This is a genomic window from Variovorax sp. GrIS 2.14, assembly GCF_046115955.1.
Classification (GTDB): Bacteria; Pseudomonadota; Gammaproteobacteria; order Burkholderiales; family Burkholderiaceae_C; genus Variovorax.
Genome location: NZ_JBJXIA010000002.1, coordinates 111086 through 487177 on the forward strand (window position 1 = coordinate 111086; position 376092 = coordinate 487177).

General features: G+C 63.7%; 359 protein-coding genes, 3 tRNA genes, 4 pseudogenes and 1 riboswitch (1 of these 367 running past the window's edge). Of the genes and pseudogenes, 172 read left to right on the forward strand and 194 right to left on the reverse strand.

Annotation, left to right across the window (positions count from 1 at the left end):
* The 6 genes from RCH10_RS04300 to rpsP form a co-directional block, all read right to left on the reverse strand.
* A protein-coding gene (locus tag RCH10_RS04300) for a CobD/CbiB family protein (RefSeq protein WP_409051429.1) crosses the window boundary here: on the reverse strand, positions 1–186 show its 5' portion. It extends 816 nt beyond the left edge of the window; only the first 186 of its 1002 coding nucleotides appear in the window; it begins with the start codon at positions 184–186; its stop codon lies beyond the left edge, outside the window.
* A 40-nt stretch (positions 187–226) separates the two neighbouring features.
* Positions 227–955, reverse strand: a complete 729-nt coding sequence (locus RCH10_RS04305; RefSeq protein WP_409051430.1) for a CoA pyrophosphatase — start codon at positions 953–955, stop codon at positions 227–229.
* Between the two features lie 191 nt (positions 956–1146).
* Positions 1147–1539: a 50S ribosomal protein L19 gene (rplS, locus tag RCH10_RS04310; RefSeq protein ID WP_187052653.1), complete on the reverse strand. Its 393-nt coding sequence runs from the start codon at positions 1537–1539 to the stop codon at positions 1147–1149.
* Between the two features lie 113 nt (positions 1540–1652).
* Positions 1653–2408, reverse strand: a complete 756-nt coding sequence (trmD, locus tag RCH10_RS04315) for a tRNA (guanosine(37)-N1)-methyltransferase TrmD (protein ID WP_409051431.1) — start codon at positions 2406–2408, stop codon at positions 1653–1655.
* Between the two features lie 31 nt (positions 2409–2439).
* The gene (rimM, locus tag RCH10_RS04320; RefSeq protein ID WP_409051432.1) at positions 2440–2991 is read right to left on the reverse strand and encodes a ribosome maturation factor RimM; all 552 of its coding nucleotides are present in this window, start codon (positions 2989–2991) and stop codon (positions 2440–2442) included.
* Between the two features lie 13 nt (positions 2992–3004).
* Positions 3005–3268 carry a 30S ribosomal protein S16 gene (rpsP, locus tag RCH10_RS04325; RefSeq protein WP_187052656.1) on the reverse strand — a complete coding sequence of 88 codons (264 nt, stop codon included), beginning with the start codon at positions 3266–3268 and terminating at the stop codon, positions 3005–3007.
* Positions 3269–3474: 206 nt separating this feature from the next.
* Between rpsP and RCH10_RS04330 the strand changes: the two genes are divergently transcribed.
* Together RCH10_RS04330 and RCH10_RS04335 are read left to right on the forward strand one after the other, a co-directional pair.
* Positions 3475–3999, forward strand: a complete 525-nt coding sequence (locus tag RCH10_RS04330) for a GNAT family N-acetyltransferase (RefSeq protein ID WP_409051433.1) — start codon at positions 3475–3477, stop codon at positions 3997–3999.
* 9 nt (positions 4000–4008) lie between these two features.
* Positions 4009–4455, forward strand: a complete 447-nt coding sequence (locus RCH10_RS04335) for a hypothetical protein (protein WP_323496573.1) — start codon at positions 4009–4011, stop codon at positions 4453–4455.
* A gap of 36 nt (positions 4456–4491) precedes the next feature.
* On the opposite strand, the gene RCH10_RS04340 is transcribed toward RCH10_RS04335, so the two are convergent.
* From RCH10_RS04340 to hda, 5 genes are all read right to left on the reverse strand, one after another.
* Complete coding sequence (locus tag RCH10_RS04340; protein ID WP_323496574.1) at positions 4492–5502, reverse strand: anion permease; 1011 nt, start codon at positions 5500–5502, stop codon at positions 4492–4494.
* Positions 5503–5516: 14 nt separating this feature from the next.
* Positions 5517–6161, reverse strand: a complete 645-nt coding sequence (locus tag RCH10_RS04345) for a DUF47 domain-containing protein (protein ID WP_409051434.1) — start codon at positions 6159–6161, stop codon at positions 5517–5519.
* A 94-nt stretch (positions 6162–6255) separates the two neighbouring features.
* Positions 6256–6858, reverse strand: a complete 603-nt coding sequence (gene folK / locus RCH10_RS04350; protein ID WP_187052661.1) for a 2-amino-4-hydroxy-6-hydroxymethyldihydropteridine diphosphokinase — start codon at positions 6856–6858, stop codon at positions 6256–6258.
* Entirely contained in the window at positions 6855–8525 is a 1671-nt protein-coding gene (gene pcnB, locus RCH10_RS04355; protein WP_323496575.1) for a polynucleotide adenylyltransferase PcnB, read from the reverse strand. Before pcnB ends, folK begins: the two co-directional genes overlap by 4 nt.
* Before the next feature lie 15 nt (positions 8526–8540).
* Positions 8541–9227, reverse strand: coding sequence for a DnaA regulatory inactivator Hda (gene hda / locus RCH10_RS04360; RefSeq protein ID WP_323496576.1), 687 nt, complete (start codon positions 9225–9227; stop codon positions 8541–8543).
* Between the two features lie 133 nt (positions 9228–9360).
* Between hda and purM the strand changes: the two genes are divergently transcribed.
* Together purM and RCH10_RS04370 are read left to right on the forward strand one after the other, a co-directional pair.
* Positions 9361–10413, forward strand: a complete 1053-nt coding sequence (gene purM, locus RCH10_RS04365; RefSeq protein WP_323496577.1) for a phosphoribosylformylglycinamidine cyclo-ligase — start codon at positions 9361–9363, stop codon at positions 10411–10413.
* Between the two features lie 51 nt (positions 10414–10464).
* The gene (locus RCH10_RS04370) at positions 10465–11580 is read left to right on the forward strand and encodes an AI-2E family transporter (protein ID WP_409051435.1); all 1116 of its coding nucleotides are present in this window, start codon (positions 10465–10467) and stop codon (positions 11578–11580) included.
* A gap of 15 nt (positions 11581–11595) precedes the next feature.
* Here RCH10_RS04370 and yccS read toward each other — a convergent pair whose 3' ends face one another.
* The 4 genes from yccS to murJ form a co-directional block, all read right to left on the reverse strand.
* Entirely contained in the window at positions 11596–13872 is a 2277-nt protein-coding gene (gene yccS, locus RCH10_RS04375) for a YccS family putative transporter (protein WP_409051436.1), read from the reverse strand.
* Between the two features lie 128 nt (positions 13873–14000).
* Positions 14001–14429, reverse strand: coding sequence for a bleomycin resistance protein (locus RCH10_RS04380; RefSeq protein WP_409051437.1), 429 nt, complete (start codon positions 14427–14429; stop codon positions 14001–14003).
* The gene (locus RCH10_RS04385) at positions 14426–15274 is read right to left on the reverse strand and encodes a SirB1 family protein (protein ID WP_409051438.1); all 849 of its coding nucleotides are present in this window, start codon (positions 15272–15274) and stop codon (positions 14426–14428) included. The genes RCH10_RS04380 and RCH10_RS04385 overlap by 4 nt, the downstream gene beginning before the upstream one ends.
* Positions 15275–15348: 74 nt before the next feature.
* Positions 15349–16911 (reverse strand): murein biosynthesis integral membrane protein MurJ, encoded by a 1563-nt coding sequence (gene murJ / locus RCH10_RS04390; RefSeq protein ID WP_323496582.1) that lies wholly within the window; start codon positions 16909–16911, stop codon positions 15349–15351.
* Between the two features lie 108 nt (positions 16912–17019).
* On the opposite strand from murJ, the gene rpsT reads away from it, so the two are divergent.
* The gene (gene rpsT / locus RCH10_RS04395) at positions 17020–17334 is read left to right on the forward strand and encodes a 30S ribosomal protein S20 (protein WP_187052670.1); all 315 of its coding nucleotides are present in this window, start codon (positions 17020–17022) and stop codon (positions 17332–17334) included.
* A 126-nt stretch (positions 17335–17460) separates the two neighbouring features.
* Here the strand turns inward: rpsT and RCH10_RS04400 are convergent, their stop codons facing one another.
* Positions 17461–17778: a DUF3579 domain-containing protein gene (locus RCH10_RS04400; RefSeq protein ID WP_187052671.1), complete on the reverse strand. Its 318-nt coding sequence runs from the start codon at positions 17776–17778 to the stop codon at positions 17461–17463.
* A gap of 157 nt (positions 17779–17935) precedes the next feature.
* Here RCH10_RS04400 and RCH10_RS04405 point away from each other — a divergent pair, with 157 nt between their 5' ends.
* From RCH10_RS04405 to kynA, 5 genes are all read left to right on the forward strand, one after another.
* Entirely contained in the window at positions 17936–19141 is a 1206-nt protein-coding gene (locus tag RCH10_RS04405; protein ID WP_409051439.1) for an aspartate aminotransferase family protein, read from the forward strand.
* On the forward strand, positions 19138–20070 hold the full coding sequence (argF, locus tag RCH10_RS04410; protein ID WP_409051440.1) for an ornithine carbamoyltransferase: 933 nt from the start codon (positions 19138–19140) through the stop codon (positions 20068–20070). The genes RCH10_RS04405 and argF overlap by 4 nt, the downstream gene beginning before the upstream one ends.
* A gap of 208 nt (positions 20071–20278) precedes the next feature.
* Positions 20279–20929 (forward strand): arylformamidase, encoded by a 651-nt coding sequence (kynB, locus tag RCH10_RS04415; RefSeq protein ID WP_409051441.1) that lies wholly within the window; start codon positions 20279–20281, stop codon positions 20927–20929.
* Positions 20926–22239 carry a kynureninase gene (gene kynU / locus RCH10_RS04420; protein ID WP_409051442.1) on the forward strand — a complete coding sequence of 438 codons (1314 nt, stop codon included), beginning with the start codon at positions 20926–20928 and terminating at the stop codon, positions 22237–22239. The genes kynB and kynU overlap by 4 nt, the downstream gene beginning before the upstream one ends.
* Positions 22240–22265: 26 nt before the next feature.
* On the forward strand, positions 22266–23102 hold the full coding sequence (kynA, locus tag RCH10_RS04425) for a tryptophan 2,3-dioxygenase (protein WP_409051443.1): 837 nt from the start codon (positions 22266–22268) through the stop codon (positions 23100–23102).
* 21 nt (positions 23103–23123) lie between these two features.
* Here kynA and RCH10_RS04430 read toward each other — a convergent pair whose 3' ends face one another.
* The 5 genes from RCH10_RS04430 to RCH10_RS04450 all read right to left on the reverse strand — a co-directional run bounded on the left by RCH10_RS04430 (position 23124) and on the right by RCH10_RS04450 (position 29751).
* The gene (locus RCH10_RS04430) at positions 23124–24308 is read right to left on the reverse strand and encodes an FAD-dependent monooxygenase (protein ID WP_409051444.1); all 1185 of its coding nucleotides are present in this window, start codon (positions 24306–24308) and stop codon (positions 23124–23126) included.
* A gap of 5 nt (positions 24309–24313) precedes the next feature.
* Positions 24314–24565: a DUF6587 family protein gene (locus RCH10_RS04435; RefSeq protein WP_409051445.1), complete on the reverse strand. Its 252-nt coding sequence runs from the start codon at positions 24563–24565 to the stop codon at positions 24314–24316.
* Positions 24566–24580: 15 nt separating this feature from the next.
* The gene (locus RCH10_RS04440) at positions 24581–26476 is read right to left on the reverse strand and encodes a ferrous iron transporter B (protein ID WP_409051446.1); all 1896 of its coding nucleotides are present in this window, start codon (positions 26474–26476) and stop codon (positions 24581–24583) included.
* Complete coding sequence (locus RCH10_RS04445; protein ID WP_409051447.1) at positions 26469–26777, reverse strand: ferrous iron transport protein A; 309 nt, start codon at positions 26775–26777, stop codon at positions 26469–26471. Before RCH10_RS04445 ends, RCH10_RS04440 begins: the two co-directional genes overlap by 8 nt.
* Before the next feature lie 103 nt (positions 26778–26880).
* The gene (locus tag RCH10_RS04450; protein WP_409051448.1) at positions 26881–29751 is read right to left on the reverse strand and encodes an aconitate hydratase; all 2871 of its coding nucleotides are present in this window, start codon (positions 29749–29751) and stop codon (positions 26881–26883) included.
* Between the two features lie 136 nt (positions 29752–29887).
* On the opposite strand from RCH10_RS04450, the pseudogene RCH10_RS04455 reads away from it, so the two are divergent.
* Together RCH10_RS04455 and RCH10_RS04460 are read left to right on the forward strand one after the other, a co-directional pair.
* A pseudogene (locus tag RCH10_RS04455) lies at positions 29888–30531 on the forward strand (helix-turn-helix domain-containing protein).
* Between the two features lie 133 nt (positions 30532–30664).
* Positions 30665–31165, forward strand: a complete 501-nt coding sequence (locus RCH10_RS04460) for a pyridoxamine 5'-phosphate oxidase family protein (RefSeq protein ID WP_409051449.1) — start codon at positions 30665–30667, stop codon at positions 31163–31165.
* A 107-nt stretch (positions 31166–31272) separates the two neighbouring features.
* Here RCH10_RS04460 and RCH10_RS04465 read toward each other — a convergent pair whose 3' ends face one another.
* The 4 genes from RCH10_RS04465 to RCH10_RS04480 all read right to left on the reverse strand — a co-directional run bounded on the left by RCH10_RS04465 (position 31273) and on the right by RCH10_RS04480 (position 36684).
* On the reverse strand, positions 31273–33882 hold the full coding sequence (locus RCH10_RS04465) for a bifunctional aconitate hydratase 2/2-methylisocitrate dehydratase (protein ID WP_409051450.1): 2610 nt from the start codon (positions 33880–33882) through the stop codon (positions 31273–31275).
* 118 nt (positions 33883–34000) lie between these two features.
* Positions 34001–34639: a hypothetical protein gene (locus RCH10_RS04470; protein WP_409051451.1), complete on the reverse strand. Its 639-nt coding sequence runs from the start codon at positions 34637–34639 to the stop codon at positions 34001–34003.
* 28 nt (positions 34640–34667) lie between these two features.
* Positions 34668–35663 carry an HpcH/HpaI aldolase/citrate lyase family protein gene (locus RCH10_RS04475; protein WP_409051452.1) on the reverse strand — a complete coding sequence of 332 codons (996 nt, stop codon included), beginning with the start codon at positions 35661–35663 and terminating at the stop codon, positions 34668–34670.
* Positions 35664–35697: 34 nt separating this feature from the next.
* The gene (locus RCH10_RS04480; protein ID WP_409051453.1) at positions 35698–36684 is read right to left on the reverse strand and encodes a malate dehydrogenase; all 987 of its coding nucleotides are present in this window, start codon (positions 36682–36684) and stop codon (positions 35698–35700) included.
* Between the two features lie 156 nt (positions 36685–36840).
* On the opposite strand from RCH10_RS04480, the gene RCH10_RS04485 reads away from it, so the two are divergent.
* The 19 genes from RCH10_RS04485 to accD all read left to right on the forward strand — a co-directional run bounded on the left by RCH10_RS04485 (position 36841) and on the right by accD (position 56306).
* Positions 36841–37596 carry a GntR family transcriptional regulator gene (locus RCH10_RS04485; RefSeq protein ID WP_409051454.1) on the forward strand — a complete coding sequence of 252 codons (756 nt, stop codon included), beginning with the start codon at positions 36841–36843 and terminating at the stop codon, positions 37594–37596.
* Positions 37597–37740: 144 nt separating this feature from the next.
* Entirely contained in the window at positions 37741–38187 is a 447-nt protein-coding gene (sdhC, locus tag RCH10_RS04490; RefSeq protein ID WP_409051455.1) for a succinate dehydrogenase, cytochrome b556 subunit, read from the forward strand.
* A gap of 10 nt (positions 38188–38197) precedes the next feature.
* Complete coding sequence (gene sdhD, locus RCH10_RS04495) at positions 38198–38563, forward strand: succinate dehydrogenase, hydrophobic membrane anchor protein (RefSeq protein ID WP_187052695.1); 366 nt, start codon at positions 38198–38200, stop codon at positions 38561–38563.
* A gap of 4 nt (positions 38564–38567) precedes the next feature.
* Positions 38568–40376 (forward strand): succinate dehydrogenase flavoprotein subunit, encoded by a 1809-nt coding sequence (gene sdhA, locus RCH10_RS04500; RefSeq protein ID WP_409051456.1) that lies wholly within the window; start codon positions 38568–38570, stop codon positions 40374–40376.
* Between the two features lie 48 nt (positions 40377–40424).
* Positions 40425–41126: a succinate dehydrogenase iron-sulfur subunit gene (locus RCH10_RS04505; protein WP_187052697.1), complete on the forward strand. Its 702-nt coding sequence runs from the start codon at positions 40425–40427 to the stop codon at positions 41124–41126.
* Positions 41127–41136: 10 nt separating this feature from the next.
* Positions 41137–41451 carry a succinate dehydrogenase assembly factor 2 gene (locus RCH10_RS04510; protein ID WP_187052698.1) on the forward strand — a complete coding sequence of 105 codons (315 nt, stop codon included), beginning with the start codon at positions 41137–41139 and terminating at the stop codon, positions 41449–41451.
* A gap of 18 nt (positions 41452–41469) precedes the next feature.
* Positions 41470–42780 (forward strand): citrate synthase, encoded by a 1311-nt coding sequence (gltA, locus tag RCH10_RS04515; protein WP_409051457.1) that lies wholly within the window; start codon positions 41470–41472, stop codon positions 42778–42780.
* A 176-nt stretch (positions 42781–42956) separates the two neighbouring features.
* Positions 42957–43097, forward strand: coding sequence for an entericidin A/B family lipoprotein (locus RCH10_RS04520; protein WP_323496651.1), 141 nt, complete (start codon positions 42957–42959; stop codon positions 43095–43097).
* Between the two features lie 161 nt (positions 43098–43258).
* On the forward strand, positions 43259–44227 hold the full coding sequence (locus RCH10_RS04525; protein ID WP_409051458.1) for a LysR family transcriptional regulator: 969 nt from the start codon (positions 43259–43261) through the stop codon (positions 44225–44227).
* A 42-nt stretch (positions 44228–44269) separates the two neighbouring features.
* Entirely contained in the window at positions 44270–45721 is a 1452-nt protein-coding gene (gene leuC / locus RCH10_RS04530) for a 3-isopropylmalate dehydratase large subunit (protein ID WP_409051459.1), read from the forward strand.
* 36 nt (positions 45722–45757) lie between these two features.
* Positions 45758–46423, forward strand: a complete 666-nt coding sequence (leuD, locus tag RCH10_RS04535) for a 3-isopropylmalate dehydratase small subunit (protein ID WP_409051460.1) — start codon at positions 45758–45760, stop codon at positions 46421–46423.
* A gap of 42 nt (positions 46424–46465) precedes the next feature.
* Positions 46466–47566 (forward strand): 3-isopropylmalate dehydrogenase, encoded by a 1101-nt coding sequence (gene leuB / locus RCH10_RS04540; RefSeq protein WP_409051461.1) that lies wholly within the window; start codon positions 46466–46468, stop codon positions 47564–47566.
* Positions 47567–47648: 82 nt separating this feature from the next.
* Positions 47649–48821 (forward strand): aspartate-semialdehyde dehydrogenase, encoded by a 1173-nt coding sequence (asd, locus tag RCH10_RS04545; protein WP_409051462.1) that lies wholly within the window; start codon positions 47649–47651, stop codon positions 48819–48821.
* Positions 48822–48985: 164 nt separating this feature from the next.
* Entirely contained in the window at positions 48986–51688 is a 2703-nt protein-coding gene (locus RCH10_RS04550) for a FimV family protein (RefSeq protein ID WP_409051463.1), read from the forward strand.
* A gap of 27 nt (positions 51689–51715) precedes the next feature.
* Entirely contained in the window at positions 51716–52528 is an 813-nt protein-coding gene (gene truA, locus RCH10_RS04555) for a tRNA pseudouridine(38-40) synthase TruA (RefSeq protein WP_409051464.1), read from the forward strand.
* The gene (locus RCH10_RS04560) at positions 52525–53214 is read left to right on the forward strand and encodes a phosphoribosylanthranilate isomerase (RefSeq protein WP_409051465.1); all 690 of its coding nucleotides are present in this window, start codon (positions 52525–52527) and stop codon (positions 53212–53214) included. The genes truA and RCH10_RS04560 overlap by 4 nt, the downstream gene beginning before the upstream one ends.
* 54 nt (positions 53215–53268) lie before the next feature.
* On the forward strand, positions 53269–54549 hold the full coding sequence (gene trpB / locus RCH10_RS04565) for a tryptophan synthase subunit beta (protein WP_323496658.1): 1281 nt from the start codon (positions 53269–53271) through the stop codon (positions 54547–54549).
* Complete coding sequence (trpA, locus tag RCH10_RS04570; protein WP_409051466.1) at positions 54546–55403, forward strand: tryptophan synthase subunit alpha; 858 nt, start codon at positions 54546–54548, stop codon at positions 55401–55403. Before trpB ends, trpA begins: the two co-directional genes overlap by 4 nt.
* A 30-nt stretch (positions 55404–55433) precedes the next feature.
* Positions 55434–56306: an acetyl-CoA carboxylase, carboxyltransferase subunit beta gene (gene accD / locus RCH10_RS04575; protein WP_409051467.1), complete on the forward strand. Its 873-nt coding sequence runs from the start codon at positions 55434–55436 to the stop codon at positions 56304–56306.
* Positions 56307–56325: 19 nt separating this feature from the next.
* Here the strand turns inward: accD and RCH10_RS04580 are convergent, their stop codons facing one another.
* Positions 56326–56886 carry a YggT family protein gene (locus RCH10_RS04580; RefSeq protein ID WP_409051468.1) on the reverse strand — a complete coding sequence of 187 codons (561 nt, stop codon included), beginning with the start codon at positions 56884–56886 and terminating at the stop codon, positions 56326–56328.
* Between the two features lie 49 nt (positions 56887–56935).
* Between RCH10_RS04580 and RCH10_RS04585 the strand changes: the two genes are divergently transcribed.
* From RCH10_RS04585 to RCH10_RS04600, 4 genes are all read left to right on the forward strand, one after another.
* A complete protein-coding gene (locus RCH10_RS04585; protein ID WP_409051469.1) occupies positions 56936–57583 on the forward strand; it encodes an LON peptidase substrate-binding domain-containing protein in 648 nt (215 codons plus the stop codon).
* 195 nt (positions 57584–57778) lie between these two features.
* Positions 57779–59344 (forward strand): lysine--tRNA ligase, encoded by a 1566-nt coding sequence (gene lysS / locus RCH10_RS04590; RefSeq protein WP_409051470.1) that lies wholly within the window; start codon positions 57779–57781, stop codon positions 59342–59344.
* Complete coding sequence (locus tag RCH10_RS04595) at positions 59341–60621, forward strand: Hsp70 family protein (protein ID WP_323496663.1); 1281 nt, start codon at positions 59341–59343, stop codon at positions 60619–60621. Before lysS ends, RCH10_RS04595 begins: the two co-directional genes overlap by 4 nt.
* Positions 60622–60650: 29 nt before the next feature.
* Entirely contained in the window at positions 60651–61160 is a 510-nt protein-coding gene (locus RCH10_RS04600; protein ID WP_323496664.1) for a YgjP-like metallopeptidase domain-containing protein, read from the forward strand.
* 2 nt (positions 61161–61162) lie between these two features.
* Here RCH10_RS04600 and nagZ read toward each other — a convergent pair whose 3' ends face one another.
* The 23 genes and pseudogenes from nagZ to RCH10_RS04715 form a co-directional block, all read right to left on the reverse strand.
* On the reverse strand, positions 61163–62236 hold the full coding sequence (gene nagZ / locus RCH10_RS04605) for a beta-N-acetylhexosaminidase (protein WP_409051471.1): 1074 nt from the start codon (positions 62234–62236) through the stop codon (positions 61163–61165).
* Complete coding sequence (gene acpS, locus RCH10_RS04610) at positions 62233–62625, reverse strand: holo-ACP synthase (protein WP_187052718.1); 393 nt, start codon at positions 62623–62625, stop codon at positions 62233–62235. The genes nagZ and acpS overlap by 4 nt, the downstream gene beginning before the upstream one ends.
* A gap of 13 nt (positions 62626–62638) precedes the next feature.
* Positions 62639–63397: a pyridoxine 5'-phosphate synthase gene (locus tag RCH10_RS04615; protein WP_323496667.1), complete on the reverse strand. Its 759-nt coding sequence runs from the start codon at positions 63395–63397 to the stop codon at positions 62639–62641.
* Between the two features lie 21 nt (positions 63398–63418).
* Positions 63419–64192 carry a DNA repair protein RecO gene (gene recO / locus RCH10_RS04620; RefSeq protein WP_409051472.1) on the reverse strand — a complete coding sequence of 258 codons (774 nt, stop codon included), beginning with the start codon at positions 64190–64192 and terminating at the stop codon, positions 63419–63421.
* Positions 64193–64195: 3 nt separating this feature from the next.
* Positions 64196–65230 carry a GTPase Era gene (gene era, locus RCH10_RS04625; RefSeq protein ID WP_409051473.1) on the reverse strand — a complete coding sequence of 345 codons (1035 nt, stop codon included), beginning with the start codon at positions 65228–65230 and terminating at the stop codon, positions 64196–64198.
* Positions 65227–65934, reverse strand: a complete 708-nt coding sequence (gene rnc / locus RCH10_RS04630) for a ribonuclease III (RefSeq protein ID WP_323496670.1) — start codon at positions 65932–65934, stop codon at positions 65227–65229. The genes era and rnc overlap by 4 nt, the downstream gene beginning before the upstream one ends.
* Positions 65935–65960: 26 nt before the next feature.
* Positions 65961–66308: a DUF4845 domain-containing protein gene (locus RCH10_RS04635; RefSeq protein ID WP_409051474.1), complete on the reverse strand. Its 348-nt coding sequence runs from the start codon at positions 66306–66308 to the stop codon at positions 65961–65963.
* Positions 66309–66339: 31 nt separating this feature from the next.
* Positions 66340–67311: a signal peptidase I gene (gene lepB / locus RCH10_RS04640; RefSeq protein ID WP_409051475.1), complete on the reverse strand. Its 972-nt coding sequence runs from the start codon at positions 67309–67311 to the stop codon at positions 66340–66342.
* A 5-nt stretch (positions 67312–67316) separates the two neighbouring features.
* Positions 67317–69128, reverse strand: a complete 1812-nt coding sequence (gene lepA / locus RCH10_RS04645) for a translation elongation factor 4 (RefSeq protein WP_187052723.1) — start codon at positions 69126–69128, stop codon at positions 67317–67319.
* A 532-nt stretch (positions 69129–69660) separates the two neighbouring features.
* Entirely contained in the window at positions 69661–71181 is a 1521-nt protein-coding gene (locus RCH10_RS04650; protein WP_409051695.1) for a DegQ family serine endoprotease, read from the reverse strand.
* Positions 71182–71302: 121 nt separating this feature from the next.
* The gene (locus tag RCH10_RS04655; RefSeq protein WP_409051476.1) at positions 71303–72373 is read right to left on the reverse strand and encodes a MucB/RseB C-terminal domain-containing protein; all 1071 of its coding nucleotides are present in this window, start codon (positions 72371–72373) and stop codon (positions 71303–71305) included.
* Positions 72374–72394: 21 nt separating this feature from the next.
* Positions 72395–72706 (reverse strand): hypothetical protein, encoded by a 312-nt coding sequence (locus RCH10_RS04660; RefSeq protein ID WP_409051708.1) that lies wholly within the window; start codon positions 72704–72706, stop codon positions 72395–72397.
* Between the two features lie 177 nt (positions 72707–72883).
* Positions 72884–73111 (reverse strand): annotated as a pseudogene (locus RCH10_RS04665) (sigma-E factor negative regulatory protein); the annotation flags it as partial.
* Positions 73112–73124: 13 nt separating this feature from the next.
* Complete coding sequence (gene rpoE / locus RCH10_RS04670; protein WP_323496674.1) at positions 73125–73817, reverse strand: RNA polymerase sigma factor RpoE; 693 nt, start codon at positions 73815–73817, stop codon at positions 73125–73127.
* Entirely contained in the window at positions 73814–74299 is a 486-nt protein-coding gene (locus tag RCH10_RS04675; protein ID WP_409051477.1) for a hypothetical protein, read from the reverse strand. The genes rpoE and RCH10_RS04675 overlap by 4 nt, the downstream gene beginning before the upstream one ends.
* Before the next feature lie 13 nt (positions 74300–74312).
* The gene (gene fabF / locus RCH10_RS04680; protein WP_323496676.1) at positions 74313–75557 is read right to left on the reverse strand and encodes a beta-ketoacyl-ACP synthase II; all 1245 of its coding nucleotides are present in this window, start codon (positions 75555–75557) and stop codon (positions 74313–74315) included.
* Positions 75558–75615: 58 nt separating this feature from the next.
* On the reverse strand, positions 75616–75855 hold the full coding sequence (acpP, locus tag RCH10_RS04685) for an acyl carrier protein (protein WP_187052728.1): 240 nt from the start codon (positions 75853–75855) through the stop codon (positions 75616–75618).
* Positions 75856–75954: 99 nt separating this feature from the next.
* The gene (gene fabG, locus RCH10_RS04690; protein ID WP_409051478.1) at positions 75955–76698 is read right to left on the reverse strand and encodes a 3-oxoacyl-ACP reductase FabG; all 744 of its coding nucleotides are present in this window, start codon (positions 76696–76698) and stop codon (positions 75955–75957) included.
* Between the two features lie 39 nt (positions 76699–76737).
* Positions 76738–77691 (reverse strand): ACP S-malonyltransferase, encoded by a 954-nt coding sequence (gene fabD, locus RCH10_RS04695; protein WP_409051479.1) that lies wholly within the window; start codon positions 77689–77691, stop codon positions 76738–76740.
* Positions 77692–77722: 31 nt separating this feature from the next.
* Positions 77723–78700 carry a beta-ketoacyl-ACP synthase III gene (locus RCH10_RS04700; RefSeq protein WP_409051480.1) on the reverse strand — a complete coding sequence of 326 codons (978 nt, stop codon included), beginning with the start codon at positions 78698–78700 and terminating at the stop codon, positions 77723–77725.
* Complete coding sequence (plsX, locus tag RCH10_RS04705) at positions 78700–79752, reverse strand: phosphate acyltransferase PlsX (RefSeq protein WP_187052731.1); 1053 nt, start codon at positions 79750–79752, stop codon at positions 78700–78702. Before plsX ends, RCH10_RS04700 begins: the two co-directional genes overlap by 1 nt.
* 97 nt (positions 79753–79849) lie before the next feature.
* Positions 79850–80032, reverse strand: coding sequence for a 50S ribosomal protein L32 (rpmF, locus tag RCH10_RS04710; protein WP_409051481.1), 183 nt, complete (start codon positions 80030–80032; stop codon positions 79850–79852).
* Between the two features lie 121 nt (positions 80033–80153).
* Positions 80154–80702 carry a YceD family protein gene (locus tag RCH10_RS04715; protein ID WP_409051482.1) on the reverse strand — a complete coding sequence of 183 codons (549 nt, stop codon included), beginning with the start codon at positions 80700–80702 and terminating at the stop codon, positions 80154–80156.
* A gap of 36 nt (positions 80703–80738) precedes the next feature.
* On the opposite strand from RCH10_RS04715, the gene RCH10_RS04720 reads away from it, so the two are divergent.
* Genes RCH10_RS04720 through RCH10_RS04730 form a run of 3 tightly spaced genes read left to right on the forward strand, consistent with a single transcriptional unit; the run spans position 80739 to position 83247 of the window.
* Complete coding sequence (locus RCH10_RS04720) at positions 80739–81320, forward strand: Maf family nucleotide pyrophosphatase (RefSeq protein ID WP_323496682.1); 582 nt, start codon at positions 80739–80741, stop codon at positions 81318–81320.
* Positions 81317–82075, forward strand: a complete 759-nt coding sequence (locus RCH10_RS04725; protein ID WP_409051483.1) for an SAM-dependent methyltransferase — start codon at positions 81317–81319, stop codon at positions 82073–82075. The genes RCH10_RS04720 and RCH10_RS04725 overlap by 4 nt, the downstream gene beginning before the upstream one ends.
* Before the next feature lie 2 nt (positions 82076–82077).
* Positions 82078–83247, forward strand: a complete 1170-nt coding sequence (locus tag RCH10_RS04730) for an MFS transporter (RefSeq protein WP_409051484.1) — start codon at positions 82078–82080, stop codon at positions 83245–83247.
* Between the two features lie 45 nt (positions 83248–83292).
* Here RCH10_RS04730 and RCH10_RS04735 read toward each other — a convergent pair whose 3' ends face one another.
* Genes RCH10_RS04735 through RCH10_RS04750 form a run of 4 tightly spaced genes read right to left on the reverse strand, consistent with a single transcriptional unit; the run spans position 83293 to position 86467 of the window.
* On the reverse strand, positions 83293–84336 hold the full coding sequence (locus tag RCH10_RS04735; protein ID WP_409051485.1) for a S49 family peptidase: 1044 nt from the start codon (positions 84334–84336) through the stop codon (positions 83293–83295).
* A 12-nt stretch (positions 84337–84348) separates the two neighbouring features.
* Positions 84349–84714: a Rieske (2Fe-2S) protein gene (locus RCH10_RS04740; protein ID WP_409051486.1), complete on the reverse strand. Its 366-nt coding sequence runs from the start codon at positions 84712–84714 to the stop codon at positions 84349–84351.
* Positions 84711–85397 (reverse strand): HAD family hydrolase, encoded by a 687-nt coding sequence (locus tag RCH10_RS04745; protein ID WP_409051487.1) that lies wholly within the window; start codon positions 85395–85397, stop codon positions 84711–84713. The genes RCH10_RS04740 and RCH10_RS04745 overlap by 4 nt, the downstream gene beginning before the upstream one ends.
* On the reverse strand, positions 85394–86467 hold the full coding sequence (locus RCH10_RS04750) for an RluA family pseudouridine synthase (RefSeq protein ID WP_409051488.1): 1074 nt from the start codon (positions 86465–86467) through the stop codon (positions 85394–85396). The genes RCH10_RS04745 and RCH10_RS04750 overlap by 4 nt, the downstream gene beginning before the upstream one ends.
* A 553-nt stretch (positions 86468–87020) precedes the next feature.
* Between RCH10_RS04750 and RCH10_RS04755 the strand changes: the two genes are divergently transcribed.
* The 10 genes from RCH10_RS04755 (at position 87021) to RCH10_RS04800 (ending at position 101280) form a co-directional block, all read left to right on the forward strand.
* On the forward strand, positions 87021–90269 hold the full coding sequence (locus RCH10_RS04755) for a ribonuclease E/G (protein WP_409051489.1): 3249 nt from the start codon (positions 87021–87023) through the stop codon (positions 90267–90269).
* A gap of 536 nt (positions 90270–90805) precedes the next feature.
* Positions 90806–91528: a sugar transferase gene (locus tag RCH10_RS04760; RefSeq protein ID WP_187052740.1), complete on the forward strand. Its 723-nt coding sequence runs from the start codon at positions 90806–90808 to the stop codon at positions 91526–91528.
* Positions 91525–92967 (forward strand): mannose-1-phosphate guanylyltransferase/mannose-6-phosphate isomerase, encoded by a 1443-nt coding sequence (locus RCH10_RS04765; protein WP_323496690.1) that lies wholly within the window; start codon positions 91525–91527, stop codon positions 92965–92967. The genes RCH10_RS04760 and RCH10_RS04765 overlap by 4 nt, the downstream gene beginning before the upstream one ends.
* A gap of 20 nt (positions 92968–92987) precedes the next feature.
* Positions 92988–93974 carry a GDP-L-fucose synthase gene (locus RCH10_RS04770; protein WP_187052742.1) on the forward strand — a complete coding sequence of 329 codons (987 nt, stop codon included), beginning with the start codon at positions 92988–92990 and terminating at the stop codon, positions 93972–93974.
* A complete protein-coding gene (gmd, locus tag RCH10_RS04775; protein WP_409051490.1) occupies positions 93971–95095 on the forward strand; it encodes a GDP-mannose 4,6-dehydratase in 1125 nt (374 codons plus the stop codon). The genes RCH10_RS04770 and gmd overlap by 4 nt, the downstream gene beginning before the upstream one ends.
* A 10-nt stretch (positions 95096–95105) precedes the next feature.
* On the forward strand, positions 95106–96617 hold the full coding sequence (locus tag RCH10_RS04780) for an oligosaccharide flippase family protein (protein WP_409051491.1): 1512 nt from the start codon (positions 95106–95108) through the stop codon (positions 96615–96617).
* Positions 96614–97888 carry a hypothetical protein gene (locus RCH10_RS04785; protein ID WP_409051492.1) on the forward strand — a complete coding sequence of 425 codons (1275 nt, stop codon included), beginning with the start codon at positions 96614–96616 and terminating at the stop codon, positions 97886–97888. Before RCH10_RS04780 ends, RCH10_RS04785 begins: the two co-directional genes overlap by 4 nt.
* A complete protein-coding gene (locus RCH10_RS04790; RefSeq protein WP_409051493.1) occupies positions 97885–99108 on the forward strand; it encodes a glycosyltransferase in 1224 nt (407 codons plus the stop codon). Before RCH10_RS04785 ends, RCH10_RS04790 begins: the two co-directional genes overlap by 4 nt.
* A 1-nt stretch (position 99109) precedes the next feature.
* Positions 99110–100060 (forward strand): glycosyltransferase family 2 protein, encoded by a 951-nt coding sequence (locus tag RCH10_RS04795; RefSeq protein ID WP_409051494.1) that lies wholly within the window; start codon positions 99110–99112, stop codon positions 100058–100060.
* Positions 100057–101280 (forward strand): glycosyltransferase WbuB, encoded by a 1224-nt coding sequence (locus tag RCH10_RS04800; protein ID WP_409051495.1) that lies wholly within the window; start codon positions 100057–100059, stop codon positions 101278–101280. Before RCH10_RS04795 ends, RCH10_RS04800 begins: the two co-directional genes overlap by 4 nt.
* Before the next feature lie 95 nt (positions 101281–101375).
* On the opposite strand, the gene RCH10_RS04805 is transcribed toward RCH10_RS04800, so the two are convergent.
* The 7 genes from RCH10_RS04805 to hemC form a co-directional block, all read right to left on the reverse strand.
* Positions 101376–103640: a polysaccharide biosynthesis tyrosine autokinase gene (locus RCH10_RS04805; RefSeq protein ID WP_409051496.1), complete on the reverse strand. Its 2265-nt coding sequence runs from the start codon at positions 103638–103640 to the stop codon at positions 101376–101378.
* Positions 103637–104077 (reverse strand): low molecular weight protein-tyrosine-phosphatase, encoded by a 441-nt coding sequence (locus tag RCH10_RS04810; protein ID WP_409051497.1) that lies wholly within the window; start codon positions 104075–104077, stop codon positions 103637–103639. Before RCH10_RS04810 ends, RCH10_RS04805 begins: the two co-directional genes overlap by 4 nt.
* A 28-nt stretch (positions 104078–104105) precedes the next feature.
* Positions 104106–105272 (reverse strand): polysaccharide biosynthesis/export family protein, encoded by a 1167-nt coding sequence (locus RCH10_RS04815; RefSeq protein WP_409051498.1) that lies wholly within the window; start codon positions 105270–105272, stop codon positions 104106–104108.
* A gap of 229 nt (positions 105273–105501) precedes the next feature.
* On the reverse strand, positions 105502–106785 hold the full coding sequence (locus RCH10_RS04820) for a heme biosynthesis protein HemY (RefSeq protein ID WP_409051499.1): 1284 nt from the start codon (positions 106783–106785) through the stop codon (positions 105502–105504).
* Between the two features lie 7 nt (positions 106786–106792).
* Positions 106793–107896 (reverse strand): uroporphyrinogen-III C-methyltransferase, encoded by a 1104-nt coding sequence (locus tag RCH10_RS04825; protein WP_409051500.1) that lies wholly within the window; start codon positions 107894–107896, stop codon positions 106793–106795.
* Positions 107893–108663, reverse strand: coding sequence for a uroporphyrinogen-III synthase (locus tag RCH10_RS04830; RefSeq protein WP_409051501.1), 771 nt, complete (start codon positions 108661–108663; stop codon positions 107893–107895). Before RCH10_RS04830 ends, RCH10_RS04825 begins: the two co-directional genes overlap by 4 nt.
* A 12-nt stretch (positions 108664–108675) precedes the next feature.
* Positions 108676–109581: a hydroxymethylbilane synthase gene (gene hemC, locus RCH10_RS04835; protein WP_409051502.1), complete on the reverse strand. Its 906-nt coding sequence runs from the start codon at positions 109579–109581 to the stop codon at positions 108676–108678.
* Positions 109582–109622: 41 nt separating this feature from the next.
* Here hemC and ppc point away from each other — a divergent pair, with 41 nt between their 5' ends.
* From ppc to RCH10_RS04850, 3 genes are all read left to right on the forward strand, one after another.
* Entirely contained in the window at positions 109623–112574 is a 2952-nt protein-coding gene (ppc, locus tag RCH10_RS04840; RefSeq protein WP_409051503.1) for a phosphoenolpyruvate carboxylase, read from the forward strand.
* Between the two features lie 152 nt (positions 112575–112726).
* Positions 112727–112954, forward strand: coding sequence for a hypothetical protein (locus tag RCH10_RS04845; RefSeq protein ID WP_187052757.1), 228 nt, complete (start codon positions 112727–112729; stop codon positions 112952–112954).
* A gap of 7 nt (positions 112955–112961) precedes the next feature.
* Positions 112962–121238 carry a GH36-type glycosyl hydrolase domain-containing protein gene (locus tag RCH10_RS04850; protein ID WP_409051504.1) on the forward strand — a complete coding sequence of 2759 codons (8277 nt, stop codon included), beginning with the start codon at positions 112962–112964 and terminating at the stop codon, positions 121236–121238.
* An 84-nt stretch (positions 121239–121322) separates the two neighbouring features.
* Here the strand turns inward: RCH10_RS04850 and RCH10_RS04855 are convergent, their stop codons facing one another.
* Together RCH10_RS04855 and RCH10_RS04860 are read right to left on the reverse strand one after the other, a co-directional pair.
* Positions 121323–121769: a TetR-like C-terminal domain-containing protein gene (locus tag RCH10_RS04855; protein WP_409051696.1), complete on the reverse strand. Its 447-nt coding sequence runs from the start codon at positions 121767–121769 to the stop codon at positions 121323–121325.
* Positions 121770–121958, reverse strand: a pseudogene (locus tag RCH10_RS04860) (TetR/AcrR family transcriptional regulator); the annotation flags it as partial. It abuts the gene before it with no gap.
* A gap of 49 nt (positions 121959–122007) precedes the next feature.
* On the opposite strand from RCH10_RS04860, the gene RCH10_RS04865 reads away from it, so the two are divergent.
* The 6 genes from RCH10_RS04865 to RCH10_RS04890 all read left to right on the forward strand — a co-directional run bounded on the left by RCH10_RS04865 (position 122008) and on the right by RCH10_RS04890 (position 127204).
* Positions 122008–123252, forward strand: coding sequence for a glycosyltransferase (locus tag RCH10_RS04865; RefSeq protein ID WP_409051505.1), 1245 nt, complete (start codon positions 122008–122010; stop codon positions 123250–123252).
* A gap of 285 nt (positions 123253–123537) precedes the next feature.
* Positions 123538–124110: a DUF2239 family protein gene (locus tag RCH10_RS04870; RefSeq protein WP_409051506.1), complete on the forward strand. Its 573-nt coding sequence runs from the start codon at positions 123538–123540 to the stop codon at positions 124108–124110.
* A 91-nt stretch (positions 124111–124201) separates the two neighbouring features.
* Positions 124202–125605: an MATE family efflux transporter gene (locus RCH10_RS04875; RefSeq protein ID WP_409051507.1), complete on the forward strand. Its 1404-nt coding sequence runs from the start codon at positions 124202–124204 to the stop codon at positions 125603–125605.
* The gene (locus RCH10_RS04880) at positions 125583–125897 is read left to right on the forward strand and encodes a GIY-YIG nuclease family protein (RefSeq protein ID WP_409051508.1); all 315 of its coding nucleotides are present in this window, start codon (positions 125583–125585) and stop codon (positions 125895–125897) included. Before RCH10_RS04875 ends, RCH10_RS04880 begins: the two co-directional genes overlap by 23 nt.
* Positions 125894–126241, forward strand: coding sequence for a hypothetical protein (locus RCH10_RS04885; RefSeq protein ID WP_409051509.1), 348 nt, complete (start codon positions 125894–125896; stop codon positions 126239–126241). The genes RCH10_RS04880 and RCH10_RS04885 overlap by 4 nt, the downstream gene beginning before the upstream one ends.
* A 291-nt stretch (positions 126242–126532) precedes the next feature.
* Entirely contained in the window at positions 126533–127204 is a 672-nt protein-coding gene (locus tag RCH10_RS04890) for a hypothetical protein (protein ID WP_409051510.1), read from the forward strand.
* On the opposite strand, the gene RCH10_RS04895 is transcribed toward RCH10_RS04890, so the two are convergent.
* From RCH10_RS04895 to RCH10_RS04905, 3 genes are read right to left on the reverse strand one after another with little or no spacing between them, the layout of a single operon-like run.
* Positions 127179–128414, reverse strand: coding sequence for an AI-2E family transporter (locus RCH10_RS04895; protein ID WP_409051511.1), 1236 nt, complete (start codon positions 128412–128414; stop codon positions 127179–127181). The genes RCH10_RS04890 and RCH10_RS04895 overlap by 26 nt on opposite strands.
* Positions 128411–129157: a LytR/AlgR family response regulator transcription factor gene (locus tag RCH10_RS04900; protein WP_409051512.1), complete on the reverse strand. Its 747-nt coding sequence runs from the start codon at positions 129155–129157 to the stop codon at positions 128411–128413. Before RCH10_RS04900 ends, RCH10_RS04895 begins: the two co-directional genes overlap by 4 nt.
* Positions 129158–129206: 49 nt before the next feature.
* Positions 129207–130262 carry a histidine kinase gene (locus RCH10_RS04905; protein WP_323497578.1) on the reverse strand — a complete coding sequence of 352 codons (1056 nt, stop codon included), beginning with the start codon at positions 130260–130262 and terminating at the stop codon, positions 129207–129209.
* 118 nt (positions 130263–130380) lie between these two features.
* On the opposite strand from RCH10_RS04905, the gene argH reads away from it, so the two are divergent.
* From argH to RCH10_RS04925, 4 genes are all read left to right on the forward strand, one after another.
* The gene (argH, locus tag RCH10_RS04910; RefSeq protein ID WP_409051513.1) at positions 130381–131796 is read left to right on the forward strand and encodes an argininosuccinate lyase; all 1416 of its coding nucleotides are present in this window, start codon (positions 130381–130383) and stop codon (positions 131794–131796) included.
* A gap of 113 nt (positions 131797–131909) precedes the next feature.
* The gene (locus RCH10_RS04915) at positions 131910–132485 is read left to right on the forward strand and encodes a sigma-70 family RNA polymerase sigma factor (protein WP_409051514.1); all 576 of its coding nucleotides are present in this window, start codon (positions 131910–131912) and stop codon (positions 132483–132485) included.
* A 31-nt stretch (positions 132486–132516) separates the two neighbouring features.
* Positions 132517–133275 (forward strand): anti-sigma factor domain-containing protein, encoded by a 759-nt coding sequence (locus tag RCH10_RS04920; protein ID WP_409051515.1) that lies wholly within the window; start codon positions 132517–132519, stop codon positions 133273–133275.
* A 4-nt stretch (positions 133276–133279) separates the two neighbouring features.
* Entirely contained in the window at positions 133280–134107 is an 828-nt protein-coding gene (locus RCH10_RS04925; RefSeq protein ID WP_409051516.1) for an SGNH/GDSL hydrolase family protein, read from the forward strand.
* Here RCH10_RS04925 and opgC read toward each other — a convergent pair.
* Positions 134034–135218: an OpgC domain-containing protein gene (gene opgC / locus RCH10_RS04930; RefSeq protein WP_409051517.1), complete on the reverse strand. Its 1185-nt coding sequence runs from the start codon at positions 135216–135218 to the stop codon at positions 134034–134036. The two genes, RCH10_RS04925 and opgC, sit on opposite strands and share 74 nt — an antisense overlap.
* 58 nt (positions 135219–135276) lie before the next feature.
* Here opgC and RCH10_RS04935 point away from each other — a divergent pair, with 58 nt between their 5' ends.
* From RCH10_RS04935 to cobJ, 17 genes are all read left to right on the forward strand, one after another.
* Complete coding sequence (locus RCH10_RS04935) at positions 135277–141333, forward strand: alpha-2-macroglobulin family protein (protein ID WP_409051518.1); 6057 nt, start codon at positions 135277–135279, stop codon at positions 141331–141333.
* Between the two features lie 157 nt (positions 141334–141490).
* The gene (locus RCH10_RS04940; protein ID WP_409051519.1) at positions 141491–141997 is read left to right on the forward strand and encodes a hypothetical protein; all 507 of its coding nucleotides are present in this window, start codon (positions 141491–141493) and stop codon (positions 141995–141997) included.
* A 118-nt stretch (positions 141998–142115) separates the two neighbouring features.
* On the forward strand, positions 142116–142505 hold the full coding sequence (locus tag RCH10_RS04945) for a DUF4345 family protein (protein ID WP_409051520.1): 390 nt from the start codon (positions 142116–142118) through the stop codon (positions 142503–142505).
* Complete coding sequence (locus RCH10_RS04950; RefSeq protein WP_409051521.1) at positions 142502–142891, forward strand: nuclear transport factor 2 family protein; 390 nt, start codon at positions 142502–142504, stop codon at positions 142889–142891. The genes RCH10_RS04945 and RCH10_RS04950 overlap by 4 nt, the downstream gene beginning before the upstream one ends.
* A gap of 25 nt (positions 142892–142916) precedes the next feature.
* Positions 142917–145154, forward strand: a complete 2238-nt coding sequence (pbpC, locus tag RCH10_RS04955; protein ID WP_409051522.1) for a penicillin-binding protein 1C — start codon at positions 142917–142919, stop codon at positions 145152–145154.
* Between the two features lie 62 nt (positions 145155–145216).
* On the forward strand, positions 145217–146482 hold the full coding sequence (locus tag RCH10_RS04960; protein ID WP_409051523.1) for a CynX/NimT family MFS transporter: 1266 nt from the start codon (positions 145217–145219) through the stop codon (positions 146480–146482).
* 207 nt (positions 146483–146689) lie between these two features.
* A riboswitch (cobalamin riboswitch) is annotated at positions 146690–146955 on the forward strand.
* 192 nt (positions 146956–147147) lie between these two features.
* Positions 147148–148461, forward strand: coding sequence for a cobyrinate a,c-diamide synthase (locus RCH10_RS04965; RefSeq protein ID WP_409051524.1), 1314 nt, complete (start codon positions 147148–147150; stop codon positions 148459–148461).
* A gap of 11 nt (positions 148462–148472) precedes the next feature.
* Positions 148473–149045 carry a cob(I)yrinic acid a,c-diamide adenosyltransferase gene (gene cobO / locus RCH10_RS04970; RefSeq protein ID WP_409051525.1) on the forward strand — a complete coding sequence of 191 codons (573 nt, stop codon included), beginning with the start codon at positions 148473–148475 and terminating at the stop codon, positions 149043–149045.
* A gap of 57 nt (positions 149046–149102) precedes the next feature.
* Positions 149103–150164, forward strand: coding sequence for a cobalamin biosynthesis protein CobW (gene cobW, locus RCH10_RS04975; RefSeq protein WP_409051526.1), 1062 nt, complete (start codon positions 149103–149105; stop codon positions 150162–150164).
* A gap of 18 nt (positions 150165–150182) precedes the next feature.
* Positions 150183–154037: a cobaltochelatase subunit CobN gene (cobN, locus tag RCH10_RS04980; protein WP_409051527.1), complete on the forward strand. Its 3855-nt coding sequence runs from the start codon at positions 150183–150185 to the stop codon at positions 154035–154037.
* Positions 154037–155194, forward strand: coding sequence for an ATP-binding protein (locus tag RCH10_RS04985; RefSeq protein ID WP_409051528.1), 1158 nt, complete (start codon positions 154037–154039; stop codon positions 155192–155194). The genes cobN and RCH10_RS04985 overlap by 1 nt, the downstream gene beginning before the upstream one ends.
* Before the next feature lie 101 nt (positions 155195–155295).
* A complete protein-coding gene (locus RCH10_RS04990; RefSeq protein WP_409051529.1) occupies positions 155296–155874 on the forward strand; it encodes a vWA domain-containing protein in 579 nt (192 codons plus the stop codon).
* Between the two features lie 13 nt (positions 155875–155887).
* Positions 155888–156334, forward strand: coding sequence for a DUF1636 family protein (locus RCH10_RS04995; protein WP_409051530.1), 447 nt, complete (start codon positions 155888–155890; stop codon positions 156332–156334).
* A 5-nt stretch (positions 156335–156339) separates the two neighbouring features.
* The gene (locus RCH10_RS05000; protein ID WP_409051531.1) at positions 156340–157584 is read left to right on the forward strand and encodes a hypothetical protein; all 1245 of its coding nucleotides are present in this window, start codon (positions 156340–156342) and stop codon (positions 157582–157584) included.
* Positions 157581–158210 (forward strand): precorrin-8X methylmutase, encoded by a 630-nt coding sequence (locus RCH10_RS05005; RefSeq protein WP_323497597.1) that lies wholly within the window; start codon positions 157581–157583, stop codon positions 158208–158210. Before RCH10_RS05000 ends, RCH10_RS05005 begins: the two co-directional genes overlap by 4 nt.
* Positions 158207–158938 (forward strand): precorrin-2 C(20)-methyltransferase, encoded by a 732-nt coding sequence (locus RCH10_RS05010; protein WP_409051532.1) that lies wholly within the window; start codon positions 158207–158209, stop codon positions 158936–158938. Before RCH10_RS05005 ends, RCH10_RS05010 begins: the two co-directional genes overlap by 4 nt.
* The gene (gene cobJ, locus RCH10_RS05015) at positions 158935–159753 is read left to right on the forward strand and encodes a precorrin-3B C(17)-methyltransferase (protein WP_409051533.1); all 819 of its coding nucleotides are present in this window, start codon (positions 158935–158937) and stop codon (positions 159751–159753) included. The genes RCH10_RS05010 and cobJ overlap by 4 nt, the downstream gene beginning before the upstream one ends.
* On the opposite strand, the gene RCH10_RS05020 is transcribed toward cobJ, so the two are convergent.
* Positions 159714–160514: a cobalt-precorrin-6A reductase gene (locus tag RCH10_RS05020; RefSeq protein ID WP_409051534.1), complete on the reverse strand. Its 801-nt coding sequence runs from the start codon at positions 160512–160514 to the stop codon at positions 159714–159716. The two genes, cobJ and RCH10_RS05020, sit on opposite strands and share 40 nt — an antisense overlap.
* On the opposite strand from RCH10_RS05020, the gene cbiE reads away from it, so the two are divergent.
* The 5 genes from cbiE to cobF all read left to right on the forward strand — a co-directional run bounded on the left by cbiE (position 160501) and on the right by cobF (position 164452).
* On the forward strand, positions 160501–161712 hold the full coding sequence (gene cbiE / locus RCH10_RS05025) for a precorrin-6y C5,15-methyltransferase (decarboxylating) subunit CbiE (RefSeq protein WP_409051535.1): 1212 nt from the start codon (positions 160501–160503) through the stop codon (positions 161710–161712). The genes RCH10_RS05020 and cbiE overlap by 14 nt on opposite strands.
* A complete protein-coding gene (locus RCH10_RS05030) occupies positions 161709–162119 on the forward strand; it encodes a cobalamin biosynthesis protein (RefSeq protein ID WP_409051536.1) in 411 nt (136 codons plus the stop codon). The genes cbiE and RCH10_RS05030 overlap by 4 nt, the downstream gene beginning before the upstream one ends.
* Positions 162120–162122: 3 nt before the next feature.
* Positions 162123–162890 (forward strand): precorrin-4 C(11)-methyltransferase, encoded by a 768-nt coding sequence (gene cobM, locus RCH10_RS05035; protein WP_409051537.1) that lies wholly within the window; start codon positions 162123–162125, stop codon positions 162888–162890.
* A gap of 91 nt (positions 162891–162981) precedes the next feature.
* Complete coding sequence (locus RCH10_RS05040) at positions 162982–163668, forward strand: energy-coupling factor ABC transporter permease (RefSeq protein WP_409051538.1); 687 nt, start codon at positions 162982–162984, stop codon at positions 163666–163668.
* 16 nt (positions 163669–163684) lie between these two features.
* Positions 163685–164452 (forward strand): precorrin-6A synthase (deacetylating), encoded by a 768-nt coding sequence (gene cobF / locus RCH10_RS05045; protein ID WP_409051539.1) that lies wholly within the window; start codon positions 163685–163687, stop codon positions 164450–164452.
* Between the two features lie 250 nt (positions 164453–164702).
* Here cobF and RCH10_RS05050 read toward each other — a convergent pair.
* From RCH10_RS05050 to RCH10_RS05085, 8 genes and pseudogenes are all read right to left on the reverse strand, one after another.
* Positions 164703–165857, reverse strand: a pseudogene (locus tag RCH10_RS05050) (IS30 family transposase); the annotation flags it as partial.
* A 99-nt stretch (positions 165858–165956) separates the two neighbouring features.
* Entirely contained in the window at positions 165957–166271 is a 315-nt protein-coding gene (locus RCH10_RS05055; RefSeq protein ID WP_409051540.1) for a hypothetical protein, read from the reverse strand.
* A 58-nt stretch (positions 166272–166329) separates the two neighbouring features.
* Positions 166330–166671, reverse strand: coding sequence for a hypothetical protein (locus tag RCH10_RS05060; protein WP_409051541.1), 342 nt, complete (start codon positions 166669–166671; stop codon positions 166330–166332).
* A complete protein-coding gene (locus RCH10_RS05065; RefSeq protein ID WP_409051542.1) occupies positions 166668–166919 on the reverse strand; it encodes a hypothetical protein in 252 nt (83 codons plus the stop codon). The genes RCH10_RS05060 and RCH10_RS05065 overlap by 4 nt, the downstream gene beginning before the upstream one ends.
* Before the next feature lie 213 nt (positions 166920–167132).
* A complete protein-coding gene (locus RCH10_RS05070) occupies positions 167133–167567 on the reverse strand; it encodes a hypothetical protein (RefSeq protein WP_409051543.1) in 435 nt (144 codons plus the stop codon).
* A 195-nt stretch (positions 167568–167762) separates the two neighbouring features.
* Positions 167763–168125: a hypothetical protein gene (locus RCH10_RS05075; protein WP_409051544.1), complete on the reverse strand. Its 363-nt coding sequence runs from the start codon at positions 168123–168125 to the stop codon at positions 167763–167765.
* Positions 168126–168224: 99 nt separating this feature from the next.
* Positions 168225–168668 (reverse strand): cyanase, encoded by a 444-nt coding sequence (gene cynS / locus RCH10_RS05080; RefSeq protein ID WP_187052794.1) that lies wholly within the window; start codon positions 168666–168668, stop codon positions 168225–168227.
* A gap of 80 nt (positions 168669–168748) precedes the next feature.
* A complete protein-coding gene (locus RCH10_RS05085) occupies positions 168749–169177 on the reverse strand; it encodes a DUF1348 family protein (protein ID WP_409051545.1) in 429 nt (142 codons plus the stop codon).
* A gap of 98 nt (positions 169178–169275) precedes the next feature.
* Here RCH10_RS05085 and RCH10_RS05090 point away from each other — a divergent pair, with 98 nt between their 5' ends.
* Positions 169276–170433 (forward strand): alpha-hydroxy acid oxidase, encoded by a 1158-nt coding sequence (locus RCH10_RS05090; protein ID WP_323500863.1) that lies wholly within the window; start codon positions 169276–169278, stop codon positions 170431–170433.
* Between the two features lie 11 nt (positions 170434–170444).
* Complete coding sequence (locus RCH10_RS05095; RefSeq protein WP_323497608.1) at positions 170445–170732, forward strand: AraC family ligand binding domain-containing protein; 288 nt, start codon at positions 170445–170447, stop codon at positions 170730–170732.
* Here RCH10_RS05095 and trxC read toward each other — a convergent pair.
* Both trxC and RCH10_RS05105 read right to left on the reverse strand, forming a co-directional pair.
* Entirely contained in the window at positions 170729–171187 is a 459-nt protein-coding gene (gene trxC, locus RCH10_RS05100) for a thioredoxin TrxC (RefSeq protein ID WP_187052798.1), read from the reverse strand. The two genes, RCH10_RS05095 and trxC, sit on opposite strands and share 4 nt — an antisense overlap.
* 5 nt (positions 171188–171192) lie before the next feature.
* The gene (locus RCH10_RS05105; RefSeq protein ID WP_409051546.1) at positions 171193–171552 is read right to left on the reverse strand and encodes a hypothetical protein; all 360 of its coding nucleotides are present in this window, start codon (positions 171550–171552) and stop codon (positions 171193–171195) included.
* A 231-nt stretch (positions 171553–171783) separates the two neighbouring features.
* On the opposite strand from RCH10_RS05105, the gene RCH10_RS05110 reads away from it, so the two are divergent.
* Positions 171784–173124, forward strand: coding sequence for an MFS family transporter (locus RCH10_RS05110; protein ID WP_409051547.1), 1341 nt, complete (start codon positions 171784–171786; stop codon positions 173122–173124).
* A gap of 10 nt (positions 173125–173134) precedes the next feature.
* Here the strand turns inward: RCH10_RS05110 and RCH10_RS05115 are convergent, their stop codons facing one another.
* Positions 173135–173902, reverse strand: coding sequence for an SDR family NAD(P)-dependent oxidoreductase (locus RCH10_RS05115; RefSeq protein WP_409051548.1), 768 nt, complete (start codon positions 173900–173902; stop codon positions 173135–173137).
* Positions 173903–173944: 42 nt separating this feature from the next.
* Entirely contained in the window at positions 173945–175315 is a 1371-nt protein-coding gene (locus tag RCH10_RS05120) for a hypothetical protein (protein WP_409051549.1), read from the reverse strand.
* A 325-nt stretch (positions 175316–175640) separates the two neighbouring features.
* Between RCH10_RS05120 and RCH10_RS05125 the strand changes: the two genes are divergently transcribed.
* Entirely contained in the window at positions 175641–176834 is a 1194-nt protein-coding gene (locus RCH10_RS05125; protein ID WP_409051550.1) for a Y-family DNA polymerase, read from the forward strand.
* 41 nt (positions 176835–176875) lie between these two features.
* On the opposite strand, the gene RCH10_RS05130 is transcribed toward RCH10_RS05125, so the two are convergent.
* The 7 genes from RCH10_RS05130 to yaaA form a co-directional block, all read right to left on the reverse strand.
* The gene (locus RCH10_RS05130) at positions 176876–177964 is read right to left on the reverse strand and encodes an acyltransferase family protein (protein ID WP_409051551.1); all 1089 of its coding nucleotides are present in this window, start codon (positions 177962–177964) and stop codon (positions 176876–176878) included.
* A 94-nt stretch (positions 177965–178058) separates the two neighbouring features.
* Positions 178059–178745 (reverse strand): hypothetical protein, encoded by a 687-nt coding sequence (locus tag RCH10_RS05135; RefSeq protein WP_323497619.1) that lies wholly within the window; start codon positions 178743–178745, stop codon positions 178059–178061.
* Positions 178742–179113 carry a response regulator gene (locus tag RCH10_RS05140; protein WP_187052807.1) on the reverse strand — a complete coding sequence of 124 codons (372 nt, stop codon included), beginning with the start codon at positions 179111–179113 and terminating at the stop codon, positions 178742–178744. The genes RCH10_RS05135 and RCH10_RS05140 overlap by 4 nt, the downstream gene beginning before the upstream one ends.
* Before the next feature lie 70 nt (positions 179114–179183).
* Positions 179184–180041 (reverse strand): NADPH-dependent 7-cyano-7-deazaguanine reductase QueF, encoded by an 858-nt coding sequence (gene queF, locus RCH10_RS05145; RefSeq protein ID WP_409051552.1) that lies wholly within the window; start codon positions 180039–180041, stop codon positions 179184–179186.
* On the reverse strand, positions 180038–180949 hold the full coding sequence (locus RCH10_RS05150; protein WP_409051553.1) for an alpha/beta fold hydrolase: 912 nt from the start codon (positions 180947–180949) through the stop codon (positions 180038–180040). The genes queF and RCH10_RS05150 overlap by 4 nt, the downstream gene beginning before the upstream one ends.
* A 9-nt stretch (positions 180950–180958) precedes the next feature.
* Positions 180959–181810, reverse strand: coding sequence for a 2OG-Fe(II) oxygenase (locus tag RCH10_RS05155; protein ID WP_409051554.1), 852 nt, complete (start codon positions 181808–181810; stop codon positions 180959–180961).
* Positions 181807–182592, reverse strand: a complete 786-nt coding sequence (yaaA, locus tag RCH10_RS05160; protein WP_409051555.1) for a peroxide stress protein YaaA — start codon at positions 182590–182592, stop codon at positions 181807–181809. The genes RCH10_RS05155 and yaaA overlap by 4 nt, the downstream gene beginning before the upstream one ends.
* A 57-nt stretch (positions 182593–182649) precedes the next feature.
* On the opposite strand from yaaA, the gene RCH10_RS05165 reads away from it, so the two are divergent.
* A complete protein-coding gene (locus RCH10_RS05165) occupies positions 182650–185559 on the forward strand; it encodes a valine--tRNA ligase (RefSeq protein ID WP_409051556.1) in 2910 nt (969 codons plus the stop codon).
* A gap of 118 nt (positions 185560–185677) precedes the next feature.
* Positions 185678–186568, forward strand: coding sequence for a UTP--glucose-1-phosphate uridylyltransferase GalU (galU, locus tag RCH10_RS05170; protein WP_409051557.1), 891 nt, complete (start codon positions 185678–185680; stop codon positions 186566–186568).
* Between the two features lie 19 nt (positions 186569–186587).
* Here galU and RCH10_RS05175 read toward each other — a convergent pair whose 3' ends face one another.
* From RCH10_RS05175 to cysM, 4 genes are read right to left on the reverse strand one after another with little or no spacing between them, the layout of a single operon-like run.
* Complete coding sequence (locus RCH10_RS05175) at positions 186588–187682, reverse strand: SGNH/GDSL hydrolase family protein (RefSeq protein ID WP_409051558.1); 1095 nt, start codon at positions 187680–187682, stop codon at positions 186588–186590.
* Positions 187683–187687: 5 nt separating this feature from the next.
* Positions 187688–187915 carry a sulfurtransferase TusA family protein gene (locus tag RCH10_RS05180; RefSeq protein ID WP_323497628.1) on the reverse strand — a complete coding sequence of 76 codons (228 nt, stop codon included), beginning with the start codon at positions 187913–187915 and terminating at the stop codon, positions 187688–187690.
* 49 nt (positions 187916–187964) lie between these two features.
* The gene (locus RCH10_RS05185) at positions 187965–188537 is read right to left on the reverse strand and encodes an NUDIX domain-containing protein (RefSeq protein WP_409051559.1); all 573 of its coding nucleotides are present in this window, start codon (positions 188535–188537) and stop codon (positions 187965–187967) included.
* Positions 188538–188576: 39 nt separating this feature from the next.
* Positions 188577–189479 (reverse strand): cysteine synthase CysM, encoded by a 903-nt coding sequence (gene cysM, locus RCH10_RS05190; protein WP_323497630.1) that lies wholly within the window; start codon positions 189477–189479, stop codon positions 188577–188579.
* A 40-nt stretch (positions 189480–189519) separates the two neighbouring features.
* Between cysM and RCH10_RS05195 the strand changes: the two genes are divergently transcribed.
* Positions 189520–189604: transfer RNA gene (locus RCH10_RS05195), tRNA-Leu, on the forward strand.
* Between the two features lie 16 nt (positions 189605–189620).
* Here RCH10_RS05195 and RCH10_RS05200 read toward each other — a convergent pair.
* Entirely contained in the window at positions 189621–190256 is a 636-nt protein-coding gene (locus tag RCH10_RS05200) for a response regulator transcription factor (protein WP_323497692.1), read from the reverse strand.
* Positions 190257–190306: 50 nt separating this feature from the next.
* Positions 190307–191662 carry a cache domain-containing protein gene (locus RCH10_RS05205; RefSeq protein WP_409051560.1) on the reverse strand — a complete coding sequence of 452 codons (1356 nt, stop codon included), beginning with the start codon at positions 191660–191662 and terminating at the stop codon, positions 190307–190309.
* A 269-nt stretch (positions 191663–191931) separates the two neighbouring features.
* On the opposite strand from RCH10_RS05205, the gene RCH10_RS05210 reads away from it, so the two are divergent.
* From RCH10_RS05210 to RCH10_RS05225, 4 genes are all read left to right on the forward strand, one after another.
* Positions 191932–193071 carry an ABC transporter substrate-binding protein gene (locus RCH10_RS05210; RefSeq protein WP_409051697.1) on the forward strand — a complete coding sequence of 380 codons (1140 nt, stop codon included), beginning with the start codon at positions 191932–191934 and terminating at the stop codon, positions 193069–193071.
* A gap of 74 nt (positions 193072–193145) precedes the next feature.
* Positions 193146–194021 (forward strand): branched-chain amino acid ABC transporter permease, encoded by an 876-nt coding sequence (locus RCH10_RS05215; protein WP_323497633.1) that lies wholly within the window; start codon positions 193146–193148, stop codon positions 194019–194021.
* A gap of 11 nt (positions 194022–194032) precedes the next feature.
* Entirely contained in the window at positions 194033–195982 is a 1950-nt protein-coding gene (locus RCH10_RS05220; RefSeq protein ID WP_409051561.1) for an ABC transporter permease subunit, read from the forward strand.
* 17 nt (positions 195983–195999) lie between these two features.
* A complete protein-coding gene (locus tag RCH10_RS05225) occupies positions 196000–196722 on the forward strand; it encodes an ABC transporter ATP-binding protein (protein WP_409051562.1) in 723 nt (240 codons plus the stop codon).
* Between the two features lie 33 nt (positions 196723–196755).
* Here the strand turns inward: RCH10_RS05225 and RCH10_RS05230 are convergent, their stop codons facing one another.
* The gene (locus RCH10_RS05230) at positions 196756–197688 is read right to left on the reverse strand and encodes an NAD-dependent epimerase/dehydratase family protein (RefSeq protein WP_409051563.1); all 933 of its coding nucleotides are present in this window, start codon (positions 197686–197688) and stop codon (positions 196756–196758) included.
* A gap of 38 nt (positions 197689–197726) precedes the next feature.
* Here RCH10_RS05230 and RCH10_RS05235 point away from each other — a divergent pair, with 38 nt between their 5' ends.
* Together RCH10_RS05235 and RCH10_RS05240 are read left to right on the forward strand one after the other, a co-directional pair.
* A complete protein-coding gene (locus RCH10_RS05235) occupies positions 197727–198791 on the forward strand; it encodes a CDP-6-deoxy-delta-3,4-glucoseen reductase (RefSeq protein WP_409051564.1) in 1065 nt (354 codons plus the stop codon).
* Positions 198792–198801: 10 nt separating this feature from the next.
* The gene (locus tag RCH10_RS05240) at positions 198802–199776 is read left to right on the forward strand and encodes a Bug family tripartite tricarboxylate transporter substrate binding protein (protein WP_409051565.1); all 975 of its coding nucleotides are present in this window, start codon (positions 198802–198804) and stop codon (positions 199774–199776) included.
* Between the two features lie 15 nt (positions 199777–199791).
* Here RCH10_RS05240 and RCH10_RS05245 read toward each other — a convergent pair whose 3' ends face one another.
* From RCH10_RS05245 to RCH10_RS05280, 8 genes are all read right to left on the reverse strand, one after another.
* Entirely contained in the window at positions 199792–200508 is a 717-nt protein-coding gene (locus RCH10_RS05245) for an ABC transporter ATP-binding protein (protein WP_187052823.1), read from the reverse strand.
* A gap of 2 nt (positions 200509–200510) precedes the next feature.
* Entirely contained in the window at positions 200511–201281 is a 771-nt protein-coding gene (locus tag RCH10_RS05250) for an ABC transporter ATP-binding protein (protein WP_409051566.1), read from the reverse strand.
* A 12-nt stretch (positions 201282–201293) separates the two neighbouring features.
* Positions 201294–202484, reverse strand: a complete 1191-nt coding sequence (locus RCH10_RS05255; RefSeq protein ID WP_409051567.1) for a branched-chain amino acid ABC transporter permease — start codon at positions 202482–202484, stop codon at positions 201294–201296.
* Positions 202485–202496: 12 nt separating this feature from the next.
* Positions 202497–203426 (reverse strand): branched-chain amino acid ABC transporter permease, encoded by a 930-nt coding sequence (locus tag RCH10_RS05260; RefSeq protein WP_187052826.1) that lies wholly within the window; start codon positions 203424–203426, stop codon positions 202497–202499.
* A 253-nt stretch (positions 203427–203679) separates the two neighbouring features.
* Positions 203680–204993, reverse strand: a complete 1314-nt coding sequence (locus tag RCH10_RS05265) for a replication-associated recombination protein A (RefSeq protein ID WP_409051568.1) — start codon at positions 204991–204993, stop codon at positions 203680–203682.
* A 94-nt stretch (positions 204994–205087) separates the two neighbouring features.
* On the reverse strand, positions 205088–205720 hold the full coding sequence (lolA, locus tag RCH10_RS05270; RefSeq protein WP_409051569.1) for an outer membrane lipoprotein chaperone LolA: 633 nt from the start codon (positions 205718–205720) through the stop codon (positions 205088–205090).
* 16 nt (positions 205721–205736) lie between these two features.
* Positions 205737–208133, reverse strand: coding sequence for a DNA translocase FtsK (locus RCH10_RS05275; protein WP_409051570.1), 2397 nt, complete (start codon positions 208131–208133; stop codon positions 205737–205739).
* A gap of 181 nt (positions 208134–208314) precedes the next feature.
* A complete protein-coding gene (locus tag RCH10_RS05280) occupies positions 208315–208989 on the reverse strand; it encodes a Crp/Fnr family transcriptional regulator (protein ID WP_187052830.1) in 675 nt (224 codons plus the stop codon).
* Positions 208990–209162: 173 nt separating this feature from the next.
* Between RCH10_RS05280 and trxB the strand changes: the two genes are divergently transcribed.
* The 3 genes from trxB (at position 209163) to rpmG (ending at position 210693) form a co-directional block, all read left to right on the forward strand.
* A complete protein-coding gene (gene trxB, locus RCH10_RS05285) occupies positions 209163–210125 on the forward strand; it encodes a thioredoxin-disulfide reductase (protein ID WP_409051571.1) in 963 nt (320 codons plus the stop codon).
* A 149-nt stretch (positions 210126–210274) separates the two neighbouring features.
* The gene (gene rpmB, locus RCH10_RS05290) at positions 210275–210508 is read left to right on the forward strand and encodes a 50S ribosomal protein L28 (RefSeq protein ID WP_323497645.1); all 234 of its coding nucleotides are present in this window, start codon (positions 210275–210277) and stop codon (positions 210506–210508) included.
* A gap of 11 nt (positions 210509–210519) precedes the next feature.
* Complete coding sequence (gene rpmG / locus RCH10_RS05295) at positions 210520–210693, forward strand: 50S ribosomal protein L33 (RefSeq protein WP_409051572.1); 174 nt, start codon at positions 210520–210522, stop codon at positions 210691–210693.
* Positions 210694–210869: 176 nt separating this feature from the next.
* Here the strand turns inward: rpmG and RCH10_RS05300 are convergent, their stop codons facing one another.
* Both RCH10_RS05300 and RCH10_RS05305 read right to left on the reverse strand, forming a co-directional pair.
* Entirely contained in the window at positions 210870–212084 is a 1215-nt protein-coding gene (locus RCH10_RS05300; RefSeq protein WP_323497646.1) for a fatty acid desaturase, read from the reverse strand.
* A 132-nt stretch (positions 212085–212216) separates the two neighbouring features.
* Positions 212217–213488 (reverse strand): RsmB/NOP family class I SAM-dependent RNA methyltransferase, encoded by a 1272-nt coding sequence (locus tag RCH10_RS05305; protein WP_409051573.1) that lies wholly within the window; start codon positions 213486–213488, stop codon positions 212217–212219.
* Between the two features lie 65 nt (positions 213489–213553).
* Between RCH10_RS05305 and RCH10_RS05310 the strand changes: the two genes are divergently transcribed.
* Positions 213554–213793 (forward strand): DUF1653 domain-containing protein, encoded by a 240-nt coding sequence (locus tag RCH10_RS05310; protein WP_409051574.1) that lies wholly within the window; start codon positions 213554–213556, stop codon positions 213791–213793.
* Here RCH10_RS05310 and purN read toward each other — a convergent pair.
* Entirely contained in the window at positions 213774–214379 is a 606-nt protein-coding gene (gene purN / locus RCH10_RS05315; protein ID WP_409051575.1) for a phosphoribosylglycinamide formyltransferase, read from the reverse strand. The genes RCH10_RS05310 and purN overlap by 20 nt on opposite strands.
* A 140-nt stretch (positions 214380–214519) precedes the next feature.
* On the opposite strand from purN, the gene RCH10_RS05320 reads away from it, so the two are divergent.
* The 3 genes from RCH10_RS05320 to RCH10_RS05330 all read left to right on the forward strand — a co-directional run bounded on the left by RCH10_RS05320 (position 214520) and on the right by RCH10_RS05330 (position 218442).
* A complete protein-coding gene (locus RCH10_RS05320) occupies positions 214520–215719 on the forward strand; it encodes an acyl-CoA dehydrogenase family protein (RefSeq protein WP_409051576.1) in 1200 nt (399 codons plus the stop codon).
* A gap of 92 nt (positions 215720–215811) precedes the next feature.
* Positions 215812–216927 (forward strand): acyl-CoA dehydrogenase family protein, encoded by a 1116-nt coding sequence (locus RCH10_RS05325; RefSeq protein ID WP_323497651.1) that lies wholly within the window; start codon positions 215812–215814, stop codon positions 216925–216927.
* 111 nt (positions 216928–217038) lie between these two features.
* Positions 217039–218442 (forward strand): alpha/beta fold hydrolase, encoded by a 1404-nt coding sequence (locus tag RCH10_RS05330; protein ID WP_409051577.1) that lies wholly within the window; start codon positions 217039–217041, stop codon positions 218440–218442.
* Between the two features lie 39 nt (positions 218443–218481).
* On the opposite strand, the gene RCH10_RS05335 is transcribed toward RCH10_RS05330, so the two are convergent.
* On the reverse strand, positions 218482–219039 hold the full coding sequence (locus RCH10_RS05335) for an HNH endonuclease (RefSeq protein ID WP_323497653.1): 558 nt from the start codon (positions 219037–219039) through the stop codon (positions 218482–218484).
* Positions 219040–219227: 188 nt separating this feature from the next.
* Here RCH10_RS05335 and RCH10_RS05340 point away from each other — a divergent pair, with 188 nt between their 5' ends.
* From RCH10_RS05340 to RCH10_RS05355, 4 genes are all read left to right on the forward strand, one after another.
* Complete coding sequence (locus tag RCH10_RS05340) at positions 219228–220277, forward strand: bifunctional riboflavin kinase/FAD synthetase (protein WP_409051578.1); 1050 nt, start codon at positions 219228–219230, stop codon at positions 220275–220277.
* 115 nt (positions 220278–220392) lie between these two features.
* The gene (gene ileS / locus RCH10_RS05345) at positions 220393–223230 is read left to right on the forward strand and encodes an isoleucine--tRNA ligase (protein ID WP_409051579.1); all 2838 of its coding nucleotides are present in this window, start codon (positions 220393–220395) and stop codon (positions 223228–223230) included.
* 13 nt (positions 223231–223243) lie between these two features.
* On the forward strand, positions 223244–223732 hold the full coding sequence (lspA, locus tag RCH10_RS05350; protein ID WP_409051580.1) for a signal peptidase II: 489 nt from the start codon (positions 223244–223246) through the stop codon (positions 223730–223732).
* A 127-nt stretch (positions 223733–223859) separates the two neighbouring features.
* Positions 223860–225521 carry a Na/Pi cotransporter family protein gene (locus RCH10_RS05355; RefSeq protein WP_409051581.1) on the forward strand — a complete coding sequence of 554 codons (1662 nt, stop codon included), beginning with the start codon at positions 223860–223862 and terminating at the stop codon, positions 225519–225521.
* A 4-nt stretch (positions 225522–225525) separates the two neighbouring features.
* Here RCH10_RS05355 and RCH10_RS05360 read toward each other — a convergent pair whose 3' ends face one another.
* Positions 225526–226548 (reverse strand): bile acid:sodium symporter family protein, encoded by a 1023-nt coding sequence (locus RCH10_RS05360; RefSeq protein WP_409051582.1) that lies wholly within the window; start codon positions 226546–226548, stop codon positions 225526–225528.
* Between the two features lie 70 nt (positions 226549–226618).
* On the opposite strand from RCH10_RS05360, the gene RCH10_RS05365 reads away from it, so the two are divergent.
* Positions 226619–227539 carry a LysR family transcriptional regulator gene (locus RCH10_RS05365; RefSeq protein WP_409051583.1) on the forward strand — a complete coding sequence of 307 codons (921 nt, stop codon included), beginning with the start codon at positions 226619–226621 and terminating at the stop codon, positions 227537–227539.
* 24 nt (positions 227540–227563) lie between these two features.
* On the opposite strand, the gene RCH10_RS05370 is transcribed toward RCH10_RS05365, so the two are convergent.
* The 12 genes from RCH10_RS05370 to RCH10_RS05425 all read right to left on the reverse strand — a co-directional run bounded on the left by RCH10_RS05370 (position 227564) and on the right by RCH10_RS05425 (position 239639).
* On the reverse strand, positions 227564–227956 hold the full coding sequence (locus RCH10_RS05370) for a response regulator (RefSeq protein ID WP_323497660.1): 393 nt from the start codon (positions 227954–227956) through the stop codon (positions 227564–227566).
* A gap of 13 nt (positions 227957–227969) precedes the next feature.
* Positions 227970–228956 (reverse strand): quinone oxidoreductase family protein, encoded by a 987-nt coding sequence (locus RCH10_RS05375; protein ID WP_409051584.1) that lies wholly within the window; start codon positions 228954–228956, stop codon positions 227970–227972.
* Positions 228957–229011: 55 nt separating this feature from the next.
* Positions 229012–229815: an SDR family oxidoreductase gene (locus RCH10_RS05380; protein ID WP_409051585.1), complete on the reverse strand. Its 804-nt coding sequence runs from the start codon at positions 229813–229815 to the stop codon at positions 229012–229014.
* 18 nt (positions 229816–229833) lie between these two features.
* Positions 229834–230781, reverse strand: a complete 948-nt coding sequence (locus RCH10_RS05385) for a DMT family transporter (RefSeq protein WP_323497663.1) — start codon at positions 230779–230781, stop codon at positions 229834–229836.
* A gap of 6 nt (positions 230782–230787) precedes the next feature.
* Positions 230788–232413: a gamma-glutamyltransferase family protein gene (locus RCH10_RS05390; RefSeq protein ID WP_323500857.1), complete on the reverse strand. Its 1626-nt coding sequence runs from the start codon at positions 232411–232413 to the stop codon at positions 230788–230790.
* 5 nt (positions 232414–232418) lie between these two features.
* Positions 232419–233390, reverse strand: a complete 972-nt coding sequence (locus RCH10_RS05395) for a tripartite tricarboxylate transporter substrate binding protein (protein ID WP_323497665.1) — start codon at positions 233388–233390, stop codon at positions 232419–232421.
* Between the two features lie 61 nt (positions 233391–233451).
* Complete coding sequence (locus RCH10_RS05400; protein ID WP_323497666.1) at positions 233452–234963, reverse strand: tripartite tricarboxylate transporter permease; 1512 nt, start codon at positions 234961–234963, stop codon at positions 233452–233454.
* 12 nt (positions 234964–234975) lie between these two features.
* Positions 234976–235464 (reverse strand): tripartite tricarboxylate transporter TctB family protein, encoded by a 489-nt coding sequence (locus tag RCH10_RS05405; RefSeq protein WP_323497667.1) that lies wholly within the window; start codon positions 235462–235464, stop codon positions 234976–234978.
* 105 nt (positions 235465–235569) lie between these two features.
* A complete protein-coding gene (locus RCH10_RS05410) occupies positions 235570–237396 on the reverse strand; it encodes a GspE/PulE family protein (RefSeq protein WP_409051586.1) in 1827 nt (608 codons plus the stop codon).
* 3 nt (positions 237397–237399) lie between these two features.
* Positions 237400–238152, reverse strand: coding sequence for a spermidine synthase (locus RCH10_RS05415; protein WP_409051587.1), 753 nt, complete (start codon positions 238150–238152; stop codon positions 237400–237402).
* A gap of 111 nt (positions 238153–238263) precedes the next feature.
* Positions 238264–238641 carry a hypothetical protein gene (locus RCH10_RS05420; protein WP_409051588.1) on the reverse strand — a complete coding sequence of 126 codons (378 nt, stop codon included), beginning with the start codon at positions 238639–238641 and terminating at the stop codon, positions 238264–238266.
* A gap of 125 nt (positions 238642–238766) precedes the next feature.
* Positions 238767–239639 carry a TatD family hydrolase gene (locus RCH10_RS05425; protein WP_409051589.1) on the reverse strand — a complete coding sequence of 291 codons (873 nt, stop codon included), beginning with the start codon at positions 239637–239639 and terminating at the stop codon, positions 238767–238769.
* 88 nt (positions 239640–239727) lie between these two features.
* Between RCH10_RS05425 and RCH10_RS05430 the strand changes: the two genes are divergently transcribed.
* The 5 genes from RCH10_RS05430 to RCH10_RS05450 are packed head-to-tail and all read left to right on the forward strand — an operon-like array spanning position 239728 to position 244606.
* On the forward strand, positions 239728–240729 hold the full coding sequence (locus RCH10_RS05430; RefSeq protein WP_409051590.1) for a S1C family serine protease: 1002 nt from the start codon (positions 239728–239730) through the stop codon (positions 240727–240729).
* A gap of 37 nt (positions 240730–240766) precedes the next feature.
* Positions 240767–241783 carry a MoxR family ATPase gene (locus tag RCH10_RS05435; protein WP_323497674.1) on the forward strand — a complete coding sequence of 339 codons (1017 nt, stop codon included), beginning with the start codon at positions 240767–240769 and terminating at the stop codon, positions 241781–241783.
* A complete protein-coding gene (locus RCH10_RS05440) occupies positions 241764–242774 on the forward strand; it encodes a DUF58 domain-containing protein (RefSeq protein WP_409051591.1) in 1011 nt (336 codons plus the stop codon). The genes RCH10_RS05435 and RCH10_RS05440 overlap by 20 nt, the downstream gene beginning before the upstream one ends.
* Before the next feature lie 5 nt (positions 242775–242779).
* A complete protein-coding gene (locus tag RCH10_RS05445; protein ID WP_323497675.1) occupies positions 242780–243820 on the forward strand; it encodes a VWA domain-containing protein in 1041 nt (346 codons plus the stop codon).
* Between the two features lie 27 nt (positions 243821–243847).
* Positions 243848–244606, forward strand: a complete 759-nt coding sequence (locus RCH10_RS05450) for an SDR family NAD(P)-dependent oxidoreductase (RefSeq protein ID WP_409051592.1) — start codon at positions 243848–243850, stop codon at positions 244604–244606.
* Between the two features lie 12 nt (positions 244607–244618).
* Here the strand turns inward: RCH10_RS05450 and RCH10_RS05455 are convergent, their stop codons facing one another.
* From RCH10_RS05455 to RCH10_RS05490, 8 genes are all read right to left on the reverse strand, one after another.
* Positions 244619–246115 carry an N-acyl-D-amino-acid deacylase family protein gene (locus RCH10_RS05455; protein WP_409051593.1) on the reverse strand — a complete coding sequence of 499 codons (1497 nt, stop codon included), beginning with the start codon at positions 246113–246115 and terminating at the stop codon, positions 244619–244621.
* On the reverse strand, positions 246108–247007 hold the full coding sequence (locus RCH10_RS05460) for a MurR/RpiR family transcriptional regulator (RefSeq protein ID WP_409051594.1): 900 nt from the start codon (positions 247005–247007) through the stop codon (positions 246108–246110). Before RCH10_RS05460 ends, RCH10_RS05455 begins: the two co-directional genes overlap by 8 nt.
* Before the next feature lie 14 nt (positions 247008–247021).
* Positions 247022–248320: an amino acid deaminase gene (locus RCH10_RS05465; RefSeq protein ID WP_409051595.1), complete on the reverse strand. Its 1299-nt coding sequence runs from the start codon at positions 248318–248320 to the stop codon at positions 247022–247024.
* Positions 248317–249300, reverse strand: a complete 984-nt coding sequence (locus RCH10_RS05470) for an ABC transporter ATP-binding protein (protein ID WP_409051596.1) — start codon at positions 249298–249300, stop codon at positions 248317–248319. The genes RCH10_RS05465 and RCH10_RS05470 overlap by 4 nt, the downstream gene beginning before the upstream one ends.
* A gap of 8 nt (positions 249301–249308) precedes the next feature.
* Positions 249309–250364 carry an ABC transporter ATP-binding protein gene (locus RCH10_RS05475; RefSeq protein WP_409051597.1) on the reverse strand — a complete coding sequence of 352 codons (1056 nt, stop codon included), beginning with the start codon at positions 250362–250364 and terminating at the stop codon, positions 249309–249311.
* Positions 250365–250478: 114 nt separating this feature from the next.
* A complete protein-coding gene (locus RCH10_RS05480) occupies positions 250479–251318 on the reverse strand; it encodes an ABC transporter permease (protein ID WP_323497682.1) in 840 nt (279 codons plus the stop codon).
* A 31-nt stretch (positions 251319–251349) separates the two neighbouring features.
* On the reverse strand, positions 251350–252291 hold the full coding sequence (locus RCH10_RS05485; protein ID WP_409051598.1) for an ABC transporter permease: 942 nt from the start codon (positions 252289–252291) through the stop codon (positions 251350–251352).
* A 10-nt stretch (positions 252292–252301) separates the two neighbouring features.
* Positions 252302–253873 carry an ABC transporter substrate-binding protein gene (locus RCH10_RS05490; protein WP_409051599.1) on the reverse strand — a complete coding sequence of 524 codons (1572 nt, stop codon included), beginning with the start codon at positions 253871–253873 and terminating at the stop codon, positions 252302–252304.
* 160 nt (positions 253874–254033) lie between these two features.
* Here RCH10_RS05490 and RCH10_RS05495 point away from each other — a divergent pair, with 160 nt between their 5' ends.
* Positions 254034–254423, forward strand: a complete 390-nt coding sequence (locus RCH10_RS05495; RefSeq protein ID WP_409051600.1) for a RidA family protein — start codon at positions 254034–254036, stop codon at positions 254421–254423.
* Between the two features lie 16 nt (positions 254424–254439).
* Here the strand turns inward: RCH10_RS05495 and RCH10_RS05500 are convergent, their stop codons facing one another.
* From RCH10_RS05500 to RCH10_RS05520, 5 genes are all read right to left on the reverse strand, one after another.
* Positions 254440–254772, reverse strand: coding sequence for a c-type cytochrome (locus tag RCH10_RS05500; RefSeq protein WP_409051601.1), 333 nt, complete (start codon positions 254770–254772; stop codon positions 254440–254442).
* Between the two features lie 4 nt (positions 254773–254776).
* Complete coding sequence (locus tag RCH10_RS05505) at positions 254777–255988, reverse strand: sulfite oxidase (RefSeq protein ID WP_409051602.1); 1212 nt, start codon at positions 255986–255988, stop codon at positions 254777–254779.
* Positions 255989–256094: 106 nt separating this feature from the next.
* Entirely contained in the window at positions 256095–257291 is a 1197-nt protein-coding gene (locus RCH10_RS05510; RefSeq protein ID WP_409051603.1) for a rhodanese-like domain-containing protein, read from the reverse strand.
* A 79-nt stretch (positions 257292–257370) separates the two neighbouring features.
* A complete protein-coding gene (gene lolD / locus RCH10_RS05515; RefSeq protein WP_323497684.1) occupies positions 257371–258063 on the reverse strand; it encodes a lipoprotein-releasing ABC transporter ATP-binding protein LolD in 693 nt (230 codons plus the stop codon).
* Complete coding sequence (locus tag RCH10_RS05520) at positions 258056–259312, reverse strand: lipoprotein-releasing ABC transporter permease subunit (protein ID WP_323497685.1); 1257 nt, start codon at positions 259310–259312, stop codon at positions 258056–258058. Before RCH10_RS05520 ends, lolD begins: the two co-directional genes overlap by 8 nt.
* A 35-nt stretch (positions 259313–259347) precedes the next feature.
* On the opposite strand from RCH10_RS05520, the gene RCH10_RS05525 reads away from it, so the two are divergent.
* Positions 259348–260340: a hypothetical protein gene (locus RCH10_RS05525; RefSeq protein ID WP_409051604.1), complete on the forward strand. Its 993-nt coding sequence runs from the start codon at positions 259348–259350 to the stop codon at positions 260338–260340.
* Entirely contained in the window at positions 260337–262058 is a 1722-nt protein-coding gene (recJ, locus tag RCH10_RS05530) for a single-stranded-DNA-specific exonuclease RecJ (protein ID WP_409051605.1), read from the forward strand. The genes RCH10_RS05525 and recJ overlap by 4 nt, the downstream gene beginning before the upstream one ends.
* Here recJ and RCH10_RS05535 read toward each other — a convergent pair.
* The 4 genes from RCH10_RS05535 to RCH10_RS05550 form a co-directional block, all read right to left on the reverse strand.
* Positions 262055–262993 (reverse strand): NAD(P)-dependent oxidoreductase, encoded by a 939-nt coding sequence (locus RCH10_RS05535; protein ID WP_409051698.1) that lies wholly within the window; start codon positions 262991–262993, stop codon positions 262055–262057. The genes recJ and RCH10_RS05535 overlap by 4 nt on opposite strands.
* Positions 262990–263691 carry a hypothetical protein gene (locus RCH10_RS05540; protein ID WP_409051606.1) on the reverse strand — a complete coding sequence of 234 codons (702 nt, stop codon included), beginning with the start codon at positions 263689–263691 and terminating at the stop codon, positions 262990–262992. The genes RCH10_RS05535 and RCH10_RS05540 overlap by 4 nt, the downstream gene beginning before the upstream one ends.
* Before the next feature lie 157 nt (positions 263692–263848).
* Complete coding sequence (locus RCH10_RS05545) at positions 263849–264838, reverse strand: response regulator (RefSeq protein ID WP_409051699.1); 990 nt, start codon at positions 264836–264838, stop codon at positions 263849–263851.
* 35 nt (positions 264839–264873) lie between these two features.
* Positions 264874–268494 (reverse strand): ATP-binding protein, encoded by a 3621-nt coding sequence (locus tag RCH10_RS05550; RefSeq protein WP_409051700.1) that lies wholly within the window; start codon positions 268492–268494, stop codon positions 264874–264876.
* Positions 268495–268574: 80 nt separating this feature from the next.
* Between RCH10_RS05550 and RCH10_RS05555 the strand changes: the two genes are divergently transcribed.
* The 11 genes from RCH10_RS05555 (at position 268575) to RCH10_RS05605 (ending at position 278107) form a co-directional block, all read left to right on the forward strand.
* Positions 268575–268877, forward strand: a complete 303-nt coding sequence (locus RCH10_RS05555) for an urease subunit gamma (protein WP_068631962.1) — start codon at positions 268575–268577, stop codon at positions 268875–268877.
* A gap of 40 nt (positions 268878–268917) precedes the next feature.
* The gene (locus RCH10_RS05560) at positions 268918–269520 is read left to right on the forward strand and encodes a HupE/UreJ family protein (RefSeq protein WP_409051607.1); all 603 of its coding nucleotides are present in this window, start codon (positions 268918–268920) and stop codon (positions 269518–269520) included.
* 13 nt (positions 269521–269533) lie between these two features.
* Entirely contained in the window at positions 269534–269839 is a 306-nt protein-coding gene (locus RCH10_RS05565) for an urease subunit beta (protein ID WP_409051608.1), read from the forward strand.
* Positions 269840–271606, forward strand: coding sequence for an urease subunit alpha (gene ureC / locus RCH10_RS05570; RefSeq protein WP_409051609.1), 1767 nt, complete (start codon positions 269840–269842; stop codon positions 271604–271606).
* Between the two features lie 57 nt (positions 271607–271663).
* Positions 271664–272302 (forward strand): urease accessory protein UreE, encoded by a 639-nt coding sequence (gene ureE / locus RCH10_RS05575; protein ID WP_409051610.1) that lies wholly within the window; start codon positions 271664–271666, stop codon positions 272300–272302.
* 5 nt (positions 272303–272307) lie between these two features.
* On the forward strand, positions 272308–273006 hold the full coding sequence (locus RCH10_RS05580; protein ID WP_409051611.1) for an urease accessory protein UreF: 699 nt from the start codon (positions 272308–272310) through the stop codon (positions 273004–273006).
* Between the two features lie 10 nt (positions 273007–273016).
* Positions 273017–273667: an urease accessory protein UreG gene (gene ureG / locus RCH10_RS05585; protein WP_187052887.1), complete on the forward strand. Its 651-nt coding sequence runs from the start codon at positions 273017–273019 to the stop codon at positions 273665–273667.
* 232 nt (positions 273668–273899) lie between these two features.
* Positions 273900–275402 carry a DUF4331 domain-containing protein gene (locus RCH10_RS05590; RefSeq protein ID WP_409051612.1) on the forward strand — a complete coding sequence of 501 codons (1503 nt, stop codon included), beginning with the start codon at positions 273900–273902 and terminating at the stop codon, positions 275400–275402.
* Positions 275403–275414: 12 nt separating this feature from the next.
* The gene (locus tag RCH10_RS05595; RefSeq protein WP_409051613.1) at positions 275415–275708 is read left to right on the forward strand and encodes a hypothetical protein; all 294 of its coding nucleotides are present in this window, start codon (positions 275415–275417) and stop codon (positions 275706–275708) included.
* A 24-nt stretch (positions 275709–275732) separates the two neighbouring features.
* Entirely contained in the window at positions 275733–276944 is a 1212-nt protein-coding gene (locus RCH10_RS05600; protein ID WP_409051614.1) for a hypothetical protein, read from the forward strand.
* Positions 276944–278107 (forward strand): HupE/UreJ family protein, encoded by a 1164-nt coding sequence (locus RCH10_RS05605; RefSeq protein WP_409051615.1) that lies wholly within the window; start codon positions 276944–276946, stop codon positions 278105–278107. Before RCH10_RS05600 ends, RCH10_RS05605 begins: the two co-directional genes overlap by 1 nt.
* A 172-nt stretch (positions 278108–278279) precedes the next feature.
* Here the strand turns inward: RCH10_RS05605 and ligD are convergent, their stop codons facing one another.
* The 4 genes from ligD to RCH10_RS05625 form a co-directional block, all read right to left on the reverse strand.
* Positions 278280–280940, reverse strand: coding sequence for a DNA ligase D (ligD, locus tag RCH10_RS05610; protein ID WP_409051616.1), 2661 nt, complete (start codon positions 280938–280940; stop codon positions 278280–278282).
* Positions 280941–281073: 133 nt separating this feature from the next.
* Positions 281074–281265 carry a hypothetical protein gene (locus RCH10_RS05615; RefSeq protein ID WP_323497895.1) on the reverse strand — a complete coding sequence of 64 codons (192 nt, stop codon included), beginning with the start codon at positions 281263–281265 and terminating at the stop codon, positions 281074–281076.
* Between the two features lie 88 nt (positions 281266–281353).
* Entirely contained in the window at positions 281354–282232 is an 879-nt protein-coding gene (locus RCH10_RS05620) for an oxaloacetate decarboxylase (RefSeq protein ID WP_409051617.1), read from the reverse strand.
* Between the two features lie 250 nt (positions 282233–282482).
* The gene (locus tag RCH10_RS05625; protein ID WP_409051618.1) at positions 282483–283460 is read right to left on the reverse strand and encodes a cation diffusion facilitator family transporter; all 978 of its coding nucleotides are present in this window, start codon (positions 283458–283460) and stop codon (positions 282483–282485) included.
* Positions 283461–283737: 277 nt separating this feature from the next.
* On the opposite strand from RCH10_RS05625, the gene RCH10_RS05630 reads away from it, so the two are divergent.
* Together RCH10_RS05630 and RCH10_RS05635 are read left to right on the forward strand one after the other, a co-directional pair.
* Positions 283738–284115 carry a helicase SNF2 gene (locus RCH10_RS05630; protein WP_323497898.1) on the forward strand — a complete coding sequence of 126 codons (378 nt, stop codon included), beginning with the start codon at positions 283738–283740 and terminating at the stop codon, positions 284113–284115.
* A 162-nt stretch (positions 284116–284277) separates the two neighbouring features.
* Positions 284278–285387, forward strand: coding sequence for a Rieske 2Fe-2S domain-containing protein (locus tag RCH10_RS05635; protein ID WP_409051619.1), 1110 nt, complete (start codon positions 284278–284280; stop codon positions 285385–285387).
* Here RCH10_RS05635 and RCH10_RS05640 read toward each other — a convergent pair whose 3' ends face one another.
* Both RCH10_RS05640 and RCH10_RS05645 read right to left on the reverse strand, forming a co-directional pair.
* Positions 285388–285951 carry a nucleoside 2-deoxyribosyltransferase gene (locus RCH10_RS05640; protein ID WP_409051620.1) on the reverse strand — a complete coding sequence of 188 codons (564 nt, stop codon included), beginning with the start codon at positions 285949–285951 and terminating at the stop codon, positions 285388–285390.
* 15 nt (positions 285952–285966) lie between these two features.
* On the reverse strand, positions 285967–286605 hold the full coding sequence (locus RCH10_RS05645) for an ATP-binding cassette domain-containing protein (protein ID WP_409051621.1): 639 nt from the start codon (positions 286603–286605) through the stop codon (positions 285967–285969).
* 158 nt (positions 286606–286763) lie between these two features.
* On the opposite strand from RCH10_RS05645, the gene RCH10_RS05650 reads away from it, so the two are divergent.
* Positions 286764–287027, forward strand: coding sequence for a hypothetical protein (locus RCH10_RS05650; protein ID WP_409051622.1), 264 nt, complete (start codon positions 286764–286766; stop codon positions 287025–287027).
* A gap of 36 nt (positions 287028–287063) precedes the next feature.
* Here the strand turns inward: RCH10_RS05650 and RCH10_RS05655 are convergent, their stop codons facing one another.
* The 7 genes from RCH10_RS05655 to RCH10_RS05685 form a co-directional block, all read right to left on the reverse strand.
* The gene (locus RCH10_RS05655) at positions 287064–288872 is read right to left on the reverse strand and encodes a PAS-domain containing protein (protein ID WP_409051623.1); all 1809 of its coding nucleotides are present in this window, start codon (positions 288870–288872) and stop codon (positions 287064–287066) included.
* A complete protein-coding gene (locus tag RCH10_RS05660; protein ID WP_409051624.1) occupies positions 288869–291880 on the reverse strand; it encodes an EAL domain-containing protein in 3012 nt (1003 codons plus the stop codon). Before RCH10_RS05660 ends, RCH10_RS05655 begins: the two co-directional genes overlap by 4 nt.
* On the reverse strand, positions 291877–292959 hold the full coding sequence (locus tag RCH10_RS05665; RefSeq protein WP_409051625.1) for a TRAP transporter substrate-binding protein: 1083 nt from the start codon (positions 292957–292959) through the stop codon (positions 291877–291879). Before RCH10_RS05665 ends, RCH10_RS05660 begins: the two co-directional genes overlap by 4 nt.
* A 65-nt stretch (positions 292960–293024) precedes the next feature.
* Positions 293025–294479 (reverse strand): diguanylate cyclase domain-containing protein, encoded by a 1455-nt coding sequence (locus RCH10_RS05670; RefSeq protein WP_409051626.1) that lies wholly within the window; start codon positions 294477–294479, stop codon positions 293025–293027.
* Between the two features lie 33 nt (positions 294480–294512).
* Complete coding sequence (locus tag RCH10_RS05675) at positions 294513–296396, reverse strand: GspE/PulE family protein (RefSeq protein ID WP_409051701.1); 1884 nt, start codon at positions 296394–296396, stop codon at positions 294513–294515.
* Between the two features lie 690 nt (positions 296397–297086).
* Positions 297087–297800 carry a heme oxygenase (biliverdin-producing) gene (locus tag RCH10_RS05680; protein ID WP_409051627.1) on the reverse strand — a complete coding sequence of 238 codons (714 nt, stop codon included), beginning with the start codon at positions 297798–297800 and terminating at the stop codon, positions 297087–297089.
* Positions 297801–297826: 26 nt separating this feature from the next.
* Entirely contained in the window at positions 297827–298696 is an 870-nt protein-coding gene (locus RCH10_RS05685; RefSeq protein WP_409051628.1) for an aldo/keto reductase family oxidoreductase, read from the reverse strand.
* A 106-nt stretch (positions 298697–298802) separates the two neighbouring features.
* On the opposite strand from RCH10_RS05685, the gene RCH10_RS05690 reads away from it, so the two are divergent.
* Together RCH10_RS05690 and RCH10_RS05695 are read left to right on the forward strand one after the other, a co-directional pair.
* Positions 298803–299699, forward strand: coding sequence for a LysR family transcriptional regulator (locus tag RCH10_RS05690; RefSeq protein WP_409051629.1), 897 nt, complete (start codon positions 298803–298805; stop codon positions 299697–299699).
* Positions 299700–299706: 7 nt separating this feature from the next.
* Positions 299707–299838: a hypothetical protein gene (locus RCH10_RS05695; protein ID WP_409051630.1), complete on the forward strand. Its 132-nt coding sequence runs from the start codon at positions 299707–299709 to the stop codon at positions 299836–299838.
* Between the two features lie 202 nt (positions 299839–300040).
* Here the strand turns inward: RCH10_RS05695 and gph are convergent, their stop codons facing one another.
* From gph to RCH10_RS05720, 5 genes are all read right to left on the reverse strand, one after another.
* Positions 300041–300742, reverse strand: coding sequence for a phosphoglycolate phosphatase (gene gph, locus RCH10_RS05700; RefSeq protein ID WP_409051631.1), 702 nt, complete (start codon positions 300740–300742; stop codon positions 300041–300043).
* Between the two features lie 42 nt (positions 300743–300784).
* Complete coding sequence (locus tag RCH10_RS05705) at positions 300785–300991, reverse strand: hypothetical protein (RefSeq protein ID WP_323497913.1); 207 nt, start codon at positions 300989–300991, stop codon at positions 300785–300787.
* A gap of 183 nt (positions 300992–301174) precedes the next feature.
* Positions 301175–301582, reverse strand: a complete 408-nt coding sequence (locus RCH10_RS05710) for an FHA domain-containing protein (protein ID WP_409051702.1) — start codon at positions 301580–301582, stop codon at positions 301175–301177.
* 95 nt (positions 301583–301677) lie between these two features.
* A complete protein-coding gene (locus tag RCH10_RS05715) occupies positions 301678–301989 on the reverse strand; it encodes a hypothetical protein (protein WP_409051632.1) in 312 nt (103 codons plus the stop codon).
* A 55-nt stretch (positions 301990–302044) separates the two neighbouring features.
* Entirely contained in the window at positions 302045–303772 is a 1728-nt protein-coding gene (locus RCH10_RS05720; protein ID WP_409051633.1) for a tannase/feruloyl esterase family alpha/beta hydrolase, read from the reverse strand.
* Positions 303773–303883: 111 nt separating this feature from the next.
* On the opposite strand from RCH10_RS05720, the gene RCH10_RS05725 reads away from it, so the two are divergent.
* The gene (locus tag RCH10_RS05725; protein ID WP_409051634.1) at positions 303884–305065 is read left to right on the forward strand and encodes a mandelate racemase/muconate lactonizing enzyme family protein; all 1182 of its coding nucleotides are present in this window, start codon (positions 303884–303886) and stop codon (positions 305063–305065) included.
* Positions 305066–305080: 15 nt separating this feature from the next.
* Here RCH10_RS05725 and araD read toward each other — a convergent pair whose 3' ends face one another.
* From araD to RCH10_RS05760, 7 genes are read right to left on the reverse strand one after another with little or no spacing between them, the layout of a single operon-like run.
* On the reverse strand, positions 305081–306862 hold the full coding sequence (gene araD, locus RCH10_RS05730; RefSeq protein ID WP_409051635.1) for an L-arabinonate dehydratase: 1782 nt from the start codon (positions 306860–306862) through the stop codon (positions 305081–305083).
* Between the two features lie 19 nt (positions 306863–306881).
* Positions 306882–307706 (reverse strand): aldolase/citrate lyase family protein, encoded by an 825-nt coding sequence (locus tag RCH10_RS05735; protein ID WP_409051636.1) that lies wholly within the window; start codon positions 307704–307706, stop codon positions 306882–306884.
* Positions 307707–307744: 38 nt separating this feature from the next.
* The gene (locus tag RCH10_RS05740; RefSeq protein ID WP_409051637.1) at positions 307745–308755 is read right to left on the reverse strand and encodes a Bug family tripartite tricarboxylate transporter substrate binding protein; all 1011 of its coding nucleotides are present in this window, start codon (positions 308753–308755) and stop codon (positions 307745–307747) included.
* A gap of 18 nt (positions 308756–308773) precedes the next feature.
* A complete protein-coding gene (locus RCH10_RS05745) occupies positions 308774–309589 on the reverse strand; it encodes a shikimate dehydrogenase family protein (RefSeq protein ID WP_409051638.1) in 816 nt (271 codons plus the stop codon).
* 2 nt (positions 309590–309591) lie between these two features.
* A complete protein-coding gene (locus RCH10_RS05750; RefSeq protein ID WP_409051639.1) occupies positions 309592–310428 on the reverse strand; it encodes a carbohydrate ABC transporter permease in 837 nt (278 codons plus the stop codon).
* Entirely contained in the window at positions 310425–311321 is an 897-nt protein-coding gene (locus RCH10_RS05755; RefSeq protein ID WP_409051640.1) for a carbohydrate ABC transporter permease, read from the reverse strand. The genes RCH10_RS05750 and RCH10_RS05755 overlap by 4 nt, the downstream gene beginning before the upstream one ends.
* 13 nt (positions 311322–311334) lie before the next feature.
* Positions 311335–312714, reverse strand: a complete 1380-nt coding sequence (locus RCH10_RS05760) for an ABC transporter substrate-binding protein (RefSeq protein ID WP_409051641.1) — start codon at positions 312712–312714, stop codon at positions 311335–311337.
* A gap of 190 nt (positions 312715–312904) precedes the next feature.
* On the opposite strand from RCH10_RS05760, the gene RCH10_RS05765 reads away from it, so the two are divergent.
* Positions 312905–313636: a FadR/GntR family transcriptional regulator gene (locus RCH10_RS05765; RefSeq protein WP_323497923.1), complete on the forward strand. Its 732-nt coding sequence runs from the start codon at positions 312905–312907 to the stop codon at positions 313634–313636.
* Between the two features lie 33 nt (positions 313637–313669).
* Positions 313670–314782: an ABC transporter ATP-binding protein gene (locus tag RCH10_RS05770; protein ID WP_409051642.1), complete on the forward strand. Its 1113-nt coding sequence runs from the start codon at positions 313670–313672 to the stop codon at positions 314780–314782.
* A 19-nt stretch (positions 314783–314801) separates the two neighbouring features.
* Here RCH10_RS05770 and RCH10_RS05775 read toward each other — a convergent pair whose 3' ends face one another.
* From RCH10_RS05775 to RCH10_RS05785, 3 genes are read right to left on the reverse strand one after another with little or no spacing between them, the layout of a single operon-like run.
* Positions 314802–316322: a carotenoid oxygenase family protein gene (locus RCH10_RS05775; protein ID WP_409051643.1), complete on the reverse strand. Its 1521-nt coding sequence runs from the start codon at positions 316320–316322 to the stop codon at positions 314802–314804.
* Between the two features lie 15 nt (positions 316323–316337).
* A complete protein-coding gene (locus tag RCH10_RS05780) occupies positions 316338–316964 on the reverse strand; it encodes a DUF2141 domain-containing protein (protein ID WP_409051644.1) in 627 nt (208 codons plus the stop codon).
* Positions 316965–316986: 22 nt separating this feature from the next.
* Positions 316987–317631: a helix-turn-helix domain-containing protein gene (locus RCH10_RS05785; RefSeq protein WP_409051645.1), complete on the reverse strand. Its 645-nt coding sequence runs from the start codon at positions 317629–317631 to the stop codon at positions 316987–316989.
* Positions 317632–317824: 193 nt separating this feature from the next.
* Here RCH10_RS05785 and RCH10_RS05790 point away from each other — a divergent pair, with 193 nt between their 5' ends.
* From RCH10_RS05790 to RCH10_RS05825, 8 genes are all read left to right on the forward strand, one after another.
* On the forward strand, positions 317825–319003 hold the full coding sequence (locus RCH10_RS05790; protein ID WP_409051646.1) for an NAD(P)/FAD-dependent oxidoreductase: 1179 nt from the start codon (positions 317825–317827) through the stop codon (positions 319001–319003).
* A 10-nt stretch (positions 319004–319013) separates the two neighbouring features.
* Positions 319014–320474, forward strand: a complete 1461-nt coding sequence (locus RCH10_RS05795) for a M81 family metallopeptidase (protein WP_409051647.1) — start codon at positions 319014–319016, stop codon at positions 320472–320474.
* 45 nt (positions 320475–320519) lie between these two features.
* Positions 320520–322106: an ABC transporter substrate-binding protein gene (locus RCH10_RS05800; protein WP_409051648.1), complete on the forward strand. Its 1587-nt coding sequence runs from the start codon at positions 320520–320522 to the stop codon at positions 322104–322106.
* A gap of 31 nt (positions 322107–322137) precedes the next feature.
* Positions 322138–323073 (forward strand): ABC transporter permease, encoded by a 936-nt coding sequence (locus tag RCH10_RS05805; RefSeq protein WP_323497933.1) that lies wholly within the window; start codon positions 322138–322140, stop codon positions 323071–323073.
* 13 nt (positions 323074–323086) lie between these two features.
* On the forward strand, positions 323087–323980 hold the full coding sequence (locus RCH10_RS05810) for an ABC transporter permease (RefSeq protein WP_323497934.1): 894 nt from the start codon (positions 323087–323089) through the stop codon (positions 323978–323980).
* 28 nt (positions 323981–324008) lie between these two features.
* On the forward strand, positions 324009–325058 hold the full coding sequence (locus RCH10_RS05815) for an ABC transporter ATP-binding protein (protein ID WP_409051649.1): 1050 nt from the start codon (positions 324009–324011) through the stop codon (positions 325056–325058).
* Positions 325055–326071 (forward strand): ABC transporter ATP-binding protein, encoded by a 1017-nt coding sequence (locus RCH10_RS05820; RefSeq protein ID WP_409051650.1) that lies wholly within the window; start codon positions 325055–325057, stop codon positions 326069–326071. The genes RCH10_RS05815 and RCH10_RS05820 overlap by 4 nt, the downstream gene beginning before the upstream one ends.
* Positions 326072–326141: 70 nt before the next feature.
* Positions 326142–327614: an N-acyl-D-amino-acid deacylase family protein gene (locus RCH10_RS05825; RefSeq protein WP_409051651.1), complete on the forward strand. Its 1473-nt coding sequence runs from the start codon at positions 326142–326144 to the stop codon at positions 327612–327614.
* Between the two features lie 7 nt (positions 327615–327621).
* On the opposite strand, the gene RCH10_RS05830 is transcribed toward RCH10_RS05825, so the two are convergent.
* The 4 genes from RCH10_RS05830 to RCH10_RS05845 all read right to left on the reverse strand — a co-directional run bounded on the left by RCH10_RS05830 (position 327622) and on the right by RCH10_RS05845 (position 331310).
* The gene (locus tag RCH10_RS05830) at positions 327622–327801 is read right to left on the reverse strand and encodes a hypothetical protein (RefSeq protein WP_323497938.1); all 180 of its coding nucleotides are present in this window, start codon (positions 327799–327801) and stop codon (positions 327622–327624) included.
* Positions 327802–328721: 920 nt separating this feature from the next.
* Positions 328722–329282, reverse strand: coding sequence for a DUF4124 domain-containing protein (locus RCH10_RS05835; protein WP_409051652.1), 561 nt, complete (start codon positions 329280–329282; stop codon positions 328722–328724).
* Positions 329283–329297: 15 nt separating this feature from the next.
* A complete protein-coding gene (locus RCH10_RS05840) occupies positions 329298–330770 on the reverse strand; it encodes a flavin-containing monooxygenase (RefSeq protein ID WP_409051653.1) in 1473 nt (490 codons plus the stop codon).
* A 96-nt stretch (positions 330771–330866) separates the two neighbouring features.
* Positions 330867–331310: a hypothetical protein gene (locus tag RCH10_RS05845; protein ID WP_323500792.1), complete on the reverse strand. Its 444-nt coding sequence runs from the start codon at positions 331308–331310 to the stop codon at positions 330867–330869.
* Positions 331311–331571: 261 nt separating this feature from the next.
* Here RCH10_RS05845 and RCH10_RS05850 point away from each other — a divergent pair, with 261 nt between their 5' ends.
* Positions 331572–331766, forward strand: a complete 195-nt coding sequence (locus tag RCH10_RS05850; protein ID WP_187052933.1) for a hypothetical protein — start codon at positions 331572–331574, stop codon at positions 331764–331766.
* A gap of 9 nt (positions 331767–331775) precedes the next feature.
* Positions 331776–331937, forward strand: a complete 162-nt coding sequence (locus tag RCH10_RS05855; protein ID WP_323497942.1) for a hypothetical protein — start codon at positions 331776–331778, stop codon at positions 331935–331937.
* Between the two features lie 36 nt (positions 331938–331973).
* On the opposite strand, the gene RCH10_RS05860 is transcribed toward RCH10_RS05855, so the two are convergent.
* From RCH10_RS05860 to RCH10_RS05890, 7 genes are all read right to left on the reverse strand, one after another.
* Positions 331974–332960, reverse strand: a complete 987-nt coding sequence (locus RCH10_RS05860; protein WP_409051703.1) for an ABC transporter substrate-binding protein — start codon at positions 332958–332960, stop codon at positions 331974–331976.
* A gap of 140 nt (positions 332961–333100) precedes the next feature.
* Positions 333101–334258, reverse strand: coding sequence for an NAD(P)/FAD-dependent oxidoreductase (locus tag RCH10_RS05865; protein WP_409051654.1), 1158 nt, complete (start codon positions 334256–334258; stop codon positions 333101–333103).
* Entirely contained in the window at positions 334255–335652 is a 1398-nt protein-coding gene (locus RCH10_RS05870; RefSeq protein WP_409051655.1) for an FAD-dependent oxidoreductase, read from the reverse strand. Before RCH10_RS05870 ends, RCH10_RS05865 begins: the two co-directional genes overlap by 4 nt.
* Positions 335649–335966 (reverse strand): (2Fe-2S)-binding protein, encoded by a 318-nt coding sequence (locus tag RCH10_RS05875; protein WP_409051656.1) that lies wholly within the window; start codon positions 335964–335966, stop codon positions 335649–335651. Before RCH10_RS05875 ends, RCH10_RS05870 begins: the two co-directional genes overlap by 4 nt.
* Positions 335967–335968: 2 nt before the next feature.
* Positions 335969–336763 carry an ABC transporter permease gene (locus RCH10_RS05880; RefSeq protein ID WP_323500796.1) on the reverse strand — a complete coding sequence of 265 codons (795 nt, stop codon included), beginning with the start codon at positions 336761–336763 and terminating at the stop codon, positions 335969–335971.
* Positions 336764–336781: 18 nt separating this feature from the next.
* Positions 336782–337651 (reverse strand): ABC transporter permease, encoded by an 870-nt coding sequence (locus RCH10_RS05885; protein ID WP_409051704.1) that lies wholly within the window; start codon positions 337649–337651, stop codon positions 336782–336784.
* A gap of 8 nt (positions 337652–337659) precedes the next feature.
* Positions 337660–338742 carry an ABC transporter ATP-binding protein gene (locus RCH10_RS05890; RefSeq protein WP_409051657.1) on the reverse strand — a complete coding sequence of 361 codons (1083 nt, stop codon included), beginning with the start codon at positions 338740–338742 and terminating at the stop codon, positions 337660–337662.
* Positions 338743–338912: 170 nt separating this feature from the next.
* On the opposite strand from RCH10_RS05890, the gene RCH10_RS05895 reads away from it, so the two are divergent.
* The 3 genes from RCH10_RS05895 (at position 338913) to RCH10_RS05905 (ending at position 342312) form a co-directional block, all read left to right on the forward strand.
* Entirely contained in the window at positions 338913–339731 is an 819-nt protein-coding gene (locus tag RCH10_RS05895) for an IclR family transcriptional regulator (protein ID WP_187052941.1), read from the forward strand.
* 72 nt (positions 339732–339803) lie between these two features.
* On the forward strand, positions 339804–341345 hold the full coding sequence (locus tag RCH10_RS05900; RefSeq protein WP_409051658.1) for an aldehyde dehydrogenase family protein: 1542 nt from the start codon (positions 339804–339806) through the stop codon (positions 341343–341345).
* A 4-nt stretch (positions 341346–341349) separates the two neighbouring features.
* Positions 341350–342312 carry a 2-hydroxyacid dehydrogenase gene (locus RCH10_RS05905; protein WP_409051659.1) on the forward strand — a complete coding sequence of 321 codons (963 nt, stop codon included), beginning with the start codon at positions 341350–341352 and terminating at the stop codon, positions 342310–342312.
* Here the strand turns inward: RCH10_RS05905 and RCH10_RS05910 are convergent.
* The 5 genes from RCH10_RS05910 to RCH10_RS05930 all read right to left on the reverse strand — a co-directional run bounded on the left by RCH10_RS05910 (position 342306) and on the right by RCH10_RS05930 (position 344638).
* Positions 342306–342623 carry a hypothetical protein gene (locus tag RCH10_RS05910; protein WP_409051660.1) on the reverse strand — a complete coding sequence of 106 codons (318 nt, stop codon included), beginning with the start codon at positions 342621–342623 and terminating at the stop codon, positions 342306–342308. The two genes, RCH10_RS05905 and RCH10_RS05910, sit on opposite strands and share 7 nt — an antisense overlap.
* Before the next feature lie 77 nt (positions 342624–342700).
* Positions 342701–343651 (reverse strand): hypothetical protein, encoded by a 951-nt coding sequence (locus tag RCH10_RS05915; protein WP_409051661.1) that lies wholly within the window; start codon positions 343649–343651, stop codon positions 342701–342703.
* Positions 343652–343717: 66 nt separating this feature from the next.
* Positions 343718–343978, reverse strand: coding sequence for a hypothetical protein (locus tag RCH10_RS05920; RefSeq protein WP_323500803.1), 261 nt, complete (start codon positions 343976–343978; stop codon positions 343718–343720).
* Positions 343979–344093: 115 nt separating this feature from the next.
* Positions 344094–344249 carry a hypothetical protein gene (locus RCH10_RS05925; RefSeq protein WP_323497953.1) on the reverse strand — a complete coding sequence of 52 codons (156 nt, stop codon included), beginning with the start codon at positions 344247–344249 and terminating at the stop codon, positions 344094–344096.
* A complete protein-coding gene (locus RCH10_RS05930; RefSeq protein ID WP_409051662.1) occupies positions 344246–344638 on the reverse strand; it encodes a hypothetical protein in 393 nt (130 codons plus the stop codon). The genes RCH10_RS05925 and RCH10_RS05930 overlap by 4 nt, the downstream gene beginning before the upstream one ends.
* A 237-nt stretch (positions 344639–344875) precedes the next feature.
* Here RCH10_RS05930 and speB point away from each other — a divergent pair, with 237 nt between their 5' ends.
* The 3 genes from speB (at position 344876) to RCH10_RS05945 (ending at position 346755) form a co-directional block, all read left to right on the forward strand.
* Positions 344876–345886 (forward strand): agmatinase, encoded by a 1011-nt coding sequence (gene speB, locus RCH10_RS05935; RefSeq protein WP_409051663.1) that lies wholly within the window; start codon positions 344876–344878, stop codon positions 345884–345886.
* Between the two features lie 51 nt (positions 345887–345937).
* Entirely contained in the window at positions 345938–346309 is a 372-nt protein-coding gene (locus RCH10_RS05940) for a hypothetical protein (protein ID WP_409051664.1), read from the forward strand.
* A 71-nt stretch (positions 346310–346380) separates the two neighbouring features.
* On the forward strand, positions 346381–346755 hold the full coding sequence (locus tag RCH10_RS05945; RefSeq protein WP_409051665.1) for a glutaredoxin domain-containing protein: 375 nt from the start codon (positions 346381–346383) through the stop codon (positions 346753–346755).
* A 34-nt stretch (positions 346756–346789) separates the two neighbouring features.
* On the opposite strand, the gene RCH10_RS05950 is transcribed toward RCH10_RS05945, so the two are convergent.
* Positions 346790–346993 (reverse strand): hypothetical protein, encoded by a 204-nt coding sequence (locus tag RCH10_RS05950; RefSeq protein ID WP_323497957.1) that lies wholly within the window; start codon positions 346991–346993, stop codon positions 346790–346792.
* A 243-nt stretch (positions 346994–347236) separates the two neighbouring features.
* Positions 347237–347665, reverse strand: coding sequence for a DUF4174 domain-containing protein (locus RCH10_RS05955; RefSeq protein WP_409051666.1), 429 nt, complete (start codon positions 347663–347665; stop codon positions 347237–347239).
* A gap of 144 nt (positions 347666–347809) precedes the next feature.
* On the opposite strand from RCH10_RS05955, the gene RCH10_RS05960 reads away from it, so the two are divergent.
* Complete coding sequence (locus RCH10_RS05960) at positions 347810–348067, forward strand: hypothetical protein (protein WP_409051667.1); 258 nt, start codon at positions 347810–347812, stop codon at positions 348065–348067.
* A 182-nt stretch (positions 348068–348249) separates the two neighbouring features.
* Here RCH10_RS05960 and RCH10_RS05965 read toward each other — a convergent pair whose 3' ends face one another.
* The 3 genes from RCH10_RS05965 to RCH10_RS05975 form a co-directional block, all read right to left on the reverse strand.
* The gene (locus RCH10_RS05965) at positions 348250–348924 is read right to left on the reverse strand and encodes a response regulator (RefSeq protein ID WP_409051668.1); all 675 of its coding nucleotides are present in this window, start codon (positions 348922–348924) and stop codon (positions 348250–348252) included.
* Positions 348925–348997: 73 nt separating this feature from the next.
* The gene (locus tag RCH10_RS05970; RefSeq protein ID WP_409051669.1) at positions 348998–349486 is read right to left on the reverse strand and encodes a hypothetical protein; all 489 of its coding nucleotides are present in this window, start codon (positions 349484–349486) and stop codon (positions 348998–349000) included.
* A gap of 249 nt (positions 349487–349735) precedes the next feature.
* Positions 349736–349978, reverse strand: a complete 243-nt coding sequence (locus RCH10_RS05975) for a hypothetical protein (RefSeq protein WP_323500810.1) — start codon at positions 349976–349978, stop codon at positions 349736–349738.
* A 187-nt stretch (positions 349979–350165) separates the two neighbouring features.
* Here RCH10_RS05975 and RCH10_RS05980 point away from each other — a divergent pair, with 187 nt between their 5' ends.
* The 3 genes from RCH10_RS05980 (at position 350166) to RCH10_RS05990 (ending at position 352653) form a co-directional block, all read left to right on the forward strand.
* A complete protein-coding gene (locus RCH10_RS05980) occupies positions 350166–350438 on the forward strand; it encodes a hypothetical protein (RefSeq protein WP_409051670.1) in 273 nt (90 codons plus the stop codon).
* Between the two features lie 27 nt (positions 350439–350465).
* On the forward strand, positions 350466–351332 hold the full coding sequence (locus RCH10_RS05985; protein ID WP_323497962.1) for a DUF6502 family protein: 867 nt from the start codon (positions 350466–350468) through the stop codon (positions 351330–351332).
* Between the two features lie 253 nt (positions 351333–351585).
* On the forward strand, positions 351586–352653 hold the full coding sequence (locus RCH10_RS05990; protein ID WP_409051671.1) for a DUF5666 domain-containing protein: 1068 nt from the start codon (positions 351586–351588) through the stop codon (positions 352651–352653).
* A gap of 56 nt (positions 352654–352709) precedes the next feature.
* Here RCH10_RS05990 and RCH10_RS05995 read toward each other — a convergent pair whose 3' ends face one another.
* Positions 352710–353573 (reverse strand): DUF6502 family protein, encoded by an 864-nt coding sequence (locus RCH10_RS05995; protein WP_409051672.1) that lies wholly within the window; start codon positions 353571–353573, stop codon positions 352710–352712.
* 296 nt (positions 353574–353869) lie between these two features.
* Between RCH10_RS05995 and RCH10_RS06000 the strand changes: the two genes are divergently transcribed.
* The 3 genes from RCH10_RS06000 to RCH10_RS06010 all read left to right on the forward strand — a co-directional run bounded on the left by RCH10_RS06000 (position 353870) and on the right by RCH10_RS06010 (position 355105).
* Positions 353870–354190 carry a hypothetical protein gene (locus tag RCH10_RS06000; RefSeq protein WP_409051673.1) on the forward strand — a complete coding sequence of 107 codons (321 nt, stop codon included), beginning with the start codon at positions 353870–353872 and terminating at the stop codon, positions 354188–354190.
* 133 nt (positions 354191–354323) lie between these two features.
* A complete protein-coding gene (locus tag RCH10_RS06005; protein ID WP_409051674.1) occupies positions 354324–354491 on the forward strand; it encodes a hypothetical protein in 168 nt (55 codons plus the stop codon).
* A gap of 68 nt (positions 354492–354559) precedes the next feature.
* Positions 354560–355105 (forward strand): YXWGXW repeat-containing protein, encoded by a 546-nt coding sequence (locus tag RCH10_RS06010; protein WP_409051705.1) that lies wholly within the window; start codon positions 354560–354562, stop codon positions 355103–355105.
* 112 nt (positions 355106–355217) lie between these two features.
* Here the strand turns inward: RCH10_RS06010 and RCH10_RS06015 are convergent.
* The 7 genes from RCH10_RS06015 to RCH10_RS06045 form a co-directional block, all read right to left on the reverse strand.
* A tRNA-Ser gene (locus RCH10_RS06015) sits at positions 355218–355305 on the reverse strand.
* A gap of 37 nt (positions 355306–355342) precedes the next feature.
* Complete coding sequence (locus tag RCH10_RS06020) at positions 355343–356047, reverse strand: TetR/AcrR family transcriptional regulator (protein ID WP_409051675.1); 705 nt, start codon at positions 356045–356047, stop codon at positions 355343–355345.
* Between the two features lie 8 nt (positions 356048–356055).
* On the reverse strand, positions 356056–357249 hold the full coding sequence (gene hemW, locus RCH10_RS06025; protein WP_409051706.1) for a radical SAM family heme chaperone HemW: 1194 nt from the start codon (positions 357247–357249) through the stop codon (positions 356056–356058).
* 110 nt (positions 357250–357359) lie between these two features.
* Entirely contained in the window at positions 357360–357956 is a 597-nt protein-coding gene (rdgB, locus tag RCH10_RS06030; RefSeq protein WP_409051676.1) for an RdgB/HAM1 family non-canonical purine NTP pyrophosphatase, read from the reverse strand.
* A 43-nt stretch (positions 357957–357999) separates the two neighbouring features.
* Complete coding sequence (gene rph / locus RCH10_RS06035) at positions 358000–358731, reverse strand: ribonuclease PH (RefSeq protein ID WP_409051677.1); 732 nt, start codon at positions 358729–358731, stop codon at positions 358000–358002.
* A 42-nt stretch (positions 358732–358773) separates the two neighbouring features.
* Positions 358774–359679, reverse strand: a complete 906-nt coding sequence (locus tag RCH10_RS06040) for a PP2C family protein-serine/threonine phosphatase (RefSeq protein ID WP_409051678.1) — start codon at positions 359677–359679, stop codon at positions 358774–358776.
* Complete coding sequence (locus RCH10_RS06045; protein ID WP_187052965.1) at positions 359676–360683, reverse strand: serine/threonine-protein kinase; 1008 nt, start codon at positions 360681–360683, stop codon at positions 359676–359678. Before RCH10_RS06045 ends, RCH10_RS06040 begins: the two co-directional genes overlap by 4 nt.
* Positions 360684–360773: 90 nt before the next feature.
* On the opposite strand from RCH10_RS06045, the gene RCH10_RS06050 reads away from it, so the two are divergent.
* The 4 genes from RCH10_RS06050 to RCH10_RS06065 all read left to right on the forward strand — a co-directional run bounded on the left by RCH10_RS06050 (position 360774) and on the right by RCH10_RS06065 (position 364928).
* Positions 360774–361691 carry a YicC/YloC family endoribonuclease gene (locus tag RCH10_RS06050; protein WP_323502011.1) on the forward strand — a complete coding sequence of 306 codons (918 nt, stop codon included), beginning with the start codon at positions 360774–360776 and terminating at the stop codon, positions 361689–361691.
* A gap of 11 nt (positions 361692–361702) precedes the next feature.
* A complete protein-coding gene (gene gmk / locus RCH10_RS06055) occupies positions 361703–362323 on the forward strand; it encodes a guanylate kinase (protein ID WP_409051707.1) in 621 nt (206 codons plus the stop codon).
* Positions 362324–362375: 52 nt separating this feature from the next.
* Positions 362376–362579 (forward strand): DNA-directed RNA polymerase subunit omega, encoded by a 204-nt coding sequence (gene rpoZ, locus RCH10_RS06060; RefSeq protein WP_187052967.1) that lies wholly within the window; start codon positions 362376–362378, stop codon positions 362577–362579.
* A 93-nt stretch (positions 362580–362672) separates the two neighbouring features.
* The gene (locus RCH10_RS06065; RefSeq protein ID WP_409051679.1) at positions 362673–364928 is read left to right on the forward strand and encodes a RelA/SpoT family protein; all 2256 of its coding nucleotides are present in this window, start codon (positions 362673–362675) and stop codon (positions 364926–364928) included.
* A 6-nt stretch (positions 364929–364934) separates the two neighbouring features.
* Here RCH10_RS06065 and greB read toward each other — a convergent pair whose 3' ends face one another.
* Together greB and RCH10_RS06075 are read right to left on the reverse strand one after the other, a co-directional pair.
* A complete protein-coding gene (gene greB / locus RCH10_RS06070) occupies positions 364935–365537 on the reverse strand; it encodes a transcription elongation factor GreB (protein ID WP_409051680.1) in 603 nt (200 codons plus the stop codon).
* Positions 365538–365593: 56 nt separating this feature from the next.
* A tRNA-Arg gene (locus RCH10_RS06075) sits at positions 365594–365670 on the reverse strand.
* 205 nt (positions 365671–365875) lie between these two features.
* Between RCH10_RS06075 and RCH10_RS06080 the strand changes: the two genes are divergently transcribed.
* The 10 genes from RCH10_RS06080 to RCH10_RS06125 form a co-directional block, all read left to right on the forward strand.
* Entirely contained in the window at positions 365876–367264 is a 1389-nt protein-coding gene (locus RCH10_RS06080; RefSeq protein WP_409051681.1) for an integrase, read from the forward strand.
* Positions 367265–367463: 199 nt separating this feature from the next.
* Positions 367464–368072 carry a hypothetical protein gene (locus RCH10_RS06085; protein WP_409051682.1) on the forward strand — a complete coding sequence of 203 codons (609 nt, stop codon included), beginning with the start codon at positions 367464–367466 and terminating at the stop codon, positions 368070–368072.
* A 118-nt stretch (positions 368073–368190) separates the two neighbouring features.
* Positions 368191–368487 (forward strand): helix-turn-helix transcriptional regulator, encoded by a 297-nt coding sequence (locus tag RCH10_RS06090; protein ID WP_409051683.1) that lies wholly within the window; start codon positions 368191–368193, stop codon positions 368485–368487.
* The gene (locus RCH10_RS06095) at positions 368484–369485 is read left to right on the forward strand and encodes a hypothetical protein (RefSeq protein ID WP_409051684.1); all 1002 of its coding nucleotides are present in this window, start codon (positions 368484–368486) and stop codon (positions 369483–369485) included. Before RCH10_RS06090 ends, RCH10_RS06095 begins: the two co-directional genes overlap by 4 nt.
* Positions 369486–369676: 191 nt before the next feature.
* Positions 369677–370555: a hypothetical protein gene (locus RCH10_RS06100; protein ID WP_409051685.1), complete on the forward strand. Its 879-nt coding sequence runs from the start codon at positions 369677–369679 to the stop codon at positions 370553–370555.
* 40 nt (positions 370556–370595) lie between these two features.
* Positions 370596–372920 (forward strand): UvrD-helicase domain-containing protein, encoded by a 2325-nt coding sequence (locus RCH10_RS06105; RefSeq protein ID WP_409051686.1) that lies wholly within the window; start codon positions 370596–370598, stop codon positions 372918–372920.
* Positions 372921–373046: 126 nt separating this feature from the next.
* A complete protein-coding gene (locus RCH10_RS06110; protein WP_409051687.1) occupies positions 373047–373238 on the forward strand; it encodes a hypothetical protein in 192 nt (63 codons plus the stop codon).
* A 627-nt stretch (positions 373239–373865) separates the two neighbouring features.
* Positions 373866–374384, forward strand: coding sequence for a hypothetical protein (locus tag RCH10_RS06115; protein WP_409051688.1), 519 nt, complete (start codon positions 373866–373868; stop codon positions 374382–374384).
* Positions 374353–375285 carry a sensor histidine kinase gene (locus tag RCH10_RS06120; protein ID WP_409051689.1) on the forward strand — a complete coding sequence of 311 codons (933 nt, stop codon included), beginning with the start codon at positions 374353–374355 and terminating at the stop codon, positions 375283–375285. Before RCH10_RS06115 ends, RCH10_RS06120 begins: the two co-directional genes overlap by 32 nt.
* Positions 375282–376092: response regulator (locus RCH10_RS06125; protein WP_409051690.1), on the forward strand; the 811-nt coding region annotated here is incomplete at its 3' end. The genes RCH10_RS06120 and RCH10_RS06125, both read left to right, overlap by 4 nt.

Genomic DNA, 376092 nt, shown 5'->3' on the forward strand with positions numbered 1-376092 from the left:
TGCGATCAGCGTCGGTACGAACACGGAAATGGCCCATGCGATCCACCCGTGATGCGGCTTGCCCGCGTCGAAATTGCGGCTGATCCAGCGCGTCCAGGCGAGCACGCCGCCGTAGATCGGGTTATGAAAGGTGAGCGGCCGCACCTGTTCGATCAGCAACGCGCACAGGATGGCAAAAAAGCTCATCCTTCGATGATAGCGACGAGGGCTTTTGCGACAACGGCTATCAGGCGATCATGAAGCGATAGAGATTGCGCAGCATGCCGGCCGTGGCGCCCCAAACGAAGCGCTCGTGCGCACCGTCCTGGTAAGGCATCGAGAACCACTCGCGCCGCTGCGATTCGCCATCGGATGATTGCCACACAATGCTGTGACGACGGTGGTTCGCAGGGTTCATGAGGAACGCCAGCGGCACTTCGAACGAGTCCGCGACTTCGTAGGGGTTGATGGTGAGCTCGAACCCCGGCTTCACCAGCGCGACCACTGGCGTGATGATGAAAGAAGTGCCAGTGGTGTAAGTTGGCAAGCTGCCCAGCACCTCGATGAAACGCGACTCCAATCCGACCTCTTCCCACGCTTCGCGCATCGCCGCCGCGGCGACGTTAATGTCTTCCGGATCGACGCGGCCACCCGGGAACGCCACCTGGCCGGAGTGGGTCGACAGATGCGTCGTGCGCTCGGTCAGCAGCACCGTCGGCACCTCGCGCATGACAATCGGCACCAGCACCGCTGCCTGAGCCGGCACGCGGTCGGCAAAGCGCGGCTCGCGCCGCACTTCAGGCGACCAGGTCGGCGGCGTCCCAAAGCGCGCACGCAACGCGAGGTCTGTCAGCTGCGACGCAGCGACTACGGGCAAATGGTGGTCGACGGCCATAACGGGCACGGTGCGTGGATCGAACGATGGCATGGGCACGAAAGGCGCCGCGTTGATCGGTTCGATAGGGTCGGATTGCATGGAAAAAAATAGGGATCGGCTTAGATGGTGAGCGCCTGAAACGGCACAAAAGACGCCGAGGTCACAGAACGCACCAACCATAGCGCGCAACGACGAAGACTGCCGTCGCGTCCGGTCAATCGAGGCGCCAATGCAAAAAGCCGCCATGACGGCGGCTTTTCGATGCACAGGAACAAATGCCTGCAGGCTGCTTATTGCGCCGCGGCTGCCGGTGCGGCAGTCTTGCTGCGAAGTTGCAGCTTTTCCTTGATGCGTGCTGAACGACCGCTGCGCTCGCGCAGGTAGTACAGCTTGGCGCGACGGACGTCACCGCGGCGCTTGACTTCGATGGCGGCGATCAGCGGGCTGTAGGTCTGAAACGTACGCTCCACGCCTTCGCCGCTCGAAATCTTGCGCACCGTGAAGCCGCTGTTGAGGCCGCGATTGCGCTTGGCGATCACAACGCCTTCGTAGGCCTGGATACGCTTACGGGTACCTTCGACGACGTTCACGCTGACGATGACCGTGTCACCGGGCATGAAAACGGGGATCTTTTTGTCGAGGCGGACGATTTCTTCCTGCTCGAGGGTTTCGATGAGATTCATGACTTTCCTGATGTCGATCGTGCTCGCGCTACACAAAAGGCGTTTGGCGGGTTCGACTCCGAAAGAGTCGAGGTACGTCACGCGGCCGGGCAGAGGATCGAGGGAGCCTTAAATTATAGCTTTTTCTTCAAAGCCGTCTCGTCGGCCGCATCCAGACGACCAGCTGCGCGCGCTGCCTCGATAAGCTCGGGGCGTCGAGCCGCCGTGATCGCAAGGCTTTGATCGCGCCGCCAACGCTCGATCTGCATGTGGTGACCAGACATCAACGGCGTTGGGACGCTCGCACCGTTCCATTGCTCGGGGCGCGTGTAATGCGGGCAGTCCAGCAAGCCATCGAGGGTCGGGTTGAAACTGTCCTGCGCATGACTGGCCTCGTCGCCGAGCACGCCAGGTTGCAGACGGGCGACGGCATCGAGCAAGGCCATCGCGGCGATCTCTCCACCCGACAGCACGAAGTCGCCGAGGCTGATCTGATGCGTGACGCGTGCATCGATAAAGCGCTGGTCGATCCCTTCGTAGCGGCCGCAGATCAAGACCGCGCCGTCGCCGGCAGACCAATGCTCGACCGATGCGTGGCGCAGAACTTCGCCAATCGGCGAGAACAGCACGACCGGTACGGCGACGGACGAGTCTCCGCGGGCAGCCAGCGCCGCATCGAGACAGGCCATGAGCGGTTCGGCCATCATGACCATGCCCGGACCGCCGCCAAAGGGTCGATCGTCGACGCGCTTGTAGTTGCCTTGCGCAAAATTGCGCGGATTCCAGAGGACGACCTCGACCTGCTTCGATTCGTAAGCGCGACGCGTGACACCGCTCGCGAAGAAGGGCGCGAACAGTTCGGGAAACAGCGTGATGAGGTCGAAGCGCATGGCGGTTCGATGAGCGACTGACGCGCGGCGCCTAGTACTCGGGCTGCCAGTCGACCGTGATCAGCCGGCCGGCAAGGTCGACCTTGTCGACGTAGACGGACACGAACGGCACCATGCGTTCAATCGACTTGCCGTCTTCTTCAGCCGTCAACACCAGCGTGGTTTGCGGACCCGTCGCAAGCAGTTCACGCACGCTGCCGAGCGCTATGCCTTCGCGATTGACGACGTCGAGACCGATCAAATCGACCCAATAGTACTCGTCTTCAGCCGCAGTCGGAAAGCTAGAACGCGGTACGAAAACGCGCGCGCCTCGCAGCGCTTCAGCCGCGGTGCGGTCAGGCACCTCGTCAGAGTGCGCGACGACCCAATTGGAATGTTCTTTGGCCTCGCGAATCGCGAGCTTGAAGGGGCCGGAAGTTCCGCCAGGCGGCTGGATGAACCAGCGCTTGGAAGAAAAAAGCGCCTCGGGTTGGGCGCTGTGGGGCATGACCTTAAACCAGCCTTTAATGCCCCAGGCATCGGCAATGCGCCCCACCTCGATCGCGTCCGCCGGCAGTGCGGCGGCTTCGAGCGTGGGCAGCATTACCTACCGCCGATCAGGCTGCTGCCTTGGGTGCCGCAGCAGCGGCTTGCTTGACCAGACGCATCACGGTCGGAGAAGCCTGTGCGCCGACGCCGGTCCAGTAAGCCAGGCGGTCCGATGAAATGCGGATGCTCTCTTCGTTTTCCTTGGCGGCCGGGTTGTAAAAACCCAGACGCTCGATGAAACGGCCATCGCGGCGAACGCGCTTGTCCGACACGACGATGTTGAAAAACGGACGGCCTTTGGAGCCGCCGCGGGAGAGTCGAATGACGACCATGATTTATCCTTCGGGTGGTGCAGCAAGCCGGGAAAATCCCGATAACGCTTGCACACGGTGTTCTTCCAGCGTCGAGACACGCGACATGGCCACCCGGCCAGCGACACGCTGAAAAGCCCATGATTATAGCCCGCCCACCTGATTTTCAGACTCGGCCCGTCCCGCCGCCGTACCTCGTCCACCACAAATTGCCTCGCAGGCTCCTGATGACCACCATTCGCCCCAGCCGTGAAGACGATCTGCACGCCATCACCGCGATCTACGCCCACCATGTGCTGCACGGCACAGGCACCTTCGAAACCGATCCACCCAGGGTGGCAGACATGACCGCGCGCCGCGCCGATGTGCTGTCCAAAGACCTGCCCTATCTGGTGGCAGAAGGCGACACCGGCGAGGTGCTCGGTTTTGCGTACTGCAATTGGTTCAAGCCACGGCCGGCGTACCGATATTCGGCGGAGGATTCGATCTATCTCGCCGAGAGCGCCCGCGGCCAGGGACTCGGCACTCAGTTGCTGGAGGCGTTGATGCGTGCAGCCGAAGCGGTCGGCGTGCGCAAACTCATCGCGGTCATCGGCGATTCGGCCAACCTCGGCTCGGTCGGCGTCCATCGAGCACAAGGCTTTTCACACGTCGGCGTGTTGAAGGATTGCGGCTGGAAGTTCGGTCAATGGCGAGACGTGGTGTTGATGGACAAGGTTTTAGGCCAGGGCAGCGACACCGCGCCGGAGTAAAAAGGCGCGATGAAAAACAAGACCCTGGCCGCGTGGCTTGCCTTTGTCGGCGGCCCGCTCGGCCTGCACCGCTTCTACCTGCGTGGCCTTGGCGACATGCTTGGCTGGCTTCTGCCCATTCCGACAGCGCTGGGCCTCTACGGCATAGAACGCGCGCGGCTCAACGGTCTGGATGACCAATGGAGCTGGCTGCTCATCCCATTGATCGGTTTCACCATCGCTGGGTGCGCGTTGACCGCGATCATCTACGGCCTGATGACGCCTGAAAAATGGAACGGGCGCTTCAACGCCGGAGCGGCACCCGATGCACCTTCCGGGCAAACCGGATGGCTCACCATCGGCGCCATCGTCGTGTCGTTGCTGATAGGCACGACGGTCCTCATGTCGAGCATTGCGTTCAGCTTTCAGCGCTACTTCGAATACCAGGTCGAAGAAGGCCGAAAGATGTCGCAGTAACTTTTCGCCCGCTGCGCGCCAGCCCTCGATCGGCTGCTAAAAAATCTGCAGGCTGATCCAGTAGGCGATTGCAGCGACGAAAGCCGATGCAGGAATGGTGAAGACCCACGCCCACACGATGTTGCCCGCCACGCCCCAGCGCACGGCACTGGCACGCTGAGTGGCGCCGACGCCGACGATAGCGCCCGTGATGGTGTGCGTCGTCGACACCGGAACACCCAGAGCGGTTGCAAGAAACAAGGTGAGCGCCCCACCCGTCTCCGCACAGAAACCGCCGACCGGCTTGAGCTTGGTGATCCTCTGCCCCATGGTCTTCACGATGCGCCAGCCGCCGAACATCGTGCCGAGCGCGATCGCGGTGTAGCAGCACACGATGGTCCAAGTCGGCGGACTGGCGTCGTTGGCATTGGCATAGCCGGTGGCGATCAGCAGCATCCAGATGATGCCGATGGTTTTTTGCGCATCATTGCCGCCGTGGCCCAGGCTGTAGGCGCCGGCCGAGACGAGTTGCAGCCGGCGGAACCACCGGTCGACCCGCGATGGCGTCGATCGGCGAAACACCCAGGCGACCAGGATCATCATGAAGGAGCCGAGCAAAAAACCGAGCAGCGGCGACACGAAGATGAAGGCCACGGTCTTCCAGATTCCCGAAGCCACCAGCGCACTCGAGCCGGCCTTGGCGATCACCGCGCCGACGATGCCGCCGATGAGCGCATGCGACGAACTGCTTGGAATGCCGTAGTACCAGGTGGCGAGGTTCCAGCTGATGGCGCCGATCAGCGCACCGAACACCACGTGCACGTCGATCACGCTCGGCTGCGCGATGCCTTTGCCGACAGTCGCCGCCACGCTCAGGTGAAAGACGAAGATCGCCACCAGATTGAAGAACGCCGCGAAGACCACCGCCTGCCCCGGCTTCAACACACCGGTCGACACGACCGTCGCGATCGAATTCGCGGCGTCGTGAAACCCGTTCATGAAGTCGAACAGGATCGCCAGCACGACGAGCAAAACCACGACCCACAGGCTGACCTGAACTGCTGCCATGCGCGCTTACCGGTTCACGAGTTCTCGAGGACGATGCCCTCGATCACGTTCGCCACGTCTTCGCATTTGTCGGTGATGGTTTCGAGCAGTTCGTAGATGGCCTTCAGCTTGATGACTTCGCGCACATCGGGCTCTTCGCGAAAGAGCTTGCTCATGGCGCTGCGCATCACGCGGTCGGCGTCGGATTCGAGCCGGTCGATCTCTTCGCAGGTCTTCAGCACCGCCTCGGCCACGGCCGGGTCGGCGATCTTTCCCAGAAACTTGACCGCGTCTTTCAGGCGGTCGCAGCATTTCACACTGAGCGCGGTGAGCCGAACGATCTCCTCGGTCATGTGGCGCACGTCGTACAGCGCCATCGTCTCGGCCGAGTCCTGGATCAGGTCGGCCACATCGTCCATCGTGTTGATGAGCTTGTGGATCTGCTCGCGATCGATCGGCGTGATGAAGGTCTTGTGGATCAACCGGTTGACGTCGTGCGTCACCCGATCGGCTGCACGCTCGGCATTGTCGACATCGCGGTTGTATTGCTCACGCAGGTGGACATCGTTGTAGTTGGCAACGAGATTCTCGAAAGCACGTGCGGCCTCGACGATGCGCTCGGCGTGCTGGTTGAACATCTCGAAAAAATTCCCCTCGCGGGGCAGCAGCTTGCCGAACATAGCGCTCTCCTGAATGCGCGGCTAACACACGTTCATGACGCCGCTGTGAAAAACCGCGCAAGTGTAATGGCCGGCCGCGAAGGCGGCCGCGCGCTCAGACGATGCGCTTGACCACCTGGCCCGAGACACGCGCCAACGCGGCAGCAGGCACCTTGTCGGGCGCGATCTCCGCCAGTGGCTTGAGCACGAAGGCGCGTTCGCGCATGCGCGGATGCGGCAGCGTGAGCGTGTCGCTGTTGCGCACCGTGTTCGCATACATCAGCAGATCGAGATCGAGCGTGCGTGGTGCATTGGGAAACGGCCGTTCGCGTCCGGCAGCTTCTTCGAGACGCTGCAACGCAGCGAGCAACTGCTCGGCATCGAGGCCGGTGCGCAAGGCTACCACCGCATTCACAAAATCCGGCCCTTCTGCATTGACGGGCTCGCTACGGTAGAGCGACGAGCGTGCGGTGACGACGGTTCGCTGCAACGCGCCGAGCGCAGTCATCGCCTCTTGCACCGTGGCCGCTGCATCGCCCAGGTTGGCGCCGAGCCCGACGTAGGCAGACACCGTCGGGTACTCGTCCCGGCCCCGCCGCACCGGCGCAGCCGAACGCTTCGACGGCGCGCCCTTGCCGCTGGCGGCACGCCGGGGCGGCGCGCCGCGTGGCGGTCCGCTGTTGGGCCGTCCGGCCGGACGCGCTGGAGATCGGCTCATGCTGCTGCAGCGCCCCCATCGCCCTCTGCACCGCCGTCGCTGCCTTCGCCGCCACCGCCCGCGCGCGGCTTGCGCCGGCGACGTCGTTTGCGCGGTGCAGCCGTACCCTCGCCCTCTTGCGGGAACTCACCGCCCGGCGCATCGGCCTCATCGCGTTCACCGCGATCACCGCGATCGTCCTGGTCACCGCCGATACCACGAACATCCTGCGGCTCACGCGGCGCGTTCGGCGACGCACTGTCCTTCGGCAGCGGATCGCGGACGCGCACCCGTTGTCTCGTTTTCTGTTCGTCGCGGACCTGGTCCATCAGGTCTTGCCGGCGCAGGTCGTCTGCCGTGCTGAATTCCTGCCACCACTCGCCGATGGCCTCGCTGATCTCACCGACATCGGCGCGCAACCGCATGAAGTCGAACGCGGCGCGAAAGCGTGCCTGTTCGACCAGGCTGTACGGCGTCGCGCCGCTGCGCTTGTCGAATCGCGGCTGCATCATCCAGATTTCTCGCATGTCGGCGGCCAGCTTGCCGCGACCCGACACGTCGCCGATGCGCGAATTGAAGACATCGTCGATCGCGTCCTGCAGTGCCGGATAGGCCGGCTGGCCGCGTTGTCCGTTGCGTCCTTCGAGTCGCGCTGCCCAGCCGTCGCGCACATCGGCCCACAGCACGCAGGCCAGCAAGAAGCTCGGCGCCACCGGCTTTCCTTCACCGACACGGCGGTCGGTGTCGATCAATGCGGCTTTGACGAAGGCCTGGTCGGCCCGCTCGACCACCACATCGAGCAGCGGATAGATGCCCTTGGCGAGCCCGAGCTTGCGCAGCTGTGCGACTGTTGCAATCGCGTGCCCGGTTTGCAGCAACTTCAGCATCTCGTCGAACAACCGGCTCTGCGGCACGTCGGCCAGCAGTTTGCTGGACTCGATCAATGGCGCGGCCGTTTTCGCTTCCATCTTGAAGCCGAGCGCAGCCAGCTTGGCCGAGAAACGGATTGCGCGAATGATGCGCACCGGGTCCTCGCGGTAGCGCGTGGCCGGGTCGCCGATCATCCGGAGCGTCAGCTTCTGCGCGTCCTTGATGCCGTTGTGATAGTCGACGACCACCTGATTGGCGGGGTCGTAGTACATCGCGTTGACGGTGAAGTCGCGGCGCGCCGCGTCTTCTTCCTGCGGGCCCCAGACGTTGTCGCGCAGCACGCGGCCGCTGGCGTCGACCGCATGTTTCATGCTGGCCAGTTCGCCCTTGCTGGTGCGCTCGTTACCGGCGACCTGCTCGGCGGCGGCGTTGTCCATGTAGGCGCGAAAGGTCGAAACTTCGATCACTTCATGTTCGCGGCCACGGCCGTACACCACGTGCACGATGCGAAAGCGCCGGCCTATGATGAAGGCGCGGCGAAAGAGCCCCTTGACTTGCTCCGGCGTCGCGTTGGTCGCCACGTCGAAGTCCTTGGGCCGCAGGCCGAGCAGCAAGTCGCGCACTGCACCGCCGACGACATACGCCTCAAAGCCGGCCTGTTGAAGCGTGGTGACCACGTTTTTTGCGCGCTCATCGACCAGTGCCGGGTCGATCCCGTGCACCGATGCCGCGACCTCCTGGCGCTTGCCGAAGCGGCTTTTGCCGCGGGAGCCGTCGGCGGATTTGCCGAGCAGTTTGTCGATGAAGGTCTTGATCATTGTGTTTGGTAGCTCTTACTCATTTTCAAGCATCGCGCGAATCAACGGGATCGTGATCGCGCGCTGCGTTTGCAGTGCATAGCCGTCGAGCTGATCCAACAGCTCCATCAGGCTTCCCAGGTCGCGGCTGAATCGATGCAGCACATAGTCGAGCACATCGTCCGACAACATGACGCCGCGGGCATCGGCGGCCTGGCGCAACACCGCGCGGCGCTCGGGTTCGCTCAACACCTGCAAGTGAAACACGTGCCCCCAGCCAAGCCGTGTGCGCAAGTCTTCACGCAACGGCAAGTCGGCCGGCGGCAGCGCGCCCGCTGCCACCACGCCACGCTGAAGCGTCTGCGCGTTGACGAACCAGTTAAAGGCCGCGTGCTGCTGCACCGCCGTGTAGAGATGGACGTCGTCCATCAGCACGGCGCTCCATCGCTCATCGAACTCGATCGGCTCGATCACACCTGCATGCAGCCAGCCGACGGTTGCGCCTTGCTCCCGCAATGCGACCCGAACCGATTCGAGCAAATGCGTCTTGCCGCTGCCGCCTTCGCCCCACAGGTACGTCGGAACCGGGGAATGCAATGCGGGGCCTGCACCGGCACCGACCCACAACTGCAGATGCCGCAGCGTCGCTTCGTTCGGGCCCGCAAAGAAGCCCGCGAAGGTCGGACCTGTGGCAATGCCGATGTCGAGCGCCAGCTGTTTCATCCCGGAAGGTTCATGGAGGAGGCCAATGGAGCGAGGTGTCGCGGCCCTTAAAATCGTGAGGAATTCTATCGGCCCAGCCACCATGGTCGCCGGCGCCTGTCTCTGTTCAGCCCTCTTCTTCTATCGACCGCCCATGACTTCTTCTTCGTCCACCCCGCTCAGCTACAAGGATGCCGGCGTCGATATCGATGCCGGCGACGCGCTGATCGAGCGCATCAAACCGCTCGCGAAGAAGACGATGCGCGAAGGCGTTTTGGCTGGCATCGGCGGCTTCGGCGCGCTCTTCGAAGTGCCCAAGCGCTACAAGGAGCCGGTGCTGGTGAGCGGCACCGATGGCGTCGGCACCAAGCTCAAACTGGCTTTCGAATGGCAGATGCACGACACGGTCGGCATCGACCTCGTCGCCATGAGCGTCAACGACGTGCTGGTGCAAGGCGCCGAGCCGCTCTTCTTTCTCGACTATTTCGCCTGCGGCAAGCTCGACGTCGACACCGCGGCAGCCGTGGTCGGCGGCATCGCACTGGGTTGCGAACTCAGCGGCTGCGCGCTGATTGGGGGCGAGACGGCCGAGATGCCGGGCATGTACCCGAACGGCGAATACGACCTCGCGGGCTTTGCCGTCGGCGTTGTCGAAAAATCGAAGATCCTGACCGGTCAGAGCGTCCAACCCGGCGACGTGGTGCTCGGCCTCGCCTCGAGCGGCGTGCATTCCAACGGGTTCAGCCTGGTGCGCAAGGTGATCGAGCGGGCGCAGCAACCCGACGGTGACGGCTTGCCCGCGACGCTCGATGGTCAGCCCTTCCGCCAAGCGGTGATGCAGCCGACGCGGCTGTATGTGAAGCCGGTGCTCGCAGCGCTCGCTGCCCATCCGATCAAGGCGCTGGCACACATCACCGGCGGCGGTTTGCTCGAGAACATTCCGCGCGTGCTGCCAGAAGGCACCGCCGCGCACCTGAAGAAGGGCAGCTGGCCAAAGACCGAGCTCTTTGCGTGGCTGCAAAAGATCGCTGGCATCGACGACATCGAAATGAACCGGACCTTCAACAACGGCATCGGCATGGTGGTCGTGCTCGACGCAGCCGAAGCCGCCGCCTGCGCCGAAACGCTGCGAGCCGCCGGTGAAGCGGTGTACGAGATCGGCACGATCGCGGCGCGCGGCGATGGCGCTGCTGTCGTCGTGGCCTGAGCAGACGTCAGTCCGTCCGTCTCTGTCCGCCCGTTTGCATCACACCGGCACATGGCCCGTTCGAACAAGTCTCCCGAATCTGCAGTTCTCGCTCGCAGCAGTGCGCAGCCGCCGCGCGTCACAGCGGCCGAGCGACCTGCGTCTCGCACCGTCGTGATCGCGAGTTACCTGCTCATCACCGGCGGACTGCTGCTGGTGATGTGGAAAGACCTGCTTCCCGGCCTGCTGTTCGTTTGCATCGGATTTCTTGCGACCCGCGCGTTTGCGCGCGGTATCGAGAGTCTGGTGCGCCGCGCTCTGCCCGCCCGCATGGGTCATCCGATCACATCGACCTTGCCCGGCGTGCTCGCGGCTGCTTTCGTGGTGCTCGCCCCCATCGGGCTGGTCGCGCTCGTCTTCGCCGAGGCGCGCGAGTTCGTTCTCAATGCGCCGGAGCAATACAAGGAATTGCTGGATTACATCGCGCGCACCGTGCTCGAACTGAAGCTCAAGCTGCCTGAGACAGTGAGCGTGTATCTGCCCGACGGCGCTGCGGAGGTTCAGCGCATGGTTGCCAGCTATTTGCGTACGCAAGCTGGCGCGCTGGCGCTCACGGGCCGGGCCTGGCTGGGCGGATTGCTGTTCGCTTACGTCGGGTTGATCGTCGGTGCGCTGGCCGGCGTCTCGCGCGGGCATCTGGTGCAAGGTCCGCTGGCGACGCAATTGGAGCAGCGCATACGGTTGTTCGGCGAAGCCTTTCGGCAAATCGTCGCAGCCCAGTTCTGGATTGCAGCGTTCAACACGCTGCTTACCGCAGGCTTTCTCTTGCTGCTGCTGCCGTTGTGGGGCATGCGTCTGCCATACGAGCCGGCGCTGATCACCTTGACATTCGTGGCGGGGTTGGTGCCGATCGTAGGCAATCTCTTGTGCAACACGGTGCTGACGCTGGTCGGCCTGTCGGTGTCGCCTGCGGCTGCCGCTGCATGCCTCGTATTTCTCATCGTGATCCACAAGGGCGAGTACGTCATCAACGCCAAAGTGGTCGGCACCAAGACACACATGGCGGTGTGGGAGTTGCTGGCCGTGATGTTCGTGGCCGAGGCGGTTTTCGGGCCTGCCGGCCTGGTGGCGGCACCGCTGTTCTATGCGTACCTGAAGAAAGAGCTGGAAGCGAATCGGCTGGTGTGAAGCGGCGATGTCTGGTCAGGTGGCCGCTGCAGCCGGGTTCGGTACGGGCGTGGCTTCCGGTGCATCCGGGTCCATCCACTTCGCCGCATGGCTGCGCAGTGCATCGAGCTGCAACCAGATCAACGCGAGCTGCGTTCGCACCAGACGAACTTGCGCATCGTCAGCGCCTTCCGTGATGTCTTCGGCCAGTGCATTGAGAGCTGCGCGCGCGGCCAATGCAGCCGGCGTCTCGTTCCAGTAAAGATTGCTGCCGCCAAGCCCCTCGGTCAAACGTTCTAACGCCAGCGCAGCCTGTTCGGCCGCTTCGCGCAAGACGACCGCACGCGGTACGTCCCGCAACACTTCGCGATGGGCGCCGAGCGCCGACAGATAGCTCAGCATGGTGTGCGACTGGATCAAAAAGCGCAGGGCCACGCCGGCACGCGGCCGCACGAAATTCGGCTCACGGAACATCTCGGAAACTGCCGTCGACAGCGCTGCATCCGAGTTGTGCGCATTGCGTCGTGCAAGACGGTAGTCGAGATCGTCGCGGGCGCCCGAACGATATTGCTCGACGATCTGCCGCAGATAGCCCGCGTGGTGCCGCATCGCCAGCGCCGCCAGTTCGTGAATGCGCCGACCCTGCCAGTGCGGCAGCACGAACAGCACGGCGAGCCCGGCGATGATGCTGCCGATGGCAGTGTCGAGCAGGCGCGGCACGATCAACACCTCGCTGTCGCCGACCTGGTTGAAGCACATCAGCACCAGCAAAGTCATCGCCGCGGTGGCAACGAGATAGCGCGTGGTGCGCGTCGCGAAGAAGAGCACGCCGGCGGCCACGGCGATCATCGATTGCAGCAATGGCTGCGGAAAAAGATCGAGCAAGGCCCAGCCCACCACGACACCGATCACGGTTCCGGCGATGCGCTGCCCCATTCGCGCAACGGTGTCGCTATAGCTTTGCTGGCAGACGAAGAGCGTGGTGAGCAAAATCCAGTAGCCCTGCGCCGGATGGATCGCGCGCATTACGCCGTAACCGACGGTCAGCGCAATGGCCAACCGCATCGCATGGCGAAACAGCGGTGCGCGCGGCGTGAACTGCCGTTGCACGCGCTCGGCGGCATCGCGCCAGGAGCGCGGCGACCGGTCGAGCAGGCTCATGTCGGTGCGGCCGAGGCCCGCGGCCGGGTGCGCGGTGTGGCTGGCGCCGGCCAGTTGACCGTCGAGCTGCGCGAGGTTGCGCGCCAGCGCTTCGACGGACGGCAGCAAGGCCGCCCGCGCCGCGCGATCCTCTGACTTGGCCGCGTCCGGGGAATGCGCGTCCGCCTCGGCGCGCGCATGTTCAAGGGCATTCCGCAGTTCGGCCAATGCCTGAACGCTGTAGCCGTCTGACACGAATGGCTGGCGCCGCGCGATCGACTGCCCCAGTTGTTGGCAGGCGCGTCCCTGCAGCCCGAGCACACGCTGGCAGCGATAGAGCAGGTCGCTGTGAAAGAACGCATCGGCCAGCGCGTTGTAGTCATCGTGAGACGAACTCGCCCGCTCGTGCACATCCTGCGCGATCAGGTACAGGCCGCGATAGCGTGCGATGCGACCGGTCGGCGCCCGTGCGCCGATGCGGCGAAAGATGCTTTCCTTGGCATTGTTGAGTTCGGTCACCACGGTCGCATTGAGCTGCGCCAACGCGAGCCGTTTGTGCTCGATATTGACGTCCCGCAACGGCTCGAACAGCGACGCCTTGAACTGCACGTAGTCACCGAGCACGGTGAAGAGCCGCACCAGCATCGCCTGCACGGGTTGTGCAGGAAACATGGCGCACCACGCCACCGACAGCACGCCGTACCAGGTAGCGCCCGCCAGCAAGAGCAATGGTTCACGGTCGTGCGGCACTCCGGAACTCAGCGCGTTGTCGGCGGCGAGCGTGGCGTACAGCGCCAGGATCAGCGTGGCGTAAGCGATGGCTTTATAGCGCGCTCCAACGGCGCCGAGCATCGTCAACACGAAGGCTGTCAGCGCCAGTGCGGAGATAAACAGCGGCGGCCAATCGAAGAGGAATTCGACCGAATAAGCCGCCGCCACGAAGCAGGCCAGCGTAACCACCTGCGCCCGGAACCGGCCGCGCCAGCTGTCGTCGGTTTCGGCCAGCGCGCTGGCGATGGCACCAAGAAAGAGCGGGATCATCACGTCCTGCCGCTCGGTCAGCCAGCAGGCGGCCATCAGGCTGCCGAGCGCGAGCAGCACGCGCAATGGTTGGGCGCGCGCAGCGAGCGCGCGCCAATGCTGGCGCAGGGCATGGAAGGACGAATTGGACATAGCCATGTAGTGGCGCAGGATGCGTGCCAAGTTGCTGCGACCCCAGTTTGCGACTGCCGCCGCGCTACCCATTTGATAGCGTCATCTGCAGGCGCAGCGCGCGCGGTGGTTGGTTTTGGCGGCGACGCCTAGACGTAGCCGCAGAAGCGCAGCGCATGACCGTCGGGTTCACGAATTGCGAACTCGCGCAGGCCCCAGGGCTGCGAGACGGGTGATTCGATCACCGTCACGCCGCGCTTCAGGTAAGCCTCGTGCAAGCCGTCGACATCGTGGCCAACGTGGATGACGATCTCGCCCCGCCACTGCCGCGTCTCGCGCGCATTGCATTGCCAGAGGCGGATGTAGACCGGGTCACCGTGGGTGCGATCACCCTTCTTGACGCGCGCATAGCTCGGCGGTTCGCCAGCGATGAAGTCAAGCTCGAAGCCGAGCACGTCGCAGAAATAGCGTGCGGCACGCGCCGCATCGGCCACGGGCAACACCGGCTGGATGCCGTGGAATCGATGCAACGTGCCGAGGTCGACAACGCCGAGCCGCGGAACAGGCGCGGTGCTCATGCCACGCGCCGCAGCGTGGCTACGCGCTCGGCGATGACGTCGATGTCGAGCGCGTCGTCGGCGTGCGTCAGGTAGGTTTCGAGATCGCGCACCGCCTCCGAGGTATTGCCTTGCTCGGCATGGGCAAGGCCGCGGTCGCGGTGCTCAGACCATGCGTCCGGCAACAGGGCCACGAGGCGATCCTGCACCGCGATGGCGCGTTGCCAGTCTTCCTGCGTGCGATGCACTTCCTTCAGATTGCGCAGCATGCGCGCGATGATTTCACGGGGTGCCGCGGGCTGCAGGTACAGCCCGAGCGGCACATCGAAATCGTCGACCAGGCCATTGCTGCGCTTGTACGGCTCGAGCCGCTCGCCGAGTTCTTCGCGCGAGAGTGATTTGCCGGTGAAAGGGTCGATCACGACCTGTCCTTTCGGCAAGGTCACCTTCAACATGAAGTGACCCGGAAAGGCAACGCCGCGTGCGTGCAGCCCGAGCCCCTGCGCCAGCTCCATCCACAGCACCGCGAGCGAGATCGGGATGCCGCGGCGGGTGCGCAGCACGGCGTTCAGATAGCTGTTGTCCGGGTCGTAGTAGTCGTTGACGTTGCCGCCGAAACTCAGATCGTGAAAGAAGAACTGGTTGAGCAACCGCAGCCGTTGGAGCGGCGCGGCATCTGCCGGCAGGCGGCGCTTGAGCCGGGCCAGCAATTGGTCGACATCGCCGAGGACCTGTTGCACATCGAGCTCGGGGTACTCATCCTGCGCCAGGCTGGCGGCGGCTTCGAGCAACGGAAAGTGGTCGTCGCTCTGCACGAGCGAGCCGAAATACTCAAGAGCGGTGGGCGCTGAAAAGCGGAGGGACATGTGTCTTTGTAGTGGAGGCATCCGGGAGCGTCAAGCTCTGACGCAGGGACCCGTTCAGCGCTGCGTCGACGAGCTCAACGCCGCATGAAGCTGCGAAGCTTGACGCCGACCAGCGCCAGCGTTGCAAAGTAGAGGGCCGCGGCACTCACGACGATGCCTGCCAGCAGCCCGACACGCAGCAGGCGCTGTTCGCGCAGGGCGATCCAGTCGAAGTGCTGGTTGCCCCACACAAGCAGCGCGCCCAGCACCACTGTCCCGGCCAGCACTTGCGCAATGAAGCGGCCCCAACCGGGTTCAGGCTTGAAGCTGCCGGCCCGGCGCAGGCCGATCAGCAGCAGCAGCGCATTCACCAGCGTCGCGATACCGATCGACAGGGTCAGCCCTGCGTGCTGCATCTGCGGCACCAGAAAAATGTTGAGCACCTGCGTCAACGCCAGCGCGCCGAGGCTGATGCGCATTGGCGTGCGCATGTCGTGCCGCGCGTAGTAGCCGGCGGCAAGCACCTTGATGGCGACGATGCCGAGCAGGCCGGTGCCGTAGCCCATCAAGGCCGCCGTGGTGCGCTGCACGTCGAGCGCGCTGAACGCGCCGTTGTGAAAAAGCACCGCTACCAGCGGCTGCGGAAACACCAGCAGCGCGACGGCGCACGGCACGGTGAGCAGCACCACGAGGCGCAGGCCCCAGTCGAGCATCGCCGAGTAACGGATGTCATCCTTGGCGGCACGCGCGGCGGCGAGTTGCGGCATCAGCACCACGCCCAGCGCCACGCCGAGCATCGCGCTGGGGAACTCCATCAGCCGATCGGCGTTGGTGATCCAGGTGACGCTGCCTTCGGCCAGATGCGATGCGATCTGCGTGTTGATAAGCAGCGAAATCTGGGCGCCGCTGACACCGATGAGCGCAGGCAGCATCAGCCTGAGAATCTTGCGCGTGGTCGGGTCGGCCCATGCAGCTCGGAGGGCGGCCCATCGCACGCCGATGCGCGGCAGCATGCCGAGCGAGCGCAGCGCAGGAATTTGCAGCGCCAGTTGCAAGATGCCGCCGACCATCACGCCGATGCATTGCGCATAGATGGGCTCGATGCCGTAGCGCCTGAAAAGCGGCGCACCGAGCACGATCGACGAAATCAGCGCCAGGTTCAGCAAGACCGGCGACGCGGCGGGCACGACGAACTTACGCCACGTATTGAGAATGCCGCCCGCCAACGCCACCAGCGACATGAAGCCGATGTACGGAAACATCCAGCGCGTCATGACGACCGCGCTGTCGAAGCCGCCCGATTGCTTCAGTCCACTGGCCATTGCCCACACCATCAGCGGCGCGGCCACGACGCCGACCACGCACAGCACCACAAGGGTCCAGGTCAGCAACGTGCCGACGTGGTCTATGAGCTGCTTGGCGCCTTCGTCGCCGTGCTCCGTCTTGCAGGCGGCCAGCACGGGTACGAAGGCCTGACTGAAGGCGCCTTCGCCGAGCACGCGACGAAACAGGTTGGGAATGCGAAACGCGACGTAAAAAGCGTCGGTGAGCGCGCTGACGCCGAACACCGAGCTCATCAGTACGTCGCGCACGAGGCCGGTGATGCGCGAGGCCAGGGTCAGCAGCGAGACGGTGGAGGCAGAGCGAAAAAGTGACACCGGGCGAGTGTATGTGCGCACCGTGCCGCTGCGGATGGCGTCTTGTCCGGCCCCGCTTATAATGGAAGGCTTTGCTGCATCATCCTCAGACACTAAAGGATCCGAATCATGGCATCAGCCAAACCCAAGAAAAAGAACCCCCGCCTCGCATCGGGCCGTAAACGCGTCCGTCAGGGCACGAAACTGAACGCTGCGAATACCTCGCTGCGCTCCAAGTACCGCACCGCGGTCAAGAACGTCGAAAAGGCTGTTCTGGCCGGCGACAAGACTAAGGCGACCGAACTGTTCGCCAAGGCACAAAGCATTGTGGACACGGTTGCCGACAAGGGCATCTTCCACAAGAACAAGGCAGCTCGCGACAAGAGCCGCCTCTCGACGAAGGTCAAGAACCTCGTCCTGGCGCCTGAAAAGGCCGCCGCCTGACACCAGTCAGGCAAACAGCCCGGACGGGTCTCCCGTCCGCCGTTTGATCGGGGTGCGCTGCAGCAAAGTGAAAAAACCGCCTTCGGGCGGTTTTTTCATGTCTGCGCTCTTTGCACTATGTGAGTTCTAAGCCTTCTTGGCATCCGGCACGCCGCAAACCTCACCGACCTGCAACCCGTTGTCGCGGGCGAAGTTCATGACGAAGTCCCAGGCCATGACCTCGTGCTCGCGCAGTTCGCGATTCACGATCACGCACTTGACGCCGTTGATGGTGGTCGGAACGCACCAAGGCGAATAGCTCAAATGATCGCCTGGCACGGCGCCGCCTGGCCTGAACGAACTCATGACGCCCGCCAGACGTTCGGCCCAATCGCTGGGGCGAAATGCACGGCCATCACTCGTGATGCCCTGAACAAAGATGACTTGAGAGGCGGGGGAGTCCATGAATCGAGTTGAACTGCAACAAGATGCTGCAGTGCACCATGATTTTAGCCATGCGCTCTGCACAGGACGTGCCAAGGGCATTGCTGTGATGCGGAATCGTCACCGCTTGCGACGATGACGCCGCCTAGAATTCCCCTTCCTTTTTCCGGAGTTCCGCATGAGCGCCCCAGTGCAACCCACCTCGCCCCACGTCATGAACACTTACGGTCGGCTGCCGATCGCGCTGTCGCACGGCCAGGGCTGCCGAGTCTGGGACACCAACGGCAAGGCTTATCTGGACGGACTGGGCGGCATCGCGGTAAACACGCTCGGCCATAACCATCCAGAGCTGGTGCCGGCGTTGCAGGACCAAATTTCGAAGCTGATTCACAGCTCCAATTACTACCACGTGCCCGGCCAGGAGCAACTGGCCGCCAAGCTCTGCGAACTGTCGGGGCTGACCAACGTGTTTTTCTGCAGCACCGGTCTGGAAGCCAATGAGGCGGCCCTCAAGCTGGCGCGCAAGTTCGGTCATGACAAGGGCATCGAGCGACCTGAAATCGTCGTCTATGAGCACGCCTTTCATGGCCGCAGCATCGCCACGCTGTCGGCCACCGGCAACCCGAAAATTCAGGCCGGTTTTGGCCCGCTGGTTGAAGGCTTTATCCGTGTACCGTTGAACGACATCGAGGCCTTGAAGAACGCCACCCAAGGCAATCCGAACGTCGTCGCCGTGTTCTTCGAGGCCATTCAGGGCGAAGGCGGCATCCACCCGATGGCGTTGGAATACATGAAGCAGGTGCGCGCCCTGTGCGACCAGAAAGACTGGCTGATGATGATCGACGAGGTGCAGTGCGGCATGGGTCGCACCGGCAAGTGGTTCGCGCACCAGTGGGCCGGCATCTTGCCCGACGTGATGCCGCTGGCCAAGGGCCTGGGCTCGGGCGTGCCGATCGGTGCGGTGGTGGCCGGCCCGAGGGCCGCGCACATCTTCGGCCCGGGCAACCACGGCACCACGTTCGGCGGCAACCCGCTGGCGATGCGTGCCGGCGTCGAAACCATCCGCATCATGGAAGAGCACAAGCTGCTCGACAACGCCGCCAAGGTGGGCGCTCATTTGAAGGCGGCGCTGGAGCGCGAGTTCGAAGGCTTGGCGGGCGTGAAGGACGTGCGCGGCCAGGGGCTGATGATCGGCATCGAACTCGATCGTCCCTGCGGCATCATCCTGAATCGCGCTTGCGAAGCGGGCCTGCTCCTGAGCGTGACGGCCGACACTGTGATCCGGCTGGTGCCACCGCTCATCCTGAGCACGGCCGAGGCCGACGAAATCGTCGCCCTGCTCGCACCGCTGGTAAAAGCCTTTCTGGCGGAGCCGATCAAATGACCGCAGCCACCAGCCATCCGGTTCGCCATTACCTGCAGTTCTCCGACTTCACCGCGGACGAATACGCCTATGTGTTCGAGCGCGCAGCGATCATCAAGCAGAAGTTCAAAGCCTACGAAAAGCACCAGCCGCTGACCGACCGCACGATGGCGATGATTTTCGAGAAAGCCTCGACCCGCACGCGCGTGAGCTTCGAGACGGGCATGTACCAGCTCGGCGGCAGCGTGGTGCATCTGACCACCGGCGACAGCCAGCTCGGCCGCGCGGAGCCGATCGAAGACAGCGCGAGAGTCATCAGCCGCATGGTCGACATCGTGATGATCCGGACTTTCGGGCAGGACAAGATCGAGCTGTTTGCCGAGCACTCGCGCGTGCCGGTCATCAACGGCCTGACCAACGAATTCCATCCGTGCCAGATCCTGGCCGACATCTTCACTTTCATCGAGCACCGTGGCTCGATCAGGGGCAAGACGGTGGCGTGGGTCGGTGACGGCAACAACATGGCCAACACCTGGCTGCAGGCCAGCGAGATCCTCGGCTTCAAGGTTCATGTGAGCACGCCGAGCGGCTACGAAGTCGACCAGTCGGTCGCCGGCATACGCTCGACCGACAGCTACAAAGTCTTCGAGGACCCGATGGAAGCCTGCCGCGGCGCCGACCTGGTCACTACCGACGTCTGGACCAGCATGGGCTTCGAGGCGGAGAACGAAGCGCGCCGTGCCGCGTTCGCCGATTGGTGCGTCGACACGGAAATGATGGGCGCGGCGCAACCCGACGCGCTCTTCATGCACTGCCTGCCGGCACACCGTGGCGAGGAAGTCGAAGCCGATGTCATCGACGGGCCCCAATCGGTGGTGTGGGACGAGGCGGAGAATCGCCTGCACGCGCAAAAAGCGCTGATGGAGTTCTTGCTGCTCGGCAAGCTTTGATTTCTTGCGAAGGAAGCTCTGGACCGCGGCACCACGTTCGTGAGGGTGGCGTGTGCCGTTGGTCATTTCCCTCGGATGCGCGGGCATACCGTTTCACGAGGACTTCTTGACGACACAGGCTAACGCCTCGTTCGGCCGTTCACTCAGTCACATGTGCTGTTGGAAATAACCGACACCACGACCCCTTGCGCGGCGCTAACTTCGCTGCATGACTTTCTCTTCCACCGCGCTGCGCCTCTGGGACATCTCGCCGCCGGTTTACGCAGGGGCACCGGTGTTCCCCGGCGACACGCCGTACCAACAGCGCTGGGCCGCCAGCATTGGGCCGGGTTGCCCGGTCAACGTGAGCGAGATCAAGCTGTCACCGCACGTCGGCGCGCATGCCGATGCACCCCTGCACTACGACGCTGACGGCGCGAGCATCGGCGACCTCGATCTCACACCCTTTCTCGGGACTTGCCGCGTCATTCACGTGATCGCGCGCGGTCCGCTGATCGAGTGGTCGCAAATCGCGCATGCGCTCGCCGACCTGCCGCCGCGCGTTCTGGTACGCACCTACGAACATGCACCGGTCGATCGTTGGGACGGCGACCTAGCCGCCTACGCGCCGGCCACCATCGAACGGCTTGCCGCGCTCGGCGTGCTGCTCGTCGGAATCGACACGGCGAGCATCGACCCGGCCAACAGCAAGACGCTCGACAGCCATCAGGTCATCCGCCGACTGAATCTTCGCGTGCTCGAAAACCTGGTGCTCGACGACGTTCCCGAAGGCGACTACGAATTGATCGCGCTGCCACTCAAACTCGTCAGCGCCGATGCCTCCCCCGTTCGTGCCGTCCTTCGCCAATTGCCCCAATGAGCTCCACCACCATGACACTCGACGACTGCCGCGCACTCGACCGCGAAGACCCGCTGCGCAACCTGCGCGACCAGTTCACTCTGCCCGAGGGCGTGATCTACCTCGATGGCAACTCGCTCGGTGTGCTGCCGAAATCGGCCCCCGCGCGCATTGCAGAAGTCGTCACGAAGGAATGGGGCGAAGGCCTCATCCGCTCGTGGAACACCGCAAGCTGGTTCGACTTGCCGCAGCGGCTCGGGGACAAGGTCGCGCGGCTCATCGGCGCAGCACCGGGCGAAGTTGTCTGCACCGACAGCACGTCGATCAACCTGTACAAAGTACTGTTCGCGGCGCTGAGTCAGGTCGCGCAGAGCGGATCGAACCGCAAGGTCGTGGTGAGCGAGCGCAGCAACTTTCCGACCGACCTCTACATCGCCGAGTCGCTCTGCCGCGAGCGCGGCTTCACGCTCAAGCTCATCGAAGCCGCCGACCTTGCCGCATCGCTGACCGACGAAGTGGCCGTGCTGATGCTCACGCACGTCAACTACCGCACCGGCGCCATGCACGACATGAAGGCCGTCACCACGGCCGCGCATGCCGCCGGTGCACTCACCGTCTGGGACCTGGCGCACAGCGCTGGCGCCGTACCCGTCGCGCTCAATGAATGCGATGCCGACTTCGCAGTCGGCTGCAGCTACAAGTACCTGAACGGCGGCCCCGGCGCGCCGGCTTTCGTCTGGGTCCACACGCGGCACGCGGGCCAGTTCGAGCAACCTCTGTCCGGTTGGTGGGGCCATGCCGCGCCGTTCGAATTCACCCCGCACTACAGACCCGCACCGGGTGTGAGCCGATACCTTTGCGGCACCCAACCCATCGTCTCGCTCGCCGGCCTCGAATGCGGTCTCGACACCGTCCTCGCGGCCGAAGCCTTCAACAACGGTTTCGGCAGCATGGCTGCATTGCGCACCAAATCGCTCGCGCTCACCGATGCGTTCATTACGCTGGTCGAAGCACGTTGCCCCGATCGCTTCGCGCTCGTCACGCCGCGCGACCACGCGCAACGCGGCTCGCAGGTGTCCCTCGCCATGGCGGATGCCGCCGAGGCGGATGCCAACGCGGCCTACGCCATCGTGCAGGCCTTGATCGCACGCGGCGTGATCGGCGACTTTCGCGCAGGCGATGCGCAAATGCCGCACATCCTGCGCTTCGGCTTTACGCCGCTTTACCTCGGCTTCGAAGATGTCTGGCACAGCGTGGAACACATCGTGCAGGTGCTCGAAACCGAAGAATGGAAACGCCCCGAGTTCAACCGGAAGAACGCGGTGACCTGAAACGCCAGGAGCACCGGAAGCACGCCATGAGCACCGAAAAAATCGTCGCGCAAGAGAAGGCGCAACTCGACTTCAGCACGTCGATGAGCTACGGCGACTACCTGCATCTCGACGAGATCCTGAACGCGCAGCACCCGCTCTCGCCGACGCACGACGAGATGCTCTTCATCATCCAGCACCAGACCAGCGAGCTTTGGATGAAGCTCATGCTGCACGAGCTGCAAGCCGCCATCGCCTGCGTCGCTTCAGGGGAGTTGCCGGACGCTTTCAAGATGCTCGCACGGGTCACGCGCATCATGGAACAGCTGGTGAGTGCATGGACCGTGCTGTCGACGATGACGCCGCCCGAGTACAGCGCAATGCGCCCGTACCTTGCCAACTCCAGCGGCTTTCAGAGCGCGCAGTACCGCTGCATCGAGTTCGCGCTCGGCAACAAAAATCCCGCCATGCTCAAGCCCCATGCGCATCGGCCCGATCTGCTGGCGCAGGTGGAAGCGGCATGGCGCTCGCCGTCTTTGTACGACGAGTCGTTGCGACTCCTGGCACGTCAAGGTCTCGCCGTGCCGGCCGACCATCTCGATCGCGACTGGACGCTGCCGTATGAATCCAGCGATGCCGTCGAAGCGGCATGGCTCGTGGTGTACCGGGATCCGCGCGCGCACTGGGACCTGTACCAGCTAGGCGAGAAGCTGACCGACATCGAAGACGCTTTTCGTCTCTGGCGCTTTCGGCATGTGACCACGGTCGAGCGCGTCATCGGCTTTAAGCGTGGCACTGGTGGCACGGGGGGGGTGAGTTATCTGCGCAAGATGCTCGACGTGGTGCTGTTCCCGGAGATCTGGAAGCTGCGTACCGAGCTTTGAATCGATCCGGTCAACGTTCGTTCATCCCGCATAAAGCCAAGGTTGATCGAGTAAACGCGCGCCCAGCGTGCGCATCGCCATGTCGCGACCAAGCCGCACCGGCCCGACCGCATGAAAGATGTCGCCGTTGCGCCGCGCCCTCGCTTGCACGCGTGCGTTGCGCTGCCAGCGTGCCTCGGCGTAGCGGCGGAAGGCGGCCGGCACGTCTAGCGCGCTGCCGTCGCGCAGGGCATCGGCCAGCGCCATCGCATCTTCGATGGCCATGCCGGCGCCTTGCGCAAGGTAAGGCAGCATTGGATGCGCGGCATCGCCGAGCAAGGCGATGCGGCCGTCCGCCATGTCGCCAGCCGAAGTCAGCGGGGCACGATCGAACAAGGTCCACGCGCGCCATGAGGGCATGGCTTCGAGCAGCGCCTGCAATGCTGCGCCCGTGTTGCCGGTGGCTTGCTTCAGGGCGTCGAGGCTGCTGGCCTGATCCCAGTCGCGCGCGTCGCCTGCGGGTGCCGACTCTGCGACGACGATCACGTTGAGCGCAGCACCTCCGCGCACCGGATACGCCACCGCATGCAGCTGCGGCCCGAGCCAGACATCCACGCGATCGACGTTGCGCAGCACAGCCGGCAGCGACGACATCTCGACCAGCGCGCGCCAGGCCGTGTGACCAGTGGCGCGCGGCGGCACGTCGTTGGGCACGACCTGCATGCGCACCATGCTCCACAAACCGTCGGCGCCGATGAGCGCATCGCCTTCCCAGGCGCGCGCGTCGTCGGTCGCCACACAAACGATGTCGTCGCCCGTTGCGATTTCGGTGATGCGTGCACCGCCGTTGAGAGCGTCGCTCGCATCACGCGTGCGCACGGCATCCACCAACATCGAGTGCAGATCTGCCCGGTGCACGCAAAGGTAAGGCGCTCCGTAGCGCTCCTGCATCGTCTCGCCGAGAGGCAGTTTCGCAATGGCGGCATGGCTGCCTGCGCTGCGCACCACGAGCGTCGTCGGGCGTGCAGCGATGGCCGCCAGGGGCACGCCAAGGCCGAGCGCCTGGAGCCGTCGTGTGGTGTTCGGGCCGAGCTGCACGCCAGCACCGATTTCATGGAAGGCATCTGCCTGTTCGAGCACCTCGATGCGATGGCCTCGACACGACAGCGCCAGCGCGCTGGCCAGTCCGCCGATGCCGCCGCCCGCGACGAGGATGCGCGCGGGCATCGACCTCAGTGCGTTGTGAGCGGCTTGGCGTCGGCCTTGCCGCAAGCACCACAGGTGTCGCAGGCGCCGCAGCCGGAGCTCTTCGCGAGCGATGCCGCGAGCTGGTCGGCACGCGCCTGATCGACCAGCCCCGCACGCTGCGTGCCGCTGGCCAGCTTCTGCGCCGCGCTGCGGCGCCAGCCGGCAGGCATCCAGCGCCACGTCGCATACAACGCGGCAAAAGCGACGATCAATGCGACGACGATGTTCTGGGTCATATCAACTCCGACTGTTCAGCCCCAACCAAGGGCCACCGCGATGCGGTAAGTGATGAAGCATGCGCCATACGCCAATGCGAACAGATAGCCCGCCATGATCCAGACGTATTTCCAGCTGGCCGTCTCGCGCTTGACGGCGGCCAGCGTAGAGATGCATTGCGGCGCAAAGACATACCAGACCAGCAACGACAACGCCGTCGCCAGCGACCAGGTGTGCGCGATCAACGGCTGCAGCTGGCTTGCAACTTCTTCGCCGGTCGCCGAGAGTGCATACACCGTGCCGAGCGCACCGACAGCCACCTCACGCGCCGCCATGCCCGGCACCAGCGCGATCGAGATTTGCCAGTTGAAACCGATCGGCGCGAAGATGTGCTCGAGCCCGCCTCCGATCATGCCGGCCAGGCTGTACTGAATGGCGGGCCCGGTCGCACCATCGGGCGGCGACGGAAAGGTCGATAAGAACCACAGCAGGATGGTCAGCGTGAGGATGATCGTGCCGACGCGTTGCAAGAAGATCCATGCGCGCTCGTACAAACCCAGCGCCAGATTGCGGATGCTCGGCCACCGATAGGCCGGAAGCTCCATCAGCAACGGCGAGTGCGACTGGTTGTCCCTGAAGCGCTTCATGACCCACGCCACCGCCATCGCCGATACGATCCCGAAGACATACAAAGCGAACAACACCACGCCCTGCAGGTTGAACACGCCGGCAACGCTGCGCTCCGGAATGAACGCTGCGATGAGCAATGCATACACCGGCAGCCGCGCTGAACAGGTCATGAGCGGCGCGATCATGATGGTCGTCAAGCGGTCGCGCCAGTTGCTGATCGTGCGCGTCGCCATCACGCCCGGAATGGCGCAGGCGAAGCTCGACAGCAATGGAATGAACGAGCGCCCCGACAGGCCGACGGTGCCCATCACACGGTCGAGCAGGAAGGCTGCGCGCGGCAGATAGCCGGAGTCTTCGAGGGCGAGGATGAACAGGAACAGGATCAGGATCTGCGGCAGGAAGACGATGACGCTGCCAGCCCCGGCAATCACGCCATCGGCCAGCAGACTTTGCAGATGGCCCTCGGCCATGTGCGTCTTGACGAAGGTTCCGGCCGCTTCGGTGACCGCCTTGATGGCGTCCATCGGCACGTTAGCCCAGCTGAACACAGCCTGAAACATCAGGAACAGCGTGACCGCCAACACCAGCATGCCCCACAGCGGGTGCAGCACCACCCGGTCGATGCGGTCGCTGGTCGCCAGGCTGTCCAACGGCTCGCGCACCGCCAGGCCGAGGATGCGGCGCACTTCGCGCTGGGTTGCCAGCACATCGTCCAGCGCAGGTGCTTGCCAAGGAACCGGCGCGGCCGCTGCCACGGGCGTGTCGAGCGCGGCCAGCAATGCCTGGGCACCGTCGTTTTGCACGCCGATCGTTTCGATCACCGGCACGCCGAGTTCGCGCGACAGCACAGCCGTATCGACCGTGATGCCCTGCTTCTTCGCCATGTCGGTCATGTTGAGCGCGACCACCATCGGCAGGCCGAGCTTTTTGGCTTCGAGCACCAACCGCAGGTTAAGCCGCAGATTGGTCGCGTCGGTCACGCACACCAGCAGGTCGGGCAAGGCCTCCTTGCTGCGGCCGGTGACGACGTCGCGCGTCACGGCTTCGTCGGCACTCAGCGCATTCAGGCTGTAGGCGCCCGGCAGGTCGAGCACGAAGATGCGGCGGCCGGCGGCAGTGCGCAGCGTGCCTTCCTTGCGCTCGACCGTCACGCCCGCATAGTTGGCGACCTTCTGGCGACTGCCCGTCAACAGGTTGAAAAGCGCGGTCTTGCCGCAGTTCGGATTGCCGAGCAACGCGACGCGACCCGGCTGGCCTTTGGGCGCGAAGCCGCCGGGACCGCTGATGACGGCGTCAACCATGGTGCTCGGCGCCCGGTGTCACGCGAATGAAGGCGGCCTCGTAGCGCCGCAGTGCGAAGGTGGTGTGGCCCAGGCGCACTGCAAGTGGCTCGCGCCCGGGCGCGCCGCTGGCCACGATGCGAACCGCCTCGCCCGGCACGAAGCCGATTTCGGTCAGGCGCAGCACCAGCTCCCGGTCTTCCGCACCCGTCGGGCGCAGCAGGTCCAGCACGGTCGCCCACTGATGGCTAGGAAGCTTGTCGAGGCTGAGCGCGCTCGACGGCAAAGAGGCCGCCGACGCCGCAGCAATCGTTGTTGTCATCACCCGGATATCCACAGATCAAAACGAGAATTATTCTCGAAAACTCGATCTAAGTGGAAAAAGCGGTTATCCGCCCGATGAGTTACGCGTTTTCAGACCGGGCTCAAGCCGCCAAAAGTTGCCTCAACACGAACGGCAAGATGCCGCCGTGCTTGTAGTAATCGACCTCGATCGGCGTGTCGATGCGCAGGCGCACCGTGACCTCCTGGTGCGAGTTGTCGGGCCGATGAACCACCAGCTTCACGTCCATCTGCGGCTTGAGTTCGCCGCCGATGACCACGTCGATGCGCTCGTCGCCAGTCAGCCCCAGCGTCTGCCAGGAGTCGGCGCCGCGGAACTGCAGCGGCAGCACGCCCATGCCGACCAGATTGGCGCGGTGAATCCGCTCGAAGCTGCGTGCGATCACCGCTTTGATGCCCAGCAACTGCGTGCCCTTGGCAGCCCAGTCGCGCGATGACCCCGTGCCGTACTCCTCGCCGCCGAACACGACCGTCGGAACCCCGAGCTCGATGTACTTCATCGCCGCGTCGTAGATGAACATCTTCTCGTTGCCGGGCTGAAAGCGCGTCACGCCGCCCTCTTCCTGCGTGCCCTTGTCGTCGGGCGCAATCATCAGGTTCTTGATGCGCACGTTGGCGAAGGTGCCGCGCATCATCACGTCGTGATTGCCGCGGCGCGAGCCGTAGCTGTTGAAATCTTCCTTCTTCACGCCGTTGGCCTTGAGCCAGATGCCCGCAGGCGAACTCTCTTTGATGGAGCCGGCCGGCGAGATGTGGTCCGTGGTGATCGAGTCGCCGAACAGCGCCATGACCCGCGCCGACTTGAAGCCCGCATCGGCGGCGTGCGGTTTCATCTTGAAGCCGGCGAAGAACGGCGGCTCTGCGATGTAGGTCGACTCGGGCCAGTCGTACACCTGGCCACTCACGCCTTTGATGCTGCTCCACAGCTTGCCGGGGTTCTCCTTGATCTGCTCGTAGTTCTTGCGGAACGACTTGGCATCCATCGCATGGCGCAGGTTCTCGTCGATCTCGGCCATCGTCGGCCAGATGTCGCCGAGGTACACGTCCTTGCCGCCCTTGCCCTTGCCGACGGGTTGCGTCATCAGGTCGACCATCACGTTGCCGGCGATGGCGTAAGCCACCACGAGCGGCGGCGATGCCAGAAAATTCGCCTTCAGATTCGGATGGATGCGCGCTTCGAAATTGCGATTGCCCGACAGCACCGCGGCACCGACCAGATCGTTCTTGCTGATGACCTCGTTGATCTCGGGCGACAGGTCACCGGCATTGCCGATGCAGGTCGTGCAACCGTAGCCGGCCAGGTAGAAGCCCAGCTTTTCGAGGTACTGCAGCAGATCGGCCTTGACCAGATAGTCGGTCACGATGCGCGAGCCGGGTGCCAGCGAGGTCTTCACATGCGGCTTGACGGTCAGCCCCGCCAGTACCGCCTTTTTGGCGAGCAGGCCGGCCGCCAGCATCACGCTCGGGTTCGACGTGTTGGTGCACGAGGTAATGGCAGCGATCAACACATCCCCATTGCCGATCGTCACGCCGCTGGGTGGCGCTTTGGGGGCCGACGCCACACTGTGTGCAGCCGCCTTGGTCGACCGGTTGGCGACCATTTCCACGACCTCGCGTGGCGCGCCGGCGGGGGTCGGCGGCTGCTCTTTTTCTTCCACCGATACGCCATCGTGTGCCAGCGGATAACGCATCCTCAATTTGTTGGCCGGCTGGTTGAACCCGTTGGCTTCGTTCGGTTTGCTGAACAGTTCCGAAAACTTGGTGGACATGTGACCGAGGTCGATGCGGTCTTGCGGGCGCTTGGGGCCGGCCAAGCTGGGCGTAACCGTGCCGAGGTCGAGCCGCACGATCTTCGTGTAGTTGAGCTCACCCGGCGCCGGCATGCCGAACAGGCCCTGCGCCTTGTAGTAGGCCTCGAACAACTCGACTTCCTGGTCGGTGCGACCGGTGCCCTTGAAGTACGCGACCGTCATTTCGTCGACCGGAAAGAAGCCCATCGTCGCGCCGTATTCGGGCGCCATGTTGCCGATGGTCGCGCGGTCGGGCACCGCGATCGAACCGGCGCCGGGGCCGAAGAACTCGACGAACTTGCCGACCACTTTTTCACCACGAAGAATGGCGGTGACGTACAGCACCAGGTCAGTGGCCGTCACGCCTTCGCGCAGCTTGCCGGTGAGCTCGAAGCCGACCACGTCGGGCGTCAGCATGTAGACCGGCTGGCCCAGCATGGCGGCCTCCGCCTCGATGCCACCGACGCCCCATCCGACCACGCCGATGCCGTTGATCATCGTGGTGTGGCTGTCGGTGCCGACCAATGAATCGGGGTAGTAGACGGGTACGTCGCCCTTGTCGTTCGGGCTCGTGTAGACGCCGCGCGCGAAGTATTCGAGGTTCACCTGATGCACGATGCCGAAGCCCGGCGGCACGACCCGGAAGGTGTCGAAGGCCTGCATGCCCCACTTCATGAACTGGTAGCGCTCGTTGTTGCGCTGGAACTCCAGCTTCATGTTGAGATCGAGCGCCTTGGGCGTGCCGTAGTAGTCGACCATGACCGAGTGATCGACCACCAGATCGACCGGCACCAGCGGCTCGATGGTCTTGGGTGATTTGCCGAGCGCCGCGGCCACGCTGCGCATCGCGGCCAGGTCCGCCAGCAGCGGCACGCCGGTAAAGTCCTGCAGCACCACGCGGGTGACAACGAAAGGAATTTCGTCGGTGCGCTCCGCGTTGGGCGCCCAATGCGCCAGCTCGGCAATGTGCGCGGCGGTCACCTTCTGCCCATCGCAATTACGCAGTACCGATTCGAGAATGATGCGGATCGACACCGGCAGTTTTTCGATGCCCGGGTACGCCTTGGCCAGTTCCTTCAGCGACCAGAACTTTCCGGATTTCCCCGAAGCAGTTTTGAACGTCTTGAGGGCGGAAGAGAAAGCGTGAGCGGCGTCGTGGGCCATGAAAGAACTCCTTGGTTCGGTCGTTGTACCTTGTCCGACTCAAAGATAGCAGGCTTCGAAGTCAACGCTTGTAGTCGGGACACCCATGACCCGGGAGGTCATGGCTGCCCGCCAAACGCAGCGCCAGAATGCGGTCATGACCACCGCCCCCTCGACCACGGTCCGCCTGACAGCCACTCGACCGACCGCGCCCGGCCAGCCCGGTGCGCGCGCCCCCTTCGGAGCGCACCTGCGCCATTGGCGCACGCACCGGCGACTGAGCCAACTCGACCTTGCGCAAGATGCCGACATGTCGACCCGGCACCTGAGCTACGTCGAAACGGGCCGCTCGGCGCCGAGCCGCGAAATGGTGTTGCGGCTGGCCGAGCGTCTTGAAGTGCCGCTGCGCGAGCGCAATGCCCTGCTGGTCGCGGTCGGCTCTGCGCCGATATACCGGCAACGCTCGCTCGACGATCCCGCCTTGGGCGCCGCACGTCGGGCCGTCGACCTGGTGCTCAAGGGCCATGAGCCCTATCCGGCGCTGGCCATCGACCGCCACTGGAATCTCGTGGCCGCAAACGCCTTGGTACCTATGATGATGGCGGGCTTTTCGGCCGAGTTGCTGACCCCGCCCATCAACGTGCTGCGGCTCAGCCTGCATCCCGACGGACTCGCGCCGAAGATCGCCAATCGATCTTCGGCACGCCAATCGACGTGACCTTGCAGGAACTGGAGGTGGAGTCGTTCTTTCCGGCGGATGCGCAGACCCTGGCTGCGCTGAACGCCATGGTGGCGCCGTAGCCCGCGCTGCTTGCAAGCTGCGGGTGATCCACCGTCAGTGATGGATGACATGAAGTCGCGTTATCGGTAGGCCTGCTTCTGCTGCTCGATCCCGTAACTTGAGAATCTTTCCAACTCCACAACGGGACGACTTATGAACACCACCAACGAACACGACAAGCTCTTCGACCTGATAAAGGACACACGCTTCGGCATGCTGACCCACCGTCATAGCGACGGTCAGTTGCACAGTCACCCGCTGACCACGCAGAACAAAAAGGTCGATGAGGCTTCGACGCTCTACTTCTTTGTGCCGAAAGATGGCGACATCGCCAAGCACGTGGCGAGCGACGGCAGCGTGAACGTGGCGTATGCGAACACCGATGCCGACAGCTATGTGTCTGTCACGGGTCAGGCGTCGCTGCTGGAAGATCAGGCCAAGAAGAACGAGCTGTTCAACCCTGCCGCCAAGGCGTGGTTTCCCAAGGGTCCGACCGACCCGAACGTGGGCTTGCTCGCCGTCAAGATCCTCGATGCGGAATACTGGGACGTTACCGACAGCAAGATGGTCCAGCTCTTCAAGATAGCCAAAGCCGCGATGACCGGCGATCCACTGAAAGATCTGGGCGAGCACAAGAAACTGAACGTGACCTGAGGCTCCGGATCCGGTCGCCGTACAGCGACGAAGGCCGGTACGCGGTCAAAAAAAAGCCCCGCGTCGCGGGGCTTTTTTTGTGGACAGGCGCTGCGGTGGCCTTCAGGTCAGGCCGCCACTGTGTCCGCCACCGCCTGATATTCCTCGATCTTGTCGAAGTTGAGATACTGATAGATCTGTGCGCTCGACGCATCGAGCACGCCGACGCTGTCCATGTACTCGGCCTTGGTCGGGATGCGACCGAGGCGCGAGCAGATGGCAGCCAACTCGGCGCTGCCCAGGTATACGTTGGAGTTCTTGCCCAGTCGGTTGGGAAAGTTCCGGGTGCTGGTCGACATGACCGTCGCGCCTTCGCGTACCTGCGCCTGGTTGCCCATGCACAGCGAGCAGCCCGGCATCTCGGTGCGCGCGCCGGCATTGCCGAACACGCCATAGTGGCCTTCTTCGCTCAACTGCTGCGCGTCCATCTTGGTCGGCGGTGCGATCCACAGCTTGACCGGAATGTCGCGCTTACCTTCGAGCAGCTTTGACGCCGCACGGAAGTGACCGATGTTGGTCATGCACGAGCCGATGAACACTTCGTCGATCTGTACGCCCGCCACGTCGGACAGCGTCTTCACATCATCCGGGTCGTTAGGGCAGGCACAGATCGGTTCGTGGATGTCGGCCAGGTCGATCTCGATGACGGCGGCGTAGTCGGCATCGGCGTCGCCCTTCATCAACTGTGGATCTTTCAGCCAGGCTTCTTGCGCAGCGATGCGGCGCGCCAGGGTGCGGCCGTCTGCATAGCCTTCGGCGATCATCCAGCGCATCAAGGTGATGTTGCTGTTGATGTACTCCATGATCGGTTCTTTGTTCAGGTGCACCGTGCAGCCTGCCGCCGAGCGTTCGGCCGATGCGTCACTGAGCTCGAAAGCCTGTTCGACCTTGAGGTCGGGCAGGCCTTCGATCTCCAGGATGCGGCCTGAGAACACATTGACCTTGCCTTGCTTGGCGACCGTCAACAGGCCGGCCTTGATGGCGTACAGCGGGATCGCGTTGACCAGGTCACGCAAGGTGACGCCGGGCTGCATCTTTCCCTTGAAGCGCACCAGCACCGACTCGGGCATGTCCAACGGCATCACACCGGTGGCGGCAGCAAAAGCCACCAGGCCGGAGCCGGCCGGAAAGCTGATGCCGATCGGAAAGCGCGTGTGGCTGTCGCCGCCGGTGCCGACGGTGTCGGGCGTCAGCAGGCGGTTGAGCCACGAGTGAATCACGCCGTCGCCGGGACGCAAAGACACACCGCCGCGCGTCGCCATGAAGTCTGGCAGCTCGTGGTGCATCTTGACGTCGACCTTCTTCGGGTACGCCGCGGTGTGGCAGAACGACTGCATGACGAGGTCGGCGCTGAAGCCCAGGCAGGCCAGGTCTTTCAGCTCGTCACGGGTCATCGGGCCGGTCGTGTCTTGCGAGCCCACGCTGGTCATCTTCGGCTCGCAATACGTGCCGGGGCGTACGCCCTGCTGATTGCCGTCGACCACTGGCAGACCGCAGGCGCGGCCGACCATCTTTTGCGCAAGCGTGAAGCCTTTGTGCGTGTCGACCGGGCTGATCGGCAAGCGGAACAGCGTCGACACCGGCAGGCCGAGCGCTTCACGCGCCTTGGTCGTCAGGCCGCGTCCGATGATCAAAGGAATGCGGCCACCGGCGCGCACTTCGTCGAACAGCACGTCGCTCTTGACCTGGAACTCGGCGATGACCTTGCCGTCTTTCAGCGCGCGGCCTTCGTACGGACGCAGCTCGACCACGTCGCCCATTTCCATCTGGCTCACGTCGAGCTCGATCGGCAGCGCTCCCGAGTCTTCCATGGTGTTGTAGAAGATCGGCGCGATCTTGCCGCCCAGGCAGACGCCGCCGAAGCGCTTGTTGGGCACGTACGGGATGTCTTCGCCGGTGAACCACAACACCGAGTTGGTGGCGCTCTTGCGGCTGGAGCCGGTGCCGACCACGTCGCCGACATAGGCCACGAGGTTGCCACGGGCGCGCAGGTCCCCGATGAACTTCACCGGGCCGCGCTTGCCGTCTTCTTCGGGCAAGGCACGCTCATCGAGCCCGGGGCGGGCGTTCTTGTGCATGGCCAACGCGTGCATCGGGATGTCAGGGCGGCTGAAGGCATCGGGCGCCGGCGACAGGTCGTCGGTGTTGATTTCACCGGGCACCTTGAAGATGCTGACGGTGATGCTTTGCGGAACTTCGGGCCGGCTGGTGAACCATTCGGCATCGGCCCAGCTTTGCAGCACGGCGATGGCGTTGGCATTGCCCTTGTCGGCCTTTTCCTTGACGTCGTGGAACTGGTCGAACATCAACAGGGTTTTCTTCAAGCCTTCGGCCGCGACCGGGCCGACTTCCGAGTCGTCGAGCAGGTCCACCATCGGGCCGATGTTGTAGCCGCCGAGCATGGTGCCGAGCAGTTCGGTCGCACGGGCACGCGACATCAGCAACGTCTTTTCGGTGCCGTGCGCCACGGCCGCCAGATAGCTGGCCTTGACCTTGGCCGCGTCGTCGACGCCGGCCGGCACGCGGTAGGTGATCAGGTTGAGCAAAAACTCGCCGTCTTTCGACGTCGCGTTTTTCATGAGCTCGATGACTTCGGACGTTTGCTGCGCGGTGAGCGGCAGCGGCGGAATGCCGAGTGCAGCGCGCTCGGCAACATGATCAACGTAGGCTTGCAACATCTTTTTCTCCAGAACGAGGCAGATCGGGACTGCCGGAAAGCAGGGGCGGAAAGCGGAGCCGCTCGAGCGACAAGCAAGAGCCGCGCCGCGGGACAGGCCCCCAGCGGTAGGGCAGCGATTACTTCTTGACGGGCTTTTTCGCGGTCGAGGTCGGAGCAGGAGCGACCGCCTGGGTCGCAACTTCAGTGCTCTTGGTATTGGCTGGGGCATCCGCGCCCTCGAACAAGCTCTTCGGCGGGTTCTTCTTCATTTCTTCCGCAAACGCGACCTGCTCTGCCGTCTGGCATTCGTCGGCGATGCGCAAGCCGGCCGACTGGTTCATCAGCATCGACTTGTTGCCGAGCTGCAGCCACACCGCGCCCTGGCGCGGGTCTTCGAGGCGAATGGCGCCGGTGCGGCTTTCGACCGGGTGCATGCGGAAACGCTGATTCTTGGTGCTTACGGAGAAATAGCCCGGCTTCTTTTCGTCGAGCTGCACCGACACATCGGCGCCGAGTTCGCACTGCGCGCGGCCGACCGAAACGCGACGGGCGACGGCCAGATCGGCCTCGGACAATTCGACGTCGACTTCCTGGCTCACAGGCGTCACTTCTTCCACTGCCTTGGCGGCGCGCCGCGTGACTTGGTGCTTTTTCGGAGCGTGCTTTCCGGTGGTCGACTTGGCAGCGGTCGTTGCGGCGGGCTTGTCCGTCGTTTGTGCAATGGCTGCCAACGGCAAGGCCAGCGCGAGGGCGGCGATCAGAACGAGTTTTTTCATGGAGTCTCCTTGATGAGGTTCGTGGGGTTCAGGAAGCCGGGCCAGCAAACCAGGCCTGGGCTTCAGAGGGGAGCGCGCGCCCTGTAGCGTGCGCGCGCGCGAGGACTTGCCAGAAATGGCGATAGCTGGCGCGGTCGTGCAGCGCGCCTTCGAAGCTGACCGGCGCCCAGTCGGCGCCGACTGCGGCCAGCAAGATTCTCGTCGCGACATCGATCTGCGCTTCGTCGGGCGCAAACGCGTCGAGGATGGGCCGGATCTGGTTCGGGTGGATGCTCCACATCCGGGTGTAGCCGAACAGGGTCGCCGCTTTTTTTGCGGCGGCGCGCATCGCATCGATGTCGCTGAATTCGGTCACGACGCAATGCGACGGCACCTTGCCGTACGCATGCGCCGCCGAGGCGATGGCCAGCTTGGCGCGCACCACCAGCGGATGAACGAACTGCCCGATGGCACCCATGCCATCGGCCGGAATCGCGCCGGCATGTGCCGACACGAAATCCATCAGTCCGAAGCTAAGCGACTGCACGCGTGGATGCGCAGCGATCTCGAAGGCGTTGTGCACTGCCAGCGGCGATTCGATCAGCACGTGCAGCGGCAATGCCTCTGCATCGACCGCGTCGAGTGCAGCCACGGCTTGCAGCACATCGGCGATCGACTCGACCTTCGGCACCATCAGATGGCTCAAGCTGCCCGCGGCGCGACCGGCGATGGTCATCACGTCACCCGGAAACGCAGGATGGTCGACAGGATGCACCCGCACACCCACGCGCATGCCGGGCTTGGCGCCCAACGCGAGTTCGGTTACCAGCGCAGCGTGTTCGGCTTCACCGCCGACCGGCGCGCCGTCTTCGCAGTCGAGCGTCACATCGAAGACACAAGCGCCGAACTCTTCGGCCATGTCGGCCTGCAGCGCGAGACTTTTTTTCATGCGGGCTTCGACGCCACTGTAGTGATCGCAGACCGGCAGCACGATCGCGCCAGCCTGCGCACCCAACAGCACGTCGCCGGGATGGGCTGTCTTCATGTCTGGCGCCGCAGCTCGAGCATCGGCGACGCGATCAGAGCAGGTGAGCGACGCCGGCTTGTTCGTCGGTCAGTTCCTTGAGCGTCTTGTCGATGCGTTCCTGGCTGAAGGCGTCGATCACCAAGCCTTCGACGATCTTGTATTCACCGTTTGCACAGGTGACCGGGAAGCCGAACATGACGTCCTTCGGAATGCCGTATTCGCCATTCGACGGGATGCCCATCGTCACCCATTTGCCGTGGGTACCCAGGGCCCAGTCGCGCATGTGGTCGATGGCGGCGTTGGCAGCCGAAGCTGCCGACGACGATCCGCGCGCTTCGATGATGGCTGCGCCGCGCTTGCCGACGGTCGGCAAGAAGGTGTTGGCGTTCCATTCCTGGTCGTTGATCATCTTGGCGACGCTCTCGCCGTTGATGGTCGCGAAGCGATAGTCGGCGTACATCGTGGGCGAGTGGTTACCCCACACCGTCAGCTTCTCAATGTCGGCCACCGGCTTACCGGTCTTGGCGGCGATCTGACTGGCAGCGCGGTTGTGGTCCAGGCGCAGCATGGCGGTGAAGTTCTTGGCGGGCAGGCCCGGTGCGCTCTTCATCGCGATGTAGGCGTTGGTGTTGGCTGGGTTGCCGACCACCAGAACCTTGACGTTGCGGCTGGCGACGGCGTCGAGCGCCTTGCCTTGCGCCGTGAAGATCGCGCCGTTGACGGCCAGGAGTTCAGCGCGTTCCATGCCCGGCCCGCGGGGGCGCGAACCGACCAACAAAGCGTAGTCGGCATCCTTGAAAGCTGTCATCGGATCGCCATGGGCTTCCATGCCGACCAGCAGCGGGAAAGCGCAATCGTCGAGTTCCATCATCACGCCTTTGAGCGCTTTTTGCGGGCCTTCAACCGGCACTTCGAGCAGTTGCAGGATGACCGGTTGGTCTTTGCCGAGCATTTCGCCGGAAGCGATGCGAAACAACAGGGCGTAACCGATTTGGCCGGCTGCGCCGGTGACGGCAACGCGGACGGGTTTTTTGCTCATGGGGAGACTCCAGAAGGTGAGAAACAGGTGGCGGACGGGTGTCGGGAGGCGCAGGGCCGGCCGGCATTTTATGCCCATTCGAGGTTTCGATGGCGCCCGTCTTATGTCTTATATAAGATTGAAGGCCAGCACCGCCACGGTGCATCGTCTCATTGAATGAACAACCGCACTGTCCTCGAAGCCGTGACGCCCTCTTTTAGCCCGTTGTACCAGCAGATCAAGGCGCTGATATTGCAGAGCTTGCAAGCCGGCGAATGGAAGCCGGGCGAGCCGATTCCGAGCGAGATGGACTTGGCAGCGCGTTTCAGGGTCAGCCAGGGAACCGTGCGCAAAGCGATCGACGAACTCGCGTCAGAGAACCTCGTCGTGCGGCGCCAAGGCAAGGGCACTTTCGTCGCGACGCATGCCGAGCACCAGGTGCAGTACCGCTTCTTGAAGCTCGTGCCGGATTCTGGTGACACCGATGCAGAAGGGCCTGCCCAGCGCACCATCGTCGACTGCAAGCGGCAGCGCGCTTCGGCGGACGTGGCGCGAGCGCTGGCCTTGCGCACAGGCGACGGCGTGTTGCAGGTGCGGCGCGTGCTGGCCTATGCGGGCGTACCCACCATTCTCGAAGACCTGTGGTTGCCCGGCGCGCCCTTCAAGGGACTGACAACAGAACGCCTGAGAGCTTCCCGTGGGCCGATGTATGCGCTCTTCGAAGCCGAATTCGGCGTACGGATGGTGCGGGCCGAAGAAAAAATCCGAGCCGTGCTGCCCGACGCGCAGCAGTCGAAATTGCTCGACGTAGCACCGGGCACGCCATTGCTCAGCGTGGAGCGAGTGGCCCTCACCTACCACGATGCACCCATGGAACTGCGACGTGGGCTCTACCGCACCGACACGCACCATTACCGCAACCAACTCGGATGAGATTGCCCACGCGTGCACTGTGTTGACTCCGGGGTGCCCGCTGACAGATGGTGCATTGCAATAGAATTTTGTGTGCTTTGCACTTATGCCGAATAACAAGCCGACAAGCCATCCCGCTCGAAAAGCTACGAAAGCCATCTCCCCATGACAGAGCTTGCCTCCTCCCCCCGGCCGCGGCGCCGCGAGTTTCGCAACATCAATGCGTTCACCGACCTGACCACCTACCGGCTGCCGCCGGCCGGAATCGTCTCCATCTTGCACCGCGTCAGCGGCGCCCTGATGTTCCTGCTGATGCCGTTCATCATCTGGATGTTCGACACGTCGATCTCTTCCGACATTTCATTCGCGCGATTCAAGGCCGCCTTCAACAGCGGCCTGGGCATCGTTCCGGGATGGTTCATCAAACTGGTCGCATTGGCGCTCATCTGGGCGTTTTTGCACCACTTCATCGCCGGACTGCGCCATCTCTGGATGGACACCCACCATGCGGCTGTTACCAAGGAATTCGGAAAAACCTCGGCAATCGTCACGCTGGCGCTCAGCATCAGCATCGCGATCGTTCTCGGCCTGAAGCTCTTCGGCGCTTATTAAGGAGCACATCATGGCAGTGAACTACGGCACCAAGCGCATCGTTGTCGGCGCGCATTACGGACTTCGCGACTGGCTGAGCCAGCGCATCACGGCGAGCCTGATGGCGCTTTTCACGATCATCGTGGTGGCACAGGTAATTTTTTCGCATGGTCCGATCGGCTATGACAGTTGGGCCGGAATCTTCGCGACGCAGTGGATGAAGGTTCTGACTTTCGTCGCCATCGTCTCCATGCTTTATCACGTCTGGGTCGGCATGCGCGACATCTGGATGGACTACGTGCAGCCAGTCGGCATCCGACTAACTGCCCAAATTTTCACGATCGTCTGGCTCGTAGCGTGTGCGGCCTGGGCCATCCAAGTGCTCTGGAGACTCTGATCCCATGTCGTATACCAAAGAACAAATCACCAAGCGCAAATTCGATGTCGTCATCGTCGGTGCCGGCGGCTCCGGCATGCGCGCCGCGCTGCAACTGGCGCGCGCCGGCCTCAACGTGGCCGTGCTTTCCAAAGTGTTTCCGACGCGCTCGCACACGGTGGCTGCGCAAGGCGGCATCGGCGCCTCGCTCGGCAACATGAGCGAGGACAACTGGCATTACCATTTCTACGACACCATCAAGGGCTCCGACTGGCTCGGCGACCAGGACGCGATCGAGTACATGTGCCGCGAAGCACCCAAGGTGGTGTACGAGCTAGAACACTTCGGCATGCCGTTCGACCGCAACCCGGACGGAACGATCTATCAGCGTCCGTTCGGCGGTCACACCGCCAACTACGGCGAAAAGCCGGTGCAGCGCGCCTGCGCCGCAGCCGACCGTACCGGCCACGCGATGCTGCACACGCTCTACCAAAAGAACGTCGAAGCGCGGACCCAGTTCTTCGTCGAATGGATGGCGCTCGATCTGATCCGCGATGACGACGGCGACGTCGTCGGCGTCACCGCGCTGGAGATGGAAACCGGCGACCTGCACATCCTGCAGGCCAAGACCGTGCTGCTGGCCACCGGGGGTGCCGGCCGTATTTTTGCGGCCTCGACCAACGCCTTCATCAACACCGGCGACGGGCTGGGCATGGCGGCTCGCGCAGGCATCCCCTTGCAGGACATGGAGTTCTGGCAGTTCCACCCGACCGGCGTGGCCGGTGCCGGCGTGTTGCTGACCGAAGGTTGCCGTGGCGAAGGTGCGATTCTGCTCAACAGCAACGGCGAGCGCTTCATGGAACGCTACGCGCCGACCATGAAAGACCTGGCACCGCGCGACTTCGTCTCGCGCTCGATGGACCAGGAAATCAAGGAAGGTCGTGGCTGCGGTCCCAACAAGGACTACATCCACATGAAGCTGGACCACCTTGGGGCAGACACCATCCACAAGCGCCTGCCGTCGGTGTACGAGATCGGCATCAACTTTGCCAATGTCGACGTGACCAAGGAGCCGATCCCCGTGGTGCCGACCATCCACTATCAGATGGGCGGAATCCCGACAAACATCAAGGGCCAGGTCGTGATCCAGAAGGACGGCGACAACAGCGCGGTGGTCAATGGCCTCTACGCCGTGGGCGAATGCTCCTGCGTCAGCGTGCACGGCGCCAATCGCCTGGGCACCAATTCGTTGCTCGACCTGTTGGTGTTCGGCAAGGCTGCCGGCAACCATATCGTCGAGTTCAACGACAAGCTGAAGGAGCACAAGTCGCTGCCAGCCGATGCGGCCGACCGTTCGCTCGAACGCCTGAACCAGCTCGAAAGTTCGAGCGAAGGCGAGTACGCCCAAGACGTGGCCAACGACATTCGCGCTGTGATGCAGCAGCATGCAGCGGTCTTCCGCAAGCAAGTCACGCTGGATGAAGGTGTCGTCAAGATCGCCGACATGCGAAGGCGCGTCTCGGGCATCACGCTGAAAGACAAGTCGCGCGTGTTCAACACGGCACGCATCGAGGCGCTCGAAGTCGACAACCTGATCGAAGCGGCGCAAGCCACGCTGATTTCGGCCGCCGCCCGCACCGAATGCCGCGGCGCGCATACGGTCGAAGACTACGAACGTCCGGCCGACGACGCCGCGGCACCGCTCGGCCGCGACGATACCAATTGGATGAAGCACACCCTTTGGTACAAGCAGGACAACCGACTGTCATACAAGCCGGTCAAGCTGCAACCGCTGACCGTGGCATCGGTTCCGCCCAAAGTGCGAACGTTCTAACGCCCACGCAATACCAGGCCAATACAAGGTTCAAAAAAGGTCACCACGATGAAGCGCACATTTCAAATTTACCGCTACGACCCAGACCGCGACGCCAAGCCCTACATGCAGACCATCGAGGTCGAACTCGAAGGCAACGAGCGCATGCTGCTGGACGCACTGATGAAGCTCAAGGCACAAGACCCGACGCTGTCGTTCCGGCGCTCATGCCGCGAAGGCGTTTGCGGCTCCGACGCAATGAACATCAACGGCAAGAACGGTCTGGCCTGCCTGACCAATATGCTCACGCTCAAGGGCAATATCGTGCTCAAGCCGCTGCCCGGCCTGCCGGTGATCCGCGACTTGATCGTCGACATGACGCAGTTCTTCAAGCAGTACAACTCGATCAAGCCGTACCTCCAAAACGATTCGGTTCCGCCTGAAAAAGAACGCCTGCAATCGCCCGAAGAGCGCGAGGAGCTCGACGGTTTGTACGAATGCATCTTGTGCGCGAGCTGCTCGACGAGTTGCCCCAGCTTTTGGTGGAACCCTGACAAGTTCGTCGGCCCCGCCGGCCTGCTGCAGGCCTACCGCTTCATCGCCGACAGCCGCGATGAAGCAACCGCCGAGCGCCTCGACAACCTCGAAGACCCGTACCGCCTGTTCCGCTGCCACACCATCATGAATTGCGTCGATGTGTGCCCGAAGAACTTGAACCCGACCAAGGCGATCGGCAAGATCAAAGAACTGATGGTGCGTCGCGCTGTCTGAGGCTTTTGCCATGCAAGTCGTTGAAAATCCGGACGATTCGATCAGCGTGCGCGCGCTCAGCAAGCTCCGGTGGCGCTGCCGCCGCGGCCTGCTCGAGAACGACCTGTTCATCGCCCGGTTTTTCGATCGGCATGAATCTCGCTTGACCTTTGGGCAGGCACACGCGCTTGAAAGACTGATGGATCTGGCGGACAACGACTTGCTCGACCTGCTGATGCGCCGCAAAGAACCCGAAGCCGAACTGGCAACGCCGCCGGTGATGGCGCTCCTGGCTCTCATGCGGGTATCGCAGACACCCGATCCCTTATCTTCATCCCGAACTTAAATCTGAAAGAAAGTTGCAATGAAAGCTTCCGACACCAAGGCCACCTTGTCGTTCAGCAATGGGGGCGACAACGTCGAGCTGCCGATCTACAAAGGTACGCTCGGCCCCGATGTGATCGACATCCGCAAGCTGTACGCCCAGACCGGGATGTTCACGTACGACCCCGGATTCATGTCGACAGCATCGTGCCAGTCGGCGATCACGTACATCGATGGTGACAAGGGCGAGTTGCTGTACCGCGGCTACCCCATCGAGCAGCTCGCGACCAACTGCGACTTCCTAGAAACCTGCCATCTGCTGCTGTACGGAGAACTGCCCGACGCGCCGAAAAAAGAAGAGTTCACTAAGCTCGTGACCAATCACACGATGGTCAACGAGCAGATGCAGTTCTTCCTGCGCGGCTTTCGTCGCGATGCACATCCAATGGCGGTCATGACCGGCTTGGTCGGTGCACTGTCGGCCTTCTATCACGACAGCACGGACATCAACAATCCGAAGCACCGTGAGATCGCTGCCATCCGCCTCATCGCCAAGATGCCGACGCTGGTGGCCATGACGTACAAGTACACCGTGGGCCAGCCCTACATGTACCCGAAGAACGACCTCAGCTACGCAGGCAACTTCCTGCACATGATGTTCGCGACGCCGTGCGAAGAGTACAAGGTGAGCCCAGTGCTCGAGCGCGCGCTCGACCGCATCTTCATCCTTCACGCAGACCATGAGCAGAACGCGTCGACCTCGACCGTACGCCTGTGCGGATCGTCAGGCACCAACCCGTTCGCAGCGATCGCGGCCGGCGTGGCTTGCCTCTGGGGCCCGGCTCACGGCGGTGCCAACGAGGCAGCGCTCAACATGCTGGGCGACATCCAGAAGGCCGGCGGCGTCGAGAAAATCGGCGAGTTCATCAAGCAGGTCAAGGACAAGAATTCGACCGTCAAGCTGATGGGTTTCGGTCACCGCGTGTACAAGAACTACGACCCGCGCGCCAAGCTGATGCAGGAAACCTGCAAGGAAGTGCTGCAAGAACTCGGTCTCGAAAACGATCCTCTGTTCAAGCTGGCGATGGCGCTCGAAAAGATTGCCCTGGAAGACGAATATTTCGTGTCGCGCAAGCTCTACCCCAACGTCGACTTCTACTCTGGCATCGTGCAACGCGCCATCGGCATTCCGGTGCCGCTGTTCACCGCCGTGTTCGCGTTGGCGCGCACGGTCGGCTGGATCGCCCAATTGAACGAAATGATCGGCGACCCGGAATACAAGATCGGCCGCCCGCGTCAGCTGTTCGAAGGCTCGGTCCAACGCAACGTCAAGCCGATCGCATCGCGCTGAAGATCTTCCGGTGGGGTGATCGGTCCGGCGACGGCCTAATCAATCGCCCTTAAAAGCTGCCTACGGGCAGCTTTTTTGCGTCTTGGCTTACAGGATCACTCAGGTCGACGACGTACTTTGTAAAGTGGAGCGCAACTCCAACCGTTCGATCCACCATCCGCTCCAAGGAGTTTGAAATGAAGAAAATCGCTGCACTGATGGCTGTCACTTTCGCTTTCGGCGTCTCGCTCGCTGGCTGCAACACCATGGCCGGCGCGGGCCAGGACATGCAGCGAGCCGGTCAGAAGATGGAGAACGCCGCCGAAAAGAAGAACTGACAGCACAGCCAGCACCGCACGTCGGGCAAACCAGCGGGCTTCGGCCCGCTTTTTTTCATCTCGCTGCGGCATCGCCGTCATCTTGGATTGCGATGGCTCGATAGTCGAAAGAGTAGCAAAATCTTCTTTTCGTCATCTCGAATCGCGATGACTGATCCGAAATGACGCTCTTGCCCCCCGCCCCTCCTTCCCCGTCTTCCGAACGCAACTTTGCCCGCCGCATCGACTTGACGTCGTTGCAGCTGTTCGTTGCGGTGTGCGAGCTGGGCAGCATCGGCCGCGCCGCAGAGCGCGAATTCATTGCCGCGTCAGCGATCAGCAAGCGGTTGGCCGACCTCGAGGCGACACTCAACACCACTCTGCTCTATCGCCACGCCCGCGGCGTCGACCTCACCCCCGCAGGAGAGAGCCTGCTGCATCACGCACGGTCGGTGCTCTACAGCCTTGAAAAAATGCAAGGCGAGTTGAGCGAGTACGCAGACGGCGTGCGCGGCCACGTGCGCGTGCACGCCAACATTTCGGCCATCGTGCAGTTTTTGCCTGAAGACCTGGGCAGTTTCAGCCGAGCGCACGAGGCCATCAAGATCGACCTCGAAGAGCATCTGAGCAGCGAGGTGATGCGCGCGGTGCAGGAAGGTGCCGCCGACCTCGGCGTGTGTCACGTGGCGCCGGGCACCAGCGACTTGCAGAGCCTGCCGTACCGGCGCGATCGCCTTGTGCTGGTCGTTCCAGCCCATCACGCGCTGACGGTGCACGACACCATCGATTTCGTCGACTCGCTGGAGTTCGACCACGTCGGCTTGCATGCCAACAGCTCGATCTACGTCGCGATGCATCAGGCCGCCCTCGACGCGAGCCGGCCCATCAAGCTGCGCATCCACGTCACCGGGCTCGACGCCATGTGCCGCATGATCGAAAACGGCCTCGGCATCGGGGTGATGCCCGCGCGCGCCTTCGAACTCATGCAGAACGGCATCGGCCGCGGCCTCGTCGCGCTTGCTCTGACCGATGCCTGGGCAGCACGCGAAATCCGGTTGGTGGCACGCGACTTTTCGAGCTTGCCCGTGGCCGCACGCTCCCTTGTGAATCACCTGCAGGCGCCGGCTGAAACGATGCCTTTGGCGGCCTGACGGACGACATCAGAATAATTATCCCCACGAAAGAAGAGACCTATGCCACGCACGCTCTACGACAAGCTCTGGGACGAACATGTCGTCCACACCGAAGAAGACGGTACGTCGATTCTCTACATCGACCGCCACCTGGTCCATGAAGTGACCAGCCCGCAGGCCTTCGAAGGCCTGCGCGTGGCGGGCCGCAAGCTCTGGCGCATCAGCTCGGTCGTGGCCACTGCCGACCACAACACACCTACGACGCATTGGGAGCGCGGCTACGACGGCATCAGCGACCCGATCAGCAAGGAGCAGATCACCACGCTGGACAGCAACATCGCCGAGTTCGGCGCAGCGGCGTTCTTTCCGTTCCTGAGCAAGCGCCAGGGCATCGTGCACGTGATCGGCCCCGAGTCGGGCGCGACGTTGCCGGGCATGACCGTGGTCTGCGGCGACTCGCACACATCGACGCACGGCGCGTTCGGCGCACTCGCACACGGCATCGGTACCAGCGAGGTGGAGCATGTGATGGCGACGCAAACGCTGCTCGCCAGGAAGGCAAAGAACCTGCTCGTGAAGGTCGATGGAAAGCTGCCGCTCGGCTGCCAGGCCAAGGACATCGTGTTGGCGATCATCGGCAAGATCGGCACGGCCGGCGGCACCGGCTACACCATCGAATTCGCGGGCTCTGCCATCCGCGACCTGAGCATGGAAGGCCGCATGACGGTCTGCAACATGGCGATCGAGGCCGGCGCGCGAGCGGGCCTCGTGGCGGTGGACGACAAGACCATCGCGTACGTCAAGGGGCGCTCCTTTTCACCCGGCACCGATCCGAAGACCGGACTCTTCATCGGTGGCCCGGAATGGGATCAGGCGGTGGCTTACTGGAAGACCTTGCAGTCCGACCCCGATGCCAAATTCGACGCCGTGGTCGAGCTCGATGCATTTCAGATCCAGCCGCAAGTCACCTGGGGCACATCGCCTGAAATGGTCGTCGACATCAACGGCCGCGTGCCCGATCCGGACAAGGAAAAAGACGCCAACAAACGCGATGCGATCGAACGCGCACTGGTCTACATGGGCCTGGAGCCCAACAAGCCGATGAACGACATCTTTCTCGACAAGGTGTTCATCGGCTCGTGCACCAACAGCCGCATCGAGGACATGCGCGAAGCCGCCGCCGTGGTGAAGAAGCTTGGCCAGAAGGTGGCTAAGAACGTCAAGCTGGCGATGGTCGTGCCGGGCTCCGGCATGGTGAAGGAACAGGCCGAGCGCGAAGGCCTCGACAAGATCTTCATCGCCGCCGGCTTCGAATGGCGAGAGCCCGGCTGCTCGATGTGTCTGGCGATGAACTCCGACCGGCTCGAACCGGGCGAGCGTTGCGCGTCGACCAGCAACCGCAATTTCGAGGGCCGGCAAGGCGCCGGTGGACGTACGCATCTGGTGAGCCCGGCGATGGCCGCTGCCGCCGCGGTACACGGCCATTTCGTCGACGTTCGGCAGTTTGCTTGAGCCATCGCTATTCAAGGAACACGCAAGGAAAACACCATGCAGAAATTCACCGTACACAAGGGTCTCGTTGCCCCTATGGATCGCGAAAACGTCGACACAGATGCGATCATTCCCAAGCAGTTTTTGAAGTCGATCCGCAAGACGGGCTTCGGCCCGAACCTGTTCGACGCCTGGCGCTATCTGGACCCGGGCGAGCCGGGGCAAGACCCTGCAAGCCGCAAGCCGAACCCTGATTTCGTGCTGAACCAGCCGCGCTACACCGGTGCCTCGGTGCTCATCGCCCGCAAGAACTTCGGCTGTGGTTCGTCGCGCGAGCACGCTCCGTGGGCGCTCGACCAATACGGCTTTCGCGCCATCATCGCGCCGAGCTACGCCGACATCTTTTTCAACAACAGCTTTAAGAACGGCCTGCTGCCGATCGTGTTGCCAGAAGCGCAAGTCGCTCAATTGTTCGACGAGACTTTTGCCTTTCCGGGCTACAGCCTGACGGTCGACCTGGAACGCCAGGTGGTCCTCAAGCCGGACGGCAGCGAGTTGCCTTTCGAAGTGCAGGCCTTTCGCAAGTTCTGCCTCGTCAACGGGCTCGACGACATCGGCCTGACGCTGCAAAAGCGGGACAAAATCAAGGCCTTCGAAACCGAGCGGCTGGCGCAAATGCCGTGGCTCGCGCACAGCCTCATCGCGTCGCCGATTTCGCATTGACGACAGTCGACCGCATCTCAACCACATAAGAAAATCGAACTCATGAAAATCGCAGTCCTTCCCGGCGATGGCATCGGCACCGAAATCGTGGCGGAAGCCATACGCGTGCTCGACGTGCTCGACCTTCCGTTCGAAATGGAAACGGCGCTGGTCGGCGGCGCGGCCTATGAAGCGCACGGACATCCGCTGCCGGAGGCGACTCTCAAGCTCGCGAAAGAATCCGATGCCGTGCTGTTCGGCGCCGTCGGCGACTGGAAGTACGACAAGCTGGATCGGCCGCTGCGTCCGGAGCAGGCAATCTTGGGTCTGCGTAAAAACCTGGGGCTGTTCGCCAATTTCCGCCCGGCCATCTGCTACGAGGAACTGGTCGGTGCATCGAGCCTTAAGCCGGAGCTGATTTCGGGCCTCGACATCCTGATCATTCGCGAGTTGACTGGCGACATCTACTTCGGCGCGCCGCGTGGGCGCCGCACCGCCGTCGACGGCCACTTTCCTGGCGCCGAAGAGGCCTTCGACACGATGCGCTATTCCAGACCTGAAATCGAACGCATCGCCCACGTCGCCTTTCAGGCAGCGCGCAAACGCAGCAAACGCGTGACCAGCGTTGACAAGGCCAACGTGCTGGAGACGTTCCAGTTCTGGAAAGACATCGTCACCGAAGTCGGCAAGGAATATCCGGACGTCGAACTCGACCACATGTACGTCGACAACGCAGCCATGCAACTCGTCAAGGCGCCGAAGAAGTTCGACGTGATCGTCACCGGCAACATGTTCGGCGACATCCTGTCGGACGAGGCGGCGATGCTCACAGGCTCGATCGGCATGCTGCCTTCGGCATCGCTAAATTCGAGCAATCAGGGCTTGTATGAGCCGAGCCACGGCAGTGCGCCCGACATTGCCGGCCAAGGGGTTGCCAATCCGTTGGCTACAATTCTGTCCGCTGCCATGATGCTCCGCTTCTCTCTCAATCAACCCGAAGCTGCCGACCGAATCGAGTCGGCGGTCAAGTCGGTGCTCGCCTCGGGCTTGCGCACTGGCGACATCTGGTCGGAAGGCACGAAGCGCGTCGGCACCCGCGCCATGGGCGACGCAGTGGTGGCAGCGCTTGCTTCTGCGATCACCAAAAAGACGATCACCGGCTAACCGCAGCCCGCTTCGTCACGCCCCCCGGCTCGACGAGCCGGGTGCCAAAGAGAAAACACTTTTTTGACAAGGGCACATTGAAATGACGAACGCATCCTCACAACCTCTGGTCGGCCTCGTCGGCTGGCGCGGCATGGTCGGCTCGGTCTTGATGGACCGCATGCAGACCGAAGGCGACTTCGGTCTCATTGAGCCGATGTTCTTTTCGACTTCCAACGCTGGTGGCAAGGCCCCGGCGATGGCAAAAAACGAAGGCACGTTGAAGGATGCGCACGACATCGACGCGCTGAAGAAGTGCGACATCGTCATCACCGCCCAAGGCGGCGAGTACACCAGCGAGGTCTACCCCAAGCTTCGCGCCGCCGGCTGGACCGGCCACTGGATCGATGCGGCGTCGACACTGCGGATGAACGACGACGCAATCATCGTGCTCGACCCGGTCAACCTGCCAGTAATCCAGACGGCGTTGGCCAAGGGCGGCAAGAACTGGATCGGCGGTAACTGCACCGTCAGCTGCATGCTGATGGGCGTTGGTGCGCTCTACAAGGCTGGCCTGGTCGAATGGATGACCAGCATGACCTATCAGGCGGCTTCGGGTGGCGGCGCGCAGCACATGCGCGAGCTGCTGACGCAGTTCGGCACGCTGAATGCCGAAGTGCGCTCGCTGCTCGATGACCCGAAGTCGGCCATTCTCGAAATTGATCGCAAGGTTCTGCACAAGCAGCAGAACCTGAGCGCTGCCGAAACCGCGAACTTCGGTGCGCCGCTGGGCGGCTCGCTCATTCCGTGGATCGACAAGGACCTGGGATTGGGCAAGAACCCGGGCGATGTCGATTGGGGCATCTCCAAGGAAGAGTGGAAGGGCGGCGCTGAGACCAACAAGATCCTCGGCCGAGGTCCGGGCTTCGACATTGCACCCACGCCCGTCGACGGTTTCTGCGTGCGAGTCGGCGCCATGCGCTGTCACAGCCAGGCATTGACCTTCAAGCTGAAGAAGAACGTCCCGGTCGCAGACATCGAAGCGCTCATCGCCACTGACAACGCCTGGGCCAAGGTCGTGCCGAACACGCGTGAAGCCACCGTCGCGCAGCTCACACCGGTGGCAGTCACGGGCACGATGGACATCCCGGTCGGTCGTATTCGCAAGCTGGTGATGGGGCCAGAATATGTCGGCGCCTTCACGATCGGCGACCAACTGCTCTGGGGCGCTGCGGAGCCATTGCGTCGCATGCTGCGAATACTGATCGAGGCTTGAGCGCATTTTTGAGCGCCAAAGTAGTAGAGGGCGTTGCCTTGTCGCAACACCCTCGACACGCCGAAGTTGGCGCGCACTGGGTAGAACGGCCGCGCCGGCTTGTCAGTGCCGAATGATGGTGTTAACGTCCTCTTACACTTTTGGGCCGAGCTGCCCCTAACAGCATGACAAGACCTATGTTGCCTGCGGCCAGCGTGCCGGCCATCCGACCGACCAACAAGTTGGCCGGTCGCGGCCAGCTGTCGCTCCTCAGTGTCGCCATCGCGCTGGCACTCGGCACTGTCAGCATCGACGCCAGCGCGCTGGCGCTTGGTCGACTGAACGTGCAGTCCGCTCTGGGCGAACCGCTTCGTGCCGAGATCGATGTCACCGAGATCACTGCTTCTGAAGCCGACGGCATGAAGGTCGCCATCGCCTCGTCGGAAGCGTTTCGCGCCGCCGGTGTGGCCTACAACCCTGCACTGTCGGACGTTCGAGTGAGCCTGCAACGGCGCGCCGATGGCCGCTACGTGGTTCGCCTGACCGGTACCCGTTCGCTGAGCGATCCGTTTGTCGACCTGCTGGTCGAAGCCAACTGGAGTGCCGGGCGCATCGTGCGCGACTACACGGTGCTGCTAGACCCACCTTCCAGCCGTCAGGCCGCCGCGCCCGTGGTGCCGCTGGCGCCGCAAATCAGTGCAGCGCCGCCCGTGCAACGTGCTCCACCCGCGGCTGCACCCGCCGTTGTGCCCCCGGTGCCGCGCCGCGAGCGTCCGGCCGCAGTCGCACCCGCGCCTGCAACGGCGGCGGAGGCGCCCGTACGCACCGGTACCGCCTCGGGCGGCACGGGTACCGGTGATCAGGTCACGGTGCGCCCCGGCGACACGGCCAGCAAGATTGCAGGCGCATACAAGCCCGCCGACGTTTCGCTCGACCAGATGCTGGTAGCGCTGCTGCGCGCCAACCCGAACGCGTTCGTCGGCGGCAACATCAATCGCATGAAGGCCGGCGCCGTGCTCGACGTGTCGGCCGGTTCGCAAGCGGCAAACGTGCCACCGGATGAAGCCAAAAGAACCGTCACCGCGCAGAGCCGCGACTTCGGCGAATACCGCCGTCGTCTGGCAGAAAACGCTCCTACGGCGCGCGTTGCCGCTGCCGACAGGCAAGCCGCGGGCAAGCTGCAAGCCAACGTCGAAGACCGTAACGCAGCCGCGGCATCCCCTGACAAGCTCACCATTTCACAAGGCACTGCGGCAGCGCGTGCGAACGAAGAAAAGCTGGCGCGTGACCGTCAGGCGCAAGACGGCAAGAGCCGTGTCGCCGAACTGTCGAAGAACATCACCGAACTGAACAAGCTCCAGGCGGCCACGGGCACTGGTGCGACAACGGCAACGCCGGGGACACCCGCAGCACCTGCACCTGCAGCGGCACCGACCCCAGCAGCGGCGGCTTTGCCTGCTCCGTCCCCCGCACCCGCTGCTGCGCCCGCCCCCGCAGTTGCCGCGACGCCGGCAGCAACCGCGCCAGCGACGCCGACCGCAAACCCAACGACTGCATCGACCACCGCGCCCCCGACTCCGGCCGCCACGACCCCCACACCGGCAGTGCCGGTCGCCAAGGTCACGCCGCCCGCTGCTGCGCCAGTCGAGCGCGGCTTCTTCGCCGAGCTGATGGACAGCCCGCTCATGCTCGGGGCTGCTGCACTGATCGCGCTGCTTATCGCGTTCATTCTTTATCGCGTGCTAGGCCGCAAACGGCAAGACGCCGGCGACAGCGTGTTTCTCGAGAGCCGCATGCCGAAAGACTCGTTCTTCGGCGCCAGCGGCGGCGAGTCGGTCGACACCAAGAACCGCGGCAACTCGGTGGTGTCGTCGCTCTCGTATTCGCCGAGTCAGCTCGATGCAGGCGACGTCGATCCGGTGGCGGAAGCCGATGTCTACCTCGCCTACGGCCGCGATTTGCAAGCCGAAGAAATTTTGCGCGAAGCCCTTCGCGTGAATCCGGAACGCGCGGCCATTCACCTCAAGCTGCTTGAAATCCACGCCAAGCGACGCGACCTGCGCGCCTACGAAGCGCTGGCGACCGACGTGCACAAGCTGACCGGGGGCACCGGCAACGACTGGAACCGCGTCGTCGAGATGGGCAAGGAACTCGATCCGGGCAATCCTCTGTACGAAGCCGGTGTGCGCAGCGTTCCGCTGGCAGACACCACGCCGCAGCCGCTGAGCGATAACGAGATCACATTGCCGATCGTCAAGGCACCGACACCCGCTGCGCCCGCAGTGGCTCCGCCGCCCGCCTTCGTCCCATCCGTCGCACCGCTGGACTTCGACCTCGACCTGAGCAAGCCGCCGGCACCCAAGCCTGTGGCAGCACCCGTCAGTGCCAGCTTGCCGCCGGTTTCGGCGCCTTCGCTGAGCCCGGTCGCCATGCCGTTCTTGCCGAGCCTGAACGACACATCGCGCGGAAAGCCGGCGGCCACCACGGCACCGGCACCGTTCAGCCACCGCGATGTGCTCGATCTTGAAAATGACTTCGATACCGCGCCAGGTGCCCTGGAGCCTGTAACCCGCGCCGTTGGCCTCGACGACGAGCACACGCAGCCCGCCACCTTGCGCGCTGGACTGCCGGGCGACTCGGGCTTCATCGAGTTCGACATGAGCTCGCTCGCCGGTTTGCAACGCGCGCCGAGCGACACCGAACCCGGTCGCCTCGAACCGCTCGACGAAGGCGGCGAAAGCCCGCATGCGGTCAAGCTGTCGCTGGCCCGCGAACTGCAGGCGCTTGGCGACGTCGAAGGTGCGCGCTCGCTGGTCGAAGAAGTCGAATCCGAGAGCTCGGGCGAACTCAAGTCGCAGGCCAAGCATCTGCTCGCCCAACTCCATTGAGTGCTGGCGCGGGCCGATGATCGTGTCGTGAGATTGGCCCTCGGCGTTCGCTACAACGGCCAAGCCTATGAAGGCTGGCAAAGCCAACTCTCTGGCCGCACCGTGCAGGACAAGCTCGAAACAGCGCTCGGTAAATTGGCCGGCAAGCGAATTTCGACTTTGTGCGCCGGCCGCACCGACACCGGCGTCCACGCACTGATGCAGGTCGTGCATTTCGACACCGAAGTCGAGCGCGAACTGGTGTCCTGGGTGCGCGGCACCAACCGCTTCCTGCCTTCTGACATCGCGGTGCAATGGGCGCATCCGGTGCCCGACGCTTTCCATTGCCGCGCGAATGCCGTGGCTCGCCGCTATCTCTACGTGCTCTCGCAGTCTCCGGTGCGGCCCAGCCTGGATTCGGGCCGCGTCGGCTGGTCGATGTACCCGCTCGACGGCAACGCGATGCGTGCTGCAGCCGCGCTGCTGATCGGCTCACACGATTTCACCTCGTTTCGCGCCTCGTCCTGCCAGGCGCGATCGCCCGTCAAGGAGATGCGACGTATCGTCATCACGCGCCATGGCGAAGGCGAGCGCTGCCGATGGCACTTCGAGTTCGAGGCCGACGCCTTCCTACACCACATGATTCGCAACCTGATGGGCTGCCTCGTGCGCATCGGGCGCGGCGACGAAAAGCCCGAATGGATGCTGACCGTGCTCGAAGCGCGCAGCCGCATGGCCGCAGCGCCGACCTTCTCCCCGGACGGCTTGTACTTCGTGGGACCGTTGTACGACGCCAAGTGGGGCCTGCCGGCCGAAGCCACCTTACAACCAGGAGGCGGCCCCTATGATGGGTCGCCATGACCCGAACCCGAATCAAGATCTGTGGCCTCACGCGTGAGCAAGACGTCGACGCTGCCGTCGCCGCCGGCGCAGACGCCGTCGGCTTCGTGCTGTACGCGGGAAGCCAACGCGGGGTAACGCCGCAGCGCGCTGCAGTGCTGGCATCGCGCCTGCCGCCCTTCGTGACGCCCGTGCTGCTCTTCGTCAACGAAGACGCAGCCCAAGCCCTCTCCGCACTGGCTACCGTACCGGGTGCCATCGCGCAGTTCCACGGCGACGAAACGCCGCAGCGATGTTTTGAGTCGAGCGGCGCGGGGCGCTATCGCTTCATGCGCGCGGCCCGCATTCCCCTTGGCTTGGCCGGGAGCGACTTCGACCTCGTAAAATATGCTTCCGATTTCTCTCACGCCCAGGCCATCCTGCTCGACGCGCATGTCGACGGTTATGGCGGTGGCGGCAAGGCATTCGATTGGTCACTTCTTCCACCCGCCGTCGACGCTCACCTCGTCTTGAGTGGTGGACTCACACCTGCAAACGTGGGCGATGGCATTCGCCACTTGCGGACATGCGGCAAAACGCTGTCCGTTGATGTGAGCTCCGGCGTCGAAGCCGATGCACCCGACGGCATGACCGTCAAGGGCATCAAGGACGCCGGCAAAATCCGCGACTTCGTGACGGCCGTCCGGGCCGCCGACGCTGCTTCCTGATTCCGCCGCACCGCCTCGACAGGCCGGGCGCGGCCCAACCGATCGAGACCCTTCATGCAAAGCACCTATCAGCAACCTGACGCCACCGGCCACTTCGGCATCTACGGCGGAAGTTTTGCGAGCGAGACGCTCACACATGCCATCGCCGAATTGCGCGATGCGTACGCGAAGTTCAAGGACGATCCAGCCTTCCTTGCCGAGTTCCACTACGAGCTGAAGCACTTCGTAGGGCGACCATCGCCGATCTACCACGCCGCGCGCACCAGTCGTGAAATGGGCGGTGCGCAGATCTACCTGAAACGCGAAGATCTGAACCACACCGGCGCACACAAGATCAACAACGTGATCGGCCAGGCGATGCTCGCCCGGCGAATGGGCAAGCCACGCATCATTGCGGAGACCGGCGCCGGCCAGCACGGCGTGGCGACCGCGACCATCTGCGCGCGCTACGGCCTCGAATGCGTGATCTACATGGGCAGCGCCGACGTCCAGCGCCAGAGCCCCAACGTCTACCGCATGAACCTTCTCGGCGCCACGGTGGTGCCGGTCGAATCGGGTAGCAAGACACTGAAAGACGCGCTGAACGAAGCCATGCGCGACTGGGTCGCCAACGTCGACGATACCTTCTACATCATCGGTACGGTGGCCGGACCGCACCCCTATCCGATGATGGTGCGTGACTTTCAGAGCGTGATCGGCACCGAGTGCATCGGCCAGATGCCGGCCATGCTGGCGGCGGATGGAATGACCGGTGAAGCGGAAGGCAAGCAACCGGATGTGGTTCTGGCCTGCGTCGGCGGCGGCAGCAATGCGATGGGCATCTTCTACCCTTACATCCCGTTCGCGAATACGCGCCTCATCGGTGTCGAAGCCGCGGGCGAAGGCCTCGACAGTGGCAAGCACTCGGCGTCGATCCTGCGCGGCAGCCCCGGGGTGCTGCACGGCAACCGAACCTACCTGCTGCAAAACGAAGACGGCCAGGTGACCGAAACGCACAGCATCAGCGCGGGCCTGGACTATCCCGGCGTGGGACCGGAGCACGCCTATCTTTCGGACATCGGCCGCGCCGAATACGTCGGGGTGACCGACACCGAAGCACTCGAAGCCTTCCACTATCTTTGCCGCACCGAAGGCATCATTCCGGCGCTGGAGCCCGCCCACGCCCTGGCCTACGCCATGAAGCTGGCCAAGACGATGCGCAGCGACCAGTCGATTCTGGTTAACCTCTCGGGACGCGGCGACAAGGACATCGGCACGGTGGCCGATTTGGCAGGCGTCGACTTTTACGACCGACCCTCGATGCGCGGTTTTCAGGTGAAAGGAGGCAAAGCATGAGCCGCATCGCCGCCACCTTCGCTGCTCTCCAAAAAGATGGGCGCCGAGCGCTCATTCCGTACGTCACGGCAGGCTTTCCGTTCGCCGACATCACGCCGGAGCTGATGCACGGCATGGTCGCAGCAGGCGCCGACGTGATCGAGTTGGGTGTTCCCTTCTCCGACCCGATGGCCGATGGCCCGGTCATTCAAAAGGCCGGCGAAGCTGCCCTCGCTTTAGGCGTCGGCATGAAGCAGGTGTTGGCGATGGTCAGCGCCTTCCGCAGGCAGGACACGATCACGCCGGTGGTGCTGATGGGCTACGCCAACCCTGTCGAAAAGTACGACCTGGTACACGGCGCTGGCAGCTTCATTCGCGACGCAGTGGTGGCCGGCATCGATGGATTGCTTATCGTCGACTACCCGCCTGAAGAGTGCGAAGACTTCGCGGCACGACTGCAGGCAGCCGGCATCGATCTGATCTTCTTGCTGGCACCGACGAGCACCGAAGCGCGCATGGCGCAGGTGGCTCGCATTGCAAGCGGCTACGTCTACTACGTGTCTTTAAAGGGTGTGACGGGCGCAGGCAACCTCGACACGGACGCTGTCAGCAAGATGCTGCCGCGCATCCGCCAGCACGTGAGCATTCCGGTCGGCGTGGGCTTCGGCATTCGCGACGCGCACACGGCGCAGGCGGTCGGCGCTACGGCGGATGCCGTCGTGATCGGCACGAAGATCATCCAGTTGATCGAGACCCAGCCGCGTGAACGAGTGGTGCCTGTGGTCAGCGAATTTCTCGCAGGGATCCGCGAGGCGCTTGACGCCCTGCCCGCCTTGACCACGACCGCGACCGCCAGCGATTCGGCTGGTCGATAATCTTGTCTGGCTTCCCTCCAGGACTGAATCATGAGCTGGCTTGAAAAACTGCTACCCGCGAAGATCGCGCAAACCGACCCGAGCGAGCGCCGCCAGGTACCCGAAGGGCTCTGGATCAAGTGCCCGAGCTGCGAAACGGTGCTCTACAAGACCGACCTCGAGCACAACCAGAATGTCTGCCCGAGTTGCACCCATCACTTTCGAATCGGCGCGCGCACACGGATCGACAGCTTCCTCGACGCTGAAGGCCGCTATGAAGTCGGCCAGGAAGTGTTGCCCGTCGATGCGCTCAAGTTCAAGGACAGCCGCAAGTACACCGAGCGCCTGAAAGAAGCGCTTGAAAACACCGGCGAGACCGATTCGCTCGTGGTCATGGGCGGCTCGGTGCACAGCATCAGCGTGGTGGTGGCTTGCTTCGAGTTCGAGTTCATGGGCGGCAGCATGGGCAGCGTCGTCGGCGAGCGCTTCGTGCGCGGCGTGCAAACGGCCATCGAGCAGAAAGTGCCGTTCATTTGCTTCACCGCCACCGGCGGCGCGCGCATGCAGGAAGGCCTGCTGTCGCTGATGCAAATGGCCAAGACCAACGCATCGCTCACCCGACTCGCCAAGAAGGGCTTGCCGTACATCAGCGTGCTGACCGACCCCACGATGGGCGGCGTGTCCGCTGGCTTCGCATTCGTCGGAGATGTGGTGATCGCCGAGCCGAAGGCGCTGATCGGCTTTGCCGGGCCGCGCGTCATCGAGTCGACGGTGCGCGTTACGCTGCCGGAGGGTTTTCAGCGCTCAGAGTTCTTGCAAACCAAAGGCGCGATCGACTTCATCAGCGACCGCCGCGAACTGCGCAAGACCATCGCCAGCACGCTGGCCATGCTGCTGCGCCAGCCGGCGGACGCGGTCGTTTAAAAGCTGTTGATCGGGCTGGCTAGCGGCCGAGCGTCCAGGCCCAGCCCATCGCATTGCCGAGCAGGATCGCCGCAACCTGCAGCAGCACGATCGCCACGAGCGGCGACAGATCGACGCCGCCGATCAGTGGAATGAAGCGGCGTAACGGCCGTACCAAAGGCTCGGCGAGGCGCGCAATGAGATCGAGCAGCATCGCATTGGCGCCTGGCACCCACGACAGCACCGCGTAGACGACCAGCAACGCGGTCAGCCCCGACACCGCTAGTTGCGCGAGTCCGATCAGAGAAATCAGCGGCAATACCGTGATCTTGCTGAGGTTGCCAAGCAGCAGCCACAGCAGCAAGAACTTCACCATGACCAACAGCCAAGCCGCTATCGGGCTGGCGATGTCCCAACGCTTGTACGACGGCACGATGCGGCGCAGCGGCATCACGATCCAGTCGGTTACTGCGAAGACGAAGCGCCCCAGCGGGTTGCCGAAAGGCACGCGGTGATACTGCATGTAGAGACGCAGCAGGCATGCGCCGCCGAGCAGGCCGACGATGACGTCGAGCAAAAACGAGGGGATCTGATAGAGCATGGCGCGAAGTCTTGAGCGGAATGCGATGATAGCGACGCAAGGTGCATCGATGACGACACAACCCCTTCTGCTCTCCCTCCCTTTGTTCCCGCTGGGCACAGTCCTTTTTCCTGGAGGCCTGCTTCCACTGCGAATCTTCGAGGTGCGTTACCTCGACATGATCGGCAAGTGTCACAAGGCGGGCACGCCTTTTGGCGTGGTAAGCCTTAACCAGGGCAGCGAAGTCCGCAAGGCCGGCGCTGGCGCCGAGAGTTTTGCATCGACCGGCGTGCTGGCTTCGATTCGAGAGCTGACCACGCCGCAAAGCGGCTTGCTGGAGATCGAATGCGTCGGGACACAACGGTTTCGCGTGATCGGCACCGAGCTGCAAAAGCATGGCCTCTGGACCGCCGAAGTCGAAGCGGTGCCCGACGATCTGGCACTCGCCATCCCTGAAGACCTGCAGCACACGACCATGGCATTGCAGCGGCTGCTGAACACGCTGGAAGAGCGCAGCGCCGCCGAGGGCGAAGAAGAGGTCCAGTTGCCGATCGGCAAGCCCTATCGCTTCGAGGATTGCGGCTGGGTCGCCAACCGCTGGTGCGAGCTTCTGCCCGTGCAGCCTGCCGTCAAACAGCGACTGATGGAACTCGACAGTCCGCTGATGCGACTCGAGTTGGTGAGTGATTTGCTGGCGCGTACCGGCATCGTTGAATAGCTTGCTACTTTTTTCATAGCATCGAGCACAGATTCGACGCGCGTTTGGAGCCGATTCGGGGCTCGGAGCTTGGGATAAAATTCCGGCCTTTCGTGCTGGCCGTCCCGCCTTGGCTATTCGCTCGCTGCGCCCTACCTCCCCCCCTGCGTTTTCTCCGCACCCCCGCATCCTCCAGCCCTCGCCTTTCAGCTTTCCATGTCCGACCCTTTGATCCCCGCCACGCCGACGCCCGTCGCGCCCGCCAACGTCACCGCGCCCGCGGTCGACGAGAACCAGCTCATCGCCGAGCGCCGCGACAAGCTCGGCCTGATGCGCAGCGCGCAGGCTGCCGGCAAAGGCGTCGCATTTCCCAACGACTTCAAACCCGCCGACCGAGCAGCCGGCTTGATCGCAGCGCATGGCCTTACGGAGCCGGAGCCGCTCGAAGCGCAGGCCGTACCTGTGAGCGTGGCCGGCCGGATGATGTTGAAGCGGGTGATGGGCAAGGCCAGCTTTGCGACCGTGCAGGACGCTACCGGGCGCATCCAGCTGTACGTGACGCGTGATGGCATCGGCGAAGAAGCCTATGCCGATTTCAAGCGCTGGGATTTGGGCGACATCGTCGGCGCCGAAGGCACCATGTTCAAAACCAAGACTGGCGAGTTGTCGGTCAAGGTGAGCAAGCTGCGCATGCTGACCAAGAGCCTGCGCCCGCTACCAGACAAGTTCCACGGCATGGCCGACCAGGAACAGAAATACCGCCAGCGCTACGTCGACCTGATCACCGACGAAGCCGCGCGCGACCGCTTCAAGGCGCGCAGCCGCGCCGTCAGCGCATTGCGCGAATTCATGGTCGCCAACGATTTCCTCGAAGTCGAAACGCCGATGCTGCATCCGATTCCAGGCGGTGCCAACGCCAAGCCGTTCAAGACGCACCACAACGCGCTCGACCAGGAAATGTTCTTGCGCATCGCGCCCGAGCTGTACCTGAAGCGGCTGATCGTCGGCGGCTTCGAGCGCGTCTTCGAGATCAACCGGAGCTACCGCAACGAAGGCATCTCGGTGCGGCACAACCCCGAGTTCACGATGATGGAGTTCTACGCGGCGTACTGGAACTACCAGGACCTGATGGACTTCACCGAGCTCATCATCCGGACCATCGCGAAGAAAACCGTCGGCAGCGAACAGTTGAGCTATGGTGGCAAGTCGGTCGACTTGAGTCAGCCCTTCGAGCGGTTGACGATCCGCGAAGCCATCCAGAAACACACCGACGCAGGCGATAACGTCGACGACATCTCCTGGCTCACCCATGCGCTGCGCAAGATCGGTCTGAGCGAGGACAAGAACAAACTCTCGCAGCGCAGCCTCGCCAGCCTGCAAGTCATGTACTTCGAAGAAACTGTGGAAGAGAAGCTTTGGCAGCCGACCTTCATCATGGAACACCCGACCGAGATATCGCCTCTCGCACGCGCCAACGACGACCGACCTGAAGTGACCGAGCGCTTCGAGCTCTACATTACCGGTCGCGAGTTCGGCAACGGATTCAGCGAGCTGAACGACGCCGAAGACCAGGCGGCGCGCTTCAACGCGCAGGTCGCCGCCAAGGACTCGGGCGACGACGAAGCGATGTTCTACGACCACGACTTCGTGCGGGCGCTCGAGTACGGCATGCCGCCGACCGGCGGTTGCGGCATCGGCATTGACCGCTTCATGATGCTGTTGACCGATTCGCCGAGCATCCGCGACGTCATCTTGTTTCCGGCGTTGCGGCGCGAGGCTTGAACGCGCTCGCAACCTCCATCGGCATCGACTTCGGCACGTCGAACTCGGCGGTGTCGTGCGCGATTGGCGATGGGCCGGCACGTCTGTTGCCGATCGAAGGCGACGCGACGACGTTGCCGACCGCATTGTTCTTCAATGCCGAAGACCGCACGACCCACTTCGGTCGCGATGCCATGGCGCACTATCTCGCCGGCACCGACGGCCGCCTGATGCGCTCATTGAAGAGCTTGCTCGGCAGCGCGCTGATGCAGGAAACGACTGCGGTGTACGACGGCCTGCTGAGCTTCCAGGACATCATCGCGCGCTTTCTGCATGAGCTCGGATCGCGCGCCGAAGCCGAACTCGGCCATCGCCCCGAGCGCGTGGTCATCGGGCGCCCGGTGCACTTCGTCGACGACGACGACAAGCGCGACCGCAAGGCCGAAGACAGCTTGCGACACGCCGCCCGCTCGGCCGGTTTTAGAGATGTCGCCTTTCAACTGGAACCGATCGCTGCAGCCTTCGACTACGAGCAGCGCGTGACGCGTGAGTCGATCGTGCTGGTGGTCGATATCGGCGGCGGCACATCGGACTTCACTATCGTCCGGGTCGGTCCCGATCGCATCGCACGGGCCGACCGCAGCGACGATGTGCTCGCTACCAGTGGTGTGCACATCGGCGGTACGGATTTCGATCAACGGCTCAACCTCGAGCGCGTGATGCCCGAGCTGGGTTTTCGTCATCTTGGGCCCGACGGCCGTGAGGTGCCCAGCAAAGTCTTCTTCGACTTGTCGTCCTGGCATCTCATCCACTGGCTGCAAACGCCGAAGGCATTGAGCCAGGCGCAGTCTCTGCGGGTGAACTACAGCAATCGGCACTTGCACGAGCGGCTGATGACGGTACTCGACGAGCGCTACGGTCACCGCATCGCCAGCGAAGTCGAGCAAGCCAAGATCCGCGCCTCGATCAGCGGTGAGGCGACCGACATCGATCTGTCGTTCGTTGAAGCGGCATTGCACGCCACGCTGTCGCAGGCTGACATGGAACAGCAGCTCGCCGCGCCACTCGAAACGGTGATCGCCTGCGCACACGCCTGCGTCAAGCGGGCCGGGCTGCGAAGCAACGAGCTCGATGCGATCTACCTCACAGGCGGTTCGTCTGCGCTGCGCCCGTTTCAGCACGCGTTGCGCCGCAGTTTTGCCGGCGTTCAGATGATCGAAGGCGACCTGTTCGGCGGCGTTGCAGCCGGCCTGGCGTATGCGGCGCGTGCGCGCCAGCGGGCGCCTCTATCGACATGATTGCGGCATGACTGCGACATGAACGCTGCATGAAATACCTCGCGGGCTATTCACCCGGCGTGTTGGCGCAAGTCCAGCAGCGCCTGGACGATGGAAGCCTAGGCACCTTGCTGCTACAGCGCTACCCTTCTGTGCACGAGGTGCGAACCGACCGCGCGCTCTACGACTATGTGACCGATCTCAAGAGCGAGTTCATGCGCAAGGCAGAACCACTCTCGAAGGTGGCGTTCGACAACAAGCTGCATGTCATCCGCAACGCACTCGGCACGCACACCACCATCTCGCGCGTGCAAGGCGGAAAGCTCAAAGCCAAACGCGAAATTCGCGTGTCGAGCCTGTTCAAGGAAGTGCCGATCGAGTGGTTGCGGATGATCGTCGTGCACGAACTCGCGCACATGAAAGAGCGCGATCACGACAAGGCGTTCTATGCACTGTGCACGCACATGGAGCCAGACTATCACCGGCTCGAGCTCGATCTGCGGCTGTACCTCACCCACCTGGATGCGGGTGGGGCGCGCTTGTGGTTGTCCGGCGCCTGACCTCAGACCGCGCTGGCGATCAAGTCGCGCGCGCGCAGATAGCCTGGAGAGCTGGTGAGGTGCTCCCACTGCAGCGCCGCCGTCGTCGGTAGCAGCGTACGCCTCCGCGCTTCTCCGGCAGCGCTCGGTTGCCAGCGACCATCCGTTTGCGCAGCGGCCATCCCACCCAGCAATTCATCCAGTGGCGCCCCGTCACCCACACTCTGGTTACACAACAGTGCCAAGTCGCAGCCCGCACCGAGCGCGGCCAATGCAGCATCGACATAGCTCAGCAGTTCGCCATCGATCTGGCGCGCCGCTTCCATGCTCAGGTCGTCGCTGAAGACCGCGCCGTCGAAGCCGAGCCTCCCGCGCAGGATGTCCTGCAACCACTTCGCAGAGAAGCCGGCTGGGCGCGCGTCGACCTTCGGATAGATGACGTGCGCCGGCATCACCGCAGCGAGCGCACCGCCAAGCCAATCGAACGGCCGCGTGTCCTCGGCAAGGATCGCCTTCAAGCTGCGCCGATCGATCGGGATCGCGACGTGCGAGTCCGCCTTGACGAAACCATGCCCCGGGAAATGCTTGCCGCAGTTGGCCATGCCGGCTTGCAGCAGTCCATGCATGACGCTCTTGGCCAGCAAGGCGACCACCCGCGGGTCGCGATGAAAACTGCGGTCGCCGATGACGCTGCTTTCGCCGTAGTCGAGGTCCAGAACAGGAGCGAAGCTGAAGTCGACGCCGCAGGCGCGCAGTTCGCTCGCAAGCACATAGCCAACGGCCGACGCCCGCCGCGTCGCCTCCATCGGATCGCGCATCCACGCTTCGCCAAGCGAGCGCATCGATGGCAGGCGGGTAAATCCGTCCGTTCGAAAACGCTGCACGCGACCGCCCTCGTGGTCGACACAGATCAGCAGATCGGGTCGGAGCGCCTTGATGTCGGCGTTGAGGGCGGTGAGTTGCGCTCGGTCGTGCCAGTTACGCGCGAAATGGATGACGCCTCCCACGAGCGGGTCGGCAAGCCGGCGATGGTCGGCCGCTGTCAGCTCGGTGCCGGCCACGTCGATGATGAGAGGGGAATGTATGGCGTCGGTCATGTTTTTTCCACGACCACGAAGCTCGCGGCGTAATCAGTTTCGTCGGTGACGGTCACATGGGCGGTGAGCCCCTCGGCCTCGAACCAGTCCTTGAGGCCGCCGTGCAGCACGATCACCGGCTTGCCGCTTCGCAGGTTGGCGATCTCGCAGAGGCGCCAGCTCATCGGCATGCGCATGCCGGTGCCGATGGCCTTGCTGAAGGCTTCCTTTGCAGAGAAGCGCGTCGCGAGATAGCTGATGCCGCGCTTGGGCCAGCGAACGCTCCGGCTTTGCCAGATAGCGAACTCGGCGTCGCTCAACACGCGACGCGCAAATCGTTCGCCCTGTCGCTCGTAAGTGGCCGCGATGCGGCGCACATCGCAGATGTCGGTGCCGATGCCGTAGATCACGGGGCGTCGACGATCACTTCGCCTCGGCGATGCAGCGCAGGTACTCCAGCGTGGCGGACGTATAGCCGAGCTCGAGCGCGTCTGCGACGAAGGCATGGCCGATCGACACTTCGCGCACACCGCGTACCGCGCGCAAGAAGTCGGTCAGGTTGTCGCGGTTCAGGTCGTGCCCGGCATTGACTTCGAGCCCCACCGCCTGCGCTGCGCGCGCCGTATCGACGTAGAGCTGCAGCACGCCAGCCGCGCGCGAAGTGCCGCGCGACGAGGCATAGCCTTCGGTGTAGAGCTCGACGCGGTCGGCGCCGACCGCCTTGGCTGCGGCCATCATGTCCGGCTCGGGGTCCATGAAGAGGCTGACACGCACGCCAAGCGCCTTGGCTTCCTCGATCAACGGGCGAAGCCGGTCGGCATCTTCAGGGAACACCCAGCCATGATCGCTGGTCGATTGGGTTTCGCTGTCGGGCACGAAGGTCGCCTGGTGCGGCCGCTGCTCCCGCACGAAGTCCATCAGGTTGTGAAAGGGGTTGCCTTCGATATTGAATTCGACGTCCGGCCAGTCTCTCGCCAGCAGCGCCGACAGGTCGTACACGTCCTGCGCACGGATGTGACGCGCGTCAGGTCGGGGATGCACCGTGATCCCGCTGGCGCCGGCGTCGAGGCACATCGACGCGGCGAACAGCACGCTCGGAATACCGAGCTCGCGCGTGTTGCGTACCAGCGCGACCTTGTTGAGGTTGACCGAGAGGGCCGTCGTGTTTGAACGCGTGGTCATGGATATGCAGGATCGATTCGATCAGAGGGCTTGCAGGTCTCGCATCATCTGCCGGGTGCGCAGGGTGGACACGCCACAATGGTAGTTGAGCAGGACACGCAATTGACTACGCAATGCGGCGTTGCTGCCGACATTGAGCGTGGCAATGCACCGCAGGGTTGCGGTGAATGGTGTGTGATCGTCCAGCGCCGCCTGCAGTGCCTGCCATTCGGCGCCGGTCAACGCGGCATCTTGTGCTTCGGCCTGACGCAGACCGGCCTCGGAAACCAGTGTGTAGCGCAGCTCAGGCGCCAACGATGACAGCGTCATCGTCTGGGCGTCGAGCGCAGGCAGTAGGCCGACCTCGCGCAGCAGCAACAGTTCGAAAGCTCGAAGCGCCGCTGCTTGGGTAGCGGCCTGCGCGCCCGCATGCTCCCCGGCAAGCACCTCGACGACCCCTGCGTATGAATCGAAGAGAGATTCGTGGGCATCGTCGCGCGCCAGCAGGCGCAGCAAGAGCTCGTTGACATACAAGCCCGAGAGCAGCGACTCGCCGGTCGGCATGACATGGCCGCCGACCCATTCGGCACCCTTGAGCGCGCGAATCTCGGCGTCGCCGCCGTAGTTCAACAGAAGCGGCTGCAGCGGCAGAAGCACCGGGCGGAAGTTGGAACTCGGCCGCTTCGCGCCCTTGGCCACCAGTGCGATTCGACCGTGGTGCCGGGTGAAAACTTCAAGAATCAAACTCGACTCGCTCCAGTCGTATCGATGCAGGACGTAAGCCGGCACGTGAGAAACGCGATGCCCCGTCGCCATCCCTTACTCGTAGCCGAACGACCGCACACGGGCCTCGTCGTCGGCCCAGCCAGAGCGAACCTTGACCCAAAGCTCGATGAACACCTTGGCATCCGCCAGCTTCTCGAGTTCGACGCGCGTCTCCATGCCGATGCGCTTGATGCGCTCGCCCTTGTCACCGATAACCATCGCCTTGTGCCCGTCGCGCTCGACCACGATGGTCGCGGCAATGCGAAGCAGCCGCTTCTGACCCTTGCGCTGCGGCGGCTCTTCTTCGAACTTGTCGATGATGACGGTCGAGGTGTAGGGCAGCTCGTCACCGGTCAGGCGGAACAGCTTTTCACGGACCAACTCGCCTGCAAGGAACTTCTCGCTGCGGTCGGTGAGTTCATCTTCGGCATAGAACCAGGCTTGCTCGGGCAGGTACTTTTCGCAAATGGCGAACAGGCGCTCGACATCCCTGGCGCTCTTGGCCGACATCGGGACGAACTCGGCAAACGCATGTCTTGCCTGCATCGTCTGCAGCCAGGGCGCGATGTCGCCGCGGCGATGGATGTTGTCCAGTTTGTTGGCAATCAGCAGGGTCGGGATGTCTTTTGCAAGCAACGCCAGCACGCGCGCGTCCGCCGGCGTGAAGCTGCCAGCCTCGACCACGAACAGGATCAGGTCGACGTCGGCCACGGCACCCAGCACGGTCTTGTTGAGCGACTTGTTCAACGCGTTGGCATGCAGCGTCTGGAAGCCTGGCGTGTCGACGAAGACAAACTGCGTGGCGCCGACCGTGCGCATGCCGGTGATGCGGTGTCGCGTGGTCTGCGCCTTGCGCGAGGTGATGCTGATCTTCTGGCCGACCAGCGCGTTGAGCAGAGTCGACTTGCCGACGTTGGGCTTGCCGACAATGGCAATCAGGCCGCAATGGCGCGGGCCTTCGGCGGTCGGTGGAGCGACGGAAACACCGACGGCGTGCGAATCGTCCGCATCGCCTTCGGTGTCGGCTTTGATGGGCTCGGCGGGTTGGATAGGGTCGGTTGCGGGTTCGGTCGGTTCGGTATTGGTCATGCAGCTTTCGTGCTTCGGGCTTTGAGTTTGATCAGCATCGCGGCAGCAGCAGCCTGTTCGCCAGCGCGGCGCGAGCCACCGATGCCGCGTTCGGTCAGGCCCAGTTCTTCCACCGCGCATTCGACGTCGAACGTTTGCTTGTGGGCCGCGCCCACGGTGCCTGCCACGCGGTATGCAGGCAGCTTCATTTTGTGGCCCTGCAGCCATTCCTGCAATTCGGTCTTTGGGTCCTTGCCGACTGCGTCCATGCGCGGATTGATCTCGACGGCCTCGAAGAGCCGATGCACCAGCGCCTGGGCAGCCGGATACCCGGCGTCGAGGTACACCGCGCCAATCAGCGCCTCCAGCGCGTCCGCCAAAATCGACGGGCGTGCCGAGCCGCCGGAGCGCGACTCGCCTTCTCCCAGCCGCAGCAAGGGCGCGAATCCGAGTTTGATCGCCAGTTGGTGCAGCGTTTCCTGCTTGACCAGATTGGCGCGAACGCGCGAAAGGTCGCCTTCTGGCAGGCCGCCCAGCTTGACGTAGAGAAGATGCGCGACTGCCAGATTCAGCACCGAATCACCCAGAAACTCTAGGCGCTCGTTATGGTCCGACGAAAAGCTGCGATGCGTGAGAGCGAGCTGCAACAGGCGCGCATCGGCGAAGGTGTACTGGAGGCGCGCTTGCAGCGCCGGGAGGCCGCCGTCCGCCTTGAGAAGCGGCACGTTCGGCGAGGACTTCTGCGGCGGTTTCAGCGCGACTGACCTTTGTATCGCATGAGAAGCACAGCGGGGCCGAACAACGGGATCTCGCGCTCGTACGAATACGAGACGACGACTTTGTCGCCGTCTTTCTTGACGTCGAGGTCCTTGCCGCTCAGCTTGAAATCGTCGATGGCCTGGGAACGATCGAAGATGGCGCGAACCTCTGGCACAGTGTTGCCTTCCTTGGCCTTGTTGGCTGCCTTGTCGATAGCCTGGTATTCGATAAGAGTCGGAATCACCTGCGCGACGACAACCCCTACGCACGCCAGCACGACCGCCACGAACAAAAGTCCGATGAACGAAATACCGCGCTGCTTGTATTGACGAGTCTTCATGCCCTCTTACCCCTCGAATGGATGGATCTAGTTATTGGAACGCACCGATGCGTTTGAGATTGCCGAAATTCATCCAGATAAAGAACGCTTTTCCAACGATATTCTTGTCGGGAACGAAGCCCCAATAGCGGGAATCCAGCGAGTTGTCGCGGTTGTCGCCCATCATGAAATAGTGACCCTCCGGCACTTTGCACACGACGCCGTCGACACTGTAACGACAATTTTCACGGTTGGGGAAGGTCATGATCTCAGCCTCCGACAAACCCGCTCTGCGACTGTCGTCGTTCAGCAAGTAGTGCTGCCGGCCGACCAGATCCTCTTTGTATTCCTTCAGGTAGCGCATGGCTTCCTCGTCGAAATACTCCGGGACGGCGTCCTTGCTGATCGGCTTGCCGTTGATGGTCAATTTCTTGTTCAGGTATGCGACCTCATCACCCGGCAGGCCGACCACACGCTTGATGTAATCGAGACTCGGCTGTGGCGGATAGCGGAACACCATCACATCGCCGCGGGCCGGCGGCGTGCCACCGGTCAGCTTGGTGTTGATGACGGGCAGCCGCAGGCCATAGGTGAATTTGTTGACCAGGATCAGGTCGCCCGTGAGCAGCGTCGGCATCATCGAACCGGACGGGATCTTGAAAGGCTCGAACAAGAACGAGCGCAGCAGGAACACGACCAGGATCACGGGAAACAGGCCGGCGGTCCAGTCGAGCCACCACGGCTGCATGAGCAGCCGCTCTCGCGCCTTCACATCGACCGTGTCGACTTGCGTGATGCCCTTGCCGGCCAGGCGGGCGTTGCGCTCGACCAATGACGAGTCGATGGCTTCGGCCGCACGTCGACGCTTGGGCAGGAAGTAAAAACGCTCAGCCAACCAGTAGAGACCAGTGACAACGGTTGCTAGGAACAGCAACAACGCGAAGTTGCCTTCGACGGCGCCGGAGTACCAAGCGCCGATGTAGCCTGCAAAGGCCGCGAGGATCAGGGAAGTGAGGAGTGCCATGGTGGTTAGTCTTCGACTTGCAGGATCGCCAGGAAAGCCTCTTGCGGGACCTCGACGGAACCGATCTGCTTCATTCGTTTTTTGCCCGCTTTCTGCTTCTCGAGCAGCTTCTTCTTGCGGGAAATATCACCGCCGTAGCACTTGGCCAGCACGTTCTTGCGGAGCGCTTTGATTGTCTCACGCGCAATGATGGTGACCCCGATGGCAGCCTGGATCGCGACGTCGAACATCTGGCGCGAAATGATCTCTCGCATCTTCGAAACCACCGCTCGGCCACGGTACTGCGACTGGCTGCGGTGCACGATGATCGACAACGCATCGACCCGCTCGCCGTTCAACAGGATGTCGACCTTGACGACGTCCGACGCGCGGTATTCCTTGAACTCGTAGTCCATTGAGGCATAGCCGCGACTCACCGATTTCAGTTTGTCGAAGAAGTCGAGCACGATTTCGCCGAGCGGCATTTCGTACGTCAGCATGACCTGCCGACCGTGATACGCCATGTTCATCTGCACGCCGCGCTTCTGGTTGGCGAGCGTCATAACGGCGCCCACATATTCCTGCGGCATATAAAGATGCACCGTAACGATCGGCTCGCGAATTTCCGACATGCGGCCGACGTCGGGCATCTTCGAGGGGTTCTCGACCATGATGACTTCGCCGTCGTTGCGCACCACCTGATAGACCACGCTGGGTGCGGTCGTGATCATGTCCTGGTCGAACTCGCGCTCAAGGCGTTCCTGCACTATCTCCATATGCAGCAAGCCGAGAAAGCCGCAACGAAATCCGAAGCCAAGCGCCTGGCTCACTTCGGGCTCGTAGCGCAGCGACGAATCATTGAGCTTCAATTTTTCGAGCGCGTCGCGCAGCGATTCGTACTCGCTCGCTTCCGTCGGATACAAGCCTGCAAAAACCTGCGGCTGGATTTCCTTGAAGCCCGGCAACGCTTCCGTCGCCGTTGCCGCTGCGCCGCCCGTGCCGGTCTTGATGAGCGTGACAGTGTCTCCGACCTTCGCGGCCTGCAACTCCTTGATGCCAGCAATGATGAAACCGACCTCGCCTGCTTCGAGCGATGGCCGCGCTTCGGTTGCTGGCGTGAACACGCCAAGGCTGTCGGCGTTGTAGCTGGCGCCCGATGCCATCATCTTGATGCGCTCGCCCTTGACCAATCGACCATCGACGACGCGCACCAACATCACGACGCCGACGTAGGCGTCGAACCAACTGTCGACGATCATCGCGCGCAGCGGGCCATCCGGGTTGCCGCGCGGTGCGGGCATCCTCTTCACGACGGCTTCAAGAATTTCATCGATGCCCATGCCGGTTTTGGCAGAGCAAGGAATCGCATCGGTCGCATCGATGCCGATCACGTCTTCGATCTCGGTTCTCGCGTTGTCGGGGTCCGCGTTCGGCAAGTCCATCTTGTTGAGCACGGGCACGACGTCGACGCCGAGGTCGAGCGCGGTATAGCAATTGGCAACGGTCTGCGCTTCGACACCTTGCGATGCGTCGACGACGAGCAGCGCACCTTCGCATGCCGACAACGAACGACTCACTTCATATGAGAAGTCCACATGGCCCGGCGTATCGATCAAATTGAGGTTGTAGACCTGTCCATCGAGCGCCTTGTAATGCAACGCAGCGGTCTGCGCCTTGATGGTTATCCCACGCTCTTTCTCGATGTCCATCGAGTCCAATACCTGCGCCTGCATCTCGCGCTCCGCGAGACCGCCGCAACGTTGAATCAGGCGGTCTGCGAGTGTCGATTTGCCATGGTCGATGTGAGCAATGATCGAAAAATTTCTGATGTGATTCATCAACGGGGACGCTTAAGTACTTGAATTGGCTCGCGCGCAGAAGGCGACAGGCAAGAAAAAAGGGCGCGTCTTCCGGAGACGCGCCCTGAACCAACAAGCAATGGCAACTGCAGTAGTTGGAACTTCATTGTAGGCAAAAAGGAGAGCACGCACATCCAGGAACCCGGTCCGAATAGGTCGTTGCAGGTCAGCAACATGAAAGTTATAAACAGCTTATCAACAATAACTGTGGATCACTCACTGAACAACTTGTGGGCGATCTGTGGACCGCCGGTGGACTGTTCCGTGGAATACCGCATCGTGGAGACGACATGGCTGCTTATGCATCAAGTGGCGTCTACCGCGGTTCCATTCTACCGAAACCGGTTCTTAGCCCTAACTAAAAGTTAGTGATCGCAAACAAACAGGCGGCTTTTTCGATTGAATAATTTTTGTTACCGACTCTGTTTTCGTTTCAACGGCGCCTCGAAAAGGCCGAAAACCCGACTGCCGAGCGGGGCCAATACGTCCCGGCGATGAACATGGGTGCAGATCAGCGCGCCGGCCGAATCAAGGCGTATTGAGCCCATTCGCCTCGGCGCACCAACACCGTGACTGCTTTGCTCTTGTCGGCCTTGCCAATGGCATTCTCGAATTCATGCACATTGCCGACCTCGGCATTTCCGACGGCAAGGATGACATCGCCCTCCTTGAGACCAGCACGCGCTGCGCCCTCGGCCGCCGTGTCGATCTTCACGCCGCCCTTGAGCTTGAGCTCCTTCTTCTGGGCGTCTCCGAGTTCGCTCACTGCGAGTCCAAGCGACTTTGCAGCCGCCGAAGTCGGTGCGACCTTGGGCGCTGGCTCTTCTTTGTCCGACACGCGTTTTGCAGGCTTGTCAGGCTCGATTTCGGCGATTGTCACCGTCAGGTCTTTGGCGCTGCCGCGGCGGAACACCGTCAGCGTGCTCTTGGTGCCGGGCTTGGTGTTGCCCACCAACCGCGGCAAATCACTCGGCTTGTCGATCGCCTTGCCGTCGAACTTGGTGATGATGTCACCCGGTTCGACGCCGGCCTTCTCTCCCGGCGAGCCCGCTTCGACGCTGCGCACCAGTGCGCCTTGCGCTTTGCCCAGCCCGATCGATTCGGCAACATCCTTGCTGACCTGATCGATCTGCACGCCGATGCGCCCGCGGGACACGCGACCCGAGGTCCTGAGCGCGTCGCTCACGCGAATCGCCTCGTCAATGGGGATCGCAAAAGAGATGCCCATGAAACCACCAGAACGCGAATAGATCTGGCTGTTGATGCCCACGACTTCACCGCGCATGTTGATGAGCGGTCCACCCGAGTTGCCAGGGTTGATCGCCACGTCGGTCTGGATGAACGGCAGGTACTCACCGGTGTCGCGCTGCTTGGCGCTGACGATGCCAGCCGTGACCGTGTTCTCGAGACCGAACGGCGAACCGATGGCCATCACCCATTCGCCGACCCGGAGCTTGGAGATATCGCCGACCTTCACCGCCGGCAGGCCGGTCGCTTCGATCTTGACCACCGCCACGTCGGAGCGTTTGTCAGCGCCGATGAGCTTCGCTTTGAACTCGCGCTTGTCGGGCAAGGTGACCATGACCTCAGACGCATCTTCGACCACATGCGCGTTGGTCATCACATAGCCGTCTGCCGTCAAGATGAAGCCCGAGCCCACACCACGTGGTCGCTCTTCTTCAGGGACCGGCTGCTGCGGCCGATTAGGCTTGGGTGCGCCACGCGGCGTGCCCGGTGTGGCACCCGGAGCACCGGGCGCGCCGGGAGGAGGCTGCCCGAAGAAGCGGCGAAAGAACTCCTGCATCTCTTCGTCCATCTCGCCATTACCAGCGCGCTGTGCGACTTTTTCGATCGTCCGGATGTTGACAACCGAAGGCCCGACCTGGTCGACGAGATCGGTGAAATCCGGCAGCGTGCGCGTTTGCGCCTGGACTGACGTGACTGGCAAAAGCGATGCAGTCGCAGCAGCAACCACCAAGGCGCAAACGAACAGGGAGGCGCGAAGTTTTTTGCCCTCGGCATAGAACATCATCATCGAATTTCTTTCAATAGAGGGCAGCGGAACGGTGCTGTGAAATGAACGCTACCAGTTTGGTTCAGCACGGTCGAGTGAGGGGAGATCGAAGAACTCCATGCGGCCGCGCTGATGGCGCTCAACGCGTCCGCGCAAGACTCTGAGCAAAGGTATCGAGCGTCTGCGGCGGCACTTCGCCGACCACTGTCAGCCACCAGTCTCCGCCCTTGTCGACCAGACGACGGGTCATCGTGTAGGTGGCGCCGAGCATCAACAAAACTTCCTGCGGCTGACGCTGCGCGTCGTATGGCTCGATAAAGAGCGAGACCGAAGCAAGCCCGTCGGAGAACGTCCACTGCACGGTGCGCTCGAGCGCGCCGGCGCCGCCCATGGCCCGTCGGTAGCAGCTGGTCGGTTTGAAGCCTGCGACGGGCGTTTTCAGCGCCCACCCTTCGGCCATCGACGTGGTGCGCTCGAGTTCGGACTTCTCTACGCGGTAGCCCGCAGTGCTCTGCATCATTTGCGACAGCGCATGCACCTTGACCGGCGCGTCGAGCTGCAATTCAGAAAAAGCCGACTGCTCCACGATTTTGCCATCGCCGTCGACAGTCTGCAATTTGACGACGAGGCCGGACCGATGTTCACTCCAGATCCGATAGCCGAAGCGAAGGCTGTCGCGTGGTACCAGACTGATGACGTCGGTGTCGAAACCTGCGACCCGATCGTGTCCCAGCATGCGCACGCCGTAAAAGTCGGCGATCGAAGAATCGGGCGCGCCGAGCAAATTGGGAAACAGCTCCAGGCTCTCGCGCTTCTCGCTCTTCACAACTTTGGTGTCGGGAAGAAAGGTCATTACGTGGTCGTTGCGCCGGAACGTGGACCGCGCGGGCCCGGTCAGTGCCTCAACGCGTTCCAACTGCAGGTCGCCTTCGCACGCGTGCCAGATGCGCGCGCTCGAAAGGTTGCCCGCTGAAGCTGACACCACGAATGTGCCAACGTAACTCCGCTCGCGTGACGCCGTGTGCAAGCGTTGCAGCCATTCGACGACACCGAAGCTCGCAAGGTTCGGCGCCTCGCCCACAGGTGCTCGGGCCATCGGCCTTTTCGCAGCCGGGTCGCTGCGCAGTTGTGCCACCGCGAACTGCGTCACGCACAGGGCAACGAACACGACTGCGAGCCTGCGCGCGGGAATCTGCATCGAAAGATTCATCGGTTCGATCGACTGCCGATGTCAGCGCGAAGGCGCTTCGAAAGTCGCGTTGCGCAGGAAGCCCGAAGGCATCTGCGAGGCGCCGCCGGCCTGGCGATGCGCCTCGAGCAGTTCGTCCAATCGCGCGTCGCGCAGCATTACCTGAGGATTGCCGTTGCCGACCATCACGCGGGTTGCGGAGAGGGCGGTCAGGCTCGGCGACGGCACAGGTGTCGTGCTGGCCGGCGATGTGATGGCCATATTGGCAACCGCCACGACAGGAGCGGTTTGGCCTGGCTGTGGCTGCTGTTGTTGCTGTTGGGCCAGCTGCGGGCCGGCTGGCGCGGTGTTCATCGCAACCCAACTCCATCCGATCGCAGCGGCGGCGGCAATCGAAGCTGCACCTGCCACCAATTTCCAGCGGAACACCGGCTCGTTGGCAGCCTCGATCCGATTTGGTAGCTGCGTTTGAATTTGCGCCGGCATAGGCTGCGCAAGCCACACCTGCGCGGGCGCTGCCAAGACAATCGGGTCCTGGGACACCCGCTGCCGGAAGCGGGCAAGAAACATCGTGCTGTCGCTGCATGGCGCATGCGTTCCGGCCCGCAGCACGTCACCCACGAGGTGGTAGCTTTGCCAAGTTGCGCGCAAATCTTCTTCCTCGGCGACTCGGGCGACGACGGCGACAAATTCTTCGCCTTGCAACTGACCATCGGCAAGGGCGGAAATTTGTTCGAGGACTGTTTTTGACTGGTTCATTTCATTCACCTGCTTACCAACGCTTGCCGGACTGGTTGTCCAGCATCGGTTTAACCCGGGCCGATATGGCCTCCCGCGCACGAAAAATCCGCGACCGCACCGTGCCGATCGGGCAATTCATGACCTCGGCAATCTCTTCGTAGCTCATGCCCTCAATTTCGCGCAGCGTGACCGCTTGGCGCAATTCGGCCGGCAGTGCTTCCATCGCGGCCTCGACGGCGCGGGCGATTTCGGCGGCCGCCAGCACGGTTTCGGGGGTCTCGTCGCTGATTGGTTCGTTTCCGGGCCGGTAAGTTTCATCGTCGTCGTCGGAACCGGGACGCAATGCACTTTCGGAGATGGTCGGATCGCGCTTCATGTCGACCAGAGCCTTCTTGGCGGTGTTGACAGCGATCCGGTAGAGCCAGGTGTAGAACTGCGCATCCCCCCGAAACTGGTGCAGTGCGCGATACGCCCGAATGAAGGTTTCCTGGGCGATGTCTTCGACCAAGTCGACGTCGCGAACCATGCGGCCGATCAGCCGTTCGATGCGTCGTTGGTACTTGATGACCAGCAGTTCGAAGGCCTTTTGGTCGCCGGCTACCGTCCGCTGAACGAGTTGAAAGTCGACTTCGCCGGGTTTGGGCGCGGCGGCCACATCCTCTGCGCCATCGGTCGCAGCACCCACATGAGGAACGGGCGCGACGGGGGGAGGCGTTTCGCTCATGGCGCTGCAACCACCGTGCCGGCGGGGTCGACGGCGGTAGCGGGAGTTTTAATGGGTGCGCCGGACAACGCACGCGAGTAAACCGCGCGGCGCAGATCTTGCCAACGCTCAGGCCGGGCCCGGCGTTCAAGCCACAGCCAGCGCACGCGTCGAGTCGGCTCATCGAGTCGCACCAACAACAAGGATTGCAGATCCAGCACAACCACGATTCGCGCCACTTTGCGCGATGCCAATCCAGAAAGAGACCAGTCCTGCCCGTCGAAAACGAGATCGATGGGCTGCACCGGGCCCAACGTCCGTCGCGCAGCCGTCGCAGTCAAGACCACGCTCGCAAGGATCAGCACATGCCGCCAACCGACATGTTCGAACTGAAAAAGCGCGGCGCCCGCGCAGCAAGCGCCAGCAACCCATAGCACCGTCAGGAGTCGCGCCGCATTGCGCGAACGCCCCACCGGGTAGCTCACCGACGGGGCGCTGTGCATGGGAGAGCGGCGCTCAAGCGCGCTTGAACACCAGCGTGCCGTTGGTGCCGCCGAAGCCAAAGTTGTTTTTGACAGCCACGTCGATCTTCAGGTCCCGCGCTTCGTTGGCACAGTAGTCCAGGTCGCACTCCGGATCCTGGTTGAAGATGTTGATGGTCGGTGGGCTCTTTTGATGGTGGAGCGCGAGCACCGTGAAGACCGATTCGATGCCTCCGGCGCCGCCCAACAGATGGCCGGTCATCGACTTGGTCGAATTCACGACCAACTTTTTCGCATGCGCGCCGAAAGCATTCTTGATGGCGTTGGTTTCATTCACGTCGCCGATTTGCGTCGAGGTGCCGTGCGCATTCAGATACTGCACTTCATCGGCGTTCACGCCCGCGTTGGTCAGGGCCATGGCCATCGAACGGCGCGGTCCGTCCACGCTCGGCGCGGTCATGTGATAGGCGTCCGCACTCATGCCGAAGCCAGAAATCTCAGCATAGATCTTGGCGCCGCGCGCCTTGGCGTGCTCGTACTCTTCGAGCACCACCACGCCGGCGCCCTCGCCCAATACGAAGCCGTCTCGGTCTTTATCCCAGGGGCGCGATGCCGTCTTCGGATCTTCGTTGCGCGTCGAAAGTGCGCGCGCGGCCGCAAAGCCTCCAATGCCAAGTGGCGACACGGTCGCTTCGGAGCCGCCGGCCACCATCACATCGGCGTCGCCGTACTCGATCATTCGAGCCGACAGACCAATGGCATGAAGACCCGTAGTGCAGGCCGTGACGACCGCAATATTCGGGCCCTGAAAGCCGTACTTGATCGACACGTGACCTGAGATCATGTTGATGATCGACGCCGGCACGAAGAAAGGTGAAACGCGGCGGGGGCCACGGTTGACCAGTTCAGCGTGCGTGGCTTCGATCATCGGCAAACCGCCGATGCCCGAACCAATGTTGCAGCCGATACGGGTGGCTTCTTCGGGCTCCAGCGCATCGCCGGTTTTGAGGCCGCTGTCTTGTACTGCCTGCATGGCTGCCGCCATGCCTAGGTGAATGAAGCGGTCCATATGACGCGCTTCTTTCTCCGAGATGTACTTCGTGATGTCGAAGCCCTTCACTTCGCCGGCAAACTTGCAGGCAAAGGGACTGGCATCGAAGGATGTGATGGTGTCGATGCCCGAATTGCCGGCCAACAAGTTGGTCCAGGATTCGGCCACCGTGTTTCCGACAGGAGCGATGCAACCGAGTCCGGTCACGACGACGCGGCGTTTGGTCATGCCGGCAACCTTTCTGGGAGCGTCGGGCCGGGAACATGCCCTCGGCCCAACCGGCCGTTCAGGCCTTTTGATTCTTGGATGCGTAGTCGACGGCGTTTTGAACCGTCGTGATTTTTTCTGCGTCTTCGTCAGGGATCTCGATGCCGAATTCGTCTTCGAGTGCCATCACGAGTTCGACCGTGTCGAGCGAGTCAGCACCGAGGTCGGCCACGAAAGACTTTTCGTTGGTGACCTGGGACTCTTCCACGCCGAGTTGTTCGGCAATGATTTTTTTGACACGTGCTTCGATATCGCTCATTTGATTCCCTCTGGGGGTTGTAAGTAATCGGTGGATTTTAGCCGGGCGGATTGTGGCATTTGCCGCACCGCCCTCGCGGGAAAAGATTGCGCCGGACAACTACATGTGCATGCCGCCGTTGACGTGCAGTTCTTGCCCCGTCACGTAGGCTGCCTGGGGTGAAGCAAGGTAGGCGACCGCATGCGCGATGTCTGAAGGCTTGCCCAAGTGTCCCAACGGAATTTGGGACAGCAGCGCTTGCTGCTGCGCCGGCGGCAAACCGGCAGTCATGTCGGTCTCGATGAAGCCGGGTGCAACGCAATTGACTGTGATGTTGCGGCTGCCGAGTTCACGCGCCAATGCGCGCGTCATGCCTGCCACACCCGCTTTGGCGGCCGCGTAGTTGGCTTGGCCCGCGTTACCCGACGCGCCCACCACGCTCGTGATGCTGATGATGCGGCCGTAGCGCTGCTTCATCATCGGACGGATGACAGCGCGGGACACGCGAAACACTGCTTTTAGGTTGGTGTCGAGGACGGCATCCCAGTCATCGTCTTTCATGCGTATGGCGAGGTTGTCCCGCGTCACGCCGGCGTTGTTCACCAGGACGTGGATCGCGCCAAAGGCTTTCACGATCTCTTCGATCAGTGCCTCGACGGCCGGGGCATCGTTGACGTCGAGCGAGCGACCACGTCCATCGAAGGCCGCCAGCGTCGAGCTGATTTTGGCCGCGCCGTCGTCGGTGGTTGCGGTGCCGATAACCTTCAGGCCGCGCTGCGCGAGTTCAAGCGCGATGGCGGCACCGATACCACGCGACGCGCCGGTGACCAGGGCGACCTGTCCTTCGAATTTTGGAGTGCTCATATAAACGGGTTGCTGCAGGCTGTCTGCTGTCGGGGCCGGTCAGCCGGCGAGCGAGTGTTTGGTTTCGGCGAGCGTCGCTGGGTCGTATACGGACCCCGCTATCAACTCGGGAGCGATGCGCTTTGCCATTGCCGCCAGGACCCGACCCGGCCCGCACTCGATAATGGCGCCGACGCCGCGTGCTTTCAAGGCCAACACAGTTTCGACCCAGCGAACCGGACCGGCCGCTTGCCGCACCAGCGCGTCGCGAATGCGATCGGCATCAGTTTCAACATTCACATCGATGTTGTTGAGCACAGGCATCTGCGGCGCCGACAAAGCGACCGTCGCAAGTTTGGCGCGGAGGGCTTCAGCCGCCGGCTTCATCAGACTGGAATGAAAAGGCGCCGACACCGGCAACAGCAGTGCGCGCTTGGCCCCGTTCGCCTTGAGCAGTTCGCACGCCTTGTCGACCGCGGCCTTGCTGCCGGCGATCACCGTCTGCATCGGATCATTGAAATTCACGGCTTCGACGATTTCGGCGCTGTCAGCGCCGAAAATCGCTGTCGCTTCAGCGCAACCTGCGATGACTTTGGCGCAGTCCATGCCGAGAACGGCCGCCATGGCACCGGCGCCCACCGGAACAGCCTTCTGCATCGCTTCGGCGCGGAAGCGAACCAACGGAGCGGCCTGCGCCAACGTCAGCACGCCGGCGGCCACCAACGCAGAATATTCGCCAAGCGAATGGCCCGCCACTGCGTCAGGCATCGCGCCGCCCTCTGCCCGCCAAGCACGCCATGCGGCCACACCCGCAACCAGCATCACAGGCTGGGTGTTGGTGGTGAGCGCGAGCGCCTCTTTCGGACCGTTCTTGATCAACGCTCCGATGTCTTCGTCCAAGGCATCGGATGCTTCACTAACAGTTTCGACGACCGCAGGATGGTCGCCCCAACCGTCGAGCATGGCCACGGCTTGAGAGCCTTGCCCTGGAAAAACAAACGCGAAAGATGTCATATTTTTATGTCTCCGACTGAGCCGCTGCGCGCTACAAACTCAGTAGCACCGCGCCCCAAGTGAAACCGCCGCCGACGCCTTCTAGCATGACGGTGTCGTTCTTCTTGACTTTGCCGGAGCGCACGGCTTCATCAAGCGCCAGCGGAATAGAAGCGGCCGACGTATTGCCATGCTCGTGCACGGTGACGATGAGTTTCTCAAGTGGCAACTTCAGCTTCTTGGCCGTGCCTTCCATGATCCGGATGTTGGCCTGATGCGGAATCAGCCAATCGATATCGGCTTCTGTCTTACCCGCTTTAGCAAGTGTGGCTCGCGCCGCATCTTCCAGCACGCGCACGGCCAATTTGAAGACAGCCTGGCCATCCATGTGCAGTAGCGGTGTTCCAAGCACCTTGCCGCCAGAAACGTGGCCCGGGACGCACAGAATGCCGACATGCTTGCCGTCGGCATGAAGATCGCTCGCAAGAATGCCGGGCTGGTCGCTGGCCTCGAGGACGACAGCACCGGCACCGTCGCCGAACAGGACGCAGGTCGTCCGATCGGTGAAGTCGAGGATGCGGGAGAACACCTCGGCGCCGATGACCAGCGCGCACCTCGCGGTTCCGGTCTTGATCAGGGCGTCGGCCACCGTGAGCGCATAAACGAATCCACTGCAAACCGCTTGAACATCGAAGACCGGGCAACCCGCGATGCCCAGTTTGTGCTGAAGGATCGCGGCGGACGAAGGGAACACCATGTCCGGCGTCGATGTCGCCACGATGATCAGGTCGATGTCGCTGGCCTTGCGGCCGGCCGATTCCAGCGCGTGTTTTGCAGCTTCGAGCGCGAGGTCACTGGCACCGATATGTGGCTCTGCAAAATGACGGGCATGGATGCCCGTGCGATCGATGATCCACTGATCGGAAGTTTCAATACCCCGCAGCGCCAGATCGGCTGCAAGTTCGTCGTTGGTCACCCGGCGCGGTGGCAAAAAGCTGCCGGTACCGGTGATGCGTGAAAAAGGAATCATCAAGCGTGGAGTGCCGCAGGTGCGACCGGCGCCGTCGAATCATGCCGAGCAAGCAGAGGCGCGGCATGGGCGATGCGGGTTCGCACGCGATCTAGCAAGTTGTTGCGAGCGGCATCATAAGCGCGATCCAAAGCGTGCCCGAAGGCCACTGCATCCGCAGAACCATGGCTCTTGAACACCAAGCCACGCAAGCCCAACAGCGCAGCGCCGTTGTACCTACGGTGATCCAAGCGACTTTTAAATGCTTTTAGAACCGGATACGCTACGACGGCTGCGGCTTTGGTGAAGATGTTGCGCGAGAACTCTATTCGAATGAACTCGCCAATCATCGACGCTACGCCTTCGCTCGCCTTCAACGCAACGTTGCCAACAAAACCGTCGCACACCACGATGTCGGTCGTTCCCTTGAATATATCGTTGCCTTCGACGTTGCCGTAGAAGTTCAAATCCTGCGAATTAGCAGCCATTCGAAGCAATTGGCTGGCTTTTTTTATCGTGTCGCTTCCTTTTATCGCTTCTTCACCAACGTTTAAGAGTCCCACCGTCGGGGATTCGTTGCCGGTAAGCGCCGACACGAGCGCGGAGCCAAGCACCGCGAACTGGAGCAGGTCCTCTGCATCGCAATCGATATTGGCACCCAGATCAAGCACGGTGGTGGCACCACCTTTGATGTTCGGCAACTGCGGCGCAATGGCAGGCCGGTCGATGCCATCCATTGTCTTAAGCAAATAGCGGGCGATTGCCATCAAAGCACCCGTGTTACCTGCCGAGATTGCGGCTTGCGCGGATCCATCCTTCACTTGTTGGATGGCGACCCGCATAGACGAGTCCTTCTTGCGCCGCAAGGCGACTTCGATCGGGTCGTCCATTGCCACCACTTCGCTTGCTTGGATAAGCGTCGCCCGCGGGTGTGAGAAACCGGCCAATGCAGCCGGTGCGCCCACCATCAGCAGAGCGGCTCCGGTATGCCGATCGAGAAAGGCACGACAAGCTGCAAGGGTGACGCTGGGACCGTGGTCGCCGCCCATGCAATCCACGGCAAGCGTGATCACAGGCGACACAACGGATGAGGCAGAAGACGTAGCCATCAAAACAAAGGCCCGACGCTACGGAAAAAGTAGCATCGGGCCTTGGCCTTGGCGTGCGAAATCAGGCTTCGGACTTGTTCTTGAGCACCTGACGGCCACGGTAGACACCGTTGGGGCTGATGTGGTGGCGCAAGTGCGTTTCGCCCGTGGTCGGCTCGACGGCGATGCCGGGAACCACGAGTGCGTTGTGCGAACGATGCATGCCGCGCTTTGAGGGCGACTTTTTGTTTTGCTGGACGGCCATGATGGCTCCTGGGCTGATAAGGGGGTGAGTGGATGCGCTTCAGGGCTGCAGGCCCCGAGACCGAAAGTGGCGCACGCGAAGCCCATGATTATAGCCCAGGCATTGAGGTTTCGCCAGTCGGCTACTCGCCCTTGCGTGGTCGCAAGGCGCCGAGCACGGCAAACGGATTGGGCTTTGCGGCCTCGGATTCATCGAAATCCGCGTCGACCACAGACAGTTTGACGGGCACAGGACAAACGTCGTGCACCGGGGTAATAGGGATTTCCATCAGCAACTCGTCTTCGACAAGCTCCTGCACGTTGAAATCGCGGCTGGTCACGAGGAGGTCTTCTTCGGAGCCATCGTCCTCGGCTTCAGCGGTGGCCTCGTCCGCCACGAAGCGGAACCAGCGGTCGACCTCCAGTTCGGTGTCGACCGGCGTCAAGCATCGCTGGCAAACCAGTGGCACGGCGGAGCTGGCGACGAGATGAAGCCAAGACGCCGTACCGCCGGTCGCGCCGGGGCGCTGTGCGCCATGCGCTTCCCATCGGACGGCAATGTCGTCGGCCGGGTCGGCAAGTTCGGACACTAGGCGCGGGTATGTTGCAATCAGGTCGACTGCCGCGAGCGTGCCTTCTTCAGCAGCAAAGCCAGCCACATCCAGCCGCGTGGGGGCGAATTCTCTGTTCATTAGCGCTAGTCTAGCGCTCCCGCACAATCGCGGTTCATGCAACGCACTCTCATTCTGGCTTCCACATCCCGATACCGTCGCGAACTGCTCGACCGCCTGCGACTGCCCTTCGAAGTTCACGCACCCGATGTTGACGAAACGCCACATTCGCAAGAGACGCCAAGAGCGCTTGCCGAGCGCCTCGCGCTTGAAAAGGCGAACGCCGTCGCCACCCGATTTCCCGAAGCCATAGTGATCGGTTCCGATCAGGTCGCCGACCTTGCCGGCGAAGCGCTAGGCAAGCCCGGCGACCATGCGCGCGCCACGGTCCAACTGCGGCGCATGCGCGGCCAGACACTGATATTTCAGACAGCAGTGGCGGTCGTGTGCCACGCCACCGGCTTCGCTCAGCGCGATATCGCTCCGGTGCGCGTCGTCTTTCGCGAACTCGACGACGACGCCATCGAAAACTATTTGCAGGCAGAACAACCGTACGACTGCGCCGGCAGCGCCAAAAGCGAGGGCCTGGGTATCGCGTTGCTCGACGCCATCGACAGCGACGACCCGACGGCTCTCGTCGGTCTGCCGTTGATTCGGACCTGCCGCATGTTGCGCGCCGCCGGGATCGAACTGCTTTGACGCCCGGCAAGCTCTATCTGGTCCCGGCGCCGCTCGACTTCGGTTGCGACGTCCAGGCGTCGCTGCAAGACGCGCTTCCGCTCGGCACGCTGCAGACGGCTGCGGGCATTACCCACTGGATCTGCGAAAACGCGAAATCTGCGCGGGCTTACCTGAAGCGCATCGACACCGTGGCACCACTGGCTGCACCGTTGCAGGCGCAGCAGATCCAAGAACTGCCACGGGAAGTTCACAAGAAGGGCGACCACGCCGGCCAATTCGATGCCAAGCCGCTATTGAAAGCTGCACTGGAGGGGCATGACATCGGTCTGCTCAGCGAAGCCGGCATGCCCGCTGTGGCCGACCCCGGCTCGTCGGTCGCACGCGCTGCGCACGATCTGGGAATTACCGTCGTGCCGCTGACAGGCCCGGTATCGCTGTTGCTGGCACTCGCAGCCAGCGGGTTGAACGGCCAGAACTTTGCCTTCGTCGGCTACCTCCCCCAGGATGCAGATGCCCGCAACCAACGCATTCGCGAGCTCGAAACGCTGGCGTTGCGCACCGGGCAAACGCAGCTCTTCATCGAGACACCGTATCGCAACACTGCGATGCTCCAGGCGTTGACGCAAACGCTGCAGCAAAACACACGGCTCTCAGTGGCCCGCGGCTTGACCTTGCCGACGGCGAGCGTTCGAAGCGACACGGTTAAAGCCTGGCGCGCCAATACGATCGCCGTGGATGAACGTTTACCCGCGGTCTTTGCGATCGGACGCTAGCGTTGGGTGCTGCATCAACCATCGTTCGGGCAGTCGAAGGCGTCACCGCCATCACCCGTTGGGCGATCCGCTCGCAGTTCTTTTTCTCCGGGTTCATCTTCGCGACTTGGGGCGTCCATGTGCCGACCGTAAAGGCGCACTACGCCATCGACGAGGCGCAGTTGGGCTTTGCCATGCTCGCAGCCGGTTTCGGCGCGCTGGCCGGCTTGTCGCAGGCAGGCCGCCTGATCGGCCGGTACGGCGGGGGGATCGTTGGCGCGCTGTGCGGATGCGTCTATGCGCTGCTGCTGGCCGGCCTGCTTTCGATGCCCGGCTACGCGTCGCTGCTGCTGTTGCTGGCCGGCTTCGGCCTCGTGACGAGCGTGTTCGATGTGGCCATCAACACCGAAGCCGCGCAACTCGAATTGCGCAGCGGCAAGACATTGATGAGCGGCCTGCACGGCATGTTCAGTCTCGGCGGCATGGCCGGCGCCGTCAGCGGCAGCGCAGTGCTCGCTGCGGGTTTGTCGCCTCGTTGGCACTTGATCTCGGTAGCGGCCGTGATGGCGCTCGGCATCGGTTTGTCCGCAGCTTGGATGTCTCCGAAGGCGCCCGCGACGAGCGCACCGCCTGAGCCGGGCTCTCGACTGCCGCCCGGCGCACTCGTGATCCTGGGTGTGCTGGCCGCGCTCGGATTGATTGCCGAAGGCGCCATATACGACTGGAGCGTGCTCTATCTTCAGCAGGAGCTCGGCAGCCCGCAGCAGCAGGCGGCGCTCGCGTATGCGAGCTTTTCGGGAGCGATGGCGGCGGCGCGTTTTGCTGGAGATGCCATGCGCGCTCGTTTTGCGCCCGCCGTTCTACTGCGCTGGAGTGCCATGCTGGCAGCGGCATCGATGTCCGTCGTATTGATCACCGAGATGCCGTGGCTCGCTCTGGTCGGCTTTGCTGGCGTAGGCGTGGGCTTTGCCAACGTCGTGCCGATCCTGTTTTCCGCTTCAGCACGTGTGCCTGGCGTCGAACCTGCGCGCGGCATCGCAGCCGTATCGGCTGCAGCCTATCTGGGATTCATGGCCGGGCCACCGGTGATCGGCCTGCTTGCCCGACTCGGCTCCCTCACTGCGGCTTTGTATGTCGTCGTCGTGTTCGCCGTGGCGCTGGCGGCTTCAGCCCGCTACGCCAACGGCCGCTGAAATTGCCAGCGATCCAACTTGGCCTGACGCGGCTTTCAGCGCAACTTATCGCAGAGCAGGCACCGTGTGCAGCGCACGAATCGAGGCATCGCCCATCGCAGCGCCGAATTTCTTGGCGAGCTTCTCGGCCACGTTGTCGCGACGCGTGTAGTCGATGACTTCTTCGGACTTCACGATTTCGCGCGCCACGTAATCGACATTGCCCAGCTGGTCGGCCAGGCCAAGATCGATGGCTTGCTGACCGCTCCAAAACAAGCCACTGAACAGGCCCGGCGTGTTCAGCTTGAGCCGATCACCGCGGCCGGTCTTCACCACGTTGATGAACTGATCGTGGATCTGGTCGATAAGTTGTTGCGCATGCGCGCGTTGCGCGTCGTTGACCGGGCTGAACGGATCGAGAAAGCCCTTGTTTTCGCCGGAAATGATTAAACGTCGCTCGACACCGAACTTCTCCATGGTGCCGGTGAAACCAAAACCGTCCATCAACACGCCGATGCTGCCGACGATACTTGCCTTGTCGACGAATATCTTGTCGGTTGCCGCAGCGATGTAGTACGCAGCCGAGGCACAAGTTTCTTCAACTACGGCGTACACAGGCTTGTTGTACTTGGCCTTCAGCCGCTTGATCTCGTCGCTGATGATGCCGGCCTGCACCGGGCTACCGCCGGGCGAGTTGATCAGCAGCACTACCGCCTTCGCTCCATCGTCCTCGAACGCGGTCTTCATCGCAGCGACCACGAATTCGGCGCTCGCATCGGCGCCGTTGGCGATCTCTCCCTTGATCTCTACGACTGCCGTGTGCGACGTGGTCTTGGCGGTCGTCGGCGTGGCGCGCGACACTCCAAACCACACCAGGAAGATGAAAAAGAGCAACCAGCTCAGCCGCACGAACGTCTTCCAGCGGCGCGTCGCCTTTTGCTCTTTCAACGATGCGAAGGCAAGCTTCTCGAGTGTCGCGCGCTCCCAACCGATCGTCTGTGTCGGATCGCCTCTGCCTGTGTTCTTCGGAGCGCTGTGGGGAGGTGGAACGGGCGCTGCGGGATCAAAAGGCTCAAAACCTTCAGGTTCCGTGCGGTTCGGGTCGGTCATGTGGAAAACGGCTTAAAAGCCCAGAGGTTGGAGGTTCCAATCAGTATGCCAGTGCACCACGCCGCCACTCTCGCCGAGGGTGATCTTGACGAGGCCACCGCGGCACGGTCCACCGGCGCATTGCCCAGTGTGCGGCGCATAAACGGCGCCATGCGTTGCGCACATCAGCCACTGGCCGCTGTCATCGAAAAATCGGTTGGGCTGGAAGTCCATTTCCATCGCGACATGGCTGCACCGATTCAAGTAGGCATGCGGCACACCATCGAAGCGGACCGCGAAGCCACGGCAGGTCTCGCCGGCATAAACGACATCGAACGGCACTGCACGGTCGCCTTCCACGAGGTCGGACGAGTTGCACAAGGGGATCGCCCGGGTCATGCGTTGGCTGCCAGCCACCCCTGCAGGTCCGCAACCGAATGCGCAGTGTGGAGAGGCTTGAACGCATCGAACGCCGCTGGTTCATGGGCACCATAACTCACGCCGACGCTGGCACAGCCCGCGTTGATCGCCAACTGAAGGTCGTGTGTCGTGTCACCGATCATCAAGGTGCGCTCAGGGGCAACGTCGAATTCTTCCATGAGTTCGAGCAACATGCGGGGATGCGGCTTGCCCGCAGTCTCGTCGGCCGTGCGCGAGGCGTCGAAGCGATCGCGCAGCGCAACCGTTGCCAGCGCATCGTTCAATCCGCGACGCGACTTGCCGGTGGCGACCGCGAGCTTGTGGCCGCGCGCACGCAGCGCGTCGATCATCTCCAGCACGCCATCGAAGAGCACCAGATCGTCCTGGTGCTGCAGATAGTGATATCGGTAGCGGGCACCCAATTCGACGTACTTTTCTTTCGGAACGTCGGGAGCGGCGCGCGCCAGCGCTTCCGCAAGCCCCAGGCCGATGACCCAGGCCGCGTCGTCCTCGCTCGGCTTGGCGCCGCCGACGTCGATCACCGCCGCCTGGATGCAGCGCGCGATGAGACGCGTGGAGTCGTAGAGCGTGCCGTCCCAATCGAAGGCGATCAGGTCGAAGCGGAGGGGTCTGGAGGCGCGCGAATTGATGGAATCGGTCATGCGTGGGATGTCGGGGGCGGATGTTGGGCGAGTGCGTCGAGCGCCGATGGCGGCATCAGCGCGTGAAGTTCGGGAGGAAGATCGGTCTGCAATGAAACGCGCTCGCCGCTTGCCGGATGTGTGAACTGAAGACGCCAGGCATGCAGAAACATTCGCTTCAGCCCGAGCTTCGCCAAAGCGCGCTGTCGGTCGGATTCGCCGTACTTGTCGTCGCCCGTGATCGCATGGCCAGCCGAAGCCAGGTGAACCCTGATCTGATGGGTGCGTCCGGTCTTGATGGTCACGGCGAGCAGCGACACCGGTGCCGCATCTCCAGGCAACGTGAGCCGCGCGAGCACTCGCACCAGCGTAACGGCGCGCATTGCATCCGGGTGGTCCTTGGCAACCACCCGCACACGGCGCTCTCCAGCCTCCGGCGCGCCGTCTTTGCCGGGCAGCAGGTATTTGGCGAGTGGCGCGTCCAGCACCTTCTTATTCGCAGGCCAGGCTCCTTCGACGAGCGCCAGATAGGTCTTGCCAGTTTCACGTTCGCGAAATTGTTCTTGCAACGCGGTCAGCGCACTCCGCTTTTTGGCGACCAGCAGAATTCCGGACGTGTCGCGATCCAACCGATGCACGAGTTCCAGAAACTTCGCCGTCGGACGCGCGCTGCGCAATTGTTCGATGACGCCAAAGCTAACGCCGCTGCCGCCATGCACCGCCACGCCGGCAGGCTTGTCGATCCCGAGCAAGGCGTCGTCTTCCAGCAGCACCGGAAACTGCCTTCCCGGTGCGGGCCTGGCTGCGTTTTCTTCCACGCGTGCAGAAATGCGCACCGGCGGTAGCCGCAGCACATCGCGGAATGCGATCCGGGTCTCGGCTTGCGCCCTGCCCTTGTTGATACGCACTTCGCCGGAGCGAATGATCCGGTAGATGTGGGTCTTGGGCACGCCCTTCAAATGGCGGAACAGAAAGTTGTCGAGTCGCTGCCCGGCCGACTCTTCATCGACTGTCAAAAATTTGACAACCGAATCCGGCGAGCCCGTTTCAGTGGCCTCGGAGGCTGGCTTAACGCCTATAATATTTTTCACCAGCGCGGTCATGTAAGTGCTTGATTAGACAGAAGTTTAGAGCACCCAAACCCGCGTTGTGAGGTCGATGCCGCTTTGGTGTTGAGTTCGCAAGCCAAGCGCAACGGCGCACGGCGGCGGGCAAAACGTCCAAGTCAAGCCGACGCCCACGAAACACCGATACGGAATACCCAGCAAATAGCCTTCCAGCTTTTTGCGGATCGAAGCGAGTCCCTTGTGTTGATGCTGCTGATTCAGATCTGCCTGCGCTGCCCCACCTGGCTAAAGCCCGGTTGGCCAGTGGCCTCGGGCATTGAATCGCCTGCAGCGCGCGCCACCCTTGCGCACCCCGCCGTCGAACCGATGGCAAGTCAACACCGAATCTGGCTCGCACCCATCCACGCGCCCCCACCCCGCTTGTCGTTGAGCTGACGCTCAAACGGCTGACCGCGCTCGTCGCGGAAGGCTGGGACATTTGGGGCCAAGCGGCAATTCCTTCGTTTCGCAGGCGTCGTCCGTGCATCGTTGGCTCGTCATGAGCCGGTCAGAACGATACGAACAAGGACAACCCAATATGAAGCGGATGTTGATCAATGCCACGCAGCCTGAAGAGCGCCGCCTGGCCATCGTCGATGGGCAAAAGCTCCTCGACTACGAGATAGAAATCGAAGGACGCGAGCAGCGCAAAGGCAACATATACAAAGCCGTCGTGACGCGCGTCGAGCCTTCGCTCGAAGCCTGTTTCGTCGACTACGGCGAAGACCGCCACGGCTTTCTTCCGTTCAAGGAAATCTCCAAGCAATACTTCGCCGAAGGCGTGTCGGCCAGCCAAGCCCGCATCCAGGACGCTATCCGTGAAGGCCAGGAACTGGTCGTTCAGGTTGAAAAGGAAGAACGCGGCAATAAGGGCGCTGCACTGACCACCTTCATCTCGCTGGCCGGCCGCTATGTCGTGCTGATGCCGAACAACCCGCGTGGCGGTGGCGTTTCGCGTCGCATCGAGGGCGAAGACCGGGCTGAGCTCAAGGAAAACATGGACCAGCTGGAGTACCCGAAGGGTGCCAGCATCATCGCCCGCACCGCCGGCATCGGCCGCTCCGCACCTGAACTGCAGTGGGACTTGAATTACCTGCTCAAGCTGTGGACGGCCATCGATGGCGCATCGAAGGGCGCGAAGGGCGCTTTCCTGATCTATCAAGAGTCGAGCCTTGTCATCCGCGCTATTCGTGATTACTTCAATCACGACATCGGCGACATCCTGATCGACACCGACGACATCTACGAGCAGGCGCAGCAGTTCATGGCGCACGTCATGCCCGAGCACGCAGCCCGCGTGAAGCGCTACCGCGACGACGCGGCGCTGTTTTCGCGCTTCCAGATCGAGCATCAGATCGAATCGGCCTACGCGCGCACAGTGCAATTGCCGAGTGGCGGCGCCATCGTGATCGACCACACCGAAGCACTGGTGTCGGTCGACGTCAACTCGGCCCGAGCCATCAAGGGCGGCGACATCGAAGAAACCGCCACCCGCACCAACCTCGAAGCCGCCGATGAAGTGGCTCGCCAGATGCGCCTGCGCGATTTGGGCGGGCTGATCGTCATCGACTTCATCGACATGGACGAGTCAAAGAACCGCCGCGAAGTCGAAAGCCGCCTGCGCGATGCGCTGCGCCAAGACCGCGCACGTGTTCAATTCGGCTCGATCAGCAAGTTCGGCCTGATGGAAATGAGCCGTCAGCGCCTGAAACCGGCACTGAGCGAAGGCTCGTCGATTCCTTGCCCTCGCTGCGGCGGCTCGGGCCACATCCGCGATACGGAATCCAGCGCGCTGCAGATCCTGCGGATCATTCAGGAAGAATGTCTGAAGGACAACACGGCCGCGGTGCACGTTCAAATGCCGGTCGAAGTCGCTTCGTTCCTTCTGAACGAAAAGCGCCCCGAAATCGCCAAGATCGAACTCAAGCAGCGCGTGACCGTGCTGATGGTGCCGAACAAAACGCTCGAAACGCCGAACTACCGGCTCGAGCGCTTGAAGCACGACGACCCGCGCCTCGACCACATCGAAGCCAGCTACAAGATGGCCGAAGAAATCGAAGATCCGACTTCGGTCACGCGTCGCTCGCAAGAGCCGACCAACAAACAAACGCCGATCATCAAGGGCGTGCTGCCCGATGCACCGGCTCCGGTTGCAGTGCCCAAACCTGAAGTCGTGCGCGCAGCACCCGTCGCGGCTCCGGTGGCGGCGGCGCCAGCCCCGGTCGCGCCTGCTGTGATTGCCAAGGCGCCTGCAGAAACCGGCTTCTTCGCCAAGCTCAAGAGCTGGTTTGCCGCACCAGCAGCACCCGTGCCAGTACCAGCACCTGCCGTCATTCCGGTGGAAGCGCCCAAGCCGGCGCGGCGTGATGGACGTCCGTCACGCGATGGCGAAAGCCGCGGAGCGCGTGAAGGCGAGCCGCGCCGCGGTGGACGCGGTGGCGAAGGCCGCGACCGCGGTAATGGTCGCGATGGCGAACGCCGCGGTGGACGCGGCGGTGAGCGTCGCGACGGAGAGCGTCAAGGCGGAGAACGCCGCGAGCCGCGCGAAGGTCAAGTCGAAGTGCGCAGCGAAGCGCAAATCCGGGAGCCTCGCGAAGCGCGTGAGGGACGCGAACCACGGGAACCGCGCGAAGGCCGCGCCCCGCGCGATGGCGAGCGCCGTGGTCGCGGCGGACGTCGCGATTCGGAAGTGCGCACGGACGCCCCTGAAACCATGGAAGGCACTGCGCTGGAGAGTGTGGCCGCAACGCCGCAAGCACTGGCTGGTGAGCCTGGCGCAGCGCCATCCGAACGCGCGCCGCGCGGACGCGGTGAGCGCCGCGATCGCTCGGACCGCAACGACCGTGGCGATCGAAACGATCGCAATGCAGATGCGCCGCGTGATGGAGGCACCGATGCGCCGAACGACGCCGTCGCCGATGGCAGCGTCGAGGGCGCTCCGAGCGGCGAGCGCAGCACGCGTGGCGGACGTGGCGACGAGCGGTCGTCCCGTGGTGAACGCGGTGAGCGGGGTGAGGGCCGCCGTGAACGGCGACCGGAAGACGGCGCTCGCCCTAGCGAGGACCCGGCTCAAGGAGCAAACCCTGAACTGATGGGCGAGCCCTCCGACGCCAATCAACAGGACGACGCGATCGGCACCGAAGCGCCACGGCGCGAAGGCGACGACCGTCGCGGCCGCTCGCGCGACCGGTTCGGTCGTGACCGCCGCGAAAGGGCGCCACGCGAAGGCGCGGAAGAGGCTGGCGTTACTGCGCTTGCTCCGGATTCGCTCGTGCACGCTGAGTCGTCTGACGAGCGAGCCGAGCCGCTCGCACCGACGTCGTACTTTGCTCCCTTCCGGGCAGCGGCAGCCCAGGCACCAGCCCCTGTCGCGCTTGCCGCTGAGACGCCGCAATCGGCGGGCGGTGTTGCTGAAACAACCGCAATCGCTACGGCGCCGGTACCAGCGCCAGCAGCAATCCCGGCGCCTGCACCCGTGAAGGCATCGACCGCTCCTCAAGCTTCACGCGCTCTGCCGAAGGTTCAACCGTTCGAACTACCTCTTGCGGAATTGGCGCAGGTCGCCGAAGGCTCCGGACTGCATTGGGTGAACTCCGATGCCGCACGGATCGCCCAGGCACAGGCAGCCATGGCTGCGGAGCCGCGGCCGGCGCACTTGCCGCGTCCTCGCCCACCCACTGTTGTGCTGGAAGAAGGTTCTCTGGTGCTGGTCGAGACGCGTCGCGACCTTGCCGGCATGACGCTTCCGTTCGAGCAAGCCGCTCAGCAAATCGACTCGGCGCGCTAAGAAAGCGCTTTCCGTTTTACCGAAAGGGCGGCACTTGCCGCCCTTTTTTTGTTTGAGGCCAGCCATGAACACTGGCCGCGCTGGTCGGGCACGGGTGCTGCAAAGGCAATCTGTCGCTCAATGGCTTAGCACTCGCTTAGCTCCACAACCGGTAAAGACGCCGGCTGCAGCCCGCTGCCGAGCCATACAGCCAGTGGAGAGTCGTTTCGGCCCGATTTGTTCCCTCACAGGTTTTTGAGTCGATACGGGTAATCCACGAGAACTAATTGGCATAACGGCGCGCCAAAGCAACATTTTTTGTCCGGCCCCATTAACATCTTGTCATACAAAAGGACTACACTAAATCCATCGAATGTTGCGGCGCATCAACCCGTTGCAACATCGTGGGCAGAGGGTAACTCTCCGATGTTGGTCGGAAGATGTACGGCATTTGCTGACAACACAAGCCCAAGCGGATGTGTTCGAATTCTTTCGTATAGTAGTAAAGCGTTACACTGCCGCGCTGGTGGGCAGAAACCCTTTTTAGGGGGACTTTCATGTTTCGTACCGACTCAAACGCAGATGGCAATGTCGTGCGGCGCCCGACGCCAGGAGGCGGCGGTTCGCCAGCCTTCCCGGCCCCGGTCCAGCCCAAGCGGCTTAGCACTGCTCAGCGTGTCACCAAGCGCGCTGTGGATGTCCTTGGCGCGCTCGTTTTCTTCGCATTGTTCGGCCCGCTCTACCTCCTGGTGGCACTTTGCGTAGCGGTCAGCATGGGAAGACCCGTGCATTTCTGGCAAAACCGGCTTGGCGAAAGAGGCCAGCGGTTCCGCTTCTACAAGTTTCGCTCCATGGTGCACAACTCGGAAGAAGTGCTCGACGATTACCTGAGTCGCAACGATATGGCCCGCACAGAATGGGACACGTTTCAAAAGCTCGAGAAAGATCCACGCATCACGCCACTGGGGCAATTCATTCGCAAACTGAGCCTCGACGAAATTCCGCAATTCTGGAACGTGTTGAAGGGTGACATGAGCCTCGTCGGCCCGCGCCCTTGCATGGAACGTCAGCGTTCGTTGTATGGCAAGCATTGGCCACATTACTGCTCGATGCGCCCTGGAATCACAGGTCTGTGGCAAGTGAGCGGGCGCAACAAGCTGTCTTACGCCAAGCGCGTAGAACTCGATGCGCAATATGTCAACAACTGGTCCTTGATGTTCGACGTCCAGATTCTGGTTCGGACAGTCAAGACTGTGATTACGGGAGACGGATCGCGATGAATCCAATCAAGCCGGTCATCTTGTGTGGCGGCGCAGGGACCCGGCTTTGGCCCTTGTCGCGCAAGGCGCTTCCCAAGCAGTTCGCACCCTTGCTCAATGGCAAGAGCCTGTTGCAGCTGACGTTGGAACGACTGCGTGTACTCAACGCCGAAGTGATGTGCGTCGCTGCAGAAGAGCATCGCTTCCTTGTCCAGGAAGCGATCGATGCAGCTGCAGTGCACGGCACCCAATTGCTCGAACCAGTTGCACGCAACACAGCTGCTGCTATGGCTATCGCTGCCCTGCTGTGTGAGCCGGATCAGTTGATGTTGTTTGCACCGGCCGACCACCACATCCCCGATGCGGAAGGCTTCGCCGCTACGGTGCGCAGCGGCATCGAAGCTGCGATGGCCGGCAACATCGTCACGTTCGGAGTGGCGCCTACTTTCCCAAGTACAGGCTATGGCTACATCCGCCAAGGCGACGCGCTCGGTTTGGACGGCGACATGGCGATCGCGCGCCGTGTCGATGCCTTCATCGAAAAACCGGTGGCTGCGGACGCCGTTCAGTTGGTATTGGCCGGCGGGAATTTTTGGAATGCGGGCATCGTGCTGGTTAGGGCCAACGTCCTGGTAGATGCCCTGCGCGCACACGCGCCCGACATTTTGGAAGCCTGCAAATTGGCCACCGCTGCGCCTGAGCAGGATGGCAGCTTCCTGCGAATGAACCGAAGCGCATTCGAGAGTTGCCGCAGCCAGAGCATCGATTATGCGGTGCTGGAACAGTGCGACCACGTCGCGGTCGTCCCGTTCGCAGGGGTCTGGAGCGATGTAGGCAGCTGGAACGCAGTTGCAGAGCTCTATCCGGAAGATGCTGACGGAAACCGGGTACATGGTCACGGCTTTTCAGTCGACTCGCGTAACACGTTCATCCATGCACCGAACCGTCCAGTCGTTGCGCTAGGCACCGACGATCTCATCATCGTCGACACACCGGACGCAGTGCTTGTTGCCCACGCGAGCAACGCAGAGCAAGTGAAGAATGTCGTGAACCTACTTGTTTCCAATGGGCAGGTTCAGGCCACCGAACACAGACGCGTCGCGAGACCCTGGGGGGCGTACGACAGCGTCGACAACGGCGAGCGTTTCGAAGTCAAGCGGCTGAGTGTCAAACCCGGTGCAAAGCTCTCACTGCGCATGCATCACCACCGCGCCGAGCATTGGGTGGTCGTCAAAGGCACCGCTCGCGTGACACGCGACAACGAAACGATCCTGCTGCGCGAGAACGAATCGATCTTTATCCCGCTTGGTAGCGTCTATCGACTCGAGAATCCGGGAAAGATCCCGCTCGAAGTGATCGAAATCCAGTCCGGGAGCTATCTCGGCAAAGACGACATCGTGCGCTTCGACGACAACTACGGTGTCGTCATTCCTGTCACCGTGCCGCGTAAGCACGCATAACCGAACGCCTGGAGCACCTCATGAGCCTGCCATCCGACACATCGAAGCGAATTTACGTTGCCGGCCATCGCGGCATGGTGGGTAGCGCGATCGTTCGCGAACTGCACCTTCGCGGATTCATGAACATCGTGACGCGTACCCGCAGCCAACTCGATCTGACCAACCAGAGCGAGGTCAAAGCCTTCTTCAAGAGCGAGGCCGTGGACGAGGTCTACATGGCAGCGGCCAAGGTCGGCGGCATCCACGCCAACAATACCTACCCTGCCGAGTTCATCTATTCCAACCTGATGGTGGAAGCCAACGTCGTGCATGAAGCTTGGCGTGCAGGCGTCAACAAACTTTTGTTTCTTGGGTCGAGCTGCATCTATCCGCGACTTGCGCCGCAGCCGATGGCAGAGAACGCGTTGCTATCGGGTTCGCTCGAACCTACCAATGAGCCATATGCCGTCGCCAAGATTGCCGGCATCAAGCTGTGCGAAAGCTACAACCGTCAATACGGCACCGACTATCGAAGCGTCATGCCGACCAACCTGTATGGTCCCGGCGACAACTACCATCCGGAAAACAGCCACGTGCTGCCGGCGATGATCCGTCGATTCCACGAAGCGAAACTGGCTGAAACGCCGCAAGTCGTCATCTGGGGCACAGGCTCTGCCAAGCGCGAGTTCCTGTACGTCGACGACATGGCCAAGGCCTGCATTCACGTGATGGATTTGTCCGCGCACACGTACAAGGCAAACACCGAGGTCATGCACAGCCACATCAATGTCGGCACAGGTGAAGATCTTTCGATCGCCGACCTTGCGCGTCTGGTCGCCAAGGTCGTCGGTTATGAGGGCGAGATCGTTCAGGATGTGAGCAAGCCCGACGGCGCGCCGCGCAAACTGCTGAACGTCGACAGGCTGAACAATCTTGGCTGGCAAGCCAGTACCGAACTCGGAGCCGGCATCGCACTGGCTTACGAAGACTTTATCGAAACCACGCAATCTGTAGAGCACGCCCAATGACTTTGAAGAAAGCCCTGATCACCGGGATCACCGGCCAGGACGGCTCGTACCTTGCGGAACTGCTGCTTGAAAAGGGATATGAAGTGCATGGCATCAAGCGCCGCGCTTCCTCGTTCAATACCGAGCGCATCGATCATTTGCTTGAAGACGCACCGAACCACGATCGCCGTCTGCATATGCACTACGGTGACCTGACGGACACCAGCAATCTCACCAGCATCATCCAACAGGTCCAACCCGACGAGGTTTACAACCTCGGCGCGCAAAGCCATGTCGCAGTGAGCTTCGACTCGCCTGAGTACACCGCCAATGTGGACGCGATGGGCACGCTTCGTTTGCTCGAAGCGATTCGAATTCTCGGACTGCAGCACAAGACCCGCTTCTACCAGGCGAGTACCAGCGAACTGTATGGTCTCGTTCAGGAGATTCCGCAGCGCGAAAGTACGCCGTTCTATCCACGCAGCCCGTACGGCGTGGCCAAGCTCTACGCTTACTGGATCACCAAGAACTACCGAGAGGCCTACGGCATGTATGCCTGCAACGGCGTACTCTTCAACCACGAGAGCCCGCGCCGTGGAGAAACGTTCGTTACCCGCAAGATCACGCGCGGACTGGCCAACATCGCTCAAGGCCTAGAGCAGTGCATACACATGGGCAACCTGGATGCGCTGCGCGACTGGGGCCATGCGCAAGACTACGTCCGCATGCAGTGGATGATGCTGCAGCAAGAGGAGGCACGCGATTACGTCATCGCGACCGGCGTGCAATACAGCGTGCGCGAGTTCATCGCAAAGGCAGCCGAACAGCTGGGCATCACGCTCGGCTTCGTCGGCAAAGGCGTGGAAGAGAAAGCGATCGTTCGCAAGATTACCGGGGATAAGGCGCCTGCCGTCCAGGTCGGCCAGGTTCTAGTACAGGTCGAAGCTCGTTACTTTCGTCCCGCCGAAGTCGAAACACTGCTGGGTGATCCTTCGCTGGCAAAATTGGATCTCGGATGGGTGCCCCAAATCACCCTCGACGTCATGGTTGCCGAGATGGTGGCAAACGATCTCGACCGCGCCAAACGATATGCCTTGCTGAAGACACACGGCTACTCGATATCAGTCAGCAAGGAAGATTGAGCGCATTCCCATGGTGATTTCTCTACGCCGTTTTGCGAGCAACGCCGCACTTTCCGTGCTTCAGGTGCTTGTCTCCGGCGTTATCCTTTTCCTGTTGTATCGATATCTGCTCAAGCACCTCGGTGCCGAGCAGTTGGGCCTGTGGTCGGTGCTGCTGGCCAGCACGTCGTTCGCGCGACTGAGTGATTTCGGATTGACCGGCGGCGTCGTCAAGTTCGTCGCTCGTTATCGCGGCAAGGACGACCCGGTCGGTGCCTCGGAAGTCGTTCAGACCACCGTGTTGACCATCGCCGTGGTGATGGGCGTGGTGCTGGTGGCACTCTATCCATTGCTCATCCACATCCTAAACTGGACGCTTCCCGCAGCCTCTATTCACGAAGCACGCAGCATCCTGCCGTGGGCTGTGTTGAGTGTTTGGGTCGGGGCCATTGCCGGTGTGTTTCAGGCAGGAATCGACGGCTGCCAACGCGCGGGCTTGCGGCACATCATCTCCATCGGCGGAAACGTCTTCCTGATCGTTTGCGTCATCTGGTTCGTGCCCAAGTACGGTCTGGAAGCTTTGGCTCGCGTGCAAGTCGCGCAATGGGTTGTGGTCGGCATCGCCAACTGGGTTTTGTTGCGCTTCCTGATGAAGGAACTCCCATTGCTCCCATGGCGCTGGTCGAAGCCGCGTTTCAAGGAAATGCTTGGCTACGGCCTCAACTTCCAGTTCGTGATGATCGCCGTCATGCTGTGCGACCCGGTCACCAAACTCCTGATGAGCCGGTTTGGTGGCTTGAGTTCGGCAGCGTATTACGAAATGGCTAGCCAGCTCGTCATCCGTGTTCGGACGCTTCTCGTTTCGGCCAACGCAGTCATCGTTCCTGTCATCGCTGAACTCCAGGAGAAGTCGCCGGAGAAGTTGCGTGACGTTTACGTCCGTGCCTATGAAACGGTGTTCTTTCTGGCACTGCCGGTCTATGCGGGCATGTTCTTGCTTTTACCGTTGGTGTCGGACGTCTGGATCGGCCACGTCGAACCGCAGTTCATCGTCTTCGCCGCCATCCTGATCGGCACCTACTTCCTGAACAATCTGGAAGTACCCGCGTATTTCGACAACCTCGGGACGGGCGAACTGGGCTGGAACAGCGTGGCGCACTTCACTATGGCCGGGCTGAACGCCGCCCTGGGTGCGTTGTTCGGCTACCTGTGGGGCGCCGTTGGCGTCGCAGCAGGCGCATCGATTGCATTGCTGGTGTCGAGCGCCATGGTGCTGTGGTTTGTCAACCGCAAATACAAGGTGCCTATGCGGCAATTGATCCCGCGCGATCACCGTCTGATCGCCGTGGTGATCGGCTGCGTCACGATCGCTGGCATCGCCTGGCTGGCGTGGATCCAGACCCAGGGCCTCAGCATCCTCACGAACACGGGCATGGCGGTTGCGGCATTCGTCGTCGCGTACGTCGCGGTCGGCTGGAGGCATCCGTACCGCCATCAACTCGAGCGCTCCTGGCGCGACCATTTCTCGGGGACCGCCAAATGAGTACAGCCGTCGCATCGCCCATCTCGATCTCGCTCTCTTCGCTCCGCGTGATGTGGATCGCTATGGGAATGATCGCGGCCGTCAAGATCAATGTGATCGGCGAGATTTATATCGGCGAGGTGCTGGCCCTTGTCGCGCTGCCATTCCTGTTATTGAAGCGCAGAGTCGACAGGAACGTCGCTTTTGTTATCGGCCTCGCGGTGTTCTGGAGTGCGGGGCAGTTCATCTCCGACCTGATCAACCAGACCGATCGCAACCTGTCTGTGAAGGGTGTATTGGCACCCCTCGTGTTCGCGGCCACCATCGGCTCGACGATGATCCTTTTCGATCGCTACCCAAAGCGCATGCCATCACTGTTGCTGGGCGTTGCCCTCACGCTTTTCGTCGATGTGATCTTCACGCCTACGCCTGAGCAAATCTTCGAGCCCTGGAAATGGGGATACGGCGTCGCCACACTCGGCATCGGCTTGGTCTGGCTTTCGTTCTTCCGTGCGCGAAGCCTGTTGCTCATGAGCCTCGCGGTGCTTGCCTTCTTTGTCGCATGCATTCTTGCGAGCGCGCGGTCACTCGCCATGATCCCCCTCGCAGGTTTCGCGGCTTATGTCTTCTGGCACACCGACATTGCACGCGGTTTCAAGCGCTGGCTCACCGGCCGCTTCGGGCCTCTCAAGATCGCGGCGCTCGTCATCGCTGTAACTTGGGCACTGAACACCGGCCTGACAGCGTTTTTCTCATCCGGCGTGCTGGATCCGTTCCTTGAACCGACAGTGTCGGCCAAATACAAGCAGCAGGCTTCCGCCGACGTGGGGCTGCTTCTTGCCGGGCGTTCTGAATCACTCATTTCGATCCAGGCCTACCTCGACGCACCGATAGTCGGCCACGGTTCGTGGGCACAAGACAAATCCGGCTACATCTCGCGCTACACCGCGCTGTTGTACAAGCTGGGCATCAGCGACAACCTGAATAACGACGACGCGACCGACCTCGCGCTCATTCCTGCGCACTCGTATCTTTTCGGTGCCCTGGTGTGGAGTGGCTTGGCAGGCGGCATCTTCTGGATTGCCTTTACGTTCCGCGTCATCAAGCGATATTTGAAGTTCGCTACGCGCCTTCCGCTCTACTTTCATGTGGGCTTGGTCAACTTGCTCTGGAACCTATTTTTCTCCCCCTTTGGTGCCGACGCACGCTGGGCCGTCGCGGTGTTTATCGCGGCGCTGTTTGCGTGTTGCAACCAGTTGGGCAGAACCACCACTCAGTCGCCAGCCGCGTGAAACTCCTGCATCTCGTTTCCTCGATCGATCCCCGTGGCGGCGGCATTTCCGAAGGTGTCGTCCGCCTACAAAGCGCCTTGTCGCGGGCCGGCCATGAAGGCGAAATCCTTACGCTCGATGCGCCGGACGAGCCGTTCGTCAAAGCGTTTCCCGGGAAGATTCACGCGCTCGGCCCTTCGCGCGCCACTTATGCCTACACGCCTGGGCTCACCCCTTGGCTACGCCAGCATGCGAGCGAATACGACGCCGTCATCGTGAATGGCCTCTGGCAGTACACCGGCCTGGGTGCTCTGCGGGCGCTGGGTGCGCTGGGCGATGCCGCACCGCCTTATTTCGTTTTTCCGCATGGCATGCTGGACCCTTGGTTCAAGCGACGCTATCCACTCAAGCACTTGAAGAAATCGCTGTACTGGGCACTGGCGGAGTACCGGGTCTTGCACAACGCGGCCGCCGTGCTCTTTACGTGCGAAGAAGAAAGATTGCTCGCACGCGAATCGTTCTGGCCCTACCGCTGTGACGAGGCAGTCGTGTCCTACGGCACTTCAGAGCCGCCCGCTGAATCGAGCCACCTCACCGAAAGCTTTCTTCAAACCTTTCCGGCGTTGCGCGAAAAGCGACTCGTGCTTTTCCTGGGTCGTATCCACGAGAAGAAAGGTTGCGATCTTTTGATCGACGCCTTCGCGCAGGCAGCGGCCCGTTCGCCCGATGTGCATCTCGTCATGGCCGGACCTGACCAGGAAGGCTGGGTCGACGCTTTGCAGGCGCGTGCCCAGGAACTCGGGATCGCCAATCGCATCACTTGGGCCGGAATGCTCTCGGGTGACGTCAAGTGGGGTGCCTTCTATGCCTGCGAAGTGTTTTGCCTGCCGTCGCACCAGGAGAATTTCGGGATCGCCGTGGCCGAGGCACTTGCCTGCGGTCGACCCGTGCTGATCTCCGACAAGGTCAACATCTGGCGCGAAGTGGCTGACGATGCCGCCGGCCTCGTCGATACCGACACGCTGCCAGGCACTCAACAGCTGCTGCAACGCTGGCTCGATGCGACGCCGGCAGAAATGGCCGCGATGAGATCAGCCGCACGGCGCTGTTTCGAGCAGCGGTTTCGCATCGAGCAAGTCGCACAGAATCTGGTCCAGGCGATTCGCCAGTACGCGCCCAGCCTGTCGGTTGCGGCCACTGCTCAGAGTCCTGCGCAGGATGTGCAGGACGTAGGCGTTTGAAATGACAGCGCCTTTGGGGTTGTGCGTGGTCGTGCTCACGCACAACGAAGAGCAGCACATCGAGCGCGCCCTGAAAAGCGTGGCGGGTATTGCGAGCGAGGTGTTCGTCATCGATTCCGGATCAACCGATCGCACAACTGAAATCGCAAGACAGCACGGCGCCACTGTGCTGTTTCATCCGTTCGTAAATCAGGCGCGCCAGTTTCAATGGGCGCTCGACCACGCGCCAATCACGGCCGACTGGATCATGCGGCTCGACGCCGACGAAGTGATCGAGGCAGATCTCTCGGCCGAGATCGCGAGGAAGCTTCCACACCTACCCAAAGAAGTCGTCGGCATCAACCTGAAGCGAAAGCACATTTTCATGGGCCGCTGGGTGCGACACGGCGGCCGCTATCCGCTCGTGCTGCTTCGCATATGGCGTCGTGGTCTGGGCCGCGTCGAAGATCGCTGGATGGACGAACACGTGATCGTTCGCGGTGGCCGCACCGAAACATTCGATGGCAGTTTTGCGGACGACAACCTGAATGACCTGAGTTTCTTCACGCAGAAGCACAATAAGTACGCGACGCGCGAAGCCATCGAAGTCCTCAATCAGCGGCACAACCTGTTCCCGCACGACGACGGCATGAGCAAAGACAGTGCATCGACGCAGGCGTCGGCCAAGCGCTGGATCAAGGAGCGTGTGTACAACCGCATCCCCTTCACGGTCAGCGCCCCTGCTTATTTCATCTGGCGTTATGTTTTTCAGCTCGGGTTTCTCGACGGCCGTTCCGGCTTGGTTTATCACGCACTTCAAGGGTTTTGGTATCGGTTTCTGGTTGGTGCGAAGGTGATGGAACTTGAGCGTGCCACCGCCCACCTTAACGACAAGAATTCAATGATTGCCGAGTTATCGCGCCTCACGGGCCACACTCTGGCGCGTCCGCCCGCTGAAGGCGCTTCGCGGTGAAGATCCTGGTTTATGGAATCAACTTCGCACCTGAATTAACCGGCATCGGCAAGTATTCAGCGGAGATGGCCGCCTGGTTGGCGGCTGCGGGTCACGAGGTGCGGGTTGTCACCGCACCTCCCTATTATCCAAAATGGGCGGTATGGCCCGGCTATCACGCTGGCCGGTACATCAGTGAAACATGGCAAGGCGTGACCGTGTTCCGTGCGCCGGTTTGGGTTCCACGCAAGCCGACCGGGCTGACGCGCGTAATTCATCTCGCCAGCTTCGCGCTGGCCAGCATTCCGTCGTTACTGGCGCAATGGCGCTGGCGACCCGACGTGGTCTGGCTGGCCGAACCGCCCCTTTTTTGCGCACCGGCCGCCGTCGCCTTCGCACGACTCGTTTCAGCCAAAGCATGGCTGCACATCCAGGACTATGAAGTCGACGCCGCGTTCGACCTTGGTCTTCTCAAAGGCCAGTGGGTGCGGCGTATGGTCATGGGCGGTGAGCGGTGGCTGATGCGTCGCTTCGATCGTGTGTCGACCATTTCCGAGCGGATGCTCCAGCGCGCAAGCGACAAGGGCGTCGATTCATCACGGCTTGTCTCGCTGCCGAACTGGGTCGATGTTTCGGCGATTCGACCGTTGACCCACTCTAGCCCGTACCGCGCGGAGCTCGGCATTCCCGACGACGCGATAGTGGCGCTCTACTCGGGAAACATGGGCGGCAAGCAAGGCCTGGAAGTGCTGTCCGAAGCAGCCAGCCATTTGAAAGCCGTGCCCGGTATCGTGTTCGTGCTGTGCGGCAACGGTTCGGGGCGCGCTGACCTGATGCAACGCTGCAGCGGACTTCCGAATGTCAAGTTCATCGAACTGCAGCCGCTCGAGCGGCTCGGCGATCTGTTGGGCCTTGCCGACATTCACCTGTTGCCGCAACGCGCCGACGCTGCCGATCTCGTGATGCCTTCCAAGCTCACCGGCATGTTGAGCAGCGGTCGCGCGGTCATCGCCACCGCGCATGCCGAGACCGAACTGGGGAAGGTCGTCATGCAATGTGGCGCACTCGTACCACCGGACGACGCCAAGGCGTTGGCCGACCGCATCGAGTGGCTGGCGGGGCAGCCCGAGCTGCGACGCGAGATGGGCGTGAAGGCGCGGCACTACGCTGAAACGTGCATCGCCAAAGACGCGGTGCTTGCGAAGTTCGATCGCGACCTGCGCGCCTGTCGGGCAAGCTGATCGACCAGGCGACCTGGCGACCTGGCCAACGCCGACGATTGCACCGCAATATCTACAAAGACACCAGACAATAAAAAGGGCCTTGCGGCCCTTTTTTATTGCTCCTCTGGAAGGATGCTCTCGTAGTTGTAGTTGGTGTACCGGTAGCGTCCGTACTTGTAGGCCCCATACCCCTGCCGGCTCGGTTCGATCGCATTCAGCAAAACGCCGTTGGCCGCCTTGCCGCCCAGCGCCAGCCGGCGCGTGGCCTCCTTCAACTCGCCCATTGTCGAGGTGTGCGCACGGGCCACCAGCAGCACCGTGCCTGCATGCGTCGCCACTGCGGCGGTATCGGCTGCCACCAGCACCGGCGGCGTATCGATGATCACCAGGTCGTATTGCTCGGAGAGCTTTTCAAGAATCGTGTTGAACGAGTCGGACAGCAGCAGTTCACCGGGGTTAGGCGGCAGTTGCCCGGTCGCCAGCAAGTCGAGATTTGGAATGACCTGCTTGTGAACAGTCTGCTGAATCGTCAAGCTGCCGGCGATGAGTTCAGAGAGGCCGCCGTGGCGCTGCAGACCCATGTACTGATGGATGTGTCCACGGCGCAGATCGGCGTCGATCAGCAGCGTGCGTTTACCCGCTGCGGCCATCAGCGCCGCGAAGTTTGCGGTGACGAAGCTCTTGCCGACGCCAGGTGTCGCGCCGGTAATCATCACCCGGTTGTTGGGCGACTCGAGCATCGCGAACTGCATGGCGGTGCGGAGACTGCGCAGGCTTTCGATCGCCAGATCGTCCGGCCGCTCGATGGCGAGCAACCTGACGCCGGTCGCACCGGTCAGTCGACGTTGCGCGATGCCCTTTTGTGCCGGGCTCAAAGGAATGCTCGAGAAGACCGGCAGTCCGATGTTCATTTCCAATTCATGCGGGTCACGAATGCGTTGCTCGACCAATGCATTTCGGATGAAGGCAGCCAGGATGCCGAGGAACAGGCCCAGCACCAGAGCGATGAGCACGATCATGCTGCGCTGTGGCTTGACTGGCGAATCCGGCACGGTCGCACTGTCGAGCAGTCGCACGTTGCCGACCTTGCCTTCTTTGACCAAACGCAGTTGCAGCGCCTGATTGAGCAGGGATTGATAGAGCGTCGTGTTGACGGTCACGTCGCGTTGCATGCGAACGGCATCTTGCTGAATGCCCGGCAACGCCTTGATGCGTCCCTGGACATCGTTGATGTCGCGGCTGAGCGCCGCCACCTGCGCATCCAGAGTCTGGACCAGCGGGTGATTGGACGTGAAGCGCGCTTCGAGTTCACGACGACGTTGCTGCGCCTCGAGCAGCTTGGTCTGACGGTCGACGGCGGTTGCCAGCACCAGCTTGGCTTCTTCGTCGAATGCGACGGTGCCCTTCTGGTTGCGATAGCTGTTGTAGAGCTGCTCGGACTCCTCGAGTTGGCGCTTGTACTGCGGCAGTTGAACATCCAGGAATGCCAGCGTCTTTTGCGCTTCGGCCGCTTTGCGCTCGATATTCTGGCGAACGTACTGGCTGCCGATCGCGTTCAGGATTTGCGTGACCTTGATGGGATCAGGATCTTGCAGCGTCGCGCTGATCACGCTCGTTTGCTTGCCCTTTTCGGCCAGCACCAGTCGAGACTGTAATGTCTCGATGGTTGCTTGCTTAGACAAACGAATCACGCGGAACTGCGCGCCGGCTTTGCCCAGCAACTCCGCGACAGTGAACTCGATCGGGCCTTGTGGCGTGTCGGCCTTCAGCAGTGCTCCGACCTTGCCGGTCAGCACTTCGCTCCAGCCCTTGTGTTCCAGCGTGTAGGCGCCGTCGCCCTTGGCCGTCAGGATGAACTCGCTAGGCTCCAGCGCCGGCGGCACTTCGAAGCGTGAGACAACGATCTTTTCGGTTCCCGACACGTAGCCGCCAAAACCGAGGAAGCCCGGGTTAGAAAGTTGCGACGCATGACGCGACAGCCATCCACCAATCAGCGGCGCATAGCGCGGATAGGCGTCGACATACAGCTTGGTCGCCTCGACCGCCTGGCCGACGATCATTCGTGAGCGCAGGATTTCGATCTCGGCGCTGGCCGGAGTTTTCACGTCGAACTGCGCATTGGCCTCGCCCAGGAAGCTCTTGTTGGCGTTGTTGTTCTCTTCTTCGACCTGGATCAGCAGGTTCGACTCGTAGATAGGCTGACTCAACAAGGCGTACGCGACGCCGATGGCAAGCACCACCGCAGTGATGGCTGCCACCAGCCACTTGTTGGCAAGCAGAATGTCCAGGTAGTGACCAAGATCGACGTCGTCGTCATCGCCACGGCTGGAGGTGCTGGACGGAGTCAGCGTCGAATGGGAGGTGAGTGTGGAGTTCATCGGCTGGATGCTTTTGTAATGCGTTGGACCCAATGCCGGGCACCGGCTTCTATTTGCGCGAGAGATGCTTGAAACACTTCGCGTGGTCGGCGGTACGGATCAGGCACGTCCTGCCCGTTCTGTCCGGCCATCTGAAAAACTTTTCCGTTGGTGAACGGATAGCGCTCGTGCATGGCACGCCGCTGGTTGCGCTCCATGACAAGAATCACGTCGGCACGCTGGCACATGTCGAGGCTGATTTGGCGCGCCCTGTGCGCGTCGATGTCGATGCCCTTCTCGCGCATCAACTCTTTAGCTACCGGGTCCGCCGGATAGCCGACCAACGCACCCAGGCCGGCCGAACTCACGTCGCGCCCGGGCAAGGCAGCAGCCATCAGGCCTTCGGCCATGGGACTGCGACAGATGTTTCCGGTGCACACGATGAGGATGTTCCGCATGGGGCTGTTGTTGCGCGACCTGAACCTGTTACTTGTAGGTTCCGCGAACCAGATTCGCGCCCTGCGCCGACGGCAGGATCAAATTGACGATACGACTCCAGCGCACCAACTCGACCGGGTCGACAAAGACGACGTCCTTGGGTTGCAAGGCGAAGCCATCGGCCATCGCCAACGCCAATGCGTTGCGTGCATCGAGATGGAAGATCGCCTGGCCGCCTTTAGGAAGGTTGCGGACCACGTAGATCTGACGCGGATTGGCCGTACCCAAGTCGACGCCTCCGACTTCGCTCAGTGCGTCGTTCAGGCTCAAACGACCATTTCGCATCAGCACGGCGGCTGGGCGCAACACCTCGCCCATCACGGAAATCTTGCTGTCTTCACGGTTGCGCACGGTCACCATGTCGCCGCTGCGCAGCGGAATTCGCGTGGGGTCAACACCCACCTCAGCCATACCCATCAAGTCGATCGACGTTGTTACACCATCGCGGGTCAGTGTCACGAAAGACCGGTCTCCTGTCGGCGTAATGCCACCAGCACGGCTGATGGCTTCAGGCAAAGTCATCGGAATGTCGGTAAAAACTTGCAGGCCCGGAACACGCACTTCGCCTTCGACATAGGCGCGCTTGCTACGAAACGCTTGAACGCGAACGTTGACTTGCGGCTCCTTGAACACGCGCTGCAGTCGTTTGGTGACAACGTCTTCGAGTTCCTGCACCGTCATCCCCGCCACCTTGAGGGTGCCGGCGTACGGAAAGCTCAGTTGCCCGGTGTTGGACACGATAAAACCCGGTGCCGGCGAGACGCTGGCGGGGTCAGCCACGGTCGTTGCAGGAATCGCACTCGAAATGATTTCAGGATGGTCGAAAACGGTGATGCCAACGACATCGCCGGGACCGAGGCGGTAGACCTCGGGTTCGCCGAGCAGTTTTGCGACGTCCTGAGGAAGCGTTGTACGGCGCGATGAAGTCAGCGTACGCAGAAGCTCAGGATTGATCTCCGAGACAGAGCCTTCGGGTGGCAGATCAGGATTGACCACTCCGCCACTTGCCGCATTGGCCTTGGCTGCATTGTCTTTGACCTCACGTACGGCGCTGCTGATCGATTCGTAGCCAGGTCCAATTGCGGCGCAACCCGACACCGTAAGGAGTACCAGGCCAGACGCCGCCAACGCGACAGATGTGTAAATTCGTTTCAATCCGGACCCCCGAAATCGCAGTAAAAATGAATACTTTTGCAAACAGTTACGACTGTACATCACGTAACGCCAAAACCTCAAGTTGTTTCGGGGTGTACATCGTTTGATGGAGAAACGTGAACTTTTGCACTAATTGCAAAAATCCACAAAATCTCGCTTTTGCCCTTTTCCAGTAACGTTTTCTAGCTATCGAATAGATAGCAACGCGCTCTGAAAAAGTCTGGTGCGATCAGGGCGTTTCTGTCTGCGCAGCGCGTTTCCACGCCACGGTTGCCTGATCGGTGTCGTCACGCGCCTCAGCGAGGGTTGCGAGTGCCTGCCAGGAGCGCCTGTAAAGGCCTGCGTCCTGCAGGCCATTGCCGGCTTGCGTCAGCAATTGTTGGGCCTTGCCCCAAAGCTGCCGCTTCATGCAGGCCATGCCCGCGAGGTACTGCAGGTTCGGGTCGCGCGGGTTGTTGCGCTGCGCCAATTCGATGCGCGCGAGCCATTCCGCGTCAACAGAGTCCAGCCCCGCTTCCAGAGCGCGAGCCAGCTTCACTCGCAGACTATCGCTCACGCTCTGTGGCTGTTCGACCATTCGGGTCCAGGCCGGCAACAACCAGCCTCGGGCAATGGCGAGGTCGCCGCGCAACAGCGCCATGCGCTGAGCACCATGGATCGCAACCTCGGGCATTTCTCGCTCGGAGGACTCCAGGTGCCCCCAGGCGCTCATGAGCTGCGCCGGATCGTGCGCACTGGAGAGCAACTCGGTCGCCAGGCCACGCACGATGCTCTCCGCCGCTGCATTTGAAAACGCCCGGTGCTTGGCCAATAGCCGCGCTGTCTCGAGAGCCTCGAGCGTGCGCCGGTCGAGGCGCGCCGCCTTGAGCCGCAAGCGCAGCGCCAGGGTGCGCCGCTGCGCGCCTTGGGGCAACTCCTCGAGCCGCGCCAGCGCCGCCGGTGCGTCGCGGTCTTCAAGTGCCCACCGCGCGGCGCGCAACTGGACGCCTTCGCGCGTCTCGGGTGCCGGCAACGCATTGCGATCGACACTTTCGTTCAACGCCTGCTGCAAATGTGCGTCGCGGGCGGGCCGGTCTTGCAGGGCTTGGGCGCTCTCTGCCGCCAGAAGATGCGACAGCACCCTCACTTGCTGCGCCTGAGGTAGCCGGGCGTCGAGCGCGGCAAGTGTCTTTTCCTGCATCAATGCTGCTTGCGCCGCCTTGCGGGCGCGCGAGAACCGACCGGCAATCAACTGCGCCAGAGCGTCGAGCAAGGCGCCATAAAGGGCTCGCTCCTTTTGCTGCATCCGCCATTGCCGCGCCTGCACCGGCAACGAGAACAAAGCCGACAGGCCGCGCAACGCGAGGTGCAGCAGCATGAAGGCGGCCACCAGAAGCAGCAGCACCAGGTTCAGCGACAGGTCGACTCGCCATGGCGGCCAGAAGACGGTGATCGTGCCCTGGTTGTTGCCCGCGAACAGCGCCACGGCCGCCGCAATGCCGAAAAGCGCCAGGAGCCAGAGAGCAGCACGCATCGGCAGTTCAGCGTCCTGCTGCGGCGGTCGCGATGGCCGCCAGCGTGTCGTCGATGCGCGGCGGCTCGGTCGACTTGACCTGCGCCTGCAGCTGCTGCACCAGCGTTGCCGCGGCCTGCGTACGGCGCGACGCGGGGTCGAAGTACCGGTTCAGCGTGGCCGATACCGTGCCCAGCTCGGTGCGGGCGTTGTCGACCTGGCGCGACATCAACGCCAACCTGACATTGAGCAACTTGAGCTTCAGGTTTTCGCGCAAGAAAAAGATCTGGTCGGGTGCGAGCAGCACGGACTCCGGTCGCTCGATGCGCCCGACGCGCAGCAACGACCGCGCCTCGCTTCGCGCGATCAGTAGCGCGCGTTGCCACCAGGGCGCGTCCGTCGGCACAGGTTCGGCCTCCCATGGATTGGCGCCCGCCCCACGCATCGCGACCGCGTTGACCGTCGGCAGATCGTCGACGCCGCGCGTCAGGTCGTCGAGCTTGCGCAGGGCCTCGCCGCTGTCGGTACTCGCAGTGCTGCGAATGCGGTCGGCATCGCGCTGCATCGCGCGTTGCAACGGCGCGAGCCGCGGTTGCGCAGCGCGCGTGATGCGCAGATCGCCGGCCTTCAACGCGGCGAGCAAAGGCTCGGTATTGCCCGTGACTTCCGCCTGCTGCAGTGCCAGCCGCACGGCGGATTCGATGTCGACGACCAGGTTCTCGTCGCGCGAGCGCGACAGGCTCTGCATCAGGTCTTCGAGTTGCGAGCGCTGCAGAGCAACTTCGCCGACACGCGTTTCTGTGAGCGCGAGGCGAGCGGCCGTGTCGCGCACCGTCTCTTGCGCTTGCCGGGCCAGCGCGCGCGCTTCGGCCGCTTGCATCAAGGCATCGGCGCTTTGACGCGCCAGTTGCTCCTGCATGCCGCTGACTTTTTGCCACAGCACGATACAAAGCACGAGCGCGAGAAGCGCCACGATGGCGAGCAAGCCAACGACGATGCGGGACAGCATCGCAGCCGCGATCGAAGGTGAGACACCGAGCGGGGCACGAACCGTTGCCGGCGCAGATGCAGGTTGGGCGATAGGCGCAATCGGCTCTGGCGAAAGATCGTCCGACGGGAGGGCAGCGCTCATGCCAACGATTCTATCGAGGCGACCAGCGCTTCTTTGAGCGGTTGAGAGAGCACGACCGTGCCAAAACCCGTTGCCCTCGCCGCCTCAGCGATGCGCGCGTGCGTCGCGACCGCAAGCGCCTTGCCCCATACAGTATTCGGCAACGCGCGTCGCAGATTGCCGATCGCTTCCGAGCTGCTGAAAAGCCAGATCGCGCCGCCCTCGGCACCGTCGGCAGCGATGGCCAACGCAGCGCTGTCGAATGCTGGCGGCAAGCGACGGTAGGCCACCACGGTGTCGTAATACGCCTGCGCCATTTCGATCTCGTGCGCCAACCAATCGCGTCCTGCGGCATTACCGGCCGCATCGCCGCCGCGAACGATCAGCAAGCGCGCACCCGGCGTTACCTGCGGGCGCACCAGAGCCCAAAGCGCTTCAGAATCGAAATTGCTGGAGGCGGCATCCGGCGCATCGATGACACCTGACGCTACCCCTGCGTTACGCAGCGCGCGTGCGGTGCCGGGGCCGGTCGCCCAGCAGCGCAGCGTCACCGGCACCTCGCCCGGTCGCAGACGGAAGAACTCTTCCACCGCGTTGGCACTGACGAACATCACCGCGGCGTAGCCCGCGGCCCGCGCCCATGCTGCGCGCAAGGGCTCGAAGTCGGCCACCGGCGCGATGTCTATCAGCGGCAACGCGACGGCATCGAGCCCCGCGTTGCGCAGGTCATCGACCCATCGAGTGGCTTCCCGCGCCGGCCGCGTGACGATGACGCGCGTCGCACTCATGGCGGTGTGCCTTCAGTGCGCGCCGGCCGCACGCAGCAGCACAGCGGCCCGGTTGCCCAACGCCGCCGCAGCGTCGAGGTCGCCGGCCTCGGCTTCCGCATGGACCTCGACCAGCGAGGCGCTGCCCTCCGGATCGCCCCAGGCCGCATCGATGCGCAAGCCCCCGCCCCGCTGCCAGCGGGCATGCGCCGCGAGTGGCATCGAGCAGCTGCCGCCCATCGAGCGGCTGACGGCGCGTTCGGCCGCCGTGGCGAGCCAGTCGGAGCGGTGCCCCAAGGGCGCCAGTGCCGTGATCAGGTCTTCACGGTCTGCGCGAATCTCGATGCCGAGCGCACCCTGCCCGGCGGCCGGCAGCATGACGTCGGGCTCGAAGGCAATGCGAATCCGGTCTTGGAGCCCCAGCCGTATCAATCCCGCCGCAGCCAGGATGATCGCGTCGTACTGACCCTCGTCGAGCTTGCGCAACCGGGTGTCGAGGTTGCCGCGCAGCGGTTCGATGCGAATGTCGGGCCGCAGCGCGCGCAACAACACGACGCGGCGCAAGCTCGATGTGCCGACCACGGCGCCGTGCGGCAGGGCTTCCAGCGACGCGTAGCGCGGCGAGACCAGCGCATCGCGTGGGTCTTCGCGTTCCAGCACGCAGGCCAGCGCGAAGCCGAGCGGCAGGTCCATCGGCACATCCTTGAGCGAGTGCACGGCGATGTCGGCTGTGCCCTCTTCCAGCGCGGTTTCGAGTTCCTTCACGAACAAACCCTTGCCGCCGATCTTGCTCAACGAACGGTCGAGGATCTGGTCGCCACGGGTGGTCATGCCGAACAGGCTGACCGTGTGGCCTCTTTCTTGCAGCAGTGCCTTGACGTGTTCGGCTTGCCAGAGTGCCAGACGGCTTTCGCGCGTGGCGATCACGATGTTGCTCACAGGCGTTTTCCACTGGTGAATATGACCCGCGGAATGCTAGCATGTTGCGCTGCAGCAACGCCGATGACCATGCCTTTCGGCGCGTTGAAAGCGCTTTCGGCAATCCCGCCAAGACGAGGAAAGACGAGGAGAAGAGACCGTTGAAAACAACAAGCAAGACGACAAGCAAATCAGCAGCGCCCGTTGCAGTGACAAAGCGCAGGCCGAGCGAAGACCAGCCACTGGTCGATGACATCCGCTTGCTCGGCCGCATCCTCGGCGACGTGATTCGCGAGCAGGAAGGCGAAGAAACCTACGCACTTGTCGAAAAGATTCGCACGCTTTCGGTCGCCTTTCGGCGCGACGCCGATCACCAGGCCGACCGCGCGCTGAAGAACCTGCTCAAAGGCTTGAGCGCGTCCGAAACAGTGCGTGTGATTCGCGCCTTCACCTACTTCAGTCACCTTGCCAACCTGGCGGAAGACCGGCATCAGATTCGCCGCCGCACCGAGGCCGATCGCGCCGGCGAAAGCGCGTCCGGCACGCTGCCGATGGCGCTAGCCCGCATTCGAAAAGCCGGCATCTCGCCCGAAGCCATTGTCGAAACGCTGGCCCACAGCTACGTGTCGCCAGTGCTCACCGCGCACCCGACCGAAGTGCAGCGCAAGAGCATCCTGGACGCCGAACGCGCCATCGCTCTGCTCTTGACCGCACGCGACGAAATCCAGCAGCGCCACTACGCGTTCATCGGCAAGAAAGACGCGCTCACACCGATCGAGTACGCCGAGAACGAGGAACAGATGCGCACCCGCGTGACGCAGCTCTGGCAGACGCGATTGCTGCGCTTTTCGAAGCTGACGGTGGCCGATGAAATCGAGAACGCGCTGAGTTATTACGAAGCGACATTCCTGCGCGAAATTCCCCGTGTCTACGCCGACCTCGAACGCGCCCTGGGCCAGCGCGGCATCGCGCCGTTCCTGCGCATGGGCCAATGGATCGGTGGCGACCGCGACGGCAACCCGAACGTCACCGCCGACACGCTCGAATACGCGCTGAAACGCCAGTCCGAACTGGCCTTGCGCCACTACCTGACAGAGGTGCACTTCCTTGGTGGTGAGCTGTCGTTGTCCGCCACGTTGATCGATGTGTCGGTCGAGATGCAGGCGCTGGCCGAACGCTCGCCCGACGCCAACGAACACCGGGTCGACGAGCCCTATCGCCGTGCGTTGACGGGCGTGTACTCGCGCCTCGCGGCCACCTTGCGTGACCTGACCGGAGGCGAGGCCGCACGCCATGCCGTAGCGCCGCAAAACCCGTACACGCATGCTGAACAGTTCCTGGCCGACCTGCGCACCATCGAGGATTCGCTCATCGAAAAGCATGGCGCGGTGCTCGCCGCTCAGCGCCTGAGCCCGCTGATTCGCGCGGTCGAGGTGTTCGGCTTTCACCTGGCGACGGTCGACTTGCGCCAGAGTTCCGACAAGCACGAAGCCGTGGTCGCCGAACTGCTCGCCACCGCGCGCATGGAACCGGCCTACGCCGCGCTGGCCGAAGACGCCAAGCAAACGCTGCTGCTGAAACTGCTCGACGACGCACGCCCGTTGCGCGTGCCAGATGCGGCGTATTCGCCGCTGGCCCAAAGCGAACTCGCGATCTTTGCAGCGGCGCGTACTTCACGCGCGCGCTATGGCAATGCCGCTATTCGCCACTACATCGTGAGCCACACCGAAACGGTCAGCGACCTGCTCGAAGCGCTGCTGCTGCAAAAAGAAGTCGGCCTGCTGCGCGGCGCCATGGACAAGGACGCCACCAACGACCTCATCGTCGTGCCGCTATTCGAAACCATCGAGGACCTGCGCAACGCCGCGCCGATCATGCGGGCCTTCTATGCGCTGCCGGGCATTGCCGCGCTGGTGCAGCGCTCGGGTGCGGAGCAGGACGTGATGCTGGGCTACAGCGACAGCAACAAGGACGGCGGTATCTTCACCAGCAACTGGGAGCTGTACCGCGCCGGCCTGGCACTGGTAGCCCTGTTCGACGAGTTGAACAAGGGCAAGACGGAGCCGATCCGGCTGCGCATGTTCCACGGCCGCGGCGGCACCGTCGGACGCGGTGGCGGTCCGAGCTACGACGCCATCCTGGCGCAGCCACCAGGCACCGTGCGCGGTCAGATCCGCCTCACGGAGCAAGGCGAAGTGATCGGCTCCAAATACGCCAACCGCGAGATCGGCCGACGCAACCTGGAGACGCTGGTCGCCGCCACACTGGAAGCCACGATGTTGCCTGTCGCCAAGGCAGCGCCCGCGCCCTTCGTTGCAGCCGCCGAGGCGCTGTCGGTCGCGAGCATGGCCGCTTATCGCAAGCTGGTTTATGAAACCCCAGGTTTCGGCGACTATTTCTTCGGCGCCACGCCCATTCGCGAGATCGCAGAACTCAACATCGGATCGAGGCCAGCGTCGCGCAACCCGAGCCACAAGATCGAAGACCTGCGCGCAGTACCGTGGAGTTTCAGCTGGGGCCAGTGCCGGCTCACACTGCCGGGCTGGTATGGCTTCGGCTCGGCGATCGAGCAGTTCCTGGGTGACGGCAAACCTGCCGAGCGCAAGGAGCGGCAAGCGCTGCTGCAGCGCATGTACGCGCAGTGGCCGTTCTTCAGGACGCTGCTGTCGAACATGGACATGGTGCTGGCCAAGAGCGACCTCGCGCTGGCGTCGCGCTACGCCGAGCTGGTGGCCGATCGCAAGCTGCGGCAGAAGGTGTTTTCGATGATCGAGACCGAGTGGCATCGCACCTCGGACGCGCTCACGCTCATCACCGGCGCCAAGCAGCGACTCGAAGGCAACGCCGACATGCAGCGCTCGGTGCGCCACCGCTTTCCGTACATCGACCCGCTGCACCATCTGCAGGTCGAGCTGATGCGGCGTTACCGTGCTGGCGAAGGCGGTGAGCGGCTCCAGCGTGGCATTCACATCTCGATCAACGGCGTGGCGGCCGGCCTTCGCAACACCGGCTGATCACGTTGTGCGCGCCCTCCTACGCAATCATTCGCCGATCGGGGGGCATGGAGCGTCAGGTTCAGGATTAACCTGACATTTGGTCACACGGCAGCCGGATTGCAATGTTGCAAACCGCGTCGGCGCTCTGGTCGTTCACAGGAAACCTTGCTATGTCTTCGCCTCGATCTTCTGCCGTTTCGCATGCAAGCCAAGGCGACTTCGTGAGCAGCGATTTCGATGCGCTGGCACTTCACATGCGGGACTGCGCGAGAGCGCGCGGCCCCATGTTCACGTTGCGGAGCGGCTTGCAGCGGTTCCACGCCATGGCTGCCGGCCGGATCGTGACCGTTGCTTTTCTGGCCTTCGTCATTGCGCTCGGACTGCTGGCCCTCGCCTGACATGTGAGTGAGCGCCGCGCCCGTCTTTTACCGCTTCGATTCGCTCAGCGAATACGCTCTTGAGCTTCTGTCGAGACCGCCCGAGGCGGTCGAGTTGCCGGTACGCGCGGAACTGTTCGGCACGCAACGTCTGGAGCAACACGGACGCAGTCTTGCCCGCGCACAGGTCATCGACGACGAGACGGACGCTGCAGGCACCGCACCGTTCTTCCCCAGGGTCGACCGCAACCTCGAATCGCTGCGTCAGGCCTTCGACTACATCGCGCTGACCTCGCGCAGCGGCCGCTACGTGTCGCCGGCAGCCGAGTGGCTACTCGACAACTTTCATCTGGTCGAGGCGCAGCTCCAGCAAATTCGCGAAGGCGTTCCACGCAGCTACTACGCGCGGCTGCCCAAGCTGGCGGCGCAACCGCTGGCCGGCCTGCCGCGGGTCTATGGCATTGCCTGGGCCTACGTGGCGCACACCGACAGCGTGCTCAACAACGAGCTTTTCACCGCGTTTCTCAACGCGTACCAGGAGGTCGACGAACTCACGCTGGGCGAGCTGTGGGCGTTACCGACGACGCTGCGCGTCGTGTTGCTCGAAAACCTGCGCCGCGTCGCCGAGACCATCGCCGCAGCCAAGGTGGGGCGCGAAGTTGCGCACGCCGCGTGGGATGCCGCGCCGTCGCTCTCCGAGCAAGACCTCGATGCCATCCACGCGGCGTTGCTGAGCCGCGGCCTGGCCGCCAGCTACCTCACGCAGCTGTGGCAACGGCTGCCGGTCGAGCAAGGCGAGACGCCGCCGGCGCTGGTCCGCTGGACCGCGCACCACTGCACCAACGGCCCCGCGTTGATCGGCGATGCCCATGCAGAACAGGCCGCGGCCAACCTGACGGTCGGCAACATCATCACGACGCTGCGCATGATCGGGCAGGTCGAATGGGCAGACCTGATCGAGCCGGTGAGCCGATCGCTTCGCGTGCTGCGCGAGTTGCCGAGCTATGGCCGTGAAAGCGAACTCACGCGACAGCAAATCACGCATGCGATGGAGCAGGTCGCGCGCACCACGGCGCGCCCCGAGCGCGAAGTGGCGCTGGCCGTGGTGCAGCTCGCGAGCGCGCCGGCCAATCCGCTGATCGAGGAATCCGACGATGCGCACTGGGCGCACGCGGAGCGCACCGCCGGCTACTTCCTGTTCGGCCGCGGCCGCCCGGCTTTGATTGCTGCACTGCGGCCTGCGAACCACGGTGCAACTGCGGAGACAAACGCGCCACCCGCGGCCGGCTTGAAGTTTTCCGGCGGCTGGAAGTTGCCGCTGTACATCGGCGTCGTGGCGGTCGGAACGGCGCTTTTTCTCGCGCTTGTGGTGCGCGCATTGCACGGCGCCGACGGGCCCGATGCGGGCTGGACGACGACCGTCGCTCTCGTGCTCATGCTGTGGCCGCTTTCCGAAGTGGTGATCGCGTTGATGCACCGCATCGTGTCGGAATCCGCGCGCGTGCAGCCCTTGCCGCGGCTCGATTTCACCGGCGGTATCCCGGCAGCGCATCGCGTGCTGGTCGTGGTGCCTGCGATGCTGACCTCGAGCCGCAACAACGCGCGGCTCGCACATCGGCTCGAGCTTCACTGGCTGGCCAATCGAGAAGCGCAGGCGCAGTTCGCACTCCTGACCGACTGGGCAGATGCTTCGCAACAAAGCCTGCCGGAAGACGCAGCCTTGCTCGACGACGCACTGCACTGCATCGCATCGCTGAATGCCCGGTATCCCGTGTCGCCGGCGGCATCACCCGACGCAGCGCCACGCTTCGTGCTGCTACATCGCCCGCGCAGCTGGAGCGAAACCGAGCGCCGCTGGATCGGCTGGGAGCGCAAGCGCGGCAAGCTCGAGATGCTGATGCGCTGGCTCGCTGCGGGCGACAGCAGCGGCTTTGTCCCGCTGGCGCCCGGCCTTCAGTTGATGCGCGACATCCCTTACGTCGTCACGCTCGACAGCGACACCGGCCTGCCTTCGGGCGCACTGTGCGAGCTGGTGTCGATCGCAGCGCACCCGCTGAACGCGCCGCAAATCGATGCGGCCACGCGACGCGTCGTCGCGGGCTTCGGCATCCTGCAACCGCGCATCGTCACGCCGTTTCCGGAGCGCAACGAGCGCTCGGCTTTCCATTGGTTGTTCGCGGGCCAGTGCGGCATCGATCCTTACAGCAGTGGCGCGTCGGACGTCTATCAGGACTTGTTCGGAACCGGCTCCTTCACGGGCAAGGGGCTGCTGCATGTCCGCGCGCTACACGACACGCTCGACCGCCGGCTGCCCGAAGGCGCGGTGCTGAGCCACGACCTGCTCGAAGGAACGGTGGCGCGTTGCGCGGTGGTCAGCGACCTGGTGCTCGTCGAAGACCATCCACACCACGCCGGCGTCGCGGCTTCGCGCATCCATCGATGGACTCGCGGCGACTGGCAACTGCTGCCGCTCATGCTGCGTCCGCGCCGCTTTGGCATCGACCTGCTGGGCCAGTGGAAGATGTGCGACAACCTGCGCCGCGCCATGGTCGTGCCCATGTCCGCAGCGCTGCTCGCCTGGGCCATCTTCACCGGCGCGTTGCCGCTCAACCTGGCATTGGGCGTGGTGCTGCTCGCCATCACGCTGGGGCCCTTGCTCGGCGCACTCGCAGGTCTGGTGCCGACGCGGCGCTCCATCGAGCTCCAGCATTTCTTCGACGTCGGCTCGACCGAACTGCTTCGCGCCATCGCGGGCGCGGCATGGCAGTTCACACAGCTCTTTGCGCAGACCAAGCTGCTGGCCGACGCCACGCTGCGCGCGCTCTGGCGGCTCGCCGTCAGCCGCCGGCACCTGCTGCAGTGGACGACGGCCGACCAGTTGCAGGCTCAGGCGCGTTACAGCCCCGGGCCGTTCTTGCGCGCCGGCACCTTTGCCAGCTTGCTGTGCCTGGCGCTGGCTGTCGCGTCGCACTGGAGCGCCGACCCGCTGCTCGCGCCGGTGCTGTTTTTGATCTGGGCCTGCGCGCCGCTGGTGGCATGGCTGAGCAGCCGCGTGCCGCATGCGAACGAAGCGGCGCACCCCGTCACCGACGACCAGCGCGACTACCTCGCCACGCTGGCGCGCGACACATGGCGCTTCTTCGAGCGCGTGGTCGGCCCCGAAGACAACCACTTGCCGCCGGACAACCTGCAACTCGAACCGCAGCCGACCATCGCCCACCGCACCTCGCCGACCAACATCGGCATGTACCTGCTCGCGACCTGCTGCGCACGCGAGTTCGACTGGATCGATTCGCAGGCATTGGTGGCACGGCTCGGCGCCACGCTAGACGCCATCGACAAGCTCGACAAACATCAGGGCCATCTCTACAACTGGTACGACACGCAGACGTTGCGATCGATGCCTCCGACCTATGTGTCGAGCGTAGACAGCGGCAACATGGCGGGGCACTTGTTGGCTGTGGCACAAGCCTGCCGCACCTTTGCAAACGAGGATGCCGGCGGAGCTGCCGGCAGCGCTGCATCGGCGCACTCGCTGGAAGCGATCGCCCAGCGCTGCGAGGCGCTGTGCGCCGCCATGAATTTTCAAGGCCTGTACGACGCCAAGCGCCACCTGTTCCACATCGGCTTGCGGGTCGACGACAACGCGCTCGACAAGAGCTACTACGACCTGCTGGCTTCCGAGTCGCGCCTGCTCAGCTTCCTGGCCATCGCCAAAGGCGACGTGCCGCGCCGCCACTGGATGGCACTCGGACGCCCCTTCCTGTCGGTCGGTGCGCGGGCCAGCCTCAAGTCGTGGTCGGGCTCGATGTTCGAGTACCTGATGCCGGCGCTCGTCATGCCCGAGCCCGACGACGGTCTGCTGCAGGTCGCCAACGCTGCTGCTGTGACGGAACAACAGGCTTACGGCAAGGCGCAGAAGCTGCCCTGGGGCGTGTCCGAGTCAGCGTACTTCGCGCAGGACCACTCGCTGGCCTACCAATACTCGCCCTTCGGTGTGCCGCGCCTGGCCTTGCGCCGCACGCCACCGACCGACCGCGTGGTCGCGCCCTATGCGAGCGCGATGGCGGCGTTGATGGCGCCGGCCGATGCGGTGGCTAACCTGCGCTTGCTCGAATCGCTCGGTGCGCGCGGCGACTGCGGCTTCTTCGACGCGGTCGATTTCACCGTGTCGCGGCAACCTGAAGGCGAGCCGTTGAGCGTCGTGCGCAACTTCATGGCGCACCACCAGGGCATGTCTTTGGTGGCGTTGTGCAACGTGCTGCGCAACGACGCGCCGCGGCGCTGGTTTGCCAGCGCGCCGCTGGTCGAGGCCCATGTGTCGCTGCTGCACGAGCGCACGCCACGGCAGATCATCGGCAGCGCCGATCCGCGCACACCGCCGGAACCTGCCGAAGGCGAAGCGCTGCCGGTGTTCCAGCCACGCGTCGTCGATCCGTCGGCGCCCGGCTTCCAGCCGACGCACCTGCTGTCGAACGGCCGCTACACCGTCGCGCTGCGCGCCAATGGCGCCGGAGTGAGCCGCTGGCGATCGTTCAACGTGACGCGCTGGCGCGACGACCCGCTGCGCGACAGCTACGGCACGTTCTTCTACCTGCGCGACGTCGGCGACCGGGTACTTACGTCTGTCACCGCCCTTCCCGCGCCCGGCGAAGGCTGGAACTACCGCGCCCGCTTCCTGGCCGACCAGGTGCAGTTCGACGCCCGCACCAAAGACCTGCACGTGCGAACCACGGTGCTCATCAGCCCCGAAGACGACACCGAGCTGCGCACCGTCGCCATCCATAACACCGGCACAGAGAGCCGCACGCTCGAACTGATCTCGTACTTCGAGCCGGTACTGTCGAACCCGAAGGCCGACGAGACCCATCCGGCCTTCACCAACCTCTTCGTCGAGACGCGTTGGGAGCCGACCTGGCGCGCCGTGCTGCTGTCGCGCAAGCCGCGTCTTCACGGCGACGCCGTGGTGGCAGCGGCGCACTTCGTGGCATCGGTCGACGCGCATGTCCTGTCGGTGGATTGCATGGTCGATCGCCGCGCCTTCATCGGCCGCAACCGCACGCTAGCGACGCCCGCGCTCGACCCGCAACCGATGACGGCCGATGGCAAGCCGATCAACGGGCTCGACGCCATCGCCTGCCTGCGCGTCAAGCTCGAGATCGCCGCCGGTGCGACGGCCCGCGTGACCTTTGCGACCGCGGCCGACGAGAACGTCGAAGCGCTGCTCCCGAGCATCGACCGCTACCTGCAACCGATGCATGTGGAGCGTGCCACGCGCATGGCCGCAACGCTGGCGCAGGTGCGACTGCGCGACCTCAGCATCGACCCCGCACAGAACCTGGCGCTGCAAGACCTCACCACCATCCTCACCTACACAACGCCGCGCGTGATGAGCGACCGCGGGCTGATCGACTTGCACCAGATCTGGCGCTTCGGTATCTCGGGCGACAAGCCGATCGTGCTGGTGCACATCCATTCGGTGACGGGGATGCGGCTGGTGAACACCCTGCTGCGGGCGCAACCCTGGTGGGGATTCGGGGGCGTGGCCTGCGACTTGGTCGTGCTCAACAGCGAACCCAATTCGTACCTGATGCCGCTGCAGCGCGAAATGGAAGCCTTGCGCGACCGCGTGGCGCAACAGACGCAGAACAGCTTTCCGCGCAACGATGCGGCCGGCTTCTATCTGCTGCGCGACCATGAAGTGGCGCCTTCGGAAAAGGCGGCGCTGTCGAGCCTGGCGCGCGTGGTCTTCACCGCCGATGGCCGGTCTCTCGAAGTGCAGGTGGCCGCGTTGCGCGACGCGGCGGTATCGGTGTCGATCGTCGCGCCGCCCGCGCGCGTGGCGCTGTCGGCACTGCCCTCTGCCGCGCAACTGGGCGAATCGGTGACGGCGCCGCAGGGTGCGTTCGATGCCGCCACCGGCGAGTTCTGCTTCGAAGTCGACTTGAACCGGCGCACGCCGCGGCCGTGGATCAACGTGATCGCCAACGCGTCGTTCGGCTTCCAGGTGTCGGAGTCGGGCATCGGCTACACCTGGGCGGTCAACAGCAGCATGAACCAGGTCACGCCGTGGTCGAACGACCCGGTGCAAGACCCGGCCTTCGAGCACTACCTGCTGCAGGACGTCGACGCGCGCGAGCTGATCCCACTGACACCCGCCGGCCGGGGCGCCGGTGCTTCGCGGCATCGCGTGCGACACGGCCAGGGCTACACCGTGTTCGAGTGCCTGCATCACAACCTGGTACTGGAGACGACCTTCTTCGCGGACCGCGACGACGCCGTCAAAGTCGTGCATGTGAGCGTGCGGCATGAGGGCATCGGGCAGCGCCGCCTGCGCGCTCTGGCGATGGTCGAGTGGCAGCTCGGAGCCGCACGCGGCACGCGCCGTACCGTTCACACATGGAAGCCGGAGGACCAGGCCGCGGTATTCGGGCTGCAGCGCGAGTCGAGCGCAGGCTTCGGCGGCAGTGCGGGATTCGTGCAACTCACCGGACTCGACGGCTTGTCGGCGCCGCTGCAATGGACCTGCGACCGCAGCGAATTCTTCGCCGGCCGCGGCATGGTCGAACTGCCCGACATGCTTGGCCAGCGAGCCGGCAGCGGGCTCGACGCCTGTGCCGCCATCGCTGGCGAGTTCACGCTCGCGCCAGGGCAGACCGCGCGCTTCAGCTTCGTGCTCGGTCATGCGGAGAGCGCCGACGCCGCACAGCAACTGGCAAGGCGCTGGCAAGCACGCGACGCGTTGCGGGCACTGGCGCAAGTGCGCACTTTCTGGGACGACCTGCTCGGCCGCCTGCAGGTGCGCACGCCCGACCCGTTGTTCGATGCGCTGGTCAATCGTTGGCTGCCGTACCAGACGCTGGGATGCCGCCTGTGGTCGAAGGCCGGTTTCTACCAGGCCGGAGGCGCCTTCGGCTTCCGGGATCAGCTGCAGGATGCGATGGCCTTCGCCGTGACCGATCCGGCGCGACTGCGCGAGCAGATCCTCGTCAACGCAGCACGGCAATTCCCCGAAGGCGACGTGCAGCATTGGTGGCACATGCCCGGCGGTGCCGGCGTGCGCACGCATTTCTCCGACGACCTGCTGTGGCTGCCTTACGCCGCAGCGCACTACGCCGAAGTCACCGGCGACCTGACACTGCTCGACGAGCGAGTCCCCTTCATCGACGGTCCGGCCATTCCGCCTGGCGCCGAAGACGCCTACTACGCACCGCAAATCTCCAGCCAGACGGCCAGCCTGTTCGAGCACGGCGCGCGCGCCATCGACCACAGCCTGGCGGTCGGCGCGCACGGCCTGCCGCTCATGGGCACCGGCGACTGGAACGACGGCATGAACCGCGTCGGCAATGAAGGGCGCGGCGAATCGGTCTGGCTCGGCTGGTTTCTCTGCAGCGTGGTCGCAGCCTTCTCGCCGTTGGCTGAAGCGCGCGGCGAGCACGAGCGCGTGGCGCGCTGGGCAGAAGCGCGGCGCGGCTGGATCGCCGCCCTGCACGATGCCGGCTGGGACGGCGCCTGGTTCCGCCGTGCGTTCTTCGACAACGGCGCGCCACTGGGTTCATCGGCCAACGACGAGTGCCGCATCGACCTGATCGCGCAGGCGTGGTCGGTGATTTCCGGTGCGTCGAGCGAGCGCTTCACGGCGCCGGCAATGGCCTCCGTGAAGGAACATCTGTTCGATGCGCCGGCCGGCCTGTTGCGCCTGCTGGCGCCGCCGTTCGCCAAGTCGGAGAACAACCCCGGCTACATCCAGGCCTATCCGCCGGGCGTGCGTGAAAACGGCGGTCAGTACTCGCACGGCGCGGTGTGGGGTCTGATGGCGCAGGCGCTGAGCGGCGACCACGAAGCAGCGTGGCGCAGCTTCGAAGGCCTGAGCCCCGCCCATCGATCGAAACATGCCGAGCGCGGGCCGGTCTATGAACTCGAACCCTACGTGATGCCCGGCGACACCTACGGCGCAGCGCCCTACGTCGGCCGCGGCGGATGGAGCTGGTACACCGGCTCGGCGGCCTGGCTGCACCGTGCGGCGGTCGAGACCTTGCTCGGCCTCGATGTGCGTGGCGACCGGCTCTCGATGACACCGCGGATTCCGGCGCATTGGCCGGGTTTCGAAATGACGGTGAAGCTGGGTGGCCGGACTGTCGAGATCCGGTGCACGCGCGCCGGGACTGATCGCAATGCCGATGCAGAGGGCGGCCCGGTCCAACAGGTTGCGCATGGCGAATGGGTCGACTGGAGAGCGCTGCCGGAAGGGACTGTCTTGCAAGTCGAAATGGGGACTGCGCAAGGCGGTGCTGCGGGACTTTGAGATTGGTGAGCTGTCCAGAATGCGCCTGCGTTGTTTGCTTGAACGGCTAGAGTCGGGCCAGGAGCAGACCTTCCCGCAGGCCACTCACTTTGAAGCGCGAGGCCCTGCGCCCTTCGACGAGGTTTTCTGTCGAGAAGTAGTAGAGGCCGGCAACTTTTTGGTCGTCACCGCGCGCGCCAGAAGCTCCGGGTCGTAACCTGGCAGCATGCCGTCGATAGCCAGCTGCGCCAAGCCGTGAATCATGGACCAGGCGCGAAGCATCGCAAGGACGTGTTCATCTGGCTCAGAAGAACCGACTGCCCCTCGAAATCCCAGCGAAGCGCGCTCTACCGCCGCCTTCAGCTCGGGGTGCCGTTCACGCTCTGCGACTGCGGTCCCGAACATCAATCGAAAGCGTCCCGGTCGCGCAACGGCAAAGCGCACGTAGGCTTGACCCATCGCTGACAAGGGCTCGACCGGCTCGCTGGATGCTGCCTCGGCGAGAGACGCCGCGAAAGCATCGAACCCCCGCACGGCCAAAGCCGCCTGCATCGACTCCTTGTCGGCAAAGTGACGGTATGCAGCCGTGGGAGATACGCCTGCGCGCCGGGCTGCTTCGCGCAGGCTGACGGCCTCCGGTCCGCCTTCATCCAGAAGCGTTTCAGCAACATCCAGCAGCGCCGTGCGGAGGTCTCCGTGGTGGTAAGTCTCACGCGGGCTTGGGTCTAAGGAGGCTGACATCGTCTACATTATCTAAAGTTAACACCCGTACACATTAGAAGGTTTTGCTTTGCGCGTTCTTATCTCTGCTGTGGGTAGTCATGGCGACATGCTTCCCTTCGTCGGCCTTGGTCGCGCGTTGCGCGAGCGCGGCCATGATGTCCGCCTCTATGGAAACGGGCTCTTCAGCGCGCTGGTAAACAGCGCGGGCCTCACCTTTGTCGAGACGAGCGACGCACAGTTGGGCCGCGACGCTTTGGCTGACCCGCGGGCTACCGAGACCAAGTCTGGACTGGCCATGATTGCTCAACGCGGCATGGCGACGGTCATGCCGACTTTCGCCGCCATGGCTCGAGACGTGCTTGCGGGTGAGACATTGCTCGTGGGTTCATCGCTGGCTTTCGCGCCGCGTCTGCTGGCCGAAGTTCAGCGGTTGCCGTTCGCAGCGGTGCATTTGGCTCCCTCGATGTTTCGCTCCGACCATCTGGCGCCTCGAATGTCGCCGCTTGGGCACTTCGAGCGCTGGCCGCGTGTCATCAAACATGCGACATGGGCGTTGATGGACCGACGCTTCCTGGACCCGGCGTTTGGTGTGCCGCTCAATGAAGTTCGCGCAGAGCTCGGCCTCGCTCCCATCCGGCGTGTATTCCATGAATGGATTCACCAGGCAACTGTCACTGTCGGAATGTTCCCAGAGTGGCTGGCTCCGCGTCAGCCCGATTGGCCAGGAGACCTGAAGCTGACCGGATTCCCCATGTACGACGGTGAGCAGGCGGGGTCGCTTTCGCCAGAGTTACAGGCATTTATCGATGCGGGTCCGGCGCCGGTGGTGTTCACCGCCGGTACGGCGAACACCACCTCTGAGAATTTCTACGCCGAGTCGGCAGCGGCCTGCCAGCGCCTCAATTTGCGCGGCATCCTGGTCGCGGGGCAACGAAGCCAACTCCCCGACACCTTGCCGGCGGGCGTCGTCCATGTGCCCTACGCATCGTTCAGCCACCTCTTCCCCCGCTCGGCGGCCGTGGTGCATCACGGTGGCATCGGCACCCTGAGCCAAGCGCTGAGAGCCGGCATTCCGCAGCTCATCCGACCCATGGCGTATGACCAGTTTGACAACGCCAGTCGGGCGTGCCGCCTGGGAGTGGCAACCGAACTGCTACCGCGCTCCTATCGGGGAGCGCGGTTAGATACTGCGTTACGACGCCTGTTGAGTGAACCGGCAATGCGGGCCGCGTGCGAACAGTTGGCGTTTCGAATGGAAGGCCAAGATGGCTCGCGCGGGACCTGCGAGGTCTTGGAAGGGGCGATGACATAGTGGCCTGCGCATTTCCGAAAGGCAGCAATCGGGCCAAGAGCGGTCCTTAGCTGCCGAGTACCCAATGACTGCTTCAGACTGGTTGCAGTCGATCACCGCTTTCAACGTCGATGGCCGTTCGGATGCACTGCTGCCGCTCGCGTCCCATTGGCCAAGGGCCGCTTTGCAGCGATCCGTCCTTGAGCCGTCGTACGACGGTTGAAATGCGATGCAACGCCTGTGCTGCCAAGTTAATTTACCCGGATGTTATTGACGCCTGAATTTAACCCGGATAATATTAACGATATGGAACAAGCCATCCCGCTCATCTACACGGCTTTCCTGAATGGACGACGTCTTACTGCCGGCCCCTTGCACGAGGTTGCCGTGGCCGTGCTGCGCGCGCAGCAGGCGCAATCCGAGGGGCATCCGTTGGTCTTCAGCAATGTCAGCGGCCAGTCGGCCGACTTGGACCTGCGCGGTGGTGAGGAGGCCGTTGCGGCGCGTTACACCGTGGCTGCGCCATTCCAAGCGCCCAAGGGCCGTGGTCGCCCCAAGCTTGGCGTGGTCGCGCGGGAAGTGACGCTGCTGCCAGAACACTGGGGCTGGCTCGCGGCGCAACCAGGCGGCGCTTCTGTGGCCTTGCGCAAGCTCGTGCATGCAGCGAAGCGCAACGGCGGCGACCGGGACCGGAAGCGCCAGGCGCGCGACCGTGCGTACCACGCCATGTCCACGCTGGCCGGCGACCTCGCCGGCTTCGAGGAAGCGTCGCGGGCATTGTTTGCCGGCGACCACGAGCGGCTGGTGGCACACATGGCCGCCTGGCCGGACGACGTGCGGGCCTACGTGCTCCAGCTCGCCGAACCTGAACCCGGCTAGGCCGGACTTCTTCGCCATCTTTTCAACCAGCGCGCGGCCCGTGGCCGCAGCGCTGAGAGAACACGCACGCCCGCAATTCCCAAGAGCCTTCATGAACGACCAAAAACCGACGACCCGCCCCGGACCGGCCCCAACGCTGCGCACGCGCTACCTTGCGCTGTTGACACCGTTGGTCCTGACGCACGCGCTCCAAAGCGCGGGCGGATTGCTCGACGGCTTCTGGCTGGGGCGTCTCCTGGGCGTGCGCGGCATCGCAACGGCCGCGTCGTTCTTCCCGGTGTTCTTCTTGCTGCTATCTCTAATCATTGGACTTGGCGCAGGCGCCACCATCCTTGCGGGACAAGCATGGGGTGCGCGTGATGCGGCACAGGTGCGACGCGTGGGTGCGACGGCCTTTGTGGCTGCGCTTGGCACAGGGCTTGTCGTCGCGGCGGCCGGCGCGTGGTTTGCACCGCAGTTGATCCAAGCGCTCGGCACGCCGCCGGACATCCAACCGGATGCAGTCCGCTATGCGCGCGCCATGTTGCTGGTGATGCCCTTCGTGTTCGTCACCTGGGCGGGCCTGTCCCTGAGCCGCGGCACCGGCGATGCGCTCTCGCCAATGTGGTCCTTGCTGGCCGCGACGCTGGTGGGTGCGGCATGCACGCCGCTGCTCGTTGCTGGAACGCCTTTGGGCGCGGCGGGCGTGGCGGTCTCGACACTTGTCGCGCAGCTGGTCGCGCTCGCCGTGCTGATCCGGCGCTGGCGTCGGGGCAACCATCCACTCACCACCGGCACCGGGTGGCATGACTGGAAGCCAAGTGCGGCCATCGCCAAACGCATGCTGCGCATCGGCCTGCCAGCCGCATTGCAGATGCTGGCGATGGCGCTTGCCGAGATCGTGCTGCTGGGCCTGGTGAACCGCCACGGGTCGGCCGCGACCGCCGCCTATGGCGCGGCGACGCAGGTCCTGAGCTGGGTGCAGTACCCGGCGATGAGCCTGGGCATTGCCGCGGCGATCTTCGGCGCGCACGCAGTCGGCGCAGGACAACGCGAAAGGCTCCCTGCGATCGTGGGTACGGGGCTGCGCCTGAACGCCGTGGTCACCACACTGTTCGTCGTCGCCGCTCATCTGCTCGCGCCATTCGCAGTGCGCGTGTTCCTGGAGTCCGGCCCCGTGCTGGACCTGTCGGTCACCATCGTGCGAACCGTCGCCTGGAGCGTGGTGCTGCTCGGATCGAGCAACGTGCTGGTAGGCGCAATGCGCGCAAGCGGCGCGGCGCTGGTGCCGGCACTCCTGAGCATGGCTGCCATCGTTGGCGTCGAGTTGCCGGTCGCCGCAGCGCTGGAGGCGCGCTTCGGGCTGGCAGGGGTGTTCTGGGCTTGTCCTGCCGCGTTCCTGTCCATGCTGGTGCTGCACGGCCTCTACTACCGTCACAAGGAGAAAAAAGATGGACTCTTCCGCCATGCAGGCGTCGCGATCGGCACGGCGGATGGCCGCGCGCCTGGCGCGTGACGCCTTCCAGCCCATGGGCATCTATGCGATCCGCGTCCGCGCGAGCGGTCACATGCTGCTCGGCGCGAGCCGCAACGTTCACGCGGCGCTGAATCGTGCGCGATTTGAGTTGGGTTTGGGCAAGCATGCGGACCGCCTGCTGCAGGCCGAGTGGAACCGCAGCGGCCTGGAAGGACTCGCCTTCGAAGTGCTGGAACTTGTGAAGGAACGTGAGGATGCGGGCTTCGACTACGCGGGCGAACTGAAAGCGTTGGTGCAGATCCATCGCGAATTGCAAGGGCTGGAACCGTGAGCGAAGAAGCATTGCACGCCTGCCTGGAACGACACCTCAAGCACGCGGCGATGGTGTTCGTGCTCGACGACGAACTCGGCACCAGGCATGGCCTGTCGTGGGCCGACTTCGTGCTTCTGACGGTGCTGGATGCCGCTGGCGGCGCGGTGCCAGCGACGGAACTCGCGCGCACCTTGTGCACGCCAGCCTCGCGCTTGCTCCAGCGGCTGCTGCCCCTGGAGAAAATCGGGCTGATGGAGCGCGGTGTCGATGGCGACGGCAAGCGCCGGATCATGCTGCGCCCGCAAGGCCGGCGACGACTGCACGAGGCACGGGACACGGCCGCGAACGCCTGTACGACCTGATGCCCTTAAGGACCGCTTCTGGGCGGAAGCGGCCAAGCCACTGGTCTACCCGAACGACTGCAACCACTGCTGATCAGTGCACCGCCATCTGCAACACTGGCATTCCCCGATGCTCAACAGCCTTGCGCACGCCAGACGATCCGCCGGCAATCGCAGCGGAGGAACCAAGCCCTGATTACCGGCGCACGAAGCCCCTCGAAGTTACCGCGTCAACAGGGTTAAGCCTGACCCTTCGGTCGAGACAGAAAGCCGCCGCAGGCGGACACTCCGGCAAAGCTTTCGGAGACTTCCATGTTGCGCACGATCACGGCGTTGGCACTGGCGACTGTTCTTCCACTCAGCGTTGCGGCGGCTGAGACGGCACGCGTAAAACCGCAGGGCAAAGCGCCACGAACGCATGCCGCTGAAAAAGGCTTTGCGAAGCCTCCCGCCGCCGATCCGAATGCCCTTGCTGCTGCCCTCGGAACCTATCCCGCCAAGGTCGAATATGCATCCAACGATGCGCCTTTCGTGGTGTTCGATGTCTCTCCCAGAAAGCTGGAGCCGACAGCTGGCGCCGCTGACCCCAGGGAGGCGTCGCTGATGTTCGTCGCGACCGACGTGTTGAGTTACGTGAATGTCTTCATGTATTCGACTTCAGCGCAAAGCGAGCCAAAAGATGTGCCCGGTCGCACGGCCTGCGGCAGCAAGACTCCCGGCCACTACAGCTGCGCAGTGCCGCTCGGGGCCGCACTGGCGCAACTGAAAGGCGGCGATGGCATCGTCGGCCTCCGCATCGAAACCGAAGGGCTCGATGGCGACCGCAGCACGGTCAGGGTGACATTGCCGGTGAAGGCGGCATCGCAAACTACGCTGCCCGCACCGTCGGCGCCAGGCCAGAACAACACGCCGAGTTACCGGCACGCACTGAGCTTCATCGTCGACCGCGCCAGCGACGTCAATCGCCCAGCAGTTCACCGATAGGCTGGAGGTCTTCGACGCGGTCGCAGACGGCCTTGAAGACCATCATGATCGGGATGCCGAGCAGCAGGCCCCACACGCCCCACAGCCAGCCCCAGAAGATCACACCGACGAAGACGGCGAGCGGGTTCATGCGGCTGGTGCGGCTGGTCAAAAACGGCAGCAGCAGATTGCCGACGAGGGTGTGGATCACCAGCGAGACACCGCCGATCACGAGCGCCATCTGGATGCTGTTGAACTGCAAAAAGGCGACCAGCCCCGCTGCGCCCATGACAATTACCGAGCCGATGTAGGGGATGAGATTGGTCACAGCGGCAAGGATGCCCCACACCGCGGCATTGCCAAGCCCCAGCGCCCAGAAAGACAAGCCGGTCGCCAGGCCGACCAATGCGCTGGTGAAAATCTGGACGAGCAGGTAGCGCTCGATCTGCTTGGACATGTCGTCCAGCACGTGCACGGTGATCTTCTTTTTCTCCAGGCTCGGCCCGGTGATCTTCACCAGCTTGCGCCGGAATGTATTGCCCGACCCGAGCGCAAAGAACGTGAGAAACACCACCAAGGTGAGCTGCCCGGTTGCCGATAGCAGCCCGACGGTCCCGGTCCACATGTAGTCCCGCACATTGAACGCCGGGCGCTCGACGACCACGCGCGTGGCGCCGGTGCGGCTTGCGACCTTGGCCGAATTTTCTTCGGCTGCCCGCTCCAGTTGCGAAGCCGCCTGCTGCACGCTGTCGAGTGGCGTGCCGGTGCGCGCGGCTGCACCCTGACGCACTTGCGCCCGCAGCTTTTGCGCCGCGAGCGGAAGCGAGTCGACAAGCTGTAACGCGCTACCGGCGAGGGAATAGGTGGTCCATGCGATCGCACCGCCCAATATCAACAGAATCGCGGCTGCACCGAACCAGCGAGAAATTTTTATCCGCTCGAGTCGCGTGACGACCGGCGCCAGCGCATAGGTGAGCAGCAGGCTCACCATCAGCGGAATGAATACCGCGGAAGCCCATTGCAGCGCGAAGACCGTTGCCAGCACGGCCAGGACCACAAGAGAGGCACTGCGCACATCGACGGGCATGTGAAGCAGCACGCGCTCGGCGTCCTTCTTCTCCGCCAACGCGGAACTCAGCGCCGTAGGCGGTGGCTCGACTAACGGCTGCGGTTCCGCCTCGACGACTTCCGGCAGATCGTCAGGGAGCTCGTCGGCGTGTCCGGCGGTCACGGCGCTTCCTTCATCGCCTCGCGCACGGCGCTGAGTTGCCGTCGAGACACGACGACCGGCTCCGGAATGCCTTCGAGGCGCAAGGCCCAGCCGTCGATGTCTTCACCGTCGTCGTACTTCTCGAGTGCGCGAATGGCCGCACGCGACACCAGCGCGTTGCGATGCACGCGCACGAAGCGGTCGGCGTAGCGCTCTTCGAACTCGACCAGCGAACCGTCCAGGATATGGCTGCGTGTGGCGGTGCGCACCGTCAGGTATTTGTATTCCGACTTGAGGTACAGCACCTCCGACAGCGGCACGCGTTCGGCACGGCCGCGGTCCTGGATCAACAACGTTTCTTGCGGCGCCTCGGGCTGTTGTCCGCGGCGGTCTTTCAGGTAGCGCTCGACTTTTTGCAGCGCTTGCTGGAGGCGCTCGACGCGCACCGGCTTGGTGAGGTAGTCGACGGCATCGAGCTCAAAGGCGGTTACCGCATGCGCAGGGTGCGCGGTCACGAACACCACGGCTGGCGCGTCGCTGCGCGCCTTCAGGCTGCGCGCGACTTCGAGTCCGTCGATGCCCGGCATGTGGATGTCGAGCAGCACCAAGTCGAGGGGCGTGTTGGCCAGATGCTGCAGGGCTTCCGCGCCCTGCGCCGCTTCCGCAACCACTTCGGCGCCCGGCTCAGTGCACTCGCCGAGCAAGGTGCGCAGACGCGATCGTGCGAGCGCTTCATCGTCGACGATGAGAGTCTTCAAGTTCATCGGTTCGTCTCGCTTGCGGCGCTCTTGGAGTGGCGCCCGTTCATGAAAATCAGTCGGCTTCCGCCGGAATGGCGATGCGCACGCGGTAATTCTGCTGATCGAGCCCGGCGCTGAACTGCGCCTGCATGTCGTGCAGCAGGCGCAACCGGTCGCGCACGTTGTCCAGCGCAATGCCATGGCCGCGAGGCAATGGCTGGTCGGCCCAGCGCAGCGGCGGCAAGCTGTTGATGACCTCGATCACCACCATGCTGCCGCGGCGCTCGGTGCGAATTCGCAGCTTGGCACCGTCCGGACTGGGCTCGACGCCGTGCTTGACCGCGTTCTCCACCAGCGGCTGCAGCAGCAACGGCGGCAGGCGCGCGCCACTCGCTGCCGCGTCCAGATCCCAGCGAATGCGCAAGCGATTGCCGAAGCGCACCTGCTCGATCGCCAGATAGCGCTCGGCCAGCGCAATCTCGTCGGCCAGCGTGACCGACTCTCGTGGTTCGGCCAAGGCTTGCCGAAACAGCTCGCTCAGGTCTTCCAGCATCGCTTCGGCTTTGGCCGGCTCGTCGCGCACGAGGGCGATCGCACTGTTCAGCGTGTTGAACAGGAAGTGCGGTCGAATGCGCGCTTGAAGTTCTTCGAGCCGTGCCGTGGTGGCGGCCGGCGTGCGACCACGGGCGCGCAGAACCAGCGTCACCATAACCACCGCAGCGAACAGCCCACCGGCCAGCACGCTGGCGATCCACGGCGCCGACGCCAGCACGCCGGTCAGGCGCAGCAGGCCGCAGCCATAGAGTGCCGACAGCGAACCAAGCAAGCTGCCGACAGCGTACTGCGCGGGCCGTGGCAGGCGTCCGAGCACCTTCTTCAAGGCACAGGCCAACACCAGCCACAGCAACGTGGCCGGCAACGCGCCCCCCGTGACCGTAGCCGCCAAGGTGAGCCAGTCGGCCGGTGTCGGTGCAACGAAGAGCGTGGCAATCGCCACCACCGCTTCGACGAAAAGCACGGCCCGCAGCACCACCCCGATCTGGCAGGCATCGAACAGCGCAGCGCCACCGTTCGGCGCTCTTCCCGCCGACCGCGCTGCAGAGGCCATTGCGGACGCACGCGTCTTCATGAGCGTTGCCGCTGCGGTTTTGGGAGAGGTGCCCGATAAAATCGACGGGTTGCGCATCGCAGAAACGGTGGGTGACTAACCCATTATTGCCTCCCGGCACGCCCCTCGACAGGCCCGTATGACCCAAAACCAACTCGACAAGAAATCCGAAGCCTGGTCGGCTCTCTTCTCCGAACCCATGAGCGATCTGGTGAAGCGCTACACCTCCAGCGTGTTCTTCGACAAAAGGATGTGGGAGGCTGACATAGAGGGGTCGCTGGCGCATGCCTCAATGCTCGCCGCACAAAAGGTCATCGGCGCGCAGGACCACGCCGCGATTCAAAGCGGGATGACACAGATTCGTGCCGAGATCGAATCCGGCGCTTTCGAATGGAAGCTGGACCTCGAAGACGTGCACCTGAACATCGAGGCACGCTTGACACAGCTGGTCGGAGATGCGGGCAAGCGCCTTCACACCGGCCGCAGCCGCAACGACCAGGTCGCGACCGACGTGCGCCTGTGGCTGCGTGGCGAGATCGACCTGATCTCCGCCCTGCTGATCGAATTTCAGAAGGCGCTGGTCGACATTGCCGACAAGAATGTCGAGGTCATCCTGCCTGGCTTCACCCATTTGCAGGTGGCCCAGCCGGTGAGCTTCGGCCACCACATGCTGGCTTATGTCGAGATGTTCGCCCGCGACGCGGCCCGCATGCTCGACGTGCGAAAGCGCGTCAACTGGCTGCCGCTGGGCGCCGCCGCACTGGCCGGTACCAGCTACCCGCTCGATCGCGAGATGGTCGCTAAGACGCTCGGTATGGTCGACGAGCACGGCCATGCCAACGTCTGCCAGAACAGCCTCGACGCAGTGAGCGACCGCGACTTTGCGATCGAGTTCACCGCTGCGGCCAGCCTGTGCATGGTGCACATCAGCCGCATGAGCGAAGAACTGGTGTTGTGGATGAGCCAGAACTTCGCGTTCATCCAGATCGCCGACCGTTTCACGACCGGCTCGTCGATCATGCCGCAGAAGAAAAACCCGGATGTTCCCGAACTGGCGCGCGGCAAGACCGGCCGCGTGGTCGGCCATCTGATGGCGCTCATCACCCTGATGAAGGGCCAGCCGCTGGCCTACAACAAGGACAACCAGGAAGACAAGGAACCGCTGTTCGACACGGTCGACACCTTGAAAGACACGCTGCGCATCTTTGCCGAAATGATCGGCGGCATCACCGTCAAACCGGAGGCGATGGAAGCCGCTGCGCTGCGCGGCTACGCCACCGCGACCGACCTCGCCGACTATCTCGTGAAGAAGGGCCTGCCGTTTCGCGATGCGCACGAAACCGTGGCGCACGCGGTCAAGGCGGCCATATCGCACAAGGTCGACTTGTCGGAGTTGCCGCTCACGGTGCTGCAGCAGTTCAACCCGAACATCGAAAAAGATGTGTACGACGTGCTGAGCCTGCGCGGCTCGCTCAACGCGCGCAACACGCTCGGCGGCACGGCCCCGGTGCAGGTGCGGGCGCAAATCGCAAGGCACCGCGCACGCCTGGGCTGATCACCTTCAAAGCGTCGCGTTTGCACAACCCGGTGCAACATGTGGCACGCTGAATCCGACACGCAAGCCCGCTCGTACCTTCTACATGACGCCCCATGTTCGACAATTCGCCAATGACAGCACTCAGCCCCGACGCCGAACTGATGGCGCTGATCGACCGTGTCGGCCAGCGCGACGAAACGGCATTGCGCCTTCTGTATGACCGCACCGCGCCCAAACTCTTCGGGCTCGCACTGCGCGTCGTGCGCCAGCGCGAGTGGGCCGAAGACGTGGTGCAGGAGGCTTTCATGACCATCTGGCGCGTTGCGGGCGACTACCGTGCCACGCTGAGCCCGCCGATGGCGTGGATGGGGCTGATCGTGCGCAGCAGGGCGCTCGACCTGCTGCGCAAGCGCACCGCCGATCGCGCCCATCTCACGCAGGAGTTCGACGAGATCATGGAGGACACGATGCAGTCGGATGCGCCGGACCCTTCCGCGATAGCCGATGCGAGCGAGCAGGCGTGGGCCTTGCATCAGTGCCTGAGCCAACTCGACGGCCGGCAACGCGAGGTGGTGAGCCTGGCTTACCTGCGCGACTTGAGCCACAGTGAACTGGCCGAGCAGCTCAAGCTGCCGCTCGGCACCGTCAAAACCTGGATTCGCCGCGGCCTCGAGAAGCTGCGCGTCTGTATGGGCCGCTTCGCCTGAAGCAAAACATGAGACGCACAGGGACTTATCCATGAACCTTTCTTCGCATCCTGAATTGCTCGAGCTGCTGGCTGCAAGCCACGCGCTCGGCACGCTGCGTGGCGGCGCCCGGCGCCGTTTCGAATCGATTGCGCGGGAGCAGGCACCAGTGCGCGCCGCGGCGCTGGTCTGGCAGAGCCGCCTGTCCAGCATGACCGAGTTGCAGGCATCGGTCACGCCCGACCCGGCTGTGTGGACACGCATTCGCAACATGATCGAGGCCGAACAAAGCGATCAGGCCATGCAGCGACAGCGTACTGCCCCCGCGGTGACCCCGGTCGCGGTCGGTCCGGTCGGCTGGCTGCGCAGCCTGGCGTTGTGGCGCGGTGCCGCGGCCGCTGGCGCTTTGGCCACGGTGCTGGCGGTGGTCGTCGGCATCAACCTGCGCGATGAGCTGCGCAATGCGCCGGCCGTGCAGTACGTGGCCGTGCTGCAAGACGACAAGTCCGCCGCGTCGATGCTCGTCACCTTCGATCCAAAGAGCCGTCAGCTGGTGCTGCAGCGCGTGGGCAGCTACCAAACAGCCGCCGACCACTCGCTGCAACTCTGGGCCTTGCCACCGGGCGCCGCGCCGCGGTCACTCGGCGTGCTGGGCGACCAGCCGGCCCTGAAGCTCGCGGCCTCGGCATCGGAGATGCATGCCGTGCCGACACTGGCGATCACCCTGGAGCCGCGAGGCGGCGTGCCACCCGGCAGCGGACCGACCGGCCCGGTGCTGTTCAAGGGTGCGCTGATCGAGAAAATGCTGTGATGCGATGCGCTTGATCGAGCGCGGGCAGCGACTGAAGCTGCAGCTTGCCCTGTCGTTCTCGTGCGCATTCCTGCTGGGCGCGACGAATCTCTACGCGCAGCCCGTCACCAAGTCCATCGCGGACGCAGTCGCAGCAGATGCGGCGGTTACTGCCGCCGAGCAGGCCACGGCCACGCAATCCTTGGCCGCGCACGCACGGTGGCGTCAGGAGCTGGACGCCATCGCCGCCGCCGACCACGCACAACCGCCGCCGCTCGAGGGTGTGGTGTTCGTCGGCAGCTCGACCATCCGCCTGTGGCCGCATCTGGCGCAAGACTTTTCGCAGGTTCCCAATGTGATCCAGCGCGGCGTGGGCGGCTCGACACTGGCCGAGCACAGCGTGCTCGAGCATCAGCTCGTCGGCCAATACAAACCGAGGCAGGTGGTGGTCTACGCTGGCGACAACGACCTCGTCGAAGGCCAAACGCCGCTGCAAGTGCTGCACAGCTTTGCGCGTTTTGCCAATGCGGTGCGGGCCGACGCCCCGAATGCACGCATCACCTTCATTTCGGTCAAGCCGAGCCCGTCGCGCGAGAAGGTCTTGCCGCAGATCCGCGAGACCAACAACATCGTTTCAGCGTATCTGCGTACCTTGGGCAACAGCGATTACGTCGACGTGTTCACTCCCATGCTGGGTGCCGATGGACGCCCGCGAACCGAGCTCTTTCGCGGCGACCAGCTGCACATGAACGCGACCGGCTATGCGCTGTGGCAGTCGCTCATCGCTTCGCATCTGGTGCCACCGGCTCCTGCAATCGTGACATCGCCGACGGCAGCCGCGCCGCCGCGTTGACGGCTGACTTGCGCCGGTCCCAGCGCAACACCGCCCACGCCACCGCGTAGAGCCAGCCGAACACCGCGAGCAATAACAAGGCGTCGCCCCACCAGGGCCGGGCGGTCTGGCTGTCACCGTAGAAAGCCAGCACCGTGAGCACCGCGACCAAGTGCGCGCAAAAAACCGGCAACGATGCGGAGCCCATCGCCTCCAGCCATCGAAAGCGCGGCAGGCGTTCGATGATGGCGGGCCCGAAGCGCACCGCGAGGATGCCCAGCGCAGCCAGGTCGAGCAGGCGCAGCGGGCCTAGCTGCCACTTGTCGAACAGCAGGTTGAGTTCGACATCGCCGCCAAAAGGCGCCTGCCCGTGCGCGCCGAAGTGCCGCCACACCAGGCCGTACAGCGCGACCACCGCCGCGAGCGACACCAGCCATGACGGAAAGCGCAACGGCCTGGCATCGGGCGCGTTGCGGCTGGCGCCCAGCCACAGCCCGGTGAACCACAGGAACTGCCAGCCGAAGGTGTTGAACGCTCCCATTTCCTGGAACGGCACCGGCAAGCCCGTCCAGTGCACGGTGAAGGCATAGATCCATTCGCTCAGCCCTAACTGCGCCAGCACCCAGAGCGCCGTGCTCATCGCCATCACGCCCAGCCAGCCGTGGCGCAAGCCGAAGGCCATGACCCACGGGCTCAACAGCATGAAAAAGATGTACATCGGCAAGATGTCGAGCAGCGCCGGTTCGTAGATCAGCAGCAGGCTGTAGATGAAGCCTCGATGCGGCTGCGCGAGGTAGTACGACACCAGGTTCTTCACCGCCGCCTGGTCGATGCGCAGGCTCACCGCGGTGATCACGAAGAACAGAAACAGCAGCGTTGCGGCTTGGCTCAGATAAACCTTGAGCGCGCGCTTCCAGAAGGCACGCCGCATCAGATCCACGCCCTGGCTGTAACCGATGCGGCTGTACACCAGCCCCGACACAAAGGCCGACAACAGCACGAAACCCTCCGCCGCGGAGACAAAACCGAAAGGCTGGCCGAGCGGGTCGGTGAGCCGTGTCGGCAAGTGGGTGACGGTCATCAGCACGAGCATCAGCCCGCGCAGTGCGTCGATTTCCCAGAGGCGTTTCATTGGTCGCGTCGATTGTATGAATCGGCTACGCTGCGGCCCCTAAAGAGGGAGGAACCCGATGAACCGATTGCTTTCCAAATGGGCGCTGGGCACAGGCGTCTCGCTGGCCCTGGTGACGTTACCCGCCCACGCGCTGCAGATCACCAGTCTCACGCCCCAAGGCGAAGTGGCGCGTGTGCGCCAGATCGTCGCCAAGTTCGATCAGCCCGCAGTCAAGTTCGGCGACCCCAAAGCACCCGCGCCGCTCACGGTGAGTTGCACCGACGCCGCCGCAGGCAAGGGCACCGGTCGCTGGACCGGCGAGAAGCAATGGGTCTACGACTTCGAGAACGATCTGCCGCCCGGCGTGCGCTGCACAGTCACGCGCATCGCCGATTTCAAGTCGGGTACCGGGGCCGACCTGACCGGCCCGGAGCGCTACCAGTTCAACAGTGGCGGCCCGTTCGTGCGCAACGTGCAGCCGAGCTACGGAAAGATCGACGAGCAACAACTCTTCGCGCTCGAACTCAGCGGCCCGGCCGCGCTGGTCAGCGTGCGGCAGAACGTCTGGTGCGCAGTCGATGGCGTCGGTGAACGCGTGCCGGTGCGCCTGATCGAAGGGGCAGACCGTACCGGCCTGCTCAAGTCGTTCGGGCAGGACAAGGCCGCCGAGAAGGAGCCGCTGCGCTTCGTCACGATGCAATGCAACCGCACGTTGACGCCGGCAAGCCGTGTGCAGATCGTCTACGGCAAAGGCGTGGCGACGCCGTCGGGCATTGCCAACACGATCGAAAAGCGATTCGCTTTCGAAGTGCGCGAACCGTTCGCGGTGTCGTTCACCTGCGAGCGCGAGAACGCGCAGGCGGCCTGCCTGCCGTTGCGCCCGATGGAATTGCGCTTCAACGCGCCGGTGGCGCGCAAGCTGGCAATGCAGATCACGATGAAGGGCGGCGACAAGACTCTCATGCCGAAGGCCGACGAGGACAACGCCGACGACGATACGGTGGTCGAGTCCGTCGCCTTTGCGCCGCCTTTTGCCGAGAGCACGCCCTTCACCATCGCGCTGCCTGCGAAGTTCGTCGATGCATCGGGCCGTGCGCTCGCAGCGCCGGGCAGCTTCCCGATGAAAACGGCCACTGGTCTGATGCCGCCACTCGCCAAGTTCGCCGCCTCGCCCTTCGGCGTGATCGAGCGCTTTGCCGAACCCGGCGGTGTGGCGCTGATGCCAGTGACGGTGCGACGTGTCGAGCCCGCCCTGCGGGTCAACGCTTTGACGCCTGGCAAGGTCAGCGACATGAACCCGCAGACCGATGCCGAGATCATCGCCTGGTATCGCAAGGTGAGGTTCTACGACAACAGCTACACGGTCGACCGCAAGCTGGCGCGTGCCGACACAAAGGGTGCGCTGCCCAAGGTGATCGACAAGGACGAAAAAGACAACGTGCAGACGCGCATGCTGTCGCTGCTCAGCGGACAAGTCGGCGTGAAGACGCTCGACATGCCGAAGACCGAAGGCGGTGATCCTCGTCCTTTCGAAGTGATCGGCATCCCGCTCACGCCGGGCTTCCACGTGCTGGAGATCGCCTCTCAAAAGCTGGGTGATTCGCTGCTCGACGAGCGCTATGGCGCGGGCCGCACGATGTACGTGCGCACCACCGCGCTGGCCACCAATCTGGCCGTGCACTTCAAGCTCGGTCGCGAGAACGCGCTGGCCTGGGTGACAACGCTCGACAAGGGCCAAGTCGTCGCCAACGCGAAGGTGCGCGTGTCCGATTGCCGCGGCAAGGAAGTCGAGACCGGCACCACCGATGCGAGCGGTGTCGTCACGCTGAAGGGCATCTCGCCGGACGCGCCGAAGTGCAACGGCGCAGGGGGCAGTGACGGCAACAGCGACGGCGACGACTACGGCACCGGTGCCTATTTTGTCAGCGCACGCGCCGGCGACGATCTCGCCTTCACCTGGACCGACTGGCAGCGCGGCATCGAGCCCTATCGCTTCAACGTACCGACCAGCCTGCAGGCCGAGCCCGATCGCGTGGCCCACACCCTTTTCGACCGCACGCTGTTGCGCGCTGGCGAGACGGTGTCGATGAAGCACCTGATGCGCACGCAGACCAGCGCAGGCTTCGGCGTGACGGACGACCTGCCCGACACGCTGGTCATCACCCACGTCGGCAGCGGGCAGGACTACGACCAGCCGATCACCTGGCGCAAGACCGCGACGGGCGGACGCAGTGCAGAGAACACCTTCGCCATTCCGCCAGCGGCCAAGCTCGGGCTGTACACGGTGGCGCTTTCGGGTGGAAAAGCAAAAGCCGGAAAGTCCGGCGGCGAGAGCGACGACGACAGCCGCGCCCTATCGACCGGCTCGTTCCGCGTCGAAGAGTTCCGCCTGCCGGTGCTCGAAGGCCGGGTCACGCCGACCGACAAGAAGCCGCTGGTCAACGCGACCACGGTGCCGACCGACGTGCAGATCAACTACGTGGCGGGCGGCGGCGCGGCCAACCTGCCGGTGCGCGTGTCGGCGCTGGTGCGTGGCAAGAACCTGAGCTTCGGCGACTACGACAGCTTCAGCTTCACGCCGCCGCAAAAGCAGGACGCTTCGGCCGCCGGTGCCGATGAAGAAGCCGACGCATCGCAAGACGCGCGCGTCATCGCGGACAAGCTGCCGGTGACGCTCGACAAGAACGGTGCCGGCAAGGTGACGGTCGACAAAGTTCCTAAGAATATCGCACCGCGCGAACTGCTGCTCGAAGCCACTTACGCCGACCCGAACGGCGAGGTGCAAACCATCCGCAGCACGCAGACCCTGTGGCCCGCCGCAGTGATTGCCGGCGTCAAGACCGAGAGCTGGATCTCGGTCGGCCAGAAGCTCAAGTTCCAGGCACTCGCACTCGACCTGAGCGGCAAGCCTCAGGCCGACGTCGCGCTCGACGTCAAGGCCATCGCGCGCATCACGACCAGCAGTCGGAAGCGCATGGTCGGCGGCTTCTATACCTACGACAACAAGACCGAAACCAAGGACCTTGGCACCGTGTGCAGCGGCAAGAGCGACAGCCATGGCCTGCTGCTGTGCGATGCATCGCTGACCGAGCCGGGACGTGTCGAACTCATCGTCAGCGCAAAGGACAAGGATGGCAACGCCAGCGTCGCCGCCAACTCGGTGTATGTGACCAAGCAGGGAGAAATCTGGTTTGGCGGCGAAGACAACGACCGCATCGACGTGCTGCCCGAAAAGAAGAGCTACCAGCCGGGCGAGGTCGCCAAGTTCCAGGTGCGCATGCCATTCCGCTTTGCGACCGCGCTGGTCTCGGTCGAGCGGGAGGGCATCATCGAAACGCACGTGGTTCAACTTAACGGGCAAGACCCGACAGTGAGCCTCACAGTCAAGTCCGAGTGGGGACCGAACGCCTATGTGAGCGTGCTCGCGTTACGCGGCCGCCTGCGTGAAGTGCCGTGGTACAGCTTCTTCACCTGGGGCTTCAAGGCGCCGCGCGAGTGGTGGACCGCTTTTTGGTACGAGGGCAAGGAGTACGTCGCGCCGACGGCGATGGTCGACCTGAGCAAGCCGGCCTATCGACTGGGCCTGGCCGAGATTCGTGTCGGCACGCGTGCGCACCAGATCGACGTGAAGGTGACGAGCGACAAGCCGAGCTACCCCGTGCGTGGCAAGGCGCAAGTGACCATCACAGGCAAGCTGCCCGATGGCAAACCGGCCGCAGGCGCCGAAGTGGCCCTGGCCGCGGTCGACCAGGCGCTCCTCGAACTGATGCCCAACGACAGCTGGAACCTGCTCGAAGCGATGCTGCAACGGCGCAGCTGGGGCGTGAGCACCTCGACGGCGCAAATGGAAATCGTAGGGCGCCGGCACTACGGGCGCAAGGCCGTGCCGGCCGGCGGCGGTGGCGGCAAGGGCGCAGCGCGCGAGCTGCTCGACACGCTGCTTTTGTGGAACCCGCGCGTGGTGCTGGATGCCAACGGCCAGGCCGTGGTGACGGTGCCGCTCAACGATGCGCTGACGACCTTCCGCATCGTCGCGGTGGCCGATGCAGGCACCGGACTTTTCGGCACGGGCCAGACCACGGTCCAGGCCACGCAAGACCTGCAGATCATCAGTGGCCTGCCGCCGCTGGTGCGCGAGGACGATCAGTTCCGCGCGCAGTTCACCCTGCGCAACACCACGCAGAAGCCGATGAAGGTCGAGGCGGCACCGCGTGCGACGTTGCTCACGCTGGCGCCGCAAACGGTCGACATCCCCGCCGGCGAATCGCGTGAAGTCGCGTGGATGGTGACCGCACCGGCGCAACTCGCGCAAACGCGGGCCGAGGCTGTCCTGTGGGAGATCGAGGCCAGGGACATCACCGCCGGCAGTACCGGCAGTACCGGAAACAGCGCCGCGCGCGATGCATTGAAGGTGCGGCAACGCATCATTCCAGCGGTGCCGTTGACGGTGCAGCAAGCGACGCTGGTCCAGCTCGACGGGCCCTTCACGCTCGATGTCGCGATGCCTGCCGACGCCCTGCCCGGCCGCGGCGGTCTAAAGATGTCCTTGCAACCGAAACTGGCCGAAGGCCTGCCCGGCGTGCGCGACTACTTCGCCAACTACCCCTTCATTTGTCTCGAGCAGAAGACCAGTAAATCGGTCGGACTGCGCGACGGCCAGTTGTGGAAAGGCGTGGTCGCGCAGATCCCGAGCTACCTCGATGGCGATGGCTTGGCCAACTACTTTCCGCCACGCGATGGCGAGGCGAATCGCGGCAGCGACATCCTGACCTCGTACCTGCTGGCAGCGACGCAGGAAGCAGCTGCGCTCAACCCTGCCTTCGCCTTGCCCGACGACGTCGCAGCGCCGATGCTTGCCGGCTTGATCGCCTTCGTCGAAGGCAAGATCCAGCGCGAGTTCTGGAGCCCGCGCAAAGACCTGGATGTGCGTAAGCTCGCGGCGCTCGAGGCGCTGTCGCGCTACGGCAAGGCGCAGGGCCGCATGACGACCAGCATCACCATCGCGCCCAACCAGTGGCCGACCAGCGCGGTCATCGACTGGATGAACATCCTGAAGCGCGTGGCCGATGTGCCGCAGCGGCAGCAGCGCCTGGACGAAGCGAACAACGTGCTGAAGGCGCGCCTGAGCTACCAGGGCACCAAGCTCATCTTCAGCACCGAGCAGGACGACTACTGGTGGTGGCTCATGACCAATGGCGATGTCAATACCGCGCGCCTGCTGTTGAGCGTGATGGACGACCCGGCATGGAAAGACGACATCGGCAAGCTGGCCAACGGCTTCATCGGCCGCCAGCAGAACGGTGCCTGGCACACGACCACCGCCAATCTGTGGGGCGGCCTCGCGCTGGAGAAATTCTCCAAGGCCTTCGAGAGCGCGCCGGTGACCGGCATCACCGCGGCGACGCTCGGCACCATCAAGGCGCAAGTCGACTGGAGCAAGGTCGAGCGTGTGAAGGCGAGCGATGCGGCCGGCGTACCGAACCAAAGGACGTTCTTCGGCGCGCCCGCCTCGCCTGGCAACCTGCGCAACAACAGCATGTTCCTGCCGTGGCCGGCAGCGACTCCAGCAGTCGCCGGCGCAGCCGCAGCGGCAGTCACGCCTGCTTCGCACGACACGCTCCTGGTGACGCAGCAAGGCACCGGCAAGCCGTGGCTCACGCTGCAGTCGATCGCCGCGGTCCAACTCAAGGCGCCGTTCGCGGCCGGCTACCAGATCAAGAAGACCATCACGCCGGTCGAGCAGGCCACGCCGGGCGTCTACACCCGCGGCGACATCCTGCGCATCGCCCTAGAAGTGAACGCCAGTGCCGACATGACCTGGGTCGTCATCAGCGACCCGATTCCCGGTGGCGCGACCATCCTCGGCGGCGGCCTCGGCCGCGATTCGCAGATCGCTACGCAAGGCGAAAAGAAGAACGGCGCGGGTTGGGCGGCTTTTGAAGAACGCAGCTTCGAAGCCTTCCGCAGCTACTACGAGTACATGCCGAAGGGCGTGGTCAAGATGGAGTACACCGTGCGCCTGAACAACGTCGGCGACTTCGCGCTGCCGCCAAGCCGCGTCGAGGCGATGTATGCGCCCGAAATGTTCGGCGAAGTGCCGAATGCGCGAGTGAAGGTGGAACCAGCGAAGTAAAAGGTTTACATCCGGCGCCGGTGCGGACCGGAGAGCCAGCAGAAAGCAGAAAGGCTTTCTGTTTCAACTCCCCGAACCGTGACAAATCTGGCATCGCTTCCTTTGTGACGGTGAAGGGGCGAACTAGGCTCGCTCCTTCAACAAAAGGGAGTGAGAAATGAAAAAGACCTTGGTGGCCGCTATGGCCCTGCTTGCCTTGTCGGGCTGCGCGAGCATCTTCAATGGCAAGACCCAGAGCATCACGCTGAACAGCGTTCCGCCTGGAGCGAATGTTTCAGTGACCAACCGTGCCGGCGAAAAGATCCACACCGGAACGACCCCCGTCACAGTGACGCTCAACCGCGGCGCGGGCTACTTCAAGTCGGAAACCTACGTGGTCTCCCTGGCCAAGGAGGGCTTCGCGCCACAAGAGGTGACGCTGACCAGCGCAGTGAGTGGCTGGTACATCGGCAACATCCTGTTCGGTGGACTGATCGGCATGCTGGCCGTCGATCCGGTCAGCGGCGCGATGTATACCTTCCCGGATTCCGTCACCGGCACGCTGGTGCCCAAGACCGGCAAGGTCTCGCAATCGAACGACTCGTTGACGATCGTCTCGACTGAGACGCTGACGCCTGCCCAAATGGCTCTGGCGCGTCCACTCTCCGCGTCGAGCACGAACTAAGTTCGCGCCGCTGCAGGGGCGGCGACATAGGCAACCAAGCGGTGCAGCGTCCAGCGCTGCCCGCTTGCGTTCGGCAAGCCGGTGAACTAAAACGGCTGGCCCTTCGAAAGACTGCTCCATGACTGCCAGCGACCCGCTACTTGCCAGCCAACTCGTGGTTCGGGTCTGCCTCTTTCTCGTCGCGGCGATCGCCCTTTTTGGCGGTACCCTGCAAATGTTTCTAGGCCAGCCCGACACGTCACCGCGGCTGGACAACGTTCACCGGTTCATGGCGGGCGTGTACTTCTCCACTGGCGTCATCAGCCTGTGGGCCGCCATCACCATTCGCCAGCAAGACACACTCGTGTACCTGCTCGCGCTCGGCGTGTTGCTGGCTGGCGTGGGTCGACTCGTCTCCATCAGCAAGGTCGGCCTGCCGAAGCCGACGGCCGTCTGGTTGGGCTATCTCATCCCCGAGTTGGTCCTGCCTTTCATCATCGCGATCGCACACTACATCGGCTCCAAATGACACATGCAACGCTCACCACTTGGCACGATCTGGTCAAGACTCGCAACACCAAAGGGCTGAAGGATCTGCTGGCAGACGACGTCGTTTTCTACTCGCCCGTAGTGCACACACCGCAGGCCGGCAAAGCGGTCACGGCGCAGTACCTGTCCGCCGCCTTTCACGTGTTCTTCAACGAAACGTTCCGCTACGTCCGCGAAGTGGTGGGGCCGAACGATGCGGTGCTGGAGTTCGAGGTGAACATCGATGGCATCGCGGTCAACGGCGTCGACATGATCAAGTGGAACGACGAGGGAAAGATCGTCGAGTTCAAGGTGATGTTGCGGCCACTCAAGGCGATCAACCTGATTCACCAGAAGATGGGCGTCCTGCTACAGGCGAAGCAATAGCCACCGAATACCCGCCCGGATTCACATGCGCGCCACCATCGCCAGACCGCTCGCTGCGCTGCTGTGCATGTTGGCGGCAGTCACAACGGCCGCTGCGGTCCCGACCTTCGATGCAGTGAAGCGCGACTTCCGCTCATCCGACGTCGCCGTGCTCGATCGCCATGGCGAACTACTGCAACGGGTGCGCATCGATCCGACCGTGCGACGCGGGCAATGGATCACGCTCGACGCCGTATCGCCCGCCCTTCGTACCGCCATGGTGCTGAGCGAAGACAAGCGCTTCTACGAACACAGCGGGGTCGACTGGCGAGCGGCATCGTCGGCCGCATGGGGCAATCTGTGGAACACGAAAACGCGCGGCGCCTCGACGATCACCATGCAATTGGCCGGCCTGCTCGACGACGACCTGCGACGTTCGAGCAGCGGGCGCAGCTTCTCTCAGAAGGTCGGGCAGACGGTGGCTGCGGCGAAGCTGGAACGCAGTTGGCGCAAAGACCAGGTGCTGGAGGCGTACCTCAACACCGTGCCGTTTCGCGGCGAGATCGTCGGGATCGATGCGCTCTCGCGCACGCTGTTCGGAAAGGCGCCGCACGGGCTCGATGCGCGCGAGGCGGCAGTGGCCGCGGCGTTGGTGAGGGCTCCGAACGCGAAGCCGGGCGTCGTGGCGCAACGCGCTTGCGAAGTACTGCGTGTGATGGAGCCGGAGCGAAGCAAGTCGGATTGCGAAGCGATGGACATGTTCGCTAGTGCGGCGTTGCAGAAGCGGGCGTTCGATTCGAACGAGGGGATTGCGCCGCATCTGGCGCGAAGAGTATTGAGGGAGCGGGGGAAAGACGAAATTACGACCACCTTGCGGGCGCCGTTGCAGCGCTTTGCGCTCACCTCGCTACAACGCCACTTGCGCGAACTGCGCGGACGCCATGTCGAAGACGGCGCACTCGTCGTGCTCGACAACGCGAACGGTGATGTGCTCGCATGGGTCGGCTCGTCGGGTGTGTTGAGCCAGGCAGCGGAGGTCGACGGCGTGACAGCGCAGCGGCAGCCGGGCTCGACCTTGAAGCCGCTGCTCTATGCCGAAGCATTGGCCGAGCGGCGGCTCACCGCCGCATCGCTGCTCGATGATTCATCGGCACAGATCGCCACGGCCGGCGGACTCTACATCCCGCAGAACTACGACCGGCAATTCAAGGGGCCGGTGTCGGTGCGCACCGCGCTGGCTGCATCGCTCAACGTGCCGGCAGTGCGCACGCTTGTCATGGTGTCGCCGGCAGCCTTCGCGCGGCAACTGCGTGTCGCGGGCGTGCCGTTGAAGCAGAGCGGCGACTACTACGGGTACAGCCTGGCGTTGGGGAGTGCGGAGGTGTCGTTGCTGGCGTTGACCAACGGATATCGGACGTTGGCGAACGGGGGGCGGTTCGGGGAGATTCGCATCGTGGCGGGGCTGCCCCCATCCCTTCCTTCCCCTAGCGGGGGAAGGAGCAAAACAGAAGAGGTGCAAGCCGTGCGCGCGGTCGATGCGGGTGCGGCGTTTATCGTGGGGGACATCCTTTCCGACGCCAACGCGCGGGCACGGACCTTCGGGCTCGACAGCATTTTGTCGACGCGCTTCTGGACAGCAGTGAAGACCGGCACCAGCAAAGACATGCGCGACAACTGGGCACTCGGCTGGTCGCAGCGCTACACCGTCGGCGTATGGGTCGGCAACGCGAGCGGCGCGCCGATGTGGGACGTGAGCGGCACCAGCGGCGCGGCGCCGGTGTGGGCCGAGGTGATGCGCTTCCTCCATGCCAACGAACCGAGCCGCGCGCCGGCGCCACCGACCGGTCTCGTTCGCACGCATGTGACGTTCGGGAGCGGCAACGGCAACGGCAACGACGGCGGGCTGCTCGAAGCGGCACGCGACGAGTGGTTTCTGCAAGGCACCGAGCAGGCCGAATTCGCGCTCGACTCGGCCCCAGGAAAGTCGGGGCGCGACGGTGGCTCCGCACGCATCACGTCACCATCGACCGGCACCATCATCGCCCTCGACCCGGACATCCCGCCGAACCGCCAGCGCGTGCGCTTCGAGAGCGGAGCGGGCGAAGGCTCGGGCCTGCGTTGGCAGATCGACGGCAAGCCGTTTGCGCGCGGTGCCAGCGCGCAATGGTTGCCTTGGCCGGGACGGCACGCCATTCAATTGGTCGATGCGGCCGGCAAGGTGCAAGACGAGATCAAGCTTGAAGTACGCGGCGCCGGCGTCATTTCACCCGCACCGAAACGCTGAGCCGCTGCAGTGCCTGGGCCGCTGTCCGGACGGACTTCGTCGCGTGCGCTTTAATCGAAGCAATGAGTTCCGTCGACCTGCTGATCGATGCCGAGTGCGACAACGCACCGGCACCATCCCCCACCCCTGCCATCACCCGCTCCAGTCGCTTGCTGCTCGGCCTCAGCGTCGTGCTGATCGCGTTCAACCTGCGCCCGGTGTTTGCGAGCCTCTCGGTGGTGCTGCCCGAGATCATCGCTGCCACCGGCTTGTCGTCCACCGCAGCGAGCTTGCTGACGACCTTGCCCGTGGTCTGCCTCGGCGTCTTCGCGCCGTTGGCGCCATCGCTGGGCCGCCGCTTCGGCACCGAGCGGACGCTGCTCGGTTGCATGGCGCTGATCTTCATCGGAACCTTGCTGCGCGGCAGCGGCAGTGTCGGGCTGCTGTTCGTCGCATCGGCCATCGCGGCCGCTGGCATCGCGGTGTCGAACGTGCTGCTGTCGGGCCTGGTCAAGCGCGACTTCGCAAAGCAGGCCGCGCTGATGATGGGGCTCTACACCATGGCGGTCTGTGGCGGTGCCGCTGCCGCAGCCGGCTTTACCGTGCCGCTCGAACATGCCATGGGCGGTGGATGGACCTGGGCCCTGGCGCTGTGGGCCGTGCCGGCCGGCGTGGTCACCCTGCTGTGGGCGCCGCAAGCATGGTCGCTGGCCCCGGTCGCCAGCGAAGCTGCCTACACCGTGCGTGGCCTGTGGCGCGACAAGCTGGCGTGGCAGGTCACCTTCTTCATGGGACTGCAATCGGCTCTCGCGTACATCGTCATGAGCTGGCTCGCGCCAATCCTGAGGGAGCGTGGCCTTGGCGATGCGGCAGCAGGCTACGTTCTGTCGCTGTCGATCATCACGCAGGTGATCACCTGCCTCGTCGTGCCGGCCATCGCAGTCAAGTTCCGCAATCAGGTCGGCGTGGCCGTGGTGCTGGCCGTGCTCATCGTCGCGGCCATGCTGGGCTGCCTGCTGGCGCCGCTGTCGGGCATCTGGGTCTGGGCCGTGCTGCTCGGCGTTGCGCAAGGCGGCTCATTTGCACTGGCGTTGACCTTCATCGTGCTGCGCTCGCCCGATGCACATGTGGCGGCGCACCTGTCGGGCATGGCGCAAGGCGTGGGCTATGTGGTCGCGGCCCTCGGCCCGCTGCTGGTGGGTCTGCTGCGCGGGTGGACCGGCGGATTCGCGGCGGCGGCGTGGCTGTTCGTGGGGCTCGGCGTGGCGCTGGTGGTGGCCGGGCTGGGTGCGGGTCGCACGCTGCATGTGGGGGCGGTGACGGTGCCAGCGCTGGGCGGCAGTCGCTAGAGCGCGGTGCGGGTGTCGATGCCGGCGATTTTTTAAGAATCGGCTGGGCGTTGCTTTGAAGCGTATGACCGCATGAGCATTGCGCTGCCCCTTGAGATCCACGACCTGGCGCTGCAGGGGATGGGAGCATCTGTCACGGAGGCCTGGACAGGATCAGGCTGGGGCGCGCTCGGTGGGCCGTTTGGGTGAGGTCACCAAGGCAGGCTCCCCTATAATTTAACGGTTGGTGCTCGCTTTGGTTTTCAGGTCAAAGCAGTTCAACGGGAATCAGGATGGGATGCCGTGTATGTCTGAGTGGACGTGCTTCGGCGCCCGAACCTGAGCTGCCCCCGCAACGGTAAGCGGACGCAAGCCTAGTGCTTGCAGCTCGTATTAAGTGCCCACTAGGTGAACGCCGCGAAAGCGACGGCCCGGGAAGGGAATACGGGTCGTCTTCGCCAGCCCGGATACCGGCCAATGAGGTGGCGCGTCATGCGAATGATGCGCCGTGCGGTGCATGCCTGCGGGGAAGCGGGCGAGCATGTCCAGTGCGGTGTTTCCATCATCATTCATTTCCCTTTCAGGTCGCTTGAGGTGACGCTGCTCCGCCAGTTTGTGGGCGATGGCGACGCCATGCATCTACGCATGGTCCGAAATGCTGTCCCCGTGCAAACGAAGGTCACGGGATGAGCACAGCCACTGCCGTGTCCTGCCGCGCGCTGATGATCACTGCCCCGGCTTCGGGCCAAGGCAAGACCACGGTCACTGCCGCGCTGGCGCACTGGCACCGCAGCCGAGGCCGCCGCGTGCGGGTGTTTAAAACCGGCCCAGACTTTCTCGACCCAATGGTGCTGGAGTGCGCCAGCGGCGCGCCAGTGCAGCAGCTCGACCTATGGATGGGTGGCGAAGCGCACTGTGCTGAATTGCTCTACGACGCCGCCATTCAGGCCGATCTAATCCTGGTCGAAGGCGTGATGGGTTTGCATGACGGGACGCCGTCGAGTGCTGATCTCGCATTGCGTTTCGGCCTGCCGCTGTTGGCCGTGATCGATGCCTCGGCAATGGCGCAAACCTTCGGTGCCGTGGCGCACGGGCTTGCCACTTACAGAGCCGGCCTGCAACTGATCGGCGTGCTGGCCAACCGAGTCGGCAGCTCGAGCCATGCGCAGATGTTGCGGGAAAGCTTGCCTGCCGGCATGACCTGGTATGGCACGCTGCCGCGTGGCGGAAACTACGGGTTGCCCGCGCGTCACTTAGGGCTGGTGCAGGCTGCAGAAGTCGGTGACATGGCCGAGCGGATTGCAGCTGCCGCACTGGCGCTCGGCGAGAACGGGGAGTTGCCCATCCCGCCAGTTGTTCAGTTCGAGGCACCGCTCGCCTCGGACAATCTGGTGCTCCCTGCACTGCTGAGCGGCACCACGATTGCCATCGCGCGAGACGCTGCCTTTTCATTTCTATACCCCGCTAACTTAGACACACTGCGTGCCTTGGGCGCACAGCTGTGCTTCTTCTCGCCCTTAGCCAACGAGCCGGTGCCGACTGCAGCTCAAGCGCTGTACCTGCCCGGCGGTTATCCAGAATTGCACTTGCAGGCGTTGGCGAACAACACCGCCGCGCGCCAATCCATCCATGCGCACCACGCTGCTGGCCGGCCTCTGGTCGCAGAGTGCGGCGGCATGCTGGCACTGCTTGAGACGCTCAGCGACAAGGCAGGGCACAGCTCGCCGATGATGGGCCTGCTACCCGGCCAGGGCGTCATGACCGACCGGCTCGTCAATCTCGGCATGCACAGCCTGGTGCTGCCTCAAGGCCAGGTGCGCGGTCATACCTTCCACCATGGACGCATTGCGACAACGTTGCCGGCCACGCTGTACACCGTGGCTCAGCGCCAGCATGGTCGGCCCGAAGCCGTATTCCACCAAGGCCGCTTGTTCGCTTCGTTCATGCACCTGTACTTCCCGAGCAACCCACTGGCCATCGCCGCGTTGTTCAAACCTTGACCTTGTCTCCAATGTCCACCGAGCGAGCACCGCAGCCCTTGCACGACACTCAACAACCACAGGGTGCGTCGCAAGGCCGCGTCACCGTGCACACCGGCCCCGGCAAAGGCAAGAGCACAGCCGCGTTCGGGCTCGCGCTACGCGCTGCCGGCCAAGGCGAAACAGTCAAGATCTACCAGTTCATGAAAGTGCCCACGGCGCGCTTTGGCGAGCACCGCTTATTCGAGCAACTGGGCATGCCGATTGAAGGTCTGGGCGACGGCTTTAGCTGGAAGAGCCGCGACTTGGAACATTCGGCCGAACTCGCTCGCGCGGGTTGGGCTCGTGCCGAGGCCACAGTGCGAGCCGGCGCGCACTCCCTGGTGGTGCTCGACGAAATCATGTATCCGCTGCGCTATGGCTGGATGCCGCTCGACCCGGTGCTGGCCTGCCTGCGCGAGCGCCCATCGCATGTGCATGTGGTGCTCACTGGCCGCAATGCGCCGCAGGAACTGATCGACATCGCCGATTCAGTGACCGAGATGGCATTGATCAAACACCACTTCAAGGCAGGTGTGCCGGCACAACGCGGCATCGAGGACTAGTCACTTCGTCGCTCGCCTGACTTCTCTACGCTCACTCAGCCCATTCAGGAATCGCCCATGCAATCCCGCAAGATCCCCGCCACCATCGTCACGGGTTTTCTCGGCAGTGGCAAGACCACTCTGCTGCGTCACCTGCTGCAAAACGCCCAAGGCCTGCGCATCGCAGTGATCGTCAACGAGTTCGGCGAGCTAGGCATCGACGGCGAATTGCTGAAAGGCTGCGGCATCGGCTGCGACGAGACCGGCGCGCCCAACGGCCAGTTGTTCGAATTGGCCAACGGATGCTTGTGCTGCACCGTGCAGGAAGAGTTTGCCCCGGTCATGGAGCAGCTTGCTGCCCGCCGCGACCAGATCGACTACCTGGTGATCGAGACCTCCGGCCTGGCGTTGCCCAAGCCGCTGGTACAGGCCTTCCAGTGGCCCGCGTTGCGCAACGCCTTCACCGTCGATGCCGTGGTCGCGGTGGTGGATGCGCCTGCCGTGGCGGCCGGCCGCTTCGCCGACGATCCGGTGGCGGTTGACGCCCAGCGCCGCGCCGACGACAACCTGGACCACGACTCGCCATTGCACGAGTTGTTCGAAGACCAGCTCGCTACCGCCGACCTGGTGATCGTGCACAAGACCGACGGTATGGACACTGCCGCGCTGGCCGTCGTCGAAGCTGCCATCCGCTTGGAGACAGCGCCGGGCGTCAAGCTGCTGCATGCCCAGCATGGCCGCATCGACCTGGGCGTGCTGCTGGGCCTGGAGCGTGCGGTCGAAGATGTGATCGACCAACGCAAGACGCACCATGACGCGGAAGAAGACCATGACCACGATGCCTTCGATTCCGTCTCGGTGAATTTGCAGGTGCTCGATCGGGCGCGGCTGCTGACGGTGCTGCAAGACCTGGTCGGACGCCACGAGATCTACCGCGTCAAGGGATTTGTCTCGCTGCCCGGTGCGGCCATGCGACTGGTGATTCAGGGCGTGGGCACGCGCTTCGACAGTTACTTCGACCGTGCGTGGCGCGGCGACGAGATGCGCCAGTCGCGCCTGGTGCTGATCGGCGCCGGTCTGAACGCTGCAGTGCTGCAGGCCGAGTTGGACCGCGACCTGTCGGCCAGCGTTCATTCCTGAAATCACCCAAGGACTCTCATGCACCTGATGTCCACACGCCCGGGCGGCCACGTTGAAGACGGTGGCCAGGGCGTCGTGCGCGTCGAGCAGACGCCCGCCTCGATCGTGGTGCTGAGCGCGGCGGACACCACGCTCTCGCTGCTCGCCGATGTGGCCGCCCAGCTCGGGCCCGACTACCCCAGCGTTCGCCTGGCCAACCTGATGTGGCTGCGCCAGCCAGCCTCCGTCGACATGTACGTCGACGACGTGCTGCGCCATGCCCGCGTGATCGTGATCGACCACCTCGGCAGCCCCAGCGACTGGGCTTACGTGGTGGAACGTGCGATGTCGCTGGCGCGCGAGCGGGGCCAGTGGCTGGCGATGTTCTCGGGTGATGCCTTCGAGGACGCGCAACTACTGATCCGCAGCACCGCACAGCAAGACGATTGCCGCCACCTGTGGCGCTGCCTGCGCGAAGGCGGGCGCGACAACGCAAAGGCCTTTTTTTCGCTGATCGCCCATGCGGCATTCGGCCTGGGCGGGCGGCCGCCGGTGCCGGTGCCGTTGCCCAGCGCCGTGCGGTACGAGCCCCAGGCCATCACCAGCCGCACACCGTGGAAATCGGGCGCGCCCGTGGCCCTCCTGCTGTTCTACCGCGCCCATTTGCTCGCCGGCAACACGGCGGTTTTCGATGTGATGTTGGAAGCGCTGGCCACCGCCGGCCTTAACGCAGTGGCTCTTGCCGTCGATTCCCTCAAGAACCCTGAAAGCCATGCCGCAGTGCAAGCGCTGGTCGCGGAACACGCCGTGGCGATCGTGCTGAACGCGACCAACTTTGCCACCGCGTCGATCGACGGCAGCGATCTGGGCGATGAAAGAGATGCGAATGCAGCGTCCGCGACCCTGGCCGGCGATGCCCCTGTGTTGCAACTTATCACCGCCGGCTGCTCGCATGAGCAGTGGCTGGCGGACGCACACGGTCTGGCGCCGCGCGACCTGGCCATGCAGGTGGTTCTGCCCGAGGTCGACGGCCGCATCCTTACGCGCGCCATCAGCTTCAAGGGCATGGCCTGGCGTTGCGAACGCACCGAACTCGATGTGGTGCGCTACGAAGCCGAACCCGAGCGCATGGCCTTCGTGGCCGAACTGGCACGCCGCTGGTGCGTGCTGCGCGAAAAGCCCAATGCTGACAAGCGCATTGCGCTGATCCTGGCCAATTACCCGATCGACGATTCACGCATTGCCAACGGCGTGGGGCTCGACACGCCCGCCTCGACCGTGGCTGTGCTGCATGCGCTGCAAGCGGCAGGCTACGCCACAGGAGAATTGCCGGCCAGCGGTGACGCGCTGATCGCTTCGCTGTTGCGCGGCATCACCAACGACCGTGTCGCCAACGACGCCCGGCCCGCCGCTCAGAGCTTCGCCATGGCAGATTACCTGGAAGACTTTCTTTTGCTGCCAGCCGACAGCCGCGCTGCCGTCAACGCCCTTTGGGGCGCGCCGGAACAGGACCCCACGCTGCGCAGCGGTCGTTTCACCATCGCCGGTCTGCGCTTTGGCCATGTCTTCGTCGGCATCCAGCCGGCGCGCGGACGCGACATGGATTTGTCGGCCAGCTACCACGACGCCGAGCTGGTGCCACCGCACCATTACCTGGCGTTTTATTTTTGGTTGCGTCGCGCCTTCGCGGTGGATGCGATGGTGCATGTCGGCACGCACGGCAACCTCGAATGGTTGCCCGGCAAGAGCGTGGCGCTGAGCGCAGCCTGCTGGCCCGATGCCATCCTCGGCCCGCTGCCGCACCTGTACCCCTTCATCGTCAACGACCCCGGCGAAGGCAGCCAGGCCAAGCGACGCACCCAGGCCGTGATCATCGACCACCTGATGCCGGCCATGACGCGCGCCGAGACCTACGGCCCGCTGCAGCAGATCGAGCGCCAGATGGACGAGTACTACGAGGCCTTGTCGCTCGACCCGCGGCGCGCGCGGCGGCTGCGTGAGGACATCCTCGAACGCACGCTGCGGGAAGGCTTGCACGAGGAGCTGGGCTTTGCCCGGCCGGCAGACGACACCGCGCGCGACAGCCTGTTGAAGGGACTGGACGCTTATCTTTGCGAGATCAAGGAATCGCAAATTCGCGACGGCCTGCACACCCTCGGCAGCTCTCCACAGGGTCGGCAACGCATCGACACGCTGGTCGCGCTAGCGCGCTTTTCAGCAGGCACGGTGGCGGGTCAGAAAAGTCTGCTGCTGGCGCTGGCACAAGACTTGGCACTCGACGGGGTGGACGGGTTCAACGTGCTCGGCCCGGACTGGGCCGCGCCGTGGCAGGGACCGCGCCCGCCGGCGCTGCAGCAGCTCAGCGACGATGTCTGGCGTCATGCCGGACACACACGCGAACGGCTGGAAAGGCTGGCCTCGCGTCTGGTGGCCGAACAGGTGATGTCCGATCAAGCTACACCAAAGGCCGATCCGGAGGCATTCGATGCCACAGCCTGGCCACACACCGCCCCGGTGCTGCAACGCCTGCGCCAAGTACTGCTTCCCCGGCTCGACGCCTGCGGGCCGCAAGAGATGACGCAGTTGCTACGCGGACTCTCCGGTCGCTTCGTGCCGCCCGGCCCCAGCGGTGCGCCATCGCGTGGCCGGCCCGACGTGCTGCCGACGGGGCGCAATTTCTACAGCGTCGATACCCGCGCCGTGCCGACACCCACGGCCTATGCCATGGGCGCGGCCGCCGCCGAACGGCTCATCGAACGCCATCTGCAGGACCACGGCACGATGCCCGGCGAGGTCGGGCTGTCGGTATGGGGCACGAGCACCATGCGCACCGGCGGCGAAGACGTGGCGCAGGCTTTCGCGTTGTTGGGTGTGCGGCCCAAGTGGGCCGATGGCAGTGCACGGGTGGTCGACGTAGAAGTGCTGCCAATGGCCATCCGTCACCGGCCCCGCGTCGACGTGACCTTGCGCGTGTCGGGCTTCTTTCGCGATGCTTTCCCCAACGTGATCGATCTGTTCGACACGGCAGTGCGTGCCGTCGCCGCCATCAGCGAAGACGACGAACCAGATGACGTGAATCCGATTCGTGCCCGCGTCCAGCGTGAAGCGGCGGCTGCCCTGGCGGCCGGCCAGGCGGCCGACGAAGCGGAACGTCAGGCCACCTGGCGCGTGTTCGGCCCGCGCCCCGGCGGCTACGGCGTCGGTGTGCAGGAGGTGTTGGACAGTGGCGACTGGAAAGATGGCGCCGATATTGCCCAGGCCTACGTTCAGGCTGGTTCCTTTGCCTATGGCCAGGGCGACCATGGCGTCGCGGCCCGCGCGCCGTTCGAGCGGCGACTGGCGCAACTCGATGCGGTGCTGCACAACCAGGACAACCGCGAGCACGATGTGCTCGACGCTGCCGACCACGCCCAGTTCCAGGGCGGCATGGCGGCAGCCGTGCAGCACCTGTCAGGCGCCCCGGCAGCGCTGTACCACGGCGACTTCAGCGTTCCGGGTTCGCCGCGCATTCGCACGCTGCGCGAAGAGGTGGCACGCGTGGTCCGTTCGCGCGCCGTCAACCCGAAGTGGCTGGAAGGCGTGCGTCGCCACGGCTACAAGGGTGCTTCAGAGATCGCCATCACGGTGGACAACCTGTTCGCCTACAGCGCGACCACCGGTGTGGTCGCTGACCACCAATTCGCGTTGGTGGCCGATGCCTACCTGCACGACGACATCACGCGCGAATTTCTGCAGCAACACAACCCGCTAGCGCTGCGCGGCATCGGCGAGCGGCTGCTCGACGCAATGCGGCGTGGCCTGTGGGCCGAGCCTGGCGACCAGCGCGAGCGGATCGAACACCACCTGCTGGCGCTGGAGCGCCGGCTTGAAGAACACGGCGAAGGGCCGCTCTGATGACATTGAACTCTGCCGAACCGATTGCCGGGCCGACTGCCGACTCGAATGCCTGCCTCGTCGAATCCGCCACCCGCGCGACCTTCCCCTTCAGCGCGTTGGTCGGCCAGCCGTTGCTGCAGCGCGCTTTGCTGCTCGCCGCGATCGACCCCGGTATCGGCGGGGTGCTGATCAGCGGTCCGCGTGGCACCGCCAAGTCCACGGCAGCGCGTGCGTTGGCGGCACTGGTGCCTCCGACGCCGGCGAAGTTGCCAGCACCCTTCGTCACGCTGCCGCTGTCGGCCACTGTCGAGCAGCTGGTCGGCACGCTCAACGTCGAAGACGTGCTGCGCGATGCCCGACTTCGTCTGGCCCCGGGCCTTCTCGCGCGGGCCCACCACGGCGTGCTGTATGTCGACGAAGTGAACTTGCTGCCCGATGCGTTGGTCGATGCTTTGCTCGATGTCGCGGCCAGTGGTGTCAACACCGTCGAGCGTGACGGCATCTCACGTCAGCATGCCGCGCGCTTCGTGCTGGTCGGCACCATGAACCCGGAAGAGGGCGAGTTGCGCCCTCAACTGCTGGACCGGTTTGGTTTGTCCGTTTCGCTGGCCAATCCAACCGATGCTGCGCTGCGCACGGCGATCGTGCGGGCGCGCCTGGGCTTTGACGAGAATCCGCACGGTCTGGTCGAACAACATGCTGGTGAGCAGGCCCGTCTGGTCGATGCTGTCGCCACGGCACGTGCTGCGTTGCCGCGCTTGGCGTGGTCGGATGCGGTGCTGCACCATGCTGCGGCCTGCGCGCTGGCGGCCGGGGTCGATGGCATGCGAGCCGACCTGGTGATGCTGCGGGCGGCGCGTGCACTGGCGGCCTTTGAAAGCCGTGACGAGGTGACGACGCTCGATGTCGACGCGGTGGCTGAACTGGCACTGGCGCACCGTCGTGGTGACAAGGCACATGCCCTCCCCTTACCCGCGGCGTCTCGCGCCCCGTCCGAGCACAAAGCAGACGATCGCCACGCTGCGTCCACGGCACCCGGTCCCGACCCCGAACGTGCATCACCCGACGCCCTGGCCACGGGGGCGCCGATCGGCGACTGGGGTGCCCTGCCGCCACGACCTGAAACCACCACACGCGTGACCGGCGTTGGAGGATGGCCATCAAAAAAAGCCTGAGCCCCCGTAGCCGCCTCGTGCGCCCCGGGCGCGCCGGTCTGCGGGGGCCGAAACCCCATCCCTCATCGACGCTCCATGCGCCAAGGCAGCCCGTCGAGGGCTTGGCGCGTGGCCCTGTCGCGTGGTTGCCTACGTTGCTGGCCAAAGGCCCACAGCCGCTCCAGAGTCTCCACCTGCGCTATGCCGAGCGGCTGGTGAAGCACGCCAGGTTGCACCTCATCGTGCTCGACACTTCTGGCTCGATGCGCCAGCGTGGGCGCCTTGCGCTGGCCAAAGGACATGCGCAGTGGCTGATCGAGCAGGCCGCCCGCGTTGGCGACCACGTGGCACTGCTGTGCTTTGGCGGTCAGGGCGTGGTGTTGCAGCTGCCACCCGGGCCGGCCCGCGCCTCCGGCCGCGCGAAGCTTCGACCGCTGGGCGGTGGCGGGGGCACTCCGCTGACGCATGCGCTGGCCGAGTCCGACGAGCTGCTGCGTCTCGCGCAGCGTCGTAATGGCCCGTCCGAAACCTGGCTGTGGCTGCTGACCGATGGCCGCACGCTGGAACAGCCGGTCGTACCGCAACTCGCCGGGCATGTCGTGATCGTTGACTTCGACGAACCTGCGAACTCCATCGGCCGCTGTACCGCTTGGGCGTTGCGCTGGGGCGCCGAACATCGTCTTGCCAGCCGGCCTACCTGAATCCTGAATACCGATGACCATGCCCCTTGAAGTTCTCCCTGCGCAGGTTACTGAAATCGTTATCTGCACGACCTGCCGACCTGCCGGTGCTTCACGCGAGTTGCCCGCTGCCGGAACGATCCTGTTCGACGCCGTGCTGGCGCTGCAACTCGACGCACGACGGGCCGGCATCCATGTGCGCGGCATTGCCTGCATGAGCGGTTGCGAAAGGGCCTGCACCGTCGCATTCCAGGCAGCAGGCAAACCCACCTACTATTTCGGAGACCTCGTCGCCGATATCGAAACTGCCGCGCAAGTCTTGGCTTGCGGACAGCTGCACGCAGACAACGCCGACGGCGCCTTGCTGCGCAGCCAGCGCCCGGAGCGGCTACGCGGTGGCATCCTGGGCAAGTTGCCTCCGCTGATGACGTCGTTGCCAACCGCAGTGGAAGTCGTTGCAGCAATGGCTGCGGTGGCCTGACGCTGATGGCCTCGATCCGCGTCACGCTCCCGATGCCGACGCCTCCGGAACCGGCCAGCGTTCCGGGGTCGTCCGGTGTGCGTCCTCAAGCCAAAGGCTGGTGCCCTGGTGCGCATCGCGCCATGGCCTCGGGCGATGGGCTGTTGCTGCGGGTGCGGCCGCCACTGGCAAGAATGACGCGCGATCAGGCGCTGGGGCTGTGCGAGCTTGCGCAAAGCCTGGGCTCGGGAATGATCGACCTGACTCACCGTGCCAATCTGCAACTTCGCGGTGTCCGGCCAGAAGACCACGACGCCGTGGTGGAGGCGCTTTGCAGGTTGGGGCTGGTCGATGTCGACGCCACACACGAAGCCGGGCCCGCCGTTCTGGTCGCGCCCTGCTGGCAGGCCGGCGATGACACGCAACGCATCGCCAGTGCACTGCTGGCGCGTCTGGGTGAGTTGCCAGCCTTGCCCTCCAAATTCGGTTTTGCCGTGGATGCGGGGCCGGCACCGGTGTTGACGGAGGCCTCGGCTGACATCCGCATAGAGCGTGCCCGCTCGGGCGGACTCATCGTCCGCGCCGATGGTGCTGCGGCCGGACATCTGGTACCGCGAGACGACGTAGCGGAAGCTGTTGCAATGGCACTCGCGATGGCCGTTTGGTTTGCGGCAACTGCGGGGTCCGTGGCGCCACCATCGAGACGCATGCGCGGGCTTCAGCAGGTGTGCGCAGTGCCCCGTGGAGATGCGCCGCTCGACACCGCGGCCCCTTCGGCCGCGCCGCCGAGGCCTGGCATGTCGCAGCTCGGACCGGTCTACGGCGTGGCCTTTGGTCAAATTGCGGCGACTGCGCTGGGCCACTTGCTGCAAGACAGCGGTGCCGTCGCCCTGCGCTTGACATCGCAACGCGGCCTGATTCTGGAAGGAGGCGAGTGGCGGGAATCGACCGCATTCATCACGGTGGCTGACGATCCCCTGCTGCGCGTGGACGCCTGTCCCGGTGCTCCGGCGTGCGCGTCGGCCACGGTGGCGACGCGCGCCCTGGCCCTTTCACTCGCTCGGCAACTGCTCACTGACAGCCCTGAGGCACCACGCAGCCTGCACGTGTCCGGCTGCGCCAAAGGGTGCGCTCGTTCCGGTGCCGCCGACTTGACGCTGGTCGGCCGCAGCGGGACCTTCGACCTGGTGCGCAATGGCCGCGCCGGGGACGCGCCTGCGCAAACTGGACTGTCTCCTGAAAACTTGCGCCTGTGCATTGGAGCCCCTTGAACCATAGCTTTGAAACCAACGGCGCCGAGATCTATCGCCGTTCCTTTGCCATGATCCGCGCCGAGGCCGACCTCGCACGCTTCGATGCCGACGACGAGCCGATAGCGGTGCGCATGATTCACGCAGCGGGCCTGATCGGGCTTGAAGCGATGCTGCGCTTTTCGTCTGGCTTCGTGCACGCGGCGCGGTCGGCGCTGGCGGCCGGCGCGCCGATCCTGTGCGATGCGCGCATGGTCAGCGAGGGCGTGACCCGCTCGCGCCTGCCCGGCGGCAACGACGTGCTGTGCACCTTGCACGACCCGGCCGTGCCCGGGATGGCGCAAGCCATGTCGACCACCCGCTCCGCCGCGGCGCTGGAGCTCTGGCGGCCTCACCTGCAGGGCGCCGTGGTGGCGATTGGCAATGCCCCGACGGCCTTGTTCCATCTGCTCAACATGTTGCAGGACCCGACCTGCCCACGACCTGCGGCCATCATCGGCTGTCCGGTCGGTTTCATCGGCGCGGCGGAATCGAAGGATGCGTTGTGGGCCGAACAACCTGTCCCCTGCTGCATCGTGGTCGGCCGCCTGGGCGGCAGCGCCATCACAGTGGCGGCGATCAACGCCCTCGGGAGCCGTTTGGAATGAGCGCACGCGGCACCCTCTACGGGCTGGGTCTTGGCCCTGGCGAGCCGGACCTGATGACCGTGCGTGCGCACCGCCTGCTGTGCAGCGCGACCCACGTGGCGTTCTTTCGCAAGGCCGGCCGGCCCGGTCAGGCGCGGCGCATCGTCGATGGCCTGCTGCCCGCAGGCGTGGTGGAGCACGCGATGGAGTACCCGGTCACCACCGAAATTGCAGTGGACGACCCGGCCTACAACCAGGCCCTGTCCGCCTTCTATGCCGACTGCGCAGCGCACCTGCGCGCGCTGTCCGATGCCGGTCACGACGTGGTGGTGCTGTGCGAAGGCGACCCGTTCTTCTACGGCTCGTTCATGCACCTGTACACCCGGTTGAACGGGACGCATCCGGTGCAGGTGGTGCCGGCCATCACCGGCATGTCGGGCGCGTGGACGGCCACCGGCCAGCCCATCACCTGGGGCGACGACGTGCTGACTGTGCTGATGGGCACGCTGCCCGAGGCCAAGCTGGCACGCCACATGGCTGACAGCGACGCGTTGGTGGTGATGAAAATCGGGCGCCACATCGACAAGGTGCGGCGCGCACTGGCCACTGCCGGCCGTCTGAATGATGCATGGCTGGTTGAATACGCCACCATGCCGGGCCAGAAGGTGGTGCGGCTGGTCGAAGTCGAAGGGCGCATCACGCCTTACTTTTCGATCGTGCTGGTGCATGGGCAGGGACGCCGGCCATGAGTGACAAGACCACGAGTGTCAATGCAGCGACGGCGAATGCGGCGGGCCGGCTGGTCGTCGCCGGGCTCGGCCCGGGTGCTGAAGATTGGGTGACACCGGAGGTGACAGCTGCCCTGGCCGACGCCACCGACGTGGTGGGCTATATCCCCTACGTGGCCCGCGTCGCACCGCGCGCCGGCCTGACGCTGCATGCCAGCGACAACCGGGTCGAGCTGGACCGTGCCACACATGCCTTGCAGATGGCCGCGTCAGGCCGGCGCGTGGTCGTGGTGTCCTCAGGCGACCCGGGCGTGTTCGCCATGGCATCGGCTGTGTTCGAGGCTGTCGAAGCGGGTCCGGCCGAGTGGCGCCGACTGGACGTGCGGGTGCTGCCCGGCATCACGGCGATGCTGGCGGCCGCGGCACGTGCCGGCGCGCCGCTGGGGCACGACTTCTGCGCCATCAACCTGTCCGACAACCTGAAGCCCTGGGCGCTGGTGGAGCGCCGGCTGCGACTGGCTGTGCAAGCCGACTTCGCGATGGCCTTCTACAACCCGCGCTCGGTCTCACGACCCGAGGGCTTTGTCCGCACGCTGGCAGTGCTGCGCGAGGCTTGCGCTGCGGCCGGAAGCCCGGACCGCCCGGTGATCTTTGCCCGCGCCGTGTCCACCCCCGACGAGACCCTGCGCGTTATCGCCTTGCAAGACGCCTTGCCCGAGATGGCCGACATGCGCACCGTGGTCATCGTCGGTTCCAGCCTGACGCGCGTCATCGCCCGTGACGGCCAGCCCTGGGTCTACACGCCGCGTTCGGCGCCGCGCGAGGTGGCTGCATGAAGCTGCACACCGCGCTCCCCATGCCCGAGCCATTGCAACACCTCGGCCACCTGGGTGACCTCGTGCCGGGCCGGCAGCCATGGTCGCGCCACCATCAAAACGCGCAGCTCCAGCGCGCGTGCCGCGTGCAGCTTGGCCTGCGCGCCGCTGCCTCCAGCGTTCTTGCAGACGATGAGGTCGACCTGGTGATCGCGCAGCAGTGCGATGTCGCCCGCCACGTCGAACGGGCCACGCGAGATCACGACGGTGTGGTGCGGCAACGGTGGCGGCTGCTCGGGGGGATCGACCAGCCGCAGGATGTAGTGATGCTGTGGTTGAGCTGCGAAAACGTTCAGATGCATGCGGCCCAAGGCCAGCAGGACGCGCTGCGGCGGACCACCCAGCGCCGCAACGGCCGCCGGCAGATCGGCGACCGGCTGCCAGCGGTCGCCGGGGCCGGGCTGCCAGGCGTCGCGTGTCAGCGCCAGCAACGGAACGCCGGCCTGCGCGCAGGCGGCGACGGCATTGGCACTCATGCGCGCAGCGAAGGGGTGCGTGGCATCCACCAAGTGCGTCACTTGCATGGCCTGCAGATAGCGCACCAGGCCGGGGACGCCGCCGAAGCCGCCGACGCGCACCGCAACCGGCTGTGCCCTGGGCTGGGCCACCCGGCCGGCATACGACAACACGGCGCGCTCGCCACGTTCGGCCAGCGCCGACGCCATTGCGCTCGCTTCCAGCGTACCGCCGAGGATGAGGATATTGCGCGTGGTTGAAGTCATCAAAAAAGCACCGTGGCTGTCGATTATCGGGTTGGGCGAAGACGGCTGGCAGGGCCTGCCGCCGGCCAGCCGTGCGGCCCTCGACGAGGCCGAACTGGTGGCCGGCAGCGCACGCCATCTGGCGTTGTTGCCCACGCTGCGAGCCGAGCGGCTCGAATGGCCGGTGCCCTTTGCCGAGGGCATCCCAATGCTGCTGGCACAGCGCGGGCGCCGCGTGGCGATGCTGGCCTCCGGTGATCCGTTCTGGTTTGGCGCAGGCAGCTCGGTGACGCGCCATCTTGGCGCTGACGAATGGCATGCCTTGCCCGTCGTATCGACCTTCGGTCTGGCGGCCTCGCGCCTGGGCTGGGCGCTGGAACTCGTGACCTGCCTTGGCCTGCACGCGGCGCCGCTGTCCCGCCTGCGCCCTCATCTGTGCCCGGGCGCACGGTTGCTGCTGCTGTTGCGCGACGGGGCGGCCGTCGCAGACCTGGCGCGCTACCTGGTCGATAACGATTTCGGTGACAGTCTCATGAGCGTGCTCGAAGCCTTGGGTGGCCCGCGTGAGCAGCGGCGCGACGTGATCGCCTGCGACTTCAATCTGACCGATGTGAGTCATCCGGTGGCCGTGGCGCTGGAGGTGGCTGGCACCGGCCTGGCCCTGCCGCGCAGCGCCGGCCTGCCCGACAGTGTGTTTGCGCACGATGGCCAGATCACGAAGCAAAGGATGCGTGCCTTGGCACTGTGCGCGCTGGCACCGCGCCCGGGTGAGCGACTGTGGGACATCGGTGCCGGGTCGGGTTCCATCGCCATCGAATGGCTGCTGGCGCACCCCCGGTGCGAGGCTGTGGCTGTCGAGGCCGACCCAGAGCGCGCCGCCCGACTGCGCGGCAACGCCGACCGCTTGGGCGTCGACCGATTGGTGCTGGTAACGGGACGCGCACCCGACGTCATGACGGACCTGGCGTCGCCCGATGCGGTGTTCATCGGCGGTGGTCTGAGCGACGAGTTGCTGACGGCGCTGTGGAACCTGTTGCCTGCAGGCTGCCGTGTGGTGGCCCATGCCGTGACACTTGAATCCGAAGCACTGTTGGGCCATTGGCACGCGCGCGCCGGCGGCAGCCTGCTGCGCATCGAACTGGCCGAGGCGGCGCCACTGGGCACACGGCGCGGATGGCGTGCCGCGTACCCGGTGGTGCAGTGGAGTGCCACGCGATGACGGTGGCCGGATTTGGATTTCGACACGGCGCAACGCTGGAATCGCTGCGAGATGCGCTGGCCCAAGCGATTTCAGCCATGCCTCGTGTGATGCCGTTGCGCTCTATCGCGCTGATCGCCGTAGCGCATGACAAGGCTGAAGCACTGAGCCTGCGCGCATTGGCCGACGAACTGGGCCTGCCCGTGCATGCCGTCGGTGCGACGCAACTCAACAGCACACCGACCTTGACCGACAGCGCCACAGTCCGCGCGCTGCGCGGCAGCGGCAGCACCGCCGAGGCCGCGGCACTGGCCGCTGCCCTGGTGCACAGCGGTCCGGGCGCCATGCTGTTGCACCCGCGCGTCGTGTCGACCGATCGCCTCGCCACCTGCGCCATCGCTGCGCTGGCCCCACAACGGAAAACCTGACTCATGACCATCCACTTCATCGGCGCCGGCCCCGGTGCCCCAGACCTGCTGACCCTGCGCGGACGCGACCTGATCAACCGTTGTCCGGTTTGTCTTTATGCCGGCTCGCTGGTGCCCGAAGAAATCCTGGCGCACTGTCCGCCCGGAGCGCGCATCGTCAATACCGCGCCGCTCGACCTCGATGCAATCGTCGCCGAGTTCGTGGCCGCAGACGCCGCCGGGCACGATGTAGCGCGGCTGCATTCAGGCGACCTGTCGGTGTGGTCGGCCATGGGCGAGCAACTGCGCCGGTTGCGCGCGGCTGGCATCCCGTACACCGTCACACCCGGCGTGCCATCGTTTGCGGCCGCCGCAGCCGCACTGGGTGCCGAACTCACGCTGCCAGGGCTGGCGCAATCGGTGGTGCTGACGCGCACATCGGGCCGGGCATCGCCGATGCCAGCAGGCGAAAGCCTGGCCAACTTTGCCGCCACCGGCGCCACGCTGGCCTTGCACCTGTCGATCCACAAGCTGGCCGAAGTGGTCGCCGAACTGACGCCGTTCTACGGCGCTGCCTGCCCGGTCGCCGTGGTCTATCGCGCCAGTTGGCCCGATGAACAGATCTTCCGCGCGACGCTGGCCACCATCGAGGCCGTCATGGGCGCGGGGGTTGAACGCACCGCGCTGATCCTGGTCGGCCCTGCGCTGGCGGCCGAAGGCTTCAGTGACAGCCGGCTGTATGCGACCGACTACGACCGAAGATTCCGGCCATCAGCAGCCGGAGCGGGCTGACCGCAAGGTCTTATGCCCGCCCGCTCTGTTTTCATTTTTTTCCACCTCTCGCGGCGCCAAATGCCGCACTCAACCCCAAGGAATCCTAGCCATGCACATGGAACCCGGAATCGTCGACAGCAGCAAGATCGTGCTGTCTTACGTCACAGCGAGCGCCTGCGCGTTCTATGCCGCCAAGCTGTCGCTCGACCACGTTCGCCAGGAAGGAGCGCTCTCACTGCTGCTGCGCAGTGTGATCGCCGCAGTGCTTGTGTTCGTCTTCTTCGAAGTGTTCCCGCACGTGCCTGTCGGCGTGTCCGAGGTCCATCTGATCCTTGGCTCGTCCCTGTTCCTGATGCTGGGCGCTGCGCCCACTGCCATCGGTCTGGCCGCAGGGCTGGCACTGCAAAGCCTGTTCTTCGAGCCGCAAGACCTGGCGCAATACGGCATGAACGTCACCACGCTGCTGGCCGCGCTCTTCGCCATGCAGGCAGTGGCCAAGCGGGTGTTGCCGGCCAAGCTGGCCTATGTCGATCTTGGCTACGCGCACGTGCTCAAGATGTCGGTGGTGTTCCAGGGCGGCATCGTCGCGTGGGTGGCCTTCTGGACCCTCTATGGTCGTGGCATCGGCGCTGAAACTTTGCAAAGCGTCGGCAGCTTCGGTGCCGCGTACATGAGCGTCGTGCTGCTGGAGCCGCTGATCGATCTCGGCGTGCTGGCCGCCGCCAAATGGCTGCGCGCTCGCTCCGGCGCGCGTGGGTCGGTGCTGCTGACACATCGTCTGCACCACGCCGCTTGAGCCACGCAAGGTGCCGATGCATGCCGCGCCGCTGATCGAGCTGATGTTGATCGGCATCGGGACCGGCAATCCCGAGCACCTGACGCTCCAGGCCATCGGCGCCCTCAACCGGGCCGACCTGATCCTGATTCCTCGCAAGGGCCTCGACAAAGCCGATCTGGCTGAACTCCGCCGCACGATCTGTGCAACGCATCTCGATGGCCCGGCCCGGCTGGTGGAATTCGATCTGCCGGTGCGCGACAGCGCCACGCCACGCTACCTCGACGGCGTGCACGACTGGCACGCGGCCATTGCCGCGACGTGGGCGCGCGAGATTGCCGCCCACCGGCCACAGGGCGGCCGTGTCGCCCTGCTCGTTTGGGGCGACCCCTCGCTGTACGACTCCAGTCTTCGCATCGCCGGGCAACTGAAGGCCGCCGGCATGGCACTTCGCGTCGAAGTGATCCCTGGCCTGAGCAGCCTGCAATTGCTGACCGCTGCGCACGCCATCCCGCTCAACACGCTGGGCGGCCCGGTGCTGATCACGACCGGGCGTCAGCTGCGCGAAGGCGGCTGGCCGGTCGGCCTGGAGACTGTCGTGGTGATGCTCGACGGCGCCTGCGCCTTCCAGACCTTGGCTCCGGAGCGTCTGCACATCTACTGGGCCGCCTATCTCGGCATGCCGCACGAGTTGCTGCTGGCCGGTCCGCTGGCCAGTACCGGGCCGCGCATTTTGTCGGCCCGTGCCGAGGCGCGCGTCGAACATGGGTGGATCATGGACATTTACCTGCTGCGACGCGAGTGAGATGTCTGCAGCAGACAGTGGCTGGCCTTTGCGGGTGGCGGACACCAGCGCACGTTCTCTCGAGGGTTAAGCGCGCGGCCCGAAAGCAGGTCCGCGCTGGCAACTTCTGCAACATCAACAGCGGTTGCAGCGGTTGTGATGCGATCAGCAGGGCTGAGTTCACAGTTGGTGAACTGTTCCTATTGCATAGGCCAACCAAGTGGGATTTTTCTCCCCAGGCGGACGTCTGCTTAGGGCGGCGGATTCGACGGGTCGATGCAACAGATTCGCTGAACATCTCAGCGGGCGTCTGGAAGCCGAGCGTCTTGCGCGGCATCTCATTCAATTGTCTCGCAATCGCATTGAGCTGATGTTGTGAGTAGCCAGAGATGTCGATGCCCTTTGGCATGTACTGCCTGAGCAGGCCGTTCGTGTTCTCGTTGCTTCCGCGTTGCCAAGGGCTTTGCGGATCGCAGAAGAAGACCTGGATGTCGGTGGCCATCGTGAACCGCTTGTGGGCGGCCATCTCTTTACCTCGATCCCAGGTCAAGGATTTGTAGAGCTCCTGAGGGAGCTTGCGAGCATTCTTGATCAGCGCATTCACGACGGTCTGAGTGTCTTTCCCGTCCACCTTCACCAACATGACGTACCGCGTCTGGCGCTCGACCAACGTGGCGATCTGGCTGTTACCGCTGCCAAACACCAAGTCGCCTTCCCAGTGGCCAGGCACTGCACGATCCTCAACAGACGCTGGTCGCTCGCTGATCGACACGGCGCCCACGATTTGCCCGTGGGTCGCCGTCTTCTGTGTGTAGTGCCGTGAGCGGCGCATGCCGCGAGTTCGTCGCAGATGCTCCAGCAGTTCCTTCTTCAAAGCACCACGCGCTTGGATGAACAGACTGCGGTAGATGGTCTCGTGTGACACGTGATGGCTCTCATCGCCCGGGTAAGTATGTTTGAGCCATCCGGCGATCTGCTCAGGTGACCACAGAAGGCGCAGCTTATCGGCCACGAGCCGCGCAAGGGGACGGTTCTCAGCAAGCTTGCATTGCTTGGGACGGAGAGCCCGATCCCATGCCGCACTGTCGGCCTGGGCCGCCCGATAGTTATCTTGGCCGCCATTGCGCTTGACTTCGCGACTGACTGTCGATGGCGCTCGACCGAGCCGTGCAGCGATTGAGCGAATCGATTCGCTTGTCGCCAGCGCTCGCGAGATCTCTTCCCTCTCGCTCAAGGACAACGCTGCTGCCGAACGGCATCGCTGTGGCGGTCGAATTCCACCCGTCCTCGCCAGAATGTTCTGGATAGACGTGTGCGGTCGATCAAAGAGTTGGCCGATCTGGTGAAGAGTCCAGCCGGTCTTCCAGCGCTCCCACATCAACGCCTTCTGACTGTCCGAGTAGTGGGTTCGTGTCCGGTACTTCATTTGCAACACTCCTTCTGCCTGTGCAGTTCTTAGTGTGTTGCATCGACCCGTTGAATCCGCCGCCCAAGGCGGCCGTACACGCCGCTCAAAAGCGGCCGTTTAAGCCTCGCTATCCGCTTTTCGCGACACCCGGCCCTGCAAGTCCTGAAGCCATTCGTTCGATTGGTCCGCCAGCACACCGGCCAGGGGCCAACCAGGCGAGGACTCAATGAGATGAACGAGTGCAAATGCCAAACCAAAGAAACCATCCGGCCCAAAGAGACGGGCCAATGCCCGCGCTTCTTCATCCGAGACGGGCCGAGAAATAGCGCGGATGAGGTCCTCATAACGTCCAACGACCTCGGTGGACGCCGAGCGCTCCGCTGGCAGCGGACCAAGTTCTGCAAGTTGTCGTACTTCTGTGCGGAGCGTCATTTGTTTCTCCAGTTATGAACGGCCTTCACGAGCGACCGCTTTTGGCCGACTGCCGAAATCATGGCTGGTCTTTTCTAGGCCAAATCTGCCTGAGCGCAAGAGTGAGGGGTACTGCCAAAACCGCGATCAATATGTAGAAGACCAATGCCGACTCGCTTACGTCCGCAGAGGCGGCAGTTGCTGCGCCGTCGACCGAGCGATCATCACCGATCAGAGCGGCGCCAACGAGAACAACCCCAAGCAAGCCAATCACCATCAGAAAGACGACTAGCCAAGAATCCAGTCTTGGCCCCGGTGCAAAGAGAATTATTGCGGGAAGCGCAATAAGCGGAACGCCGAGTAGAAGAGTACAGATCCTTGGAAACAGAGGGTCTGCGAATAATTTCTTGATGAGGTTCACGAAGAGCTTGCTCTTAGCGGCGCCGCACGGCGTCTTCTGGCTGCGGCATTCGCAGGCAAGGCACGTCGCGGCCAGCAGAAATAGGCCAAGGCGGTGATGACCATTGCCGGCACCGCAACAGTCAACCAATAACCCAGGAGACCAAGCTGTTCCAGCGCGATCCGATGCCAGCCACGGACGATGATCAGCTTGAAGTAATAGATGCGGGCGAGCGCCGACCCCGCAACAAACCCCGCCAACAAAAGCATGGTGGTGGTTCGTGTACTTTTCATTTGCAGGCAATCTACCTCGCCAGCCGTAGAGTTCGTCAGCCACCGACCGAATGAAGGTGATGCGCCGTGCCCAATGTCGCCTAACGGGCAACTGTCGCGAACGTATATTCAAAGACAGGCGCCGCCTGAGTGGAAATCGGCGGCCGAGGACGAACGACCGCTCCTGGCCCGAAAGCGGCCATTCTTCCCTTAGTCAGAACTAGAGCCAATCAGCATCTCCGCCTCATTTGCCCCTGTGATGAGAAGCCCGAAATCCCAGAACACTGGATAGGCGGGATGTCCGCTTGCCAGCCGAAACGTTTCAACAGAAATCGCCCTGTGGGCCGCACTTTCGATTTGACTCGCCAAGGCAGCCAGTGCATTCGTGAACTGCGCCGAACGCAACGAAGCTGGATCGGGACCGTCGGCCTGAGAGCCGATGTATGTGAGGCACGAGCGAGTTTCTGAGATTGCTTCGATGGCTGAGACGGCACGAATCTCCTCGGCCACGACGTCAGCGCGCGCCAATGCATCCGCAATGAGCTGGCTCGAGACGCTTCTTGCGCGACGTGGTGTGGTGTACGCACGCAAGAACACCGAATAGTTGCAGCCGTTTTCGTTGAGGCATGTCGAAATGTCGTTCAAGGTCTGCTGGCGAATGTGCATCAAATGCCGACGAGCTCTGCAGAGCGTCCGATTGTGTTTAAGCGACTCTAGTCTCTGTCCACAGCGCTTTGATGCCGCTGCGATGAGACCGGTTCAAAAATTCCAAAGCCCGTTGCACCGCTGGAGCGACCTTCGTTCTTGTACGCCGGTTGGCTACTGAAAGCTAACTGAGACCTACCGCCAACTCGGCGGGATGAGCGCGAGCGCGTCCGGGTCGGAGAGCGAGTACTGCCGCACATAGGGCTCGCGGTCGAAAAGCTTGGCGTCGATCGTCGGGTCGATCCTGGGCTTGCGCAAATCCTGCTTGCCAAGGAATGCCTTGATGCTCTCCATCGAGTCCCACAACGCCATGATGACCACTTCGACCGTCCCATCCTCCTGATCGCGAAACAGCGCCACCGACCGTAGATTGCCCGGACTCCCGATCAATTCCTTGAGGGTCGTTGCTTCGAGGAACTCGCGGCACTCATCGCGCAGCGACGCCAGGATCCAGAAGCCGTAGGTACGCAGGATCTTTTCGGTGTTTCGCTTGGTCATGTTGGCTTTGAGGGGGTGCGGCGATCCTATCGACTCAAGCATGAATCCAAGTCTGCCGAGCGCGGCCATCCGGTCTCAGGCAATGATCCCTCGAGACTTCTAGTACGTCTTGTAAGGCAAGAACTTGCCCGACAACACCACGTTCACCCGGTCGCCCTTCGGGTCGCCCTGGCGCTGGATGTTCATGCTGAAGTCGATCGCGCTCATGATGCCGTCGCCGAACTCTTCGTGGATGAGTTCCTTGATGGTGGTGCCGTACACGTTGACCATTTCATACCAGCGGTAGATGAGCGGATCGGTCGGCACAGCGGTTGGCAGCGAGCCCTTGTACGGCACGACCTGCAACCACTTCTGCTCTTCCTCCGTAAGCCCGAAGATTTCGCCGACCGTCGCGGCCTGTTGTGCGTCGAGCGTCATCTGGCCGAGGCAGGCGGCAGTGGTCCATTCTTTCGACAGGCCGACCTTCTGGGCCACATCGGCCCACTGAATGCCCTTGGACACTTTGACGGTGATGATCTTCTCAGTGATGTCGTTGCGGTTCATAAAGGTTACTTTTGGGATGGGTTGAAATACAGATGCAGACAGAGGTTCGCGCAAGCAACTGCCGTGCCGATCGACGCTTGCTAGCGAGCCCAGAGAAACTTGCGGTCTTCGGCCTTGATCGGCTGGTCGTTGATGCTGGCGAAGCGCCGGTGCATCAATCCGTTCTCCGCGAACTCCCAGTTTTCGTTGCCGTGACTGCGAAACCAGGCGCCGCTGTCGTCGTGCCACTCGTATTCGAAGCGGACCGCGATGCGGTTGTCGGTAAAGGCCCAGAGCTCTTTCTTCAGGCGGTAGTCGAGTTCGCGTGCCCACTTGCTCGTCAGAAACTCGACGACCTTCTCGCGCCCGGTGAGGAAGTCGGCGCGGTTGCGCCATTCGGTGTCGGGCGTGTAGGCGAGGCTCACGCGGACCGGGTCGCGCGTGTTCCATCCGTCTTCGGCGGCTTGCACTTTCTGGCGGGCCGATTCAAGGGTGAACGGCGGCAGCGGCGGGCGGGAGATGGCTTCCATGAACGGCTTTCAGTCGGGGTGTTGCAAGGCAGGACAGCGGCCGAACCATGATAATGAATGACTGCGAAAAAGAGACAAACGCCGAAAGAAACCCACACGTGCTCGACCTTTCCAAGATCACCACCATCGAAGACCTGCGAGTGATCGCCAAGCGGCGCGTGCCGCGCATGTTCTACGACTACGCCGACTCGGGCTCATGGACCGAAGGCACCTACCGCGCCAATGAAAGCGACTTCCAGAAGATCAAGCTGCGCCAGCGCGTAGCCGTCAACATGGAAGGCCGCTCGACCGCCACCACCATGATCGGCCAGCCGGTGTCGATGCCTGTCGCCATCGCCCCCACGGGCATGACCGGCATGCAGCACGCCGATGGCGAGATCCTCGGCGCCAAGGCGGCCAAGGCTTTCGGGATTCCGTTCACGCTGTCGACCATGAGCATCTGCTCGCTCGAGGACATCGCCGAGAGCACCGACCGGCATCCGTTCTGGTTCCAGCTCTACGTCATGAAAGACCGCGACTTCATCGAGCGGCTGATCGAACGCGCCAAGGCGGCCAACTGCTCCGCGCTGCAACTGACGCTCGACCTGCAGGTGCTGGGCCAGCGCCACAAGGACATCAAAAACGGCCTGACCGCGCCGCCCAAGCCGACCCTCGCCAACCTCATCAACCTCGCGACCAAGCCGGGCTGGTGCATGGGCATGCTGGGCACCAAGCGCCGCAGCTTCGGCAACATCGTCGGCCACGCGAAGAATGTCGGCGATCTGTCGTCGCTGTCGTCCTGGACGGCCGAGCAGTTCGACCCGACGCTCAGCTGGGCCGATGTCGAGTGGATCAAGAAGCTATGGGGCGGCAAGCTGATCCTGAAAGGGATCATGGATGTCGAAGACGCGCGGCTGGCCGCATCGAGCGGTGCCGATGCGCTGATCGTCAGCAACCATGGCGGCCGTCAGCTCGACGGCGCGCAGTCGTCCATCGAGGCGCTGCCGGCCATCGCGGAAGCGGTCGGGACCGAGATCGAGGTGTGGATGGACGGCGGCATTCGCAGCGGCCAGGACGTGCTCAAGGCGCGTGCGCTGGGCGCTCGCGGCACCATGATCGGCCGGAGTTTTCTGTACGCGCTCGGTGCCTACGGTGAAGCCGGCGTGACCCGCGCGCTCGAAATCCTGCACCGCGAGCTCGACATCACGATGGCGTTTTGCGGGCGAACGCAGATCGACCAGGTCGATTCGAGCATCCTGCTGCCCGGCACTTTCTGATGGAGAACACCATGAGCCTTCCTACGTTTCAGCAATTCGAAGTCGATGCCCTCGCCAAGGGCTTCGACGAGGTCGCGCCGCGGGTCTGGGACGCCGCCCAGACGGTCGACCTGCACACACATCCGTTCAGCGTCGAAGCGCTGGTGGTGCAAGGCGAGATGTGGCTGAAGGTCGGCGACGACACGCGCCATCTGTTGGCCGGCGACACCTTTGCGCTGGAATACGGAACGCCGCACTCGGAGCGCTATGGCGTCGAAGGCGCGACCTACTGGGCCGCACGCCGTCACGCTGTAGCTTAAGTAGCCGAAGCAGGTGCTGCAGGTGTATTCGCCTGCACCCATCGCACGATATCGGCCGCGCCCATCGCGCCGGCCTGCCGCGCCACCTCACGTCCACCGACGAACAGTGCCAGCGTCGGGATACTGCGAATGTTGAAGCGCGACCCCAGAGCGGGCACCGCTTCCGTATCGACCTTGGCCAGCCGCACCCGCGGTTCCAGCTGCGCTGCGGCCTGCTCGTAAGCGGGCGCCATCTGACGGCACGGCCCGCACCATGGCGCCCAAAAATCCACGAGCACCGGAAGGTCGTTGCGCGCGACATGCCGGTCGAAGGCGGACTCGTTCAGCGCTGTCGAGTGCGCCGTGAACAGCGCCTTGTGGCAACTCCCGCAATCGGGCGCGCTCGCAAGTTGCTCGCTGCGCACCCGGTTGGTGGTGTGGCAGTGCGGGCAGACGATGTGAAGCGACTCGCTCATGGAAATCAGCCCTCGCTTGAAGTCCCGCCTTCGGCCGGGCCGTGTGCCGAGCCGGCCGTCGTCGGCTTCATCGCGCGGGCAATCGCCTCACGCGCTTTCAATTCCGCAGCCACCGATGCATCCAACCGCGAGCGCGACAGGCCGGCATGCTGGTAGTTCATGTTCTCGTAAACCTCCGCAGCCGCCGGATGGGCTTCGAGCACGGCGTTGAGCGCGTCGATATCGGCAATGCGCGAAAGCTCCTGGCCGAGCCGCTCGGCGACGAGGCGGTATTGCCCGGCATCGGGATGTCCACCGTGCTCCAGTCGCTCCAGCAGCTGGGCAACGAGCACGGCATTGGTGGTGAAGGTCTGGGTGGTTTTCATGATTCGAAACTGGGGTCGCGGCAAGCGAATACAAGGCCCGCCAGCGCCGATAAAAAGACCCGCGGCGGGGCGATGGCCGACACGGTTTCAAGGTTGGCGACGCTCAATGGCCCCGCCGACCACCGCCACCGTCCTGCCAGCGTCCGCCGAACGTTCCACCTATGCTGACGGCGAGAGGAATGCGCTTCGCGCCGACAGCGCCGCACGCATGATCGGCACAGAATAAGCAGCATGAGCACCGCCATTCCGCCGGCTTTCAAGGGGTCCACCGAGCCCGTCGCATACACCGAACCCGACTACACCGCCGCCGAAAAGCGCCACCGCATCTTCGCGATCATGGCGGCCTCGTCCGGCAACCTGGTCGAGTGGTTCGACTTCTATGTCTACGCTTTCAGCGCGCTCTATTTCGCGCCATCGTTCTTTCCCAAGGCGGACCCGACCGCACAGTTGCTGAACACCGCGGGCGTGTTCGCCGCGGGCTTCTTGATGCGGCCCATCGGCGGCTGGCTCTTTGGCCGCGTGGCAGATCGCTACGGTCGCAAGAACTCGATGGTGATTTCGGTCACCATGATGTGCGCCGGCTCGCTCGCCATCGCATGCTTGCCGACATACGCGCAGATCGGCGCATGGGCTCCATTTCTGTTGCTCGTGGCACGACTGTTCCAGGGACTGTCGGTCGGTGGCGAGTACGGCACCACAGCGACCTACATGAGCGAGATTGCGCTCAAGGGCCAGCGCGGCTTCTTCTCGTCGTTCCAGTACGTGACGCTCATCGGCGGGCAGTTGCTGGCGGTGTTGGTGGTGGTGATCCTGGAGCAGTTGCTTAGCGAGGCCGAACTCAAGGCGTGGGGCTGGCGCATTCCCTTTGTGATCGGCGCCATCACCGCGGTCATCGCACTGCTGCTGCGTCGTACGCTGAAAGAAACGCAAACCGCCGAGGCACGTGGCAATAAAGACGCGGGCTCGCTGGCCGGCCTTTTCCGCAACCACAAGGCTGCGTTTTTTACCGTGCTCGGCTACACGGCCGGCGGCTCGCTGATCTTCTACACATTCACCACCTACATGCAGAAGTACCTGGTGAACACGGTGCATCTGCCGATAAAGACGACCAGCTACATCATGACCTGCGCGCTGTTCGTCTACATGTGCATGCAGCCGCTGTTCGGCATGCTGAGCGACCGCATCGGACGGCGCAACAACATGCTGCTTTTCGGCGCGCTCGGTGCGCTCACCACCGTGCCCATCCTCACCGGCCTGCAGCATGTGACAAGCCCGGTGATGGCCTTCGTGCTCATCATCCTGGCACTGGCGATCGTCAGCTTCTACACGTCCATCAGCGGCATCGTGAAGGCCGAGATGTTCCCGCCTGAAGTGCGTGCGCTGGGTGTCGGCCTGGCTTACGCCGTGGCCAATGCGATCTTCGGCGGTTCGGCCGAATATGTTGCGCTAGGTCTCAAGTCACTGGGTCACGAGTCGGCCTTCTATTGGTACGTGACGACGATGATGGTCATCGCGTTCTTCGTGAGCCTGCGCCTGCCGCGCACCGCGAGCTACCTGCACCACGATCACTAGCGCCCATACCTCAACCACGGGTAAGCCGCAGCCCGGCGTCGAGCAAGAGCACTTCGCCTGTCGTCTTGGCCGCGCCGGCGCCCAGCCACCATGCGGCGTCGGCGACATCCTCCGGCGACATCACCGCATCGAGTGCCGAGCGCGCCTTGTAGCCCTGCACCGTCTGCGCATAGCGTTCGGCGCCAAGCCCGTTCTGCAGCCACGGCGTTTCGACCAGTCCCGGCGCGATCGCGTTGACGCGGATATCGGGGCCGAGCGCACGCGCCAGTCCCACGGTCATCGCATTCAGTGCGCCCTTGCTCGCCATGTAGGCGATCGATGATCCCGTGCCCATCAGGCCCGCGATCGACGAGACGTTGACGATGCCGGTCACCGGGTTGCGCTTCAACAGCGACACCAGTGCGCGGCTCATCTGGTATGGGCCGATCACGTTGACCGCGTAGATCCGCTGGAAGTCTTCTGCATCGAGTCCGTCGAGGTCTTTCAGCGCGACGAACTTGGTGGTGCCGGCGTTGTTGACCAGCACGTCGGCGCGGCCGAAGCGGGCATCGACCTCGCTGGCCAGCCGCCGGCAATCGGCGTCGGACGAGACATCGGCCTTGACGACCAGCGCATCGACGCCGAGTCCCCGGCATTCGTCTGCGACCGCCTCGGCTGGCGTCGGGTCGCGCGAGTAGTTGACGACCACGTCCCAGCCGTGCCCGGCGTAGAGCCGCACAGTGGCAGCCCCGATGCCCGACGACGAGCCAGTGACGACGCAGACTTTTCGATTGCCCATGAAATATGCCTTTCTGTATGGCTCGATTTTCGATCGGCGAATTCAGCGACCCAGCGCCGGCACCCGCGAAGACAGCGGCGGCGGTCGGTAGTCCGGCTGCAGGTGGCAGCCTTTGCCGAAGCCTGCTTCGTACTGAGCGCACAGCGCCGCCACCTTTTGCGGCGACGGCTTGTCGCCCTTGTCGATCCAGTCGAGCAACGCCGTCATCAGCGCCGGGTATTCGGCATCGCTCAGGTAGCTGTGCTCGGCCTCGTCGGCGAAAGTCTGCACCAGCCACTGCGAGGCACCGGCGCTTTCCACGATGTCGCGGTACGTGCTTTCAAGCTCGACGAAGGCGGTCGGGTCGTGAATGGCGTGGAGCGTCAGAACCGGCAAGCGGAGACGCCCTGTCGGCCGGCTGTCTTCAGCCAGTGCGCCGACGGCTTGCGGATCGGCCTCGTAGCGAAGCACGCCGGCGTTGAGCGCCGCATCGTCGTCGGAACCGCTGTAGACCACCTTCGCGTTGCCGAAAGGATTGCGTCCGCCGAGACGCTTTTGCGTCAGGTCCTGGAAGAGCGAAGTGCCCCATTGCAGGTGCGACAGCAGCGTGCGCTCCGGAACTTTCACCACCGACAGAATCGTCTTCAGATGCGCGGCTTGCTCGGGGCTGCGTTGCGCGGCTGGCAAGCCGACGCCGGTGCATTCCTTGACCCGCGCAGCCAGGTCGGCGCGATGCATTTTCGAGTCGAGCGGCAGTCCCATCCAAAGCGGGTATTGCACCTCGTCGGGCCGTGGATGGTTGCGGCATATGTACTGGTAGACCACACGCAGATCGAGCCGGAACTCATAGGCGTTGCCGCCACCGCCCAGCACGCCGCTGGTGAGCAGCACACCGTCGTAGGCCGGCTGCAGTTCAGATCGCGCGCCGGGTGTTGCGCCAGCTACCGGTCCATAAAGTTCGGCACCTTTCGCCGCAACGCCGCCGCCGTAACTCTGTCCGTGCAGGATGGTGCGTCGCGGCTGGCCGAAACGCGCGATGAAAATCTTGCGCAGCCGCTCCGTGTCTTCTGCCGCCATCGTCACGCCGTAGCCCCCGCGCCGGTAGGTCGAGCCGGCCCATGCATAGCCGGCCTTGACCATGACCGACCAGCGTTTCAGGTCTTCGGCACCGCGCTCCAGCGTGGGGGCGCCGGTCTCCGGGCCGCCGTGCGAATGCATGACCAGCACGCGATTCCATTGCGCGAGGATGGCGATCCAGTAGAGCGCGCCTTCGGTGTCGCGCCCGGTGTAGCACTGCGCATCGGTTGGTACGCTGGCGGGGCAGCCGGCGGATCGGGGCGGCACGGGCTCGGCGGCGTGCGCGATACCGACCGTGGCAAAGAGCGCAGTGGTCGCGATCAGGGCGGGCACGCAACGCGCAACGATCGTGCGCATCAGCGGTCGATAGGAAAAATTCAAAGGCTCACTCCAGAGGATCGCGGTCGCTACCGCGAGCCACTGTAACGTCGAGCGCGCTCGGTCGGTTCGATGCAGCGTCAGCGCCGTCTCAGCACCACTTCGAGGTACTCGCTCGGCCGCCCGCCAAAGCTCCGGATAGTTGCGCACGAAGCCGTCGGCGGTCACGCCGAGCAGCGCGTCGGCAGCATGTTGTCACTGCAGCGAAAATCGATGCACTGTGACTCCCGCGACTTCATCCAATTCACCGACACCGACACCTACACCGTCGCCACCGCCGATTCGCCGCATCGCGCATCTCGACATGGACGCCTTCTTCGCGTCCGTCGAACTGCTGCGCTACCCGCAGTTGAAGGGCTTGCCGATGGTGATCGGTGGCGGCCGGCGGCGTGTCGACGAAGCGCTGCGACAGGCGCAGGGTGAAGGCGAACACAGGCGAGAACTGGCGCTGGACGAGATCCCGGTCGCCGCGTTTCCATTGCTCAAGGACTATGTCGGCCGCGGCGTCATCACCACCGCCACCTACGCGGCGCGGCAGTTCGGCGTCGGCTCTGCCATGGGCATGATGAAGGCCGCCAAGCTGTGCCCGCAGGCCATCGTGCTGCCGGTCGATTTCGACGAAGTGCGGCGCTTGTCGCGGCTGTTCAAGAACACGATCCGCGAGATCGCCCCGCTGGTTGAAGACCGCGGCGTCGACGAGGTGTATGTCGACTTCACCGACGTGCCCGGTGGCCAGCGCGAAGGCGGCCGGGTGCTGGCACGGCTCCTCCAGAAGACGATTTTCCAGGCGACCGGCCTGACCTGCTCGATCGGCGTCGCGCCCAACAAACTGATCGCCAAGATGGCGAGCGAGTTCGACAAGCCCAACGGCATCTCGATCGTCTACGAAGAAGACGTCCAGACCAGAATCTGGCCGCTGGCCGCACGCAAGGTCAACGGCATCGGGCCCAAGGCGGATGCCAAGCTGGAGAGCCTCGGCATTCGCACCGTGGGCGAGATCGCCGCCAAAGACCGCGACTGGCTCATCGCCAATTTCGGCAAGGCGAGCGGCGCCTGGATGCACGAGGTGTCGTGGGGTCGCGACGACCGGCCCGTCGTGACCGAGAGCGAGCCGGTGTCGATGAGCCGCGAGACCACCTTCGAGCGCGACCTGCACGCGGTGCGCGATCGGGCGCAGCTCGGCGCCATCTTCACGCAGCTCTGCGAGAAGCTGGCCGACGACCTGCAACGCAAGGGCTATGTCGGCAAAACGATCGGCATCAAGCTGCGCTACGACGACTTCAAGATCGCCACGCGCGACCAGACGATGGTCGCCTTCACCGCCGACGGAAAGACCATTCGTCAGATCGCCGGCCAATGCTTGAAACGGGTGTCGCTGGAACGCCCGCTCCGGCTGCTGGGCGTGCGCGTAGGAACTCTGACTCTCGCCGCCTCAGCGACAGCGAACCGGCCGCGCACCGACGACGACCTCGCCGCCCGTACGCCCTCACTCTTTTGACGTGTGCAGCGCGCGCGCAGGCGACACAGCAAGCCTCCGACTCAGCGCAATGCGGGATCTGCGGCCATCCGGGCCGGCTTTGCCGGCGACAGCGCCCTGAGCGTCGGCCGCTCGATCCACAGATGAAAAAGCACCGAAGTCGCAATGCAGGCGGCAAAGATGCCGACGAATGACAGCACCATGCCGGAGCCACCGCGCAACCCGCCGGCCACGGCGAGCTTGCAGAGCACCGCGATCAGCGGGAAGTGGATCAGGTAGAGCGCATAAGAGGCATCGCCGAGCAGCGACACGAAAGGATTGCGAAATCGCTCGGGCCAGCGCTGCTCGGCCTGGACCAGGGCCACGATCAGGGTTGCGCCGCACAGCCCATAGCCGAGGTCGAGTGCGGGCTTTGGCCAGGCGTCACGGAACACCACTTCCATGGCACCCACCGTGAAAAACGCGCCAGCTGCCAGCACCGCCGCGAGCATCGGGTGCGGCATGCGCCAGCCGCTCTGGACCACCCACGCCGTTGCGCCACCGATGCCGAACAGCAGCATCAAATCGTTGGCGAAAAACGCGCCCGGAAAGGCTTGGCTGCCCGACAAAACGTGCCAGATGAAGTTTGCTGCGAACAACACGACGGCACCAGCGAAGAACAAGCGATGAACGATGGCAAGCCCGACAACGGCATAGAAAATCAACTCGTATTGCAACGACCAAGCCACGATGATCACCGGCGCACCGGTGCCGCCCACCACCGCCGGGTCTTGCGGCAATAGGAGAAGTGCTTTCACGAGAACCCCAGCGTCAGTCGGCATCGCATCGCGCAAGGCAGGAACCGTCAACGCCAGCAAATACACCCCGGCAAAGACGAAAAGATAGGTGGGGTAGATGCGAACAGCGCGCTTGCGCAAGTAGGAGACCAGGCGCTCGGGCACGCCGAAATCCTTGCGGTGCATCAACACGATGATGAAGCCGCTCAGCACGAAAAAGAACGCCACGCCAGCGGTGCCGCCGAAGGAGCAGAACCGCTCGATGGATGCTGCGTCAGCGCCGAAGTACTTGTCCTTGGCAAGGTTGGCCGCCAGGTGAAAACAAACGACAAGGATCGCTGCAACCGCACGGCAGGCCTGGATGGATTGATACATCTTGTAAGGCTAACCGGCTTCAGCCTGGAACGGCACGCCAAACTCGGGGACTGGCCTGCGATCAGAACAGGAAGTCGTTTGCGTCGGCGCCGGCTCAGCCGGGCGCGAGCACCAGCCGCACCGAGTCCGGCGCGACGGAGACCGCATAGCCAAGATCATCGGCGAGCGATTGCATTGCTATTGCATCGATGGCCAGCGCCCGCGGTGCGCGATGCGCATCGGCCACCCGATCGGCGATCTCGGCGGAGCGCACGGAGGCTGTGAGCTGCAAGGCGTTCGCACCGTCGGCGCTCACGGCAATGCTGCCGACCTCGTCCACGCTGTCGTGCAGGTGCGCCATCGCGCCCAGAAAAAGGTAGCGCAACGCTGCACCGTTCGGCCAACGTGGCTCGTCGGCCGGTGCTGTCGCAGCCTCAAGCGACGGATCGATCTCGATGCGCACGCCGTTCAAATCGAACGCGGCGCGCATCAGGCCGATGCACTCGGCGACCAGCACGCTGCGCGTGATGCCGTCGTCGTCGATGGCGAGCTCCCAGTCGCGCAAGGAGCGCACGCCGATGACCAATTCGCCGATCTGGTTGTCGATGAGAGACACACGCTGCTCCACTGCCGCAGCGTCGATCTGCGGCGCGGCCACTTGGCGCTTGAGCATCAGCAGCGCCATGCGTATGACCGACACCGGCGCGGCCATGTCGTGCCGCAGGGCGGGCAACGCGCGCGTCAACAGTTCGTGCCGCACCCCGGCGGCGATCCAGCTGCGGGCGCCCGGCGAAGCTTTCATCGAGCGGACGCGGGACGCGCAACCGCTGCCGCGAGAATGCGGTCGAGCGCGTCGAAGTCGATCGGCTTTTGCAAGTAATGGTCGAACAGGCCGGCCGCACCTGTCGCATCAGTGGCCGCGAAGCCCGAGATGGCGACCAGCATCAGAGGACGGTTGCCGGCCTCGACGCGCAGACGCCGTGCTACCTCAGTGCCAGGCTGGTCCGGCAAGGTGAGATCGATCAGCGCCGCATCGAACACTTCGGCGGCTGAAGCATCGAAGGCCTGCTGCGCGGTGTAGGTACATCGCGCCGTATGGTCCTGCAGCGAGAGCAACTCCTGCAAGAGGTCGGCAGCGGGTTCGTTGTCGTCGACGATCAGCACGTTCACTGGGGCAATTCCTGACACACAAAGCTAAAGAGTATCGGCGCCCCGGCCGACCGGTGATGTAGGAGCGTGCCTACTGCCGCGCAGTGCGCGCATTGGCCGGCAAAGCCTGGGGCCAGCTGGTGCGAAACGGGTTGATGTCGAGCCCGCCGCGCCGCGTGTAGCGTGCATACACGGCGAGCTTGGTCGGGCGGCACTGCCGCAAGATGTCGGTGAACATGCGCTCGACGCATGGCTCGTGGAATTCGTTGTGATTGCGAAAGCTCACGATGTACGCGAGCAAGCCCGCCTGTTCGATCGGCGGCCCGCTGTACCGGATCTGCACGCTGCCCCAGTCGGGCTGGCCGGTGACCAGGCAGTTGCTTTTGAGCAAGCGGCTGGTGAGGGTTTCGGTCACTGCCATCTGCGTGACGTCGCTGGTGAGAAGCTCCGGCGCAGGCTGGTAGTGCGTGCACTCGATGTCGAGCCGGTCGAGGTTGAGGCCGTCGAGTTCATGCACCGGCTCGGTGTCGAACTGGTCGGGCACGATGAGCTTGACGCCGATGCCCTCGAGGCGATCGCTGCCGCGCCACAACGCTTCGGCGACGTCGGCACGCAGACGCTCGCGCACCGCGTCGGCCGTCGCGAAGGTGCTGCCATTGAAGCTGTTGAGATAGAGCTTGAACGACTTGCTCTCGATGATGTTGGGCGTTTCGCAGGGCACCGTGAAATGCACGATGGCGAGTTGCGGCTTGCCGCGCGGGTTGAGCCAGCTCAGCTCGAAGGCCGTCCACAGGTCGGCGCCGAAAAACGGCAATGCGCCGGGCTTGATGCCCATGGCTTCGCGCTGCGTCGCGCGCGAAATCGGGAACAGCTGCGTTGGGTCGTACTGGTCGACGTAGGCCGACGATTTCCCGAGTTGCGATTGAGCGGCGGTGTTGTCGATCGTCATGCTGCAGCCCTGCTGGTCTCGGTCGACTTCATGAACGGCACCATATGGTTCAGGAGGATCTGCTGCACCTCTGGCGGCAGGTCGTGGCCCATGCCCGGAACGGCCACGAACTTCGCGCCCGGAATGCGGCGTGCGGTGTCGACGCCGCAGGGCATCGGTACCAGCGCATCGGCATCGCCGTGCAGCACGAGGGTCGGCGACTTGATGCTCGGCAGCAGCTTCTCGCGGCCAGCATCGGCGCCGATCGCCAGCATCTGTCGCACCACGCCTTGCGGCCGGTAGGCGCGCCGGATGCCGGTCGCGATGCGATCGGCCAACACGGCATCTGGCTGCGGATAGGCGGGACTCGCAATGAGCTTGACGAGGCGCAGGCTGTAGCCAACCAGATCCGCCTCGGTCTTGCCGAGCGGCCGACGCAGCAGGGCCGCACCGACATCGCGCCGCGGACCCGGCAACCCGCGCGCGCCGCTGGAGCTCATGATGCTGATCAGGCTCCGCGTGCGCGAGGGCGCGATCGACGCCACGTGCTGCGCGATCATCCCGCCCATCGACGCGCCGACGATGTGCGCCCTGGCGATGCCGAGTGCGTCGAGTACGCCGATCGAATCGGCGGCCATGTCCTGCAGCTTGTATGCGGATTGGACCGGCAGGCCGAGGCGCTGCCGGATGGTTTGCCAAATCAGGTTGCCGTTGCCGGCCGACTCGAACCCCTGGCTCAGCCCGATGTCGCGGTTGTCGTGTCGCACCACGCGAAAGCCGGCATCCACCAGCCCCTGCACGAAGGGCTCCGGCCAGCCGATCAATTGCATGCCGAGGCCCATGATGAGCAAGACGACGGGACGATCGACATCGCCCTGGTTGCCGGTGTCGTCGACTTCGATGTTCAGTCCGTTGGCTGTCAGTTTCATTGGATGGTTTCAGGTGAATTCGCGTTCGCGCAACCATTTGGTCGCGACCCACTTTTCGCCCATCAACACCGGCGCGCCGCCGTGTAGCGTGCGGGTGGCGGGATCGGGACTGTCGTAGCTGAAGAAGACGCCGGTGCCGGGCAGCGGGGCCACTTCGAGGCCGACATCGGGAAAGGTGGTGGCGCCGCCCTGCTCCGGCGCCTGCAGATACATCAGCAGGGTACCGACGCGCTGGCCGCCGCGCCGAAGAATGGTCGGCGTGCCGGGCTCGGACGGATCGAAATAATCGTAGTGCGGCCGGTACTGCGCGCCCGGCGAATAGCGCAACACCTGCAGCCCTTCGCCGAATTCGAGCGGCCAGTGCAGCAACTTGGCAATGCGCTTTTCGAGCCGCGACACGATCTCGTTTTCGCCGCGCTCGAAGAACATGCCGTCGCTGGTGCGATCGACGTTCATCACTTCGCCGCCCGTCTGCGTCTCGACCGTGAGCGAGCGCACCAGCCGCACGCGAGCGATGGCGATGAGCGCGTCGCACTCTTCTTGCGACAGCAGATTGCCGAAGACGACCACGCGCGGGTGACGCATCGTCTGCATGATCTGCACTTGCCGGTCGCCAGCATCGACGTGGAGCGGCGAGCCTTCCAGATTCGGGCCGGGCAATGCTTTGGGTCGGTCTTCGCTCGCGCTGCGCTCGATGGGAGCGGCGCCGGCAAGCGCAAAGACCTCGGCCAGCGCAGCCTCGGCTGCATCGTCCTGCCAGCCGGCATCCCGCATCGAGATGCGCAACGCGGCCGGCGAATGGCCGATCGCGAGTTGGGCCACGACCCACGCGCGCAGTTCAGGACTGACCGGCTGGGTCACGCGGTCTTTCTGCGGAAAACGAGCCGCTCGGGCGACGATACGGCCGCGGCAAATGCATAACCTTCGAGATCGAACTTCTCCAACGCACGCGGCGTTGCGGCCTGGTGCAGGACCGCCCATCGCGCCATGAGGCCACGCGCCCGCTTGGCGAAGAAACTGATGATCTTGTACTTGTCGGCCTTCCATTCTTCGAAGACGCACTCGACCACGCGCGCTCTCAGCACACGCATATCGACCGACTTGAAGTACTCCTGAGACGCCAGGTTGACGACTACCGGCGTGTGGTCGGCCGCGAGCCGCTCGTTCAGATGGTCAGCGATACGCGGCCCCCAAAAGGCATACAGATCCTTGCCGTGTCGGTTGGCGAGTTGCGTGCCCATTTCAAGCCGATACGGCTGCAGCAGATCGAGCGGACGCAGCACGCCGTACAGCCCGCTCAGGATGCAGACGTGGTCTTGCGCCCAGGCCAGCTGCGCCGTGTTCATCGTGCTGGCGCCGAGACCGCCGTACACATCGCCGTCGAAGGCCAGCGCGGCCTGTTTGGCGTTCATCGGCGTGCTCTTGCTCGACCATGCGGTGTAGCGCGCCACGTTGAGTGCCGACAGGTTGTCGGAAAGGTGCATGAGCTCGGCGATCTGCTGCGGCGATTGGGTGCGCAGCAGCTTGATGAGCTCGACCGAAGGACCGCGCGGTCCTTCGAAATGCGGCAAGGTCGCGGGCACATCGGCCGGCACCGGCGTGACGTAGTCGAGCGACTTGGCAGGGGAGAGCAAAAACAGCATCGTTCAATTATCTGCGGCAGCGATGACCCGACGGGGCGCCGGTAAAATCGACGACCCATGAGCGAACTCTCCCCCATCGTCCAGCCCGGCCTCGACAGCCTTTCCAAATCCTTCGAACCCGCGGCCATGGAGGCCCATTGGGGGCCCGAGTGGGAGCGCCGCGGCTACGCCAAGGCGGGCTTTCGCGGCACGCAGCAGCCCAAGGCGGGCGCCGAGGCGTTCTCGATCCAGTTGCCGCCGCCGAACGTGACCGGCACGCTGCACATGGGACATGCGTTCAATCACACGATCATGGACAGCCTGGCGCGCTACCACCGCATGAAGGGCGACAACACCGTGTGGGTGCCAGGCACCGACCATGCCGGCATCGCCACGCAGATCGTGGTCGAGCGGCAATTACAGGAACAAAAGCAGAGCCGCCACGAACTGGGCCGCAAGAACTTCGTCGCGCGTGTGTGGGAGTGGAAGCAAAAGTCGGGCAACACCATCACCGAGCAGATGCGCCGCATGGGCGACTCGGTCGACTGGAGCCGCGAATACTTCACGATGGACGAGGGCCTCTCGACCACCGTCACGCAGACCTTCGTGCAGCTCTATGACGAAGGCCTGATCTACCGCGGCAAGCGCCTGGGCAACTGGGACCCGGTGCTGAAGACCTCGGTGAGCGATCTCGAAGTCGAGAGCGAAGAAGAAGACGGCTTTCTATGGCATATCGCCTACCCGCTCGAAGACGGCAACGGCACGCTGACGGTCGCTACCACGCGGCCTGAGACGATGCTCGGGGACACCGCGGTGATGGTCCATCCGGAAGACGAACGCTACAAGCATTTGATCGGCCAGCGCGTGAAGCTGCCGCTCGTGGACAAACTGATCCCGATCATCGGCGACGACTATGTCGACAGGGCCTTCGGTACCGGCGTAGTCAAGGTGACGCCCGCACACGACTACAACGACTATGCGGTCGGCCAGCGGCACAACCTGGATGTCATCAGCGTGCTGACGCTCGACGCCACCATCAACGACAACGCGCCCGAAAAGTACCGCGGCATGGACCGCTTCGTGGCGCGCAAGGCCGTAGTCGCCGACCTGGAAGCGCTCGGGTTGATGGTCGAGGTCAAGAAGCACAAGCTGATGGTGCCGCGCTGTGCCCGCAGTGGCGCCATCGTGGAGCCGATGCTCACCGACCAGTGGTACGTGGCAATGACCAAAGCCGGTGACAACGGCCGCTCGATCGCGCAGGAGGCCATCGACGTGGTGAAGTCGGGCGAAGTCCGCTTCATTCCCGAGAACTGGGTCAACACCTATGACCACTGGATGGAGAACATTCAGGACTGGACGATCTCGCGCCAGCTGTGGTGGGGCCACCAAATTCCAGCCTGGTACGACCAGGACGGCAATGTGTACGTGGCGCACGACGAGGCCGAAGCGCAAGCCAAGGCCGACAAGGTCGCGCCGGGCAAAACGCTCACGCGCGACGAAGACGTGCTCGACACCTGGTACTCGTCGGCGTTGCTGCCCTTCTCGACGATGGGCTGGCCCAACGTGCCCGACGCCACCGAAGCGCCGCTGGCCGACTACAACCTCTACCTGCCTTCAAGCGTGCTGGTCACGGGTTACGACATCATCTTTTTCTGGGTCGCCCGGATGATCATGATGACCAAGCACTTCACCGGCCGCGTTCCCTTCAAGGACGTGTACATCCACGGCGTCGTGCGCGATGCGCAGGGCAAGAAGATGAGCAAGTCGGAGGGCAATGTGCTCGACCCCGTCGACCTGATCGATGGCATCGCGCTGCCCGGTTTGCTCGACAAGCGCACGCAAGGCTTGCGCAAGCCCGAGACGGCACCGACGGTGCGCAAGAACACGCAAAAGGAATTTCCCGAAGGCATTCCGGCCTTCGGCGCCGACGCGTTGCGCTTCACCTTCGCGTCGCTTGCCTCGCTCGGCCGCAGCATCAACTTCGACAGCAAGCGCTGCGAGGGCTATCGCAACTTCTGCAACAAGCTCTGGAATGCCACCCGCTTCGTGCTGATGAACTGCGAGGGCCAGGACTGCGGCCTGATGGAGCACAGCAAGGAAGACTGCAAGGTCGGTGGGCCGGCACATGGCTACCTGAAGTTCAGCCGTGCCGACTTCTGGATCACGTCGCAACTGCAGCGGGTCGAGGCCGAGGTCGCCAAGGGCTTCGACGAATACCGGCTCGACAACGTCGCCGGCGCCATCTACCAGTTCGCCTGGGATGAGTTCTGCGACTGGTATCTGGAGATCGCCAAGGTGCAGATCCAGACCGGCACCGACGCACAAAAGCGCGCCACCCGCCGCACCTTGATCCGCACGCTCGAAACGCTGCTGCGACTCGCCCATCCGGTGATCCCCTTCATTACCGAGGCGCTCTGGCAGAAGGTCGCCGGCGTGGCCGGTCGCGAAGGCGAGTCGATCATGATCGCCGCCTACCCGGAGAGCCAGCCTGGAAAGATCGATCCTGCAGCCGAGGCGCACGTCGCAAGGCTGAAGGCGCTGGTCGATGCCTGCCGCACCTTGCGCGGCGAAATGAACGTGTCCCCTGCGACACGCCTGCCGCTTTATGCGGTGGCCGACGACGCCGAAGGCGCCGCCTTCCTGCGGGACTCGGCGGCAGTGCTGCAAGCGCTGGGCAAGCTCAAAGAGGTCAAGGTTTTCGACGACGAAGCAGCTTGGTCGGCAGCGGCCGACGCGGCCCCGGTGGCCGTTGTGGGGGCGGTGCGACTGTGCCTCCACATGGAAATTAACAAAGGTGAAGAAAAATCACGTATCGCCAAGGAGATCGCCCGGATCGAAGGCGAGATCGTCCGGGTGAATGGCAAGCTCGGCAATGAGGCGTTCGTTGCCAAGGCGCCGCCAGCAGTGATCGACCAGGAGCGAAAGCGGTTGGCCGATTTCAGCAGCACCATCGAAAGACTGCGTGACCAGGTTGTGCGCCTCGGCTGACAGACCGCCCGGCGCTCGCCATTTAGGCTTGGCCCGTGGCTGTTGCAGGCACGTGCGCGCCGGTTAGTCCCTTTCGGTCAGTCTTTCCCTTTCCACTTTCGAACCGACGTCCCATCTCATGTCCAATTCTTCGACCCGCATCCGTAAAGCTGTGTTCCCGGTCGCCGGCTTCGGCACCCGCTTTTTGCCGGCCACCAAGGCCCAGCCGAAAGAGATGTTGCCTGTGGTGGACAAGCCGTTGATCCAGTACGCGGTCGAAGAAGCCTACGCCGCTGGCATCCGGGACATGATTTTTGTGACGGGCCGCAACAAGCGCGCGATCGAAGACCATTACGACACGGCTTACGAGCTTGAAAGCCAGCTCGAAGCCAGCGGCAAGACCGAACTGCTGCGCATCGCGCGCTCGGTCATGCCGGACGACATGACCTGCTCGTACGTGCGCCAATCGCGCATGCTCGGCCTGGGCCACGCCGTGTTGTGCGCCGAGCACCTGGTGGGCGACGAGCCCTTCGCCGTGCTGTTGGCAGACGATTTGATGGTCGGCCCCAAAGACGGCGAGCCCGTGCTGGCCCAGATGACGAAGATGTTCGAGCGCCTCGGCGGCTCGCTGCTCGCGGTGCAAGAAGTGCCGCTCGACCAGGTCAAGCGCTACGGCATCGTGGCAGGTGATTCGGTTGAAGACGGTCTGGTCAAGGTCAACCGCATGGTCGAGAAGCCTAAGCCCGAAGAAGCGCCTTCGCGTCTCGGCGTGGCCGGCCGCTACATCTTGACGCCCGGCGTTTTCGCAGAGATTCGCCTGCAGCCCAAGGGGGCGGGTGGCGAGATCCAACTCACCGACGGCATCGCGGCGCTGATGAAGAAAGAGGCGGTCTACGCTTACTCGTACAAGGGCGTGCGATACGACTGCGGCAGCAAGGAAGGCTTTTTGCAAGCCACTGTCGAACTGGCGCTGGCGCACCCGGAAGTCGGCGCGTCGTTCCGCGAATACCTGAAGAGCCTCGCGCTCTGAGCTTCGAATCGGCGAGTTTCTACTTCGCCGGCTGAACCAGCGGCAGAACGAAGCGTGCGACCTCGTCGTCGCTGATCGGCGTCAGCGGCAGTTTGAATGCCTCGCGCAGTCGCGCCACAAGCGATTGCGCCCACAGCGCGTTGCACACCAACCCTGCATGGTCGTCTGCAAGCAATAAGTTGTGCGGGTCGTCTCCGATGGAGTTGGTCACAACGAAGCTTTTGCCGATGGTCACGGTCTTGAACGCCGGCTTGGGGGCGCCGCCTCGCGTACCCCACCGTTGCACCAGCCAGGCCGCATCGTCGAAGAACGCCGTGTTGGGCTCACTCTCCGCGAGCTTTCGGACTCCGGCGTTGAAACTGTCGAGCGCCTTCCAGATATTGTTTCGCTCGGCTTCCGAAACCCAATTGTTATTTTGTGCCGCGTCGTCCGCTTCGTTCGCGATGCCGGCCACCAGAATGAGCGTCTGCGGGTGCGATTCGTGGATGAGCTTGAGCGTCGCGCCGATCTGCTTGACGCAGCGCGAAGTCAGTTCCGCCAGCTTGGGCGAATTGGGCTCCCGCGACTGCAGGTCGAGCGAACTCGACCAGTCGTTCAGTCCCATGCGGATCAGGACAACGCCGCGCTTCCAGCGCTCAGGCTCTTTGTCCATCAAGGCAACCAGTCGCGGTGCCTGGCGGAATCGCCCATCCATCAAATTAGCGCAGCTCGCACCCGAGTTGGCGAAGTTGTAAAGAAAGTCTTCTTTCTTGGGGGCACGGCCGCCACTTAAACCCAGTGCCTCACGGCCGGTCGCGAGCAAGCCCGAACTGCCCCAGACAACCCATGGACCACTGTCGATTTCCTTGCCACGCAGCTTGTCGAGAACTTCGGTCCAATTGAAGGTTCGCGCATGAAAAGGGCCGCCGCGCTCGCCGGTGCCGGCAGGAAACGCAACGCGGTCCTGGAACGAGTGGCTGTTGGAATCGCCGATGACCGCAAATGGAATGGCGGTCGGCGACACCTTTCGGTTGAGTGCGTTGTCGGGCACGTCCTGGCTCCAGACATTGAAAGCCAGCATCAGGCCGGCCGTGACGAACGCGGCGAAGCCGACGCGACGAAAGCCGGTGCGCATGATCTTCAGCGCCGGCGAATGATGTGGATGAACTCGTCGCCGACCGTCTGCTGTTCGACGAGATCGTTACCCGTTTGCCGCGCAAAAGCCTGAAAGTCGCGCACCGAGCCCGCATCGGTCGCCACCACCTTCAGCAACTGGCCGCTGGCCATGTCGTTGAGCGACTTCTTGGCCTTGAGGATGGGCAGCGGGCAGTTCAGGCCGCGGGTGTCGAGCTCTTTGTGGATGTGCATCGCCGTCTTTCGAGTACGCTGGAAATAGTCTTGCGCGTTGGCACCGATTTTAGGCGGCAGGCGTGTCGGACGTTGCGGGCACTGCAAGTGCAGCCGCCGGCTTTGGCCAATCGACGAACTGCGGCTCGATGCCGCGCGTGCGCAGCCAGTCGGCCAATGCGTAGCCGGTGCCCGCGGGCCAGCAACGCAAATTCGGCAGATCGTAGAGCCGGTAGTCGACCAGTTCGGGCGACAACGACACCTCGCCATCGGCTACCGCGTGGTACGCGATGATGATCTGGTTCATGCGCTGGAAGTCGTACACGCCGACCAGATTGAGTTCGGTCGCGTCGAGGTTGGTCTCCTCCTTGATCTCGCGTGCGATGCCTTCTTTTGGCGTCTCGCCGGCTTCCATGAAGCCGGTGATGAGTGCGTACATCTTGCTGTTGGTCCAGGCCGCGTTGCGTGCCAGCAGCACCTGCCCACGGTATTCGATGATGGCCGCGAGCACGGGCGTCGGGTTGTTCCAGTGCGTGTGGCCGCAGTTGGGGCAACGCAGGCGCGACTTGGGCCCGCCGTCTTCGTTCAGTGCGATCCACTCGAGCGGTGTGGCGCAAACCTGGCAAAACTTGGGATCTGGCATGGGAACCTTAAGGAAGCGTCGGCGGACGCCTTAGGAGAGCTACGCGGGGAAAACGCCAGTCGACAGATACCTGTCACCGCGGTCGCAAACAATGAAAACGATGACAGCGTTCTCGACTTTTTTCGCGATGTCGAGCGCCACCCAAAGCGCGCCCGCCGCGGAGATGCCACCGAAAATACCCTCTTCGCGCGCCAGCCGCCGGCACATCTCTTCGGCGTTGTCCTGGCTCACATTGACGACGGTGTCGACCCGGCTCGGCTCATAGATCTTCGGCAGGTATTCCTCCGGCCATTTGCGAATGCCCGGAATACGCGAACCCTCGTCGGGTTGGGCGCCGATGATCTGCACGGCCGCGTTCTTTTCCTTCAGGAACCGCGAGACGCCGGTGATCGTGCCGGTCGTGCCCATGGCACTCACGAAGTGCGTCACTTCGCCGTCCGTATCGGCCCAGATCTCGGGCCCGGTGGTTTCGTAGTGGATGCGCGGGTTGTCCGGGTTGGAGAACTGGTTGAGCACACGCCCCTTGCCTTGCGCGACCATCTGGTCGGCCAGGTCGCGGGCGTATTCCATGCCGCCGCTCTTGGGCGTCAGCATGAGTTCAGCGCCGAAGGCTTTCATGGTCTGGGCGCGTTCGATGGAGAGGTCTTCCGGCATGATCAAAACCATGCGGTAACCCTTGATAGCCGCAGCCATTGCCAGCGCGATGCCCGTGTTGCCGGAGGTCGCTTCGATCAGCGTGTCGCCGGGCTTGATTTCACCGCGCTCCTCGGCGCGCTTGATCATCGAAAGCGCTGGCCGGTCTTTCACCGAGCCGGCCGGATTGTTGCCTTCCAGCTTGCCGAGAATCACGTTGTTGCGCTTGGCGTTTTCGGCTGCGTCGATGCGTTGCAATGCGACCAACGGCGTTTTACCGATGGCTTCTTCGATCGTCGGGTAATTCATACAAGACACTGTGCCATAATTTTGGGCTGCTCTCTTCCGTGCCCGGGTGGTGAAATTGGTAGACGCAGGGGACTCAAAATCCCCCGCCGAAAGGCGTGCCGGTTCGATTCCGGCCCCGGGCACCACGGATTTTCAAAGCTGTTAGATCGTCGTCCAGCCATTGGTCACCGCGATCTTCAGCAACTCGCTCGCCGAATCCACACCCAGCTTGCGCCGCAAGCTGAAACGATGCGTCTCCACCGTGCGCACGCTGATGTCCAGCTCCTTCGCCACCAGTTTGTTGCTGCGCCCATGCGCCAGCAGCAGCAGCACCTCGTGTTCACGAGCGGTGAGCTGCGGCGTCGTGTTGCCGAACTGCAGCATCAGGTCGGACACCTGCGCGCTGAAGTAACTGCCTCCGGCACACACCGCGCTGATGGCGCTCAGGATTTCTTCTGTCGGCGACTCCTTGAGCACGTAGCCCCGCGCGCCTGCGCGGATGGCGCTCAGCACGTACTCGCGGTTGTCGTACATGCTCAGCATCAACACCAGCACCTCGGGGTGACGCGTGCGCAGCAACGTCGCCAGCTCGATGCCGTTCATGCCGCGCATGCCGACATCGATCAGCATCAGGTCGGGCGGATCGGCGGCGGCCAGCGCCAATGCTTCGGCGCCACTCGCCGCTTCACCGATCACCCGGAGATGCGGCACCACGGCCAGCCGCGCACGCAGTCCGTCGCGCACGAGGGAATGGTCATCGACGATCACGAGGCGGATCGGCGCAGGCTCGTCGCTCATACGGCTCACATGGGGCAAAGGGCTCGTGCCGCCGATGTCGTTCGGGCCGGTCATGCGGGCACCGCCAATGGAAAGCTCGCAATCAGCGATGTGCGGCCCGGCTGCGAGATGAGCTGAAAGCTCCCGCCGTTGCGCTCCACTCGCTCGCGCATATTCGTGAGCCCGATGCCGCGGTCCTTGCTGTGCTCGACGTTCTGCACATCGAAGCCGCGTCCGTCGTCGGTGATTCGAAGCTCGAGCCGGTCGTGTGCATCGTCCAGCCGAATGTCGATGTGACTGGCCCCGGCGTGACGTTCCACGTTGCGCAACGCCTCCTGCGCAACACGAAACAGGCTCACGGCCTGCAGCTCGGGAAGCCGTTCTTCATGCACATGCGGCGACACGGTCACCGTCAGGCCACTTCGCTGCGCGAGCTCGTTGCCGATGTGCTCCAGCGCCGCAGGCAATCCCAGGTCGTCGAGCAAGGCGGGCCGCAAGTCGTGCGAGATCCGCCGGACCTCGCCGATGGCTTGCGATAGCGCCCCAATCTCCTTGTCGATCGCAGTCACCGGAGCGTTGCCCGGATACGCCAGCCGATGCCCGACCAGCTCGAACTGGTATTTGATCGAGACCAGCAGCTGACAGATGTGGTCGTGCAACTCGCGCGACACCCGGGCGCGTTCGTCTTCCTGGGAGCTCACCACGCGATGGGCCAGCGCCTTCAACTTGCGGTCGGCCTGGCGCTGCTCGCTGATGTTGAGCGCCAGCCCTCCGGCGAACACGCCGATGGCCGCGATCATCGCCACCGTCGCCAGGCCGAGAAGCGTTTGCCGGACGCTGGCCAGCAGACTCCCTCGCAGCTTGGCGGCGGCGGCATCCACGTCATCAAGGTAGATACCGGTGCCGAGCATCCAGCCCCATCGCGGGAGCTCGACCGAATATCCGAGCTTGCGTTCGATACGGCCGGTCGAAGGCTTCGGCCACAGATAGCGCTGGTAGCCCCCGCCCTCGTGAGCCCGTGCGATCAGCTCGCGGATCATGTAGGTGCCCTCGGTATCGCGACGGTTCCAAAGGTTCTGGCCAACGAGGTCCGGCTGGCGCGGATGAACCAGCGTCAGGCCCTCGCGGTCGTACACATAGAAGTAGCCGTCATCGCCGAAGTTCATGTTCGCGAGGATGGCCTTGACCTGCTCCTTGGCGGCCTCGTCGTCGCGCCCCGCGCCGTAGAGGTTGTCGATGGAAGTGAGCGCCAGCGCGATGTAGCTGCGGAGCTCTTCGCGCTTGGCGCTGAGCAATACATCTTCGAGCACCTGAGCCTGACGTTGCTCAAGTCGCTGGGTCTCGATCACCAGCAACCCGCCGATCGCAGCGATGGCAAAGAGAAGTGGCGCCACTGCGAGCAACAGGATCTTGGCCTTCGGTTTCATGGCTGTGATTGTGCGATGCAGCCGCCGCTTCAGGCACTCACCAAGGCGACTTGGCGTTTTCCCTTAGGCAGTACTACCGAGAGCATCCCCGCACTCATGCGAATACAAAAAGAATCAGGGCCGCCCAATAATTGCGCCGCTCAAAACCGTTATCGCTACCGCAACCGCAACCGCGAACCGTTCATCACCACTTCAGGAGACATGACTTGACCCGCTTCCCGAAAAAAATTGCCACTGCCATCGCGCTGGCAGCCCTCACCACTTTCGCCATGGCAGCCGATCCGATCAAGATCGGCGTCGACGGTCCGTTCACCGGCGGCTCATCGTCAATGGGCGTCAGCATGCGCGACGGTGTACGGCTCGCCGCAGCTGAAATCAACAAGGCCGGCGGCGTGCTCGGTCGCCAGATCGAACTGGTCGAACGCGACGACGAAGCCAAGAACGAACGTGGCGTGCAAATCGCCCAGGAGTTCATCAACAAGGAAAAGGTGACTGCGGTCGTCGGCTACATCAACACCGGTGTGGCTTTGGCCTCGCAACGCTTCTTCCAGGACGCGAAGATCCCCGTTCTGAACAACGTGGCGACCGGTTCGATCATCACCAAGCAGTTCGACAAAGACCCTGAAAACTACGTGTTCCGCAACGCTGCGCACGACAGCATTCAGGCGCCGATGATCGTGGAAGAAGCCATCACCCGCCGCGGCTTCAAGAAGGTCGCCATCCTGGCCGACTCCACCAACTACGGCCAGCTCGGCCGGGAAGACCTGGAGAAGGCGCTGAAGGCCAAGGGCATCACCCCGGTCGCCGTCGAGAAATTCAACATCAAGGACGTCGACATGACGGCCCAGTTGCTCAAGGCCAAGGAAGCCGGCGCCGAGGCCATACTGACCTACGGCATCGGCCCCGAGCTGGCGCAGATTGCCAACGGCATGACCAAGCTGGGCTGGAAAGTGCCGATGGTCGGCAGCTGGACGCTGGCGATGGCCAACTTCATCGACAACGCCGGCCCCGGCGGTGACGGTGCGCGCATGCCGCAAACCTTCATCCAGGAACCGACCACTCCAAAGCGCAAGGCCTTCATCGACAACTTCGTGACGACCTTCAAGCCGAAGAACAACCGGATGGATTCGCCGGTGTCGGCCGCCCAAGGCTACGACTCTATCTACCTGTTGGCCGCCGCCATCAAGCAGGCCGACAGCACCGAAGGCCCGAAGGTCAAGGCCGCGCTGGAAGACCTGAAGACGCCGGTCGAAGGCGTGGTGACGACGTACACCAAGCCGTTCAGCAAGGACGACCATGACGCCATCACCTCGAACATTCCGGTGTTCGGTGAAGTCAAGGGCGGCCGCGTGGTGTTCGCCAACGCCGAAGACCAGAAGTCGGCCGGCACCGTCCGACTGAAAAAGTAAAGCGCCTCGCGCCGAGCGCCGCCCCGGGGTCCAGCCCCGCGGCGGCGCGTTTTTCGTTTAACCAAAGAGCCGTCATGCAAATCCTGACCCAACTCATCTTCAGCGGCATCGCGCTGGGCATGATCTACGCCGTCATCGCGTTCGGTTATCAACTCACCTTCGCGACATCCGACACGTTGAACTTCGGGCAGGGCGATGCGCTCATGCTGGGCGCACTGGTCGGCCTCACGCTGGTCGGCCTGGGCGTCAACTACTGGCTGATGATCCCGATCGTTTGCGTGTTCGGTGCCTTTCAGGGCGCCGTGGTAGAACGCATCGGCGTCCGGCCGGCCATCAAGATCAAGTCGGAGTTCGGCTGGATCATGTCGACCATCGCGCTCGGCATCATCTTCAAGAACGTGGCTGAAAACGTGTGGGGCCGCGACGACCTCAAGTTCCCGTCGCCGTTGCCTGAATCGCCGCTGCACTTCCTCGGCGCCAACGTTCTGCCGATGGAAATCCTGGTGGTCGGCGGCGCGCTGCTCATGATGCTGGCGGTCGAGTTCTTCAACCGCAAGACGATCTACGGCAAAGCGGTGGTCGCGACCTTCAACGACCGCGACGCGGCGAAGTTGATGGGCATCAACACCGGGCTCGTCATCACCTTTTCTTATGCGCTGTCGTCGATGACGGCAGCCTTTGCCGGCGTGCTGATCGCACCCTTGACGCTCACCGGCGCCACCATGGGCGCCGTGCTCGGGCTCAAGGCCTTCGCCGTCGCCATCATCGGCGGGCTGACCAGCGGCATGGGCATCGTGGTCGGCGGAATCATCCTTGGCATCGCCGAGACCACCACCGGTTTCTACCTGAGCACCGGCTACAAGGACGTGCCGGGCCTGGTGCTGCTGCTCATCGTGCTCGCGGTGCGCCCGGCCGGCCTCTTCGGCAAGACCGCGATCAAGAAGGTCTGAGAACCGACAGCATGAAAAAGCAACATTTCCTCCTTTACGTCATCGGCTTCGCCGCGCTGATGCTGTTCCCGATCGGCATCGACAACCCCTACTACATCCACTTGCTCGAAACCATCATGATCTATGCGATCGTGCTGTTCGGGCTGGACATCGTGGTCGGCTACACGGGCCAGGTTTCCCTCGGCCACGCAGGTCTCTTCGGCCTCGGTGCCTACACTGCCGGCGTGCTGGTCATGAAGCTCACCGCGCCGATCTGGATCACCATTCCAGCCGCCGTGCTTTTCACTGCCGGCTTCGGCGCCTTGCTCGCATTGCCCGCGCTCCGCGTGTCCGGGCCTTACCTCGCGATGGTCACGCTGGCCTTCGGCACCATCATCCAGATCCTCATCAACGAGATGAGCTTTCTGACCGAAGGCCCGATGGGCATCAAGCTGAACAAGCCAACGCTCTTCGGCCATCGGCTCGACGAACGCGAGTACTACTGGCTGGTGGCGGTGCTCATGGTGCTGGCGCTGATCGTGGTGCATCGCATCCTGCGCTCGCACCTGGGCCGCGCCTTCGAAGCGTTGCGCGGCAGCCCTGTCGCCTCGGATTGCATGGGTGTTTCGGTGTACCGCTACAAGGTTTATGCGTTCGTCATCAGCGCCGGTTTCGCGGGACTGGCCGGGTCGCTCTATGCGTACTCCGAGCAATACATCTCGCCCAACTCGTACAACTTCGAACTCACCGTGCTGTTCCTGCTGGCCGTGATCATGGGTGGGCGCAAGAGCCGCATCGGCTCGCTGGTGGGCGCCGCCATCATCGTTCTGCTGCCCAAGTTGCTGGACGACATCGCGATGTTCCGATACGTGTCGGTCGGACTGGCGGTCATGGTGCTGGCGGTCGCTGTCGTCGCGGTACGGCGCGGCAAGTCGACGCCCGCGCAGATGGCCATTCCGGTGGTCGGCACCATCGCGCTGGCGGCCCTGTCGTTCTGGTTGCAGACCATGACCGACTGGCGTCTGTCGATCTTCGGGATCATCACCCTCTTCGTTGTGTATTACCTGCAAGACGGCATCGTCGGCTTCGTGCGCACCGCCCTCAATCTGAAGCGCCCCAAAGCGCGCTCGGATATCACCGGCGACGTGCAGTTCACACCGGTCGACGCGGTTTCGCAGGCGGCTGGCGGCACCGGCAGCGCCGAAGTGCTGAACGCGACCGGCGTGCTGATGCAGTTCGGTGGCCTCAAGGCACTCAACAACGTCGACTTGAGCATCAAGCGCGGCACCATCCACGGCCTGATCGGCCCCAACGGTTCGGGCAAGAGCACGATGATGAACGTGCTCACGGGCATCTACGTGCCGACCGCGGGCGCCATTTCTTTCGCCGGCCGCTCGCTGGTCGGCCGCACCTCGTCGGACATCGCCTTGTCGGGCATCGCACGGACCTTTCAGAACGTGCAATTGTTCGGCGAAATGACGGCACAGCAGAACGTGCAGGTCGGCCTTCACCACACATTCGAGAGCAACCTGATCGACGTATCGATTCACACACCGCGTTACCGGCGCGAGAGCGTGGCATCGATCGAGCGGGCGCTCGGCTTGCTGCGCTTCGTCGGGCTCGAAGAGCTGTCGCAGGAAGAGGCGCGCAACCTGCCCTATGGCAAGCAGCGGCTGCTGGAGATCGCACGCGCGCTGGCGCTCGACCCGCAACTGCTGCTGCTCGACGAGCCGGCCGCAGGCCTCACGGCACCGGACATCAAGGAACTCATCACGATCATCCGCAAGATCCGCGACCACGGCGTGACCGTGATCCTGATCGAGCACCACATGGACGTGGTCATGAGCATGTGCGACACCGTGTCGGTGCTCGACTTCGGTCAGAAAATCGCCGAGGGCGAACCCGCTGCGGTGCAAGCCGACGAAAAAGTCATCGAGGCTTACCTCGGCGGGCAAGCCTCCGACGAAGCGCAACCCGCCTGAGGCAGCGAGAGAACAACATGCTCACTATCCAGAATCTCTTCGCCGGCTACGGCAAGGTACAGGTGCTGCAAGGCATCTCGATCGAAGTGCCCAAAGGCAAGGTCGTCACGCTGATCGGCTCGAATGGCGCCGGCAAGACGACGACGATGCGCGCCGTGTCCGGAATGATCTCGCCGACCGCCGGCGAGATCACGCTGAACGGCAAGCGTATCGACGGGCTCGAGTCGTATCACATCGCCAAGCTGGGCCTCGCCCATTCACCCGAAGGCCGCCGCGTCTTCGCGACGATGACGGTGACCGACAACCTCATCCTCGGAGCCTTTCCACGGCTGACTGGCAGCCGGCCCAAGGGCGACGTCAACGCCGACCTGGAACGTGCGCTGGAGCTGTTTCCGCGGCTGAAAGAACGGCGTATGCAACTTGCGGGCACCTTGTCGGGCGGCGAGCAGCAGATGCTGGCGATGGCGCGCGCGATCATGCTGAACCCTGAAGTCGTGTTGCTCGACGAGCCTTCGATGGGTCTCGCGCCGATCCTGGTCGAAGAAGTTTTTCGCATCATCGCGCGCCTGAAGAGCGAAGGCGTGACGATGCTATTGGTCGAGCAATTCGCCGCCGCCGCTTTGAAGGTAGCCGACTACGGCTACGTTCTGGAGAACGGCCGCATTTCGGTACACGGGCCGGCCGAGAAGCTGCGCGACGATCCGGCGGTGAAGGCGGCTTATCTGGGCGGCGGGCACTAGGCACACGGGGCCCATGAGCCTGCCTGGCCAGGGTCAGCCGGCGGGCGACTGCAAGCCAGTCGTCACCGTCGGATGCTGCAATCGCACGCGCAGTTCGCGCTTCATGCGCGTGTTGTCGAGTCGGCGTGATTCGGCCATGAAGCTAAGTAGCGACAACGGCAATTCGGCCTTCGCATCTTCACGCGTGATGCGTCGCGGACGCGGCAAGCCGTACAGGTCTGCTGCCAGGTCGAAGTAGTCACCCATCTTGATGTCACTGTCGTCACTGGCATTGAACACGCGCTGCGTGCCGCCACGCCACAGCGCCACCACGCAGGCCCGCGCCAGATCGTCGGCATGGATGTGATTCGTATAGACGTCGTCTTCACTGCGCAACACAGGCGTGCCTTTGCGGAGGCGCTCGCGCGGCGTGCCGCCTTCGCGGTCGGGCGCGTAGATGCCGGGGATGCGCAGGATACGCACTGCCACGCCGGCGCGGCCGAGCCATCGCACCGAACGCTCGGCATCGACACGGCGGTGCGCGCGGGGCGTGTGCGGGCTTGCCGCGCGTGTCTCACTCACCAGCGCACCAGCGCAATCGCCGTAGACGCCGCTGGTCGAGCCGTAGACGAGTGCATCGGGCAACGAGCGCAGGCGCAGTGCTCGCGCGAGCGCGGCGGTGCGAGCGTCACGCCACCATGCCGCGCCCTCGACGTTAGCCGGTGGCGCCAGATGCAGCACGCGCGTCGCGATGCCGGCAAGACGCCCCAGCGAGCTCGGCACATCGAGATTGGCGACCAGCGGCGTGATCCCGGCTGCGCGCAATGCAGGCACCCTGTCGGGGGAAGAAGTCAGCGCGACCAGCTGCACCCGGCCGCGCAAGGCAAGTGCGGCACGCATCCCGACATCGCCGCAGCCGACGATGAGTACCCTTGCTCGCCGAAAGCGCGCAGGCCGCGCGCCAATGGGACTGTTGATTGAAGGCAAAATCCGTGTCCCTCCCAGAGATTGACCGAAGAATACCCATGACCAGCGCCGCGCCGCACGAAGCGGGCTTTTCCATCAGCATCGAACCGAGCGGCAGAAGCTTTGTCGTGCAACCCGACGAAACCATTCTCGCGGCAGGCATCCGCCAGGGCATCGGCCTGCCCTACGGCTGCAAGGACGGCGCCTGCGGCTCGTGCAAGTGCAAGAAACTGTCCGGCGAAGTCATGCTCGGGACGCATCAAAGCAAGGCGCTGAGCGCGGAAGAAGAACTTGCCGGCTACGTCCTGACCTGCTGCGCGCGCCCGCAGAGCGACGTCGTTCTCGAATCGCGCCAGGTGACCGAGGCCGGCGCTTTCCCGATCCGCAAGATGCCGGCGCGCGTGGCGGCCCTGGTCAAGAAATCGCACGACGTCGTGATGCTGCGGCTGCAGCTGCCGGCCGGCGAGCCGCTGCAGTTTCATGCCGGCCAGTACGTCGAGTTCATCCTGCGTGATGGCGCGCGGCGGAGCTATTCGATGGCCAACGCGCCGCATACGTTGGCTGAGCCGGGCACCGGCATCGAACTGCACATTCGGCACTTGCCCGGCGGCAAGTTCACCGACCACGTGTTCGGCGCGATGAAAGAGAAAGAGATTCTTCGCATCGAAGGCCCGTACGGCAGCTTCTTTTTGCGCGAAGACTCGGACAAACCGATCGTGCTGCTCGCCTCGGGCACAGGTTTTGCACCGATCAAGGCACTGCTGGAGCATATGAAGTTCAAGGCCATCGACCGCGCTGCGATCTTGTACTGGGGCGGCCGCCGGCCCGAGGATTTGTACATGGACGAATGGGTGCGGGCACAGCTCGCCGGAATGCCCAACCTGCGCTACGTGCCTGTCATCTCCAACGCCGTGCCCGATGACAACTGGACCGGTCGAACCGGCTTCGTGCATCAGGCCGTGCTCGAGGACTTCGCAGACCTTTCGGGCTATCAGGTGTACGCCTGTGGCGCGCCCATCGTGGTGGACTCGGCCAAGCGCGATTACATGGCGCTGGGTGGACTGCCCGAAGAGGAGTTCTTCGCAGACGCCTTCACGACAGAGGCGGACAAGGCAATTCCCTGACGCCATGGCCATGAACAAACGCACCTTTCTTGTCTTGCTGGCGCTCAGCGCTGCCGTGGTCCAAGCGCCAGCGCAGGCGCAATCAAACAGCCGTCCGATTCGTCTCGTCGTGCCTTACGCAGCCGGCGGCCCGATCGACGTCACCGCGCGCATCCTGGCCGAGCGCGTCAAAGACGTGCTCGGGCCGGTCATCATCGACAACAAGCCCGGTGCGGGCGGCAACATCGGTGCCGACATCGTCGCCAAAGCGCCACCGGACGGGCTGACGATCGGCATCGCGGCGACGGCAACCAACGCTGTCAACCCCTGGCTCTACAGCAAGATGCCGTTCAACGCGGCAACCGACTTCGCGCCCATCACGCAGATGGTCCGCGTGCCCAATGTGCTGGTGATGAACGCGGCGGCCGCGGAGCGCCTGAAGATCAACACGGTGGCCGACCTGATTCGCTACGCCAAGGCCAACCCGGCCAAGCTCAACTACGGCAGCGGCGGCAACGGCAGCGCCGGCCATCTGGCGGGCGAGCTGTTCAAGAAAGAAGCCGGCATCTTCGCCGTGCACATTCCGTACAACGGCGGCAGCCCCGCACAGCTGGCGCTGGTCTCGGGCCAGGTCGATTTCAACTTCGACAACCTTGCGACCGCAGCGCCGAACATCCGGTCCGGCAAGCTGAAGGCGATCGCGGTCACCACGCTGCAACGCAGCCCTTCGTTGCCCGATGTCCCGCCAGTCGCCGACACGCTCAAAGGCTTTTCGGTCGATACTTGGTGGGGCCTGGTCGCGCCGGCGGGTACGCCGCCCGACGTGATCGCCAAGCTGAACAAGGCCTTCGTCGATGCGCTCAATGCGCCGGAAACAAAGACGCGTTTTGCATCGCTGCTGGCCGAACCTGTCCCGACCACGCCGGATCAGTTCGGCGCGTTCATGAAAAGTGAGATGGCCAAGTACGAGAAAGTCGTCAAGGCCACGGGCGCAAAGGTGGACTAAGCAGTTGCTCGCCGACTATTCCCCAAGATAGGCGGCGCGGACTTTCGGATCGCTCAGCATCACCTTGGCATCGCCGAACATGGAGATCAGCCCCGACTCCATCACATAGCCACGGTCGGCGAGTTGCAGCGCGCGGTTTGCGTTCTGCTCGACCAGCAAGATGGTCACGCCCTGCGACGCTACCGTTTGCACGACCTCGAAAATCTTGTCGCACATTATCGGCGACAGGCCCATCGTCGGCTCGTCGAGCAACAACACCTTGGGGCGCGCCATCAAGGCACGTCCCATGGCAAGCATCTGCTGCTCGCCACCCGACATGGTGCCGGCCAGTTGCGTCGCGCGCTCCTTCAAGCGGGGGAAGGTGGTGAAGACGCGGTCGATGTCGTTACCGATCTCGACCTTGTCGGTGCGAATGTAAGCACCGATCTGCAGGTTCTCGGTGATGGTCATGCGCGTGAACACGCCACGGCCTTCTGGCACCATGACCAGGCCCTCCTTGACAAGATCCCAGGCGCCGCGGCCCTTGATGTTCTTGCCCAGGAATTCGATGGTCCCGCCGAGGTGCGGCAAGGTGCCGGTGATGGCTTTCATCGTTGTCGTCTTGCCGGCGCCGTTGGAGCCGATCAACGAAACAAGCTCGCCTTCGAGCACTTCGAAGTCGATGCCCTTCACCGCCTGGATGCCGCCATACGCGACCTTGAGTCCGCTCACCTTCAATAGAGTTTGTGCCACGGTCAATGTCCTCCGGTGCCGAGATAAGCCTCGATCACCTTTTCATTTTTCTGTACGTCGGCGGGCACGCCTTCGGCGATCTGTTTGCCGTAGTCGAGCACCGTTACGCGGTCGCACAAACCCATGATCAGCTTCACGTCGTGTTCGATGATGAGCACCGTGCGGTTGTCCTTGCGGATGCGGTCGATGAGTTCGCGCAATTGCATCTTCTCGGTGGCGTTCATGCCCGCCGCCGGCTCGTCGAGCGCGATGAGTTTCGGGTCTGTCGCCAGAGCACGCGCGATTTCGAGCCGGCGCTGGTCGCCATAGCTCAGGGTGCGCGCCTTGAAGTCCGCGTACTTGCCAACGCCGACGTAGTCGAGCAGTTCCATCGCGCGCTTGGCGATCGCCGCTTCTTCCGACTTGAACTTGCCGGTCCGAAAGATCGCACCGAACACGCCAGATTGCGTTCGAACATGGCGCCCGACCATCACGTTTTCGAGCGCAGTCATCTCAGAGAAGAGCCTGATGTTCTGGAACGTGCGGGCGATGCCGGCTTGCGCCACCTCATGCACCGCCGTGGGTTGGTACGGCTTGCCCCCGAGTTCGAAGCTGCCGCTGTCGGGCGTGTAGAGCCCGGTGATCACGTTGAAGAAGGTCGTCTTGCCGGCGCCGTTGGGGCCGATCAGGCCGTACACCTGGCCCTGCTTGATGGTGATGCCCACGTCCGACAGCGCCTGCAAGCCGCCGAAACGTTTGGAGATGCCGCGCACCTCGAGAATGGTTTCAGTCATGTGCTGGCTCGTTCAAGGATTGATCGACATCGGACGCGCGGCACCGCCGGGCACTTCATCGGATGGTGCCTCGAGGCCCGAGCCGTGCTGCTGGATCGATCCATCGATCGGCACCGGGCTGCCCTTGGCCGACGCGAGCGACTTGCCGTGGTCTGGCGATGGCCACAACCCACGCGGCCGTACCAGCATGATGATGATCATGGCAAGCGCGATAAAGAGCTGGCGCAGGATGGATGCATCGAGTCGGCCGTCGGTCAGCGCCTGGAGCGGACCCGCCACGTAGCGCAGCACCTCGGGCAGCGTCGCCAACAATACCGCGCCGAGGATCACGCCCGGCAAATGGCCGATGCCACCCAGCACGACCATCGCGACGATCATCACCGACTCATTCAGATTGAAAGACTCCGGCGTGATGGCGCTCTGGAACGAGGCGAACATGGCGCCCGACACGCCGCCAAAGCTGGCGCCCATGCCGAAGGCCAGCAGCTTCATGTTGCGGGTGTTGATGCCCATCGCCTTGGCGGCGATTTCGTCCTCCCGAATCGCCATCCAGCCACGCCCGACTCGCGAGTTCTGCAGGCGGTGCGAGATGACGAGCGTGATCAGCACGAAGACCAGAAACAGGTAGTAATACAGCGTGACCGAAGACAGCGTGTAACCACCGATGGTCAAAGGCTTGCCCAGATTGAGCCCGAAAAAATGCACCGAATCGATCCCGTCGATGCCTTTGGCGCCGTTGGTGATGTTGGCCGGATGGTCCAGCGTGTTCATGAACACTCGAATGATTTCACCGAAGCCCAGCGTCACGATGGCCAGATAGTCACCGCGCAGTTTGAGCGTGGGCGCGCCGAGCAGCACACCAAAAACTCCAGCGAGACCCAGCGCCAGCGGAATCACCAACAGCAGCGGCGTGTGCAGCCCCCCCGGAAACATCGCGGCGATGGCCGGGAAGTTATCGGTCAACTGCGAGGAATTGAGCAACGCGTACATGTACGCGCCGATCGCATAGAAGGCCACATAGCCCAGGTCGAGCAGACCGGCGTAACCGACCACGATGTTCAAGCCCAGCGCCAACAGGCAATAGAGCAAAGCGGTGTCGGCGATGCGCACCCAGGCATTGCCGAACTGCTGCAGGATATGCGGCAGCACGATGAGGGCAATGGCCGCGAGGATGAAGAGAACGATGCTTTTTTTCTTTTGCATGGTGTTCACTCCTTAAGCTCGGTCTGCCACGCGCTCGCCCAGCAAGCCGGATGGTCGCACGGTCAGTGTGATGATCAGGATCACGAACGCGAAGATGTCGGCATGCTGGCTGCCCAGCACATCGCCTGTGAGCGTGCCCAGGTAACCGGCCCCGATCACTTCGACCAGTCCCAGCACCAACCCGCCGACCACGGCACCCGGCAGGTTGCCGATGCCGCCGAACACTGCTGCAGTGAAGGCCTTGAGGCCGGGCAAGAAGCCCATCGAGTGATTGGCGATGCCGTAATTGGAGGCTTGCATCACCCCGGCGATAGCGGCGAGCACGGCGCCGATGACGAAGGTCGCCGAGATCACCACGTCAGGTCGAATGCCCATGAGCGACGCGACGCGCGGGTTCTCGGCGGTGGCACGCATCGCGCGGCCGAGTTTGGTGTAGTTGACCAACCAGGTCAGCACGGCCAATGAAATAGCGGTAACGACCAGGATCATGATTTGCGTGGGCGAGATCGACGCGCCGGCCACATTGATGGAGTCGGAGGGCAACAAGGTTGCATAAGGCTTGTTGGTCGGCTTCCAGATGATCATCGCCAGCGTCTGCAGCAGGATCGACATGCCGATAGCCGTGATGAGCGGAGCCAGCTTGGGGCTGTTTCGCAGTCGCCGGTAAGCCAGCTTCTCGATCACGAAATTGAGCGTGGCCGCGACGACGCAGGCGCAGATCAGCGCGATGATGAGCATGAGCCAGCCTGGCATGCCGGGCATCGACTCCTGCATGAAGCGGATCACGCTCCAGCTGGTGAGCGCGCCAACCATCAGCACTTCGCCGTGCGCAAAGTTGATGAGGTTGATGATGCCGTACACCATGGTGTAGCCCAAGGCTATCAAGGCATACATGCTGCCGAGAACCAGACCGTTGATGATCTGCTGCAGCAATATTTCCATAACGAGTCCCTACGCACCGGATTGGCGCCGTTCAGCTACCTAGCAAAATTCCCGCCAGACCCGATCGGTTGGCGGCAAGGTGGGCGGGATTGTAGGCACGCATGCAGGCTACTTTGGTGCATTCGGGGCACGGGTTTTCCCGCTGTGGCGTGTGCTCACCACAGCCTTTTGCAGATTGCGCATGCGGTGATGTCGGGCCTGGTGTCTGCAGTCGATCGCTGTCGCAAAGACCATTCCTTTGGTCGGCTGCCAGTCAGTCTTTTGCGTCGTCGTTTTTCTTGCGGAGCTCGCGCAGCTTCTCAGCAATACGGATCTCCAGCCCGCGTTCGACAGGCCGATAAAACGGCGGCGGTGCCATACCGTCGGGCAGATAGCTCTCACCTGCAGCAAAGCCGTCGGCCTCGTCGTGCGCATAGCGATAGCCTTTGCCGTAGTCGAGCTCCTTCATGAGCTTGGTCGGTGCATTGCGCAGATGCATCGGCACCGGCCTGGTCCCGTCGTTCTTGATGAAGGCCTTGATCTCGTTGTACGCCTTGTAGACCGCGTTCGACTTGGGCGCCATCGCCAGGTAGATCACGCATTCGGCCAGCGCGAGCTCGCCTTCCGGCGTGCCAAGGCGCTCGTAGACTTCGGCTGCGTCCAGCGCGAGCCGCAGAGCCCGCGGGTCGGCCAGGCCGATGTCTTCGCTCGCCATGCGCACCAGGCGGCGCGCCATGTAGCGCGGGTCGGCGCCGCCATCGAGCATTCGCATGAACCAGTAGAGCGAGGCATCGGGGTCGCTGCCTCGGACCGATTTGTGCAGCGCGCTGATGGTGTCGTAGAACTGCTCGCCGCCCTTGTCGTAGCGCCGCATGCGCTCGCCCAACACGCGCAGCAACCAGTCGTCGGTGATCTGCTCGATCTTCTCGGCGCCGGCGGCAACGGCCAGCGTTTCGAGCGTGTTGAGAAGGCGGCGCGCATCACCGTCTGCATAGGCAACGAGCCGGTCGATCGCAGCGCCTTCGATGGCCGGCACCGCGTTGATCTGCTGGGCGCGCGCGACGATCTGTTTCAGGTCGTCCTCACCCAGCGGTTGCAGCACGTACACCGCAGCCCGCGAAAGCAGCGCCGAGTTCACCTCGAAGGAAGGGTTCTCGGTCGTCGCGCCGATGAAGGTGAACAGGCCTGACTCGACGTGCGGCAAGAAGGCGTCCTGCTGGCTCTTGTTGAAGCGATGCACTTCGTCGACGAACACGATGGTGCGGCGCTGCTCCAGCCCATCGCGCGCAACTGTCGCCCGATCGACCGCATCGCGAATGTCTTTCACGCCGCCGAGGACCGCGCTGATGCTCAAGAACTGCGCATCGAACGAATCCGCCATCAAACGGGCGATGGTCGTCTTTCCGGTGCCGGGCGGTCCCCAGAGGATGCAGGAGTGCGGCTGGCCCGACTCGAACGCGATGCGCAGTGCCATGCCCGGTCCGAGCAGGTGCTGCTGGCCGATGACCTCGCCCAGCGTCTTCGGTCTCAGGCGCTCGGCCAGTGGTTGGTGTGATGTCGCTGCAGTGGCTTGGGATTTGACGGCCATGGGAACATTTTGCGATGCCGCGCCACAAGAACGGGAGCGCTATGCCGAGAAGGTCGAAAGCGGACAGCGATGAGGCCGACCGCGACCGCGGAGGCTATTGCTTCAAAACATCGGCGCCCGCAGGCGTCTTGAATTCGAAGGTGCCTGCCGGCAGCGTCGGATTGACCTCGACCTTGCTGAACTTCAATACCGATCGCTGGCCGAAGCTGTCGAGGATTTCGAGCGACGCCAACGCGTCACCCTGAAACCCGATCTGCACGCTCTGGAGCTGGCCGTCCTTGCTCTTCGGGGTTGCCTTGACCCACTGCAGGCCATCGCGCTCCGGCGCGCCTTCGAGCGCGAAGTCGGTCTGCAGTGCGCGCAAGTCGGGAGCGGCCGCAATCAGTGCGGCGGGCGTCGACCCAAGGGCCTGCGCCTGTGGGCGCTGCGTGACCTGGTTGAGATCGACATCGAACAGCGACAGCGTCTTGCCGTCGGCGACGATGGTCTGCGCAAACGGCTTCTTGTAGTCGAACTTGAATTTGCCAGGCCGCTGGAACTCGAAGGTGCCGGTCGACGTCTTGACGCGCCCCGGCTGGCCGTCGCGCGGCGGCGCAGTCACGGTCTGAGTGAAATCGGCGCGGCCGCTTTTCACGGTCTTCACGAACGACTCAAGGCTTTCCATGCCGCCGGCCCATGCACCGAATGTGGCAGTTGCTATCAACAGTGTCGCAAAGAGCTTTTTCATCAATCGTCCGTTAGGTTCACTCGGCGCGCGCCGGCACCAGAATTTCGCGCTGGCCATTGGTGCTCATCGAGCTGACCAGACCGGCCTTTTCCATGTCTTCGACCAGCCGCGCCGCGCGGTTGTAGCCGATCTTCAAGTGGCGCTGCACCAGCGAAATGCTGGCCTTTCGGTTTTTGAGCACGACCTCGACCGCCTGGTCGTACATCGGATCTTTTTCGGCGCTGGCATCGCCGCTCATAGACAGGTCTTCGCCGTCGACCGAACCGCCTTCGAGTACGCCTTCGATGTAGTCGGGCTCGCCTTGCGACTTGAGGTACGCGACCACGCGATGGACCTCCTCATCGCTGACGTAGGCGCCATGCACGCGCACCGGCAGTCCGGTGCCGCTGGCCATATAGAGCATGTCGCCCATTCCGAGCAGCGCTTCGGCGCCCATCTGGTCGAGGATGGTGCGCGAGTCGATCTTGCTCGACACCTGAAACGAAATCCGGGTCGGAATGTTGGCCTTGATCAGCCCGGTAATAACGTCGACGCTGGGACGCTGCGTTGCCAGAATCAAATGGATGCCTGCCGCGCGCGCCTTTTGCGCGAGTCGCGCGATCAGTTCCTCGATCTTCTTGCCGACCACCATCATCAGGTCGGCCAGCTCGTCGATGACGACCACGATGTGCGGCTCGCGGCGCAATGGCTCCGGATCGTCCGGCGTCAGGCTGAACGGGTTGTAGATGAACTCTTCGCGGGCCTTGGCCTCGTCGATCTTGACGTTGTAGCCGGCCAGATTGCGCACCCCGAGCTTGCTCATCAGCTTGTAGCGGCGCTCCATCTCGGCCACGCACCAGGTCAGGCCGTGCGCGGCCTGCCGCATGTCGGTGACCACCGGCGCCAGCAGGTGCGGGATACCCTCGTAGACCGACATTTCGAGCATCTTGGGATCGATCATCAAGAGCCGAACGTCGCGCGCCTCGGCCTTGTAGAGCAACGACAAGATCATCGCGTTGATGCCGACCGACTTGCCAGAGCCGGTCGTGCCAGCCACCAGCACGTGCGGCATCTTGGCAAGGTCGGCGACGACCGGGTTGCCGATGATGTCCTTGCCGAGGCCCATCGTGAGCATCGACTTGCCCTCGTGATAGATCTGCGAGCCCAGGATTTCGCTGAGCTTGATGGACTGCCGCTTGGCGTTCGGCAACTCGAGCGCCATGAAGTTCTTGCCGGGAATGGTTTCGACCACCCGGATCGACACCAGCGACAACGAACGCGCCAGGTCTTTGGCCAGGCCGACGATCTGCGAACCCTTGACGCCGGTCGCCGGTTCGATCTCGTAGCGCGTGATCACAGGGCCGGGCGAGGCCAGCACTACGCGCACTTCGACGCCGAAGTCCTTCAACTTCTTCTCGATCATGCGAGAGGTCATTTCGAGCGTGTCGGGCGAAACCGTCTCCTGCCTCACTAACGCTGCATCGAGCAAATCGACTTGCGGCAACTTGCTGTCGGGCAATTCCTTGAAGAGCGGCTTCTGACGCTCTTTGACGACGCGGGTGCTCTTGGGCACATCGCTCATGGCCGGCTCGATCTGCACCGGCGGCGAAGGGGGGCGGCGTCTTGGCGGCGGGTCGATGCGTATCTCGTCGTCAGCCATCTCGCCGTCGTCACCATCGCCATCGCGCGAGGCCAGATACTCTTCGGCCTCCGCGCGCTCCCGGACGGCCTTCTTGCCTAATGCAATGTCGGCCGCAATCTCGCGCTTTTCGCGCCGCGATTCGAACAGCGAATAAACCCGCGAGCCGATACGTTCTGCGATCAGGCTCCACGAAAATCTGAACACCAGCGCAGAACCGATCACGCCGCAGGCAATGGCGATCAGCGCCGAGCCGGTAAAGCCCATCCACTTGACGCTCCCCGGCCCCACGAGATAGCCGAGGATGCCGCCGCCATGACCAGGCAAACGGAATTCGAGACGGTACAAACGCGACCATTCGAGCATGGCGCTGGCGCATAGAAGCAGCACCAGCCCCGCCCAGAACGCGATACGGCTGCGGTTGAAGCGACCGCGCACCGGCTCCTCGGCGGGCGACACTTCGCCTCCGCGCAGCCAGCCGGCCAACGATGACAGCCAGACACGCAGGCCCGCCGCAAGGCACCACCAAACTGAATAGCCGGCCAGGAAGTAGCTGCCATCGGCTATCCACGCGCCGAGTCGGCCTCCCCAGTTCTTGACGTCACCGCCCGTGCCGGACGTCGACCAGGCCGCATCGGAGGGGGTGAAGCTCAACATGGCGAGCAGCCAGAACAGCAGCACCACAAACCCCGCGATCAGCGTGATTTCGTGGGCGAAGCGCATCGCCTTCAGGCGCACGGGCTGCGCGTCGGCACCAGGAGAAGAAGATTGAAGCGTATTGAGGGAATAGGTCATGAAAAACGCGGCATCCAGCCTGCTACTCCAGACAATGGAGAACGGGCAACGGCCGCATGAACACTACAACGAAAAAGGCGCCTGTCGCGTTGTCAGCGACGGCACCGTCAGAAGCGCGCAACGCGCTGCGGCGCAGTGCCCGTTTCAAGCCATCTGCGGAAGTCGCAGCCGGCATGGCCGCTCAGGTCAGCGACAGCAGCCGGTCTTTGACGATCATCGAGCCATCGGGCTGCGTCTGGACAAAGCCCCGCTCTTCGAGGTCTTTCATGACTCGGCTGACCATCTCGCGCGATGCGCCCACCATCTTGGCCAGGTCCTGGCGGGAAATCTTGTCACGCACTTTGAGGTTACCCGCGCCATCGTCCACTGCAAACTCAAGCAGGGAGCGCGCGACGCGCCCATAAACGTCCATCAAGGCGAGCGACTCGATCTTGCGATCGGCGTGCCGCAAGCGTTGCACCAGGCCGCGCATGATGTTGTACGACATGGACGAGTTCTCGGGCAGGCAGCGCGCGAACGCTTCGCGGCCCAGCATGAGGACGTCTGTCTGCACTTCAGTGCGGACGGTGGCCGAATGCGGCTCGTCGTCGATCAAGCTCATCTCGCCGATGTAGTCGCCGGGTTGCAAGGTGGCGAGAATGACTTCGCGGCCCCGGCTGTCGGTGCTCATGACACGCGCTCGTCCTGTGAGAATGATGTACAGCGCATCTGATTTCTTGCCCTGCTCGACCACCATCTCCGCGCGTTTGAAGCGTTTTTTGATGATCGCGTCCGCGATGCTTGCAGCCTGCATGGGAGTCAGGGCTGCGAACAGTGGGACGCGCCGGAGCAGCTCAAGATTGGACAGCATCGACATTCAATTAATCCTCGCTACCGCACGTTGTTCGACCAATTGCAAACCAATTCATTAAAGCAATCGTGCGCATTGAAAATGGAGCGCGCCCGGTATTGAACCGGGCGGTGATACTTCATACCTATCACCCTGAAAATGTACACGCTGGCGCAGCGCAAATCTTAGGTTTTCTATCCATGTCCTCATCCCCACAACACGCCAAGGTCCTGATCCTGGGCTCCGGCCCGGCCGGCTACACCGCCGCCGTTTATGCGGCACGCGCCAACCTGCAACCGCTCCTCATCACCGGCATGGCTCAGGGCGGACAGCTCATGACCACGACCGAAGTCGACAATTGGCCGGCAGACGTTCACGGTGTTCAAGGCCCCGAACTGATGCAGCGTTTTCTGGAGCACGCAGAACGTTTCAAGACGCAAATCGTGTTCGATCACATCAACAAGGTCGACTTGAGCAAGCGACCTTTCACTCTCTCCGGCGACAGCGCAACCTACACCTGCGACGCCCTCGTAATCTCCACCGGTGCTTCGGCAAAGTATCTGGGCCTCGAATCGGAACAGAAGTTCATGGGACGCGGTGTGTCCGGATGCGCAACTTGCGACGGCTTCTTTTACAAGAACCAGGAAGTTTGCGTCATTGGCGGCGGCAACACGGCGGTCGAAGAGGCGCTCTACCTGTCGAATATCGCCAGCAAGGTCACTCTCGTGCATCGACGCGACAAGTTCAAGGCGGAGCCCATCTTGATCGACAAGCTCTACGAGAAAGAGCGTGAAGGCAAGATCGTACTCAAGGTCCACAACACGCTCGACGAAGTGCTGGGCGACGACTCGGGCGTGACGGGCGTTCGACTCAAAAATGCGCAAACAGGCTCGACCGAAGACATCAAGCTGCAGGGCTGCTTCATCGCGATCGGTCATCACCCCAACACCGACATTTTCGAAGGCCAGGTCGAGATGAACGGCGGCTACATCGTGACGCGCTCGGGGCTGCAGGGCTTTGCGACCATGACGAGCGTGCCGGGCGTCTTTGCCGCAGGCGATGTGCAAGACAGCATCTACCGTCAAGCCATCACCAGCGCAGGCACAGGCTGCATGGCAGCGCTCGACGCGCAGCGCTTCCTCGAACAAGACGTCACGCTATAATTGCAGGCTTTGCTGAATTCGGGTGCATTTTTGCGCTCCGGCAAACCGGGGTACCGCCACCCGTTTCTGGCGAGGTCAAGCTGCAAACCACCCCCAACGGATTTCGTTCCGCTGCGACCGGTGCCAGCTGTTCATGAAGGAGCGTCCACATGGCACGCGTATGTCAAGTCACGGGTAAGGGCCCGATGGTCGGAAACAATGTTTCCCACGCCAACAACAAAACCAAGCGCCGGTTCTTGCCGAACCTGCAATACCGTCGTTTCTGGGTCGAGACAGAAAACCGCTGGATTCGCCTGCGTGTTTCAAGCGCTGCTTTGCGCCTGATCGACAAAAACGGCATCGACGTCGTGCTCGCAGATCTGCGCGCACGCGGCCAAGCTTAAGGAGCTAAATCATGGCAACGAGCAAAGGCGGACGCGAAAAGATCAAGCTGGAATCCACTGCGGGTACCGGCCATTTCTATACGACCAGCAAGAACAAGAAGACGATGCCTGAAAAGATGTCGCTCATGAAGTTTGATCCCAAGGCGCGCAAGCACGTCGAATACAAGGAAATCAAGCTGAAGTAATTCGGCTGGATCCATTAAAAACCCGCTGCAATCCAGCGGGTTTTTTGTCGCCTGCGATCTATGGAGAGCGCCAACGCACCAAGGTGACAGACACAAAAAAGCCGGCATAGAGCCGGCTTTTCATTCCCGCCCCACGCGCCATCGCATTGAGACGAGCCAGTAGGTGATCTGTACTGCTATGTACGAGCAGCCCGCAAGCGCACCGAGAACTCACGCAGCGCGCTGATGCCGCTGGCTTCCGCGCGGTGACACCAAGCGGCCAGATCGCTGGCCAACTGTTCACGCGAGTGCGATGTGTTGAGCCACAGCTGACGCAGTTCCTCACGCATCGTCACCATCTTGTCCAGCACCGGGTGCGCGGCACGGGCCTGCACCAAGTGTGGACGGGCCGATGCCGGCACCTTGTCGTCGTCGCGATGCAGCCAGCGATTGGCCGCCTTCAGAACCGACAGATCGGCGCCCTTGGCCTTAAGAACGGCCAGTTCGTCACGCGTCGTTTGACGCATTCCCCGGGCATAACCGGCCATAACTTCATAGCGATTGGCGATGACGGCCTCGAGCGTCTTCTCGTTGGCCACGGGCTGGATGTCGCCCATGAGCATCTTTGGCGGAACCTTTTTGACCTTGGCCCAGCCGATGGCTTGCATCATCTGGATGTAGACCCAGCCGATATCGAACTCGTACTTTTTGACAGAGAACTTGGCCGACGTCGGGTAGGTGTGGTGATTGTTGTGCAGTTCTTCGCCGCCAATTATCAGACCCCAAGGCGAAACGTTGCGGCTCGCATCGGGCGCCTCGAAGTTGCGGTAGCCCCAGTAGTGGCCAATGCCATTGATGATGCCGGCAGCAGTGATTGGAATCCAGAGCATCTGCACGGCCCAAACAGCCAGACCCAACATGCCGAACAGAGCCACATTGATGACCAGCATCAAGCCCACGCCTTGCCAGCTGAAGCGCGTGTACAGATTGCGCTCGATCCAGTCGTCAGGCGTGCCGTGTCCGTAACGCTCCATCGTTTCCATGTTCTTGGATTCTTTGCGATAGAGCTCGGCGCCGCGCCAAAGCACTTCGTCGATGCCCTTGACCTGCGGGCTGTGCGGATCTTCTTCCGTCTCGCACTTCGCATGGTGCTTCCGGTGAATGGCAACCCATTCCTTGGTCACCATGCCGGTGCCGAGCCAGAGCCAAAAGCGGAAAAAATGAGACGGGATCGGGCCCAGGTCCATGGCACGGTGCGTTTGCGTCCGGTGCAGGAAGATAGTGACGGCCGCGATAGTAATGTGCGTGGTAACGAGCGTGTACAGCACGACTTCCCACCACGTCAGATTCCACAAGCCGTGTCCGAGCCATTCGATGGCCGCGTTCAGAACGGCAGAGTCAGGAAGCAACATTGAGTCAGGTACTCCATGGCCACACGAAGGTGCAGCCTTAAGATATGGTCGAATTTTAAGGGGCCGAGGCCATTTTGAGGCCCTATATCCTTGATAAATCGCAAGGGTATCTACCTCTTTGGAGCCTCGCGCCTATTTGCGGTTCCATATGGCTGCAAAGAAACCATCGGTCGCGTGCTTGTGTGGCCAAAGCCGCAAATAGCGGGTACCGCCCTCGCCGCCTGCACACAATTCTTTTGCGCCCTCGACTTTCAACCCCTCAAGCACTTCTGCCACGTCCATCGGCGCGAAATCCGGGTTGGCCGCGCTGAAAGCCTCCGCAATGGCCTCGTTTTCTTCCGGCAGCAGGCTGCACGTCGCATAGACAAGCCTGCCGCCGGACTTCACCAGCCGTGCCGCACTTTGCAGGATGGCGGCCTGCTTCGCAGTCATTTCCGCCACCGACTGGGGCGACTGGCGCCACTTCAGATCGGGATTGCGGCGAAGGGTGCCGAGTCCCGAACAGGGCGCGTCGACCAGCACGCGATCGATCTTCCCGGCCAGGCGCTTGACGCGGTCGTCGCGCTCGTGCGCGATTGCGGCAGGATGGACGTTGGACAACTGGCTGCGTGCGAGCCGTGGCTTCAGAGCGTCAAGCCGGTGCGCCGACGTGTCGAATGCATACAGCCGACCGGTGTTGCGCATCGTGGCACCGATGGCGAGCGTCTTGCCGCCCGCACCAGCGCAAAAATCGACCACCATTTCGCCGCGCTTGGCGTCGAGCAGCAACGCCAGCAATTGCGAGCCTTCGTCCTGTACCTCGACCGCGCCGCGCACAAAGGCGTCCAGCTTGTTGAGCGCCGGCTTGCCTTCGATGCGCAAACCCCAAGGCGAGAACGGCGTTTCTACGGCGGCGATGCCTGCCTTCTTCAGTTCCGCTTTGACTTCGGGCCGCTTGGCGATCAGCACATTGACCCGCAGATCGAGCGGCGCCGGCTGCTGCAAGCTCTCGGCCAACCGCCAAAAATCATCGCCCAATTGCGCCTTTAGCGGGCCGACCATCCATTCGGGCAAATTATGTCGATGGCGCTCGAGGAGATCGTCCTGGCTGACGGCGTCGCAGTTGTCCAGCCAACGCTTTTCGGTGTCGTTGAGTGCACTTTTCAGGAAGTCACGGGGTCCGTAGAACCCCAAAATCGCCATGCGACGCTCCTTGGAACCGCTGCCCGAGGGCGACAAGTGATCGAACAACAGCTTCTTCCGAAGCACGGTGTAAACGGTCTCGGCGAGCGTGCCGCGCTCGCGCGGCCCGAACTCACGGTGATCACGAAAAAAACGGGAAACGACCTGGTCGGCCGGATGATCGAATTTCAGAACAAGGCCGACCAGATCGGCGGTCGCCTGCAACAGGGCTTGGGGATGCATGGGTCGATTGTCCCATCCTGCCTCCGCAGCGCCGGCGCCCAGACGCCGGCCGCCACAATCCGACGATGACCGACGACGACCTCCCTCCCCTGATTGCGACGCCACCCGGCCGCTACCGCCATTACAAAGGCGGCGAATACGAAGTCATCGACACCGTGCGCCACAGCGAAACCTTGGAGGCGATGACGCTTTATCGCGCGCTTTACGGCCAGCATGGTTTATGGGTACGGCCCGCAGCGATGTTTGGCGAAACCGTTCAGTTCGATGGCGTCGAACGCCTGAGGTTCAGGCGGATTCCGGACTAGCAGTTGCTTCGATTTCGAGCCAGCGCTCGATGGCCAGCGGATAAAGGCGATGCTCCTGTGCGAGCACCCGCTCGGCCAGAGTGGCGGCCGTATCGCCGTGCAGTACCGGCACCGCGGCCTGCGCGAGGATCGGGCCGTGGTCGAGCTCCGTGGTGACATGGTGCACGGTAACGCCCGCCACCTGGCAGCCCGCGTCGATCGCTCTTTGGTGGGTGCGAAGCCCCGGAAAGGCCGGAAGTAACGACGGGTGGATGTTGATCAGACGCCCGTCGAAATGCGCCACGAAGCCGGGAGTCAAGATACGCATGAATCCTGCCAAAACGACGAGCGCCGGCGCATGAACGTCGATGGCTGCTGCCAGTGCGGCGTCGAATTCATCGCGCACCGCAAATGCTTTGTGGTCTACCGCCACCGTAGCGATGCCGTTGGTTGCTGCCAGAGAAAGGCCGCCCGCCGTCGGCTGGTTGCTGATGACCGCCGCGATGCGAGCGCCGAAGCGCTCTGCCCAGCGACCGCTTCCGGCAGCCCGCACGATGGCCGCCATGTTGGAGCCGCCGCCGGAAATCAGGATCACGATGTTCTTCATGGAGGCGCGAATTATCTGTGCGCGCAGCTGCGACCTTTTTTGTCGCGGCGCGGACACCCGAAAACCGCACGACCGTGCTAAAAACCGCAATTCCGGAGTTTAAGCCGCAACGGCGATCCGATCAACACAGCGAGGCACGCATGGATTTGAGCTTCACGCCCGAAGAACAAAAGTTCCGCGAAGATATTCGCGCCTGGGTCAAAGATAACCTTCCCCCCGAGATCTCGCACAAGGTGCACAACGCGCTCGAGCTGACGCGTGAAGATCTCCAGCGGTGGGCCAAGATTTTGGGCTCCAAGGGCTGGCTCGGTTACGGCTGGCCAAAGGAATTCGGCGGTCCGGGTTGGACCGCCATCCAGCGCCATCTTTTCGAGGAAGAAACTGCCCTGGCAGGCGCGCCGCGCATCATTCCGTTCGGACCTGTGATGGTCGCGCCGGTGATCATGGCTTTCGGCAATGCCGAACAGCAGAAGCGCTTTCTGCCTGGCATCGCCAGCGGTGAAGTCTGGTGGAGCCAGGGCTACAGCGAGCCGGGTTCGGGTTCCGACCTCGCCTCGGTCAAGACCAAGGCCGAACGCCAAGGCGACAAATACATCGTCAACGGCCAAAAGACCTGGACCACGCTCGGTCAGTATGGCGACTGGATGTTCAACCTCGTGCGCACCAGCAATGAGGGCAAGCCGCAGACCGGCATCAGCTTCCTGCTGCTCGACATGAAGTCGAAAGGCGTGACCGTGCGGCCGATCAAGCTGCTTGACGGCGGCCATGAAGTCAACGAAGTGTTCTTCGACAACGTCGAAGTGCCGGCCGAGAACCTGGTCGGCGAAGAGAACAAGGGCTGGACCTACGCCAAGCATTTGCTCAGCCACGAGCGCACCAACATCGCCGACGTGAACCGCGCCAAGCGCGAACTCGAACGCCTCAAGCGCATCGCGAAGAGCGAAGGCGTTTGGGACGCGGCGGGCGATGCTTACGCTTCGCGCTTCCGCGACGAGATTGCCAAGCTCGAAGTCGACCTGGTCGCCCTCGAGATGATGGTCCTGCGCGTTCTGTCGGCCGCGACGTCGGGCAAGAACTCGCTAGACGTCGCCGGTCTGCTGAAGATTCGCGGCAGCGAAATTCAGCAGCGCTATACGGAACTGATGATGCTGGCGGGCGGCGCTTATTCGCTACCGCTCATCCGCGAGGCGATGGAAGCTGGCTACCAAGGCAACTTTCCCGGTGGCAACCCTGCACTGGCGCCGCTCACGTCGACCTTCTTCAACATGCGCAAGACCACCATCTACGGTGGCTCGAACGAAGTGCAACGCAACATCGTCGCGCAGACGGTTCTCGGCTAACGCCTTAGAACCGTCCGCGCGAGCGCGACAGGACTGCTCCCCACTCCCCCTCCACGAGGGGGCTCCAGCAAGAGCTTCGCTAGGAATTAAAAATGGATTTCAACTTCACCGACGACCAAGAACAACTTCGCGACGCCGTTCGCAAGTGGGTCGACAAAGGTTATGACTTCGAACGCCGCCGCAAGATCGAAGCGGCCGGTGGCTTCTCGCGCGAAGCATGGGACGAGATCGCCGAACTCGGCCTTGGCGGTCTCTACATCAGCGAAGACGACGGCGGGCTTGGCATGGGCCCCGTTGCAGGCATGGTGGTCATGGAAGAACTCGGCCGCGGCATCGTGCTGGAGCCTTTTGCACAGACGCTGATCGCGGGCGGGGTGCTGAGCGGCTACGCCGGCGCCGACATCAAGGAAAACTGGCTGCCGCGCATCGCTGGCGGTCAGGCCATCGTCGTGCTCGCGTACCAGGAGCGCAAGGCACGCTACCGACTCGACGTGTGCGAAGCAAAAGCCGCCAAGTCGGGCGACGGCTACACGGTCAACGGCACCAAGAGCCTGGTGGCTGCCGGCGATGAAGCCGATGCTTTCCTCGTGCCGGCCCAGCTAGACGGAAAGATCGCACTCTTTTTGGTCGAGCGCAGCGCCAGCGGTGTCGAAGCACGCGGCTACGGCACGCAGGCTGGCGACCGCGCCGCTGAAGTCGTGTTCGACAAGGCTGCGGCAATTTTGGTCACGGTCGACGGACTGACGGCCCTAGAGCACGCTGTCGACATCGGCATCGCCGCGATCTGTGCCGAAGCGGTCGGCGTCATGGACAAGACGGTCGCGTTGACGGTCGACTACATGAACCAGCGCAAGCAATTCGGTGTGACGATCTCCACCTTTCAGGCGCTGCGCCACCGCATCGCCGACATGAAGATGCAGCTTGAACTTGCGCGCTCGATGAGCTACTACGCATCGCTCAAGCTCAATGCCCCGGCAGAGGAACGCCGGCAGGCAATGGCACGGGCCAAGTACCAACTCGGCACGTCGATGCGCTACGTCGCGGCGAACTCGGTGCAGTTGCACGGCGGCATCGGCGTGACCGACGAATACATCGCGAGCCATTACTTTCGCAAGCTCACGCAGCTCGAAATGACGTTCGGCGACACCCTGCATCACCTGGGAGAAGTGTCCACGCGCATGCATGACACGGCGGGCGTCTTCGCCTGAAGGCGCGACTTCTCTCGCCACCTGCCGACCAACGCCCTTGCGTCCAGCGCACCACACGCCCGCCCGCACTCGCCGGCGGGCGTTTTGTATTTACTTGGAACGAAGCTTGTAATGCCCACGTACACACGTCGCACAGTCCTCATTGCGGGTTTGGCCACGGCCGTCGCCGTCACCATGCTCACCGCCTGCGCCACCGCGCCTTCCCCGTCGTCGACCGAGCGTCCGCCGATCGTGTTCATGCACGGCAATGGCGATTCAGCAGCGCTTTGGCAGACGACGATCTGGCGCTTCGAGTCGAACGGCTGGCCACGTGATCGGCTGTTCGCCGTCGACCAGCCGATGCCGCTGGCGCGGGACGACGACACCATCGCTCAACCGGGCCGCACTTCGACGGCGGAGTCCGCAGCCTTTCTGCAAACCGAAGTCGACAAAGTGCTGAAAGCGACGGGCGCCAGCAAGGTCGTGCTGCTTGGCAACTCGCGTGGCGGCAACACGATCCGCAACTACGTACAAAACTACGGCGGCGCTGGCAAGGTCAGCGCCGTGGTGCTGGGCGGAAACCCCGCCCACGGCATCTGGAACGTGCCGGGCTTCAACGAACGCAGTGAATTTTCGGCGCGCTCGGCCCTCATTCAGCAACTGAACATGCCCAAGGGACCGAGCGGCGACGAGGTCACGTCCGGCGTCCGTTGGCTCACGCTGCGCTCCGACAACAACGACAAGTTCGCGCAACCCGATGGCGTGTGGATCGGTGCGCCCGGCAAGCCGACGAACATCGGCTACGACGCGCCGGCGCTGAAGGGCGCGACCAACATCGTGCTACCGCGTGTCGATCACCGCGAGACGTCGTTCTCGCCGGCGGCCTTCGCCGCGACCTGGCAGTTTCTGGTGGGCGAGGCACCGAGGACCACCGCCGTGACACCAGAGTCCACAGTCGTGCTCGACGGGCGCCTCACCGGCCTCGGGCTTTCGAGCATCGATCCGGCGAGCGGTCAGTTCACCAATAACATCCCGATCGTGGGCGCGCAGTTGGCGGTCTATGCAACGGATGCCAGCACGGGCGCTCGCACCGGCGAACCGGTCCATCGCAAGACGATCGGCGCCGACGGCCGCTGGGGACCGTTCGGAGCACAGTCCGGCACCGCCTACGAGTTCGAGATCACGGCGCCGGGCTATGCCACCACACATGTCTACCGCAGCCCCTTCCCGCGCAGCAGCAACGTCATCAACCTGCGGCCTGAACGCATTGCGCCGGCAGACCGCGATGCGAAAGCCATCGTGATCTTCACGCGACCGCGAGGCTACTTGGACGCTGAACGGGACACCATGCGCTTCGACGGACAAAACGCGCTGCCGGGTGTTCCGCCGCGCGGTTCAGGCGTGTCGTCGTCGAAGATCAAGCTGGCGGCCGACGTGCAGCGGTCGATTGCCGGAGAGTTCAACGGGGAGCGCGTCGCAGGCCAGACCTGGCCCGCGGCGCAAGGCAACATCACGTTGCTCGAACTGACGTACTAAGTCGTCCGGAGGCCGCAGCGGAATTGGAGAGCGGCGCTGCTAACCGTGCAAGCGCGAGCTGTGCGGCAGGTGCGCCATCAGGAACTCCATTTGATCCGCGAGGATACGGCGGTTGCGCAAGATGAAGTCTTCCCACAGGCTGGGCACATAGGGCGCGTAGAGCAGCGGCATGTTCGCCTGCTCCGGCGTGCGGCTGCTCTTGCGGTGGTTGCAGGGCTTGCAGGCCGTGACCACGTTCATCCACACGTCGATGCCGTTTTGCGCAAACGGAATGATGTGCTCGCGCGTGAGTTCGTCGTCGTGGAAGTGGCCGCCGCAATAGGCGCAGAAACCCCGGTCACGGGAGAACAGCTTGCTGTTGGTCAGCCCGGGGCGCTGCGTGAAAGGATTGATGCGCGGCACGCCCTTCGTGCCGATGATGCTGTTGATCGCGATCTGCGACTGCAGCCCGGTCACAGCGTTGTGCCCACCGCGATACACCGCCACCTGCGCGCCCACCTCCCAGCGAACTTCGTCCGCCGCGTAGTGAATTACCGCCTGTTCGAGCGATATCCACGACTGGGGCAGCCCTTGGGCCGACAGTTTCAAGACCTTCACCACACGTCTCCTCAAAAAAGGGAAGAACCACGGAAAGACCGGATGCACACGGTGAGTCGCAGGCACCCCTGAACAGAGGGCAATTGACTCACTGCGTCACAATATACCGGCTTTGTGACAAATCGCTGCTGCGAGCCCATTTGACGGGCGCGGGCTGCTATCAAAAAGAGATCAATTCGACAACGCCTATGCAGGTTTTTCGCGGTTTTCGGCACCCGGGTGTGGCTAAAGCCTGCGCCCTGACCATCGGCAATTTCGACGGCGTCCATCGTGGCCATCAGGCCATGCTCGCGCTCTTGAACACCGAGGCCCGTCAGCGCGGCCTGCCGAGTTGCGTGCTGACTTTCGAGCCGCATCCGCGCGATTACTTCGCGGCGCTTGCGAAGCGACCGGAGCTCGCGCCAGCCCGCATCGGCACCCTTCGCGACAAGCTGGCCGAGCTCGCTGCCGGCGGTGTGGCGCAGACCATCGTGTTGCCTTTCGACAATCGGCTCGCCTCGCAAACCCCCGATGAATTCGTGCGCGACGTACTTGTCGAAGGCCTCGGCGCCCGCTATGTGCTGGTGGGTGACGACTTCCGCTTCGGTGCCAAGCGCGCCGGCGACTACGCGATGCTCGACGCTGCCGGTGACGCGAACGGTTTCGACGTGGCGCGCATGAACAGCTACGAAGTGCATGGCCTGAGGGTGTCGAGTTCGGCCGTGCGCGAGGCGCTGGAGGCCGGACGCATGAAAGAGGTACAGACGCTGCTTGGTCGCCCTTATGCCATCTCGGGCCATGTGGTGCACGGCCGCAAGCTCGGTCGGGCCCTGGGTGCGTCGGCGCCGGGCAAGGACGACGGTTTTCGCACGCTCAACCTGCGGTTCAAGCATTGGAAACCGGCGGCCAGTGGCATCTTCGCGGTGCTGGTGCACGGCCTCGGCGACAAGCCGCTGCCGGGCGTTGCCAACCTCGGCGTGCGGCCGTCGCTCGATGCCAACGACGTGAACGCCGGTCGTGTGCTGCTCGAAACGCATTGCTTGGAGTGGCCCTCGCAACTCGGCATCGAAGGTGCCTACGGTAAAATCGTTCGCGTGGAACTGCTCTCAAAACTGCACGACGAATTGCGCTACACCAGCCTCGAAGCCCTGACTGCAGGCATCGCGAAGGATGGCCGGGACGCGCGCGCGTTCTTCGCGTCCATGCTTGTGCAGACCCACGCAGAAACCCACCGCCAGACCACGCGCGACCGAATTTAGCCTTGCACGCTCGTGCTGCCGCCCTTCGACAAGCTCAGGGCGAACGGCTTTCCCCTCCGTTCCGACGCTGACCCGTTCGGGCTGAGCCTGTCGAAGCCCTGTTCCGTACTCAATCATGTCCGACACCCCCTCCTCGACCGACTACCGCGCCACTCTCAACCTGCCCGACACCCCCTTCCCGATGCGCGGCGACATGGCCAAACGCGAGCCGGGCTGGGTCAAGGAATGGGAAGACGAAGGCCGCTACCAGCGCCTGCGCGACGCCCGCATGGGCGCGCCCAAGTTCATCCTGCACGACGGCCCTCCGTACGCCAACGGGCAGATCCACATGGGCCACGCCGTCAACAAGATCCTGAAGGACATGATCATCAAGGCGCGACAGCTCGAAGGCTTCGACGCGCTCTATGTGCCGGGCTGGGACTGCCACGGCCTGCCGATCGAGAACGCGATCGAAAAGAAGTACGGCCGCAACCTGAGCCGCGACGACATGCAGGCCAAAAGCCGCGCCTTCGCGACCGAGCAGATCGCGCAGCAGATGACTGACTTCCAGCGCCTGGGCGTGCTGGGCGAATGGACGCATCCGTACAAGACGATGGACTTCGCTAACGAGGCCGGCGAGCTGCGCGCCTTCAAGCGCGTGATCGAGCGCGGCTTCGTCTACCGCGGCCTGAAGCCGGTGTACTGGTGCTTCGACTGCGGCTCATCGCTGGCCGAGTTCGAGATCGAATACGCCGACAAGAAGTCGCAAACCATTGACGTCGCCTTCAAAGCGCACGAACGCACCAAGGTGCTCGAAGCCTTCGGCCGGCCCGACGTGCTGGGCGATGTGTTCGCCGTCATCTGGACCACCACCGCCTGGACCATCCCGGCGAATCAGGCGATCAACCTGAACCCCGAGCTCGAGTATTCGCTGGTGGACACCGAGCGCGGTCTGCTGATCCTGGCCAACTCGTTGGTCGAGATGTGCATGACGCGCTATGCGCTCGATGGAAAGGTGCTGGCCACCGTCAAGGGCGAGGCGCTCGGTGGCCTGGAGTTCGAGCACCCGCTCTATGACGTCGACGCGGGCTACCAGCGCCTGTCGCCGGTGTACCTGGCCGACTACGCCACCGCCACCGACGGCACCGGCCTGGTCCACTCCTCGCCCGCCTATGGCGTGGACGACTTCAACTCCTGCATCGCACACGGGCTGACGATCGACGACATCCTGAATCCGGTACAAGGCAACGGCAGCTATGCGGCCGACTTTCCGTTGTTCGGCGGCAAGAACATCTGGAAGGCGGTGCCCGAAGTCATCGCCGCGCTGCGCGATGCCGGCCGCCTGATGACGACAGAAACCATTACGCACAGCTACCCGCACTGCTGGCGCCACAAGTCGCCGGTCATCTACAGGGCCGCGGCCCAATGGTTCATCCGCATGGACGAAGGCGAAGGCGTGTTCACCAAGGACAAGGCGCCCAAGACCTTGCGCCAGACCGCGCTCGACGCCATCGAACAGACGACCTTCTACCCAGAGAACGGCAAGTCGCGCCTGCACGACATGATCGCCAACCGGCCCGACTGGTGCATCTCGCGCCAGCGCAGCTGGGGCGTGCCGATCCCGTTCTTCCTGCACAAGGATTCGGGCGAGTTGCACCCGCGCACGATGGAGATCCTGGACCAGGCGGCCAGCATCGTCGAGGCCGGCGGCATCGAGGCCTGGAGCCGCGTCACGACCGAAGAGATCCTCGGCGCCGACGACGCGTCGAGCTACACCAAGAGCACCGACATCCTCGAAGTCTGGTTCGACTCGGGCTCGACGTTCTGGCACGTGCTGCGCGGCACGCACGCACCGGGCTTTCACGAAACGGGCCCCGAAGCCGACCTGTACCTCGAAGGCCACGACCAGCACCGCGGCTGGTTCCACTCATCGCTGCTGATCGCCTGCGCGCTCGAAGGCCGTGCGCCGTACCGTGGGCTGCTGACGCACGGCTTCACCATCGATGCGCAAGGCCGCAAGATGAGCAAGTCGCTCGGCAACGGGCTCGACCCGCAGGAAGTCAGCAAGAAGCTGGGCGCAGAAATCATCCGCCTGTGGGTGGCAGCAAGCGACTATTCAGGTGACATCGCGGGCGACGACAAGATCCTCGCGCGCGTGGTCGACGGCTATCGCCGCATCCGCAACACGCTGCGCTTCCTGCTGGCTAACACCAGCGACTTCGACATCGCCAAGGATGCGGTGCCGCTGGACCGCATGCTCGAGATCGACCGCTATGCGCTCAGCCGCGCAGCGCAATTCCAGGCCGAGATCCTCGCGCACTATCAGGTGTACGAATTCCATCCGGTGGTCGCCAAGCTTCAGATCTACTGCTCGGAAGACTTGGGCGGCTTCTACCTCGACATCCTGAAAGACCGGCTCTACACGACCGCGCCGGGCTCGCTGGCACGCCGCAGTGCGCAGACCGCGCTTTGGCACATCTCGCAGGCGATGCTGCGCTGGATGGCGCCGTTCCTGAGCTTCACCGCGGAAGAAGCGTGGCGCGTGCTGGGCCACACTGAATCGATCTTCACGCAGACGTACACCGACCTCGGCACCGCTGACAACGCGTTGCTCGCCAAGTGGAGCCGCATCCGGGAGATCCGCGATGGCGTCAACAAGGAAATCGAAACAGTGCGGGCCGAAGGCAAGGTCGGCTCGTCGCTGCAAGCCACGCTGCAACTGACGGCGCCGCCGGAAGATCACGCACTGCTGCAGTCCCTCGGCGACGACCTGAAGTTCGTCCTCATCGCGTCGGACGTCGCGCTGCTGTCAGGCACAGCGATGTCGACCGTGGTCGTCGCATCGAGCGAAGTCAAATGCGAGCGCTGCTGGCACTACCGCGCCGATGTCGGCCACGACGCGGCCTACCCGACCATCTGCGGCCGTTGCACCAGCAACCTGTACGGTGCGGGCGAAGTGCGGAGCGTTGCCTGACATGGCGCGCACCATGACCTTGTCGCGCGGCGGCAGCCTGTGGCCCTGGCTAGGCTGGGCAGCGATCGTGCTGATCGTCGACCAGTTCACCAAGACGCTGATCCTGGGCTACTACCGGCTTGGCGATCACACGCCCGTCACCGGCTTCTTCAACATCGTGCGGGCCCACAACACAGGTGCGGCGTTTTCGTTCCTGGCGGACCACTCGGGCTGGCAGCGCTGGCTGTTCACCGCCATCGGCGTGGCGGCTGCCGTTTTCATCTTGTGGATGCTCAAGACGCACGCCGGCCAGAAGCTGTTTTCGTTTGCCATGGCATCCATCCTCGGCGGCGCGATCGGCAACGTGATCGACCGGATGATGCATGGCTACGTGGTCGACTTTCTCGACTTCTACGTCGGCAACTGGCACTTCCCGGCGTTCAACGTGGCTGACAGCGCCATCACGTTGGGAGCGATCTGTCTGGTGCTGGACGAGCTTCGTCGGGTCAGACGAGGCAAGTAGGCGCGGCCCCTCCCTTTGGGACTCGACGCGGGGCCGGCCGAGGAGGACTACAGGCACGCACCCCTTCGCAGAGGACAGGCGAAGGCGACACGCAATTGGCAGCAACCTGGGGTGTTAGCCTTTCCCGATGAAGCATTTATTGAACCTGCTGGCAGCCATCGCGTTGCTGGTCTGGGGAACCCATCTCGTTCGCACCGGCGTGTTGCGCGTCTTCGGCGCCAACCTGCGCAAGATCCTCGTGCGAAGTATGCGCAACCGCTTCACGGCCGCGCTGTCGGGCATCGGCGTCACGGCGCTGGTGCAGTCGAGCACCGCGACCTCGCTGATGACTTCATCCTTCGTCGGCGCGGGGCTGGTCACGCTGCCGGCAGCGCTGGCTGTCATGCGCGGTGCCGACGTCGGTACGGCGCTGATGTCGGTGCTTTTTTCCACCGACCTTTCGTGGCTGTCGCCGCTCTTCATCTTCGTCGGCGTAGTGCTCTTCATCACGCGCTCTGCCAGCGCCGCAGGTCGGGTCGGTCGCGTGCTGATCGGCCTCGGGCTCATGCTGCTCGCGCTGCAACTGGTGGTCGCTACCACCGGGCCGCTGTTTTCTTCACCGGCGGTGCGCGCATTGCTGGCATCGCTCAACAGCGACGTGCTGCTCGAGATCACCATCGGTGCGGTCTTCGCGGTGGTCGCCTATTCCAGTTTGGCGGTGGTGCTGCTGGTCGCGGCCATGGCGAGTTCGAACGTGGTCCCGCTCGACGTGGCGTTGGGCCTCGTGCTCGGCGCCAACCTGGGCAGCGGCTTGCTGGCGGTCCTCACGACCGCCAAGTCACCGGTACCGGTGCGCCAGGTGACCGTCGGCAACCTGATCTTCAAGATTGCCGGTGTCGCCATCGCGGCACCCTTCGTCGGCCTCTATTTGCGCGAAGCGCGCCACTTCGTTTCAGACGCCACCTCTCTGGTGGTGCTGTATCACCTGGCCTTCAACGTGTTCGTGAGCCTCGGCTTCATCGGCTTTACAGACATGGTCGCGCGCCTGGTGTCGCGCGCGATGCCGGTGCCAGTCGCAAACACCGCGACGCAGCGGCCGCACCATCTCGATCCATCGGCCCTCTCGACGCCCTCGCTCGCCATCTCGAACGCGGCGCGCGAGGCCTTGCACCAGGCCGACATCGTGGAGACCATGCTGATCGGCATGCTCAACGTACTGCGCAACAACGACCTGCGGCTCGCGCAAGAGCTTCGCAAGCTCGACGACACGGTGGACGAGCTCTACTCGGCCATCAAGTACTACATGACGAAGATTTCGCGCGAGGCGCTCGGCGAAGAAGAGAGCAAACGCTGGACGGACATCATCAGCTTCACGATCAACATGGAACAGATCGGCGACATCATCGAGCGCGTGATCATCGACATCGAAGACAAGAAGATCAAGCCGCAGCGCAATTTTTCGGACGCCGGCATGAAGGAGATCGTCGAACTGCACGAGCGGCTGATCGCCAACCTGCGCCTGAGCATGAGCGTGTTCCTGAACGGCAACGTGCGCGATGCGCAAAAGCTGCTGCAAGAGAAAGCACGCTTTCGCGACCTGGAGCGCGCCTATGCGACCACGCACCTCGGCCGGCTGTCGAACCAGACGGCCCTGAGCATCGAAACCAGCTCGCTGCACATCGACCTGATCAGCGACCTGAAGCGCATCAACTCGCACATCTGTTCGATCGCCTATCCGATCCTGGACTCGGCCGGTGTGCTTTCACCGAGCCGGCTGCGCGAGTCGCGGCTCGGCGAACTCAAAGCCTGAAAACCTAGGGGCCGACCGACCTTGCGGCCTTGGCTTGTTCCGCCACCTTCGGTGGCACTTCGGTCAGCGGCCGCCGCGCATAGCGCTGTGCCAGATACGCGCACACCATCAACTGCATCTGATGGAACAGCATCAACGGCAGCACGATCGCGCCGACCGTGTGCGCCGCGAACAGCACCTGTGCCATCGGAATGCCGCTGGCCAGGCTTTTCTTCGAGCCACAGAACACGATCGTGATCTCGTCGGCCTTGTCGAAGCCAAGTTTGCGGGCCAGCCAGGTGGTGCTGACCAGCGCCAAGGCCAACAGCACGCCGCACACCAGCAGCAAGCCGGCCAGTGCACCGATCGGCACCTGCTTCCAGAGCCCTTCAATCACGGCGGCGCTGAAGGCCGTATAGACCACCAGCAGGATCGAGCCACGGTCCACATATGTGAGGATGGACGCGCGGCGCTTGATCCAGCCGCCGATCAGCGGGCGCAACAAATGGCCTGCGACGAACGGCGCCATCAACTGCAGCAGGATCCGGCCGATGGAGTCGAGCGATGCACCCGCACTGGCGTGCTGCACCACGACAAGATTGACCAGCAACGGCGTGATGAAGACACCGAGCAGCGTCGACGCCGATGCGCTGCACACGGCAGCCGGCACGTTGCCGCGCGCCATCGAGGTGAAAGCGATGGCGGACTGCACCGTGGCCGGCAGCACGCAAAGAAACAGGATGCCTGTGTACAGCTCGGGCGTGACGAGCGGCAGCAACACCGGTTTGAGCGCAAGGCCGAGCACCGGAAACAAGATGAAGGTGCAGGCGAACACCAAAAGGTGCAGGCGCCAATGCGTGATGCCCGCCAGGATCGCCTCGCGCGAGAGTTTGGCCCCGTGCAAAAAGAACAGCAGGCCGATCGCGAAGGTCGTCAGTCGCCCGAAGAACACGGCGCCGCCGCCGCTCGCGGGAAGCAGGCTGGCGAGCACGACGGTCGAAACCAGCGCGAGCGTGAAGTTGTCGGGGAGGAAGCGTGAACGGGCCATGGCACCTATTGGAACGCGACCGCATTCAAAAGAGAAATCGATTTATCTAATGGATATATGATTCTGGTGCATGAACGTCACGCTGCGTCAGCTCAGGGTTTTCCGGTCGGTTGCGGAGGGCCGCAACTTCAGCCGCGCCGGGGATCAGGTCGGCCTGACGCAGCCGGCCGTGAGCCGCGCCATCCTGGAACTCGAGTCACAGCTCGGCCTGAAACTGCTCGATCGCACCACGCGCGAGGTGGCGCTGACCGAGGCCGGCCAATCGCTGGCGGCGCGGCTCGATCGCGTGCTCGACGAGCTCGACCAGACGCTTCAGGACGTGGCCGGGCTCGCGAATGCGAGCGGCGGCAAGGTGCGTGTGGCCAGCAGCCCGACGCTTTCGGCCAACCTCATGCCGGCGTGCATCGCGGCATGCGCCACGGCCGCGCCCGGAATCCATTTCATGCTGCTCGACCGCATTCAGCAAGACGTGCTGGACAGCGTGCGCAGCGGCGAAGTCGACTTCGGCGTCGTGATCGAGCCTTCGGCCACCGACGACCTGCATTTCGAAACCATGTTGAGCGATCCCTTCGTGATCGTGACGCTTCCCGAACATCCCTTTGCGCAAAAAAAGAGCGTTCGATGGTCGGCACTCGATGGCGCGGAACTGGTGCTGCTCGACCACGCTTCCGGGAGTCGACGCCTGATCGACGACGCGTTAAAAAAGCACGGTGCATCGTGCCGGGTGACGCAGCAACTCGGCCATCCGACCACCGTGTTTCGCATGGTCGAAGCGGGCATCGGCATCAGCGTGATGCCGGCGTTGTCGTTGCCGCCCGGGGGCTTGGGCGACCTGGTGGTGCGCCCGCTGACACCACGGGTGCAGCGCACCATCATGCTGATACGGCGGCGCAACCGGGCGCTGTCGCCCGTGGCAGAACGGGTATGGAGGCTCGTGCGCGAGACTGTTGAAGCCGCAGGCGCCCCTAGCGGCCAAGCTCGTGCAAGCTGATCGGCGTCGCGTGGGCGTCGTGCGTCAGTGGTGGTTAGTTTGCTCTTGCCGCTGGCGCAGGCAGAAGTCGATCAGGTCATCGATTTCGGTGGCCTTGTCGAATACCGCGTCGGCACCGAGCTCGGCACAGCGCTGGCGCACATGGCGCGTCGTATGGTTGCTCAACACCACGAGCCTTTGCGTGGATGACCGGTCGCGGCAGGCTTCGATCACGTTCATGCCGCTGCCTTCTTTCAGGAACAGATCGATGATGGCCAGGTCCCACTTGCCGCGGTTATGCGTGAGCCAGGCTGTACCCTCGTCTTCGGTCTCGGCCTCACCGACAGTTTCGACACGCGCCACTTCGCGCAATGTGCCGACGAGGTTCTCACGGATGGTCGCGTTGTCTTCGACGATGTAGGTTCTGACGGTGTTCATGGCCAAGACTGGTTCAGAGCGTCAGCACCGTGCAACCCGTGGTCTTGCGCGCTTCGAGGTCGCGATGCGCCTGCGCCACTTCGGTGAGCGGGTAACGCTGGTCGATCGAGATCTTGACTGCGCCGCTTTCGACGACCTTGAACAGATCGTCGGCCGCCGCTTGCGTCGCCTCTCGCGTGGCGATGTGCGTGAACAAGGTCGGCCGCGTCACGTACAGCGATCCGCCGGAAGCCAGCTTGCCCAGGTTGAACGGCGGCACCGCGCCGGAGCCGTTGCCGAAGATGGCGAGCAAGCCGAAGGGTCGCAGGCAGGCCAGCGAGCCTTCGAAAGTGTCTTTGCCGACCGAGTCGTAGACCACTTTCACGCCCTTGCCGCCGGTAATTTCCTTCACACGCTCCGCGAAGTTTTCGGTGCTGTAGTTGATGGCGAATGCAGCACCATGGTCGAGCGCCATCTTGCACTTGGCGTCGCTGCCGGCGGTACCGATCAACTGCAGTCCCAACGCCTTCGCCCATTGGCAAGCGATGAGCCCGACGCCACCCGCAGCGGCGTGAAAAAGGATGAAGTCGCCCGCCTGCAAGCCTTCGGCCGGCAGTGTTTTCTTGAGCAGGTAATGGGCTGTCAACCCCTTCAGCATCATGGCGGCGCCAGTCTCGAACGAGATGGCATCGGGCAGCTTGCAGACGCACTTGGCAGGCATGACCCGCACTTCGCAGTAGCTGCCCGGCGGCTGGCTGGCATATGCCGCACGGTCGCCGGCCTTCAGGTGCGTCACGCCCTCGCCCACCGCCTCGACGACGCCCGATGCCTCCATGCCGAGTTGCAGCGGCATCGCAAACGGATAGAGCCCGCTGCGCTGGTAGGTGTCGATGAAGTTCAAACCGACCGCCTTGTGGCGGATGCGTATTTCACCGGGGCCGGGCTCGCCGACATCGACCTCCACGATCTTCAGTTCTTCGGGACCGCCATGGCGGTCGATGCGGACGGCTTTGCTCTTCATCGATGTCTCCAAAAATCAGAGGCGCATGGTGCCACGATCGCGGCCGGGCCGCTCGTCAGTAAGTGCCTGGGTAGGCACCGCCATCGGCCAGCACGTTTTGTCCATTCACGTAGCCCGCCTGCATGCTGCACAAGAAAGCGCAGATGGCTCCGAACTCCTCAGGGTTGCCGAAGCGCCCCGCCGGGATGGCCTTTTGCCGGGCCGCGCGAATCGCGTCGATGTCTTGCCCGGTCTTCTTGGCGGTGCCGGCCATGGTGCCCTTGAGCCGATCGGTATCGAAGGCGCCCGGCAGCAGGTTGTTGATGGTCACGCCCTTGGCCGCGAGGCTCGTGCGCGCCACGCCTGCCACGAAGCCGGTGAGCCCGCTGCGGGCCCCGTTCGACAAGCCGAGGATGTCGATCGGCGCCTTCACAGAGCTCGATGTGATGTTGACGATACGCCCGAAGCCACGTGCCGCCATGCCGTCGACCGTGGCCTTGATGAGTTCGATCGGCGTCAGCATGTTGGCGTCGACTGCCTTGATCCACGCTTCGCGATCCCAGTCGCGAAAGTCGCCGGGAGGCGGACCACCCGCGTTCGTGACGACGATGTCGAAGTCGGAGTGCACCGCAAAAGCAGCCGCACGACCGGCCTCGGTCGTGATGTCGGCCGCCACGGTCTTGACCCACGGCGTCGCCGCCGCAGACCCGCCCGCGCGTGCCGCCAGCAGCTTGACCGCAGCGGCTTCGAGCGCCTCGGCGCCGCGCGCGACGATCACCACGTTCACGCCCTCCTGCACCAGCGCCAGCGCACTGCCGAAGCCGAGACCCTTGCTCGCGCCGCACACCAGCGCCGTCTTGCCTGCGATTCCAAAATCCATGGGGTTGCTCCTTGGGCGCTAACGGCCCGACCGTGTGAAAACAAAGATACCCGCGATGACCAGCGCCGTGCCCGCGGCGATCCATGCGGTGAACGGCTCGCCCAATATCAACGAGCCCATCAGGATGGTCGATACCGGACCGACCATGCCGGTTTGCGCAGTGACCGCCGCGCCGATGCGCTCGATCGCCATCATCACCATCAACACCGGCACCGCGGTGCACAGCGTCGCGTTGAGCACTGACAACCATATGACTTGCGGTGCCACTTCGAACGCCGCGCTCATCGGCCGCAGCAGCACGAATTGCGCGATGCACAGCACGCAGGCCACGCTGGTCGCCAGCCCGACCAGCCGCAGCGAGCCGAGCCGCTTGACGAACTCACCGCTGTAGATAAGGTAGCCCGCGTAGCTCACCGCACTCAAGAAGCACAGCAAGGTGCCCCACGCCGCATCGGTTCCGCTGGTTCCGCCTCGGCTTGCGCCGCTGCTCAGCAACTCGTGGCCGAACACCAGCAGCACGCCGGTGTAGCTGATGACCATGCCCACGATCTGAGCACGCGAGGCGCGGCGCCGATACAAAAGCCAGCCGAACAACAGCACCAAGGTCGGGTTGAGGTACAGGATCAAGCGCTCGAATCCGGCCGAGATATAGGCCAGCCCCGCAAAGTCGAGAAAGCTTGCGAGGTAGTAGCCCGAAAAGCCAAGGCCGAACACGCCGATCCAGTCGCGCGTGGTGAGCGCCGGCTTGCCGCGACCCGACCACCACGCCATGATCACGAACAACGGCAGCGCGAACAGCATGCGCAGCATGATGAGCGTGACCGCGTCGACACCATGCCGATACGCGAGCTTGACGATGATCGCCTTGCCGCTGAAAGCGATCGCGCCGACCGTGGCCAACACGAGCCCGCCAGCGATGGACTTGCTATGTGCCTGTGCGTCGGCTGCAGTCGTGGCGGATGACACAGGCGATCAGAATCCTGCGGCCACGCCGTCGCGTCGCGCATCGCTGGCCGCCACGTAACCCTCGACGGCCGGATTGCCCTTTTCTTCACCGACGCGCCAGATGAACTGCCCGGCACCGAAGTCCTGGTACGAGTCGTTGATGACTTCCATGCGATGGCCGAGCGCGCCGAGCCCTTCGATCGTCTTCGGGTTCATCGCCGACTCGACGTTGATCTCGAGTCCCGCGTTGAAACGCCAGCGTGGCGCATCGCAGGCGGCCTGCGGGTTCTGCTTGTAGTCGAGCATGCGCACGAGAGTCTGCATATGCCCTTGCGGCTGCATGTTGCCGCCCATCACGCCGAAGCTCATGACCGGCTGCCCACCCTTGGTAAGAAAAGCCGGAATGATGGTGTGGAAAGGCCGCTTGCCGGGTGCCACGACATTGGCACTTGCCGGGTCGAGGTTGAAGCCGTGTCCGCGGTTCTGCAGGCTGATGCCGAACTCAGGCTCGACGCAGCCCGACCCGAAGCCCATGTAGTTGCTCTGGATGAAGCTCACCATCATCCCGCTCTCGTCCGCCGCGGTGAGGTAGATGGTGCCGCCCTTGACAGGGTTGCCGACGCCGAAGTTCTGCGCTTTTTTCACGTCGATCAGTTTGGCACGCGAGGCCAGGTAGTCGTCATCGAGCATTTGCAGGTGGGTCACCGCCATCGCCGATGACTCGGCCACGTGGTGGTACACGTCGGCAAAGGCGAGCTTCATCGCCTCGATCTGAAGATGTTGCGACGCCACCGAGTCGACCGGCATCGAGGCGATGTCGAACTTCTCGAGGATGCCAAGCGCGATCAACGCTGCGATGCCTTGGCCATTGGGCGGGATCTCGTGCAACGTGTAACCGCGGTAGTCGCGCGAGATCGGTTCGACCCATTCGGGCTTCCAATTGGCGAGGTCGCTGGCTTTCAGGCTGCCGCCGTTGGCGGTCGAAAACTTCTCGATCGCCGCGGCAATCTCACCGCGATAGAACGATTCGCCCTTGCTGGCCGCGATCGACTTGAACGCGCGTGCGGCCGCGGCAAACCTGAAGAGTTCTCCGACTTCGGGCGCGCGGCCCCATGGCAAGAAGCCTTGTGCAAAGCCCGGCTGCGATTGCAAGAGCGACGTCGCGGCCTCCCACTTTTGCTGGACCACCGGCGGCACCAGATAGCCGCGCTCGGCCGTCTCGATGGCGGGCGCCATCAGGTCGGCGAACGGCAGCTTGCCGAAGCGCTCGCTCAACGCGACCCAACTCGCGACCGCGCCGGGTACCGTCACCGAATCCATGCCGCGCTGCGGCGGCGTGCGGGCGTCGGCACCGTACTTGCGCTTGAAGTAGTCGGGCGTCCAGGCTTGCGGCGCGCAACCCGATGCATTGAGTCCATGCAGCTTCTTGCCGTCCCACAGGATGCAGAACGAATCGCTGCCCAGGCCGTTGCTTACCGGCTCGACCAAGGTCATCACGGCGGCGGCCGCTACCGCCGCGTCTACTGCGTTGCCGCCCTGTTGCAGGATGCGCAGCCCGGCCTGCGCCGCGAGCGGGTGCGAGGTCGATACCACGTTGCGCGCGAAGACAGGAATGCGCGTGGACGTATAGGGATTGCCGTAGTCGAATTTCATGGAGCTCAGTCGTTTTTGATGTTGCGGTCGGTGATGATCTTTTTCCACTTGGCCGCGTCGGCAGCGACCATGCTGGCCAGCTCCTGCGGGGTGCTGGTGGTCGGCTCGATGCCGAGGCGCGACAGCTTGGCGCGCACCTCCGGGTCGGCCAGCGCCTCGTTGGCGGCAGTGTTGATGCGCGTGACCAGATTCGCCGGCAGCGCCTTCGGCCCATACAGGCCAAACCAGGTGTTCGACTCGAAGCCCGGCAGCACTTCGGCGATGGGTTGCAAATCCGGTGCCAACGGACTGCGCTTGAGCGTCGTCACGCCCAGCGCGCGCAACCGGCCGTCGCGCACGTGCGGCATGCCGGTCGGCAAAGAATCGAAGAGCACGTCGATCTTGCCGCTGATCAGGTCGGGGATGGCCAGCGCCGTGCCCTTGTACGGAATGTGCGTCACGAAGATGCCGGCCTGCGACTTGAACAGTTCCGCCGTCAACTGCACGATGGTGCCGTTGCCGCTCGATGCGTAGTTGAGCTTGCCGGGGTTCTTCTTGGCGTAGTCGATCCACTCGCGCACCGTCTTGGCGGGTGCGTCGTTGGGCACCAGCATCACGCTCGGCGCGTCGCCCACGTGCGCGATCGGCGTGAAGTCGCGCACCGTGTCGTACGGCAGTTTGACGGTCATGGCCGGGCCGATCGAGTGCGTGCTGGTGGTGGCGAGCAGCAGCGTGTAGCCGTCCGGCGTCGCCTTGGACGCGATGTCGGACCCGATCGCGCCGCCGGCACCGGGCCGGTTCTCGACCACCAGCGTGGCGCCGAGCTTTTCGCCCATCTTCTGCGACAACGTGCGTGCGAAAAGATCGGTGGCGCCGCCGGCCGGGAACGGCACTACGAGGCGGATCGGCTTGGTGGGATAGGTCTGCGCCCAGGCGCCGCCGAAGGTGAATACCCCGGCCATGGCGAGCGACGCTCGAAGAAAGTGGTTGCGCTGCATGCCGTCGATTAAAGCAAAACGGCACCCCAAGGTGCCGCTCGCTTGTTCCGATGCGCTGTGCCTACTCTTCGACAAACGCCTCTTCGCGCTTGTTCTTGACTGCCGGCAACAGCACGATCACCAGCAGCAGCAACGCAGCCGCCAGCAGGCCCGCCGAGATCGGCCGCGACACGAAAACGCTCCAGTCGCCACGCGACAACAAGAGCGCGCGCCGCAGGTTCTCTTCCATCATCGGCCCCAGGATGAAGCCGAGCAGCAGCGGCGCAGGCTCGCACCCCAGCTTGTAGAACAGGTAGCCGATGAAGCCGAAGATACCCACCAGCCAGATGTCGAAGGTGTTGTTGTTGGTCGAGTAAACGCCGATCGCGCAGAACAGCACGATGGACGGAAACAGGTACTTGTACGGCACCGACAGCAGCTTGATCCACATGCCGATAAGCGGCAGGTTCAGGATCACCAGCATCGCGTTGCCGATCCACATCGATGCGATCAGGCCCCAGAACAGTTCAGGGTTGCTGGTCATGACCTGCGGACCCGGCTGGATGTTGTGGATGGTCATGGCGCCGACCATCAACGCCATCACCGCGTTGGGCGGAATGCCGAGCGTCAAGAGCGGGATGAACGACGTTTGCGCGCCGGCGTTGTTGGCCGATTCGGGTGCGGCCACGCCGCGGATGTTGCCCTTGCCGAAAGGCACTTCGCCCGGGCGCAACTTGGTCTTCTTCTCGATGGTGTAGGCCGCGAACGAGGCCAGCAAAGCACCGCCTCCGGGCAGGATGCCGAGGGCAGAACCGAGCGCTGTGCCGCGCAGGATTGCCGGGACCATGTTGCGGAAGTCTTCCTTGGTCGGGAACAGGCCGGTCACCTTGGCGGTGAACACTTCGCGGTCTTCATCGGGCTGCGACAGGTTGGCGATGATTTCGCCGTAGCCGAACACGCCCATGGCGATGGCGACGAAGCCGATGCCGTCGGTGAGTTCAGGAATGTCGAAGCTGTAGCGCGCGACGCCCGAGTTGACGTCGGTGCCGACCAGGCCCATCAAGAGGCCCAGCACGATCATCGCGATCGCCTTCAACAGCGAACCCGAGGCCAGCACCACGGCACCGATCAGGCCCAGGATCATCAGCGAGAAGTATTCGGCCGGGCCGAACTTGAAGGCCAGTTCGGTCAGCGGCGGTGCGAAGGCGGCAAGGATCAACGTGCCGACGCAGCCCGCGAAGAACGAGCCCAGGCCAGCCGCTGCGAGCGCAGGTCCGGCTCGCCCTCGTCGCGCCATTTGATAGCCGTCGATGACAGTTACCACCGAGGACGATTCTCCCGGCAGGTTCACCAGAATGGCAGTCGTCGAGCCGCCATACTGCGCGCCGTAGTAGATGCCGGCCAGCATGATGAGTGCCGACACCGGTGGCAGCGCATAGGTCGCAGGCAGCAGCATCGCGATGGTCGCGACCGGGCCAATGCCGGGCAGCACGCCGATGAGCGTGCCCAGAATGCAGCCGATCAGGCAGTACAGCAGGTTCGTGAAGGTGAACGCGACGCCGAAGCCGATCGAGAGGTTATGAATCAGGTCCATGTGTGTGCTCCCTTAACCCGTGATGAAGGTGGGCCACACCTGAATTTGCAGCTTGAGCGCCAGGATGAACGCGACATAGCTGCCCGCAGCCAGCACCGTGGCGAGAACGATCACCTTGACCAGGTTGAACTCGTTGCCCGCCAGGCTCGAGATGAGCGTGAGCGCGTAGATGGCGACGATGAGACCCATGGCCGGCAAGCCGATGCTGGGCAAGCCGCCGAGCAGCACGCCAAAAGCAAAGTTGGCCAACAGGATGAAGACCACCTGCTTCCACGCCCACCTGCCGATCTTTTCGCCATCGGAGGTCTCAACTGTGAGCGCGGTGAAGATGATGACGAGCCCGATAGCTGACATCACGACGCCCAGCATCAGCGGAAAGTAACCCGGCCCCATCCGGGCACCACTGCCCACGTTGTAGGTCGTCGCGCCCCAGGCGAACGCGATCCCGGTGATGGCGAACATCAGTCCCGAGAAAAAGTCTTTCTGACTTTTAATTTTCATGAACCCGTCTCCTCGACATATTTCGAACCACGCGATTGTGTGGTCAGGCAGAGGTCAGGACGATGTGGATTCCACCTAATGCAAGCCTAGGGATAACCCCGAAGTTCAGTCGAGCGGCGGGGTAGCGCTCAGCACTTCTTCGATGGTGGTGAGGCCTTCAGCCACGCGCAGAGCGCCGGCAAGCCGAAGAGGTCGCATGCCGTCGGTGACGGCTTGACGCTTCAAGGCGCCGAGGTTCGGCTCCTTGTTGACCTGCGCCTTGAAAGCCTCGCTGATGCTGAGCAATTCATAGAGGCCCATGCGCCCCATGTAGCCGGTCATGCGGCAGTCGACGCAACCGATCGGCTTGTACGCGCTGACCGAACCGGTGATCTGCCAGGGCTTGACGAACTCGGCAAGTTTCTCGCGCGTGATCGACTCGTCGGGCAGCTTGCAGTGCGTGCACAGCGTACGCACCAGCCGCTGCGCCAGCACACCAAGCATCACTGCGTTGATGAGGTACGACGGCACACCCAGCTCCATTAGCCGCGTGATGGCGCTCGGTGCGTCGTTGGTGTGCAGCGTGCTGAAAACCAGGTGGCCGGTGAGTGCCGACTGCACCGCCATTTCGGCCGTGGCCAGGTCGCGAATTTCGCCGACCATGATGATGTCCGGGTCCTGCCGCATCAGGGCGCGCAGGCCTTCGGTAAATCCGAAGTCGAGTTGCGGCTGCACCTGCGTCTGGTTGAACGAAGGCTCGATCATTTCGATCGGGTCTTCGATGGTGCTCACGTTGACCTGCTCGGTCGCGACGCGCTTCAAGGTGGAATAGAGCGTGGTCGTCTTGCCGGAGCCGGTTGGGCCGGTCACCAGGATGATGCCGTGCGGCCGTGTCACGAGCTGCTCCCAGCGCTTGGCGTCGTGCTGCGCGAAGCCGAGCGCATCCAGATCTTTCACCGCGGTGTCGGGGTCGAAGATCCGCATCACCATCTTCTCGCCGAAGGCGGTCGGCAAAGTCGACAGACGCATTTCGACTTCGTCGCCGCGCATGTTGCGGGTCTTGATGCGGCCGTCGAGCGGGCGCCGCTTTTCGACCACGTCCATGCGGCCGAGCAGCTTGATGCGCGCGACCATCGCGTTCATGACACCCATCGGCATTTGGTAGGCCGGGTGGAGCACGCCGTCGATGCGAAAGCGGATCACGCCCTGTTCCCGCCGTGGCTCCAGATGGATGTCGCTGGCACGCTGGTCGAATGCGTATTGCCAGAGCCAGTCGACCACCTGCACCACGCTTTGGTCGTTGGCGTCGAGCTGCTTGTTGCTCTTGCCGAGCTCGACCAACTGCTCGAAGCTCGCGCCGCCCGTGTTGCCGCCCGCTTTTTGCGCAGCCTTGACCGACTTGGCGAGGGCGAAAAATTCGGCCGTGTACCGCTGGATGTCGGTCGGATTGGCCACTACGCGGCGCACCGATCGGCGCGCCTGCCGCTCGACTTCGGAAACCCAGTCGGTCAGAAAAGGCTCGGCTGTGGCAATGACGACTTCACTCGGCGTCACCTGAATGGGCAGTACCTTGTGGCGTTCGGCATAGGCCGCGCTCATGGTGTCGGCGACCTTGCCCACGTCGACCTTCAACGGATCGATGCGGAGGTAGGCCAGGCCTGCGCGACCGGCCAGCCACTGCGTCAGCATTTCCAGATCGAGCGGCTTGCCGTCTTTCTCGCGCGTCATCGCAACGTTGGCAAGCCGCACCAACGGCGCCTGCCGGCTTTCAGCCTGGGCGCAGCGGGCGATGGTGCGCTTGGCTTCTTCGGGTGAGATAACGCCGTCGCGTGCCAGCCATTCGATGAGATGCCGCAGATCGAGCGGCCCTTCGTATCGGGTCAGCGCCTTTGCGGCCGCGGTGCCGGGGGGAATCGCAGCGGCGGGTTGAACGGAGCGGGGAGCGGCACTCATGAATCAGGTCTGAGGTTTGAAGACCCGCAGCCACTTGGGCGCAGGCAGACCCCATCGAGTCTGTATGGTTTGCGCCCGGTCGGCAAGCGCGGCGCGCTTGGGTTCACTGGCCGTGCGCTGGGCCAGCACCACGGTGTTGCCTTCGCGGGTCGGCTTGAAGGCCCACACCGCGCCGACACCGAACGCCGCACTGATCTTTTCCAGACTTTTCTCATAGCTCGACGAGCGACCGAACAGGTTGACCGTCATGCAGCCGTCCTCGGTCAGCAGAGCGCGGCAGTCGGCATAGAAGTCTTCGCTGTCGAGCACCGGCGCTGCGGCCTCGTGGTCGTACAAATCGACCTGCAACGCATCGACGGTGCCATGCCATTTCGGCTTCTTGATTTCTACTGCGGCATCGGCGATGACGATCTGCAGCTTGGCGTCGTCGGCCGGCAGCTTGAACCAGCCACGGCAGGCGGCCACGACTTGTGGATTGAGTTCGACGGCAGTGGTTCGCATGCGCAATGTCTTGCGGCTGAACTTGGTCAGCGTCGCGGCGCCGAGCCCTAGTTGCATCGCATGTCTGCTGGCCACGCTCGTGGGTTCGACGAACAACAGCCAGGCCATCATGCGCTGCACATATTCGAGCTCAATCTCAAAAGGAGCATCGATCTTCATGGAACCCTGGACCCACTCGGTGCCCAGGTGCAGGTAGCGCACGTCTCCCCAATCGGAAAAATTGACTTCAGGGAGGGACATCGTTTTAGTGGCCATGCGGGTGCGGATGATGCCATCCGAACGACGAAAAACCCGCCACGGCGGGTTTTTCGTTGAGTCGAACCAAGCAGCCGATCGACAAGCGATCAGCCGACGATCAGTTCAGGTTCACTGCTTCTTGGCAGCTGCGTTCTCTGCGGTGCCGGGAATCTTTTCACCGATCTTGGCGCCTGCGGCACGCATGCCGTTGGCGGTGCTGTGGCCTGCGTTTTCGACGACGTTAGCGCCCTTCTTGGCGACGCGCTTGGTCGCGTGGTAGGCCTTCTTGGTGCCGCGCTTGGTCGCGTTGTAGGCCTTCTTGGTGCCGCTCTTGGTCGCGTCGACAGCGTCCTTGGTGGTCTCCTTGGCGCGCTCTGTCACCGTCGGTGCGGGAGCAACGGCCGGCGCGGTTGCCGGTGCAGTCGTCTGCGCCTGGGCCGACAGGCCGATCGATGCGAAGGCAAGGGCGAGCACGGCCGGGACGGTGCGAATGAAAGATGCGTTCATGAAGAATCTCCTTGAAAGTTGGAGTGACGAACTTGTCACTGTGTGGATCTAACGAACCACGGTGCTTCAAGGATGACACCAAAGAACTTGACGTTGAAGACAAGCTTCGAAGTCGGGGCGTTTGCCTACGCGGCCTCGTGGTTCCGAACCGACAAGTCGATCGGCGAATTGATCAGAGGGCCCAGCTTGGGCAATGCGGCGATGGCGTTTCGGGTTGTCGCCTCCGCCAATACATCGATCGACATTCCGCGCAGGCCTGCCACCACTTCGGCGATGCGCGGCAGTTCACCGGGCTCATTGCGAGCCTGCGGCGAGCCGTCCTGACGCTGCTCTGCGGTTCGATAGAGCCAGTGCGGCTGAATGTCGGGCGAATCTGTTTCCATGACCAGCGCGTCGAGCGGCAGGCTGGCGGCAAGGCGCCGCAACTGGAGGGCCCGCTCGAAGGTCACAGCGCCGCCGAAACCCAGCTTGAGCCCGAGCGAGATACAGGCGTTCGCCTGCTGTTCGCTGCCATTGAAAGCGTGCGCGATGCCCTGCCACGGGCGCCCGGCACCGACTTGGCGCAGATGCTTGAGCACCTTGTCGACCGAACGTCGTACATGGATAACGACCGGCAAATCGTACTTTCGGGCCAGCACCAGCTGGGCATGAAAGAAATGCTGCTGTCGTTCGTTGTCCAGACCCTCGACGAAGTAGTCGAGCCCGATCTCACCGACAGCGACCAGGCGAGGGTCGTCGATGCGGGCCGCAAGCTCGTCGTCCAGCAAGTCGAGATCATCGTCCTGCGCGTCGCCGGTGCAGAGGGGATGGATGCCCAGTGCATAGGCGTCACCCTGCGCGTGGGCCAGATCGCGCACGGTTGCTAAGTTGAACGCCGCCACCGCCGGAATGACACACAGCCGTACGTTTTTGGCGGCTGCGCGAGCGCGCACTGCCGGCTCATCGAGCCCGAATTCAGCTGCATCCAGATGGCAATGGGTATCAATGAAAAGAGCCATCGACCGATGATGCCCGAACGAATGCAAGGCGGCACAAAGCGTGCTACCGTCATCGCACTAGCGTCTTCTTTTAACCGGAGGTGCCTCGATGCGCAGGCCAGGTTTGTACAGCCGATCTCCCCGAACCCCGTCGCAGCCCGCGGCCGGCTCGGCCCCGGAAAACACTGAGGCCGACGCTGGGGCCACGGCTGCCGCCAACGCCGGGACTGGGGCCCCTGGTGGCGCCAAGTCGGCAGGCACGGGGTCTGGCAGAAAAAGCTTCGCCGTCTTGCTCGCTCTCTGCGTTGCAATGGCCGCCGGCGGCGGTTACTACTGGCCGCACCAGGGCAATCGCGCCCTCACCCAAAAAGACATCGACGCAGCAGTGCTGCGCTCGTTGCAAACCGCCGTTCTGCCGTCCCCTGCCGCCAGGGCAGCCGACATCATCCGACCCTCCGTGGTGCGGGTCGTGAGCTACGGTCCGGAAAAGAAAACGCCCGAGGCCACCACTGAAAAGCGCGGCCGAAACATGGCGAAGGGCAAAGCGCCCGAAGCCGATGCGGAGGGCGACAACGAACGCGGCGTCGGTACCGGTGTGGTGATCGTCGACAAGGGCGTGATCCTGACCAACCTGCACGTCGTGGCAGGCGCCACCAGGATCAAGGTCACCTTTTTTGACGGGCTCGAGTCGATCGCCACCGTCACTGGCGTGCAGCCCGAAAACGACCTGGCCGTGCTGCAGGCGCAAAAGATTCCGGACGATCTCGCCGCGGCAACGATGCGCTCCACGGCCGACCTGCAACCAGGCGACCAGGTGGCTGCGGTGGGCTTCCCGTTCGGCATCGGCCCTTCGGTGTCGGCCGGCGTGGTGTCGGGTTTGAAGCGATCTTTTCGCTCGCCTGAAGGCAAGCAGGAACTCGGTAACCTGATCCAGTTCGACGCAGCGGCCAATCCCGGCAACTCGGGGGGTCCGCTCATCAATATGCAGGGAGAGGTGCTGGGCATCGTCACCGCCATCCTGAACCCGACGCAGGCCCGCACCTTCATCGGCATCGCCTTCGCGATCCCGATAGAAAACGCGGCGGCTGCGGCGGGCATGCCGCCGTTCTGATCCCCTTCGAACGTCCTTCGGAAACCAGCGAAATCCCATGAGCACTGAAAACCCGTCGTTCTCTCCCTCACCCGCCACCGCCGAGCTGATGGAGCAGATCCTCTACCAGGTGAAGCGCGTAGTCGTCGGTCAAGACCGCTTTCTGGAACGCGTGATGGTTGCGATCCTGGCCGGCGGCCATCTGCTCGTCGAGGGTGTGCCGGGCCTGGCCAAGACGCTCACCATCAAGACGCTGGCCGAAACCGTGCAGGGCCAGTTCAAGCGCATCCAGTTCACGCCCGACCTGGTGCCGGCCGACCTGGTCGGCACGCGCATCTACAACCAGAAGACCGGCGACTTCAGCACCTCGCTCGGCCCGGTCTTCGCCAACCTGTTGCTGGCCGATGAAATCAACCGCGCCCCCGCCAAGGTGCAGAGCGCGCTCCTCGAAGTGATGCAGGAACGGCAGGTGACCATCGCCGGCGAGACGCACAAGGTGCCGCGCCCGTTCCTGGTCATGGCCACGCAGAACCCGATCGAAACCGAAGGCACCTATCCGCTGCCGGAAGCGCAGGTCGACCGATTCATGATGAAGGTGCTGGTCGATTACCCCACCGATGAGGAAGAGTTCGTCATCGTGCAGCGCGTGATTGGCCCGCCGGTCGAAGTGACCGCGGTTGCCACAACCGATCAATTGGCGCAATTGCAAGCCGAAGCGCGGCGCGTGTATGTCGACCCTTCACTGATCCAGTACGCAGTCAAGCTGGTATCGGCCACGCGCACACCCGAGAAGCACGGCCTGAAAGACATGCGCCGGTTCATCACCTTCGGCGCCAGCCCGCGCGCCAGCATCAACCTGACCGAAGGCGCGCGCGCGCTGGCGCTGCTGCGTGGCCGCACCTATGCGCTGCCCGAAGACATGACCGCGCTGGTGCCGGACGTGCTGCGGCATCGGGTCACGCTGTCGTACGAAGGCCTGTCGGAAGGGCTCACGCCCGACAGCCTCATCGACAAGATCATGAGAGCCGTGCCCGCCCCTGCAAAACCGCTAGAGCATGAAAAGCTGGTGGCGTAGAACGCCCCCCTCGCCTGCAACGTCGCCCATCCAGGAGCGACCGCCGGAGCTTGCCGCCAACGATGCGTCGCCCGCGATGGGCGTGGATCGCGCGTTGCGACGACTTGAGTGGACGGTCATCCGTCGGCTCGATGGTCTGCTCCAAGGCGACTACCGCACGCTGATGCGCGGCACCGGGCTCGACCTCGCCGACCTGCGCGAATACCAGTTGCACGACGATGTGCGGCACATCGACTGGAACGTGACCGCGCGGCTGCAATCGCCGCACGTTCGCGTCTTCACCGAAGACCGCGAAATGTCGGCCTGGTTCGTGCTCGACCTGAGCCGGTCAGTCGACTTCGGTTCGGGCCTGAAGGCCAAGCGCGAAATCTCGACCGGCTTCGTCGGCGTGCTCGCGCGGCTGCTCACGCGGCACGGCAACCGGGTCGGCGCACTGGTCTATGGCAACGACCTCGAAGCGGTGATTCCGCCACGCAGTGGCCGCCGCCACGTGCTGCATCTGCTGCATGCGATGGAGCGCCGGGCCGAGGCGCTGCCGCTGCAAAAGGGCATGACACGGCTGTCCGACATGCTGAAGTCGGCCGCCAGCCTGATGCCGCGCCGCTCGACCGTTTTCGTGGTGTCGGACTTCCTGAGCGAGCCCGGGTGGGAGAAGCCGCTGGGCCAGCTGGTGCAGCGCCATGAAGTGATCGCCGTGCGCTTGTACGACCCGCTCGAACTCGAACTGCCCGACTTGGGACTGGTGCCGTTGCGCGATGCCGAAACCGGCGAACAGCTATGGGTCGACACACACGACAAGGGTTTCCGCAAACGCTTCGCGCGCATCGCGGCCGAACGCGAAGCGACTTTGCGCGCATCTTTGGCCAAGGCCGGCGTCGACGCGCTCGAACTCTCGACCGATGACGACCTGGTCGAAGCCATCGTGCGCTTCGCCGACCTGCGCAAGCGCAAGGTGCGCTCGGGTGCGGGCAGCATCAAGGCCTTCGCATGACCCCCATGAACTTTCTGTGGCCTCAATTCCTGTGGTTGCTGCTGGCGCTGCCGTTGCTGATCGTCTTGTACTTGTGGCTGATGCGCCGCAAGAAAAAGCTGGCGATGCGCTATGCAAGCCTGTCGATCGTGCGCGAGGCGATGGGCGTCGGGCAGAGCTTCCGGCGTCATATTCCGCCACTTCTGTTTCTGCTCGCCATCGCTGCGATGCTCATTGCCGCATCGCGTCCCACTGCCGTGGTGCTGCTGCCATCCAACAACCAAACCATCATTTTGGCGATGGACGTGTCCGGCAGCATGCGCGCCGCCGACGTGCTGCCGAGTCGCATCGTGGCCGCGCAGGAAGCTGCCAAGGGCTTTTTGAAAGACCTGCCGCGCAGCGTCAAGGTCGGCATCGTCGCCTTTGCCGGCAGCGCGCAAGTGGCGCAGCTGCCGACCACCAACCGCGAAGATCTCTACACCGCCATCGATGCGTTCCAACTGCAGCGCGGCACCGCCACCGGCAACGGCATCATGATGTCGCTCGCCACGCTGTTCCCCGATGCCGGCATCGACATCGACAAGGTCAACGCGCCGAGCCGCCAGCGCGGCGTGCCGATCGAACAGGCTGGCAAGGCAGCGCCCAAGGAGTTCGTGCCGGTCGCGCCCGGCTCGTACACCTCCGCTGCCATCATCATGCTGACCGACGGCCAGCGCACCACCGGTGTCGACCCGCTCGATGCCGCCAAGATTGCAGCCGACCGCGGGGTGCGCGTCTACACGGTCGGCGTCGGTACGGTCGACGGCGAAACGATTGGCTTCGAAGGCTGGTCGATGCGCGTGCGACTCGACGAAGAAACGCTCAAGGCTGTCGCCCAAAAGACCAACGCCGACTATTTTTACGCAGGCACGGCGGGCGACCTGAAGAAGGTCTACGACACGCTCAGCTCGCGCCTCACCGTGGAGAAGAAGGAAACCGAGATCTCAGCCCTCTTCGCGCTGGCCGCTGCGCTGCTGGCCGTGGTTTCTGCGGGCCTTTCGATCTTCTGGTTCAACCGTATCCTCTAGCTTTCAAGAAGCAATGGAGACATGCGGATGTTCGATTTAACAGGCAAGGTCGCGCTCGTCACGGGCGGCAATGGCGGCATCGGGCTCGGTATGGCCAAGGGCCTGGCGCAAGCCGGTGCACGCGTCGTGATCGCAGCGCGCAATGCCGAGAAATCAGCCGCTGCCGTCGAGGCGTTGATCGCGCTGGGCAGCGACAGCTTCTCGCTCGCCGCCGACGTCACCGATGAAGCTTCGGTGCAGTCGCTTTTCGATCAGCTTGCCCAGCGCTGCGGCAGGCTCGACATCCTCGTCAACAACGCCGGCATGACAGTGCGCAAGTCGGTCGACCAGCTCACGCTCGCCGAGTGGAACCAGGTGATGGACACCAACCTCACCAGCGCGTTCTTGTGCAGCCGTGCGGCGCACCCGCTCATGAAGGCAGCGGGCGGCGGCAAGATCATCAACATCGGTTCGATGATGTCGATCTTTGGCGCGCCGTATGCACCGGCGTATGGGGCGAGCAAAGGAGGCATCGTGCAGCTGACCAAGGCGACCGCCATGTCATGGGCTGCAGATGGCATTCAAGTGAACGCCATCCTGCCGGGCTGGATTCAGACCGCTTTGACCGATGGCGCGCGTGAGCAGGTCGCAGGCTTGAGCGAGCGTGTGGTCGCACGTGCGCCGGCGGCACGGTGGGGACAGCCGGAAGACCTCGCGGGGACTGCGGTGTTCCTCGCGAGCGCGGCGTCGGACTTCGTCACCGGTACGGCGATTCCGGTCGACGGTGGGTACTCGATCGCGGGCTGACCCTGCAGGCGGCTATCGCGCAGCACGCGTCAGCATGCGCCCGGCACGCGCGAGCACCTCGGGTGCGCCGCGTTCGCCGGCAGCCGTATCGTTTCGGAACGCCAGCACCCCATTCACGAACACCCGTTCGATCCCCACGCTGATGCTTTTCGGCTTGTCGTAGGTCGCGGTGTCGGCAATGGTCGCCGGATCGAAAACGACCACGTCGGCCATGGCACCGACACGCAGTTGGCCGCGGTCGGCGATGCGCATGTTGCGCGCCGTCATGCCGGTCATCTTGTGCACCGCCTGCTCCAGCGTGATGAGCTTGCGCTCGCGCCAGTAGCGCGCAAAAACGCGCGGGAACGCACCCCACAAACGCGGGTGCGGATGACGGTCGTGCGGCAAGCCGTCGCTGCCGATCATGGTCCGCGGATGCGCGATCACGCGCTCGACATCGGCCTCCTGCATCTGGAAGTAGCACGCGCCGCCGGGCTGGAGGCGGCGGCACGCTTCTTTCTGATCGACGCCCCACTCTTTCGCCACATCTGCGAGCAGGCGACCGGTCACTTCAGGGTGCGTGTCCGACCACGTCAACAGCACGTCGATGACGCCGTCGACCAAGTCTTCGCGCAGCACGGTCGAGCCGGCCACGTACGGGTAGACGTCGAGGGCGATGTCTTGGCGGCCGGCCAGCGCATCGATCAGCGGCAGTGTCTCCAGCGTGCGGCCCCAGTTGGCCGGGCCGGCACACTTGTGATGCGAGATGACGAGCGGCACGCCGGCCTCGAAAGCCGTGTCGCCGGCCTCGTGCATCGCCTCGACGATCGCCTGCATTTCGCTGCGCAAATGCGTGGCGTAGACGCCGCCATGCCGCGCGACGACGCGGGCCAGCGCGGTGACTTCTTCGGCCGGCGCCGCGAAGGCTTCTTCGTAGAACAGACCGGACGACAAGCCGTGCGCTCCCGCTTGCATGCAGGCATCGAGCAGCGCACCCATGTGCGCCAGTTCATTGGGGGTCGCGGCCTTGTCGAGCGACTGCATGGCTGCGAAACGCAAGGTGGTGTGGCCGACCAGCGCGGCGACATTGAGAGCGGGTTGAGCGGCATCGACGGCGGCGCGGTAATCGTCCATGGTCGCGTGCAGGAACGAATCGGCGCCCAGCAACGTGAGCGGCGGTTTTGCTTGCGGGGTTCGATACGGCGCAAGCGAAATGCCGCAGTTGCCGGTGACCACCGTCGTGATGCCTTGCGACACTTTGGGCAGGCACGCCGGGTCGCGCAACACAATGGCGTCGTCGTGCGTGTGCACGTCGATAAAGCCCGGCGCGATCACTTTGCCGCGGCAGTCGATCACATCGACCTCGGCAACGTAGATGCCAGCCGGCAAGCGATGCCGAAGCCCTTCGCCCATGGCCACGATGCGGTCGCCCTGCAACAGCATATCTCCCGGCCAGCCCGGGCCGCCGGTGCCGTCGACGACCAAGCCATCCTGAAGAAGGGTGAGGCCCGTCGCAGCTGATTCAGCCATGCTTCAACCCCCCGCCGTCCCAGCTTTGCAGCGGATGCGTGGCCGCGTCGATGCCGTGCCGTTGAAAGGCTTCGCGTGCGCGCTGCAGCCGTTGCACCGCCGGCTCGCCACGACGCTGCGCGACGAGCACCGTGAGTATCTCGATGACCGTCAGATGCGCCAGGTACGCATCGATGCCGACATGCATCACCGCATCGTCTGGCACCGACATACCGAGCAAAAAGTCGGCGCGCTCGGCCAGCGCCGTGCCGGGTCGCGTCAACGCCACCACCTTGGCGCCCTGGCCGCGTGCGATGTCGACGGCATCGAGCAGCGACGGCATGCCGCCAACATGCGAAATCGCGATGACCACGCCGCCCGGCCGCTGCGCAGCACCTGCGACCTGTTGCAAGTGATAGTCGGCCCATGCATTGGCGGAAATGCCGAGGCGAAACAGCCGCGCCTGCAGGTCGTTGACCATGAACCACGAGGTCGCGCCCGCACCGTACAAATCAACGTGCGGCGCCGCCGCGATGGCGGCGACCGCACCTTCGAGCACCACCATGTCGAGCTGGCTGCGCACCCCTGAAACCGAGGCCGCCGCGCTGCGAGAAATCTTCGCAACCACGTCGTCGGCCGCGTCTTCGATGTTGACGCGGCGATGCAGTGGCGAGCCGCCCAGCGCCAGCTCTTGTGCCAGCGCCAGCTTGAATTCGCGCAGCCCGGCAAAGCCGAGATCGCGGCAGGTGCGCATGATGGTCGGCACCGAACTGCGCGAGCGCTCGGCCAGCAGCTCGAAGCTTTCACCGAGCACGCGGTCGGGGTCTTCCAGGATCATGTCGAGGATCGCGCGTCGCGTCGTCGGCGCGCTCTCGCGGATCTCGGCGATACGTCGCAGCAGGGACAAAGTCATTGCGGTTGCCATGCTCAAAAGTTGATCGACACCGCATCGCTCACGCGGTAGTCGTCTTCCACGATCGGCATCCAGTGCCATTTGTCGAACGTCGTGCATGGATGAGAGATACCGAAGCCGATGCGCTCGCCGACGACCGGCGCCAGTGCATCGTCGGCTGCGGTCCAGCGCAGGTAGCCGTGCTGGTCGTTCAACGCGCTGATGTGCCAGCTGGCCGGTACCGTCGATGTGGCCTGCGCGCCAAGCAACGCACGCGCGATGGGTGTCGGCATCGACAGGTCGAACGACACATCGCGCTTGCCCATCGCGACGATGGCGAGGCGTGGTTCGGGGCACGACTGCACAGTGGTCCACACCTCCATCGCCGGGCGAAGGCTGTCGCCGCAGTCGCAACCGAGACGGGCATCGATCGACACCTGAAAGCGCTGGTAGGTGCCGTGGTCGTGCGTGACGTAGCAGCCCGAGCGCAGCAGGCCGCGCACCGGCATGCCGAGCGCCGGCTTGAGTCGTGCAGCGACGAGGTCGTAGATGGCGGAGCCGCCGGCCGACACCAGCACTTCGTCGGTCTCGAAGAGCCCGTGCGTTTCGCAGTGGCGTGCGACCGCTTCGACGCGGCCCATGATCGTGTCGGTGTACGCGATGTCGGGGCCCGTCTCGCCGGTGGCGCCCTGCCCTTCGTAGCATTCGATGCCGACCAGCTTCACGGCCGGGCTCGCCTTGCAGCGCTCGGCCAGCGCGGTGGCCTGCTCGTGCGTGCGGCATCCGGTGCGGCCACCGTCGACACCGATCTCGATCATCAGCTCGAAGGGCAGGTGCTCCTGATGTGCGTGCGACCAGGCTTCGATGAGATCGAGTTGCGCCACCGAGTCGAGCAGGAACACGATCCGCAGTCCTTCGTGGGTGCGCAACAGCTGTTGAATGCCGCCGAGGTCTTCGTCGCTCACCACCTGGTTCGCGATGAGCGTGCGCCGCGCGCCCGCCGCCACGCCGACGGCCAGTTGCGTGACCGTTGCAAAGGTCATGCCCCAGGCACCGGCATCGAGCTGGCGCTGAAACAACTGCGGCGACATGGTCGTCTTGCCATGCGGCGCCAGGTCTACGCCCCACTCGCGCACACGGGCCTGCATCCAGGCCAGGTTGTGCTCCAGCGCTTCGCGCTTCAGGACAGCCAGCGGCAGCGGCAGATCGCCGGCGAGCACGTTCCATTGCGCAGCGCCGATGTCGCTGCGCAGCCGTGGCGGCTGCGTGCGCGGGTAGCCCTTGAAGCCGCTGTGCAGCAACGGGTCGAGCAGGTCGTGGGTCGATGAATTCATGTCGTCAGTCTCGAATCGATTGCGCCCCGCAGATCCTTGCGGATGCAGGCAGAAAAATGACCGGGCGCCAGCTCTTCCAGCGGAGGTACGGTTTGCGCACACGCTTCGATAGCCTGTGGGCAGCGGGTGCGAAACACGCAGCCCGAAGGCGGCGCGATCGGACTCGGAATATCGCCCTTCAACGCCACATGCTCGCTCGGCTGCAGCGGATCGGGCTTCGGGCTCGCAGCCAGCAGCGCTTGGGTGTACGGATGAAATGGTCGCTCGAACAGTTCGGCGGTCGTCGCAACTTCCATCACCTTGCCGAGGTAGAGCACCACCACGCGATCGCACAGGTACTCGACCACATCGAGGTCGTGCGAAATGAAGAGCATGGTGAGCGACAGGCGCTCGCGCAGGTCGGCCAGCAGGTTGATGACCTGCGCCTGGATCGACACGTCCAGCGCCGACAACGGCTCGTCGGCGACGATGAACTCAGGCTCGACCGCTAGCGCACGCGCCACGCCGATGCGCTGCCGCTGGCCGCCCGAAAACTCGTGCGGAAACCGGCTGGCATGTTCAGCGCGGAGGCCCACCGTTTCAAGCAGCTCGGCGATGCGCTTGTCGCGCGCAGCGGCACCTTTGTGCAGCCCATGCGTGGCAAGCGCTTCGCCGAGGATCGCGCTGATTCGCATCTTCGGATTCAGGCTCGCATACGGATCCTGAAAAATGATCTGCAGCTTGCTGCGCAGGCGTCGCATGTCACCTCCCGACAGCTTGCCGACGTCCTGGCCGCGGTACAGCACCTCGCCATCGGTGCGCTCCACCAGTCGCAACAAGGTGCGACCGATGGTGCTTTTCCCCGAGCCGGATTCACCGACGAGACCCAATGTTTCGCCTTGCTTGATGGCGAACGAAACATCGTCGACGGCGCGTACCGGACGCGCGCCGGTGCCGAAGTATTTCTTGAGGTTGCGCACCTCGATGAGAGGCTGTTCCATGATCGCGCTCATGCCGCCCCCACCTCAGAAACTTCGGTTGCAGCCCCAGTCAAATCGACGTGCTCCGGCACGCGGATGCAACGCGCCTCGCGGTCAGCCTGCGTGCTGATCAATGGCGGCATCGCAGCGCGGCAAGCGTCGATCGCCAGGTCGCAACGCGGCTCGAAAGCGCAACCCGGCGGCGGTGCCAACGGGCTCGACACCTGCCCGCGAATCGCGAACAAGCGCTTGGGTCGCGGCTGTCCGGCGCGCGCCGTCTTGCCCGGCAAACAAGCCAGCAATCCTTGCGTGTACGGATGCTCCGGCGCAGCGAACATCGGCCGCACCGGCGCATGCTCGACCACTCGGCCGGCATACATCACGACCACATCGTCCGCATGGTGCGCAACCACGCCGAGGTTGTGCGTGATGAACAGAATGCTCATGCCGGTTTCCGCCTGCAGCCGTCGCATCAGCGCGAGGATCTGAGCCTGGATGGTCACGTCGAGTGCGGTGGTCGGCTCATCGGCGATCAGCAAAGTCGGGTCGCACGCCATCGCCAGCGCGATCATCACGCGCTGACGCATGCCGCCCGACAGTTGATGCGGGTACTCGTGGAGCCGCTGCGATGCAGCCGGAATCTCGACCAGTTCGAGCATGCGCAATGCGTGGGCCAGCGCCGCTTTGCGGTCGAGGCCCTTGTGCAACCGAACGCTTTCTGCGATCTGCTCGCCGATGGTGAACACCGGGTTGAGGCTGGTCATCGGCTCCTGAAAAATCATCGACAGCTCGTTGCCGCGGAGGCGTCGCATATCGGTCTCTGGGAGCTTCAGCAAGTCGACGGTACGGCCGTCGCGTGTCGCAAATGCTGTTTCTCCGGCGACCTGTGCGTTGGCGGTCTTGGGGAGCAGGCGCATGAGGGTGAGGCTGGTGACCGACTTGCCTGAACCCGACTCGCCAACCAATGCAGTGGTCTTGCCGGGTTGGATCGAGAAGCTGACGTCGGCCACCGAGCGAACCAGGCCGTCTTCAGTGGGAAAGCTGGTGCTGAGGTTCTTGACTGTGAGGCGGGGAGCGGTGGTCATGTCAGGTGCTCCAGTTATGGTTTCGGAAGCATTCGTCGATTCGCGCCGAGGGAGTACGCCGTCGATGCGATCCCGTTTCCCCCTGAACAATGTTGTTTGCAGACGGCTTTCCATTCATGCCGCCTTCTTCAGCTTTGGATCCAACAGATCACGCACACCATCACCAAGCAGCTGCAAAGACAGCGCAGTGAAGATGATCGCCAGCCCCGGAAACAGCACGACCCAGAACGCGCGGTCGGCATATTGCTGGCTCCCCGCGACCATCGTTCCCCAGGTCGGGATGTCGGGGGGTACGCCGACGCCGAGGAACGACAGGCCGGCTTCCGCGAGGATGGCGTACGCGAAGATGAACGACACCTGCACGAGGATCGGCGACATCAGGTTGGGCAGGATGTGGCGCCACAGGATGCGCGAGGTTCGCACGCCGAGTGCGCGCACGGCTTCGACGAACAACAACTCGCGAACCACCAACGTCGATGCCCGCACGACCCGCGCGACGCGTGGCGTGTAGACCAGCACCAGCGCCAGCACCACGTTGCTTAACGAAGCGCCCAAGATGGCGACCAGCGCGATGGCGAGCAGGATGTCGGGGAACGACATCATGGCGTCGACGACTCGCATGATCGGTGCATCGAGCCGACGGAAAAAGCCGGCGACGAGCCCCAGCGCGGTACCGAAGACAACCGAGCCAAAAGCCGTCAGTGCCGCGATGGTGAGCGAATAACGCGCACCATGAACGATGCGCGCGTACATGTCGCGACCCAGTTCGTCGGTGCCCATCAGGTGCTCGGCGCTCGGCGGCTTCAGGCGGTCCAGCACGGCGGTGTCGTTGGGATCGAACGACGCGAACCATGGCGCGCCGATCGCCATGACGGCGATCACCAGTAGCACCAGCGCGGAGATCATCACCGTGCGGCGATGCATCAGCTGGCGGAGTGTTCTCGGGAGCTGCATGACTGTGCGTTCCGTGTGTCGGCTTGCGCGCTCAGAGTTTGACGCGCGGATCGACTGCGACGTACAACAGATCGATCGAGAAATTGATGAGCACGTAGATCGCAGCGATCACCAGCAGCGCGCCCTGGATCACCGGGTAGTCACGCCGCAGCACCGCATTGACGACCAGGCTGCCCACGCCCGGCAGGCCGAACACGGTCTCGGTCACGACGGCGCCGCCGATCATCAAGGCAGCGGTCAGGCCGAGTACGGTGACGATCGGCACCAAGGCATTGCGCAGCGCGTGCTTCAACACGACAGTGCTTTCCGACAGGCCTTTGGAGCGCGCCGTTCGCACGTAGTCTTCACCCAGCACATCGAGCATCGATGCCCGCGTGAAGCGGATGATGAGCGCCGAGTTGAGCAGGCCCAGCACGGCCGCGGGGAGGATCAGTGAGTGCAGCCGTTCGAGCAGCGGCGCACCGGGCGCGCCATAGCCCGACACCGGAAACCAGCCGAACGACACCGCGAAGATCTGGATCAGCACGATGCCGAGCCAGAAGCTCGGAATGCTCGCGCCCAGCATCGCGATGCCGGTGAAGAACTGGTCGATCCAGCGCCCGCGAAACACCGCCGAGACGATGCCGCACGGCAAGCCGATCAGCGCCGCGATGGCGACTGCCATCAACGACAACAGCGTGGTCGGTTCGGCCCGCTCCCACAGTGCCTGCGTCACCGGCCGCTGCAGGAAAATCGATTGACCGAGGTTGCCTTGCAGCACCTCGCGCAGCCAGTAGCCGAACTGCACCGGCAACGGCTTGTCCAGGCCATATTCCTTTTGCACGCGCACGATGTCGGCGGCGGTAGCCTGGTCGCCGAGCAGCACCGACACCGGGTCGCCGGAGGCGGCGCGCGTCAGGATGAACACCAGCACCGCCACGATGGCGAGCACGATCAACATGCCCGCGAGGCGCGAAGCGAGGTAGCGGTACATCGCAAGACGCTTACTTGATCTTCGCATTCCAGAAGAACGGCCAGGTCGCGGGCTGGTAGTTGTCGAGCGCCGGGCTCCTGGCCGACAGGCCGTTGAACTTGCCGACGTTCACGTACGGCACTTCGTCGTAGACGACTTGCTGCACCTTGCCCCACAAAGGACCGCGCTTGGCAGGATCGCTCTCGACGTTGAAGGCCTGCAGCGCGGCCTTCTTGGCGGGCGTGTCCCACCAGCCGGGCGCGCCGTCACCCAACTGCGGCGGCGACAGCATCGGCTCGGGAAACTGGCCCGAATGCGTCACGTAGATGTCCCACAACTTCGGATCGTTGCGGCGCTGCACGAGCGTTGCCCAGTCGACGATGTTGAGTTCGACCTTGAAGCCGGCCTTCTTCAACTGCTCGGCCATCAGCAAGGCCATGTTGTAGTGAAAGTCGTACTGGCGGCTGGCCATCAGGCGAATTGGCTCGCCCTTGTAGCCGGCCTTGGCCGCAGCCTCTTTGGCCTTCGGTCCATTGCGCTGGTTGTACAGCTCGGTGCCGCTGGTCGAGTAGAAGGGCGAGCCCTTCGGGAAGTGATTGCCCTCTGCAATGAAGAAGCGCGTATCGCCGAAGCCAGCGGCCAGCATCTCGCCCTCGCCCATGCCGGTTTGCACAGCCTGGCGCATCGCCTGGTTGGCCAGTACGCCCTCCTTGGTGTTGAAGACCAGGTACGGGAAGCCGAACGATGGCGTGAGGATGGGCACGGTCTTGCCACCCGACTTTTCAAGCCGCGTCAGTGCCTCGACCGGCAGCAGATCGGCGAAGTCGTATTGAGCCGCCAGCGCACCTTCGACCCGCGTGCTCGCGTTGGGTACGGGCACGAAGCGCAGCTCTTCGATGAGCGCCTCGCGCTTTCCGCCATAGCCGTTGGCCGGCTCTTTGCGCGCGCTGTATTTGTCGAAGCGCGTCAGGATGACGAAGCGGTCGGGCTGACGCTCCTTGAACTTGTACGGACCGGTGCCGACGAAGTCTTTCAGCGGCTGCGCGATCGAGTCTTTCGCCATGATGGCGGCCATGCCGCTCGGCAATGCAAGCTGCGACACCAGCGGCGCATACGGCGCCTTCAGCACGATGTCGATGCCGAGCGCGCCCTTGGCCTTGAGACTCTCGAGCTGCACGCCCACCGCCTTGCCGCGTGGCGACTGCTCGATCCAGCGCTGCAGGCTGGCGACCACGTCGTCGGCGTTCAGTTCGCGGCCGTTGTGCAGCATCACGCCCTTGCGCAAAGTGATCGAGTAGCTCTTGCCGTCGACCGAGATTTTGGGCATCGACTCGGCGAGCATCGGCACCACGTTCCACTTGGCGTCGAAGGTGTAGAGCGGCTCGAACACGTGCTGCATGATGGTCGCGACCAGGTCGGCGGTCGAGGCCATCGGGTCGAGCGTTTGCGGCTCGGCCACCATCGCCAGCGTGGCGTAGTTGCGCGGCGCTTGCGCCAGTGCTGCGGGCGCTGCCACAGTCGCTGCGATGGCCAGCGCCGCCAGCAAGGCGCCTCTGCCGAGGGCATGTTTCAGGACAGATTTGGCTAGGTTGGTGGCTCGCATTGAAACTCCTTCGCTTCAGGATTGTGAAATTTACTTTCGCACTAGCTCGACTTTGAAGCATCAAACGTGCCAAATCACCCGGGAAAACCCTCTATTCTGGACCTTTCACTGAAATATAATTTCACAACCAAACACAGCGGCTCGTCCGCAGGAGTCTTTCATGCCTCTCGAATACCTCGGTGGATCGCCCACTGCCTCCGACCGCCAGGTCCGCCCTTTCTCCCCGGCCGTGCGCGCTGGCGACTTCATCTATGTGTCGGGCCAGGTGCCCGCCGACAGCAACGGTGAAATCGTGGCCGGCGGCATCGAAGCGCAAACGCGGCAGGTCATGGAAAACCTGAAGTCGGTGCTAGCGCTGGCCGGCGCAACGCTCGACGACGTCTGCAAAAGCACGGTTTGGCTGCAGGACGCGCGCGATTTCGGTGCCTTCAACCGTATCTACATGGGCTACTTCAGTGCCGAAGGCCGGCCGGCCCGTTCGACCACGGAAGCGCGGCTCATGGTCGATGCGAAGGTAGAGATCGACGTGGTGGCTTACAAGCCGAAGTGAACCCCGCGCAGGGTCCTCAGGGCGCGCCTGCGACTGCCGCCACGTAGGCGGCCAGTGTCTTGATCTGCACTTCGGTCAGCGTCTTGAAAGACGGCATCGGTCCGATGCCGTTGCGCATCGCCTTCTCGACCCGGTCGGCACCCGGGCGGAGGTCGTCGAGATCAGGGCCGATCTGTCCACTCGCGCCGGCTTTCTTCAGCGTGTGACATAAGGCGCAAGCCGGCAATGGCGCCACGCCGTCGACGAACAGCTTGCGCCCGTCGTCGGCTGAAGCTTGCGCCTGTGCGCCGATCGATGGCAGTAGCGATAACAGCGCGAGGCTGGTCGCCGCGAAAACGCGAAGACGCATCGCTTCAGGCGACCGTGATGGCGACGGCGTGGTCGCGCCAGCTCGAGTTCAGGTAGCCGGCTTTGTTCTCGACGCGGTTCTCGACCTGCACGTTGCCGCGCACATCGGTCACCCGGCTGGCCAGCACGTAATGGCCAGCGGGGAGCTGCACCGGCAGTTCGAACTGACGCCAGGCGAAGCGCCCGAGGTCGGGTCCGGCCAGCGCCGCACGCTGCCAGGTCGCGCCGCCGTCCACCGAAACATCGACCTGCTTCACCGCATTGACGCCGGCAAACGCCACGCCCTGAATTAGCAGACCGCGCGCGCCCAGTTTCGCAACGCCCGCCAGCGGCGTGTTGATCCACGACTTGGGCGGCATTTGCCACACCGACGGATCGGTCGGCCGCATCGATGCTTCGGCCGCCGGCGTCATGCGGTAGTCGGTCTGCTGGATCGACGAGTCGCTCTCAGCCACGGTGAAGGCCAGCTTCTTCACGTACTTGACGCTGTTGACGCCGGTGAAGCCCGGCACCACGAGGCGCAGCGGACCGCCGTGCGCCAGCGGAATCGGCTGTCCATTGATCTCCCACGCGAGCACGGCGTTTTCCATCGCTGCGGCTGGTACGCTGCGCTCGATGCGCGACTTGGCATCGACACCCCCCGGCAGCACTTCACCGCCGGTGCCCGTCATGAACAGCATGCCGGGCAGCACGCCACCGGTCGCATGCACGAGGTCGCGCACCGGCACGCCGGTCCACATCACGCAACCGGCAGCACCGACTTGCCACGGTGTGCCGCTCGGTTTGGACGGGAACATTCCGCGGCCGTTGCCGCTGCATTGCAGCACCATCGCCACGCGCTCGGTGCGCATGGCCTTGAGCTCGCGCACGGTGAGTGATTTGGGGCGACGCACGCCTTCGATCTGCAGCACCCACTCGTCAGGCCTTGCCACGATGTCGGCACTCGGCGGCGTCAGGTTGTTGCGCACATAGAGCTGGTTCACGGTGGTCAGCGCGCCGTTGCCGGCGGCACCACGGCGCGTCTCGATCGTGTTGGCGCTGTGCACGATCATCGAGCCGGCGTCCTTGAAGGCTGCATACGCGGGCAGCGATCGAGCCGGCGCGCCCTGCGCGAAAGCAGAACGGACCGGGCCCAACGTGCCGAAGGCGATGGCTGCGCCGGTGCCCGTCAGAAGGGAGCGGCGCAGAGGATTTCGCGCGAGCGGAAGGTCGGTCATTCGAGGGACTCTTTCGTGAAAGGATGACGATGACGATGTCGATGCGGCGTACCGACCGTAGATCCCGGGGACACGAACCGGAACGCCGCTGCCGACGCTTGCAGGCTCACTTGGCGTTCGTATCGACCGCGAGCCCGGCGGCACGCCACTCGGGCAGCCCGCCACGAAACCAGTTGACGTTTTTATAGCCGGCCTTCAGCGCGGCGATGCTGGCCTTGTGACTCTTCCAGCACTCCGGGCCGTTGCAGCCGAACACCAGCACGGCATCGCGTTCGGGGCCGAGCTTCGCAACGTTGAACTGATCGACATCCGAAGTGAAGTCCGGGTCTTTCGCCGACTTCTCGACGTATGGCACGAGCACCGAACCGGGCACATGGCCCTCGTTGAATTCGGCGTCGTTGCGCGTGTCGATGTAGCGAGCCGTATGGGCCGACAACATCGCGGCCACGGTCTTGGCGTCGACCACCTTGGCACCAGCCAGCGCACGCGGCGTGAAGTAGCCGAGCGTCGACACGTAAGTGAAATCTTGGGGCGACACACGCGTCGTCTTGCTGCCCGCGGCGGCGACTTCGGCAAGGTCGGCCCGGAATGCGTCGGCCGAGATCTTGGAGCCGTCCTTGATGGCCAAACTCAAGCCCGGCACTTCGCGCGATTCCATGATCACCTTCACCTGGCTGCCGGCTGCGATCCACTTTTCGTAGGTCGCCTTTTCGACACCCACCACGTCACAGCGCCCGATCTGCAAACAGACCAGCAGCGCGTCTTGATAGCGTGTTTCGTAGAGATCCCGAAAGTGGCGCTTGATCGTGGTGTTCGCAGCCACGGTTTCACCGCGCAGCAGGTACGTGACCAGGCTGTCCTGCATGGGAAGCCCAAGGCGCTTGCCCGCCGCCTGCTGGAAGTTGGTGATCGGGCTGTGCGTCGGCACGACGAGCACGGCTTGCGAGCGAACATCGAGCTGTGCGACGGGTGTGTAGCCGTAGCGCAAGGCCGAGCCGATGAGGTGGGCCGGGCCGACGACGACATCGGGAATGCGGGCGCGGGTGGCGCTCAGGTCGCTCGTCATGTCGGCCAGGCCGGCCATCGTCGAATCGTTGAACCGCTCCTTGCGCAGCACCTGCTCGATGGCCGTGCGCCAGGTCGTCATGGTGGCGCCGCGCGATTGCTCGCCCTGATCGCCAGGGTTCACCAGAATCTTCACTTGTGCGTGCGCTGCAAGCGAGAGCAGCAGGCCTGCGGCGACGCCGAGTCGGCGCAGCCCACGCGACGGCCAAGCGCCGCAACGCACAAATTCGTTGGTCATCCGTGTCCGCCCCTGCAAGTCAGTAGTTACTCTGAGTATGAAACGTTCAGATACAGAAACGCAAGAGCCACGAAAGTGCTCAGTCGGCCAGACGGCCAGCCACGAGGCGCAACACGCGGTCGCAGCGCGTTGCCAGCGTCTCGTCGTGGGTGACCATGACAAAGGCCGTGCCGTGCAGCCGCGCCAGTTCGAGCATGAGCGCGAAGACGCCGTCGGCGGTCGCGCGATCGAGGTTGCCGGTCGGTTCGTCGGCCAGCACGCAGGCCGGCTGCGTGACCAGCGCGCGCGCGATCGCCACGCGCTGACGCTCGCCGCCCGACAACTCGGCCGGGCGATGCTGCAGCCGCTCGGCGAGTCCGACACTGGTGAGCATCGCGGTCGCGGCGCGCGCGGCTTCGGCCGGATCGGCGCGCCGGATCTTGAGCGGCATCGCAACGTTGTCGAGCGCGCTGAATTCCGGCAGCAGGTGATGGAACTGGTAGACGAAGCCGAGGTGCAGATTGCGCATGCGACCCTGCTCCGCCGCATCGACCGTGGCGATGTTCTTGCCAAGCAGTTCGACGCTGCCCGCCGTCGGCGCGTCGAGGCCGCCCATCAGGTGCAGCAGAGTGCTCTTGCCCGAGCCAGACGCACCGACGATGGCCAGCGTTTCGCCGGCGCGCACGTCGAGGTCGACGCCGTGCAGCACGGTCAGGTCGAGCCGGCCTTCGTGGAAACGCTTGGTAAGGCCGCGTGCCTTGAGGACCACCTTCGACGATGCAACTTCACTCATAGCGCAGCGCCTCGGCGGGGTTCACGCGGCTGGCGCGCCAGCTCGGATACAGCGTCGCTGCGAAGGAGAGCACCAGCGAAATGATGGCGATCGGCATGATGTCGCTCTGTTGTGGATCGCTCGGCATCTTGCTGATCAGGTAGATGTCCTGCGGCAGAAAGCTGGTGTGCAGTGCGTGCTCGATGGCCGGCACGATCACGTCGATGTTGTAAGCCACGCCCAGCCCCAGCACGAGGCCGAGCACGGTCCCGATGACGCCGACCATCGCACCCTGCACCACGAAAATTGCCATGATGCTTTTCGGGCTGGCGCCCAGTGTTCGCAAGATGGCGATGTCGGCGCGCTTGTCGGTCACTGTCATCACCAGAGTCGACACCAGGTTGAAGGCCGCGACCGCGACGATCAGCGTCAGGATGATGAACATCATGCGTTTCTCGACCTGCACCGCAGCAAACCACGTCTTGTTCTGGCGCGTCCAGTCCTTGATCAAAAACGAACCCGGCAACGTGGCGGCAAGCTCATCGGCCACCTCGCGCGCCTGGTGCAGGTCTTTCAGCTTGATGCGCAGGCCGCTCGGGCCGTCGAGGCGAAACACGCGCTGCGCGTCTTCTTCATGGATCATCGCCAGCGCCGAGTCGTATTCGTAATGACCCGAATCGAATGTGCCGACCACTGTGAACTGTTTCAGCCTGGGCACGACGCCGGCCGGCGTGACCTGGCCGCCCGGTGCGATCAGCGTGACCTGGTCGCCATCGCGCACGTAGAGCGAGCGCGCGAGTTCGATGCCGAGCACCACGCCGAACTGGCCCGGCACCAGCTTGTCGAGCGCGCCTTTTTGCGCGGTCATGGAGATGTCGGTAACTTGCGGCTCGAGCTTGGGATCGATGCCACGAATCAGCGTGCCTTTCATGTCCTCACCGCGCGCGATGAGCGCTTGCGAGGCGATGAACGGTGCCACGCCGATCACTTCCGGGTTCTTGCGCGCAGCAGCGGCGATGGCGTCGATGTCTGCCAGCGCTTGCCCGTCGCGCGAAGTGATCTCGATGTGCGAGATCACGCCAAGCATGCGGTCGGTCACTTCTTTCTGGAAGCCGTTCATTACGCTGAGCACGATGATCAGGGCGGCCACGCCGAGCGCGATGCCGAGCATCGACACGCCGGAAATGAAGGAGATGAAGCCGTTGCGCCGCGTCGCCCGGCCTGCGCGCGTATAGCGCCAGCCAAGTTGCAGTTCATAGGGGATGGGCATAGGCCGGCGATTGTGGCATCCCGGACAATAGGCCCATGGTTGCCACCGCCTCTTCAAGTTCTCCCGGTTCGTCCCCTCGTCATCTGCTCATTCCCTATGCCGGACGCAACTCGCCCGCCTGCGCCGCCGCGCTTGTCGGCTTGCGGCTTCCCAATCTCGAAGCCCTGCTGGCACGCGCGACGCTCGCCGACGACGACACACAGGCAGACACCACCCGCTCGCCGCCGCACGAACGCGCGCTGGCACAAGCGCTCGGCCTGGCGTCTGAAGATGGCTGCATCCCTTGGGCCGCCCTTGAAGCACGCCGCAGCAAGGTCGCAGAGGCGGACGACGCCGAAGCCTGGGGCTGGGCCACGCTCTGTCACTGGCAGGTCGGCATCGACGACGTGGTGCTGGGCGATCCGGCCGCCATCGAGATCGACGCGGCCGAGTCCGACGCGTTGCTGAAAGCAGCGCAACCCTTCTTCGAAGAAGACGGCATTGCGTTGCACGCGTCCGCCGTGCCGGGCCGCTGGCTGGCGCGCAGCAAGGTTTTCGAAGGGCTCGCGACCGCCTCGATCGACCGCGCCATCGGCTGGCCGATCTCGCAGTGGTCGCCGCTGTCGGACCATGCAAGGTCGCTGCGCCGCCTGCAAAACGAAATGCAGATGCTGCTCTACACCCAGCGCGTGAACGACGATCGTGCAGCCCGCGGCGTGCCACCGATCAATTCGTTCTGGCTCAGTGGTACCGGGGCCTTGCCGCCGGACCTGTTGCCTTTCGATGTCGATGCACCCGAGGTGATCGGCACCCTGCGGCCCGCCGCGCTGCGTGACGACGGCGCCGCCTGGGCCGACGCCTGGCGCGCACTCGATGCCGGCCCGATCGCCGATGCGCTGGCCGCTGCAACCCGCGGCGACGATGTGACGCTGACGCTGTGCGGTGATCTCGCTGCCAAGCGCTTCACGACGCACAAACGCACGTTCGGGCGCTGGCTCAAGGGCCTGTTCGAGCGGCCTTCCGCGACCAACTTGCTGGCGACGCTGTGAAGATCGTCGCCCGGGTCATCCCGCCTCGCAGCGCCTGGGTGCTCGAACAAGCCGGCGTGCATCCGCTGCTCGCGCGCTTGTATGCGGCTCGCGGCGTGCTCGGCAAAGACGAACTCGACGACGGTCTCGCGCGCCTGCTGCCGCCCGACACCCTGCGTGGCACGCGCGAAGCAGCCGTGTTGCTGGCCGATGCCATCGCCGCCAATCAACGCATGTGCATCGTCGCCGACTACGACTGCGACGGCGCGACCGCCTGCGCAGTCGCCGTGCGCGGTCTGCGCCTGCTCGGCGCGAAGAGCGTGAGCTATCTCGTACCGGACCGCGTGATCGACGGCTACGGCCTGACGCCACCCATCGCCGAGCGCGTGGCCGACCGTGGCGCCGATTTGCTCATTACCGTCGACAACGGCATCGCCAGTGTCGACGGCGTTGCGGCAGCGCAGGCGCGCGGCCTCAAGGTGCTCGTTACCGACCATCACCTGCCTGGCCCGCAGCTGCCATCGGCCGAAGTGCTGGTCAACCCGAACCAGCCCGGCTGCGACTTCGAAAGCAAGAGCATCGCCGGCGTCGGCGTCATGTTCTATGTGCTGCTGGCTTTGCGTTCCGAGCTGCGCGCGCGCGGCGTCTTCACGCTGGCGAATCAGCCGAAGCTCGACGTGTTGCTGCCCCTGGTCGCGCTCGGCACCGTGGCCGACGTGGTCAGGCTCGATGCCAACAACCGCCGCCTGGTGGCACAGGGGTTGCGCCGCATCCGTGCGGGCTCGATGCAGGCCGGAATCGCGGCGCTGTTCAAGGCGTCCGGTCGCAACGCACCCACGGCCACCACCTTCGACTTCGGCTTTGCGCTCGGCCCGCGCATCAATGCCGCCGGGCGGCTCGCCGACATGACGCTCGGCATAGAGTGCTTGCTGACCGACGACGCCGCACGCGCCGACGAGCTGGCACGCACGCTCGACGGCATCAACCGCGAGCGGCGCGACATCGAGGGCGGCATGCGCGACCAGGCACTGCTGCTGGCCGAGTCGCTGTTCGATGCGAGTGGCGACAGCAGCGAGGCGCCGCCGCCGGCCATCAGCGTGTTCGATGCGGCATTTCATGAAGGCGTGGTCGGCATCGTCGCGTCGCGTCTGAAGGATCGATTTCATCGGCCGACCTTCGTCTTCGCAACGAGCGCAGCGCCGGGCAAGGAAGCGGAACTCAAAGGCTCGGGCCGCTCCATCCCTGGCTTCCATCTGCGCGACGCATTGGACCTTGTTGCCAAGCGGCATCCAGGCGTGCTGCTGCGCTTCGGCGGCCATGCCATGGCAGCGGGTTGCACGGTGGCCAGCGAGCACTTCGAGACCTTCTCCAAAGCCATCGCACAGGTCGCGCAAGAGTGGCTCGCCGCGTCGTCACTGGTGCGCCAGATCGACACCGACGGTCCATTGGCGCGAGAGTATTTGCGCGTCGATCTGGTCGATACGTTGCACCGCGAGGTGTGGGGCCAGGGCTTTGCGCCGCCGACTTTCAGCGAGGAGGTCGAGGTGCTGTCGCAGCGGCTCGTCGGCGAAAAGCACCTGGCGCTGAAGCTGCGCCATCAAGGGCAGCCGATCGACGGGATCTGGTTCGGTCATACCGATCCGTTGCCCGCGAAGGTGATGCTGGCGTTTCGGCTCGATGCCGACGAATGGCAGGGCGTGCGGCGGGTGCGCTTTCTGGTCGAGGGGGCCGAGGGCTAGATTGCGCCGTCGCCTTTCTTCGCCAGCAAGCTGACCAGCTCAGGCACCAGCGCCTGCGGATCGCCCTCACGCAGCGCGCGCTCAAAGGTCTCGTGCACACCGTCCGCGATGGCGCGCGCAGCGCCGATGTCGCCCGCCATCGTCGTGTAGTAGCCCATGTCCTTGGCCGCGTTCGACATGAAGAAGCGCAGCCCCGACGGATCGCGCGACAGGATGTACGGCTTCATGCGCTCGAGCGCCAGACCGCCACCACCGCCCTTTGCCAGCACATCGACCAGCACCTCGGGCGCCACGCCCGACCGCTCGGCACACGCAGCCGCTTCGGCCAGCAGGCCGACAAAGCCGAGCGAGACGTAGTTGTGCAGCAACTTCATGCGATGGCCGGCACCGACCGGGCCGGCATGTGTGATGTTCTCGGCGAAGCAGGCGAGCAACGGCTTGCACTCTTCGAACGAGGCAACATCGCCACCGACCAACAAATTGAGACGACCTTCGGCAGCTTCTTTCGGCGTGCGGGTCATCGGTGAGTCGATGAAGCGGCCGCCGGCTTCGGCCACCAGCTTTGCCAATCGCTCGGTTGAAGCAGGAAGCGCGGTGGAGCAATCGATGATCACCGCGTCTTTGCGCAAGCCCTGCAGTACCCCATCGTCGCCCATCAAGACGGCCTCGACCTGCGGCGATCCGGTGACGCACAGAATGACGATATCGACCGCCGCTGCGAGTTCGCGCGGCTTACCGTATGTGGTCACGCCCGCCGCCTTCAGCGCATCGAGCGGCTGGTTGCCAGCGTGCTCCAGGACGGCCAGCGGATAACCATGCTTCACGATGTTGCTCGCGATGCCGTGGCCCATCATGCCGACGCCGATCATTCCGATCTTCTTCATTTTTAGTCTCCAGAAATTGGGTTGATTTGGCCTGAGTCCTGAGCGGATCAGGGCCGCCTGAACTCGTGATTTAACCCGACATAGAAGCCGCGCGCATGCTCGGACCCGGTGCGCGAGGTCGTGACGTCGAGACTGGTGAACGGAGTGAAGTTGAAGCGTGCCCCGATGCGTGTGGTCCATGCGTCGAACGCACGGTTGCGTTCTGCGAGCAAGGAGACCTTCTCGGTCAGCGCCCATTCCGTGCCAAGGCCGCGGCGCAGCGTGCGCTCACCCGTGACGGTCGCCCAATCTGCACCGATATCCGCGTGGATCTGCCAGCTGGGGGTTGCAACCAGCGTGAACGGAAATACCAGCTGCCGTCCCGGCTTGCCGTGGTGGGTGCGGTCGAAGGTCGCGTTGGCCGACACCGCGCCGCTGAAGCGTGCATCGGCCGCCTGGCCGAACCAGGTCCACTTGAGCTGCGGACCAATGAAGTAGGTGCCGGGGTTCGACGTGCGATCCAGGTTGACGCCCAGCTCGATCGGCCCGACACGGCAGGTGGGCCCGACATGCAACGCGATGACCGGTACCGCGCCAGAACGGCCGCCCCATGTCTCGACCAGGCACTGACCGGGGTCTAGCGTGCCCGCATCGTCGACGTCCAGATGGCCGCCAGCCAACGCGCTGCCCGCGTGCAACAGGCCCAGCAGACACAGCAAAGCGGCACCGGCCACCGCCATGCCTCGCTTCATGCTGCTCGTTGTTTTCATCGTGGGCCTCCCGGATCGACCGCGTCTTGGCGCGCAGTCGATGCGTCATCGTGGACGCGTTCGGCAAATTCTAGGATGCCAAAACGGCAAGTCGATGACGCTGCGCACCCGCGGCGCCGTAGGCGTCAGGCTCGGATTCCTGGCTCAGCTTCTTCGATCAAATCTCGAAGTGCGGCTGCAACTCGCGAATGCGCTTCATGGCAACGCCCGCTGCCGCTGTGCGCGTCTCGACGCCGAGCTTCACGTACACGCGCTCCAGATGCTTCTTGGCGGTGGCCGGGCTGCTGCCGAGGATCTCGCCGATGTCCTTGTTGGTCTTGCCCTTGACCACCCAATAAAGCACTTCGGCCTCGCGCGCCGTGAGCTTCAGGCTCAGGCTCATGGCCTCGATGACGGCGACGTCGGACACCTCGCGCAGGATGATCATCCATTCGGCACCGTCGTCGTCATGGCCGGTTTGCTGGTGCAGCCGCAACGTGAGGCTGCGCGCCGCGAGGCCGATCGCCAGGACAGGTGGCTCGATGCGGTCGACCGTCCCCGGTAGGTGCAGGCGCAACCAGTCGAGCACCACGGCCGGCGTCTCGGGCGCGCTGGTGCCGCAATAGCGCAGCAACAGTTCGCGCGCCAAAGCGGTCTGCCAGATGAGCCGGCCTTCGGGCAGACGCACTGTGATGCTCGCGTAGCCAAACGCATCGAGCGCGTTGCGCGCCTGGCCAGCCTGTTGCGCCGCCTGCCGCGCACGGCGTGCGCCCTGCAGATGCACGTTCATGCGCGCCAGTACTTCCTTCGGCTTGATCGGCTTGGTGACGTAGTCGACACCGCCCGCTTCCAGCGCAGCGACCAAGTGCTCCGTCTCGGTGAGGCCGGTCATGAATACGATAGGAATGTGCGCGGTGGCCGGGTCGGCCTTGAGCCGGCGCGCGACCTCGAAGCCGTCAATGCCCGGCATCATGGCGTCGAGCAGCACGATGTCGGGCCGGGCCTGCGCGGCACGCTGCAACGCGGCTTCGCCATTGGTCGCGACCAGCACGGTGTAGCCGGATTCGTCGAGTGCATCGTGCAGCACGGCCAGGTTGTCGGGCACGTCATCGACGATCAGCACCAGATCGGTGTTGCGGGCCAGCGGGCGTTCTGTCGCGGCTGGCACAGGAGACGTTCCGGTGTCGGATGTCGGATCGGCGCTCACTTGCAATCCATCGCTTCGAACTTGAACTGGCGCGCCAGGGCGCGTTGCGCGCTGGTCCAGGCAGCGCACTCGGGCTGCTCGGCATCGATGTCGTCGAGCTGATTCATGATGCCGCGAAAGTAACCCAACCCGACGGCTTCTTCCAATGCGCGCAAACGTTCGGGTGCGGGGCGCACCATGATCGGCGCTTCGACATCACCGGTCGCAGAGGGCTTTGACGGTGTGGGTGTGGCGGTCCATTGCAAAACGAGCCGCCGCTCCAGCCAATCTAGCAACTCGCTGTGGCGCACCGGCTTCACGAAAAAATCTTCCGGCGTGATGCCGACGTCGTTGTCGAGCCGCTTGTCGAACGCATTGGCCGAAACGATGGCGATGACGGTGTGCGACAGGCCCAGCTTGCGAGCACGGCGAATCGTTTCCCAGCCATCGATGCCAGGCATCGCCAGGTCGACGAACATCGCATCCGGCCTATAGCCAGCGGCCAGCAGGTCGAGCGCATCGTGGCCGCTCGCAGCCGCGCGCAACTCGAAGCCGAGCGGCGTCAGCACCTGCACGAGCAATTCGCGATCGGCCTCTTCGTTGTCGACCACCAGCAGGCGGCGGCGCTCGCCTTCGTAGCCACGGCGCACACGCGCCACGGGTGCCGGCAACTGCGCAAGGCGCGGGCCGGCCAGCGCCTCGTGCACGCGCGGCAGGAACAGTCGAACGCGGAAGATCGAGCCGACGCCCGGCCTGCTCTGCACCTGCATCTCGCCTCCCATCAGGTCAGTCAGCATCTTGGCGATGGTGAGGCCGAGGCCAGCGCCCGGCGCCGAACTGCTGCCGACGTTGCTGCCACCGCCGCCTGCTGATATGGCCGGGTTGCCACCCGACGCCCCCCGCGAAAACGGCTCGAAAATGCGCTCGATGTCTTCGGCTGCCATGCCCGGGCCGGTGTCTTCGATCTCGATGGTCGCGAACTCGCGTGCATGCGCCAGCCGCAAAGTGACCTGCCCGGCGGCGGTGAACTTGATCGCGTTGCCGAGCAGGTTGATGAGGATCTGCCGCACCCGTTTTTCGTCGGCGCGCACCACCTCGGGCAAGCCATCGGCGGGCTCGAAGACGAAGGCCAGGCCCTTCTCTTCGGCCTGCAGTTCGAACATGTCGGCCAGCTCGCGCAGCGTGTCCGCAAAGCGCATCGGCCGCGCATGCAGCGTGAGCTTGCCGGCCTCGATGTGCGCGATGTCGAGCGTGCCTTCGATCAGCGACAGCAAATGCTCGCCGCCACGCTTGATGACGGCCACCGCCTGCTGTCGGTGCGGCGGCACGGAGGCGTCTTCGCCCATCAGCTGCGCGTAACCCAGGATGCTGTTGAGCGGCGTGCGCAGCTCGTGGCTGATGGCGCTGATGTAGCGGCTCTTGGCCTGGTTGGCCTGGTCGGCTGCGCGCTTGGCCTGCTCCGCGATTTCGCGTGCCTCGTCGGCAGCCTGCTTGGCCGCTTGCAGGGCACGGTCGGTTTCATGGTGCAACGCGATTTCGCGCACCAGCAAGTGCGTCTGCCGGTTCGATTCTTCTTGCGCCACCTTGCGACTCTGTTGCGCCAGCACCAGCCACCAGGCGACGATGCCGGCCAGCACCAGCAGTGCCATGTAGACCTTCGAAAAGCCCGATCGCAATGCCGCCTGCGCGCCCACCGTTTCGTTGGGCGTCATGGCCTGAAGCGTGCCTTCGGCCAGCGCCCGCAGCTCCTGCGTGTAGAGCACGCCGAAGACGATCGCCAGCAGCGGCACGATGATCAGCATCAACAGCAGGAAGTGGCCGAGCCCGGTGTCGAGATAGCGCCAGCTGCGTTGGGGCAGCAGCCAGCGCAAGACGGCCGACCATTGCGCCGACAGGCCGGCCTGCGGCTTGCACAGGTCGCCGCAACGCGCATCGAGCGTGCAGCACAGGGAACAGATCGCGCCCTGGTACGCCGGGCAATGCGCCATGTCCGGCCCTTCGTACTCGCGCTCGCAAATCACGCAGCGCTGCACGGCCAGCCGCTGGCGAGCTCCGACTTCGGCGGCGACCCGCGCCCATCGCACCGACCGGGCGCCGGGGGCAGGCGCGAACAGCGCGGCACCGTTTCCGTTGGAAGTCCGTGCGATGTAGTACTTGCCGCCGGTTGCCCATGCGATGAACGGCGAGGTCACCAGCGCCGTGCCGAGCGCGATCAACGCTGAAAACGCCTGCGCCATCGGCCCGAAAAAGCCGAGGTAAGCCGTGATCGAGAGCACCGAGGCCAGCGCCATCGCACCGACGCCGACCGGGTTGATGTCCCACAGATGCGCGCGCTTGAACTCGATGCCCGGCGGCGACAGCCCGAGCGGCTTGTTGATGACCAGATCGGCGACCACCGCCATCATCCAGGCGATGGCGATGTTGGCGTAGAGCCCGAGCACATCGCCCAAAGCCTCGAACACGTTCATCTCCATCAGCATGAAAGCGATGAGCGCGTTGAACACCACCCACACCACGCGGCCCGGATGGCTGTGCGTGACCCGCGAGAAGAAGTTGCTCCAGGCCAGCGAGCCCGCATAGGCGTTGGTGACGTTGATCTTGATCTGCGAGATCACCACGAAGAGCGCCGTCGCAGCAACCGCCCAGCCGTAGTTCGGGAACACGTACTCGTAGGCCGCGAGGTACATCTGGTTCGGATCGACGGCCCGTTCGACCGGCACCATGTGCGTGATCGCCAGATAGGCCAGAAGCGCGCCACCGAGCATCTTGATCACGCCGAGAACGACCCAGCCCGGCCCACCCGCCAGCACGCCGGCCCACCACCGCCCGCGTGTTGCTGCGGTGCGTTCGGGCATGAACCGCAAGTAGTCGGCCTGCTCGCCCATCTGCGTGATGAGCGCGATGCCAACCGTCAATGCCGCACCAAAGAGGCGCAGGTTGAAGCCCGCCGAGCCGCCCTTCTCACCGCTGTAGTGCGTAATTCCGGCAAAGGCGCCCGGATCGCGCACCACGACGAAGCAGAACGGCACGACCAGCATCAGCAGCCAGATCGGCTGGGACCAGAGTTGCAGGCGGCTGATGGCCGATACACCGTGCGTCACCAGAGGGATCACGACCAGCGCGCAGATCAGGTAACCCCACACCGGCGGCACACCCAGCGCGAGCTCCAGCGCATAAGCCATCACCGCCGCTTCGAGCGCAAAAAAGATGAAGGTGAACGACGCATAGATGAGCGACGTGAGCGTCGAGCCGATATAGCCGAAGCCAGCGCCACGCGTCAGCAGGTCCATGTCGACGCCGTAGCGCGCCGCGTACACGCTGATCGGCAAGCCCGCCAGAAAGATGATGAGCCCCGTCACCAGGATGGCCCAGAACGCGTTGGCAAAACCGTACTGCACGAGCAGCGAGGCGCCGACCGCCTCCAGGATCAGGAACGAAGCCGCGCCGAAAGCCGTGTTGGCGACCCGCCATTCAGACCACTTGCGAAAGCGCTGCGGCGTGTAGCGCAGCGCGTAGTCTTCGAGCGTTTCGCTCGCGACCCAGCTGTTGTAGTCGCGCCGCACCTTGACGATGCGCTGTGGCGCTTCGTCGGGTCCAGGGGGCGTGGCGGGGTTCGGATTCACATTTTCCCGGTGCAGATTTCATGCCACGGCACAGGCACGCGCAAAGGGCGGCATGACTGTTGCAACGCTTACCCGTTGCTCATAATGCCCTGATCATGGAACTCACTCCGCGCGAAAAAGACAAGTTGCTGATCTTCACTGCCGCCTTGCTGGCCGAAAGGCGGCAGGCACGGGGTCTGAAGCTCAACTACCCCGAAGCCATTGCGCTGATTTCTGCCGCCGTCATGGAAGGGGCGCGCGATGGCAAGAGCGTCGCCGAGCTGATGAGCGCCGGCCGCAGCGTGCTGACGCGTGCCGACGTCATGGACGGCATCGCCGAAATGATCCCCGACATCCAGGTCGAAGCGACCTTTCCCGACGGCACCAAGCTGGTGACGGTTCACCAGCCGATCGTTTGAAGCCCAACGACCACAACGACCATCACGAGGATCTCTTTTCATGCGCACCGCTTCTGTATCCACGAGCTTCATCGCCCTGCTCGCACTGCTGCCGCTCGCGGCCAGCGCGCACACCGGCGTCGACGGCGGACTGCACCACGGCCTGGTCAGCGGCTTCATGCACCCGCTGACCGGCGCCGATCATCTTGCGGCGATGGTGGCGGTAGGCCTCTGGAGTGCGCTGTCGGCACGTCGCGCCTGGCCCGATCTGTTGTGGGCGCCGCTCGGCTTCGCGGCGATGCTGCTGGTCGGCGCGCTGATCGGTCTGGCGGGTGTCCAGCTGCCGGCGGTCGAACCGATGATCGCGGCATCGCTGCTGGTGCTCGGCTTGCTCGTCGTCACGCAGAAGCATCTGCCGCCTGCCGCCGCAGCCGTGCTCGTCGGCGGTTTCGCGATTTTTCATGGCGTCGCACATGGACACGAACTGGCGAACCAGTCCAGCGCGGCGCTGACGCTCGCCGGCATGGTGGCCGCGACGGTGCTGCTGCACCTGGCCGGCATCGCGGTCGGTTGGGCGCTGCGTCGTGGCAATGTCTGGCTGCCTCGCGCAGCCGGTGCTGCAGTGGTGGCACTCGGTGCCGTGCTGCTCGTGCAAGCCGCCTGACCGGAGCCTTCGCATGATCCCCGGCGAACTCTTCACCGACGAAGGTGACCACGCGCTCAACAGCGGCCGGCGCACGCTGACGCTCATCGTGCAGAACACCGCAGACCGGCCGATCCAGGTCGGCTCGCACTATCACTTCGCCGAGACCAACGGCGCGCTCGGCTTCGACCGAGAAGCGGCGCGCGGCATGCGGCTGAACATCGCGTCGGGCACAGCGGTTCGCTTCGAGCCGGGCCAGCAGCGCACGGTCGAATTGGTCGACTTTGCCGGCGACCGCGTGGTCTACGGCTTTCGTGGCCTGGTCCAAGGAAAACTCTAGATGGCAACGATCGGACGCCGCGCCTATGCGGAAATCTTCGGCCCCACCGTGGGCGATCGCGTGCGGCTCGCCGACACCGACCTCATCGTCGAAGTCGAGGCCGACTACACCTTGCGCGCCGGTGCCTACGGCGAAGAAGTGAAGTTCGGCGGCGGCAAGACGATCCGCGACGGCATGGCGCAATCGCAGCGCACGCGCGACGGCACAGGCAGTGGCCCGACGGCCGGTGGCGCCGTCGACACGGTGATGACCAACGCGTTGATCCTCGACCACTGGGGCATCGTCAAGGCAGACATCGGACTGAAGGGTGGCCGCATCGTCGCCATCGGCAAGGCCGGCAACCCCGACGTGCAGCCGGGTGTCGACATCGTCATCGGGCCTGGCACTGAAGTCATCAGTTGCGAAGGCAACATCGTGACGGCTGGCGGCATCGACAGCCACATCCATTTCATCGCGCCACAGCAGATCGAAGAGGCGCTGACCTCCGGCGTGACGACCATGCTCGGCGGCGGCACCGGCCCGGCGACCGGCACCTTCGCGACGACCGCGACGCCCGGCCCGTGGCACATCGAACGCATGCTGCAGGCCGCCGACGCGTTCCCGATGAACCTCGGCTTTCTGGGCAAGGGAAACGCCAGCCTGCCGGACGCGCTGCACGAGCAGATCAATGCCGGCGTGATCGGCCTGAAGCTGCATGAAGACTGGGGCACGACGCCTGCCGCGATCAGCAATTGCCTGGACGTGGCCGACGCCACCGACACGCAGGTGGCGATCCATTCCGACACGCTGAACGAATCGGGCTTCGTCGAGAACACCATCGCGGCGGTCGGCGGGCGCGGCATCTGCGCCTTTCATACCGAAGGCGCGGGCGGCGGTCATGCGCCGGACATCCTGCGGGTGGTGGGTGAAGAGAACTTCTTGCCATCGTCGACCAACCCGACGATGCCGTACACGGTCAACACGCTCGACGAGCACGTCGACATGCTGATGGTGTGCCATCACCTCGACCCGGCCATCGCCGAAGATCTGGCCTTCGCCGAGTCGCGCATCCGCAAGGAGACGATCGCAGCCGAAGACATCCTGCACGACCTGGGCGCCATCAGCATGATGAGCAGCGACAGCCAGGCGATGGGCCGTGTCGGCGAAGTCATCATCCGCACCTGGCAGACGGCGCACAAAATGAAGGCGCAGCGCGGCTGGCTGGCACCGACCGGCCAGGGCGAACTGGTCGAGGCGCTGCAACGCAACGACAACTTTCGCGCCAAGCGCTACATCGCCAAGTACACGATCAACCCCGCCATCGCGCACGGCATCGCACACGAAGTGGGCAGCATCGAGGTCGGCAAGTGGGCCGACCTGGTGGTGTGGAAGCCGGCATTCTTCGGTGTGAAGCCGTTCACCATCATCAAGGGCGGCACCATCGCTATGGCCGCCATGGGCGACCCCAACGCGTCGATCCCGACGCCGCAGCCAGTGCATTACCGGCCGATGTTCGGCGCCTACGGTGGTTCGCTCCACAGGAGCTCACTCACCTTCGTTTCGCAAGCAGGCTTGGCAGCGGGCATCGGCGAAAAGTACGGTCTGCACAAGACGCTGGTGGCGGTTAAGAATGTGCGCGGCATCCGCAAGAAGCACATGGTCCACAACGGCCTGACGCCGAAGATGGAGATCGATCCGCAGACCTACGCGGTGCGTGCCGACGGCCAGTTGCTGGTGTGCGATCCGGCGACCTCGTTGCCGCTGACGCAGCGGTACTTTTTGTTCTAGCGCGTCTGATCTCGCCTAGCGTTGAACACGCTATTCCCTCCTCAATTTTTTGCCCCCATGCTGACCGCCAACAAACTGATGCCGCAGGGCAAGGGCCTCGCGCCCGTGCTGCTCAAGCGTGCCGCCACCATCGAACTCGACTGGGACGTTCGCCAGAAGAGTCGCTTCGACACCATCGATTCGCAAGGCCGGCAGGTCGGCATCTTCTTGCCACGCGGCACTGCCGTACGCGGGGGCGACGTGCTGGTGGCCGAAGACGGCTCGCTGATCCGAGTGATTGCGTCGCCGCAGCCGGTGCTGGTCATCACCCATTGCACCGAACACGGCACGCCCTTCGACCTGACACGCGCGGCCTACCACTTGGGCAATCGTCACGTGCCTATAGAGCTCAAGCCCGACCACCTCAAGATCGAGCCCGACCATGTGCTGGCGGCCATGCTGCGCTCGATGCACCTGATCGTGCGCGAGGCGGAAGAGGCCTTCGAGCCGGAGGGCGGGGCATATGGTGCGCATGCGTCCGGCGACCATGGTCATGCGCACGGGGCTCAATCTCATGCGGCCACCGGCAAGGCGCCCGTCGGCCCGGTGCTCCACCCCGACGCCTACGCACAGCCGCAAGACAATGGCCATCCGCACAGCCATGCGCAAGGTCATGACCACGGCCACGATCACGATGGTCCGCACCACGCGCACTGACCTGCATGCCTGACCCTGCCGCGCCTGTGGGCGCCCTGCCGGCGTCCAGCCTGCTCCAGCTCATCTGGCTGGCCTCGCCGGCGCTGCCCATCGGCGGCTTCTCGTACTCCGAAGGCATCGAGGCCGGCGTCGAATGGGCCGGCCTTGCAACGGAAGCGGCAGCCTCCGACTGGCTGGTCGATCAGCTGCATCTGACCCTGGCACGCGGCGACCTGTCGATCGTCGCCCAAGCCATCGACACCTGGCGCACGCAAGACACCGAGCGCCTCGCCCGCCTCAACGCCTGGGTGCTGCAGACCCGCGAGACCGCCGAGTTCCGCCTGCAGACCGAGCAGATGGGCCGCTCGTTCGTCGAATGGCTGAAGCTGCATCACGACGACGTGGTGGCCTCGTTCGACAAGATGCCGGTGACCTACCCGATCGCATTCGCCTTTGCCGCATCGCGCACGCAAGCCACCGTGCGCGATGGCTGCCTCGCCTTTGCGTTTGGTTGGGCAGAGAACATGACAGGCGCCGCGGTCAAGTGCGTGCCGCTCGGCCAGAGCGCCGGCCAACGCATGCTGGGCCGGCTGGCTGCTGAAATTCCGCATGCGGTCGACCACGCCATCGCACTCGGCGACGACGATCGTCAGGCCTTCTCTCCCATGCTCGCCGTGCTTTCCGCGCGGCATGAAGCCCAGTATTCACGCCTCTTTCGAAGCTAAGGTCCACACCATGTCCTCCGCCCTGCACCACATCCCCAACCGCACCAAGAAACTGCCGCCGCTGCGCGTGGGCATCGGCGGTCCGGTCGGCTCGGGTAAGACGACGCTGCTCGAAATGCTGTGCAAGGCGATGCGCGACAAGTACGACCTGATCGCCATCACCAACGACATCTACACCAAGGAAGACCAGCGCATCCTGACGGTCGCCGGTGCGCTGCCAGCCGAACGCATCATGGGTGTCGAAACCGGCGGCTGCCCGCACACTGCCATCCGGGAAGACGCGTCGATCAACCTCGAAGCCATCGACCGCATGCTGGGCGAGTTTCCGAACGCGGACGTGGTGTTCGTCGAGAGCGGCGGCGACAACCTGGCCGCCACCTTCAGCCCCGAGCTGAGCGACCTGACGATCTACGTGATCGACGTTGCCGCAGGCGAAAAGATCCCGCGCAAGGGCGGTCCCGGCATCACCAAGAGCGACCTCTTCATCATCAACAAGACCGACCTGGCGCCCTACGTCGGCGCCAGTCTGGAAGTGATGGAAGCCGACACCAAACGCATGCGCAAGCAGCGGCCCTACGTCATGACCAATCTCAAAACCAAGACCGGGCTGGCCGAGGTGGTCGCGTTCATCGAAGAGCGGGGAATGCTGGCCGAGGCCTGAGCACAGGAGAGCGGCGCGTCAGCGCGCGCCGCGACTTCGACCACGGGTTTTCCCGGAGTCGGAGTGCAGTTGGGAAGTCGCGCAGCCATTTCACGGCTGTCGCAGCCTCTGGTTTGAATCCAATGTGAACTTGTTCACGTAGAGCTTTGGCTAGCGTGAATTCGACCGGGAAATTCGGCCGGATCAAGCAGCACCGGGCCTCTCAAACCAAACCAACTTTCGAGGTGAAGTGATGAAATTGACAAGACTTCCAGTTCAGGCCTGCGCGCTGGCGTTGTGCGCCATCGCCGCGGGCGGCGCGCTCGCATCGAGCCACCGCGAGGCGCCGTCGATTGCCGGGTCGCCCAAGCTCGACGGCACCGACTTCTACATGTTCCGCAGCTACGACCCAGCCCGTACGGCCTACACGACGCTGATCGCCGACTACCAGCCCGACCAGAGCCCGTACGGCGGACCCAACTACTTCAATATGGACCCGAACGGCCTGTACGAGATCCATATCGACAACGTCGGCGATGGCAAGGAACACATCACGTTCCAGTTCCGGTTCCAGAACACGTTGCGTGACATCGCCCTTCCCATTAACGGCGTGAAGACCTCGATTCCACTGGTGCAAGCCGGCGGCATCACCGGCCCGAACCAGCCGACCAGCAATCTCCGCGAGACCTACACGGTGAACGTGGTGCGTGGCCCGCGTCGGGGTAGCCTGGGTGACCCGGTCAAGAAGCTCGACGGCACCACCGTGTTCGACAAGCCGACCGACAACATCGGCGAGAAAACTTTCGGCGTGGCGCCGGGTTATGCCAACTACGCAGCCCAGCACGTGTACGACGTCACCATCCCCGGATGTGATGCGCCGGGCAAGGTCTTCGTGGGTCAGCGAAAAGATCCCTTCGTCGTCGCACTCGGTCCGATTTTCGACCTGATCAATCTCGCACCGCTGGGCTCCGTCAACGTGCCGAATTCCGATTCGCTGGCCGGCAAGAACATCACGTCGCTCGAAATGGAAGTGCCCACCTCCTGCCTGACCACTGCCGGCAGCACCGTCATCGGCGGCTGGACGACGTCGAGCGCACGCCAGGGACGACTTGTCGCCAGCCCGCCGAAAAGCGGCCACGGCACCACCTACCTCAACGGCGGCGCATGGACCCAGGTGTCGCGACTCGGCATGCCGCTCGTCAACGAACTCGTGATCGGGCTGAAGGACAAGGATCGCTTCAACAATTCGCAACCGAGTGACGACAAGCAGTTTCTGCCGTACGTGACAAACCCCGCGTTGCCAGCGCTGATCGAAACCTTGTTCCCCTCCGCCAAGGCTCCGACCAACTTCCCCCGGACCGACTTGATCGCTACATTCCTGACGGGCATCGACGGGCTCAACAAACCAGCCAACGTCGTGCCGTCGGAAATGCTGCGTCTGGAAACGAAGATCGCGCCGACCCCGATGGCGAACCAGAGCAACCTCGGCGTAGCCGGAGGCGACCTCGCGGGCTTCCCGAACGGACGTCGCCCGGGTGACGACGTGGTGGACATCGAGTTGCGCGTGGCCATGGGTGCACTCTGCGTGTTGACCACCGATACCGACAAGTTCAAGCTTGGCTGCAAGCCATCGGACGCACCGGCCGGTAGCCTGCCATTTACCGATGGCGCACTGCAGACGCCAGCCGCGTTCCCTGCCGTGTTCCCATACCTCAACACGCCGCTGCCAGGCGCCGTGACCCAGCAGCAGCCGTAAGGAGTTAGGACCATGAAGAACAAGCTTCTGAAACTGGGCGTCGTGCTCGCTGCGGCACTTGTGCTCACGGCCTGCGGCGGTGGGGGTGGCGGGGGCGGTTACGTGCCGATCGTCACCGCACCGCCAGCGCAGAATCCCCCGCCGCAGACCACGCAACCGCCAGTGATGGCCGATGCCTACGACAGCTTCGTCGCGTATGTGAAGCAGCTGGTCGCCAGCGTTTCGGAAACCGACCCACCGGCCGACGTGTCGAAGTTCGACCCGCCGCCGACATCGGAAACCAAAGACCCGGTCTCTACGCAATAGAGAAGGCCCAGTGGTCGCGTTCGCATGATCCGATACGGTGCCGCCGCAGCCTCGCTGCTCGCGGCGGTACTCTCGATCTTCGTCGCCCGCGGCACGGCAAATGCCGTGCCGCGGGTGCCGACGAGCGACAACGAGATCGTCGAATCGCTTCCTTCTGTGGCAGGCTGGTCACGCGAGGAGCGTCGTCTCCGTCGCGAACTGGTCCAACGGCCGCGCGACGAGGGCACTGCCCTCGAAGCCGCCAAAACTTACCTCGATCTCGCGCGTTCGCAAGGCGACGCGCGCTACGCCGGCTACGCCATGGGCGTGCTGCAGGCATGGCAACCACTCACGGCGACCACGCCCAACCGCATCCTGGTGATGCATGCGACGGTCGCCCAATTTCTTCATGACTTCGATGGCTCGGAGCGCACGCTCAAGCTCGCGCTTGCTGCCGACCCGTCTAACGCCCAGGGCTGGCTCACGCTGGCGACCATCCTCCGAGTGCGCGGCCGCTATGCCGATTCGGATGCGGCATGCCGCTCACTGGTCAAGCTGCGACAGAACCTCTATGCCGTGGCGTGCCTGGCCGAGAACGCGGGCCTGCGTGGCGACCATCGCGGCGCGCAGGAGTCGTTGCAAAGCCTGCTCGACAGTCCGCCGCTGAAAGATCCGCGCCAGAACGCGACGCGGCAATGGCTGCTGACGACAGTGGCAGAAATCAATGAACTGGCAGGCCGTGCGCCCGCTGCCGATACCGCCTACCGCCAAGCGCTGGGCGCCGAGCGCGCAGGCTACGACGTGCTGGCCTACAGCGACTTTCTTCTGAGCCAGAACCGACCAGCTGAAGTCTTGCCCCTGCTCAAGTCCGAGCCGCGCAGCGACGCCGTGCTGTTGCGCATCGTCATGGCCACGCAACGGCTCGGCGAACAAAAGAAGTTGACCGCCTCGCAACGCGCAACGGCGCAGAGCGACGTGGACGAACTGGCCGCGCGATTCGATGCCGCGGCGCTCCGGCCCGGCAGCACGGTGCTGCATGCGAGAGAGCACGCGATGTTCGCGCTCGACGTACAAAAGGATGCGCACCGCGCGCTCGAGCTCGCGCGGCTCAACGTGCAGTTGCAGCGCGAGCCGATCGACCTGCTTGTGTTCGCACGAGCCGCCGCCACGGCCAACGACGATGCGGCGCGTGCAGAAGTCAAGGCGTTGATGCAGCAAATCGGGCTGCGCGATGCGCGGGTCGATGCGGTCTTGTGATGAGGCGTGCCCTTGTCGTTCGCGTCCTTGCTGTGCTGGCGATCGGCATCGTGTTCATCCTTCCCGCGCAAGCCCACAAGGCCAGCGACGCCTACCTGCAGTTGAGCCGTGCCGGCGACCAGTTGAACTTGCGCTGGGACATCTCGCTGCGCGATCTCGACGCGATGCTCGACATCGATAAAGACGGCGACCAGAAGCTGAGCTGGGGCGAAGTCAAGGCACGCATGGACGACATTCGTGCCTATGCGCTGGCGCACCTGCAATTGCAGCAAGGGCGCTGCGTGTTGAACGAAGCGCAGCCGCCCGCCATCGAAAGCCGCGTCGACGGCACCTACCTCGTGCTGCAGCTTCAGTCGCAGTGCGCTGCGGGCGATCGCCTCGATGTCGACTACCGGTTATTCAAGGAAGTCGACCCGACGCACCGCGGCTTGTTGCGCGTCGACATGGGCAGCGCTGCGGCTCCGGCGCTGCGGTCGCTCGATCCGGTGGGCGGAGCAGTTGGTGTGGCGCTGCCGCACGATGCGACGACTGCGTCACCCTCACCTGAATCCTCCGGCGACACCAGCTTTCTCCTCGACGGCATCCATCACATCCTGATCGGCTACGACCACATCCTGTTCCTGATCTGCCTGCTGCTGCCCGCAGTGCTGGTGCGCACGCGCGAGGGCTGGCGGCCGGTAGCGCGGTGGCAGCAGGCGGTGTGGCCGATGTTGGCGACCGTCACGATGTTCACCCTTGGCCACTCGATCACGCTGGCGCTGGCGGGGCTCAAGATCGTGTCGCTTTCACCGCGCCTCATCGAGCCGGCCATCGCGCTCACCATCATCGTGGCGGCGGTCGACAACATCGTGCCATTGCTGCGCGGGCGCCGTCGCATCTTCACTTTTCTGTTCGGCCTGATTCACGGCTTCGGCTTTGCGAACGTGCTGGCCGAGCTCGACTTGCCAGTCGCGAGCTTCGTGTCGGCATTGCTGAGATTCAACCTCGGCGTAGAGGCCGGCCAGTTGATCATCGTGACCATTGCGCTGACGGTCTTGCTGGCACTGCGGTCTTGGCGACGCTACCCGCCAGTCGTGTTGCGCGGCGGTTCGGTCTTTGCGGTGATCGTTGCCGCGCTGTGGTTTATCGAGCGGGTCTTCGACCTGAAGATCCTGCCGGTCTAGCAGCTCTGATTGGAGCAGGCAGCTTGCCGACCACTTGCTCATCAACGCCGAGTGGTCGCCGTTGCCCGGGCGGCGACTGTAGCCTGGGAAGTCAGGGGTCGAAGCGGCGCGAGCGACCGCGCGCCCACATGGATCGAGCTCGACTGGCCGGCGAGCTGAACGCTCAGACCTGCTAAGTTTTTTTCGATGGGCTTTTCGAGGCGTCCTTCGGGAAGTCCAGCATGTCCATCGCTTCCTTCAGGCTTTGCGCCGCACCCGCCAAGTCGTCCCACGGCTTGTTGCCGATGTCGAGGCGGCTGTGAATGTTCGCGAGCTTCCACTGGTCACCACCGGTGACGTGGTCGATCTCGTCCCAGCCGATTGGCACCGACACGCCAAGGCCCGGCCGGGAGCGCAGCGTCCATGCACACGCCGTCGTGGCGCCGAACCCGTTGCGCAGGTAGTCGACGAAGATCTTGCCGACGCGATTGCGTGGCCCGCTCTTGGCAACGAACATCTGTGGCAGCGTGCTCGCCAGATGCTGGACGATGGCTTGCGAAAAGTCCTTCACGGTGTCCCAGTCGAGTTGCTTGCGAATGGGCACCACGACATGCAGGCCCTTTCCGCCGCTGGTTTTCACGAAAGACCTCAGCTCCAGTTCTTCCAGCAGCACGCGGACCAGCTTGGTAGCTTCCTGGATGGTCGCCCAGCTAACGCCCTCGCCGGGGTCGAGGTCGAAGGTCATGCGGTCGGGCTTGCCGATGGATGTCTTCACCGCATTCCACGTGTGGAACTCGATCACGTTCATTTGCGCTGCCGACAGCAGGCCTTGCATGGTCGGTATTTCGAGGTAGCGGCCGTGGTCAGGATCGAGCGCGGGGTCGAGCTCACGCACGCCGGGCAGCTTGTATTTGTCCAGGTGCTTTTGAAAAAACAAACTGCCGGCGATGCCATCCGGCGCACGCAGCAAGGACACCGGGCGGTTCTTTAAGTGGGGCAGCATCAAGGGCGCAATCAACGCGTAGTAGCGGACGATGTCGATCTTGGCGGCGCCGGTGCTGGCGTCCACTACGCGATCGGGGCTAGACACCTTGAAACCCGCGGGCAACGAGGTCGCGAGCGAAGGCTTGTCTGCTGCGGTCTTGGCGGTCTTGCTGGATGCAGGCAACGATTTTCTTGCCTCCTTAGTCGCTGTTTTGGCTGGCACTTCGGACGACACTTCACTCGATGTCTTCCCCGACATCGACGCATTTTGAACATGCACCGGTTTCTCCCGCACGATGGCTGTCGGCGGCTTGTCCGTTCTCAGCCCATGGAACACAGAATGGCGCACGCTGCCTGTCGTCGTCCATTCGCCGAAAGAGACTTCTGCGATGAGTTTGGGCTCGACCCAATGGGCCTTGCGATCGATCGCAGTCTTCGCAGAGAAAGGGCTCTTGTCGGCCGAGAGCGCATCGAGTTGCTTCCTCAATTGCGCCAGCGATCGCGCGTTGAAGCCGGTGCCGACGTTGCCTGCATAGCGCAGTGCACCCTTGTCGTCGTGAACACCCAGCAAGAGCGACCCGAGACCAGCGCGCGATCCCTGCGGATCGGTCCAACCACCGATGACGAACTCCTGCCGCTGGGTGCATTTGAGCTTGATCCAGTCCGGCGAACGGCTGGCGCGATAGATGGAATCCTTGCGCTTGCCGATGACGCCTTCAAGGCCGAGCTTGCATGCGGACAACGTGATGTCGCGGCCCGACGCGTCGAACTCGTCGCTGAAACAGATCGCGTCGGAATCGATGCCGTCGACCAGCGACTTGAGGATGCCACGCCGGTTTTCCAACGCCACTTCGCGCAGGTCCTGTCCGCCGCAGAACGGCAGATCGAAAACGAAGTAGACGATGTCTTTGGTGCGCGCCTTGTCGAAGGCGTTCTGCAGCGCCTGGAAGTCCGGCACGCCCGCACTGCCATGGACGACGATCTCACCGTCTAGCCAGCACGGTGGCAACCCGGCCTTGCGCAACGCTTGGGCCAAGTGCTCGAGCTTGTGCGTCCAATCGTGGCCGTTTCGGGTGAAGAGATTGACGTTGGAGCCGTCGACGCGTGCCAGCAGACGGTAACCGTCGAACTTGATCTCGTACAGCCAGTTGGCAGGGTCGGACGGTGGCGCGTCGACCAGCGTGGCGAGCTGCGGCTTGAGCGCGGGCGGCAGCTTGGCTCGCTTGATCCCTGGAATGCCGATGGGCTCGATTGGTGAGTCATCCGCCTTAGGGGTCTTCATCGTGCGTTCGCCTCCATCCGGTGCTGGCAACTTCGCGACGCTATCGGGCAGCTCATCGACCACGCTGTACTCGGTGGCGGAGCGCTCGTATGCATCGTGCTCCTTGATGAGCAGCCAGGGCGGTTGCTTGTCGGCGTCCCTGCCCTTCATGCGCACGAGGGTCCAATGCCCATGCAGCTTGTGGCCATGCACCTCGAACTTGAGCTTGCCGGTGCGATAGCCCTCGCGCGCGTCGCCGATCGGCGCCCAGGTGCCTTTGTCCCAGATGATGACCTTGCCGGCGCCGTACTGCTTATCCGGGATCTGCCCTTCGAAGCTGTTGTACGCGATGGGATGGTCTTCAACCTGCACTGCCATGCGCTTGTCCGCCGGGTCGAAGCTCGGACCCTTGGGCACAGCCCAGCTTTTCATGGTGCCGTCGAGCTCGAGGCGCAAGTCATAGTGCAGGCGCGTCGCCCAATGCTTCTGGATGACGAACTGCAGACCGCGCTTGGACTCTGCACGACTCTCGCCGCCGTCCTGCGGCTCCGGCGTGATCGAGAAGTTCCGCTTGGCCTTGTAAGGCCCGAGTGCATCGTGTTTCGCCATGGCGATGCAGCCTAAGCCCGAGTCCCCTTCATGCACTGTAGGACGGCGCAGCGTCGCTGCATGAGGTCAGGTGAGAAGCCCGAGCCTCTGCTGCCGAGCACCTTGATTCGGGCCCGGTTCGGATAGTCGACGCTCAGTGCTTGATCAGCAACTTGAGAACGTAGACGATGACCGCGCAGATCAGGATGGCGGCAACGATGCGCCCCCACGGCAGGCCGCCGTGCGACCGCGCCTGCACGAAATCCGCCCGGCTCAAAGGCGTGAACTTGCTGTGGTCCGGCTTGTCTCGCGCCCAATCATGGAAGTTGTCGCGTTCGGTGTTCATGTAAGCCATTGTATTTACACCTTGAAGCACTGGTAACGCCATTCAGGGGCAAAAACCTGCCTCTCGTCACCTGCTGCCAAGGCGCGACTCAGCGTGCGCCGGTCGCGTACTTCGCTTCCAGCGCATCCAGCGCCGGCTTAGCTACCAGCCGCTGCCGCTCCGCGAACGACACGACCAGGGCAGGGTCCTCGTCGATGCGCCCCGTCTCACGCAGCACTGTCAGCGCTTTCTGCATGCCAGCGACGGCGCCCTGCAACGCCGCATTGGCATAGAGCACCAGGCCGTAGCCCAGCCCGGCCAGTTCGTTGGCACCGAAGATCGGCGTCTTGCCGCCGATCACCATGTTCATCAACTGCGGCCGCGCTAAGCGCTGCGGCAGCGCGCGAATCTCGTCGACCGTGGTCACGGCTTCGACGAACAGGATGTCGGCACCCGCTTCGCTGAACTTCTGCGCGCGTTCGAGTGCCGCCTCGAAGCCCTGGGTAGCGCAAGCATCGGTGCGCGCGAGGATGAGCAGGTCAGGGTCGGTGCGAGCATCTACCGCGGCCTTGATCTTGGCGACGGCTTCGTCGGTGCTGATGACATCCTTGCCCGAGAAGTGGCCGCAGCGCTTGGGCGAGACCTGGTCTTCGAACTGGATGCAATCGGCGCCGGCACGCTCGAGCACGCGCACCGTGTGCCGCACGTTCAGCGCGTTGCCGAATCCGGTGTCGGCATCGACGATCAGCGGCAGGCTGACCGCGTCGCGGATTCGTGCCGTATGGTCTGCAATCTCGTGCAGGCCCATGAAGCCCTGGTCGGGCAGGCCGAACCACATGTTGGTGACGCCGGCGCCGGTGATGTAGATGGCCTCGAAATCCAGGTCCTCGATGACGCGGGCGGAGAGGGCGTTGAAGGCACCGGCCACCAGCACGCCGCGGCGCGCCTCGGCCAGCGCGCGAAGGGTTTTGCGTGGGCTGCTTGACATGAGGTGGAGGGTAACTCCCCTCAATCCTCCATCCTCCGCACTCGGTGCTCGCGCGACCAAGCAGCTGTGCGCCTCGCTGTAGTTTCCCGAGAGCCGGCCCCATCCGTTTGAACAGATTCCGAATCTTTTCAAGTGGATCCTGCGGGGTCAGGCTGCCCTGGCCGATAGCGGTGACGGCGAGTCAAAGAGTGCCCGGCAGCTGTATCAGTCGTCGGGTATTGGCGCAAAAACTTGAAAAAAGTGCCGCACTTCAGGCGCGAGCAACGACCACTCCGTTGGTGGGATCAACCTGCTTGAACGGCACGGCGCCAGTGGTCTGATCGGCCTCCGGCGGGCTGCCGGCCTCGATGAAAAGGCGCTTGATCATCGGGTAGCGCGCTCGCACCTCGCGCTGTAGCGTCGAGATGGTGGCGGCAGCCTGGTCGGTGGCGGTGCCGTCGTCGAAGTCGAGATCGATGGTCACCAGCGCGTCATCGGGCCCGATGTACATCGACAGTATTTCCCCGACGCCGTTGACGCCCGGATGCGCCAGCGCCAAAGCACGAATCTCGCGCGCCGTTTCCGGGCGAATGCCCTCACCTATCAGCAACCCGCGCGACTCGCGAATGAGCAACACCGCCACGCCCACCAATAGCACCCCGATGACCACCGACGCCGCGCCGTCGAGCGCCGGCATGTCGAGCCGGTGACTGGCGTAGATGCCGACGGCCGCGACCAACAGACCGGCCAGTGCCGCCGAATCTTCCGCCAGCACCGTGTAGGTCGTCGGGTCCTTGCTGCGGTGGAGTGCTGTCCAAAACGGCTGCCCGTTGGTCTGGCCAATGAACTGCTTCAGTGCGATGGTGAAGCTCGTGCCTTCGAAGACGAAGGCGGCGGCCAGCACGATGTAGTTCCACATTGGATCGCGCATCGGCTCGGGATTGCGAATGTGCTGGATGCCTTCATAGAAAGACACGCCGCCGCCCAGACCGAAGATCAGTACCGCCACGATCAGGCTCCAGAAATAGAGCTCCTTGCCATGCCCGAAAGGGTGCTCCGGCGTTGCGGGCCGCTGGCTCAGCCTAAGGCCGACCAGCAGCAAGATGCCGTTGAAAGTATCGACCGCCGAATGGATGCCCTCCGACAGCATGGCCGAGCTGCCCGTAACGCCCGCGACGACGAACTTGGTGACGGCGATCGCCACGTTGGCGCCGATCGCGCCATAGATTGCAGTTTTGGATTCGGCCATGCGTGCATGTTGACGGAACCCGGTCGATCAGCGTGTGGGACTGTCGAGCATCAAGATGAACCAGCGCAATCCCTGCGTGTCCCAGATCTGCCGCCGTGCGGAATCGCGCGCGTACCGATGGCGTCTTTCACGCCGTCATTGTCTCCAGAACGCGAACACCGAGGTTCTTTTTTTGAGGGTTTTCCCTAGGTTTTCCGGTTCAAAATTCAGCCCATGGACAGCAATCGACACCACTTCCGGACCCGTCGAGTCATCCAGAACACCTAAGGAAATTGAAATGAATACCTCGAAGATCCTCGCTGCCGCTGCACTCACACTCTTCGCCGCCGCTGGCGCGCAAGCAGAAACCTATGACGGCGTGCACGCGCTGACGCATGAAGCCAACCGCACGCAGGTGCAGGCTCAGGCCGTTGTCGCCGCACACAGCGAAAACCCATACGCTGAAGGCGCCGACTCGGGTGTGCTGACGATCGCGTCGTCGACCGACCGCAGTGGTATCCGTGCGCAAGCCGTCGCTGCAGCGCACAGCCCTAATCCATACGCTGATGGCTACGGACAAGGCGTCTTGACGCTGGCCGGCAGCACGCTCGACCGTGCCACCGTGCGCGCGCAAGCTCGCGCTGCGGCACGAGGCATCAACTCGGCTTCGCTGTAAAAACCGGTGCGCGCCGGGACATAATCCTGGCGCGCAATTTGCATCCGGCAGAGCGCAGAGTAGAAGCGTTCAGCCCGGGGCGAGTTTTCGCATTTTTCGCACTCGCGGCAGGAAATTGCTCTTTCAAGTTCGTATCCACACACGCAACCCGAAGGACTTTTCATGCTGGTCACCCAACAACCCGTTTTTCGCAAGTTCTGGCATGCCGTCATGCCGCTGACCGAACTTGCCAACGGCCCCAGACCTTTCAAGCTGCTCGGCGAAGACATCGTGCTCTTCATGGATGCCGATGGAGAGCCGGCCGCGCTGCGCGACCGTTGCTGCCACCGCACCGCGAAGCTGTCCAAAGGCTGGTGCGTCGATGCCGAAGGCAAAGCCTGCGGCCAGGGCGCGATTCAGTGCGGCTACCACGGCTGGACCTACGACCGCAGCGGCCAGGTCGTTCGGATTCCCCAATACGAAGCAGACCGCGCGATCTCGCCCGACTACAAAACGCCGGCCTACCACTGCACCGCTCGCTACGGCTTCGCCTGGGTGGCGCTCGAAGACCCGATCGCCGACATTCCGGCGATTCCCGAATTCGACGACCCGGGCTATCGCACGATCTTCCAGTTCTACGAAACCTGGAACACCAGCCCGATGCGCGCGCTCGAAAATTCGTTCGACAACTCGCACTTCAGTTTCGTGCATCGCGGCACTTTCGGCGTGGCCGCCAGCCCGAAGCCGAGCAAGTACAACCTGGTCGAGAACGACAACGGGTTCTATGCCGAGACGGTGATCGAAGCGGTCAACCCGGAGAAGTTTCACGCCATCAGCGGCGTGACCGAGCCGATCACGACGCGACACATGCGCAACGCCTACTTCTTGCCCTTCTCGCGCCGGCTCGACATCGAGTATCCAGCGCCAACCGACGGGGACGGACAGCCCGTCAAGCCGGGCAAGCGACACATCATCATCAACTGCTTCACGCCGATCGACGATGGCCACATGCAGCTGTGCCAATGGCTCTTTCGCAACGACACCGAAGCCGACTGCGCCGCGCAGATGCTGACGGCCTTCGATGAAGAGATCACGCGCGAAGACAAGGACATCCTCGAATCGACCGACCCCGATGCGCTGGTCGACACGCGCCGGCGCGGCGTCGAATATTCGATGGATTCTGACCGGCCCGGCATGTTGATACGAAAGCATCTGATGCAATTGCTGTCCAAGCATGGCGAGGCCGAAGTCCACCGCGCCATGAAGGTCGTCACGCTACGGCAGGCCGCCTGATCAGACGGCTTTGTCGTCCTCATCACTGCTGCCCTTGAGCATGTCGCGCAGCATTGCAAGCGCCGCTTCCGCCGTGGGCGCCATGACGGTGGAGCGTGTCAGCATCAGGTTCATGCGCTGGCCCAGGCCTTCGACCAGCACGCCGCTTTGGGTCTCGCGCAGATTGCCGTCCGAACCTGGCGTGGTCGGGATGACCGCGGCCACGCGGCTGGCGTAGGTGCCTTCGGGCACGCCGTACGTGACCACCGGCTTCTGCAGGGCAGCGGCAAAGCCGACTTCGAAAGCCGTGCCCGAATCCGGCTCGACACCTCGAAAGCTCATCAAGTTGGCGATCACGCCATCGGCCTCTTGCATGAGTGCCACGTTGCCGTCGTAGATGCGCTGCGCCAGTTCATCGTCGGTTCCGACGAATCCTTCGGAGATCCCGCCATCGGACGGAACTAGGCCGACCATGCCGAGTCGTTCGCAATGGGCCAGCAAGCTCTGGAAAATCTGCTTGCTGTCGGGAAAGAAAACGTCGGGTCCGGCGAGGTAGACGCGGGGACCGGTGGCTCTGGCTTTCATTTCTTGCATCCCATCTCAAGGCAGCGGCAGTTCGATGGTGCCAGCCAGCGGAACCTGATCGATGCGCTCGGCGCTGGCGATGACGATAGCGCGCTCAGACGAATTGGCACGTTCTCCCAGCACGCGCCACAGGCAGCGAATGGAGCCCGCGTCGAGCGCACTCGTCGGTTCGTCCAGCAAGGTCAGCGCCCGACCGGAAGCCAGCGCGCTCGCCAGCCAGACCTTGCGCTTGGAGCCGGTCGACAACATGTACATCGGCTTGTCGATGTGCGGCGTCAACGAAAACCCATCGACCAAGTCTCGCCACGCGCGCTCGTCGAATGCCGCGTCGCCCTCGCGCAAGGTCGCCGTGCATGCGCGCGCCGTCATCTGATCGAAAATCGATGTCCCTGAGTCGACGAAGAACACGTTGCGTCGATAGGCTGCAGGGCTCTCGTCCAATCTCACGCCCGAGAGCGTCAATCGGCCGCCGGCGGGCTGCACGCCGGCCATGATTCGCAGCAAGGTCGATTTGCCGCCTCCGGTATCGCCGAACATGAGTGTCACGCCAGAGCCGATCGATGCAGACCAACCACTGGCAAGGGGCGGTTGCTCCGGATAAGTGAAGTTCAAATCCTGTATTTGCAGGAAGGGGGGATTCAACGCGGTGTTCATCTGCGCCACCGTACCTCAATGCCGAAGCCGACCTGCGGAACCGCCGTTCAGCACGCTCTTTGTAGGAAAGTTTCTCGTGTTGAGGCCGACACGTCGACGCGTTGCTCCGATGCGCGTTGAATACGCTCTACAAACACACCAACATCCCCGGAGTCACCATGCGCATCCACGTTCTTGCCATCGCCGTTTTATCTTTTGCCGTCCTGAGCGGTGCCGCCGAAGCCAAGGGCTGTCTGAAGGGCGCTGCAGTCGGTGGCGTCGCGGGCCACGTCGTCGGCAAGCATGGCGTGTTGGGCGCCGCAGCCGGTTGCGCCATCGGCCACCACGAGGCCGCCAAGAAAGACAGCGAGGCCGCGGCCCAGGCGCAAGCTCAGGCAGCCACGCAATCTGCTGCAGCACCAACCCGGCCGCTGAAAAAGTAAGACACCCGCAATCGACCCGCGTTGGCCAGCCGTTCGCTAGTCCGGCACGGACTCGCTGACGGCATCTGTGGGCTGCACGAACAACAACGCGCGCCCGCTTCCGCTCGACTTTGCAAGGTACATCGCCGCATCGGCAGCGCGCAACAGCGCATCTGCGCCCGTACCGGAGGCCGGGTAAAGCCCCACGCCTACGGAAGTGCCAAGGTGGAGCAAGTGCCCTTCGATTTGCATCGGTGTGCGAAAGTCGTCGAGCAAGGTTTGCGCGAACATCATCGCGCCCGCCGGCCCGTCGACCTGACGCCTGAGGATCGCGAACTCATCGCCGCCCAGCCTCCCGACCACGTCGGATACGTCAACCAGTCGCCGCATGCGATCGGCCACCTGCACCAGCACCTTGTCCCCGATCGCGTGACCGAAGTGATCGTTGATCGACTTGAACTTGTCGAGGTCGATGAAGTACACGGCAAAGATTTCACCGGTGCTTTGTGACTCATCCGTCGCGCGGTGCAGTTCTTCGAGAAACACCTCGCGATTGGCCAGAGCGGTGAGACCGTCGTGCTGCGCCATGTGCCGGATACGCTCTTCACTGCGCTTGCGCTCGGTGATGTCGGCATAAGTGCGTACGACGCCGCCGCCTTCGATCGGCACGCTCTGGATTTCCACCACTTGCCCGTTCGGACGCATGCGGTCGTAGCTGTGCGGACGATCGAGAATGCCGCCAGCACGAACAAAATCGAGCACATCCTGCGGCGTGTGCATGAACTCGTCGCTGGCCCATTGATGCGCCAGCACCTGGCTGAACGTCGGTCGAGACGCCATCAATTCCGGCGGCAGGTCGAGCAGTTCCATTGCACGTCGGTTGCAGACTTCGACCACCCGGTCGGCGTTCACCATCATGATGCCCTGCTCCATCCTGTCGAGCGTGGCTTCGAGCAGCATCGACTTGCTCTGCAACTGCGCCTCACTCTCCCTCGCGCGTGCTTCGGCAACGCTCAAGAGGTGGTGCTGGCGCTTGAGCAAGGTGATGTCGACATGCACGAAAAATCCCTTGCCATCGGGGCTGCGCTGCGCGATCACACGACTCCACCGGTCGCGGGGCAGCGGCAGTTCGAAGGGCGCGCCGGCAAAACGCATGTTGTCGACCAGCGTCGCCAGGCCGCGCTCGTACAGGGCCTGCTCTTCGCTTGCGTGCGCATCCCAGGCGGCGCGGTAGACGTCGGCAAACCCAGTGCCGACCGCCGCTGCCCTCGCAGCCACGCCATACATCGAAACGAATGGCTCGTTGACCCAGAGAATGCGGTCGGCAATGTCCGTCACCATCACGCCGTCGGCCACGTGGTCGAGCAGTGTTGCTTCGACAATGACCTGCTCACTTGCCTGTCGGGTGCTGGCCGGTTCGACGTTCATGCCGTCTGCAGAATCCGCGGCTACGCTTACTTCGGGCTCAGCCTTCCACAGGCGGACCCGGCACGCGCCCGGCACGGGAAACGCCGTCACCTGGAGGCGCCTGCCCAAATGCTCGAATGAAAAGGGGCGCTGCTGAGTGCGGTGGCGATCCAGGCCTTCCTGCACGTAACGCTCGATCAGCGGCAGCTCGTCCGGGCCCAGGCGCTCCCGATAGAAGCGGCGCAGATTGTCGACGTAAGGCTCACCCACATGAACGTAGGCTGCGTGCTCCGGAAAGAACTTCAGGAACGTCCGGTTCCAGAGCACGGTGGCATCGGCACTGTCGAAGACGCACATCGCAACGCCCAGCCCATCGAAACCTTCGGCCATCGGACGAAGCATGTTCAAGGTCTCGATCTGCCCCGTCTCGGGCGGCATCGGGTTGTCGGCTGCGTTCATTCCACCATCTCCGCATCGAGCTCGGCATCGAACTGTTCGAAGCTCACAGGCCTGCCGAAGAAGTAGCCCTGGCACAACAGGCAACCGTGTTTCTCCAGAAACTCCAGCTGCTCCTGCGTCTCGACCCCTTCGGCGACGATCGACAGATCCAGGCTTTTCGCCATGCCGATGATGGTCTGGATGATGAGTTCGACCTTGGGGTTGACGCCGATGCCATGCACGAAGAACTTATCGATCTTTACCTGATGCAGCGGCAATTGCGTCATGTACGACAGCGACGAAAAACCGGTGCCGAAATCGTCCATCGAAAACTGGATGCCGATGGCGGCCAGCGATCGCATCTTGCGGATCGTCTCGCTCACTTTGTCTTGCAGCAGGCTCTCGGTCAGTTCGAGCTTGAGCCGCGACGGGTCGGCGCCGGTGCGGATCAGCACGTCGCGAACCTGGTCTGCGAAGTCGTCGCGGCGGAACTGGCGCGCACTCACGTTCACCGCGAGCACCAGATGCGACCGCTTCGGATGGTGGCTCCAGCGTTCCAGCTGCGTGCAGGCCTGCTCCAGCGCCCACAAACCGATGGGCACGATCAAGCCGGTCGTCTCGGACAGCTCGATGAAGCCGGCCGGCGGCACCATGCCGCGATGCGGATGCATCCAGCGGATCAGGACTTCGGCACCTATGACCTCGCCTTCCGAGGTTACCTGCCGCTGGTAGTACAGGACAAACTCTTTGGCCGACATGGCGGTGTGCAGTTCGTTCTCGAGCGTGGCGCGCGCGGTGATGGTGGTCTGCATCGCCGTCTCGAAAAAATGCATGGCGTTGCCGCCCGCCGTCTTGGCGTAGTAGGTGGCGATGTCGGCCTGCTTCAGCAATTCTTCGAGCGACAGGTCCTGCGCGCCGAAGAGCGTGGCGCCGATGCTGCAGGTGATGTGGTGCTGCTGGTTGCCGAGCTCGAACGGCTGCTGCAGTTCCGACAGGATCGCCTCTCCCAATGCCTTGGTCTGCATCGCTGCGACAGCCGGGTCTTCGCTTAGATTCTCCAGCAGCATGACGAATTCGTCGCCGGCCAGCCGGGCCACGGTGTCGCCGTCGCGCATGCTCACCAAAAGCCGGAAGGCAACCTGCTTCAAAAGCAGATCGCCGATGATCTGGCCGCGTGCGTCGTTGAGCGTCTTGAAATGGTCCAGATCCAGAAACAACAAAGCGCCCTGGCGCGGGCGGCGAGCGTTGTTGTCCGTAGCCGCCTGCAACCGATGCAGCAGCAGCCGCCGATTCGGCAGCCCGGTCAGGTTGTCGTAGAACGCCAGATGCTCGATTTCGCGTGCAGCCGATTTGCGCTCGGTGATGTTGCGCAGGATCACGATGAAGCGCGCATCGGCCCCTTCGCCCACGGCCTTGCGCGAGACCGACATTTCGAACCAGGTGGTGCCATGCGCCGCGCGCCGCTCGAACTGGCGTCCGGTCGAAAAGCCCGATACATAAGTCTCTTCGAGCGCCGACATGACTTCGGCTGCGGCATCGGGCGGCAACAGATCCGAGATCAGATTGCCGACCGGGTGCGCCACGTCGATCGCCGGTTCGAGCGTGCGGGGCGAATGAAAGCGATGGCAGCGGCCATCGAGCCCCAGCTCGAGCAGCACGTCGGGCAAGGCATCGAGCGTGGCCTGCAATTGCGCCTTGCCGTCGATCACGTCGGCGATGTGACGCCGCCTCTCCGTGACGTCGCGGTACACGCACACCAGGCCGCCATCCGGTGTGCGGCTCTTGACTGCCAGCACGACCTGCCCGCCTTCGAACGTGAGTTCGCGCTCGCCCTGCCTGGGCCGCTGGCGCCGGTCCGACTCTGTGCGCACGTCGTCGTCCTGATTGACGATCTCGGCGCGCACATGGGGCGCGCCCGCGTCGATGATCCGGTCGAACGGCAACAGCGGCGCCATCATGTTCCGTGCCCATGGGAAGGTGTCGACGAAACGGCGGTTCCATGCGAGCACGCGATCTTCGGAGTCGAGCAGCACGAAACCGTCGACCATCGACTCGAGCGCCTGGTCGAGCGTGGCCCGCGAATGCCATTGCCGCCGAAAGTGCAGCTGCGTCAGGTAGGCCACCCCCAGGATCATGAGCATGAAAACCGCTGCTGCGCCCAGAATGAAAGTGCGCTGCCGTCGCCATTCGTACAAGGCCGAACTCAACGGGATGCTCGCGACGATCAGCAGGTTGCGATGCAGCGTCGGCCGCGCCACCACCAAGGCAGGCTCGCCGCTCAGGCGCGCCGGCAGACGCTGCACCTGGCCGGCGCTGCCGCGCTCGCTCAGCGCCGGGAGGATAGGCCGACCCGAAAGGTCGTCGCGCGGCGGCATGCTGGCGAGCATCGGACCTGCATCCTGCTCGAGCGTTACTTCAAGACCCCTGATGTCCGCGCCCTGGGTCAGGATGGTGGTCAACAGGGACAACTGCACTTCGGCAATGGCCACGATGTGGTTGCCGTCCGCCAGCTGCAGATCGCGTGCGAAATAGACGACTCGTTGCGATGTCAAAGAACTCACCGACGGCGTGCTGATCTCCAGCGACGATGCAGGCTGCGCGAGCACTTGCTGCAGGAAGCCGGTCGGCAGCCGGACCACGAGCCGGGTGCCGCGCCGCTCCGACGTCGCCACCACGTCGCCCCTGGCATCGACGAAGGCGATGTACCTGACCAGCAAGTTCTGCCGCACGATCTTCTGCATCAGCTGTGCCACGTCGGTCCGCGATGCATCGGCTGTGACTGTCGCGAGCGTGGAGGTTTGCAAAGGCTCGCTCAAATTTGCCAACAACAAGTCGACGCCCAGCAAGCTGCGATTGAGCGCGGCCTCCGAGCCTCTGACGAAGCGCACGGCCTGGCTCTCGCTGTCAGCCAGCGCCTTGTCGCGCATCTCGGATGTCAGGATCACCGCAGTGCCCAGGACGGCCAGCAGGAACAGGGCTGCGACGCCGTAGATGAAGGCGATGAATCGGCGAGGCAGCAGGTTGTTCACTGTACCGAGGGCGCCTTGATGCCCACTGCCGGCCCGATGGTTTGCTGCCATAGTTGGGCGCAGGCGAAGCCACACCGTTGCACCCAGGGGCCGAGAACGTTCGCGGTGAAGATGTCGCGCCGACGGCGCTCGTCGGCGGCTGACGGCTGCGCCACCGACATCGCGCCACGCGTACCGCGGATGCAGCTGTCGGCGCCGGTATTGCAGGCCACACCGTCTCCGGTTTCACGCTCCGATTCGGCCCACACCGTGGCTTCGAGTTTCGGCAACTCCGTCTTCAGGAGCACCTTCAAATCCGGCGGCAGCGTGTTCCACATGTCCTTGTTGGCGCCGAACACGGCCAGCCCCCAGCTCAACGGCATCGTGTACAGCGAGCCGGTGATCTTGTGAAGCCCCATGGTGTTGCCCGACATCGCGCCGGTGATTGCGCATTCGGTGTTGTCCGAGTTCATGTTGGACATCAGCGACTCGAACTCGATGAGCACGGGCGTTGCCTTGAGGGCACCGACGAAGTCCGCCTGGCTCACGCTTGAAACGCGAATGCGCCGACCGGCGAGATCGGACAACTGAGTGGCCGGGCGCTTGCAGAAGATGACCTGCGCCGGATAGACGTAGACCGCGAGCAACTCGACATTGAATCGATCTCGCAAGATCTTCTCCAGCGTGGGGCGAAACGCGCCGATGACGCGGCGCATCGTTGCCATGTCCGGGTTGAGGCCGGCCAGATCCGCGGCGCCAAGTTCGGGTTCTTCGCTCGACACCTGGCTGAGCAACGCGGTACCGAACGGAATCACGCCCAGCTTCATGAGGTTGAGCATTTCCTGCCCCGGGACGCCAGCCTGGTTGAAGGGCACGATGCTCGCGCTGTATTTGCCGCCGCTCAGACGCGCCAGGTCTTGCGCCCAGAAGCGCTCTTCATGCAGCGTGTACTGGTTGAGCGTTGCCAGTCCACCGACGATTCGCAGCCGACGTTCAGCGCCTGGTTCGCCCGCGCGCACGAATCCCGTGCCGAGCACGAGTGTTGCGACGTAAGCCAAAAGCATGCATCGCCGCACCGAGGCGAAACAACCGGAATTCATGGTCTCGATCATGGCCTCTAACTGGCCAAAGACACATCAAATTACAACCAATCGACGCACATTTTTCACGCGACGTGGTCTTCACGCGCCAGGTAATGCCGCGCCTTGTCTGCATACATGGCCTTGTCGGCGCGCTGAAGTGCCGAATCGAGGTGCTCGCGTGCTTCGCAAGTCGCTGTGCCGATGGCGAAGCTCAACACATGACCGCTCTGCCCGGAATAGAACTGGTTGTTGAGTTCGAGCAACGAGAGGATCCGGTCGCGCATCGCTTCGGCACCCCGCTCGTCGGTCTTGGGCATCAGCACCGCGAATTCGTCGCCACCGATGCGCGCAGGCCAGGCCGGCGCATCCACCGCCATGCTCAACACCTCGCCCGCGCGTCGCAGCAACACGTCGCCGGCGGCGTGGCCGGCATCGTCGTTGACGTGCTTCAAGCCGTTCAGGTCGATGGCCAGCATCGACACCGGCCACGGGCCTTTGCGTGAAAGCCGGTTGAGCTCTTCGGAATAAAAAGTGCGGTTGTTCAACTGGGTTAGCACGTCGTGCTTTCCGAGGTATTCGAGGTAGGCCTCGGCCTTCTTGCGGGCGGTGATGTCGACCAGCGACACCAGCACCAGATCCCATGTGGCAAGTCGGTCTTCAAGCACGGCGAACTGCATGTGGATGTTGATGGTGTCGCCCGCCAGCGAGTAGTTGACGACCTCGCGCTGCTGCAGCGTCTTGCCATTCCACAGGTCTTGCAACTGGTCGGCGAAAGACTCCGTCATTTCGTCGCGAAAAACGCGCGAGAGGTTGTGCAGCAGCATGTCCTTGTCAGTGGCCACGAACATTCGCAATGTTTCGCGGTTGACGTCGATGACGCGGATCTCCTGCATGCAGCGCGTGACGAACTCGGGGTGCACCTTGATGAAGGTCGCAAAGTCGTTGATGCCACGCTCGCGGATGTCGTCCAGCAACAGCTTGACTGCGCTGAAGTCTTCGACCCACAGCGAGACCGGCGAGTGCTCGAACAGGCCGCGCGCATAGCGCTCGCTCTCGATGCGCTCCCGCTCCGCGCGGACGCGTTCGGTGATGTCGTCGAGCGACACCAGCACGCGATCCCATGTGGTCTCGTGACCCGGCAGCACCCGCACGCGCACCTGCACGTCGAGGCGGCGGCCGTCCAGCGCGTAGTTCACCGTCTGGTTGTCGAAGCACAGATGGCCTTGCCACAGTTGCGTCAGTTCGTGGACGACCGGCGCGGCCATGTCGCCGCGAAACACCTTGTCGAGTTGCGACAGCAAATGCTCCTGCGAGTCGGCTGAAAAGAGCGAAAGCGTGCTTTGGTTGACACGCAGCACGCGCCACTGCGCCATGCATTCGCGCACCCGTTCAGGGTCTGCTTCAAGATGCGTTGCAATGTCCTCGACGCCCTCGGCGCGCCAGCGGTCGAACAACTGCTTCAACCCGCTGTAATCCTCCAGCCAGAGGGACACGGGGGCCAGGTCGAACATCGATTCAAAATCGGTCATGGACTCCATCGGTCGGCAATTCCTCTGTCTTGATGACAGACGTTAAACGTTGCTGGTCGCGCGCACTTCGTCGATCGTGGTCTGGCCCGCCAGCACCTTGTCGATGCCGTCTTGCCGCAGCGTTCGCATGCCTTCACGCATGGCGGTCTCTTGCAGCTCTTCGGCGCGCGCGCCGTTTTGCACCAGGCGGCGCAGCGGGCGCGACATGACCATCAGTTCATGAATGCCGACGCGCCCCTTGAATCCGGTGTCGCCGCACTGCTTGCAGCCCACGCTTTGGTACATCTGCAGCGCGCCGTCACGGGCAGAACGCGTGAGCCAGCCGCTTCGTACGGTCTCGTGTTCGGCCGCCATCTCGGTCGCTCCGAAGGAGTGCATGTAATCGGACAGCAACTCGTCGACCTCGGCCCCGGTCGCCGGTCGGCTGGTCACGCAATGCGTGCACAGGCGGCGCACCAGACGCTGCGCCAGCACCGCCAGCAACGAGTCCGCGAAGTTGAACGGGTCCATGCCCATGTCGAGCAGCCGCGTCACGGTCTCGGGCGCGCTGTTGGTGTGCAGCGTAGACAGCACCAGGTGGCCGGTAAGCGACGCTTCGATGGCGGTCTTGGCGGTTTCTTCGTCGCGGATTTCGCCGACCATGATCACGTCGGGATCGGCCCGCACGAAAGCCCGCAGCGCCTTCGCAAAGGTCCAGTCGATGCGCGGATTGATCTGCACTTGCCGCAACCCGACCTGCGTGATCTCGATCGGGTCTTCGGCGGTCCATATCTTTCGCTCGGGCGTGTTGATGTGCATCAGAGCCGAGTGCAGCGTCGTGGTCTTGCCGGAGCCCGTAGGTCCCACGCAAAGCACCATGCCGTAAGGCCGTTCGATTGCCGCCTTGAGCTGCGCCAGGTTGCGCTCCGACAAGCCCAGCGCGTCGAGCGCGATCGGCTTGGCAGAGGCCAGCAACCGCATCACGACGTCTTCCAGGCCGTTGTTGGTCGGCACGGTTGCCACCCGCAGTTCAAGCCGATGCTGTGGTGAAAACTTCGAGAAATTGATCTTGCCGTCTTGCGGCTTGCGCTTCTCGCTGATGTCGAGATCGCACATGATCTTGATGCGGGCGATGAGCGCGTTGCGGTAGTTTGGCGGCAGTTCCAGGTACGTGTAGAGCCGGCCGTCGCGCCTGAAACGGATGCGGATCTTTTCGCGGCCCGGATAGCTCTCGATATGAATGTCGGACACGCCCTCGCGATGCGCTTCCAGGATCATGCGGTTGATCATCCGCACCAGCGAGTTGTCGGACTGCTCGATCGGCGCGTCTTCGTCGGACGAAGGCTGGCCCTCTTTTTCGAGCGTCTCCAGCAGCTCGTTGGTGCCGGTGATGTCGAACTCGATCGGCCGGTCGAGGTCGGCGCTCGCCGGTCCCACTTCGGTCGCACCGATCTTCTCGTAGGCCTTGAACAGGATCGCGTTGAGGTCGGCGTATTGCCCGAGCACCGGCACCACCTTGATGCCGGCGATGAATTCCGCCTCGTCGATGGCCGCGTGCCGGTTGGCCGGATCGTCGAGCGCCACGATCAGACGCCCTTCGTTCACCATCAGCGGCATGACCTGAAGGCGTCGTGCGGCACCGTGGCTGATCTTTCGCAGGGCCTCCGCCGCGGGCGTAAAGAGCTGCAGATTGACCAGTGGATATCCCATCTTGCGGGCCAGTGCAGTCTGCAGGTCCAGCCGCTTGATGACGCCCATGCGAATCAGCGTTTCGCCGAGCGGCACGGTACGGTCGAACTGTTGCTGGGCCAGGCCGTCGCGCAACTGCTCTTCGGTGATGAGGCCGAGCGAGATCAGCGCCTGGCCGATGCGCACCATCGGCATGCGGCTCTGTGCTTCGAGTTGCGCCACCAGTTGCTCCGGTGTAACGACTTCGGCTGACAGCACGGACTCGCTCTCGCGATCCGGCGATGCCGCACCGGACGCCTGGTCCTCGGCTGGTTCCACGTCGAGCGGCTGCAAGCTCAAGGAAGGTTCGGCAGGCGCGTCTGGCGCCGATGCATCCGGCTCGGACAACAACACTTCCTTGAAGCTGCTGCGCGGCACGAAAAGCCGCACCACCGAGTTCTTGTCTTCACCGGCGACAAAAAGAAAAAGCCCTGGAGCGGTCTTGCGCTGGCCCAGCGATTCGCCCTCTAAAACACTGCCGTCGTTCCAGGTGATCTTGAAGGACGACCACTTCGCGGTGCCGGCGGCGGTCCCGATGGAAAGTGGCCGCGTCAGGCGCAGCATGCGGAACTGATTGAAGCGCACGGTGGTCGCTCGGCTCGACTGATTGAGCTGCACATGAACCGCTTCTTCTTTCGGCAAGAAGCGCGTCAGCTTGCCAACCACGCGCTGGTTGTTCGCGCCAAAGAACTCGCAGGCCGGCGCGTCATTGATGACGGCGTTCGGTGCGAAGCCCGGCGCGACCGGGTTCGGCCACGTGAAGCCACTGGCTTGGGCAGACTCGTCGGCGGGGCTTTCCAGTGCGGCCGCCCCGGCTGAAGATGACTTTTCAACTTGCATCCCGGCGATGCTACGCCTGCTGAAACGCAGTCCGAGTCGGTCCCGGCATTTTTTGAAAGTCAAAGGGAGTCAAAACGCCGCAAGCATGTCGCTCGCAAGTTCCTCGAAGAGCTGCATGTGCAGTTCGAAGGCGCGGCGTGCCTCGGCCACGATGGCTCGCGCAGTCGCTTCGGCAGGCTGCAGTTGTTCGAGCCCTTCCCGGTAGGCACGCTTCAACTGCACCGTTTCTTCCGATGTGCCGAACTCATAGAACGCTGTCCCTTGTCCGGGCGGCAGCGCCATGCTGTCGCGCACGATGCGTCGCAGCATCTGCCCGCCGCTCAGGTCGCCGAGGTAGCGCACGTAGCTGTGCGCGGCCAGCAATTCGGGCTGTGCTTCGTCCAGCGCGCAAAGTCGCGCCACGTAGTCCACGGTGGCCGGCTGCATGGCGTAGGCATCGGCCCAACCGGCGCCGTGCAGTGCGTCGAGGTCGGCTTGCAGCGGCCCTTCGCGCCGCAACTGGGAAAAGGACAAAGGAGACAGAAGCGGATCGCTCGCATGCCGCTCGAGCGCCGGCTCCAGCGCGGCATAGATCGCGTGCAAGTTGCGCAGCATGGCGCAGTAGGCCTGTCGTTCCATCCGCCCACGGAGCAACGCGCCCATGAAGGCGCTGCGCTCGGCTTGTGTATGCAATTCGCGGGTTTCGGTTCTGAGGGATTCGGAAAGACTGGGCTTCAAGCCGGACTCCCCGTGGCCGACATGGCCACGCATCCCTTCGATCATAGGCAGCGGAACGACCCGCATGCGCGAACCGCAACAAGCGAGCGATGTCACTTCGCGCCGATCCGATCGAGCTTCGCGACCGCATCGCTGTCCAGCGTCAGATCGACCGCTGCCAGGTTCTCGTGCAGATGCCCCACAGACGATGTGCCGGGAATCAGCAGGATGTTCGGTGCGCGTTGCAGCAGCCACGCCAGAGCGACCTGCATCGGCGTCGCGCCCAGCGAACTGGCAACGTCGGACAGAGCCGTCGACTGCAATGGGGTGAAGCCGCCGAGCGGAAAGAACGGCACGTAGGCGGTGCCGTGTTTCGCGAGGTCGTCGATCAACGCGTCGTCGTCTCGATGCGCCAGGTTGTACAGGTTCTGCACGCAGGCGATCTTGCAGATGCGGCGTCCATCGGCGATCTGCGTGGGCGTCACGTTGCTCAGGCCGATGTGATGCACCAGGCCTTGCCGTTGCAGTTCGGCCAGGGTGGCGAGCGGCTCTTCCAGCGAGCCCTCGGCTGGCCCATGCACGTCGAGCATGCTGCGCAGGTTGACGACTTCCAGCACGTCGAGCCCGAGGTTGCGCAGGTTGTCGTGCACGGCCTGCGTCAGCTCCTTGGGCGACATGGCCGGAATCCACGAGCCGTCTTCGCCGCGGCGGGCACTGATCTTCGTGACGATGACCAGATCGTCGCGGTAGGGGTGCAGCGCCTCGCGGATGATCTGGTTGGTGATGTGCGGGCCGTAGAAGTCGCTGGTATCGATGTGGTCGACGCCGCTTTCGACAGCAGCACGCAGCACCGCGACAGCGCCTGCGCGGTCCTTCGGCGGCCCGAAGACGCCCGGGCCTGCGAGCTGCATCGCGCCGTAGCCGACGCGCTTGACGGTGCGGACACCGAGAGTGAATGTTCCTGCTTTTCCGATATCGATCACGATGGTTCCTTTGCGGTTTGACTTGGCGTCTGGCGATCAATGTAGGTCGCATCGACTCGGGCGATAAGATGCCGCGCTCGGCACAGGCTGTACGGAATCTCGAACAATGGCGGCAGACCTCGGTGATCTCACGGCGCTGGTCGCGGTCGCGCGTGCAGGCGGCTTTCGCGAAGCGGCCCGCCTCACCGGCAGCAGTGCCTCCAGCCTCAGCGAAGCGGTTCGCCGACTCGAAACCCGGCTCGGCGTGCGGCTGCTCAACCGCACCACCCGCAGCGTCGCGCCGACCGAAGCCGGTGCGCGGCTCATCGACCGGCTCGGCCCGGCGCTGCTCGAGGTGGAGGCCGCACTCGACGTCGTCAACGGCTTCAGGGATCGCCCCGCGGGCACGCTCAGGCTCAACGTGCCGATCAGCGCCGTGCGCCTCGTGTTGCCACGCATCGTGCCGCCGTTTCTGGCGGCCTACCCCGACATCGTTCTCGACATCGTGGCCGATGACAGCTTCGTCGACATGCTCGCGGCCGGCTGCGACGCTGGCATCCGTTACGACGAACGGCTAGAGCAGGACATGATCGCCATCCCCATCGGCCCGCGCGAACAGCGCTACGCGACAGCGGCATCCCCGACGTATTTCGACCGCCGCGGCCGCCCCGAGCATCCGCGCGACTTGCTCGACCACGACTGCTTGCGCGGCCGCTTCGCCAGCGGTGCGATGCCGGTCTGGGAGTTCGAGCGCGACGGCGAGGTCGTGAAGGTCGACCCCACCGGACCGCTCATCGTGCGCATTGGTGCGGCCGTCGACCTCGCCGTCGATGCCGCGATCGCGGGCACAGGCGTAATCCAGCTGTTCGACGACTGGTTGAAACCGCACCTCGACAGCGGCGCGCTGGAGCCGGTGCTGCAGTCATGGTGGCCACGGTTCTCAGGCCCGTTCCTCTACTACCCTGGCCGCCGATATCTGCCGGCGCCGCTGCGGGCGTTTGTCGATTTCATCCGGGTTTCGTAGATCAAGATTGAACAAAACCGGCATTTTGCAAAGCAATAGGGAAGCACTGGCCGCGCCGGCGAATCCGGCCCACGACCTCGCGGCGCTCGAAGGTGAAGTTCAGGCGGCTTCGCGCAGGGGAGCCAAGAGCCATGCCTGAAGGCGCCGTGCCTGGACCTAGTTTCTACCGCCTAAAAGTCCGTTGTCGAGATCTCCGGACATCCATGGCTGGTCAAGTTCGGTGAGGGGGAAGACGAAGACACGCCTCTCATCGAGCAGGCCACGATGACGGAGATCGCCTCGGTGGTCGAAGACTGGCACAGGTGATCTGATGGCCGACGGCATACCGCCGACGCCGAACGTCAAGCGCCCGCTCGCACGCTGCCGAAATCGGTGAAGGCGTCGATGACGCCATCGGCATCGACATCGCGCACCGGCTCCCCGTGGTTGTAGCCATAGGTCACCAGCACGACGGGGCAACCGGCCGCGCGCGCGGCGCGCGCATCGTTGCTGGAGTCACCGAGCATCAGCGTGCGGGCTGGTGACGTTCCGAGGTATTCGCAAGTCTTCACCAACGGCATTGGATCGGGTTTTTTGCGCTCGAACGCATCGCCACCGAACACCACCTCGAAGAAGCCGTCGAGTCCTTTTGCCGCCAGCAGCGGACGCGCGAAATCGGTCGGTTTGTTGGTGATGCAGGCCAGGCGCAACCCGCGGGACCGAAACAGTTCCAGGCCCTCGCGCACGCCCGGAAAAACGGCTGACTGCCGCCCATTGACGAGGCGGTAGTGATACTGGTAAGACGTCCAGGCCCGATCGAAGAGCGACGCTGTTCGCACGGCTACGGTTGGCGCGAGCACATGGTCGAGTACCGAACTGATCAGGTGTTCGGAACCCTTGCCGACCATCGGCTCGACGGTCTCGGCGGTGATGCCGGGCAGACCGAGTTCGTTCAGCATGAGGCCGAGAGCGGCCACGAAATCGCCCAGCGTGTCGACCATCGTTCCGTCGAGGTCGATGATCGCGGCGTCGTAGCGAGACAGGTCGAAGACAAGTGGTTTCACGACGCCGATTTTATTTGCGCTCGGCGACGACCCTGGCGGCTGTTACCGCTTGGCTGCGCGCAGCGCGGCGCGCAAGGCCAGATAGCCTGCCACCCACGCGGCGGCAGTGTCGGTTTCCGGCTCGCCGATCCGCCTCGGCTTGAAGCTGAATCCATCCTCCAACGAGCCGTCTTCCTCGAGCAACATCCAGTGGAATTCCCCTGGCTCGAGCTCCTTGACAGCGAGAGCCAACGATGTGGCGGCGTTCATATGTACTTCCCGTGCTTACGTGAAGTCGACAGTTTCTGGCTGAGAAGTTACATCTCATAGGAAGCTGTGCACAGAATCCGGCCTCAATTTCGGGCCAGCTGCATCATTCGTCCAACAGTGTCGAATGTTTCTCATTGTTCGATAACGGACATACCGAATGTGCTTCAAGTGAGCTATCTGCAGCTATTTGCGCCGTAACTGCAGGGGCACATCCGGCGCGGTCGGTACGTGTTCTTCCAGGTCGTCGACGATCCAGTTCGGCACTGAAGAAACCCCTTGGGCAACCACCTCGCTGTATTGCTGATCTCCAGACACAAAACGCATCGCACATCCACCGAGGTCAACGACGTCGCCGTCGGCCAGAGTCTGCGTCACCACGCGCTGGCCATTGACGAAAGTGCCGTTACGGCTGTTGGTATCACGGATGGTCACGAAGGCTGCATCGACAGTGATCACCGCATGTCGACGGCTCGCAGCGATGTCGTGGAGCACGATGTCGTTATGCAGGCTTCGGCCGAGGGTGGTTTCCGGGGCGGTCAACTCGACCGATTCAAGGTCGCCACCGGATCTCGTCAGTATCAGTTTGGGCATGGTGTCCAACGCCGGGTTGGCAACCGAAAAGTCCGCCGCGACCTGCGAGCTTCATGATAACCACGCGGCCCGCACCGGCGCAGCAGCTTGCGCGATCAGTGTCCTGCGCGGGAGCGGTGTAGCGCCTCGGAGCGCGACTCGATCACCGCGTAGTCAGCGACCGCAGCCAGCAGCAAATCCGCGTCGACACGGTGCTTTCTTGCACTCGCACGCACGTCGTCTGCCAGTGCGGTCGACGGATCGCCTTGCGCGCTGCCGAGCCGTGTCGTGGACGCCGAGAAGGTCTCGGCGAGATCGCGAATTTGCTGCGTATACCGGGCGGCATAGCCTTCCAGCAGCTGCTCGATGCTGGAATCCTGCACTGCACTCCCGGTGACAGCGGATTTTTCAGATTTGTCGAACGTCATGCGACGCACTCTACGGTCAATCCAAAGGCGCTCGTGTCAGCCAACGCCACGAACTTCAGGGCGCAGCGCACTCGAAACTTGCAGCGCGCCTGGGGTCACCCTGCCCTCGGTATTTGACCAGTGTCGGCCAACGGCACATCGGCCGCGCCAGGGTTTCGGCAAACGGTGCAACGGCCTGCAGGTCGACTTGCACCAGATCTTGCGGCGCGTGTGCGCGCTCGACCCAGTTGGTCAGCGTCTGCAGCATGTCGACGCTCACCGGCGCCCCGGTGCCGACATGGTCGGCGCCGGGCGTGGTGTAGAGCCGCACAAAGGAATCTGCGCTCTCTTGACCCATGCGCGCCACCACCGAGCGGTAGTAGTCGATTCCCGCATACGGGTTTTGCGCGTAGTCGGCCAAGTGCTCGCTGATCACCAGCTTGCCGCCGCGTGCGCGAAAAGCCGACAGATCCGGATCTGTCGAGTCCATCAGTGCAGAAACTTCGCGCACGCGGGGTGCGAAATCCTCGGGCCGGAATCGGCTCGGATCGAACGCCGGATCACGCGCGTAGAAATATTGAATTGCGCCACTGCCATAGAGCCAGGCACGGCTGCTGGTCGGCCCGACCGGCAACGACTGTCGCGCGGTACCGGTCTGCCAGCTGACATAGCCACCCACCGGCCCGGTGCCAGAAGCTGCCTCGCCGCCCCATCCCCAACCCGGATAGCTGCGAATGCCGTTGGCCAGCGGGAAGCTGAATTCATACGGTGCATGCAGCGTTCGCACCGCCTGAACCTGCGCATCGCTGAGGCAGTCGGTCGTGGCTGAACCCGTGCAGCGCAATGTCGCAGGATCGAACAGCTCGCCGCACCCCATCGGGTTGCCGACGATGCCATCGACCAACCCGTCGAGCGCATCGCAACGGGCCAGCACCGCGCTCGCCAGCAGCTTGACGAGCGGAGGCGGCAGCCAGCCGTCGCCGGTTTGCGTGACGCCCATGCGCGTGCCGGCCGCCTGCAGGCCGGTCCAGTTGATGACCGGCACGCGGCTGAAGATGCCGTCGAAATCCTGCGGATAGCGCTGGGCCAGCGTCAGCCCTTCGCGGCCGCCCTCGGAGCTGCCCATGAAGTAGAGCTTGGCCGGACCTTGCCCGTAGCGGCGCTTCATCAGATCCACCGAAACGTCGCGCACTTTCTTGTACGACGCGTGCGCGAAATTGACGAGCGCCTCGTCGTTGAGCGCGAAGGCCTGGAGCGCGACACCGGGTGCGTTCTGGTGGCCCGAGTCGGTACCGACGGTGACGAATCCGCGCGCCAGCGGCGACGGCTGATCGATGCGCGCGGAAGGTGGCAGCCCGACCGCGTTGATCAACACGCCATTGAAACCACCGCCGCCGTACTGCAAAGAGCGGCCGTTCCACTGGCTCGGCAGATTCACCTGAAAGCGGATCAGCGGCGCCGCCGGATCGACAGGCTGCACGGCACCCAGGACCCTGCAGTACTGCGGCGTGGCAGGCACCACCACCACTTCGGGTGGTGGCGGAACAAAGGGCAATGGATTCGTCAATGAGAGTTCGCTGGCTGACACCAGCGTCGCCGATTCGATCACCGCGCCCGAGCTCGGCAGGCCGATGGCCGCGGCTGGAATCGGCTGCATCATTGCAGCGCACGCAGCCGCCGGATCGGCCACGGCGCGGACCGAGCCGGTGCCTGCGCAGCCGGCCAGCAGCGCGACGGTGAGGGTTGCCAGCGCAGCCAGCGGCGCAGTGCCGGCACGCGCCCACGCGGTTGTCGATTGCTTCATATGTCTCCTGTTGTTTTTTGAAATCGGGTGCCAGTATGAAGCAGCGCGATGTGTCACGTCGGGCGGCATTGCGCCATGTGCGAGCCACTTGTTGCAACGAAAATAGACGCAATGCAAATGCCTCCGTCGACCCCTTTCCAGATCCGGCAATTCGATGTCTTCGTGTTTCGCGCGCCGGCCGACCCGCCGGTGCAGACCTCGTTCGGAATCATGCGCGACCGCCCTGCCGTTCTGGTGCGCCTGACCGATGCCGACGGCCATGTCGGCTGGGGCGAGATTTGGTGCAACTTCCCCACCGTGGGCGCAGAGCATCGCGCGCGGATGGCGTTGGCTTACTGCAAGCCGGTGGTCATGGCGCACGCCTGGACACACCCGCGCGAGGGTTTCGAAGAACTCACGCGCCGCTTCGCCGTGCTGGCGATTCAGACTGGCGAATACGGTCCGTTGCATCAGATCGTCGCCGGCGTCGACACGGCGATGTGGGACCTCTTTGCGCGCCGCGCCGGCAAGCCGCTCTGGCAACTGCTGGGAGATACCGATGGCGCAGAAGACGGTGCGCATGCCCCACCGATCCAGGTCTACGCCTCCGGCATCAACCCGACCGAGCCCGACCGACTGGCGCTGCAAAAACGTGACGAAGGCTATCGTGCGTTCAAGCTCAAGGTCGGCTTCGGCGCCGAGCGCGACCTCGCCAATCTGCGCCTGTTGCGCGACGCACTGGGCAACGAAGCGACGCTGATGGTCGATGCCAACCAGGCCTGGGATTTCGACGAGGCGCGCCTTGCCGGCCAGCGCATGGCGGGCTTCGATCTGGTATGGATGGAAGAGCCGATGCGTGCCGACCAACCGGCACCACGCTGGACCGAGCTCGCGCAGACGCAACCGCTGACCCTGGCCGGCGGCGAGAACCTCACCGGCCTGTCGCAGTTCCGCGAGTTCATCGCGGTGGAAGGGCTGTCGATCATCCAGCCCGACCTCGGAAAGTGGGGTGGCATTACCGCGTGCCTCGACGTCGCCCTCCAAACGGTGGCAGCCGGCAAGTGGTACTGCCCGCACTGGCTGGGTGGCGGCATCGGCCTCGCCGCGTCGATGCATCTGAAAACCGCTGTCGGCGGTCCGGGCTATGTCGAAGTCGACGCCAATCCGAACCCGCTGCGCGAACTGACTGCGCTGCCGAACTTCGTCGTGCGCGACGGCGCCGTCACGCTGTCCAACGCACCCGGCCTGGGCGTCGTGCCCGACCTGGAGGCATGCCACCGATACCTGATCGAGATCTCGCTGACCGGTGTCTGAGACACCAGTCGCTCCTCAGTAAATGGCTGGCTCCGGCGTCGGCCCGTTGCCCGACAGGCTTTCGAAGTCGCAACCCAGATGCGCCTGCGTGACCTCGCGCTGGAACATGCGCGTGTAGCCGCGTGTGAATGGCTGCACCGGCGCGACCCAGGCCCGGCGCCGTTCGGCCAGTTCTTCATCAGGCACCAGCATGTCGAGCCGGCGTTCGCCGATGTCGAAGCGGATCATGTCGCCGGTTTTCAGCAGCGCGAGCGGCCCGCCGATCGCCGATTCTGGCGACACATGCAGGATGCAGGTGCCGTAGTGGGTGCCGCTCATGCGCGCGTCGGAGATGCGCAGCATGTCGCGCACGCCCTGGCGCAACAGCTTCTTAGGGATCGGCAGGTTGCCCCACTCGGGCATGCCGGGCCCACCGACCGGGCCACCGTTGCGCAGCACGAGCACGGTCGACTCGTCGACGTCCAGTGCTTCGTCGGCCATCGCCGCGAGCATCTCGGCGTTCGACTCGAAAACAAGCGCGCGGCCGGTGTGGCGCAGCAATTTCGGCGTGGCGGCGGCCGGCTTGATGACGGCACCGTCCGGGCACAGGTTGCCGCGCAGCACGGCCAGCGCCATGCCGGCTTCGGGACAGTCGGCATCGCCCTTCTTCAGCGGCGTCTCTGGGTCGAGGATGGTGCCGTCGTCGGTCGACGGCCAGTTGGCGATGTTGTCACCCAAGGTGCAGCCAGTGACGGTCATGGCCGACAGGTCGAGGTGCCTGGCGATCTTGTTCAGCACCGCCGGCAAGCCGCCGGCGAAGTGAAAGTCTTCCATCAGCTTCTCGCCCGAGGGGTAGAGGTTGGCGATGACCGGCACCTTGCGCGCGATTTCATCCAGGTCGTCTATGGTGATTTCGATGCCGGCGCGCCCGGCCATCGCCGGAAGGTGCACGGCCGCATTGGTCGAGCCACCCAGCGCCATGTAAGCCGCGATGGCATTCATGAACGACGCTTTGCTCACGATGCGCGAAGGCTTCAGGTCTTCCCACACCATGCCGACGATGCGCTCGCCGCAGCGCCACGCCATGCGGCTGTGCTCTGCATCGACGGCGGGAATGCTCATGGCGCCCGGCAGCGAAAGCCCCAGCGCCTCGGCGATGGCGGTCATGGTGCTGGCCGTTCCCATGGTGTTGCAGGTGCCGGTGGTGCGCGTCATGCGCGCCTCGAGCCCGACCCATTCGGCCTTGTCGATGTTGCCGATGGTGTACTCGGCCCAGAACTTCTTGGTGTGCGTGCCGGCGCCGACCGCCTGGCCCTTGTAGCGATCGTTCAGCATCGGGCCGGCGGGCATGAAGATGGCCGGGATGTCCATCGACAGCGCGCCCATGATGAGTCCGGGCGTCGTCTTGTCGCAGCCGCCCATCAGCACCGCACCGTCGATCGGCAGGCTGCGCAGCAGTTCCTCGCACTCGATCGACAACAGGTTGCGGTAGATCATGGTGGTCGGCTTGACCATCACTTCGCCGAGGCTCAACGCCGGCAGTTCGAGCGGGTAGCCACCGGCCTGCAGCACGCCGCGCTTGACCGCCTCGGCCCGCTCGCGGAAGTGCGCATGGCAGGGCGAAAGGTCGCTCCATGTGTTGATGACGCCGATCACGGGCCTGCCCATGAACGCTTCACGCGCCAGCCCTTGCGCCTGCATGCGCTGACGATGCGCGAAGCCGCGAATGTCGTCGCTGGCGAACCAGCGCTGGCTGCGCAGCTCTTCGATGGATCGGGTCGGCTTGGCGGTGTGAGTCACCGAAACATCAACGGACATACGAGGAAGACGCTTTCATTCAGTAGGTGGCGGGCGCTTTGGCCGCCGCATTCACTGGCGCACCGGGCACCGACGCCGACTTGAAGCGCGCAGCCACGTCGTCGGCAGCCTTGCGCAGCAGCACTTGGTCTGTGGCGACCGCAACGAACAGCGCACCGAGGTTCAGGCACTCGCGGGCGCGCGGCTCGTCGATCATCAAAATGCCCGGCGCCTTGCCGCACGCCAGGATGCGGCGGATGGCGGCGTCGATGGCGGCGCGCACCGTCGGGTGATTGACCTGGCCGGCCACGCCCATGCTGGCGGACAGGTCACCGGGGCCGATGAACACGCCATCGACACCGTCCACGTTGGCGATTTCTTCGAGTTGCTCCAGCGCTTCCGCCGTTTCAACCTGCACCAGCACGCACAGCTCGCGCTCGGCCTCTTTCACATAGCCGGTGTCGCGACCGAAGCGCGAGGCGCGCATGGTGCCGCCCATGCCGCGGATCCCGCCCGGCGGATAGCGCGTGGCCGCGACGGCAGCTTCAGCCTCCGCTCGGTTCTGCACGAAGGGCAGCAGCAGCGTTTGCGCACCGATGTCGAGGTACTGCTTGATGAGCACCGGATCGTTCCACGGCGGCCGCACCACGGCCGACGTCGGCTTGTCTTTTTCAGCCTGCACCGCTTGCAGCTGTTGAAGCATGAGCACCGGATCGCTCGGCGCGTGTTCGGTGTCCAGCAGGATCCAGTCGAAGCCGGCACCGGCCAGCAACTCGGAGATGTAGGGATACGGCAGCGTCGACCAGATGCCGATTTGTGGCTGCTTGGCGGCGAGTGCGTGTTTGAAGAGGTTGACGGCAGGCATAAGCACTTTCGGTTCGGTTCGAGTGGATCGGGTGGCGTTCAGTCGATCTGCACGTTGCCGGCTTTGATGACCTCGCCCATGGTGGCGTAGTCGGCCTTGATGCGTGCTTCGAATTCCTGCGGCGTCGACGACAGCACGTCGAAGCCCTGATCTTCCATCGACTTGCGGAACGCCGGTTCCTTGAGGACTTCGCGCATCTCCTTGTTCAGCCGATCGACGATCGGCGCTGGCGTGCCGCTGCGCACGAGCATGCCGCTCCAGGCAAGCTGCACCACGCCGGGCGCACCGGCCTCGGCCATCGTCGGCACGTTAGGCAACAACCTGGAACGATGCGTGTCGGCGACCGCGAGCACCCGCACCTTGCCGGCCTTCTCGAAGGCGAGCACCGCCGAAAGGTTGTGAAACATCATCGGGATTTGCCCGGCGATGACATCGTTGAGCGCGGCCGGACCGCCCTTGTAAGGGACGTGGATCAGCGACGTGCCGGTCCTGGCCTCGAACTGCAGCCCGGTCAGATGCATGGTGTTGCCGTTGCCGGCCGAGCCGAAGGTCAGCGTGCCCGGCCTGGCCTTGGCGTCGCCGACCACGTCGGCCACCGTTTTGTAGGGCGTTGCGGCACCGACGATCAGCACATTGGGCGTCTGGTTGGTCAGCGTGATCGGCTGAAAATCCTTGAACGAGTCGAAACCCGGCGTCTTGTACAGATGCGGGTTGACTGCCATCGTGCTGACCGAGCCGAAGAAGATCGTGTAGCCATCGGCCGACTGTTGCCGCGCCACATAAGCAGCCGCGATGTTGCCGTTGGCGCCGGGTTTGTTCTCGATGACGATCGGCTGATTCAGGCGCTTGGCCAGTGCCTGCGCGAACGGCCGCGCGAACTGATCCGCTGCGCCACCGGCCGGCTGCGGCACGACCATCATGATCGGCTTCTGCGGATAGTCGGCGGCGGACTGCGCATGGGCGGGGGCGGCGCACAGCGCCAGGGTGGCGGCGAGAACCGGCAAGGCCCGTCGCGTCATCTTGAACTTGGGCACGTATCTCTTCGGCATCTCGATCTCTTCGTTAGATCACTTGGGCAAGGCGTGATGGTCGCCGCGCCAGAACGCGATCTGGTGTGCCACTTGGTGCTCGACCATCGGGCGCCCGCCGAGCACGCGCAGCCCGCGTGCTGTGGCGGCGGTCATCAGTTCGGTGTCGCGCGCGGCAATGATGTCGAACAGCGCGGCATCGGCCGGCAGCAGCGCCACATCGAAGGGCATCGGATCGTCGTCGTGCAGGCCCATCGGCGTGGCGTTCACGGCCAGCCCGGCGTGGGCCAGGGCTTCGCGGCGATGGCCGATGACGAGGTCGGGAAACTTCCGCTGCAGCGCGTGTCGCAGGGCTGCGGCGCGGTTGGCGTCGGTGTCCAGCACGTCGATCTCTCGCACACCGGCTGCGGCCAGCGCGAAAGCGATCGCGGTGCCGGCGCCGCCCGAGCCTGCGATCACCACCGGCCTGCCCGTATCGAGCAGCCCGTTCGCGCGTGCGGCGCCGAGAAAGCCGATGCCATCGGAGTTGGCGCCGGCCCAGTGGCCATCGGCTTCGAGTCGAAGCGTGTTCGCCATGCCGGTGTCACGCGCCTCGGCCGTGGCCCGGCTGCACAGTGCGAAAGCCGCCGCCTTGTGCGGAATGGTGAGGTTGACGCCTTGCAGGTTAGTCACGCGCGCCAGCTGCGCCAGCGTCGCGCTCAGGTCGGCCGGCAAGACGCCCATCGGCACCATGTGCCAGTCGAGCCCGGCGGCGGCGAACGCGGGGTTGTAGGTGCGCGGCGCGCGCACATGGTCGACCGGATGGGCAAGGATAGGGACGATGCGCGTCGCGCCGGTAAGGTGTGGGTGGGACACGCTCAACCCTTCACCGCGCCGGCCGTCAAACCGCTGACCAGATAGCGCCGCACCAGCATCGAGAACACCAGCACCGGCGCCATCACCAAGGAGCCGCCGGCAGCGATCTTGCCCCACTCCCAGCCTTCGTAATTCATGAAGTTGACAACTGCCACCGGCGCCGTGCGCGCATCCGTGCGGGTCAGGATGAGCGCGAAGAAGAAGTCGTTCCAGGCGTACAGAAAACACAGGATGGAAGTGGCTGCGATGCCCGCCGTCGCCATCGGCATGACGATCTCGAAGAACACCGTCGGAAAGCCGGCGCCGTCCATCAATGCCGCCTCTTCGAGCGATTCCGGCACCGCGTCGAAGAAGGGTTGCATCATCCATATGACCAGCGGCAGGTTGAAGGTCATGTAGATCAGGATGAGGCCGGTGCGCGTGTCGAGCAGGCCGAGCCAGCGGTACGCCAGAAAGAACGGAATGGTGAAGGCGATGGGCGGCGCCATGCGCGTCAGCAAAATGCCGAGCCCCAGGCCGAAGCGCCCTCTTCCGGTCCAGCGCGACAGCGCATACGCCGCCGGAATACCGAGAAGCAGCGCGAGCACCGTCGACACGACGCTGGTGATCAGGCTGTTGACGAACGACTCCGGAAAGCCCGCTTGCCAGAGCCCGACGTAGTGCTCCAGCGTCGGCGTGAAGAACATGCGGGGCGGAAATTCGAGGATGAGCGGTGTCGGCTTGAACGACATCTGCAACAGCCACAGGAAAGGCAACAGCATCGCCAGCAGGATGATCGGCACGGCCCAGCGCGCCAGCGGCCAGCGGCGGCGCAAAGCCAGCATGCGTTGCGATGTCATGAGTCGATTCCCCGGTTGCGGCTGACCCGCATCGCGGCCCAGCTGATGAGCACCGTGGCGACCAGCAGCACCACGGTGATGGCGCTCGAATAGCCCAGCTCGCCGAAGTTGAAAGCCACCAGGTAGGCGTAGTAGTTGGTCACCTCGGTCACCGAACCGGGCCCGCCGCCGGTCAGCAGAAAGATCAGTGGAAAAGCCTTGATGCTGTCGATCAGCCGGAACAGCGTGCACACCAGCAGCACCGGCGCGATGTACGGCAGCACGATGTGGCCGAACACGCGCCACACATCGGCACCGTCCATGCGCGCGGCCTCGACATATTCGGCGGGCAGCGTCTGCAGTGACGCCAGCACCATCAGGAAGGTGAACGGTGCCCACTCCCAGGTGTCGGCGATGACAATTGCCCACAGCGCGAAGTCGACATGCGTCGTCATCGCCGGCAGCGCGATGCCGAGCATCCGCGCGGCCTGGTAGATCGGGCTGATGTCGGGCGTGTAGATCAGCTTCCAGATCACCGCCACGACAATGGGCGGCAGCACCATCGGGATCACGAACAGGTGCCGCAACGACTTCCAGCGGTCTTGTCCCGAGTGCACCAGAAGCGCCAGCCCGGTGCCGAGCAGCACCTGCAGCACCACCGTGTAGACCGACAGCCGCGCCTGCACCCAGAGCGAGCCGACGAAGCGCTCGTCGCTGCCGAGCAGCCTGTAGTTGCGCAGCGGCTCGGTGAAGTCGGTGAGCGAACCGGGGTTGACCAGCGCCCCCGGCGTCAGGCTGGTGACCAGCAGAAACAACGTCGGCAAGCCCGCCACCAGCAGCAGGAACAGCAGGCTCGGCGCGATGGCCATCCGCACGAAACTGCGGCGTTGACGTTCGTAGGATGCAGCGGCCATCGGCGGTGCGGGCTCAGACTTTCGCGCCAGCGCGGCGCAGGCTGCCGAGTGCGGCCTCTTGCGCCGACTTCATCGACTCGGCTGGAGGCATCTGGCCCGACACCACGCGCTCGACCGCCTTGTTCACCACGTCGCCGATCAGCGGGAATTCCTTCACCGTGCGGTAGGCCATGTAGTTGTGCGTCTTGCTCGGCATGTCGAGCACTTCGAGGTAGAGCTTGCCGATGTCCTGGCCGTTGACCGTATTGATGCGCTTGTACTCGGCGCTCTCGATCACCGAGCGGCGGCAGATCGACGGATGGCCGGTGTCCTTCACGATGCGTGCGGTCAGCTCGGGGCTGAGCGTCCACTTGATGAACTCCCAGGCGGCTTCCTTGTTCTTGGCGTTCTTCGGAATGCCCAGGCCCTGGCTGTTCGCTGCGGGAAAGTCGCCCTTCGGCCCGGCCGGCATGCGCATCACGCGGGCCGTGTCCTTCACTTTGCTGTCGGGCGAGGTGAGCATCGCGGTGACCCACGAACTGGAGTGGATGAAGATGTTGGAACGGCCGCTGATGAGTGCGGCGCGGGCCTGGTCTTCGGTATAGCCGAGCACGCCTTGCGGCCCGTATTTCGACAACAGCGTCGTGTAGAAAGCGGTGGCCTCGATGGACGCCGGCGTGTCGAGTGCCGGCTTGATGTCGGTGGGCGGGTTGACGAACAGATCACCGCCGTAGCCCTGGATGTAGGGTGGCAAAAACCAGTGATGCAGGTTCGAGCTGACGAAGCCGGTGACCGGCCCGCTGCCGCCGTCCTGCCCATTGACCGCGTCGCACACCTTCATGAGTTCGTCGAAAGTGCGCGGTGCTTCCACGCCGCGCTTTTTCATGAGGTCGGTGCGGCTGATTCCCATCAACATGGCGCCGCCTTCCCATGAATAGCCAAAGGTCTTGCCGGCCTTGTCGAGGTACGGCAATTGCGCACCCTTGACGAAGTCGTCCGGGTTCCAGCTGGCCGGCGTGAGCTTGCGGTCGTTGCTGAAATCGTCGAGGTTGGCGAGCAGCCCGGCCGCTACCCAGCGCGCTGCCAGGATGAAGGTGACGTTGCAGAAATCCCAGGCGCTGCCGCCCGACGACAGCTCCAGGTCGGCCTGCTGGTTGTAGACCGGAAAGGCCGACAACTGCAGGTCGACCATCATGCCGGTCTGCGCCTCGAACTCGGGAATGTATTTGCGCAGGATGTTGAAGAAGCCGTGCTGGTAAGCAGCGCCGCGCAGCTTCACGCCAGCGAAGGGCTTGGCCTGCGCGAGGGCCGGAAATGCCAGCGTGCTGCCGGCACTCACCGCCACGGTGGCGGCGGCGGCCTTGATCAGGCGGCGACGCTGGGCGTCGATTCGAAGCGGTTCGGTGGTGCGCATGGTGTGTGTCCTGGAGGCTCTGCCGGGGATGGACCGCAGGCAGGCTCGACATGCTCCTTGCCTTTGGCAGTCAGGAATATGACAGACAATTTAAATTCTTACCGTCGTGGAAAACCCGGAGATCAGACGCAATTCGACTCGTATAACCTCCATCAGCCAAATTATTATGTCTGACCAGAATATCTCCTCCATGACTTCGGCCAGCCCCGCTGCGCGGCGTGGGCCGCTGGCCGTCACCGAGGCGCTGGCGCGGCGAGTGATGGGCGGCGAGTGGGGGGACGGCACCTCGCTGCCGACCGAAGTCGAGTTGGCCGAACAGTTGGGCGTGGCCCGCACCTCGGTGCGCGAAGCCTTGAGCCGGCTCAAGGCCAAGGGCCTGCTGGTGTCGCGGCAAAAGGCCGGCACCCGCGTGCTGCCGCGCATGCAATGGAACATGCTGGACGAAGACGTGTTGCGCTGGGCCTGGTCGGGCAACGACCGCGTGCAGATGGCGCAACACCTGATGCAGTTGCGGCGCATCGTCGAGCCGGCCGCGTGCGAACTCGCGGCCACCTCGGCGCCCGATGCCGCCATTGCCGCCATCGAGCGTGCCTACCGTGCGATGGATGCTGCGGGCATGGACCCGGTCGCCTATGCGGGGCCCGACCTGGAGTTCCATCACGCCATCCTGAGCGCCACCGGTAACCCGTTTTTAGTGGCCTTCGGTGCCACCATCGAGGCCGCGCTGCGCACCTCGTTCGAGCTGTCGACGCGGCAACCCGGCGCGCCGCGCAAGAGCCTGCCGCTGCACCGCGCAGTGCTCGACCAGATCTGGGCGCGCAAGCCAGCCGAGGCGCGCAAGGCGATGGAGGAACTGCTCGGACTGACCGAATCCAACATCCAGCGCGGGGTCGCGCAGGCGGCCAATACGCCCACGGGCTGACACCTTTTTCAACGCAACGCAGCAAAGAAATTCATGGCCGAGATCCAACTCAAATCCATCAGCAAGCGCTTCGGCGACGTCGAGGTGATTCCCGACATCGACCTCACCATGCCCGACGGCCAGGTGACCGTGCTGCTCGGTCCGTCGGGCTGTGGCAAATCGACCTTGTTGCGCATGATCGCCGGCCTCGAAACGCCGAGCGGCGGCGAGGTGCGCATCGCCGGCCGATTGATGAACGACGTGCCGCCCTCCGACCGCGGCTGTGCGCTGGTGTTCCAGAACTACGCGCTGTACCCGCACAAGACCGTACGGCAGAACCTGGCCTTCCCGCTGCGCATGGCCAAGGTGTCGGCCGCCGAACAGCAGCGCAGCGTCGACGAGATCGCCGGCACGCTCGAACTCACGCCTCTGCTCGACCGCTTTCCGCGCCAGCTCTCGGGCGGCCAGCGGCAGCGCGTGGCCATGGGCCGCGCGATGATCCGCCGGCCCGAGGTTTTTCTGTACGACGAGCCGCTGTCGAACCTCGACCTCGAGCTGCGAGTGCGGCTGCGCCTCGAGATCGCGCGCATGCAGCGCACGTTGAAAGCGACCGCGGTGTACGTGACGCACGACCAGACCGAAGCCATGACGCTGGCCGACCAGATCGTGGTGTTGCGCAAGGGTCGCATCGAGCAGGTCGGCTCGCCGCTGACGCTGTACCGGTCGCCTGCCAACCTGTTCGTCGCCGGCTTCATCGGCACGCCGCGCATCAACCTCTTCAAGGTCCAGCGCTGCGAGCCGGATGCGCGCGGCACCTTCTTGAGGCTGGGCGACGAGACGCAGCAGGTGCCGCTCCATGTCCCGCTTCGGCTGCACGGCGAAGCCGCCACGATCGGCTTCAGAGCCGAGCAGGCCCGCATCGGCGAACCGGCGCCCGGCGAGGTCGTGTTGGAACTGCGCGACTGCGAAACGCTGGCCGTCGAGCAGCTCGGCGATCGCGCCTTCTGCTACCTGCGTTCGGCCCTCGGCGAGCTGGTGTTGCTCGCGCCGACCGTCAACCCGCAGCTCAGCGGCACGCTGCGCCTGTCGATTGCGCCCGAGTCATTGCACTTTTTCAGCGCCGACGAGCGCGCGGTGCAAAGCGAGGCGATTCGCGCCGTCGCCTGAGTTCGCCGACTTCGAGGCACTACGTCGGCACGAAGGTCCCGTGCAGGCCCAATGGCAGCGCGTACGGCAAGGTGGCTTGCGCAACCGGTCCATCGGTCAAGGCGTCGGCGGCAAAACAGGAGAGCACCGTCTTTTTCTGCGCATAGTCGAACACGGTGCCCAGCACCCAACCCGGGCCTCGACCGTCCGGCACGAACAGGTGTTCCTCGACCACCGATTCCTTTCCATAGCTGAAGACCTGGGACGATCCCGACTCGACGTTGGTGTTGGCGATCGCACTCAACATCGGCAGGCCGACAAGCGGATTCGTCGCATGAATCACGTGGCCATGTCGCAGTCCGACCGAGCGTGGATCGATGCGCGGAAACTCGGCTTCTGCTGCCAGGTCGACCTGCGTCGCCTTGCCGCTTCCAAGGTCGAGGCTGGCGACTGCGAGCGTCGGGCTCGAAGTGCGTACCAGCTGGCCGCGCATGACGTCGCGCGTGCTTACGAAGAGGGTCGACGCATCGGCGGAGCGCGCATAGTCGACATGGACCACGGTGCCGCTTGCGGTCTCTTCTTCCCAGGCATTTCCGAGGTGAAACAGAAAGCCGACTGGCAGCATGAATGTTTGCTGCCGCTTCCAGTCTTTCTTGTCGATGACCAGCGCGCGCATGCCGAGTTCGGGCCGCCACACATGCGAGTCGAGAACGCTGGCGCCGGCCATCCTTCGCCTGACGTCGTACACCAGCGGCGGCAGCAAAAAGACGAGGTGCCTGGCGGTCACTGCGAAGTCGTGAATCATCGGCAGGTCGACGAGCGGCAGCGCATCGGCACGTCGCAGCACGCCGTCGGGCGCGATCTCGTAAAGCAGCAACAGGCCGCTGTTCGAGCTCACGCCGAAGTTCCAGACCGTCCCGTCGGGCTCGACCCTCGGATGGGCGGAGAACGGGACGCCCGCAAGATCGGCGCGCCAGGTCTTGATGCCGCGCGTCTCCAGTGTTTGCGGATCGAGGCGCGTGGCCGAGCCGCCTTCCCAAAGCGCCAGCAGTTCGCCGCCCACGTGCAGCATGCTGATGTTGGCGACGTTCATGCTGTCGGGAGAGGTCACTTCGTCGGTGCCCTTGAACACGGTGCCGAAGCCCTCCGTCAGCCGCCGCCCGGCGCGCATTTCAGCCGCGCGCTTGGCGGTCGCCACATAGCGGCCCTGGTGGTGAACCTCGCTGCCGGCGATCACGAAACGATGCGCCATGCCGTCGCCGTCGAACCAGTGGTGGTAGCGCTCACCGCCCAGGTCATGGCCGGCCGGGCCGATGCGATAGAGCGTGCCGGCGACGGCATCGGGGAAACGCCCGCGCACCCTGGCGGCAGTCAGCGGCAGGTCGCCCCTCGGCGTAGCGAAGGCCGACTTCCAGGGCATGGTCGAGGCATCGAACTGCGCCTGCCAGGCGTCCGGCGCGTCGAGCGTGTCGGCGTGGGCCGACATCGACGGAATGAGCTGCAAAAGCGGCGACACACTGCCTGCGGCAAGCAGGCGACGCAGAAGTTCACGGCGGTCCATGGCCTGGCTCCTCGCTCAGTGCAGGCGGAAGGCGATGGTGCTGTCGGCATCCACCTTGACCGCAGCCGCGTCGAACGACGGCGGACCCATGCGCCCCTTGGCATCGTTCGAATACCCGTAACGCTCGGTCGGCAATCCCACCAGATTCGTGTCGAGCTTTTCATTGCCGTTCTCGTCGGCGAAAGACTTGATCACATAGCGCCCCGCTGCCAGACCGGCAAAAGCGAACTGCGCTGTGCCGTCCCGCATTGGAACCTTCTGCGATACCAGCGGCTTGTCGGCGGCAAAGGCTTCGGCCGAGTCGAACAGCGCCACGAAGAGCGTGGCCGGAACCGTCGGTCCATCGGTGACCGTGACTTTGAGGTCGGCTGCACTGGCGGCGTAAGGGAGCAGCAATGCAAAGACGGTCGCACTCAGCGGTCGGAAAAAATTCATGTCGAAGCCCCTTGGGAAGTGGAACTCCGACCATCGCGCGAAGTGTTCTCGACGGCCATCGGTATGCGACGAGATGCTGCCGGCTGGCGCGAAGCGTTCGGAGGCTTCGCGGTGAATGCCGACGGCGTCTTGCACCGGCCGATCCGGGAAGCTGAACAAGACGACTTCCACTTCGGCCTCGAGCCGCAGCGTGGGCCACGACGGCACCACGAAAGTATCAGCTCGCGCGTTACAACACCCGTGCCCGTGCCGATTGCATGAACGCCGTATCGGTCGTGGTCACGCCGACGATCTTGGCACGCTGCCGGCTGACGGTGACATACGCGTGGCCGATGCGACCTTCGAAATACAGCGAATCGCCACGGGCCAGGTGCACCACCTCACCATCCTCGAAGTGCACGTCGATCGCACCCGAAAGCACATAGGCGAACTCTTCGCCGGCATGCCGTGCGAAATCTTCCGGGCCGTTCAGGGTGCGCGAATGGACTGTCCCGACCACCGGGCTCATCTGCTTGCCGGCCGCTGTGGTGCCGAGAAACTCATACGCGAAAGACAGGCCGCGGTACACCACGCCCTTGCCCGCGCGCGTGACCACCGGCCCGTCGAGCAAGGCCGGCTCGACACCGTCGCTGGCGAACATGGCGTTCATGTCCATCCGCAGTGCGCGCCCGAGTGCCGCGAAGTTTTCGTAGCCGAGGGCGAGCTGCCCACGCTCGGCACGCGAGATGGTCGTGATCGACACGCCCGACAGCGCCGACAGTTGCGACAGGGTCCAGCCAAACGCTTTGCGAGCCGTCCGCAAACGCTTGCCGAAGGTCTCGCGGTCGAGCGTGGTGGGCTCGACCGCGGGGGCGCTGCGTGGATGTGCTTTCAAGGCTTGCCGTCCAGTCGTTTTCGTTGCCGAATTCTGCCAGCCAGAACAATGTTCATACGTACGCCGCCCCGCGAACTGGCCTGAAATTTGCGTATCCGCAAATTGTGATTTACGCTGCGCCAACTTTCGGTCCTCCTTTGCCCTGCTTCTTCCCCTCAATGCACCACTTGCGCGCGGTCCGCACCATCTTCCAATGAGCGTCACGGCTTCATCACCTTCCGCAGTCCAGGCGGACTTTCTCGTCATCGGTGCCGGCATCGCCGGCGCCTCGGTTGCGCACTGGCTCGCACCGCACGGCCGGGTCGTCGTGCTCGAGCGCGAAGACCAGCCCGGCTATCACTCGACCGGCCGCTCTGCCGCGCTCTTCATGGAAAGCTACGGCACGCAACAGGTGCGCGCGCTCACGATGGCGAGCCGCGCTTTCTTCGAGAACCCGCCGCCCGGCTTCACCGCCCATCCGCTGCTGACGCCACGCGGCGCCATGATGATCGCGGCGGCGGGCCAAGAGGCGCATCTCGATGAGCACTGGGAGGTGTTGCGCGGCATGGGCAAGGGCGCGCAACGACTCGATACCGCCGGCGCCCTCGCGCTGGTGCCGGTGCTGCGCGCGGAGCAGGTCATCGGCGCCGTCTACGAACCCGACGCGGCCGACATGGACGTACACGCCATTCACCAGGGTTATCTGCGCGGCATGCGACAAGCCGGCGGCAAGTTGGTTTGCAACGCGCCCGTCGATGCGATGGAGCGCACCGCGCAAGGCTGGCGCGTGCAGGCTGGCGGTGTCACGTATGAAGCGCCTGTCGTGCTCAACGCAGCCGGTGCCTGGGTCGACACCATCGCGAAATTGGCCGGCGTGCAGCCGATCGGCATCGAGCCACGGCGGCGCTCGGCCTTCATCTTCGCGCCGCCCGAGGGCGTCGACGCATCGCGTTGGCCGATGGCTTTCGGCGCGACCGAAGACTGGTACATCAAGCCCGATGCCGGCATGCTGCTCGGTTCGCCGGCCAACGCCGACCCGGTCGAGCCGCAAGACATCCAGCCAGAAGAGTTCGACATCGCGCTGGCGATTCACCGCATCGAAGAGAACACCACGCTCGCGATCCGCCGGCCGACTCGCACCTGGGCCGGGCTGCGCTCTTTCGTGGCCGACGGCGATCTGGTGGGCGGCTTCGACGACGCAGTGCCCGGCTTCTTCTGGGTCGCGGCGCAAGGCGGCTACGGCATCCAGACCTCGCCCGCGATGGGCGAAACCTGCGCGGCACTGGCGCGCGGGCTGCCGGTGCCGGCGCACGCCGCGTCGTTTGGTCTCACCGCGGAGATGCTCGGCCCACAGCGGTTGCGCAAGGCCGCAGCCCTTTCACCCACCTCTTAAGGAGCCCGCCATGCGTGTCTTCAGCGGATCTCTCGCCACCGAAACCAACACCTTCGGACCGATGCCGACCGGCCTCGCGTCGTTCAAGGACCGCGGCTACTACGCCGCGGGCAAGCACCCCGATGCGATGACCTTCTTCTCGGGGCCGCTGTGGGCGGCCCGCCTTCGCGGCAAGGAACTCGGCTGGGACCTGGTCGAGGGCATGGTTGCCGGCGCGCAGCCCAGTGGCACCACCACGCGGCACGCTTACGAAACGCTGCGTGAAGAGTTGCTGGCCGACCTCGCCGCTGCATTGCCGGTCGACATGGTGGTGCTCGGCCTGCACGGCGCAATGGTCGCCGACGGCTACGACGATTGCGAGGGCGACCTGCTCACCCGCGTGCGCGCACTCGTCGGGCCCAAGGTCGTGGTCGGCGCCGAGCTCGATCCGCACTGCCACCTCACACCGGAAATGATCGCGCAGGCCGACCTGCTGATCGCCTTCAAGGAGTACCCGCACACCGACGTGCTGGAGCGCGGCATCGAGCTGGTCGACCTCTGCGCAGCCATGGTCGAAGGCAAGATCAAGCCGGTGGCCTCGGTGGTCGACTGCGACATGATCGTGACCGTCCACACCTCGCGCAATCCGGCGCGCGCTTTCGTCGATCGCCTGCAGTCGCTCGAAGGCAAAGACGGCGTGCTGTCGATTTCGGTCGCACACGGTTTCTCGTGGGGCGACGTGCCCGAGATGGGCACCAAGCTGCTCGTCTACACCGACGACAACCAGGCCAAGGCCGATGCCCTCGCGCGCCAGCTGGCCGACGAACTGATCGGCATGCGCGAGGCGCTGGCGGTGCGCTATCCGGACATCGACAGCGCGCTCGACGAAGCGCTGGCTTTCGCTGGCGGCCCGGTCGTGTTGGCGGACGGTGCCGACAACCCCGGCGGCGGCGCGGCGGGCGACTCGACCTTCATCCTCCGACGCATGATCGAACGTGGCATCGACAACGCTGCGGTCGGTCCGATGTGGGACCCGATCGCTGCACGCATCGCATTCGAGGCCGGAGAAGGCGCACGGCTCGCGCTGCGCATCGGCGGCAAGATCGGCCCGATGTCGGGCGACCCGCTCGACCTGATGTGCACGGTCAAGGCACTGCGCCACGACATGGTGATGACCGGCCTGGCGAATACACCGGTGGCGCTTGGCGACTGCGCGCTGGTCGAGGCCAACGGCATAGAGGTCGTGCTGATCACGCTGCGCAATCAGGCGATGGGCACGGATGTGTTCACGCAGCTCGGCTGTGACCTGGCTTCTAAAAAGATCATCGTGGTGAAGTCGTCGCAACACTTCTACGCATCGTTCTCCAAGGTCGCGAAGCACGTCATCTACGCGGGCGCGCCGGGCGCCGTGACCATCGATTTGTCGACCTTGCCGTACCGCAAGGCGCGCATGCCGAAGTGGCCGCTGGTGGCCACCGTCGCCGCTGCCTGATTCCCTTCTTTGTTTTCAGCCCAACTCACCACCGGAGTACCGACGATGAAACGACGCACGCTTGCCACCCTCGCTGCATGGGGCAGCCTGGGCCTCTCTCTGGCGCTTGCCGGCCCGCCCGCGCAGGCGCAGACCAAGACATTGAAAGTCGTCGCGCATGCCGACGTGAAGATCCTCGACCCGACCTTCACCACCGCCTATATCTCGCGCAACTTCGGCTACATGGTCTACGACACGCTCTTCGCGCAAGACGCTACCGGCAAGCCGCAGCCGCAGATGGTCGACAAGTACGCCATGTCGAAAGACGGCAAGCAGTGGAGCTTCTCGCTGCGGCCCGGATTGAAGTTTTCCGACGGCAACCCGGTGACCTCGGCCGACGTGGTCGCATCGCTGCAGCGCTGGGGTGCGCGCGACAGCCTGGGCCGTGCCATGGGCGCGGTCGGCGCCGAGTGGAAAGCCGTCGATGCCAACAACTTTTCGCTGACACTCAAGGAGCCTTTCGGCATGGTGCTCGACGCGCTGGCCAAGCCTTCGGGATTTCCGCCGGTGATCCTGCCGGAGCGGCTCGCCAAGATGCCGGCGACTTCGCCACTGACCGAAGTGCTCGGCTCCGGCCCCTTCATCTTCAAGCGCGACGAGTGGGTGCCGGGCAACAAGGCGGTGTTCGTGCGCAACCCCAACTACGTGGCGCGCAGCGAACCCCCGAGCGGCCTCGCCGGCAGCAAGAAGAGCAACTTCGATCGCGTCGAATGGCTCTATCTGCCAGACGCGAACAGCGCCATCGCGGCGCTGAAGAACGGCGAGGTCGATCTGGTCGAGCAGGTACCGCCGGACTACATCACGCCGCTGCGCACCGACAAGAACGTGAAGATCGGCGCCGGTGGCTCGTACCAAGGCTTTCTGGTGCTCAACCACATGTACCCGCCGTTCAACAACCCGAAGGCGCGACAAGCGCTCGCGATGGCGGTCAATCAGGAGAAGTTCACCGCGGCGATGGGTTATCCGCTCGATATGCGCGTGACCTACTGCGCGACGTATTTCATTTGCGGTGGCCCCAATGAAACCAGCGCCGGCGCAGAGCCCTATCGCAAGACCGATCTGGCAAAGGCCAAGCAGCTGCTCGCCGAGTCGGGTTACAAGGGCGAGAAGGTCGTGCTGCTGGTGCCGACCGACGTCACCTACCTGAACGCCGAAGCGCTGATGGCTGCGCAGACGATGCGCAACATGGGCATGAACGTCGACATGCAGAACATGGACTGGGCCTCGATCGGCGCGCGCCGTGCCAAGAAGGATGCGCCCGACGCTGGCGGCTGGAACATGTACGTGACGGTGGCCGGCGAGTTCGACGTCAACTCGCCCATTACCAACGCCTATCTCAGCGCGGCCTGCGGCAACTCGCTACCCGGCTGGCCTTGCGACAAGGAACTGGACGAACTGCGCACCGCCTGGATCAAGGAAACCGTGCCGGCCAAGCGCAAGGAGCTGCTCGACGCCTTCCAGAAGCGCGCCTACGAAGCGATCCCGTATGTGAACGCAGGCCAGTATTCAGCAGCCTTCGCGGCACGCTCCAACATCAAGGGCATCGACAAGCTGTGGTCTGGCATGCCGGCGGTGTGGGTGCTCGACAAGTAAGCAGTCGAACCAGAGACCCGAGACTTTCGCCATGGGCTACATCCTTCGCCGCCTGCTCGCCACCTTGCCCGTGATGGCGGTGGTCGCCGTCGTGGTGTTCCTGCTGATTCACCTGTCGCCCGGCGACCCGGCGGCGCTCATCGCCGGCGACCTGGCGACCGGTGAAGACATCGAGAAACTGCGCACCGCGCTGGGCCTCGATCAACCGTTGTGGCAGCAGTTCGCGCTGTGGCTAGGGCGCCTCGCGACCGGCGACCTCGGAATCTCGATCTTCACGCAGGTGCCAGTGACGCGACTGCTGGCGCAGCGGCTGGAGCCGACGGCATCCATCGCGGCACTCACCATGCTGCTCACCTTGCTCATCGCCGTGCCGCTCGGCACGCTGGCGGCCTACCGCGCCGGCAGCTGGATTGATCGGCTGGTCATGCTCTTCGCGGTGCTGGCCTTCTCGGTGCCGGTCTTCATGATCGGCTATCTGCTGGTCTACGTCTTCGCGATCCAGTTGCCGTGGTTCCCGGTTCAGGGCTACTCGCGCATCGCGGACGGCGTCGGCCCGTGGCTGCGCAGCCTGGTGCTGCCTTGCGTGAACCTCGCGCTGGTCTATATCGCACTGGTCACTCGCATGACGCGCGCGACCGTGCTCGAAGTGCTGCACGAGGACTACATCCGAACCGCGCGCGCCAAAGGTCTCGGTGTGCTGCCGGTGCTGGGGCATGCGCTGCGCAATGCGGCGATCCCGATCGCCACCACCATCGGCGTCGGCATCGCGTTGCTGATCGGCGGCGTGGTCGTCACCGAGACCGTGTTCGCCATTCCCGGCGTCGGCCGGCTCGTGATCGATTCGGTGCAGCGCCACGACTATCCGGTGATCCAGAGCGTGCTGCTGATTTCGGCCGGCGTGTATGTGCTGATCAATCTGCTGATCGATTTGAGCTACCGCCTGTTCGACCCGCGCATCCAGTACTGAACGCCACGGCCTCATGTCTACCGCTCTGCCTCCTGTCGTGCCCGATTCAATCGCTGCAGCAGACGTCCCCTTCGTGCTGCCACGTTGGCACTGGGCGCGCAAGCACCCGACGCTGATCATCGGCGCGCTGCTGCTGATCGCGATCGCGGCGCTGTCGATCGCGGCACCCTGGATTGCTAATTTCGACCCGCAGGACATCGACCCGCTGGCGCGCATGCAGCCGCCTTCGGCCGAGCACTACTTCGGCACCGACGCGCTCGGGCGCGACGTCTTCAGCCGCGCCGTGTGGGGTGGGCGCGTGTCGATGATCGTTGGCCTGTGGGTCGGCGTGCTGGCGACCGTGCTGGGCGTGCTGCTCGGCCTGCTCGCGGGCTTCGTGCGGTGGGCCGACACGCTGGTGATGCGCATCATGGACGGGCTGATGGCGATCCCCGGCATCCTGCTGGCGATTGCGCTGATGGCGGTGACGCGCGCCAGCCTGACGACCGTGATCGTCGCGATCACCATCCCCGAGATCCCGCGCGTCGTACGCCTCGTGCGCTCGCTGTCGCTGACGTTGCGCGAACAGCTCTATGTCGAAGCGGCGCATGCCGTCGGCACCCGGCTGCCGGTGATCCTGGCGCGCCACGTGCTGCCCAACATGGTTGCGCCCCTGATCGTGCAGGCGACCTTCGTGGCAGCGGCCGCGGTGCTGACCGAGGCCGCGCTGTCGTTCCTCGGTGTCGGCATCCCGGCGCAGACGCCGAGCTGGGGAAACATGATGGCCGAGGGTCGCAACTTCGTCGCGGTGGCGTTCCACATCATCCTGTACCCCGGCATCCTGCTGGCCATCACGGTGCTGGCAATCAACCTGCTGGGCGATGGCTTGCGCGATGCGCTGGACCCGCGTCTGGCACGTCAGCTATGAACGCGCAGCGCACAGGAACACCCACCCGATGAAAGCCCTGTCCCGCATCGCATTGCCCACCGGCGAGCCATTGCTCGAGGTCGACAACCTGCGAACCCACTTCGACACGCTCACCGGCCCGGCCCGCTCGGTCGACGGCGTCTCCTACACCGTGCGCGCCGGCCAGACGCTGGGCGTGGTCGGCGAGTCCGGCTGCGGCAAGAGCGTGACTGCGCTGTCGATCATGCGGCTGCTGGCCACACCACCAGCGCGCATCAGCGGTTCGGTGCGCTTGCGCGGCATCGACCTGCTGAAGCTGAGCGAACGCGAGATGCGGCAGATCCGCGGCAACCGCATCTCGATGATTTTCCAGGAGCCGATGACCTCGCTCAACCCGGTGCTGACCATCGGTCGGCAGATCGCCGAGACGGTGCAGGTGCACCAGAAGGCGACCCGATCCGAAGCCTTGGCGCGCGCGGTCGAGATGCTGCGCGTCGTGCAGATTCCGGAGCCGGAGCGGCGGGTTCATGAGTACCCGCATCTACTCTCCGGCGGCATGCGACAGCGCGTGATGATCGCGCTCGCCCTTGCTTGCAACCCCGAGGTGCTGATCGCCGACGAGCCGACCACCGCGCTCGACGTGACGATCCAGGCGCAGATCCTCGACCTGATCCGCCGGCTGCAGAAGGAACTCGGCATGGGCGTCGTGATGATCACGCATGACCTGGGCGTGGTGGCCGAGAGCTGCGACCGCGTGGTCGTCATGTACGCCGGCCGCACGGTCGAGGAGGCCGACGTGATCGACCTGTTCGAGCGGCCACTGCATCCGTACACGCGCGCGCTGATGGCGTCGATGCCTTCGATGAACACGCACAGCGCGCGGCTGACCGAGATCCCCGGACTGGTGCCGTCACCGCAATCGCCGCGTCATGGCTGTGCCTTTGCGCCGCGCTGTACGTATGCCAATGCGCGCTGCGTGGCAGAAGTGCCTGGCCTGACGAATCATGGCGATCCCCGACAACCCGGCGAACGTCACACCGCTGCCTGCTTCGCGGTCGAAGAAGGTCGCATCGACCATGAAGAAGGTGCCATCGCATGAACGCGGCTGTCCTCGATCCGGTGACGCCTCTCGCAGCGGCTTCAACGACCTTGCTCGAGGTCACGAACCTGAAGAAGCACTACGCCGCACCCAAACGCTGGCTCGCCAAGCAGAAGCCCCCGGTGCAAGCGGTCGATGGCGTCTCCTTCACCGTCGCGCGCGGCGAGACGTTGTCGCTGGTGGGAGAGTCGGGCTGCGGCAAGACTACGACCGCCAAGTCGGTGATGCGGCTGATCGAGCCGACCTCGGGCTCCGTGCAGCTCGATGGCGAAGAGCTGACCACGCTGAGCCCCAAGCACATGCGGCTGCGCCGGCGAGATGTGCAGATCATTTTTCAGGACCCTTATGCGTCGCTGAGTCCGCGGCTGGCAGCGGGCGAAATCGTGGGCGAGCCACTGCGCAACTTCGGCATGTCACGCGCGGAGCGGCACGAGCGCGTGACCTGGTTGTTCGGCAAGGTGGGGCTGCGACCCGAATCCGTCAGCAGGTTCCCACACGAGTTTTCTGGCGGCCAGCGACAGCGCCTGGGCATCGCGCGGGCACTGGCGCTCAACCCCAAGCTGATCGTCTGCGACGAGCCGGTGTCGGCGTTGGACGTGTCGGTGCAGGCGCAGGTGGTCAACCTGCTGATGGACCTGCAGGCGGAGTTCGGCATCGCCTACCTCTTCGTCGCGCACGACCTGGCTGTCGTGCGCCACATCAGTCATCGGGTGGCGGTGATGTACCTCGGACGCATCGTGGAGGTGGCCGATCGCGACACGCTGTTCTCGGCACCGCGGCATCCGTACACGGAGATTTTGTTGTCGGCGGTGCCGGTGCCGAACCCGCGTACGCCGGCCAAGCGGATGCTGCTGCAGGGCGATCCGCCGAGCCCGGCGAACCCGCCGTCGGGCTGCCGGTTTCATACGCGCTGCCCGATCGCCAAGGACATCTGCAAGCAACAAGACCCGACGTTGAGCGAGCGCGATTCCGCTTCCACCGGCGGGCACTGGGTGGCTTGCCATTTCCGCTAGCCGCATAAGACAGACGCTACAGCCGACCGCCAACTTCGCACCCACGCCGTAACCCAACAAAGGATTTCCCATGACGCCAGCGCCAAGCCATTACGACCTGCTCATCCACGGCGGCACCGTCATCGACGGCACCAAGGCGCCTCGTTTCATCGCCGATATCGGCGTGATCGACGGTCACATCGCAGCCATCGGCAAGCTCGACGGTTGCACGGCAGACCGCACGCTCGACGCGACCGGCCGCATCGTGGCGCCGGGCTTCATCGACTCGCACACGCACGACGACCAGGCAGTGCTGTCGCAAGCGGCCATGCCCTTCAAGGTGTCGCAAGGCGTGACCACGGTGGTGGCCGGCAACTGCGGCATCAGCGCCGCACCGCTGCGCGCCGACATGGAACTGCCGATGCCGCTGAGCCTCATCGACTCGCCCGCCGAAGGTCGCTTCACGACGTTCAAGGCGTACCTGGATGCGCTGCGCGCGACGCCGTCGTCAGTGAACGTGGCGGCGATGATCGGCCACTCGACCTTGCGCGCGTTGACCATGGGCGACCTGGATCGGCCAGCCAACGCAGCGGAAATCGCGGCCATGCGGGCGCATGTCGAAGAGGCGATGCAGGCGGGTGCGATCGGCCTGTCGACCGGCACCTTCTATCCGCCGGCGGTCAAGGCCACGACCGAGGAAATCATCGAGGTAAGCCGTCCGCTGAGCAAGCGCAGCGCGGTCTACGCGACCCACATGCGCGACGAGGGCGATCACGTGATGGAGGCACTCGAAGAGACCTTTGCGATCGGCCGTGCGCTCGACATCGCGGTGGTCGTGTCGCATCACAAGGTGCAGAACACGCACAACTTCGGCCGTACCAAGGTCACGCTGCCCTTCATCAAGGAAACGATGAAGCACCAGTGCGTGTCGCTCGACTGCTACCCGTACACGGCCGGCTCGACCATGATCCGCACCGACCGCGGCATGCTCGAAGGCCGTGTGCTCATCGCCAGCAGCGAGCCACACCCCGAGTGCGCCGGCCGCGACCTGGCGGACATCGCCAAGGAATGGGGCATCCCCAACGACGCGGCCGCTCGCAAGCTGCAGCCGGGCAGCGCGATCTATTTCATGATGGACGAAGACGATGTGCAGCGCGTGCTGGCGTTCGACGAGACGATGATCGGCTCTGACGGCATCCCGCTCGGCGACAAGCCGCATCCGCGCTTGTGGGGCACCTTCCCGCGAGTGCTAGGCCACTACAGCCGCGACATCGGTTTGTTCCCACTGGAGACCGCGGTGTGGAAGATGACCGGGCTCACTGCGCGCAACTTCGGCCTGCATGGCCGCGGCACATTGAAGGTCGGACAGCACGCCGACATCGTGATCTTCGATGCGGTCACCGTTCGTGATGCTGCAAATTACGAGACGCCGACAAAGCCGGCGGAAGGCATCGATACCGTGATCGTCAATGGGACCATCACCTGGCATCACGGCGTGCACAGTGGTGCGCGCAGCGGCCAGGTGATTACGCGCCGGGACAAGGTGACGGCGGAAGCGTCGTAAGCCCTCTTCAGGCGCGGCGCGCGGGCGCGGGCTCGATATGGCGTTGCATCGCAGCGATTCCGGCCTGAACGGCCTGGCTACGCGTCGGTTGCGGCGTGGCCGCTTTTTCGAGCGTAGCGCGAGGCAAGCCGAAGACTTCACGCCCCAGCACCGCCCACAAGAAACGTCCGCTGATGGGTTCGTCCACAACCAATTCCAATCCTCTTCGCACGTCGATACCTCTGAGTTCCATTGATGAGGACTCGATTGGACTTGGGCTGTGCATGGCTGCGATGTGCGGATTTCACGCTTTCGCAAAGTAGGTAACAAAACGCGTGTCGGCGATGCTTTTTGCCAACGTCGCAGACAACGTTTTGCACGGCAGGACCGGGGGCCTGGCCTGAGCAACAGGACCGATCGGTGCATGGAGCGCGCGCGTTATCGGCGTTTTCGCGCGCAGTCGATCAATGGGACGTCTTGCCTTCGACAATATCAGCGCGCCAGACGACCACTGCACCGTGGCTGCACCTCAATGGCAGCCCTCGAACGGGCTGGCCGGATCGCAGGCGACGGTTCCCACCGGTCTGCTCGTTGGGAGCACCGCGACAGCGTGATGCTGCACACCCTGGCATCTCCCGTCCGCAATATCGGCAGGGTCGCAGGTGCATTCGCCGGAACCCACGCGCGCGCCTTTCATGACGCCCGATCCTCTCGGAAAAGCGCAGTGCGCGACCCGCGCCGCGCAGTACCACGCAACCTTTTCTCCACCTTTTCGAACCGCCTCGGAGGCGGGTCCCGGATCGCATGAATTCGATGCGCACCGGGCGTCGCGTGCGCCCCATTCGCTCATGGGCCCAGGGTCGGCACCTGCCGCCAAGCAGATACCCCCCAATGGAATCTTGCCGGGAAACAGCGTGTCCGCTTGCGAGGCACCTCCGGCCAGCCACAGAAGCAGCGCAAAAACAGCAGTCGTGAAACGCATGGTCGTCCTCGTATCCATGACAGACGTCACGGTCAAGAAAAGTCTCGCGTTTTCGCAGCCTTAGCGAAATATCTCGAAGGGCGACCATGGGCCCGCTACTCGATCTATCCCCTGGTCAATTTGGCTAAATGGTCATCGGCCACCGTTCATCGGCAGACGACCGTCGTGCCCACAGGCTGGCACCTCTGGCCGTTGAGACCTTGATAGCTCTGCAGTTTGCCGTTCGGGTTGTAGCGATTGCCGAGCGTGTCGTTGCAGCCGCCGGCATCGCACGAGCGGAGTTGCGGTCGCATGTCTTGCGGCGGGCCGGGTTGGCGGTACCTGCTGTCGGGATACGCGTAAGGGTATGGATATGGCGTGCCCGCGCTGTCGTCCGCGTATTCAGCGGCACGACGTTGGCGTTCCAGCGCGCGTCGCTCTGCTTCGGCACGTTCTTCGGCGAAGCGATCGGCCGGTGGCGATTGCGGCGTTCGCGTTGCCGATGGCGGCACGGACGATGACGGCGGCCGCTCCGGCGGAGCCAGCCGCGGGTCGGTGGCCTCGGGGCCCATCACCTGTTCTGCGCTGCGCGTATCGGCCGGACACTTCTGATCGGTGTAGCTCACGTTGCCGGCACTATCGACGCAACGAATGACCTGGGCGTGCGCCGCTCCGCATGCCAGGGCGCCGGCGTTCAGACAGAGCGCTAAGACGAAGAGGTGTCGCATGGGCTTCCATTGTCCTCAGTTCGAGCGCGGAGTGAATTGCGTGAATCGCATCACACCATCGTCGACGGCACCGAAGCGCATCGCCACCCTGTCGCTCAGGTAGTTCTGGTTCAGCTTGAATGGCCGGGTCACGCCCTGCCGAGGCAACTGGCCAGCGGCACGCTCAAAGTAGCCCGATGAAAAATCGGTCCATGGACGCAGGGTCGCGTCGGGAGCCAGCGCGGGAACCAAGCACTGTCGTGCGCCGGTCTTTCGCATGTGATTGAGCAACCTGCAAACGTAGCGCGCGGTGAGGTCCGCCTTGAGCGTCCACGACGCGTTGGTGTAGCCGAAAGTGTTGGCCATGTTGGGGACGCCGGTCAACATAAGACCCTTGTAGTTGACACTGCGCGAAGGCTCCACACGCTGGCCGTCCACATACAAGGCGGTGTTGCCCAGCACCGCCAGCTTCAGTCCGGTAGCCGTCACGATGATGTCGGCATCGAGCAAGGCGCCCGACGCGAGGCGCAAACCGGTCTCGGTGAAGGACGCGATGCGGTCTGTCATCACGGAGGCTCGCCCGGACTTGATCGCTTCGAAAAAATCACCATCGGGCACGAGGCACAGGCGCTGCTCCCAAGGGTTGTAGCGCGGCGTGAAGTGGGTGGCGATGTCGACGCCCGGCCCGAGCGCCCGGTGCACCCCACCGAGCAACAGCTTGCGCATGCGCTGCGGACGGTGCTTGCAGAGGGCGACCACGAACTGGCTCAAAAGCACGTTCTTCCAGCGCGCAATGCCGAGCGCCACACGCTGAGGCAAGTAGCGCCGCAGCCGGACGTCCAGTGCGTCGACCGACGGACGCGCCGCCATCCAGGTCGGAGAGCGCTGCAGCATCGTCACGTGCGCTGCCTTGTCAGCCATGGCCGGCACCAGCGTCACGGCGGTGGCGCCACTGCCGATCACCACCACGCGCTTGCCCGCACAGTCCAGATCGGCAGGCCAGTGCTGCGGATGCACGATCCGCCCTTTGAAGCGGGCCTCACCGGGGAACTCGGGCCGGTAACCTTGGGCGTAATCGTAGTAGCCACTGCACATGAAAAGGAAGCCGCAGCGAATGGACAACGCGTTACCCCCTGCAGCGCGGCCAACTTCCACACGCCACTCCGACTTGGACGAGGACCATTCCGCGCGCAGCACCTTGTGGCCGAAGCGAACCTTGCTGTCGATGCCATGCTCTTGCATGGTGTCGCGCAGATAGTCGAGGATGGCGGGCCCTTGCGCTATGGCTTTGGCATCGGTCCACGGACGGAACGAGAAGCCGAGTGTGTGCATGTCGGAATCGGAGCGCACGCCGGGATAGCGAAACAGATCCCATGTGCCGCCGCTCGAGGGCCGCGCCTCCAAGATTGCAAAGCTCCGGTCGGGGCAGTGCTTCTGCAGGTGGTACGCCGCGCTGATGCCGGAAATGCCGGCACCCGCGATCAATACGTCAACGAATTCATCCGCCATCGAGTGTCCTTTTCAGGTCGTCCGCGGCCGAGTTTCACGCGAAGCTGGCGAAGGGCGCAATCAGGTCGATCACCGCCCTCGTGGCGGAGCACCGCCTCAGGAAGCGCAGCTCAACTTCAGCGCCTCGATACGACCGCCGAAACCCAGCTTGCGCACCAGGCCGCCTTCACGGCTGTTGGCTGGAAAGTCCACCACGCGGTCCTTGAACATCGCGTGCTCGTAGACCTGCAGCGTCGCTTTGGGGCCGACCGACACACTGTCGATTTCGCGCTTGAGCGCGCGTGCGGTGCCTTTGTCCATGCTCTCGGCTTCCGCCGGCCCGACGAGGGTGACCATGTCGCCTTCGAAGTTGCGCTGCGAGTAGAACTGCGCCCAGCAGCCGGACTGTAATGCCGGATCGGTGATCTGCACCGGCACCAGCAGGATCGTCGGATCCGGGCTGTTTACCGCGGTTGTCGTGGTCGACGGCGCGGTGCTGCAAGCACCGAGGGCCAATGCGAACGTGAGCGCGATGGCTGAAGCGAAGGGAGTGGTTTTCATGGGGTGCGCAACGGTGTGAAAGTAAGAAACACGGAGGTTAGACGCCCTCCCGTGCAGTCGCCACGGAAGCGCAGGCCGTGACCCTGTAGGCGCACTTCTTCAGCGCCGTCAGGGTGGCGTCGCACCGCCACACCCTCTTGTTGAAGGACGTTTTCAAGTCGGTCGCGTCAGAAAGCGCACTAAGTCACGATCGAAAACAAATGTTTCCTCACAACCTTTTGCGAGCCCCACTTGCGTCCGAATGTAACTAAAATGGATTACATGAACGACGATACAGATACCAATTTCGGCTGGTGGACCGACAAGCCGGAACGAGCCACCCGCACCGCGGCGCTGGAGCGAAGCCGGCGCGAATACCGCAACAGCGGCGGCTCGCGCGTGTGGCTGCACGCGGGGCTGGTGATCGCATTGATGGTCGCTTTTGGCGTGTCGATCGTTTCTCTGGCAACCCGCTGATCGAACCCCATGGCCAACCAAAAAAACACTCGCTCCGGCAACGACACAGGCTTTGCCGATTTGAGCAAGGCCGATGGAACCGGAGATCCCGCGCGCCGCGTATCGTGGCTGTGGATCGCGGCGGCGGTCGTCGCAGTCCTCGTCATTCTGGCCGTGGTCGTCCTTCGCTGAACCGCCCTATCGCTCGGCCGCTGAACTCCCAACCGCTCAACGCTCGATCGTCTTGTTCCAGCGCGCGTTCCAAGAGGGACGGTTCGCGTTGATGCTTTCCCAGTCAACTGTGATCGCAGTCTTCATGTAGCCGTTGATTGCAGCGACCTGCCCCACCCCTTCGCCAACGGCCGGCGCCTTCGGATTGGTCGGGATCTGGCTGCCGTACTGCAGCACATTCGCTTGAGCCAGCGGCGACAACAGGAACTCGGCGAGCTTTTGTGCGAGTTCGGGCTCGCTGTTGTTGGCGATCACGCACTGGCCGACCATCAACACGACAGAGCCTTCTTTCGGGTTCGCGTACTCGACCGGAATGCCCTTTACCTTGAGCGCGGCCACGGCGGTTGGCGTCAGCGGAAAGATAGCCGCTTCATTCGTCTGCACCATCTCGGAAATCTTGGCCGAGCTCGGGATGTACTCCAGCACGTTCGGCCCGATGGTCGTGGGCCAGGCCTTGAAGCCAGGCTCGACGTTCTTGTCGTTGCCACCCTGGATGCGGTTGAACATCAGAAAGCCGTGCAGTCCGAACGACGATGCCGACACCGACTGGAACACGACCTTGCCCTTGAACTTGGGGTCGGCCAGGTCCATCCACGAGGTCGGCGCGGCCCAGCCCTTTTCCTTGAACATCTTCGCGTTGTAGGCGAGGCCCGTCACGCCCAGGCTCACGCCGCTGGCCATGTCGTCCTTGAAGCGCGCGGCCGGATAGATGTCGTTGAGCGCAGCACTCGGGCGCTGCTTTTCGCAGAGACCCATGCCGATGGCGCGCACCATGATGCCGTCGTCCAGGAACATCACGTGCATCTGCGGCTTGTCCTTGTTGGCCTGCGCCTTGGCCAGGATGTCCGACGAGGTGCCCGGCACCACGACGACCTTCGCGCCGTAGAGTTTTTCGAAGGCAGGGAAGACGTACTGCGAATACGCCTTCTCCATCGTGCCGCCGTTCATGCCGATGTAGATCGTCTTGGTCTGGGCGTTTGCCATGCCGCACGCGGCAAGGGCGGCGACCGCGGTCACGGTGAAGAGGGCGCGGCGCGACGCGATGGGCTGTTGGGTGGAGCGGATGGAGCGGAACATGGGCTTTCCTTTCGAGGGTGGGGACGAGGAACGGGAAACGAAATGACTTACGAGGCAAGCGCCGGCGTTGCTTCCGGCAAGGATGAAAAACGGTCGACCGCGAAGGCACCGATGGGTGTGCGGGTGCGGCCGTCGCGCGCCAGATCGGCGAGCACCTCGCCGACGGCCGGTCCGATCTGGAAGCCACCGCCGGAAAAGCCGAAACCATGGAACAGACCCGGCGTCGTGCGACTCGGGCCGATCACCGGCTGACGGTCGGGCAGATAGCCTTCGATGCCGCCCCACGTGCGAATGAAGTGAGCATTGCGCAACATCGGCAGCAGCTCGATTGCCTGCTTCGAAAGCAGGGCGATGGTGTCGCGATCCGAGCGCGAGCGGTCGGCATCGAGCAGGCGACCCGGACCGCCGCCCAGCACCAGATTGCCCCGCGCGACCTGGCGGCAATACACACCGCCACCTTCCACGCCAAGGCTCCACTGCATGAAAAACGGCAACGGCTCGGTGACGGCCATGGCGGGGCTGCGCGAAACCATCGGCACCACATCGCCGAACTGTTCAGCGATGGTGATGGCCCACGCGCCAGCGCAGTTGAGCAGGACCGGCGCCTCGACGTGGATCGCGTTGCCTGATTCCAGATTCAAAGCCCGCAGATGAAAGCGCTGGCCGTCGTGCGCGATCTCATCGACGCGCGTGCGCTCATGGACTACCGCACCGGCGCGCCGCGCGGCCATCGCGAAGGCGGGCGACACCAGCCGCGGATTGGCCTGGCCGTCTTCGGCGCAGAGCGATCCGCCGACCGCCTTGCCGCCGAGCCACGGACACTGCACACGAAGCGTGGCGCCCGACAAGATTTCAATGCCGAGATCGAAATCGCGCGCCCTGTCGCGATAGCTTTCGAGCGCTGCCAGGTCGGCCTCGCTGCGTGCGATCTTGAAGTGGCCGGAGCGCAGGTATTCGCCATCGGTGCCGATGAGTTCGGGCAAGCGCCCCCACATTTCGTGCGCGCGCTGTGCCAACGGCAACTGGCTGAGCGGCCGACCCTGGCGGCGCACGCCACCATAGTTGATGCCGCTCGACCGCGAGCCGCACAGGTCACGCTCCAGCAGCAACACGCCAAGCCCCATGCGGCGCAAAGCGAGCGCGGCCGAACTGCCGACGATGCCGCCGCCGACGATGGCCACATCGGTGGCGTTGCGCTGCGTCATGCGCTGGCTCCTTCGCTCGCTACATGCATCAGGTGAATCGGGATCGGCTTGATGGGTGCCTGCCCACGCAGGCGACCGACCAGTTGCAGCGGCTTGCCGACGGCGTGCGCAAGAATTTCCGCCGCCGCCACGCCGCACATGCGACCCTGGCAACGACCCATGCCGACTCGGCTCAAGGCCTTGAGGCGATTGAGTTCATCGGCACCGCTGTCATGGATGGTCTGGCGCAGCTCGCCTGCCGTCACGTTCTCGCAGCGGCACACCACGAGCTCGTCAGGTGCGTGCGCTGCCCAATCTTGTGGAAACGGAAAGGCGCGTTCGAGGCCCTCGCGAAAACGCGACAGCTTTGCAAGCTTGCGCTCGAGTTTTCGCGCACGGTCGGCGTCGATGTGCACGCCTTGGTCGGCGAGCAGTGACAGCGCTGCGAGTTCACCGGCCCACTCTGCGGCATCGGCGCCCATGATGCCGGCGCCATCGCCCGCCAGGTACACGCCGGCCACGCTGGAGCGGCCCACCGCATCGCGCTCGGGCAGGTGTGCCCGCTGCGTCGGTGCGAAGGCGAAGCGGCAGCCGAGCAGGTCTGCCAATTGCGTCTCGGAGCGCAGCGCGTAGCCGAAGCCGATGGCGTCGCAATCGAGCGTGTGCTCGCGGCCGTCTTGCTCCCACACGACAGCGCTCGTGCGCTGGTCGCCAAGCACGCGCACGGGCCGCACGCCGCTGTGCAACGCCACGCCATGCGCACGCAACCAGCCGACGTAGTACACGCCCTTCATGAAGACAGCAGGCTGCGTCAGCAAGGCCGGGACCGCGGCCAGTTGGTCGGCGAAGCGCGCGGTGTCGAGCACCGCCGCCACGTCGACACCCGCCTTCGCGTACTGGTACGCCACCAGATACAACAACGGCCCGGTGCCCATGAACACCACGCGGGAGCCTATCGTGCAACCCTGAAATTTGAGCGCCACCTGCGCACCACCGAGCGTGTACACGCCGGGCAAGGTCCATCCCGGCACGGGCAGCACACGGTCGGTCGCACCTGACGCGACGATGAGCAGGCGATAGGGCACGGTGTGCGTGGTTTGCGTCGGTCCGTGCAGCACGTCGAGCCGCCCGTCCTGCACGTTCCAGACCAGGCTGTCGGGTTGGTAGTCGATTGCATCGACCACGGCATCGATCGCGCCATGCAGCGCTGTCGCGCGGGACGCTTCCATGCCGTAGAGCGATTCAGGCGCACGCTTGAAGTGCACCGGCGGGCGGCGATAGATCTGGCCGCCGGCGCGAGATGCTTCATCAATGAGCACGGGCCTGATGCCGTAGCCGGCCAGCGTCTGCGCGGCACGGATGCCGGCCGGTCCGGCGCCGACGATCACCGGCAGCAACGCGAGGGTCGTCTTCATGCAAGCGCTCCATCCGTAGCGCCTGATCTGCCTGTAGTGAGCGCCATGCCCGACTCGATGAACGTAGAGCAGGCACGCAGCCGCGCGCCATCGGCCGTCTCGACCCAGCAGTCCTGACATGCACCCATCATGCAGAAGCCGGCCCGCGCCTCACCGCTGAACTCGTTGCGCCGCAGCCGGCCGACCTGCGTGAGCATGGCCGTCAGCACCGTGTCGCCTACCAGCGCGCTCGCGGCCACACCGTCGATGCTGAAGGCCACGGCTTCGCGATCTTGTTCAGCGACGCGGCGCAGCAGGGGTTGGGATGAAGACATGGCTAGCGGCGCCCCACCAGCACGCGGTCGAGCCCATACACGCGGTCGAGCAGGATCATCGCGACAGCAGTCACCGCCACCATCAGTGCCGACACCGCTGCCATCAGCGGATCGATCGATTCGGTCGCGTACATGTACATGCGCACCGGCAAGGTCACGGTGCTGGGCGAGGTGACGAAGATCGACATCGTCACTTCGTCGAAGCTGTTGATGAACGCCAGCATCCAGCCACCCGTCACGCCCGGCAGGATCATCGGCAGCGTGATGCGCGTGAAGACGGTGGCTTGCGTCGCACCGAGCGACAGTGCCGCCTGTTCGGCGCTGCGGTCGAAGCCGACGAGCGCCGCGACGACCAGCCGCAGCGTGTACGGCGTGACGATCAACGCATGCGCCATCACCAGAAAGCCGAAGCTGCCGGTGCCGCCGACCAGCGCGAAGAGGCGCAGCAATGCCACGCCGAGCACCAGATGCGGAATGATCAGCGGCGACAAGAACAGCGCGTTGAGGAAGTCGCGCCCCGGAAATTCATAGCGCGTGATCGCCATGCCCGCGGGCACCGCCAGCAACGTCGCGATGGTGGCCGACGCCAGCGCCAGCCACAGGCTGTTCCAGAACGACTGCATGAAGTCCGGGTGCGCGAACACCGCGCGAAACCACCGCAGCGAGAACTCGGTCGTCGGCAGCGTGAGCGTGTTTTCGGGCGTGAAGGCGACGACGCACACCACCACCAGCGGCGCCAGCATGAAGGCGATGACCAGCGCGTTGAACGCGAGGGCGAAGGGTCCGTTCTTGGTCATGAGCGCGTGGAGTTCATATCAGCCCAAGGACTTCTTGTACCGGCCTTCGACCAGCCGGTTGTAGCTCAGCATGACCACCAGGTTGGCGACCAGCAGCACCAACGCGACGGCGGCGCCGAGTGGCCAGTTGAGTTCGTGCAGGTACTCGTCGTAGACGACCGTCGCGACCATCTTCAGCCGGCGCCCGCCGAGCAGACCAGGGATCGCGAAGGAACTGGCAGACAACCCGAACACGATCAGGCTCCCCGACAGGATGCCCGGCATCACCTGTGGCAGCACGATGCGGCGCAGTGTGGTGAAGGGCGACGCCTTGAGCGACAGCGCAGCGTTTTCGACGCCCGGATCCAGCTTCTGCAGCGAGGTCCACACCGGGATGACCATGAAGGGCAGCATCACGTGCACCAGCGCGATGACGACCGCCGTCTCCGTGTAGAGCATCTTGATAGGCCCGATGCCGACAAGGCCGAGCAACCCGTTCACCAGGCCTTCGGGGCCGAGCAGCATGCTCCAGGCGAACGCGCGCACCACGACCGACACGAGCAGCGGCGCCAGCACCACCAGCAGCAGGACCGAGCGCCACGGGTTGCGCATGCGGCTGAGCACGTAGGCTTCCGGCGTGCCGATCGCCACGCAGATCAGCGCCACCAGCCCGGAAATCCAGAAGGTGCGCCAGAAGATGCCGTAGTAATAGCTGTCGGTAAAAATCAGTGCGTAGTGCTCCAGCGTGAACTCGCCGGCCTTCGGTCCAGTGACCGGGTCGTAGACGTTGAACGACAGCACCGCGGTGAGCACCAGCGGCACCACGAGCAGCGCGGCGAACAGCAGCAGCGCCGGGCCCGACAGCCACCACGGCGTGGCTTTGCTGCGCCCCTTGTTCGGCAGGCTCATCGTCTGGCTCACGCTGCGACCTCGGCGACCACCGTTTCGTCATCGGCCGGCAGCAGCCGCGTGCAGTGGTCCGGCCAGTCGACAGCGGCGCGCGCGCCCTCTTCCAATGCGTCGCGGCCATCGTTCGGGCACAGCACCATCAGGTCACCGATGGGCGTGGCGACGCGATAGAGCCATTGGCTGCCGAGAAAGAAGCGCTCGCCGACTTCGCCATCGAGACGGCCGCTGCCCGACGCCACCAGTTGCAGCTTTTCCGGACGCACGCTGAGCAGAACGGACGCACCGGCGCGGAACCCGGCGTCGGCCACATCGACGCTCAATGTGCCGATCCGCACGGTTTGCCTCGGGCTGTCGCCGCTGATTCGGCCTTCAAGCAGGTTGGCCTTGCCGACGAAAGTCGAGATGAAGCGCGTGCGCGGATGCTCGTAGACGTTGTGCGGATGGTCGATCTGCGTGGCGCGGCCGCCTTCCATGACGACGACGCGATCGCTGATCGACATCGCTTCGCTCTGGTCGTGCGTGACCATGACGGTGGTGGTGCCGACCTTGCGCTGGATCTGGCGCAGTTCGAACTGCATTTCTTCACGCAACTTCGCGTCGAGGTTAGACAGCGGCTCGTCGAGCAGCAGGACAGGCGGTTCGATCACCAGGGCACGCGCCAGCGCCACGCGCTGCCGTTGTCCGCCGGACAACTCGCGCGGGTACTTGTCGGCATGCGCTTCGAGATGGACCAGGCCCAGCGCATCGCGAACCCGCTCGCGCCTTTCGGCCTTCGGCAATTTGCGCATCTCCAGCCCGAAGCTGACGTTGTCGCGCACCGTCATGTGCGGAAAGAGCGCGTAAGTCTGGAACACGATGCCGAGGCCGCGCGTGTTGGCCTTGGCATGGGTGATGTCGCGGCCGTCGAGTTCGATGCGGCCTTGCGTCACCGCCTCGAAGCCGGCGACCATCTGGAGCGTGGTGGTCTTGCCGCAACCGGACGGTCCGAGCAGCGAGACGAACTCGCCCTTCTCGACCGACAGGTTCATCGAAGACACGGCGCAGGTATCGCCGTAGAACTTGGTGACGCCCGTGAGTTGCAGGAAAGACATGCCGACCTCTTTTTCATCTACTTCCACCGTCGTGGCGGAAGTCAGGCAATCTATTGCAAGGAATGCGCCCTGAGCGCTCGGGTATTCCATAGAATAGAATCTTTCTTTTATTTATTCCATTAAATGGAATAAATAAAGCATTAAAAGATAAGACTATTCCGCGCAACGACATGACAGAACCCATAGCCTCGACGGCTGCAGTGCCTAGGCTGTTTTCGGTGATCCGCGCGCTCACCGAAGTGCACCCGGATGGGGGCCGCGTGACCCAGATCGCGCGCAGCGTCGGGCTGACCCAGGCCACGGCGCACCGTTTGCTGCAGTCGCTGGTCGCAGAGGGCATCGTCGAGCAAGACGCGCGCAGCAAGCTGTATCGGCTCGGCATCGAGTTCTTTGCGATGGCGGCGCACGCCGGCAATCCGGGCGACCTTCGCACGCTGTGCCGACCTGCCCTGTTGCGCCTGTGCGCAAGCCTCGGCGACAGCATCTTTCTGCTGGCACGCAGCAACTTCGACGCGATCTGCCTGGATCGAAGCGAAGGGCCGTTTCCCATTCGCTCTTTTTCCGGCGACATCGGTGGGCGCGTGGCACTCGGCGTCGGCCAGGGCGCGATGGCCATCCTTGCGTTCTTGCCCGAGGCTGAGCGTGAAGAAGTCATCCGCTTCAACCTGTCGCGGCTGCGCGAGTACGGCATCCACGACGAGGTCTATCTGCGCACCGAGATCGATCGCGTTCGGCAAGCCGGTTTCGCCGCTCGCAACGCAGGGCTGCTCGACGGCATGGCCGGTGTCGCGGTGCCGATCCTCGATCGCGAAGGCCGCGCCGTCGCCGCGCTGGCCGTCGGCACGATCGCCGACCGACTGAATGCCGACCGCTTGCCGACCGTGGTCGAACTGCTCAAGCGCGAGGCGGTCGCGATCGGGCCGAAGATCAATCCGTTCGATCCCACCCTGCGCCGGCCCTCGCAGATCCTGGCCAATGCGTCTGCTTGATGTCGCGAATGCAGCCGATGCGCCTTTCTCACGTGTCTTCGTCCTCCACCTATGCCTCCACTTTTTGACGCCATGACCCAAGCCCAAAGCTCCCCTGCATCCGCTCTTTCCGAAGAAGTCGCAGCCCTGCTGGAGCGTCTCGGCGTGCCGCGCGCCGCAACCGTCGGCGGCGATCTGCCGGCACGTTCGCCCGTTACCGGCGAGACCATCGCCGCGGTCACGCAAAGCTCGTCAGCCGAGGCGACTGCCGCCATCGGGCGCGCCCACGCGGCGTTCCTCGAATGGCGCAAGGTGCCGGCACCGCGCCGCGGTGAACTGGTCCGCCTGCTGGGCGAAGAACTGCGCGTGGCCAAGGCCGATCTCGGGCGGCTCGTGACCATCGAGGTCGGCAAGGTGCCGTCCGAAGGGGCGGGCGAAGTGCAGGAAATGATCGACATCTGCGACTTCGCGGTCGGCCTGTCGCGCCAGCTCTACGGCCTGACGATCGCCACCGAGCGAGCGCAGCACCGCATGATGGAAACGTGGCATCCGCTGGGTGTCTGCGGCGTCATTTCCGCCTTCAACTTTCCTGTGGCCGTGTGGTCGTGGAACGCAGCTCTGGCGCTGGTATGCGGTGATTCGGTGGTGTGGAAGCCTTCGGAGAAAACCCCGCTGACCGCGCTGGCCGTGCATGCCATCGCGCAGCGCGCGCTCGCACGCTTCGGTGACGCACCTGCCGGCCTGCTCGAGTTGCTGATCGGGCAGCGCGACATCGGCGAGACACTGGTCGAAGATGCGCGCGTGGCGGTGCTTTCCGCCACCGGCTCGACCGCCATGGGGCGCCAGGTCGGTCCACGCGTGGCCGCCCGATTCGCTCGCGCCATCCTCGAACTCGGCGGCAACAACGCCGCCATCGTCGCGCCTTCCGCCGACCTCGACCTCACGCTGCGCGGCGTCGCTTTTTCGGCCATGGGCACGGCCGGCCAGCGCTGCACTTCGCTGCGCCGCCTGTTCGTGCACGACAGCATCTACGACGCCTTCGTGCCGCGCCTGGCCAAGGTGTATGCAAGCGTGCAGGTCGGCGACCCGCGCGAGCCCGGCACGCTGGTCGGTCCGCTGATCGACGCTGCGGCCTTTGCCGGCATGCAGACCGCGCTGCACGAGAGCCGCGCTGCCGGCGCCACCGTACATGGCGGCGAGCGCGTGACGGTCATCGGCAGCGCCGACGCTTTTTATGCGCGGCCTGCGTTGGTCGAGTTGAAAGCACACGAAGGCGCGGTGCTGCGCGAAACGTTCGCGCCGATCCTCTACGTGGTGCGCTACGAAAACATGTACGAGGCCATTGCCTGGCACAACGCGGTCGGCGCCGGCCTGTCGTCTTCCATCTTCACGCTCGACATGCGCGAGGCCGAGCGCTTCATGTCGAGCGCCGGTTCCGACTGCGGCATCGCCAACGTCAACATCGGACCGAGCGGTGCCGAAATCGGCGGCGCTTTCGGCGGTGAAAAGGAAACCGGTGGCGGCCGCGAGGCCGGCGGCGACAGCTGGAAGGCGTACATGCGGCGTGCCACCAACACGATCAACTATTCGACCGAATTGCCGCTCGCGCAGGGCGTGACCTTCGACATCGGCTGAGCCCATGGCAGCAGGTTACGAAGCGAATCGCGTCCTCGTCGTCAAGTCCGGCGGCGAAGCAGCGGTAGCCGAATGGCGCAGGCACTTTCAAGCCGTTGCGCCGCACATCGACGTGCGCTGGTGGGACGACGCATCGGTGTCGCCGGAGCAAGTCGACTACGCGCTGGTCTGGGAGCCGGAGCCGGGCCGCCTGGCTGCGATGCCCAAGCTGCGGCTGGCGCTCAGTAGCGCCGCCGGCGTCGAGCACATCACCGCCGACCCTGCCTGGCCACGCCACTTGCCGCTGCTCCGCGCTGCCACGCCCGAGGCCTCGCAGCGCATGAGCGAATACGTTTGCATGGCCGTGCTGGCGTTGCTGCGCGACTTGAAGCGCATGGTGCGGCAGCAGGCAGAGCATCGATGGGACATGTTTGCGACCGAGCGCACCGCGACCGACACCTGCGTCGGCATCCTCGGGCTCGGCGCGATGGGCGCGCACTCGGCGCAAATGGTGCGGGGGTTGGGCTTCGAGGTGATCGGCTGGTCACGCAGCCGCAAGGTGCTCGACGGCATCGAATGCCATGCGGGTGAAGATGAGCTGCCAGCCTTTCTCGAGCGCTGCGATGTGCTGGTCTGCCTGCTGCCGGCGACGCCCGAAACCGAAGGCATCCTCAGCGCGAAAACGTTCGCCCTGTTGCCCAAGGGTGCGGGCTTGGTGCATGTCGGCCGCGGGTCGCATCTGCGCTACGACGATCTGGCCGCGGCGCTCGATGCGTCGCACCTGTGCGGCGCCTTCATCGACGTGTTCGAAGAGGAGCCGTTGCGATCAGACCATCCGGCCTGGGCGCACGAAAAAATCTTCGTCACGCCGCATGTCGGCGCCATGGCTTCACGGCGCGCACGCGCTGTTTTCTTTGCGAAGCAGATTGCGAAGTTCGAGCGGGGAGAGACGCCCGATGGGCTGTACGAGCCAGTCCGGGGCTACTGAAAAACAGTCCGGCGCCGGTATGCGGCCACACAGCGCCAGACGAACCAGAGCAGCGCCACGTTCAGGCAGACACCGCCCACCACGAAGAAGCCGGCGCGTTCGGCAAAGCCGGGGGCTTGGTCCAGTGTCAACAGCACCAGCGACCACGGCAGGGCGCAAAGAATCGCAGCGCTCAGCAACCAGCTTTCTTCGTTCGGCGTCAGCAGTGCAGCAACCACCAGCACGCCGGCCAGTGCCGTGACAGTGACGCCGAGAGCCACGGTCAGCCACCAGTTACGACGCTGCCAAAAGGGTGATTGCGCAAGAACCATGAACAGAATTCTGCCCCGCGCTGCATGCCGTGTCTGCGTAATTTGACACGTCTGGACGGAGTTGCGTGCGAGCGTTTTCAGGGCACCACAGTTTTGCCGGCAGCCGCATGGGCAACGGCGTCGCCGGGCCGCTTCGCCTCTGCGTTTTCGGCGTTCTGCGCGTCTCTTGCTTCCTTCAGTCGCCGCAGTTCCTGCATCTCCTGCTCGGTATGCTCCAGCACCGGCTCTGCCACGAAAAAGACGTTGGCGATGTCGGAACTGGTCAAGAACAGGAAGCTCAGGCCGGCATCCAACTCGGCCGGCGGGATGTCTTGCACGGCGATCGCTTCCATCGAGCCCGCGTCACCGATCCTGATGTGCCCCTTCTTCGGGTACCGGAGCACCAGCTGGCTGATCGTTCCGTCGGTCTTGACGAAAAAATCCTCGACCACGCCGGTGTAGGTGAGCACGGCTCCGCTCGTGTCGCTGGACTTGGTCAACACGTTGGCCCGGACCCGCTTCGCCTTCTTCGAGCCGCCTGCATGACGCCGCCCCTCGTTGAGCGAATACATCCAGCGATGGCGCGCGAAGCGCCGCATCGCCCGCAGTTGCATGACCATGCCGGCGGCCAGCCCGAGCAGCGCGCCGGTCACGGTGACGACGAAGAAATACGCCGTGATCTGGACAGCGTTGTCGTCAACCATCTTGCTGGTGGAAGCGAGCGTGCCGCGAATGGCCGACGACGTCTGCGGCGTGTCGCTTAGCCGGGGCGGCGCCGGCAGGCTGTCGATGCGCAGCAGCGGAATGAACTCGTCGAGCGCGACACAGCGGGCACCGAGGATTTCAGACCGGCACAGCCAGCCATTGATGGCGACATACCAGCCAGCGTGCACGAGAAAAGCCACGCCGACGACGATTGCGAGCTGCCCGAGCGGGCTGATGGGCGTCGCCTCGCGCGTGACCTGGTCGGGCAGATAGAACCCGAAGAAGAACGCGAAGCCCGGCAACAGAAGCACGACGACAACGACGGTTGCCCAGGCAAGGGACATGAGCAGAGGCCGGGTGCGGAGGCTAAAAGGAAACGGGGCGCGCGAGCCGGTCGAAAAGCTGGACGGCTAGACCGGTGCGACTGCCATCGCGCCGGCCACCGTTGCGGCCGAGCCAGCCATCGCAAGCGGCACGTCGAGCACTCGCGAGCGAAGTGCTGCCTGGCTTTTGCGCGCTGCTAGCAGCTCGTCGATTTCCTTGATGACCTGTGGCAGCCTCACGCTGTCGCGCCCCGGGCGGGCCATCACCTCGGACACGATCTCGCTGCTGCCGGCATAGCCGATCAACAGGTCGAAAACTTCGTCGTCGGTGTCAGTGAGAAATCTCATCGAATGCGCTCCCCGGTTCGTACATGCCCGGAATGTAGAGCCTCGGGCGCATGAGTTCAAGAGCGCTGTTTGTGGTGCGCTCGGCGTCGCCTCATGGATTCAGAGCTTTAGAGCTTTAGAGCTTTTTCTTGACGAAGCCGGCCGCGTTTTCGTCAGCGCCGGGCTCACCCTCGTCCGAGTGAGGATTCGTCGGATCCTCGTCCGTCGGGAACTCCGGCTGCACGGGGAGCTGCGCCGGATCGTCTTCGGAAGGCACTTTGGGCATGTTCATTTGAGGGGGCTCCTTTGTTGCGACAGGTCCGACCCAGTCGGCGTGACGGGGGTCTTCGGCGCCATTGGCGCTACAGGCCGTGGGTCGGTCGAAGCGGGTCCGACGTACTGCTGCGGCGGCGGTTCCGCGCTCGACGCGGCGCCGCACACGCGCTGCACGTCGCGCCAGGCCAGTTCGACGCGGCGCGGTTCGCGAACCGGCGCGCCGTTGGCTGCCTGGTAGTTGCTATTGGCCTGCTCGCAGGACAAGGCGGGCCCTGCCGCTGGCGCGGGTTGCGCGGTGGCCGGCTGCACCATCGCGATAAAGAGCAGACCGCCGAGCAGTGAGCCTGGTGCAAAGATGCAGCGCCAATGCTGCCTGGAGATAGAAGAATAAGGAGAAGAAGACACAACGCACACGGTAAGCCCGACACGCCAGCGGGCATGTAAGGAGATCGCTTTTCCTCGACATCGGGGCACTCGGTCCTGCAGCCGCACAAGAAAACGCCAAGTGACCGCCGCCAGCGCATGACTTGCCGATGCGTCATGGTCAATAAATCTCCGCCTCGATGCTGAGTTTTTTGCTGTTCGCGCCGCGGGCATCTCACTAACATGCCGAGAGATTCCCAACCCGCTGCCGAGCCCGCCATGTCATCGCCCACCTCCACTGTCGCGCCCACTGCCACCACGGCCACGGCCGCCCGCTTCAACCAGCCGCTCGGCGGCGACGTCGTGCCACGCTTCGCCGGCATCGCGTCGATGATGCGATTACCGATTCAGGAAACCAGCGATGGGCTGGACGCCTGCTTCGTGGGTGTGCCGTTCGATCTCGGCACCTCCAACCGGTCAGGCGCCCGTTTCGGGCCGCGCCAGGTGCGCAGCGAGTCCGTGCTGCTGCGCCCTTACAACATGGCGACGCGCGCCGCGCCCTTCGACTCGCTGCAGGTGGCGGACATAGGCGACGTGGCGACCAACGCTTACAACATCTTCGATTCGATCGACCGTATCGAAGCTGCCTACGACCGCATCATCGCCAACGGCTGCCGGCCCATCACCATCGGCGGCGACCACACCATCGCCTGGCCGATCCTGCGCGCGATGCACAAGAAGTACGGCCCGATCGGCGTGGTGCATGTCGATGCGCATGCAGACGTCAATGACACGATGGGTGGCGAAAAGATCGCGCATGGCACACCCTTTCGTCGTGCGGTCGAAGAAGGCCTGCTCGACTGCGACCGCGTGGTGCAGATCGGCCTGCGCGGCACCGGCTACCACGCCGACGATTTCGACTGGTGCCGCAAACAGGGCTTTCGCGTGGTGCAGGCCGAAGAGTGCTGGCACAAGAGCCTGACGCCGTTGATGAAGGAAGTGAAGGAACGCGTTGCGGGCTTGGCAGGCCAAGGTCCGGTGTACCTGAGTTTCGACATCGACGGGCTCGACCCCGCCTTCGCACCCGGCACCGGCACGCCGGAAATCGGTGGCCTGAGCGTGCACCAGGGCATGGAAATCATCCGCGGCCTGCGCGGGTTGAATATCGTCGGTGCCGATCTGGTCGAAATTTCCCCGCCTTACGACCCGCACGGCACGACCGCTTTGGTCGGCGCCAACCTGGCGTTCGAAATGCTGTGCGTGTTGCCGGGCGTGCAGTATCGGGATTGATACCGCCCACAACTTCAGGTCGTCAGGTCAGCGCTCGACTTCATCGACTAATTGAACTCGGGCGTCCAGCTCTACACACTGGCTTCGACTGCCGACGTGAGCGCGCCGATCGACCTCTGCGGCAAGACCATCGGCACCAGCCAACTGAAGCAAGGACGCTTCGCCGGGGGCGCGCAGGGCAGCGAAACCGTGCCTTACACGATGACACTCGAACCCAATACCTACAAGCCGGTCGGCATGCCATTTGGTGGTGCCCAGCAAGGCATGGCTTTTGCCAAGGCCGACGCGCAATTGCGCGACGCCGTGCTCGGTGCGTTCAAGAAGGTGGCGGCCGACGGTACTTATGCATCGATCATTGCCAAGTGGAACCTGCAGTCGAGCGCCATCAAGCAAATCGCGGTCAACGGCACGCCTGAGCCCTGATGCCGGGCTACGAGGGCTAGCATGGGGCGATCGCTGAAACCATTCGATTCAGCAAACCTCAGAAAGCTTTCATGCCGCGTCCCGTCTTAGATGAAGCCCATATCCATCCCGCTGTGCGCACCGCGATTTCGGAGAGCCGGCAAGGGATCGTGCGCGAAGTGATGGGCGCCATGGCAGCCAATGACATCGTGGTGGTCGGCATGGCGATCAACCCCTATCCGAAGAAGGCACGCAAGCTGCTGGACGAGGCCAGGCAGGCATTCAAGTACCTCGAATACGGCAGCTACCTGAGCGGGTGGCGCGACCGCAACGCGCTCAAAATGTGGACCGGCTGGCCGACCTTTCCGCTGGTGTTCGTCAAGGGCGTGCTCGTCGGCGGCGCCGATGAGTTGAAGGCCTTGATCGACAGCGGTGAGTTGAAGGGCATGCTGGACAGCCGGGTCTGAGCCTCAGGCTGCCCCTCGAGCCCGGGCCGCCCAACTATTTGCAGGCGAACACAATCCCGTTTTCCGCTTGTGCTCTGCCCAGAATGGAAGCGGTTAAGCCGTCCTTCTGGCAATAACTGATGGCTTGGTCGTAAAACGGTGCCCGGAACGTGCCGTCACGGAGCGAGATGACCTGGTTGGGCGGTGTACCGCAGCCCGCGATCAGCAGGACGAAAAGAAAGAGTGCGAGCCGGTTCATCGCGGCATTCTGGCGCACTGGGCCATGGCACGCAGGCCACAACCGACGTTCCATGCTGGAGCAAATAGCCGCGGGCCTCTGAATATCAAGCAACACCGCGCGTTGATTGTTCCGGCGATTGCTGCTTCTTGAACGCCTCGGCGCATGCAATGAGTGTGTGTCTACTTGATCCGCGCCGGATTGCCGATCACCGCCTCACATCGGCTGGGTAGGCGGGTCGTACCTGCATGGGTCGGCGGACGATCAGCGCTGCCGCATCGGCATGCGATCGATCGTTGCAAATACTTGATCCAGATCGACGTCGTTGCCCTTGACCAGCTTCACGCCGCCGTCCTTGCCGACCAGCACGAAGGTCGGTGGGCCGTCCGGATTGAGCTCGAGCGCGCGTAGCAGGGAACGGGTCTGCTCGCGCGTCATCACCAAGCCGTTTCGTCGACCCTGACCCGCTTCGACGGTGTAGAGAACCATCTCGCGCTCGACGAACGCTGCGCGCGTCGTGGGGCGTTCCAGCGCTGATTCGACGCGCCGCACCAGAGCACGATCGGACGCCGGAACGACAACCACGATCGGCCGCGTCTGCCATCGTTCGGCGGCCAGCGGGTTATCGGTGGGCGATGCGGCGTGCGACGGAACAATGGGCAAGACCATTGCAAACGCAATGGCTCGCCACATGGCACCTCCTGGAAGCGGCGAGAAACATGTCGGTTTCATGATGGTGATGTGTAGCGCGCAAGGGTCAAGGCCAGAGTCGGACTATCGCGCGAGTACGCGCGAACGAGAAACAACACGACGGCAGGCACCGTCATACTCGCCCACATGAACGAACCCGTCAGCCTCCGCACAAAAATCCAGTCCATCCGGGATGCTTCCCTGAAAGAGCCTCCCTTTCCGTACAGCCAGGTGCCGCCCCACTTCGACATTGGTGACGTGGCGAGGCTCACGCACAAACCTGCGGGTGATCAGCGGGTTCGCCAGCAACGCATCGAAGCCTGGGTGCGGGACGTGGATGCGACTTGGAAGCGGGTTGCCATCAACCAAGCGGCGGCAGCGAAAACACCGGGCAAAGTGGACTAGAGCCACGGTGATCGGAAACCATCCCGGACTCTTATTCCACGCTCCGGACATGGCCTCGATCAGATTGCTCCTTACGAAAAATCCTTCTGCAATCTACCCGGCTGTATGGGTGAGATGAGGAAGGCCGCCTGAGTTCTTTTGGCGATGCGCTGTCGATATGAACGAACGCTCAATGGCGTTCCTCAATCGAGCAAGCCGTGTTTTAAAGCGAAGTAAGTCAGGTCGCTATTGGTCGACAGCTCCAGCTTTCTCACCAATCGCGACCGGTAAAGCGTGACGGTTCTGGCCGAAAGATGAAGCTTCTTTGCGATCACGGCCGGCTTGTCTCCCGCCGCCAGAAGCAGAAGAATCTGGAACTCCCGTTTGGAAAGGCGTTGATGGAGTGGCAGGGCTCCCTCGCACAGTTCACGCGCAAAATGCTGTGCCAGCGTCGCACTCAGGTATCTGCGACCGCTGGCGAGGCGGCGGATCGCAACGATGAGCTGATCCGGATCGCAGGATTTGTGAAGGTATCCATGGGCCCCTTCCTCGAGCAGCTTGCGGGCGTACTGCGCTTCCGGATGGCCACTGAACACCAGGATGGCCATTCCCGGCGCCCTGGACCGAAGCGATCCGATGATGTCGAAGCCATCCCTTCCTGGCATCGTGAGATCCAGCACCAGCACGTCCAGTGTGTTGCGCGTGGCGAGTTCAATCGCTTCGAAACCATCGGCGGCTTCACCTCCAACGCAGAGATCCGAGTGTTCCAGCAACCAGTGCCGAAGTGCAGTTCGCACAATCGGGTGGTCGTCCGCGATGCCGATCCTGATCGGGACGCGGACAACTGGGTCAGCTGCGGCGACGAAACTGTCATTCACCGCGCATCCCACTGTGCAAGATTGTCATTGGGCTGAGCAGGCTCGTCATTGCGCGACGCATGCCGTTCGCATTTCAGTTCGCAAGAACCGGGTTGCGGCGCTTTTCGTCGAGGCGACGCTGCGCCACCGCTGCCGCGCACTGCAGCTGCCGGGCATGGTTCGGTAAAGCGCACATGTTGTTCATGCAAACGGCGCGCATCAGCACATTGCGACCTGCGCAAAGACCAGCTGAGGGTTCGCCACCGGAAGGTCTGTAGGAAGTCGATCTGCGAGAGGCGGACGGCGCGGGCGCCACAAGGGGAGCGACATAGCCTTGAGGGCTTCGGGCTTTCACATTGACGGGCTCCTGGGCCATGGACACCGGCGCTGCCGACTGAGCCTGCTGCGAGTCGTAGCTTTGCGACCGGTGGTGCAGCGCGTACCAAACGCAAAACGCGGTGAACAGCAGCAACGGCACGATCAGCAAGCGTGCCATCACCCGGACGATCGGTACCAACGGCACGGCGCCCTGCCCTTCATCGCCCGTGATGGGAGAAGTAGTCGACGACGTTTCGTGAGGCATGTGCACGGTTCCACAAACATCGCACCGCGCCTTGCGAGAACCTGCTGTTCGACAGAATGCGCACACCTGGATTGGCGACCGATCGCGCAGCCACAGCAGTCCAACGAAATCATTCGGTGCGATGTAAGCGCGCAGCGGGTCTGCAAATGCCGGAAAGGGCCACGTATGTTCCATGGAATCACTTGGCTCAGGCCGAAAAGATGCCCTGGAACCCCGAGCGCACGGGGACACGCTTCACTGCGCAGGCGTTCATGACCGGCCGCGCTGATAAAGAGGCCGACTGTCATCCACTCGACGCTCCGCTTCTAGTTCCCCGATGACTGTCTTGCTCCGCGCTACCGCTGCGCGTGTTGCAAGGTCGGGCTCGAACGCGGCCAGCGCCAGTAGTTGTTGCGCTCCGTACACCAGCCGTGCGATGGCGCTCGCTATTGCATCCGTCGCGCTGTCCAGTAATGCGTTCAGATTGGGTCGTTCAAACAGCGCATGCTTCATCGTGGCCTCCGAAGTAAGGTGGGAAATGTGAGGAAGTCACATACTATTGCGATACTTTGGTACTCCATTTGTGAGACATTACGCCGTTGCTTGTAGGTTTTGGGAATTGTTTCGGGCTGATTTACAACAATGTGACAATGTCACATAATTGTTGGTGAATCACGCTTCTGCTAACTCCGGAGACGCCATGAGGGATGACAGTCTGTCGATGGGCGTTGCCTTTTCACACTGGCAACAACTCACCGATGAATATGCGCAATCGCTACAAGCGCTGGCGCGGGGCGACCGCCATTGCGTCGAGAACCTTGATCGCATCGCGCGTACGTTGCTTCAAAGTCAGGTCGCGCGCGCACCGAAGTTGGCATCATCTCCGCCGGATGAGCCGTCAGGTCGGTGGAAGTGTTGGCGCAACGCGTTCGCATCTCTGTACAGGCTGTCGCGCGCGGCGGTTCGTCACTGACATGTGCGTGATGTGCATGAAGGCACGTTGACCGCCGCCAACACCCAGGAAGCAGGCGTGGTCGCGCTGGACGCTTGCAGGCGTGTTTTGCGTCCAGTCATCCGGCTTGCACTTTCGCTTGGCCTGAAACACTCGCACTTGCAACGCCTGCTCACAGAGCTTCTGCTGGACGAGGGGACGCATCTGTGGCGCGAACAAGCTGTGGAACCCAACATTAGCCAGCTGTCTGTAACCACCGGACTCAATCGCAAAGCCATCACGCTCAGAGTACGAACGCCTGCCAAGGATGCTCCGCATACCGAACTGTCGGCGGCGGCCAAGACACTCACGCTCTGGGCCCAACTGCGCGAAGATGACCCCGCGCTCCAGTCGCTTCCAGTCTCCGCGGATGATGGTTCATTGACGTTTGAAGTCATTGCCCGTCGCGCCAGTCGAGGCAACCTGCACCACCGCGCCATTCTCGAAGAACTTATCCGGCTGGATTTGGTAGCGGTGCAAGGCGGCCGGGCGAGCTTGAAGACTTCGAGTTTTGTGCCGCTGGCCGATCTGCGCAGCATGCTTGTCGTGCTCGGAGACAACGCCCACGATCATCTGGCAGCGGCCGTCTCGAATGTGCTGCACGACAACCCGCCCATGCTTGAGCGCGCAATCTATGCGCGCGGACTGACGCCTGAGGCCTGCGAGGCGATCCAACAGTTGGTGCGCACGCGATGGTCTGTGCTTCACCGTGAGCTTGCAGCCACAATGACGCGCGCGGTCGACGCAGACAGCGACGACAAGAGCGCCCGCATTCGTGTCGGCATCTATGCGTTCACCGAAAATAGCGGAGAAGATCCAGTAGCGAATGCAATCCGGCCCACGAGCCGACAGCTTGGAGCACCCCGCGATGAATAAAAAGATTTGGCAGCCCGTTGTGCTTTTCGCGCTGAGCCTTCTCATCGGCTCGTGTGGCGGAGGTGGCAGCGGGGGCTCAGGCGGCATTGGCATTGCGGGCACTGGCACAGCCGTGAACGTAGGCGCTTCAGGCGCTGCGCAAGGCGATGGCGCGGCAAACGCCGGAGGCGCCTCGTCTTCCGGCACCGCCGGAGGAGTTGCTGCCGCAGCCGGTGGCGATGATGGCTCCGGGGTCGGGTCAGGAGGAACCGGCGTGAGCTCTGCGTCGGCCGCGGGCATCGGTTCGACCGACGGCTTGGGCAGCGTGATCCTCAATGGCGTGCGCTACAACACCGACAGCGCCGTGTTCAACTTGCAGGATGCGCCAGAGCTGCTGCTCGGCATGAGCGTCAAGGTCACAGGTCCGGTCAACAGCAACTTCACCGCGGGCACGGCAACGACGGTCGAGTCAGCTGCCGACTTGCGCGGAACGGTGTCTAACATCGACTTGGCAAGCGGCACCTTCAGCCTGCTTGGCACCACGGTTTCCACGGACGGGGAGACGGTCTGGGCAGATGCGAGCGGGCTGTCCGGCATCGCGGACGGATCGACCTTGCAGGTCTGGGGCTTGCCCGCAGCGCCCGGCATGCTGCGCGCCACGCGTATCGCTCGAGTCGCTTCCGGAGTCGCGCCCATCCTGACGGGCACCGTGCAAAATCTGGATAAAGTTGCCGGCGTCTTCTCGATCGGCACGTTGAACGTGAACTTCGCCAATGCCTTGTTTGCCGGTGGTCTCGATTCCGCGACGCTGGCGAATGGAACGATCGTCCGGGTTCGCGGGGTCGGATTTGCCAGCGCCGGTGCGCTGAATGCAACCGCCATCCAATCGTGGTATTCGCTTGCGCAGGCAACGGGACAGACGGCGACCCTTGACGGCGTGGTGACCGAATACGCCGGACTGGCGTCCTTGAAGGTACTCGGCGTGCCCATCGATGCGGGCGCAGCGCAGATCACCGGCGGGCCGAGTTCGAGCATTGGCAACGGCGTGAAGCTGGAAGTCGCAGGCGTCTTCTCCGCCGGTATGCTGCGGGCGACGAAGGTGAAGATCCGGCACATTCCCGGCACGGGCGGCCCGTCTTCATTCGCACTCATTGGCACGGTAGGCGCGTTCACCAGCACGGCGGACTTCAAGGTCCGCGGACAGCCCATCGATGCAAGCAATCAAAACGTGCTTTTCCAAAACGGGATCGCCGGAAACCTCGGCAACGGCGTCAAGGTGACGGTGACCGGATCACAGGTTCTGAACGGCGTTCTTCTTGCGAACACGGTGACTTTCAACTGAGCAATTCGGGATGAACCAGCGGCCAGCCGCCGGTCATGGCGCAGGCGCCTGCGATCTCAGTCGGTCGCGGCAGGCTTCGCCGCTGCTGCGGCGCGCTCTTCGTGATAGGCATAGACGCCCACGCGAATCCGAGCACCGCCATGGCCTTCGGCCGCATCGACGGCCTGTGTCATCAGCCCGGCAAGTTCGTGATGCAAAGCGTCCCATCGCAGTCGCGCCAGTTGCTGGATCGCACCGCAATCGTCGAGCGTGAGGCCGCCAGCGAAAACCGACCGCTCCAGCATCTGGGGCGCCCGACCAAACGTGTTCGAGACGCCGGCGAGCAGATGATCCCGTGCGTTGTCGCCGAGGAACGCCAGCATGGATCGCACATCGTCGGCGGGCACGAAGCCAGCGACTGCCAGCGTAGCACGGCCATCCTTTTCCTCGACCATATGCAATCGCGTCAACTCGTCCAGCACAGCGCGATGATGGTGGTTCCCGCGGCTCGAGCGTCGGGCCAACAACTCGAAGCTGAGCAGCGGCTCCGCGGCAGTGACCGGGAGTGTTTTGAGATCGGGCAACGTGCTTACGAGCTCAAGCCACGCCGTCAGGGTCTTGGAGGCGGCTGACATGTCGGTGTGCGGCAGTGCGTCCGTTGGTGCCCTGACCTTGAGCGTGACCGCCTTGCGATTAAGCCCGGTGGTGATCGACAACTGGCTGATGTTGGGTTCGACTCCTTTTTCACGCCAGGATGTCCGTGCCTCCTCAAGCAGCAGATCGCGCACCAACTCTTCGAGATCACGATGCTTGACCCCCATATTCAGGGCAAGGCGGATCAAGGGACGCATGACGCGCGCGCAGACCGAAAGCGCCCAGCCTAAGCGTTCATCAATCAACGGTTTCCTCAACGAGCGATCGCAGGACGCGAAAGCGAACAATTCTCATACGCGAGGACTCTATGCGATTTCTACGCAATCGTTAAGGTCCGGTTCAGCAATCACCGCAGCCAGCAGCAGAAGTTCGGCCCAACGTAGCGGGACAAATCGGCTCAGACAGTCTCTGGACAGAAGAACGCGGTGCCGTCCCACATTCGCCCTGAGCACAAGGAATTTAGGCTTGGCCCGACATGTGAATTTTTCACATGAACGTTTTGAGGGATGCAAGTGATGGCCTTATTCGCTGGACAGAAAGTCGTGTGCTCCACAGAGATGATCAAAGCACGCGAGGTCGACGAATGAATACCGTTGCAATTCCAGAGCCTTTGACGGCTCTCAAGCCGCTGGTTGAGTGCCGGTTTTGCGGCAAGCAAAACGCAATCGACTCAACGCATTGCCGAGGATGCGGGAATGAGTTCGCCGAGGTAACGGTCAGCGACACCAGCAAGGGGCAGCGAATCCAAAATTTCAGCGCCTGGCAGCAGGTCAGCGCGCGACCCATAACCGCAGCCAATACCGAACCACCACGCGCTCGCTGGCTGTATTGGATCGGCGGCGTCGCGGTGGCTTCGTTGTGCATCGCGGTGCTGGCTTTTCTTTTGTACCGACTGCCTGTCTAGCTTTACGTAACCGCGCGGCGCCCTCACGGCACGAACCAACTAACCAAGACGCAGTCACGAATGAAGAACCGAGAGTTAAAACCCGCTTTACACACATCCGCTGCGAAAACAAGAAAAAGCAAGGGAGGCGTTGGTGAAAGTGGATGACGACGACTTCTGGAAGCGACCCTCGCAGCTTGAAGAACTTGAAGCCACGCGGCGTGAGACCGAGCAGCTCCACTCACGCGCATGGCGACGTAACGTCGCTGCATTGCTGTTGATGGTGATATTGCTGGGTGTCGTTTGGCTGTTGCGCCGATGAACGCAATACGACACGACACCCTGCCATGAGATCCTTTGCAGGCCTTGCTGCTCAGAAGGCCGATCTTGATGACGATCAAAGCGGTCTGCGAGCAGATCGAAGATCTTCCAGGATTTCAGCGAGCTTCTTTACGGATGACTGTTTCATCACCACTGTCATCGACTTTTCGTCCCTTCAAAGGAATCACCATGCGCCTCAAAGCCGTCTTGTTCTGTCTGGCATTCAGCACTGTGTCTTCAGCAGTACTGTCACAGGTCTCGGTCCAGATCAATGTCCCGGGCATCGTACAGCTCGCTCCGCCGCCGCCCCGGTATGAGCCGGTTCCACGCGCGACGCCGGGCCGGATTTGGATGCCTGGCAGATGGGCCTGGAACGAGCGCGAATATGTTTGGCGCGCGGGCCAATGGCAAACTGCACGACCTGACTACGTGTATGCACCGGGTCGCTGGGTGGCAGGAGACGGAGGCTGGCGCTGGTCGGAAGACCAGTGGCGCCGTCGACCTGACGGCCGCCGCGGGCGTGAGGAGGGTGATGAACGTCGGTCGTGGGACGACGAGCAACGCGGTGGCGGCAACCACTGTCCGCCGGGCCAGGCCAAGAAGGGGCGTTGCTGAAAGGGCACCACCGGTGACGGGTGGACTGTTCGCGCCAGACAGCGATAGCGCAACCTACGACGCGGGCCGTAGGAACCTGGCTTCCTTTGGAAACCCGTGTTTATGGGCTAACTGGCGGAGAGTGTGAGATTCGAACTCACGGACGCTTTCACGTCGGCAGTTTTCAAGACTGCTGGTTTAAACCACTCACCCAACTCTCCGCAGACGTCCGGCGTTGCACCGGACACGTGACCGATTTTAAGCGTTGATTGCGGACATGCCGTCGGGCATCGGATTCGGCGCCAGATCGAGTGCAGATCGAGGCGACCAGCCTTGCAGCACCAGATCGACGATGCCCTCGGCCCAGAGCCGCCGTTCGGCGGACCCGGCCAACGGTTTCGAGACGAAAAAGCGCACGCCGCCAAAGGCCAGTGTCGACAGTTGCACTGCCGCGAGCTCAGGCGACGGCACGTTCAGGCGACCGGAACGATGCGCCTCGGTAAGGTAATCGACCACAGGGCCAAGCACGTAGCTGTTCTCCGCGTAGAGCGACTTGGCCAGCTCAGGAAAGCGGACGGCCTCCGCGATCACCAACCGGAGCAAGGCCAGCGTTTCTGGCTCGGTGGCACCGAGGTACATGCGCTCGACCAGGTCGAGCAACAGCTCGCGCTCATCGGCGCCTTCCCGCACGACGGTGGCGTGCATTGTGTTGCGCGCATTGCCGACCGCCCTGTGCACGACCTCGTGGAACAGCGCCTCCTTGTTCTCGAACTGTCGGTAGATGGTGATCTTGGCAACGCCGGCATCGCGGGCAATGGCCTCGATACTGGTCGCCGCATAGCCCTTGTCTAAAAACGATTGCAACGCGGCGGCCAGGAAAGATTCGCGCAACTCTGCGGCCTGCACGGCGCTGGGTCGGCCGCGGGGTCGCCTTTTGGCGTCCAGAGACTCGAAGTGCAGCATGGCAATCCTCAGGCTGGTGGGAGAAACATTGTCTGCAAATCGCTCAGAAAGTCGAGCCCACGTTCGGTCGGCCATACATGGCGCAGATCGCGCTTGATCAAACCCTTGCGCTCGGCCTCCTCCATTCCACGCTGGATCGCTGTGGTGGCGAGGCCGGTGCGCTCGCCAAACTGCGCCAGCGCAAAGCCTTCGTTCAGGCGCAGTGCGTTCAGCATGAATTCGAATGGCAGGTCGGCAATGGCGACGTCTTCGCTCTGCGCGACTGCAGCGCCGGCCAGCGCACCGTCCATGTAGCGGCGCGGCTCGCGCAGGCGCACTTGACGCACGACGCGATGCGCAAAGCTCAGCTTGCTGTGCGCCCCGGCGCCGATACCGAGGTAGTCACCGAACTGCCAGTAATTGAGGTTGTGGGCGCAGCGGTGACCTTCGCGTGCGTAGGCGGAGACTTCGTAACGCGCCAGGCCGAGTTGGCCGGTGCGCTCGGTGATGCGGTCCAGCATCGCATAGGCATCGTCGTCTTCCGGGATCACCGGCGGAAACTTCGCGAAGTAAGTGTTGGGCTCGATCGTCAGGTGATAGACCGACAGATGCGGCGGCGCAAGGGCCAGCGCCTGCTGCAGATCGGCATCGAGCTGCTCCAGCGTCTGACCCGGGAGCGCGTACATCAGGTCGAGGTTGAAAGTATCGAAGGCGCTGGCGGCCTCCTCGACCGCTGCAATTGCCTGCGCTCCGTCGTGTACTCGGCCGAGCGCCTTAAGGTGCGTGTCGTTGAAGCTCTGCACACCGATCGACAGGCGTGTGACGCCTGCGGCTCGGTAGGCGCGAAAGCGGTCGCGCTCGAAGGTGCCGGGGTTGGCTTCCATCGATATCTCGCAGTCGGGCGCGAGCTTCAGGCGCGCGCGCAGGTCGCCGAGCAGACGGTCGATTGCGTCGGGCGAGAAAAGACTGGGAGTGCCGCCGCCGATAAATATCGTGTGAACGGTACGGCCCCAGATCAGCGGCAGCGCGGCATCCAGGTCTGCGACCAACGCATCCAGGTAGCGCTGCTCGGGGATGTCGGCAGTGCTGTCGGCGCTGCTTTTGCCGACGCGCCACTCGTGCGAGTTGAAGTCGCAATAGGGGCATTTGCGCAGGCACCATGGCAGATGCACGTAGAGCGACAGGGGCGGCAGCGCGGCGAGTTGCAGCGGGCCAGGGCGCATCAGGTGCAGCACATCGTTGGCGTGCGGCGCATTGGCAGACGCTGCGGCTGCTTCGATGGGGATGATCACGGGGTCGTCCGGTGTCGTCGGCGTTAGCGGCGGCGTTGCAGTCACCAACGCTCGCGCATCAATTGAAGCATCGCCCGCGCTGCTTGGCCGCGATGGCTGTGAGCGTTTTTCTGCTCGGCCGTCAACTCGGCGAAGGTCTTGCCGAGCTGCGGCAGAAACATTACCGGGTCGAAGCCGAAGCCGTTGGCGCCGATGGGCGCGCGGGTGATTTCGCCAGGCGCGCGACCGATGGCGATCAGCGGCTCGGGGTCTTCGGCATTGCGCAGCGCCACCAGCGTGCTGACCAGCGCAGCGCGGCGGTCGTCGATGTCGGCCATCTGCTCGAGCAGCGCACGCACGTTGTTGTCGTCGCCCTTGGCGTAGCCGAACTGCGTCGCGTAGAAAGCGGTGTCGACACCTGGAAGGCCGCCGAATGCTTCGACGCAGAGACCGGCATCGTCGGCGACCGCCGGCAACCCGGTCACCGCTGAAGCATGGCGCGCCTTGGCGAGCGCGTTCTCGACGAAGGTGCGAAACGGCTCTTCGGCTTCATCGACACCCAGCTCCGACTGCCGCACCAACGTCACGCTCAGCGGCGCCAGCAGGATTTGAAGTTCGGCGAGCTTTCCTGCGTTATTTGAAGCCAGTACGAGTTTCATATGCAAAGGATCTGCGGCGAATGGGCCGGGATCAGTCAAGCAATCACTTGGACGACAGGGCCTGCTGCTGCATGACGATCAGCTCGCCGATGCCCTTTTCTGCCAGGGCCAGCAGTTGGTTCATCTCGTCGCGCGAAAACGCTGCGCCTTCGGCCGTACCCTGCACTTCGACGAAATGGCCGGCGCCGGTCATCACGACGTTCATGTCGGTATCGCAGGTCGAGTCTTCGATGTATTCCAGATCGAGCAGGGGCGTGCCTTCGACGATGCCGACCGAGATGGCCGCCACGTGTCCCTTGATGGGCGATGCCTTCAGCGCGCCGGACGCCAGCAACTTGTCGACCGCATCCTGCGCGGCGACGAAGGCGCCGGTGATGGCGGCGGTGCGCGTGCCGCCATCGGCCTGCAGCACGTCGCAATCGAGATGGATGGTTCGTTCGCCCAAGGCAGCCAGGTCGAATACCGCGCGCATCGAGCGGCCGATGAGACGCTGGATTTCCTGCGTGCGGCCAGTCTGCTTGCCCTTGGCCGCTTCACGGCTGCTGCGGGTGTGCGTCGCGCGCGGCAGCATGCCGTATTCGGCCGTGACCCAGCCTTCGCCGCTGCCCTTCTTGTGCGGTGGCACGCGCTCTTCGACCGATGCGGTGCAGAGCACGCGCGTCTGGCCGAACTCGATCAGTACCGAGCCTTCGGCATGGATCGTGAAGCCGCGGGTGATGCGCACGGGGCGCAGGGTGTCGGCGGCGCGGCCGCCGCTTCGTGTGAAAGCAGTCATGTGAAACCCGAAAAAAAGTATGGAAAGCCGGCGTGCGCCGACTCAGGTCTTGCGTGAAGCGGAACGGCGGATGGCTTCGTTGATCTCGGCGATGGAACGCTCGATGGCATCGTCATCGAGATCGTCGAGTTCGCTGTCCGACGGCATGCCCGCCTGGATGGTCGAGGCGAAGACGCCGTCGCCGACGCTGTCGGTCGACACCCCGCGCTCGTAGCCCGGGACGTCGGGCAGCTCCCATTCGAGGGCGATGAGAGTGACGTTGTCGCTGTGGCTGCCGCCGTTGCGCAGCGCCATCTCGGCCAGATCAGGAGCAGCATCGGACACCGGCTTGCCGGATGACAGCGTGTGCACGATGACAGCGTCGTCGAGCACACCCCAAACGCCATCGGAGCACAACATGATGCGGTCGCCACGCTGCAATTGCAGGGGCGGCGAGATGTCGAACAGCGGTGCCGTGGGCGAGCCCAGGCAGGTCAACAAGAGGTTGCGATTGACCGGCTCGTTGCCCGCGTTGGCGCGGGGACGCTCGGCATGGGAATGGTCTCGGGTACGCATCAGCAATGTGCCGTCTCGGACCACGTAGAGGCGCGAGTCGCCGCAATGGATCCACGTGGCCGTGGTGCCTTGCAGCACCGCGGCCACCACGGTCGTACGCGGCGTGTCGAGCATTGCCTTGGTGCCTGCGTACCGCATGATTTGCTGGTGCGCGGCCATGACCGACGAGGTCAGGAAGGCCTTGACGTCCTTGACGATGGGCCGTGCCTCGCGCTGATACAACGCCGCGATGGTTTGCAGCGCAAGCTGCGCCGCCACTTCGCCCTCGGGATGGCCGCCCATGCCGTCGGCCAGCACGAACAGGCCGGACTCCCGCGTGTAGCAGTAGCCCATGCGGTCTTCGTTTTTGAGACGGCCGCCCTTGCGGCTAACCTGGAATACAGAGAACTTCATGCGGGTCGCGTGGTTGGCGCGGCCGCCTTCGGCAGCCCCTTCTTGTCGAAGGAGCGCATGTTGTCGATGGAAAGGCGAACCTTTTCGCCCACGGTGAGCTTGGTGTAGTGACGCTCGCCTTCACGGCTCAGCTCTTTTTGCAGCGCGAACACCGACTGCGGGCGCGACAGCGGGTCGAGCGACATGCACCATTCGACAACCTCGATCATGTTGTCTGAATAGATGCCGCGCAGCCGCGAAAGCGAGAGGCCGAGCCGGTCTTTTTCGATGCGCTGCGGCGCGTCGTTCGGCGGGTAGCCCTGCATGCAGGCATAGATACAGGCGCCAATGGCGTAGATGTCGGTCCACGGACCCATCGAAGAGTCGCGGCGGTACATCTCGGGAGCGGCGAAGCCGGGTGTGTACATCGGTCGGATGAAATTGCCTTCTTTGCTGAGCACTTCACGCGCAGCGCCAAAGTCGATCATCACGGCGCGGTCGTCATCGGTCACGAAAATGTTGGCGGGCTTGATGTCCAGATGCAACATTTTGTGCTGATGCACGATGCGCAGACCGCGCAGGATCTCATCGAACAACGACCGGATGGTCGACTCCCTGAATACTTTCTGCTTCTTCAGGTCGCGCGCGGTCACGATGAAGTCCTGGAGGGTCGCGCCCTCCAGGTAGTTCATGACCATGTAAACGGTCTCGTTCTCGCGAAAGAAATTGAGCACGCTGACGACCGACGCGTGGGAAATTTGCGCCAGCGATCGGCCTTCTTCAAAGAAGCTTTTAAGCCCCAGCCGGTACAGCGACAGCTTCTCGGGCGACACCTGCGGCGCCAGCTCGCCCATGCCGCGGGTCGCGAGAGACGACGGCAGGTATTCCTTGATGGCGACTTGCTGGCCGCTGTGGTCGACGGCCAGATAGACCACGCCGAAGCCGCCCGCTGAAAGACGGCGGATCACGCGGTAGCCGCCGATGATGGTGTCGGGCAGCAGGGGCGAAGGTTTGACCTTTGACATAATCCGGGAGTTTCGCCCGAAGGCGATGGTGCGGCAAGCGAACGTCGTGCCGGGCCCTCGATGCAGGCGAACAAATCACAGCGAGGCTCAATGCCAGTTTACAGCATGACCGGCTATGCCAGCGGCCAAAACGGCCCGGTTGGCAGCCACTCCGAAGCCGATCCGCGGCCCCCTGCGACCGGCCGACTCGGAGTAGAAATCCGATCGGTCAACAGCCGCTTTCTCGACCTGACTTTCAAGCTGCCGGAAGAACTGCGCCAGCACGAACCCGCGTTGCGCGACCTGATCATCGGCCGGCTCAAGCGCGGCAAAGTCGAGGTGCGGGCATCTATAGAAAGCACTGCGCAAGCGGGCGTGACCGAGCCTTCGGTCAAGTTGCTGCAGCGCCTGAACGGCGTGCAGGACGGCATCAAGGCCTGGCTCCCCGGCGCACGCGAACTGAGCGTGGCCGACGTACTGCGCCTGGCCGGCGGCGACGGCGCCGCAGTACGCGGCGACTGGGCTGCCGACCTATCAGAAGTCACGAGCAAGGCGCTCGACGCGCTGATGTCCGCGCGGCAACGCGAAGGCACCCGACTGGCCAAGATGCTGGAGGAGCATCTCGGCCAATTGCGCGTGTTGGCAAAGCAAGCCGTTCCGCTGGTGCCGAAGCTCGTCGAACAGCAGCGCGCCAAATTTCTGGAGCGATGGCAAGACGCCATGGGCCTTACCGGCGGCACCTTGCCGGAGGCTGCGCAAGACCGTGCGCTGACCGAAGCAACCGCTTTTGCCATCCGCATCGACGTGGCCGAAGAGCTGACCCGACTCAACTCGCACCTCGACGAGATCGAGCGTCTGGTCAAAAAAGGCGGTGAAATCGGCAAACGGCTCGACTTTTTGATTCAGGAACTGCACCGCGAGGCCAACACGCTGGGTGCGAAATCGGCAGCGCTCGAACTCACTCGCATCGGCGTCGACATGAAAGTGTTGATCGAACAGATGCGCGAGCAGGTGCAAAACATCGAATGAGTGGCGAGCGTATGGACTATCCCGGCAACATTTTCGTGGTCGCGGCGCCGAGTGGTGCCGGCAAATCGAGTCTGGTGAAGGCGTTGATGGAGCTCGATTCGGCCGTGCAGCCATCGGTTTCGCATACGACACGACCTCCGCGAGGCCAGGAAAAGCATGGGCGCGAGTACTTTTTTGCGTCGCATCCCGAGTTCGACGCGATGGTTGCGTCTGATGCTTTCGTCGAGTGGGCGCACGTGCATGGTCAGCGCTACGGGACCTCGAAACGCGCCGTCGAAGAGCGCATCGCCCAAGGCGCGGACGTCATCCTGGAAATCGACTTTCAGGGCGCGATCCAGATTCGCAAGACGTTTGCGAACGCGGTCATGATTTTTATCCTGCCACCCAGTTGGGAAGAGTTGCGATCGCGCCTGGAGCGGCGCGGCGAAGACAGCGCGTCGGTTATCGAGTTGCGCCTGCAGAACGCCGCTGAAGAGATGGCGCGTGCCAATGAATTCGACTTCGTTATAATCAACGAGTTATTTGAGCGTGCGCTTTTTGACCTGAAAGCCATTGTTCACGCGCAACGGCTTCGTTATTCCGCACAGCGCCGAGCCCGTGCCGAAACCTTCGCAGCGCTCAATATTCCCTGATTCGGCTCTCCGAGCCACTCCGCTAAACGACCGAAACGACCGAAAGATCCTCATGGCCCGCATCACCGTCGAAGATTGCCTGTTGCAAATCCCGAACCGCTTTCAACTCGTGCTCGCCGCGACCTACCGCGCCCGTATGTTGAGCCAGGGCCATGCACCCAAGATTGAGAGCAAGAACAAGCCTTGCGTGACCGCATTGCGCGAAATTGCCGAAGGCAAAATCGGCATTGAAATGCTCAAGAAGGTTCCGGGCTGAGTTGACTCGCAACTCCGCACAAAGAAGCACCGCGCGCGGTGCTTTTTTTGTGTCCGATCGCTTCCTTGCAACGTGCACGCTAAAGTGGTGTGCATGAGCGCGGTCGTCAAACCTCATTCCAGTGTTCCCAAAGGCTCGCCACGTCCGAGTCCGGCAGCGCTGAACGCGGCCGCGGCGAGCTTTGCCGCGCTCACCGCCCGCCTCGATTACCTGAACGCAGAAGACACTGAGCAGGTCCGTCGCGCCTACCGTTTCGCGGACGAAGCGCACCTGGGGCAATTGCGCAACAGCGGCGAGCCGTACATCACCCACCCCATCGCGGTCGCGGCGCAATGTGCCGAGTGGAAGCTCGACGCTCAAGCGTTGATGGCCGCCTTGCTGCATGACGCCATCGAAGACTGCGGCGTCACCAAGCCCGAATTGATCGAACGCTTTGGGGCACCCGTCGCAGAGCTGGTCGATGGCCTCACCAAGCTCGACAAGCTGCAATTCAACACGCGGGAAGAGAATCAGGCCGAGTCATTCCGAAAGATGCTGCTGGCGATGGCGCGCGATGTGCGCGTCATTTTGGTGAAGCTGGCCGACCGCACGCACAACATGCGGACGCTGGACGACGCACCGCGCGAAAAATGGGCGCGCATCGCGGGCGAGACGCTCGAGATTTATGCGCCGATCGCACATCGGCTCGGGCTGAACCAGACCTATCGCGAATTGCAGGAGTTGTCGTTTCGGCACCTGCGACCATGGCGCTACGCCATCCTCGCCAAAGCCGTCTCCAAGGCGCGCGGCCGTCGGCGTGACCTGATTCAAAAAGTGCAACGGGAGCTGGAGAGCACATTCACCTCGGCGGGCATGGTGGTGCGAATTGCCGGTCGCGAGAAAACGCTCTACTCGATCTACCAGAAGATGGAAGAAAAGCACCTGAGCTTTGCGCAGGTGACCGACATCTATGGATTCCGGATCATCGTGCCGAATGTCATCGCCTGCTACACCGGCCTCGGCATCCTTCACCAGATGTACAAGCCGCTGCCCGGCAAATTCAAAGACCATATCGCAATCGCCAAGCTGAACGGCTATCAGTCGCTGCACACGACGTTGGTCGGTCCGTCGGGCGTCAGTGTCGAGTTCCAATTGCGAACCGAGGCGATGCACGTGGTCGCCGAATCGGGTGTCGCGGCGCACTGGCTCTACAAAGCTGCGGAGCCGAATGCCACCGGTGCCGATCGCCTGGGCACGAAGTGGCTGCAATCGTTGCTCGACATCCAGCACGAGACGCGCGATGCCGCCGAGTTCTGGGACCACGTCAAGGTCGATCTTTTCCCCGATGCCGTGTACGTTTTCACGCCCAAGAGCCAGATCATGGCGCTTCCGCGCGGCGCGACGGTGGTGGACTTCGCTTACGCCATTCACAGCCGGATCGGCGATCACACGTCTGCAGCGCGGATCAACGGCGACCAGGTTCCGCTGCGCACGGAGCTGAAAAATGGCGACGTGGTCGAAGTCATCACCGCGCCGGTGTCGACCCCGAATCCGGCTTGGCTCGGCTTCGTGCGAACGGGCCGCGCGCGATCCAAGATTCGCCACTATCTCAAGACCCTCGCGCACGCTGAATCCGAAGGTCTTGGCGAGAAACTGCTGGCGCAAGCGCTGCGCGCGGAAGGCCTCGGCACGCTGCCATCCGCGGAGCCGGAAAACCAGGTCATCTGGGAAAAGCTGTTGCGCTTTACCGGAAGCCGCACGCGCGCCGAACTGCTTACCGATATCGGCCTGGGCAAGCGCATCGCCAGCATCGTGGCCAAGCGCTTGATGGCGCTGCTCGCCGAGAGAGGCGAAAAGCCCGATGCGCTGCTACTCAGCCGCGAGCGCTTCACCGCGCAAGAAACCGTGTCGCAAGGCGCGGTGACGCTGGACGGCAGCGAAAACTCTTCGGTGCGCTTCGCCCTGTGTTGCAGACCTATTCCTGGCGACGGGATCGTCGGCTATTTAGGGCACGGCGAAGGTCTAGTGGTGCACACCGATGCCTGCGGTGTTGGCCAGCGCCTGCATTACAAGGACAGCGAACGGTTCTTTGCCGTCGAGTGGGCGGACGATCCTGTGCGTGCATTCGAAACCGGCGTCGTGGTCACGGTTCGCAACGACAAAGGTGTGCTGGCGCGGGTCGCAGCGACCTTGGCGACTGCGGAGGCCGACATCACGCACGTCGAAATGGCCGACGAGACGCCACAGGAATCGACCGATATGCGCTTCGTCATCGCGGTGCGGGACACAACGCACCTGGAATCGGTGTTGCGGGCGGTGAAGCGGACGCCTTCGGTGCTTTCCGCTTCGCGGACAGTGCCCGCGCCCTGAGGCTTATCAGGGCGGCGTACCACTAACTTCCCTGCTGTCTGCCTTGGGGCCCGCTTCGGGATAGGTCACCGACAACACCTCGATCTCACTGACACCCGCCGGCGTCACGAGTTTGACGACATCGCCCTCGCGCGCTTTCAGTAGCGCACGCGCAATCGGCGAAATCCAGCTGACTTGCGCCTGCGTGCTGTCCGCCTCGTCGATTCCCAATATCGTCACAGTCCGTTCGTCACCGGCCTCGTCGGCATAGCGAACCGTCGCCCCAAAATACACTTGGTCGCTCCCGTGGTGGACTGCCGGGTCGGTCGGCACGGCGATCTCCAGGCGCTTGGTCAAAAAGCGGATGCGACCGTCGATTTCGCGCAGGCGCTTCTTGCCGTAGATGTAGTCGCCGTTCTCCGAGCGGTCGCCATTCTTTGCCGCCCAATGAACGGCCTCGACCACCTTGGGCCGTTCGTCGTCCATCAGTTGCAGCAACTCCGCGCGCATTCGGGCGTAGCCCTCCGGCGTGATGTAGTTTTTGCCCCCAGGAGGAAGCGGCACGGACAGCGCAGCAGTGCTGTCGTCCTCGTCGTCCGAGTCGCTTTCCTTGGTGAATGCTTTGCTCATTCAGGATGCTCCAATGAAAAAAGCCCGCAACAGATGTTGCGGGCTTTTCTTGATGGTGGTGCGGCTGGCAGGAATTGAACCCACGACCCCTTGGTTCGTAGCCAAGTACTCTATCCAACTGAGCTACAGCCGCACAGCTTCCGATTATAGCACCGGCAAAAGTGCCTAAGCCCGTGTGTCAAACCGATTTTCGAATGCAACGTGGTAGGCCGTGATGGGCTTGAACCATCGACCAACGGATTATGAGTCCGAAAACACCGCACCGCGTCGCACTTTCTTGCAAGTTAAAATAACATTACACCTTTGATTTATAACGATTTATTGTGCAAGGAAGTGCAGTGCCATCCAACGCGATCGTCAAGCATTCTGGCAACATTCTGGCAATCAGCCCTTCCTCAGCGGCTGACGTCACTGTTCTGCCTTCACTGACCGCTGGTCGGCTACTCAACGCCCTTAAGCCTGGGGTATTCACGACTTTGAACAAGGTAAAACCGAGCGGTGCACTGCAAGCGCGAAAGCGGGTAACGGGCGCGATTTGTTTCTACTGGCGGTACAGCATCGGCGCTACGAGCGAACGCGTTGTCATCGGCCTGTACGACGCGTCAGCGCCCCAAAAAAGTCTGACGACCAGTGCAAAGGGGTTTTCGGTTGCCGCCGCAGTCCGTGCTGCTGAGATCCTGTCGCTGGAACATCATCAACACAAACCTGACGGTGGCCGACCTGCGCTGCTAGAGAAAAAGCGACTTGCCGTTGAAGCTGCAGCAGTAAGCGCAGCCCGAATCGGAAAGCACACATTCGCCAATCTGCTAGGTCATTATGCCGATCATTTGGAGAATCTTGAGCGGCGTTCGCACAGTGATGTGCGCTCGATCTTCCAGCTTCACATCAAGACGCCATGGCCTAAAGTAGCCGCGCTCCCTGCGAATGCGGTTACGGGTGAACAGATCGGGGACATGATGCGCCGCGTCGCGGATGCAGGTAAAGGGCGTACGGCCAATAAGCTGCGCAGTTACGTCCGGGCTGCCTATCAAACAGCGCGCGCCTCTCGGTCTAAGTCATCAATTCCAGTGCACTTCAAGGACTATCAGATAACCTATAACCCGGCGGTCGACACCGAGCCCGACGAGAGCCAAAACCGCGCCAATAAGCAACCGCTATTGGAACAAGACATGCGCGCGTATTGGCGGCAGATCGAGAACATGATGGGCTTGAAGGGAGCCGTGCTCAGGCTGCACCTGCTAACCGGCGGCCAACGCATCGAACAGCTCGTAAAACTCAAGACTATCAACGCTGCGGCAGATCAGATTCTGCTGTTCGATGGTAAGGGTCGCCCAGGAAGGAGCATGCGTGAAAATTTGGTTCCCTTGGTCTCTGCCGCTAGCAAGGCACTTGGCGAGTGCAAGCCCAACGGGGTCTACGCCATCTCGACGGACGAAGGTCAAACGCATTTGGCTGCCACCACGCTCAGCCAATGGGCCAAAGCAGCAGCAGCCGACGCTGGAATTAAGGACTTCCAAGCGAAGCGACTTCGATCCGGTGTGGAAACATTGCTGGCCAAGGCCGGCATTAGCCAAGAAATTCGCGGTCGACTTCAGTCACATGGCATCTCTGGAGTGCAAGCTCGCCACTACGACGGGCACGACTACATAGACGAGCAACGTGTAGCGCTTGAAACGCTCTTTACCGCGCTTAACGCCAAGGCATCGACGAAACGCCGTAGCCGCTGAGGACTCCGGGTTCCTGGCGCGACAGCGCGCTTTCTCACCTCACCCGTTCAATACATTTGGCCGCTCGACAAACAAAGAAGTGACAGGACATATGGTTAGCGATTCATCGAACGACATCAAACCGACCGCAGCAACAACCCGCGTGAATCGGAGACTCTTGGAGCACGAACGAGTACGGCCGCTCTGGGAAGTCGCCGCCATGAGTCTAGGCATCGCTCCCGAATTGAAAGCTGTCAGGGAAGCTCAAGCCAGCGCAACATTCACGGAACAATACAAGGACCGCAGGCGGCTTCTCGGCAGGAAACTCAGCATCGAACCCATACCAGACCACGTTACCTACTTCCCCGATCACCCATACAACCGAGGCAAAGCTGGATCTATGAATCGCATGGTTGATGTTGTTAGTTGCGTGGCCATCCTCGCGGGAGCCGGCCAAAAGATGCCCAAATCGTTTCTGAAACTTCAGCCGAAGCTTCAGGAACTTGCGCTTCCCAATAACTCACAAATCCAAGTCGGTCTTGGGGCCTTCCATGCGCTTGCGCAAGAGGTCATCAAGAAGCCCAAAAAGGATCAGAGTGGCCGAAACGCTTCCGTCGAAATCGACAACCTCAACGCACTTATTTTTGCGATGGCACGTGGCGGCTACGGCTACAAACACGAGGCGGGTGTCAAGGAAAGGGAGAAAGTAGTTGCGGACATACTCGTGGATGTCAAAGCCGCCGGAGTTTCAGGCTATGGACTCAGCACACTCGACTCGATCCACAAGAAGCTGATCGAGGCTGCAAGCGGAAGGAACGGCGAAGGATGAATTCATCATGAATTCGTTTTGCTTAAGGACAAGGCTTTCGTAGCCTGAGTGGGTCATGACGTGCAGGTGAATCCGACGGGATTCATCGAAAGCTTGTTAACCCATCCAGGAGCCCTACGTGGCACAAAAAACGCAAATAGTTTCGGTCAACGAGTCCCCACGCGAAGAAGCTAAAAAACTTCCAGATGCCCAAGGTTTTCAAGGCGTCGTAAAAGCCCCTGAAGTGCTGCTCCGAAAGCCAAAGGTCCTTGAGATTATCGGGCTGTCCAACAGCACTTTCTACGCTCGCATTCGTGACGGCTCGATCAAGCCCGGCGTGCCTTTGGGCCCGCGCATCAAAGCTTGGCCGGTCAGCGAAATCCAGAGTTACATACAAAGCTGCATCGCAGCCCGCAACTCCGGAGGTCTTCAATGACAACGCCTGCCATCAAGCCCACTGATTGCTACGCAGAATTGCCGCTCGGCTTCATCGCGATGTTGACTCACGAAGCCGTTGCCATTCATGTGTGGACGACGATCGTCAAGGAGGCTGCGACAGGTGGCGCAAACCTGAGCGTCAAATTCCCGAAACGCATGGCAGTCAAGCTGTTGGTCTCCGGTACCGAACGGCAAGTGGAACAACAACGCGCCCTGCTTGCGGGCAACGACCTGCCAACCGATGCAGCCACCATCGAACTGGTCCCGGTTGGGCTGTACAAGGGCTTCAATTTCTTCGGCCAAGAGGGAATTTTTCTCCTGCAAAGTCGGTGGCGCAAACCACCTTCAGATCCGGAACTATGGATTTTCACGTCAAAGGTCGAGGACTTTGCGGACCCGTTCTTTGTCTCCGCCCTTGGCCGCTTGAGTGCCTTGGCAAAAAGCTCGAACCGCCGGCTCATAGCGATCATTGAGGGGGAGTGCAGCGAGACGATCGACCTTGCCAACTTCGTAGACGAGTTGATAGAGGTCCGCGGGTGCGAAGCTGATGTGGACGGTGGAATTGCTTTTTCAGTCGACTGCCATAGCTATCAAGGTCTGGCATCGTTCGGGCTCGGCAAGGTGATGTGCATTTTGAAGTACGGGCAGGACTACCGCTATGAGCGGAGCTATGCACCCTTCGTCGCAAAAACACTGCGCACGCGCGCCATTCGCATCCTTTCGGGCAATGGCCATCTCGGTTCCGAGATCGCTGCCATCGTCGGCTTGGACAAGTCCAATGTCTCTCGCCATCTAAGCCACTGGCAGCCACGTCGCATCGAAATGCCAGAAGGTTGGATCGACCGCCTCAGAGAACACTTCGCCACGGACGGGCAAGTTGTGAAGCCCAAGGCCAAAGCTAAGTCACGGGAGATAACGACGGCTGAATTCCGCGTTGACCGCGAGAAGGCTCAACGCGCAATGGACGAAGACGAAGACGAAGGCGAAATCGAATAGTGGCCGATTGGCGTGGTGCGTGTCTTACCGCATCACCCGTGCTGATTTTCAATCCCGCCCGTTGCGCAGTCCCCGGACTAGGCCGCAACCAGCGCAACGGGCGCAATCAACAACCGGCCAACCATCAGCCGTAACGGCTGACTAATTTCATCGTGTACGCCGGCTCGTCGGCGAATCTCGAAGGCCTCCCCATGTTCATCAAAGTCGGCACCCACGTGTTCCGCATCGTCTACGGTTTTGACCGCGTCACCATCTGGTTCGACCGTTCCCATTTGCCCGTGCCGCTGACGCTGCTTAGCCGGTACTGCCGAGATCTGAAGATCGAAGTCCGGCAGATGCGCAAGAACCCCCTGTGGAAGCTGAAGATGGAAGTGTTCCAGCCATCCCCACGCTTCTTCAAACAACTGCTGGAGCACCTCCACGGCATGCGGGTCCTGATTACGTACATCGAGCCCGCACGCGACATCCTGCCCTCAGACCCCGAAGATCTCGACGAGTTGGAAAGAGCATGTCTTGCGTCCGTCACTTTTCCGCGAGCGCACTTTCCGAAGGTCGGCGTCTATAAAAAAACGTACTACTTCAACCGAGCAAAAAAGGGCGGCAAGAAGACGCGCGACATCCCGGTGATGTACGCCGATCGGTCTTCAAAGCAGCCGCGTCGTGACGTCGAGGTGCGCCGCAAGATTCGCCATGAAACCGATCCGAAATGTCTGCACCAGGAATGGCGGCGTCACGGCTCGGCCGCGATCGGCGAATTCGGTATCTCCTCCATCGCAGACCTTCAAGCGTTCGACTTCTCGGCCTTCTTCGAGCGCCAAATGCCGTTTCGCAAGCTGCCCAGCAGTCAGACAGAACTCGGTGGCTTGCTGCCCGGCAAGCGCCACGTGACCGACGACAGCAAGCGCAAGCGTGCCAGGCAGTTCATGGCGGCAGCGACCCTCAAAAACGGCCGATTCATCCTGCACAACGCGATCCGAACAGCACATCCGAAGTTCGCCGCCAAGTTGGCGCCGATGACCCTCGAAGAATGGTTGCAAAACACGTTTTCCGGCAAGCCTGGCGCCGACTGAATCCCCGTCAAAAAACAATCGACGCACGACTTTGCCGACGATGGGCAACACCGCTCTGATACAGATACCAACTAACGCCAATCTTGATCAACTTTCCATCAAGTTCATCGTCTGCAAGATCAGTCGACATACGCAAAAACACCGCGGATTTGATGACTTTCGCGCCTTTCACACCCTTCTCACCATGCCTAAAAACAGCCTGAAACGACGCGACTTTGCAGCCCGTCAAACCGGTGACCGACGCGCCACCAATCGTGCCGATTCCATCGACCACCAGCAGGCCAATCCAAGCTGTGCAACCAACTTCGGCGCCAGCAACAGCAAGCCGTCTTTCAAGCTGTCGATCCAAGCCCTGGCCATCGTCGAAGCGGTGCACCGCCATATCGAAGTGTTCGCTTGTGCCGGCAGCGGCAAGACGACCGTGCTGTGCCACCGCGTCATGCATTTGCTCAGCCTCGGTGTGTCGCTCGCTTCCATCATGATCGTGAGCTTTTCTAACACCGCAGCTTCCGAGATCCGTGTGCGGCTGTCCCACCTAGTTCAGCAGCCTCGGCTTGATGATCCCGGTTTCACCGCCGACTGCGACGCCTCTTCTGGTGGCACTGGTGCCAATCGCGAATCGGACTCCGCGGTCTCGTTCACCAAGCGCAGCGTCGCTACATGTCATGCGTTCGCCAACCGGCTGGTGCGTGTTTCCCGGTCTCATTTGAAGAAAGACCAGCCTAAGCTCGTGCTGCTCAAACCCGCGGACGTGCCGCTGTTCATGGCCCGGTCCATTCAACGTGCTCGCGCCCAGCTAAAAGCCAAACGGTCGCTTTCCAAAATTGAGCGCAATAAACTGCGTGCTGTCCTCGCCTCGTGGCTTTCACCGGCCGCCGCATCGGATGACGCATCCCCGACCACTCCGTCGATGCCATCCCCAAAGATCAAACTCAACACCATCGCCGCGCTCTTCGACTTTGCTACGGCTTCAGATCAATCGTTCGAGCAAGTGGTGTCCAACCCTCGGTTTTCCCAGTTCGATCAAACGTCTGCCATTTCGGCGCTCACGCTGGTGCGCGCCCAGTACCGAAAGCTCAAGACCGAGCGGAATCGCATCGACTACGCCGACATGGTGACGCTCGCCACCGCCGCTGTTACTAACGTGCATGCGCAAGGCGGCAAAGCGGTTGGCAAGGCGCTTCAGATCACGCATCTGATCGTTGACGAATATCAGGACAGCAGCGCCGCGCAAGTGCAGTTCATCGCGGGGTTGGCGCAGACGGTGCCGGACCTCAACGTCTTGGTGCTGGGCGACGAGCACCAGTCCATCTACCAGTTCGCCGGCTCATTTCACACGCCACTGTCCCAGTTGCTGCCCGACGTCGCGGTGATGCCGCTCGATCGGTCGTACCGGTTGCGGCAGACCGTCGCCGATGCTGCTGTCGCCATTCTCCGTGCCGATAGCTGCAAGTCAGTGAGGCAGGCCGTCGCTGGTGTCAGTGCCGGTACCACCGCCCAGCGCGAGATCACTCGGATTAACGGACGGCGCGGCGGAACCAAGCCGGTTCTTGTCATATCGGCTTCGCTGTCGACGCAGCTGGTTGCGGCCGTCGCCGATATTCAAGCTCGACTGGCCCAGGACGTGAAGCCCCGCGAGATGGCGGTACTGGCGCCAACCAAAGCGGTGTTGCGCGAGATCGAGAGCGAGCTTCTGTGCAAGGGCATCGCCGTCGCAAGACGCGGTTTACCGGCTGATCTGACGAACGTGATGCACACGCTGCGCTTGGTTTGGTTCGTCGAGCGTGCGGCGGCAGGCCATACATTGCCTACCGTTGCGGAACTGAAAGCCGCGCTGACCGGCGTCAAGGCCGCAGACGAACTCTGGCTCGCGGCGCTGAAGTCGTTGCGCAAGGTCGTCAATCCAACGCTGGAAGGCCGCTACATGCGGTGCAGCAGCATCTATCTGGTGCTGCGTGGTGGCGTGAGGGCCGACGACAAACGTCGCGACGACGTGCGCCGCTGGATTCCGGTATGCCGGTTCCACGCGGACGCGCGATCGATGCGCGACGCCGTTCGGCAGATGGATGGAGCCGGTGGTGTCATCACGTCAACGATCCATCAAGCGAAGGGCGGTGAGTGGGAACATGTTTTCATCGTGGGTGTCGCTGACGGACAGATGCCGAACTATCTGGCGCGCAACGACGAGCGGACACTGATCGAAGGCCGTAACTTGCTGCACGTCGCGATCACGCGCCCGCGCGAGACAGCGCGCTTGTACTTTGCGCCGGTCAACCACGCGCGTAGCCACCAACGTTTCGCCAAGTTGAGCCGGTATTTGGATCGGCCGGAAGTGCTGAGCCGCTTTGATCTCGAACATCGCTGACAAGTTGATCGAGCTCGCCTTGGAAGCGGAATATGGAACGGGCTTGGTATTCGTTCGCCACTCGCTGGTGCGGCTAATTTCAAGCATCGAAACTCTCGCCGAAGCGCAACTTCTTCGGTTACGGCAATGGCATCTTCACGTAACGCCTCCAAGCAGTCGAAACAGCAAACACCGGCTTGTGCAAAAACTTATCGCCGCTCACCCTACCGCGAGCCCACCCATGTCGTGCGCATCCCCGAATCGCTTCTGCCCAAGGTCCGCACGATGCTCGATGAGATGAAAAGCGATGTGAGCGACAGCGCTTGGTTAGACCGGTAGCGGCGCTGAGGGTCATGGATACGACAGCGTTCACCGTCGTGATGAATACGCGATCCTCCCTATGCCCGTTTCAATGGAGTCGTCGGCAGGTGTTATGAACCGCATCAGACTGGGTGCCGATGTTCGATTGAAAGTTGCAGATGACACAAAGGGCCCTGACCGGCCGTCAATCCTGTGGCAGCATCCGCCGCCCTTTGCTGCCATTCATGTCGTTGATTCAGACGGCAAATAGCGGTCGACCGCGGCGTGAGCCCGTCACTCTGATGCTGCGTATTACGAGACGCCCATTCCGATACCAGCGCGGTTCTCAATCGATGCACTCACCCGTCATCCGCTCGTGCACCCGCGTTCCCCTCTGATAGGCAGCATGCGCAACACCGCGATGTGCTCCGGGCGAAGCGCGAGCGCACTGCTTGCCTCGGACAACTGGCGGATACGGTGTAGGAAAAAATGCCGTCATAAGTTAACCGGCGCACAGACGGCTGACTCTGCGGTGCTTACATTCAGTGGCCTGAACCGCGCATCCGCTTTTGCCATGTACACAAACCTCATCACACCCATGGCGGCCGTTGAACGAATCGCAATGTTCGACGAGGAGCACGGCAATTGAAGCGTACGACCTGATCTATGAATCCGTTGCAGCGCGCCAGCTGGCAACTCACCGTACTCAGCGAACTCACCCAGACCGGTTTCATGCACCTTGCGCCAGTGCTCGATGAGAGCAGAGACGTGCTCGACTTCAGGTGGTTGGAGGCTTCGCCCACATCGGCGCAGGCACTCGAGTGCGCGGGCAAAGATTTGGTCGGTCGATCCTTGAAGCAGGTCTTGGCGGAGTGCGGGATTCGCCTCTCGATGAGGGATGCCTGCCGGTCTGCCTTCCTCGAGGAGCGTTCACGAGTCGAGCACGTGGAGGGCAAAGATAGAATGGCACTGCACCAGATATCATCATCACGCTGGGAATTGACCATCAAAGTCACCAACCAAGCGGCAGTCGTTCGCGTCTTGTCGGCGCAGCGTGTACTCAGCCAGCTCGAATCGAAGGATCGATACTCACTCCAGGGTAGATCTCTCCGCACAGCACACCGCGGTCACCGAGCAGGTAAAGACATCTTGGATGGCGTCAGCATCACTTTTGCCCATCAGTGATCTACGTACACACAGCTCTGACGATCCGCGTCGCGGCGTCAACGGTACGATGAAGCCTGATTCACCCAAAGAAGGCCGCCATGCCGCAGCAAGGCCGATACAGCGCGACGCAGACCTGCCGACTCTGGACTCCGCGCTGATGGAATCCGAAGAGTTGGCTTCGGCGCATGTTGATGATCCCTTGCGCGAAATGGCGCTGAAGCTCAGGGCCGCCGAAGACGCGCTTGCACAGGCCCTGCGCACTCATTCAGAGTTTTTGTGGGCCATGGGCCATGCTCTGCGGTCGCCTCTGACTGCCATTCTCGGCTTCGCCGAACTCATGGACGCCGGCATGCCAGCGCCGACTTCGCGCCAGAAGAACGGCTTGGAACAGATCCTCAAAGCAGGCCGGGTTCTGCTGGCTTTGATCGAGGAGATTCTTGATGCATCGCTGCTCGAGTCCGGCAAACTGCAGTTGCAGATGGAACGTCTCTCGCTTGAAGAGGTGCTGCGCGAATGCGAAGCGCTGGTTAGACCTTTGGCACGCCAAAACGATGTCGAGATGGTGTTCGCATGGCCAGCGCCGACCCTCTTCGTCATGGCTGATCGCGCACGGCTGCGGCAGGTTCTCATGACTCTCGTTGGCCATGCGCTGTCGCACAGCGGCGCCGCTGGCACCGTGCATGTGAGCTGTCACCAATGCGCAGATGGCCGTCTTCGTGTGAATTTTCGGGATACAAGCTGCGGCCGGTCGGTGGCGTGGTTGACCCACGCTGACCCAGCCAACCACATCAAGCTGATCGTCAGCCAGCAACTGGCTGGGTATATGGGCGGCGCGATTGCGACTGAAACCATTGCCAGCCCGACCGGCAATGTCAACGCCTACTGGCTCGAATTGAACGCAGGAGGGCTCACCCCATGACAATGGACCAAAACATCCTCGCCGCCAGCATTCTCATCGTGGACGACCAGGCAGCCAATGTGGAAGTGTTGCGCCTTTTATTGGGCGACGCGGGCTATACAAAGGTCAGCGCCACGCTTGATCCGGTGAAGGTCCGCTCCCTGCACCACCGACATTCCTACGACCTGATCCTGTTGGACCTCGAAATGCCCGGTCTCGACGGCTTTGGCGTGATGGAGGAGCTGAAGCGCAACGTGCAGGACAGCTACCTGCCGGTCATTGTGCTTACCGCCCAGCCTGGCCACAAGCTCCGCGCTTTGCAGGCCGGAGCCAAAGACTTCATCAGCAAGCCGTTCGACTTTTTGGAGGTCAAGACGCGCATTCACAACATGCTCGAAGTGCGACTTCTGTACCGTAAGCTGGAAGGCTACAACGTTGAGCTGGAGCTGGCTGTGCAGGAGCGGACAACAGAGCTGCGCGAGAGCGAAGCGCGCTATCGCAGCCTCACCGAGATGGCTTCGGACTGGTATTGGGAGCAGGACGAACGCGGGAACTTCAGGAGCGTCTCGGGGCCGGTGATGGAGATTCTGGGCCTGCGCGCTGAATCACAGGCTGATGCCAGGGGCGATGCTGCGCGATGGTCCGGCGGTTGGGACGAAAACGAGCGCACGGCGGTGCAAACCTGCGTCACCGCCCGCCTGCCCTTTGTAGACCTTGTCGTCCACCGTACCCAGGTCAGTGGCCAGCGCCAGCAGTTCCGCGTGAGCGGCCGGCCGATGTTCGACTCCAGGTGCCGCTTCGTCGGTTACCGCGGCACTGGCGTTGAAT

What these genes read in the sequence shown, in the direction of transcription:
- RCH10_RS04480 (WP_409051453.1), bottom strand. Translation starts at nt 36,684, where the DNA reads ATGAGCAAAAAACCCGTCCGCGTTGCCGTCACCGGCGCAGCCGGCCAA.
- RCH10_RS05760 (WP_409051641.1), bottom strand. Translation starts at nt 312,714, where the DNA reads ATGCGCACCACCGAACCGCTTCGAATCGACGCCCAGCGTCGCCGCCTG.
- RCH10_RS06065 (WP_409051679.1), top strand. Translation starts at nt 362,673, where the DNA reads ATGAGCGCGGTCGTCAAACCTCATTCCAGTGTTCCCAAAGGCTCGCCA.
- pbpC (WP_409051522.1), top strand. Translation starts at nt 142,917, where the DNA reads ATGCGCGCCACCATCGCCAGACCGCTCGCTGCGCTGCTGTGCATGTTG.
- RCH10_RS05950 (WP_323497957.1), bottom strand. Translation starts at nt 346,993, where the DNA reads ATGAACCGGCTCGCACTCTTTCTTTTCGTCCTGCTGATCGCGGGCTGC.
- RCH10_RS04765 (WP_323496690.1), top strand. Translation starts at nt 91,525, where the DNA reads ATGAATCCAATCAAGCCGGTCATCTTGTGTGGCGGCGCAGGGACCCGG.
- RCH10_RS04430 (WP_409051444.1), bottom strand. Translation starts at nt 24,308, where the DNA reads ATGCCCGCGCGCATCCTCGTCGCGGGCGGCGGCATCGGCGGACTGGCC.
- RCH10_RS04445 (WP_409051447.1), bottom strand. Translation starts at nt 26,777, where the DNA reads ATGACAACAACGATTGCTGCGGCGTCGGCGGCCTCTTTGCCGTCGAGC.
- RCH10_RS04985 (WP_409051528.1), top strand. Translation starts at nt 154,037, where the DNA reads ATGACATTGAACTCTGCCGAACCGATTGCCGGGCCGACTGCCGACTCG.
- RCH10_RS04995 (WP_409051530.1), top strand. Translation starts at nt 155,888, where the DNA reads ATGACCATGCCCCTTGAAGTTCTCCCTGCGCAGGTTACTGAAATCGTT.
- RCH10_RS04465 (WP_409051450.1), bottom strand. Translation starts at nt 33,882, where the DNA reads ATGTTGCAAGCCTACGTTGATCATGTTGCCGAGCGCGCTGCACTCGGC.
- RCH10_RS04520 (WP_323496651.1), top strand. Translation starts at nt 42,957, where the DNA reads ATGAAGAAAATCGCTGCACTGATGGCTGTCACTTTCGCTTTCGGCGTC.
- RCH10_RS04965 (WP_409051524.1), top strand. Translation starts at nt 147,148, where the DNA reads ATGAGCACAGCCACTGCCGTGTCCTGCCGCGCGCTGATGATCACTGCC.
- RCH10_RS05320 (WP_409051576.1), top strand. Translation starts at nt 214,520, where the DNA reads ATGGATTTGAGCTTCACGCCCGAAGAACAAAAGTTCCGCGAAGATATT.
- RCH10_RS05580 (WP_409051611.1), top strand. Translation starts at nt 272,308, where the DNA reads ATGCCTGACCCTGCCGCGCCTGTGGGCGCCCTGCCGGCGTCCAGCCTG.
- RCH10_RS05030 (WP_409051536.1), top strand. Translation starts at nt 161,709, where the DNA reads ATGACGGTGGCCGGATTTGGATTTCGACACGGCGCAACGCTGGAATCG.
- RCH10_RS05215 (WP_323497633.1), top strand. Translation starts at nt 193,146, where the DNA reads ATGCAAATCCTGACCCAACTCATCTTCAGCGGCATCGCGCTGGGCATG.
- RCH10_RS04435 (WP_409051445.1), bottom strand. Translation starts at nt 24,565, where the DNA reads ATGACCCAGAACATCGTCGTCGCATTGATCGTCGCTTTTGCCGCGTTG.
- yccS (WP_409051436.1), bottom strand. Translation starts at nt 13,872, where the DNA reads ATGTCCAATTCGTCCTTCCATGCCCTGCGCCAGCATTGGCGCGCGCTC.
- RCH10_RS04450 (WP_409051448.1), bottom strand. Translation starts at nt 29,751, where the DNA reads ATGGCCCACGACGCCGCTCACGCTTTCTCTTCCGCCCTCAAGACGTTC.
- nagZ (WP_409051471.1), bottom strand. Translation starts at nt 62,236, where the DNA reads ATGACCGACGCCATACATTCCCCTCTCATCATCGACGTGGCCGGCACC.
- RCH10_RS04585 (WP_409051469.1), top strand. Translation starts at nt 56,936, where the DNA reads ATGACGACACAACCCCTTCTGCTCTCCCTCCCTTTGTTCCCGCTGGGC.
- cobW (WP_409051526.1), top strand. Translation starts at nt 149,103, where the DNA reads ATGCAATCCCGCAAGATCCCCGCCACCATCGTCACGGGTTTTCTCGGC.
- RCH10_RS05465 (WP_409051595.1), bottom strand. Translation starts at nt 248,320, where the DNA reads ATGAATTCATCGACCCACGACCTGCTCGACCCGTTGCTGCACAGCGGC.
- RCH10_RS05115 (WP_409051548.1), bottom strand. Translation starts at nt 173,902, where the DNA reads ATGGGCAATCGAAAAGTCTGCGTCGTCACTGGCTCGTCGTCGGGCATC.
- RCH10_RS05410 (WP_409051586.1), bottom strand. Translation starts at nt 237,396, where the DNA reads ATGAGTGCCGCTCCCCGCTCCGTTCAACCCGCCGCTGCGATTCCCCCC.
- sdhC (WP_409051455.1), top strand. Translation starts at nt 37,741, where the DNA reads ATGACAGAGCTTGCCTCCTCCCCCCGGCCGCGGCGCCGCGAGTTTCGC.
- fabD (WP_409051479.1), bottom strand. Translation starts at nt 77,691, where the DNA reads ATGACATCTTTCGCGTTTGTTTTTCCAGGGCAAGGCTCTCAAGCCGTG.
- RCH10_RS05810 (WP_323497934.1), top strand. Translation starts at nt 323,087, where the DNA reads ATGTCTACCGCTCTGCCTCCTGTCGTGCCCGATTCAATCGCTGCAGCA.
- RCH10_RS04635 (WP_409051474.1), bottom strand. Translation starts at nt 66,308, where the DNA reads ATGAAGACTCGTCAATACAAGCAGCGCGGTATTTCGTTCATCGGACTT.
- argF (WP_409051440.1), top strand. Translation starts at nt 19,138, where the DNA reads ATGACCGCAGCCACCAGCCATCCGGTTCGCCATTACCTGCAGTTCTCC.
- RCH10_RS05210 (WP_409051697.1), top strand. Translation starts at nt 191,932, where the DNA reads ATGGCAGCCGATCCGATCAAGATCGGCGTCGACGGTCCGTTCACCGGC.
- RCH10_RS05450 (WP_409051592.1), top strand. Translation starts at nt 243,848, where the DNA reads ATGTTCGATTTAACAGGCAAGGTCGCGCTCGTCACGGGCGGCAATGGC.
- RCH10_RS06105 (WP_409051686.1), top strand. Translation starts at nt 370,596, where the DNA reads ATGGGCAACACCGCTCTGATACAGATACCAACTAACGCCAATCTTGAT.
- RCH10_RS04945 (WP_409051520.1), top strand. Translation starts at nt 142,116, where the DNA reads ATGACTGCCAGCGACCCGCTACTTGCCAGCCAACTCGTGGTTCGGGTC.
- RCH10_RS05135 (WP_323497619.1), bottom strand. Translation starts at nt 178,745, where the DNA reads ATGAAAGCTTCGCCGGGCGCCCGCAGCTGGATCGCCGCCGGGGTGCGG.
- RCH10_RS04400 (WP_187052671.1), bottom strand. Translation starts at nt 17,778, where the DNA reads ATGGACTCCCCCGCCTCTCAAGTCATCTTTGTTCAGGGCATCACGAGT.
- RCH10_RS05565 (WP_409051608.1), top strand. Translation starts at nt 269,534, where the DNA reads ATGATCCCCGGCGAACTCTTCACCGACGAAGGTGACCACGCGCTCAAC.
- RCH10_RS05945 (WP_409051665.1), top strand. Translation starts at nt 346,381, where the DNA reads ATGCCGCGTCCCGTCTTAGATGAAGCCCATATCCATCCCGCTGTGCGC.
- RCH10_RS05175 (WP_409051558.1), bottom strand. Translation starts at nt 187,682, where the DNA reads ATGCGCACCGGCTTTCGTCGCGTCGGCTTCGCCGCGTTCGTCACGGCC.
- speB (WP_409051663.1), top strand. Translation starts at nt 344,876, where the DNA reads ATGTCATCGCCCACCTCCACTGTCGCGCCCACTGCCACCACGGCCACG.
- RCH10_RS05255 (WP_409051567.1), bottom strand. Translation starts at nt 202,484, where the DNA reads ATGCAAAAGAAAAAAAGCATCGTTCTCTTCATCCTCGCGGCCATTGCC.
- RCH10_RS04880 (WP_409051508.1), top strand. Translation starts at nt 125,583, where the DNA reads ATGGCCGCGCGCCTGGCGCGTGACGCCTTCCAGCCCATGGGCATCTAT.
- RCH10_RS05110 (WP_409051547.1), top strand. Translation starts at nt 171,784, where the DNA reads ATGAGCACCGCCATTCCGCCGGCTTTCAAGGGGTCCACCGAGCCCGTC.
- RCH10_RS05380 (WP_409051585.1), bottom strand. Translation starts at nt 229,815, where the DNA reads ATGGATTTTGGAATCGCAGGCAAGACGGCGCTGGTGTGCGGCGCGAGC.
- RCH10_RS05840 (WP_409051653.1), bottom strand. Translation starts at nt 330,770, where the DNA reads ATGGCGGATGAATTCGTTGACGTATTGATCGCGGGTGCCGGCATTTCC.
- kynU (WP_409051442.1), top strand. Translation starts at nt 20,926, where the DNA reads ATGAGCTCCACCACCATGACACTCGACGACTGCCGCGCACTCGACCGC.
- RCH10_RS06095 (WP_409051684.1), top strand. Translation starts at nt 368,484, where the DNA reads ATGACAACGCCTGCCATCAAGCCCACTGATTGCTACGCAGAATTGCCG.
- RCH10_RS05000 (WP_409051531.1), top strand. Translation starts at nt 156,340, where the DNA reads ATGGCCTCGATCCGCGTCACGCTCCCGATGCCGACGCCTCCGGAACCG.
- RCH10_RS04715 (WP_409051482.1), bottom strand. Translation starts at nt 80,702, where the DNA reads ATGAACAGAGAATTCGCCCCCACGCGGCTGGATGTGGCTGGCTTTGCT.
- RCH10_RS04855 (WP_409051696.1), bottom strand. Translation starts at nt 121,769, where the DNA reads ATGCAGGCGGCTTTGGCCGTGCGGGGGTTCGATGCTTTCGCGGCGTCT.
- RCH10_RS04760 (WP_187052740.1), top strand. Translation starts at nt 90,806, where the DNA reads ATGTTTCGTACCGACTCAAACGCAGATGGCAATGTCGTGCGGCGCCCG.
- RCH10_RS04950 (WP_409051521.1), top strand. Translation starts at nt 142,502, where the DNA reads ATGACACATGCAACGCTCACCACTTGGCACGATCTGGTCAAGACTCGC.
- RCH10_RS05240 (WP_409051565.1), top strand. Translation starts at nt 198,802, where the DNA reads ATGAACAAACGCACCTTTCTTGTCTTGCTGGCGCTCAGCGCTGCCGTG.
- RCH10_RS05040 (WP_409051538.1), top strand. Translation starts at nt 162,982, where the DNA reads ATGCACATGGAACCCGGAATCGTCGACAGCAGCAAGATCGTGCTGTCT.
- RCH10_RS05895 (WP_187052941.1), top strand. Translation starts at nt 338,913, where the DNA reads ATGACAGAACCCATAGCCTCGACGGCTGCAGTGCCTAGGCTGTTTTCG.
- RCH10_RS05305 (WP_409051573.1), bottom strand. Translation starts at nt 213,488, where the DNA reads ATGCATCCCCAAGCCCTGTTGCAGGCGACCGCCGATCTGGTCGGCCTT.
- RCH10_RS04550 (WP_409051463.1), top strand. Translation starts at nt 48,986, where the DNA reads ATGACAAGACCTATGTTGCCTGCGGCCAGCGTGCCGGCCATCCGACCG.
- trpB (WP_323496658.1), top strand. Translation starts at nt 53,269, where the DNA reads ATGCAAAGCACCTATCAGCAACCTGACGCCACCGGCCACTTCGGCATC.
- RCH10_RS05705 (WP_323497913.1), bottom strand. Translation starts at nt 300,991, where the DNA reads ATGAACGCCGCCACATCGTTGGCTCTCGCTGTCAAGGAGCTCGAGCCA.
- RCH10_RS05130 (WP_409051551.1), bottom strand. Translation starts at nt 177,964, where the DNA reads ATGTATCAATCCATCCAGGCCTGCCGTGCGGTTGCAGCGATCCTTGTC.
- RCH10_RS05720 (WP_409051633.1), bottom strand. Translation starts at nt 303,772, where the DNA reads ATGAAGCAATCGACAACCGCGTGGGCGCGTGCCGGCACTGCGCCGCTG.
- RCH10_RS05180 (WP_323497628.1), bottom strand. Translation starts at nt 187,915, where the DNA reads ATGCACATCCACAAAGAGCTCGACACCCGCGGCCTGAACTGCCCGCTG.
- RCH10_RS05435 (WP_323497674.1), top strand. Translation starts at nt 240,767, where the DNA reads ATGAGCACTGAAAACCCGTCGTTCTCTCCCTCACCCGCCACCGCCGAG.
- RCH10_RS05690 (WP_409051629.1), top strand. Translation starts at nt 298,803, where the DNA reads ATGGCGGCAGACCTCGGTGATCTCACGGCGCTGGTCGCGGTCGCGCGT.
- RCH10_RS05680 (WP_409051627.1), bottom strand. Translation starts at nt 297,800, where the DNA reads ATGCGGGTCGTTCCGCTGCCTATGATCGAAGGGATGCGTGGCCATGTC.
- sdhD (WP_187052695.1), top strand. Translation starts at nt 38,198, where the DNA reads ATGGCAGTGAACTACGGCACCAAGCGCATCGTTGTCGGCGCGCATTAC.
- RCH10_RS04470 (WP_409051451.1), bottom strand. Translation starts at nt 34,639, where the DNA reads ATGAAAAAACTCGTTCTGATCGCCGCCCTCGCGCTGGCCTTGCCGTTG.
- RCH10_RS05920 (WP_323500803.1), bottom strand. Translation starts at nt 343,978, where the DNA reads ATGAGATTTCTCACTGACACCGACGACGAAGTTTTCGACCTGTTGATC.
- RCH10_RS04735 (WP_409051485.1), bottom strand. Translation starts at nt 84,336, where the DNA reads ATGACCGACCCGAACCGCACGGAACCTGAAGGTTTTGAGCCTTTTGAT.
- hda (WP_323496576.1), bottom strand. Translation starts at nt 9,227, where the DNA reads ATGAAACAGCTGGCGCTCGACATCGGCATTGCCACAGGTCCGACCTTC.
- RCH10_RS05260 (WP_187052826.1), bottom strand. Translation starts at nt 203,426, where the DNA reads ATGGAAATATTGCTGCAGCAGATCATCAACGGTCTGGTTCTCGGCAGC.
- RCH10_RS05340 (WP_409051578.1), top strand. Translation starts at nt 219,228, where the DNA reads ATGCAGGTTTTTCGCGGTTTTCGGCACCCGGGTGTGGCTAAAGCCTGC.
- RCH10_RS05725 (WP_409051634.1), top strand. Translation starts at nt 303,884, where the DNA reads ATGCAAATGCCTCCGTCGACCCCTTTCCAGATCCGGCAATTCGATGTC.
- RCH10_RS04900 (WP_409051512.1), bottom strand. Translation starts at nt 129,157, where the DNA reads ATGAACTTGAAGACTCTCATCGTCGACGATGAAGCGCTCGCACGATCG.
- cobM (WP_409051537.1), top strand. Translation starts at nt 162,123, where the DNA reads ATGACCATCCACTTCATCGGCGCCGGCCCCGGTGCCCCAGACCTGCTG.
- RCH10_RS05250 (WP_409051566.1), bottom strand. Translation starts at nt 201,281, where the DNA reads ATGACTGAAACCATTCTCGAGGTGCGCGGCATCTCCAAACGTTTCGGC.
- RCH10_RS05485 (WP_409051598.1), bottom strand. Translation starts at nt 252,291, where the DNA reads ATGTACCGCTACCTCGCTTCGCGCCTCGCGGGCATGTTGATCGTGCTC.
- rph (WP_409051677.1), bottom strand. Translation starts at nt 358,731, where the DNA reads ATGACTGCTTTCACACGAAGCGGCGGCCGCGCCGCCGACACCCTGCGC.
- RCH10_RS05630 (WP_323497898.1), top strand. Translation starts at nt 283,738, where the DNA reads ATGAATACCTCGAAGATCCTCGCTGCCGCTGCACTCACACTCTTCGCC.
- cobF (WP_409051539.1), top strand. Translation starts at nt 163,685, where the DNA reads ATGCATGCCGCGCCGCTGATCGAGCTGATGTTGATCGGCATCGGGACC.
- RCH10_RS06000 (WP_409051673.1), top strand. Translation starts at nt 353,870, where the DNA reads ATGAATACCGTTGCAATTCCAGAGCCTTTGACGGCTCTCAAGCCGCTG.
- RCH10_RS06050 (WP_323502011.1), top strand. Translation starts at nt 360,774, where the DNA reads ATGCCAGTTTACAGCATGACCGGCTATGCCAGCGGCCAAAACGGCCCG.
- fabF (WP_323496676.1), bottom strand. Translation starts at nt 75,557, where the DNA reads ATGACCAAACGCCGCGTCGTCGTGACCGGACTCGGTTGCATCGCTCCT.
- RCH10_RS05805 (WP_323497933.1), top strand. Translation starts at nt 322,138, where the DNA reads ATGGGCTACATCCTTCGCCGCCTGCTCGCCACCTTGCCCGTGATGGCG.
- RCH10_RS05400 (WP_323497666.1), bottom strand. Translation starts at nt 234,963, where the DNA reads ATGGACCTGATTCATAACCTCTCGATCGGCTTCGGCGTCGCGTTCACC.
- RCH10_RS05770 (WP_409051642.1), top strand. Translation starts at nt 313,670, where the DNA reads ATGGCCGAGATCCAACTCAAATCCATCAGCAAGCGCTTCGGCGACGTC.
- RCH10_RS05185 (WP_409051559.1), bottom strand. Translation starts at nt 188,537, where the DNA reads ATGCCAGATCCCAAGTTTTGCCAGGTTTGCGCCACACCGCTCGAGTGG.
- RCH10_RS05815 (WP_409051649.1), top strand. Translation starts at nt 324,009, where the DNA reads ATGAAAGCCCTGTCCCGCATCGCATTGCCCACCGGCGAGCCATTGCTC.
- RCH10_RS05415 (WP_409051587.1), bottom strand. Translation starts at nt 238,152, where the DNA reads ATGGCCACTAAAACGATGTCCCTCCCTGAAGTCAATTTTTCCGATTGG.
- ppc (WP_409051503.1), top strand. Translation starts at nt 109,623, where the DNA reads ATGTTGCGCTGCAGCAACGCCGATGACCATGCCTTTCGGCGCGTTGAA.
- kynA (WP_409051443.1), top strand. Translation starts at nt 22,266, where the DNA reads ATGAGCACCGAAAAAATCGTCGCGCAAGAGAAGGCGCAACTCGACTTC.
- RCH10_RS05150 (WP_409051553.1), bottom strand. Translation starts at nt 180,949, where the DNA reads ATGAAACTGACAGCCAACGGACTGAACATCGAAGTCGACGACACCGGC.
- RCH10_RS05865 (WP_409051654.1), bottom strand. Translation starts at nt 334,258, where the DNA reads ATGACGCAGCGCAACGCCACCGATGTGGCCATCGTCGGCGGCGGCATC.
- RCH10_RS04745 (WP_409051487.1), bottom strand. Translation starts at nt 85,397, where the DNA reads ATGACCGATTCCATCAATTCGCGCGCCTCCAGACCCCTCCGCTTCGAC.
- RCH10_RS06110 (WP_409051687.1), top strand. Translation starts at nt 373,047, where the DNA reads ATGGCATCTTCACGTAACGCCTCCAAGCAGTCGAAACAGCAAACACCG.
- RCH10_RS05405 (WP_323497667.1), bottom strand. Translation starts at nt 235,464, where the DNA reads ATGAAAATTAAAAGTCAGAAAGACTTTTTCTCGGGACTGATGTTCGCC.
- RCH10_RS05225 (WP_409051562.1), top strand. Translation starts at nt 196,000, where the DNA reads ATGCTCACTATCCAGAATCTCTTCGCCGGCTACGGCAAGGTACAGGTG.
- RCH10_RS05980 (WP_409051670.1), top strand. Translation starts at nt 350,166, where the DNA reads ATGAGGGATGACAGTCTGTCGATGGGCGTTGCCTTTTCACACTGGCAA.
- RCH10_RS04755 (WP_409051489.1), top strand. Translation starts at nt 87,021, where the DNA reads ATGAAGCGGATGTTGATCAATGCCACGCAGCCTGAAGAGCGCCGCCTG.
- RCH10_RS05885 (WP_409051704.1), bottom strand. Translation starts at nt 337,651, where the DNA reads ATGAGCCTGCCGAACAAGGGGCGCAGCAAAGCCACGCCGTGGTGGCTG.
- RCH10_RS04345 (WP_409051434.1), bottom strand. Translation starts at nt 6,161, where the DNA reads ATGTTCGGCAAGCTGCTGCCCCGCGAGGGGAATTTTTTCGAGATGTTC.
- RCH10_RS05835 (WP_409051652.1), bottom strand. Translation starts at nt 329,282, where the DNA reads ATGCGACACCTCTTCGTCTTAGCGCTCTGTCTGAACGCCGGCGCCCTG.
- RCH10_RS05085 (WP_409051545.1), bottom strand. Translation starts at nt 169,177, where the DNA reads ATGGAAGCCATCTCCCGCCCGCCGCTGCCGCCGTTCACCCTTGAATCG.
- RCH10_RS05870 (WP_409051655.1), bottom strand. Translation starts at nt 335,652, where the DNA reads ATGAAGACGACCCTCGCGTTGCTGCCGGTGATCGTCGGCGCCGGACCG.
- cobN (WP_409051527.1), top strand. Translation starts at nt 150,183, where the DNA reads ATGCACCTGATGTCCACACGCCCGGGCGGCCACGTTGAAGACGGTGGC.
- RCH10_RS05600 (WP_409051614.1), top strand. Translation starts at nt 275,733, where the DNA reads ATGATCCGATACGGTGCCGCCGCAGCCTCGCTGCTCGCGGCGGTACTC.
- RCH10_RS05235 (WP_409051564.1), top strand. Translation starts at nt 197,727, where the DNA reads ATGACCAGCGCCGCGCCGCACGAAGCGGGCTTTTCCATCAGCATCGAA.
- RCH10_RS05445 (WP_323497675.1), top strand. Translation starts at nt 242,780, where the DNA reads ATGAACTTTCTGTGGCCTCAATTCCTGTGGTTGCTGCTGGCGCTGCCG.
- RCH10_RS04920 (WP_409051515.1), top strand. Translation starts at nt 132,517, where the DNA reads ATGAACCTTTCTTCGCATCCTGAATTGCTCGAGCTGCTGGCTGCAAGC.
- RCH10_RS04675 (WP_409051477.1), bottom strand. Translation starts at nt 74,299, where the DNA reads ATGCACAGCGCCCCGTCGGTGAGCTACCCGGTGGGGCGTTCGCGCAAT.
- RCH10_RS04385 (WP_409051438.1), bottom strand. Translation starts at nt 15,274, where the DNA reads ATGTCCCTCCGCTTTTCAGCGCCCACCGCTCTTGAGTATTTCGGCTCG.
- asd (WP_409051462.1), top strand. Translation starts at nt 47,649, where the DNA reads ATGACGAACGCATCCTCACAACCTCTGGTCGGCCTCGTCGGCTGGCGC.
- RCH10_RS05425 (WP_409051589.1), bottom strand. Translation starts at nt 239,639, where the DNA reads ATGGCTCTTTTCATTGATACCCATTGCCATCTGGATGCAGCTGAATTC.
- RCH10_RS05325 (WP_323497651.1), top strand. Translation starts at nt 215,812, where the DNA reads ATGGATTTCAACTTCACCGACGACCAAGAACAACTTCGCGACGCCGTT.
- cobO (WP_409051525.1), top strand. Translation starts at nt 148,473, where the DNA reads ATGTCCACCGAGCGAGCACCGCAGCCCTTGCACGACACTCAACAACCA.
- RCH10_RS04820 (WP_409051499.1), bottom strand. Translation starts at nt 106,785, where the DNA reads ATGCGTGCTGCTCTCTGGCTCCTGGCGCTTTTCGGCATTGCGGCGGCC.
- RCH10_RS04720 (WP_323496682.1), top strand. Translation starts at nt 80,739, where the DNA reads ATGCAACGCACTCTCATTCTGGCTTCCACATCCCGATACCGTCGCGAA.
- RCH10_RS05875 (WP_409051656.1), bottom strand. Translation starts at nt 335,966, where the DNA reads ATGTCTTCATCCCAACCCCTGCTGCGCCGCGTCGCTGAACAAGATCGC.
- RCH10_RS04485 (WP_409051454.1), top strand. Translation starts at nt 36,841, where the DNA reads ATGAACAACCGCACTGTCCTCGAAGCCGTGACGCCCTCTTTTAGCCCG.
- gmd (WP_409051490.1), top strand. Translation starts at nt 93,971, where the DNA reads ATGACTTTGAAGAAAGCCCTGATCACCGGGATCACCGGCCAGGACGGC.
- RCH10_RS05860 (WP_409051703.1), bottom strand. Translation starts at nt 332,960, where the DNA reads ATGGCAAACGCCCAGACCAAGACGATCTACATCGGCATGAACGGCGGC.
- ureE (WP_409051610.1), top strand. Translation starts at nt 271,664, where the DNA reads ATGCTGACCGCCAACAAACTGATGCCGCAGGGCAAGGGCCTCGCGCCC.
- RCH10_RS04475 (WP_409051452.1), bottom strand. Translation starts at nt 35,663, where the DNA reads ATGAAGACAGCCCATCCCGGCGACGTGCTGTTGGGTGCGCAGGCTGGC.
- RCH10_RS05650 (WP_409051622.1), top strand. Translation starts at nt 286,764, where the DNA reads ATGCGCATCCACGTTCTTGCCATCGCCGTTTTATCTTTTGCCGTCCTG.
- RCH10_RS04905 (WP_323497578.1), bottom strand. Translation starts at nt 130,262, where the DNA reads ATGAAGACGCGTGCGTCCGCAATGGCCTCTGCAGCGCGGTCGGCGGGA.
- RCH10_RS04845 (WP_187052757.1), top strand. Translation starts at nt 112,727, where the DNA reads ATGTCTTCGCCTCGATCTTCTGCCGTTTCGCATGCAAGCCAAGGCGAC.
- RCH10_RS04560 (WP_409051465.1), top strand. Translation starts at nt 52,525, where the DNA reads ATGACCCGAACCCGAATCAAGATCTGTGGCCTCACGCGTGAGCAAGAC.
- RCH10_RS06040 (WP_409051678.1), bottom strand. Translation starts at nt 359,679, where the DNA reads ATGAAGTTCTCTGTATTCCAGGTTAGCCGCAAGGGCGGCCGTCTCAAA.
- RCH10_RS05855 (WP_323497942.1), top strand. Translation starts at nt 331,776, where the DNA reads ATGGCCAACCAAAAAAACACTCGCTCCGGCAACGACACAGGCTTTGCC.
- RCH10_RS05820 (WP_409051650.1), top strand. Translation starts at nt 325,055, where the DNA reads ATGAACGCGGCTGTCCTCGATCCGGTGACGCCTCTCGCAGCGGCTTCA.
- galU (WP_409051557.1), top strand. Translation starts at nt 185,678, where the DNA reads ATGTCCAATTCTTCGACCCGCATCCGTAAAGCTGTGTTCCCGGTCGCC.
- RCH10_RS05615 (WP_323497895.1), bottom strand. Translation starts at nt 281,265, where the DNA reads ATGAACACCGAACGCGACAACTTCCATGATTGGGCGCGAGACAAGCCG.
- RCH10_RS05665 (WP_409051625.1), bottom strand. Translation starts at nt 292,959, where the DNA reads ATGAATTCCGGTTGTTTCGCCTCGGTGCGGCGATGCATGCTTTTGGCT.
- RCH10_RS04660 (WP_409051708.1), bottom strand. Translation starts at nt 72,706, where the DNA reads ATGAACACCGCGCCAGCCGGCCCGCAGCTGGCCCAACAGCAACAACAG.
- RCH10_RS05560 (WP_409051607.1), top strand. Translation starts at nt 268,918, where the DNA reads ATGCGCACCGCTTCTGTATCCACGAGCTTCATCGCCCTGCTCGCACTG.
- RCH10_RS04505 (WP_187052697.1), top strand. Translation starts at nt 40,425, where the DNA reads ATGAAGCGCACATTTCAAATTTACCGCTACGACCCAGACCGCGACGCC.
- RCH10_RS05310 (WP_409051574.1), top strand. Translation starts at nt 213,554, where the DNA reads ATGACCGACGACGACCTCCCTCCCCTGATTGCGACGCCACCCGGCCGC.
- RCH10_RS04795 (WP_409051494.1), top strand. Translation starts at nt 99,110, where the DNA reads ATGACAGCGCCTTTGGGGTTGTGCGTGGTCGTGCTCACGCACAACGAA.
- era (WP_409051473.1), bottom strand. Translation starts at nt 65,230, where the DNA reads ATGACCAATACCGAACCGACCGAACCCGCAACCGACCCTATCCAACCC.
- RCH10_RS06085 (WP_409051682.1), top strand. Translation starts at nt 367,464, where the DNA reads ATGAGTCTAGGCATCGCTCCCGAATTGAAAGCTGTCAGGGAAGCTCAA.
- cynS (WP_187052794.1), bottom strand. Translation starts at nt 168,668, where the DNA reads ATGAACCGCAACGACATCACTGAGAAGATCATCACCGTCAAAGTGTCC.
- RCH10_RS05955 (WP_409051666.1), bottom strand. Translation starts at nt 347,665, where the DNA reads ATGTGGCGAGCCATTGCGTTTGCAATGGTCTTGCCCATTGTTCCGTCG.
- RCH10_RS04805 (WP_409051496.1), bottom strand. Translation starts at nt 103,640, where the DNA reads ATGAACTCCACACTCACCTCCCATTCGACGCTGACTCCGTCCAGCACC.
- RCH10_RS05800 (WP_409051648.1), top strand. Translation starts at nt 320,520, where the DNA reads ATGAAACGACGCACGCTTGCCACCCTCGCTGCATGGGGCAGCCTGGGC.
- gltA (WP_409051457.1), top strand. Translation starts at nt 41,470, where the DNA reads ATGAAAGCTTCCGACACCAAGGCCACCTTGTCGTTCAGCAATGGGGGC.
- rpmF (WP_409051481.1), bottom strand. Translation starts at nt 80,032, where the DNA reads ATGGCCGTCCAGCAAAACAAAAAGTCGCCCTCAAAGCGCGGCATGCAT.
- pcnB (WP_323496575.1), bottom strand. Translation starts at nt 8,525, where the DNA reads ATGATCAAGACCTTCATCGACAAACTGCTCGGCAAATCCGCCGACGGC.
- RCH10_RS05715 (WP_409051632.1), bottom strand. Translation starts at nt 301,989, where the DNA reads ATGACGTTCGACAAATCTGAAAAATCCGCTGTCACCGGGAGTGCAGTG.
- RCH10_RS05905 (WP_409051659.1), top strand. Translation starts at nt 341,350, where the DNA reads ATGGCAGCAGGTTACGAAGCGAATCGCGTCCTCGTCGTCAAGTCCGGC.
- folK (WP_187052661.1), bottom strand. Translation starts at nt 6,858, where the DNA reads ATGAGCCGATCTCCAGCGCGTCCGGCCGGACGGCCCAACAGCGGACCG.
- leuB (WP_409051461.1), top strand. Translation starts at nt 46,466, where the DNA reads ATGAAAATCGCAGTCCTTCCCGGCGATGGCATCGGCACCGAAATCGTG.
- RCH10_RS05645 (WP_409051621.1), bottom strand. Translation starts at nt 286,605, where the DNA reads ATGAACACCGCGTTGAATCCCCCCTTCCTGCAAATACAGGATTTGAAC.
- trpA (WP_409051466.1), top strand. Translation starts at nt 54,546, where the DNA reads ATGAGCCGCATCGCCGCCACCTTCGCTGCTCTCCAAAAAGATGGGCGC.
- recO (WP_409051472.1), bottom strand. Translation starts at nt 64,192, where the DNA reads ATGGCGACGGGGCATCGCGTTTCTCACGTGCCGGCTTACGTCCTGCAT.
- lolD (WP_323497684.1), bottom strand. Translation starts at nt 258,063, where the DNA reads ATGAGTGAAGTTGCATCGTCGAAGGTGGTCCTCAAGGCACGCGGCCTT.
- RCH10_RS05125 (WP_409051550.1), top strand. Translation starts at nt 175,641, where the DNA reads ATGGACGCCTTCTTCGCGTCCGTCGAACTGCTGCGCTACCCGCAGTTG.
- rpoE (WP_323496674.1), bottom strand. Translation starts at nt 73,817, where the DNA reads ATGAGCGAAACGCCTCCCCCCGTCGCGCCCGTTCCTCATGTGGGTGCT.
- leuC (WP_409051459.1), top strand. Translation starts at nt 44,270, where the DNA reads ATGCCACGCACGCTCTACGACAAGCTCTGGGACGAACATGTCGTCCAC.
- RCH10_RS04740 (WP_409051486.1), bottom strand. Translation starts at nt 84,714, where the DNA reads ATGACCCGGGCGATCCCCTTGTGCAACTCGTCCGACCTCGTGGAAGGC.
- RCH10_RS05510 (WP_409051603.1), bottom strand. Translation starts at nt 257,291, where the DNA reads ATGACCAACGAATTTGTGCGTTGCGGCGCTTGGCCGTCGCGTGGGCTG.
- RCH10_RS05370 (WP_323497660.1), bottom strand. Translation starts at nt 227,956, where the DNA reads ATGAACACCGTCAGAACCTACATCGTCGAAGACAACGCGACCATCCGT.
- RCH10_RS05280 (WP_187052830.1), bottom strand. Translation starts at nt 208,989, where the DNA reads ATGTCGATGCTGTCCAATCTTGAGCTGCTCCGGCGCGTCCCACTGTTC.
- RCH10_RS05975 (WP_323500810.1), bottom strand. Translation starts at nt 349,978, where the DNA reads ATGAAGCATGCGCTGTTTGAACGACCCAATCTGAACGCATTACTGGAC.
- RCH10_RS06010 (WP_409051705.1), top strand. Translation starts at nt 354,560, where the DNA reads ATGACGATCAAAGCGGTCTGCGAGCAGATCGAAGATCTTCCAGGATTT.
- lolA (WP_409051569.1), bottom strand. Translation starts at nt 205,720, where the DNA reads ATGAAAAAGCTCTTTGCGACACTGTTGATAGCAACTGCCACATTCGGT.
- RCH10_RS05420 (WP_409051588.1), bottom strand. Translation starts at nt 238,641, where the DNA reads ATGAACGCATCTTTCATTCGCACCGTCCCGGCCGTGCTCGCCCTTGCC.
- RCH10_RS04580 (WP_409051468.1), bottom strand. Translation starts at nt 56,886, where the DNA reads ATGCTCTATCAGATCCCCTCGTTTTTGCTCGACGTCATCGTCGGCCTG.
- RCH10_RS05300 (WP_323497646.1), bottom strand. Translation starts at nt 212,084, where the DNA reads ATGTTGCTTCCTGACTCTGCCGTTCTGAACGCGGCCATCGAATGGCTC.
- RCH10_RS04305 (WP_409051430.1), bottom strand. Translation starts at nt 955, where the DNA reads ATGCAATCCGACCCTATCGAACCGATCAACGCGGCGCCTTTCGTGCCC.
- RCH10_RS04940 (WP_409051519.1), top strand. Translation starts at nt 141,491, where the DNA reads ATGAAAAAGACCTTGGTGGCCGCTATGGCCCTGCTTGCCTTGTCGGGC.
- RCH10_RS05525 (WP_409051604.1), top strand. Translation starts at nt 259,348, where the DNA reads ATGGTTGCCACCGCCTCTTCAAGTTCTCCCGGTTCGTCCCCTCGTCAT.
- kynB (WP_409051441.1), top strand. Translation starts at nt 20,279, where the DNA reads ATGACTTTCTCTTCCACCGCGCTGCGCCTCTGGGACATCTCGCCGCCG.
- RCH10_RS05495 (WP_409051600.1), top strand. Translation starts at nt 254,034, where the DNA reads ATGCCTCTCGAATACCTCGGTGGATCGCCCACTGCCTCCGACCGCCAG.
- RCH10_RS05330 (WP_409051577.1), top strand. Translation starts at nt 217,039, where the DNA reads ATGCCCACGTACACACGTCGCACAGTCCTCATTGCGGGTTTGGCCACG.
- RCH10_RS04405 (WP_409051439.1), top strand. Translation starts at nt 17,936, where the DNA reads ATGAGCGCCCCAGTGCAACCCACCTCGCCCCACGTCATGAACACTTAC.
- RCH10_RS04830 (WP_409051501.1), bottom strand. Translation starts at nt 108,663, where the DNA reads ATGAGTGCGACGCGCGTCATCGTCACGCGGCCGGCGCGGGAAGCCACT.
- RCH10_RS05165 (WP_409051556.1), top strand. Translation starts at nt 182,650, where the DNA reads ATGAGCGAACTCTCCCCCATCGTCCAGCCCGGCCTCGACAGCCTTTCC.
- RCH10_RS06115 (WP_409051688.1), top strand. Translation starts at nt 373,866, where the DNA reads ATGAATCCGTTGCAGCGCGCCAGCTGGCAACTCACCGTACTCAGCGAA.
- RCH10_RS05540 (WP_409051606.1), bottom strand. Translation starts at nt 263,691, where the DNA reads ATGAAAACAACGAGCAGCATGAAGCGAGGCATGGCGGTGGCCGGTGCC.
- RCH10_RS05010 (WP_409051532.1), top strand. Translation starts at nt 158,207, where the DNA reads ATGAGCGCACGCGGCACCCTCTACGGGCTGGGTCTTGGCCCTGGCGAG.
- RCH10_RS05625 (WP_409051618.1), bottom strand. Translation starts at nt 283,460, where the DNA reads ATGGCCGAATCCAAAACTGCAATCTATGGCGCGATCGGCGCCAACGTG.
- RCH10_RS05890 (WP_409051657.1), bottom strand. Translation starts at nt 338,742, where the DNA reads ATGTCTTTCCTGCAACTCACGGGCGTCACCAAGTTCTACGGCGATACC.
- trmD (WP_409051431.1), bottom strand. Translation starts at nt 2,408, where the DNA reads ATGCGCTTCGACCTCATCACGCTGTTTCCCGAACTGTTCGCGCCCTTC.
- RCH10_RS04460 (WP_409051449.1), top strand. Translation starts at nt 30,665, where the DNA reads ATGAACACCACCAACGAACACGACAAGCTCTTCGACCTGATAAAGGAC.
- RCH10_RS04935 (WP_409051518.1), top strand. Translation starts at nt 135,277, where the DNA reads ATGAACCGATTGCTTTCCAAATGGGCGCTGGGCACAGGCGTCTCGCTG.
- RCH10_RS05640 (WP_409051620.1), bottom strand. Translation starts at nt 285,951, where the DNA reads ATGAAAGCCAGAGCCACCGGTCCCCGCGTCTACCTCGCCGGACCCGAC.
- RCH10_RS05105 (WP_409051546.1), bottom strand. Translation starts at nt 171,552, where the DNA reads ATGAAAACCACCCAGACCTTCACCACCAATGCCGTGCTCGTTGCCCAG.
- RCH10_RS05390 (WP_323500857.1), bottom strand. Translation starts at nt 232,413, where the DNA reads ATGAAATTCGACTACGGCAATCCCTATACGTCCACGCGCATTCCTGTC.
- trxC (WP_187052798.1), bottom strand. Translation starts at nt 171,187, where the DNA reads ATGAGCGAGTCGCTTCACATCGTCTGCCCGCACTGCCACACCACCAAC.
- gmk (WP_409051707.1), top strand. Translation starts at nt 361,703, where the DNA reads ATGGACTATCCCGGCAACATTTTCGTGGTCGCGGCGCCGAGTGGTGCC.
- rpsP (WP_187052656.1), bottom strand. Translation starts at nt 3,268, where the DNA reads ATGGTCGTCATTCGACTCTCCCGCGGCGGCTCCAAAGGCCGTCCGTTT.
- RCH10_RS05200 (WP_323497692.1), bottom strand. Translation starts at nt 190,256, where the DNA reads ATGAGCGACGAGCCTGCGCCGATCCGCCTCGTGATCGTCGATGACCAT.
- sdhA (WP_409051456.1), top strand. Translation starts at nt 38,568, where the DNA reads ATGTCGTATACCAAAGAACAAATCACCAAGCGCAAATTCGATGTCGTC.
- RCH10_RS05655 (WP_409051623.1), bottom strand. Translation starts at nt 288,872, where the DNA reads ATGAACGCAGCCGACAACCCGATGCCGCCCGAGACGGGGCAGATCGAG.
- RCH10_RS05460 (WP_409051594.1), bottom strand. Translation starts at nt 247,007, where the DNA reads ATGACTTTGTCCCTGCTGCGACGTATCGCCGAGATCCGCGAGAGCGCG.
- queF (WP_409051552.1), bottom strand. Translation starts at nt 180,041, where the DNA reads ATGACGATCGACAACACCGCCGCTCAATCGCAACTCGGGAAATCGTCG.
- RCH10_RS05505 (WP_409051602.1), bottom strand. Translation starts at nt 255,988, where the DNA reads ATGACCGACCTTCCGCTCGCGCGAAATCCTCTGCGCCGCTCCCTTCTG.
- RCH10_RS05470 (WP_409051596.1), bottom strand. Translation starts at nt 249,300, where the DNA reads ATGGAACAGCCTCTCATCGAGGTGCGCAACCTCAAGAAATACTTCGGC.
- RCH10_RS05220 (WP_409051561.1), top strand. Translation starts at nt 194,033, where the DNA reads ATGAAAAAGCAACATTTCCTCCTTTACGTCATCGGCTTCGCCGCGCTG.
- RCH10_RS05740 (WP_409051637.1), bottom strand. Translation starts at nt 308,755, where the DNA reads ATGCCGAAGAGATACGTGCCCAAGTTCAAGATGACGCGACGGGCCTTG.
- accD (WP_409051467.1), top strand. Translation starts at nt 55,434, where the DNA reads ATGAGCTGGCTTGAAAAACTGCTACCCGCGAAGATCGCGCAAACCGAC.
- rpsT (WP_187052670.1), top strand. Translation starts at nt 17,020, where the DNA reads ATGGCATCAGCCAAACCCAAGAAAAAGAACCCCCGCCTCGCATCGGGC.
- RCH10_RS05430 (WP_409051590.1), top strand. Translation starts at nt 239,728, where the DNA reads ATGCGCAGGCCAGGTTTGTACAGCCGATCTCCCCGAACCCCGTCGCAG.
- RCH10_RS05605 (WP_409051615.1), top strand. Translation starts at nt 276,944, where the DNA reads ATGAGGCGTGCCCTTGTCGTTCGCGTCCTTGCTGTGCTGGCGATCGGC.
- RCH10_RS04870 (WP_409051506.1), top strand. Translation starts at nt 123,538, where the DNA reads ATGGAACAAGCCATCCCGCTCATCTACACGGCTTTCCTGAATGGACGA.
- cobJ (WP_409051533.1), top strand. Translation starts at nt 158,935, where the DNA reads ATGAGTGACAAGACCACGAGTGTCAATGCAGCGACGGCGAATGCGGCG.
- RCH10_RS04700 (WP_409051480.1), bottom strand. Translation starts at nt 78,700, where the DNA reads ATGATTCCTTTTTCACGCATCACCGGTACCGGCAGCTTTTTGCCACCG.
- RCH10_RS05755 (WP_409051640.1), bottom strand. Translation starts at nt 311,321, where the DNA reads ATGGCCGCTGCATCCTACGAACGTCAACGCCGCAGTTTCGTGCGGATG.
- RCH10_RS04650 (WP_409051695.1), bottom strand. Translation starts at nt 71,181, where the DNA reads ATGATGTTCTATGCCGAGGGCAAAAAACTTCGCGCCTCCCTGTTCGTT.
- RCH10_RS05880 (WP_323500796.1), bottom strand. Translation starts at nt 336,763, where the DNA reads ATGACCAAGAACGGACCCTTCGCCCTCGCGTTCAACGCGCTGGTCATC.
- rdgB (WP_409051676.1), bottom strand. Translation starts at nt 357,956, where the DNA reads ATGAAACTCGTACTGGCTTCAAATAACGCAGGAAAGCTCGCCGAACTT.
- RCH10_RS04810 (WP_409051497.1), bottom strand. Translation starts at nt 104,077, where the DNA reads ATGCGGAACATCCTCATCGTGTGCACCGGAAACATCTGTCGCAGTCCC.
- opgC (WP_409051517.1), bottom strand. Translation starts at nt 135,218, where the DNA reads ATGAAACGCCTCTGGGAAATCGACGCACTGCGCGGGCTGATGCTCGTG.
- RCH10_RS05065 (WP_409051542.1), bottom strand. Translation starts at nt 166,919, where the DNA reads ATGCTTTTGTTGGCGGGGTTTGTTGCGGGGTCGGCGCTCGCCCGCATC.
- RCH10_RS04825 (WP_409051500.1), bottom strand. Translation starts at nt 107,896, where the DNA reads ATGAGCGCTGCCCTCCCGTCGGACGATCTTTCGCCAGAGCCGATTGCG.
- lepA (WP_187052723.1), bottom strand. Translation starts at nt 69,128, where the DNA reads ATGAATCACATCAGAAATTTTTCGATCATTGCTCACATCGACCATGGC.
- RCH10_RS05795 (WP_409051647.1), top strand. Translation starts at nt 319,014, where the DNA reads ATGCGTGTCTTCAGCGGATCTCTCGCCACCGAAACCAACACCTTCGGA.
- RCH10_RS05735 (WP_409051636.1), bottom strand. Translation starts at nt 307,706, where the DNA reads ATGCCTGCCGTCAACCTCTTCAAACACGCACTCGCCGCCAAGCAGCCA.
- RCH10_RS05670 (WP_409051626.1), bottom strand. Translation starts at nt 294,479, where the DNA reads ATGGAGTCCATGACCGATTTTGAATCGATGTTCGACCTGGCCCCCGTG.
- RCH10_RS04600 (WP_323496664.1), top strand. Translation starts at nt 60,651, where the DNA reads ATGAAATACCTCGCGGGCTATTCACCCGGCGTGTTGGCGCAAGTCCAG.
- hemW (WP_409051706.1), bottom strand. Translation starts at nt 357,249, where the DNA reads ATGCGCCCTGGCCCGCTGCAACTCGCCGCGCTGCCGCCCCTGTCGCTC.
- RCH10_RS05595 (WP_409051613.1), top strand. Translation starts at nt 275,415, where the DNA reads ATGAAGAACAAGCTTCTGAAACTGGGCGTCGTGCTCGCTGCGGCACTT.
- RCH10_RS04440 (WP_409051446.1), bottom strand. Translation starts at nt 26,476, where the DNA reads ATGGTTGACGCCGTCATCAGCGGTCCCGGCGGCTTCGCGCCCAAAGGC.
- RCH10_RS05925 (WP_323497953.1), bottom strand. Translation starts at nt 344,249, where the DNA reads ATGAACATGCCCAAAGTGCCTTCCGAAGACGATCCGGCGCAGCTCCCC.
- RCH10_RS05960 (WP_409051667.1), top strand. Translation starts at nt 347,810, where the DNA reads ATGAACGAACCCGTCAGCCTCCGCACAAAAATCCAGTCCATCCGGGAT.
- cysM (WP_323497630.1), bottom strand. Translation starts at nt 189,479, where the DNA reads ATGAATTACCCGACGATCGAAGAAGCCATCGGTAAAACGCCGTTGGTC.
- RCH10_RS05620 (WP_409051617.1), bottom strand. Translation starts at nt 282,232, where the DNA reads ATGTCAAGCAGCCCACGCAAAACCCTTCGCGCGCTGGCCGAGGCGCGC.
- RCH10_RS05055 (WP_409051540.1), bottom strand. Translation starts at nt 166,271, where the DNA reads ATGACGCTCCGCACAGAAGTACGACAACTTGCAGAACTTGGTCCGCTG.
- RCH10_RS05970 (WP_409051669.1), bottom strand. Translation starts at nt 349,486, where the DNA reads ATGCCTCACGAAACGTCGTCGACTACTTCTCCCATCACGGGCGATGAA.
- RCH10_RS04340 (WP_323496574.1), bottom strand. Translation starts at nt 5,502, where the DNA reads ATGGCAGCAGTTCAGGTCAGCCTGTGGGTCGTGGTTTTGCTCGTCGTG.
- trxB (WP_409051571.1), top strand. Translation starts at nt 209,163, where the DNA reads ATGTCCTCATCCCCACAACACGCCAAGGTCCTGATCCTGGGCTCCGGC.
- RCH10_RS05375 (WP_409051584.1), bottom strand. Translation starts at nt 228,956, where the DNA reads ATGAAGAGCAAAGCCGTCCGCATCGACCGCCATGGCGGTCCCGAAGAA.
- RCH10_RS05900 (WP_409051658.1), top strand. Translation starts at nt 339,804, where the DNA reads ATGACCCAAGCCCAAAGCTCCCCTGCATCCGCTCTTTCCGAAGAAGTC.
- RCH10_RS05850 (WP_187052933.1), top strand. Translation starts at nt 331,572, where the DNA reads ATGAACGACGATACAGATACCAATTTCGGCTGGTGGACCGACAAGCCG.
- RCH10_RS04770 (WP_187052742.1), top strand. Translation starts at nt 92,988, where the DNA reads ATGAGCCTGCCATCCGACACATCGAAGCGAATTTACGTTGCCGGCCAT.
- RCH10_RS04330 (WP_409051433.1), top strand. Translation starts at nt 3,475, where the DNA reads ATGACCACCATTCGCCCCAGCCGTGAAGACGATCTGCACGCCATCACC.
- RCH10_RS05440 (WP_409051591.1), top strand. Translation starts at nt 241,764, where the DNA reads ATGAAAAGCTGGTGGCGTAGAACGCCCCCCTCGCCTGCAACGTCGCCC.
- RCH10_RS05845 (WP_323500792.1), bottom strand. Translation starts at nt 331,310, where the DNA reads ATGAAAACCACTCCCTTCGCTTCAGCCATCGCGCTCACGTTCGCATTG.
- rpmB (WP_323497645.1), top strand. Translation starts at nt 210,275, where the DNA reads ATGGCACGCGTATGTCAAGTCACGGGTAAGGGCCCGATGGTCGGAAAC.
- greB (WP_409051680.1), bottom strand. Translation starts at nt 365,537, where the DNA reads ATGAGCAAAGCATTCACCAAGGAAAGCGACTCGGACGACGAGGACGAC.
- RCH10_RS05020 (WP_409051534.1), bottom strand. Translation starts at nt 160,514, where the DNA reads ATGACTTCAACCACGCGCAATATCCTCATCCTCGGCGGTACGCTGGAA.
- RCH10_RS06020 (WP_409051675.1), bottom strand. Translation starts at nt 356,047, where the DNA reads ATGCTGCACTTCGAGTCTCTGGACGCCAAAAGGCGACCCCGCGGCCGA.
- leuD (WP_409051460.1), top strand. Translation starts at nt 45,758, where the DNA reads ATGCAGAAATTCACCGTACACAAGGGTCTCGTTGCCCCTATGGATCGC.
- RCH10_RS05355 (WP_409051581.1), top strand. Translation starts at nt 223,860, where the DNA reads ATGAAGCATTTATTGAACCTGCTGGCAGCCATCGCGTTGCTGGTCTGG.
- RCH10_RS04655 (WP_409051476.1), bottom strand. Translation starts at nt 72,373, where the DNA reads ATGAATCTTTCGATGCAGATTCCCGCGCGCAGGCTCGCAGTCGTGTTC.
- rimM (WP_409051432.1), bottom strand. Translation starts at nt 2,991, where the DNA reads ATGCTGCCCACGCTCGAAGCCGCCGCACTGCCGGCGGACGCGATCGAG.
- purM (WP_323496577.1), top strand. Translation starts at nt 9,361, where the DNA reads ATGACTTCTTCTTCGTCCACCCCGCTCAGCTACAAGGATGCCGGCGTC.
- rpoZ (WP_187052967.1), top strand. Translation starts at nt 362,376, where the DNA reads ATGGCCCGCATCACCGTCGAAGATTGCCTGTTGCAAATCCCGAACCGC.
- RCH10_RS05710 (WP_409051702.1), bottom strand. Translation starts at nt 301,582, where the DNA reads ATGCCCAAACTGATACTGACGAGATCCGGTGGCGACCTTGAATCGGTC.
- RCH10_RS05490 (WP_409051599.1), bottom strand. Translation starts at nt 253,873, where the DNA reads ATGCGAGCCACCAACCTAGCCAAATCTGTCCTGAAACATGCCCTCGGC.
- RCH10_RS06120 (WP_409051689.1), top strand. Translation starts at nt 374,353, where the DNA reads ATGGCGTCAGCATCACTTTTGCCCATCAGTGATCTACGTACACACAGC.
- RCH10_RS05500 (WP_409051601.1), bottom strand. Translation starts at nt 254,772, where the DNA reads ATGCGTCTTCGCGTTTTCGCGGCGACCAGCCTCGCGCTGTTATCGCTA.
- RCH10_RS04785 (WP_409051492.1), top strand. Translation starts at nt 96,614, where the DNA reads ATGAGTACAGCCGTCGCATCGCCCATCTCGATCTCGCTCTCTTCGCTC.
- ureG (WP_187052887.1), top strand. Translation starts at nt 273,017, where the DNA reads ATGTCCTCCGCCCTGCACCACATCCCCAACCGCACCAAGAAACTGCCG.
- lysS (WP_409051470.1), top strand. Translation starts at nt 57,779, where the DNA reads ATGTCCGACCCTTTGATCCCCGCCACGCCGACGCCCGTCGCGCCCGCC.
- RCH10_RS04510 (WP_187052698.1), top strand. Translation starts at nt 41,137, where the DNA reads ATGCAAGTCGTTGAAAATCCGGACGATTCGATCAGCGTGCGCGCGCTC.
- RCH10_RS05765 (WP_323497923.1), top strand. Translation starts at nt 312,905, where the DNA reads ATGACTTCGGCCAGCCCCGCTGCGCGGCGTGGGCCGCTGGCCGTCACC.
- RCH10_RS05635 (WP_409051619.1), top strand. Translation starts at nt 284,278, where the DNA reads ATGCTGGTCACCCAACAACCCGTTTTTCGCAAGTTCTGGCATGCCGTC.
- RCH10_RS05120 (WP_409051549.1), bottom strand. Translation starts at nt 175,315, where the DNA reads ATGCGCACGATCGTTGCGCGTTGCGTGCCCGCCCTGATCGCGACCACT.
- RCH10_RS04615 (WP_323496667.1), bottom strand. Translation starts at nt 63,397, where the DNA reads ATGACCACGCGTTCAAACACGACGGCCCTCTCGGTCAACCTCAACAAG.
- RCH10_RS05275 (WP_409051570.1), bottom strand. Translation starts at nt 208,133, where the DNA reads ATGACCTATTCCCTCAATACGCTTCAATCTTCTTCTCCTGGTGCCGAC.
- RCH10_RS05360 (WP_409051582.1), bottom strand. Translation starts at nt 226,548, where the DNA reads ATGGCCCGTTCACGCTTCCTCCCCGACAACTTCACGCTCGCGCTGGTT.
- lepB (WP_409051475.1), bottom strand. Translation starts at nt 67,311, where the DNA reads ATGGCACTCCTCACTTCCCTGATCCTCGCGGCCTTTGCAGGCTACATC.
- RCH10_RS05520 (WP_323497685.1), bottom strand. Translation starts at nt 259,312, where the DNA reads ATGCCCATCCCCTATGAACTGCAACTTGGCTGGCGCTATACGCGCGCA.
- RCH10_RS05365 (WP_409051583.1), top strand. Translation starts at nt 226,619, where the DNA reads ATGAACGTCACGCTGCGTCAGCTCAGGGTTTTCCGGTCGGTTGCGGAG.
- RCH10_RS04780 (WP_409051491.1), top strand. Translation starts at nt 95,106, where the DNA reads ATGGTGATTTCTCTACGCCGTTTTGCGAGCAACGCCGCACTTTCCGTG.
- rpmG (WP_409051572.1), top strand. Translation starts at nt 210,520, where the DNA reads ATGGCAACGAGCAAAGGCGGACGCGAAAAGATCAAGCTGGAATCCACT.
- RCH10_RS04915 (WP_409051514.1), top strand. Translation starts at nt 131,910, where the DNA reads ATGACAGCACTCAGCCCCGACGCCGAACTGATGGCGCTGATCGACCGT.
- RCH10_RS04370 (WP_409051435.1), top strand. Translation starts at nt 10,465, where the DNA reads ATGGCCCGTTCGAACAAGTCTCCCGAATCTGCAGTTCTCGCTCGCAGC.
- RCH10_RS05775 (WP_409051643.1), bottom strand. Translation starts at nt 316,322, where the DNA reads ATGGACCGCCGTGAACTTCTGCGTCGCCTGCTTGCCGCAGGCAGTGTG.
- RCH10_RS05750 (WP_409051639.1), bottom strand. Translation starts at nt 310,428, where the DNA reads ATGACATCGCAACGCATGCTGGCTTTGCGCCGCCGCTGGCCGCTGGCG.
- RCH10_RS05825 (WP_409051651.1), top strand. Translation starts at nt 326,142, where the DNA reads ATGACGCCAGCGCCAAGCCATTACGACCTGCTCATCCACGGCGGCACC.
- yaaA (WP_409051555.1), bottom strand. Translation starts at nt 182,592, where the DNA reads ATGCTGTTTTTGCTCTCCCCTGCCAAGTCGCTCGACTACGTCACGCCG.
- RCH10_RS05205 (WP_409051560.1), bottom strand. Translation starts at nt 191,662, where the DNA reads ATGAAACCGAAGGCCAAGATCCTGTTGCTCGCAGTGGCGCCACTTCTC.
- fabG (WP_409051478.1), bottom strand. Translation starts at nt 76,698, where the DNA reads ATGAGCACTCCAAAATTCGAAGGACAGGTCGCCCTGGTCACCGGCGCG.
- lspA (WP_409051580.1), top strand. Translation starts at nt 223,244, where the DNA reads ATGACCTTGTCGCGCGGCGGCAGCCTGTGGCCCTGGCTAGGCTGGGCA.
- RCH10_RS05555 (WP_068631962.1), top strand. Translation starts at nt 268,575, where the DNA reads ATGGAACTCACTCCGCGCGAAAAAGACAAGTTGCTGATCTTCACTGCC.
- RCH10_RS05590 (WP_409051612.1), top strand. Translation starts at nt 273,900, where the DNA reads ATGAAATTGACAAGACTTCCAGTTCAGGCCTGCGCGCTGGCGTTGTGC.
- RCH10_RS06045 (WP_187052965.1), bottom strand. Translation starts at nt 360,683, where the DNA reads ATGTCAAAGGTCAAACCTTCGCCCCTGCTGCCCGACACCATCATCGGC.
- RCH10_RS04875 (WP_409051507.1), top strand. Translation starts at nt 124,202, where the DNA reads ATGAACGACCAAAAACCGACGACCCGCCCCGGACCGGCCCCAACGCTG.
- ureC (WP_409051609.1), top strand. Translation starts at nt 269,840, where the DNA reads ATGGCAACGATCGGACGCCGCGCCTATGCGGAAATCTTCGGCCCCACC.
- purN (WP_409051575.1), bottom strand. Translation starts at nt 214,379, where the DNA reads ATGAAGAACATCGTGATCCTGATTTCCGGCGGCGGCTCCAACATGGCG.
- RCH10_RS04525 (WP_409051458.1), top strand. Translation starts at nt 43,259, where the DNA reads ATGACGCTCTTGCCCCCCGCCCCTCCTTCCCCGTCTTCCGAACGCAAC.
- RCH10_RS04890 (WP_409051510.1), top strand. Translation starts at nt 126,533, where the DNA reads ATGTTGCGCACGATCACGGCGTTGGCACTGGCGACTGTTCTTCCACTC.
- RCH10_RS04380 (WP_409051437.1), bottom strand. Translation starts at nt 14,429, where the DNA reads ATGAGCACCGCGCCTGTTCCGCGGCTCGGCGTTGTCGACCTCGGCACG.
- ileS (WP_409051579.1), top strand. Translation starts at nt 220,393, where the DNA reads ATGTCCGACACCCCCTCCTCGACCGACTACCGCGCCACTCTCAACCTG.
- RCH10_RS06100 (WP_409051685.1), top strand. Translation starts at nt 369,677, where the DNA reads ATGTTCATCAAAGTCGGCACCCACGTGTTCCGCATCGTCTACGGTTTT.
- RCH10_RS05480 (WP_323497682.1), bottom strand. Translation starts at nt 251,318, where the DNA reads ATGCAGCTCCCGAGAACACTCCGCCAGCTGATGCATCGCCGCACGGTG.
- RCH10_RS04335 (WP_323496573.1), top strand. Translation starts at nt 4,009, where the DNA reads ATGAAAAACAAGACCCTGGCCGCGTGGCTTGCCTTTGTCGGCGGCCCG.
- araD (WP_409051635.1), bottom strand. Translation starts at nt 306,862, where the DNA reads ATGTCCGTTGATGTTTCGGTGACTCACACCGCCAAGCCGACCCGATCC.
- RCH10_RS04960 (WP_409051523.1), top strand. Translation starts at nt 145,217, where the DNA reads ATGAGTTCCGTCGACCTGCTGATCGATGCCGAGTGCGACAACGCACCG.
- RCH10_RS04925 (WP_409051516.1), top strand. Translation starts at nt 133,280, where the DNA reads ATGCGCTTGATCGAGCGCGGGCAGCGACTGAAGCTGCAGCTTGCCCTG.
- RCH10_RS05095 (WP_323497608.1), top strand. Translation starts at nt 170,445, where the DNA reads ATGAGCCTTCCTACGTTTCAGCAATTCGAAGTCGATGCCCTCGCCAAG.
- rplS (WP_187052653.1), bottom strand. Translation starts at nt 1,539, where the DNA reads ATGAATCTCATCGAAACCCTCGAGCAGGAAGAAATCGTCCGCCTCGAC.
- RCH10_RS05395 (WP_323497665.1), bottom strand. Translation starts at nt 233,390, where the DNA reads ATGCAGCGCAACCACTTTCTTCGAGCGTCGCTCGCCATGGCCGGGGTA.
- RCH10_RS05265 (WP_409051568.1), bottom strand. Translation starts at nt 204,993, where the DNA reads ATGGCCGTCAAATCCCAAGCCACTGCAGCGACATCACACCAACCACTG.
- RCH10_RS05915 (WP_409051661.1), bottom strand. Translation starts at nt 343,651, where the DNA reads ATGTCCCTTGCCTGGGCAACCGTCGTTGTCGTCGTGCTTCTGTTGCCG.
- acpP (WP_187052728.1), bottom strand. Translation starts at nt 75,855, where the DNA reads ATGAGCGATATCGAAGCACGTGTCAAAAAAATCATTGCCGAACAACTC.
- RCH10_RS05075 (WP_409051544.1), bottom strand. Translation starts at nt 168,125, where the DNA reads ATGACCAAGCGAAACACCGAAAAGATCCTGCGTACCTACGGCTTCTGG.
- RCH10_RS05475 (WP_409051597.1), bottom strand. Translation starts at nt 250,364, where the DNA reads ATGACCACCGCTCCCCGCCTCACAGTCAAGAACCTCAGCACCAGCTTT.
- RCH10_RS05910 (WP_409051660.1), bottom strand. Translation starts at nt 342,623, where the DNA reads ATGGTTCTTGCGCAATCACCCTTTTGGCAGCGTCGTAACTGGTGGCTG.
- RCH10_RS05455 (WP_409051593.1), bottom strand. Translation starts at nt 246,115, where the DNA reads ATGGCTGAATCAGCTGCGACGGGCCTCACCCTTCTTCAGGATGGCTTG.
- ligD (WP_409051616.1), bottom strand. Translation starts at nt 280,940, where the DNA reads ATGGCGAAACACGATGCACTCGGGCCTTACAAGGCCAAGCGGAACTTC.
- RCH10_RS05790 (WP_409051646.1), top strand. Translation starts at nt 317,825, where the DNA reads ATGAGCGTCACGGCTTCATCACCTTCCGCAGTCCAGGCGGACTTTCTC.
- argH (WP_409051513.1), top strand. Translation starts at nt 130,381, where the DNA reads ATGACCCAAAACCAACTCGACAAGAAATCCGAAGCCTGGTCGGCTCTC.